302 protein-coding genes, 2 tRNA genes, 1 CRISPR repeat array and 1 riboswitch (2 of these 306 running past the window's edge) are annotated in these 461,373 nt (G+C 36.5%); of the genes, 103 read left to right on the forward strand and 201 right to left on the reverse strand.

Annotated features, from left to right (window positions below; genetic code table 11):
• The 7 genes from ACY0M5_RS16430 to ACY0M5_RS16460 form a co-directional block, all read left to right on the forward strand.
• On the forward strand, nt 1–330 hold the 3' portion of the coding sequence (locus tag ACY0M5_RS16430; protein ID WP_461629881.1) for a helix-turn-helix domain-containing protein. It extends 246 nt beyond the left edge of the window; only the last 330 of its 576 coding nucleotides appear in the window; its start codon lies beyond the left edge, outside the window; its stop codon occupies nt 328–330.
• 86 nt (nt 331–416) lie between these two features.
• Nucleotides 417–1,904, forward strand: coding sequence for a serine hydrolase (locus ACY0M5_RS16435; RefSeq protein WP_461629882.1), 1,488 nt, complete (start codon nt 417–419; stop codon nt 1,902–1,904).
• A 23-nt stretch (nt 1,905–1,927) separates the two neighbouring features.
• Nucleotides 1,928–2,428: a nuclear transport factor 2 family protein gene (locus ACY0M5_RS16440; RefSeq protein WP_461629883.1), complete on the forward strand. Its 501-nt coding sequence runs from the start codon at nt 1,928–1,930 to the stop codon at nt 2,426–2,428.
• A 450-nt stretch (nt 2,429–2,878) separates the two neighbouring features.
• Nucleotides 2,879–3,694 carry a helix-turn-helix transcriptional regulator gene (locus ACY0M5_RS16445; RefSeq protein ID WP_461629884.1) on the forward strand — a complete coding sequence of 272 codons (816 nt, stop codon included), beginning with the start codon at nt 2,879–2,881 and terminating at the stop codon, nt 3,692–3,694.
• Between the two features lie 90 nt (nt 3,695–3,784).
• On the forward strand, nt 3,785–4,681 hold the full coding sequence (locus tag ACY0M5_RS16450) for an alpha/beta hydrolase (protein ID WP_461629885.1): 897 nt from the start codon (nt 3,785–3,787) through the stop codon (nt 4,679–4,681).
• Nucleotides 4,682–5,093: 412 nt separating this feature from the next.
• Nucleotides 5,094–6,110: an AbiH family protein gene (locus ACY0M5_RS16455; RefSeq protein ID WP_461629886.1), complete on the forward strand. Its 1,017-nt coding sequence runs from the start codon at nt 5,094–5,096 to the stop codon at nt 6,108–6,110.
• 342 nt (nt 6,111–6,452) lie between these two features.
• Nucleotides 6,453–7,448, forward strand: a complete 996-nt coding sequence (locus ACY0M5_RS16460) for a PQLLE family protein (RefSeq protein ID WP_461629887.1) — start codon at nt 6,453–6,455, stop codon at nt 7,446–7,448.
• 465 nt (nt 7,449–7,913) lie between these two features.
• Here ACY0M5_RS16460 and ACY0M5_RS16465 read toward each other — a convergent pair whose 3' ends face one another.
• The gene (locus tag ACY0M5_RS16465; RefSeq protein WP_461629888.1) at nt 7,914–8,396 is read right to left on the reverse strand and encodes an RNase H family protein; all 483 of its coding nucleotides are present in this window, start codon (nt 8,394–8,396) and stop codon (nt 7,914–7,916) included.
• A complete protein-coding gene (truA, locus tag ACY0M5_RS16470; protein ID WP_461629889.1) occupies nt 8,389–9,177 on the reverse strand; it encodes a tRNA pseudouridine(38-40) synthase TruA in 789 nt (262 codons plus the stop codon). Before truA ends, ACY0M5_RS16465 begins: the two co-directional genes overlap by 8 nt.
• Nucleotides 9,178–9,577: 400 nt before the next feature.
• Here truA and ACY0M5_RS16475 point away from each other — a divergent pair, with 400 nt between their 5' ends.
• The 11 genes from ACY0M5_RS16475 (at nt 9,578) to ACY0M5_RS16525 (ending at nt 22,121) form a co-directional block, all read left to right on the forward strand.
• Nucleotides 9,578–10,573 (forward strand): AAA family ATPase, encoded by a 996-nt coding sequence (locus ACY0M5_RS16475; RefSeq protein WP_101308440.1) that lies wholly within the window; start codon nt 9,578–9,580, stop codon nt 10,571–10,573.
• A gap of 98 nt (nt 10,574–10,671) precedes the next feature.
• Nucleotides 10,672–11,541, forward strand: coding sequence for a DUF58 domain-containing protein (locus ACY0M5_RS16480; protein WP_124992904.1), 870 nt, complete (start codon nt 10,672–10,674; stop codon nt 11,539–11,541).
• An 18-nt stretch (nt 11,542–11,559) separates the two neighbouring features.
• Nucleotides 11,560–12,591, forward strand: a complete 1,032-nt coding sequence (locus tag ACY0M5_RS16485) for a hypothetical protein (RefSeq protein ID WP_461629890.1) — start codon at nt 11,560–11,562, stop codon at nt 12,589–12,591.
• Nucleotides 12,592–12,609: 18 nt separating this feature from the next.
• The gene (locus tag ACY0M5_RS16490) at nt 12,610–13,602 is read left to right on the forward strand and encodes a vWA domain-containing protein (RefSeq protein ID WP_461629891.1); all 993 of its coding nucleotides are present in this window, start codon (nt 12,610–12,612) and stop codon (nt 13,600–13,602) included.
• Between the two features lie 34 nt (nt 13,603–13,636).
• On the forward strand, nt 13,637–14,674 hold the full coding sequence (locus ACY0M5_RS16495) for a vWA domain-containing protein (protein WP_124992906.1): 1,038 nt from the start codon (nt 13,637–13,639) through the stop codon (nt 14,672–14,674).
• Nucleotides 14,675–14,692: 18 nt separating this feature from the next.
• Nucleotides 14,693–15,514 carry a tetratricopeptide repeat protein gene (locus ACY0M5_RS16500; RefSeq protein ID WP_461629892.1) on the forward strand — a complete coding sequence of 274 codons (822 nt, stop codon included), beginning with the start codon at nt 14,693–14,695 and terminating at the stop codon, nt 15,512–15,514.
• A 94-nt stretch (nt 15,515–15,608) separates the two neighbouring features.
• A complete protein-coding gene (locus tag ACY0M5_RS16505) occupies nt 15,609–17,420 on the forward strand; it encodes a BatD family protein (RefSeq protein WP_461629893.1) in 1,812 nt (603 codons plus the stop codon).
• Between the two features lie 129 nt (nt 17,421–17,549).
• On the forward strand, nt 17,550–18,299 hold the full coding sequence (locus ACY0M5_RS16510) for a tetratricopeptide repeat protein (protein ID WP_461629894.1): 750 nt from the start codon (nt 17,550–17,552) through the stop codon (nt 18,297–18,299).
• 74 nt (nt 18,300–18,373) lie between these two features.
• Nucleotides 18,374–19,252, forward strand: coding sequence for an aldose 1-epimerase family protein (locus ACY0M5_RS16515; protein WP_461629895.1), 879 nt, complete (start codon nt 18,374–18,376; stop codon nt 19,250–19,252).
• 201 nt (nt 19,253–19,453) lie between these two features.
• Nucleotides 19,454–20,599: a trans-sulfuration enzyme family protein gene (locus tag ACY0M5_RS16520; protein ID WP_156196490.1), complete on the forward strand. Its 1,146-nt coding sequence runs from the start codon at nt 19,454–19,456 to the stop codon at nt 20,597–20,599.
• 16 nt (nt 20,600–20,615) lie between these two features.
• Complete coding sequence (locus ACY0M5_RS16525; RefSeq protein WP_461629896.1) at nt 20,616–22,121, forward strand: PLP-dependent transferase; 1,506 nt, start codon at nt 20,616–20,618, stop codon at nt 22,119–22,121.
• Nucleotides 22,122–22,160: 39 nt separating this feature from the next.
• Here ACY0M5_RS16525 and ACY0M5_RS16530 read toward each other — a convergent pair whose 3' ends face one another.
• On the reverse strand, nt 22,161–23,243 hold the full coding sequence (locus tag ACY0M5_RS16530; protein WP_461629897.1) for an alkene reductase: 1,083 nt from the start codon (nt 23,241–23,243) through the stop codon (nt 22,161–22,163).
• Between the two features lie 282 nt (nt 23,244–23,525).
• Between ACY0M5_RS16530 and ACY0M5_RS16535 the strand changes: the two genes are divergently transcribed.
• The 6 genes from ACY0M5_RS16535 (at nt 23,526) to ACY0M5_RS16560 (ending at nt 30,507) form a co-directional block, all read left to right on the forward strand.
• The gene (locus tag ACY0M5_RS16535) at nt 23,526–25,346 is read left to right on the forward strand and encodes a peptidase U32 family protein (protein ID WP_461629898.1); all 1,821 of its coding nucleotides are present in this window, start codon (nt 23,526–23,528) and stop codon (nt 25,344–25,346) included.
• 39 nt (nt 25,347–25,385) lie between these two features.
• Nucleotides 25,386–26,033, forward strand: coding sequence for an AlbA family DNA-binding domain-containing protein (locus ACY0M5_RS16540; protein ID WP_461629899.1), 648 nt, complete (start codon nt 25,386–25,388; stop codon nt 26,031–26,033).
• 491 nt (nt 26,034–26,524) lie between these two features.
• Nucleotides 26,525–27,181 carry a TatD family hydrolase gene (locus ACY0M5_RS16545; RefSeq protein WP_321317323.1) on the forward strand — a complete coding sequence of 219 codons (657 nt, stop codon included), beginning with the start codon at nt 26,525–26,527 and terminating at the stop codon, nt 27,179–27,181.
• Nucleotides 27,178–27,900 carry a tRNA threonylcarbamoyladenosine dehydratase gene (locus ACY0M5_RS16550; RefSeq protein WP_197092871.1) on the forward strand — a complete coding sequence of 241 codons (723 nt, stop codon included), beginning with the start codon at nt 27,178–27,180 and terminating at the stop codon, nt 27,898–27,900. The genes ACY0M5_RS16545 and ACY0M5_RS16550 overlap by 4 nt, the downstream gene beginning before the upstream one ends.
• Before the next feature lie 100 nt (nt 27,901–28,000).
• Nucleotides 28,001–28,507, forward strand: a complete 507-nt coding sequence (locus ACY0M5_RS16555) for a methylated-DNA--[protein]-cysteine S-methyltransferase (RefSeq protein WP_461629900.1) — start codon at nt 28,001–28,003, stop codon at nt 28,505–28,507.
• 203 nt (nt 28,508–28,710) lie between these two features.
• Nucleotides 28,711–30,507 (forward strand): hypothetical protein, encoded by a 1,797-nt coding sequence (locus ACY0M5_RS16560; RefSeq protein ID WP_461629901.1) that lies wholly within the window; start codon nt 28,711–28,713, stop codon nt 30,505–30,507.
• Between the two features lie 498 nt (nt 30,508–31,005).
• Here the strand turns inward: ACY0M5_RS16560 and ACY0M5_RS16565 are convergent, their stop codons facing one another.
• From ACY0M5_RS16565 to ACY0M5_RS16575, 3 genes are all read right to left on the reverse strand, one after another.
• Nucleotides 31,006–32,334, reverse strand: a complete 1,329-nt coding sequence (locus tag ACY0M5_RS16565; protein ID WP_156197316.1) for a citrate (Si)-synthase — start codon at nt 32,332–32,334, stop codon at nt 31,006–31,008.
• 67 nt (nt 32,335–32,401) lie between these two features.
• Nucleotides 32,402–34,669, reverse strand: a complete 2,268-nt coding sequence (locus ACY0M5_RS16570; protein WP_461629902.1) for an aconitate hydratase — start codon at nt 34,667–34,669, stop codon at nt 32,402–32,404.
• Between the two features lie 376 nt (nt 34,670–35,045).
• A complete protein-coding gene (locus tag ACY0M5_RS16575) occupies nt 35,046–35,546 on the reverse strand; it encodes a metallophosphoesterase family protein (RefSeq protein ID WP_461629903.1) in 501 nt (166 codons plus the stop codon).
• A 216-nt stretch (nt 35,547–35,762) separates the two neighbouring features.
• Between ACY0M5_RS16575 and ACY0M5_RS16580 the strand changes: the two genes are divergently transcribed.
• The gene (locus tag ACY0M5_RS16580; RefSeq protein WP_461629904.1) at nt 35,763–37,367 is read left to right on the forward strand and encodes a peptide chain release factor 3; all 1,605 of its coding nucleotides are present in this window, start codon (nt 35,763–35,765) and stop codon (nt 37,365–37,367) included.
• A gap of 31 nt (nt 37,368–37,398) precedes the next feature.
• Nucleotides 37,399–37,773: a thioesterase family protein gene (locus ACY0M5_RS16585; RefSeq protein WP_461629905.1), complete on the forward strand. Its 375-nt coding sequence runs from the start codon at nt 37,399–37,401 to the stop codon at nt 37,771–37,773.
• Nucleotides 37,774–37,849: 76 nt separating this feature from the next.
• Here the strand turns inward: ACY0M5_RS16585 and ACY0M5_RS16590 are convergent, their stop codons facing one another.
• The 8 genes from ACY0M5_RS16590 to ACY0M5_RS16625 form a co-directional block, all read right to left on the reverse strand.
• Nucleotides 37,850–39,091, reverse strand: coding sequence for a DUF438 domain-containing protein (locus ACY0M5_RS16590; protein ID WP_461629906.1), 1,242 nt, complete (start codon nt 39,089–39,091; stop codon nt 37,850–37,852).
• Nucleotides 39,092–39,214: 123 nt separating this feature from the next.
• Nucleotides 39,215–40,213, reverse strand: coding sequence for a glycosyltransferase family protein (locus tag ACY0M5_RS16595; protein ID WP_461629907.1), 999 nt, complete (start codon nt 40,211–40,213; stop codon nt 39,215–39,217).
• A 57-nt stretch (nt 40,214–40,270) separates the two neighbouring features.
• Nucleotides 40,271–41,134 (reverse strand): UDP-2,3-diacylglucosamine diphosphatase, encoded by an 864-nt coding sequence (locus ACY0M5_RS16600; protein ID WP_461629908.1) that lies wholly within the window; start codon nt 41,132–41,134, stop codon nt 40,271–40,273.
• A 338-nt stretch (nt 41,135–41,472) separates the two neighbouring features.
• Nucleotides 41,473–42,177, reverse strand: a complete 705-nt coding sequence (locus ACY0M5_RS16605) for an RluA family pseudouridine synthase (protein WP_461629909.1) — start codon at nt 42,175–42,177, stop codon at nt 41,473–41,475.
• A gap of 77 nt (nt 42,178–42,254) precedes the next feature.
• Nucleotides 42,255–44,501 carry a U32 family peptidase gene (locus ACY0M5_RS16610; RefSeq protein WP_461629910.1) on the reverse strand — a complete coding sequence of 749 codons (2,247 nt, stop codon included), beginning with the start codon at nt 44,499–44,501 and terminating at the stop codon, nt 42,255–42,257.
• Between the two features lie 70 nt (nt 44,502–44,571).
• Nucleotides 44,572–45,123 carry a MepB family protein gene (locus tag ACY0M5_RS16615; RefSeq protein ID WP_461629911.1) on the reverse strand — a complete coding sequence of 184 codons (552 nt, stop codon included), beginning with the start codon at nt 45,121–45,123 and terminating at the stop codon, nt 44,572–44,574.
• A gap of 64 nt (nt 45,124–45,187) precedes the next feature.
• A complete protein-coding gene (locus ACY0M5_RS16620) occupies nt 45,188–46,504 on the reverse strand; it encodes a type II toxin-antitoxin system HipA family toxin (protein ID WP_461629912.1) in 1,317 nt (438 codons plus the stop codon).
• Entirely contained in the window at nt 46,498–46,842 is a 345-nt protein-coding gene (locus tag ACY0M5_RS16625; RefSeq protein WP_124992930.1) for a helix-turn-helix domain-containing protein, read from the reverse strand. Before ACY0M5_RS16625 ends, ACY0M5_RS16620 begins: the two co-directional genes overlap by 7 nt.
• A 384-nt stretch (nt 46,843–47,226) precedes the next feature.
• Between ACY0M5_RS16625 and ACY0M5_RS16630 the strand changes: the two genes are divergently transcribed.
• The 5 genes from ACY0M5_RS16630 (at nt 47,227) to ACY0M5_RS16650 (ending at nt 53,135) form a co-directional block, all read left to right on the forward strand.
• The gene (locus tag ACY0M5_RS16630; protein WP_461629913.1) at nt 47,227–47,823 is read left to right on the forward strand and encodes an RNA polymerase sigma-70 factor; all 597 of its coding nucleotides are present in this window, start codon (nt 47,227–47,229) and stop codon (nt 47,821–47,823) included.
• Nucleotides 47,824–47,836: 13 nt separating this feature from the next.
• Nucleotides 47,837–48,832, forward strand: a complete 996-nt coding sequence (locus tag ACY0M5_RS16635; RefSeq protein ID WP_461629914.1) for a FecR family protein — start codon at nt 47,837–47,839, stop codon at nt 48,830–48,832.
• Between the two features lie 185 nt (nt 48,833–49,017).
• Nucleotides 49,018–50,262, forward strand: coding sequence for an outer membrane beta-barrel protein (locus tag ACY0M5_RS16640; protein WP_461629915.1), 1,245 nt, complete (start codon nt 49,018–49,020; stop codon nt 50,260–50,262).
• 63 nt (nt 50,263–50,325) lie between these two features.
• Complete coding sequence (locus tag ACY0M5_RS16645; protein WP_461629916.1) at nt 50,326–51,678, forward strand: DNRLRE domain-containing protein; 1,353 nt, start codon at nt 50,326–50,328, stop codon at nt 51,676–51,678.
• Nucleotides 51,679–51,986: 308 nt separating this feature from the next.
• Entirely contained in the window at nt 51,987–53,135 is a 1,149-nt protein-coding gene (locus ACY0M5_RS16650; protein WP_461629917.1) for a hypothetical protein, read from the forward strand.
• A gap of 146 nt (nt 53,136–53,281) precedes the next feature.
• Here the strand turns inward: ACY0M5_RS16650 and ACY0M5_RS16655 are convergent, their stop codons facing one another.
• Nucleotides 53,282–53,998, reverse strand: coding sequence for an RDD family protein (locus tag ACY0M5_RS16655; RefSeq protein ID WP_461629918.1), 717 nt, complete (start codon nt 53,996–53,998; stop codon nt 53,282–53,284).
• 200 nt (nt 53,999–54,198) lie between these two features.
• Between ACY0M5_RS16655 and ACY0M5_RS16660 the strand changes: the two genes are divergently transcribed.
• The 7 genes from ACY0M5_RS16660 to ACY0M5_RS16690 all read left to right on the forward strand — a co-directional run bounded on the left by ACY0M5_RS16660 (nt 54,199) and on the right by ACY0M5_RS16690 (nt 60,974).
• The gene (locus ACY0M5_RS16660; protein WP_461629919.1) at nt 54,199–55,161 is read left to right on the forward strand and encodes a stage II sporulation protein M; all 963 of its coding nucleotides are present in this window, start codon (nt 54,199–54,201) and stop codon (nt 55,159–55,161) included.
• An 18-nt stretch (nt 55,162–55,179) separates the two neighbouring features.
• Nucleotides 55,180–56,037: a glycerophosphoryl diester phosphodiesterase membrane domain-containing protein gene (locus ACY0M5_RS16665; protein WP_461629920.1), complete on the forward strand. Its 858-nt coding sequence runs from the start codon at nt 55,180–55,182 to the stop codon at nt 56,035–56,037.
• Entirely contained in the window at nt 56,030–56,776 is a 747-nt protein-coding gene (locus ACY0M5_RS16670; RefSeq protein ID WP_461629921.1) for a DUF4129 domain-containing protein, read from the forward strand. Before ACY0M5_RS16665 ends, ACY0M5_RS16670 begins: the two co-directional genes overlap by 8 nt.
• Nucleotides 56,773–57,963: a DUF4350 domain-containing protein gene (locus ACY0M5_RS16675; RefSeq protein WP_461629922.1), complete on the forward strand. Its 1,191-nt coding sequence runs from the start codon at nt 56,773–56,775 to the stop codon at nt 57,961–57,963. Before ACY0M5_RS16670 ends, ACY0M5_RS16675 begins: the two co-directional genes overlap by 4 nt.
• 13 nt (nt 57,964–57,976) lie before the next feature.
• Nucleotides 57,977–58,957, forward strand: a complete 981-nt coding sequence (locus tag ACY0M5_RS16680; RefSeq protein WP_461629923.1) for an AAA family ATPase — start codon at nt 57,977–57,979, stop codon at nt 58,955–58,957.
• Between the two features lie 62 nt (nt 58,958–59,019).
• Nucleotides 59,020–60,351 (forward strand): DUF58 domain-containing protein, encoded by a 1,332-nt coding sequence (locus ACY0M5_RS16685; protein ID WP_461629924.1) that lies wholly within the window; start codon nt 59,020–59,022, stop codon nt 60,349–60,351.
• Between the two features lie 44 nt (nt 60,352–60,395).
• Complete coding sequence (locus tag ACY0M5_RS16690) at nt 60,396–60,974, forward strand: peptidylprolyl isomerase (protein ID WP_156196532.1); 579 nt, start codon at nt 60,396–60,398, stop codon at nt 60,972–60,974.
• A gap of 2 nt (nt 60,975–60,976) precedes the next feature.
• Here the strand turns inward: ACY0M5_RS16690 and ACY0M5_RS16695 are convergent, their stop codons facing one another.
• Nucleotides 60,977–61,666 carry an HAD family hydrolase gene (locus tag ACY0M5_RS16695; RefSeq protein WP_461629925.1) on the reverse strand — a complete coding sequence of 230 codons (690 nt, stop codon included), beginning with the start codon at nt 61,664–61,666 and terminating at the stop codon, nt 60,977–60,979.
• Between the two features lie 177 nt (nt 61,667–61,843).
• On the opposite strand from ACY0M5_RS16695, the gene ACY0M5_RS16700 reads away from it, so the two are divergent.
• Nucleotides 61,844–62,221, forward strand: coding sequence for a DUF7670 domain-containing protein (locus tag ACY0M5_RS16700; protein WP_461629926.1), 378 nt, complete (start codon nt 61,844–61,846; stop codon nt 62,219–62,221).
• A 15-nt stretch (nt 62,222–62,236) separates the two neighbouring features.
• Here the strand turns inward: ACY0M5_RS16700 and ACY0M5_RS16705 are convergent, their stop codons facing one another.
• Together ACY0M5_RS16705 and ACY0M5_RS16710 are read right to left on the reverse strand one after the other, a co-directional pair.
• Nucleotides 62,237–63,175, reverse strand: a complete 939-nt coding sequence (locus ACY0M5_RS16705) for a metallophosphoesterase (RefSeq protein ID WP_156196535.1) — start codon at nt 63,173–63,175, stop codon at nt 62,237–62,239.
• Between the two features lie 97 nt (nt 63,176–63,272).
• The gene (locus tag ACY0M5_RS16710; RefSeq protein WP_461629927.1) at nt 63,273–64,745 is read right to left on the reverse strand and encodes an aminotransferase class V-fold PLP-dependent enzyme; all 1,473 of its coding nucleotides are present in this window, start codon (nt 64,743–64,745) and stop codon (nt 63,273–63,275) included.
• Between the two features lie 322 nt (nt 64,746–65,067).
• Here ACY0M5_RS16710 and ACY0M5_RS16715 point away from each other — a divergent pair, with 322 nt between their 5' ends.
• The 5 genes from ACY0M5_RS16715 to ACY0M5_RS16735 all read left to right on the forward strand — a co-directional run bounded on the left by ACY0M5_RS16715 (nt 65,068) and on the right by ACY0M5_RS16735 (nt 71,425).
• Nucleotides 65,068–66,969, forward strand: a complete 1,902-nt coding sequence (locus tag ACY0M5_RS16715; RefSeq protein WP_461629928.1) for an AMP-dependent synthetase/ligase — start codon at nt 65,068–65,070, stop codon at nt 66,967–66,969.
• A 96-nt stretch (nt 66,970–67,065) separates the two neighbouring features.
• Nucleotides 67,066–68,595 carry an alkaline phosphatase gene (locus ACY0M5_RS16720; RefSeq protein ID WP_461629929.1) on the forward strand — a complete coding sequence of 510 codons (1,530 nt, stop codon included), beginning with the start codon at nt 67,066–67,068 and terminating at the stop codon, nt 68,593–68,595.
• 134 nt (nt 68,596–68,729) lie between these two features.
• Nucleotides 68,730–69,875, forward strand: coding sequence for a YibE/F family protein (locus ACY0M5_RS16725; RefSeq protein WP_461629930.1), 1,146 nt, complete (start codon nt 68,730–68,732; stop codon nt 69,873–69,875).
• 164 nt (nt 69,876–70,039) lie between these two features.
• Complete coding sequence (locus ACY0M5_RS16730; protein WP_461629931.1) at nt 70,040–71,176, forward strand: hypothetical protein; 1,137 nt, start codon at nt 70,040–70,042, stop codon at nt 71,174–71,176.
• 3 nt (nt 71,177–71,179) lie between these two features.
• On the forward strand, nt 71,180–71,425 hold the full coding sequence (locus tag ACY0M5_RS16735; protein WP_461629932.1) for a hypothetical protein: 246 nt from the start codon (nt 71,180–71,182) through the stop codon (nt 71,423–71,425).
• 34 nt (nt 71,426–71,459) lie between these two features.
• Here the strand turns inward: ACY0M5_RS16735 and ACY0M5_RS16740 are convergent, their stop codons facing one another.
• The 6 genes from ACY0M5_RS16740 to ACY0M5_RS16765 form a co-directional block, all read right to left on the reverse strand.
• Nucleotides 71,460–71,819, reverse strand: coding sequence for a DUF1801 domain-containing protein (locus ACY0M5_RS16740; RefSeq protein WP_461629933.1), 360 nt, complete (start codon nt 71,817–71,819; stop codon nt 71,460–71,462).
• A gap of 27 nt (nt 71,820–71,846) precedes the next feature.
• Nucleotides 71,847–72,056 (reverse strand): hypothetical protein, encoded by a 210-nt coding sequence (locus tag ACY0M5_RS16745; protein WP_461629934.1) that lies wholly within the window; start codon nt 72,054–72,056, stop codon nt 71,847–71,849.
• Nucleotides 72,057–72,139: 83 nt separating this feature from the next.
• A complete protein-coding gene (locus ACY0M5_RS16750) occupies nt 72,140–73,093 on the reverse strand; it encodes a CorA family divalent cation transporter (protein WP_461629935.1) in 954 nt (317 codons plus the stop codon).
• A gap of 980 nt (nt 73,094–74,073) precedes the next feature.
• On the reverse strand, nt 74,074–74,724 hold the full coding sequence (locus ACY0M5_RS16755) for an HD domain-containing protein (RefSeq protein WP_124992958.1): 651 nt from the start codon (nt 74,722–74,724) through the stop codon (nt 74,074–74,076).
• Between the two features lie 25 nt (nt 74,725–74,749).
• Nucleotides 74,750–75,322, reverse strand: a complete 573-nt coding sequence (locus ACY0M5_RS16760) for a cytochrome b/b6 domain-containing protein (protein WP_461629936.1) — start codon at nt 75,320–75,322, stop codon at nt 74,750–74,752.
• A 42-nt stretch (nt 75,323–75,364) separates the two neighbouring features.
• On the reverse strand, nt 75,365–75,916 hold the full coding sequence (locus ACY0M5_RS16765) for an alpha/beta hydrolase (protein WP_124992960.1): 552 nt from the start codon (nt 75,914–75,916) through the stop codon (nt 75,365–75,367).
• A 272-nt stretch (nt 75,917–76,188) separates the two neighbouring features.
• Between ACY0M5_RS16765 and ACY0M5_RS16770 the strand changes: the two genes are divergently transcribed.
• Nucleotides 76,189–76,917 (forward strand): hypothetical protein, encoded by a 729-nt coding sequence (locus ACY0M5_RS16770; protein WP_461629937.1) that lies wholly within the window; start codon nt 76,189–76,191, stop codon nt 76,915–76,917.
• 97 nt (nt 76,918–77,014) lie between these two features.
• Here the strand turns inward: ACY0M5_RS16770 and ACY0M5_RS16775 are convergent, their stop codons facing one another.
• From ACY0M5_RS16775 to ACY0M5_RS16790, 4 genes are all read right to left on the reverse strand, one after another.
• Nucleotides 77,015–77,257, reverse strand: coding sequence for a hypothetical protein (locus ACY0M5_RS16775; RefSeq protein ID WP_461629938.1), 243 nt, complete (start codon nt 77,255–77,257; stop codon nt 77,015–77,017).
• 160 nt (nt 77,258–77,417) lie between these two features.
• A complete protein-coding gene (locus ACY0M5_RS16780) occupies nt 77,418–78,446 on the reverse strand; it encodes an ATP-binding cassette domain-containing protein (protein ID WP_461629939.1) in 1,029 nt (342 codons plus the stop codon).
• Between the two features lie 167 nt (nt 78,447–78,613).
• Complete coding sequence (locus ACY0M5_RS16785) at nt 78,614–79,321, reverse strand: GTP-binding protein (RefSeq protein WP_124992964.1); 708 nt, start codon at nt 79,319–79,321, stop codon at nt 78,614–78,616.
• Nucleotides 79,322–79,356: 35 nt separating this feature from the next.
• A complete protein-coding gene (locus tag ACY0M5_RS16790) occupies nt 79,357–80,643 on the reverse strand; it encodes an ABC transporter substrate-binding protein (RefSeq protein WP_461629940.1) in 1,287 nt (428 codons plus the stop codon).
• 270 nt (nt 80,644–80,913) lie between these two features.
• Here ACY0M5_RS16790 and ACY0M5_RS16795 point away from each other — a divergent pair, with 270 nt between their 5' ends.
• The 5 genes from ACY0M5_RS16795 (at nt 80,914) to ACY0M5_RS16815 (ending at nt 87,698) form a co-directional block, all read left to right on the forward strand.
• Nucleotides 80,914–83,202, forward strand: coding sequence for a gliding motility-associated C-terminal domain-containing protein (locus ACY0M5_RS16795; protein ID WP_461629941.1), 2,289 nt, complete (start codon nt 80,914–80,916; stop codon nt 83,200–83,202).
• 79 nt (nt 83,203–83,281) lie between these two features.
• Nucleotides 83,282–84,208, forward strand: coding sequence for an ABC transporter ATP-binding protein (locus tag ACY0M5_RS16800; RefSeq protein ID WP_461629942.1), 927 nt, complete (start codon nt 83,282–83,284; stop codon nt 84,206–84,208).
• A 58-nt stretch (nt 84,209–84,266) separates the two neighbouring features.
• Nucleotides 84,267–85,502: an ABC transporter permease gene (locus tag ACY0M5_RS16805; RefSeq protein WP_156196552.1), complete on the forward strand. Its 1,236-nt coding sequence runs from the start codon at nt 84,267–84,269 to the stop codon at nt 85,500–85,502.
• A gap of 126 nt (nt 85,503–85,628) precedes the next feature.
• Nucleotides 85,629–86,300 (forward strand): Crp/Fnr family transcriptional regulator, encoded by a 672-nt coding sequence (locus ACY0M5_RS16810; RefSeq protein ID WP_124992969.1) that lies wholly within the window; start codon nt 85,629–85,631, stop codon nt 86,298–86,300.
• Between the two features lie 198 nt (nt 86,301–86,498).
• Nucleotides 86,499–87,698: an FprA family A-type flavoprotein gene (locus ACY0M5_RS16815; RefSeq protein WP_461629943.1), complete on the forward strand. Its 1,200-nt coding sequence runs from the start codon at nt 86,499–86,501 to the stop codon at nt 87,696–87,698.
• Between the two features lie 415 nt (nt 87,699–88,113).
• Here the strand turns inward: ACY0M5_RS16815 and ACY0M5_RS16820 are convergent, their stop codons facing one another.
• Nucleotides 88,114–88,728 carry a hypothetical protein gene (locus ACY0M5_RS16820; RefSeq protein ID WP_461629944.1) on the reverse strand — a complete coding sequence of 205 codons (615 nt, stop codon included), beginning with the start codon at nt 88,726–88,728 and terminating at the stop codon, nt 88,114–88,116.
• A 141-nt stretch (nt 88,729–88,869) separates the two neighbouring features.
• Nucleotides 88,870–90,063, reverse strand: a complete 1,194-nt coding sequence (locus ACY0M5_RS16825) for a pyridoxal phosphate-dependent aminotransferase (protein WP_461629945.1) — start codon at nt 90,061–90,063, stop codon at nt 88,870–88,872.
• A 190-nt stretch (nt 90,064–90,253) separates the two neighbouring features.
• Here ACY0M5_RS16825 and ACY0M5_RS16830 point away from each other — a divergent pair, with 190 nt between their 5' ends.
• Nucleotides 90,254–90,778: a DUF7935 family protein gene (locus ACY0M5_RS16830; protein WP_461629946.1), complete on the forward strand. Its 525-nt coding sequence runs from the start codon at nt 90,254–90,256 to the stop codon at nt 90,776–90,778.
• A gap of 104 nt (nt 90,779–90,882) precedes the next feature.
• Nucleotides 90,883–92,211 (forward strand): DEAD/DEAH box helicase, encoded by a 1,329-nt coding sequence (locus tag ACY0M5_RS16835; protein ID WP_461629947.1) that lies wholly within the window; start codon nt 90,883–90,885, stop codon nt 92,209–92,211.
• A 190-nt stretch (nt 92,212–92,401) separates the two neighbouring features.
• Here ACY0M5_RS16835 and htpG read toward each other — a convergent pair whose 3' ends face one another.
• On the reverse strand, nt 92,402–94,453 hold the full coding sequence (htpG, locus tag ACY0M5_RS16840) for a molecular chaperone HtpG (protein ID WP_461629948.1): 2,052 nt from the start codon (nt 94,451–94,453) through the stop codon (nt 92,402–92,404).
• 405 nt (nt 94,454–94,858) lie between these two features.
• On the opposite strand from htpG, the gene ACY0M5_RS16845 reads away from it, so the two are divergent.
• Complete coding sequence (locus tag ACY0M5_RS16845) at nt 94,859–97,492, forward strand: DUF5686 and carboxypeptidase regulatory-like domain-containing protein (RefSeq protein WP_461629949.1); 2,634 nt, start codon at nt 94,859–94,861, stop codon at nt 97,490–97,492.
• 48 nt (nt 97,493–97,540) lie between these two features.
• Here ACY0M5_RS16845 and ACY0M5_RS16850 read toward each other — a convergent pair whose 3' ends face one another.
• From ACY0M5_RS16850 to thrA, 9 genes are all read right to left on the reverse strand, one after another.
• Complete coding sequence (locus tag ACY0M5_RS16850) at nt 97,541–99,505, reverse strand: dipeptidyl-peptidase 3 family protein (protein ID WP_461629950.1); 1,965 nt, start codon at nt 99,503–99,505, stop codon at nt 97,541–97,543.
• Entirely contained in the window at nt 99,502–100,320 is an 819-nt protein-coding gene (locus ACY0M5_RS16855) for a hypothetical protein (RefSeq protein ID WP_461629951.1), read from the reverse strand. Before ACY0M5_RS16855 ends, ACY0M5_RS16850 begins: the two co-directional genes overlap by 4 nt.
• Before the next feature lie 50 nt (nt 100,321–100,370).
• The gene (locus ACY0M5_RS16860; RefSeq protein WP_461629952.1) at nt 100,371–101,564 is read right to left on the reverse strand and encodes an aspartate aminotransferase family protein; all 1,194 of its coding nucleotides are present in this window, start codon (nt 101,562–101,564) and stop codon (nt 100,371–100,373) included.
• A gap of 54 nt (nt 101,565–101,618) precedes the next feature.
• A complete protein-coding gene (locus tag ACY0M5_RS16865; RefSeq protein WP_124992978.1) occupies nt 101,619–102,326 on the reverse strand; it encodes a LytR/AlgR family response regulator transcription factor in 708 nt (235 codons plus the stop codon).
• Nucleotides 102,327–102,499: 173 nt separating this feature from the next.
• The gene (locus ACY0M5_RS16870) at nt 102,500–103,180 is read right to left on the reverse strand and encodes a TrmH family RNA methyltransferase (protein WP_461629953.1); all 681 of its coding nucleotides are present in this window, start codon (nt 103,178–103,180) and stop codon (nt 102,500–102,502) included.
• A gap of 74 nt (nt 103,181–103,254) precedes the next feature.
• Complete coding sequence (locus ACY0M5_RS16875; RefSeq protein WP_124992980.1) at nt 103,255–103,527, reverse strand: HU family DNA-binding protein; 273 nt, start codon at nt 103,525–103,527, stop codon at nt 103,255–103,257.
• A gap of 471 nt (nt 103,528–103,998) precedes the next feature.
• Complete coding sequence (thrC, locus tag ACY0M5_RS16880; protein WP_461629954.1) at nt 103,999–105,294, reverse strand: threonine synthase; 1,296 nt, start codon at nt 105,292–105,294, stop codon at nt 103,999–104,001.
• Nucleotides 105,295–105,348: 54 nt separating this feature from the next.
• Nucleotides 105,349–106,275 carry a homoserine kinase gene (locus ACY0M5_RS16885; RefSeq protein ID WP_156194626.1) on the reverse strand — a complete coding sequence of 309 codons (927 nt, stop codon included), beginning with the start codon at nt 106,273–106,275 and terminating at the stop codon, nt 105,349–105,351.
• 25 nt (nt 106,276–106,300) lie between these two features.
• Nucleotides 106,301–108,736, reverse strand: a complete 2,436-nt coding sequence (gene thrA, locus ACY0M5_RS16890; RefSeq protein WP_461629955.1) for a bifunctional aspartate kinase/homoserine dehydrogenase I — start codon at nt 108,734–108,736, stop codon at nt 106,301–106,303.
• A gap of 653 nt (nt 108,737–109,389) precedes the next feature.
• Between thrA and ACY0M5_RS16895 the strand changes: the two genes are divergently transcribed.
• On the forward strand, nt 109,390–110,121 hold the full coding sequence (locus ACY0M5_RS16895) for a hypothetical protein (RefSeq protein ID WP_156194624.1): 732 nt from the start codon (nt 109,390–109,392) through the stop codon (nt 110,119–110,121).
• A gap of 138 nt (nt 110,122–110,259) precedes the next feature.
• Nucleotides 110,260–110,910 (forward strand): HAD family hydrolase, encoded by a 651-nt coding sequence (locus ACY0M5_RS16900; RefSeq protein ID WP_461629956.1) that lies wholly within the window; start codon nt 110,260–110,262, stop codon nt 110,908–110,910.
• A gap of 30 nt (nt 110,911–110,940) precedes the next feature.
• Here the strand turns inward: ACY0M5_RS16900 and ACY0M5_RS16905 are convergent, their stop codons facing one another.
• Complete coding sequence (locus ACY0M5_RS16905; protein WP_461629957.1) at nt 110,941–111,876, reverse strand: cation diffusion facilitator family transporter; 936 nt, start codon at nt 111,874–111,876, stop codon at nt 110,941–110,943.
• Between the two features lie 248 nt (nt 111,877–112,124).
• Nucleotides 112,125–112,266: riboswitch (molybdenum cofactor riboswitch) on the forward strand.
• Between the two features lie 114 nt (nt 112,267–112,380).
• Between ACY0M5_RS16905 and ACY0M5_RS16910 the strand changes: the two genes are divergently transcribed.
• The 7 genes from ACY0M5_RS16910 to ACY0M5_RS16940 all read left to right on the forward strand — a co-directional run bounded on the left by ACY0M5_RS16910 (nt 112,381) and on the right by ACY0M5_RS16940 (nt 117,128).
• Nucleotides 112,381–112,926 carry a hypothetical protein gene (locus tag ACY0M5_RS16910; protein ID WP_461629958.1) on the forward strand — a complete coding sequence of 182 codons (546 nt, stop codon included), beginning with the start codon at nt 112,381–112,383 and terminating at the stop codon, nt 112,924–112,926.
• Between the two features lie 4 nt (nt 112,927–112,930).
• Nucleotides 112,931–114,106 (forward strand): molybdopterin molybdotransferase MoeA, encoded by a 1,176-nt coding sequence (locus ACY0M5_RS16915; protein ID WP_461629959.1) that lies wholly within the window; start codon nt 112,931–112,933, stop codon nt 114,104–114,106.
• Nucleotides 114,090–114,890: a radical SAM protein gene (locus ACY0M5_RS16920; protein ID WP_156194649.1), complete on the forward strand. Its 801-nt coding sequence runs from the start codon at nt 114,090–114,092 to the stop codon at nt 114,888–114,890. The genes ACY0M5_RS16915 and ACY0M5_RS16920 overlap by 17 nt, the downstream gene beginning before the upstream one ends.
• A gap of 65 nt (nt 114,891–114,955) precedes the next feature.
• Nucleotides 114,956–115,414: a cyclic pyranopterin monophosphate synthase MoaC gene (gene moaC / locus ACY0M5_RS16925; protein WP_461629960.1), complete on the forward strand. Its 459-nt coding sequence runs from the start codon at nt 114,956–114,958 to the stop codon at nt 115,412–115,414.
• A gap of 12 nt (nt 115,415–115,426) precedes the next feature.
• Nucleotides 115,427–116,368: a molybdenum cofactor synthesis domain-containing protein gene (locus ACY0M5_RS16930; RefSeq protein ID WP_461629961.1), complete on the forward strand. Its 942-nt coding sequence runs from the start codon at nt 115,427–115,429 to the stop codon at nt 116,366–116,368.
• Nucleotides 116,369–116,514: 146 nt separating this feature from the next.
• Nucleotides 116,515–116,602, forward strand: a tRNA-Ser gene (locus ACY0M5_RS16935).
• A gap of 253 nt (nt 116,603–116,855) precedes the next feature.
• Nucleotides 116,856–117,128: an Arm DNA-binding domain-containing protein gene (locus ACY0M5_RS16940; protein ID WP_461629962.1), complete on the forward strand. Its 273-nt coding sequence runs from the start codon at nt 116,856–116,858 to the stop codon at nt 117,126–117,128.
• Between the two features lie 428 nt (nt 117,129–117,556).
• On the opposite strand, the gene ACY0M5_RS16945 is transcribed toward ACY0M5_RS16940, so the two are convergent.
• The 35 genes from ACY0M5_RS16945 to ACY0M5_RS17115 all read right to left on the reverse strand — a co-directional run bounded on the left by ACY0M5_RS16945 (nt 117,557) and on the right by ACY0M5_RS17115 (nt 190,645).
• On the reverse strand, nt 117,557–118,588 hold the full coding sequence (locus ACY0M5_RS16945) for a DUF5627 domain-containing protein (RefSeq protein WP_461629963.1): 1,032 nt from the start codon (nt 118,586–118,588) through the stop codon (nt 117,557–117,559).
• A 23-nt stretch (nt 118,589–118,611) separates the two neighbouring features.
• Nucleotides 118,612–120,360, reverse strand: coding sequence for a RagB/SusD family nutrient uptake outer membrane protein (locus ACY0M5_RS16950; RefSeq protein WP_461629964.1), 1,749 nt, complete (start codon nt 120,358–120,360; stop codon nt 118,612–118,614).
• Nucleotides 120,361–120,386: 26 nt separating this feature from the next.
• Nucleotides 120,387–123,194, reverse strand: coding sequence for a SusC/RagA family TonB-linked outer membrane protein (locus tag ACY0M5_RS16955; protein WP_461629965.1), 2,808 nt, complete (start codon nt 123,192–123,194; stop codon nt 120,387–120,389).
• 22 nt (nt 123,195–123,216) lie between these two features.
• Nucleotides 123,217–125,049: a RagB/SusD family nutrient uptake outer membrane protein gene (locus tag ACY0M5_RS16960; protein WP_461629966.1), complete on the reverse strand. Its 1,833-nt coding sequence runs from the start codon at nt 125,047–125,049 to the stop codon at nt 123,217–123,219.
• Nucleotides 125,050–125,059: 10 nt separating this feature from the next.
• The gene (locus tag ACY0M5_RS16965; RefSeq protein ID WP_461629967.1) at nt 125,060–128,206 is read right to left on the reverse strand and encodes a SusC/RagA family TonB-linked outer membrane protein; all 3,147 of its coding nucleotides are present in this window, start codon (nt 128,204–128,206) and stop codon (nt 125,060–125,062) included.
• Nucleotides 128,207–129,938: 1,732 nt separating this feature from the next.
• Nucleotides 129,939–133,853, reverse strand: a complete 3,915-nt coding sequence (locus tag ACY0M5_RS16970; protein ID WP_461629968.1) for a hybrid sensor histidine kinase/response regulator transcription factor — start codon at nt 133,851–133,853, stop codon at nt 129,939–129,941.
• Between the two features lie 884 nt (nt 133,854–134,737).
• Entirely contained in the window at nt 134,738–137,092 is a 2,355-nt protein-coding gene (locus ACY0M5_RS16975) for a beta-xylosidase family glycoside hydrolase (RefSeq protein ID WP_461629969.1), read from the reverse strand.
• 563 nt (nt 137,093–137,655) lie between these two features.
• A complete protein-coding gene (locus ACY0M5_RS16980; protein ID WP_461629970.1) occupies nt 137,656–139,407 on the reverse strand; it encodes a glycoside hydrolase family 43 protein in 1,752 nt (583 codons plus the stop codon).
• A gap of 897 nt (nt 139,408–140,304) precedes the next feature.
• Nucleotides 140,305–142,770, reverse strand: a complete 2,466-nt coding sequence (locus ACY0M5_RS16985; protein ID WP_461629971.1) for a glycoside hydrolase family 95 protein — start codon at nt 142,768–142,770, stop codon at nt 140,305–140,307.
• A gap of 18 nt (nt 142,771–142,788) precedes the next feature.
• Complete coding sequence (locus ACY0M5_RS16990; RefSeq protein ID WP_461629972.1) at nt 142,789–143,085, reverse strand: hypothetical protein; 297 nt, start codon at nt 143,083–143,085, stop codon at nt 142,789–142,791.
• Between the two features lie 177 nt (nt 143,086–143,262).
• On the reverse strand, nt 143,263–145,659 hold the full coding sequence (locus ACY0M5_RS16995) for a glycoside hydrolase family 127 protein (RefSeq protein ID WP_461629973.1): 2,397 nt from the start codon (nt 145,657–145,659) through the stop codon (nt 143,263–143,265).
• A 187-nt stretch (nt 145,660–145,846) separates the two neighbouring features.
• Nucleotides 145,847–146,404 carry a DUF3237 domain-containing protein gene (locus ACY0M5_RS17000; protein WP_461629974.1) on the reverse strand — a complete coding sequence of 186 codons (558 nt, stop codon included), beginning with the start codon at nt 146,402–146,404 and terminating at the stop codon, nt 145,847–145,849.
• Nucleotides 146,405–146,509: 105 nt separating this feature from the next.
• Nucleotides 146,510–147,880, reverse strand: coding sequence for a glycoside hydrolase family 43 protein (locus ACY0M5_RS17005; RefSeq protein ID WP_461629975.1), 1,371 nt, complete (start codon nt 147,878–147,880; stop codon nt 146,510–146,512).
• A gap of 25 nt (nt 147,881–147,905) precedes the next feature.
• Nucleotides 147,906–149,300, reverse strand: coding sequence for a family 43 glycosylhydrolase (locus tag ACY0M5_RS17010; protein WP_461629976.1), 1,395 nt, complete (start codon nt 149,298–149,300; stop codon nt 147,906–147,908).
• A 19-nt stretch (nt 149,301–149,319) separates the two neighbouring features.
• Nucleotides 149,320–151,362, reverse strand: a complete 2,043-nt coding sequence (locus ACY0M5_RS17015; RefSeq protein WP_461629977.1) for an NPCBM/NEW2 domain-containing protein — start codon at nt 151,360–151,362, stop codon at nt 149,320–149,322.
• Between the two features lie 24 nt (nt 151,363–151,386).
• The gene (locus ACY0M5_RS17020) at nt 151,387–153,867 is read right to left on the reverse strand and encodes a glycoside hydrolase family 31 protein (protein ID WP_461629978.1); all 2,481 of its coding nucleotides are present in this window, start codon (nt 153,865–153,867) and stop codon (nt 151,387–151,389) included.
• Nucleotides 153,868–153,927: 60 nt separating this feature from the next.
• Nucleotides 153,928–156,327, reverse strand: a complete 2,400-nt coding sequence (locus ACY0M5_RS17025) for a glycoside hydrolase family 5 protein (protein WP_461629979.1) — start codon at nt 156,325–156,327, stop codon at nt 153,928–153,930.
• A gap of 464 nt (nt 156,328–156,791) precedes the next feature.
• Complete coding sequence (locus ACY0M5_RS17030) at nt 156,792–158,351, reverse strand: carboxylesterase/lipase family protein (RefSeq protein WP_461629980.1); 1,560 nt, start codon at nt 158,349–158,351, stop codon at nt 156,792–156,794.
• A 15-nt stretch (nt 158,352–158,366) separates the two neighbouring features.
• Nucleotides 158,367–159,491 (reverse strand): alpha/beta hydrolase-fold protein, encoded by a 1,125-nt coding sequence (locus tag ACY0M5_RS17035; RefSeq protein ID WP_461629981.1) that lies wholly within the window; start codon nt 159,489–159,491, stop codon nt 158,367–158,369.
• 135 nt (nt 159,492–159,626) lie between these two features.
• Nucleotides 159,627–162,248, reverse strand: coding sequence for a xylan 1,4-beta-xylosidase (gene xyl3A, locus ACY0M5_RS17040; protein ID WP_461629982.1), 2,622 nt, complete (start codon nt 162,246–162,248; stop codon nt 159,627–159,629).
• 200 nt (nt 162,249–162,448) lie between these two features.
• A complete protein-coding gene (locus ACY0M5_RS17045; protein ID WP_461629983.1) occupies nt 162,449–164,371 on the reverse strand; it encodes a glycoside hydrolase family 97 protein in 1,923 nt (640 codons plus the stop codon).
• 52 nt (nt 164,372–164,423) lie between these two features.
• The gene (locus ACY0M5_RS17050; protein WP_461629984.1) at nt 164,424–166,346 is read right to left on the reverse strand and encodes an alpha/beta hydrolase-fold protein; all 1,923 of its coding nucleotides are present in this window, start codon (nt 166,344–166,346) and stop codon (nt 164,424–164,426) included.
• Between the two features lie 684 nt (nt 166,347–167,030).
• Complete coding sequence (gene uxuA, locus ACY0M5_RS17055) at nt 167,031–168,236, reverse strand: mannonate dehydratase (protein ID WP_124993009.1); 1,206 nt, start codon at nt 168,234–168,236, stop codon at nt 167,031–167,033.
• A 10-nt stretch (nt 168,237–168,246) separates the two neighbouring features.
• A complete protein-coding gene (locus ACY0M5_RS17060) occupies nt 168,247–169,053 on the reverse strand; it encodes an SDR family oxidoreductase (protein WP_461629985.1) in 807 nt (268 codons plus the stop codon).
• A 54-nt stretch (nt 169,054–169,107) separates the two neighbouring features.
• On the reverse strand, nt 169,108–169,746 hold the full coding sequence (locus ACY0M5_RS17065) for an NUDIX hydrolase (protein WP_461629986.1): 639 nt from the start codon (nt 169,744–169,746) through the stop codon (nt 169,108–169,110).
• A 141-nt stretch (nt 169,747–169,887) separates the two neighbouring features.
• Complete coding sequence (locus ACY0M5_RS17070; protein ID WP_461629987.1) at nt 169,888–171,513, reverse strand: glycoside hydrolase family 43 protein; 1,626 nt, start codon at nt 171,511–171,513, stop codon at nt 169,888–169,890.
• Between the two features lie 40 nt (nt 171,514–171,553).
• Entirely contained in the window at nt 171,554–173,494 is a 1,941-nt protein-coding gene (locus ACY0M5_RS17075; RefSeq protein ID WP_461629988.1) for a sialate O-acetylesterase, read from the reverse strand.
• 67 nt (nt 173,495–173,561) lie between these two features.
• Nucleotides 173,562–174,533, reverse strand: a complete 972-nt coding sequence (locus tag ACY0M5_RS17080) for a glycoside hydrolase family 43 protein (RefSeq protein WP_461629989.1) — start codon at nt 174,531–174,533, stop codon at nt 173,562–173,564.
• A 113-nt stretch (nt 174,534–174,646) separates the two neighbouring features.
• The gene (locus ACY0M5_RS17085; protein WP_461629990.1) at nt 174,647–175,780 is read right to left on the reverse strand and encodes an endo-1,4-beta-xylanase; all 1,134 of its coding nucleotides are present in this window, start codon (nt 175,778–175,780) and stop codon (nt 174,647–174,649) included.
• Nucleotides 175,781–175,891: 111 nt separating this feature from the next.
• Nucleotides 175,892–177,379: an MFS transporter gene (locus tag ACY0M5_RS17090; protein ID WP_156194595.1), complete on the reverse strand. Its 1,488-nt coding sequence runs from the start codon at nt 177,377–177,379 to the stop codon at nt 175,892–175,894.
• Between the two features lie 787 nt (nt 177,380–178,166).
• Complete coding sequence (locus ACY0M5_RS17095) at nt 178,167–180,029, reverse strand: right-handed parallel beta-helix repeat-containing protein (RefSeq protein WP_461629991.1); 1,863 nt, start codon at nt 180,027–180,029, stop codon at nt 178,167–178,169.
• Between the two features lie 21 nt (nt 180,030–180,050).
• The gene (locus tag ACY0M5_RS17100; protein ID WP_461629992.1) at nt 180,051–182,942 is read right to left on the reverse strand and encodes a glycosyl hydrolase 115 family protein; all 2,892 of its coding nucleotides are present in this window, start codon (nt 182,940–182,942) and stop codon (nt 180,051–180,053) included.
• 514 nt (nt 182,943–183,456) lie between these two features.
• Complete coding sequence (locus ACY0M5_RS17105; RefSeq protein ID WP_461629993.1) at nt 183,457–185,382, reverse strand: RagB/SusD family nutrient uptake outer membrane protein; 1,926 nt, start codon at nt 185,380–185,382, stop codon at nt 183,457–183,459.
• 13 nt (nt 185,383–185,395) lie between these two features.
• Entirely contained in the window at nt 185,396–188,455 is a 3,060-nt protein-coding gene (locus ACY0M5_RS17110) for a SusC/RagA family TonB-linked outer membrane protein (RefSeq protein WP_461629994.1), read from the reverse strand.
• A 45-nt stretch (nt 188,456–188,500) separates the two neighbouring features.
• Nucleotides 188,501–190,645, reverse strand: a complete 2,145-nt coding sequence (locus ACY0M5_RS17115; RefSeq protein ID WP_461629995.1) for an alpha-glucuronidase family glycosyl hydrolase — start codon at nt 190,643–190,645, stop codon at nt 188,501–188,503.
• Between the two features lie 341 nt (nt 190,646–190,986).
• Here ACY0M5_RS17115 and ACY0M5_RS17120 point away from each other — a divergent pair, with 341 nt between their 5' ends.
• A complete protein-coding gene (locus tag ACY0M5_RS17120; protein WP_461629996.1) occupies nt 190,987–195,063 on the forward strand; it encodes a two-component regulator propeller domain-containing protein in 4,077 nt (1,358 codons plus the stop codon).
• A gap of 79 nt (nt 195,064–195,142) precedes the next feature.
• On the opposite strand, the gene ACY0M5_RS17125 is transcribed toward ACY0M5_RS17120, so the two are convergent.
• The 5 genes from ACY0M5_RS17125 to rhaT form a co-directional block, all read right to left on the reverse strand.
• Nucleotides 195,143–196,441: a class II aldolase/adducin family protein gene (locus ACY0M5_RS17125; protein ID WP_461629997.1), complete on the reverse strand. Its 1,299-nt coding sequence runs from the start codon at nt 196,439–196,441 to the stop codon at nt 195,143–195,145.
• Nucleotides 196,442–196,501: 60 nt separating this feature from the next.
• Complete coding sequence (locus ACY0M5_RS17130; RefSeq protein ID WP_461629998.1) at nt 196,502–197,656, reverse strand: iron-containing alcohol dehydrogenase; 1,155 nt, start codon at nt 197,654–197,656, stop codon at nt 196,502–196,504.
• A gap of 6 nt (nt 197,657–197,662) precedes the next feature.
• Nucleotides 197,663–199,045, reverse strand: coding sequence for an FGGY-family carbohydrate kinase (locus ACY0M5_RS17135; protein ID WP_461629999.1), 1,383 nt, complete (start codon nt 199,043–199,045; stop codon nt 197,663–197,665).
• 76 nt (nt 199,046–199,121) lie between these two features.
• Nucleotides 199,122–200,387, reverse strand: a complete 1,266-nt coding sequence (locus ACY0M5_RS17140) for an L-rhamnose isomerase (protein ID WP_461630000.1) — start codon at nt 200,385–200,387, stop codon at nt 199,122–199,124.
• 97 nt (nt 200,388–200,484) lie between these two features.
• Entirely contained in the window at nt 200,485–201,555 is a 1,071-nt protein-coding gene (gene rhaT, locus ACY0M5_RS17145) for an L-rhamnose/proton symporter RhaT (protein ID WP_124993026.1), read from the reverse strand.
• A gap of 136 nt (nt 201,556–201,691) precedes the next feature.
• Between rhaT and ACY0M5_RS17150 the strand changes: the two genes are divergently transcribed.
• Nucleotides 201,692–202,567: an AraC family transcriptional regulator gene (locus tag ACY0M5_RS17150; protein ID WP_461630001.1), complete on the forward strand. Its 876-nt coding sequence runs from the start codon at nt 201,692–201,694 to the stop codon at nt 202,565–202,567.
• 89 nt (nt 202,568–202,656) lie between these two features.
• Here the strand turns inward: ACY0M5_RS17150 and ACY0M5_RS17155 are convergent, their stop codons facing one another.
• From ACY0M5_RS17155 to ACY0M5_RS17190, 8 genes are all read right to left on the reverse strand, one after another.
• Nucleotides 202,657–204,096, reverse strand: coding sequence for a glycoside hydrolase family 28 protein (locus tag ACY0M5_RS17155; protein WP_461630002.1), 1,440 nt, complete (start codon nt 204,094–204,096; stop codon nt 202,657–202,659).
• Between the two features lie 49 nt (nt 204,097–204,145).
• Nucleotides 204,146–205,801 carry a glycoside hydrolase family 28 protein gene (locus ACY0M5_RS17160; protein WP_461630003.1) on the reverse strand — a complete coding sequence of 552 codons (1,656 nt, stop codon included), beginning with the start codon at nt 205,799–205,801 and terminating at the stop codon, nt 204,146–204,148.
• 20 nt (nt 205,802–205,821) lie between these two features.
• A complete protein-coding gene (locus ACY0M5_RS17165) occupies nt 205,822–206,973 on the reverse strand; it encodes a glycoside hydrolase family 88/105 protein (protein WP_461630004.1) in 1,152 nt (383 codons plus the stop codon).
• 18 nt (nt 206,974–206,991) lie between these two features.
• Nucleotides 206,992–208,512, reverse strand: a complete 1,521-nt coding sequence (locus ACY0M5_RS17170) for a sialate O-acetylesterase (RefSeq protein WP_461630005.1) — start codon at nt 208,510–208,512, stop codon at nt 206,992–206,994.
• A gap of 171 nt (nt 208,513–208,683) precedes the next feature.
• Nucleotides 208,684–212,289: a DUF4450 domain-containing protein gene (locus ACY0M5_RS17175; RefSeq protein WP_461630006.1), complete on the reverse strand. Its 3,606-nt coding sequence runs from the start codon at nt 212,287–212,289 to the stop codon at nt 208,684–208,686.
• 29 nt (nt 212,290–212,318) lie between these two features.
• Nucleotides 212,319–214,445 (reverse strand): hypothetical protein, encoded by a 2,127-nt coding sequence (locus ACY0M5_RS17180; protein WP_461630007.1) that lies wholly within the window; start codon nt 214,443–214,445, stop codon nt 212,319–212,321.
• 407 nt (nt 214,446–214,852) lie between these two features.
• Nucleotides 214,853–216,799: a RagB/SusD family nutrient uptake outer membrane protein gene (locus ACY0M5_RS17185; protein WP_461630008.1), complete on the reverse strand. Its 1,947-nt coding sequence runs from the start codon at nt 216,797–216,799 to the stop codon at nt 214,853–214,855.
• A 4-nt stretch (nt 216,800–216,803) separates the two neighbouring features.
• Nucleotides 216,804–220,043: a SusC/RagA family TonB-linked outer membrane protein gene (locus ACY0M5_RS17190; RefSeq protein WP_461630009.1), complete on the reverse strand. Its 3,240-nt coding sequence runs from the start codon at nt 220,041–220,043 to the stop codon at nt 216,804–216,806.
• A 572-nt stretch (nt 220,044–220,615) separates the two neighbouring features.
• On the opposite strand from ACY0M5_RS17190, the gene ACY0M5_RS17195 reads away from it, so the two are divergent.
• Complete coding sequence (locus tag ACY0M5_RS17195; protein WP_461630010.1) at nt 220,616–224,884, forward strand: hybrid sensor histidine kinase/response regulator; 4,269 nt, start codon at nt 220,616–220,618, stop codon at nt 224,882–224,884.
• 187 nt (nt 224,885–225,071) lie between these two features.
• Here ACY0M5_RS17195 and ACY0M5_RS17200 read toward each other — a convergent pair whose 3' ends face one another.
• Nucleotides 225,072–226,232 (reverse strand): IS4 family transposase, encoded by a 1,161-nt coding sequence (locus ACY0M5_RS17200; RefSeq protein ID WP_461629731.1) that lies wholly within the window; start codon nt 226,230–226,232, stop codon nt 225,072–225,074.
• A gap of 303 nt (nt 226,233–226,535) precedes the next feature.
• Between ACY0M5_RS17200 and ACY0M5_RS17205 the strand changes: the two genes are divergently transcribed.
• Nucleotides 226,536–227,405: a DUF4861 family protein gene (locus ACY0M5_RS17205; protein WP_461630011.1), complete on the forward strand. Its 870-nt coding sequence runs from the start codon at nt 226,536–226,538 to the stop codon at nt 227,403–227,405.
• A gap of 57 nt (nt 227,406–227,462) precedes the next feature.
• On the opposite strand, the gene ACY0M5_RS17210 is transcribed toward ACY0M5_RS17205, so the two are convergent.
• The 6 genes from ACY0M5_RS17210 to ACY0M5_RS17235 form a co-directional block, all read right to left on the reverse strand.
• Complete coding sequence (locus ACY0M5_RS17210; protein ID WP_461630012.1) at nt 227,463–229,706, reverse strand: GDSL-type esterase/lipase family protein; 2,244 nt, start codon at nt 229,704–229,706, stop codon at nt 227,463–227,465.
• Nucleotides 229,707–229,894: 188 nt separating this feature from the next.
• Complete coding sequence (locus ACY0M5_RS17215; RefSeq protein WP_461630013.1) at nt 229,895–232,159, reverse strand: rhamnogalacturonan lyase; 2,265 nt, start codon at nt 232,157–232,159, stop codon at nt 229,895–229,897.
• Between the two features lie 72 nt (nt 232,160–232,231).
• Complete coding sequence (locus ACY0M5_RS17220; RefSeq protein ID WP_461630014.1) at nt 232,232–233,665, reverse strand: rhamnogalacturonidase; 1,434 nt, start codon at nt 233,663–233,665, stop codon at nt 232,232–232,234.
• A gap of 13 nt (nt 233,666–233,678) precedes the next feature.
• Nucleotides 233,679–234,419 (reverse strand): DUF4450 domain-containing protein, encoded by a 741-nt coding sequence (locus ACY0M5_RS17225; RefSeq protein WP_461630015.1) that lies wholly within the window; start codon nt 234,417–234,419, stop codon nt 233,679–233,681.
• A gap of 10 nt (nt 234,420–234,429) precedes the next feature.
• A complete protein-coding gene (locus ACY0M5_RS17230) occupies nt 234,430–235,641 on the reverse strand; it encodes a rhamnogalacturonan acetylesterase (protein ID WP_461630016.1) in 1,212 nt (403 codons plus the stop codon).
• 12 nt (nt 235,642–235,653) lie between these two features.
• The gene (locus tag ACY0M5_RS17235; protein ID WP_461630017.1) at nt 235,654–236,808 is read right to left on the reverse strand and encodes a glycoside hydrolase family 88/105 protein; all 1,155 of its coding nucleotides are present in this window, start codon (nt 236,806–236,808) and stop codon (nt 235,654–235,656) included.
• Between the two features lie 336 nt (nt 236,809–237,144).
• Here ACY0M5_RS17235 and ACY0M5_RS17240 point away from each other — a divergent pair, with 336 nt between their 5' ends.
• The 7 genes from ACY0M5_RS17240 (at nt 237,145) to ACY0M5_RS17270 (ending at nt 253,687) form a co-directional block, all read left to right on the forward strand.
• Nucleotides 237,145–240,210, forward strand: coding sequence for a SusC/RagA family TonB-linked outer membrane protein (locus ACY0M5_RS17240; RefSeq protein ID WP_461630018.1), 3,066 nt, complete (start codon nt 237,145–237,147; stop codon nt 240,208–240,210).
• 17 nt (nt 240,211–240,227) lie between these two features.
• Nucleotides 240,228–242,294, forward strand: a complete 2,067-nt coding sequence (locus ACY0M5_RS17245; RefSeq protein ID WP_124993040.1) for a RagB/SusD family nutrient uptake outer membrane protein — start codon at nt 240,228–240,230, stop codon at nt 242,292–242,294.
• A 264-nt stretch (nt 242,295–242,558) separates the two neighbouring features.
• A complete protein-coding gene (locus ACY0M5_RS17250) occupies nt 242,559–245,723 on the forward strand; it encodes a glycoside hydrolase family 88 protein (protein WP_461630019.1) in 3,165 nt (1,054 codons plus the stop codon).
• A gap of 66 nt (nt 245,724–245,789) precedes the next feature.
• Nucleotides 245,790–246,539 carry a rhamnogalacturonan acetylesterase gene (locus tag ACY0M5_RS17255; RefSeq protein ID WP_461630020.1) on the forward strand — a complete coding sequence of 250 codons (750 nt, stop codon included), beginning with the start codon at nt 245,790–245,792 and terminating at the stop codon, nt 246,537–246,539.
• On the forward strand, nt 246,523–249,303 hold the full coding sequence (locus ACY0M5_RS17260; protein ID WP_461630021.1) for an alpha-L-rhamnosidase: 2,781 nt from the start codon (nt 246,523–246,525) through the stop codon (nt 249,301–249,303). The genes ACY0M5_RS17255 and ACY0M5_RS17260 overlap by 17 nt, the downstream gene beginning before the upstream one ends.
• 15 nt (nt 249,304–249,318) lie before the next feature.
• Nucleotides 249,319–250,740, forward strand: coding sequence for a glycoside hydrolase family 28 protein (locus tag ACY0M5_RS17265; protein WP_461630022.1), 1,422 nt, complete (start codon nt 249,319–249,321; stop codon nt 250,738–250,740).
• A gap of 118 nt (nt 250,741–250,858) precedes the next feature.
• Complete coding sequence (locus ACY0M5_RS17270; RefSeq protein WP_461630023.1) at nt 250,859–253,687, forward strand: glycoside hydrolase family 2 protein; 2,829 nt, start codon at nt 250,859–250,861, stop codon at nt 253,685–253,687.
• Between the two features lie 429 nt (nt 253,688–254,116).
• Here ACY0M5_RS17270 and ACY0M5_RS17275 read toward each other — a convergent pair whose 3' ends face one another.
• Nucleotides 254,117–258,400, reverse strand: coding sequence for a hybrid sensor histidine kinase/response regulator (locus ACY0M5_RS17275; RefSeq protein WP_461630024.1), 4,284 nt, complete (start codon nt 258,398–258,400; stop codon nt 254,117–254,119).
• 188 nt (nt 258,401–258,588) lie between these two features.
• Here ACY0M5_RS17275 and ACY0M5_RS17280 point away from each other — a divergent pair, with 188 nt between their 5' ends.
• The 4 genes from ACY0M5_RS17280 to ACY0M5_RS17295 all read left to right on the forward strand — a co-directional run bounded on the left by ACY0M5_RS17280 (nt 258,589) and on the right by ACY0M5_RS17295 (nt 262,025).
• Nucleotides 258,589–259,545 (forward strand): glycoside hydrolase family 43 protein, encoded by a 957-nt coding sequence (locus ACY0M5_RS17280; RefSeq protein ID WP_461630025.1) that lies wholly within the window; start codon nt 258,589–258,591, stop codon nt 259,543–259,545.
• A 56-nt stretch (nt 259,546–259,601) separates the two neighbouring features.
• Complete coding sequence (gene rhaM / locus ACY0M5_RS17285) at nt 259,602–259,916, forward strand: L-rhamnose mutarotase (RefSeq protein ID WP_461630026.1); 315 nt, start codon at nt 259,602–259,604, stop codon at nt 259,914–259,916.
• A gap of 305 nt (nt 259,917–260,221) precedes the next feature.
• Nucleotides 260,222–261,757 (forward strand): ATP-binding cassette domain-containing protein, encoded by a 1,536-nt coding sequence (locus ACY0M5_RS17290; protein WP_461630027.1) that lies wholly within the window; start codon nt 260,222–260,224, stop codon nt 261,755–261,757.
• Nucleotides 261,758–261,937: 180 nt separating this feature from the next.
• Nucleotides 261,938–262,025, forward strand: a tRNA-Ser gene (locus ACY0M5_RS17295).
• An 881-nt stretch (nt 262,026–262,906) separates the two neighbouring features.
• Here the strand turns inward: ACY0M5_RS17295 and ACY0M5_RS17300 are convergent.
• The 7 genes from ACY0M5_RS17300 to ACY0M5_RS17330 form a co-directional block, all read right to left on the reverse strand.
• Nucleotides 262,907–263,458, reverse strand: a complete 552-nt coding sequence (locus ACY0M5_RS17300; protein ID WP_461630028.1) for a hypothetical protein — start codon at nt 263,456–263,458, stop codon at nt 262,907–262,909.
• A gap of 186 nt (nt 263,459–263,644) precedes the next feature.
• Nucleotides 263,645–264,232 carry a hypothetical protein gene (locus ACY0M5_RS17305; RefSeq protein WP_156194560.1) on the reverse strand — a complete coding sequence of 196 codons (588 nt, stop codon included), beginning with the start codon at nt 264,230–264,232 and terminating at the stop codon, nt 263,645–263,647.
• 6 nt (nt 264,233–264,238) lie between these two features.
• Entirely contained in the window at nt 264,239–271,336 is a 7,098-nt protein-coding gene (locus ACY0M5_RS17310; protein ID WP_461630029.1) for a DUF6443 domain-containing protein, read from the reverse strand.
• A 106-nt stretch (nt 271,337–271,442) separates the two neighbouring features.
• A complete protein-coding gene (locus ACY0M5_RS17315; protein ID WP_461630030.1) occupies nt 271,443–275,630 on the reverse strand; it encodes a tail fiber protein in 4,188 nt (1,395 codons plus the stop codon).
• Nucleotides 275,631–275,721: 91 nt separating this feature from the next.
• Complete coding sequence (locus ACY0M5_RS17320) at nt 275,722–276,462, reverse strand: T9SS type A sorting domain-containing protein (protein ID WP_461630031.1); 741 nt, start codon at nt 276,460–276,462, stop codon at nt 275,722–275,724.
• Between the two features lie 847 nt (nt 276,463–277,309).
• Nucleotides 277,310–277,882 carry a hypothetical protein gene (locus tag ACY0M5_RS17325; RefSeq protein WP_461630032.1) on the reverse strand — a complete coding sequence of 191 codons (573 nt, stop codon included), beginning with the start codon at nt 277,880–277,882 and terminating at the stop codon, nt 277,310–277,312.
• A complete protein-coding gene (locus tag ACY0M5_RS17330; protein ID WP_461630033.1) occupies nt 277,875–279,167 on the reverse strand; it encodes a hypothetical protein in 1,293 nt (430 codons plus the stop codon). The genes ACY0M5_RS17325 and ACY0M5_RS17330 overlap by 8 nt, the downstream gene beginning before the upstream one ends.
• A 392-nt stretch (nt 279,168–279,559) precedes the next feature.
• On the opposite strand from ACY0M5_RS17330, the gene cas6 reads away from it, so the two are divergent.
• From cas6 to ACY0M5_RS17380, 10 genes are all read left to right on the forward strand, one after another.
• Nucleotides 279,560–280,216, forward strand: a complete 657-nt coding sequence (gene cas6, locus ACY0M5_RS17335) for a CRISPR-associated endoribonuclease Cas6 (RefSeq protein ID WP_461630034.1) — start codon at nt 279,560–279,562, stop codon at nt 280,214–280,216.
• Nucleotides 280,217–280,221: 5 nt separating this feature from the next.
• Nucleotides 280,222–280,818 carry a hypothetical protein gene (locus tag ACY0M5_RS17340; protein WP_461630035.1) on the forward strand — a complete coding sequence of 199 codons (597 nt, stop codon included), beginning with the start codon at nt 280,222–280,224 and terminating at the stop codon, nt 280,816–280,818.
• A 2-nt stretch (nt 280,819–280,820) separates the two neighbouring features.
• Complete coding sequence (gene cas3 / locus ACY0M5_RS17345) at nt 280,821–282,986, forward strand: CRISPR-associated helicase Cas3' (RefSeq protein WP_461630036.1); 2,166 nt, start codon at nt 280,821–280,823, stop codon at nt 282,984–282,986.
• Nucleotides 282,987–282,988: 2 nt separating this feature from the next.
• Nucleotides 282,989–284,317 (forward strand): hypothetical protein, encoded by a 1,329-nt coding sequence (locus tag ACY0M5_RS17350; protein ID WP_461630037.1) that lies wholly within the window; start codon nt 282,989–282,991, stop codon nt 284,315–284,317.
• A 12-nt stretch (nt 284,318–284,329) separates the two neighbouring features.
• Complete coding sequence (locus ACY0M5_RS17355) at nt 284,330–285,403, forward strand: hypothetical protein (RefSeq protein ID WP_461630038.1); 1,074 nt, start codon at nt 284,330–284,332, stop codon at nt 285,401–285,403.
• Between the two features lie 60 nt (nt 285,404–285,463).
• Nucleotides 285,464–286,081 (forward strand): transposase, encoded by a 618-nt coding sequence (locus ACY0M5_RS17360; RefSeq protein ID WP_461630039.1) that lies wholly within the window; start codon nt 285,464–285,466, stop codon nt 286,079–286,081.
• A gap of 5 nt (nt 286,082–286,086) precedes the next feature.
• A complete protein-coding gene (gene cas4, locus ACY0M5_RS17365; protein ID WP_461630040.1) occupies nt 286,087–286,599 on the forward strand; it encodes a CRISPR-associated protein Cas4 in 513 nt (170 codons plus the stop codon).
• 31 nt (nt 286,600–286,630) lie between these two features.
• Nucleotides 286,631–287,635 carry a type I-B CRISPR-associated endonuclease Cas1b gene (gene cas1b, locus ACY0M5_RS17370; protein ID WP_461630041.1) on the forward strand — a complete coding sequence of 335 codons (1,005 nt, stop codon included), beginning with the start codon at nt 286,631–286,633 and terminating at the stop codon, nt 287,633–287,635.
• The gene (gene cas2, locus ACY0M5_RS17375; protein WP_101311515.1) at nt 287,635–287,901 is read left to right on the forward strand and encodes a CRISPR-associated endonuclease Cas2; all 267 of its coding nucleotides are present in this window, start codon (nt 287,635–287,637) and stop codon (nt 287,899–287,901) included. Before cas1b ends, cas2 begins: the two co-directional genes overlap by 1 nt.
• 221 nt (nt 287,902–288,122) lie before the next feature.
• A CRISPR array of direct repeats spans nt 288,123–291,657; the repeat unit is 30 nt; unit sequence CTCTCAATCGCACCATATTGGAATTGAAAT.
• A gap of 246 nt (nt 291,658–291,903) precedes the next feature.
• Nucleotides 291,904–292,986 (forward strand): class I SAM-dependent methyltransferase, encoded by a 1,083-nt coding sequence (locus tag ACY0M5_RS17380; RefSeq protein ID WP_461630042.1) that lies wholly within the window; start codon nt 291,904–291,906, stop codon nt 292,984–292,986.
• A gap of 213 nt (nt 292,987–293,199) precedes the next feature.
• Here ACY0M5_RS17380 and ACY0M5_RS17385 read toward each other — a convergent pair whose 3' ends face one another.
• The 8 genes from ACY0M5_RS17385 to corA form a co-directional block, all read right to left on the reverse strand.
• A complete protein-coding gene (locus ACY0M5_RS17385; protein ID WP_124993064.1) occupies nt 293,200–293,574 on the reverse strand; it encodes a heavy-metal-associated domain-containing protein in 375 nt (124 codons plus the stop codon).
• A 51-nt stretch (nt 293,575–293,625) separates the two neighbouring features.
• The gene (locus ACY0M5_RS17390) at nt 293,626–295,431 is read right to left on the reverse strand and encodes an efflux RND transporter periplasmic adaptor subunit (RefSeq protein ID WP_461630043.1); all 1,806 of its coding nucleotides are present in this window, start codon (nt 295,429–295,431) and stop codon (nt 293,626–293,628) included.
• A 138-nt stretch (nt 295,432–295,569) separates the two neighbouring features.
• Nucleotides 295,570–296,802, reverse strand: a complete 1,233-nt coding sequence (locus ACY0M5_RS17395; RefSeq protein ID WP_461630044.1) for a TolC family protein — start codon at nt 296,800–296,802, stop codon at nt 295,570–295,572.
• Nucleotides 296,799–300,614: an efflux RND transporter permease subunit gene (locus ACY0M5_RS17400; protein WP_461630045.1), complete on the reverse strand. Its 3,816-nt coding sequence runs from the start codon at nt 300,612–300,614 to the stop codon at nt 296,799–296,801. Before ACY0M5_RS17400 ends, ACY0M5_RS17395 begins: the two co-directional genes overlap by 4 nt.
• A gap of 102 nt (nt 300,615–300,716) precedes the next feature.
• The gene (locus ACY0M5_RS17405) at nt 300,717–301,085 is read right to left on the reverse strand and encodes an HYC_CC_PP family protein (RefSeq protein WP_124993068.1); all 369 of its coding nucleotides are present in this window, start codon (nt 301,083–301,085) and stop codon (nt 300,717–300,719) included.
• A gap of 94 nt (nt 301,086–301,179) precedes the next feature.
• On the reverse strand, nt 301,180–301,752 hold the full coding sequence (locus tag ACY0M5_RS17410) for an AraC family transcriptional regulator (RefSeq protein ID WP_461630046.1): 573 nt from the start codon (nt 301,750–301,752) through the stop codon (nt 301,180–301,182).
• A gap of 187 nt (nt 301,753–301,939) precedes the next feature.
• Entirely contained in the window at nt 301,940–302,839 is a 900-nt protein-coding gene (locus tag ACY0M5_RS17415; RefSeq protein ID WP_461630047.1) for a restriction endonuclease, read from the reverse strand.
• A 129-nt stretch (nt 302,840–302,968) separates the two neighbouring features.
• Nucleotides 302,969–304,039, reverse strand: a complete 1,071-nt coding sequence (corA, locus tag ACY0M5_RS17420) for a magnesium/cobalt transporter CorA (RefSeq protein WP_461630048.1) — start codon at nt 304,037–304,039, stop codon at nt 302,969–302,971.
• A gap of 72 nt (nt 304,040–304,111) precedes the next feature.
• Here corA and ACY0M5_RS17425 point away from each other — a divergent pair, with 72 nt between their 5' ends.
• Nucleotides 304,112–304,999: a mechanosensitive ion channel family protein gene (locus tag ACY0M5_RS17425; RefSeq protein ID WP_124993071.1), complete on the forward strand. Its 888-nt coding sequence runs from the start codon at nt 304,112–304,114 to the stop codon at nt 304,997–304,999.
• A 555-nt stretch (nt 305,000–305,554) separates the two neighbouring features.
• Here the strand turns inward: ACY0M5_RS17425 and ACY0M5_RS17430 are convergent.
• From ACY0M5_RS17430 to ACY0M5_RS17510, 17 genes are all read right to left on the reverse strand, one after another.
• A complete protein-coding gene (locus tag ACY0M5_RS17430) occupies nt 305,555–307,168 on the reverse strand; it encodes a DUF4236 domain-containing protein (protein WP_461630049.1) in 1,614 nt (537 codons plus the stop codon).
• Nucleotides 307,169–307,482: 314 nt separating this feature from the next.
• The gene (locus ACY0M5_RS17435; RefSeq protein ID WP_461630050.1) at nt 307,483–307,902 is read right to left on the reverse strand and encodes a hypothetical protein; all 420 of its coding nucleotides are present in this window, start codon (nt 307,900–307,902) and stop codon (nt 307,483–307,485) included.
• A 165-nt stretch (nt 307,903–308,067) separates the two neighbouring features.
• Nucleotides 308,068–308,949, reverse strand: a complete 882-nt coding sequence (locus tag ACY0M5_RS17440; RefSeq protein ID WP_124993073.1) for a methyltransferase domain-containing protein — start codon at nt 308,947–308,949, stop codon at nt 308,068–308,070.
• A gap of 25 nt (nt 308,950–308,974) precedes the next feature.
• Nucleotides 308,975–309,322 carry an inorganic diphosphatase gene (locus ACY0M5_RS17445; protein ID WP_156196799.1) on the reverse strand — a complete coding sequence of 116 codons (348 nt, stop codon included), beginning with the start codon at nt 309,320–309,322 and terminating at the stop codon, nt 308,975–308,977.
• Nucleotides 309,323–309,341: 19 nt separating this feature from the next.
• The gene (locus tag ACY0M5_RS17450; RefSeq protein ID WP_156196798.1) at nt 309,342–309,941 is read right to left on the reverse strand and encodes an HAD family hydrolase; all 600 of its coding nucleotides are present in this window, start codon (nt 309,939–309,941) and stop codon (nt 309,342–309,344) included.
• A gap of 274 nt (nt 309,942–310,215) precedes the next feature.
• Nucleotides 310,216–311,025, reverse strand: a complete 810-nt coding sequence (locus ACY0M5_RS17455) for a helix-turn-helix domain-containing protein (RefSeq protein ID WP_461630051.1) — start codon at nt 311,023–311,025, stop codon at nt 310,216–310,218.
• A 123-nt stretch (nt 311,026–311,148) separates the two neighbouring features.
• Entirely contained in the window at nt 311,149–311,694 is a 546-nt protein-coding gene (locus ACY0M5_RS17460) for a cysteine hydrolase family protein (protein ID WP_461630052.1), read from the reverse strand.
• 67 nt (nt 311,695–311,761) lie between these two features.
• Entirely contained in the window at nt 311,762–312,568 is an 807-nt protein-coding gene (locus ACY0M5_RS17465; RefSeq protein ID WP_124993077.1) for a hypothetical protein, read from the reverse strand.
• 168 nt (nt 312,569–312,736) lie between these two features.
• The gene (locus tag ACY0M5_RS17470; protein ID WP_124993078.1) at nt 312,737–313,081 is read right to left on the reverse strand and encodes a GIY-YIG nuclease family protein; all 345 of its coding nucleotides are present in this window, start codon (nt 313,079–313,081) and stop codon (nt 312,737–312,739) included.
• Nucleotides 313,082–313,369: 288 nt separating this feature from the next.
• Nucleotides 313,370–313,942 carry a hypothetical protein gene (locus tag ACY0M5_RS17475; protein WP_124993079.1) on the reverse strand — a complete coding sequence of 191 codons (573 nt, stop codon included), beginning with the start codon at nt 313,940–313,942 and terminating at the stop codon, nt 313,370–313,372.
• A gap of 295 nt (nt 313,943–314,237) precedes the next feature.
• Nucleotides 314,238–314,552: an NIPSNAP family protein gene (locus ACY0M5_RS17480; protein ID WP_124993080.1), complete on the reverse strand. Its 315-nt coding sequence runs from the start codon at nt 314,550–314,552 to the stop codon at nt 314,238–314,240.
• Nucleotides 314,553–314,743: 191 nt separating this feature from the next.
• Nucleotides 314,744–315,148, reverse strand: coding sequence for a cupin domain-containing protein (locus tag ACY0M5_RS17485; protein ID WP_461630053.1), 405 nt, complete (start codon nt 315,146–315,148; stop codon nt 314,744–314,746).
• On the reverse strand, nt 315,145–315,543 hold the full coding sequence (locus tag ACY0M5_RS17490) for a tautomerase family protein (RefSeq protein ID WP_461630054.1): 399 nt from the start codon (nt 315,541–315,543) through the stop codon (nt 315,145–315,147). The genes ACY0M5_RS17485 and ACY0M5_RS17490 overlap by 4 nt, the downstream gene beginning before the upstream one ends.
• A 177-nt stretch (nt 315,544–315,720) precedes the next feature.
• Complete coding sequence (blaOXA, locus tag ACY0M5_RS17495; protein ID WP_461630055.1) at nt 315,721–316,512, reverse strand: class D beta-lactamase; 792 nt, start codon at nt 316,510–316,512, stop codon at nt 315,721–315,723.
• An 82-nt stretch (nt 316,513–316,594) separates the two neighbouring features.
• Complete coding sequence (locus ACY0M5_RS17500; protein ID WP_461630056.1) at nt 316,595–317,137, reverse strand: HXXEE domain-containing protein; 543 nt, start codon at nt 317,135–317,137, stop codon at nt 316,595–316,597.
• Nucleotides 317,138–317,197: 60 nt separating this feature from the next.
• On the reverse strand, nt 317,198–317,941 hold the full coding sequence (locus ACY0M5_RS17505; RefSeq protein ID WP_461630057.1) for an AraC family transcriptional regulator: 744 nt from the start codon (nt 317,939–317,941) through the stop codon (nt 317,198–317,200).
• Between the two features lie 775 nt (nt 317,942–318,716).
• Nucleotides 318,717–326,828 (reverse strand): DUF6359 domain-containing protein, encoded by an 8,112-nt coding sequence (locus ACY0M5_RS17510; protein WP_461630058.1) that lies wholly within the window; start codon nt 326,826–326,828, stop codon nt 318,717–318,719.
• 584 nt (nt 326,829–327,412) lie between these two features.
• On the opposite strand from ACY0M5_RS17510, the gene yccS reads away from it, so the two are divergent.
• Complete coding sequence (yccS, locus tag ACY0M5_RS17515; RefSeq protein WP_461630059.1) at nt 327,413–329,557, forward strand: YccS family putative transporter; 2,145 nt, start codon at nt 327,413–327,415, stop codon at nt 329,555–329,557.
• A 48-nt stretch (nt 329,558–329,605) separates the two neighbouring features.
• Here the strand turns inward: yccS and ACY0M5_RS17520 are convergent, their stop codons facing one another.
• The 4 genes from ACY0M5_RS17520 to ACY0M5_RS17535 form a co-directional block, all read right to left on the reverse strand.
• On the reverse strand, nt 329,606–330,676 hold the full coding sequence (locus ACY0M5_RS17520) for an FAD-binding oxidoreductase (protein WP_461630060.1): 1,071 nt from the start codon (nt 330,674–330,676) through the stop codon (nt 329,606–329,608).
• A gap of 144 nt (nt 330,677–330,820) precedes the next feature.
• Entirely contained in the window at nt 330,821–331,156 is a 336-nt protein-coding gene (locus ACY0M5_RS17525; protein WP_461630061.1) for a hypothetical protein, read from the reverse strand.
• Nucleotides 331,157–331,414: 258 nt separating this feature from the next.
• Nucleotides 331,415–332,446 carry an L-threonine 3-dehydrogenase gene (gene tdh, locus ACY0M5_RS17530; RefSeq protein ID WP_461630062.1) on the reverse strand — a complete coding sequence of 344 codons (1,032 nt, stop codon included), beginning with the start codon at nt 332,444–332,446 and terminating at the stop codon, nt 331,415–331,417.
• A 243-nt stretch (nt 332,447–332,689) separates the two neighbouring features.
• On the reverse strand, nt 332,690–334,126 hold the full coding sequence (locus ACY0M5_RS17535; protein WP_461630063.1) for a site-specific DNA-methyltransferase: 1,437 nt from the start codon (nt 334,124–334,126) through the stop codon (nt 332,690–332,692).
• A gap of 194 nt (nt 334,127–334,320) precedes the next feature.
• On the opposite strand from ACY0M5_RS17535, the gene ACY0M5_RS17540 reads away from it, so the two are divergent.
• Nucleotides 334,321–335,628 (forward strand): DEAD/DEAH box helicase, encoded by a 1,308-nt coding sequence (locus ACY0M5_RS17540; RefSeq protein WP_124990981.1) that lies wholly within the window; start codon nt 334,321–334,323, stop codon nt 335,626–335,628.
• 135 nt (nt 335,629–335,763) lie between these two features.
• On the opposite strand, the gene ACY0M5_RS17545 is transcribed toward ACY0M5_RS17540, so the two are convergent.
• From ACY0M5_RS17545 to ACY0M5_RS17680, 28 genes are all read right to left on the reverse strand, one after another.
• Nucleotides 335,764–336,174: a BT0820 family HAD-type phosphatase gene (locus ACY0M5_RS17545; RefSeq protein ID WP_124990982.1), complete on the reverse strand. Its 411-nt coding sequence runs from the start codon at nt 336,172–336,174 to the stop codon at nt 335,764–335,766.
• A 116-nt stretch (nt 336,175–336,290) separates the two neighbouring features.
• Nucleotides 336,291–338,678: a GumC family protein gene (locus ACY0M5_RS17550; protein WP_461630064.1), complete on the reverse strand. Its 2,388-nt coding sequence runs from the start codon at nt 338,676–338,678 to the stop codon at nt 336,291–336,293.
• Between the two features lie 42 nt (nt 338,679–338,720).
• Nucleotides 338,721–339,515 carry a polysaccharide biosynthesis/export family protein gene (locus tag ACY0M5_RS17555; protein ID WP_124990984.1) on the reverse strand — a complete coding sequence of 265 codons (795 nt, stop codon included), beginning with the start codon at nt 339,513–339,515 and terminating at the stop codon, nt 338,721–338,723.
• Nucleotides 339,516–339,560: 45 nt separating this feature from the next.
• The gene (locus ACY0M5_RS17560) at nt 339,561–340,964 is read right to left on the reverse strand and encodes a sugar transferase (protein ID WP_124990985.1); all 1,404 of its coding nucleotides are present in this window, start codon (nt 340,962–340,964) and stop codon (nt 339,561–339,563) included.
• Between the two features lie 143 nt (nt 340,965–341,107).
• Nucleotides 341,108–341,854, reverse strand: coding sequence for a WecB/TagA/CpsF family glycosyltransferase (locus tag ACY0M5_RS17565; RefSeq protein ID WP_461630065.1), 747 nt, complete (start codon nt 341,852–341,854; stop codon nt 341,108–341,110).
• Between the two features lie 49 nt (nt 341,855–341,903).
• The gene (locus ACY0M5_RS17570; protein WP_461630066.1) at nt 341,904–343,106 is read right to left on the reverse strand and encodes a hypothetical protein; all 1,203 of its coding nucleotides are present in this window, start codon (nt 343,104–343,106) and stop codon (nt 341,904–341,906) included.
• A 79-nt stretch (nt 343,107–343,185) separates the two neighbouring features.
• Nucleotides 343,186–344,265, reverse strand: coding sequence for a polysaccharide deacetylase family protein (locus tag ACY0M5_RS17575; protein WP_461630067.1), 1,080 nt, complete (start codon nt 344,263–344,265; stop codon nt 343,186–343,188).
• A gap of 30 nt (nt 344,266–344,295) precedes the next feature.
• Complete coding sequence (locus tag ACY0M5_RS17580; protein WP_461630068.1) at nt 344,296–344,508, reverse strand: hypothetical protein; 213 nt, start codon at nt 344,506–344,508, stop codon at nt 344,296–344,298.
• 66 nt (nt 344,509–344,574) lie between these two features.
• Nucleotides 344,575–345,675 carry a hypothetical protein gene (locus ACY0M5_RS17585; protein ID WP_461630069.1) on the reverse strand — a complete coding sequence of 367 codons (1,101 nt, stop codon included), beginning with the start codon at nt 345,673–345,675 and terminating at the stop codon, nt 344,575–344,577.
• Nucleotides 345,672–346,943, reverse strand: a complete 1,272-nt coding sequence (locus ACY0M5_RS17590; protein ID WP_461630070.1) for a phenylacetate--CoA ligase family protein — start codon at nt 346,941–346,943, stop codon at nt 345,672–345,674. The genes ACY0M5_RS17585 and ACY0M5_RS17590 overlap by 4 nt, the downstream gene beginning before the upstream one ends.
• A gap of 16 nt (nt 346,944–346,959) precedes the next feature.
• Nucleotides 346,960–348,279 (reverse strand): phenylacetate--CoA ligase family protein, encoded by a 1,320-nt coding sequence (locus ACY0M5_RS17595; RefSeq protein WP_461630071.1) that lies wholly within the window; start codon nt 348,277–348,279, stop codon nt 346,960–346,962.
• The gene (locus tag ACY0M5_RS17600; RefSeq protein WP_461630072.1) at nt 348,236–349,318 is read right to left on the reverse strand and encodes a glycosyltransferase family 4 protein; all 1,083 of its coding nucleotides are present in this window, start codon (nt 349,316–349,318) and stop codon (nt 348,236–348,238) included. The genes ACY0M5_RS17595 and ACY0M5_RS17600 overlap by 44 nt, the downstream gene beginning before the upstream one ends.
• A 45-nt stretch (nt 349,319–349,363) precedes the next feature.
• Nucleotides 349,364–350,299 carry a polysaccharide deacetylase family protein gene (locus ACY0M5_RS17605; protein WP_461630073.1) on the reverse strand — a complete coding sequence of 312 codons (936 nt, stop codon included), beginning with the start codon at nt 350,297–350,299 and terminating at the stop codon, nt 349,364–349,366.
• Entirely contained in the window at nt 350,286–351,368 is a 1,083-nt protein-coding gene (locus ACY0M5_RS17610; RefSeq protein ID WP_461630074.1) for a GNAT family N-acetyltransferase, read from the reverse strand. Before ACY0M5_RS17610 ends, ACY0M5_RS17605 begins: the two co-directional genes overlap by 14 nt.
• A gap of 148 nt (nt 351,369–351,516) precedes the next feature.
• On the reverse strand, nt 351,517–352,587 hold the full coding sequence (locus tag ACY0M5_RS17615; protein WP_461630075.1) for a GNAT family N-acetyltransferase: 1,071 nt from the start codon (nt 352,585–352,587) through the stop codon (nt 351,517–351,519).
• Nucleotides 352,588–352,680: 93 nt separating this feature from the next.
• Nucleotides 352,681–353,739 (reverse strand): GNAT family N-acetyltransferase, encoded by a 1,059-nt coding sequence (locus ACY0M5_RS17620; RefSeq protein ID WP_461630076.1) that lies wholly within the window; start codon nt 353,737–353,739, stop codon nt 352,681–352,683.
• 3 nt (nt 353,740–353,742) lie between these two features.
• A complete protein-coding gene (locus ACY0M5_RS17625; RefSeq protein WP_156196086.1) occupies nt 353,743–355,002 on the reverse strand; it encodes an O-antigen ligase family protein in 1,260 nt (419 codons plus the stop codon).
• Between the two features lie 28 nt (nt 355,003–355,030).
• On the reverse strand, nt 355,031–356,236 hold the full coding sequence (locus ACY0M5_RS17630; RefSeq protein WP_461630077.1) for an ATP-grasp domain-containing protein: 1,206 nt from the start codon (nt 356,234–356,236) through the stop codon (nt 355,031–355,033).
• Nucleotides 356,237–356,299: 63 nt separating this feature from the next.
• A complete protein-coding gene (locus ACY0M5_RS17635) occupies nt 356,300–357,262 on the reverse strand; it encodes a glycosyltransferase (RefSeq protein WP_156196084.1) in 963 nt (320 codons plus the stop codon).
• A 26-nt stretch (nt 357,263–357,288) separates the two neighbouring features.
• The gene (locus tag ACY0M5_RS17640) at nt 357,289–358,239 is read right to left on the reverse strand and encodes an aspartate aminotransferase family protein (RefSeq protein ID WP_124990999.1); all 951 of its coding nucleotides are present in this window, start codon (nt 358,237–358,239) and stop codon (nt 357,289–357,291) included.
• 1 nt (nt 358,240) lies between these two features.
• A complete protein-coding gene (locus ACY0M5_RS17645) occupies nt 358,241–359,488 on the reverse strand; it encodes an ATP-grasp domain-containing protein (RefSeq protein ID WP_124991000.1) in 1,248 nt (415 codons plus the stop codon).
• Between the two features lie 4 nt (nt 359,489–359,492).
• Nucleotides 359,493–360,662 (reverse strand): DegT/DnrJ/EryC1/StrS family aminotransferase, encoded by a 1,170-nt coding sequence (locus tag ACY0M5_RS17650; RefSeq protein ID WP_461630078.1) that lies wholly within the window; start codon nt 360,660–360,662, stop codon nt 359,493–359,495.
• Nucleotides 360,641–362,101, reverse strand: a complete 1,461-nt coding sequence (locus tag ACY0M5_RS17655; protein WP_124991002.1) for an MOP flippase family protein — start codon at nt 362,099–362,101, stop codon at nt 360,641–360,643. The genes ACY0M5_RS17650 and ACY0M5_RS17655 overlap by 22 nt, the downstream gene beginning before the upstream one ends.
• Before the next feature lie 11 nt (nt 362,102–362,112).
• On the reverse strand, nt 362,113–363,348 hold the full coding sequence (wecB, locus tag ACY0M5_RS17660) for a non-hydrolyzing UDP-N-acetylglucosamine 2-epimerase (RefSeq protein ID WP_461630079.1): 1,236 nt from the start codon (nt 363,346–363,348) through the stop codon (nt 362,113–362,115).
• A 108-nt stretch (nt 363,349–363,456) separates the two neighbouring features.
• Nucleotides 363,457–364,731 carry a UDP-N-acetyl-D-mannosamine dehydrogenase gene (gene wecC, locus ACY0M5_RS17665; protein ID WP_461630080.1) on the reverse strand — a complete coding sequence of 425 codons (1,275 nt, stop codon included), beginning with the start codon at nt 364,729–364,731 and terminating at the stop codon, nt 363,457–363,459.
• Nucleotides 364,732–364,747: 16 nt separating this feature from the next.
• Nucleotides 364,748–365,275: a UpxY family transcription antiterminator gene (locus ACY0M5_RS17670; RefSeq protein WP_124991004.1), complete on the reverse strand. Its 528-nt coding sequence runs from the start codon at nt 365,273–365,275 to the stop codon at nt 364,748–364,750.
• 737 nt (nt 365,276–366,012) lie between these two features.
• On the reverse strand, nt 366,013–368,277 hold the full coding sequence (locus ACY0M5_RS17675) for an NADP-dependent malic enzyme (protein ID WP_461630081.1): 2,265 nt from the start codon (nt 368,275–368,277) through the stop codon (nt 366,013–366,015).
• 1,147 nt (nt 368,278–369,424) lie between these two features.
• Entirely contained in the window at nt 369,425–371,323 is a 1,899-nt protein-coding gene (locus ACY0M5_RS17680) for an ATP-binding protein (RefSeq protein WP_461630082.1), read from the reverse strand.
• A gap of 625 nt (nt 371,324–371,948) precedes the next feature.
• Between ACY0M5_RS17680 and ACY0M5_RS17685 the strand changes: the two genes are divergently transcribed.
• On the forward strand, nt 371,949–372,719 hold the full coding sequence (locus tag ACY0M5_RS17685; RefSeq protein WP_461630083.1) for a hypothetical protein: 771 nt from the start codon (nt 371,949–371,951) through the stop codon (nt 372,717–372,719).
• 590 nt (nt 372,720–373,309) lie between these two features.
• Here the strand turns inward: ACY0M5_RS17685 and ACY0M5_RS17690 are convergent.
• From ACY0M5_RS17690 to ACY0M5_RS17700, 3 genes are all read right to left on the reverse strand, one after another.
• A complete protein-coding gene (locus ACY0M5_RS17690) occupies nt 373,310–373,594 on the reverse strand; it encodes a hypothetical protein (protein ID WP_461630084.1) in 285 nt (94 codons plus the stop codon).
• Complete coding sequence (locus ACY0M5_RS17695) at nt 373,581–374,306, reverse strand: hypothetical protein (RefSeq protein ID WP_461630085.1); 726 nt, start codon at nt 374,304–374,306, stop codon at nt 373,581–373,583. Before ACY0M5_RS17695 ends, ACY0M5_RS17690 begins: the two co-directional genes overlap by 14 nt.
• Nucleotides 374,307–374,420: 114 nt before the next feature.
• Complete coding sequence (locus ACY0M5_RS17700; RefSeq protein ID WP_461630086.1) at nt 374,421–376,070, reverse strand: patatin-like phospholipase family protein; 1,650 nt, start codon at nt 376,068–376,070, stop codon at nt 374,421–374,423.
• A gap of 1,143 nt (nt 376,071–377,213) precedes the next feature.
• On the opposite strand from ACY0M5_RS17700, the gene ACY0M5_RS17705 reads away from it, so the two are divergent.
• Nucleotides 377,214–377,600: an endonuclease domain-containing protein gene (locus ACY0M5_RS17705; RefSeq protein WP_156196073.1), complete on the forward strand. Its 387-nt coding sequence runs from the start codon at nt 377,214–377,216 to the stop codon at nt 377,598–377,600.
• A gap of 572 nt (nt 377,601–378,172) precedes the next feature.
• Here ACY0M5_RS17705 and yidC read toward each other — a convergent pair.
• From yidC to ACY0M5_RS17725, 4 genes are all read right to left on the reverse strand, one after another.
• Nucleotides 378,173–380,026, reverse strand: coding sequence for a membrane protein insertase YidC (gene yidC, locus ACY0M5_RS17710; protein ID WP_461630087.1), 1,854 nt, complete (start codon nt 380,024–380,026; stop codon nt 378,173–378,175).
• A gap of 102 nt (nt 380,027–380,128) precedes the next feature.
• Nucleotides 380,129–381,733, reverse strand: a complete 1,605-nt coding sequence (locus ACY0M5_RS17715; RefSeq protein ID WP_124991010.1) for a CTP synthase — start codon at nt 381,731–381,733, stop codon at nt 380,129–380,131.
• A 272-nt stretch (nt 381,734–382,005) separates the two neighbouring features.
• Nucleotides 382,006–384,042, reverse strand: coding sequence for a DUF349 domain-containing protein (locus ACY0M5_RS17720; protein WP_461630088.1), 2,037 nt, complete (start codon nt 384,040–384,042; stop codon nt 382,006–382,008).
• A 318-nt stretch (nt 384,043–384,360) separates the two neighbouring features.
• Nucleotides 384,361–384,795: an Hsp20/alpha crystallin family protein gene (locus ACY0M5_RS17725; RefSeq protein WP_124991012.1), complete on the reverse strand. Its 435-nt coding sequence runs from the start codon at nt 384,793–384,795 to the stop codon at nt 384,361–384,363.
• A gap of 269 nt (nt 384,796–385,064) precedes the next feature.
• Here ACY0M5_RS17725 and trmD point away from each other — a divergent pair, with 269 nt between their 5' ends.
• The gene (gene trmD, locus ACY0M5_RS17730) at nt 385,065–385,742 is read left to right on the forward strand and encodes a tRNA (guanosine(37)-N1)-methyltransferase TrmD (RefSeq protein ID WP_101308950.1); all 678 of its coding nucleotides are present in this window, start codon (nt 385,065–385,067) and stop codon (nt 385,740–385,742) included.
• 42 nt (nt 385,743–385,784) lie between these two features.
• On the opposite strand, the gene rbr is transcribed toward trmD, so the two are convergent.
• Nucleotides 385,785–386,363 (reverse strand): rubrerythrin, encoded by a 579-nt coding sequence (rbr, locus tag ACY0M5_RS17735; RefSeq protein WP_124991013.1) that lies wholly within the window; start codon nt 386,361–386,363, stop codon nt 385,785–385,787.
• Nucleotides 386,364–386,899: 536 nt separating this feature from the next.
• On the opposite strand from rbr, the gene ACY0M5_RS17740 reads away from it, so the two are divergent.
• A complete protein-coding gene (locus tag ACY0M5_RS17740) occupies nt 386,900–387,652 on the forward strand; it encodes a TorF family putative porin (RefSeq protein WP_124991014.1) in 753 nt (250 codons plus the stop codon).
• A 215-nt stretch (nt 387,653–387,867) separates the two neighbouring features.
• Here the strand turns inward: ACY0M5_RS17740 and ACY0M5_RS17745 are convergent, their stop codons facing one another.
• Entirely contained in the window at nt 387,868–388,503 is a 636-nt protein-coding gene (locus ACY0M5_RS17745) for a 7-carboxy-7-deazaguanine synthase QueE (protein ID WP_461630089.1), read from the reverse strand.
• A 240-nt stretch (nt 388,504–388,743) separates the two neighbouring features.
• On the opposite strand from ACY0M5_RS17745, the gene ACY0M5_RS17750 reads away from it, so the two are divergent.
• The gene (locus ACY0M5_RS17750) at nt 388,744–390,189 is read left to right on the forward strand and encodes a bifunctional metallophosphatase/5'-nucleotidase (RefSeq protein WP_461630090.1); all 1,446 of its coding nucleotides are present in this window, start codon (nt 388,744–388,746) and stop codon (nt 390,187–390,189) included.
• Between the two features lie 53 nt (nt 390,190–390,242).
• Here the strand turns inward: ACY0M5_RS17750 and ACY0M5_RS17755 are convergent, their stop codons facing one another.
• Nucleotides 390,243–391,154: a hypothetical protein gene (locus ACY0M5_RS17755; protein ID WP_461630091.1), complete on the reverse strand. Its 912-nt coding sequence runs from the start codon at nt 391,152–391,154 to the stop codon at nt 390,243–390,245.
• 274 nt (nt 391,155–391,428) lie between these two features.
• Here ACY0M5_RS17755 and ACY0M5_RS17760 point away from each other — a divergent pair, with 274 nt between their 5' ends.
• Both ACY0M5_RS17760 and ACY0M5_RS17765 read left to right on the forward strand, forming a co-directional pair.
• The gene (locus ACY0M5_RS17760) at nt 391,429–394,215 is read left to right on the forward strand and encodes a TonB-dependent receptor (RefSeq protein WP_461630092.1); all 2,787 of its coding nucleotides are present in this window, start codon (nt 391,429–391,431) and stop codon (nt 394,213–394,215) included.
• An 18-nt stretch (nt 394,216–394,233) separates the two neighbouring features.
• A complete protein-coding gene (locus ACY0M5_RS17765) occupies nt 394,234–395,364 on the forward strand; it encodes a phytase (protein ID WP_461630093.1) in 1,131 nt (376 codons plus the stop codon).
• Nucleotides 395,365–395,408: 44 nt separating this feature from the next.
• Here the strand turns inward: ACY0M5_RS17765 and ACY0M5_RS17770 are convergent, their stop codons facing one another.
• From ACY0M5_RS17770 to ACY0M5_RS17790, 5 genes are all read right to left on the reverse strand, one after another.
• On the reverse strand, nt 395,409–398,789 hold the full coding sequence (locus ACY0M5_RS17770; RefSeq protein ID WP_461630094.1) for a PAS domain S-box protein: 3,381 nt from the start codon (nt 398,787–398,789) through the stop codon (nt 395,409–395,411).
• A gap of 108 nt (nt 398,790–398,897) precedes the next feature.
• Nucleotides 398,898–399,359, reverse strand: a complete 462-nt coding sequence (locus tag ACY0M5_RS17775; protein ID WP_124991020.1) for an Lrp/AsnC family transcriptional regulator — start codon at nt 399,357–399,359, stop codon at nt 398,898–398,900.
• Nucleotides 399,360–399,734: 375 nt separating this feature from the next.
• Nucleotides 399,735–402,554, reverse strand: coding sequence for an alpha/beta hydrolase family protein (locus ACY0M5_RS17780; protein WP_461630095.1), 2,820 nt, complete (start codon nt 402,552–402,554; stop codon nt 399,735–399,737).
• 34 nt (nt 402,555–402,588) lie between these two features.
• Nucleotides 402,589–403,404 (reverse strand): 3'(2'),5'-bisphosphate nucleotidase CysQ, encoded by an 816-nt coding sequence (gene cysQ / locus ACY0M5_RS17785; RefSeq protein WP_461630096.1) that lies wholly within the window; start codon nt 403,402–403,404, stop codon nt 402,589–402,591.
• 44 nt (nt 403,405–403,448) lie between these two features.
• Nucleotides 403,449–405,230 (reverse strand): SLC13 family permease, encoded by a 1,782-nt coding sequence (locus tag ACY0M5_RS17790; protein WP_156194702.1) that lies wholly within the window; start codon nt 405,228–405,230, stop codon nt 403,449–403,451.
• A gap of 186 nt (nt 405,231–405,416) precedes the next feature.
• Between ACY0M5_RS17790 and ACY0M5_RS17795 the strand changes: the two genes are divergently transcribed.
• Entirely contained in the window at nt 405,417–405,986 is a 570-nt protein-coding gene (locus tag ACY0M5_RS17795; protein WP_461630097.1) for a DUF2284 domain-containing protein, read from the forward strand.
• A 218-nt stretch (nt 405,987–406,204) separates the two neighbouring features.
• Here ACY0M5_RS17795 and ACY0M5_RS17800 read toward each other — a convergent pair whose 3' ends face one another.
• From ACY0M5_RS17800 to ACY0M5_RS17815, 4 genes are all read right to left on the reverse strand, one after another.
• The gene (locus tag ACY0M5_RS17800; protein WP_461630098.1) at nt 406,205–406,762 is read right to left on the reverse strand and encodes an HDIG domain-containing metalloprotein; all 558 of its coding nucleotides are present in this window, start codon (nt 406,760–406,762) and stop codon (nt 406,205–406,207) included.
• Nucleotides 406,740–407,981 carry an isocitrate/isopropylmalate dehydrogenase family protein gene (locus tag ACY0M5_RS17805; protein ID WP_461630099.1) on the reverse strand — a complete coding sequence of 414 codons (1,242 nt, stop codon included), beginning with the start codon at nt 407,979–407,981 and terminating at the stop codon, nt 406,740–406,742. Before ACY0M5_RS17805 ends, ACY0M5_RS17800 begins: the two co-directional genes overlap by 23 nt.
• 305 nt (nt 407,982–408,286) lie before the next feature.
• The gene (locus ACY0M5_RS17810) at nt 408,287–409,069 is read right to left on the reverse strand and encodes a toxin-antitoxin system YwqK family antitoxin (protein WP_461630100.1); all 783 of its coding nucleotides are present in this window, start codon (nt 409,067–409,069) and stop codon (nt 408,287–408,289) included.
• A 57-nt stretch (nt 409,070–409,126) separates the two neighbouring features.
• On the reverse strand, nt 409,127–412,390 hold the full coding sequence (locus ACY0M5_RS17815; RefSeq protein WP_461630101.1) for a UvrD-helicase domain-containing protein: 3,264 nt from the start codon (nt 412,388–412,390) through the stop codon (nt 409,127–409,129).
• A gap of 379 nt (nt 412,391–412,769) precedes the next feature.
• Here ACY0M5_RS17815 and ACY0M5_RS17820 point away from each other — a divergent pair, with 379 nt between their 5' ends.
• Complete coding sequence (locus ACY0M5_RS17820) at nt 412,770–416,393, forward strand: fibronectin type III domain-containing protein (protein ID WP_461630102.1); 3,624 nt, start codon at nt 412,770–412,772, stop codon at nt 416,391–416,393.
• Nucleotides 416,394–416,567: 174 nt separating this feature from the next.
• On the forward strand, nt 416,568–416,966 hold the full coding sequence (locus ACY0M5_RS17825; RefSeq protein WP_124991030.1) for a DUF6146 family protein: 399 nt from the start codon (nt 416,568–416,570) through the stop codon (nt 416,964–416,966).
• A 78-nt stretch (nt 416,967–417,044) separates the two neighbouring features.
• Here ACY0M5_RS17825 and ACY0M5_RS17830 read toward each other — a convergent pair whose 3' ends face one another.
• Nucleotides 417,045–417,929, reverse strand: coding sequence for a DUF3078 domain-containing protein (locus ACY0M5_RS17830; protein WP_461630103.1), 885 nt, complete (start codon nt 417,927–417,929; stop codon nt 417,045–417,047).
• A 207-nt stretch (nt 417,930–418,136) separates the two neighbouring features.
• On the opposite strand from ACY0M5_RS17830, the gene mnmA reads away from it, so the two are divergent.
• Nucleotides 418,137–419,309, forward strand: coding sequence for a tRNA 2-thiouridine(34) synthase MnmA (gene mnmA, locus ACY0M5_RS17835; protein WP_461630104.1), 1,173 nt, complete (start codon nt 418,137–418,139; stop codon nt 419,307–419,309).
• A 75-nt stretch (nt 419,310–419,384) separates the two neighbouring features.
• Here mnmA and ACY0M5_RS17840 read toward each other — a convergent pair whose 3' ends face one another.
• The 8 genes from ACY0M5_RS17840 to ACY0M5_RS17875 form a co-directional block, all read right to left on the reverse strand.
• Complete coding sequence (locus tag ACY0M5_RS17840; RefSeq protein ID WP_461630105.1) at nt 419,385–421,199, reverse strand: hypothetical protein; 1,815 nt, start codon at nt 421,197–421,199, stop codon at nt 419,385–419,387.
• A gap of 450 nt (nt 421,200–421,649) precedes the next feature.
• A complete protein-coding gene (locus ACY0M5_RS17845; RefSeq protein ID WP_461630106.1) occupies nt 421,650–422,321 on the reverse strand; it encodes a hypothetical protein in 672 nt (223 codons plus the stop codon).
• Nucleotides 422,322–422,881: 560 nt separating this feature from the next.
• A complete protein-coding gene (locus tag ACY0M5_RS17850; RefSeq protein ID WP_461630107.1) occupies nt 422,882–424,714 on the reverse strand; it encodes an LTA synthase family protein in 1,833 nt (610 codons plus the stop codon).
• 40 nt (nt 424,715–424,754) lie between these two features.
• Complete coding sequence (locus tag ACY0M5_RS17855) at nt 424,755–425,429, reverse strand: phosphatase PAP2 family protein (protein WP_461630108.1); 675 nt, start codon at nt 425,427–425,429, stop codon at nt 424,755–424,757.
• 19 nt (nt 425,430–425,448) lie between these two features.
• The gene (locus tag ACY0M5_RS17860; protein ID WP_461630109.1) at nt 425,449–426,321 is read right to left on the reverse strand and encodes a diacylglycerol/lipid kinase family protein; all 873 of its coding nucleotides are present in this window, start codon (nt 426,319–426,321) and stop codon (nt 425,449–425,451) included.
• Between the two features lie 91 nt (nt 426,322–426,412).
• The gene (locus ACY0M5_RS17865) at nt 426,413–427,180 is read right to left on the reverse strand and encodes a nucleotidyltransferase family protein (protein WP_197092631.1); all 768 of its coding nucleotides are present in this window, start codon (nt 427,178–427,180) and stop codon (nt 426,413–426,415) included.
• Between the two features lie 119 nt (nt 427,181–427,299).
• Complete coding sequence (locus tag ACY0M5_RS17870; protein ID WP_461630110.1) at nt 427,300–428,739, reverse strand: RapZ C-terminal domain-containing protein; 1,440 nt, start codon at nt 428,737–428,739, stop codon at nt 427,300–427,302.
• 128 nt (nt 428,740–428,867) lie between these two features.
• Complete coding sequence (locus ACY0M5_RS17875) at nt 428,868–429,548, reverse strand: DUF554 domain-containing protein (protein WP_461630111.1); 681 nt, start codon at nt 429,546–429,548, stop codon at nt 428,868–428,870.
• A gap of 303 nt (nt 429,549–429,851) precedes the next feature.
• Between ACY0M5_RS17875 and ACY0M5_RS17880 the strand changes: the two genes are divergently transcribed.
• Nucleotides 429,852–431,261: a M64 family metallopeptidase gene (locus ACY0M5_RS17880; RefSeq protein ID WP_461630112.1), complete on the forward strand. Its 1,410-nt coding sequence runs from the start codon at nt 429,852–429,854 to the stop codon at nt 431,259–431,261.
• Between the two features lie 201 nt (nt 431,262–431,462).
• Here ACY0M5_RS17880 and ACY0M5_RS17885 read toward each other — a convergent pair whose 3' ends face one another.
• The 9 genes from ACY0M5_RS17885 to ACY0M5_RS17925 form a co-directional block, all read right to left on the reverse strand.
• The gene (locus tag ACY0M5_RS17885; RefSeq protein WP_461630113.1) at nt 431,463–432,812 is read right to left on the reverse strand and encodes a BNR repeat-containing protein; all 1,350 of its coding nucleotides are present in this window, start codon (nt 432,810–432,812) and stop codon (nt 431,463–431,465) included.
• Nucleotides 432,813–432,916: 104 nt separating this feature from the next.
• Nucleotides 432,917–434,083, reverse strand: coding sequence for a glycoside hydrolase family 88/105 protein (locus tag ACY0M5_RS17890; protein ID WP_461630114.1), 1,167 nt, complete (start codon nt 434,081–434,083; stop codon nt 432,917–432,919).
• Nucleotides 434,084–434,192: 109 nt separating this feature from the next.
• Entirely contained in the window at nt 434,193–437,318 is a 3,126-nt protein-coding gene (gene lacZ / locus ACY0M5_RS17895; protein ID WP_461630115.1) for a beta-galactosidase, LacZ type, read from the reverse strand.
• A 269-nt stretch (nt 437,319–437,587) separates the two neighbouring features.
• Nucleotides 437,588–438,463 carry a discoidin domain-containing protein gene (locus ACY0M5_RS17900; protein WP_461630116.1) on the reverse strand — a complete coding sequence of 292 codons (876 nt, stop codon included), beginning with the start codon at nt 438,461–438,463 and terminating at the stop codon, nt 437,588–437,590.
• Between the two features lie 128 nt (nt 438,464–438,591).
• Complete coding sequence (locus ACY0M5_RS17905; protein ID WP_124991045.1) at nt 438,592–440,274, reverse strand: RagB/SusD family nutrient uptake outer membrane protein; 1,683 nt, start codon at nt 440,272–440,274, stop codon at nt 438,592–438,594.
• Nucleotides 440,275–440,302: 28 nt separating this feature from the next.
• Nucleotides 440,303–443,302: a SusC/RagA family TonB-linked outer membrane protein gene (locus tag ACY0M5_RS17910; RefSeq protein ID WP_461630117.1), complete on the reverse strand. Its 3,000-nt coding sequence runs from the start codon at nt 443,300–443,302 to the stop codon at nt 440,303–440,305.
• 32 nt (nt 443,303–443,334) lie between these two features.
• A complete protein-coding gene (locus tag ACY0M5_RS17915) occupies nt 443,335–445,218 on the reverse strand; it encodes a RagB/SusD family nutrient uptake outer membrane protein (RefSeq protein WP_461630118.1) in 1,884 nt (627 codons plus the stop codon).
• Nucleotides 445,219–445,237: 19 nt separating this feature from the next.
• Nucleotides 445,238–448,447: a SusC/RagA family TonB-linked outer membrane protein gene (locus ACY0M5_RS17920; protein ID WP_461630119.1), complete on the reverse strand. Its 3,210-nt coding sequence runs from the start codon at nt 448,445–448,447 to the stop codon at nt 445,238–445,240.
• 83 nt (nt 448,448–448,530) lie between these two features.
• Nucleotides 448,531–451,059, reverse strand: coding sequence for a family 43 glycosylhydrolase (locus ACY0M5_RS17925; protein ID WP_461630120.1), 2,529 nt, complete (start codon nt 451,057–451,059; stop codon nt 448,531–448,533).
• 351 nt (nt 451,060–451,410) lie between these two features.
• Here ACY0M5_RS17925 and ACY0M5_RS17930 point away from each other — a divergent pair, with 351 nt between their 5' ends.
• Nucleotides 451,411–455,466 carry a hybrid sensor histidine kinase/response regulator transcription factor gene (locus ACY0M5_RS17930; RefSeq protein ID WP_461630121.1) on the forward strand — a complete coding sequence of 1,352 codons (4,056 nt, stop codon included), beginning with the start codon at nt 451,411–451,413 and terminating at the stop codon, nt 455,464–455,466.
• Nucleotides 455,467–456,178: 712 nt separating this feature from the next.
• Here the strand turns inward: ACY0M5_RS17930 and ACY0M5_RS17935 are convergent.
• The 3 genes in view from ACY0M5_RS17935 to ACY0M5_RS17945 are tightly spaced (at most 41 nt apart) and all read right to left on the reverse strand, a layout consistent with a single transcriptional unit that may run on beyond the window.
• On the reverse strand, nt 456,179–458,518 hold the full coding sequence (locus ACY0M5_RS17935; RefSeq protein ID WP_461630122.1) for a beta-galactosidase: 2,340 nt from the start codon (nt 458,516–458,518) through the stop codon (nt 456,179–456,181).
• A gap of 41 nt (nt 458,519–458,559) precedes the next feature.
• Nucleotides 458,560–460,728, reverse strand: a complete 2,169-nt coding sequence (locus ACY0M5_RS17940; protein ID WP_461630123.1) for a family 43 glycosylhydrolase — start codon at nt 460,726–460,728, stop codon at nt 458,560–458,562.
• A gap of 17 nt (nt 460,729–460,745) precedes the next feature.
• A protein-coding gene (locus ACY0M5_RS17945) for an alpha-L-arabinofuranosidase C-terminal domain-containing protein (RefSeq protein WP_461630124.1) crosses the window boundary here: on the reverse strand, nt 460,746–461,373 show its end. Its footprint extends 1,334 nt past the window's final position; the window shows 628 of its 1,962 coding nt (coding positions 1,335–1,962); its start codon lies beyond the right edge, outside the window; it ends in the stop codon at nt 460,746–460,748.

Genomic DNA, 461,373 nt, shown 5'->3' on the forward strand with positions numbered 1-461,373 from the left:
TTAAATTACTCATCCATAAAGTTTATCAACCTTTCTTCCTTGCCATTCATAATTCTTCCTCCTTTAAATATTCTTATTCCGCTTATATTAATGTTTGCAATGAAATTGAAGAACCCCATAACAAAACAAATTATTTCATTACAAATAATGTGGACAATCATAGCCCCCATTGTATTTATGTTAGGTATTTTCACAAAGTCCGGACATAACTTTACTTTAATACTTATGATACTTTTGATTCTTTCAAATGTTTATTTCGTTCTTAGAAATGCAATTGAAATAGACAAAAGAAAAAAGCTGTATTACAGCCTGCATTTCAATATGATATAAAATTGTCGGGTTTTTGACAGGTTATTGTCGGGGAGATTTTAACGACAGAATAAATTTGCTTTTGATCTTTGTGATAAAAAACAGACATGGCAAAATATATTTTATTAAGCTTCATTTTTACGATCACTTTCATTGTAAAGCCCCAGGCACAGGTTGCTAAAAATTCAGACCTATACAAAATCATCCTCTCAAAGGATAGTTTACTTTTTAATGCAGGCTTCAATACTTGCGACATTTCACAGTTTGAAAACCTGCTAAGTAAAAAGTTTGAATTCTTCCACGACAAAGACGGGATTTCAGATAAAAAGAAATTTCTCAATGATTTACAAAATGGATTGTGTGGAAATCCATCCAACTATCAGGCAAGAAGAGAACTCTTGCCCAAAAGCACTGAAATTTATGCTCTTTACAACAAAGGAAATCTTTATGGCGCAATTCAAGAAGGAGTGCATCAGTTCTTTGAAAAGCAACTAAATAAACCTGAGCAATTTGGGAGTTCGGCCAAGTTTACTCACGTTTGGCTTATAGAAAATGGCGAATGGAAACTCACAAAATCGTTGAGTTACGAACATCAAGTTAAACATCTTTCTTCTTCAAAATCAATTTTTGATAATGACGAAGAAATAGAAAAATGCTTAGCAGAAAACAAAGTTCCTACCCTGGGGATTGGCGTAATTAAAAACGGAAAACTTCAACAGGTAAGAGTGTTTGGAGAACTCAAAAAAGGAACAGCTGCACCGTACAATACTATATTTAATGTGGCATCACTGACCAAACCTATAACTGCAATGGTTACTTTAAAATTAGTGAGTTTAGGCAAGTGGAATTTAGATGAACCGATTCATATATACTGGACAGACCCAGATGTTTCAAAAGACCCAAATAGCAAATTACTTACTACCAGACATATTTTAAGCCACCAAACAGGTTTTACCAATTGGCGTGGAAATAACAAGGACGGGAAATTACATTTTGAATTTACACCTGGAGCGAAATACCAATATTCAGGAGAAGGTTTTGAATATTTGAGAAAAGCCTTAGAAGCAAAATTCCATAAATCACTTAACCAATTAGCAAGCGAATTAATTTTTACCCCTTTACAAATGACCGACACCAAATATTTTTGGGACAATAAAACAGACAGTTTAAGATTTGCAACAGGTTATAACAATAAAGGAATTGCTTATGAAACAGAAATAAATAAAACTGCAAATGGTGCAGACAATTTATTGACAACCATTGAAGATTATGGAAAGTTTTTGACCAGTGTAATGAATCGCGAAGGATTGACCCAAAAAGTTTTTGACGATATGACTGCAAATCAAGTCGAAACCAAAAACGGTAAGCATTTTGGTTTGGGTTTTGAAATTTATGATTTAGGAAATGGAGAATATGCTTTGTCTCACGGAGGTGCTGATAAAGGTGTTCAAACTATTGTGTTTATCTTCCCTAAAACAAAACAAGGTCTTTTAATTTTTACGAATGTGGATGATGGCTATAAAATTTATGAAAAACTCTTAACTCATTATTTAGGTAAAAACGGACAAAAAATAATTGATATCGAAACAAAATAAAACTATAACAAACATAAAAAATAATGAAATACTTTAAGACTATAGTTATACCGCTGTTAACACTTATCACTCTATTGGCAAGTTGTAGTACAACAAAAAACACAATGTATCGTTTGACAAAAAATTATAAGCCAGACAACCAACAGCTATACGACACTATAGTTAAATTAGACAGTATATTTTTTGAGGCTTATAATACCTGCAATTTGAAACTTGACAAGTATGGTACTTTCTTTTCAGAAAATATTGAATTTTATCACGACCAAGGAGGAGTAATGACATCAAAACAAGACATAATTTCTGCAACTCAAAAAAATATTTGTGGAAAAGTAACAAGAGAACTAGTTAAAGGAAGCATAGAAGTTTATCCTATTAAAGACTTTGGAGCAATTGAAATAGGTTTGCAAAAATTTCATAATAATCAAGAACCAATTGGGACACCTTCAAAAGTTGGACGATTTTTAATTGTGTGGGAAAACAAAAATAATGAATGGAAAATAAAGCGGGTTGTAAGCTTGCATTAGGTTTGAAAATGGAGAATATGCTTTATCTCACGGAGGTGCTGACAAAGGTTGTCAAACAAAACAGCACAGCACCCCGACATTCAAAAATTTGCTGGCTCCTATAAATGAAGAGGACGATAAGGACAAAATTATTAATTTTCACGCAACGCAACTCTCGAAGCTCTATCCACCGATGTAAATAATTGATTAACCTGATCTTTCTGACCCGAAACTTTGTATCCTTTCACCCTTACAAATTTGCTGAGCATGCTGTTACCCCTTCTCTCCTTTCGGGATTGCAACAAAAAAATAAGCTCCTTCCTCAGCACAACGGCTTACTCATTCTTTTCTGAGAGTAAACATTACGCGGGTATTTTTTGCTAATCTATTTGCTTTTCATAACTTCGGAATCGCTTTTAATTTGCCCTTGCAGTGAATCAATATCTTCCCTAAAAAATTACTTTTAGCAAAATGAAAACCTTTCCAAAAGAAAAAATTTTAAAGAACGAAAATCTATTGTTCGCTAAATGGAAAACGAATACTATTTCAACAAAACAATCAATTTTAATGCAGGAAAATGCATTCGTTTTTATTCTGAAAGGCAAAAAGCTTATCATCCAAAACAACAATACGATCGAAGTCGATCAGCATCAATTATTGTTATTGAAAAAAGGCATTCATGAAATGACCGAATACATTCCTAAAAACGGAGAATTCGAAGCATTGGTCATTTATTTTAAGAACACTTTTATTAAATATCCCAAGGATAGTTTGCTGGGGAAACATCCACAAATGCCCTTTGTGATCCTCAACAGGGATAAAATGATTGATGACTACATATTGCATTATCTTTCCTACATCAATGAAAATGAAAACAACCCTGCTTTAATGGAGCTAAAAATAAACGAATTGGTTATTTTACTTACCGAAAGATCAGTACAGGCAAAAGTTTTTTTCAACACGCTATCGGACAATTACAATGATCTGAAACTATTGATGGAAAAAACCTTCAAAGAAAACCATACGGTAGAGCAATTAGCAAGATTATCAAATAGAAGTGTTTCCAAATTCAAACGGGATTTCATGCTCTTATTTAAAAACACGCCAGCCAAATGGATACTTCAAAAAAAACTGGATTGTGCCCGATTTCAACTTCTCAATTCAGACAAATACATATCAGATATTGCTTTTAACTGTGGCTTCGAAAGTGTTTCTCACTTCAACAAAGCTTTTAAGAAAAACTATAACATCACCCCTGCAGCCTTCAGAAAATTCAATATGGACTAAATGGACAATCAATAGAACTTATTGAACAATCCGGCTTTACACCTGAATACTACATTTGTCCTTTTAATTTAAAACGATGAAAGGAGAAATATGAAAAATTACAGTCTAACGAAAGTAAATTATTTAAGTGATGGTTTAAAAATCTGTGCATTGCAATACATTCCTCACAAAAACAGCAAATGTCCGGCTATTGTTATGGCGCATGGATTTGGCCTTCCCAAAGAAGCTTATATAAACAAGTTTGCCGAATTATTTGCAGAAAACGGCTTTGCTGTGATTCTGTTCGATTACAGAAATCTTGGCGAAAGCGAAGGTACACCAAGAGGAGAAATCAATCCCTTTATGCAAATAGATGATTACAAAAACAGCATTAGCTATGCTGCTTCATTAGAAAAAGTGGATGCCAATAGAATCGGAATATGGGGAACAAGTTATTCTGGTGGCCATGTTATTGTTACAGCAGCAACCGACAGGAGAGTTAAATGTGTCGTATCTCAAGTTCCTACCATTAGCGGATCTCAAAGCAGCTCGAGAAGAATGCCTGCCCAAAAAGATGACGGGTATTGGAAACTAGTAAGTAAAGACCGAATAAACCGCATCAAAGGAAAAGACCCAATGATGAAAAAATTGGTTGGCGAAGCTAATCTTAACCCACTATATCCTATGGAAGAAGCCAGGGAATACTATACAAAAGCACAAACATTATCAACATCAGCCAGTAATGAGGTTACCTTCCGAAGCACCGAATACGCCAGGATGTATGAACCAGGCGTTTATGCAAGTCTGGTAAGCCCTACTCCTATTTTATTTGTAGTCGCTTTAAAAGACATTGTTACCCCCACAGACCTTTGCCTAAAAAGCTATCAGGAAAGTCTGCAGCCCAAAGAGCTAATCACCCTACCAGGCGGACATTTCACACCTTATATTGAACAGTTCGATATCGCGGCAAAAGCAGCATTAAATTGGTTTTTGAATCATTTGTATTAAAACAAAACAAAAATGTCAGCAAATTCGAAAGAATAGCTGGCATTTTTTATACGAGCTTAATTATTGCTGTCTGTTCCAATGCAGCATGAAAAATACAATTGCAGCAGCTATTTTACAGGTGATATACACAATTTCTGGCTGCCATCAAAAAAACTGGGCATTCGTCCGCCAATAAGTACAGCTATCTCATTTTTTTCTGAAAGCAAACTTTACTGCGGGTATCGTTTGTTAATCTGTTTGCTTTTCATAACTTCGGAAACACTTTTGCTTTACCTGAGTAGGAAATAAACTCTCCTGCAAAACAAGGCTTGCATTGTTATTGAGAAACAGAGAGTTTACACATCAAAAATAAAAGCCTACAACAAATAAGCGATAAGGCGAGGATAAAACTTGTATCATAAATGTTGAAAATATGAAGAACATCGTAATAATAGGAAATGGCTTCGATTTAGCTCATGGATTAAAAACAAAATATTCAGACTTTATTCATGATATGATTACAAATCCTCAAAAGTATAATTTCGATCGTATAAGTGATATTAACAACAAAATATTAGAGGTCTTACTCAATTGTCAAAAAGATCTATGGAGTGACATTGAGTGTATCTACTTTGATATTCTTACAAATCTTCACAATAGCTCATATATGCGTAAAACATATAATATTGCAAGTGATTATACTAATGTTGTAGAGTTAAATCAGGATTTTAATGAAATAAAGAAATGGCTTTGTCAATATTTAAAAGAGGAGGAAGCGAAATTTATATTTACTGAAAATTATGATCTTTTTTTTGACAATTTAAATAAGAAAGATTCTGTCATTTTAAATTTTAATTATACAAAAACAGTTCGTGAATATATAAAAAATAGAAACCTGGATATTGATCTAATTCATATTCACGGTGAATTAAGCAACTCAAAAAATCCTATAATATTTGGTTTTGCAGCGGGGAATGATGAGTCAAAAGAATTATTAAATAAAAATGACAACAATTACGTGCGCAATATTAAAAAATTCAATTATCTATACACAAATAATGAAGAGAAATTAAAAGCACATCTGGAAGAATCCCAAGAGTTTAATGTTTATGTTTTAGGTCATTCTTGTGGAATTTCCGATAAGCTTATTCTTAGTCAGGTTTTTAATTCAAAAGGAATTTATAAAATATACCCTTTTTATTTTAAAGATATAGACGGATACTTTGAAACAATGGTAAATATTGACAGAATAATTGATGATTATTCAAAAAGCGATAAGGGAAAGGTTTCATTTAATAAATTGGTATCCCTCCCAAATAGTTATGAAATGCCACAAATAGAGACTGATGATAAACTCATAACTTATTTGAAGAAAATACTAGAGGAGAAACGTCCTCATGAATTAGCAGAAGAAAGTATAGTGAACGGATTATCGAAAAATTATTATTAGAAAAGAAAGTATCCGATAATTAACCGATGAAATATCCCTCACATTTAGCAAGCTCAGCACAAACCAAGCGCGTTTCGAATACCCAGCTTCGTCAAACAGGAGAAATAAATACCTCACACCAAAGACCACCCCAAGTGGTCTTTTTTTACACCACTCTACCCTCTTAAACACCACATTTAACAATACTTCCCACGAATAAAAACAGTCCCTCTTCAAATCGCACAACGCACATACTAAACATTTTATTTTTATTGTTTACTTTCAATACCGCCTTACAAATCAACATAAACTTATTGAGCAACAATACGAATTCAATAAACCTAAGGAAAGAAAAACAATAAAATGACCGAAAATACAAATAATTTAAACCCAATACATATCGACAATTTCGATAAACCAGACGTAACACCTCCCCAAAGCAACATCAACACAAATCCGCTTGATTTTTCATCAAATACAGCTGTAGCGGACCTTCAGCAACTCGAAGAAATACAAAAGCAACCCGAAGAAGAACACAATCAACCGGAAGATGTGCAGGAGAAACGCGAAGCAATGCTTGAGCAACGGGAAGAAGAGCTTGGGAAAGCAGAAGAAATGCATGAGAAGGTTGAAGATGTGCTAAATCAATCAGAAGAACCCCCACAACTAATATCAACAAATAAAACAAAATCCAAAAAAATGACATCAAGAAGAAAAAGATCAGAAACCGACACCCTCGAACAATACAGAGTGTCACTAACAAATGTTGAACAACAACAGGAAATTGCTGCAGCAATGACCGGATTCGGTTACGATACGGCAGCCATAGCCGAAGGCAAGCTATTGTATGAAAATATGCGAAAAGCTTACGATCTCAACAAACAGGAAGACAACGAAACACTTAAAAGTAAAATCAATCTCGATGCAATCACCGAAACTGTTGCTGAAGATTATTCGCTGGATCGTAAAAAAGCAAAAGTAATTTTCAGAAACGATCCTCTTGTTTTGCATAAATTAGCCCTATCAGGTGCTGCACCCAAAGCCTATATCAAATGGGTCGAATGCATGAAAACATTCTACAATGGGCTTGCTGCAGAACCAGAATTAATCACTAAACTTTCAAAATTAAAATTTAGTGCCGAAGATGCAGAATCCCGACTTGCAAACATACAAAAATTGGAATCTGCACGTTCGCAGTATTTAAAAGAAGCAGGTGAATCGCAGGAAGCAACAAAAGCAAAAGATACAGCCTTTGCCGAAGTAGACAAATGGATGAGTGATTTTTATGCCGTGGCAAAAATCGCCATGGAAGACAAACCTCAGTTATTGGAATCACTTGGCCTTTTGGTACGTAACTAATACCCTTTTTAACTACATACAACTAAACTGAATTCAAAACCCATATTCATCTGAGTATGGGTTTTGTTATGCAATTGTAATATCTCTGCTGCCGCATTAGGAAAAAAACAATCTGAATTGCAGTAATGCCTTAGTAAGACCGGGAAGCTGAGAACTTGTCGTTAGTTTGTATACTATCAGTTTAATAAAACCAAAATAAATAAGAAGTAAAAGAGTAATTTAATTCCCGCAGTTTAAACACCAACCAAATTTTAAAAGAGCGCACCACCCCGACATTCAAAAATTTGTTGGTCCCCATAGATGAAGAGGACGATAAGAACAAAATTCCATGAGAGAGGAACGAACGAATATTATTTTGTTCCGTCATCAAATCGTAATGGGTAACAAAATTTTTGCCGTCTAGTCTTTTTGATTCTTTTGTGATAATGACAAAAGAATAGCCCGTCCGGCTTGAGGACACAAAAATTAAATTCCTCTTGCCCTCAAAGCATTCCTAGATGCTCGATCCACCAATGCAAACAATTGATCAACCTGATCTTTCTGACCCGAAACTTTGTGTCCTTTCACCTTTACAAATTTACATTGTAAACTATCGGTCAGTCCGTAAAATTCCTGATACAATTGATGGTTGGCGATCAATTTTCCATTTTTGGAACAATAGCCGTTTTTTTCAAAACGCTCTCTCCTCGCAGGCAAACCAATAATATTCTGAGAATCGGTGTATACAATTACATGGCAATTGTCCGAATCAATTTCATTCAGAGCCAACAGTAAAACCTGCAGCTCCAGTTTTGTAGAAGAAGTATTTTCGAAACGATTCAGTTTTACCAGAGTTTTAGCTTCATCCAGTGAGACATTCAAATCCTGTAAAAGAAGAACAGCTCCAAAACCAATTTTAGATTGCGGATTTACACTTCCATCGGTAAATAAAAACAGCTGATTACTCATCTTCTATTCTTAAACCATCCGGATACTCAATTTTGGCGAGAAACAAGCCATGACCAGGCACCGAAGAACCTGCATTCGATCGATTCTTGCTTTCAATCACCTCACGAAAACCAGCCAAATCCATTTTTCCCCGTCCAACTTCAATCAAAGTCCCAACAATGGCACGAACCATATTACGAAGAAAGCGGTCGGCCTTAATCGTGAATACCAATTCATCATCAGTTTCAGTCCATTCTGCTTTCGATATCCTGCAGTTATTGGTTTTCACATCGGTATGCAATTTACTAAAGCTTGTAAAATCGATGTATTCGAACAAAATTTTAGCCGCCTCGTTCATTTTCGAAACATTCAGCTCATGCTGATTTTTCCAGTGCGACTCCATTCGAAATGGATTTTTATGCTTGGTAATTTTATAATGATAAGTTCTGGAAATGGCATCGAAACGGGTATGTGCATCAGCTTTCACCCGAAACACTTCACGAATGGCAATATCATGAGGCAAAAAGCGATTCAGCTTAAAAGTCAGTTTTCCGCAATCGAACCGACAGTTTTCATCCACCTCGAAATGAGCCATAAAATCGCTGGCATGCACACCTGTATCCGTTCTTCCACAGCCAACCACATTTATTGGCTGATTTAAAATAGTAGACAAGGCCTTATTTAACTCCTCCTGAACAGAACTTGCATTTGGCTGAATCTGCCAACCATGATAGTTTGTTCCTTTATAACTTAGGCGAATAAAATATCGTTTCTTCAATTCAAATAGTATTTTCTGATTCACCCCAAAAGTAAGCATTTTTACCAAGTCCGAAAATGAAAGAACAAAGGAACGGAATAATGAACAATTGGATTCCTTGTCCCTTGGAGCTTGCTACTTGTTACTTGTTACTTGATCCACAGTAGTGTCTCCATTTTTGTGTATTTGTAAATTGTTTTTAGTCGTAACCTGACATTTACAGCTTGCTTATAGTCAGGATACGATGGAGTACAAACCAACTCCTTAAAATTTGTTACTTGTCACTTGATACTTGTTCCTTGAAACTTGTTCCTTGCTAAAACCATTAACAATTTTTAACGGGCATGCATTTTCATAAAACGCTCAAAGGTTTATCTTTGTAAAGGTTTTCTGAAAAATCAGATTCTTTTTATGTAAATTTTTCAAGTAATTAAATATATTTCTAATGATCCAAACAGTTGATATCAAAGAACTAAATGAACGTATCCAAAGAGAAAGTTCCTTTGTGGATATGATTTCTATGGAAATGAACAAAGTTATTGTTGGTCAAAAGCACCTTGTTGAAAGCTTATTGATAGGATTACTTTCGAATGGTCATATATTACTGGAAGGGGTTCCCGGACTGGCAAAAACACTTGCAATCAGCACACTTGCAACTACCATAGAAGCTGAATTTAGTCGTATTCAGTTTACTCCTGACCTGTTACCTGCCGATTTGTTGGGTACCATGATTTACAGTCAGAAAAAAGAAGAATTTGTAGTAAAAAAAGGACCTCTTTTCGCCAACTTTATTCTTGCTGATGAGATTAACCGTGCTCCGGCAAAAGTACAGGCTGCTTTATTGGAAGCCATGCAGGAGCGGCAAATCACCATTGGTGACACCACCTATAAATTAAAAGAACCGTTTTTGGTTATGGCCACTCAAAATCCGATTGAGCAGGAAGGAACTTATCCTCTGCCGGAAGCACAGGTTGACCGTTTTATGCTGAAAGTGGTGATCAATTACCCTAAAAAAGATGAAGAGCAGCTAATTATGCGTCAGAATCTTTTGAAGGTATTTCCAAAAGCCGCCCAAATCTTAAAACCGGAAGACATCAACAAGGCGCGTGACGTAGTGAAAGATGTTTATATGGATGAAAAGATTGAAAAATACATTGTAGACATCATTTTTGCAACCCGTTTCCCTGCCGATTACGGATTGGAGCAATTCAAGGATATGATCGCATTTGGAGGATCGCCCCGTGCCAGTATCAGTTTGGCATCAGCAGCCAAAGCTTATGCTTTTATTAAACGAAGAGGTTACGTAATTCCTGAAGATATCCGTGCAGTTTGTCATGATGTACTGCGTCACAGAATTGGATTGACTTACGAGGCTGAAGCAAACAATATTACTAGTGAGAACATTATTAGTGAAATACTGAATACCGTTGAAGTACCGTAACAATTATGAATTATGAATTACAAATTAGGTTCTCAATTTGTAATTCATAATTACCACGATTTAATTATTAATTCGTAATTATCAATTCGTAATTAGCTATGGAAACTAGTGAATTATTAAAACGCGTTAGGCAAATAGAGATCAAAACCAGAGGTCTTTCCCGAAATATTTTTGCCGGCGAGTATCATTCTGCGTTCAAAGGACGAGGTATGACCTTCAGTGAAGTTCGGGAATACCAATATGGTGATGACATCAGAAATATTGACTGGAATGTAACCGCACGCTACAATCAACCTTACGTAAAACTTTTCGAAGAAGAGCGTGAACTAACCGTAATGCTGATGATTGATGTGAGTGGTTCCCGTGAATTTGGAACCATCTCCAAACTAAAGAAAAATCAGATTACAGAAATTGCCGCTGTGCTTGCCTTTTCGGCCATTCAAAACAACGATAAAATTGGGATGATCTTCTTTTCAGATAAAATTGAAAAGTTTATTCCACCTAAAAAAGGTAAATCTCATATACTAAGAATCATTCGTGAACTAATCGATTTTAAACCGGAACATCGGAATACTGATATTGGCAATGCTTTACGTTACCTTACACAGGTTATTAAAAAACGCTGTACCACTTTCGTGATATCAGATTTTATTGATGAAGATTTTGAAAATGCATTAACGATTGCCAATAAAAAACATGATCTTGTAGCTCTTAAAATATTCGATAAACGCGAACAGGAAATCCCCTCAATTGGTTTGATTAAAATTAAGGATGCGGAAACAGGCGAATACAGTTGGATAGACACTTCGAATAAAAAGGTAAGAGAAAACTACGCAAAATGGTGGCATGAGAAAGACAATCTGCTTACCGAAACATTTAAAAAATCTGGTGTTGATGTGGCAAATATTCGAACCGATCAGGATTATGTGAGATCGTTAATTGCCTTATTTAAACGAAGAGGACAATAATTTTAGAAGCAGACGACTATGACAAATAGAATGAACATCCCAAATAAACTGTTCGCAAAAGCAATTGTCGCATTTGCAATTGTATTGGGAGCTACTTTTTCCTCCTTCTCGTCTTTTGCTCAGGAAGAAGAAAAAGGGATTAACTACAGCGCACAACTCGATACCAATGTTATTGTTATTGGTGATCAAATAAACCTTTTACTTTCCATAGAACAGCCAAAAAGTCTTCGGGTAGAGTTTCCGGTATTTATGGACAGCATTGGTTCGGGAGTCGAGATCATAAAACAATCTCCTCAGGATACTATCCCGTTAGAAAATGGAAACATTAAAGTGAATAAAAACTTTTTGATTACCTCTTTTGATGATGGTGTTCACAAAATGAATCCTTTTGAATTCAAGATTCACGACGAAAATCTGATGAATATCATTCGAACGGATACAATGTTATTGGGCGTAAAAACCTTCGACATTGATACCAGCAAGGCTAATTTTGACATTGTTATGCCAATACATACACCAATCGCTTTTGCCGAAATTGCTCCCTGGGTATTTGGTGGATTGATTGTTGCAGCATTAATTGTTTTATTGATTTTATATTTGCGCAAGCGGAAGAAAAACCAACCTTTATTCGTTAAAGCAAAACCAGCCGAACCGGCTCATATTATTGCCTTACGTAAGTTGGATGAGATCAAAAAACAAAAGCTTTGGGAAACCGGAAAGGTGAAACAGTTTCATTCTGACCTTACAGATACAATCCGGTATTATTTGGATGAACGTTTCCAACTATCAACTCAGGAATCAACTACTGATGAGATATTAAAAGCAGTAAATACTGTGGAGGTAAATTCAGACTGGCATGCCAAACTGAAGGATATTCTTGAACGTGCCGATTTAGCCAAATTTGCTAAATTCACCCCTCTTCAGGATGAAAATGAACTAAGTTTGAAATTTGCCTACAAAATTATTGAGACCACCATTGTAGAAGAAGCTCCTGCTAAAGAGGAAAAAGAATCTATTGCAGTGGAAGAGACAAAAAAGGAAGAAAAGTAAACTTTGAAAATACAAAGTATGAGTTCTATAGAATTTGCAAATCCTGAATATTTTTACTTGCTGATCCTTTTGATACCATTAATTGCATGGTACATCTTAAAGGACAAGAATGCTCATGCAAGTATTCAGGTGTCAACATTAAAAAGCTTTCATTCAAGTGCCAAAACCTACAAATACTACTTGCGGCATGCTTTATTTGTATTTCGGGTTTTAGCAATAGTATTTTTAGTGCTTGCTGTTGCCCGCCCGCAATCGAGCAATAGCCGAAGAGATGTAACTACGGAAGGAATTGACATCGTTATGTCACTTGATATTTCGAGTAGTATGCTTGCCCGCGATTTTGAACCGGACAGATTGGAAGCTGCAAAGGAAGTGGCAGTGAACTTTATTTCCGGCCGCGAAGATGATAAAATTGGATTGGTAATTTTTAGCGGCGAGAGTTTCACTCAATGTCCTTTAACAACCGATCATGCTGTTTTAATCAACCTTTTCAACGACATCCAAAGTGGCATGATTGAAGATGGTACAGCAATCGGGCTTGGATTAGCCAATGCGGTGAATCGTTTAAAGGACAGCAAATCAAAATCGAAAGTTGTTATTCTCTTAACCGACGGAGTAAACAATCAGGGAGAGATTGCTCCTATTACGGCAGCAGAATTGGCAAAAACCTTTGGAATAAGAGTTTACACAATTGGTATCGGCACCATGGGAATGGCTCCCTACCCTATTCAAACGGCTTTTGGTATTAGTATGAGAAACATGCCTGTAAAAATTGACGAAGAAGTATTGCAGCAAATTGCTGATATGACAGGTGGTCAATACTTTCGGGCAACTGACAACAATAAATTAAAAGCAATTTACGAACAAATTGATAAGTTGGAGAAAAGTAAAATTGAGGTGAAACAATACATTACAAAAAGCGAGGAATACTTAATTTTTGCATTGCTTGCCGCTTTATTTTTACTTCTTGAAATTGCTTTACGTAATTCAATGTTGCGGAACATTCCGTAATTGATATTAATTGAACACAGAAAATCATTGAACAATGAATCAATTTCGACTTGATCATCCGGATCTTCTATACTTATTTCTGATACTTCCAATTCTTGTAATTATATATTGGATCAGTTATTCAAGGAAAAAGAAAGCTCTTGAAGAGTTTGGTGAGATGAATATTATCTCGCAGCTAATGCCATACGCTTCCTTTACCCGACCGTTTTACAAGTTCGGTATTCTATTGCTGGCTTTAAGTTTTATCATTTTTGGTCTTGCGGGACCTCAATTTGGTTCAAAACTCCAAACCATTAAAAGAAAAGGAGTAGAAATTATCATTGCGCTGGATGTATCCAATTCGATGATGGCACAAGACATTCAACCCAATAGATTGGAACGGGCAAAACGAGCTGTTTCTAAAATGGTTGACAAACTGAATAATGATAAAATTGGCTTGGTCGTTTTTGCCGGCGAGGCATATACTCAATTGCCGATAACAACAGATTATGCATCTGCAAAATTGTTCTTGTCCTCCATTAGTACTGATATTGTTCCCATACAAGGAACTGCAATTGGTGCGGCAATAAACTTAGCGGCAAAAAGTTTTACTCCCGATAGTGAGGCCAGCAAAGCTATTATTGTAATTACCGATGGTGAAAACCATGAGGATGATGCAATTTCGGCAGCAAAAGCAGCTTTTGATAAAGGAATTATAGTACATACTATTGCCATGGGATTACCGGAAGGTGCTCCAATTCCTGTAAGTCCCGGATCCCGGGATTTCAGACGGGATGAAAAGGGTAATATTGTAATATCAAAATTGGATCAGCAAATGGTTGAACAAATTGCTACTGCCGGAGGGGGAAAACCGGTGATAGCCAACAATACTACAACTGGTTTAAATGCCCTTTTTAATGAAATAAATAAAATGAACAAAACGGAACTGGAGCAGAGAGTATATGCTGCTTACGACGAAAAATTCCAATTGTTTATTGCCATAGGATTGTTGTTGCTCTTTCTGGAATTTTTAGTTCTGGAACGTAAAAACCGCCATTTAAAAGATATCAATTTGTTTAAACCATCGAAATAGAACTCAATTCTGATTATTATGAACAAATATATAGCATTATTCATCGGTCTGCTTTGCCTCTTTAGTTTAGATGCATTGGCACAAAAGGAGCGGAAATTTATTCGCAAGGGCAATGGATTGTTTGAGGGGAATGAATATGAAAACTCGGAAGTAGAATATCGAAAAGCACTTGATAAAAAAATCAATTCGTATGAAGCCGGCTTTAATTTGGGAGATGCCTTGTACAAGCAAAAGAAGTATGATGAAGCATTAAAGCAGTACCAAGCTCTAACGGCCACTGAAAAGGATCCTAAAAAACTCGGGGAAATCTACCACAACATTGGAAACACTCTTCTGATGAACCGGAAAATTGATGAAAGTATTGAGGCTTACAAAGAATCCCTTCGTAACTTTCCAAATTCGAAAGAAACCAAATACAATTTGGAATATGCAAAAAAAATGAAACAGAAAGAGGAAGAAAAGAAGAAGAAACAGGATCAAAATAAAGACCAGAACAAGAATCAGGATAAAAAAGACCAGAATAAGGATCAAAACAAAAAAGATCAAAACAAGGATCAGGACAAGAAAGATCAAAATAAAAAGGATCAGGATAAAAAAGATCAGGACAAGAAAGATCAGGACAAGAAAGATCAGGACAAGAAAGATCAGAAAGATAAACCTGAAAATCAGGATAAAAAGAAAGGTGATCCTGAGGAACAGCAAAATAAGATATCTGAACAGGATGCCAAGCGCTTGCTAGAAGCTCTTGAAAATGATGAAAAGAAGGTTCAGGAAAAGGTACAAAAAGCCAAAGCGGTTGCTCAAAAAGCAAAAAGATCCAAAATCAAAAAGGATTGGTAATTGATCTTTCCTAATTGATTAATCAGTAAATTTGCGAAAGAATTACCGGACAAATTAATTGCATTTATAACATCTGAAACACAAATATATACAGATGAAGAAAATACTTCTCTCATTAGTAACAGTCATTTTAATTGCTACATCAGTATTTGCTGATGAAATTAAATTTACTGCTTCGGCTCCAAATGTTGTGGAACTTGGCGAACAATTTCGTTTAACCTATTCCCTTAACAACAAAGGAAAAAATATTAAAATTCCAGCTCTTGATGGATTTAGGGTTCTTATGGGGCCTTCCACATCAAGCAGTATGAGTACGCAAATTATTAATGGAAAAGTTACTTCCAGCTCATCCTACTCGTACACCTATGTTCTTTTGGCCGAAAAGGAAGGAAAATTTGACATTAAGCCTGCAACAATTACTGTTGATGGTGAAACTAAAACATCAAATTCACTTACGATTGAAGTTGTTAAGGTGAATAAAACCCAGCAGGATACAGGTTCGAAACAATCACAAAACTCTGCATCAAGCCAAAAAATCACGGAAGACAATTTATTTGTTAAGGTAAAATTAGATCGGAATAATGTTTATATGGGTGAGCACGTTGTTGCAACCATTAAAGTATATACACGACTTACCATTGCTGGATTTGGCGATTCAAAATTCCCTTCGTTTGACGGTTTTTTAAGTCAGGAAGTACCAACCCCCGGACAAATTTCTTTAGAAAGAGAAAATATAAACGGAACCATTTACAATACCGGAATTATTCGGAAATTAATTCTTTTTCCACAACACACGGGGGAAATTACAATTGATCCTTTTGAATTAGAGGTGATCATTCGTCAGCGTCAGGCAAACAAACGAAGTGGTTTCTTCGATGATTTCTTTGATAATTATCAGGACATTAGAGTCCCCCGTAAAAGCAAACCTATAAAAATTAGGGTGAAAGACTTTCCATCAAATAAACCAGCAAGTTTTGATGGTGCCGTTGGAAAGTTCACTTTGTCTACAACTATCGATAAAGATTCAGTGAAAGCAAATGATGCGATTACCATGCGGGTAAAAGTAGAAGGTAACGGAAATCTGAAGTTGATTAAACCTTTGGAATTTAACTTTCCTGCCGATTTCGAAGTTTACGACCCAAAAACATCGCAGAATTTAAAAAGCTCAGAAGCAGGAATGAGTGGCTCAACCACATTTGAATATTTAATTATTCCCCGGCATGCTGGTGAATATGAGATTCCGTCGGTTGACTTCAGCTTCTTCGATCCGAAAGCTAAAATATTCAGAACCCGTTCTACCAAAAAATTTACCGTTAAAGTAGCAAAGGGAGATGGAGATAATTCAGGAACTATCATTAGCTCCTTTACTAAAGAGAAGGTGAAATTTCTAGGAAAAGATATCCGCTATATTAAAACCAACGATTTCACACCTCAATTAAAAGGCGAGGTTTTCTTTGGAACCACAAATTTCTATTTGGCGTATATTATTCCCTTCTTCCTGTTTGTTTTAGCATTTGTATTCAACAGAAAACGAATAAAAGAAAATGCCGACACCGCTAAATTAAAAAACAAACGTGCCAACCGCGTTGCGATGAAAAGATTAAAAATGGCTTCGGCAAGTCTAAAAGCAAAACAGAAGGATCAGTTTTACGATGAGATTCTTAAAGCAATTTGGGGATATACATCGGATAAGTTGAATTTACCTTTGGAGAATCTGAATAAAGAAAATATTAGTGAGATTTTGCTTAGCAAAGGAGTTGAATTGGAACTTAAGGATGAATTTCTAAGCATATTGGACACCTGCGAGTTTGCCAGATACTCTCCATCGGCCGGATCGTCGGAAATGGATGAGTTGTATCAGACAAGCATGGATACAATCACCAAGTTGGAGAAAAATATAAAATAGATTAATTGATTGTGTAATATCGAATTAAACATGAAACGTACATGATTAAATAATTATTAACTCATACATGAGCATGATTATTTAATCAAGGTAAGTTCCATCTGACAATTGCATAAAAATTATAAACAGATGAAAAAAGCATTACAATTTATACTCGCCATATTTATCAGCACTCAAACATGGGCTCAAGTTAACCCAATTGCTGAGGCCAATGAGATGTATAAAAACGGAGAATACGAGAAAGCAATTCAAGCTTACGAATTTGTTTTAGATACTCATTTAGAAGCACCGGAAATTTATTTTAATCTGGGAAATGCTTACTACAAAACAGGAGAAATCTCTTCTTCCATTTTAAACTATGAACGGGCTTTACTATTCTCTCCTAACGACAAAGATATTCAGTACAATTTAGACTTAGCCCGTAAACATGTTTTGGATAAGTTTGATGTTTTGCCCGAAATATTTATAAAAAGATGGTTTTCTGGAATTCGAAATAGTTTTTCGGCTGATATCTGGTCTTACTTTTCAATTCTATTTTTCTTATTAACGCTTACTTTTGCCTGTTTTTATCTGTACAGCAACAAATCGGGACTAAAAAAGTTGGGTTTTTTCTTCGCTTTTTTTGCCTTTGGTATTTCAATCATGACTTATTCTTTTGCATCAAAAAAAACAGATGAAATCAATATTCGCGAGCATGCAATTATTGTTAGCCCTAGTGTTACTATTAAAGGTTCTCCGGATAAAAGCGGTACTGAATTGTTCTTACTGCACGAAGGCACAAAAGTTAAAGTGATTGGTGAACTGCAGGATTGGCGAAACATTCTTCTTAGCGATGGCAATGAAGGTTGGCTGAAAAAAGAAGACATTGAAATGATATAATTAACTCAATAACGTAAAAGGATTTCGGCTTCGAAATCCTTTTTATTCATACAACAAGCTTATTAAACAGCAATATGAAATACAGCATACAAAACGAATTCTTCCAAATTGAGGTTCTTGAAAAAGGCGCTGAACTTTGCAGTATTAAATCGAGACTTACCAATCAGGAATTTATGTGGCAAGCCGATCCTGAAATTTGGGGAAGCCATGCTCCCAACCTATTCCCGGTAATTGGCTGTTTAAAAGATGATGGATTTATTCATGAAGGCAAAGAATATGCAATGCCCAAACATGGATTTATTCGCAACAATAAAGATATTCAATTGCACAGCAAATCAGAGAATGAGCTTTGTTTTGTATTAAAATCAAATGAAAACACGCGCAAACTTTATCCTTTCAAGTTTGAATTCTACATTCATTATATATTGGATGGTAAGAAATTACATGTAAAACATGATGTTGTAAACACAGGCTCGAAGGATATGCTTTTCTGTCTGGGAGGACATCCCGCTTTTGCATGTCCGTTAAAGGAAGGTGAAAAGTACTCCGATTATTATCTGGAATTTGAGCAAAAAGAAACTGCACACACCTGGATGATTGTCGACAATGGACTTATTGGCCAGAAAGGAAAATTGATTTTAGATGAAAATGATCGAATTGAACTTGCACCAGATCTTTTCGCAAAGGATGCTCTGATTTTTAAAAATCTAAAATCCTCCTTTGTGAAATTAAGGAGTAAGAATTCAAATTTCTCCTTAAAAGTCAGCCTTGATGATTTCCCATATCTTGGACTTTGGGCCAAACCAAATGCACCCTATGTTTGCATTGAACCTTGGATTGGAATCGCTGACAGCTATGATTTGAGCCGGAAATTTTCTGAAAAAGAAATCATTCAATCTCTTGATTCGGGTCAAACATTTAGTGCTGCATATTCGATAGAAATCACAGAATAAAACAGAAGAGCCCAAAGGCTCTTTTTTTTATCTCCAATCAAAATTAAAGACAAACACATCTTTTTTTGCTTTTCAGAAGCAATTCTTCATCCGAAAAGTTAAATTTGTAATAAGCTTTTAAATTTTCTGCTGCAACCACAGTAAAAACGAGCAAGTTAATTTGAATAAAAAGCTGATAATTATTTAATCAATTTTTCGAGAATGCATATTGAAACTTTACTTGCTCATTTGGCTGAGGAAGGTGGCGTATACGATCCATATGGAGCGTCGCACCTGCCCATTTATCAAACAGCTACCTTTGATCTGAAAAAACAATCGGGATCTAAAATATACGATTATACCCGCTCCGATAATCCAACCAGAGATGCTTTGGAAACGGTTTTTGCCAAGGCTGAAAATGGTGCATCTTGTTCGTGTACTCATACCGGGATTGGAGCAATTGCCTTGCTTTTCGAAACTGTATTAAAAGCAAACAGTAAAATTTTGGTTGAAAAAGATTGTTATGGCGGCACTTACCGACTTTTACAAGTGTATAAAGACAAATACAATGTAGAAGTTTTCTTTGCTGATTTTACTGATCTTTTGGAAATTCAAAACTTATTGGAAACCGACAACTTTGATTTAGTTCTTTGTGAATCTCCCACCAATCCGGGAATGAAAATTATTGATTTAAGAGAATTGGCAATGCTTGCCAAAAACAATGGAAGCAAATTTGCCGTTGATAACAGTCTCGCTACATTTGCATCTCAGAAACCGCTTGATTTGGGAGCTGATTTTTCTGTTTTCAGCGCTACAAAGTACATTTCAGGACATGGAAGTACTGTGGCTGGTGCATTGGTCTCTAAATGGGAGGAAGATGGCGAAAAGGTTGCCTATTTTGCCAATGCCGAAGGTCGTTCCCAAAATCCCTTTGATGTATTTTTAATTTCACTGGGAATACCTACTCTCCCCTTACGACTCAAGCATCATGAACAAAGTGCAATTCAGGTTGCTGAATATTTGGAGAAACACCCAAAAGTGAATAAGCTGGTGTATCCAGGTTCCAAAAATCATCCGCAACATGAGTTGGCAAAATCTCAAATGAAAATTTTCCCCGGCGTACTCACTGTTCACATGCAGAATGTTGAAACGGCTGAAAAATTGGTAGCAGCCACTCGCTGGTTTGGAGAAAAAGCCTCATTCGGAACTGCTGATTCACGAATTGAAATTCCCGCTAAAATTAGTCACGCGTCCTTTTCTAAAGAGGATCTGCAAGCGATTGGAATCTTCCCATCCACAGTTCGATTGTCCATCGGACTGGAACACATCGATGATCTGCTTGAAGATTTAGAAAACGCACTTAAATAATTTAATGGAAAAATGCATGGTTAAAACCCCATACCGAAACATAACTTGCGGAAAATCGATTCCACTGCACAATGTTCACGCTATTTCTGTTAGTCTTCCAACTATTCAGGATGTATATTCCTATGAAGAAAATAAGAATAACTGGCGGAATTGCATGGAAACAGGCTATCCCCGCTTTTTCTGTCATCCTTACGAAACAAAGGTTATTGAATATTTTAAGGCTCATTTTTCAATTAGCGAAGAGAAACATCTCTTCCTGTTTCCATCAAAATCCTCCTGTCAACTTGTAAGTAGTTTTTTTGAACTTAATTTCAGAGAATATGAATTAAACGGAATCTTCACCATTTCTGTTGATTCGCAAAATCCTGCTCTCAAAAAAGCATGCGACTTTATTCAGCATACCGGACACAAAGTTTTTTCGAGACAATTAGAGGATTTCTTACTCAAGCTAAAACTCATAAACAATCCCCATCAAGAGGAAATGCTTTCTACTAATCCGGAACAGCACGTTAAACAAGAACTCCAAAAACAGTTCCTGCTAGATAAGAATCAAAATATTGAACTATTTTCGAGTGGAATGAATGCGATATATTCTCTTTTTGAGGGCATTAATCAAATTCCAAAGCTAAAAAAAGCCACTGTTTTTATTCAATATGGTTGGTTATACACCGATACCATAGATATTTTGAGAAAGTACAGTGAATCTTATTTTGAGGTAATCTCTGTTTATGACGAGAAAGAATTACTATTGGTAATTGAAGCTAACAAAGAGAAAATTGCCGCAGTATTTACCGAAATTCCAACCAATCCTTTTCTTCATACTCCTAATTTGCCTTTTCTATATTCGCATTTAAGCAAGCTCGATATCCCATTAATTGTGGATGGAACCATTGGAACATGCGTGAATATGAATTATCTGCCTTATTGTGATTTTGCGGTGGAAAGCCTCACAAAATTTGCATCTGGAATGGCTGATGTTATGGCTGGTTGTATTGTTCCAAATCCTAATTCGAACTGGACAAAGAACAATTTGGTTGATTTAAAACCCTACCAACAAGAATTATACAGAAGAGATTTGGAAAGAATTGCATTTCAAATTTCAGGTATGGAATCGAGAGTTAAATCCATTCGAAAAAATGCATTCGAATTGGCTCTTTTTTTCGAATCCCATCCTGCAGTAAAAACCGTTAATTGGTCGCACAATAAAAAAAACACAGCAAACTATTCGAAAATTGAGAAAGAGGAAAACAACTATGCCGGATTAATTTCTATTGAATTTAATGGCTCCATTGAAAAATTTTATAATGCTCTTGAACTTCCCAAAGGTCCAAGTCTTGGCACAGAATTCACATTGGTAATGCCTTATTTTTATTTGGCTCATTACGATTTGATTAAGACCAAAGAAGGACGAAAACTACTTGCCGAAAAGGGAATCAACTGGGAATTGGTTCGGATATCAGTCGGCACTGAGTCAATCGAAGAATTAATCAGCATTTTCGAAAAAGCCTTGAATCAAATCTAAAGAACTCCGAATCTCATTCGGAGTTCTTAATTTTAAAATCTATGAAAGAGCCGGATAGTCGGTATATCCAACTTCGTTACCCCCGTAAAAAGTTTCTTTATTAGCTGCATTCAATTCAGCTCCTTGTTCAAATCGTTTTTCCAAATCGGGATTAGCCAAATAGGGTACTCCGAAAGAAACCAATTCTGCTTTTTTCGAAGCAATAGCTTCATGACCTGTATCTTTTGTAAATCCTCCATTCACCATTCGAACGCCCCTGTACTGTTTCCCGTAATAACCGGCTACATCTTTAATCAATTGCGGATGATCATCAAGAGGCATCAATGATTCAATCAAATGCAAATAAGAAAGATCATATGCATTCAATTTATCAATCACATAATTAAAAATTGATGTTGGATCCGAATCTCCCATATCATTAAACAAACCACTGGGCGAAAGACGAATACCTACCGATGAAGAATCCCAAACCTGCAGTGTTGCGTCTAAAACTTCAAACAAAAAACGAGCTCGATTCTCTACTGTTCCACCATATTTATCGGTTCGGTGATTTGTTTTATCTTCTAAAAACTGATCGATTAAGTAACCATTTGCTGCATGAATTTCAACGCCGTCAAAACCTGCATCCTTCGCATTTTTCGCTGCTTTTTTATAATCTTCCACAATGCTTGCAATCTCCTCTGTTTCCAAAGCTCTCGGAGTCACAAAATCTTTTAATCCTTCATAAGTAAATGCTTGTCCTGCAGGACGAATAGCAGAAGGTGATACCGGCAATTCTCCATTGTGAAAATCGGGATGTGAAATCCGCCCAACATGCCATAGTTGAATAAATATCTTCCCGCATTTATCGTGAACAGCTTTTATAATTTGTTTCCAACCATCAACCTGTTCTTTACTATAAATTCCAGGCGTTGCCGGATAACCCATTCCCTGAGGTGATATTTGACTCGCCTCTGATATGATTAAACCTGCTCCTGCTCTTTGTTTGTAATACTCTGCCATCAATTTTGTCGGAACATTTCCTTCTCCGGCTCTGTTTCTGGTCATTGGAGCCATTACCATTCTATTTTCCAATTCGATTTTACCAATCGCAAAAGGAGTCAATAATGTATTTTTATTCATCTTCTTTTTCGTTATTTTTATTTAATCAAGATATAAATAAGATTCTGATTTCTAAAAAAAGAAATATTAGAGATAAGTATAAATGAATTTATAGTTGCTATTTATTATTGTGCAAGAAAACAATCAAGTTGAATTTCTATTGATCTCAAGATTGGTTTGTATCTTCGCTAAAAATTTGAAAAGAATGAAACGTCTGTGATTTAATAATTATTAACTCATACATGAGCATGATTGTTTAATCAAGATAAATTCCTTCTGACATCTTTAAACAATTTCAGACACATGAAACAAATAGAACTATTAGCTCCAGCCAAAAATCTGGAAACAGGAATGGCTGCCATTAATTACGGAGCTGATGCTATATATATTGGTGCACCTAAATTTGGTGCCCGATCAGCCGCAGGAAATACTCTCGAAGATATTGGGAAGTTGATTAAATATGCTCATAAATACTGGGCGAAAGTATTCATCACGATGAATACGATTCTATATGACCATGAATTAAAAGAAGCTGAAGAGCTGATTCATCAACTTTATAAACTTGGGGCTGATGCTCTGATTGTTCAGGATATGGGAGTTCTGGAAATGAATCTTCCTCCTATCGAACTTCATGCCAGTACACAAACTCATAATTACGATATCGATCGGATTAAATTTTTAGAACAAGTAGGATTTAAAAGAATTATTCTTGCCCGGGAGCTTTCTCTGGATCAGATTAAAGAAATAAGAAAAAATACCACGGCAGAGCTTGAATATTTTATTCACGGCGCCTTATGTGTTTCACTTAGTGGGCAGTGCTATTTCTCTCATGCTGTTGGTGGCCGATCGGCAAATCGCGGAGAATGCAGTCAGGCTTGCCGGATGAAATACGATTTGGTTGACGGAGAAGGAAAAGTAATTGCGAAAGACAAACACCTGCTCTCTCTAAAAGATCTGAATCTCTCCGGCCATATGAAAGAATTGGTTGAAAGCGGCATTTGCTCTCTGAAAATTGAGGGGCGTTTAAAAGACAGCTCCTATCTAAAGAATGTTACAAACTATTACAGAAAAGAATTAGATGATGTTTTTGCAAAGAAAAACGAATTCAAAAAAGCATCGTCAGGGACAGTCAAACCAAACTTTGAACCGGATTTAGAGAGAACCTTTAACCGGGGATTTACAAACTACTTTTTTACAGGTAGAATTCCCGAAATCGCAAATTTCCACACGCCAAAATCATTAGGAAAAGAAATTGGTAAGATTGTTGACATCCGAAAAGATCATTTTATAATTGATACCAAATTTGAAATTCACAATGGTGATGGTCTTTGCTTTTTTAATCACAATAAGCTGTTAAAAGGAATTCTGGTGAATGGAGTAAAAGGAAAACAGGTTTTCCCAAATGAAATGAACATGCTGGTTAAAGGTGCTGTTTTGTATCGTAATAACGATCACGAATTTGCCAAAACGCTTAAAAGAGACAACTCTATCAGAAGAATTTCAGCGGATCTTTTTCTGGAATTTAAAGAAAATATTCTGACCTTATTTGCTGCAGATGAAGACGGCATTAGTGCTTCTGTTCAAATTAAGGAAGAGTTTGAATTGGCCCATAATGCTGAAATGGCAATTACAAATCTTAAAAATCAATTATCAAAATCGGGAGATTCAATCTACTCGATCAATTCCATTGAAACCAACTTTACTGAAGCACCCTTTGTTCAGGCCAAAGTGCTGAATGAGCTGCGCCGACAGGTTCTTGATTCTTTAACTGAAAATCGGCTTAATGCATTTCAACAGCCCAAAACGAAAGCGCTAATCTCGCATCCCCAATATCATACAAAAAACCTGAATTATATGGGTAATGTAGTCAATTGTAAGGCCGAAGAGTTTTATCACAAGTGTGGGGTCGAAAAAATCGAAAAAGGTTTTGAACTACAATCCAATTTCAAAGGGAAAACAATCATGACCACAAAGCATTGTTTGCGTCATGAATTTGGTATGTGCAATAAGGAGGTTAGTACCGGACAAAAAACAAATCAACCATTGTATCTTGTTGATAATAAAAATCGTTACAAACTTGAATTTCAGTGCCAGCAATGCGAAATGAAAATCATTTTTGAATAGAATTAACCCAGATTTGAACCCTATTTAAGAATTTAAGCTATGGTTCACTATATAGAAAAATTAATTCGTGAGGGAGAACATCAGCAACAGGATTTTAAATTCTGTATTACTGATTCCCGAAAAATTGCCAGATCATTATCTGCTTTTGCCAATACCGATGGTGGGAAATTACTTATTGGTGTAAAAGACAATGGGAAAATTGCCGGAGCAAAAGTAGAAGAAGAATTCCACATGATAAAAGCTGCGGCTGATATGTACAGTCGTCCTAAAATTGCTTTCGAGAGCAAAGTCTGGCAAATAAGCGGAAAAAATGTTTTGGAAATCACTGTACCACCTTCCAAAAAAATGCCTCATTATGCCGAAAATGAAAAAGGAAAATGGTTGGCGTACCTACGAAAAGACGATGAAAATATTCTGGCAAACAAAGTTCTTCTTGAAGTTTGGAAACGAAAGTCAAAACCAATCGGCACCTATTTAAAATACACCGAAACAGAAGCCGTTTTAATGGAATACCTTAATCGTAATCAAGAGATTAGTCTCAATCAATATTGCAGAATTGCAAAAATTAGTCGCTACAAGGCAGAACGGATATTAGTGAAACTAATTTGCTGGAATGTTATTGAATTAAACTTTTATGCAGGAGGTACCAAATACCTCATAAAACGAGAAAAAATTTCAAGAATATAAAACACGTCCGTCAAAGACTATTGAGTTGTATCAACTTGATTATGTATGGATTTGCACAATTAGAACATAAAAAAAAAGCATAAAAAAACCGCACTAATTAATAGGATTTTAAACTCCTAAATGACAGGATTTGAGTGCCAGCCTGATCAAGTTTCCCCTGTGCCGAAACAACCCGAAGGTTGGGGCCTGCTTTAGCAAGCTTGTAGCTTTCTCGGTATCTTATAAATGTTGAGTTTAACAATCGCTAATTAATGCGGTATGCTATTATCTTATATACAAAGAACGTTCTCTTATTACTTGCAAGCTAAGGAAGAATCTCTGCTTTTGCAAGGCTTACGCTAATTTTTTTATTCTAAATTAAACAAATTCATGCTTCCATTTTCTCAAAGCTCAAGTTATTAAAACGTTATACAATCAAGACTCACTGCATAAAGCAGGAAATTTGGATCAATCAGCAATATTTGTATTTTTGCCAAAAAATAGCTTCATCCGTGGTATCCTATATCAATATACATACGCATAACTGTAGTTATCAGTCCAATGTTCGTTCTATCCTACCAATTCAGTCGGAAGAACAACTGTTAGACAGCCAAACGGTATCTTATTCTGTAGGAATTCATCCATGGGCAATTAAGTCCATAAACATTCCTTCGACATTGAATAACATAGAAAATCTGGCTTCATACCCGTCAGTTTTAGCCATTGGAGAAATAGGGCTTGATCGAATCATCGAAACTCCTCTTTCCATTCAGAAAGAAATATTTTTGAAACAATTGCAGATAGCCGATCAGTTTAATAAGCCTGTAATTATCCATTGCGTAAAATGTTATTCAGAAATAATCAGCATTCGTAAAAAAACAAATACTAAGCTGCCATGGATTATTCATGGATTTGTTAAGAACTTGCAAATTGCCGAAGATTTAATAGAATTGGGATGTTACATTTCATTTGGAAAGGCTTTACTGATTAATAAGAATTTACAACACATTTTCAAAACACTTCCTGTAAAAAAAATATTTCTCGAAACGGATGACAGTGATACAGATATTGAAGAAATATACAAAAAGGCAGCTACTATAAAAGATCTTAAAATAGAGGATCTACAAAAAGAATTACTATCAAATTTTACGACCTGTTTTAATAAATGATGAATACAGAATGGCTAAGCAGAACAGAACTGCTTCTGGGGAATGATAAATTGGACAAGTTAAAAAATGCACATGTTCTTGTTGTTGGACTGGGTGGTGTTGGAGCTTACGCGGCTGAACAAATATGTCGTGCCGGAGTTGGAGAAATGACCATTGTTGACGGAGATGATATTGAAATTACAAATATTAATCGTCAACTTCCGGCAAGTATCAGCAATCTGGGAAAAGATAAGGCAAAAGTAATGGGCGAACGTCTTTTGGACATCAATCCTAATTTAAAGCTCAACATCCTTAACGAATACCTTCGCGACGAGAGAATAATTGAAGTTTTACGAGAAAAAAAGTACGACTATGTTTTAGATGCAATAGATACCTTAGCTCCAAAAATCTTTCTCATCTACCATAGCTTACAAAACAATCTGAAAATTGTGAGTGCAATGGGTGCAGGAGGTAAAATGGATCCAACGAAAATTCAGATTACTGATATCTCAAAATCATATAACTGCAAATTGGCTAGAATGCTTCGTAAAAAACTTCACCAATTAGGAGTGCACGAAGGCGTACAGGTCGTTTTTTCTCCGGAAGATGTATCTAAAAATGCAGTTATACTCGCTGAAAGCAAAAATAAAAAATCAAATGTTGGTACTATTTCATATATGCCTCCTCTATTCGGGTGCTTCTGTTCTTCGGTGGTAATAAATGGATTGCTATCAGATTAATTATTTTTTACGGCACAGAAAGCAACATTCCGTGTTATTCTTTATAATATTTAGTACATTGACAAGAACTCACACATCATTATTTTCTAAATTAACTGATATGGTCTACTACGATATTCTTCCTTCTCCCGTGGGTAATTTGTTGCTTGTAGCAGATGACAGTGGTTTAAAACAGATTCAGTTTGATGAAGGGAATCAATCAAATGGAATAAAACCAAATTGGATTAAAGATTCCAATAAATTAAAAACGGTTGCCGATCAATTAATTTCCTACTTTGCCAATGAGCGAACCACATTTGATGTGAAACTCTCACCTGACGGAACCGCTTTTCAAAAACAAATATGGAATCAACTTCTGAAAATTCCATATGGGAAAACATGTTCTTATCTGGATATTGCCTTAGCTATAAATAAATCTTCTGCGTGCAGAGCAATCGGAATGGCTAATTCTAAAAACCCAATTCCTATAATAATTCCTTGTCATCGGGTTATCGGAAAAAACGGAAAACTTACCGGTTATGCCGGTGGACTATCCAATAAGGCTAAACTGCTGGAAATAGAAAACATTGATCTTACACCCTCGAAAGATCAATATCTGCTGTTTTAAATGCTGTTTACCCTTTATCTATCAAGCTTTTCTATCTTATTCATGTTTTATGCGTTTTTCCTGAATAAGAAATATAAATACCCAAAATAGCTTTGATATCATTGACAAATAGGCTAACTTGCGCAAGGCAATTTTATAGCTGAATGCTATTGATTTAGCTTGTGAAATTTGCCAAAAAAATCATAAAATCAATATCCAATTACATGAGTAAAATTTTAGGACATAGTTTCCATATCCCAGTTATGGGAACCGGATATACGGTGGACACTCCTGTAAAAGTGGCTCATTTAGGAATTTCATCTGTTGTTTCAATTGTTGATGATATTCTACTTGAGAAAATGAGAGAATTGTATTGCAATAAACTCAGCTTGCCATTTTTACCAATTTCGGAGAAAACTAAAGATTTTCGTGCAGAAAGAATCACCTCTTACCTCAATTTAATAGATAAGATCGTAAAAGATAAATTTGAGAATCTAAAAGCATCCGTACAAGAAAAGAAAGAAAATCTAGAGGAATATCTTGATTTACTTCCTGATTTTTCAGAAGTAAAAAAAGAATTTAAAGAAAAATTTGAAGGCAATTCTTACGTAAAGGAAGCGAAAGAATGGTTGGTGAAAAACCTTCCGCTTGGTTCTATTGATGTAAACATCATGACCAAGCTAGACAAAGACAACTTTTATGAAGGTGAGCAATTACCTGCAGAATATAACGATGCACATGCAGCTCTTCGTGGATTTGCCATGAGTAACCTGGAGAGCTCCATGGTTTTATCTGCCGGAATGAACCCACGCTTATATGGTTATTTAGAGCAATTTGAAGACTTTTATCCGGATGAAAACGGCTATATAAAGAAGAAAATTGTTCTGAAAGTCAGTGACTACCGCTCTGCCTTAATACAAGGTAAATTCCTTGCAAAAAAAGGAATCTGGATTTCGGAGTTCCGAATTGAATCCGGTTTGAATTGTGGCGGTCATGCTTTTGCAACCGAAGGCTTTTTAATGGGTCCGATTCTTGAAGAATTCAAGAATAACAGAGAGGAACTAAGAGTAACTCTTAGCGAGATTTTATTTCAAGCTCTAAAGGGAAAAGAAAGAGTCTGCCCAAAATCAAATTTAGACATAAGAATCACCGCTCAAGGTGGAGTTGGTACAGCTGAAGAACAAGAGTTTCTGATGAACCATTACAATCTTGATTCTATTGGCTGGGGAACTCCTTTTCTTTTGGTTCCTGAAGCCTGCGACGTTGATGAAAATACCTTGCACCTACTTGAGGAAGCTCAGGAAAAGGATTTAAAGCTTAGTCATGCTTCTCCTTTAGGTGTTCGTTACAACAACCTTGTTGCAAACACCAGAGACAGAGATGTTCTTAAGAAATTTGCAGAAAACAAGCCAGGAAGCGCATGTACAAAAAAATACATGTTAGCCAATACTGAGTTTACTGAAAAACCAATTTGTACCGCGTCAGTTCAATACCAAAAGTTAAAACTGGCTGATTTAAAAGAGAAAAATCTTTCGGAAAAAGAATATGAAAAAGAAGTTAGTTTACTTCTAGAAAAAACATGTTTGTGTAAAGGTTTGTCGGCATCTTCTTTTTTGGTAAATCATATCGATACAAAAGCAGATGGTGATGGAGTATCGATTTGCCCTGGGCCAAATCTGGCATATTTTTCGAAAAAGGCTAAATTAAAGGAAATGGTTGATCACATTTACAATCGAACAAATTTGATTGTTAGAACAGACCGGCCTCACATGTTCATAAAAGAAATGAGTCTGTATATTGACTATTTAAAAGAACAAATTGATGAGCTTCATAATCCTGTAACGAAACAACTTAGATCTCTTGAAAAGTACAAAAACAACCTTTTAAACGGGGTTGACTACTATAAAAATTTATCGAATAATATAACCGGTAAATTTAAAAATATGAAAAACCAGGTTGGTAAAGATCTGGAGAAATTAGAACTCGAAATTCGGGGATTACTTATTTCCTCTGAAAAATAATCAACATGTAAAGCCAATCGAATATCGATTGGCTTTTCTCTTCCTATTCTACCCGCCATCAATCCATTACGTAATACAGGTAATTAAAATGGCGTAAATCACCCATTTTTTTTGAGTATTTCCATCCTTCACATTGGGTAAAACCAATGATTTTTCTCTCTTAAAAAACATCCATATTTGTAAGGTGAAAGGGATATCACAATAAGGTTACTGACCAAATTGTGAAATGAGACGGATTAGCAGCATGTGCTTCTGCTGCGAGGATACTTTAAATCCTGCATGGTTTAGGTTAGGGTTAGAATTGTGTAGCAGGATTTAAAGTGATTCTCTTTTCTTTCAAAATTAAGTTAGAATTCATTGGAACGTTTTCCATATTGTTAGTTTTTGCGCAAAACTGTATAAAAGTCTTCACCAACTTTTATGCAGTTTTTTTTTGCTGTAAAAAAAGCTGATTTCCTTTCAGAAATCAGCTCAGTCTTATTATATCACAAATTGTTTTTACTCTTCAGCTTCCACCATTTTCTTAATACCCGCAATTTTCTCCAGCATATCAGTTGTGATTGATTTTGGTCTTTCCAAAGGATAGCCTAATGCCCTATCCCAAATCACATTAGCACAAATACCAATTGAACGGCCAATCCCGAACAGAACGGTATAAAAATCATATTCCGTAACTCCGTAATGCCACTGAATTACACCAGATTGTGCATCAACGTTTGGCCATGGATTCTTCGCCTTTCCATGCTCTTTAAGAATCTCAGGCACTACTTGATACAGCATATCCGCATATTTAAAAATAGGATCCTCAGGCAGATGCTTCAAACTAAATTCGCGCTGAAGCATATATCTTGGATCAGTCTTACGCAATACAGCATGACCAAAACCTGGAATCACCTGACCCGAGTTTAATGTATCCCATACGAACTGGGTCATCTCTTCTTTAGTAGGAATCCGATTGTCCATTTTATCCATTACCTCTTGCAGCCATCTTAAAACTTCCTGATTGGCAAGACCATGCAATGGGCCGGCCAAACCATTAATCATTGCAGACGTAGAAAGATAAATATCTGATAATGAACTGGCTACCAAGTGACCTGTATGCGCACTCACATTACCACTTTCATGATCACTATGAATGATGAAATGCAAACGGGACACATCGTCATAAGGCTTTGCAACGCCCATCATGTGAGCAAAATTAGCACCCATATCCAAATTAGGATTGGATTGAATTCTTGGTCCCTGACGATACAATTTATTATAAATGTAAGAAGCTATCTCGGGAAGTTTAGCAAGCAAATTTAATGCATCTTCATAAGTTGCATCCCAATACTCCTTCTTATTTAATCCGGCATGGTATTGTCTGTTAAAAACAGATTCCCTGTTTAATGTAAGAATAGCCGTTGAAAAAATGGCCATTGGATGACTGCAGCATGGAAATGAATCAATTACCTCGTAAACATAGCGAGGTACAATTCTACGCTTGCTAAATTCATCAACAACCTGAATTACCTCTTCCTGATTTGGGAAATCTCCGGTAAGGAGTAAATAAAACAATCCCTCAACGTAGGGCATGTCGCCCCCTTTAGGTTTCGGTAAGCCTTTAATTACTTCATTCAATGTAAATCCTCTGTAACGTATCCCTTCATCCGGATCAAGATAAGAGATATCTGTAACCAAAGATTTCAGTCCCCTCATTCCTCCAATTATCTGGGATATTGTAACCTGATCAACAACTACATCCCCGTATTCTTCCAATAATCTTTTTGTTCTAGGTCTATGTTCCTTAATTTTTTTGAACAAAGTTTGTTTTAGTGTTTTTTTCATATGGTCTAAACTTTATGTTTGGAAACCAACCGGGGAGACTGATTTCACGTTAGGAAATGTTTATTGTTTATTTTGCGTTTTGTATTCTGATTAAATTTAAAGCACTTCCTGCTTTAAACCACTCAATTTGAACATCGTTATAGGTATGGTTCGCTACAATTGTGTCTTTTGACCCATCTTCATGCGTAACAATTAATTTCAATGGTTTTCCAGGAGCGAAATTTGTTAATCCGGTAACATCAAATTTATCCTTCTCCTGAATTTTATCGTAATCAGCTTTGTTTGCAAATGTCAACCCCAAAACACCTTGTTTTTTTAGGTTTGTTTCATGAATTCTGGCGAAAGAACGAACGATTACCACTTTAACACCTAAATGTCGTGGTTCCATTGCCGCATGTTCTCTTGATGAGCCTTCTCCGTAATTTTCATCTCCTACCACAACAGAGCCCAATCCGCTGGCTTTTAAATCTCTTGCTGTAACAGGCACTTCTTCATATTTGCCGTTTACCGGATTAAATATAGAATTGGTTTCCCCATTGAAATAATTAACGGCACCAATCAACATGTTATTAGAGATATTATCCAAATGTCCTCTGTATCTTAACCATGGTCCTGCCATAGAAATATGATCGGTTGTACATTTTCCTTTTGCCTTAATCAATAAATTCAACCCAGTCCAGTCTTTACCATCCCAGGCTTGAAATGGGGCAAGCAACTGCAGGCGCTCCGAACTCTCATTCACATTAATGGCAATCGCACTTCCATCAGTGCCGGGAGCCAAATAACCGGAATCCTTCATATCGAATCCGTTCGGTGGAAACTCCAAACCTTTTGGTTCATCCAATCTCACTTCAACACCATCTTCATTAATCAAAGTATCGGTCATCGGATTAAAACAAAGATCTCCCGCGATAGCCAAGGCAGTAACCAATTCCGGTGACGCTACAAAACCATGAGTATTTGGATTGCCGTCATTTCGTTTGGCAAAATTTCTATTGAATGAAGTTATAATAGAATTTTTACGGGTTGGATCCTCTGTATGACGTTTCCACTGTCCGATACAAGGTCCGCAGGCATTGGCCATAATTACTCCGCCGATCTCTTCAAACTCCTTTAAAATACCATCCCGTTCCGTTGTATATCTTACCAATTCAGAACCCGGAGTCACCACAAATTCTGCTTTTACTTTCAGGTTTTTATCCTTAGCCTGTTTTGCCAAAGATGCTGCTCTTGAAAGATCTTCGTAAGAAGAATTGGTACACGATCCAATTAGGCCAACCTCCAATTTTTGAGGGTAATTATTTTCTTTAACAGCCTTTCCAAATTCACTTAAACTATGAGCCAAATCAGGAGTAAAAGGACCGTTAATATATGGCTGCATTTCCGATAAGTTGATTTCGATTACCTGATCGTAATACTTTTCAGGATTCTCATACACTTCCTCATCCGAACGAAGATGATCCATTACCACATCTGCTAAATCAGCAACATCTTCACGTCCTGTGTGACGAAGATAATTGCTCATGTTTTGATCGTAACCAAAAATAGAGGTAGTTGCTCCAATTTCAGCACCCATATTACAGATGGTTCCTTTGCCGGTACAAGACATCGCATCAGCACCTTCGCCAAAATATTCAACAATAGCGCCTGTTCCTCCTTTAACGGTAAGAATTCCGGCAACTTTTAATATTACATCTTTAGGAGAAACCCAACCACTTAATTTTCCGGTCAACTTCACTCCTATTAATTTAGGCATTTTCAATTCCCAGGGCATTCCCGCCATCACATCAACAGCATCGGCACCACCAACACCAATTGCAATCATTCCCAGTCCTCCTGCATTTACAGTGTGAGAATCGGTTCCAATCATCATTCCTCCAGGGAATGCATAATTTTCAAGAACCACCTGATGAATGATACCTGCACCTGGTTTCCAAAAACCAATGCCATATTTCTGAGAAACAGACTCTAAGAAATCATACACTTCGTTGTTTTGTTGTTTTGCATCAGCCAAATCTTTCTCTGCACCAATTGATGCTTGAATTAAATGGTCGCAATGAACCGTTGATGGCACAGCAACTTTAGTCTTCCCGGCATTCATAAATTGCAAAAGTGCCATTTGCGCTGTCGCATCCTGCATGGCAACTCTATCCGGAGCAAAATTCACGTAATCTTCTCCTCTTGTAAACTTATTCCCTTTTTCCTCAACAGATAAATGGGAGTATAAAATTTTCTCGCTTAAGGTAAGCGGTTTGCCTAAGTTTTTACGGGCATTTTTCACCCTTTCAGGCATTTGTTCGTAAACAGATTTTATCAATTTAAAATCAAATAGCATAGTTTGATGAAGTTTTGATTTATATATATTTTCACTTGGTATTTATTTCGAATTCGAAAAAGTCTACAAAATAAATAAATTATTATCGGATTTCCCGATCTTTTTATGCATTTTATTGTGCATCTTAGTCAAATACCTGCATTCTGACTTACAGCTGTTTATAAGGCTTTCAGTAAAAAACTGATCTGCTAAGTATAATTAAATTTAAATATCTAAATATAACAAAAACTTGGTACATTAAAAAGCATGTACTAAAAATCTTCATGAGCTTTCAGACAGCTTAAAAAGGAGCATAATTATCCCTTCCTTCCAATAAATTCCCCCTTGATAAAACAGACTTTTCAGGTATTTCTGAATTTCGGTAAATTAAGTGCTTTTACTTGCCCTTACTCCCAAATTCCACAACTTGAAGATCTTTAATTTCCTTTGCTTCAATTGTGAATTTCACTATAGTTTGCACTTTGTGGAAACCATGAACTCCAGATGCTCCCGGATTTATATGCAAAAGATTCAATTCTTTATCGAAAATAACCTTAAGAATATGCGAATGACCTGAAATAAATAATTGCGGAGCATTTTCAAAAATTTCGGGTTTTACATTCCGATCGTAATTTTTGGGATAACCCCCAATGTGTGTGATCCAGACATCAACCTCCTCGCAAACGAAGCGTTGGTGTTTTGGGTAAACCAAGCGAACATTATGGTCATCTATATTTCCATGAACTGCTCTAAGTGGTGCAATTTCAGCTAATTTATCAGCAATTTCAATTCCTCCGATATCTCCGGCATGCCATATTTCATCGCATTCTTTAAGATGCTTTACCACAACCGGGTCAAGCCATCCATGAGTATCAGAAAGTAATCCTATTCGCTTCATAAATTTTTTATTATCCGCAATTTTGACGCGTAAATCTACAAAAAGAAAATGAAAGAAAATGCAGAAATAATCAAATTGAATTAAGCAATCGTTAGCGCTTGAAAGTAGCATATACCAAGGCTGTCACCCTTGCATGGGGTTCATCAGGCTGCTAAAGGACAAGCTATTTAATCGGCAGATAAACACCTATAATCAGTAAAAAATGATTACTTTTGCATGCTTTTATTTTTAAAGAAAATACTATCAATGGGGTTTAAAGACGAGATAAAAAGACGAAGAACATTTGGGATTATTTCTCATCCGGATGCGGGAAAAACAACACTAACTGAAAAATTACTTTTATTTGGTGGTGCTATTCATGTTGCTGGTGCTGTAAAATCCAACAAAATAAAAAAAACGGCTACTTCTGATTTCATGGAAATTGAACGACAAAGAGGAATCTCTGTTGCAACTTCCGTTATGGGATTTGAATACAAGGGCCACAAAATAAATATTCTTGACACACCAGGTCACCAGGATTTTGCTGAAGATACTTTCCGTACACTTACAGCATGCGATAGTGTAATTATCGTTATTGATGTTGCAAAAGGGGTTGAGGCACAAACCAGAAAATTAATGCAGGTTTGCCGGATGCGAAAAACGCCGGTTATTGTTTTCATTAACAAAATGGACCGAAGCGGAAAAGACGCATTTGATTTGCTTGATGAAATTGAAACCGAATTACAAATTAGTGTGAATCCTTTGAGCTGGCCAATTAACATGGGGCCTGAATTTAAAGGAGTTTACAATATCTATCAAAAGAATTTGAGTTTGTTTACACCGGCAACTCAAACAATTCAGGAGACCATTGAATTTGACGATCTCTCCAACCCTAAATTGGAAGAATACATAGGGGATGATGCTGAAATTCTCAGAGAAGAGCTTGATCTAGTTTCAGGTGTTTATCCTGAATTGAATATTCAGGAATATCTGGATGCAAAAATTGCTCCTGTTTTCTTCGGTTCAGCTTTAAATAATTTTGGTGTTCGGGAACTTTTGGATGCTTTTATTCAGATTGCACCTTCTCCCCTTCCTTGCCAAACTGTTGAGCGTGTAATTGAACCTACAGAAGAAAAATTCTCAGGCTTTGTTTTTAAGATTCATGCGAATATGGATCCAAATCACCGCGACCGTATTGCCTTTGTGAAAATTGTATCGGGTGTATTTAGAAGAAATACGGCCTATTTACATGTTCGGAATGGCAAAAAAGTAAAATTCTCGAGTCCTACAGCATTTATGGCCGAGAAAAAATCTATTATTGAAGAGGCGTACCCCGGCGACATTGTTGGTTTGCACGATACAGGAAACTTTAAAATTGGTGATACTTTAACTGAAGGTGAAAAAATCCACTTCAAAGGAATTCCGAGTTTCTCTCCTGAGCTGTTTAAATACATCGAGAATGCTGATCCGATGAAATCGAAACAACTGGCAAAAGGTGTTGACCAATTAATGGATGAAGGAGTTGCCCAGCTTTTCACTTCTGAATTTAATGGCCGCAAGGTTATTGGTACAGTGGGTGCACTTCAGTTCGAAGTAATTGAATATCGTTTACTACACGAATATACAGCCTCATGCCGCTGGGAACATATCAACCTGCATAAAGCTTGCTGGATTAAGTCCAACGATGATGAACAGCTGAAAGAGTTTAAAAAAGCCAAATATCAATACATCGCAAAAGATAAACACGGAAGAGATGTTTTCCTTGCTGATTCTGGCTATATGCTGCAAATGGCACAAAGCAATTACCCTAAATTGGAATTCCATTTCACATCGGAATTTTAATCATCTAACTACGATACAAACAATTATTTATATGGCATTAAAAGAAGGATTATCTGTAACACAAACAATGACTATTAGTAAAACAGACACTGCAATACATCATGGTTCTGGGAAACTGGAAGTGTTTGCCACACCGGCCATGGTGGCTTTCATGGAAAATACGGCCGTTGCCTGTATCGATCCGGAAATGGAAACAGGAACAGATAGTGTTGGTATTCAGATTGACACCAAACACAACAAAGCCAGTAAAGTTGGAGCTGTTATTACCTGCACTGCTAAATTGGTAAAAGTAGATGGCAAGAAACTAAGTTTCGAAATTGAAGCTTCAGACGAGGGCGGAAAAATCGGAAACGCGTTTCATATTCGATACATCATCGATCCTGTAAAATTTATGAGCAGACTCTAAACCCTGCTTTCAAAATATGAGAAAAGCCTGCAAACCAAATCGATTTGCAGGCTTTTCCCTTTTTCTCCTTTATATCTTAATCCATCAAGCGTTTTTCGCCATTCAGTTTTCGGATATCAGTTACATCCTGACTGACTTCAATACAGCCTTTGTAAGCATTATCCTCATCGCGTAAAGCGAAATACTGAATCAAAACAAATCTCCCCTTCATCTGAATCCAAAACGATTCGCTGTCCTTTTCACCACTTTTAAACGCTTTCACCAAATCGTCAACTACATGAACACTCTCGGGTGGATGACAATTCTGTACTGTTCTTCCAATGATCGCTTTCGAGCGGGGGAAAAAACGCTCCTTCGGATTGGAAAAGAAACACACCCGGTCATTTTCATCAATCATGGTAATATCAACCGGCAAATGATTCAGCAACATCATCGCTTGTTTCAAAGTCATTAGTCCCGTTTCAAAGTTAAGTACTGCATCTCCCAATTGATCCATATCTAATTTATCTCCTGCCATTTCGCGCTTGTTTGTTTCTTGTTTTTTTTCCTTTTTCACCAGTTTGGGGGCTTCGATAAAACTGAAGCCAATTTCATGACTTTGTGCGTTCATTTCCTCCCACAATTCTTCCGAAACAGCATTCAAAGCCACTGGAAACAGCAGGTATTCTTCTCTGGAAATAATTGCATACATGAAAAAGAACAAGTCTCCCAACAAACGGTTAATCAATCTTAAATCGATAAAACCGGATGTAAGTTCTGCTGTCAATTGCTTTTGAACTCTTCGGATATCATCGTGAATGGACCACATTACACCCAAACATTTGTAATCGGAAAACTGATTTTCGAAATAAGGAAAGAAAATATTTTCTTTGCGCTGGTAATGCTTATCCATCTCAGACAAGGCTTCAACCTTAACTTTCAAAGAAGACAATTCTTCAGCCAATTCCGCCTCATCTTTAATTGTGTTGATTCTTTTTGCCAAAGGTTTAATCTCCTTCAGTCGAGTATCCAGCTCAGCATTTTCCAGCATCATGATGCCCAAAAAATGAGTTGAATCCACATCAGGCTTTGGATGATTATGTATCTGCCTGTGAAATACGTTGAGTGCTTTATTGATCCCTATCTTAAGATCTTCCATTGGGAGTTTTGCCTCAACCAAACGATGCACTACCAAAACAATATCGTTTGGTGTTAATTGGTCGATAGCCGCCTGATGCTTTTTGATTAATTCGGTACCCTTCGCTCCATTTATCAGATGAAAACAAAAGTCATACAACGAATTAACTCTTGCCTGATTGTTATTTATAAATTCGGACATATGGTAATTTTTATCGTTCCTATATTCAGAGAAAATACAATAAAAAGCCCATGAAACCAACATATTCGAAAGTTCTGTTCTATCAGTTAAACAGAATTAAAATGCATAATATGCACAGAAAACCTAAATCTTTACTGTGAAATTATTTATAAGATCCTTGATCACATTTCGTGCGTTATCGGGGTAATTTATGTGAATTGACTTTTCCTTTTGTTTTAACCAATGCCCGATTAGCTCAATGCTGTATTCTTCCAAATCATAAAAAACGGGAACACCTAATTCTTCCAATGCATGAGCATTACAAACCTGCTCGAATTGATTCCTCATCGGAATTACCGCCAACTTCTTACCCAAATGCATGGTTTCGGCTGGTGTTTCGAAACCGGCACCACAAAGAACACCTTCACAATCTTTTAGCCCTTCGATAAATTCTTCGGAATTTACAGGCCGAATGCTGACATTATTTTTCTGATATGCCTGCTTGCTGTGTTTTGAGAAAACCAACCACTTTGTAGATGAAAACTGCGACAGCACTGAGGTTATTTTTTCATCGGAATAAGCCGGCAGATACACCACATAAAAGCCCTTGTTCTGCACCTCCAATTTGCGGATTTCCCTTCGTATTATCGGTGTAAACATGTTGTGCCCGTATTCCTTAAAATGAAAACTCAAATTTTGTGAGCATGGAGCATAGTATTTTAATATTTTAAATCCGAATGCATCTATGTTTCCGGGCAAAGGGGTTCTGCTGTTCAGCATTGCTGACTGATGGCTCAGTCCTAAACAGAACACCTTTTTCAGTTTGCAGGCCCATGCTGTAACCGGTTCAAAATCGCTGATTACCAAATCGTACTCTTCAACCGGAAGTGATTTTATGTCCCGGATAAAACGGTAAACATTAAATTTTCGAATGGTTTTCCAAATATCAACACCTCCGCTTTTACCAAAAAAGAAGCCCAGGCCCTGCTTTTTATATTTAATTGGATGTTTAAATTCCAAATCGTGATGCAGACCGGAAATTAAAATATCGACTTCGGCCTCTTCCTTTAAATGTGGTATTAATTCAATTGCCCGGCTTAAATGTCCATTGCCGGTACCTTGAATTCCGTATAGTATTTTCATTGATTCAGTATTATATGGAAAGGAGAAAGCTTGTAACAACTCGATTTTAGCTTTGCACTAGGATGCAATAAGCTTATTATTGGATGTAAATTCAGTAAGCATCTCCTTGAATATTTTATCGTAATCATCCAGCTTGTAACTCTCCAAATCGGGAACTACATCTCTGGCATTTTCATCTTCATTGTACTCATAAATACTCCATTTTCCCTGGTGATATTCCAAAGCACTCAAACTCTCAATCCAATCTCCTGAATTAAGATACATTGTTGCCCCCTCTTTATTACTTATTTCCTTCATTTCAGGGTGATGAATGTGCCCGCAAACTACATAATCGTAGCCTTTTGTTATGGCAATATCTCCGGCAATTTCCTCGAAATTATTAATGTATTTCACAGCCGACTTCACACTGTTCTTGATCTTCTTAGATAGAGACACCTTCTCCTTGCCCAACATTTTAGCAAAAAAATTAACAGCCGAATTAATCAGAATCAGCAGATCATAACCAATAGATCCTAACTTGGTCAGCCATTTGGCATACTGCATGGTAACATCGAAAACATCGCCATGAAATATCCACGCCTTTTTTCCATCGAGATTCAAAACGATTTTATTCACGATGCTTAAACCTCCCAAGGTAAAGCCTTCAAATTTCCGAAGCAATTCATCATGATTTCCGGTAACGTAATAAACAGGAATCCCTTTCGATAAAAAAGAGGTGAAATGCTTGATGATGCGCATGTGTGATTTTGGCCAGAATCGTTTGCTAAACTGCCAGATATCAACAATGTCTCCATTCAAAATTACTTTCTTAGGCTGAATAGAACTTAGGTACTTCAACAGTTCTTCGGCTCTACATCCCATGGTTCCCAAATGAATATCAGAAAGAACCAGAACATCTACTTCGCGTTTGCTTTTAGGCATAAATAACAGATTAATTTATACAATAAATATATACTGCGCCTGTTAACTTATGGCCTAACCTATTTTATGAAATAATAAAAAAATACAGCTTTATTGTTAAGAAATTGTTACAAGCCCAAAACAGAAATGAATGATCGGGAAAAGGAGAATGGTGAAAAAATAAGTGTGGCGAAAGATTTCCGAATCGGGCGAAGACTGCCCTACTTCGGGCGGGCACTCCACAAATCGGGCGAAGACTGCCCCACTTCGGGCGGGCACTCCGCAAATCGGGCGGACAGTCCCGAAAAAATTGTAAAGGCATTCCGGTCTGTTTTATCCTTCACCCGTTTTATTTCCTGTTATTTCATAAGTTGCTTAAAAAAACCAGGAGTATTTGTTTCAAATGTCATCTCTTTTTTAGTAAAAGGATGTTGTATGGTAAGCGATACTGAATGAAGAGCCAAGCGCTTCACTCCCTTTCCTTTTATTCCATACACTTTGTCGCCGGCCACCGGATTTCCATGTTCGGAGAAATGAACACGAATCTGATTTTTACGACCGGTAAACAGATTTATTTCGAGCATACTAAAGTATTTCGATTCCCTGATGACCTTGTAGCCGGTTTTTGCATACTTCCCTTTGTTCGGATTTCGCACAGAAAAAACCCTGTGAATGCTGTTCTCGGTCAGGTACGATTCTATAATGCCCTCCTTTTCGGCCAGCTTTCCTTCTACAACGGCAATGTATGTTTTACTGAAACTTTGCCACTCGGTTTGCAGGAAGATTTTCGCGGCTTCTGTTTTGGCAAATACCAATACGCCTGAAGTATCCTTATCCAGACGATGCACAATAAAAATTCTGTTTTTCGATCGCGGATTTCCTTTTTTCACATAATGCGTTACGTGCTGATAAGCTGTTTTTGTGCGCTCACGATCGCTTCCCATGGTTAGCAAACCACTCACTTTTTCAACAACAATTATATCCTGATCTTCGTAAAGAATAGCACACCCTCTGGGTTGAAATCTTGGTTTTACTTTATGCTGTGGTTTCTGATTTTCTTCCATTATTTCTATCTGCGCTATCGGATTAAGGCTATATTTTTTGATTGTGCAAAGATTGCTCTTTCCTTTTAAGGATACAACTAAATTCCCTTTTTGTATTGTCGGCTGGTAGTATATTGAATGACTTCTTTCACTTTCGTTTCAGAATCTGCTTTTCCATTAAGCAGATTTTCAAAAAGCTGAATGACTTCTGATTTCGATACCAATAGCTTGCTTTCGGTTTTCACATCCCGTAAATCAATCATGAAAGAGGAAAAAACAGCTGGTAAATCATTTAAAATATCTGTGTTCAGTAAATTATTATCATTGTAGATGGTGTGATAGTTCCCTTTTGATTTTTCAATTAAAAACGAATTGTTTTTTAGATTGGTGATGGATGATGATTTTTCACATTGCTGAATGCATGTATCATCCACCCGGTTTTTCTCACAAGCAGTTACCTGATGAAACAAACATTGTCTACTGGTCATCAGCACAATGGGATGATAAATGCTGTAGTGAAGTTCACAATCACCTGGTGCTTTAACAGCCTGAATCTGATTCTTCGTCAGCTCGTTAGAGATGAATGCCCCCGAGCAATTAAAATTCTCTTTTAAAGACAACAGACTGTACGAATTCACAATATTAATTTGCGGACCTGCAATCCAATTTATTCCCAACCGATAAGCTTCGTAAGCTATGCCGGTGTTATTGGTGACAATCAATTTTGGTTTTAACTGTTTCAGAAATTCGACCGCAGCAGTATAATCTTCCCCAATAATCACCGAAGGAAAGTAAGGGATCAAACTTTTGTTCTCTGCAAAGAAATCTACAAAGTGAGAACATTTGTTCTTAAACCTATTGGGCAGCTGAAAATAGATATCAGCCTTAGTTTTATCAGCAAGAAGCACCTCTTTTTCCGAAGAAATCAATACAGAAAGCCTCGGTTTATGCATCTCCTTTTCACGATTCTTTATCGCAGGAAGCGTAACCGGGGCTATAGTTTCTTTCGATCCATTTAAAATGAACAGGATTTTTTTCTTAAGTGAGGTAAGCTCTTTAAAAGAAATATAAACCACAGTCTTTATGCCTTCCAAATTCAACTCCTCTATAAAATATTCGGTGTCGTTAAAAGCTTTGAATCGCTTTAAAACCATAGCCTCAGTCAACACCTCTGTACCCTTGTCGAACAGATTGCTTTCCGAAAATATATCAAAGCCTGCATCCGGTGTTTTTACAGAAACTTTTAACGGAGAACCACATTCTCCGGAAAGATGAATTTGCAAAGGCGCTTTTTTCGCACTTACCTGATTGATCTTAACCTCAACCAAAGCTTTAATATCTTCCTTTTCCTGATATAATTTTAACTGCCCAGCCTCTACCTCATCAGCGGAAGCATACGAATTAATTTCTGAAAGATGTTTGATGGAATGATCGCGGGGATTATCGATAAACATGCTTTTACTAATCTCTCCTTTCAGTAAAGTATTGGAGAAACCGCGGTTAAATACCTTGTACAAAAGGCTATCATCCGTACCAATTTTGCCCTGTAAATAAAAAGTATCGAGTTGTTTTCTCCAGACATCCACCACCGTGTACACATAATCGTACTTCTTAATTCTTCCTTCAATTTTTAGGGAATCAACACCGGCATCGTACAATTCCTTCAGATCGAAAAAGGCCGAGTTGTCTTTTAAATTCAGCGGGTATTCTTTGCCTGCAGCAGTAGTTTTGTACTGATCGCGGCAAGGTTGACTGCAGCGACCGCGGTTGCCGGAATTTCCGCTTAAAACAGAGCTGAAATAGCAGAGTCCCGAAAAGGAAATGCAATTGGAACCATGCACAAACACCTCCGTTAAAACATTATTCTCGTGTGCTGCGGATGTCAGATGCTTTATTTCGTGGATATTTAACTCTCTGGATAGATTTACCCGATTCGCAGAAAGTTTGCTCAGGAATTTTATCTGCCCTTCGTTATGAGTGGTCAACTGAGTAGAAGCATGAATATTCAGACTTTTAAAATACTTTCGAAGCAAATAAAATATTCCCAGGTCTTGTACAATTACACCATCGATACTGGTATTTACCAACTTGTTCAGCAAACTAATCAGAGCCGGAATTTCACGTTCTATGATAATGATATTGAGCGTAAGAAAAACTTCGCAATTGCAGCTGTGAGCCAAATGCAAAATGCCCTGCAGTTCCTCAAAACTAATATTGACAGCCCTATTCCGGGCATTGAACTGATCCAGTCCGCAATACACTGCATTTGCACCGGCCAATATCGCTGCTTTTATGGAATCAACGTCTCCGCCCGGCGCTAATAATTCAATCTTTCTTTTCGTCACAATCTCTTACTCTTTATGGGATGCCAAAAGTAAAGCTTTTTTAGTTGAATTCTCTAAATGGGTTTTCGATTCAAACATTAGCGGTTTGATTTGTCTCCCTCAATTCTGACTCCCCCGTTTTAGAATAAAGAAATTTTGCCCGATCTAAATCAACAGGCTGATCAATATCAACGGACAAAAAGTATTTCAACTGCCATTTTTGTGTTTTTTCTGCCTGCTTGCTATTTGCCTTATCCCAAGGCGGATAAACGCGGAATCCTCTTTTTCCATCCTTTCGGTCAGTTGCAATAATGCCTTGTTTTACCAATTCTGATTTAGGGAAAACAAATTGTCCAAAATAGCTGCCTGAGCGAGTGTTTATGATGAAAAAATCTATTCCATCGGAGATACTAAAAGCTTGTGTCAGCCCATTTGTATCCCTTTTCCATACGGTAACAAATTGTCCTGTTTTTGCAGGAGTGATTTTTGCTTTTCGTGCTATTGCGAAAAAATTATTGATTTTGAACGAGCAGGCATTATATTCCTTACTCTCCTTTTCCAAAACAAAGTTCGTGATTTTGAAAGCACATTTGTCGTAAACATGCTCCTTTACTATTGAAAAATCGAAGTTTGATATCATCATTTAGCATCTTCTTTTTTCATTTTTTCTTATTTGGCTTAATACCGATAAGCATTTTAAGTGTTTTCTAATTCTCAAAATTCAATAATGTTCCCATAATCGCATCCCGCAATTTTGGATCTACACTTACTTCAGTGGCATAATTATTCCAATTTTGCACTTTACTGTTTATTTCAGAGATAATTTTTTCTGTTTTTTTAATGTTCATTGCTTTTGCAAAGCTGACTAAATCTTCTCTTGTAATATCTTTCCTTTTTCCATTAATACTTAAAGCATGCTGACTCACCCAAATGCTATCAGGTCGATATGCATGACAAACATCGTATGCCGGTGCCAACTCCCAACTTTCTCCTTTTTTCAATCTGAAAGCAAAATTCTTGGTATGATCATCACAATTTCGTGCAATCACATTAAATACCATTCTTCGGTACATCTGTTCTGCTTGAGGATATGGCAAGCGCAGTATTCTCATGGTCTGAAACAACTGCTCGTAACTAAAACTTCCTACCTCATTAAAATCGTAATGCTGCATTGCACAGAAAGTTTGAATGTGGTGTTTTTGAGAACCATTTTCCCGATCGAATCGTTTGGTCATGAAGTGTGCCCTTCTATTTTCTTCCAATAATTCAGATTCCATCATCTCTATTCCACAGTCTTTTGCCATATTGTAATAGGCCATTTCAACTCTTCCATAACCAATGGTTTTTCCAAACTGCGTATCACTTACACCATCCAGCTTTATTAGCCAATGCTCAAAACCTTTTGGAGCATTCGTTTGTCCGGAGCGAACCTGTCCTGTTTTTTTGTTGTAGGCAATAATTGCTTTTGGTCTTGCTCCACCAGCTGATGTTCCAATTTTTAGGATTTCCATCATTGCCCGCTGTTCATCTTTGCTCAAATTGGCTTCAAAATCTTCCCGCTTTCCCAGCATTTTTTGTGCAATATCAACCAAGCTAGTTATTTCAACCTGAAAAGAGTTTTTATTAGAGTTGAGTTGTGTGGGTTCAAATTCCAGCGCTCCCATTCCTCTGGTTCCAATAAAACAGAGTTGTTCTATTGGGTTCATACTGTTAGCCGGGCGGCCATTTTGTGCCAACCAAACATTAATCAGCTGATTTCCATATTTATCGGGTAACACATCTGCCAATAAACCAGGCAAACCTTTAAATGTATCGTATTCGCTGTTTTTTGAAGGCCTGAGTTCAGGAAATGAAAATATGCGCTGACTGGATTGAACCGGCATTTTGACTGGCGCTAAATCAATTCCTTTCGATTTAAATTTAGGTTCATATTCGAAACTGGCCAGGCCCTGATTCTCATCCCAGGCTACAGCTCCAACAGTCTGTCCCCAAATTTTTACATATGCCGTTTTTATTTCTACCATTCGCTTTCATTTTGCTTGTTATCATCCTTGCCTCTGGCTCTTTGCCGTTTTTGCTTATCCAACTTAGCCAGTTCCAAGGGACTTAACTTAGTTTCAAGCTTAAAATTGTCGAGTACATGCAGTAAGTCAAGAGCCCGCAGAATTTGGAGTAATGAAATTAATGAAACAGCTTCCCCTTTCTCTAATTGACTCACGGTCCAGCGATTAACTCCAGCAGTTTCAGCGATTTTTGCCTGTGTTTTATTTTGAAGTAAACGTTGCTGTTTTACATACCTGCCAATTGTAGAAATAATTGCCTTATCACTCATCGAAACCCAATTATAGTTGGTATTTTCCATCACTAATATTTTTATATGTATTTAATGTTGGTATTCACAGGCATAAATATATAAAAAAATAATTCAGACACAAACATTTTATGTAGGTAAACACAATCACTATCGCATAAAACATACATTTACATTGGCTTTTCCTATCAACAAAATTTGTATTTACTAATTTTAATATATCCTCATTTTTTAAACCAACTCTTTTGTCGGATACAGAAATGATCAATTGCTTCTGATTATTCTCCACACCAGATAGCTTATTTGCAATTTACACGGAAAAATTTTCATGAAAACACACAGCCAATATGACCTCATATGAAACTGAAATTATAATTTTTTTGATTTTTCAATTTCCCATATTTAACTTATATTGCGAAACTTTTATGATAATATATGAATACGAACCTCTCCTCTGTCTACAAAATTAAGCAAGGCGATATTACCACCTTCAAGAGCTTATATCTGGAGTATTATAAAAAACTATGTTTTCACTCTTTTAAAATTACTAACCGTAATGATATTGCAGAAGAAATAGTACAGGACGTGTTTGTTAAAATTTGGGAAAAACGCGAAAAGCTTAACCTTTCTGATAATATTGGCAGTTACTTGTACCGTGCTGTACTAAACGAATCACTCAATTTTCTGAAAAAACAAAAGTATGATACTTACGACGAAAATAGTATACAAAACCTGAAAAACCTTAGCAACTGCCATGAGATGGAGGTCAACCAAAATGAGATAAGAAAAGAAATAAGAAAGGCCTTAAAAAAACTACCCGACAAAACGCGACGTGTTTTCATTATGAGCCGTAAACTAGAACTCTCTTACCAAGATATAGCAGACAGGCTCAACATAAGCATTAAAGGTGTTGAATATCATATATGCAAAGCCTTAAAATTATTACGGGAAGATTTGAATTCAACTCTTTTTTTACTTTTTTTTATGCTTTTCACTATGGTATCAGCAGCTTGCATTGTTATAACTATATAAATCTCTTCTTAAAATGTCAGGTAATACAAAACATACAGAAAACGAACTTCTTATTTCCCGCTTTTTAAGCAACCATGCTTCAGAAGCCGAGAAACAGAAGGTAATTAATCTGCTGCAAACCGACGATCAATTTAAAGAAGTATTTCTCGATATGCAGCAAACAGTAAAAACCGTTGATGCTCTTCTTTTTTACGAAAGCATTGATGAAGAAAAAGCGCTTAAACAAATTTATTCGAAAGCAAATATTAAAGAAGAAAATACAGTTAAACCAAAGCCTGCAATACAATTAAGAAGAGTTCTAAAAATTGCAGGGATAATTATACTTGGAGCTATTCTTACCTTTTTGATTCAGGATAAACCAAAACAGATATTACTTTCTTCAACAAACAGTATCCTTTCTGAAAAACTAATGCCCGACAGCTCAATTGTAACTTTAAATAAAAATAGTTCTTTGCAGTACTCCAATAAATACGGCATCAAAAATCGCACTGTAAAACTTAATGGTGAAGCATTCTTTTCTGTTAGAAAAAATACCCAACTTCCGTTTATTGTAGATTGCAGCGGACTTTTCGTAGAAGTAACCGGAACTTCATTTAGCATCAGTAATTGCATGAACAGCAAACAAATTAACGTTTATGTTACATCCGGACAAGTGAAAGTTTATGATAAGAAAGGAAAATTGGAAATACTAAATCCCGGCGACATAATTGTCTACAACAAAACGAATAAAACACTAAATAAACCTCATGCCGAAAAGAATTCCAATATCAATTCCTGGTTAACCCAAACATTGGCTTTTGACGATTGTCCATTACAACAGGTTATTAATGACATTAATAATCATTACAAGGTACATATCCAGCTTGATGTTAAAAACATCGAAAACTGCAGACTTAGTGCAAATTTCGAAAAATCAAGTCTGGAATCAGTTCTTAAAATAATTTGTTTATCATTTAATTTAGAGCTAATAAATGACGGTACCCTCACTTTAAAAGGAGACGGATGTTAATACACCCCTGCAGAAATAATACCTCTACCAAATTATATTTAACCTGAAATCTCACATTAAAAATTTACAATTTGCTAATTCCCCGAAATTCATGCCTGGTGTTTTTCCTTTTTTTTCATTCCTTCTCTTTCGCCCAAACAAATTTAGAAAATAAAAACATCAGCCTGCAACTTAACGAAACCTCATTGATAGAAGTAATAAAAGCTATTGAAACACAAAGTGGTGTTTCTTTTGTCTACAACACTTCCATAATGAAAAACGCTCAAAAAGTGAGTATTGATGTTAAAGATGCTGACATCAATACTCTTTTACAAAAAATTTGTAAGGAGTCGGGCAACAACTATAAAGTAATTGATAATCAAGTGGTTTTTTTTAAAGTTACTGCCCCAGTTGCAAAATCCATTAAAGTTTTAATAAAACCCGAAACAAGTCAGCTATCCACCAATATGCATGCAGCAATTTCGAAAAATATCATTCAATCAGAGAAAAATATTTGTGATCGTAATCCTCTTTTGGATACTGCGAACAAACCTACTCTTGATATCAACAAAAATATAATAACAGATTCTTTAAAAACAGCACCTCTTACAACCGACTCTATAGTAAACGAGGTGTACATTTTTCCAATTTCCGCAAAATTAGCAATCAACCAAGATTGCTCTTCCGATAGCCTCAGGCTTTCATGTCTTAATATTGCAGAACAAAACACTTCGACAGATAAATTCTCAGCAAACAAATACTTTTATTCCATTCAGATAAAAAAAGAATTAGGCATTTCACCTGGTTTTAGCAAAGGTGATACACTCAGTACCGAAGAGGTTCAAATATTAAACAATAGTGTGGCCAGTTATGGGATTGGCGGCGGAATAAAACTTGGATATACCATCAAACGTTTTTCATTCAAAACCGGTCTGTTGTATACCCAATTCATTGAGAGATTTTCAATAAAGAAAACTCGTAAAATATTTTCCAGACAAACACATTTGGAAGGTATTACATGGCAGGAACAAAGTTCTGAAGGGATTATAATACACACCGACACTATTCCTATTACACAAACCATTGTAAGCGATTCTGCAACTGTATTTAGGCAAAAATATAAATCCTCGTATCTTGAGATACCATTCGATATTGATTACTCAATTCCTATTAACGCAAAATGGAGTGTATTTGGCTCTTTGGGCATAACTTATGCTATCACTTTGAAAAAAAATTACACCTCACCGTTTTCCGCATACAATCCAAAAGCAGTCAATAAACTAGATCTATCAGTAGGAATAAGTACGGGGCTAAAGTTTTTTTCTAACCGTTTACACTACTATTTTATGGCGGGCGGGCGAACTCGTACTTCATTGAATGTCAACAACAAACTCATCAACAGGAATCCCATTTACCTAAACATGACTGTTGGAGTTATAAATTATTTCTAATATTTCACTAGGGAACAACAGGTATTGATTGTTATATGAGTGTAAATATTAAAAATTTAAATTATGAATACGAAAAATTTTCTTACAGGTATCTTTTTAATACTAGTTGCATTTACAGCTTGCAATAAAGATAGTATTGAAGACAACAAAACTCTATGCCCGGTTGAATTTAAAATGACAGTTAGCGAAAACAGCACAAAGTCTGCAGTTGGGAACAAGCTAAAAACTACCGAAGTTACCAATGTAAAGTCTGCTTTAGTTTCTATTGCTGATGACAATGGCAACTTAGTTTACGAACTGGAACAAATTGAGCTAATTAGTTTTAACGGCGGTTTTATTACAAATAAATTATTGCTGGAAGTTGGAAACTACACAGTAACAGAGTTTTTACTACTCGATATCAATGGCAATGTAGCCTATGCAACACCCAAAGACGGCTCTGATTTAGCCAATTTGGTTAATGACCCTCTTGCCATTAACTTTTCGGTTAACTTAAACGAAACAACTACGGTTACTCCCGAAGTATTACGTATTGATAATTTTGAACCTGCTGACTTTGGTTATGTTGAGTTTGGATTCAGATACATTAAAACATTCGGTTTTGTAATGGGTATTTACACCCTCGATAACAACCAAACTGCAATTGCCAGTAATGCCAATATTACATTAACAGCGAATAACAAAGAATATCTCAATAAAGAAATAAACGGAGCATTAAATGTGTTAACAATAAATGATGGCCTGCAAAATTACAGCATAAAAGTAGAGAAATCAGGCTATAAAACATTTAGTGAAACCTATACGGCGGAACAATTAAAACAATATGAAACAACGCCTCTGAATATCTATCTGGAAGAGATAAAGGAATTTACTCTTGATTACAACAAAATAACTGATGCCACTCTTACAAGTTACTATCCCGACAATAACGAAAATGGAACTTTTATTCAGGCTTTTACATGGACTTTTACTGGAGATCCGGTAAGCTGCAGGTTTCTTATGGGATTTGATTTGAGCGAGATTCCTGAAGGACAACAGATAAAAAGTGCTAAACTCTCATTATTCTATGCCGATAATCATCCCGATCCTCTTCATGAAGGCTTTTTTGGTGGTCAAAATAATTTAAAAATTGAATTAGCAGACCAAGCCTGGGACGAAACTACAGTTACCTGGAACAACCAACCATCTACAATTTCGAACGGAGCAATAATTATACCTTCAGATGAAAACGGAAAAATTGACAAACCCGATATTGACATTACTCCATTAATTCAAGCTATGATAAATAACTCCGATGGTCGTTTTGGAATTAAAATATCGCAGGTTGACGAAACAATATACAGATCAAGCTTTTTTGCTTCAACAGAAAATGAGTTGGTTAATAAAAGACCAATACTTAAAATCGTCCTTAATTAATAATTATCTCATCCTTACAATAAGCGTTACAGATTATTGTACCAAATTAATAACATTCTCAGTAGTCCACAAAGGTACCCTTGTGGGCTACTGCTTTTTTGTAAGTTGTTATTCTATTTTGCAGATGCATCCGATCCGAAGTTAACCTGCAGCAGAAATAATGGTATGCTATTTGTTTAGCAAAACCTATTCGCGCAAACCAGTTGCTGTATGGGCTAAATAAAACCGAAAAAAAGGAACCTTATCAACTCACCGGCGTATTCTCAATTTTAAAATTAAATTTGCATCAAAACTAACATCCTACATCTATGAATAAAATGATACGCTTCTCACTTATTGCTCTTCTATTTATTTCTGCTGCCTGCAGTACCGGAAATAAAGCTCTTCAAAATGGAGATTACTATTCTGCTGTTATTAAATCGGTAGACCGGTTACGATCAAATCCTGATAAAGCAAAGGCTCAACTAACTTTAAGAGAAAGTTATCCTTTGGCAGTGAACTGGTATCAGCAGGAAATCAGTACGCTTTTATCTTCTAATGATCCGTTTAAGTATTCAAAAACCGTTGGACATTACCAGACTTTGAATAGAATGACTGATGAAATTAGAAGGTGCCCGGGTGCATTGCGCATTATTCCTTCTCCAAAGCAATACAAGACAGAAGAATACATGGCCAGGCAAAATGCAGCGCCTGAATGTTATAAAGCAGGGGCAATGGAACTTGCTAAAGGAACCCGTCAAGATGCAGTGACAGCCTTTATGAATTTCGAAAAAGCCAATAGTTTTGTTCCAAACTACAAAGATGTTGCCGATAAAATGGCTGAAGCAGAGGAAATGGCAACCTTAAAAGTGATTATCGATCATGTGCCTGTGAACTCCACAAAATATCAGTTGAGTGCTGAGTTTTTTCAAGATCAGGTAACACAATATATCTTTCACAATATCAAACGAAGATTTGTACGATTCTACACACCCAAACAAGCTGAACTGGAGAAACTGGAATATCCTGATCAGATTATTGGAATGCGTTTCGAAGATTTTGTAGTTGGCGAAACTCACGATACCGATATCGAAAAGCAAGTCGTAAGTGCTGATAGTGTTGAAGTTGGGTCGACCAAACTAAAAAATGGCGAAACAATTAAAGTATACAATATTGTGAAAGCCAAATTGCATATTCACAAACGTGAGGTGATTTCGAAAGGAATGCTTTCTCTTCATATTATTGAATTCGAAAACCAAAAGGAAGTAAATAACAAACAATTTGGTGGTCAATTTAACTGGTTTTACCAATGGGGAAATTACAATGGTGACGAAAGAGCTTTAACAAAAGAAGAATTGAATATTTGCCATAGCGAGCCAATTCTCCCTCCTGCTCATCAGGATTTATTTGTAGAGTTTACAAAACCTATTTTCACTGATCTTACTGCAGAGTTAAGACGATTCTATAATCGATACTAATTAATGAACTTTTTTTTGACAAAAGAATATCTAACGTCAACGTTAGTTTATCCACAATAGTAAACAAGAGTATACTGAAAAAACTAAGAAATATACAAAGAGGCAGAAATTTAATTTTTCTGCCTCTTTGTGTATTTTAAAACTCCTTATCGATTGCGGTGGATTAAATTGTAGTCAACAATTAGTGTTTTAAAAAACTCGAGAGGCTGCATTTCTGTTTTGATTCCCAGTTTTTCCATCACATTTTTTCGTGCCCGCAACCCAAATTGCAGCTTTTCAACCGGGTCTTCCATGCTTTCAATCTGAACAATCACCTTTTTAAACAGGGGCAGGTCTTTTTCATTAATTTTTCGGGACTCAGGGAAAACAAGCTCATAATTTTGGGGGATATCAACCAGGATCGTATTTTCAATCGACACTTTTCGCTTTGTTCTTATTACCGTTGTTTTAGCTAGAATATCGCCCAGTCGTTGTCCTTTTTCTCCTATTACAATGCACAAAATACCACAAATACCATAGGTCAACGAAATATCAACCAATCGAAACATCCATCGAATCAAATAATTTAGAAAAGTGGGTGCTGATCCGTCGACAGTGCTTACCTTAATTTTCATGATTTTTTTCCCCGGAGTTTGACCATTCATAAAAACCTCAAATATCAAGGAGTAAAACATTAACGGCACTAGTAAAAACAATATCCAAACTGCATCTTTTCCTATTAAGCCAATTACAAGTAAAAGAATCATATAAATAACAAAGAAGAACAGAAGATCAAGCAAGGTCGCTGATATTCTTTCTCCAATACTTGCCAACTGAAAATTAATGCGAACATTTTGAGTTGTTTCTATTCCTATATCTGCCATTTACTATTAAATTTTGTGAACCCGAAGATACCTATCATAAGAAAACAAAAGAAATAATCGAATAATTATTTTTATCATTTAAAATCATTCTACTGACATATTGCTAGTTAGTAAACTCATCAACCATTTAACCTTAATCAAACATTTGTAATTTTCCTTAATTACAATAACTTTAGCATTGTTTTACAGAAATCCCTTAAATGAAAGAAGTAGTTTTTCTGGATCGCAACAGCAAAAAATGGATAGAATTTGAAAATCTTCTTGCTGATGAATCCCATAACGATCCTGATTCCATTGCCGATTTATACATCCAATTAACGGATGATCTTTCCTATGCACAAACCTTTTACCCAAATTCATCTACTACTGAATATCTCAATCAATTAAGTGTGAGTGTTCATCAACAAATTTATAAAAACCAAAAAGCACAAAAGGGAAAATTCAAGCAGTTTTGGACTACAGATTTGCCTTTAATTCTTTTCCAAACACGAAAACAATTACTTTATTCTTTACTAATATTTCTTACCGCTGCTCTTTTGGGTGTAGTATCGACAATTAATGATCAGTCTTTTGTACGTGCTATTCTTGGAGATAACTACGTAAATATGACCATTGACAACATAAAAAAAGGAGATCCAATGGCCGTTTACAAGCAGGAAGGGCAAACAGAAATGTTTCTAGGAATTACCATCAATAACATTAAAGTCTCCTTTATGGCTTTTGTTTTTGGGATACTTACTGCTTTCGGAAGCGGATACATCCTTTTTAATAATGGAATTATGCTGGGAAGCTTCACTTATTTCTTTGTTGAAAATGGTTTGTTCTGGGAAAGCACCCGGGTAATATGGATACATGGAACGCTTGAAATTTCTGCCATTATTATCTCAGGAGCTGCAGGAATTGTAATGGGAAACAGTATTGTTTTCCCTGGCACCCTGCCTCGCAAAACATCCATGCAAATTGGAGTTCGCAAAGGCATTAAAATTGTAATTGGAATTATACCTATGTTTATTGTTGCCGGCTTTTTAGAAGGCTATGTAACCCGACATACCGAAATGTCAATATGGCTAAGCTGGATCATTATTATCTGTTCCCTGCTGTTCGTTATTTGGTATTTTATTATTAACCCAAAACGAGTCTATCAAAAACTAAACAATTTATAAAATTCTAATCTTAAAAAAATGACTGATAATTTTAAATTCGAAAAAAAACGTGATTTCGGGGAACTATTCAACGACACATTTCTTTTTATTAAGTACAATTTTAAAAATTTACTAATGGGAATGATCTATTTCGTTATCCCTTTTGCATTATTACAAGGAATAGCACTAGGTGTGTATCAATATGAAGCACTTTCAACTCTTTCATCAAGGCCTTCATCAAATCCGTTTGCTGCAATGCAAGGAGCAATGAGTTCAATGCTAATCACCTATCTGTTTACCATGATTACTTATACGTTTTCTATGGCATTTGTATTTCAATACATCAAATTATACAAAGCATCGGAAAATAATGAAGTGAAATTAAAACAAGTTTGGAAATCAATGCTTGGTGTTGCTCCTAAAATTTTCCTTTCTATGTTTGTTATTGGATTTCTTTCAGGTCTTGGTTTTATATTCTTACTAATTCCGGGTATTTATTTAATGATTTGTTTTAGTCTGGTTATTCCAATTATTATTTTTCAAGGTGATTCACTTAGCGAAGCTCTAAGTTCTTGTTTTTCATTAATTAAAAATAACTGGTGGCAAACATTTGGGTTTTTACTAATCCTAGGTTTGATAGCTGGAGCATTACAATTTATATTTCAAATACCTACCACTATTTATCAAGGAATGGCAGGCTTTCATATGGTGCAAAATGGAGCTTCATCAGCAAGTCAAAGTTTAAGCATTCTATTTTCTATTATCCAAGCAATGGGAGCATGCTTTATGCAAGTAATTCCATTTACAGGAATTGGAATTCTTTATTTTAGTCTGGTTGAGCAAAAACAAAATCCCGCATTGCTAAAAGAGTTGGAAAGCGTTGGAGCTAATGAATAAAAAAATACTTACAATACTATTTATTGGCTGGTTTCAACTATTTATTGGAACCAGCCAAATTTTAGCACAGGAAACTTTCCGCCCGGATACCATCGTTGCTGATACCGGACAAGTTCAATTGTGGGAAAAATCCATTCCGAAAGAACGCATTGAAAATTATCGCAAACAGAGCGATTTCAATTACGATTTTACCGATGTAAAACAAGAAAGTTTGTGGGATCGTTTCACTCAGTGGATCAGAAATTGGTTAAATTTCATGATCAAAGGACTGGGAGTCATTTGGTTCCTGAGATATATCATTCTTGCTGTGCTTATTATCATTCTTATTGCGCTGATTTACAAAAGCAAATTTACCGGCTTGTTCCGTTCCCAACAGGAAATTACATCTCTGGAGTTTAGTGAAACTGCGAACCCAACAAAAATTAATTGGGAGCAAAAAATTAATGAAGCATTTCTTCAAAAAGAGTATCGTTTGGCTTTGCGTTATCACTTTTTATCCCTGTTAAAAAGTTTAAGTCAGCACAATTTAATAAGCTGGAAATCGGAAAAAACCAATTACGATTACATCCGGGAAATAAAACAGGATAAAATAAAGGCTGATTTTATTGAATTAAGCGAATTGTATGAAGCCGTTTGGTATGGCGACTTCCCAATAAACAAACAAGATTACGACCAAATTAATAAAGAATTCGGCCGATTGAATCTCCTTCTCCCGCAAGTAAAAGAATTCGCATCATGAGACTAAATATCCCTAAAAATGCACTTCCCGTAATTGGAATTCTAATCATTCTTATATTGATGGAACTTTTTGCGCCTCAGCCAATCGACTGGACAAAAAGTTTTAATGAGGATGACAAACGACCGTTTGGTTGTTTTCTGATAAAGGAATTAATACAGAACGATTTATTTCCTGATCAGGAATTTAAAATCAGCAGTAATGCCATTTTCAACTATCCGGAGACTGATAGTCTCTCAACAAAAAAAAATTACATTTTTGTTACCAATGATTTTTCTCCTCAGGAATGGGAAATCAATACAGTAATGGATTTGGCTAAAAATGGAAATCAAATATTCATTGCAAGTTCAAGTTTAGGAAAAGCCTTTTCAGATTCTTTGCATGTACACATCGAAAGCGATATTCTGTTTTCAGAATTAGCAGCAACAAAAGGAAAATCTCAAAATTTAGAAAACCCAAGTTTACAAGGAAAATCGAAGTTTGAATACCCAAAAGCATTCGACAATTCAACAATAGCCAAATTTAACAAGGACAGTGCAATTGTTCTGGGACGAGATCATCAAAGGAAAATTCAGTTGGTGAAAATTCCCTGTGGAAAAGGCAACTTCTTTATTAGCTGTCAGCCGTTAGCCTTTACCAATTACAATGTTGTACAAAATGAGAATGCAAATTATATTGCAGGATCATTCAGCTATTTACCTCCCAATCCGATAGTTTGGGATGAATATTACAAACCTCTTAGAGCTTTACGCTCCACAAGCCCAATCATTTTTCTGCTTTCGAGTCCTCCATTAAAAATGGCGTACTATCTTTTGATTACCTGCCTTCTGCTTGTTCTTATTTTTCAAGGCAAACGTCAGCAAAAAATGATTCCTGTTCTAAAACCATTGCCCAATACCTCTCTTGAGTTTATTAGAACAATGGGACGGCTGTATTACAACCGCAAAAATCACAAAGACATTGCTTTAAAGAAAATTAAATACCTGAAAGAATTTTGTAAGAGCCGCTATCATATCGATTTAACCATTGATACTTTAAATGAAGTAAGTAAACGCTCGGGAATCTCCTTAAAAACTCTTGAAATTCTTTTTAATCAAGTAGATAAAATTTCTAATTCTCAAAATATATCACAGGAGACACTGGAAGACTTACACTCAAAAGTGGAATACATTTATAAATCCGGCAAATAAAATAAACCCTACAATGGAAAATAAACTGCAATTTAAAAACCGTATAGATTTGCAAGAGCTCAATCATTTGATTGGCCAAATTAAATATGAAATTAAAAAAGTAATCATCGGTCAGGAAAAGAATATCGACCTGCTATTGGTAGGATTATTTGCTAAAGGCCACGTTTTAATTGAAGGTGTTCCCGGAATTGCAAAAACTCTTTCAGCCAAACTGCTTGCCAAATCAATTTCCTCCGGTTTTTCGCGCATTCAATTTACCCCCGATTTAATGCCCTCCGATGTTTTGGGAACTACCATATTCAATTTAAGTACGTCAAAATTTGAGTTTAACAAAGGTCCGATATTCTCAAACATTATCTTGATTGATGAGATTAACCGTGCTCCTGCAAAAACCCAATCGGCACTTTTCGAGGTGATGGAAGAAGCTCAGATTAGTATCGATGGAACCACACATAAAATGGAACAGCCATTTTGGGTAATTGCAACACAAAACCCTATTGAGCAAGAAGGAACTTACCGTTTGCCGGAAGCGCAGCTGGATCGTTTTCTCATGAAAATAGAATTCACTTATCCTGACGAACAGGAGGAACTTGAAATTTTGGCGACAAAAAATGAAAGAAAAGGTAAAAATGAAACATTTGAAATAACTGAAGTCTTGAATTCGGAGCAAATTTACATGTTGCGTCAGCAGGTTCAGGAGATACACATTGATGAGAACCTTCAGAAGTACATTGTTCAAATTGTTCAAAACACAAGAAATCACCCTGGAATTATTCTGGGCGCTTCGCCAAGAGCATCAGTTGCAGTAATGATGGCTGCAAAAGCTCTTTCAGCTATCAGAGGCAGAGATTTTGTTACTCCTGATGATATTAAAGAGGTGGCAATTCCCGCTTTGCACCACAGACTAATACTAACTCCTGAAAAGGAAATGGAAGGCGTGCTTCCGAAGCAAATCATTGCGCAAATTATGGAAGGAATTGAAATTCCACGATAGCAAATCCGAACGAATCGGTTCAGAAAAAAAACAATGTTCCCAATACTAATGAACTACAATTAATGAAATTCATTAAATCAATATATCTAAAACCAAATTTTTACTGGATACTGGTAATTGTGGCTGTAATTTCGATTCTCGGGCATTTTATTCCATTCCTATTTCCGGTGGCCCGACTACTTTTGCTTTTGTTTTTGGTATGCCTGGCTTTGGAAATTTTCATTCTCTACCGAAATAAAAAAGGAATTACTGCATCACGAAAATGTCCGGAGAAACTATCAAACGGAGATAAGAATAGTATTTCAATACTCGTAGAAAATAATTATTCGGTATCTACACAGATAGATATTATTGATGAATTGCCGGTTCAGTTTCAAAAAAGGGATTTTCTTTATTCTTTTCAACTAAAATCGGGTGAAGAAAAGCAAATAAATTACGAAGTAAGACCCACTGCAAGAGGTGAATATCATTTTGGTTTTTTGAATGTTTTTGTTGCCTCATTTTTTGGGCTCATCAAAAGAAGGTACAAAATAGAGGCCGAGCAGATGCTTCCCTGCTATCCGTCGTTCATGCAAATGCGTCAATACGAATTATTAGCCATTTCGAACCGTTTGAACGATTATGGTGTGAAGCGAATACGACGAATCGGGCACCAAATGGAATTCGATCAGATTCGGGAGTATGTAAAAGGTGATGATTACAGAACCATTAACTGGAAAGCTACTGCCCGTAAATCGCAAATAATGGTGAATCAGTATCAGGATGAAAAATCACAACCTGTTTACTGTCTTATTGATACCGGCCGATCGATGAAAATGCCTTTTAATGGTTTAACTCTTCTTGATTATGCAATTAATACAAGTTTGGTAATTTCAAATACCGCGGTAATTAAGCATGACAAAGCCGGAGTAATTTGTTTTGGGAAAAATATCAACGCTCACGTTCCTGCTGATGGAAGAAGAACTCAGATAAGGAAAATAATGGAGGTTCTCTACAACCAGAAAACCAATTATCCCGAACCAAATTATGAATTATTACACAATTCTGCCCGTCGGTTACTTAGAAACAGAAGCTTACTAATTCTCTTCACCAACTTTGAAAGTCTTGATTCAATGAAACGTCAACTACCCTATTTACAGGGATTGGCAAAAGATCATTTGTTAATGCTTGTGTTTTTTACAAATACAGAAATCAAGGAAATCACTAAAAAAACCGCCAAAAGCATAGAAGATATTTACATTAAAACCATAGGCGAAAAATTTATTTACGACAAAAAATTAATCGTAAAAGAATTGGAAAAATATGGAATTCATGCGATATTGAGCAATCCTAAAGACCTAACAATTAATACACTCAACAAATATCTTGAATTTAAGTCCAGAGGACTGATCTAAACAGATTATTCAATTGAGATATTGAAATGAGAAAAACGCGAATCATGAAACACATTTATCTTCTTCTTGTATCTGTCATAATACTTGCAGACTTTGCGAGCGCTCAAAATCCTAAAGTTGAAATTACGACGACACTAGGAACAATCAAATTGGAAATTTTCAAAGATAAAGCACCCATTACAGCCAATTACTTTTTGGAAAATGTGAACAACAATGTTTTTAAGGATGCTTGCTTTTACCGAGTGGTAAGAATGGATAACCAACCAAATAATGACATTAAAATTGAAGTCATTCAAGGCGGATTATTCTTCGATTCCATTGTAGATCAGAAGCCGACAATTGCACATGAAACAACAAAAGAAACCGGCATTTTACATACCGATGGTGTTATTTCCATGGCAAGAAATCAGCCGGGATCGGCCTCAACAGAATTTTTTATTTGTATCGGCGATCAACCCAATTTAGATTTTGAAGGAATGCGTAATCCAGACGGACAAGGTTTTGCCGCATTTGGCAAAGTGATCAAAGGAATGGACGTTGTCAAATTAATTCAACAACAAAAAGATGATGAACAAATGCTGGTTGAACGAATCGATATTTTATCAATAACCGGAGTACAGTAGACTTATACTAGCTGAAGTAATTCCCTGATGTTTTGAATTCCGGTTATTCCAACTGTTTTTATTTCTTCGTCGCTCACCAATTCGTGCTCCCAGGTTGTGTGAAATGGAACATGAACTGCTTTTCCACCCAAATTAAGTACCGGAAGAACATCAGATTTTAAGGAATTCCCAACCATTAAAAACTCACTTTCAGGAATATCAAGATGTTGAATCAACTTTTTATAGTCATCTTCCCTTTTATCACTCATCACCTCGATATGATGGAAATATTTTAGCAATCCTGATTTTTTCAATTTCCTTTCCTGATCGAGTAAATCGCCTTTGGTAGCAACAATCAACTTGTATTTTCCCTGCAGACTTTCCAGCACGTCAACAACACCATCAATTAATTCAATCGACTTGTTCATCTGCCGTTTTCCCAATTCAATAATTGACTGAATTTTTTCGGAACTAATATTTCCTTTGGTGATTTTCAAACTTGTTTCTATCATGGATAGAATAAAAGCCTTTGTTCCATATCCATACAGAGGAATATTGCCAATCTCCGTTGCAAATAATTCTTCGGTAACCTCCTCAAGGCTCATTCCATTTTTCATCAGATTACAAAACTCCATTTCAGATTCTCTGAAATAGGGTTCATTCACCCAAAGGGTATCGTCTGCATCAAATGCAATCACTTTTATTCCATTCATATTTATTTCTTTTGATAGAGCAAAGCTGCAAAAAGACTTTAAGAATACAAAAAATCTAAACTGCAAAAAACAGCCGCACATCACAATACATGCAAGCCACTCATTAGCAATTAAATTTGATTCTATTTTAGTATTTCCGTAATTTAAAAATACATATTATCAAAAAGCGCATAACCTATGGAAAAACGTACGTTATTTCAAGACCATCCATCGCAGTTCTATCTTATTGTAGCCAGAATTATCGGATTCCTGATTACAGGTATCTTCATGCTATTTATGGTGCCTGAATTTATTGCCTTATTAAGTAACGAAACAGCTGGCAATGAAGGATGGATATTACTCTTTTATCTACTTTCGATTGCCTACGGCTGTGGCTTTCTAATCTCTTTCTGGAAAGTTGGACTGGGTGGTTTACTGCTCGTAATCAGCAGCATTTTAATCACTCTTTACGCATTTATTAATTCCAATAGTTGGACGGTTTTACTCCTGTTTATTCCCCTTTCCTTCTCCGGAATTTTATTTCTGATTTACTGGAAGAAAAAACAAAACAAATAGAGAGCAATATCCTGTCTACTTCACCAAAGATTTCTTAACTTTTTTTACCGAAACAATATTCTTCTGACTCAATGGAAGTGTATTGTCCCAACGATAGGCAACAAAAACGCCGTCATTAGCAATGCAGCCATCCACGCAGCATAAATTACTACGAACAACACCTGCTTTATCTCCCAAACAATAATGTCCAAAAAATACCGGATATTCATCTTCGGAGTAAAGTGGAATATCAAAATAGAGTTGAGATGGAATGGTGTATTGGGGCAAGCGAAATCTGTTTCCAAATGAAATCTCATCAAAACTTTTCCCATTCATTGGCTCCCACCATTTAATCCGATAAGCTGAACGTTTAAAACCATAATCATCCTTCAGCACCAAATTATCAGGAAAAGCAAACTCTCTCCCTTTTAACAGAAGCATGGCAGCATCAAATACTTTGCCTCTTTCAAAATTTATTTTTCGTAAAAACTCCTTACTCAAACAATTTTCCGGGTTTTCCTTTTTCAGAAGCTCTATCGCTTCCTGATCCCAGCAAGCATGAACAACACGAAATCCGTCCAATTCTAAGTACAAAGGCAAAGACCGCAACCATTTCAGATAAGATTTTCGTTTCACCTTATCCAATTTAAACTCTTCGTAGGTCTTTTTAATTTGAGTTTTGTTTTTCAGATTATGCCCTCTTAAAAAAAGACCATCACTGTCTTTGGTATAAAAAGTAAGTACATTCAGTTCGTGATTTCCCACTATAGCATAGGCATTACCTGCAGTAACCATTTCACGGATAATTCTGAGTGTCTCAAAAATATGGGGCCCCCGATCCACATAATCTCCAACAAAAACAGCTTTTCTTTCAGGATGAAAATATCCTTCCTCCCCTTCAATATAACCCAGACTAAGCAACATATGCTGCAATGTTGCAGCCTCACCATGAACATCTCCTATAATATCGTACACGCTTATCTTTATTTTTTATTCAAATCAAAAATATAAAAAAATCCTGAAAAGAAATTCTCAGGATTAAAATCATATCTATAAAGAAGAGACAAATTTATTAGAATTTGAACAAATCATTAACAACAATATTTTTCTTGACTTCTTGATTTCCACTATAGAAAAACTCATTTGTTTTTCGATTGTAGGAATAATCCTTTTTCCAGTCTTCGAAATTCTCCACAATTTTCTCCAAACTATCAATAAAAAACAAAACCTCTTTATTTGTTGTTGTAGGATGCAGAGACCAACGTACCCATCCTGGTTTGTGAGTTAAATCGCCTGATGTAATTTCACTTGTGATCGCATCAGACTGCTCCTGACTTACCTCCAACAGATAATGACCATAGGTTCCTGCACAAGCGCAACCGCCGCGCACTTGAATTCCAAAACGGTCATTCAACAGTTTTACCAAAAGGTTGTAATGAATGTACTCTACATAAAAAGACAATATTCCCAAACGTGACTTGACATTTTCGGCAAGTACATGTACGTCTTTTACTGCTTTTAAACGGTCGAATGCCAAATTGAGAAGCTCTTCTTCTCTTGCAGCAATATTTTTAGTACCCATCTGATTTTTCACTTCAATTGCCAAAGCAATTCGAATTGACTGCAGAAATCCAGGCGTTCCGCCATCTTCACGGGCTTCAATACTATCAACATATTTGTATTTCCCCCATGGATTGGTCCAATCTACTGTTCCTCCGCCCGGATTATCGGGGACTTCGTTCTTGTATAGTTTTGAATCAAAAATCATTACTCCGGAAGAACCCGGACCGCCTAAAAATTTATGGGGTGAAAAGAAAATTCCATCCAATTTCTCCAATTCATCTTCAGGATGCATGTTAATATCGACGTAGGGTGCTGAAGCTGCAAAATCAATAAAACAAATCCCACCAAATTCGTGCATTATTTTAGCCATTTGATGAAAAGGAGTCGCAATACCGGTTACATTGGAGCAAGCAGTAAAGGATCCGATTTTCATTTTACGTTCCTTGTATTTCTCCAACTGATTTCTCAACTCGTTCAGATCAATAGTCAAATCATTTCCGGGAGGAATCACAACTACATCAACATTGGTTTCGTACCATGAAGTTTGATTGGAGTGATGCTCCATATGAGTAATAAACACAACTGGTTTTTCTCTTTCTTTCTGACAAGCGTGTCGTCCTAAAATTCCACAACCTTTCAAACCTAAAATCCTCTGCAGCTTATTAATAACCGCAGTCATTCCGAAACCGGCATGAATAATTACATCATCAGAATCTGCATTTACATGCTTTTTAATCAACTCTTGAGCCCGACGATACGATTGAGTCATTAAAGTGCCTGTTTCGTTCGTTTCAGTATGCGTGTTTGCTACATACGGACCAAATTCTTCCGCTATTTTCTTTTCTATAGGTGCATATAAGCGACCACTTGCAATCCAATCGCCGTAAATAATTCTTTGCTTTCCGAATGGGGAATAAAAACCGGCATCGTGACCAATCGTATTTTTACGAAACTTTTTAAAATATTTTTCCAGATTACTCATTTAGTTTAGGCTTATGTATGTTGTTGTTTGTGTCGTAATTTATTAATTATCCTTTCTTTAAAGACAACTAAAACCCACTTTTGGGTGAAAAAGATTCAGAAAAAACATTTATTAATTTCATTCAATAAAACGAGTGGGAAATTAGATATTCTTCACACGAAAATCAAGGAGTTTTTGCAGGTTTTTAGCTATTTACATATTAAAGTAGCTGCACTAAAATACATTCACAATTTTTTAATACATACAGCTTGTTTAAAACGGGCTAATCAGCTATTTTTGAAACTCGTTAAAAATCAAGAGCATTCTTACAATATAGAAGTAAATGAAAACTATCATACAACTCTTTGAGAACAGTGTTGATCTGTTTGGTGAAAATCCTTTTTTGTGGGAGAAAACCAATTCAGACTATCAATCTGTTAGTTACCAATCACTATACGACGAGGTGCAGCTGTTTGCCGCCGGCTTGTTTTCTTTAGGGATTCAAAAAGCAGATCGAATCGGGCTTCTTTCCGAAGGGAGAAATGCATGGGTGCTTTCCGAACTTGGAATTTTATTTGCCGGTGCGGTAAATGTTCCTTTATCTGTAAAGTTAGATGCTCAAAACGAACTTAAATTTCGCCTAAATCATTCGGAATCCCGTATTGTGGTTGTTTCAAACAATCATCTCGAAAAAATCAGATCAATTAAAGACCAATTGGAAAATATTGAAACCATAATTGTTCTTGATAAGAATATTGAGCTTCAGGAGAAGGAAATTTCACTTTCTCAACTACTGAAAATGGGTGAAGAGTTATCTGAAAATGATAAATCCAAACTTAAAGAGATTCAAAAAAACATTGCGGATGATGATGATGCAAACATCTCCTACACTTCCGGAACCACTGCCGATCCGAAAGGAATAATTCTTACACACAACAACTACGCGAGTAATGTGTACCAGGCATCGAATTTGATGGAAATTCCTGCCAGCTTTAAAACCTTGTTAATACTCCCTTGGGATCATTCATTTGCACACACGGCGGGAATTTACAGCTTCATGCTAAAAGGTGCTTCGATTGCTGCTGTTCAGCAAGGTAAATCGCCTATGGAGGCCTTAAAGAATATCCCCAATAATATCAAAGAAATTAAGCCCGACATTATTTTAAGTGTTCCTGCTCTGGCTAAAAATTTTAAAAAGAATATCGAAAAAGGAATTAAAGCCAAAGGCCCTAAGGCCGAGAAACTTTTTAATAAGGCTCTTGAAGTAGCCTACAAATACAATGATGCCGGCTGGAATAAAGGAAAAGGAACACGTATGTTTCTAAAACCATTATACATGTTCTATGACAAAATACTTTTTTCGAAAGTGAGAGAAAATTTTGGCGGCAACTTAAAATTCTTTGTTGGCGGAGGTGCTCTGTTAGACATTGAACTGCAACGCTTCTTTTACGCAATTGGAATTCCAATGTATCAAGGTTATGGATTATCTGAAGCTTCGCCGATTATTTCTTCCAATGCCCACCACAATCATAAATTAGGATCATCGGGATTCATTGTTCCCAATATGGATTTAAAAATCTGCGACGACAATGGGAATACTGTTCCTATTGGCGAAAAAGGCGAAATTGTGATCAAAGGCGGTAATGTAATGAAAGGCTACTGGAAAAACGATAAAGCCTCTGCTGAAACTCTTCGTGACGGCTGGTTGCATACCGGCGATATGGGCTATGTAGATCAGGATGGTTTTCTTTATGTACTGGGTCGCTTCAAATCTCTTTTGATTGCCAATGATGGTGAAAAATTTAGCCCCGAAGGAATTGAAGAAGCATTTGTGGATCAATCACCATTACTTGATCAGTGTTTGCTTTATAACAACCAAAATCCTTATACCATTGCACTGGTGGTTCCCAATAAAGGAGCTGTTCTGGCTCGATTAAAACCACTCCATCTTACTTTAGAATCGGAGGAAGGACAAACAGCAGCTTTGGAATTAATACAAAATGAACTAAATGAGTATCGTCCGGGAGGAAAGCACGAAGACATGTTTCCTCACAGATGGCTGCCAACAGCAATTGGAATTTTACCCGAAGCTTTTACCGAAGAAAATAAGTTGCTAAACTCTACCATGAAAGTGGTTCGCAGCAAAGTCATTGACTTTTTTAAAGAACAAATTGATTTTCTTTATACGCCGGAAGGAAAAGACTTATTTAATTCCAGAAACAAAGAAAATCTCAGGGATTTTTAAAAACAACACGACTATAAATTAATATCAAATTAACTATTTAAACTCATTACGAATAATATTTAATTAGTAGATTTGGTAAAATTTAAACAAAATAAAATGTTACAAACCAAGATCAACTTGAAACAAATTTTTGCCATTGCATTGCTGCTGATTTCCTTTAACAGCATTGCTCAACCCAGCAAAAGAGATTCTTACAAAAGTAAAGCGCCCAAGTATATTTTCTATTTTATAGGCGATGGTATGGGCTTATCGCAAACCAATGCGGCAGAAGCCTATTTGGGATCTTTGGAAAACGGCAACGGCATTAAAAAATTACAGTTGAGTACTCTTCCTAATCAAGGATTTTATACCACCTACGCACTCAACCGATTCATTACAGGTTCTGCAGCAGCAGGTACTGCACTGGCTACCGGACATAAAACTACAATTAACACCATTTCGATGGATGCACAAAGATTGCAGCCTTTAAAAACCATTGCTGAAATGGCAAAAGAAAAAGGCTATAAAGTAGGTATTGTATCATCGGTTTCCATCGATCATGCTACGCCTGCCACCTTCTATGCTCATCAGCCTACCCGAAACATGTATTATAAAATCAGCCTTGATTTAAGTAAAAGTGATTTCAACTATTTTGCCGGCGGTGGATTTAAACACCCCGAAGGTGACGGTAAAACAGACGAGAAAAATTCCCTGTCGAATTTTGGGATGGGAGCAACTGAAGATATTGAAAATAAAGAACCTAACTCTATAAAAGTTGCTGAATCGAGAGGATATACTTTTGTAAATACGGTTCATGATTTTAAAAAGCTAAAAAAAGGAGATGATAAAATTATTGCTGTCGCCCCCAAATTAGCCGCAGGCTCTGCTCTTCCCTATTCAATAGATCAGAAAAACGGAGCAGATATTTCGTTGGCCGATTTTACCGAAAAAGGCATTCAGCTTTTAGATAACAGCAATGGCTTTTTCATGATGGTTGAAGGAGGAAAAATTGACTGGGCAAGTCATGCCAACGATGCTGCTTCGGTAATAAAAGAAGTATTACAATTTGATAAAGCTGTGGCAACAGCTATGGAATTCTACAATAAACATCCTGAAGAAACATTAATTCTTGTTTGCGGCGATCACGAAACAGGAGGTTTGGCATTGGGATTTGCCGGCAGTCATTACGACTCGTCTTTTAATTTACTTCAATACCAAAACTTATCTTACGAGGCTTTTTCAGATAAATTAGCTTTGTACAAACAAGAACATGCAGATAACTACAGCGTTGCTGATGGTCTGGACATGGTAAAAGAACATTTTGGTCTGGGTGATGCATCAAAAGGCCTTCAATTATCACCATTTGAAATGCAGCAATTGAAAGATGCCTTTGATAAAAGTATGACTTATGCTGATGAAATGACAAAGAATGATCAGTTCTATCTGCTATACGGAAGTTACGATCCATTTACCGTGACTGCTTGCCATATTCTATCGCACAAAGCAGGTATCGGCTGGACATCTTATTCGCACACGGCTTCACCAATACCTATTCGCTCAATTGGTACCGGAGCAAGTTTATTTACTGGTTTTTTTGACAATACCGACATTCCTAAAAACCTGATGAAACTGATTGAAAACAAATAAAATCTGAAATATATATGAAACGCCCTGCAGCTTAGCAGGGCGTTTTTTTATCAAGCCTAAAAGTCCTTGGTTATTTCACCTTTCAACCTTTCAAGACTCCTCAAGACTTTCAACTTTTCAATACCTTTACAACTATGTTCAAATTCCAGCTTCCTCAAAAATCAGATCTTATATTGGTTGGTTTACTTCTCATTTTAAGTACCGTTATACTATATCTTCCCACTGGATTTTCTGAAAATAATTATGAAAATTCAGAACGTGTAAAAGCCTTGGTTTTAGCAACAGATAATTCTCTTGTTGTGGAAACCGGAATTCTAAAAACAGGATCGCAAACAGTTCAGATAAAAATATTAAACGGGAAATTCAAAGGAAAAGAACTGACTGCCTTCAATCAGTTGATTGGAAGAATGGAATTCGATAAATATTTTTTCCCCGGTGATAAAACACTCACGGTTCTTAATTTTAATCAGGATAAATCTGAAATAATCAGCGCCAATGTAATCGATCACTACAGAATTAATCTGGAAGCTTTCTTACTTGGATTATTTGTTCTTTTTCTGGTTTCCTTTGCAGGATGGACCGGTGTAAAGGCAATGCTTTCGTTTCTTTTTGCCGGAATCACTATTTGGAAATTACTATTGCCCGGATTACTTAAAGGTTATGCCCCAATCCCTCTCTCGCTGGGTATCGTTGCTTTGCTTACCTCTGTAATCATCTTTTTGGTAGCCGGAACCAATAGAAAAGGGCTTGTGGCCTTTTTCGGTGCCATGAGTGGTATCGCTGTCACCTGCATCATGGCCATACTTTTTGGAAAACTATTCAATATTCATGGTGCCATTAAACCATTTTCCGAAACCTTGCTCTATTCGGGCTATTCATACCTAAACTTAACAGAAATTTTTCTGGCCGGGATTTTCATCTCTTCATCAGGAGCCGTAATGGATATTTCTATGGACATTGCTGCTTCGCAGGCTGAGGTGTACCAACAAAACAACAGTATTACAGCCAAACAGTTGCGAAAATCAGGTTTCTCGGTAGGAAAAGCCGTTGTAGGAACAATGACAACAACTCTGCTTCTTGCCTATTCAGGCGGATTTTCAGCTTTATTAATGGTATTTATTGCACAAGGAACCCCAATGATCAATATCCTGAACCTAAATTACGTTTCAGGTGAAATACTGCACACATTGGTCGGTAGTTTTGGATTGGTGCTTGTTGCTCCTTTTACCGCAATTATTGGTGCTTGGGTATTTACACGAAAACAAAGAACGACCCCTTAGCTTTTAAAAACCCGGCCTGATCTTAAGCATAAACATTCTAAATTTAATTTCCCTTTAATTTCACGAGCAGGTATTAGTCATTAATCCTTACTTTTAGCCTTCCACAAATTTATTCGGGAAAGGAGTATCATTAATGATGCTGAATTCGCCTAAACATATTTTTTATGAGTATCCAAATCCTAGAAGTTCAAAATCAAAATCAACGCAAAGCATTCGTTAACTTTCCGTTTAAATTGTATAAGAATAATGAATTTTGGGTACCTCCTTTTAAAGCAGGCGAACTGGAACTATTACTGCCCGAAAAGAATCCAGCTTTTGATTTTTGCAAGGCTAAATTTTGGCTGGCTTATGAAAATGGAAAAATCGCAGGCCGAATTGGTGCCATTGTAAACCACTTGTGTATCGAAAAACAAGGTGAGAAAATTGGACGAATTACCCGAATGGAATTTGTTGACAGCCATGAAGTCTCAGAAAAACTTTTTGCAGTGGCTGAAGAATGGCTAAAAAGTGAAGGCATGATTGGCGTGAGCGGACCGCTGGGGTTTTCAAACTTAGATCATGCCGGTTTGTTGATTGAAGGCCATGAATGGCTTCCTTCCATGGCTTCCGATTATCATTTTGCCTACTATCAAAACCATTTTGAAAGATTGGCCTATGAGAAGGAAATTGACTGGTTGGAATTCAGAATCAATCTGCCCGAAGAAACACCGGAAAAAGCAAGCCGGGTTGCCGAACTAATCAAAAAAAGATATGGTTTGCAAACCATAAACTTCACAACAAAAAAAGAGCTGGAACCCTACAAAGAAAAAATATTTAAGGTTTTTAACGATGCCTTCTCCGATTTGTTTGGCTCTATTAAACTCCCCGAAAAGTTAATCCGTTTCTACATTTCAAAATACTTTCCCATTCTGAATCCGCGATACGTTAAAATCATTTTAAACAAAGAAGATAAATTGGTTGGATTCATTATCGCTTTGCCTTCCTTATCGAAAGCCCTGCAAAAAGCCAAGGGCAAATTATTACCATTCGGATGGTGGCATCTGAAAAAGGCACTCGAACACCCTACCGAAATGGATTTGATGCTGACTGGTGTAGATCACGACTGCCAAAAACTGGGATTCGTATCCATATTGATGAATGAATTGCTAAAAACATCAAATAGTGACGGACTAAAATTTGCAGAAACAACCGGAATGCTTGAAAACAATCATGTGGCTATTCAACTTTGGAAATCATTCGATCACATTCAGCACAAACGCAAACGCTGCTACCGCAAAATGTTTTCTTATAAAAAACAATAAATTATGAATAATTTATCCGTACTAAACAAGCAATCTACCAGCCAAGAAGTTTTGGATGAGCTTGTAAAATTATTTACTCCTTATGCCCGAAATCTTTTGGGCTCAGGAGCCGATTTTAGTTATATGAACATGTATGCCGATAATTTCCGCGATCAGTTACTAAATCAGACCAGCCTTTCAGAATATGACATCTATACGATTTTAAACGAAGCTTGTGATATTAGCTGGAGAAATCAAGTGAATCAGTAAAAAAACAAAACTGTGAGCTTCGCTTGCCAATTTACTAATCGTTTATTTTTGATTGTTTAACAAAAAAATCAAGCTTCTTTGTTTTCACCTCATCAAGGTATTTGATTTTTACATGGCGGCGATATTTACCATTTCCTTCCAGCAGCTTTTCAGGATCCTGAAATAAGAATCCATTACCAAACTCAAAAGAAACATGATTCTTATATACGAACACACCTCCAAAATCGTCGTCAAGAGAAAACAGGATGCCACCATACATCATTCGTTCCTTAACATCCGGAAAATTCTCAAAAACAATCTTACGCAACTCAAGTAAAATCTGATGTTTTATAGGATCACTTGCTCCTGTTTTGTCTATAAATTCCTGAACTCCTTTATCTACTGACTTTTCCATTTGTGCATTGTTATTTTCATTTACTTCTTACTGCTCAGAACCTGATGCAAGCTGTTTTTTATCCTTCCTAAAAATACTGACAAGCAGGATACTTATTCCTATACCACTTAAAAAACCCGAAAGAAAATCAGTAATTTCTTCGTCGATAATAACAATCTTGCCTTGGAAATAAAAATGATAAGTTACTCCTGCCACAAGGCAGAGAAATGCGATTGTAATTTTGATTTTATTTGTCATGATTAAGTTTGTTGGAATAAGGTTAATTTGTCTTATAAGCTATAATCTACTTGCTTATATTCTTACGTATAATTGGTTGGATCTTAAAACCATTTCTTTTTTTTAAAATAGACTAATGGAATAATAAAACTCAGAATTAAACCCAGAACAGTAAATGGATATCCGAAATCCCATTCCAACTCCGGCATGTATTTAAAATTCATTCCATATACACCTGCAATTAAAGTAGGCAGTGATATGCATACAGTAATGATGGTAAGAATTTTAAAAATCTTATTTTGTTCCAATTCTATCTTCGAATTTATATTCCCATGCAAATCATCCAATCTATTAAAATTGTATTGCAAATAATCTGCTATTACTCTAAGATCACTTAATTCTTCACTAATTTTAATGGATGTGTGGTTCTTATTTTTATAGCTCTTTTTTAAAAGAAGAAGAATCCTTTGGAACTCGGAAAGGGATTCCCGAATAAGAAGATTATTGAACCTTAATTCGGCAATGTAATCCAAGTCATTTTCCTTGAATTGTTTCGATTTGAGCGTATTTTGGAAAAGGTCTCTGATTTTTTTTGAAATCAGCTCGACAATATCAGCATAGTAATCGGAGATTACCCCTATTTGAAAAATAAAAAGTTGATGATAGGTGTCAACTTTTGTGTTCTCAAAATTATAAATAGATTGTGTTAATTGATTCAAGCTATCTTCTATATCGGGTGAAAGAAATGTAAATACAATTTCGTTTTTAATCAGAATGGAAATGTCTTTTTCCTCAAAAAAATCACTGGAAGAATAGCTTGGAATCGTAAAGTTTAAAGACAACTGGTCAGGAGAATCGATATAATGGGAACTTATTTCGATATCCTCTTTTTTACTGAAAGAAGTTAAATCGAGATCAAACTTTTCAGAAATCAGTTCCAAATCTGAATTCCTAAAATCAATAAACCGGATACTGAATATATTGTCTGGTAAATAATCAATTTCATCAATCGATTTATATTTCTGTATCTCATTATTCTTATAATAGATCTCAATCATATTCTCATATTTATAGTACAACTAACAGTAATTTGTCTAAAACTCTAAATCTATTGCAATCAAGTTATACTTTTTTTTTGAGTCTGATTGTCTTGCTGAAATTTATTGGGCTCCCGATGCCTAAGGCAGAATATAGAGCAACAACAACACCCATTCCCGTTTCACAAACCCAAATCTAGCAAATTATAATCAATAGTTCGACGCTGTTCATAAAGTTTAGAACAGCAACAAGGTATTGAATGGAAAATTGAAGGGATCACTCTTCTTGATTCAAGCGTAAATAGATTCATGCAAGTAATTCTTCTTCGGAACTGCGCTTATTAGGACGAACGCGAGTAACTCTTCTTCGGAATTGTGCATTTCAACCAATGCAAGTGATTCCTCTTCGGAATTGAGCAACTAAAGGACAATTTGGCAGATTTCTGATTGGATTTGAACGCGTTGCTGCAAAATTGAACGATTTCTGATATGAAAAGATCTATTTCACGGCAAATGTGGGTGTTTCTGATGTGAAATGGGCAATTTGAAGGCAAATGTGGTCTATTTCTCATCGGCGACATTCAATTCGGCACCAAATCGGCTGTTAACTGATAAGAGAAGGCCTAATTGAATGCAATTTTGACCGCTTTTTGGCCGGAATTGCAAATATGAGTTCATTTTTGGCCTTTTCTGTCCAGTAAAGGCATTGAGAAGTGAGAAAATCAATCGTTCCCATTGAGATGGCGTGTAATACAGCACAAAAACCGACTTTGCATGTGAGTCAGGACTGAAATAAGAGGCACTGTCTATTATTTTGATGAGTTACGCCATACAATGCAACAGCGACTGTTTGACTTTTCAACTTTCTAAACACCCCTCTCCCTGTCGGGATCTCCCCTCAAGATGGGAGAACCAGTAAATTGGCTTATTCTTGACTGTTGGACTTTCCAGACAACGTAAGGGATAAAAACCACTGACGGGCTTGCCTTTCTCCTTGGAACTTACTTCCCTTCCCACTCCTGATAAAACTGATTAAGATACTCCTGCATAAAAGCATGGCGTTTTTCGGCCATCGCTTTACCTGCATTTGTGTTCATTCTATCTTTTAACAAAAGTAATTTTTCGTAAAAGTGATTGATGGTTGGAGCATCACTATTCTTATATTCCTCTTTGCTCATATTTAGGTTGGGAGAAATGCCTGGGTTGTATATTTCGCGGTTTTTGTGTCCGCCATAGTTAAAGGTTCGGGCAATGCCTATGGCGCCAATGGCATCCATTCGGTCGGCATCCTGCACCACATCCAACTCCAGAGATTTGAATTTTTGTGCTTCCTTGCCCCCTTTAAACGAGATGTTGTTAATGATGTTCTCTACATGAAGAATGGTTTGCTCATCCACCGAAAGGGAAGAAAGAAATTCTCTGGCTAAACGCGGGCCAATTTCCTCATCTCCCCCATTAAATTTCGAATCAGCAATGTCGTGAAGCAAAGCACCCAGCTCTACCACAAACAAATCTACCTTTTCTGTCTTAGCCAACTCTTTTGCCGATTTCCAAACCCGATAGATGTGCCACCAATCGTGCCCGCCTTCAGCATCGGCAAGTGTTTGTTTTACAAATTCAACGGTTCTGCCTATAATGTGTTCCTTATTCATCTTTGTCAATTTTACCAATACGGTTCTAACCTTTCAATCCTCCTATTATTCTCGAAACGGTTCCTTTTTTACTCGTAACTTCCTCAATTAAAACCCCAGCCAAATGAATTGCGATAAAAGGAATCAAGTAATAATTAGAAAGTACATGTATTCCTTCCATTGATTTTTTCAAACTTTTCGGTCCCCATTCTATAAAAACCCCGGTAACTAATGAAATCAAGACACATACATAAAAAATGATGTACGTCCATTTTTGAATTTTCTCTTTTACTGATAAATTTTTATCCTGTGGATTTTGAATTTTCATTTGTCCAAAAAATGGAATCGTGAAACGAACCGCAAATAACCCAACCAATACATAACCAATGTACAAATGCCAATTCCACATTGGCTGTCGTATTTGTTTTGCTAAACGAATGAGCTGGTCATGCGATAAAGACAGATCAATACTCACCAAATAATTTTGTATAATATCTGCCACATTATTTTTATTCAACCAAGTTGATCTCAAAAATATAGTGGCTAACAACAGCAAAAAAGAAACTGCTATTGCCCAATGAATAATTCGGTAAATTTTAGAATATTCTTTATTTTCCATGGTATTTTTTTATGATATTCGTATTACAGCCCTACTGTTTAATCAATTTATTAACTGGTTTTGGGCTTCAACTTGTTCTTCAATTATCTTTCGACAAAGATTTTTCGCAAATTCCTCATCCTGATACAATTCATGTTCCTGATCCGGAATCAAATTAAGATCCAACTCCAAATCCCGAAACCACTCCACGTCAGGCTTGTATCGATCGTTGGCTCCGAAATAAAGGACACACTTACAGTCCGGCTTTTCCTTTTCATATCTCAACCGAGTTGATGAGATGGCATAAAGGGTGGAGATATTAAGACTTTTCAACCCGGCTTTCCAGGCAATTACCCCTCCTACACTAAAGGCAAGAACAATAATGGTCTCTTTCTCCTGCAGACCAAGTTTGTACACTCCACGATCAATTCCTCCGTTTACAAACCGGGCATGAATCAGTCCTTCCGAATTATCCGACAAATCAAGATCAACCAACATACGGGAATCGAAGTATTCTATTTCGAAGTGTGGATTCAATATCTTTTGATAAGAATGCATCCATACCGCCTCTTCAAATCCCCACAAATCCGATAATATGATAAGCCGTTTCTTCATGTTGAAGTTAATTTTACAAAGGCTGAAAGATAGGGAAAAATGTATTGTGGAAGAATAAGAAAAAGTTAAAAATAATGCTCGTTTTGATGATGTATTTGCAGAACAAAACACCTCAGCCCTCAACCCTTTTTCTAAAAGTGAAGGAGAGTTTTTAATTTGCGATGATTTGGAGATGCTTTCTCTTCTCATTCATAAGAAAGACAGGTTGAGGTATCCCGAAGATGTGATTTTCAATAAAAATTCCTCAACTTTGCTTTTCTTAAACCAGCCTTATGCTCGATAAAAAACTGCAAATTTCAAACAAGCCAGCACTTGATCAATTGTTTCTAAAAGAACAAATTGAGGCTTTACGGAAAGAATTGGAATTCATCGAGCAAAAAACAATTGCTTTTGAAACCCTGCTGCGCACCAGTTTGGCTGATGAATTAATTGAGGAGCAAGAATTGAGGATTATTTACAAAAAATTAAAACAAGCCAAAAAGGAAAAAAGGCTGGAACAAAAAAAGCGCGGTAAGAATTACAAAGAACCGATCGGAATTAAACCTATCAGCACGGCTGCAGTAAACAAGACTTCAAACAAGGAGGAACAAAAGGAAATTAAGCGCCTGTATCGGGAAGCTATGCTTCATGTTCATCCCGATAAATTTTCGATGAACGAAGAGAAAATTGATCTCGCAACGGAAATAACCAGCCAGCTAATCGATATTTACAAAGCTGGCAACCTGCATGAACTTCAACAATACCATGCGCATATTTTTAGTGGCAATGCTCTCAATCAGGAAATTAAAGTTCTTCCTAAGGGAACAAAAATAATCGCTCAGAATTCTTATCTGAAAAAAGAAAAAGAGCACTTGGAAGACTTGTTGTTTGCCGCCAAAAACAGACACACCTACAAAGTACTGACTGAATATCCTGATCCGCTCCTTTTTGTTGAAGAATTAAGGGTTTATTATGCCGATAAAATTATCAAATTGCGAAAACGCACCAGAAAGGCTGTCTGAAAATGAAAAATCCCAACAGAACAATTGCCCTATTGGGATTTTCCTTCCAATCTTATTCCATATAGACACGCCATGGCATGTCCCTGCAGTTAAAAAACTAATAGCCGATACCTGCCGCCATAATGTTGTTTGGATCGAAAGCATGGCAAGGTGTTACACCGTGTACCATATCACATTTCGGACAATGTCCTTCGAATTCTTCCATTGTGAAGGTTTCTTTACAGCCATGACATTCAATATCCAAAGGCATTGGCATTAATTGCTGAGCAAAACCCATCATTCTTACTTTATCAACTACTTGTTGACCGTTCTCGAAACTTCCTGCGCATCCGTCATGCATAATTTTATCCTCCTGTTTTTACAGATATGAGATTGGAGAAACGAATTCCCCAGTTTCAATATCCTATTTTATATTTTGATTCTTATTTCAAGAATTATCAGTAAACGAAATGAATATTGTAAATCATCTCAAATCTCATCTCTAACTTCTCAAATCTCTTTTAAAATCCTATGTCTTCCTTTTTAATGATTTCGCCGTTACGAAGTCGGGTTCTCATGTTTTGAACAACCGAATCCATACGCTCTAAATCAACTAATAAATTTCTTTCATCATCGCTGGTCTCAACCACTTTGTGAATTCCACCATTCTTTATCACGATTCGCTTGTCGCCCATTAAAGCCAACATCGGATCGTGAGTTGCCATCAGTACAATCTTTTCTTCGCCAATCAGCAAATCGAGGGCTTTTTTGCGGTCGATACCGGCATTCTCAATTTCATCAATCAAAATAATCGGCGACTTACTCAAAATAGCAGTATCAGCAATCATTAATGCTCTGGATTGTCCGCCACTCAAACTTGTAATAGGAGTGGTTAACTCAAACTTTTCTCCGGCAAGCTTATTTGCTTCTTCAATTATCTTGGCAATAACACCTTCAACATCCTCAACCAATCTACTTTGTGCATGTAATTCTAAAAACTCATAAACAGATAAATCCATTACAAAGTTCATATTCTGCGAAAGCTGTGCAACCAATTTATGTCCTGAACTTACCCGCCATTTTTTGTCTCCCATTTCTTCATTCACCAAAATGGTTCGTGAAGTCGGAGTATCATTTTGAGCCACCCATTCAATATCAGCAAGCAATCTACTTTTACCCGATCCAGTTGGTCCAACAATACAAACAATCTCGCTTTTGCTGATCTTTAATTCTCCAAACTGCTCTGCTTCACCAGATTTATTGGTTCCGGGAAGAATGGTAATGCTATGAACTCCGTCATCTACATCTTCACCCAAAAACTCCAACATTTGAGAAATATAAATAGTCATCGAATTCAAAAGCTGATCTCTATCAATGGCTCTGTTTTCCGCCTCTTCCTCATCATCTAAAAACTTCAGATAATCGATTAACTTTTCGTTGATCTGTCCATTAACCTGCAATGTATTTTCTTCGAAAAACCCCGGGAGAAATGGATATTGCTCGAATAAATCGGCAATTGTTTTTTGTTGTATATCTTGAACTGTGATCATGTTTCTGCTTTTGTAATTGTTATATCGCTTTCAACAAGCCTTTTCCCTTAAAAAAGGAGCAAGTCCTTATTTTGCTTTCGCATCTTCGAATCGATATCTTCCCTTTCAGAGGAAGTGCCGACAGGCGAAGGGGTGGACTCAACTTGGCGCTTTCAGCTATTACTACTTTACTTTTCGCCCTTCTTGTCGCTCATATCTATCTTTCTCACATTACCCATTTGGTAACTTTCTCCAATTCTGGTTTCGCCCAAACAGTATGAACAAAGTGCTGATGGCATTGAGAATCGTAATTTTTCACCCACCAAAGTCTTTATTTCAACTTTCTCATCGTAAAGCAAAGTGCTTAATTCATAAGCTCCCTGACCCGTTAATCCATTTATGTGCATAATGCTTGCTCCAGGATTCACCTGATTTACTCTCGATGCAAACACTTCTCTTTCAGCCTGTGATACAATATCACCTTTTGTAATAATCACAATATCGGAACTCTTTAACATCGGACCAATTTTCTTTGGGGTGTTAATTCCACTTAAGTTATCGATAACACAAACAGCCGTAATACTTTTTACATAGGGCGAACAACGGTTACACAATCCGGCACTTTCCGTGATCAGTAAATCGAGTCCTTCCTTAATTCCCCATTGGGTTACCTCTTCAATATTACTTACAAAATAATGATCCGGACAAAGTGAACCTGACAATCCCTTTTTCACCTTCACGCCAGCCTTTTCGTACAAAATATCATCATCTGTATATAGACAGTCAAATTTTACCACACCAACTTCTAATCCTCTCTTCTTTAACGAATCAATGGTCTTTAAAATCACCGCTGTTTTTCCTGATGAAGGAGGTCCTGAAACTGTAACTAAGTTCATATCTGATTATTTTAAAATCTGCAATTTTAGTAATACTACTTCTGAGGCATATAATTCAACGGTCCCAAATTAGCAAACGATTCATCCTGAATGGACTTATTAAAAATGCGCTCACATTTCTTTATTAAAGTCCCAATATCGTTACTGTTAATGTAATCCCAACCCAACCACATAAATTTATTCTCTGCAGGTAATCGGTTATCCACTTCAGGATTAATACTTGGAAACAAACCTTGATGTGAAAGAATCTCTCCTACCGCTTTCGAGGCAAAGAAATCAATAACAGGTTGCGTTTTCTCCAATTTATCTTTCTTGGTCAACATGAAAATAGGACTGATAATTGCACCATCTTCCGGCCAAACAGCTACCATTGGACCACCCACTTTCACCATTTTGGTAAAGAAGTAAGGCATGATTGTAATAGCTGGTCGTACGTTCTTTTTGGTATGAGACTTCACCATTTGTGCAGGATGCATACTCTCCAATAAACAAGCTCCCAAGCCTCTTACTCCTTCTTCGCCGTATGCCTTGTAAATGTGCAGCAACATCGAATTGAATAAATCAAAATCGCTGATTGGCAAACTTACACTGCGCTTAAATTCCGGCTTAAAAATATCAGCCCATGTTCGTGGAATCGGACGATCTCCTAATTCGGCGGTGTTTACCAAAAAAACTGCAGGTACAACACCAATCATTGAATAATGTCCTTCCGGATCTTGCAAACAAATCTCATCATTGTCAAAATCCTTGTTCAAACGCTTAAAACCAGTACTGTCTTTAAAAACACCCTGCTTCTTAAATTTCCCCATCAATTTATCATCGAAGAATAAATCAAAACCTGCTGAAATAAAAATATCTGCTAAATTATCTGTGTTCTCCTGATTGATTACATCATCGATTAACCAATCCAATCCCATCGAAGCAGCTTTCAAGTCATAAATAATCTCATTTTCATGATTCTTTTCATATTCATCAATAAAAGCATCAATACCTTCAACCAAAGGAATACGAACCGGACAAGGCAACAACCCTTGCACATGAATAGAATCTGATTTTTGTACTTTGCTATTTTGATTCAAATCACCATCCACCGAATTTCTATTTCCATCAATTCCTTCTATTAATAAGGTAGAAAAAGTATCCACATTTAATTTTTTCATCTTCAAAGCCAATTCCAAAGAAAGAGATTTACCAAAGACCGCTCTCTTCGCCTCATCCTCCAATTGCTTGAATCCATTTGAAACAAAAATTTTAATTGTTTCAGGGTACTTAGTACAAATATCAAGCAAACTATCCGTGGTCTTAAAATATTGATTCTTCATTTCGAAACAGAATTTAAATGATTTCTTGATACAAATGTATAACCGATCCATTCAGAAAACTGTAACCGATGTTACACATCTAAAAAATAGATGCCGAAAAACTGAACAAAAAATGACATCTAAACGTAAAATACGTGACGAAACGATTTGTAAAAATGACTAACGACTTATTTTTACTGACTAAAATTAGCCTCTTGACTATTTTAGACTATATTTACATCAGTCAAAATTGATTCTTTTAAGTTCTAATTCCATAAAAAAAAGAAGATGATGAGCAGATACAAAGCCAAACTAACGCATCTATCCATAAAAACCAGTTTCGTTTTACTATTATTGTGCTCAGCTGTTTCCGGGTTTTCTCAAAACGATACAGTTCGTATCAATTCCGATTATCAGATCATGTATTGCTCTGCAACCAATGGTACTGTGCTGCCGATGCAGGAAATACAACTTCTTTTAAAAGGACCAAAAAATAAAAAATGGTTTGTAAGCTTTTCTGTTAACAACAGTCCTGCCATGATTCTTAATGGTAATGAAGGCATCGATTTTTCAGAGTACAACATGTCTCTCTTTTTTAAGAACACTTCGGGGCACATAAAAAACTATACCATCGAATTAAAGGAAGCTTGGCTTGAAGATTTGTCTCCAGTTTTTATTCCTGAAGAATCTAAATCAGCAACCATTCAAGTTATGCCATTGGCAACTCCTGAAATTGAGGATTATCACCCAAAAGTAAAAATCAATACTTCGCAAAAATATGCCGCTAAAATTGGGAAAAACTCAAGCTATTCTGTTTGGGTACCCGAGGGCGCTGCAATACTAAAAAATGAAAGTAAAATTGAGGATCATAAACAAGAAATTGAATTAAATATTAAGTGGCCGGATCACGAAGCATCAAATTATTTTAAATTGATAGAAACAGATGCATTTGGCTGTAACAGCGATACAATTTTTGCAGGCCTTGAAGTAGTAAAAAGCTTTCAGGTTACTTTCGGTGATAACAACAATCTATGCGAAGGTCAAAGCCTCGTACTCACACCAATTATTGATTTACCTTCTGATTATTCCTATCTGTGGAGCACCGGTGAAAACACAAAAGAAATTAGCGTTGATAAAAAAGGAACCTATAACCTTACTGTTACTGATTTAAATGACAATCAAGTTGTAAAATCCAAAATAGAAGTTTCAACGCAAAAATCACCTGTTGTAAACATTGAAGATCATGTGGTAATAGATGATGAAAATCCTATTCTTGATATTTTCGAAAAAGGATCCACTTATTTATGGTCAGATGGCTCGACAGATTCAGAACTTAACATTTCGGAATCAGGCAAATATTCTGTTACAGTTACATCCGGAAATGGTTGTTCTTCTACAAAATCATTTTCGGCTAAAATGAAATCAGAACTTTTTGAAATAAATCTGCCGGAAGAGATTCAGTTATGCGGCAATCAAAAAATGAATTTGGAACCAAGTTTATCAATTGATCAGAAGTATAGATATCTTTGGAAAAATGGCTCATCAAATCCTTCAATTGATATCGATAAAGCCGGAGACTATTGGGTGAAAATTACCGATCCGGATGGTTTTCAGCAAACAGCAAACACAAAAGTGATCTATCATCCAAACCCAATAATAGATTTGGGTACAGATATTACTTTGTGGGATGGAGAAAGTGCTGTTTTAGATGCCGGCAATGAGGGCTCTGAATTTATTTGGAATACAGGCGAAAACACTCAATGCATAAATGTAAATAGTGGTGGTGTTTTTGTTGTTGAAGTAAAAGATCATAACGGTTGTTTAAATAAGGACACTTTATACATACACCACAGAAAAGGTGAGAAATTCGGTGTGTTTTTGGGTGAAGATCATTCAATTTGTTCGGGCGATTCAATATTAATCAATCCTGTAATTGAAGGAAGTCCGGTTTATCCATTGCAATACAATTGGCTCGGACTCGCAAACAAAACCCCTGAAATCTATTTAAAAGAAAATGGTCATTATTGTCTGGAAGTAACAGACGCTAACGGCAATACGGAATCGGATTGTTTGGAAATAAATTTATTGCCTACTCCGAAAATTGATTTAGGACAGGATCTGAAGAGTTATGCAGATAAAAAAATTGTTTTGGATGCAGGTACTCCAAACTGCTTTTACAAATGGGTAACCGGAGATATTACCCGAAAAATTACCGTTCAAACCGAAGGAAAATACTGGGTGGAAGTTACCACCGACTCAAATTGTACTGCCAGCGATACAATAGATGTAGGCTTTCTCGAGAACTATCCATATGTTGGTTTACCAAAAGCATTCTCACCGAATGGAGACGGTCACAACGATAAACTATTTGTCAGAGGTGAGGATGTGAAAGAAGTAACTCTGATAATTTACAACCGATTGGGACAAAAACTTTTCGAAACCACAAATATCAATAGCGGATGGGATGGATTTTTCAAAGGACAGATGCAGGATATTGATGTTTATGTTTATGTTCTGGAAGTGACTTTTTTGGATGGCAAAACAGTCATGAAAAAAGGAAATGTAGCCTTACTCCGCTAACCAACAGCAAAATCGCCTTCTGTTTGTCATATAAGTTGTGTAAATTTAGAGTTGTCACAAACTAAAAACAACTCTACCCATGCTTATTGCTAAAAACCTAAGTAAATCCTTCAAAGAAGTTAATGCATTAAACAATATTTCTCTTGCTGTTCAGGAAGGTGAATTATACGGTCTGCTCGGGCCAAACGGAGCCGGAAAAACAACAACAATCAGCATTTTAAGTTCTCTGCTAAAGCCTGATAGCGGAGAAATCCTTTATCAGGGAAAATCACTTTACCAGAACCTGACTAAATCTAAAAAAATGATTGGTGTTGTTCCTCAGGAAATAGCTCTTTACGAAGATTTAACAGCCTTAGAGAATTTGAAATTCTGGGGAACTTTATATGGCATAAAAGGCAAAGAACTGCAATCAAAAACTGAGGAATTATTAGATTTTATGGGCTTATCAGATCGGAAAAACCACAAAATAAAAACCTATTCGGGTGGAATGAAAAGAAGAATTAATATTGCAGCAGCTCTTCTTCACGATCCAAAGATCGTTTTTATGGATGAACCAACGGTCGGGATTGATCCGCAAAGCAGAAATCTTATTTTTGAAGTCATTCAAGAACTCCATTCCCGTGGTCTCACAATGATTTACACTACACATTATATGGAAGAAGCCGAACGTCTATGCGACAGAATCGGCATTATTGATGAAGGGAAAATTATTGCTGAAGGTAGTCTCGAAGAGCTTAAAAAATCATCTAAAATCAATGAGGAAATTCATGTAAGGTTTATAAATGTTCAAAAAACTGACCTCTCAAATATCAATAATCATTTTAATGGCCAACTTCTAATTCATGAGAATCAGATGGTACTGTCAACTTCACAGGCCAATACCGATTTGCCCATTCTAATTCAAATGTGTACAAATGCAAATCTGCACTTGGAAAATCTTCAGGTAAAAAGTTTAAGTCTGGAGAGTATCTTCCTTGAATTAACAGGAAAATCCTTACGCGATTAAATAGTGCATATTCATTACCAATTTAATGATCTTCCATTCGATTTAAACTGAAAAAATCATGTTCACAATAGCATTTAAAGGCATTCGACAATATTTTAAAGACCGTACAGCAGTTTTGCTATCACTATTACTGCCAATCGTATTAATTACACTTTTTGCATTGATGTATGGAGGAATAGGGAAAAAAGAAAAATCACGTCCAATTTCTCTTCTTTTTACTGATCAGGACAATACTGAACTTTCAAAAGAAGTATTTAATACTTTGAACGATAAGGATGGAATGCAGCTATTTCCCAAAAGCTACGAGGAAGCTTCCGATCTAATCAAAAAAGGTAAAAACACTGCAGTATTGGTTCTGTATAAAGGATTTCAGGATTCTGTGGAAGCAGGAAACAAAGCCCAAATGGAATTATTTTACGATGAAGCCAAGGAAATTGAAATGGGTTTACTTCAACAGGCATTGTGGTCTAATTTATTTGGTATCACAATGAAAAAAGGAATCAAAGGAAAAGTCAACACCTGGATCAAAGAAAAAAATCCAGATCTGGCAGATGCAGAACTTCTGGATATTCAGGCACAGGTTGAAGAGCAGTTTACTGATTTCGATAATTCGGATGATTCAAAAGAAATGGAAGAAAAGTCGAACCTGCCAATGACTGCAATTGTTAGTGAAGATAAAAATGGTAATCTGGGATTGGTGCAGGCCATTGCAGGCACAGCAATTATGATGTTGCTTTTTAGCGTATCGGGAAGTGGTGCTTCCTTACTAAAAGAAAAAGAAGACGGAACCTTTCGCCGGTTATTGGTATCTCCTATTTCTCCATCCAGTATCCTTTACGGCAAAATGCTGTCGACACTTTTTATGGCCGTATTACAACTAACAGTTATGTTCTTGTATTCATGGCTTGCCTTAGGATTGGACATATTTATTAATCTGCCAGCCTTACTCCTTATGATTTTATCGGCAGCAATTGCCTGTACCAGTTTTGGAATTTTCATGGCTACTATCTGCAAAAGCAGAAAGCAGGTGGAAAGCTTATCGACCTTAATAATACTGGTTATATCAGCACTGGGAGGAAGTATGATGCCACTTGTTTTCATGCCAGAAATCATGCACAAACTAGCTGTTGTTTCTGTAAACTATTGGGCAATAGAAGGCTTTTTCGATGTTTTCTGGAGACAACTTCCTTTATCAGAAATCTATCCAAAAATGTTAGTCTTGCTGGGTATTGGTATCGTTCTCACCTCTATTTCAGTTATTAGTTTTAAACGAAATCTTCTGAAATTAGTATAGAAACTCTGCTAAAATCAGTATTTAATGAATACAGTGCATGGAATTTAAGACCAATTCATCCCTTATTCTTTGCAAACTGCAAAGAAAGACCTAATATTGAGAGTAATTTAAAACCTCATAAAAAAAATGCTATTTCAACAACTATCACAATCTCCCGTTTTCAGAGGAATTTCTCCTGACGAGATGGAAAATTTGCTGATCGACTCACAGTATCAGATTAAGAAATTTTCGAAAGGTGACATGCTTGCCTTTCGGGAAGATAAATGCGAAAATCTGATGATTGTTTTAAAAGGCAGTGTGAAAGGCGAAATGCTCGATCCATCAGGAAAAAGCATTAAGATTGAGGATATTATGGCTCCCTATCCTATTGCATCCGCATTTTTATTCGGACAGAGAAATCAGTTCCCGGTAAACGTAACAGCAAATGAAGAAGTGGAAGTTTTCTACCTGTCCAAAAACTCAGTAATTGAAATGTTTCAAAAAAATAAGGTATTTCTGACCAATTACTTAAATTCTATATCGAATAGAAGTCAGTTTTTAGCCAACAAACTGATGTTTTTAAATTTTAAAACGATAAAAGGAAAGTTAGCAAACTACCTTTTAAAACTGGCTGCCCCCGATAAAACTGAAATTACTTTACCAAAATCTCAAGCAGAAATGGCTCAGTTTTTTGGCGTTACACGTCCTTCTTTTGCCAGAAGTTTAAAAGAAATGGAACAGGAAGGCTTAATTGAAACCAACAGAAGAGAAATAAAAATCCTAAATAAGCAACAACTCATCAGACTTTTACAGCAATAGGTAAGAAAATTAAAAGAAGATGTTGTAGAAGCATTTCGAAAATAAAAATATTCTTAATTTTGTGGGCTGTAAACAAAGTGTTCCGATTTCTTGTTATAAATCAGAACACATAAGATCTCAAACTCCTTTTGTCGCGACAGTAGTTGCTTCAATGAGATAGAAAGGTCTGAATATGCAAAATCGACAAAATCATAAAGAATGCACAATAGAAACAACATTACTGACAAAATTTTCTGGGTAGGAACAAACGACCGAAGAACTCACCTATTTGAGAACTACTGGCCGTTGCCAAAAGGGGTAGCTTACAACTCGTATGTTATTGTTGATGAAAAAACAGCCATTGTAGATACTGTTGAAAAAGGTACTATGGATGAATATTTGGACAACATTACTGAGGTATTGGATGGTCGAAAAGCAGATTATTTAATCATTAACCATATGGAACCTGATCATTCAGGCTCTATCCGTTCTTTGGTTGAACGTTATCCTGAAATGAAAATAGTAGGAAACAAAAAGACATTTCCGATGTTGGAGCGTTTCTATGGAATCAAAGAAAATATTTTTGAAGTTCAGGAAGGTGATCAAATTGACTTGGGAGAACACAAATTAAACTTCTATATGGTTCCGATGCTGCATTGGCCGGAGACCATGGTTACTTTTGAAACCACACAAGGAATTTTATTTTCAGGAGATGCTTTTGGTGCTTTCGGAACTTTGGATGGTGGTATTTTCGATGATGAATTGGATTTGGATTATTTGGATGAAGAAATCAGCCGTTACTATTCCAATATTGTTGGAAAGTATGGTCGTCCAACTCAAAATGCATTGAAGAAATTAGATGGATTGAAAATCAAAATGATTTGTGCAACCCACGGACCAATTTGGAGAAGTCATGTAGCTGATATTATTGCCAAATACGACAAGTGGAGTCAGTATAAAACCGATGAAGGTTGCGTTATTGTATATTCTTCGATGTACGGAAATACAGAGAAAATGGCTGATAATATTGCCCGCCAATTGGTTAAAAAAGGAATTAAGAAAGTTCGTATTCACGATTCTTCAAAAACACATCCATCTTATATCATCAACGATATTTTTAAATACCGTGGTGTAATTTTAGGTTCTTGTGCTTATAATGGTGATGTTTTCCCAACCATGGAAACCCTGATTAATGAATTGGAGCACATGGCTATTAAAGATCACGTTTTAGGCGTATTCGGTTCCAAATCCTGGGGCGGTGGCGGCTTAAAACGCCTGAACAAATTTGCCGAAGAAATTAAGTGGGAAACTATTGAAGCAACACCTGAAGCTCTTTGCGCTCCTAACAGCGAAGATTTCGATTTGTGCGAAGCTTTGGCTGAAGGAATGGCAAGCCGTTTAAAAGAACTTTACAAATAGAAAATTAGTACTCGATATAATGAATTCCTCCGCATTCGGGGGAGTTTTTTTGTGTCATTTAATTAAAATATATATTCCATAAAGTATCGTCTGATTATATGTGGAGTTCGAAATTGAGTCCGGAGACCGGGACTCGTATAGTGAAGAATGCGTTAATAACAAAAAGTTGTCTGAGCACAGCGAGTTCTTTTTATTCATATATAAATTTCATAAATAGGAGTTCATGATCTCACAAGTTCGGTAGTTTAGTATTCGAAATAGTAACGGGTGGTTGAGGACGTTTTCGTTGATTTTTTGTCTACTTTTTCATCCAAGGAAAAAGTAGAAGCCCATCTGGCTTTAAGACAATATTTCAAACAAAAAACTCCCTTAATAATTAAGGCGTTTCTCAATATCATAGAGAATTACGATTTAATTAGAATACAATCCCCAGCTGAAGACGAATAAAATCATAATTGCGGGATAAGTTTGCGCTAAAACCAATATTGCCACTGACATTTGGCCCCATTTCCCATCTAATCCCAAATGAAGGAACAAGCCACGCATTATGATTCCGATCATCCTCTTCGTAACAATTGGAATAATAGCAATCATCCTCATCTTCCGGATCAACAATTTCCAATGCTATTGTAATTAAATCGGTTCCCAATCCAATATAAGGTTTCACTTTCCCTTCACCCAGAAATAATTTTGCATTCACCAACCATAAAAAATTGGTCTCTTTAAAATTTATTTCATCAGCATAACCTGTATCATAGTAATCTCGCCAAGATGTAAGAGTAAATTCAGTTCCAAAATAAAAATTTCCTGAATTCACACCTAAATCCAAACTAAAAGCACTTCCTGATTTTGCAAACTCTTTTGCATCTCCTGATGTCCATGCCGGACCATAATGAAAACCAACTTCAAATTTTGAAATGTGATCGATATCAGGAGAATATTTCTTTACTGGTTTTTCGTAGGTATACTGAGCAAAAGAATGATTTGACAGCAAGATTATGGCAGATAATAACAAGAGTTTAGTTTTCATGATGTCCTTTTTAATATTGATCCTTTTCATTAATAAGACAAACAACTACACCTCCTCACTTACTCTAAATATAAAATTATCCAGCAAAAAATGGCCATCTCATTTGCATGAGACAGCCATTCAATTATATAATTCGATTGATTATTTCAGTTTCTCAACCGATGCTTTTATTCGACAGATAGCTTCTGCCATTTGCTCTTCGCTGGTGGCATAAGACAATCGCAAACATTCAGGAGATCCGAATGCCTCACCGGTTACAGTTGCAACATTGGCATCTTCCAACAAAAATAAACTTAAATCTGTAGAATTGTTAATGGTGTAACTTCCATTTGCCTTCCCAAATAATTGAGAAACTTTAGGAAACAGATAAAATGCACCATTTGGCTCACGGGTTTCGAAACCAGGTACTTCTCGAATTTGTTCCAAAGCTAAATCTCTTCTTTTGTGAAATGCTTTTCTCATGGCAACAGTTGTTGACTGATCACCATCTAAAGCCGCAACAGAAGCAATTTGAGCAATCGAAGATGCACCTGATGTCATCTGTCCCTGTAACTTGTTACAAGCTTTTGCAATCCACAACGGAGCCGCAATGTAGCCAATCCTCCATCCTGTCATGGCATAACCTTTAGAAACACCATTAATTACTACTACCCGATCAAAGATATTTTCAAATTGAGCAATGCTTTCGTGAGCACCAACGTAATTGATGTGCTCATAAATTTCATCAGAAAGAATCGTAATATCCGGATATTTCACAAAAACATCTGCAAGTGCTCTTAATTCCTCTTTTGAATATAAACTTCCTGTAGGATTGCTTGGTGAACTGAATAAAAAGGCTTTCGTTTTTGGAGTAATCGCCGCTTCCAATTGCTCAGGAGTAATTTTAAAATCCTGCTCGATTGGTGCATATACAAAAACATTAACTCCTTCAGCTAGCTTTACAATTTCGCTGTAACTTACCCAATAAGGCGAAGGAATAATTACTTCATCTCCTTTATTGATGATACTCAAAATAACGTTGGTAATTGATTGTTTCGCTCCATTTGAAACAACAATTTGATCAACGGTGTATTCCAAATCATTTTCCCGTTTCAGCTTACCTACCACTGCCTTACGTAATTCAACATAACCAGGAACCGGCGAATAATGAGAATAATTATCATCAATAGCCTTTTGTGCTGCCTTTTTAATGTGGTCAGGAGTATCAAAATCTGGTTCACCTACGCTCAGATTGATAACATCAATTCCGAGAGCTTTCATTTCTCTGCTTTTTTGAGACATCGCAAGAGTTGGAGACACTTCCATTCCTGCAATTCGATCCGAAACTTTCAACATTCTAAATTAATTTAGGGATTTAGTAAATTGCTTAATACTTTTGTGTTTGTTGTTGTTGTTTTCCCCCTTGATAATTAAAATAAACGGTGCGATTAGTTTATCTTCGAATTATCATTTCAGTGGATAAAGATACAGTTTTTAAATACATAGGGAATCCATAACTATCGAAAAATATAAAGAAACTATTAAAATGAAAGACATTCTTGAAATTAGTAAGTATATCCTGCCATCATTGGTTGTTTTTGCTACTGCTTATCTGCTGATAAAGCAGTTTTTAAAGCATGAAGAGCGCAAAATTAAGCATCAGCTTTTACTGAAGAATCAAAAACAAACCACTCCAATAAGACTTCAGGCCTGCGAACGGTTAATTATTTTTCTGGAACGTATTCATCCCGAATCGTTAATTGTTAGAGAAAATACAAGCGGGTTAACAAATTTACAATTGCAGCAAAAATTGATTCTTGCCATTCGTACTGAATACGAACACAATCTTTCACAGCAACTTTATGTTACCGATGAATCGTGGATGCTGTTAAAAAATGCAAAAGACAGTACAATTCGATTAATTAATACTGAAGCCACGCAAACGGCACCTGAAGATTCTTCAATTGTTTTGTGCAAAGCGATTATTGAAACACATATGCAGCAACAAAAACCGGCTATTGTAACTGCAATTTCGGCATTGAAAAATGAGATTCAACAAATATGGAGCTGATTTAAAGCATTGAACAGCTATACAAATAAGGACGATAAACAATGAAAGATCGCTAATGTCGGTTTATTTGCCTATTTTTGCACAAATTTTCAAATACCATGGTAATGATTTCATTTGACGACATCAAAATAAGCAAACAGATTAGAATGGCGCTTAACGAGGCGGGATTCGAGAAACCAACAGAAATACAAGAGAAGGTATTTTCCCCTATTCGTGCAGGCAAAGATGTAATTGGGATTGCCCAAACAGGAACAGGTAAAACCCTGGCCTATTTGATGCCGATTTTAATGAAATTAAACTACGCACAGGGATTTGATCCAAGAGCATTAATCGTTGTTCCAACCCGTGAATTGGTTTTGCAGGTTGTTGAAACAATTGAATTACTGTCTCCCTATATCAACCTGCGCGCCGTTGGGGTGTATGGCGGGGTGAACATCAATACTCAAAAGGAAAAATTGTATGCAGGCATTGATATCATTGTGGCGACTCCTGGTCGTTTAATGGATATCTACATGACCCGAATTCTGAAATTCACCCTGATTAAAACTCTTGTGGTTGATGAGGCTGATAAATTAATGGATCTGGGGTTTATGCCTCAGTTAAAGGCGATTTTCGAAATCATTCCTGAAGTTCATCAGAACCTACTGTTCTCGGCAACTTTCTCGGATACGGTTGCTCAATTAGCTGATGATTTTCTTATAAATCCTGAGCGAATAGAAATTGCGCCACAGGCTTCTACCGTTGAAAACATTCATCAAATTCAATATCAGGCTCCTAATATTCTTAGTAAAATAGCTCTGCTTAAACACCTTTTAAAAGACAAAGAGGTATTTAACAAGGTGATGATATTTACCGAGACCAAGAAGAATGCGGATCGGATTGTGGATCGTTTGGAAGAATTTTTGGGCGAAGACCTAAGTGTAATTCACTCGAACAAAGCACAAAACACAAGGATTAAGGCACTTAACGACTTTAAAGAAGGCAGATCAAGAGTATTAATTGCTTCTGATGTTGCTGCCCGAGGTATCGATATTGATAACATCAGCCACGTAATCAACTTCGACATTCCGAGCAACTACGTTGAGTATGTTCACCGTGTAGGTCGTACCGGACGTGCCGAAAAAGATGGTACTGCCATTAGCTTTGTAAATAAAGGCGAAGAGGAGTTGATGGAACAGGTAGAAGCTTTAATTAAAAAGCCTATTGAAATAGGAGCGGTTCCTGTCGAAGTTGTATTTACAAGCCAATTGCTTGAAGATGAAAAAATACAAACCCGAAATATTAAAATTAAAAACACCATCCGTTTGGATTTATCCAGTGGTGCCTTTCATAAGAAATCAGCTAAAAATTCAAAGACTCCATCGGGTTCAAAAGGCCGCCAAAAGGCAATTGAAAATAAGAAACGAAACCGAAAGAAGAAATCTAAAAAATAAACAAAACAATGAAAAGCCCGAAAGGGCTTTTTTTTGTGCATCAAAAAGCCTTAACAAATAAGGGGTGCCTGCATTTAAAAGCTTATAAATTCAGGAAGGCTTTGGTTTTTATATTTTCCGGGAAAAACATATCAACAAAAAAACGGCCGGACTGTAATAGTCCGGCCGCCATATATCTGTGAATTATCAATTACTTGATCATATCAACACTTCGTTTTACAAATTTTGCTAACTCTGCTCCTTTCAACATATTGTTGGCAAGCAATGCAAGGTCTATTAATTGTTTTACCAACTGATTGTCCTTACCATATCCTTTCAGCAATTCTTCTTTTTCAGCATTCACAGCAGAAATTTGCTTCTGAACCTCAGCCATTTTATCTTTTTCCTCTTGAGGAACTTCGTCTTCTTTCTTGTCCTTTTTCAAAGCATCCAATTGCTCTCTTTCCTCGAATAATGGAGTCAGTTTAGCTGAAACCTCAGCAAGCTTTTCGCCCATCTTAGCATCCTTATCGTTCAGAATGTTTTCAATTAAAGCATGATCCGAATTAACAACCAAATTAAAAGAATCAGGCATTTCACCATAGAACCCCATTCCCGCATTCATGGCTGCCATATCTTTCATACGACGCATAAATTCCGATTGAGTAATCAGCAATGGCTGCGCTTCCTCTCCTAACGATTCGAAAGCTACAATATAGTTTACTTTCCCCGATGGTAAATGAGAATTGAAAACAGGAATCAAGTCATTTCTTTGTTCTTCAGTAAGCTTAGATACTTTCACTTCATCTTTCTGAATCAATTTTTCAATGATATCAGAATCAACACGAACATATTTTGTAGTTGGCGTTTTTTGCTCCAAATGATTAATAAGGTGATTGTCCAACTGACTATCCATTACCAAAACATCATATCCTTTTGCTTTTGCAGCCTCAATGTAAGTATACTGAGCATCTACATCAGTAGCATATAAAGTAATGATGTTGCTGTCTTTATCTGTCTGATTTTCCTTGATAATTGCCTCATATTCTTCCATTGTAAAATACTTTCCTTCAGTATTTTTGAACAACATAAATTTTTTGGAACGATCGAAGAATTTATCTTCAGTCAACATTCCATACTGAATGAATATGCGTAAATCATCCCATTTTTTCTCAAAATCTGCACGGTCATTCTTGAAAATATCATTCAAGCTGTCGGCAACTTTCTTAGAGATATGACTGGCAATTTTCTTCACATTTCCATCACTTTGCAGGTAAGAACGGGATACGTTCAATGGAATATCCGGAGAATCAATCACACCATGAAGCATGGTTAAAAATTCAGGAACAATTCCTTCAACCGAATCGGTAACAAATACCTGATTGCAGTACAATTGAATTTTGTTCTTTTGAATTTCAACACTGTTCTTAATTTTTGGGAAATACAGTATACCGGTCAGGTTAAAAGGATAGTCAACATTCAAGTGAATGTGAAACAAAGGATCCTCTCCCATTGGATACAACTGACGGTAAAAATCGCTGTAATCTTCCTCCTTCAAATCAGCAGGCTTCTTTGTCCATGCAGGATTTGTATCGTTAATAATATTGTCTTCGTCGGTATCAACATTCTTACCGTCTTTCCATTCCTTTTTCTTTCCAAAAGCAATTTCTACAGGTAAAAATTTACAATATTTGTTCAACAATTCCTGAATACGGCTCTCTTCCAAAAAGGCTTCTTCCTCTTCCGAAATGTGCATTACAATATCGGTTCCCCGATCAGCTTTCTCTACTTTCTCTAAAGTATATTCAGGATTTCCTTCACAACTCCATTTTACTGCTTCAGCACCTTCTTTGTGCGAAAGAGTCACAATATCCACCTTATCGGATACCATAAACGAAGAGTAAAATCCCAATCCAAAATGACCAATAATGGCATTCGCCTGATCTTTGTATTTATCCATGAACTCTTCAGCTCCCGAAAATGCAATCTGATTGATGTATTTTTCAATCTCTTCCTGAGTCATACCAATACCGTTATCGGAAATAGTAATCGTCTTTGCTTCTTTATCAATACTAACAGAAACTCTTAATTCTCCTACTTCCCCCTTAAATTCTCCTGAAGAAGCTAAAGTTTTCAATTTTTGAGTTGCATCAACTGCATTAGAAACAATTTCACGCAAAAAGATATCGTGATCTGAGTACAAAAACTTCTTAATAATTGGAAACAGATCGTTACTGGTAACACCAATTTTTCCTGTTGACATAGTTATATCGTTTTAAAATTTTGAATTACAATTTTTCGAATGTGGAATAGTCAAAGCCTATGCCAAGAGAAATTTTCTGTCAATAAGACAGAAAACAAGAAAAAATTTCAGAATGCTGTCAGTACTTCTCAAATTAAACGACAAACAAAGCACATAATTGTTAGCTGGTACGCAGACCTCAATCATCATATTACTGATAATTGTTTACTGACACTTTACAAAACATGTTAAATACTATTCTATTTTATTAAAAAATCATAAAAAGCAACTACTGTTTAACTTTATATTGTATTTTCCTGATAAATTTACAATTCTTAAAAGGAAGAAATATCAGCCAATTAAAATTCCATTGTATCCTTTTCAAACGTTCAATCGTCTTAGTCTTACTAATAACAAAAACAAAGTATGATCAAATTCACAATTAGCTCCCTACTACTCTTATACTCCTTACTGAGCAATGCACAACAAATTACAGGTACAATATCCGATACAGATGGCAACGCCATTCCATTTGCTAATATCTACATAAAAACGCTGGCTACCGGAACAACTTCAAATATCGACGGACAGTATCAATTAAACCTCCCCAACGGCGAATGGGAGCTCGAATACCGGTATTTGGGTTTTAAAACCAAAAATGTAAAGGTGAACATCAACAACAAAGATGTGGAAATGAATGTTGCTTTGGCTCCTCAAACCTATCAGTTAAAGGAAGTAAAAGTATTGGCCAGCGGTGAGGATCCGGCCTACTATGTAATGAGAAAGGCAATTGCAATGGGTGATTATTATACCAAGCAAGTCAGCGAATACAACAATACGGTATATTTAAAAGGATCGGGGAAAATCACCAGTGTACCAGGGCTTTTTAAAAAGAAACTGGCTGAAGAAGGCATTACCGAAAACAAGACTTTTGTAACCGAAAACATATCAAAAATTCACTTCGAACTTCCAGATAAAATTGAAGAGGAAGTGATATCTGTTCGTTCATCGGGTTTAGGCGAGCAGACCAACCCAATGCAGTTTATTACGGCCAACTTGTACGATACCAAAGACGATGGATTCATATCACCCTTAGATAAAACAGCATTTTCTGTCTACAAATTTCAGTTGGAATCGGTTTTTGAAGATCAGGAAAGAATGATCAACAGAATTAAAGTAACGCCCAAACGAAAAGGAAAAGATCTCTTTCGTGGATTTCTGAATATTGCCGAAAATTTCTGGAACATTCATTCCGCCGATTTACAACTCAATCTTCCAATGACAGATGTACACATGCATCAATTGTATGCTCCTGTTAACGAAAGCGTATGGATGCCGGTAAGTTTCGATTTTGATGTGAATTTTAAAGGAATGGGATTTGGCATGAATATGATTTATGTTGCTTCCATTAAAGACTATCAGATAACACTAAATCCTGATTTGGATCATGATTACCTAAAACAACAGGAACTGGCTTTAAAGCAGGAAGCTGAAAGCATCAGGGAAGTAACCAACCAGCAAGATTCGAAAGTTCTGTCTGTCAAAGAAAAAAAGCGGAAAGATGAAATCCAAAATCTTTTGGAAAAGGACGATATGAATAATTCGGAAATGCGAAAGTTGTACCGATTGATGGAAAAAGAAAATCAGGAAAAGCGTGCAGAGAAGGTAAAAGAACCTCTGGAAATTAAAATTGAAAAGCTGAAAATTGCTAAAGATGCCAAAGATAAAGATTCCTTGTACTGGACTCAGATGAGACCCATTCCTCTATCGGAAGATGAAAAGATTAGTTTCACAAAAAAAGATTCGATCGAAATTGTTCGTAACACCCCGGAATACAAAGATTCTGTTCGCCAGGAAAATCGGAAATTTAAATTCAAACATGTTTTGTTTGGTAAAACATATCAATACAAAGAAGAAAATTCTTCACTCACAGTTCCAGGCCTTTTTGCTTTCGATAAAATTTCCTACAACACGGTTCAGGGTTTTACATTTAATGCGCCTTTCAGATATACTAAAAAGGATACCATTGGTCATTATTTCGATTTATCACCTGATTTCACCTATGCCTTCTCCCGAAAGCATCTCGATTATTCATTAAGCAGCAGATATCGTTACAACGGTATGAAACGGGCTTGGATCGGGTTTAAAGGAGGAAGCAAAGCGGTTGATTTTAATGAAGAATCCGGTATAAATCCGATGCTGAATATGATGACTTCTCTTTACTATAAAGACAATCATTTAAAACTGTATGATAAAAACTATGTGAATATCTGGCATGAAACCGATCTGGCAAATGGCTTAAATCTTCATACGGAATTAGAGTATGCCAACAGGAAACAACTTTACAACACCAATAAATTCTATTTCACTGGTCCGAAAGACAACGCCTACACTCCCAACATCCCAACAGGCGTAAATCCCGAATTGATTCGAGACAACAAAGCATTAACTTTTATTGCCCAATTAGAATACACTCCTCGTAATCGATACACCATTAAAAAAGGTGTTAAAAGCATGGTCAACTATCATTCGCAACCAACATTTTCAATGCTTTATAAACAGGGAATTAGCGATGTAATCGATTCGGAAACCGACTATTCCTTGTTGGAAGTCTCGGTAAAACAAGCATTTGACATTGGCTTTAACGATCGTTTAAACTATAGTGTCCGAGCCGGAAGTTTCCTTACCAACAAACAGACTTTCTTTGCTGATTACCGCCATTTCAACACCAGCAAACCAGTACTTATGTTTGCAAACAAATGGGATACTTTCCGATTACTTCATTACTATCAACACTCAACAACAGAAGATTATCTGGAAGCACACCTGCAATACACATCCGATCGGTTTCTGCTAAAGCGGTTGCCAATACTGAATAATTCAATGGTAATTCAGGAAAGATTATTTGCCAATTACCTGACTCATGCTGATAAAAAGAATTACTGGGAGGTTGGATACGGTTTATCGCAAATATTCCTTCTCTTAGATGTAGAGGTTGTCTGGAGTTTTGATGGCAAACATCACCAGGACACAGGAATTAAATTGAAACTTAATTTCTAAATTGAACTTATAAAAAGAGGCTGTCTCAATAGAAACAGCCTCTTCATTTTAATTTATATTCGGTAGAAAGGAATACCTCTCTCCATACTCAAGCATCTGCTCCATAAAATCCATTGGATAAGAAATTCGAACATCAACAATTTTGCCTTCTTCGTAAACCGGGTGGTAATCCGGATTAATAAAGCCAGCATAAGCTGCCAGATTCAGCTTTTCGAATCTTTCCTTCACCTCCTTATGTAACTCAACATCAACCTTCACGGCATAATCTTCAACCAGACGTTTACCTGCCTCAAAATCGCCTTCCGATTTTATTCGTTGTACTTCTTTCAATAAATCTCCAAATAGTATTCTCAGTTTTAGATAATCATTCACAACATAGTAAGTCTTCCCTTCTTCCTGCACCTTCACAATCACCTTATCCGATTCTCCTTTTTCAAAAACCCACTTGGCTATTAACTGACGATTTCTCATGTGAGATTCTTCAATCTCTTTTCCCAAGTCAATTCTGGTCAGCTGAGTAATTAATCCATTGCGAATGTACCCGTCGTATTCAGCTTTGGCAACCTCCAAACCTGGCATCAATCCCAAGTCTACCATTTTAGGATCCATCATGTAATACAAGGCAAATAAATCAGCCCGGGCCTCTTCCAGTGTTGAATGGTAATTTTTTAATGCATCCATCCCCACACCAGGCAACAACTGTCCCGAACCATGACCAAGACATTCGTGCAAGTCGGTATGCAGGTTTCCTCCCAAATATCCATGCTCTTTTGCCCGCGCAACTTCCTCTTTACTATAGGCGAATTCATCAATCATTCCACTTTTTAAAGACGACTGATGATAGGCATGCGTAATGTTATCTATCGTAACTGATTTACTTCCATGTTCTTTACGAATCCATTCTGCATTTGGTAAATTAACCCCAATAGGCGTTGCCGGATGGCAATCGCCTCCCAGCATCGCGACGGTAATTACCTTTGCACTCACTCCTTTCACCTCTTTTTTCTTGAATCGTTCATCAACAGGAGAGTGATCTTCGAACCACTGTGCACTATCGGAAATAATCACAGCTCTTTTGGTGGCTTCAATATCTTTAAAATTAACGATAGATTCCCAACTGCCTTTAATTGCCAAAGCATCACCATACACTTCAATAAAACCGTTCACTACATCCACATGAGCATCTAAATCTTTCACCCATAAAATTGAATATTCATCGAAGGCTTTTAAATCGCCGGTTTTATAAAACTCAACCAATTTCACCAAGGATTCTCTTTGAAGTTCACTATCCGCAACAGGTATCGCCTTTTCCAGCCAAAACACAATTTTTTCGATGGCCTCGGAATACATTCCTCCCACTTTCCATGTTTTTTCAATCAGCTCACCATTCTCCTTCATCAACTTGGAATTCAAACCTGCAGAAATTGGCCGTTCCGGATCTCCCTTTTCCATTTTGGCATAAAAATCTTCCGCCTCCTTCTCACAAACTCCCTCATAGTAGTTATTTGCAGAATCCTTAATTAAATCAAGTTCAGGATTCAAAACCACACGTTTTGCATCCACATCTTCATCGAACAAAACAGGAACCAATCTGGTCAGCAAACCAACAACATCTTCTCCCTCCAACAAAGGCAACAACTCGTAATTTGTATTGCTCAATAGTTCGCCAAAGTACTCTTCAGAGAATTCAGGCATGAACTTATCCATCGAATAATGATGATGAATTCCGTTTGAGAACCAAACTCTCTTGGCATAAACCAAAAAGCTTTTGAATTCATCCGATTCCCGATCGCCATCGTAGGATTTAGCAATAGCCTCCAAAGTGCGGCGAATGCTAAGATTATTTTTATTGTTTTGATCGAACAGAATATCGCGGCCACAACGCGCTGCTTCCGCCAGATAATAAATCAATTCTTTCTGACTCAAACTTAGTTCCTCAAATCCGGGAACCTGGTATCTTAGTATCTTTATATCAGCAAACTGCTCTGTTTGATATTGGAATATTTTACTCATTTCTCTTTCTTATTTCTTACATCAACATTTTCAACTAATACCCATTTCCCTTTTTGATACTCAAGCGCATCGTAAGAAAAATCAGGTCCGTAATATTCAAATTGATTCTGATAAACTGGCAATGACGGCGCCAAATGATCAAATACAATTCTTTTATCTTTTTCGTTGTATTGAATAGTCATTCTTGCCTGTTTAGCGTATTCGAAAACTATTCTGTCTAAAGTTTTTCCTTTCCAGATAATCACCGGCATACCAAAAGTAACTTGTCCTTTCTCATCAAAACTAATCACTTCAACAAGCTTCTTGTTGGTTCGGAAATCATTTCCATCCCATCCCAACAGGAAATAAGAATTACCAGATTTTGCCTTAAACGGAATAATTTGATAGTACAACGCACCCGGCCAATTTACTGCCGGGTATTGATGAAACATATCAGCTACAAGCTTCGCATCATGCAAAACCTCAACCCGAGTTGATTTCTTCAGTTTAATTTGCAGCAGCCCAAAATATCGGTAAGTTCCATCATCCAAAACACAATTCCAATTAAAAATCCGAAATTTCTGATCGGGAGAAATCAACTTACCCATTTTTGATAATTCAGAAAACGGATAATCAAAACTCTGTTCTTCAACCAACAAATCCGAAAATATGTTTTCAATTTCATTACAGATACTCAATTTTAAAGAATCAGTATCAGCCAGAACCAAACAATCAAACTCAGATTTGATTTGCTGTTCCTTCTCCAATAAATTAATCTGCGAAAAAAGACTCGAAGACCCGAGTAAGACAAAAAACACAAGTAATAATTTTCTCATCAATCTATTTTTGAATATTCTTACAGGAACAGCATCAATTCTGTGAAACATTATTTTTTCACCTTATTCATTGCCTCAATTAGTAAATCTGAGGCATGATGAATTTCCTCATCAGTAATATTTAAGGGAGGTGCAATTCGAAAAGCTCCGGCACAAAATAAGAAAGGATCCATAATAACACCCAACTCATATGCTTCTTTCATGATAGCAAGCATGATTTCCTGAGATTCTACAATTACAGCAATAAACAGTCCCAACTGTCGAAATCCTTTCACCATTGGATGATCTTTTAGCAAAGTCACAAAAAGCTCTCCTTTGCGCTGAACGTCATCTACAATATTTTCCTCCAAAAGCACTTCCAGAGCAGCCTTAGCCGCAGCACAACAAACAGGATGTCCTCCAAAAGTGGTAATGTGTCCCAACATTGGATTGCTCTTGAACGTGTCAAGTATCTTTTTATCCGATATAAAAGCTCCAATTGGCATTCCGCCTCCCATTGCCTTCGCCAGACAAAGAATATCGGGAACAACATCGAAATGCTCAAACGCAAAAAGTTTTCCTGTTCGTCCAAATCCCATTTGAACCTCATCGAAAATCAGTAAAGCACCTTTTTCGGTACACCTTGCCCTCAAAGTCTGAATAAATTCTTTGGTTGGAATAATCATTCCTCCTTCGGACTGGATGGGTTCCAAAATAACACAGGCTGTTTTATTGGTTATTTCCTCTAAATCCATAATATTTCCGAATTCAATAATTCGAATGTCCGGCAATAATGGACGAAAGGCATTTTTCAATTCCTCGTCACCCAATACACTTAAAGCTCCGTGAGTACTTCCGTGATATGCATTTTTAAAAGTAATTATTTCAGATCTACCGGTAAATCTCTTAGCCAATTTTAAAGCTCCCTCATTGGCTTCACTCCCCGAATTCACAAAGTAAACCGAATTTAAACTCTCGGGCAGATTATCGGATAAGAGCTTGGCCAATTGAACCTGAGGAGATTCAATGAACTCACCATACACCATTAAGTGCATATATTTATCAACCTGATCTTTAATGGCCTGACGAACACGAGGATGCCCATGCCCAAGGTTACTAACAGAAACGCCCGATACGAGATCCAAATATGGCTTTCCGTCCGGGCTGTACATATATATACCTTCTGCCCTCTCTATTTCCAATGCAATAGGAAAATCAGAGGTTGTAGCTACATGCTGCAGAAATAATTGTCGATTTGTAATCATAAACAGAATTTTTATTTAAATACAAAATTCAATAAAAATCCTGCCATAAAAAAACTATCGTGTCATTAAATTAATATCTCCTAATAATTTATCACGATATGATTTTCCGATAGGAATTGCTTTTGACCCACTTTCAGTTTCAATCACAACTGAATTATCTTCAATCACTCCAATTTTACTCAAATTAACGATATATGAACGGTGGATTCTTGAAAAACGAGTAGAGGGCATCTTTTCTTCGATGGCCTTCATGGTAAAATGTATTGTGTATTTTTCATGATAAGAATTCACAACAACATAATTTTCAAGAGCTTCAATCCATAAAATGTCATCGTAATTCAAACGAACCAATGCCGAATTACTTTTTATAAAAATCTCATTCTTATCCTGCATAAAACCTTCGCTGTTTTTATAGCGACGGTTAGCCTTACTAACCGCTTTAAAAAACCGACTGTAACTAATAGGTTTTAATAAATAATCAGTAACATCGTACTCAAAAGCTTCCAGAGCATACTGTTCTTTTGAAGAGATAATAATAATTTGCGGTGTAGTACTTAAGCTATTTAAAAATTCCATGCCACTCATTTCCGGCATTTCAATATCTAAAAATATCAAATCAACAGGTTCGTTTTTTTTGATATTATTTATCGCTTCAATTGCACTTGGGTAGGAGGCTCCAAATGTTAGGAAGTCTGTTCTTTCAATATAACTTTCAACAACTTTTCTCGAAAGCTTATCATCGTCAATTACAACACAATTCATATAGTGGTAGTTAATTTTTATTCAAAAATAGGTAAATAAATCATACTTATCTATTACAAAGTAGTTTTCATCAAAAATAATAATCTTTTTACCATTTCCGAAATATTTAACCAAAATATTCCCTTTTACAAAACTTAACTTAATATAACTTTTTTTTCAAATTGGTTCTATTATTACTTCTTTTTTAGAAATTTGCCGAGAAGCTCATCCCCCGATCTTACCGATCGCACCAACCAATCTAATTTTAACTCCAGCTTTTCATACTCAGACAATTGCCAATAAATATCCGATCGTCGAAGCTCCGTAGTAAGATGATTTAGTACTATAGCAGCAGAAACCGATATATTAAAACTTTCCGTAAAGCCGTACATTGGAATTTTCACAAATTCATCGGCATTATTCATTACTTCATCCGACAAGCCCGTCAGTTCCGTTCCAAAGAAAAATGCAGCTTTCCCCTTAGTCAGATCAAAATCGGGTAAAAGAATATCATTTGAATGAGGACTTGTTGCAATAATTCTATATCCCTGATTTTTTAATTTCGTAATTGTACTTAAGGTATTTCTTTCTTCTTTATTGTATCTGTGCAAATTCATCCACTTTGACGCTCCCATTACAACATCAGGATTTAAATGATATTCATTGTGATTTTCAATAACATGCAAATCCTGAACACCAAAACAATCACATGAACGAATTACTGCACTGGCATTTTGAGCTTGAAAAATATCCTCCAAAACCAAGGTTATATATCTTGTTCTGTTTTCAATATTTTTATCCAGTAATCCGATGCGCTTTTCACTAGTAAAACCTTCCAAAAAATGAATCGATTCCTGCAATAACTTCTTCTCCATCCACAAAAAATTAGGAATAAAAAAAAGGAGGTATTATTGATACACCCCCTCTAACATCTTTTGACAACAATTATCTATTGTACAGAGTCTGCTAATTCAGAACCAGCCTTAAATTTGATAACTTTTTTTGCTGGAATATTGATTGGTTTACCAGTTTGAGGATTTCTACCGGTTCTAGCATCACGCTTAGAAACAGAAAATGAACCAAATCCTACCAGTGCTACTCTATCATCACTTTTTAATGCCTCAGTAGTCGTTTCAATGAAAGCATCTAATGCTTTTTTAGAATCAGCTTTAGTCAAACCAGCTTTGTTTGCAATTGCATCAATTAATTGAGCTTTGTTCATAACTTTATAAAATTTTAGGGTTAAAAATTGCTTTTAAATTTGAATCATATACAAATATAAAGGATTTCTGATGGTTTGCAAATTTCCGATAAGAAAAAATAAGAAATTTAACCTTTCAAAGATCGAAACATAATAAAACTATAAATTTTCAAGCTATTCCCCGTAAACAATAAAGAGCAGAATGTGAATTAAATCATAACTCTATTTAAAGGTCTTTCTTATTTAACTGATTTACTAAAATACTTTATTCACTAACATTTAATATGACATGCCAACAATAAACATAACCCCCAACACTACACACACAAACAACTAACATTCAACACTATAGTTAGATTTAAGGGATGTGTAAAACCATCATCAAAATCTCTTGTATATTTCGTTAAAATGTATTACACAATGATATACATCAGTATAAGATGATTGAAAACAAAAGGCTGTTCATAAATAATGACAGCCTTTCGGGAGATCCTATTTAAGTAAGAGGAAGCTTTTAAACTCTGAAAAATCTTTACTTATTAAAATACTCTTTTTTTCTTTTCCCAAACACTCCTGGAGATAGTCCGGAACTCTTATTTCAATATTAAGTACCTTTTCAACTGTATCCTTAAATTTTGCCGGGTGCGCTGTTTCCAAAAAAACACCTACCTCATCTTCTGTATTTAAGTATCTTTTCAAACCCAGATATCCAACGGCACCATGCGGATCAAGAATGTACTTATTCCTACTATATACATCTGCTATTGCCTCTTGAGTTTCCTTATCTGAAAACCACGCTCCCTTTACATCTTTGATTATGTCAAAATGTTTCTCCTGATACAATTCCATCATACGAGCAAAATTACTTGGAGCTCCAACATCCATAGCATTTGATATAGTTTGAACAGAAGCTTTTGGCTCATATTTCCCGGAACTTAAATAATCCGGCACAACCTTGTTTGTATTTGCTGATGCAATAAATGAATCGATTGGCAATCCCATTTGTTTTGCCAGCAATCCTCCTGTAAGATTTCCATAATTCCCGCTGGGAACTGAAAATACAACTTTTTTATCAGTTGGCTGCAATTGTGCCCAAGCGTAGAAATAGTAAAAACTTTGTGGTAACAAGCGAGCTATATTTATAGAATTTGCCGAAGTCAAACTCAATTCTGCATTCAAATCAGTATCTCCAAAGGCAGTTTTAACCAATGCCTGACAATCATCAAAAGTGCCATCAACCTCAAGAGCTGTGATGTTTTGTCCCATGGTGGTTAATTGCTGTTCTTGAATCTTACTCACCTTTCCGGCAGGATATAATATAATCACCTTTACACCCTCAACACCTAAAAAGCCATTGGCAACTGCACTGCCCGTATCTCCTGATGTTGCAACCAAAATGGTTACCTCTTCCTGATCCTGCTTTGCGAAAGCACTCAGACATCGAGACATGAATCTGGCACCTACATCTTTAAATGCGCAAGTTGGTCCGTGAAACAGCTCTAAAGTATTAACACCATCTTCTATCGGCACAACTGGGATCGGGAAATTAAGTACCTCTTTGGTAATTTTCTTCAAATCAGAATCGGAAATGTCGTCACCAACAAAGAGTTTAGCCACTTCATATCCTATTTCAGGCAAACTTAATTCTGTCAATCGTTGAAAGAATTCATCATCCAACTTTGGTATTGAAACCGGAAAAAACAATCCGTTATCCGGCGCAAGCCCTTTTATTACAGCTTCCTTAAAGCTATAACGTATATCTTTATTATTTGTACTAAAATATTTCACAAGTCTATCTTTTCTTGAATCAAAATCTATGCGATTTATTAACTAATTACACTTTTACAGAATTTTCACTCCACCTTCACTTACTTTGGAAACATAAATTTTGTAATCCAAATCGGTACGCTTATAAACTGTATCCATGGCGGCAGCAATAACATCTGCAGACTCCTTTCCTTTTGCCAATGCAAATACCGATGGTCCTGATCCGGAAATACTGCAACCCAATGCTCCGGCTTCCATAACAGACAGTTTCAATTCATCAAATTCAGGTATCAGAACCTTCCTTTGTGGTTCTACTATATGATCTTCAAGAGAACGTCCGATCAAATCATAATCTGCAGTATAAAGTCCGGCCATTAAGCCTGCCACATTTCCCCACTGACGAATTGCCTTTTTTAGAGGAATTTGGGGAGACAATATTTCCCGTGCTTCTTTGGTCTTGATTTCAATTTGTGGATGAATAACGACACACCATAAATCTGCCGGTGGCTGAATATGAATTACATCCAGAGGATTGTATCCCCTAATCAGACAAAAACCACCAAGTGTTGCAGGAGCAACATTGTCAGCATGAACATCACCCGAAGCAACCTCCTCACCTTTCATAGCAAAATCAACCAATTGCATTCTTGTATATGGCTTACCCAACAATTCATTTACTGCAACAACCGCACCTGCCGCACTTGCTGCACTAGATCCAATTCCACTACCAGGCTTGATATTCTTAATGATCTCAACATCAAAGCCCTGATCGCTTTCCAAATCATCCAATAAAGCCTGAATGGCTACACCTGCAACATTTTTCTTTGGATCAGTAGGAAGATCCTCATAATCCTTTACCGTTTGTATAATTATTTTATTCTGATCATTTTTAGTAATAATCATTTCATCGCCCACCCCATCGATGGCAAATCCTAATATATCGAACCCACAACCAACGTTGGAAACGCTGCCCGGAGCAAAAACTTTCACACTATCTGACATGTTATTCAATTTTCTTTGTTGGTAATTAATTGCTGGTTATTCTAATGATATCGCCAAAAATTCCCGAAGCTGTAACTTCTGCTCCGGCTCCGGCACCCTTAATAATCAATGGCTGATCGTTGTACCACTTCGTTTTTAACGAAATCACATTATCCTTACCATGTATATCGTAAAACGGATGATCGGGCGTAACCTCTTTAAGGCTTACATTAGCTTTGCCATCTGCGAAAGAAGCGATGTAACGGTACCTGATATTTTTTTCAGCCATCACAGTTCTCCATGCCTCAAAATGATCATTATGAGCTTCGAGATCGCGGATCAAATCAGCTGCCGTCTCTCCATTCAGACAAGATAATGGAATCATAGGCTCATGCTCTACATCCTTCACCTCTAACTTGTAACCAGCTTCACGAGATAATATCAAAAGCTTTCTTAATACATCCATTCCGCTCAGGTCGATTTTCGGATCTGGTTCAGTAAATCCTTGCTCCATTGCCATCTTAACTGCCTCAACAAATGATTTACCATTATTAAACTCATTCATTATAAAGTTCAAACTACCCGAAACAACAGCATCAATTCCAACAATTTTGTCGCCGGTATGAATCAGACTGTTAATTGTACTAATCACCGGTAATCCTGCTCCAACATTGCTTTCGAACATGAATTCTACATTGTGCTTTTTTGCAGCAGCTTTAATTCTTAGGTAGTTATCAAATTCTGAAGAAGCCGCAATTTTATTGCATGCCACAATAGAAACAGTGGAGTTCAAAACCTGCTGATACACCTTACTAACAGATTCACTTGCAGTGATGTCTACAAACACAGAATTTCTAAGGTTTGCCTGATCCATTCTCTTTACGAATTCCTGCAAATTGGCCACCTCTGATTCTTCCTCCAATTTCTGCTTCCAATCCTGAAGCATATTTTCATCCTTTGCAAAATACATTTTCCGACTGTTAGTCACTGCACGAACAATCAATTGCAAACCTTTCTCTTCAAGAAGATAATCGTATTGATTTTTCATGAATTCCAATAATTTTCCCCCAACATTACCTACTCCTGCAATGTACAGGTTCACTTTTTTATGAGTTGAGATGAAAAAATCCTCATGAATAACATTTAATACTTTTTTTACATCAAAGGTTGGAACCATGAAAGTAATGTTTAATTCATTACCGCCCTGAGCCATAGCCCGAATATTCACTCCGTTTCTTCCAAGTACACTAAATACTTTTCCCGAAATCCCAGGGGTATATCCCATATCCTCACCAACAACGGCTACAATAGACAAATCCTGCTCAACAGCCGGTTCATTTACCAAGTTCATTCTAATCTCCATTTCGAACTCGGAACGAACCGCCTCAATAGCCAACGCCCTATCACCCTCATTAATCCCAACACTCATACTCTGCTCCGATGAAGCCTGAGTAATTAGAACCACATTAATTTTATTCTGAGCCAAACAAGTGAAAAAGCGAGATGCAAATCCGCTTATACCAACCATTCCACTTCCCGAAAGAGTAAATAAATTAATGTTGTTGATTGAAGAAAGTCCTCGAACTATTGAGCGTTCACTTTTAGGTGCAGAAGTGATCAGAGTTCCCTTTTCGTCGGGAGCAAACGTATTTTTAATGCGAACATTTATTTTGTTCTGCAGTACCGGAATTAAGGTTGGAGGATAAATAACTTTAGCACCAAAATGAGAAAGTTCCATTGCTTCCTGAAAAGACATCTGCTCAATTGGCTGAGCCTGCGATACCAATCTTGGATCGGCAGTAAACATACCACTGACATCAGTCCAAATTTCCAACTCGCTGCATTTTAAACCTGCCGCCAAAATAGAAGCTGTGTAATCCGATCCACCACGCCCAAGCAGTGTCATTTCACCTTTTTGACCGGAAGCTATAAAACCGGGAAACAAAGCAACTTGAAATTCTACATTTTTAACTGCTTCCAAATTCTTATTGGTCTGCTCGCTATTTAGAAATACTCCTTTGCCATTCTGTGTTTTGATAAAATCTCTGGAATCGAAAAGCACAGTATTCATCCCACATTGATTTAAATAGGCTGAAAAAATTAAAGAAGATAATATCTCACCTGATCCCATTACAGAATTTTTCACCTTTTGCGAGATTTCTTCCAATAGATAAACCCCTTGAAGTAGTTCTGCTATCTCATCAAATTTCTTTGATGTACCCAATTCTATTTCTGCTGGTAAATTAAGTTCATTAATTACTTGAAAATGCCTTTCCTTTACTTTAAAAAGGGAATTTTCATATTCTTTATTTCTATCACTGGCCAGATTAATGCATCTTTCCAACTCATCGGTAACTCCGCCAAAAGCTGAAACAACTACAACTTGCTTACAGTTGGCATAATTCCTTTTAATAATCTCCTGAACGCGCTTACAATTTTCTGAATTAGAAACTGAGCTCCCTCCAAATTTTAAAACCTTCATTGATTAATTTCTTAAGATAGATTCCCTTCCGTACAAATGTCCGGTTGTCCATCGGTTGATATAAATTTTGGTTAAATAGTTATTCTGCTTTATTATTAAGAATGCTCCAACAACACCAATTATAAAATAATCAGTTATTGTACAAGGTACAAAATACCCTATGTTTTTTGAGCAATCAACTACTCACCTGTGGCGATATGTAAAAATTCAACCCCCTAAAGGGTTGTGGTTGTAGTTGTGATTATTGTAGGAATAGTACAAATAGAAGTTTCAGACATAGACATTTCCATGCTGGTTCCCAACATGTTCATTTCAATCGCTATGTTATTTATCTGTTTCAAAAAAGCTATTCCTCATCTTTAAGAGTTTCAAATATATGCTTTTTTTTTTCTTATCTGTATCATTTCAAAAGGATTCTTTCAAATTTTATTGGCCAATAATAATACTGCAACCCAATGCAAACGATATTATTCTTCCTTTTTTTGCTTTTGCAGAAATACAATTCCAACAATTTTCATTGTGATTCCTCCTCAATTAGAACTAAAAATAAAATACTCATTACACCCTCAATATTAGCTGTTTAATAAATATTAATTAGAATTATTCTAAATAAAATTGTAAATTAAGTCTTTATTCACCAAAACAATATTATCATGAGAAAGAGAATAATTGGTTTAGCAATTGCTTTATGTTTCAGTTTTGCTGTTACAGCACAAACCAATGAGAAAGCTGAGAAAACAGTTGTTGAAAGTGTTTACATTCTGCCAAAAAAAGGAATGGCTGATGAGTTCGAAAAAGCAATTAAAGCTCACAATGAAAAATTTCATCCAAAAGGTGATTATGTGGCAGGTTTACGAAAAGTGGAATACGGTGATAAAGCCGGCTGGTATGTTTGGATTATGGGTCCAACAACATATGCTGCTCTGGATACCCGCCCGGCAAAAGAAAACGGTCATGAAGACGATTGGGATAAAACAGTAGAACCTCTGATTCAAAAATATGGTCCAATCAATCTTTGGAATTACAACCCCAAATTATCTTTTGGAAAAGAAATTTTAATGAATGCCAGGTATTATGAAGCCTGGGCAATCGATCTGAAAAGAGGACAATATTACCGTTTTGAAGCACTTGCTGAAAAATTAATGAAAACATCGGAGAAATTAGGATTTGCATTTCTAATTTTCAACAACCCATTACATACAAGCGAAAGTGCGGATGTTGGAATGATATGGGATTTTAAAAGCTATGCCGATTGGTCTTCGGATAGTGGATTTAAAAAAGAGTTTGAAAAACTATACGGAGAAGGATCATGGCAAAACATGTTCAATGAATGGATGGATATTACCAATGATTACAATGCTGAATTAAGAACCATCATTAGATAAATAAAACTTTAAAACTTAAGCGGTTAATTGGAATTCTAATTAACTGCTTTTTTTATGCCCAATTTTTTATTTAATTCCCTTTGCATACTTAGCCTGAGTTTACAATATTTGTACTTCTTAAACTTAATACAGATTGTAATGATAAAAGGAGTAGTTTTTGACCTTGATGGCACACTGGCCAATTCAATTGAAGACATTGCCGATTCAATGAATATTGTTTTAGCAGAAAAAGGATTTCCAACACATGACTATGATACGTACAAAACATTTGTTGGCCGCGGACTGAAAGCTCTGGTTGAAAATGCCCTGCCCGATTCTGTAAATGATGAATCTATATTAGAAGCATGCTTTAACAGGATGATGATTGTTTATGATGAAAACTGCATTACTAAAACTTGTTTGTATCCAGGTATTACAGAACTTCTTACAGAACTGCAGAAAAGAGATATTAAAATTGGCATATTCTCGAACAAAGCCAATGAGTTAACACAGAAAGTAGTAAATGCTTTACTCGCTGACTGGACACTCGAAATGGTAATTGGTGCAGGTGGTGATATTCCAAGAAAACCAAATCCTAAAGGAGCAATACTTATTAGTACAAAAATGCGCATTGCTCCTGAAGAAATGATGTATGTTGGTGATTCAGGCGTTGATATGCAGACGGCAGAAAACTCGGGAATGTACGCAGCAGGCGTTTTGTGGGGTTTCCGCGACATGGAAGAATTACTTGAAAACGGAGCAAGAATCCTTGTCGAAAACCCAATAGACTTGCTTGATTCATTCAGTTAAAATATTAGACAAAACGGGAAAGAAAATAGACTAATGGATATGTTTTCTTTCCTGGCTTACAACACTTTCATCTTCGCAAAAACCATTTATTTCCGGCTGAAGTGTAACATGATTAATTTCAAATTCGTCATGAAACATGTGCTCCAATTTATGCAGTACCTTACTTACTTCACTCAAATTGATATCTTTTCTAAAACTAATGTGAGCTTCCAGATTAATTTGATTATCATCCAGTTGCCACAGGTGCACATGATGCATATTTTCAATTTCCTCCAGCTCTTTAACTTTCAGAAGAATTTCGTCCAGATTGAGATGAACAGGAGCAAACTGCATAAGAATACGGATACTTTCCTTTACCAAGCCCCAACTTGAATAAACCAGATAGAGCGCGATGAGTATTGAAAGCACACTATCAACCCACGAAATTTCCCAAAGGTACATTGCCAATCCTCCCAATACCACTGCAACCGATGATATCATATCCGATAACAAATGCAAATAAGCCGATCGCATATTAATATTGTCCTTAGCATCCTTCTTTACCAATAACATGCTAAGTAAATTCAATAGAATTGACAAACCTCCCAGAATCATCACCAATCCTGATTCAATTTCCTGAGGTTCTGAAATCCGCTGGACAGCTTCCTTTAAAAGGAAAAATGCGATTACAGCTAAAGATATTGAATTAAACAAAGCGGCTAATATCTCAGCCCTTTTATATCCGAATGTTTGTTTTGCAGTTTGTTTACGACTCGATAATTTACTTGCAAACCAACTTATGATTAAAGCAAGCACATCACTAAAATTATGCATGGCATCAGACAAAAGAGCCAAGCTGCCCGACATAAATCCGCCTATAACCTGAGCAACAGTAATTCCAATATTCAGTAGAATTGCAATTCCCAAATTTCGCCCTTTTAAATCACCATGATCGTGATGCGCATGTCCATGATTCCCTTTTCCCATATTAGCCTCATTTAATAAGCCTATAAATATAGCAATGAATTCTTTTTTTTAATCAAACTAATTATAAATTGCAAAATAAATTCTGTTCCCTTTTCATTTAGAACACAATCGTTTCCATTTTAAATACTACAGACTGCAGGCTTTCTTCAGAAATCCCATTCTTATAGAATAACCAAGCTTTGCGTCAATTTTTTTATCATTACACATACACATTTGTAGATTCATTAATATTTATATCTTTGCCGTTGAAATAAAGTGATCTCCGAGTTTATAATTTCTAAACCTCAACAAAACGGAACGAATTATAAACCGATGGGTAAATTGGGAAACGAATTTGCCTCCCGCTGGGCTTAAACCCTAAAATTGGAAAGGAGTGTTTTTGTGATTTAGTATGATACCGATAGATAAGTAAATGTACTTTGCCTTAGCAATTTACATGCTATTGAAACTAAGAACATAAACCTCCGATTCTGAATTGAATTGGAGGTTTCTTATATTTAAGAAATGGTAAGTAGTAAAAGGAATATATTATTAATTACAGGAACGGGCAGAAACGTTGGTAAAACCCTATTTGCATGTCGATTAATTGAAAAATTGAAATGTGAAAATGAGTTGGTTTGTATTAAAATATCTCCTCACTTTCATGAATTAAGCAAAGAATTAGAAATCATCAGCGAAACTGATAATTTTGTAATTGCAAAAGAAACTAGTAAAACAGGCAGTAAGGATAGCAATCGCTTGTTTCGGGCAGGAAGCAAAAAGGTTTATTACGTGCAGGCTAAAGATGATCATCTGACTGAGATACTCTCCTATTTCGAGAAAATACTTTCGGCAGAAACTCCTGTAATTTGTGAATCGGGAGGCTTAAGAGATTTGATTGAACCGGGTCTGTTTTTAATGATCAACAAAAAAGACAATAAAAATATAAAAACCAGAGCTATTGGTTATGGAAAATTAGCAGATAAATGGATTGAATTTAATGGTGAAAATTTCAATTTTACTGCAGAGAACATTTCTTTTACCAATAATGAATGGAAAATAAAAGACTAACAATATGATTACGTTTCACGAGGCTTTAAAAACTGTAAAAAATGCCACTAAAAAGTTAGATACTGAGACTATCAATCTTGCTGATTGTTTGAATCGGGTTCTTGCAGAAGATGTACTTTCAGACATGTCTATTCCGCCATTTAATAAGTCGGCTATGGATGGATATGCTTGTAAACAATCTGATTTGGCAAACAATCTCGAAGTTTTGGAGATTATTGCAGCCGGGTCTGCTCCAAGCAAAGCTGTCGGAAACAATCAGTGTTCCAAAATTATGACCGGAGCGATGGTGCCGGAAGGTGCCGACACGGTAATCATGATTGAACACACGGAAGAAATTGATGACAATCACATTCGTTTTACGAAAGACAAAACAAAATCGAATATTTGCCTTAAAGGAGAAGATATTTTAGAAAATGATGTCGTACTAAAGAGAGGAACCCGATTAAAGGCTCAGCACATTTCTGTTTTGGCAAGTGTCGGATGCGCAAATCCCCTTGTTTTCAGACAGCCAAAAGTTGCGACAATTGCAACCGGAAGCGAATTGGTTGAACCAGATCAAAAACCAGAGATATCTCAAATTCGCAATGTAAACTCATGGCAATTGCAGGCACAACTGCAAAAAATGGGCATTCGTGGCAATAGTCTCGGAATTGTTGCTGATTCGAAAGAGGCTACTAAAGAAGCAATGGTAAAATGTTTGGAAGAAAATGATGTATTGATTATATCGGGTGGTGTTTCCGTAGGTGACTTCGATTACATTCCTCAAATTCTAAAAGAACTGGGTTTCAACATTTGGTTTCATACGCTTATGGTTAAACCCGGCAAACACACAGTATTTGCAACCTGCAAGGAGAAATATGTCTTAGGTTTACCTGGAAATCCGGTTTCCTCATTTGTACAATTTGAATTGCTCGGGAAACCATTACTTTACCGACTTATGGGACATGATTATAATGCACCTATGGTACGAATGCCAATAGCTTCAGATTACAAGCGAAAGAGAACCGACAGACTTGAATTTTTGCCAGTTCGCTTTAATGCTGACAATCAGGTTGTACCCATTAGCTATCATGGTTCAGCACACATTAATGCTTTTACTTTAGCCAATGGAATTATGGCAGTTCCAAGGGAGGTTGATGAATTTACGGAAGGAGAATTTGTTCATGTTAGACAATTATAACAGAAATATAAATTACCTGCGAATTTCGGTAACAGACCGATGCAATCTTCGATGTACTTACTGTATGCCCGAAGAGGGCATTGATTTAATGGCTCATGATGAAATATTGAGTTTTGAGCAGATTACCGATTTTGTAAAGGAAGCAGTTGCAACCGGGATCAATAAAATCAGACTAACCGGTGGCGAACCTTTGGTTAGAAAAGGAATTGTTGATTTGGTGAAATTACTTTCAGATATTCATGGAATTGAGGAGATTGCCATGACTACCAATGGCATCTTACTTGATCAATTTGCTGATCAATTAGCCAAAGCTGGCTTAAGAAGAGTAAACATTAGTTTGGATACGCTTAATCCTGAAAAATATAAGAAAATAACCCGACTGGGTGATATCAAGGATGTTTTTAGAGGAATAAAAGCAGCTCAAAAAGCTGGATTGCATCCCGTAAAAATAAACTGCGTTCGCATGCTCGATGCAGATTTGGATGATCTGGAAAATTTACGCCAATTTTGCAAGAGTAATAATCTGGAATTAAGATTCATAAAACAGATGGATTTGTCCACTGGAGAATTCTCTGTTGTTGAAGGTGGTGAAGGTGGTAACTGTGTGGAATGCAATCGGATTAGACTTACTGCCAACGGAAAAGTAAAACCCTGTTTGTTTAATGCCAGCGAATTCGACAGTAAAGAATTAGGCAATAAAGAGGCAATCGATAAATCGATCAACCAAAAACCAAAAGCCGGCACAAAAAATAAAAACGGCAGTTTTTATGGTATTGGAGGATAGATCAGTAAACAGAGAACAGTGAGCAGAGAATTAGTTAGCAGTGATCAAAAAACAATATTTCAGTAATGGGAGATTTTAGTCATATCGATAAGGATGGGAAAGCCAATATGGTTGATGTGGGTGATAAAACACCTCAAATAAGAGAAGCCAAAGCTGTTGGTATTATCCATTTAGAGGCTCGCACCATCGAATTAATTCAAGAAAATGCAATGAAAAAAGGCGATGTTTTGACTATCGCTGAAATTGCAGGTATTCAGGCTGCTAAACGCACAAGTGATTTAATTCCTCTCTGTCATACGCTTCAAATTACAAAGGCTGAAGTAAAGTGCAGCATTATTGAAAAGGGCGTTCAGGTAAATACCCGGGTAAAATGCATAGGACAAACAGGAGTGGAAATGGAAGCATTAACCGCTGCCAGCATCGCTCTGCTAACCATTTACGATATGTGTAAAGCTGTTGATAAATCAATGGTGTTAGGCGAAATTGCGCTTGTAGAAAAAACAAAAACCGATTTGAAGCAATAAAACACGATGAGCATGAGCACAAAAGAAGTATCAGTACTCTCTGTAAATATATCTGAGAAAAAAGGAGTGATCAAAAAGCCTGTTGATTCCATAGAATTGCATTCTCTTGGTGTTGTAAATGATGCACATTCGGGAAACTGGCACCGTCAGGTTAGCTTGCTGGCCAAAGAAAGTATCGATAAATTTTCGGTACAAGCCAAACGCAATATCAATTTTGGAGAATTTGCCGAGAATATTACCACTGAAGGACTTTTACTTCATTTGACTGCTCCACTTGATCGTTTCCACATAGGTGACATGATTTTGGAAGTGACTCAGATTGGTAAAAAATGCCATGGAGACAACTGCAGTATTTTTCGCGAAATAGGAAACTGTGTAATGCCAAAAGAAGGTATTTTTTGCAGAGTTTTAAACGGTGGTAATTTAAAAGCAGGTGATGTTCTTTGCTATCATCCAAGAGTAATAAAAACCATGGTAATCACTCTTAGCGACAGAGCCAGCCGAGGTGAATATGCTGATAAAAGCGGTCCGTTACTGGAGAAATTAGCTGAAGAATTCTTCAAATCGAAAAACCGGCTTTATCAAATAGAAAAATTCATTATTCCTGATCAAGAATCTGATCTTACCAATTTACTTGAAAAAGCAAAAGAGGAAGATTTTGATCTTGTATTCACTACAGGTGGAACAGGTATTGGACCAAAAGACATTACTCCTGATGTAGTAAAAAAACACGTCACAAAAGAGATAACCGGAATTATGGAATTGATTCGGGTAAAATATGGAATGGAAAAGCCAAATGCATTGGTTAGTCGTGGCATTGCAGGTGTTATGAATAAAACTCTAATTTATACCATGCCTGGTAGTCCAAAAGCCGTAAATGAATACTGCTCGGAGATTTTTAAGACGATTGAACACTCACTTTACATGATGAATGAGTTGGATATTCATGGCTAATTAAAATTAATTGAATTGAAGATCAAGCTATTTCAAATAAATTACTCTCTGAAGTAAAATAATGTTTGGCTGCAAGTATTTTTTATTCTACATTTGCACCCGTTATCACAAGAGATAGCAGAGCAATTAAAGCTCAAAACTATATTGGAGAGATGGCAGAGTGGTCGAATGCGGTAGTCTTGAAAACTATTGTGCGGCAACGTACCGGGGGTTCGAATCCCTCTCTCTCCGCCATGCAGAAATGCAACAGAAAGAAAAGCCTTGTAAACTTAACGTTTACAAGGCTTTCTTCATTTAGTGCCAACGCAATTAAACACCTCAAACAGCAATAAAAAGGTGTAGAATTCGGTGTAGATTTTAAAGCTTGATTTTGCAACACCGAAAAACAGGTACTAACACTCTGATATTCACTATTTTACCCCACTCAAAAAATCACTCGTTTGCTAGTTTTGACAAATCGTTTTAAAACATTCAAAAACCAGTAAAAATGAGACAAACTACTTCTATTTTATTCTTTGCAAGAAAAACCACCAAACTAAAAAACGGAGAATCTCCCATCTTTGTAAGAATCACTATCGACGGTCAAAGATTAGATATATCTCTTAAGAGAAGTATTGATTCTAAGTTCTGGGATTCTAATAAAAGGAAATGGAAAGGCAACTCTCTTATGACAAAAGAAAACAATCAGATGAATACCTACTTAAAGGAAATAGCCGACCTGTGTGGTATCAATAAGAACTTAAGTACACATTCAGCCTGACATACATTTGCAACAACGGTTACTTTGGGCAATAATCTTAACATTAAGGCTATTTTGAAAATAATGGGACATACCAATACCAGAATGACTAAAAATTATGACAGAGCTAGCGAGAAGCTCATCTCAAACGAGATGAGTAAGATTGAAGGGATGTATCAATATGTATAAAACTCAGTACAAAAATCTTCGAATAATTAAAATCGCTCGAGGATATCAGGAGGCAAAATATGTATGTTCTCTTCCATAGTAATAAACTCAAACGAGTTTATTACTTTTATTTATGATCTTCAAATTTTCTGCTTGATCCAAAAACAACTATCAATTCCATTAAAAATATGCAATAACAAAAGAGACTGTCTTATAATGACAGCCTCTTAAAATTATATTTCAGGTAAGTTAAATACTACTGTTTAACCATTCAGGTCCTTTTACGGAATCAAAGCAGGAGTAAAAGTTTCAAGAACTACATCTCGGTCTCTTACAACAAGAGTATCATTAAATGAATGCGTAGTTGTTCCAAAATCTATACTATAATCTAAATAAACCACATTTCTAGCCTTGTCACCCCATTCATCACCATCATTAACATATTTTCCAGTTCCACTTACGCTGTAACCTGCCGTTGAAGGTTCTGAAACAGTACATTCTCCATCTTTAGTAAAATTCAATCGAATCTCAAATGGAATATTAATATCAGATCCTCCGTTTCTGGTAGAAAGAGACAAAGAAACCTCACCTAAAGTGATCGTATTCATCTTAACAACCTGATCATCTGCAACATAATCTTCATGATAAACATTCGTTGTATTTAATGAATTATCTCCATTATTTGCTACAACGACATCCTTACCTCTCCTTAAATAAGTTGCATCCCAAGAATTAATATACTTAATACAATAAAACATATAATCTTTTGGTACTGTACCCCAATCTGAAGCTATAGCTCTATTGGGGTTTTCAACAGCAGGTTCTCCACGCAGAATTGAGTCTGCATTTTGTACATTCTCTATAAGTAATGGAATAACATATGTATTGGTAATAGCATCAGGATCTGCAAAAAATGCATCTGTTAATTGTACTTCTATGCCTCCTGTTCTAGAGCCTTTAGGTATTACAATTTGCATATCTTCTGCAAGCGAATAATAATCACTTGGCATAGGTAATACTGATTTTCCTGATTCAAACTGAAGATTCTGACATAGTGAATTATCAACAGTTACGTCAAGAATCCTATTAACCGAATTTTCATAAACACCTCCTAATGTGGCTATAATTTTACACTTATGCTCATTATCAAGAGTATTATCATAAATATCCTCACCTAACACAATAGTCCTAACAGGCGTTTGATAAGCAAAATACACTGTCGTATAATCGTAGTCCTCAAATTCCCAATCCTGATTATGACATGAAGTTATCAGTGAAAGAATTATCAGTGAAATAAAAATTAACTTTTTCATTTTCCTTATATTTTTAACATTATTTACCAACCCACATTCTGAGTCATATTCCACTTAATCACTTCTTGATATGGCAGCGGACCATAATTCATATAATCCTGATATTGTCTTTTTTCAATGTTTACCACTTGATATGCTCCATTAGAAGAAATTCTCATACCTCTCGCAGTTTCTGAAAGTGATTCATTCCATCTGCGTAAATCCCAAAAACGATTACCTTCAAAACATAGCTCTAATCTTCTTTCATTACGGATTAACTTCCTCATATCAGCAAGAGAACTAATGGATGCTAAATAATTATCCGGCTGAGAAATACCTGCCCTCTGACGAATAGCAGCAATAACATCTCTGGCTGAATAGCCATGACTTCCTGATCCATCAGGTCCCCATGCCTCATTGGCAGCTTCAGCATAGGCTAAAAACAACTCTGTATAACGAATACGAGAAACATAATGTTTCTTATTTGCTTTATTGGCAGCATCAAGGTTTACATCTTCACGAAGTAATTTACGCAAATAATATCCTGTACGAGTTGATTTAGCGATTGCTCCGATACCATCTTCACCACTATCTTCACTCGTTAAAATAGAACTTGAACCTGGGCCAAATACACTTCCATTATATAAGATATAGTCATTCAAGCGAGGGTCTCTACCTACATACGGGTTGTTCTCATCATATCCACTAGCCCCATCAGCAATTGGTAAACCATTAGCCATAGGAAACGCATCAACAAGATTTTGAGTAGGGTTTATACGTCCACTACCATACAATGAGGGTGGATAATTATCTGGTTCCAAATCACTTTCTTCTGAAACATTTGTTCTCCAAAGAATTTCCTGAGGATTGGTACCAACCACTAAATTATCTGTTGTACTTCCATTCTCTTTTGAATACCAGGTACCTCCTTGTGGATCTATCCCAGCTACACCACCGATAAGATCAAGAACTTGCCCTGCTGCATCAGCGGCATTTTCCCAGGAAGTGGTTTCGTTAAAAGCAGGACTCGCCGCTAATAAGGCAACTTTGGCTCTGATTCCTTTAACAATTCGGGTACTCAAGCGTTGTCTGTTATAGGCGCCAAATACTCTGTTATAGTCAGACACTGATGTTTTACCTTGATATTTTGAAGGCAATTCGCCTTCTTGGATATCTTCAAAATCCAGAGGTAAATAACTTTCGGCTTTTGTTAAATCTTCATAAACCTGAGTTATACACTGCTCAAATGTGCTTCTGGGAATATCATAACTCGATTGTCCATCTAAAGGCTCTGTTAAAATAGGGACACCAAGAAGATTACCTCCAGCATCTTTACCGGCATGTGCCTCTAATAAGTAATACATAAAAAGAGCACGTAAACCGTAGGCCTCGCCTTTAAATCTATCATTAAACATTTCTTTAACATATTCACCTGTAGTTGCCCATTCAACCTGATCAGTTTCAGCTAAAAAAATATTTAAATAGTTAATAGCAGCATAAGAGTTCACCCATCTTGAAGTTGGGTTTTCCATTGCCGACCATCCACCAGTAGCCATGGCAAGATAATTATTATTCGGATCGTTTGACACTGCATCATCAGTTGCAACATCGTTAAACGAATAGCTTCCTGAAGGTAAAAAAACATATGCATTTAATAACAATCCCTCAGCATAAGCTGCGTCTTCATATATGTTTTCGAGCGTTGGATTATTCTCGTCGGCCGGAGACAATAAGTCTTCACAACCTGTGAAAATAAAAAACAAAGCCAATAATATAAATAAATTTGTCTTCATATCTGTTTTCATTTTAATGATATCATTTAAAATACAGCTTTGACACCAAGGTTATAGAAACGAGTTTGCGGAGCTTTTCCGAAATTCAATTCCAAAATATCCTTATTTTTGCTTAACGTTAATAAATTGGAGCCACTCACGTAAATATTTACATCTTTAACAAATGAGCTGCCTAAAACGGATTTTGGCAAAGCATAAGTTAACTGCACTTTAGCTAAATCAAAACGATCTGTACTATACGTCCAAAAGTCAGACGTTCTAAAATTATTAGCTCCACTTAAGGTAGATAAACGTGGATAAGTTGCCGTGTTTTTAGTTTCTTCAGTCCAGCCATCAACCACAACGTTTGAATATTTCTTATCGCCGTAAACCCAGAAATAATCATTATCCTTAACCGCTATACCTCCCAAAGAACCAGTCCCCAACACAAATAATGTAAAGTTTTTAAACTCGGCAGTTACATTTAAACCAAAATTAAATGGACTTCCCCAAGTTCCTAGTTTAATTTGATCCCGATTATCGATAACATTGTCTCCATTCTGATCAACATATTTGATATCACCGCCTCTTAGCTCACCACCAAAAGTTTGCTTTATTGCAGTATTTGCAGCTTCTTCATCGCTCATAAAAAAACCATCACTTTGTAAACCAAAAATAGCATCTGTAGGTTTTCCTATTTTGCTGCGATAATCTTCTATACCAAATTCTTCTTCAGTTTTCAACACTTTAGTTTTAACATAAGTACCCGCAGCACCAATAGTCAAAGCAACTTCACCAAACTGTTTTCTGTAGTTAATTTCAAAATCAAACCCTTTATAATTATTTACACCATAATTAATAAATGGCACAAAAGAACCTGAAGGATAATAAGTTCGAAAATAACTTGGATATTGGCTATATGCTTGTTGAGGTAAACCATCTTTTTTGATAAAAAAAGCATTGGCCTTGAATGCCAACATTTTATTTAACATTAAGGCTTCCACCCCGAAACTTAATTCTTTTCTTTTAACATATCCAAGATCAAGATTTTCACCATGCGTAGGCGTAAAACCCTGATTTTTATATTTATCATCTCTCCAGGAAAAATAAGATGATCTTGAATAGATACCTTGATACATATAATACTCTTCGAAATTTAAATCCGTATTAACCTCTCCTGCAGTTGCACTTAATTTTAAACGATCGAAAATTCCACCTTTTAAAAAATCCTCATCACTAATAACCCATCCTAAACCAATAGTAGGTGAGAAAGCAGTACGCTTATCTTTTGGCAATTTTGTGGAGTTTACTAATGATCCGCTAAAATCAACGTAATACTTATGGTCTAAATTATAGGATAATTGCAATCCTACATTAGCATTAGTATACGATTGGAATTCACCAAACTCACGTTTACGAGCTCCGGCAGCTAATAACACAACATCCAAATTATGCTTATCATTAAAAGTCTTTGTGTAATCAAAATGAATAAAGGATTCCATAACGTTATGATTCCATTGCTCGGACAAGTTTTGATTACCACTTCTAGTATCTTTACCATGCTTCGTTAAGCCAACTATAGAATCACCTTCTGTAAAATGTTGCCATTCAGCTTCGTAAACAGCATATCCATTATCAACAGATTGTTTATACTTATTTATATAGTCAATACTTACCTGTCCATGGAATGAAAGACCATCAATCACATTACGCAAGTCAATATCAACACCGCTGGTATATTGAAATCTACGATCAATATAATTTTTATAACCAGTCAGGTACTCATCACCGAATGCTGTTGTCCCAAATTCGGAATTCCCTCCAGCCAGATAATTTCCATCAATCAAATACGAACTATTTTCCTCTAAAAGACTTAAAGCATCTTTAGCTGAAGACATGATCGAATTTATCGGAATAAGCGGCGAAAATTTATTCGGTTTTGCCGAAGCTGCCTTTTCCCAATAGTTACCGTTGCCAGACTTATCTGAATTATAAACAGTTGAAATATTCACGTATGTCTTGATATAATCGTTCAATTTCAAATCAATATTACCACGCACACTTAAACGAGAGTTCAGCGCATTTTGACTTTCTCCAAAATTCAACAAAGAATTATTGCTTTCATAAGCTCCAAAAAGATAAAATTGTGCAATATCATTTCCTCCTGAAAAATCTCCATTTACACTATATGTGTTATACATCTTTTTTAAATAATCAGATGAATAATAGTCCACATCAGGATAACGATCCGTATTAGTATGACCAGTGTAGTTCGCAATTTCTTCATCGCTATACAAAGCCGCTAATTTATCATTTTCACGCGCTTGGTTATAAAAAGTCATGTATTCGCCTGAATTTAAATATTCAGGATATGCTTTGGGCATATTAAGCCCTGCATTAACACGAACATTCATCTGCTTATCACCAGCTTTCCCGCGTTTGGTTGTTATCAGCACAACACCATTGGCCGCACGTGAACCATACAATACGATGGCATTAGCACCTTTTAAAAAAGAAATTTGCTCAATTTCTGTTGCAGTTATATCACGTATTTCACGTTGAACTCCATCAATTAACACTAAATAGGCACCTAAATTCCAAAGATTAGCACCTCCAACAAAAGCTGCAGTTCCATCCAAAGGATAAGTACCATAATGTTTATCTAAGTATTCTGAAGGATTTAATACCGAGACACCATTAGGCATATCCTTTTCCTTAACAGAATTAAAAGTCCCATGTACTAAAGAATCATCATCGGATGCCACTACTTTTGCGGTATCTATTTGGGCATTTACGCCAAACAGAAAGCCGAAGAACAATCCGAATAAAATCATTCCTATTCTTATATGTTTCATCATTTTTTCCATTTATTTATTATTACCATCCTGGATTTTGCCCGAAAGACGGGTAAAGAGTTACATCAGAAACTTTCAATGGCAACCAATAATGTTTTTGTTCAAACACTCTGGTTAATACTACGCGTTCACGATAGTTAACAGGTTTACCGTCTGCTCCACGGTCAAATTCAACTGCTGTTTTTTCTTTATATTGCTGTTTCTCAGCCAACAACCAACGTCTCAAGTCTTGAAAGCGGAAATCTCCTTCAAATCCAAGTTCCATAGCTCGTTCACGAATAATTTCGTCCATAAACTTGCCCTTATTACCTGAATACCGAGCATCAATAATACCAGCACCAGCCCGTTCGCGTATTTTATTAAATGCACCTTCAGCAGTTAAGGTATAATTATTTGCACTGCTGCTAGCAGAACCGTATCCTTGCAATACAGCTTCAGCATACATCAAATAAACATCTGCTAAACGCATATATGAAAGATGCATGTAGTTTCCATTAAAACCATCAATTTCATTAATTCTCATTGGAGTTACTTTACTAAGCAAGTATCCAGATCTACCTGACTTGTTAATTTGACGACTCGCCCCACCAGTAAAAAGCTGTGCATATCTAAATTGTTCTTTGTCTGCAGGAGCTGAACCACTAATTACTTGATCTCCATCAATGATAATATCATGATAGAAACGAGGGTCTCGATTTGCCCACGGATCATTTGCATCGTATCCCGAATTAGGATCATCAATAGGTAAACCATTTGCCATACCATAATTTTCTACAAATCTGGCATTTGGACAAACTGCACCACCACCTATATTTGCTTCTGTCCATAACGCACTTGGTCCCCAAGCGCAACCTTTAAACCACTCGCCATTTACTAAGCATTGAAAAATAGCCTCCCTGGTATCACCAATACCTCCTGGAATAGTAGAACGTCCGTCAGTATAAAACAAAGCACTATAATCACTAAAATTCAGCAGAGCTATATTCGTTTGACCCGCATCAACAATTTTAAGTAACTCACCAAACACATCAGCTGCTTTTTTACAGTATTCTACGTTAAAGGTTTTCGATCCTGTTGACTCATAATTCATTAATGGACTCCCGGCATATAAATAGTTTTTCCCTGCATATGCAAGTGCCATAATTTTAGTAATTCGTTGTTGGTTATTACCTTCTGTATCTTTACCTACAACAGTACCATCCCAATCAGTCGGTAATAATTCTGCGGCTCTCTCAAAATCTACGGCAGCCTTATCAGCACATTCCTGATAGCTTAGGCGAGGCAACTCTAATTTTTCAACTGACCCTAATGCTCTATCAAGATATGGCAATCCTCCCCAAAAACTCATGAGTTTAAAATGAAACCAAGCACGGAAAAACAATAATTGACCTTCAATTAAATCTCTTTCCTCTTGAGTAGCATCTACCATATTGTCCAGATTTTCAAGACCCAGATTTGCTTTTCGAATGGCATACCATGCATTTGGCCATAACCCTTGTTCTCTTTGGCCTTTTCCAGTTACTACTTTACCTTTATCCAAGTAGGAAATCCAATTAGTATTGGTCCAAGCCCAATAATCTCCTTTATCAAAAGCAGTATTTAACCAAACTGCACTTTCTCTCTCAATTACCTCATCACCTAAGTTCCAGTCACATGACCAGTTTGCAGTAGTAATATCAGGAACAGCACAATATAATTCTTCAACAAAACCTTGAAAATTATAGAAATTAACAAAAGCATCTGTTTTAGATATTTCAGACTCAGGTGCTTTATCTAAATAATCCTCGCAAGAGGCCAGCCCAATAATCATTAAAAAGACCCAACCCTTCAATAATAAATTTATATATCTTTTCATCATATCCGTTTTATAATGTTATGTTAAGGCCTAAGTTGATGCGTTTCATTGTTGGATATGCACTATTACTATTGTTTCGCCCCTCTCGATCATCAGGCATATTAGTCCACATCCACAAGTTATTACCATTTATAAATACCCTTAACGAACCAATTCCTAATTTTGAGGTTACCGTTTTATTAAATTCATAAGCTACCTCAGCATTCTTTAGTCTTATATATGACCCATCATAAATATCAGTAGTTCCTCTGGAATAAACATGCGAACTCCATCTAGGCATAGCAAAATCAGCATTGGTATTTTCAGAAGTCCACCAACTACCTAATTCATAGGCCTTGTTGGTACGACCCCCGAAATTATTGAAATACACTGATCGATTTGTGTTATTTACACCATAAAATTGAGCCATGATACTAAAACCTTTCCACTCTAATCCTACAGTACCACTGTAAGTATTTTGTGGTCGATCAGGATATCCGTATGGTACACGATCAAAATCATCGATTATACCATCGCTGTTATAATCTACTAATTGATAATTACCCGGTAATTTTTCAGCATCGTAAGCATTCTCTACCGTGCTACCATACACTTCATCCCATGTATTGTAATAACCATCATTTATTATCGAACGCGTTTGTCCAATTTGTTTTCCCGCAGTCATCTGATAATCATCAAGTAACAACTCATCATCAGCAAAAATAACTTTATCTTTAGCATGAGACATGCTAAAATTACCCCAAACACGCATACCATTTTTCAGTACTTTGTTTAAGCGCACTTCAATCTCATACCCTTTAACATCAACTTCACCCAGATTACCATACGATGGTGTTCCTCCAAAATACGATGGTACAGCTCTATTTCCACCATCTAATAAAACATCAGTACGATGATCTTTAAACACATCCACACTACCTGCTACTAAACCATTAAAAAAAGCAAAATCAGCACCGACATTAGTTTTAGCTACTTTTTCCCAATGCATATCAGGATTACCAATCCTATCCTCTTTCCACCAAGTATATTGACTCGTGGAACCAGGACTGTTACCTAGGTTAGCATCGCCTCCATAGGCCCATTGTGTATCGTATAAGAAGCGCACCCACGTATTGTCACTACCAACTTCACCATATGAAGCACGAAGTTTCAACATATCTAAAAAGCCTACACCTTTCATAAAATTCTCTTCACTAAGCATCCAGCCTACTGCTCCCGAAGGGAAAAAAGCAAAACGATAGTCGGGTCCAAATTTTTCGGAACCATTATAGGCACCATTCAATTCAACAAAATATTTTGATGCATAATTATAAGTTGCTCTAAATACCCAGTCTTCACGGAAATGTTCAAATTCACTTCCTGTTGCATATTTATCACGACTAAACAGCCCCATCATTGTAACATCGTGTTTACCGAATTTTTTAGCATAATCCATTTGTAATTGATAAAACAACTTTCGATAATCTTCACTACCGCCCCACGAATTGGTATAAACCTCATCGCCACGTGTACTCCATATTGAAGGCATCCAATTAAATTGATTGGTTCCAAAATAGTTTGAATAATAAACCTCACCAGTGCTGGCATCCACCCATTTAGATTGAACTCCTCCACCATCATTCACACCTCCAACAGTTTTAAATTTATTATCAAAAGACAAAGTACCTTTAGCACTCAATCCCTTTAACAACATACTTAGATCTTGCTTCAAGGTAAAATCCGTTGTTATGGTTGCCGTTGTTTTTTTACGTATCCCGTTATTGGCTAGTATTGCAGCCGAATTAAATGCTTCTAAAGGTTCTGGTTGATAATAGCCCCATGAACCATCAGGATAATGAGGTAAATAACTATCAGGAGCTGAAGTATAAATAGCCTCCCAAACACGAAACTCCCAATCGTCTTGTCCATAAACATCTTGCTTAACGGCATAAGAACCGGCTAAATTAGCAGAGAAAACAGTGGTATTTGTTAAGTCAAAATCCAAATTACTGCGAACATTAATACGATCAAAACCATAGCCTGGTGAATAACTCTTATCATTATCAAAATGCTTCAATATATCTCCTTCCGACAAATAGTCTACTGAAGTAAAATACTTTACAGTCTTGGTACCACCGGAAGCGCTTACATTTGCTTTGTATGACATTGCAAAGTCTTTCACCAATTCATCTTCCCAGTCTACATTAACATATCTTTCACGTTCTGTCTGATCACTTTGATTACGATACTTGTTGAGTATGCTTTGGGGAGTATAATCAGCCCATGAATCTGGATATAATGCTACCTCCCGTTCAATAATCTCGTTTCGAAGCTTTAAGGCATCATACGAATCGTATTTCTCAGGCAATTTAGAAGGTATTTTTACAGTGGCACTAAGATTAACACGAATTTCTGCTTTTCCTTCCTTTCCGCGTTTAGTAGTAATTAAAATAACACCATTAGCACCCTTTACACCAAATACTGCAGTGGCAGAAGCATCTTTCAGTACCGAAATACTTTCCACAGAAGATATATCTACACTACTCATTTGCCGCTCGATACCATCTACTAAAATTAGTGGACTACTTTCATTCCAGGTACTTTGACCCCGAATATATATAGTAGGATCTTCTTCTCCGGGAGTTCCACTGGAGGAAACCGTAATTACACCAGGTAAATTACCGGTTAATGCAGCCCCAACACTAGTTACTCCACCTGTTCTTTCCAGTGTTTCACCTTTTGTCTGAGATATAGATCCTACAACACTTTCTTTCTTTTGTTTACCGTAGCCAACAACCATTATTTCCGATAATACACTCACTTCAGGTACCAAAATCAAATTAAATTCTGCCTTTCCGGCAACATTGACTTCCTGTCTTTCCATTCCAATAAACGAAACAACGATAACTGGTGTTTCCTGCGGTATTTTTAATACAAAACAACCATTAAAATCGGAAATAGTTGCATAGTTTAAATTTCCTTTTACCATGATTGTTGCCCCAGCAATTGGTTCTTGCTCACATACTATTGTCCCCCTAATTTCTCTTAAATTTTGTGAGAACACATGAGTAGAACTAAAAACAAATACAACTAGAAGCAAAAAATACTTTTGTAGTTTAATCCTTAACATATTAAATAAGGATAAGTTTTGAATAAATAAATACATTGTACGTTCCATTACATAATCAGCTTAAATTCACTTAAGTATTCCAAATTCATTGAGGCAAATAAACCTTTGTTTATTCCTATATCATTATCAAACCTTAAACGCCTCCCTCGATTTAGGTATTCACTTAAAAAGCTGCAATACACATTTGGTTTTTCATAAACTTCTGTAATCATAATTTAATAAATTTAATAATTATTACAAATTGATATATTGGGGGTTTTATCGCTTACAATTCCTCATATCTTTCTTAATACATACAAATTAACACTTACACTCTGTCCTTATTTACAATAAGGACAGAGTGTGCGTTTTTTGTCTGCAAGCAAATTTCACAAACACTAATCCTTTCTCGAATAAAAACCTAAAACTATTTCTTCTTGAAGTAACTTTAAGATCTTTTGTGTTATAGCCGTTCGCCTCAATCGTTTCCGTGCTACTACCTATATATATAATTTAGTTTTTACACTCTTATCTATTCCAGTTTTACCAATAATCAGTAAATAATTCTCAGGCAAGCGCTCGAAGCAATTTTATAATTAAAGACATTCCTTTCTTCAAATTTTCGGATCTCTAGATTTGACAATGAAATTATTACAACGCATATTTGTGATAAGCTTATAATATGTTCGATTGTTTGGATCATAGTCAATTGCTGATGAAAAAAAAACTCACTCACACTTTGGTCTTTAAATTGTAATTGTTTTATGTTGCCCAACATAAAATGAAATTGTTTCCAATTAACCATATCAGAACAATGAAACAGGGATATGAAAACCTTCCTGACAAAATTGGATGATAAAAACAATCATTTCTTGACATAGGATCATTCTTATAAAAGACATTATTCCTCTTATATAAGAAATAGTGGAAGTGAGCAACCAAACTATCTAATCTAAACACAGAGCAATTTCTATCTGATTTAGAAATACCAGTTGAAAAAGTTATAGATAAACCAGATAAGAGAACAACGTTGCAAATAAACATACAGAATCCCTTTTTCATCACTTTACATTTCTCCAAGTTCATTGAAATTAATTGTCTTTTGCACTAGACTAATAACTGTTAATAAATCAAAAATAAATACAATTAATATTAATGATTACTAATTCTGGATATGCAATTTTCAATTTCAGATATTCTTACAAAAAACAAACATATCATCGCTTAGGAATGCCGTCCTGAATCATCGGAATTGACAAATTAATAGCTATTCTGGGTTGTGCAGGCAGGAAATATTTGACTTTGTCGAAATACCAATCGGCAGGTAATTGTGTTTCATCGATGCGGTCACACACATCATTATTGCTTAAAAAAGGAATTATGAAGTCAAACAAAGCAGGAATCGTACTTCCTTAGGCTGTAACACAATTACTCTGAGTTTAAAATGATCCTTTCTAGCTTAGTATAATACCTAATTAACATCAAAACCAGCTTTATAAAATCTTTCTTTCCAGCTATATCTTCATTAAAAAATATGCAGTTCAGGGTAACCCGACTCTCTTTTACTTTTTAGCCTTGATACAGCTGAAAATTATTTATTTTAAGATACTTTTGAAATCAAATTGGCACAAAAATTACTTTAACATAGACGTTTCAGATAACCATTTGCAGAACTTAAAGAAACTTTGTGGAAAATCACGATATAAGAAAATATTAACAAGCATATCCATATAAGTTTGTATACAAGCTAAACCGAAGACGTTTGGGTGAATATATTTTTAAATCACCAATAAAATACGAATCAGAAAATCTGAGAAGGTGATTTTCCGTAATATTTCCTAAAAACAGTACTATAATATCCCACAGTAGCAAACCCGGATAACTCACTAATTTCCGTTATGGAATATTTTTTTGATTGCAATAATGTCAATGAATAATCAAGTCGAATGGATTTAATAAAATCTGTTGGTGATTGATTTGTAAGAGATTTTACTTTTTTATACAATAATGAAGGACTAACATTCATTTTAGATGCAAAATCATTCTTTGAGAAATTAGAATTACTTATATTTTCCCGAACAACTTCCACCATCTGCTTAACAAACTGCTCATTAAGCTGATTATCATATATTTGAACACACTCATCATTAAGATTAATAGTTTTCAAGGCCTTATCCCGCGCAACTTCACGATTTTGAATAATAGTTCTAATTTTCTGTTGAAGAAGAGTAACATCAAAAGGTTTTGTGATATAATCATCTGCCCCAAGTCCCAATCCCTTTAGCTGTTGAGCCTTATCAGATAAAGCTGTTAATAAAATAATTGGAATATGCGAAGTTTCATAGGTTGATTTAATTTTGCGGCATAACTCATAGCCATTCATGTTTGGCATCAGAATATCTGAGACAACTAAATCCGGAAACTCTTTCACAATAACTTTCCATGCCTGCTCTCCGTCAGCAGCTAAAAATATTTGAAAACTGGAAGCTAATGCTAATTTCAAAAATTCCTGCAAATAATCATTATCCTCAACAATCAATACTTTCATTTTTGAATCAACAGATGGCTCGATAACATCAAGTAATTCTTTATTCAAATCTTTGCCTATATATTCTGGATTGATTAGTGTTTTATTGGATATTGATTTATTTTCATTAAACTTATCTGTTTCTACAATTGGCAGTACAACCTGAAAAGTGGATCCAATATTTTCCTGACTTGAACAAATAACTTTCCCTCCGTGCAGATCGACATAATTTTTCACTAATAATAAGCCAATACCGGAACCTATAACTTTAGAGTTTATGGCATTTTCGCCCCGATAAAACTCCTTAAATAATTGTTTTTGGGCAATTTTACTAATTCCTAATCCCCTATCTTTTACCTCTAATATCCATTTACTCTTTGTGCAATTCAGCTTAACCAATATAGGCGCGTTCTCAAAGGAGTATTTCACTGAATTGGAAATTAAATTATCAACAACTTTTTCAATCATAACCTCGTCAAAAGCAGTAGTAAAAGTTGAAACATTTGATTCAAATTTTATTGCAATATTTTTTGATTTGGCATAAGATTCAAACATCATCACCCTATTCTCAACTACTTTTACAATATCAGACATTAATAAAAATGGCTTTTCTTTCTTCACATCAACTTTCTGAAAATCCATTAATTGAGTAACTACTTTTAATAAGCGATGCGTTTGGTCTGTTGCCAGAAAAAGATAATGTAATGCTTTAGCTGATAAGTCAGGTTCTTTGTTCAATTCTTCAATAGGTCCATTAATCAAGGTTAATGAGGTTCTTATATCATGAGCGGTATTGGCAAAAAAATTAATTTTCTCTTCTGAATGATTCTTTTTCAAACGATAAATGTAATATTTAAACATAAAAACTGCAAAACCCCCAATAACAATCAAAACCAGCAATTTAAACCACCATGTATTCCAGTACGGCGGAATAATTTTTAAGCTAATAAACCGCTCATCAATAATATCAGTCATAGAACTGTCGTACATCCTAACCCGAAGGGTATACTCCCCACTCTGAAGATTGGAGTAGGATAAAATACGATTATTGCCAGGCTTGCTCCAGTATTTATCTAAACCTTCAATCTTCCACGAAAATTTTGCACCGGATGATGTAACACCGATTGGAATCAATTCCAAACTAATTGTATTCTGATAATGTTTAAGAAACAGTTCCTTCAGGCTATCTAAAGGAGATTCCAATTTAATGTCAGATGATTCCCGAACTGAACGGCCAGCAACGGTAAGCTCCTGATAAAATATCTTCCCATTATATTTTTGCAATGCTATTTGATCCGGATCAAAAATTAAGGCTCCTTTATTAGTTCCCCATATTAGCTTTCCAGAACTAAGTCTGAAATGTGAATTTTTATTATAAGACACATTATTTAAATTGTGCAGAGAACTAAAAGTTACAACCGTATTATCTTTTTCATTCAATCTGCAAATTCCTTTTTCTGTTCCTATCCAAAAAAATCCATTTAAATATTCAATACTATTTACAAAATTTGTTGTCAAACCAGAATCGACAGAAATTTGCTCCCTCTCTTTTGTTAAAAGATTGTATTTAATGATCCCATCGCCACTGGTGCAAAGCCAAGCAACGTTATCCCTTAAAAAAATATCATAAACCAGATACCCCTCCACAAGACTCTCTGTACTTCCACTATTCTTATCAAACAAAATCAAACTATTGGTTGTACCTATCAATAATTTATCGGAATTAAATTCCCGCATTACATTAACTGTAATATTCTTAAATGAAACAAATCGGTCTTCAGCCGATTTATAACATATTAAGGCACCTCGTACTCCTCCTATCCAAATATCCCCTGCACTATCTTTTAAAATATTAAATACAAAATTATTTGCAAATTCCACATTTGTTTCTTCTTGCGAATAATGTGCTAATTCCATTCCTGTTTTTGGATCAATTATATATACGCCTGAAGAATATGATCCAGCCCATATCCGCCCTTTCTCATCTTGACATAAGGAAAGAAATACCTGAGCATGTTCCTTATTATTATAATAGTACGTTTTCCATTGATTACTATTTACATTCAAATAACTGATTCCATTATTAGTGGCAAACCAAATATTTCCATCACGATCTTCAAAAACACTATTAACACAATCGTTAGCAAGAGAATTCGAATTATTGGCTACATGAATTATTTTTGTAACGTTTGAATTTTCCTGGTCATAATAAGACACTCCACCACTATAAGTACATACCCAAACCCGTTTGTTTTTATCACAAAAAATATCATAAACTCCATTACCTTGTAATGAATTAGAATTGTCAACATCTTCCTTAAAAATGTTTATTACCTTACCGTTATCTCCGCTAATTTCCCATACACCTTGTCCGTCTATTCCAATTAACAAAGTTGATTCAGAATTACGTTCAATATCAAGTATTGGCTGATTTGGGATGCTATCTGTACCCAACAAATTGAAATGTCCATTTTCTTCTTTTAGATAAAACAATCCATCTGCCATAGTGCCGATCCACAGCCTATTTAAACCATGATCGTAATACAAAGAAGTAACAGCATAATTTGTCGGTTTCGCGAAAGAATAATATTCTTCAGAGCTGAAATCAATTGTATTAAAAAACTTTATTGTCCCATTTACCGAATATAAAAATTGTTTTGAATCATACCATACTAAGGATTGTACAGCTTCTACCGCACCAACTATTTTCAAACCAGATTCCTTATTGTAAAAATACAAACCGAAAGTAGATGCTAACCATAAATTACCAAAACTGTCAACCAGCATTTCATCAATTGAGATATAATTATTTCTTAATTGTTTTGATATGTTAATTACTAATTCAAATTCATCCTTGACTTTATCATATTTAAAAATTTGTCCATTATTTGTATATGAGTACAGTCCTGCCTTTTCATAAACAAGGCTAACGGTTAGAATGTCAACAGTTTCAAAAGGCAATTGATAGGTTCTGATATCATCATGAGAATACCTTACAATTCCCATTTTTGAAGAAATCCAAATAAAGCCATCATCGTCACTACAAGCCTTATTGGTTTCACGAAAAGATAAACCATATGTTTCATTCAAATTAAAAAACTGAACTTCATTTATACCAACGGCATTAAACACACCAAAGCTCAATTCATAAATAAAAAAAAATACAAATATCAATTTTCGTAATCTCATAATCTTTTCTTCCTCTTGTTATTGTTATCGCACATTATGAAAAACATTTATCGAACTCAATTACAACTGTTTATTGGTAATCATCAACATTTATCCAGCGCATAAAGGGCTAAATTATAAAATTTCAACTGCCATACAAAAAACTTGGAAATACTAATTCAAACATCACTTTTCATTCAAAAAAATATTTGACAACTAAATACACAGCTGATCCTCCCGGTAACAATTACCATCGAACAAACAAAAAGACTCACCACAAGCATTATCATTTCCTAAATTTCGCAATCAGATACCTGTAGAAAGATCAGCACATATATTATATTTCAACTACCAAAACCATATTGACCTGTTCAGAGAATTTTGGCAACTTTATAAAGTTTACTCCTTTCCTGATGGTTCAAATAAATAATCTGACATTAGAAATGCCCTAACAAGACATTAAGTTGTTTTTATATGAAGAAATTAACAACCACCACTAACTATATTCTTAGTGCGTATATTTATCACTTGTGCTATTCCAGCATGGTTTGCCGGTTTTATTAACCAATTGCAAAACAATAATACACTATTAGCATAATTACGATTTTTAATTTTAGATAATATTCTTCTAAAATTAAATATAACAGTTCGCTTGTGTCCGATTAATACCTGTTAATAAATTTACCTGTAAATTGGTATAAAAAAGGAGAGGGTACTTCCTCTAACTATTTATCTCTCAAAGTTGTAATTTGATTTTGAGAAACACATTATAATATGGATCAAATCAATGAATTAAAATTTGCCGGACAGCCGATAATCAAACAGATTATCGATTTGCAAAAAGCTGACAACATACCATCACTAATAAAAAGACTAGGCAGTGACCTAATTATATCCATCCTATTTTAATTCTTTCCTGTTTTTGTATTTTTCAATAATAACAACATCCTTTCGGCATAACGTTCACCTAACATTCGATATCCCTCAGCCGAAAAATGCAAATGATCCTTAACACCCGGACAACCTTCTGAAGAAATAATATATGAATTCGGAATCACCTCAGGAAGTGTGGCTATTATTGAATTCATACTTGCACACTTCCCTTCTTCGCCGGCACTAACCATTTCACCAGCAATCAGTGGAACTTTTTTAGGATTTAAATTCAGATCAGCTATCAAATTATCGTACACCAACTTTACTTTCTTTGTCCAAAGTGTATCGCCTGTATTTGATTCCCCCTGATGCAATAAAATGCCTTTTATTACACCTGTTTTTTGAGCTATTTTTGCCATTTCAACAAGACGCAAATACGGATTCCCGTCATAATCCTTAACCATATTTTTCAACCAATCAGGCGACGATTCGACATAGGTTTTATAATTATCTTTATCAAACAGTTCTATTTTACATCCCCCAACAGCCACATTGATTACACCAACCTTAATGTTCTCCGGAAGGTTTTCTAATAGAGTGCGCCCAAAATAATCTACAGGAGTTAAGCCTGTATGACAGCGGCATAGAGGTGGAATTGCTGTATACCAGTTACCTTTTCTTCTGTTTAATTCAGGACAGTCAACAGTTGCCAGTACTTGAAAACGCTCGTTGACATTAACTGTATCCTGAGGTTCGAATCGTGCGTTTCCCTCCATATTAGATTGTCCCAAACTAAGGAATACGTACATCTCTTCTTTTGGAGAAATTGTATTACTAATATGGAAGTAGTCAAAATCAACATAACCGTCAACCATTTTTGTGGCATAATTAAAAAGACCAAACCGATACCCCATAAAATGAGGCAGAGTGTAAGCCATTTTCAAGGAAACTCCTATTTTTTTCCAGTTTTCACCATCAAAACTGTAATAGAACTCAGCTAAATCCTTACGTTCTTTAAAATCGCACTCTGCTTTTAAATAAACTATTTCCTGCTCAAAGGGTAAACTTTCAATTTCAACTGGTTTATTTGTTTGAGCACTAACCATTACTAATTTCTTTGCTCCATTTTCATTTTTTACTCCGACCAAGCCATATTTTTTTTGCAACAAGGCAAGACCTGCAAAATCACCATCTTTCATATTTGAAACATCCAACTTAGTTGATCCTGAACATTCAGGACCAAAGGTTCGTTGAGTCAAAGTATTTCTGGCCGTTAAAAATGAAGTGTCGATTCTACTGGTTATTAAACGCAAATAACCATCCCTATCCTTTACTGACCAAAAATTATCCACTTCATTATGATTCCATTGCCAAACTAATGGCAAATTCTCCTCATTTTTGGTTCTATTGAATTCATCTGATGCAACAATACCAGGAATTAAACCTCTTGATAGAGGTAACTGAAGTGTTTCAGGAACTTTGCCATCTACTCCGAGCACCAGCCATCCATTTTTCCACGTAACGGGTACCATATATGGTATACGACCTACAGCACCATTATCGCGGAACAAGTAGGCAAACCATTTTCCATCCGGAGTGTCAATTAGTCCACCTTGAGCCACACCTTTATCTTGCAATGCCACACGACCTTCGTAAGGTCCTGTAATCTTATCTGCCCGATGAACAATAACTGTTCTCATTCCTCCTTTGGGCCATGTAATATGAAACAAGTAATACTTGCCATCAATTTTGAATAATTGAGATCCTTCGGCTGGTAATCCTACATTGGTTCCTGCAGGTGCACTTGCATTTTCTATAATCACCTTTTCTGATCCCGGGATAATACCAGTTAATTTTTTATTCAATTCAACCATTTTAATATTGCCACTACCATAAATCATATATATGCGGTCATCATCGTCAAAAAACAGGGAATGGTCATGTAACGAAGGTTTGAAAGACATCTTCTTCCATGGCCCTTTTTCAATATTTTTTGTCGTATAAATATGTGTTTTACCCGTAGTACTAGAAAAAGTACTTACGTAATATTTTCCTTTATGATAACGAAGACAACTTGCCCATGAACCTTTTCCATAAGCATTTTTTCCATTATTTAATGATAGTGCATCGTTACTTTCCAACACATTATATGCATAGTTAACCAATTCCCAGTTTACAAGATCCGTAGATTTCATAATAGGAACTCCCGGGTTCATGTGCATGGTAGTACTGCTCATATAATAGGTATCACCCACTCGTACTATAGACATATCAGGCACGTCAGCATATATCACTGGATTATGTGCCAAATTTTCCTGAGCATAAAGGTGACTACACATTAAGATATATACAAAAAGGATACTACTGTATAAACGGATAAACTTCATTTTAAATTTTTTAATTAAAAAATATTCCACTCCTTATTGAAAATAAATAATTCACTTATCGATCTTTAAAACATTTATTAATAAGACTTCGAAAAGCTTATTAATACTTATAACAATCGAATCTAATCTGTACTAAATTAAGCTTTAATCAAATCAGCCTATTTTATTTTAAGATATTTCACTTTCAATATCAGACATAAACAATCCTGTTGTAATACATTAACTTCAATTACTAAGATAGTATTTAAAGAAATTAACGCATTTCAAATAAATCCTACAAACAAAAATGATAGTTATTGATATTATATATCTTAATTATCCACTCCCTCAAGACACTAAACAAGAGTAAATAATTTATGTCAAAATTACACTATAAAAAAAAGGCCAACTGTGTTCCTTTCAAAATTTACTATTCTGAATATCAAACACAATTGACTCCTTTTTCCCTTTTTAGAAAGGATTTGTTTTTAAACTAAATACAAGAACTTCCACAGCTCCTGTATATAGTTTTGTTTTTGTTGTTCATTTTTAACCAGGTACTCTATGAGCTAACTGCTCGTTAATTAATTTGGTTGAGCATCATTTGCAGCGGTAGCATACAAACCTAATAAACAACCCGTAAATCCTTTAGCCCTATTGGTTGAAAGTATATCTCCGGAAACAACTCCGCCAACGTTTATAAAATCAGATCCATCAATGGAATAAGAAAACTCATATTTATCCCCATCTGCAGCAACTTTTAATCCAAGAGGTTTTTTAATGTCTATTTTTTCGCTTGCAATAACCACTGATTGTCCTTTTTCCGTCCTTTGAAGTACGAGGTAATAATCTTTTTCTTTCTTCGTAATTCCAAAAACATAATTAAAACCTTCGTTTTGCAAACATGTTATTCCAGCTAAATCTTTTTCTGAAGATGGTTTATAGTCAATATCTGCTGAAAAGGAAAAATTATTGTGCTGCTGACGGTAAAATAGTGTTGATGTAGGTTTAAGTTCTTTTATATTTACATCAAACGGATTAATTCCTAACCCTTTTTTTGTCAAAGAGATAAATTCTTCCCGAGGCCCTCTAAGTCCTATCCATCTATCATCCAAGTTTTCTGAATTGAAATCTTCCTTATACACAAAGTTTCCATTGGGAAAAAATCCATCCTTACCTGTTCTATTCCCGGTTACACCTTCAGGCATTTTTAATTTTGGTTCCATAGGTATAAGTCCATTTTCAAAAACGGGGAACAAACCAGACCAATCAACAGGTAAAATAAATGTTTCACGTCCAATATTTACCCTGTCCTTTTCATTAGGGCGAATGGCAAGAAATACTCCATAATATTTATCACCCGGTCCCTTTACAATATCTGCGTGACCAGCCCAATCAACTTTATAATTTCTATTATTGCCAAAATATCTTTGTGTTAATATAGGATTACTTGGCGCTGGATTAAAAGGTCCTTTAGGACTTGAACCAATAAATACTACTTCACTATGCCAGCCTCCGGTACCTCCTTCAGCACACATTAAATAATAATTGCCATCTTTTTTATATAAGTGAGGGGCCTCAATCCAAATTGGTCTTTTAGAAATATCAGTTCCACCATTCACAATTACTATGTCTGACTCAGGGATGATTTTGTCATTTTCCACATCATATTCCCAAACTTTGATAACCCGATGCCCATTATATAATTCTTTACCTTTTGCGGGAGCATCATTATGCACGACATATCCTTTCCCATCATCATCAAAAAATATAGAAGGATCAATACCTGCAAAATCAAGTTTGATAGGATCACTCCACCCTTTCATTGGGTCTTTGGTCTTAACTATAATATTCCCAAGTCCTCCGGCAAACGCAGTAGTAATCATATAAAAAGTATCATTATGAGGATTATATGTTATTCCAGGTGCATACACTCCTGAACTGATGCCGGTATCATGAACATCTAATTGTGATGTGCGATCCAAAACGTGACCAATTTGTTTCCAGTTTACCAGATCTTTTGAATGAAAAATTGGTACTCCCGGAAACATGGCAAACGACGAACATACCATATAATAATCATCTCCTTTTCTTGTAATAGCCGGGTCTGGATAGCATCCTTGCAATATCGGGTTATAGAATTCCCCCTCCTTTAACGGAAAATCGTTATAAACCTTGTCGTTTCCCTGATAAACAAAATTATTAAACACCGGTCCATTTTTTTGTGCTTTTGTTTGAGCACATGCGCTAACAGCAAATAACATTACAATACAACCTGACAAAAAATACACCGGCCATTTTGTTGACTTAAATTTTATTTTTAGAACTCTACTCATCATTTTTTATTTAATCTAATTTATTTAAAAACTCTCTTGAATAACTGCAATAACATTCTTCCAATTAATTAATAGTCTTTATTCCTCATTTGTTTTTGACATGTTTTAAATTCTCCCAACACCTAATAATCAGAATTATTCATCCTGATCATTGGCTCTACCATACCAATTTAATATGAAACTCAATCCTGTTTATGTTGAGATATATGTACTCCCCGTTGCAATAGTCCTATCACCTACTTGTTCAATTTTGCTGCGAGTTCTGCGTAGATTCATGGTGTTATATTTCTTCTACAATACCATAATTTAGTCGCTAACCAGACCTATTCGAATGCCTTTTTATTGAATCAGGCAAAACAAATACTGGGCTATATTAATATTTGATGAAATTATATTATAGGAGGAAAATCGATTTTAAATCTTAGATAAACATTTTCAATTTTGGGACATATCAATGATTAGTCATGTATTTAGATACACAAAAGCAATAAAAGATGATTTGAAAAACTGGAAATAGATTAATATTCCAAATATCCAGATCAAAAAAAATAAATCTTCAAACCTGATTTTTACAATTGTTTTATGTCATTTAGAAATCAACACATGCCGTTATAATGCTTTCCCAATGGATTGGTGTTGCGCAGATAGAGATTATTTGACTTGATCAATTTTCAATTAAATACTAATTGGCATTATCAATAAAAAAAGCCACTATGAAATACATAATGGCTAACTCAATAAGTAATATTACAATGAACTTGCAACAAAAAAGTGGACAAAGAGTTACGTCATGCAACTATTTTATATTTGTTTAATAGTTTTCCATATTCTATTGGTGAATAGTACAAGTACGTCAATATAAAACACACCTTAACTTCATTAATTCAAAAGGTTCTATTATCTAATTCCATAAAAAGAGATAACCTGATTGGGTTTAGTATCTACATCATATTCATAGATTTTTTGTAACTGGACATTCTGTATCTTCTCCTTAGTATTATTAATTGGTTGAGGTGTCGCTTTTAAAAAGTAAAAACCATTTGTATTTTCACCTTCAGCTTGCCTAATGCCATCTCCACGCAAAGGAATGTAGGAACGCACACGGCACAAACCGCCATTTAATGAGTGAATTTCGGCTTTGACCAGTTTCCCTTCTGCCCACTGCATACTAACTTCAAACCCGCCTCTTGCTTTAAGTCCACTAACAGTTCCATTACGCCACACAGCAGGCAAAGCCGGCAACAAATGAATTGCTTCATCGTGGCTTTGAAGCAGCATTTCTGCAATACCTGCTGCACATCCAAAATTACCATCAATCTGAAAAGGAGGATGTGCATCAAAAAGATTTGGATAGGTGCCACCACCTCCACTCATGCCTCCATTTCCGACAACAGGTTTTAATTGATCTGTAATTAACTTAAAGGCATGATCACCATCAAGCAAACGTGCCCAAAGATTAACTTTCCATCCCATAGACCATCCTGTAGATTCATCGCCACGTGCCAGAAGTGATGTTTTTGCAGCATCAAATAATTCCGGGGTGCGGTAGGGTGAAATCTGGTTTGATGGATAAAGACCATAAAGATGAGATACATGACGATGATGGTCATTGGCATTATCTAAATCTTCCATCCACTCTTGTAACTGTCCCCATTTGCCAATTTGCATTGGAGGCAAGCGTTTTAAGGTTTGATTTAAGGTGTCAACTAATTCGGGATCTTTATTCAAAATTTGAGCAGCGTTTATGGCGATTTTAAACAGATCAAAAACCAATTGATTATCCATTGTTGTTCCTGCTGTAATTGAGGTGGAACGCCCCATTGGTGTATTTTCAGGTGAAACAGAAGGACTTACAACCAACCAGTTATTTACAGGCTCTTCAACCAGAAAATCCACAAAGAACAGAGCTGCGTCTTTGATGACAGGATAAACAGATTTTAAATAGTCTATATCTCCGGAAAAGGCATATTTTTCAAACAGGTGTTGCGACAACCAGGCACCTCCCATTGGCCACATACCCCAATTGGCTCCATCTATAGATCCGTTAATTCGCCAGATATCCGTATTATGGTGTAACACCCAGCCTCTGGCACCATACATATCCTTTGCAGTTTGTTTTCCTGTTTCAGCTAGTTCGCGAACCATTTTAACCAAAGGTTCGTTCATTTCGGATAAATTGGTAATCTCAGATGGCCAATAATTCATTTCAGTATTAATATTCACTGTATACTTACTATCCCAGGCAGGGAAAAGGTTTCCTGCCCAGATACCTTGTAAGTTGGCGGGTTGCGTACCAGGACGCGAAGAAGAGATTAACAGGTATCTGCCAAACTGAAAATAAAGAGCCACCAATTGCGGATCGTTTCCTTTGGCAAACTCTTTTATGCGCACATCGGTTGTATTCTTTACCGAATCGGATCCTCCCAAATCTAACTTAACGCGGGTGAAAAATGAGCGATAATCGGCAATATGCTCCATCAAAGCTTGTTCATAGTCTTTTTGGATTGCTTTATCTAAGTATCTGTTTACCCTTTCTTCAGCATCGCCACTTACATCTTTATAACTATTAAAATTGGTTGCAACGGAAATATAAAGAGTTGCTTCGTTGGCATCTTTTACAGTTAATAATCCGTTTTCAGCAGAAACAGAACCGCCTTTCGTAGTAATCTTAACTTTAGCATTGAAAGCTACCTCCCCTATTATGCCCTCCTGATCGCTGCTGATGCCAGACATTATTAGTTCATCATTGCCGTCTGTGGAAACAGTTACTTCGGAAGGTCTGTCCATACTTGCAGAAAAATTAATGACACCTGATTTATCTGCTTCTATTTTTGCAATAATAACTTCATCGGGATGGGAAGAAAACACAGTGGTTTTATAGTTAACACCATCCACTTTATAGGAAGATGCTACAATGGCATTATTGATATCCAACTCTCTATAATAATCGGTATAGTTCTCATGCCCCGGAAACGACAGCTTTAAATTACCTGCCGTTTGATAAGACATGCCATGAGACTTTTTACTAATCATTTTCTTATCGACCAGATCACGCGCTTCAGCAAATTTGCCTTCAAAAATAAGCTTGCGTACTTCGGCCAATGCATCTTTTGCCTGCACATTATCGTTACGGTTAGGCCCTCCTGCCCATAACGTATTCTCATTCAACTGAAAGACTTCATTAACAGGGTCGCCAAAAACCATTGCGCCTAAACGACCATTCCCTACCGGCAAAGCTTCTACCCATTGTTTTGCAGGTTTATCGTACCACAGCTTCAATTCCTGCTCTTGTGCCTGATCCTCTGCACACGAAGAGATAAAAAGAAAAAGAGCCTGTATAAATATAAATTGGACTCGTTTCATTATTTCACATTTAAAAAATTAATATTCAATCACTTGCTCAGTCCAGGTTGGTTTTAAAATATAAAATCTGCCATTTTTATAATAAACAGGTTCAATACCTATCTGAGGGGTCTTTTCCCAATCCTGAAGTTCCGGACAATAGGGATACAGACTTTTTCCGTACCCCTTGTAATGACAAGAACTCCAGATATTTCCATCAGGTCCTATAAACAAAGCATTGTGCCCGGTTTCGCAATAAGGATCTTCTGTGTCTTGAAGTTTTATCCATCTAATTATTGCTTTACAATACTTATTTTCACTACTATTAATATTCAATATAGAGATCTTAATATTTCTCTATTTAATCGCTTTAAGTTCATTGGGTGATTTTTCCATAGAAATCTTTATCAAAAAGCAAACTTGATGATAAAGATTTCTTTTGATTCTGTATGATTATTAATGGGTAACCATTATTAATTATGGTTATTATTTATCCTCTAAACGGACGAACTTTTACTTTTTTTCTACAGCCCCTCTTATTAACCTAATATAATAAACAGCTCCTGCAGTGCTTCCAGGAAGAGCTTTAAATTTCACCCATACATGGTCTTTTCCAGATACCATCGAGTTGGGAATGGAATAAACAACATCTTTAAACATAGATTGATTCCATCGGCCTGTATTATCTTCGGTCAGAAGTTTTTCATCGTCGATATAAATATCAAATTTCCTGCTCCCCCATTCTGCACCCCAATAACGAACTCTTAAACTCAAATCAGTTTCCGAATTTGTTGCCAAATTGTAGCTAAAAAAGCCGTCATTCTTAGCTTCGCGGAAAAACTCATTTAAATTGTTGCCTTTATTGGAATTTTCTGATAGCATGCCATGATCGGTTTCGGGCTGTTGCTCACCAGGCGCAACCTGATCGATTGTGCGTTTTTCCAGAGCAAGTTTTTCTTTTTCAATATTTGCCAATGAATCTGTGTATGCTTTGTAACCTGAATTTGACAAAGCCAACCAATACATCATATACCTGGCATCGTGTATTTTACTAAACGGTTCCAGTGTAAGTTCGACAGGATTGACCATTTTTACATTTAGTGTAAAATTTAACGGCTTACCTTCAACCGGAACTAACTTATTTCCTATATTTTGAATGTCATCATTAATCAGTATTGGAGCTTTGTCGATAGGTAAAAATTTACCACTTGATGATTGTCCCCAACGACCATCATCCGCAATTAAGCCTTTTAAATCTTCGGTTCCGGTTTTCGCACCCAATAATATAGGTCCATGCATGAAAGCGATGTATTCAGGCACATTAGGTAAATGTTCGATAGTATTTCGCATGGGCAATGTTACTTGAACCACATCCCCTTTTTTCCATTTTCGGTCGATGCAAACATAAGACGAAGGAAGCAATGTACCATCCACAATCTTTCCATTCACTGAAATTTTCAATGCACCCTTATTTACCCACGCCGGATAGCGAACTAATAATTTAAATTTCGAAGCTCCCTCTGAAATAGTAAGTTTTGTTTGTTCTTCATAAGGAAAATTTGTTTCCTGTTTGATTTTCAAGCCTTTTTCTTTCCAGTCTAATTCCGACGCGATAAAAAGATTCAGAAATAATGAATCTTCTGAATGGGTGTATATAAATTGGTTGTATTTGCCATGGTTTTCCATGCCTGAACCAACACAACACCACATCGCTTCGTTTGGAGCTGAGTAAACCCGGTAATGGCGTGGTCGCGCCGGGGTGAAATAAACATATCCGCCATGTTCGGGATGCTGAGAAGAGAGGATGTGATTGAAGATGGTACGTTCGTAATAATCGGCATATTTTCCAGCTGGATTCACCCGAAACAGGTCTTCGGTTAATTTGAGCATGTTATACGAGTTGCAGGATTCGGGTCCATCATTTACATTTACAAAATCGATACATGATTCTTTGGCCGGAAAATGTTCCCTTCTGCTGTTGCCACCAAAAGCCAAGGAACGGTTAGTTGTTACAGTCTCCCAGAAAAAACTACCCGCTTTACCATACTTTTGATCAAGATCAAGTTCTGCTATTCGCTCAAAACCAATAAATTTGGGAATCTGAGTATTCGCATGTTTGTTATCAAGCATATCTATTCCCTGTGACAATGGATCTAGAAACATTTTGTGCGAATAACGTTTTGCAGCCGTGAGGTATTTTTTATTGCCTGATATTTGGAATGCATCGGCAAGTACTTCGTTCATACCACCGTATTCGTTAGCGAGCATATCTTCCATCTGCTTGTCCGACAAATCCTCTGTAATGGTAATTGCCCAATCGCAAAATTGAAGAAAAAGGTTCTTTGCTTCGATATCTCCTTTGTATAACCAAGCATCTCTCAAGCCTGCATACATTTTGTGAATATTGTAATAAGGTGCCCATGCCTCCCATATTGCCCCAACTTCTCCAGCTTTTATCTTTGACCATAACGCTGCACTGTGTGGAACGCCACCAACATACCCAACACCCCAATCAGGATACTTCTGGCTATTGGCTTCTTGACAGGCCTTTAGCTCAGAGATCATATAATCCATGCGCTTTTTGCATTCTGCATTACCGGTTGCTGCATAATTTATTGCCATTGCCGTCAGGTAATGCCCTCCTACATGCCCGTCTAAGCCTTCCCAGTTGGGATAACTCTTTGCCTTTTCTGATAATCCAGCTTCTTTGCGATAAGGAGCCAATAAACGGTCGACATCGTATTTCAACAGAACCTCAATATTCAGGTCGCGAGCATGTTTGAACGGCCCATCGAGTAGCTGTACATCTCCCAAAGGAAATTCGTTGGAATATAGCTTTTCTTGTGCGCTTGATGCAATAGGAAATATAAACCCTAATAACATCACGAATTTGAATATTTTTTTAAACATAATACTAAAGCTTAATTTGTTTTTATAAGATTACTCATAGCTATTCTCACTAGCATTCATTAAAGTCAATTATTCTATCCAAACAACAATTTCAAAAGAGTACAATATATAAACCAGATGGTTATAGCAAACCCATCGTTTTCTTCAAAAATGCATATTATTAAAAAACTCTAGTTAAGAAGGTTAATTACAACAACTTGTACACTCCAATTATGACATAGGGCTCTTCACCCGTATTTAACTTGGGCATGGTAAGCGTTCCTATAAATATGGCATGATTAAGATAATCATATCTGCTATCGGTTGGAGCCTCCAAATCAGCAATTGATTTTACATAAAAACTACCATCTTCGTCTTTTGCTGGCACATGCATCAGTGCTTTGTTTATGACCTGAATTATAATGCCATCGTTCGTTTTAAGCAAGTAACGTGCATTGAGTTCCGTATCGCCATCAGAGCGCACCAATTGCCAATCTTCACCAGCGGGCAACACTTCGCCTTGAATGTTTGGCCCTTTAAAAGAGCCACCTGTTATGGGTATCATCCGACGGGTTCCCCGTTTGCTTTCGCCTACTACAACCACATTGCCAATTTTCACTTTGGCATCCCACATAAACTCAGCCTTAAAATCGTTATAAACAGGTTCCATTTTTATGGTGGCAGGTTGCTGAGCAGCTAAATCTGAGACCACAAAAAAGGCATACAACACTGCTACTAACACTAAATTAGATTTCACATTTATCATCTTCGACAAATTTTAGTTCTATTTCCAACCACAACAGGCCATTTATGTAAGACACCATTTTTATATAGCTGATCTACAACCCTATCAGCATTAAAAAAAATGCGATTACTTACTAAACTTCCAATAATCAAAATTGAACAGTTCGCCATTATTACCCACAAACACGAAATACAAATCGTGAATGCCCTTAACCTTATTTACTTTGGTAGTGAAGGTTTTCCACACATCTGCCCCACCTGTATTGGTAATTTCACAAACACCAACCAATGCGCCATCTTTAGCATCTACACGAATCTCAATTTTTCCATCGGTTACAGAAGTAGCTGTTGCTTCGAACTTCTTTGCGCCTTTGACAAAATCAACACTTCGTATTTTTAGATAATCGCCATTATTAATTTTAGTAACATACACGCCATTACTTCCCGATTCTGTTTTCACCCCTTCGGACCATGCGATTGTTTCGGCTTCGGTTCTTTTATATGGATTCAAATTTTCCAGGCTTGTTTTTATGCCTTCTTCTGTAGGAATAATGGACGGAATAGTTCCATCGGCATTATACTCAAACTGTTCCAGACAGGTAGAACGCCTAAATCCGCCTCCATTAGGCAAAGCTTCGTTATGGTAGAAAAAATAAGAATTTCCTTTATAATCAATAATACCGGTATGGTTGGTAAAAGATAGTTTTGGATAACGTTCCATAATTAATCCTTGATATTTCCATGGTCCTGTTGGCGATGTTGATGTTGAATATCCAATAGATTCAGGCACTCCATTAGCAGCATAAATTAAGTAATAGAGGTTGTTGCGTTTGTAAAACCATGGGCCTTCAACATACTTTGTACACGGGGTACCATCTTTTCTTACACTTTTACCAAACGACTCGGGCACCATATCAACAGCAACAATACCGTTTTTACCAATACTCTTGTCATACGAAATCATATCTTCGTTTAGCTTAACATACCAAACACTAGGATTACCCCAATACATCCAGGCCTGGCCATCGTCATCAATAAATACAGTAGGATCGATATCTTTCCATAAATCCTCACTATCAACAAATTGTTTACCCAATGGTTCTTTAAATGGCCCGTATGGAGAGTCGGCAACTAATACACTGATTCCGGCACCATGAATAGGTACATAAAGGTAGTATTTTCCGTTTCGCTCAATACACTGAACAGCCCATGCTCCATTTTTCTTGTTTACCCAGGCAACATCCTTTTCTAACGAAGCCACAGCACCATGATCGGTCCAGTTTACCATATCTGTTGTTGAATAGCAACGCCAGTCGTACATGGTAAAGAAATTGTCCACCGTATTATCTTCATCATGTGATGTATAAAGATAAACGGTATCATTACAAACCATTGGTGCCGGGTCGGCAGTAAAATAGGTTTGAACAATAGGGTTTTGTGCTGTTACTGTACTGAATATTAATACAAATGAAAATATTAATAAGATTTGCACTCTCATAATTATTGTTTTAAATGTGAACTTATTATTTATCATCAAACTTCCACCAATCAAAGTTAAACAGATCCTTTTCCCCTTTAAAAACGAAATACAAATCGTGAACTCCTTTGATATTTTTCACAGGGGCTGTGGCTGTTTTATAGATATCTCCTTCAGCCGAAGCTGTAATATCTACCAGACCCAAAACAGATCCATCAATTTTATCGGAATGAATTTCGATTTTACCGCCATACAATGCAGCCAAACACACTTGAACAGATGAAATTCCTTTGGAAAAATCAACTCCTTGCACCTTTATATAGTCACCATTATGGATTGAAGTAACTATCATGCGTTCGGCTATCTTCTTACCCCTGTTCCAGGAAACATTTCGTTCCCACTCAATAACCTTTTTCGTATTAAGCCCCTCACTAAAAGCCATGGTTTCGGCCTCATTTTTAATGTATGGATTTAACGCACCGATTTGAGTATTTTTGGTTTCATCCCACCAAGGTAGTTTTATTATTGCACCATCCTTATCGTAGACAATTTTGGTAACACAAATCGAACGGCGTTCGTAATGCTTCGACATTGTTTGTGTCAATATGTCATAATTGAAGCCAAAAACATAAGATTTTCCTTTATAATCGATTATTCCGGGATGGTTGCCACTTGAGCGCTGATCGCCTTCCATAATCATACCTTTAAATGCCCAAGGGCCAGTGGGGCTATTGCTCATAGCATAACCAATACCTTCGGGGCAACAGGTTGATGCATAAGCCATATAATATTTTCCGTTACGTTTCCAAGCCCATGGCCCCTCCTGATAATGGAAAGCGTCTTTTTCGCCTTTCACTTTTACAAAATCGGCCATTCTTGTAGGTTCGCCTTCAACAGAAATCATATCTTCGTTCAACTTAACATACCACAACTCCGGATTTCCCCAGTATAGGTAAGCCTGATCATCATCATCAATAAAAACAGAAGGATCAATATCCTGAGGCCCGTTTTTAATCAAGGCTTTTTCAATAGGATCGGTAAATGGCCCATATGGACTATTGGCAACCAACACGCCAATTCCAATACCGCTTGGCATGGGGCAATATAAATAAAACTGACCGTTTCGTTCAATACATTGCGGTGCCCATGCTCCATTGTCATATGGCACCCATTTAAAATCCTTTAACGAAGCAACAACACCATGGTCTGTCCAGTTAACCATATCTGTTGAAGTATACAGCAACCAATCCTGCATTTTAAAACCGAAAGCATCATCTTCATCGTGCGATGTATAAAGAAAAACGGTATCGTTGTAAACCAATGGTGCAGGATCTGCCGTGTATTTAGTCTGAATAATCGGATTTTGTGCATTTCCTGCACCAACTAATGCAACCAGAACTGCAACCAGACAGCCTTTTAGGTTTAGAAATTTACCTGACATATTTTATTGTCGTATTTAATTATTTACTAGAACTAAATTTATATAGTAATACGCCATGTGCAGGGACTTTAATAGCCAGCTTTTCGGAATTAGCATCTACCTCTGCAATATCTTTCTGGCGCCAAAGATCGCGCACGTTAACTTTTCCTGTAATGCCTAATTGTTCAAAATCGTTGTACTGAGCATCTACTATCTCTGTTCCGAAGTTGCAGAAACCAACTGCACGGCTGCCATCTTCGAGTTCTTTTACATAAATTCTTAAATCGCCGATGGTTTGTACACAAGTAGCTTGCTTGCCAAGCGGGTCCTGGTTTACATCAATTACCTCATCATTGGTCAACAGGTTAAGGGTAAAATCATCTAGTTTCTCCATGTCGCATCCAATTAAAAGAGGTGCAGCAAAAAGACTCCACAAACTAATATGCAAATATTGTTCGTCGGGTTTAAGCTTGCTAGGGTGTGTATTGCCCCACCCTACCTGTCCAACAACCAGCATATCGGGGTCGTTCCAATTGCCAGGTTTAGCATAAGGAGCCGACTTTTCGTGGTCGAGAGCAATACTTTTCACACTCACCCAGGTATCGGTAATATCGTTGGTGGTACGCCAGCAATTGCCGCCAACCGAACCGCCCCATTTCCATACATCGGACATACCGTATTGGCACACACTGAAAACAATATCACGCGGTTGCTTGCGAAGGTAATCCCCCATCAATTTAAAAGGCTTCATGGCTGTTTCCAACTCACTACCACCATTGTACGAAAGCGATGACACTTTATAAGGGTCATTATCGGGCAGGCCATCAATAACGTTTCCATAGCTGCACCAATCGTATTTTAAGTAATCAAAACCCCACTGAGTATAAGTTTCAGCATCCAACTCCTCGTAGCCAAAACTACCGGCACAGCCACCACACGACCATGGACCGGGGCTGGAATACAACCCAATTTTCAAACCAAGGCCATGTACATAATCAGCAAGGCCTTTCATATCTTCAAATCGTTTATTGGTTACAATATTTCCAGCTTCGTCACGCATTTCTCCTTGCAGCGCAGGATCTTTAGAGTCACGGTTGTTTTCCCAGAAATCGTCGATATTGATATATGTCCATCCATGATTAATCAGCCCACTTTTTACCATAGCATCGGCGGCACGTTTCACTTTATCGGACGACACCTCTTGAGCAAAACAGTTCCAGCTGTTCCATCCCATTGGAGGTGTTAAGGCAATTTGGTCGCCACAAACAATACGTAGCTTTCGCTCTGCTTTACCTTTAGCATTTTTTGCCGACAATGTAACTTCATAAGTCCCTTTTATAAAGAGCTTTCCTGTAATGATGCCCGTTTGATGATTCAGTTTCAAACCCTTTGGTAATTTTTGGGCTGAAAATGTCATTGGCCTATCACCGGTTGCAGTTACTAAGAATTGAAATGGCGAATCAGGGCGTACGCCATAAACCTTTGCACCTGTTATTTTTGGTGATGCTAATGGTTTTGGTGTTAAAATATAAGGTTCGCTTGCTATTGGATTATAGGTTTTAAATGTATGAACTCCGGTGGTTTCGAATTTAGCATCGGCCCAATTAGCATGGTCGTAGTAATTGCCATTACCGCCATCGGCCACTACCAGTTCAACTTTCTTTACGCCGGTTAATGCAACTGAACACACTTTAGCAGAATCACCTATATGCATCACACCACTTGCCCAAAGTTTATTTCCATCGCCATAAACTTCAAATTCAACAGCAGGTTCATGACCTTTCATCTCATCATCAAGCCCTACTTTTGCGGTAAACTCACTTGCATTTCCTTCCGTTAAAACAAATAAAGAACTAACGGCATGGGTAGCAAATCCCCGTTTAAAGGTTTGCCCTGCAATACTCATCGTATTGCCATCTAAAGATTTATTTTTCATCGGTACGCCATATCCTTGGGTTGCCGTACTCAGGTCTAGTTCATCAAGCCATACTGTTTGGGCTGATAGATTTTGCATTCCACACAGACCGGCTAATAATACCAATCCAATAATACCTGCCAATGTGATATTCTTAATCGCATTCATAAGTCACTATATTTTATATACCTATTAAAATTTAACCAACACTTTCTTTCCGTTGTACTTCACCACTTTATCAAACAACATAACAACCTCATCGCCTGCCACTTTACCTTTGTCCACTTTAACAATGCCAAAAGTGCGCTCTTTAAGCATTCCCGGGAAATTTCCTTCGCGGTCATTGATAGTCAAAACTTTTTCAGCATCGTTCCAATTAAAAGTGATGGTTGAATACATGCCTTTCTCATAGTTGTAATTGTCGTTTTCATCTTCGTACAGGGTGAATTCGCCATTGGCACCTTCATAAATACGAATTTCAAGCTTATCCCATTTCTTTTCTGTTGCATACTTCACTTTTGGCCCGAATGGAAGAATGCTGCCAGCTTTTATATATAATGGAATTTTATCTATGGTAGTTGTAACGGTAATATTCTGTCCTCCTAAGTATTTTTCGTTTGTCCAGAAGTCGTACCACTCTTCCCCAGCGGGCAAATAAACATTTTTAGATTTAGGTTTACGGAAATTAGTTTCTGTATTGCTTTTAGTATCTTCCTTCTCTGCTTTATCCCAACCAGTATCCGCATCAATTTTCAATACTTTTTCCGGGGTATATTGCGCACTATCAATAGGAGCCACTAATATCGACTTGCCAAACATATACTCATTTCTCAAATCTTTTACATTCTCATCATTAAAATCCATTACTAAAGCCCGCATAAAACTTGACTGGTTTTTAGTAACGTCCCATGCAGTACCATAAATGTATGGAAGGAGAGAGTAACGCAATTTAATAGCTTTTTCAATGGCATCGTAAATTGGTTCTCCCTCTTTACCAAACTGATAGATTTCTCTGGGAACATCTGTTCCATGAGAACGCATCATAGGTGTAAATGCTCCAAACTGCAACCAACGAACATATAGTTCCTGATATAAAGGATTTTTTGAACCGGAGCCATCATTCCAATTTTTATTATAGGCTCCTGCAAAGAAACCTCCAATATCGCTGTTCCAGTATGGAATACCACAAAGAGAAAAGTTCAAACCTGCCGGAATTTGATTTCTCAAAGATTCCCAAGACGAACTAACATCACCCGACCATGTATTAGCTCCATAGCGCTGTTGTCCGGCAAAAGCCGAACGGGTTAAAATAAACACGCGCTTATCAGAAGAAACTTCGCGCTGATGTTCATAAACCCCGCCAACAGTCATTAACGGATATGCATTACGAACTTTTCTAAATGAGCCCAAATAAGTTTTATTATCCATATCCTGTGCTCTGAAATCAAGATGATCAGGTTCTGTGGAGTCCATCCACCAACCGTCCATCCCCAACTTAAAGATACCTTGGTTTAAATATTTCCAGTATATATCGCGGGCTTCAGGATTATATGGATCATAAGGTTTAACTCCGGATGGATAATCTTTGTTGGGAGGCCAACTGGTCAGCCCGGATTGAGGCCAGGTTCCAATATTGAGCAACATTCCCTTTGGATTCATTTCACGATAAGGTTTAGTCATAGGGCCAAAGGAAGACCAAATGGAAATAATTATGTGTGCATTCAAGTCATGAATATCATTCACCATTTTTTGCGGCTTTGCAAAATCAGGATTAAGGAACTCCATGGCATTCCACAGGTAATTATTTCCCCAATATTGCCAATCCTGTATAATACCATCGAGTGGCACGCCCAATTCCCGGTATTTTTTAACGACTCCAACTATCTCGTTCTGACTCTTATAACGTTCTTTGCTCTGCCAATAACCAAAAGTCCATAAAGGAAACATTGGCACTTGCCCGGTTAGGTTACGCATACAAGCAATTACACCATCGGAGTTGCCACCATACATAAAGTAGTAGTCGATACCATCGCCAACTTCTGAACTAAAACTGGTTGACTCACTATTATCCTTAAAGGTGGTAGGAGAGTAATTATCCCAATATACCCCATATCCTTTCTCAGACAAGAAGAAAGGCACGTAATCTTCGGTGTTGTTTTGCACCATTCTTACTTCTTGATTACGTTGCGACATTTTTCCCCGCTGAAGAATTCCCAAGCCATAAATTGCCTCGTTTTCATCCAGAACATATGACTGTGAGACACTATAAGTTGTATCTCCGGCATCAATAAAATCAGTAAATTTACCTCCATATGCTTTTTCGTTCAGCAAAGGTTCTCCTGATATTGTTTTAAATGCCACTTGCCCATTCTTTAAATTTAATGCAACACTAATTTTCTTACTCTTCAAGGTAATTTCCTTGCCCATTTCTTGGATATCAAAAATCTCTTCCTGAGGCTGCATAATCACAGAGAGGCTCTTTTTTTCAAACTCGTCACCCTCCGGAAATTTTAATATCCGAACTGTTGATGGTCCATAAAATTGAATTTCTATTTCAGTAGAATTTATTACTGTTTTAATACCCAGATCTGTATGTTTATATGATTGACCTTTACTGGTATTGTATAACGAAAAGACCAGTAAGAGCAATATATACATATGCTTTAATTTCATAATAAAAATATTTTTAATAATCATGCAATTCTTCAAGTTTACCTTTATTTAAAGGTATTTTCAATATTCCATTTTTAAAACTTTAGTTGCAACCACAGTTCCATCTGAATAAAATTCTTTAACTATAAAAATTCCTCTCCGATTATCTAAATCAGTTATTTTTTGTCCTAATAAAGTAAAATATGCAGTTGACGTAACCACAGCGCTAGAACTTGGAATATTATAAATCCCATTCGTTTTTTCTACTTGTCCGAGTAGAGCAATAGTTTTACCAAATGCTCCTGCCGAAGAAAGCTCAATATCCCCACTATACATATTGTCTGTTAAACCGGAAACTAACCTTACATATATAGTAACCAATGAGACTTCACCCTTATTCGGACCAAGCGATATCATTTGAGAATATCCTTGTGTCTCTTCAAGTGATATTTCATAATTGGCAGAAGATGTAATGACAATATCATTCGTCAATTTATTACCGGAAACTATAATTTGCTGTATAGTAGATGGTCCTGTATCAATTCCATAATAAAAATCATTAAGCTCTGTAATATTATTTGAGTTAATATCCTGAATATTAATAGATGGTGGATCATATTCGCTGGAATTAGATAGGAATACAGTATCAATTACAAAAGGATTACTGCCATTAGACCAAAAGCCTGCAATATAAATATGTTTCGAATTAAGAGGTGTACTATCATTCTTCTTTGCATGTTCCAGCATTACAACCACTTCTTTTTCATTACCGAACTGATACGAAGCAGGTGATCCCCAATAACTACTACCATCATAAATATTGAATGATATATCGGCAGTATTATTTCCACTTAATCGAGCGATGATATATTTATAACCAGTTAAATCAATTCCTTCATATTGCCAACCTCCAAAACCATATAATCCGGTTTTCAGCGTATTGGTAACTCCATCAAAAGAGCCATTTTCCCAGATATCAGGATTAAATAAATTATTTGTTAACGGAAAAGTGGTTGAAGTAATACTTAATGTCACTTGTTTTTGTGCACCTAAAGGTCCTGTGTAAGCAATATCAATAGTTGCTTCTCCATCCTTAAGTGAGTAAATTCTTCCATTAGAAATTTCAACGACCGATGGATTGTCAATAGTGTACTCAGCAAGAGATCCTACATTTTCGATGTGTCCATCAGCAAAAACAGCCTTTATTTTTAAACCTACAGAGCTACCTGTTAAAAGTGTTAATTTCTCCCCACTTTCAACAACCAGATCCGATAACGTTAAATAGTCATCTGCAGCACCTTCAAAACTATATTCCTTTGCATATTCTTGATACCAATGATAAACCGGCCATGGACAAGCCTCCGGGTCATTTAGAAAGACATAATTCTCACCTTCAGCAGGAGCAATTCCTGTAAAATCATCCAACAGGTCAGGACTTGTAAAAAGGAGCCAACTTACATTGCCGCAACTGTCAACAATCTTCTTCAAATTTGCACCGAAACCATCTCCACCAGCAATACCGGTAATATCTTTACCCCAGGATGCATTGTATTTTTCCGGCGCCCAATCCATCTCTGTTACCATAATAGGTGCCATATCAGCTATTGGCTGAACCTGATTATTCCATCCATTTTGGAAAGGTTCATAGCCTTGACCACTGTTAAACCACCCTGGATAAACATGCACTGCATAACCAATATTATCGCCTTCAATGGGATTAGCTGCATACCCGGCATACAATGACTGATATCCTAATCCCGGTATCCAAAGTATGTTATTTGCACTCTCCCTTACAGCATCAACAATTGCCTGAAAATAGATTTTAAGCTTATCGAAATGACCTTGCGTACCTGCGCCATATGTTCCATCGGATCCAAGTATATCAACTGGTTCATTAGCTAATTCAAACATAATATTAGGATTGTTTTTTAATTTGGGATGTTGAGCAACATATCCCCAAACCTGAATAAGATATTGCTGATATGCATCGCCGATAGCTATCTCTTCGGGACAAACTCCCGGAGGACGCATTACAACGTACAATCCCTTTGAGATTGCATATTCGGCCATGGGGATAAAAACCTGATCGAGATATGTTTTAAACCGATTAAAGTCAAAGGCAGATATATCGTTTTCACCATTAACCTGCACACCCGGAGTATTGGACCAATAAGGATCCATATGCAATCGGATAAAATTCATTTCCCAACCGGCCTGCAATATACCGTCAATTAAGCCTTGGTTATAAGTCAAACATGCAGCCACATCAAAGTTGGTCCATTTTGAATTCTGTTCGTTAAACCAAGGAGAGTATGTTTGAGCAAAACCGTGCAAATTTACAATATGACCAGAAACATCTTTTAAATATCTCCCCTCCACATGCAACTGAGGCATTGGCATTTCTTCCCATGCAAATGTGATATTTACATGGAAAATAACTGCTAATACCAAACACAATTTTAAAATTACTGTCTTCATCATGACTATTTTTTTTGTGTGACTTTTAATAATATTGCTTATTAATTACAATTGTACAAACGTTATCAGGCAATCTATCTTCCACCTTTTCCCTTTGGATTTGCGATCTTATTTTCAGTCCACAAAAAGAGAATAGTGTTGCGAACCAAATTTTTGATCGCAACACAGCCTCATTTAGTTAAAAAAATTTATTGCAGGCAACAAACCTTTTTTCCTGTTAAATATTTAATTGTTAAAACTTCATTATACCGATCAGTGTTACTCATACAAATTGTAGAAAAATGTCTATTAACAGATAAACTACAGAACTAATCGACCAAACCTTATGAGTAGATTCTACAAATTTCCGATCTCAACCTACTCATCATTGAAATAATATTTTATTTAAATTATTCCCTGCGTCATAAAAAATAACCTTGGTAAATAAAAATTTTAAACACTTAAAAAATCCAATAATACTATTATCCTTATTTTGCCCAATCCTTCCCATTAGGTGTCCTGCGCCACTCAAAATATGCATCAAGTACTTTCAATGCTGATTCACTTGGCACAGCACCTACATGAGGTTTCTGTTGTAAATACATTACCTCTGGAGTTTCATCGCTAAATGCATTCCATTCAGGAACTCCTTCGCCATTAGGATGACCATATTTTGCAAAATTTGTCCAATAAATACCCATTGCTTCTGATATTTCCAGATCTGATTTTGAAGCATTTTTGGGATCTAAATGCTGAAATACATAAGCTACATCTTGCCCGTGAGGAGAACCATGACCATACATAGGCGAATCTTCTGGAAAGTCTGGATGCTGATCGAAATAGTAATAGTAAACTTTTGATTTGCCTGTTTGAGATTGAAGCCTTGCCCAGCTCCAGGTTTGCCAACCAAAAGCAGCATCACGCATTAAATCGCGAGCTGTTTTGGGAACATTGTTTTCACCAACTGGATAAGCATTAATTAAAGCATCTGCAAATTCGCCATAGCGTCCTTTTACTCCACTAATATATTGCTCAGGTGTTTTTTCCCAGGAAAAACTAGCTCCTTCATCTGAGTTATAACCGATTAATACAGGTACATCATTGTATTTCCCTTCCTCATAAAGTTTATGTTGGTCGTCAGGAATCACAAATCCATCAACAATTGGCCAGCCACCGGGCATAGTCCACCCCTGTGGGATAAACTTTTCAGCAGGCATTTCACGTAACTCAGCAATAGATGAAGCTCCATGATTTTTTACATATTCAATACCATCAGCTTCAGCCTGTTTAAGGGTTTTCATATTTTCACCAGGATAAGTAGTTGGGCGTGTTGGCCCAAATGATCCACCACTCTGCGAGATAGCCCCAGAAAAAAGTCCTTTTGCCAATGGTGAAGCACACAGCATACTAACCGAGATAGCTCCTGCCGACTCGCCAAAAATGGTCACCTTATCAGGATCTCCTCCAAATTTGGCAATGTTTTTTTGTATCCATTGTAATCCTGCTATCTGATCTAACAACCCATAATTACCTGACACTTTGTCCAGACTTTCGGCACTAAGTTCAGGGTGAGCTAAAAAGCCTAACTGCCCAACACGGTAAGCCACACTAACCAAAACAACCCCCTTTTTGGCTAACATTTCGCCATCGGAAACAGGATCTGACGTAGATCCAAAACTAAAGCCTCCACCATAGATCCAAACCAGTACCGGAACTTTTTCATCCGGTGTTTTTGCCGGAGTCCAAACATTAAGGTATAAGCAATCTTCACTTTTTCCAGCAACCGGGTTTCCTCCTTGCATAGGGGCAGGTGCAAATTCGATGGCTTGCTTAATACCATCCCACTTTTCTGCTTGTTGAGGAGCCTTCCAACGCAATTCTCCAACCGGAGGCTTTGCAAAAGGAATTCCTTTAAAAATGGTTAAACCTTCGGAAACCGTTCCTTGTAAAATTCCCTCGTCAACCTTAACCTGCCCGGGTTCTAAGGATGTACAAGAAGCAACTGCTGCTAGAATAAATAAACTAGCTAATATTCTAATATTTCTCATCTGGTTATATTTTTCTTATTTAAATAATTTTGGTGCAAGCTCTTTCAAACTACGGCGCCAAGTCAAAAATTCGTGACCTGTGTTCTCCGAAACATATGAAACGGCATTAAAACCGGCCTCCTTTAAACTCTTAACAGAACTATTTACACGTTCAGGATTTTCACGGCTACCACAACTTTCGAAAATCAATTTCACTGTTGATTTGTCTTTTATATCTTCAGGAGCATAAACCCCACCACTTAATAGTGCATAATATGAAAAAACTGCTGGTTTATTTAATGTAATCAACTTGGTTTCAAAACCTCCCATTGACAAACCGGCCATTGCTCTATTTTCTGCGCCATTTAACGTTCGAAAATTAACATCGATGTACGGAATTAATTCATCTACCAAAACGGTTTGAAACGGGGTAATGTCAAAACTTTTTAACCCTCCTATTTTAGTTTCATTGGTCATGCCGTAAGTCATTACAATAATGAAAGGTTTTGACTTTCCTTCGGCTATAAGATTGTCCATAATCAGATTAGCATGCCCTTGATTTGTCCAGGCTGTTTCATCCTCACCCCAACCATGTTGAAGGTATAAAACAGGATATTTTTCTGTAAGGTTTTTACCATACCCCGGAGGTGTATATACAAAAGCCCTTCGAACTGTATTTGTACTTTTAGATGAAAACAATATTTGCTGAACATTGCCGTGTGGCACATCTTTTAATGCAAAGAAATCGCGGTCGTGTGCAGGTATTTCAATACCACTCTCCCAACGGAGCGAACCAAAGTAATTCATCGCCCCCGGGTCGTTAAAAATACCGCCATCGATGGTTAAATGATAGTAATGAAATCCTTCGTCCATTGGACCTTCTGTAGTGCCCATCCAAGAACCATCTTCCATTTTTTCCAATTTTGTGCCCCCCCGGCCACCAAGTCCAAGGCTAACGCGCACGCTACCTGCTTCAGGAACATCAACACGAAAACGAGCGTATCCTTGTGAATTAACTTGAGGATATTCTTTGCCCGGCTGATTTAATTCAGAGGGTTTAAAATCTTCAATTATCTTTGATGGCGGTGTTTGTGCCACACACATTCCTCCTGCAAAAGTAAATAAGAGGGCTAGTTTCAAGAAATGCTTCTTTTTCATCATGATTTGTTTTTTGGGTTGAAAGAAAAGTTAAAAAAACAGTCTCCTGCTGATATATTTCTGATTTTATAAACAAACTCTACGAAGATTAAAGAATCCTCGTAGAGAAGATGCCACACATATCACACTAATAATAAATTAGTTAATGGTAATTTTTACCATTTTTAAATTTTTTGCATCAGAGCTATTGCCATAGAAAACTTCGTACTCGCCAGGTGTAACAGCCATTTTACGTTGCTCCCAATCATAAAACTCAAATGAATCAGAAGCTAAATCTATCACTGCCTTTGCAGAACTTCCTGCTTTCACCTCTACTCTTTTGAAACCTTTTAATGTTTTTAAAGGACCATCAATATCATTCACTTTCCGCACATATACCTGAACAATTTCAGTTCCATCCATACTACCTGAATTCTTAACAGTCAAGGTTATCTGAGTGCTTTCACAAGTATTAATACTTGATTTACTTAAACTTGCTGCACCAATTTCAAAATTTGTATAACTTAAGCCAAATCCAAACGGAAAAAGAACATCTGTTGTATATCGATAGGTACGACCTTTCATGGAATAATCTTCAAAATCGCCTAATTTTTCAGAGTTTTTGTAAAATGAAATCGGCAATTTACCGGAAGGATTATAATCGCCAAACAGAACATCAGCAATAGCTTGTCCTCCCGATTCGCCGGCATACCAAGCCTGAAGAATAGCATCACACGTCTCGGTTTCGGGAGTTAAAGCAATAGCCGAACCGGAACAGTTAACGAAAATCACTTTTTTACCGGCCTCTTTCAATGCCTTTAAACAGTTACGCTGAACAGATGGTAATTCAATATTGGTACGGTCGCCGCCTTTAAAACCCGGATAAGAAACCGGCATTTCTTCGCCTTCCAGTTCGCCGGAAAGTCCTCCTGCAAATACTACCACATCTATGCCTTTTAGCTTTTTAATTAAGGAGGTATAATCTACATCAACTTCTTTTCCGAAATTCAGTTCAATATTGGCCTGCCAATCGTTCATTTGAGCATATCGTATTTCAATTTTATACTTTTTACCTGCTTCTACTTTAATAGACATCTTTGAGGAGAGCAAGCGCCAGTTATTGTATTTTCGAATAGTATCGCCATTTACCAACAATTCAAAAGCTCCTGAGGCACCTCCTTTAAAAACAAGATCTTCGGTTTTTTTTGCCACAAATTCGGTTTCATATAAAGCTGAAAAACCCTCAAGTTTTACACCTGATGCAAATTCGTGCTGGCCGGCAGTTGTTAATTTAATTGGATTGGTAATTTGCGTAGTTGCAACAACAGCACCTTCTCTTTCACTATTATTCCAATAGGTAGCTTTAAACCCGGGCTTGCCTTCAAAAGCACATTGCCCTATATAACTTTGGGTAACTTTATCCTCAACTAAATCACAACCTTTATCGTAAAAAAAGGTATTATCGGCCAATTTGGTTTTTATACCATTAAGAATAGAAATAGTTCGTACCGGTGTACCATTATAATTTCCCCATAACATGGGTTCATTGCTGGCGTTGGGTCCTATAACGGCAATCTTATTCTCTTTTTTGGATAATGGAAGAATATGGTTGTTATTTTGAAGCAAAGTCAGTGACTGGCGAGCCATATCAAGTGCCAACTGTCTGTGTTTTTCATTATTCAAAATTGAAGGAGGAATTTGTGCCCAAGGTACTATTGAATCATCATCAAAATCACCAAGATCAAAACGCCCAATTAAAACACGCATTAAGCTTTTATCTATATCTTCTTCTTTTATCAACCCCTTTTCAACAGCTTTTGGTAATGTCTTATAAGGATAATTATTCCAAACACATTCTACATCGGTTCCAGAAAGAACAGCTTTTGAGGCGGCATGAACAGCATCGGAGGATACTTTATGTGAGGTGAAAAAATCAGTAACTGCCCCACAATCAGAAACGACTAAATACTTATACCCCCACTCTTCGCGAAGAATACGTTGCAAAAGCCTTGTGCTGCCACAACAAGGCTCATCGTCTAAACGCTGATAAGCGCACATCACCTGGCGTACATCACCTTCTTGTACCAAAGCCTTAAATGCCGGAAGGTAGGTTTCATATAATTCCCGGGGATCCACGTCGTTAAGATTCAATTCATGACGACTCCATTCCGGGCCGGAATGTACTGCATAATGCTTTGCACAAGCCAACAACTTACGATATTTAGCATCGGCAGGCCCTTGCAAACCCTTTACTACCGCAACGCCCATTCGTGAAGTTAAATACGGATCCTCTCCATAGGTCTCCTGTCCGCGCCCCCAGCGAGGGTCTCTAAAAATATTTACATTCGGTGTCCAAACTGAAAGACTTAGGAAACGTTTGTTTTCATTACCCATATTAATCCACTCATGGTATTTGGCACGTGCTTCATCTGACACAGCATTATAAATATTATATAACAATTCATCATTAAATGAAGCTGCCATACCAATAGGTTCGGGAAATACGGTTACATTACCATTATTGGCATATCCATGTAAAGCTTCGCTCCACCAGTTAAATTTCTTAATATCCAGCCGTGGTACAGCGTCTGACTGATCGCACATTAATGTTGCCTTTTCTTCAAGGGTAAGCCTTAAAATTAAATCTTTAGCGCGCTCCCGGGAACTTAATTCCGGGTTTTGAAAAGGATATTTCTGCCCCCAAACAGCAAGAGTCAAAAGAATATTTAAGACAATTAAAAATCCCCTTTTAAACACGGTAGAATCGATTTGTATTTTCATTTGTTTAAAAATTATCAAAACCACGATAACCTTTGCAATTTATAATCATGCACCTTTGTGCCCAATTATTTGCTCCGGCCATGTTGGTTACATCTGTTTATATTTTATTCTTTAAAGTCAGATGAAACTCGCAAAAGATCATCATCCCCTTGTTTTGGGAAGTTTTATTAATGGCTCGTTTCATTTTATAGATTTATTCGTTAATTCATTGGTTTTAGACTAGCAACAAAACCGCCCCTTGGTAAAGATTTTACAAGAATAATACTTGATTTATCAACCACCATATATTTGGTTTTCAACTCTGTATCAAAACTTCCATCGGCAATTAAAATCAGCTTATATTTCATTCCATCAGGCAAAAAACCAAATTCAACGTTTTGTGTATTTTTTTTATCTTCGGAATAAAGCCCGCCTATGTACCATTGATTCCCTTTTCTTCGAGCCATAACAATGCTTTTTCCAGGATAGCCATTGAGTAGCCTGGTATCATCCCAACTATTTGGCACCTCTTTTAAAAAGTTCTTAACTGCATCCGGCTGATTATAGTATCCCTCGGGACGATCGGCCAGATGTTGAATTCCCGACTCAAACACAACACTCAATGCCAGTTCATGCCCATAAGAGGTAGTATGTGGATACTGAGAATTAGTAAAAGTAACCGGTGTATAGTCCATACTTCCAACAACATTTCGGGTAAAAGGCAATATGGAATTATGTTTTGGTGCAGTAGTCGTAAATTCCGGCCCATTATTATACCATTCAGCCCCACGCACACCTTCGTATGTCATCAAATTAGGATAAGTACGTGCCCAACCTCGCGGTACTAAACAGCCATGAAAATAGACCATTATCTCAAATTGAGCTGCATCCTCCAAAATATCCAGATAATAGTTTATCATATTTTGTTTTTCGCTCTCGAAAAAATCAACTTTCACCCCAACTACGCCCAACTTCTTTAACTTGGCAAACTCTTCCATGCGGTTTTCATGAGTCAACATCCTGTCTTTTGGTGTAGCGCCAACCCATGTATGTTCGCCACCCGAGTTGTACCACATCAATGGCTTAACACCTATAGAATGAATGTATTTTAAAGCATCTTCCAATTGCCCGCCGTTACCCATGGCATCCCATTCCCAATCGAGTAAAGTGTATGGCCAATTAAAAGCAGCAGCCAAATCGGCAAATTTGCAAACTGTTTTAAAGTCTTTTGTGCCATGATTATCGGACCAATAATTCCACGAAGCAACACCCGGCTTAATCCACTCCGTATCTTTAATGACAGATGGTGTTGACACATCGTTTACCAAAGTAGATTCAACTATATCGGAAAGGCTACCCATAATAATGACCCTCCAAGGAGATTGCCAAGGCAGTGTTACTGTTGGCTGTGTTTCACCGGTACCTCTACCATTCCACTGATCGGGAAAGGTTATTTTATAACTATTTTTATCACCATAGTTCGTGAGTTTTGAGCCACAGTAATTTCGGTTAACATCGGCTTCATGAATTAAAAACCAACACTTTTTATCGGCTGTATTAAAAAGTGCCGGATAACACCAATCCTTTTGAATATTACCATCTACCATTTCAGAGTAGAGCCCCTCATTTGCAGGATTATATTTTTCGAGCCATCTTTTTGTACTATCAGGAATAAAATAAGCTGTTAACTCATCTTTTACCAAGTATGTCCCATTTTTTTCAGGAAATTCGTACCGAAAAGCAATCCCATCATTATAAGCCCTAATAATTAGATTTAATTTTGCCTTCCCGGGATTTTGAAATGAAACAGTTATTTCGTTAGCAGAATTTGTGCATTTAGAACGCTTGCCAAGTAGAGTTGAATAGTTATCGGTTATTAATCGGGCTTTTCCTGTTTTAAGAAATTGTAAATCCCTACTAAAATTCTGGTCACTACGCACCAATCCAAGATTTATTTTGGGAATAATCTGTGTTGATCCATTACTATCATAATTTACCTGTAAAAACCATGTATCTGACACAAACTCATTTGGAGCATTCACCACAACATTTATTTGTTTGTTTGGTGAGGTTACGGATGCAACTTGAGATAATATTGCAGTACTCCACACACATAATAATATTGAAATAAAAAAGAATTTCATTTTTATGCCTATTAATTTTACCTGACTCATTCAACTAAGAAACGCACTATTATCACTTAAATAACACTTGTGAAAAATTATACAGGTTGTTTCGCCATACCGGCCAGGTATGTCCGCCAGGATATTCGCTATATGTATATTTAATTTTTATGTCATCGAATTTGCCCAACATTCTCTGACAGTTTTCCCAAGCAATATCTTCCTTTCCTCCCATTGAAATCCAAAAACACTTCAAATTTTTATTAATCTGCGTTGCATTTTCTTTCATAAAATCATACTCTTTATTTGCAATATCGTCTTGCATCGGATGAATCCATCCAGAACTAAATACGCCCAGATACCCAAACAGATCAGTATTGCGCACTCCCGCATAAAGAGTTTGCATTCCACCCATGGATAAACCTGCCAATGCACGTGACTGAGAATCGGTTTTAACACGATAATTCTTTTCAACGAAAGGAATGACCGTTTGCTTTAATTCTGATTCAAAAAGTTTCAGAAAACCCTCACTAAACCCTGACAATGCCAAATTGCCATCTAACATTACAATAACCATAGGTTTCGCTTTTCCTTCGGCAATCAGGTTATCTAAAATCAAATCGGTTTTACCCTGATTTGCCCATCCACGCTGATCCTCTCCTCCTCCGTGCAACAAATACAACACAGGATATTTTTCTTTAGTATTCTGAGAATAACCGGGAGGTGTATACATATAAAAATTACGCCACGAGTGGGTTAAATTTGAATAGTAACGCTTGAATCGAATATCGCCGTGAGACACCTCTTTTATTTGGTAGTAACCATCTCCGGCAAAAGGCACCTCAATACCACTTGCCATGCGTCCCATACCGTAAAATGTTTCACTTGAAGGATCAGCCACGATAACTCCGTCAATAATTAAAGAATAATAATGAATGCCTTCGCTTAAAGAATCGGTGGTAACTTCCCAAAATCCATCAGCCTGCCTTATCATATCATATTTGCGGCCTAAATCAACCTGTATCTTACTTGCTTCCGGTGCCTTAATGCGAAAAACAGCTCTTCCATCAGTCAATATCTTTGGGTATTGAGCTGAACGTACATTTGATTCAGCTCTTTGCCCCTCACTGTTGACACCCGAAAACAGGGCATAATCAACCGACTTAAACAACAACTGTGAAAAATGATATAGATTATCTTTCCACACATTAAAATCGTGGTATCCACCGGCAATCACCTGGTAAATATGAGGTACATTATTCTTTTCCAGATAATCGTGAGTACGCTTACTAAAATTGATCAGGTTATCTTTATCGCCGCATGAGATCCAAAGCAGACTCAATTTTTTAGCGGCATCATTGGGATTTGGCAACAGCTTTTCGGGCTCTTTTGTGTTGGGTGCAGAAGAGAAGCCTCCAATCCAGGCAAACCGATCCATATTACCCAAGCCAAAATTCAAAGTTTGGCCTCCTCCCATGGAAAGTCCGGCGATGGCACGATGTTCCCGATCGGCAAACACGGGATAACTCTTTTCTATGTATGGAATCAAATCACTAATCAAGTCCTTTTCAAATGTTGCAAAAGCTGCCACTTTCAAACTATCATAAATATTCCCTACGGCCCGATCATCTTTCATTGCTCTTCCGTTAGGTAAAACCACAATCATGGGTTCAACCTTTTTTTGTGCGTAAAGATTATCCAGAATTACCTGAGGCTTTCCTTGCACATACCACTCTTTTTCATCACCTCCAATTCCGTGCAGGAGATAAAGGACAGGGTACTTTTTATTCTTTGAAAAACCAGGGGGTGTATAAATAAGAGCGCGTCGATTGCAACCAACAGTTTTCGAAGAATAGGTTATTGTATCAATTTTTCCGTGCAAAATATCAGCATTAACCATATCGTAACCTTGCGGTGCCGATTTTATAATCACCTGACTGTTTACGGCTAAGGTAAACAGCATACTAATTGACAAGAATAAAAAGAGTTTTTTCATTTTTTTTCATTTAAAGCTTTAAATGTCTTCGTTTGTTGTTTTTTAAGTATAACTATTTGATATTTTCCATTTAAATACAGCAAACTAAACAGATACAATAATCCATCATAATAAGGATCGAAATAACCATCGCTATATGGCTCAAATTTGGCATTTCGCAACTCAATTTACGGTAGCCTCCGGCTTCAATAATAAACTCAGGTTCAGTAGCATCAAGATTAAATTGGTCTTCAAATTCAGATATTCCCTAAGATCGCACTAACTCCTGAAACTCATCAGCATAAACCATCTTGAGATTCCAATCACTAAAAGAAAGTCTCGAAGCAGCAAATTAATATTTAGCAACCTGCTCGATATTTATTTTTAGATATTTGATTTGTAAATACAGATAATAACACTTTTATACTTCTTCCCAGTTAATATCCTAAGGCAAACTCAAACATTATTTCTAAGATCGTTTTGATCATATGGAACTTTAAATCTCTCCCCGTTAATATCATAGTTTCATTTTATTTTGAGATAAGCTCAAGGGGGACTCTCAAGTGAATACAAATAACCAAACCCTATAAAAAACAATAAATCAACCTTTTATATACTAATAAGAAACTCCCTCTCTCTCCGCATTTTAGGAAGCATCCTAAACCCAAAGACTGTAAATCAATTGATTTACAGTCTTTTTTTTATCTACTCTATAAACGATTCAATTCCTGTCATTAAACCATCAAGCTCAGCCAAGCCCTTTAATCTGCCGATTAACGGATAACCGGGATTGTACTGATGTTCGTAATCTGACAGTATTTTAATTCCGTGATCGGGACGAACCGGCATGCGCACATCTTCCCGTCCTTCGGCTATCCGGCGTTTCTGCTCTTTTAATAAAGCACTGATTATTTTTACCATATTCTGGCTTCCCGAGATATGGCCTGACTCATAAAAACTGCCATCTTCAAGCATTTGAGTATTACGCAAATGAACAAAATGAATGCGTTTCGAAAACCGCTCAATAATATGTGGCAAATCATTTTCCCTGCGTGCAGACAAAGATCCTGCACAAAAAGTGATTCCATTATTTACTGATTTATTTGCTTCAAAAAGCCACTCATAATCCTCTTCTTGCCCAATAATTCGAGGAAGACCCAAAACAGGAAATGGAGGATCATCAGGATGAATAGCAAATCGGACTCCTGCTTCCTCAGCCACAGGGATAACGTCATCCAGAAACATCTTCAAATTATTGCGCATCGAATTTTTATCAAGCCCTTTATACTTTTCGATAAACTGCAGAAAAAGTGCTTTTGGATCCGTAACTGAACCATCAATCAAACCATCAATAAATCCTTGAGTAACCACAATAATGTTGTAAGCGAGCTCTTCAGCCTCCTCTTCCGACATTGATTCATATGCCTTGGTTGCTGCTGTCACAATCTCTTGTGGATAATCCTTATCGGCACCGGGTCTTTTTAGGATGTAGATATCGAAAGCCACAAAAGTGGGAAAATCAAAATACATGGATTCACCACCATTGGCCAGCTTGTAATGAAGATTGGTGCGGGCCCAATCGAGAACCGGCATGAAATTATAACAGATCGTATCGATTCCACACTCGCCCAAATTCCGAACAGATTTCTTATAATTTTCAATTAAACGGGGATAATCCTCCGAATGCAGTTTTATTCCTTCGGATACAGGTAAACTCTCTACCACACTCCATCGCATTCCTTTGGATTCTATCAATTCCTTCACTTTAAGAATCTCAGCTTTTTCCCAAATTTCCCCGTTGGGGATGTGGTGTAAAGCGGTAATTACACCTTCAACTCCCATCTGAACCAACATATCCAGCGTAATTGGATCTTTAACACCAAACCAGCGCCAAGTTTTTTCTAATGCCATAATCTATGATTTATACACCACTGAATGAGCTAAAACCTCCATCAACAGGCAATATCACACCTGTGATAAAGGATGCTGCATCAGAGCATAAAAATTGAACTGCTCCATTTAATTCTTTAATATCCCCAAATCGTCCCATTGGCGTACGTGCCAATACTTTTTCACTTCTTTCGGTATATGAACCATCCGGGTTAATTAATACATTCCGGTTCTGATCTCCAATAAAGAAACCCGGAGCAATTGCATTTACACGAATCTTTTCGCTAAACTTCGTTGCCATTTCCATGGCCATCCATTGAGTGAAAATATTGATTCCCGTCTTAGCTACGGAATATCCTAAAACACGGGTAATTGCAGAATAAGTTGCCATTGATGAAATGGTTATTATACTACCTTCCCCTTGTTCAGACATTGCTTCGCCAAAAACAAGACTTGGATACACAGTTCCATTCATATTGAGGTTATTTACTTTCTCAAAGTCCTCAATTTTCATATCGAAAACAGTTTGTTGTTCGGTAAGTGTTGCTCCGGGCAAATTACCTCCGGCTGCATTTACTAAAATGTCAACCTTTCCCCATTTATTGATGATTGTTTCCCGAGCTTGTTTGAGCTCATCCATGCTTAAAACACTGGATACAAAACCAATGGCCTCTCCACCCAATTCTTCCAACTCCTTTACCCGGTTGTTTACATTTTCTTCCCGGATATCAAGTATGGCAACTTTTACCCCTGCATTAATTAAACTACGGGCAATACTTCCTCCTAATACGCCCCCTCCACCGGTTACTACGGCAACTTTTCCTTTAATTTCAAACATCCTTTAATTTATTTTTAACGTATATTATACGTTATCTAATTTGTATAAATTTTTTTAGCTATTTTCTTTTAATCGATATAAAAAAGCAGGACGCTGTTTTCCGCCGATTGTTTTTTCATTCAGTTTTTCAACCAGTCCCTGAGCCATTACTTTTTTTCTGAAATTTCTATTGTCAATTGTCTGCAGCAGAAACGTTTCATACAAGCACTGCATTTGATTGAGCGGAAATTTTTCAGGCAACAAATTCACTAAAATTGGTTTTCTCCAAATCTCTTCCTTTAACCACTTTAAAGAATAAGAAATCATAGCATTGTGGTCGAAAGGCAATTTTTTAATATGATTCGTTTTACTCCACTTGATTCTTTTTGCATGCGCTCCTGCTATCAATTCAAACTGTTCCGGTTTCACCAAAGCACAATATAATATTGAAACAACTCTGCGATCAGGATAACGATTGGTTTCGCCAAACAAGCCTACTTGTGATAAAAAGAGATTTGACATTCCCGTTAACTCCTTAAGCAACCTATGAGCCGCATCATCGATATTTTCATCGATATAAATATTTCCACCCGGAAGTGACCATTCATTAAATTCAGGCTCCTTATCTCTTTTTATTAATAAGACCTTCAATTCTCCATTCACGTAACCAAATATGGCACAGTCAATTGAAACATTTAATAATATCTCTCCCATTGAATAATTAGTTTACGTACAATATACGTATATTATTTAAATAATAACAACTACTTAATATAGAAAATGGTTGCCCGCGGAATAACGGACAACCATACTTTTATAAGCTTGAAATATTTAATAAAATTAACAGACTGTTACCTATTTAGCATCATACTCAAACCAGTCAAAATCAGCCTTATTTGTAGACTCATGACCATTGCTGCTGGTATAAAAACCAATCATAGGTCCGGTAAAATCGGTACCGCTCTGACTAGCATTTACAGTAGCATCCTGAATATCGCCAATAGGCTGAAGCGAAGTTTTATCCTTGCCAAAATAAAATTGATATTTTAATTTATTTGCTTTTAAGCCCAAAATTAAATTGCCTGACTTAACACGCTCCATAGCAACCAACTTTTCATCACCTTCTTTTACGCGATAAAGTTTTACAACATTTTCACCATTCTCTGATGATTTCACTAATCTGAAATTACGTGCATTATTATAAACAGCAACAAAACCAGCTTCTTCGTTATCATTGGCAGGATTAAAATTCACTTTTGTAAAAGATTCAAAAGAAAATTCGCTGATTCGCTGTACCAACAATGATGGTTGTTCAAGTTTCGTCATCATTTGAGGACGAGTATCCAAAGTAATTTTGCCTTTTGAAATATCATACCATTTCTCATACGGTGTGCGCAGAAAAACCCATTTCAAAGCCAAATTATCATCATCAAAATCATCGCGAACAGGATACGACTCAACAGGTGTCCAAGGCAAGTTGGGCCTTTTTTCCTCGAAACGCACTTTACCAACTCCACGATTAAACAATGGCCAACCATCTTCAAACTCCATTGGCACAAGATAAGTTTCGCGACCTAATAAATTTTTTCCCTCACACAAACGAACAGCTAACATTACAGCCCACCACTCATTATTTTGTGTTTGAATAATATCGCAATGCCCAACAGCAGAAATAGGATAATCGCGTCCTAAATTACGATGAGTTAATACCGGATTAATGTTTGAAGGTGTATACTTACCATTCACTTTGTCACTTTCAAAAACCGTTATGGCATGATTGAAACTTGTGCCCCCTTCGGCAATCATTAACAGGTACCGGCCATTTACTTTATAAAGGTGTGGCCCTTCGCCCCAAACTGCATTTGTGGCATGACCAAAAGTGGCCTGAACCGGCTCACCCAAAAGTTGTTTTGTCTCCAAATCAAGTTGTTGAATAAAAACTCCATTCTGACCTTCCCATTCACGTTTCCCTGAAATATTATGAGCTCCAACATACCAACAAGTTCCATCATCATCCCAAAAAAGAGTAGGATCTATTCCTGGTGTATTTAACCAAACAGGATCACTCCACGGCCCTGCAGGATCTTTTGCCGTAACGTAAAAATTACCTTTGCAACCTACACAAGTCGTTATCATATAAAATAAACCATCGTGATAACGCAACGTAGGAGCAAAAATACCTCTCGATGCTCTCAATCCTTCATTCAGCTGCAACTGTTCAGGTCTGTCCAACACATGACCTATTTGTTTCCAATTTACCAAATCTTTACTATGGAAAATAGGTACTCCGGGAAACCATTCAAAGGAAGAATTGACCAAATAGTAATCATCACCTACCCGACAAATTGATGGATCGGGGTAAAATCCTCTTAAAATTGGGTTCTCGTAAGTTTTATTCGTTTCTGTGGTATTTTCTTGTGCTCTAAGTGCTGTAATTGCGAGCAAAAATAATATCATCAGTGAAAATACATTCTTCTTCATCAGTTATGCTTTGGTGATTAAAATTCTCAACACGTATCAACTACCAAGTATCTGTTCTAAAAGGAGAAGCAGGCAAGCCTTCCTGATTAAACAGATTTGCTTTATTTGGATTGTCGGCCCAGGCATATCTGATTGCCTTAGGATTTTTCACCTGATCACTCCACACAATTATCTTGTTGCCAACAATTTTTGCTTTTGCCCAGACAAATTTCTTATCCTTCCCTGCTATTGCAAATTCTTTTAACTCTCCATCTCCTTTCGCCAGAAGCCCGCTTCCCACATTTTCAAAAGAAAGAATTACCTTGTTTTTTTCAACCTTCATAGATTGATACACTGGACCTGAATAAACAACATGATCGTCGCCATAAGCAATCTTTTTTGCCACAAGAAGCAATCTTTCACCTACATCCTTCTTATTAAGTGGATGAATATCGTTCCACTCTCCAATATCAATGGTTACAGCCATTCCTGTATTTGGAATTGACAATATTTTGAGCTGAGCTTCCCTTAACATCGCCCAATTACTTTCTGACGGCTGATCTTTAGGCGACATAAAATTAGGTAACTGAACACATAAAAAAGGAAAATCACCTTGCCCCCATTGCTTTCTCCAATTTTTAATAAGAGATGATAACAGATGTTCATACTCATTGGGGCGACCAGTATTAGACTCTCCCTGATACCATACCGCTCCTTTAATTTTGTAGTTCAATAATGGAGCAATCATTGCATTGTATAAGCCTCCTGATTTCCATCTGATAAAAGTTGGTCCTTGTAAAGGCTCCATTGCCACTCCCAGTTTGTACTTCCACTCTCCTTTAAGATCTATTTGAAAATCATCGAATACGATTTGATATGGCTTACCGGCTACAAAACCACCTCTTCCACCATTACTGATCACACGAATCGAAATCGTATTTTTTCCTTCAACCAATATTCCTGCAGGAATAGTATATCGACGCGGTGGGTATTGGTAGCTGGTTGTTCCTATAAATTTTCCGTTTACAAAGACTGAATCAGCATCAATAATTCGCCCCATATTTAGTAAGCCCTCTTTGTTACAATATTCAGCAGGAATTTCAATTTCCTTTCGAAACCAAACAACACCATTCACATTTCCCAACTTCCCATCAGCCCAATAACCAGGAATGGTCATGCTACTCCAATCGGAAGTATTACTATCTTTAGCCCGCCAGTTTCCTTTCTGACCTTCGTCATTTACTGTTGATTTTTGATACCAATTATTACTTCTACGATTATCACTTTGCACAATTGAATCAATTACAGCTTGACTTTTAAATTTTTGCAATTCAGCACTATACAACGGAAACTCTTTAAGTGCTTCTTCATTCAACCATGCTTGTGCCGGAGAGCCACCTAAACTGCTGTTAATTATCCCAATAGGAACATTATATTCTAAATTTAATTTATTGGCGAAAAAATAAGATACTGCTGAAATATTATTAATCGTGTTCTTATTAATATCTACCCAATTTCCATCCGGCAAATCATTTTTAACAGTGTTGAAATTGTATTTCTTTGGCACTTCAAAATATCTGATGTTTCTGTTATCAGCTTTTGCAATCTCATCCTTGTAAAGAGGACTCACTCTTCGCATGGGCAATTCCATATTGGACTGACCTGAACAAACCCAAACATCACCAACTAAAATATTTTTAAGATGAATCGTATCGCTTGCGCAGATATTCATTGCATAAGGGCCACCGGCTTTCTGTGCAGGAAGCATAACAAACCATTCTCCCTTATCATCGGCAATGGTTTTATACAGAGAATCTCTGTAGTTAACTGATACCTTTTCATTCTTCGCACTCCAGCCCCAAATTTTGACATCCACATCACGCTGAAGCACCAATCCATTTGAGATCAGTTTAGGCAAACGCAACTGAGCTGATACCATAAAAGGCATCAAAAAAAGACTACTCAAAAGAATAAAAGAAAGAGCTTTTCGATTAAAATACATTCCGTAATTTTTTTTAACTATAATTTAAAAATTGAATTCTCTTGTCTTAAACAATCAAAACACATGCCTAATCGGCCATTCCATCAATTGTTTTAATAGAACCATCTTCATTGTATTCCAACTCTGTAACTTTCATGCTACGAAGCCATGTTTTTCCTCCTGATGGCTTGGAATCGTGATGAAACAGGTACCATTTCCCCTTAAATTCGCAAATAGAATGGTGCGTAGTCCAGCCTACTACAGGTGTAAGAATTACTCCTTTGTAAGTAAAAGGACCATAAGGTGATTCTCCAACAGCATAACAAAGCAAATGAGTATTTCCGGTTGAGTAAGAAAAATAATATTTGCCATTGTACTTATGCATCCACGATGCTTCGAAGAAGCGACGATCATGATCTCCAGCTTTTAAAGGCTCTCCATTTTCATCTAAAATAACAAGGCTTTTAGGTTCTTCGGAAAATTCCAACAGATCATCTGACATTTTTACAACCCGAGCCGGTAATGAAGACTCATCATCGGCAGGTTCGGAACCACACTCCTGTGCTTTATTGTTTCGGTAACGTTGCAACTGACCTCCCCAAAGACCACCAAAATACATATAATGCTGACCATCCTCTTCTTCAAAAACGGCAGGATCGATGCTATAACTTCCAATAATAGGGTGCTTTTCAGGAACAAAAGGCCCTTCAGGCTTATCACTTACTGCAACACCGATGCGGAAAATATCTGTTTTATCTTTTACCGGAAAATATAAATAATACTTACCGTTCTTATGAGCAACATCAGTATCCCACATTTGACGACCGGCCCAAGGCACATCCTGCACATCCAAAACAACTCCATGATCTGTTACTTCACCATCTATATCATCCATTGAAAATACATGGTAATCTCGCATATCAAAATGATCGCCATTATCATTTTCAGGAATACCTGATTCAATATCGTGAGATGGATAAATATATAGCTTGCCGTTAAATACGTGTGCTGATGGATCTGCGGTATATAAACCATCAACTAAATACCTTGGGTTCTTCATTATTTTATTTTTTTCAAGCTCTTTTATCAAGCTTTATTCATATTATTAAATCGATAGAATAAGTGTATCAAATTCTTATTTAAATAACACTTTGTAATAAACTCTTTAAACGATTACAGATCTTCGTTAATTATTTTTTCAACAATTGGTTTTGCTTTATACTCTCTGTCAAACAAAAGAGGATAATCTGTACGTCCGTTAACAGGCCAATAATTGCGCCATGACTGAGCATCACTAACTCCCCAAAGGGTAACACGGCTAATTTTATTGCTATGTTTATAAAACAATCTGAAAAAATCCTGATAACGCTCTGTCATTTTTGTACTAATCGAATCAGGAAGTCCATTGGCGTATGGGTTTAACTCTTTCTTAAATTCAAAATTTAAAGCTATATCGGCTCCAGCATTCATATTTGGCATAGGAAGAACAGTCAAATCCAGCTCCGTAACCATCACTTGAACACCCAATTCGGAAAAAGCCACTATGCTTTTCTCAAAATCCTCAATCGTAGGATCATCCATTGAGATGTGCCCCTGCATGCCAATACCATCAATTCTTACTCCTTGTTCCTGCAATGATTTCACCATAGCCACAACTCCTTCTCTTTTCCCCTTTTTCGCCATCGAGTAATCATTGTAGTAAAGCTCAGCTTCCGGGTCGGCTTCATGCGCAAATTCAAATGCCAGCTTAACAAAGTCTGCACCAATTATTTCATAAAATTTGCTTTTGCGCCAGGTTCCATCATCCAAAATAGCTTCATTTACAACATCCCAGCCTTTTATAATTCCTTTATAACGACCTACCACTGTGTGTATATGACTTCTCATTCTTTCAATAAGAACATCTCTCGAAACATCATTTCCTTGCTTATCTACGAAAAGCCAATTTGGTGCCTGAGAATGCCAAATTAGAGTATGCCCCGTTATAAATAGCTTGTTATCAAGCCCAAACCGGACAAATTTATCCGCCATATCAAAATCAAACTCATCTTCAACAGGTTGAACAACTTCACTTTTCATCACATTTTCAGCAACAACAGCATTAAAATGTTGCTTAATGATTTTTATGGCAGAGGTGTCAGCACCATCTATTTGGGCACTATTTAATGCTGTACCTATATAAAACCTATCGCCAACAGCCAATTTCAATGATACTGGCTTTACTTCTGTTTTTGAACAACTGCACAATACTCCAAGCAGTAAAAACGCCAAAAAACCGGGGGTGTATATTTTTTTAAATCGATTCATTAATTATAAGTTTTCTAATTTGTATTTTATGCCAAACTAAGCAATAAATGTTTTTTTTCTTAGGATCATCAAGTTCGATGCCTGAAAAACGATTCTCCTACAAATCACTATCTAGGAACGCTTAAAATCAGTCATTAATCCTCGTCTTTTGCTCAATTCATCTTCAATCTCTACTTCCTTCTTTTTATCAATCTTGTAGAAGAATAAACATCCTATTGCAATAAAAAATGTAATAGTTGGAAATACGCTTAAAGAAAGTTTTATACCATTAATTGTTTCAGGACTTTGAACATCCAGCAGATGATTATACCCATAACTTGCTAAAATTCCTGCAACTAAAGCTCCACCAACGCTCAAACCTGCTTTTAAACCAAATATCATTGCTGAAAAAATAATTGCAGTTGCCCTACGGTTATTTTTACATTCGGAATAATCTGCAACATCGGCAATCATTGCCCACAACAGCGGTGTGGTAATACCATAAAAGAAACCATGCAACAACTGACTTATAAATACCAAAGCTATAGATTCCGGAGAATAAAAATAAAATAAAAGCAAACATAAAGTGGAAAGAAAAAGACTCACTCCAAATACATCCCTTTTGCCATATTTATCGGCCAAACCCTTTGAAAACATAATACCAATAATCATGAAAATGATTCCTCCGGCATTAAAAAGACTAAAACCTGATGTTGCAACATCTTCGGGCCACAAGAAACCCACAAAGCCCATATTTGACAGAAGATTATTTAAACCATTAATAAAAGCATTAAAGCCAATATCATTTAAAAAAACCGCTAAATGTTGTTCACTTAAATAATTTTCGAAATAGAATACATACATCCCCCCCTTCAGCGACAGCGTAATAAATACGAATACAGTAACAACAAGCATTACAATCCACGGCCTGTTTTTCATCAAATCTTTAACATCTTGTTTTACCGATGTTGTTTCTGTTTGAGTCGAAACCACACGTTCCTTTGTTGTTAAGAAAGTGATGATAAAAAAGACAATACCAACAAGTGCAAAAACTCCCATTACATTTTCAAAGCCTTTTGCCTTATCACCGTCACCAAATATCAACACCATAGGCAATAATAAACCTTGCACTATGAATTGAGCAACCATTACTGCAGTAAAACGATATGATGAAATACTGTTACGTTCGCCCATATTTCCTGTTAAAACGCCACTCAAAGCCGAGTAAGGTAAATTATTGGCACTATAAAGTAGTACTAATAAGATATAAGTAATAAATGCGTAAGCAATTTTACCTCCCGGACTAAACTGCGGCGTACTAAAAGCCAATAAGGCCATAAGCCCAAAAGGGACTGATGTCCAAAGAATCCATGGACGAAATTTCCCCCACCTTGTTTTGGTACGATCAGCAATAACACCCATTATCGGGTTAAAACATGCTCCAATCATACCTCCTGAAAAAATAATTACGGAGGCTGTTCCTGCCGGAATCTTATACACATCCGTATAAAAGAAGGCTAAAAACGTCATCAACGTTTGAAAAATGAGGTTAGCCGCAAGGTCGCCTAAACTGTAGCCAATCTTTTCAACTACCGATACTTTATCTGATTTTAATGTCATTTTGTAATATTTAATACTGACTTTATTATTCGATGTTATTTATTAAAAAAGTGGCTCCTTATAAACTTTAATTACTGTGCGAGCCACCCAAACTGTCAACCAAAAATACTTGTATCGAAATAAACTCTCGTGATGCTGTGTTACACAAATTTGTTAGTTTGTTACATGTTTTTCATTCCCGTTACATTTAATTTCATTTTGGTTACATCTTTGTTTTAGCCATATGTTTTAAATACAATAAATCAATGGTAAAAAAACCGCACACTAATTGTTACAAATAAAAAACACACCTTACTGTAGTAGTGTACTATCTTCCTTAAAAGTAATTTTGGGGTATTGAGCAGTAAGAAAAATCCACATTTTATCTTATCCCAAATTAACACCAAAACAGGCCTTATAAAAAATTTCTTTTCAGCTATATCTTCGTTAAAAAGATGCATCGTAAATTGGCTATGCTTTACTTTTTTGCCTCGATACAGCTAAAACTTAATTCATTTTAATTAAGTCTGTTTTGAAATTAAATTGGTAGTAATGCACTGCACCTGATTCCTGTCTAAACAAACAGAAAACACAGCGAACAGATATCTCCATCCTGACTTAAGAAACCTCTCCAATATTCAAACCTCTCCCATCAAACATAGAAAATGGGACAATATAAATTCCCCCATTCTTCTATTATTTTACCTCAAATCATTTTACTGATTTATATATTCACCTGTTCTATTTTATATCGTTTTTTCCACAATATCAGGATCTCGTTTTTACCTACAAAACTTTATATCCGATACTATTCTGGGAAAGGATATGCTCCAACAAATGGCAATTTAGGATTTACGGGACTTTGCAATAACTGATATACTTCTTCAGGTAATGATGTTGCTGCACCTTTCCCTTTAAAATCCGATAACAACTCATAATTGCCTAACAAAAGACTTTTAAATAATGGTCCGTTATAACGAGCTAAACCGATACTGTTTTTTGCATATTCCGGATGTTGCTTGTAAAAAGCTTCAGGATTACTATAATTTGCCTGACATTCAGCATTTTTAGTATCGCTCAGCCAAATATCAAGCTTAACATCATTTTTACTCACATAAGCATTGTGATCTAAATATTTAAGGGCTGGCTCTTTTAGTTCTCCGCATAAAACATCGGGTTGCCAGATCAACAAGAGTGGACCGTTGTATTTTTCATCTTTCACCATCAGATTATTCACAAACTCATGTCCGGTGCGTTCATCAACATCAGGTCCGGTGCTCGGATGCCAACCGAAATGATCTCCCTGAGCACTTCGCTCATTTCTTCCAAAACAAGCCAGACTATTAACAAACGTATTCTGATACACTTTTACATTATTGCTGTTCAGAATCAGAATACCATGATCGCAATTCGTAAACACATTACCTGCACAAACGGCGCCCTTGGATATTTCAAAAAAGAATCCATTACGCGAAGGCCAAACACTATGTGGCTGAAAGTTATTGTTAGGGAATCCAACCCCCTCAACCCAATTGTTAATAAATCGACCATCAACATTACCAACATCATACCACACACCATTTGAATTTGGCAGATCAATTACAAGGTTATCATTAAACACAACCCGATTACTTTGATTAAATATTTTTACTGCTGCAGGAAAATAGCCAACCAGATTCTCAATATTATTACGTGTGAAAATATTCTTTTCGATTAAAGCATCATCGGAGCTAACCAAATATAAACCTTCAGTACTTGTATCGCTAATTTTACAATGCTTAAAGCTTATTTTATCGCCTATCAGATTCACACCAATTCGACCACAATAGCTCATGGTGCAATTTTCTATAGTTGTACCAACAACATCATTGCCATGCTCATAATCAGCTGACAAACCTTCCGGATAATACCCCTCAACCTCGATAATCCGAAAAGGATATTGAGTAATTGTAATTCCTTTAATTACCGGTCCGATCCCATCAGATACTTTGCCATGCACATCCTTTATTGTTCGAACCAATCCGGTTGCAAAAGCAGTAATTTCCACCTCTTTATTTGTTGGATCGGTACCAATATAAACTTGTTGGGTTTCGTAATTAATAAAATATGTGTCTTCATTAACTTCTCCTTCCCAACCTACTGACTGCAGAAAACGTCCATCAACAAAAACCAAATCATCATTAAACCGATGTAAGGGAGTTATTTTTCCGTACACATCCTTTACCCACCAATCCTGAGGTTTGGATGGAAATAAATGTGACCATGAAGTACGCCACAACCCATTTTTTAATTTTTCCCATTCAGTTGCAACTAATGTCCCTTTTATTACAGCTTGTTCATCTTTATAGGGCTGCATTGTTATTCCCTGATTCAAGGTCAAATTGCCTGTACGGTAAATTCCGCCTCTCAAAACAATGACATCACCCGTTTTCACCCTTTCAACAGCCGATTCAATATTGGTTGGCTCCGATAGCTTAAGACCTTTTGCATCCTTACTCCCATCCGGAGATACATAATAGATGGTACCATCAACATTTGGTAAATCATAGCTTTTATGTATTGGACCATATGGTCCTCCCGAAGGCTGAGCCAATACTCTTTCTTGTTTTAAGAAAAAAAATAAAGATATAAATGATAAAAGAAGAATAAATTTATTTCCTGTAGTTTCCATAATCACTTTTATTTCTGAATTTTACTTGTACATTTTACACTCCGGAGGTCCCAAATAAGATGGTTTGAGTCCACCATTATCAATCATCAATTTTTGAAGCACAATTCCCGGATCAATCAACCAATATCTTACAGTATGGGTTTCTGTATTATTCAGTTTGTGCTTTGACTTTCTTACTAATTTATTATCGGATACCGCTGTACACCACCATTCTGCGTAATTCCAATCCTTACCTATACAACCTTCATGCAGGTTAATAATCTGAGGTTCTTCATCATCTACAGATACCGCATATTTTAATCCGTCTTTATTCTTAAAATCCTGCGTTGGTGCCAAACACATAAAAAGAGTAATGGAATCATTTTTAGGTTTATTAAGCAATGTGAATGTATATTCCAAATGTGAATTGTCCTTACTAAACTCCTGATAACCTTTATTTACCGGCAATGATGTTACACCTCCTTTTGTGTTCCCCAAACCATTTATCACTTCCCAATCAAATCCCTGACTGGTACTGCTTGAATTAAAGTCTACAGCTTCAATGCTTACCACTCCGTTGTTCTCAATAAATCCTTGTAACTTCTTTTTATTCAGATCAATTTTATCTGCAATAACACCTAGTTCAATCACCTGACCATTACCAGACACAAAAATTGTTCCTGCTGAATTGCCGACAGGAAGTTGATCCCAGTTAACAGAAACAAAATGCCGATCTTCCTCTTTTAGATTATTTTCAACTCCACTGATTTTTAACCACTCAGGGGCTTCAACTTTATAATCTATTGCTCTTTTTCCGGTGTTGAAAATCTCAAAATAAAATTCCTGCTGATTGATATTATCGAAATTTGAAAGATTCGCGGTAGAATCATGCCTTGTCCAAATTTTATCTTTCCCTTCAATCTTTATACAAAGCTGTCCTACTTCCGGCACTTTCAAATAGGTTACCTGAGGCATCGTATTACTGTCCGGCTGATTCCAATAAGTATAACCAATATGCTGCTGTGCCATCATATGATTCCACTTACCATCAGCTAATTCAGTATGAAACTCAAGAGTAAGCAATGAATCACGTTTAAAAAGTTCAACTACTTTATCAGCCATCAAGTTAGTCGCAGCTCTATTTTCTTTAGCATACTGCTTATTTTTAGCCACATACAAATACATTTCATTCAGATTAGCACAAATAGTTACTGGAAAATAAACCAATTGATAAAAGGCATCTTTTTGATCCTCATCTATGATATCATAAAGACTCTTAGCTCTTTGTGCTAAACGATTGTAATCCTCAACTACTTTTTCAAATTCCCGGTAATGAATCAAACTATAGGTATGATTGTCCAATAATTCAGGTGTGCGACGCCTGTTATATTTTGTATATAAATCCAGCAGTTCAGCGATTTCTTTTGCATATTTTCCAGATAATTGTTCTGATGCCCAATTCGTTGTATATTCTGATAATTCATTTACTGTAACCGACTCAGGATTCCATGCATAGTCGAAGAAAAATGAAATAGGTAACTCCATTGGTTTCAAGTCGCCGACATTCACAATCCAAATACGATCAACCCCGTGTTCATACGTTAATCTTAATTGTTCCCAAACCCGCGGTAATGGATTTGTATTGAGCCACTTGTAATTACGCGGACCTCCCACATAATCAAAATGATAATACATACCGTAACCTCCCGAACGTTCAGCCGCTTCTGGTTCCGGCAATACCCTAACATTTCCCCAGTTGTCATCACAAAACAATAGTGTAACATCATCAGGTACTTTCATACCTTTGTCGTAATATTCCTGAACTTCTTTGTATAAAGCCCAAACCTGCGGTGTTTCATTAGCTGGCTTCTGAGTCACCTCTTCTATAATTTTTCGTTGATTGGCAACAATATCTTCCAGTAGTTCGATGTTGGTTCCTTCTTCCATGGCTTCATCGCCATCTCCTCTCATAGCAAGAGTAATAACACTTTCCTTATTACCCATTCGTTCAATCCCCTCTTTCCAGAAAGCATCCAATTGGCTTTTGTTGCTCTTATAATTCCATGCTTTTCCACCGTATGGTTTCCATTCTGCATGAGCTCTCATCAATGGTTCATGATGTGATGTGCTCATTACAATTCCAAATTCATCTGCCAGCTGAGCATTTAGCGGATCATCGCTATTAAAACTTGCCCACCACATAGCAGGCCACAAGAAGTTGCCTTTTAAGCGTAAAATCAATTCGAAAACATGCTCATACATTTGATGATTGAATCCGCCGTAATTCTCAACCGCCCATCGTCCTAAAGCTGGTTCCTCATCGTTTAAAAAAATACCGCGATATTTAACTTTTGGCTCACCCAAATTATATCTGCCTGCTTTAATAAATACCTCGGAGTGCTTTTTTACAGGAACATCAGCCCAAAAATACCAAGGAGAAACTCCCATTTTACGGCTAATATCGAACATGCCGTAAATTGTGCCTCTTTTATCGCTCCCGGCAATCACTAAAGCTCTATCAACGTTTGGTAAAGGATTCTCAATTACTTCAATTAAACTATTATCCCATTTCCCCTTTACATCATCTACAATTAACTTACCAGACTTAATTAATCCGTCTATCAATTGACTTTTTCCAATTGTTCCTATAATGATAACAGTACCCTGAGGATTTTTTCCAATATGCAAAGGACTAGTTACTCCTGTTACTTTTTCGATGTCTTTTTGAAATAATTCAGCGACTTTAATTACACCTGAATAGTCTTTATCATCAATATATATGGAAGTGCCTTGTTGAGATTTTACTATCGGGAAATTGTTCTCATTTACTGAAAAAGACACAAATTTATTCTCACTTAATTCCTTACCTGTACCATTTTTACAAGAGATTATACTGAACAAGACAATCAACTCTAACACAATAAATCTTATCATATTGATTTTATTTGTTTTTATCATTAAACTGAAACACATTACCCCAGGCATCAGGGAATTAAATCCCTGTTAACAAGCAGATGAAACGTCCATGTATAAAGCTTTCTACAAACAGGAAGATGATTATATGGTAAGTTCCATGGCCGTAAAATAAAAATTATAAACAGATGAAACTTTCGATAACCAACCTAATTGTTATAAAAAAAGTCAGCATCTGTAATTTTAAAAAAATTTCACCTATAAATCAGCCTTCTTAATTTTGAAAAACTTAAATGTTTAGAAATACGCAATCAATTGTCTCAATTCAAAAATATCGGATACTTCTGTAATATTACATTTCAATTCCGTAAAACTCTTTTAATTTTAAAACTGTCCGCAAGTTGGACCTACGGACAGTTTATTCTTACTATTGCTTACTAAATAAACATATCAAACCTACTTTCTTTTCAAAAGGAATTGATGTTAGCAACTCCAATTTACGAAAATGCGGTTTATCAATTATTAATATCCATTTTTACTCATAATATCCTGGATTCTGATAAGCTGCTTTTTCAGCCTCGCTCATTTCCATACCATCAAGCTGGCCTTGTGGAATAGGTCGAAGATAAAAATCAGGTGTTATAGTCCGTGTTATGGTTTTAGGTGTGTGATCTGTAACTCCGGATCCGCAAATTTCATAACTGCCGGCGATTTCCGCCCATTTCTGTGTACGTACCAAATCGAACCAACGATACCCTTCACCAAAATATTCCCGTGAACGTTCAGCTAAAATATAGTTAATGTCTAAAGTAGTTGGAGTGGCAGCAATCATAGTAGCGCTGTTATCAACATCTTTAGCCACATTCCCATTATTATCAAAGCTCCACTTTCCTGCACGAGCACGGATAACATTAATCAATTCTCTGGCACTTTTACTTCCTGTTGCACCCTTTACAGCTGCTTCGGCTGCGATAAAATACAACTCCGAGAATTTATATATATTGAATGGACGAGTTGATGCTGCATTAGGTTGCCCCAAAGAAGTCCCATTGTCAGTACGATAAACACCAAGCTTCCAAAATCCCGGATACTTATATCTACTTATACCACTTGGATTCATAACAAAATCTGACCTTCCAGGTAATGTGCCGGCGCCAACATTACCACCTGTAGCTGCGTCAGTTCCCCAAACCAGAGCTGGATCGTCCTCGTTCAAAATTGTTAATACTGCATCACCAGGTACAATCGACATACCATTCGCATTAATTAAAGATGTTGCAGCGACTCCACCCTTTGGCCAGTTACCACGCCATACAGTAGTAAATGTTGCATCGTAACGCGAATCATTCGTTTTATCGGCAAAGGTATTTTTAACAGCACCGATAGTGGGAGCCATACGTGTCCATGGTCTACCCAAGTGTTGTTCTGCTTCTCGCTGAACAGAACTTACACCATCACTTCGAAGCACTGTATAATTCCAGGTCAACATCCAAACAGCAAAATTATCTGCATCACCGCCACCAGCATAAGTAAGGCTGGATCCATTATAAAATTCGCTGTCCTCGGTATGATCAGCATATAACACACATTCTTTATTACGGTCATTTTTACCCACATTCAGATCATAAAATGTTGGCATTAAACCAAAAGGTCCTGGATCAGCAATCCCGTCTGTTGCCACATTATAAGCTTGTTGAAAATACCATGAAGCATCATGCCCACTAGGGTCAATTCTGTCACTTGCAGGATAAGTCGGAATATTGTTTGGGTTTTGTAACCACCATCCATAAGTTAAATAGGCTTTAGACAAACATATGCGAGCAGCAGTTTTAGTCGCAGCTCCAGTTACCCGACCTGTTGCCGGCAAATCTTCTATGGCAGTTAACAAGTCAGGAAAAATAGCTTTGGTATAAACTTCAGGAACTGTGTTTCGCACAGAAGTTCTTGAGGCACTAGTGTTAAACTTTAGCTCTCCAGCACCTAAATCCAAAGGAACTCCACCAAAAGTTTGTACCAGTAAAAAATAATCAAATGCACGGAAGAACCTAGCCTCAGCAATAATTTCATCTGAAATGCCAATAATCTCAGCATTCTCTATAATACCACTTGCTGTGTTTATATTAGAAAACGCATTTCCCCATAAAACATTAGTATTAGCACCTGTTGCAGTAATCGACCCTACACCTGACATATCCATATCCTTAAAGTTTCCATCCGCACTTTGCGCATATGTAACTTCATCGGTTCCTGTCAGGCAAGAATTGAAATAGTATGCGTTACCATAAATATACCGCAGGTGTGCATACTGAGAGGTTATTCCTCCCAAAACACCTTTCTCGGTTTTAAAGTATTCAGGAGTATACTTACTACGTGGTTGTTCCTCTAATACATCGTTACATGCTATAAAGAACATGGCCATCAACATTGTTCCTATAAGAGGTTTTATATAATTAAATTTCATAATTTTTTAATTTTTAAAATGTTAATTCGATGCCGATCACGTATTTACGAACTGAAGGAGTGTTATATCCCTGAGTAAGTATACGTTTCATGTTATCAGAATAGGCAACTGCTGCATTTTCATTTCCGTAAGAGTTGGTTTCCGGATCTAAACCGGTTTCTCTAGTATAAGGCGAGAATAACACAAATGGATTCTGTACAGTAGCATAAAGTCTTAATTTATCAAAACCAGCAGCCTCAATAATTTTTTGGCTGAAATTGTAACCAAGAGATAGAGAACGTATTTTTACATAAGATGCATCAAAATAACCTAATGTACTGCCGTATTTAGGATTATCACCCGACTGACTACCTCCTGGAAGAGGATATTTGGCGCCAGTATTATCAGGCGTCCAATAATCAACATCTACATTACCCCTACGTCCGGTTAACATATTAAGGTAACCTCCTGACGAGTATAATGTACTGATGAGAGTCCCGCCATGTTGAAAAGCTCCAACCAAACTAAAATCAAACCCTTTATATGCAACGCGAGTATTAAAACCACCCTGAAAATCAGGTTCAAGGTCCATTACCTGTAAATCTTCTGGTCCAATTTTTCTTGTAGGTATACCATTTTCATCGTAATCACCATAATACTGAACCTTTATCATACCTACATTTCCACCTTCTTCGTAGTCTTGAAGGTTTGCATCACCTTCCTGCCAAATTCCTATTCTTTTATAATCATAAACAACATTTATTGGATGTCCAACAAACCACCAGTTTCCTTCATCTCTAGTCTGTCCCGAAGCCAGAGAGGTTAATTTATTTTTATTGGAATAAAAATTAACACCAACATCCCATGTCCAACCGTTTACATCATCCAGAATCACACCGTTAAGAGAAAACTCCAATCCTTTATTTTCTGTTGTCCCAATATTTTGAGTTACACTTGAAACTCCTGATGTAGGAGGTAAGCCAACACCTAACAGAACATCTTCCGTTTTCGTAATATAGTACTCAACAGCACCAGTCAATCGGTGATTCAAAAGCGCAAAATCCAAGCCATAATTCCAGGTTTTAGAAAATTCCCATCCTAAATCATTGTTAGGTAATTCTGTTACATAAGTTCCAGTAGAATAGGTAGTCCCATAATTATAGGGTCTGGTTTTTAAAACACCTAGTGTAGCATATGGTTTTACAGATTGATTTGAAGTTTGTCCAAAACCAACCCGAAGTTTTAATGCATTTACAGCGGTGATATCAGACATAAAGGATTCATTTGCAATATTCCAACCTACTGACAAAGCAGGGTATGTATGCCACTTATGTCCTTCTGCCAACCTTGAAGAAGCATCGGAACGTATTGTAGCACTAATCATATATCGATTATCATAGGCGTACATTGCACGTCCCATATAAGACATCAATCCACTTTTTTCATAATTCTGATACTCCGGATTAACAGTAATTTCTCCTGCAGCACGGCCCAGATTATAAAATTGAAAAGCATCTGCTGGAATATCCTTAGCAGAAACATTAGAGCTATTATACAACGTTTCCTCCACAGAATACAAACCTACAACATTAATAGAATGTTTACCGAACCTACGGTCGTAGGTTAAAAGATTTTGAACTACCCAATTAGTATTTCGTGAGTTACTAATGCCGGCTGTAGAAACAGTGGTTGCATTAGAACTACCTACACCTTCTCCGGTATAATTTCCATCGTTGGTCGTGCGTAAATTACCAGCAAGACTAATTCTATACTTTAAGCCTTCTATACCAGGTATTTTCACTTCACCAAACAAGGTGTTATAAGAAGCAAATGCCTTCTTTTTATCAATGTATCTATCGCCTAAAGCATTTACAATATCTTTTGTCTGATTCCAGTTTTCATCTAATGGCATCTTTATGGTTCTTTTCCAATTACCATCAGCATCATAAGGGTCCGCGATGGGAGACATGCTTAAAACACCATACATACCCATTCCATTGTTACTATTGGTATAATTATTATTTGTGCTAAAACCTATACGGAAATAATTACCTATTTCCTGATCAATAGAACCATGCAAAGTTAATCGGCTAAAATCCGTTCCTGGAGTTACAGCTTCTTCTTTGTAGAATCCAGTACTAAAGCTATAGCTTCCTTTTTCAGTACCACCTGTAACTGCAATATTATGATTGGTTACATTAGCGGTTCGATACCACAAATCCTGCCAATTTGTATTTACATCATCGGCTTCATCCACTCCATTTGTATACTTATTGGCTAATTTACGTAATTCAACAAATTTGGATCCCTCCATCATTGGGTAGTCAGAAAAAACAGTATTTATACCTTGATAACCATTATAGGTGACCAGAGCGCTTTTTCCTTTTTTCCCTGTTTTAGTGGTTACCATTATAACACCATTTGCACCACGCGAACCATAAATAGCTGTTGCAGAAGCATCCTTTAGAATATCAATAGTCTTAATATCAGTAGGGTTGATATCGCTTATAGATCCCGAAAATGGCATTCCATCAAGTACCACCAAGGGGTCATTATTGGCTGATAGCGATCGTGACCCGCGAATACGAATTTGCATTAGTGCACCGGGTTTACTTGAGGTTTGCTGCATATTCACACCCGCTATACGTCCCTGTAAAGCTTGCGAAATATTTGCAGATGGCACCTCCCGCATCACTTCACCTTTAATATTAGCAACGGAACCCGTTACAGCTTCTTTACGTTGGGTACCATAACCAACAACTACTACTTCACTAAGGCCCACAACATCCTCTTTTAAAGTAACATCAATTGTCGTTTGATTATTAATACTCACAATCTCAGCTAAAAATCCAATGAACTGAAATTTCAACTGTGAATCTCCAGACACTTCCAAAGAATATTTTCCATCTATATCTGTGATGGTTCCTTGAGTAGTTCCAACTATGGAAATACTAACACCTGGTAAAGGGATTCCCTTTACATCTTTAACTGTTCCCTGAAGCGAAAAGCTTTGCGCTATTGCTCCAAAATGTACTGTTAGAAAGAGAAACAGCATAATAGCAATCACTCTTCTTTTTTGATAACATTTTTTCATAAATTTAGAAATTGATTAATAAAACAATTTAGTAGTTAGTAATCATTAATTATGGTGAGTCTTTAAAAATTTAAGTTTCTTAAGATCTTCCAATTTATATTTTGGTTGATCCAGTTGAGAAGGAATTGGTCTGTGGGAAAAAGTTTGAAAATAAAGCAAACACGCATCCCTCCACCATATAGCTTCCTTTAATTGTATTGCCAATTTATTTTGCACATCATTAAATCTATTTTTATCCACTTTTGATTGAAGAGAATTCCAGGTGCATTGAAAATATTTTACCTGTTCAACACCCATGCTGTATCTGTAACACAATTCTGTCCATAAATCCCTGCCATTAATCAATTCATAATTCCATGGCAAATGATGAAACCACAGCAAAAGTTCTTCCGGGCAAAGTCCAGGATCGTTATAAACTGAAAACAAAGGTTCTGCATACTGACTGACTGCATTACTTCCGCTTGATGATCGGTTAAATCCAATACCAATGCTATCTGCCTTATGGTAATAAGTTGGCAACCAGTCTGGTCTTGCTCCGGAAATCTCGCACCAGGGTTCTGGACCATAATGATGGCCCCACCCCATTAAATGATGTAATCCCAGTGGTGTCATATAATTTACAACGGCTTCTCTGGATTCCATCATTACACCTGACATTTGATTCAGAAAATCCGGATCGTGTGAAAAGGTTTGCATTAACCACTCCGTTGCAATTTTCCTGGCAGATAATTGATGATTCCAGGCCAAACGACCAAAAGCATACCAATTGGCCTGAGCAAAATGATGTCCGCACCAATTACTGTCTAAACCTATATTAGCAACCCCGGCAATAGCTGTTATCGAGTCATCGTAAACAGATCCGTCGGTAATCCTGGATACTGTAGAGTTTCTTCCATTTGTGTAGGTGTCTGAGTTTAAAAACTCCTTAAACAGTGTTCCTAAATAAACCAAGTGGTCCGAAAAACCCAAATATTCTTGTGTTATCTGTAATTCTGGCATCAGGGAAGTTTGGTGCAATGCACCAAACAAAGGACTGAATGGCTCTCTGGGCTGAAAGTCAACAGGGCCGTTTTTCACTTGAAGTATTACATTTTTGCGAAATTTCCCATCCAGAGGTTTAAATTCATCATAAGCTTGTTTAGCGCGATCGTTTCCGTTGGAATTGTAAACAAAGGCTCTCCACATCACAATGCCTCCATGTGGTTTTAAAGCGTCGGCAAGCATATTGGCACCGTCAGCATGTGTTCTTCCAAAATCCTGAGGTCCGGGCAGTCCTTCAGAATTAGCTTTCACTAAAAAACCGCCAAAATCAGGAATTAATGAATAGATCTCATTGGCCTTCTCCTTCCACCAATTCTGTACTTCTTCTTTTAAAGGATCAGAATTCTCTAATCCACCTAATGCACTTGGTGAGGAAAAATTAATCGACAAATAAACTTTGATTCCGTATGGGCGAAAAGTATTTGCTAACACTTTTACTTTTTCCAGATATTCCAGTTTTAGAATATCGGGTTTGGCATTAACGTTATTTAATACAGTTCCATTAATACCTATTGATGCATTTGCCTTAGCATATTCCACATATCTTGGACTGATCTTTTCTGGAAGATCTTCCCATTGCCAAATTGAATGACCAGCGTATCCTCTTTCAACCGTGCCGTCTAAATTATCCCAATGATTCAGAATTCTTCTTTGGTATGACGGTATTTCAACAATGTCGAAATTTGCTTTATGTGCATTATCAGTTTGTAAGTATCTTAAATAATGATAGGTACCATATAATGCTCCTAAATCTGTATTGGCAATAATAATGGTAACATTATTGCCTACTGTTCTTATGATATAACCGTCATTCCCTAATACACTCAACTCTTCGTTCTTAAAGTAAGATGATAAATCTTTTTGGCAAGATGTACCAACACATAAACCATTTGAATTCAATTGGCTTACTTCCTTCACCTCCTTATTATACAATTTATGAAGACCGTTTTTGAGTTCTTTATGAATGATAGTAAAGGTTGGAGATAATTGTGGTATATAAATAATAGAAGGGCAAGCATACCGTCCACTTTCATTCGTTTCCATATTTGTAAACCACAACCCAGAACCATCCAATTTATTTTGACCTGAAGCCCAATTACCCAAAGTCATTAAATACAAAAATATGATCAAGAAATATTTATTGTGCATTTTTACTAATTTTTGAATTATAAAATATATTCATCGCAATGGCTAAAAACATATTAGGGTTAACAAATCAGATTCTTCATTTTTATCAAACTCACTTTTTTACCTCAGCCATAGTAATATGGTATTCAGTATTACAAGTGTTAATTTCTTTGGACTACAAGATACGTATAGTCTCTTCTTGAACTAAAACACTCTTGTTACCAACTATTTTCTGTTAGTTACTGCGAATTACATATTTGTTACATTATCTTTCCTATTGGTTACATTGTGCTGTTAAGCTTAAATTAAGGCTTGTAATTTTCACACTCTTGAGTATTTTTTAATATTTTTAGACACCATTAATGAAAACTGACAAAACTATGCGCTCAAAACAATATATCACACTTCTTCTTCTCTTATTCTCAATATCCGCTTTTTCTCAAAAAAAAAAATTATTCGACTATAACGAAGGATTATCCAATAGTTTAATTAATCAGGTTTACCAAGATCATTTAAATTTTTTATGGGTCGCTACCGAAGATGGATTAAATCGATTTGATGGAATCAAATTTAAGTCCTACGCAAACAATATAAATCTTAGCAATACATTAAAAAACAATTTTGTAACCGCATTAACTGAAGATAAAAAGGGAAATTTATGGGTTGCTCAAATAAATGGATTGCAAATATACAATCATGAAACAGAATCTTTCCATGAAATAGAATTAGCTCTGTCTCATCAAAAAGATCATCTGTTTATATCCTGTATGATAACATCATCAAATGGTGACATTTGGTTGGCAACAACAGGGCATGGATTGATTCGAATCGATAAAAACACCCTAAAACCAGATTATTGTGAAAAGCTAAATGAACAATTGGGCAAACATAGTCTGATAGATATTTTTGAAGACAAAGAAGGAACATTATGGATCGCTTCCAACCAGAGTTTAAATTCTTTTGATCCGGACACGAAGGAAATTAAGAATTTCACCTTATCCAAAAACAATCAAACATTCTTCTTGAATAAAGAAATTTCATGTATCTGTGAAGGAGATCAGGACATTATATATATAGGGTTTTTAAACGGTGGATTAGCTCAGTTAGATAAACAAACCGGAGTTGTAAAACCAATCAACTGTGCAAACCAAAATGAAGATAATCTTCCGGTAAAAGATATTCTTTTTGATTCAAAAAATCGGCTGTGGGTAGGAACAGATGGTTTTGGCTTAAAGCTATTGAACAAAGAATCAAACCTATTGGAAAACTATACCACTGTGAATGCCTCTTTCGATTTTTTAAAGAGTAAAATTCATTCTATTATTGAAGATAAAACGGGTAATATTTGGTTGGGTATTTTTCAAAAAGGCATTTACTTACTACCCGAATCGCAGGAAACATTTAAGACTTATGGATACAAAGCCTTTGATCAAAATAGTATCGGATCAAGCTGTATAACGGCAATTGACGGAAATGAAAAAGAACTTTGGATTGCAACAGATGGAGACGGCCTGTATTATTTGAACCGATCAACTAAAAAAGTTAAACACATCCCTTTAAAAAATGAAAGTGGAATTTTTGTTGGAGAGAATATTCTTACTCTGTATAATGATACAAACGACTATCTATGGTTAGGCAGATATATTAATGGTCTTATCAGATATGATAAGAAAAACGGAAACTTTAAGACCTTTACTACTAAAAAGAACAACACTTCAGGTAAAACTTATAATAAAATCACATCAATCACAAAAAACAACCAGAACCAACTGATTATAGGAACCTTAGATGATGGAATATGTAGATTTGACACTCAAAAAGAATTGTACTACGACGGACTAGACATTCCCAAATCGCTGAATGAAAAAATTCCTAAATGGATTCTTTGCGTTTACATTGATAAAGCTCAAAATTTATGGATCGGCACCTACGTTGGACTCTTTCATGTTAACCTAAAAACAAAATCACTAACTCAGTATTCGAAAGAAAACGGACTGCTAAAAAATAACACCGTCGACTGTATTATTTCCGATAGTGAAAATAACATATGGGTTGGTACCTACGAAGGATTGGTGAAAATAAACGGTGATAGCTCCAGCTTCTATGATACCAACGATGGTTTATGCAACAATGTGGTCTGTTCAATAGTTGAAGATGAATACAACCAACTATGGATTGGAACACATAACGGATTGTCCAGATTCAATCCAAAAGATGAGTCTTTTACCAACTATTATTCCTACGATGGTATTCAGGCAAATGAATTCTCAAGAAATGCAGCCTTTAAATCAGATAAACAAGAACTTTTTTTTGGTGGTATAAATGGAATTACACAAATCTGCAAAGATTATGCAACTATCGTCAGAGAAGTGAGAGATGTTATTCTTACAGAATTTTTAAGTTTCGACAAACCAGTGAAAATTGGTGATAAATCGGGTAAGCATGTAATTTTGGATAAATCAATAGTTCTTGCAGATACAATCAGGCTTCGCGAACAGGATAATGTATTTTCAATTGAATTTACTTCAGCCGATTTTGCGAATCAAACAGCCGTTTCTTACGAATATATAATGGAAGGTTTTGATTTAAGCTGGAACGTAACAAACTCGACCAATAAAAGGGCTACCTACACCAATTTAAATCATGGAATCTATACCTTTTGGGTGCGTGCCGTTGATAAAGAGAACCTCTCAACACCAAGAAAACTTACCATTATTATCTACCCCCCCTGGTATAAAATGCTTTGGGCAAAAATTTTATGGATACTATTAACCGGCACTTTTATTTATGGAATATTTCTGTTATACATGGAGAAGGTGAAACGCGTGCACGCCGAAAAGGTGAATGAAATGAAAATGCAGTTTTTCATCAATATATCACACGAAATTAAAACCCCTTTATCGTTAATATTAGATCCCTTAGAAAAATTAATCAAACAAGATTTTGGTGAGAAAAACTCGAGGCTGTTCTTTATTATGCAGCAAAATGCCAATAGAATATACCGTTTGGTTAGCCAAATGATGGATGTGAGACGAATTGACAAAGGACAGATCCTTATAAAATTTCAACAAACAAACATCTACAGCTTTATTAAGGAGATAGCTCAATCTTTCGAACTGTTAGCCAACGATAAAAACATATCTTTCAGTATAACTACCAGCGATCCGGATATTGAGGTATGGATAGATCCTCTGAATTTTGAAAAGGTTATTTTCAACCTATTATCAAATGCTTTTAAATTTACACTTTCAGGAGGTGAAATAGAATTAAGTATCACAAAAGAAACCATTGGAAAAGGAAATCATCAACATGAACAGGTAAAAATAACTGTCAGCGATACAGGTGTTGGAATTAAGGAAAGTGAAATTGAGCGAATTTTTGATCGCTTTTACCAAGTTTATTCGCCGGATACGAAACAATCAACAGGTACAGGCATTGGTTTGCATCTTTCCCGTTCATTGGTTAGCTTACACAAAGGCAAACTTTTGGCCGAAAACCGTAATGACCAAACCGGAAGCCGATTCATCATTACACTTCCTCTTGGAAATGAGCATCTTTCCCCAAAAGATCTTATCACAGAAAAAACAGCTTTTCAGGCTCCGTCACATAAATATATTTCGCAGGTATCAAAAGAGAACATCCAAACTCCTGTTGATAAAAGCGTAAAACGCAAAACCAATTACAAGATTATGATTGTTGATGATGAAGTTGACATCAGAAACTATCTGTACAATGAATTATCTGCCTATTATAAAGTAGTGGCGTGTGAAAATGGTAAAAAAGCTCATGAAATTTTATTGGACGAAAAACCAGATCTGATTATTAGTGATATTATGATGCCGGAAATGGATGGTATCACTTTGTGCAAAAAAATAAAAACAAATATTCTAACCAACCATATTCCTGTTATTTTACTTACGGCACTTTCTAAGGAAGAAAATGAAACAGAGGGCATTGAAACGGGTGCCGACATGTATTTGGTAAAACCTTTCAAAAGTGAATTTATCCTTAAAATGATTTCTAATATTTTAGAAAACAGGAAAAAGATATACAGCAAATTACAGACTAAGAAAGAACATGAAATAGAAAATATAGAAATAAAATCGCACGACGAAATATTGATGCAAAAAGTAATGGCAATTATTAAAGATAACATCTCTAACAGTGAGCTAAATGTTGAAATGCTGGCCGATGGTGTTGGAATCAGCAGAGTACATATGCATCGAAAATTAAAAGAGCTGACCAATCAGTCGGCCCGTGATTTCATCAAAAACATTCGGATGAAACAGGCAGCCTATCTGCTTACAACAAGTAAAATTAACATCGGAGAAATAGGTTATGCGATCGGGTATTCCAATTTATCACATTTTTCAAAATCCTTTAAAGCTTATTATGGTGTATCACCTAAAGAATATTCATCAAAGCAACACGAGAGTTGAAAAATCTTAATTCATTTTAATAAAATAAAAAAGATGAACCGTTGAGTTCATCTTTTTTGCTTTATAATACTGATTCAAATTAACTTAAAAATTTCTTTCTCAAATCTTCAACCTGCTCATCATTAATAGGAACCATTTTTCCTAACGGAGCACCAATCACCAAAGATTTAGCACTAAACTCAGCTACTTCCAGACGGTCAAATGCCTGCATCATAGAGCCACCAGTTACCAAAAATGAGTTGTTTGCAACCAAAACAGCAGGAACTGTATCGCAAATCATTTCGGGAATTGTAGTATTCCCTTGAAATTGAGTTTCAATTGGCAGGCAAGGTACATCCTGTAAGAAAATCCAGCTTTCCGGTATCGTTCTTACATCAAATTTAACGCCTGTTGTACCGTAAGCCATTAAATAGGGAGACTGAGTAATAATGATTGTATTCACATTTGGATTTTGCTCATAAATCATCTGATGCAACTTGGTTGAACGGCTTGGTGTTTTGCCTTCCTCCGGTTTACCATCTTTAATTTGAACAATGTCCTCAGTTTTAAGATCCCATCGGGCTGTTCCTGTTGGAGTAATCAAAAAATCGTTTCCTTCGGCACGCATCGAGATTGTTCCAAAAGAGCTGATCATTAAATTTTGACGACAAGCACGGTGAACAAATTCAACAATCTCCGATCGAAGCGCTTTTTCGATGGTTGTATTTACCACATTGGTATTGCAGTCTTTAACTTCGGGCATTTGAGCTTCGTAGGCTTTAATTTGCTCATCGGTTAAGTAAGTTGGATTACCAATTCCTTTGGCGTTAATGATGGTTTGACAGCAGAACTCCAATGTTTCAAAACGAGTATAAGCATCCAGCATATCTGTACCACCCAAAACAGTACCGTGATTTTCCATGATTACGGCCATGTAATCGCTGCCAATAAATTGTTTTGCAATTACTGCTCCCAAAGCCTCACTACCTGGCAATTCATATTCTGCATAACCTATTTTTCCACATACTTTTTTAGCCTGAGGAATAATATTGGTATTTGGTACTTCGCGAACAATACTGAAAGAAACCAATGCCGGCGGATGCGCGTGAATTACTGCTTTTATTTCAGGACGAGCATCATATATTGCTTTGTGAAAAGGATATTCCGACGAAGGTTTGTGCTTGCCAACAATCGATCCATCCTTTTTTACACAAATAATATCATCTTCGGTCAATTTGCCTTTATCAATAGCCGATGGGGTTACCCACATGTCGCCATTTTCATCCATGATAGAGATATTCCCTCCTGATGTGGTGGTCATTCCATCTCTGTAAATTTTACCAATAACTTGTGTTAACTGAGTTTTTGGATGTAATAAATTCGGATTAAAATTTTTCATCATTTTTTATGTTAGTATCAAGACACAAGTATCGAGACACAAGATTTAAATAATTTCTTTTTAGTATGCTGCTTCGTAAATCTTAATGGTCTCTTCCAAGGAAACTTCTCTTGGGTTACCTCCAGTACAAACATCAGCCATCGCATTTTTCGCCATCGCTTCAAAGTCCTTCGGATCAACATTCAATTCTTTTAATCCTGCAGGAATACCAACATCTTTTGACAATTTTTTAATAGCAGCAATAGCCGCTTTTTTCTTTTCATCTACCGACATGCCTGTTGCATCAGCACCCAAGGCTTCTGCTACCTTACCCAATTTTTCGCCACACACCTCAGCATTAAATTCTTCTACATAAGGCAAAAGAATTGCATTACAAACACCATGAGGCAAATCGTACATTCCACCCAACTGGTGAGCCATTGAGTGTACATAGCCTAATCCACAATTTGAAAATGCTTGTCCAGCAATGAATTGTCCCCAAGCCATTTTAGTTCTTGCTTCGATGTTCTGTCCATCTTTTACTGCATCTCTTAAACTACTGCCGATTAGCTCTATCGACTTTAGTGCAAGCGTATCCGACCATTCAAAAGCACCCGCAGTTACGTAAGCTTCAATGGCGTGAGTTAAGGCATCCATTCCTGTTGCAGCTGTTAAAGAGGCAGGTTTATTCAACATTAACATACTATCGTTAACTGCAATATCCACCAAACAGTTTTTATCAACCATCACCATTTTTACTTTACGCTTTTCGTCAGTGATCACATAGTTGATCGTAATTTCACTTGCAGTACCGGCAGTTGTATTGATTGCGATTATTGGTAAAGATTTCTTTTTTGAAACATGAATTCCTTCATAATCTTCAATAGAACCTCCATTGGTTGCTAAAACACCAACAGCTTTACCACAATCCTGAGGAGAACCACCGCCCAAGGTTATGATACAATCACATTTATTTTCTGTTAAAATAGCTAAACCTTCCTTTACGTTTTCGGTATTTGGATTTTGCTTTACACTACTATAAGTCACATAATCCAGGCCAGCTCCTTTTAGTACATCTTCCACTTTTTCTGCCACACCAATCTTCACCAAAACCTCATCTGTTACAAATAAAGCTTTTGTAAAACCTCTGGCGGCCAGTTCATCTTTTAATTCCAGTAAAGCATTTGGACCTACCAAACTTAAAGGTGGCAGGTAAATTCGTCTGCAAGTATTCATTTTTGTTTATTTTGAGATTGTTATGTTTTGTTTTGACTCTAATTCAATTTTATTGGTTGTAAAACCCTCTAAATTTCCGGCAATTACCAGGGCCGCTCCAAGCGCACTTGCATTATCAATTTCAGAAGTACGAACTTTTTTGTCCGTAAAGTAATTGGTAAGAAGACTTACAAAGATTTTATTTCGCGAAAAACCTCCTGATACGTAAATCGTTTTTGTTGTATCCCTTTTCGGAATAACAAGTTCTATAGAACGAACACACAAACGGGTTAATTCCATTACCAAGCGAGAGTATGCCTCATCATAATCTGCGAAAACAGATAAATCCACTTTTTCGAGTCCTTCACTGAATTTTTCAATTCCTTCGGGGAAAAACAATAAAGCTTTGCCGAATTTTAGATTGATGGAATTTACTGCATCTTCGCAATAATCGATATTTTGAAAATACTTATCACTTGCATTAAAATGATGATTGAGCCTGGCAATGCATGCTTCATGAAAATGCCCTATAAATAACCGGGATGACTTCACCTGTTGCTTTTCAGGAGTCAGAAAACACAAACAATCGTTCTTCAATTGTTCGCTTGTTAAAGGCTCATCGTTAAATGGATTCATGCTAATGCACCACGTTCCGGTGGAAACAAGAATAAAATCTTCTTTTGAGTTGTGAAGATAAGGAACCAAGGATGCGGAGCTATCGTGAATACCAACGCCTGTTTTAATTTCTTTTCCTTTAATCAGAGCAGGATAAACCTGATCGTTATTAACAGGTTTTGGCAATTTTAAGCCTTCCTTTTTTAGCCATGGATGATATTGCATTTTATCGAAATCCCATAGAAAAGTGTGACAGCCAATAGAGGTTGGTTCAGATGTTATCTGCCCGGTTAAAACCAAAGAAAGATATTGCGGAAAATGAAGTATATTCTCCACCTTTTCCCAAACATCTTGTTTTTCTTTTTTTAACCAAAGTGCCTGAATTCCAGAATTTAAAAGCAATCCTAAAGCCGGGCTGGCCGTTTGACGGCAAAACTCATCCATTCCGCGGTATTCTTGAAATAAGGATTCCTGAATTTCAGGATTTACTTGCTTTAGGTAGTTGTAAATTGGCGTTACTAATTTACCTTCTTTGTTTAAAAAGGCAAGAGATGCACCATAGGTTGAGAAATTAATGGCCTGAATATCGAACTTTCCTTCCTCAACAAGAACACTTAAAGTATTCACCATCCAATTTTGAATCAATTGAATATCATCGCATTCAAAACCATCATCGTCAACTGTCGTCGAAAATTTCTCTTCGTATTGATAAACCAAATTAAACACCCGATCGAATAGAAGTATTTTTTTATTGGTTTTACCAATATCAAAAACTGCGATTACTTTAGTATCCATCTATTGTAATTTTGATTCAATAAAAAAGCGAACCAGATGATGAAACAAATGTGTTTCATCATCCAGCTCCTTCTACTTATCTTTTAGATAAAACTTCTTTTTCGTAAGCTTGTATTTCTGCGATATAATCCTCGCTAACAGGTACACCTTCTTGTAAACAGTAGTAATCCCAAACAGCACCAAATGGCTTTGTTTTCAACTCCTCAAGAAGTGCTAAACGTTCAAAATCCTGCCCGTTTTCTTCATATTTCACTAATGTAGAAGTAGGTTCCAACATAGCAATCATAAACGCTTTTTGTGCTGCACGTGTACCTATTACATAAGCACCAATACGATTAATAGAAGCGTCAAAAAAGTCAAGACCTACATTTACACGACCGATAAAGTCGTTACGTACTATTTCAGAAGCGATCAACTGTACTTCTTCGTTAAGTGTTACCACGTGATCAGAATCCCAGCGAACAGGACGTGTCACGTGAAGTAATACTTCGTCTACAAACTGAAGGCACGAAGAAATCTTATCTCCTACAACCTCTGTTGGATGGAAGTGACCATTATCCAAACAAATCATTTTGTTGTTCTTGATAGCATATCCCAGGTAATAATCGTGTGAACCTACAGTCATAGACTCAGCACCTATACCAAATACTTTACTCTCAACAGCATCCTTCATGTATTCTTTTGGAAATTCTGTGGCGAAACCTTCATCAAGAGATTTAGTCAACTGTGAACGCATTCCGTTACGGTCGACCGGGGTATCTTTAGATCCATCAGGAATCCAGGTATTCAATACACAAGGGCTTTCCAGCTGTTTACCAATTTCAGCAGCAATTTCGCGTGTACGCTTAAGGTGTTCTACCCAAAATTTACGTACCTCTTCATCTTTAGAAGATAAAGTAAATCCACTATCAGCCTTAGGGTGAGAGAAGAATGAACCATTAAAGTCCATACCAATACCTTGCTTTTTACACCAGTCTATCCATCCTTGGAAATGCTTTACTTCAATAGCATCACGATCAGCAGCTCCATCAGAGAAGTCACCGTATAAAGCATGTACGTTTACGCGTTGCTTACCTGGCAGCAATGACATTACCTTTTCCAGATCAGCCATAATTTCAGTTACATTACGTGCTTTTCCAGGATAATTACCTGTAGCCTGAATACCTCCGGAAAGTTGACCGTCAGGATTCTCAGTACCCGACACATCATCAGTTTGCCAGCAGTGAAGACTGATTTTAATTTCATTGATTTTATTCAATACAGCTTCAGTATCAACACCTAAAGCAGCATACTGCTCCTTGGCCAACTCATAGGCCTTTTTAATCATTTCTTTATTTGCCATAACACGTATATATTCTAAATAAAATACTTCTTCTAATTCAACAGAAACAGGTGAATCATCTGAATTAATATTCTCTAAAACTTAAAAAAAATGCCATTTACATTGCATTCCCCAAACCAACAATCACCACGGAAACAATAATAACGGCTATACCAATAGTTATCGTCCATTTTGTTTTAGGAGCTACTCCTTTCCATTCATTTCGGTAGATTCCCCACATATTAGCGGTTAGAATGATGGTGGACATATGAAGAATCCAGGAACTTGCACCATTCCCAAGTTTACTCTCGCCCATTCCGTAAAAGAAAAACTGGAGAAACCATGTGGTTCCGGCCAGTGCAGAAAACAAGATGTTATTCCGGATAGGTGTCGATTTATTTCCAAAATCTTTATAGGACTTATTTTTAAAACTTAAAATAGTAGTCCATATTAAATTGGTTGTTAGTCCCCCCCAAAGAATTACCACAAATGATACATTGTTTTGAAACAAGTGACTTGAACCTTCAAATAAATAATCGGGTAATAAGGCTGCCGATTCGGCCATGGTTTTACCTGCTTCAATACCAAAATTAAAGAATGAACTAAGGATACCAGATAAAATAGCGATCACTAAACCTTTCACCAAACTAAACTCTGCAACGCTCTTTTTTTGATCCTCCTCGCTTAACTCACCTTCTTTCAACATTCCTGCATAACCACACAAGGCAATACCAACAAGACAAACTACTACTCCAACTAACACTAATTGTCCCCCTGAAGAGGCCAACATATCGGTAAAAGAAACCTTCCCCGCTGTTGGATTAATATTGTAATATATAGAAGGAACGATTGCGCCAAAAGCTGAACAAAATCCAAGAACCACCGAATTCCCTAATGACATGCCTAAATAACGAACACCTAAACCATAAGTAAGGCCGCCAATGCCCCAACAAAGGCCTAATGTAAATGTAAGAGCAAAAATCTGGGATGAACTGGCTAAAATAATATCAAAAAAGCCTGGAATCGTTAAATATGCTGCTATTGGTGGTACTATTAACCATGAGAATAAACCGCCAACAATCCAAAAGCTCTCCCATGCCCAGCCTTTTACTTTGTTAAAAGGCATGTAAAAACTACCTGATGCGACTCCACCTAATGAATGATAAATAATTCCTAATAACGCGTGCATATTTTCGGATTTAGTTTGATTTAATTGGTATTTTTGTTTTTGTTATATTCTGATAATATGAGACACAAATGTATATTGACACCTACATAATTTCAATACACAAACTGGCGTTTCATTTGCACTTTTTGGACCAACAATGGAAGATTTTTTCAAATACATATCTGCAAGTGAAGAAGACAAGGATTGGGGGCTCTATTTAAATGTGGCCGGAAAATCAAAAGTCCCCTCAGGAATCAGCTATCCCTCTGCAGAACATCCCAGTGGATATCACTTTTCATGGGCAAAAGGACGCACTCTAAATGAATATCAGATTAACTACATTACAAAAGGAACAGGGATACTCGAAAACGCCCGGGGAAAATTTGCGGTTAAGCCCGGTTCATTACTAATTATCCGAAAAGGGGAATGGCATCGCTACAGACCTACCAAAAATGAAGGTTGGCTTGAACATTACATTGGTTTTGACGGCATGTTTGCGAATCACTTTTTACAGGAAAATCAAATTCTGCAAGGACAATCGGTTATCCATTGCGGTGTGCGCGAAGATTTTATTGATACTTATTACAAAATTTTCGAGATGGTTCGAAACGAAGATCCAGGAAACCAGCACATTGCTGCCGGACTGGTAATTAAATTACTGGGATGTATAGTTGCCTGGGAAAAGCAAAAAAACTTCTCTGGAAAACCTATTGAAAAGCTAATTCAGGAAGCTCGTTTTTACATGCGGGAACATATTGAACAAGAGGTAGATCTTCAAAAACTTGCAGAAGATAATTGCATTGGCTACTCCTATTTCCGAAAGATGTTTAAAAAATATACAGGGATCTCTCCCCACCAATATCATTTGGATTTAAAAATTATGAGATCAAAAGAACTGATTCTAACAACTAATAAATCGATGAAAGAAATCAGTTACGAACTTGGCTTTCAGTCTATTCATTATTTTAGCCGGATATTTAAGAAAAAAGTAGGACAAAATCCGTCTGAACTGCGGGGAACCGTTACTAAATAGTTGAAAACGAAAAAGAGACCATCAATTTAAGACAGTCTCTTTTCCTTTACATAGATATACTAAAAGCTAAATCCATTGAGCATAGCAGCTTAGTCTTTAATCCTAACATCTTTGTTATTGCTAAGCTTTAACTTATTTTCTTTTGCTCCACGCACTTTAAAATCAGCAAACTTCCAGTTTTTTGCATAAGATATATTCCCAGCATTATCTCCTTCGAAGCTTACATTCTTAAACTGAAAATTATCAATGGTACTTTCCTCTATACCGGTTACCTTGATGCACGTTTGAGCATTAATGGCATGAACATTTTCAAAAAACATATTTTTGAATTTAGGCATGCCCTTTTCAGGTGGTACTACCCCCAATAATTTTTTCCAATGAATCGGTAACTCTCCATAATTATAACCTTCAGGCAATTTTGAATTGCTATAGGATGGATTCCAATTTAAGTTCACAACAAACGGATCCCTTACCCCATCCATTTGGATGTTATACATGTAAATATTTTCGATTGTACCCCCTCTTTGCGAAGTACTTTTAAATCGCAAACCATATTTAGTCCCTAATCCTTTCATGTTGTATATCAGCACATTTCTGACACTTCCTGAAGTTTCACTACCACAAGTAAACAAACCATCGCCACGGCCGGCAATACAATCACGAATCACAATATATTCACACGGACGATTCACTTTTAAACCATCAGAATCCCGGCCAGCTTTTAAGCAAAAATTATCATCATTACAATTTACGTAACAATTTTGCACCAGAATTCTGCTTGATGAATCAATATCGACGCCATCGGTACTAGGTCCTTTTCCTTCAATGTTATTATTGATCGTCATGCCTTGAACGGTTACGTATTCCGAATACAAAATATGAACAGACCAGAAACCAGCCTGATACAACACAAAATCTTTCAACATTACATCTTTTGAATTCTCGATAATGATACCTCTTGGTCTTTTGCAATCGTAATCAACAACCCAACGCAAACCTTTCGGGTCATACTCTTTGCGCATGCTGTGATATTTGTCCCAAAATACTTTTCCTTTGCCATGAACAACACCATCACCAGTAATGGCCACATTATGCTGATCAATAATATTAATTAATCCTGCAGGCCAATCCATTTCAATACCAGCTACTCTTGTTGGAATTTCTTTATAATCATTAATATCCTGACTTCCTTCTATTTGTACCCCTTTCGGGATGTCGAGAATTACGTTAGATTTTAAAAACACCGATCCTGTAAGGTAAATACCTGTTTGAAAGCGAACTACACCTCCACCAAGTTCGGCACATTTATCTATAGATTCCTGTATCGATTTGGTACACAAGGTAACACCATCTCCAACGGCACCAAAATCGGAAGGATTGTAGATTACTCCTCTTGAAACAGGTTGCGTTCTAGCTCCTACATCAGCAATCCAATTGCAGGAAGAGAGATCAGGCTCAAAATCCTGCCCCGTACTTGAAATAGATATCATCAGGAATATTCCTATTAAACTTATTTGTTTCCAACTCATCTGTCTATCTGTTTTTCTAATTATTAATTGATTTTCTATTCTATTAATATCAGTTCTTCAATTCAATTTTATCTTCGGAAAAACTGCTTGTTTTATCCTTAATCTGATGAATGTCTGTGTTCCAGATTTCCAATCCTGTTTTCAAACTATCAGGATATGAAACATTATCAAACTCTATGTTTGAAACATTTTCAACGATTACAGCCGGTCCCGTAAGTGGCGAAATAGAAACATTTTTCAGGCTAATATTTTCCGATTCACAAAATTTACCACCCAATTGAGCCGACATATAAACATTCTCAATTTGAATACCGCTGATTTTCATTTCCGGCAGACCATTAAAAAACATAGCCCGTCGTGAATTTACAGAAACAATATCATTAAAATAAAGATTACGGAAACTTGGCGTTTCTTCATTTACACTAGGGATATTTGTTGCTTCCACATCAGACTTTTTGTCTCCTATGAGTTCTGCGGAGGGTGAATTTCCGCCATAATATAAATTGAAAGAAAGCGCGTCAGTAACAATATTTTGCATGCTAATGTTTGAAACATATATGTTCTCAACAACACCGCCTCTTCCTCTTCTGCTTTTAAAACGCAATCCAACATCAGTACCTAAAAACGAGCAGTTACTTACTTTAATGTTTTTAACCCCACCGGACATTTCACTACCAACAACAAAACCTCCGTGGCCTTTATACACAAAGCAATTATCAACAATCACATTTTCGGTCGGAATTCCACGTTTGCGTCCATCTTCATCTTTTCCCGATTTAATGCAGATACCATCATCCCCTACATCAAATTTACTGTTTACAATAATGGCATTTTCGCAGGACTCCAAATCAAGACCATCACCATTTTGAGCATAAGATGGGTTTCTCACTGTTACATTATCAACAATTATATTTCGACACATTAATGGATGAATATTCCAACTTGGAGAGTTTGAAAAGCTGACTCCTTGCAAAAGCACATTCTCACATTCAATCAAACTAATCATAACCGGACGCAGAAAATCTTTAATGGATTGCCATTCTTCCTCTGTCTTTAAATTCCTAGGAACATTCATACTGCTTACAGCATCACCTTTAAGCGATTTTTCATTGGGAAACCAATAATCACATCTTTTATAAGAACCACCTTTTGCTGTTATTTTTTTCCACTGACTCTCTGTAACCTTTTGCTTTTTTACTGGTCGCCAAGCATCTCCGGATCCGTCAATGCATCCTTGTCCTGTTATCGCAATATTTTTAAGATTCTTTCCTGATACAGGCGATTGACAACGTCGTGTATCGAGTCCCTCAAAACTGGTTTCCACCAATGGATAATCGTTAAAGTCCCGGCTAAACTGAATCAAAGCTCCTTTTTCAAGATGAAGATTAATATTGCTCTTCAGTTCAATTGGTCCTGTCAGCCATATTCCTTGAGGTACCAGCAAAGTTCCTCCACCTTTCTCAGCCAAATCATCAATGGCCGCTTTAAATGCCTCTGTATTTTTGAATTGCCCGTTACCAATACCTCCAAAGGAGGTAATGTTTATTTCCCGATCGGGAAACTGCGGTGCATAAACGAAAGGCATGTTAAAAGGTAAATTTTCATATAAATATGAAAATCTATAAGACTCATTTTCTGGCTTTTGTCCCCCCATGGAACAACCCGCTAAAAGTATAAACCAGATATATTTCGTGAATAATTTCATTTTATTTTTTTTATGATTCTTTATTTTCCCAACTCCAAACATCCCATTATAAATGGTCCGGTAGCTTTACTGTCGTTATCTCTAATTCTTTCGTTGACATAGTAATTGAAGCTGCCATCTCGATATGGTTTTCCGCCCAAACCAGCAACGGCACAACATTTGGTTAAGCTTAATGTGCCATCCTCATTTTTTACGATCAGGTTTTTCATCAAGCCATTGTAAGCTTTAAGTGCTGTTTTTCGGTATTTTTTATCGATGTATCCTTTGTTTACAGCTTTTGCATAACAGTACATATACATCGAAGAAGCTGATGCTTCCAGATAATTTCCTTCTCTATATCCCTGATCTAAAACCTGATACCACAATCCTGTTTCATCCTGATAATGCGACAGTGCTTCTGCCACACCATCAACAATATTCAGTAAGTTTTTTCTATGCGGATAATTTTCAGGGACGTAATCCAATATATCAACCAGAGCCATAAACCACCAGCCCATACTTCTTCCCCAAAAATTTGGTGACTGACCGGTTATCTTATCAGCCCACTTCTGATTATGGCTTTCATCCCATGCATGATAATACAAACCTGTTTTCGCATCTCGGGTGTGTTTAGCGCATATTACAAACTGATTGATAGCATCATCCAACAAATCCGATTGATCAAAAGTAACAGCATATTGAGCTAAAAAAGGAGCTCCCATATATAAACCGTCCAACCAAACCTGATGCTGATAAATAAGCTTGTGCCAAAAAGCTCCTTCGTGTGTTCGGGGATGCATCTTTAGTTGCTGAATTAATCGATCCATGGCTAATTTATATTTCTCATTTCCCGTCTCTTTATATACATCAAAAAGAATTTTCCCGGAATTAATGTAGTCGATGTTATACGATTCAACTTTGTATAAATGAATCTCTCCATTTTCATTTATAAGCGAATCGGACCATTTGATAACATAGTCGAGGTATTTGCTGTTGCCGGTTTCCTTCCATACTTTCAGCATTGCCAAACATCCCAAGCCTTGCGAATAACCAAAATACAATCTCTTACCATGATCCAACTGCCAGGCTTCAGGAAATCGTTTCATCTCCGAATCTGCAAACTGAACAGCTGTTGATTGTGCTTGTGTTAGCTGACTTATTAGGAGTAGTGAATAAAGAATTATTGTTCTCATATTGTAATAATTATCGTTTTATTTTGTAGTATCAGTTCTAAAAGGAGATGCAGGCAGTCCTTCTATATTGTATAAATTAGCCCTAAAGAAATTGCCCCATCCATACCTTACATTTTCAATTTGATTTACCTGTTCTGATGATACAATTATCTTTCCGCCATTTATTGTCGCCTTGGCAGGATAAAAAACACCATTGGAAGATGCTGCCGTAAAACCTTTTATGGAATCATTCGGGCACATAAGTCCGTTATTGCAAAAATCAAAAGAAAGTACAGCCTGATGGTCTTTTATTTTCATGGATACAAATCTTGGTCCTGAAAAGGGTATTTTCTTTTTATATGTTTTTGCCAGAGCCCAGTTTGCCAAACGCTCTCCTGGAATTTGTTTGTTATGCGGATGAATATTAATTGAATCTCCGGCATCGGTTATCACTGCCATTCCTGTATTGTTTCCTGATTGCCATGTTTTTAACTGAGCTTCACGAATTTGCGGAGGTTGTTTGTAATGGGGTGCAATTTGTACAAAGTAAAATGGCATTTCCAGCTGTTGCCATTCTGTTCGCCAACTTTCAATCATTTTGGTAAACACATACTGATAATCATTGTATCTGATGGAATTGGATTCGCCCTGATACCAAACTACACCTTTTATGGAATAGTTAATAATGGGATGGATCATTCCGTTCCATAATGTTGAAAGAGCCTTGTTGTGATAAATACCTTTGGGCTTGGATGGTTTCTTTATTTTTTCATCGGTATTAGCAGAAGCTAATTTGGCGACTTCCAGCTCATAGTTTTTTAAGTTTGTTTCGTATTGTTTTAGGTCTTGCGGATAATGATCTCTGGAAGAATAAAACTCGTTAATTAATGCAGTATAAACAGAATCATGTTCCATTACCTCCATTTTTGTCCATGCTTCAGCAGGAGTTCCCCCCCATGTAGATTGAATTAAACCTATTGGAACGTTCAGGTTTTGGTAAAGTTTACGTCCGAAAAAGTAGCCAACAGCAGAAAACGTTTTTACAGATTCACTATTGCAAATTTCCCAATGTCCATTACAGCTATCCAATTCACGCTCGGGCGATAATTTTTGATCGATATGAAATAATCTGATTTCGGGATAATTGGCTTCTTGAATAACTTCCTCATAGTTAATAACCCCTGTTTGCCATCTTAGTATTTTAGCTACCGGAAAATCCATGTTTGATTGTCCGGAGCATAACCATACTTCGCCAATTAATACATTTTTAATAACAATGGTATTTTCACCTTTTATAGTAATGGTTTGGTTTGCTGATGCTTTTGGTGTTTTTATAATAAGACTCCATCTTTCATCTTTGCCACTTGTGGTAAAGTAGTTTTTTCCCCAACTGGTGTTTATATTTATTTTTTCTCCAAATAAGGCTTTGCCCCACAATGTAACTTCTGATTGTTGCTGCAATACCATATTATCTGAAATAATTGCCGGCAAAAACACTTTTGCTGAAGTTCTAAAGAATACAAAAAGCAAAAAAAAAGCATATAATAATCTGTATTTCATCTGTTTATAATTTTAAGTTTTTATCAGATGGTCCCGAAAGCTTTAGGGATTACCATGCTGGAATAATCATTTCCCTGTGTGTAGAAAGCTTTATACATGGACATTCCATCTATTTAAATTTATTTTTCAATGATCAAATAATAGATCGTTGGATATTTGTCTCTGTGGTATTTATTTTAATAAAGTGATTCCCATTAATCCGATCACAACATCGTTTGCCAGGCTTTCCAAGCTTATGCTTTGCAATTCTTTGGATGAATTTAAAGGCAAATCAATGAAAATACCCGCCCCTCCTTCTATTTCTCTTCCATCTACTTCGTCTTTGTTTATCCCTAATTCATCGCCCAAATTCCTGCTAACAATTCCCGTTTTAAAAGCTATTCGGTATGGAGCTGGTCGTTCCAAAGCAAAAGCGTGATCATCTACATACAAATCCTGCTCTATTGGCAACCAATTATCCGGATTGACTAAATTTAATTCTTCGTGAGTGCCATCGGTATAATGAACTTTTATGAGTCCATTTGGTATATGACATTGCATGTGGTTTGTACTTCCAGCCATCATAAAATAGGCATGTCGTGCCTTTCCAGATACCGGAATATTCACTTTCGTTGGATAATTATCCCACAAACTGATAAAAACTGTATTTTTCCTTTCTAAATCACAAATCGTGCGAAACGGAACATGAAATGGTGTATTCAGAAGGTTATTTTTAGCAGAAGCTCTTAACCCACTGTCATCAATTTCTGCTGTATGGGTCGGATGACACCATTCGCCAATTCCCTGTGTTGGAATTTGCAAAGTGGTATAAGGCGACCTTGGCGACAAATACTCTTGCTTAAATATATCCGATACAGATGCATTAAAAAATTGATCCATATTCACCATTTTATAATTACCGGAATTTACTTTCACATTCCAATTGGTGATTGTTTTTTGAAATAAACACTTATCATCATTCAAAATTTGAAGCCGATTACTGCCAAATACAGCACAAGTATCAGGAATTTTAATTAAAGCTGATGTTTGTCCTGCTTCTACTGACAACGGAATTGAAAACTGATTTACCATCACATTGCCCGAAAATAACTTGTTGCCATTGTTGGTGATTGAAAAGGCCAGTTCTTCATCTTCGGCATTATAAGAAATATCAAATGCATCTTTAATTTCAATATTTACCGGTTCCCACCATTTCATTTGGCCTTGTTCTAATTGTGCAAATAAAGTCCGGTTTCCTACTTCACCCACTAATTGTCCCGTAATGGATTTGGATTTCACAGATGCCTGATTCAATACATTTTGAGGATCGTAAATAGCTGCAATTTTATTTGTTGTGCTAAATTTCCATTGATCATCAGCCACTCCTATTTTTTGGTAATCTGATTTTTTAAGATTTTTACCCTTCCAAACAATTTGAATCTGTGCACTATCTTTTAGTTCAGCATTAATTTGAATCAAAGGACTTCCAATATTTTCAACAAGCAACCATGATTTTGATTCTCCATTAACCAAAACCTCTGAAATTTGGTCTCTTACTGCCAACACCTTTAATTCCAGATTTAACTTTTCAGCCAGTTTATTTCTGATCAAGTAAATATCCGTTTCTTCTTCCCTATCGAATTTCAAAGTAATATCAGCAGTAGCTATACTTGCATGCTCCCATCCGGAAGGAAATCCGGGACGAAGCTCCAGCTGGTTGTTTAATAAATCCGGATGAATTCCAAATAACCCTTCTACCAATACTCTGGAATACATTCCAACAGGATCACCAAAATCGCGGTAACATTCTCCTCGGGCTTTATCGTAATAACTAATTTGTCCGATATTACCGGGACTGCTTCCCAGATACATTCCGTCTAAAACAGAGCTTTTGAACAGTTTAAAACCTTCATCGTATCTACCTGCCTGCCAATAGGCAAGTGCGGTATGAGCCACCTCGGCAAAAGCCACATTATTAATAGACCAAGAGTATGGAAACCGATGAGTTGTAGAAATTGTTTCGTAATTGATCCCATCGTTCAATCCCTTAGCTTGAACGGGAATGTGAGGAATTTCAGTGTCCATATACCTTGTGGCCTGATAAGCCTGAAATATATCTGATACATCAGAATCCAAGGCATGATAAATTGTCCAAACACCTGCATCGGGATGAACATTTTTATTTCCCATAAAATCAACGTATTCTGCCCACCACCCTTTCTCAGCCAACCAAAGTTTTGAGTTAAGTGCTTTCATTATTTTTTCAGATTCAGCAAGATAAACTTGCGGATCTGCTCCAATTTTTGAAGCTATTAATGCAGCCATTTTATTCGCCCTGTAATTGTATGCCGAAGAATGTGTAACTGCACCACTGTTGTAATAAAGAGCATCACTTGCCCAAATGCTTGCATAAGCATCATATAGGCCATCATTATCGGGATCAAAATTTAATTTTTCCCATTTCAGATGGCGCTTGATAACCGGCCAAACTTTTTTGGCATATTCCCAATCTCCAGTCCAGTTCAAATGCCAAAGCAACTCATCAATATAACACAGGTTCATATCATAATGATGCATTTTTGTTGTCTGATTTGGATTGCGGCAAATGTAACCATTGCTATACATTGGAGTACCCCATTTTTTTAAAGCTCTTGCCAAATTCAGAGAGGAATCCTGAGCTGGATGAGGAATTGATGGTTCTATATCGGTTATTTGCGATGCTGCATAATTATCGAAATGCTGCCTGGCTTTTTTATGCCAACCAACACAATCTCCAACATAAGCAGCCCGCCAACCATTAAGCGGCATCCTCCAACCAATGGCTCCATGCATCCAGCAATTGTCCCAAATGGCATCGGCAGCAGTACTCAATACACCGCCTAATGGATTAATAAAAGAATCCGGCGTTTCTATTTGAACTGCATTTGCAATTTCTTTTCTTCTTGCTTCTGCTCGATGGTATGATTTCGATAAATCACTATATTTCAAACACTTATCTCTCTTCAACTGAATACACACAAACTTTTTCACCGAATTTTCCAACGGTACTTTTGCCAACAAAACAGATTTATTATCAGACACTTTAGAGTTCCAAACCTGCATGGGAGAATCTAAAGAGAACGGAGATCCTGTTTTTAGCTTTGAATCTACAGGAAAACAAGCTTCAATAGATCTGGGGTTTTTAGTGTTCTGTCCATAATCCAACAAAAAACAGTTCTTGTAAATACTATAATCATTACCTAAACAATCATTGGCATGCAAATCAAAACAGTCCGGTTTATCCACACCAAGATCCCCATTTCGCGAAAACCGTTTATTACTTGCCCCGCCATACATCAATAAAAGTTCAGTACCTTCAGGGATGTTCTCAGTTTCAATTTTCATGATCATCCCGTCTGAATCTGCCAAAGCCAATACCGCAAGTTTTATAATACCATTACTGATAAAAGAATCCTGTATTTCGTAAATTCGACATCCCGGATAATAAGTACTTTTAATTTGAGAAGCACTATTTAACCAGACGCTGTTTTGCCCGTTCACAAGACCCAATTGAAGATTTCCACCCATATTTGGCATAAAAAAACCAAACTCAGGCACATCTCCGGTCTCTACACGAAATGCACTATGTCCTCCATACAGTGCCCGATTAAATTTTTTATTCCCATTAAGGATAACAAAACCATCATTATCTGGTTGGTATCGAAGTTCCCGTTCCAATTTATTTTTCGCATCAGATTTATACTGAGCTCCTGCACAGATAAATGAAAGAGATAATATTGCTGTTAAAAATAATTTCATTCAATTTTTATTGTGTTTTTCATTCCTGATTAAGGCATTACAGCCAAATCTTCCCATACCACATTCCAGCTTCCATCCTTAGGAAATCCGGGAGTGCCAATCGTATTGTTATCCCATCCGGCACACATCATGGAAACAGCAGTTAACAAACCACCATTACCAGGCAGATAAACCCTTAAACGATCATCCTGATAATTATGACCATTAACTAAATAGGTGTTGGTTCGTTTGTCCATTAACAAAGCTTCCACTGCTTTTTCAGGTTCACCCAATCTGGCCGCGCACATTGCTACCATAGGATAATCCCATCCCCATGTTTCATCCCAATTCCATTTATCTAAAATCCAGTTAAGGGTGTTTTTCATATCGTCCGGTCTTGCCAATTTGCATTGAGGTAAAATCCCCAAAGCACCCAATACGGCCGGATGATCGGAAGTGAAACGGATATCTTCGTAAGTATCCAGAGCATCTTCTGCTGCCAGATACAAACCATCCTTTTCGGCTAATGGCGATAATTTTTCTATTATATCATCCCATTTTTCATTTCTTTTTTCGCCTAAGCGTTCGCGCCAATTTTGGGCAACTGATAAGGCATAATGCCAATAAGACAACTCGAATGGCGGATTAATAGTTTCTGCTGCCCGTAATGATTCCTGTGCAGGAATAATTCCTTTCAGAACATATCTGTCTCCCTTCTCATCATAAGTGACAAATGAGGCCATAAATTCAGCTGTTGCATTCACCAGCTCCTTATACTTGGTAAGCACTTCTTTCGAAGGATGACTGCGGTATACCAGCTCGCTCATGTAAATAAAATGTGGTTGTTGCCAAATTAAAAACGAACCTACCGAAGAAGGTGCTTCGGTGGCCGAAGTATCGGTCATTTTCATCCAGCGAACACCATCAAAGCCTTGCCGTTCGGCTATTTTTTTTGCTGCTGAATAAGCTGTAGAATACCAATCCAGACTTCTCTCCAATAAATCAGTCCGGTTCCATAATGCAAATTGAACAGCATGCCACCAGTGCATTTCCAAATGAAATTTACCGAACCAACTGTTGTAGGTTAAACCTGTTTCCTGCGGAGGAATGGATCCGGCACATTGTATCGCCATTAAGTATTGAGATAAAATTACGCGTCGTTCCAATTCGTTCGCTCGTTTATCAGTACATTTCGAAAAATCAATGGCACCACCATTTTTCCAAAATGATTGCCAATATTCCGATGATTTCACAAGAACATTGTCTAAAGAATCTGTATTATCAGGTTTCTCTTTCGAATAGGCACAGGTAAAAGAAAATTGATTACTGCTTGGCGATAAAACAAAATAATGAGGAGCTTTTTCATCCATCTGCGCCTTTCCTTCCCATTTAATTTTCACAAAATAACAGTCATTATCCAATGTCCGTTTCAACAAACAAAAGCCATCACCTTGAGAAACGACCTCCGTTTTGTGTTTTTCGGGGACATCCCAATTGCTGGCATCATCTGAATGATTTCCTGTTGGATAAGGAAATTTAAAATTGATTTTTAACTGAGACTTACCAATAAGTGCTGATGATATTTGTGCCTGCACTTCATCTATAGATGGATGACATGCTGTCTTCACCAAAACAGAATCAGAATCCAATTTAAATTGACTAAGCAGTAAACCATCCCACAATTTCAATTCCTGATGAATATCAGTGATATCTTCCGGATTAACTGCACTTCCATCTTGATGACTTAATTCCAATCCTATATAACCTAAATGTAAACGATGCGGATTTTTCCTAAACCAGTTGGCTGCATCATGCGCTCTTCCCTGAGTTCTACTTTGCACAGCATACAACTCATCTTTTCCTCTAAAATTGTAGGTTTTTAAAGCTTCTTCCGTCTTATAATTATTGGGATTAAGAAAACTATGCCATCCCCATTGTGATTGAGTTCCCAGAGGAACCCCATTTTTATAGTTGTTTGGAAAAGTTTGCAATCCTGTGGCATCTGCCGTAAAAGCAAAATTTCCATTCCCAACCGATAAAGAACTTAATTCGTCAATTTTGGTTATGACCGGATTATTTCGCGTTACTAATTCGTATCGGTTTATTTTTTCAGGCACTTTATTTTGACAGGCGAATAAGGCCAAACAGGCTATTCCAATTAGTAAGAATTGTTTCATAATAGGATAAATTCTATATTATTTATGGATTTAATTTTCGTCATTTACTAAAAAAATACACTTTAATTTTGGTATAGATATGGAAACTCAAATCTAAGACATGAAGATAATGCATCGTATGAAGGATTGTACAAATCTATGGAATATTGTACGGGCTCATACTACAGATCTAAATGGTTGATTCTAATGCATTTCGTAAACAATCAGACTTATACGGGAAAATGATTTTTACAACAGAAGAAGAAATAACACTCTTATAATAATAGTATTTTAAGACAATTACCACTGCCAGGCGCTGATTGCCCAGCAATGGTAATTTTGTTATTTCCCTAAACTAATTCTAAATTAATAATCTTATTAACAATAAATTAAATGTCACACAATTTAAATACGAGAACCAATTATCATTAATAAAGAGGATGTTGCTGCCCCTCTAATCCAGAATTCACATCAATCATATTTTGATTTAATGGTAATAGTTCTACTTTATTTTTTTCTAATCCTCTAAATAGAGATTCAATCCATATTTCATCTGCATTTAAAGTTTTTGAATTGGATAAATCATCATTTCCAAACATATCAAGTACGGTATATCCCTGGGTTTTCAAATCTGCTATTTCAGTATCAGATAATTCATTTTTATAACTCAAATAATTTACGGCAACAAGGGGATCTTCAAATTCTGTTGCTTTAATAGAATTGTATGCTCTATACATGTCAGCATCATGATAAGATCCTGTATGGTTAGCTAATTTTATTAAATTTTGCTTCGTTTCTGTTAATGTTTCAAAAAGAATACCCCAGCGAATCAGATCCGTTCTTCTTAAACTTTCAAATCCTAATTCCAGTTTTCGCTCATTTATAATCGCTTTTTTAAATTCATTGTAAGTAGAGGGAATATCACCAATTTTAGACTCATCATTGTTAAATGCTCTCATACGTACAGCCTTTAAGGCTTTTTCAGCTTCAGTTCCAGGTGAACTATGCAGTTCATTTTCTGCCTCAGCATACATTAGCAAAACATCTGCATAGCGTAACATAGGCCAATTAATATTACGCTTATTCACCGCAACACCAATCTCAGCTTTCCAGTCTACCCTAAATTTGCCTATGGTACATCCCGCATATGTACTTAGTTTACGCTCATCATCTGAATTAATATCATAATTGCAAATCGTTACATCTCTTCTGGTATCTCCATCGTTAAAATCGAACCAGTAGGTGGGAATAGCGTGCATAGCTGGTTTTACCTTTGAATACATGCTATTAGGGTGAGAATAAATACCATTCGTATAACCTATAGAATATCCATTCACGTTAGATCCATATTGACCAGTTTCAAGCAAAGATTCAGAGTTATACCGACCATTAACTAAATCCCGAAAAACATCTGCATAGTTATTCTCCAATTCATTTTCTCCTTTTTGAATAACTTCATAACACGCTTCGGAAGCTATTTTATAAAGCTCATTAATTTTTTCTTTATCAGCTCTTTGAGCCAATGTAACCGATCCTAAAGAATACGATTCCAGATCCCATCTTAATGAATATCCTGCTCCATATAAAGCTGCTCTGGCCAGTATGCCATAAGCCGCATTTTTTGAAAATCGTTCAGGGGTTGGATATACACCTTGGCTTTTCCAGGGAAGTAATTCTGTTGCTTTTTGAAGATCCGAAATAACTCCGTCCATAATCGTATCGCGGCTTACTCTTGATGAGGTAAACGTATCCATATCTTCAACAGGTTTTGTTGGATATGGCACATCACCAAAAAATCTAACAATATTCATAAGATTCATACCTCGTATGGCATATACTTCACCCAACAAATAATCAATACTTTTTTGATCGGAAACAGAGCTCCCCTCTCGCATCGCTGTAAGCTTTTTTATACAAACATTGGCATATTCAATACCTGCATATAAGGCTGTATATGTTGATGAAGGAATGTTTGAGGTGGTGTAAACGTAGTTTCCAATTTGATTTTTTGAATTGGTATCACCTTCACTTGATATGCACTCGTCGGTACCCATACCCAATTGGTAATACAATTCCCGGTTAAAAGTATTTGGATAACAGGCTAAAACCGCCATTTCTGCTCTGCTGACAGATTCAAAAACTGAACTACTATCGAATTTCGATTCCGAATGCATATCTAACCAGTCTTCGCAGGAACTAAGTGTAAAACTCAGCAACAAAAGAATCATTATATAACTTAAATTTATTTTTTTCATCTGTTTATAATTTGTTTTGATTTGCCATATAGCCTGTCCCGAACTTGTTTCGGGAGAACTAACCATGCTGGAATAATCATTCCCCTGTGTGTTAAAATCACTTTGATATGGTCGTTTCATATGATTAAAAAGTAAGATTTAAACCCAAAACACAACTTTTTGCTCTTGGGTAAGCAGAATTATCAATACCTCTTGTTAACAAATTCGAAGTAGCAGATACTTCAGGATCGTATCCTGAGTATTTCGTGAACGTATGAATATTATTTAAAGTGCAATAAAACCTAAGACTATTCACTTTCATTCGTTTTAGGATCTTGGCAGGTAAGGTATATCCCAAAGTAATGTTGTTTATCCGCAAAAAGGATCCATCTTCAATATAATAATCCAATGCATCGGTGATGGCTATTTTATTACTTGAGTTTAAACTCCACATAGCATCGCTATTGTGCTGCTGAGGATTAAGTCCTGCCAATTGCTGTAAATTTGTTGTTTCTTCTCCTGTTGTAGGATCCACCAATACAAAGCGGTCTGCCATAACAGATAATGAATTTTGATTTGGCAGATAAGGACCTATGAATCGCTGCGAATTCATATTAAACACATCATTTCCGTAGGAGAAACTCATAAATGCTGAAAAATCAAACCCTTTGTATTTAAAGGTATTTACTATACCTCCAGTAAAAATAGGCTCAGCATTACCAATTACTTTTCTATCATCAGTAGACCAAACAGGGTTTCCATCATCATCCGTATTGCCTTCTGTAGTTTTATATTTTACATCTCCAGGTTTTATTGAACTTCTTATTTTTCCTTTCAAACTAGGTACACCATCATTTAAAGAATAAGATCCGTCTGAATTTTGAGAAAAGTCATCTGTAGTATATATACCATCATACTGATAACCATAGAACTGACCTAAGGGTTTACCAACTTCTATTAGAAAATCAATACGAGAGTCATAATTTTGCTTAAAATAATCATCCTTATCATCACCGTATATTGCCAATACTTTTGATTTATTAAATGAAATATTGAAATCTGTAGTCCATTTAAAATTATCATTCTTAATATTAGTAGTATTTAGCACAAACTCATATCCTCTGTTTCGAATTGATCCAATATTTTGATATTGATAACTATAACCTGTTGAAGTTGGTATTTTATTTTTTATCAGAAGATCATTTGACTTGTTATTATAGAACTCTGCAGTTAAATTTACTCTACTATTAAAAAATGAAACATCCAGACCAATATTTGTAGATCTTGTTGTTTCCCATTTTAAATTTGGATTTCCTACAGTATTTCCTGGCTTTAAACTTACAACCTGCTTGTTGTCAACGGCATAAAAACCAGACTGATAATCGGTAGCATACATATTATTGCTAATATTGCAATTACCTGTAGTTCCATAACCAATACGTAATTTCAAATTGTTAAGCACATCCATATTACTCATAAAAGACTCCTCTGAAACCCGCCATGCAGCTGATACAGATGGGAAATATCCCCATTGTTTGCCTTTTGAAAATTTAGAAGAACCATCACCTCGAATTGTTGCGGTTACTAAATACCTTTCATCAAAATTGTAGTTTAACCGACTAAAAGCTGAAACAATTCCATTAGTACTTTTCCCCGATGAATATGAATATACCTGATCAGCCATGCTGACATCATTTAATCCAAAGTTATTTTCAGGAAATTCATAATAAGTATTTTTTAGGTTCATCGACTCTGAATAATATGTTTCCTGTCCTAATAGCACATTAAATTTGTGAGCACCTGTTTCTCCTTTCCATGTTAGAGTGTTGGTAACCTGCCAACTATATTTTTCGCTGTTGTCCCTATTCCCATAAGGTCCTTTATTGTTTTGGGCTGTTTTTGTACGTCCGTCATCCCAAGATTCGGATCTTACCTGCTGCCACAAATAACTACCTGCTGTTCTGAATTTAATATTCTTATTAATATCAATATCCAATGAGGCATTGGTGGTATACAAGCGTGTATACTTTGTCTTGGTAACTGCATCATTTGTAATTAAAGGATTGTAAATGTCGTATTGAGAATCAATATCCTGCATTTCATCACTAATATCCGTATTAATTAATTGATCATCGGTATACAATACACCTCCAGTGACAGGCTGCAAAATTGACATTTTCAATAAACCTCCTAAAGAACCTCCTCCTTCTAATTTTGTTCCTAAAAAGCTTGAACTAAATGTAAGGTTAATTCCTTTTCGTAATTCATGGTTGATTTTAGCCCTGATTCCATTTCGGGTATAACCTGATTTATCAACCAAACCATCCTGACCCGTATAATTGTAACTCAACATATATTGGGTTTTTTCACCACTACCGGTAATGTTCAGATTGTGATTTGTCATTTTCGCTGTGCCACCAAAAACAACATCCTGCCAATTGATACCAGAGACAGAACCATATTGACTTTGAATGCGATCGTAAGCACCTGTATAAAAATTACTATTGGTAATATCGCCTCCATAAACATTAGCCCAGTTACTAATTTGTCCGTTTAATGTTTGAAATTCATATTGATACTCAACATATTCTTGTGTATTCAACAGATTTAACTCGGAACCCAGCTTTTCAAAACTAACGTAAGCATTGTAATTAACTTCTGTTTTTCCTTTTTTACCAGATTTGGTGGTAATAATAACTACTCCATTCGAACCTCTTGCTCCATATATCGCTGTTGCAGAAGCATCTTTCATTACATCAATCGATTCAATATCATTAATATCGATATTTTTTAAACCATCATCCATTTGAAAGCCATCCACAATATATAATGGAGAAGAGCCTTGAGTAATAGACGTACCACCTCGTACAACAATATTAATATCTGCTCCGGGAGCACCACTTTGAGTAATCACACTCACCCCAGCTATTTTTCCTGTAATGGCTTGCGCTGCAGTAGTTACCGGAACCTGAACAAGCTCCTTCCCTCCCACAGAACTTACAGCTCCGGTTAAATCTTTTTTTCTAGCCGTTCCATAACCAATAACAACGACTTCATCTAATTCAGAAATTTCTTCTTTTAATTGAATATTAATGGTGGTGGCATCATTAACTACAATCGTTTGTGTAATTAAGCCAACAAATGAAAAAGTAATTTTTGAATCTTTACCAGCAACCGTTATAGAATAATTACCATCAATATCTGAAAGAGTTCCGTTTGACGTCCCCTCCTCAATAATAGTCACGCCCGGTATGGTAGTAACTCCGTCTGTAACGTTTCCGGAAACAGTAATTTGAGAGATGGCATTAAAACTAAATCCATACAAGATGATAATTAAAACCAACCACCGTTTCACGATACGTGTTTTGTTTGTGTGCTTTTTCATAGAAATACTATTTTATAAACTTATTTTAAGTGGATAAAAAATTATCTGTTATTTATATCCGCTAAAACTACGGTCAGGAATATTCGTATCAAATACAATATTGTCCAAATCAATACAATATTGTACCTATCAACCCGTACATAAAAATACAATAACCTGTACACGTGTAATTTACGAGATAACACATTCACTATTGTACATGAATGCTTAAGAACAAAAAAAGCATAAAAAGCAAGGTGGATAGGATGAATCTACGGAAGTGTCTCCATCAAAATAATGATAAGTAGGTGTATTTTTATCATCAACAGATTAGCTTAAACCCAAAACATGACTATTTTTACAAGCCTATATAAATATCAATCAGCGAATACTCATTCAATCCAATTATTTTTTCTATAATCGTTTTATAGAACCTATTTGTAAAAGCAATATTTACATTCCGTTTGTTACGATACAAACCTTTCGCTTGAACTTTATAAACTGGAATCCAACTCGTATCAATAAAAACGAATAGGAGATCATACATTTACCGGAAGCGTATAAATTGAAGATTTAGCCAAAAATGAAAACAAATGAACATTAAGTATTTTTTTCTTAGTTGCTTTTTATTTATCTATCTAAATGTAAATGCTGAAAAATCTTTCAGAATACAAAATTTAACCACTAAAGATGGTTTATCACAAAACACCATTAGTTGCATTCTGCAGGATAAACAAGGATTTTTATGGTTTGGATCATTAAATGGTTTAAATAAGTACGATGGAAATGAGTTTACTGCTCTTCAACCGAGCTATGGACAAACCACCACATTATCCGACAGCAGAATAAAAAACATCCGCGAAGACAAATTTGGGTATTTATGGGTACAAACCAATATAGATCATATAAATTGCTATAACCCTCAATCAGAAAGCTTTATTAGCCTTAATTCTGCAAATAATCAATATGCAAATATTTACTTTGCTCAATCAGGAGATGTTTGGCTTTGGGGAAATAAAAACGATTGTCTCAAGCTTACTCACACCCCAAAAGGACTAGAATCCAAGTCTTTTGGAAATAATTCACTAGGCTCTGGTACGGTTAATTTTATTTCAGAAGTGAAATCCGGAGAAATATGGATTGGGACACATAACAAACTATTCTGCTTTAAAGACAAGCAATTGAAGCTACTCATTAAAAATTCCAATTTTCATTCCATCGTTGAAAATGGTGCTTTTGTTTATGTTTTTACCGATAACAACAAAATGTACAAAATAGATAAAGAATCGCATAAAATTACCAATGAGGTTAAGCTTCACTTTCCTATTCACAGTTCGCTGCACAACACAGCACTTCTTTCCTTAAACAACATACTTATCACCACTCATGAAGAAAGCTATGTTTTGAACACGCAAACGTTACAAATCCACCTGGCAAATTCACTTTTTAAAGGTCAATCACTTAAAAATGCCTTTACTCAAATGGATAACAAAAATCATATCTGGGTTTATAACAAAAGCGGTGTTATTTGGCAATACAATTCTGAGCAGCATAGCTTTAAGCCTTTTGAATTAATACCGCCATCAATTATTTCCAATATTGACATGGAGCGTTATTCAATTTATCACGATTCAAAAGATATGATTTGGATATCAACCTATGGAAACGGTTTGTTTGTTATTCAACAAAAAAACAATGAAATATTTCATTTAAAACATCATAAAAATGAGTTTGATGGACTTCGGACAAATTTTTTACTATCCATTACTGAAGACCGCAGTGGAAATATCTGGTTAGGAACAGAATATGCCGGGATATCAAAAATAAATTTAATTGAAAACAAGTACCAATCATTTTATCCCGGGCACAGATCATCAAGTGATGAGGATAATATAGTGAGGCTGATTTATGAAGATAAAAACGAGAATGTTTGGCTGGGCACCAAAAGCGGACAATTATATATTTACGACAAATTTTTTTCGTTGATAGCCAAACATCAGATTAAAGGCGGAATGCCATATATCCTTGCCGTAGATACTAAAGGAAATAAATGGATCGGAACAAAAGGAAATGGATTATTAATATTTGATAATAACTGCTTTACAAGCTATAAGACTTACAAGAAAGAGCTTATTAATTTAGATCTGCAAGCAGATAAAATATATGCTGTCTGCAAAGACTCTAAAGGAAGAATGTGGCTGGGAACATTTGGATTTGGCCTTCTTTTAGCCAAAGAGCACGATGGCACATTGGAACTAATCAATTTTCCGGAGTTAAGAAAGAAACAAACCAGAATCCGAACCATTATTCAGGATAAAAACGGTCAAATGTGGTTGGGTGGAAATAACGGCTTACTTACCTTTGATCCTGATTCCATACTACAAGATAAATCAAAATTTAGTCATTATCAGTTTAACAACAGAGATGATGCTTCACTGAGTAATAATGAAGTAAAAACAATATTTGAAGACAGCAAAGGCACCTTATGGATCGGTACCTCAGGAGGTGGCTTAAATAAAATAATCAAAAGAGAAAATAAGCATTTGAATTTTGAGCATTTTACAACAAAGCAAGGACTCGTAAATGATATTATACAAGGGATTCAGGAAGATGAAAACCAAAACCTGTGGATTAGTACCGAAAGTGGTATTTCATTATTCTTTCCTCAAGAAAATCATTTCGAAAATTATTCCTTGTCATCCAAATGGGAAGGAGATCTATTTTGTGAATCGGCCATTTGTAAAAGCAAAAACGGAGCAATCTATTTAGGTAGTTATGATGGTTTTTATACCATTCAGCCCGACAGTATTAAAAATCATTCGAACTCAGAACCAATTATTCTAACTGAACTTTTTATTAACGGAGCTAAAATCTTGCCTGAAGGTAAAACATCTCCCTTATCCCAATCCATATCTTCAACTAAAGAAATCAATCTTAAGCACAATCAACATTCCTTCACCATTCAATTTGCGATATTAAATTATCAGAATACGAACAGATACACCTATATATTAGATGGTTTTGAAACGCAATGGAATCCATCAACACAACACAACCAGGCGACCTACCGAAACATACCACCTGGTACATATACATTTAGGGTAAAAGGAAGTAACCACATGGGGACATGGGGTGAAAATGAAACAAAACTTTTGATTACCATAGAACAACCCATCTGGCGTTCAACTAAAGCCATCATACTCTATTTTATTTTGGTGATTGTTATTGGCGCAATTGCTCTTAAAATAAACAGAAAAATATATCATTTAAATGCCGCCATTCAATTCGAACATCAATTAAGCGAATACAAAATTCGGTTTATTACAAATATTTCGCACGAATTTCGTACGCCTTTAACCATTATTCGAAGCACAATAGAAAATTTAATGGCACAAAAGGATATGACAGAAAGTATCAAAAAACACTTGCAATACCTCGATAAAAGCTCAAGAAGATTATTACGACTGACCAACCAATTTCTTGAATATAGAAAGATCCAGAATGAGCAGGCTAAAGTTGAATGCGAACCAACCGAAGTTGTCGGCTTTTTTGAAGATCTTTTTTCCACCTTCGAAGAATTAGCAGAAAGAAAAATGTTGTCTTTTGATTTTGTATCCAATCTCTCTTCATTTGTTATGCAATTGGATAAAGAGAAAATGGAAAAAGTAGCCTACAACTTATTATCCAATGCTTTTAAATTTGTTAACAGAAAAGGAAAAATAAGCTTCATTCTCAATATTAATCAAGAATTAAAAACTCTTAGCATTAGTGTTTCGGATAACGGCAAAGGAGTGCCAAAAAAAGAACAAGGATTATTGTTTACACGATTTAAACAGATTTCACCATCCAAACCCGGCATTGGTATCGGTTTAAATTTATCCTACGAAATAATAAAACTACATGATGGCAACATCCAATACACCGAAACTCCTGGTGGAGGAGCAACTTTTATTGCCTCTATACCTATTCTTACTAATACCGAAACAAAAGTAATCCGTCATCAGCAACAGGTTTTGCAGCCAACCAATCCTGAAATAATAGGATTGGAAAGCAATCCCTTAACTACTTTGTCAGAAAAAGAATTAGAGCAGTATAAGAATTTTAAAGTATTAGTGATTGAAGATGATCCTGATGTTTCCGATTATTTAAATGACTTTTTGCAACAATATTTTAAAGTGATTGTTGCTGTAAACGGTCTTGATGGAATAAACAAATGTAGTCTGGTGAATCCTCAATTAATTATTTGTGATGCGATGATGCCTAAAATGAATGGTTTTCAGGTTATTAAACGAATAAAATCCGATTTTCAAACCTGTCATATTCCCATTGTAATGTTAACAGCTTATGTTAGTTCTCCTTACCAACTTAAGGGAATTACGGCTGGAGCTGATGCCTATATCACGAAACCTTTTAGTTCTCAGTATCTGATCATACGTATGGTGAAATTATTAGAGCAAAGACACACCTTGCAACAAAAATACGCCATGGAACCTGGCGTAAGCTCCTTACCCAATTTTGCTGTTAATAAGGACAATGAATTTATAAAAGAACTGAATTTAATCATAAAACAAAACATTTCTAATACTGATTTTTCTATTAATGAATTTCACGAGAAAATGTCAATGGGGAGAACCATATTTTACAAAAAGGTAAAAGGTCTAACCGGTTTTACACCCAATGATTACATCAGAGTTATTCGAATGAAAGAAGCTGCAAAATTATTAATTACCACTAAGCTTAATGTGTCGGAAGTAGCGTATAAAGTCGGAAGTAGTAATCCTTTTTATTTTAGTAAATGTTTTAAACAACAATTTGGGGTATCTCCTTCTGTTTATATTAAAAATGGAAGTGCTAAAAGTTAGTTTTAGAATAATAACAGAGCATAAACACAGTTAGTATTGAGCCAGCAAAATATGCTTGACAATGTTATTTTGATGCTCTGTTTATATTAGACGTTCCAAGGCAGTACCGAAAAAAAATAGTAATTTTAGCAACTCATAATTTAAGATCTTTTATCACTAGTGTCCCATTAAAATCGGGACGTTATTATTAATTAAACAAATTTGGCTCATTAAACCTAAAACGTTCTTTGTCATTTTGAAATTTAGTTCTCTCAAATAAGTCACGAAGGTGAGTTTTATCTGTTAAAGAAATACTCAGAATCTGCAAAACCTCATATGTACTTCTGTCAAGTTGCATGTCTTTTTGGACGATCGCCACCAAACAGTAAGTGCACATGGCAACGTAGATCTGAATCCGAACAGCATTTTCAGTAGTTCCCCAGAATTTCTTGATTTTCAGATGTTGCTTTAGCCATTTGAAGAAAAGCTCGACTTGCCAGCGGTTCTTGTAAAGTTCAGCAACTTGAAGTGCAGAAATGTGCATTGTATTGGTTAAGAATACAAGCTCACGCTTTTGTTCTTCATCCCAATATCTGACCAATCTAAGATGTTCTGGATAGTATTGCTTGGGATAAAATCCAGTCAATTCAATCGTTACATCTGAAAGCACATTCTTTGGCAATCTTCGTTTCCATTTGATTATCTTATATTGAAGGTTCTTCTTTGCTCTGACAACGAAGAAAGCTCCTATCTGATGAATCTTATACAACATTTTGAAGTGATTATATGCACGGTCAAATATGTAATATGAGCCTGATTCATAAGGAATTTTTTTCATTGCAGTAGAATCGTGCACAGAAGCTTCTGTAATGTGAAAGAAAGCGGGAATCTGTGTCTCTACATCATATAATGTATGCACTTTGATTCCACCTTTTTTCTTGCGAAACTTCGCCCACCAGAATACGGAAAGGCACAAGTCAATTGTCGTTGAATCAAATGCGTAGATATTGCCTTCAAGTTTGAAGATGTCAGAAACTCGTTTTAGTCTGGCTTCATTTACCAGATTGTAAGCATACTCTTCAAAAATGTGATAATCTCTGTCTTGATTGGCTCTGGCCAGAGATGATTTTGAGATATTCTTGCCCATACCCAAATGATAAGATTTGGAATGGTGAGCATCAAGAGCGACAATCAAATCTCTCAGACTTTCACGATTTGATAATTGCCCGAACATCAGAGCAAGCAATTGGTTCCAACAAGTGAAATGTTTCACGTATTTGTCACCTTCATACTTGCGAACGATGTAGTTGAACTTATTCCTATCAAGGAATGATGCTAACTGAGCGAAAACGTATTTATCCTTATGCATTTGCTAATCTCTTTAAGAATAGCAAAAGTGTAAATTGAAATCCGTTTAATCGAAAAAAGCCTGTAACAAACTAAATTTCAAATATTTCAAAGAACATTGTAAGACTTTAATGGGACAGTATTGATCTTTTATAGTAAAAAAATACGATCCAATTTAATTAAATCGTAATTTTAATCACAGCATAATTTCAGATAAAACATCCATACCGAAGCGATTTTGACACACCGGGAGATGATTATCTCAGCATGGTAATCCCGAAAGCTTTCAGAGCCATATGGCAAATCAAAAACAAATTATAAACATATGAAATCAACAATCTTATCCATTGTATTATTTACAATGATCAGCTGTTCTGCAATAGGACAAAACCTTACCAATGCCAGCTTATTTCTTAGGAGCGACTCTGTTTACACCAATATGATTCAGGAAGAATCCGGTGACTTATACAAAACAATAGGACATCACGGACCTGCTGTTGAAAATGAATGGTTGGCACTTCGCTTGTATTTTAATAATAAAGCTACTTCGATTGATGTTTACAACAAACAAAAAAAAGGTCTCGAATTAAAAAATGCCAAATGGTATCCTTCCGAAAAAGAACAGAAAAAAGGCCTGGGTGCTGATTATTATAAAGTAGGATCGACAGTAGGCCTTGGAGGTGTTCGCCTTTGGGATGGAGAAAATGTAGTGCTTTTAGCTCCAGTTTCGAATCGTATTGCCACGGTTAAAAAGGAAGCTACTTATTCTCAAATGGAAATGTTATCAAAAGATGTTCCATATAAAGGAAAAAAGATAGATGTATTGGTTCGTGTAACCGCTTACACTGGAATTCGGGAAATGAGAGTGGAAGCTTTTGCTTTAACAGATGTGGATGTTCAGTTTGTTACCGGAATTAACTACCACAAAGGGCAAAAAGTTGAAAAAGCCGATAATTATATGATTGCATGGGGTTATCATCCTGAAGATGTGGCCGCAGAAAAGATTCAAGTTGGAGCTGCAATAATGATTAATCCAGATGATTATCAGGACAGAAAAGATGATGGCAAACAACAACTTTACATTTCAAAACCAACAAAATATTTAAGCACTTGGGTAACCTCCACGATTGAAAAGGATAAAAAAATGGGAACCTTTGAAAAATTTAAAGCATACGTTGTTAAAACTGCAAAATAAATTCTGTAAGTAAGGGGCCATAAAGCCCCTTCTTTTTTTCCTTTTACAAAAAGATTGTTATTCCTTTTCAAGTATCGATTTTATCATATCTGCCCAAATTTGATATCCTTTCTCTGTCGGATGACAATAATCTCCAGCTATTTCTTTTGTCAGAATTCCCTCCTGCGTTACTAATCTCGGACCAATATCCACTAGTTTAATATTGTTTTTCTGCGCAAACTGCTCCAATTTGATATTGATTTTATTAATTAACTGTCGTCTCGGATGATCAGGTTTTTCTTCCCTTGGAAAAACAGACATTAAGATGATTTTAGCTCCGGGAACTTTGGATCGAACACGTGAGTATACGGCCACAATCCCCTCCACAATTTCGTCAGCAGTATTTACCCGCGCATTAGATGTCTGACTGGTATTATTCGTACCTATATGAATGATTACAGTCCTGGGATGCAGACCATCCAATTCTCCATGATCCAAACGCCACAAAACATTCTGTGTGCGATCCCAGCCAAATCCCAAATTTAAAACCCGGTATTTTCTAAACAGATTGTTCCATGAAATAGGACCATTGGATTTTCGGGCTCTGCCATCAGCGTATTTTAAATCAGGTTTGCCTCCCCAAAAATGAGTGATCGAATTACCGATTAAAACAATTTCGGGATTGATTGAGTCTTTAATTGCCAGCACATCATTGTGTCTGTCCCACCAATTGTAACTGTCTTGTTCCAATTTTGAAACCGGTACGATAGCCGTATTGCTGTTAATTTCAGTATCCAATACCTTGTCGTTCATCAATTGCGACAATAATGGCTCCATTGATTGAGCCCACAATTTTGCTCCCAGAGGCGTAGGATGCAACCAGTCAGACATCAACTCTTGCTTGATTGAACCATCCAAATTGAGAAACAGATGGTTTACATCACAATAGAATACATGCTTCCGGTCACTTAACTTAGAAATTAGATCAGCCGATCTGTCAAGAATGGCACGATGAGAAGTTGGATTGGGACCATCGTAACTACCTGGAAATGGTCTCAAAAGCACAATCTTAGTTTCGGGCAAACGAGATCTAATCTCTTTTACAATTGCTTCAATACCTCCTGCCACTTGCGATGCGGTATGCCGGGTAGGATAATGCTTTTCATCCACGTTGTTTGTACCTACTTCGAGTATAATCGCCTTGGGAGATTGTCCGTTAAGTATTCCTTTTTGAATATTCCATAAAATATTTTCGGTTCGGTACCCGCTAAAACCCAGATTTATGGCATTTCTTGGAGCAAAAAACTGATTCCACACTTCTTGGTATTGTGTCTTTTCAAAATTGTTAATGATCGAATTGCCCATCAATATCAAATCATATTTATTGTGTGCTATCAATTTCAGCTTTTCAGCCAAACGCCCCTTATTATAGCCCTCGGTTGGTATTGTTGCCGGATTAACATCAGTTTTCAATATTTTACCGGTTTCAAGAGAGTTTAGAATAAAATGCTTCAATTGAAATTCTTCGGCTGTTGGATTGATGTTTTTTCCCTCTAGGTAAATACTGTCTTTTACGACTTTCAACACGGCATGCCCGTCATAACCAATCCATGTTTTGTAATAATCGATACACCTTGTCTTATTTTCAACTTGATCGTTTTCATTTACCAGCAAAAACAATTCAGATTCTGGATTTGTGGGAGGCATAATTGTTGGATACACAGTACCAGTCATGCATTCATCCATATTTATAGGAGAAATGAGAATTATCTTTTCCGGTTGTTCACCCTTATTCAATCTCCCGACTGCCTTTGCCGCAAGATTAGCTCCGGCAGAAAAACCAATAAGAACATTAGGAGAGTTGCTAAAACCATGCTTCTTAAAATTGTTTTTTAAATAGTGATACGCATTTAACACATCATTCTCAGCAAGGTTTTGAATGTTGGATTCTGTCCCGATGTAATAATCAAGTACTACAACATCATACGCCTTTTTAGTAAGGAAACGAGCCACTTCGATACCTTCTTGTTTGGTATGTATGGAACTAAAATCGCCTCCAGGTACGACTAAAACTGTTCCGTTAGATATTTTTGAACGTGTCCGAAAAAGTCGGAGCATCGGCTTGTTTAAATGATGAATAATTCCATCCTTCTCAATTTTATTTACTTGTAAAACTTTCTTGCCTGATATCAATAGAAATTTAGAATTCCCTGTATTCTGCCCTACTTCCTGAGCCATAATCCTCTCTCCTAAAAACAGAAGAACAGTCATTAAAACAAGAATACAAAAGTTTGGAAAAGAGCTATTTATATATTTTTTCATCAGTCAATTATTTAATTGTATTTGAAAGTTTTACTAAAAGTACTCTGATTGCAGCTCATGCAATAGAAATGGATACATGCCTGTTTATTCTATTTAAAACGAACAAACCACCTCTTCAAGCATTCTTTGTTAAAGTATATTTGTCGAAATTCATTGGGTCTTTTGTAGTAGGCATCCTACAGGAATTATTAAAGCGTATTATTTTCTCCAGTGAATCTCACATGAATACTATCCGCAAATACACATCCTTTATAAAGAACCTGCAGCTTAACTTTAATCGCTTGATCTGCTGAATAATCTTTCGCCTTTAGACTAAGCGACCTGTCTGAATTTATTTCATCCCCATTAACTATCCACGTGTACTGATCGTAATCGAAACCAGCATCCAATGTGTAAGTTTCCTGAGAACAAGTAATTGTGTCAAGAATAATTCGTTGCGCTCCATGATAACGCGTATTCATACCATTGGCTTTTCCATTTTTGGCTTTACCTGATTTAGAATGTGCTCCTCTTTGAAGCTGGTATTCATTGTTCCAAAATTTTCCTAAATCAGATCCCAAATAAAAACCTGGTTGTGTAGGTTGGTTGTAGCTTATGTTTTGATCAGCCACACTAAGCCGGTAGATATGATCACTCAGCAAAGTATGAAAACGATAAGGAGTGCTGTAATTGGTCATGTACAAGCGAAGTTCTTTGTTATCTTTTGTTCGAACCAAAATTTCTTCACGCCAATCTCCCACCAAGTCAGCTTGCAGGCAAGGGTTCCCTTTTGTCCAGTTATTGGCGGTTAAATCTTCACTAAACGGGATTGGTAAATTCATTACACCATCACCAGTCCATTTTGTGATACCAACAAATTCACGGCCAGTAACACTCGATCCATCCAACAATTCGCGGTTTAAATCACCATCCCACCAAATGCCCATATTTATTGACGGAGTGTTTGCGGTAATAAATTTTCCATTGGCTGTATAAACACCTCCTGTATGAGTTGTCCATAATTCACAGCCTTTAAATCGTGGATCGATATCAGCCGCCATAGCTCTTCCAACATCTTCGAAAGAAGGGATCCCCCAAATATACTCTCCCGTACAGGCATCACGTAATTCCGATCCGGCCTTAGTCGGAACATGTTCATGACAATCCCAAATTTCAAGTCCTGGTCGTTCAATATCAATATCCGTTAAATGCAAGGCGTCGCCATGCCCCAGCTGTGTATTGTAACCACCTGTTCCATCTGCATTAATCAAACAAGCACCATAGGTAATCTCATCTTTACCGTCTCCATTTACATCGCCAATACTTAATTGATGATTTCCTTGTCCTTCGAAACTTTTGTATTCGCCCTGATTATCGGTTGTGCTAAAATGCCAGCGTTGCGTTAATTTCCCATCTCTGTAATCCCAGGCTTCCAATACTGTTTTTTCGTAATAGCCTCTGCATATTAGAATACTCGGACGCATTCCGTCAAAATACCCCACTCCTCCTAAAAAACGATCTACCCGATTACCCGTAATATCACCAAACTCATCAGGAGCTCCTCTCGAAATGTAATTTGCTCTTGCCAATTCTTTGCCAGTTGCCCCTTCTATTACAGAAAAAAATTCGGGTCCGGTAATTATTTTACCATAAGTTCGAGACGAAGGATCTCTATCTACATAATCACTTACTCCATCATTATTTACGTCACCAATTACCTGACCATCTCCAAATTGAGTTCCTTCAGCTGTTTTAACGGCAATCTCAGCTTTTCCATCCCCATCAAAATCGTATGCCATCATTTGAGTATAATGAGCACCTTGCCGGATATTAATTCCCAAATTAACGCGCCACAAAAATGTTCCGTCAAGTTTGTAAACTTCGAGCAACGGACCACCGTTACACACACCGTTGTGTGAATTATCATGACCGCTATCTTCACGTTTTAGTACAATGTCCAATTCTCCGTCTCCATCCAAATCGGCCACAGTTGCATCATTGGGACTGTATTGCCATAAACTGTCGCCGGGAAATGCTTGTATTGGAATTGATAAGTATGGATGATCGGCCATTTGCGGCGTGAGTACATAAGAAGCCAGCACATGATGTGTTTTAGCATCTTTTAAAACATAGGTTGTTGATGCTTTTGTATTTGCTAAGCTATCTTTAATAAAGGTACTTGCAGCTATTGGAGTTTTATTAAGCTTACGCTCTTTTTGATTCTTATTGATGCGATAAAGGTCAAACTGTGTTTTGGCTTTATCTTTTGGAAGAAATCTCCAGCTTACCGCTACAACTCCATTTCCCTGATGAATGGCAACTAACCCTCTCCCCAAATTTTCCTTTTGAATAGATGAAGCATAATTTGGTCCTTTTACTATTTGGGAAGGTGTTTTTGTGCAACAGGATTGCAGCACACCACAAAGAATTAGAATAAGAATTTTATCTGCAAACGAACCTAATGAATTAAACATGTTGTATAAAATTATATTGCAACTGCTTACTATAGGGCTGCAATGGTGTTTACGATTGTTGAAATATCCTTTTTAGTGCGTTTCGAATGGTTTTTCTACCAATTTTCCATCTACTCTTACTCGATTAGCATCGCAATTTTCTACGTCATCCAACACAAATAAGGGACGTGCATCCTTTTGCTCAAAATAAAATCTGATATTCTCGAAAAATATATTTTCAGCATGCCTCACATAAAAACCTGAGGCTGGAATTGTTCCAAACATCCAAGGTTCAGGATATGTTTTCTCACTTTCGGGAGGTACAATTTTCCCATCTTCTGCAGTATATCCTCCTTTAAAATGAATGTTGATATTTGAAAAAGAAACCTCCTCAACCTTGTGACCAGGCACACCACTTATGATATTTGAAAATTGCGAATCGGCATTGTAAACATTCACATTACTGATTTGAACTCTTCGCAGCTTTCCAACGGGAGTGCCTTTCGGACTGCGCTGACGTGCTCCCAAGCGAATGAAAAATGGAGAATTGCCCACATTTCTCATCGTAATATTCGAAACCACTACATCTTCGAGCCAACCTCCGTCAACAGCTTCAATGGCCAAACCTCTGCTTCGTTCGAAAATACAATTGGTAATAGCAATATTTTTAAAGCCTCCACTTGACTCAGTTCCTAATTTAATACGTCCGGTATTTGAACCGTGATCAGGAGCTACAGCCTCGTCGGTTTCCCACTTCGCCGTCAATACAGATCCTTTATCGTAACCAGAAACAAAACAACCATTGACAGTAACGTTCTCGGTATCTTTAAAATATCCCAAAGCATAACTCGATTTTAGAACAATGGCATCGTCCCATGGGCAATTTACACTGCAATCGGAAATACGTACGTTTTTACAGCAATCAATATCAAACCCATCGCGGTTCGTATCTACTTTAAGATTGAGTACGTGCAAATTATCTACTCCTGTTGCTAAAATGGCAAAATGACCGCAGTTTAGCATCGCTACATCCTTAACGGTAATGTTATGACACTCCTTAAACGACAATGCTTTATTTCCAACTCCGTGGAGCCGGCTTTCTTCTCTGGTTAATCCCTCACCATATATTAATCCATTACCACAAATGGTTATGTCGTGCTCATTAACAGCCCAAAATAAGGAATTTTTCCAGTGGCTATGTCCAAAGTCCTGATATGGATTATCAGGATTAGGCTCAGCAATATCATAACCTTCCTTTTCGGAAGGGAAAGCCGCTAAAACAGTAGCACCGGATTCAATTTGAATAGTAATATTACTTTTTAAACGAATGGAATAACAAGCATATGTTCCGGCAGGAATATAAATTGTTCCTCCTCCATTTTGAGTCGCCTCTTCAATAGCACTGTTAATCGCAGGAGAATCAACGGTTACACCATCTCCCTTAGCTCCAAAATCTTTAATATTATAAGTTTCGGCCTTTAAAGAGATACCGTATAGTAATGCTATAAGCAGGAATAATTGTCGCATATATTTTTTGTTTTTAATCTGGTGTCGATTTCATCCATTCTGTTTCTTTATTTACCCTGTAACTTCCTTCTTCAAAAAGCTTTGGAAGCATAAAATAATTGTAGTCGGCCGTAGGATTCAGAAAATAGAAACAAAAATAGTAATTCTGTTTATCCACCATTTTAAGATCAGAAGTCAACACTTGCGCAACAGTTTTCTTTCCGGATTTAAGCAATTGAATTGGATTTGTTTGTTGATTCGCATCTGCCAATCTCAATTTCCCTCCAGCAGGAGTTAATCCTTCCAGAATTTTAAGCTTACGACTGTTTCCATAATAAAGAGTAAATGAATTTCCTTCAATGCTAAAAACATTCTGATAACAATCCTTTGGTAAAATCACAGGCTTCCACATTTCAATATCCACCTTATTGTTTGAAGCTCCTCCATATGTCCATATCAGCTGCAAATCTTTAGGAAGATTTTCACCTGTTAACTTCATTACAGCACCTTTGCTATCCTCCAAAGTCCGAATCAAAAATTCAATAGCACCCTTCGCTAATATCTCGTCCTTCAAAATGTATTTTTTTTCCTTTTCGGATGATTTCAGCTTTATGCTTTTAAACTCCGAAAACCACTTGCTTGTACCTTGAGTGGCAACTCCAATTCGTAACGTTCCTGCTAATTCTGGTGTAATTAGAGACCAATCCGGATTTTGAGCTTTAACAAAACCCAAATATAAAAAAGCCAGTAAAAAGGCGAATGTTTTTTTCGACATCATAAATTGTTTAGTTTCCGTCTGGTTTTTGAATTTCAGCAAAAGGTGTTGGATACCATTTAAAATTCTTGAAATCGTCAGGCACCGCGGGATTAAAATCCTTTACATCATCTCTTAAATACTGTACCAAAGGCAAATGAATTTGTTTCATACCATAAACAACACATTTTGCAATTTGATTGGCACCAAAAGGATTAAAGTGAGTATTGTCTTTTAAAGGCGTCTCCTGATTTGGAAACGTATTGGCCGGATAATGAACAAATGCATTCACTGAATTTTCTACACCCATGGCTTCATAAAGAGTACGAGTATAAGAGTGCAAATCAATCAAAGAAATATTTTCTTCGGTGGCCAGTTTTCTCATCGCATCCGGATAATCCCCATGAGTGTCAACAATTTTCCCTTCCCCGTTAAAACTTCTGCGTTGAGTTGGGGTAACAAAAACAGGATTTGCTCCTTTTTCCCGAGCTGCAACAATAAAATCTTTTAATCGATCCGTAAAATTCAAATATGCTCCTTTCCCCTCTCCTCTTTCCTTCTGATCATTATGTCCAAACTCTGCAAATATGTAATCACCCGGTTTAATCAGTGTTAACAATTTCTCTAACCTTCGTCTGCCAATAAAACCGCTTGCAGTTTCTCCGGATTCGGCATAGTTAGCAAAACAAACATCATCACTAAAAAAAGAAGGGATGATCTGCCCCCAGGAACACCACGGCTCGTTTTCCTGATCAACAACAGTTGAATCTCCACATAAAAAAACAGAAATAGCAGAATCTGAAGGTGTTATTTCGATAGAAACCACCTGTGGAGACTCGCCGTTAAATTCAAAAGTCAGATTGCTATCCCAATTTAATTTGGTCTTTTCTCTTTTTTTGATTTTAACATTTCTTCCCGCTGTTATAATCGTATCTCTTTTATTGATATAGAAATAAACATCTTTGATTTCTCCTTTTTCTGTGGATATTCCGTCAAAAAACAGTCTTCTGGATTCACCTCTGATCACGGTATGTCCTGCACTATTGTCAGATCCGACTCTCACATGTACTTTGTAATTTCCATCCGGCACATCTTTGAAAGTAACAAAACCGTTATCAGCTTTACTTAAAGGATCCATAATCTTAAACTGGGTGTCTTTTTCAGTGCACGAAAAAAATACAATGATTAAAGCAACAGCAATCAAGCAAGCAGAAATCTTTCTGTTTATATTTCTTAAACTCATCTTAAAAAAGTATTATTTTGATTCTTGTAATTTATATACTTCTACCCCAGCTAACAGCAAACAACCAATACCATAATCCTCAAAATCAGGCATGCTATCATATTTTACCGGCTGTCCGTCTTTAGGTTCTTTTCCAGTGCCCTGTACATAGCCTAAAAATCCATTTTCGTGAATGGCATCCTTCACAATCGCATTCCAGGCTTTTGCAACAACAGGCATGTATTTTTCCTTTGATAAGAATCCGTTATTGATTCCCCATGCCATACCATATATAAATAAAGAAGTACCTGTCACCTCTTTTCCGCCATAATTTTCAGCATCATGTAAACTCGCATTCCAAAATCCATCTTTTCTCTGACATTTTACCAATGCCTTTGTCATGGACATAAAATCATTCACATAATCCTTATAATGCTTTTCGTCTTCCGGTATTTCGCTTAATACTCTTACCAAAGCAGCATAGACCCATCCGTTGCCTCTTGACCAATAACAATCTTCACCGTTTGGTTCTTTATAAGGAGGAACAAAATCGGCATCGCGCCACCATAAACCATCTTCTTTGTTATAAAGACCTCCTCCAATATCATTTCTGCTGCAGGCATACATATCCCACATTTTATCAAAATACTTTGCATCATTCATTGTCGCACCATATTTCGCAAAAACCGGCATCCCCATTTGAATGGCATCTATCCATGTCCAATCATCCTTTTGCGGCGTATTCACCAACATATCTAAATTGGCTTTTACCTTTCTTATGTATTTTGGATCTTTAGATAGTCTATATAAATCAATATAGGTTTGACCAGCACAATAATTATCCGCATTTCTGGTAGTTGTACCACTTCTAAACCCCCATTTATGAAAATCAGACCATTGATAAGCATAATCGTATAACTTTTCTTCGGGTAATATTGAATACAAGGCCATTAATCCTTCATAATACACACCTCTTGTCCAAATATTGCTTGGCCTTTCACGCCCCACATTTGATGGTGCTTTATAATCACTGTATTTTTCCATGAAATAATTATTCACTTTAATTATTTCTTTCAAAGTTTGTTCATGATCAATCAATTCTTGTCCCCAAGCCGGAGAAAAATTCATCGATGACGTAACAATTAGTAGTATAAACTGCAATAAATACATTCTGCTCAATAATCCCATTTCATATAGTGTTTTAGAAATTTTTACCACCAAATGTATCACATACCACATCCGTAAAAAAGGAAAATTATACACAAACCTAGAATATCATCCACAACAACAAAGCATCAAAATAAATACATGTTTTAGTACTATTTTCCATTTTCTATCGTGTGCGCACACCTTATTTTTACAACCATTGAAAAAGCTGGTTGGTAACTCTAGTTTCAATCTATGTTTAATCTATTAAAAAGTTTTTATGAACCTAATTAAATCTAGTGTAGTATGAATTTATTTAAATCAAAAAGAAAACAATTTAAAGTGTTTTTCATAACACTGCTTACAAGTTGTTTTTTTATGGCTGGAAACGTCAACGTTTGCGCACAAGGACAAACGATTTCCGTTACAGGTAGTGTTAAAGATCAAACAGGTCTTTCCATAATCGGAGCCACTATCGTAGAAAAGGGATCTGTTACAAATGGTACTATAACCGATATTGATGGAAATTACCATATTAAAGTACCTGAAAATGCAACAATAACCGTAAGTTTTATTGGTTTTTCAACTCAGGAAGTACCCGTTACCGGAAAATCAGTAATTAATTTCACCTTAGCTGAAGAAACTACAAATCTTGATGAATTAATTGTAGTTGGTTATGGCGTTCAAAAGAAGAGCGATGTGACTGGTGCTGTAACGAGGGTTAGCGCTGAAGACATTGTAGCAATGCCTGTTAAAGATGCTGTGCAAGCCATGCAGGGAAAAACTGCCGGGGTTGACATTACCTCAAATCAAAGACCAGGAGAGACTGGAAGTATTACAATTAGAGGTATCCGTTCTTTAAATGCCAGCCAGAGTCCATTATATGTAGTAGATGGAATGGTTGTTCAAAGTGGAGGAATAGACAATATTAATCCTAACGACATTGAAAGTATTGACATTCTAAAGGATGCTTCTGCTACAGCGGTTTATGGATCAAGAGGTGCAAACGGTGTAGTATTGGTAACTACTAAAAAAGGAAAAACAGGTGAAGTAAGTTTTAATTACTCCGGTTCAGTTACCATCGAAAAAATGTACGACGTAACTGAGATGATGGATGCTGCTGAATGGTTGGATTACGCCAGACTGGCAAAATACAATATGGGTAGTTATGCATCTGCTACACCTTCTTATACTGCTGATTTAGCTACCTGGGGGTCTGTTGGAGCTTCATTCGCAAATATTGAAAAAGGATGGGTAAATGGAGCTTGGGATGCCAGTAAAGTAGGTAATTACAATTGGGGTGATCATGGTAAACGAACTGCTGTTTCAACGGAACACACCATTAGTGCATCAGGTGGCACAGAGAAGTTCAAGGGATATGGCTCATTCGGATATTTACGTCAGGAAGGAACGCAACCCGATCAACTGTATCAACGATATACTGCTAAAACAAATTTTGAAGTATCGCCTACAAACTGGTTCAAGTTCGGAACAACTATGAACCTTAGCTATGGAGAACAGGACTATGGTTACAGCTTTACAAAATCAAGTACCGGTCCCGGGGATTACTATTCTGCCCTAAAATCCATGTTGCCATGGACGGTTCCTTATGATGAAAATGGAGACTATATCAGAAACCCTGCAGCAGGAGATGTTAATATTATTAATCCGATTAAAGAGTTGGATTATAACACAAATAATCGTCAATCATTGCGTGCAACCGGAAGTTTTTATTCTCAATTGGATTTTGGGAATATGTGGAAACCTTTAGATGGTTTAAGTTACCGCATTCAATTTGGCCCGGAATTTAAGTACTATCGTTTGGGTGTATTTAATGCCGCTGAAGGTATTAATGGAGATGGTAACAATGCGGCCAAATACAATACCAATAATACACGTGCCTATACATTAGACAATTTATTGTATTACAATAAAACATTTTCAAACCTTCATAAAGTTGGTTTAACCGCAATGCAGTCTTTCTCAAAGTATCATTATGAAAATGGAGATATGAAAGCAACAGATGTTGCTTCAACTTCCGAATTATGGTACAACCTTGCATCTGGCGGTGATGCATATAGTCTTGGCACCGGTTTATCAGAGAAACAAATGGAGTCATATATGCTTAGGGGAAATTACACTTACAACGATAAATACATGTTGACTGCATCTATGCGTTGGGATGGTGCTTCTCAATTAGCTGCTGGAAACAAATGGGCAAGTTTCCCTTCTTTGGCGTTAGGTTGGCGTATTGATCAGGAAGATTTCATGAACAATGCTTCATGGATTGATGGATTGAAAGCCCGTTTCGGTTATGGTATAACAGGTAACGCTGCAATTAAGGCATATGATACAAAAGGTGGAGTAGCTTCTTTATACTATAATTGGGGTACTACATCATCTGAGTTAGGATATGTAGCATCTGATCCTTCAGTTAAATACCCACCTAAAATGGCAAACACCGATCTTAGTTGGGAAAAAACAGGCCAATATAATGTTGGTATAGACTATGTGCTTTTTAACGGACGCTTAAGTGGTAGTGTTGATACATATAAAACAAAAACCACCGACTTATTAATGATTATGTCGATTCCAAGTTTAACAGGTTATACTTCAACCTGGGCAAACATCGGTGAAACAAAAGGTTCGGGTATTGATTTGCAAATCAATACAGTTAATATAAAATTAAATGATTTTAGCTGGGAAACCAATATCTCTTGGTCAAAAGATCAAAGCGAAATTTCAAAATTGAATAATGGAAAGACTGAAGATCTTAATAATGCTTGGTTTATAGGTGAAGACATCGGTGTTTATTACGACTATGTATATGATGGCATCTGGAAAACTTCCGAAGCTGCTGAAGCTGCAGTATATGGACGTAAACCAGGTCAGATAAAAGTTAAAGACCTTAACAATGACGGTGCTATTGATGCTAATGAGGATAGACAAATTGTTGGAAATAAACGTCCGGACTGGTCTGGAGGTATGACAAATACATTTAGATACAAGAATTTTGATTTATCATTCTTCATATACTCTCGTTGGGGGAATACTTTCAGAAGCGGAAAAGAAACACTGGATGGTCGCTTTACGATGCGTAAAATTGATTATTGGGTTGCTGGAGTTAATGAAGATGCAGAATACTATTCTCCTGGTTCAAATGGAGAAGCTGCTGATACTTATGCCAGTTCTATGAATTATCAAGACGGATCTTTTGTAAAAATGCGTAACATCAGTTTAGGTTATAACTTTACTCCTAAACAGTTAAAAAAACTTGGAATCAGCAAACTTAAAGTGTATGCTCAATGTATGAATCCATTTACAATCTATTCTAAATGTGATTATTTAGATACTGACCTTTCGGGTTATAATAACAACACAACATCTACTGGTTCATCAACCACTCTTAAAAGTTTCGTATTTGGTTTGAATCTTGGATTCTAATTTTAAAAAAGTTAATTATGAAAAAAAATAAAATATTATTACTGTTTGGGTTGATAAGTATCTTAACTTTTTCTGTATCATCCTGCAAAGATGATTTCTTGGACGAAGAACTTACAACAACCCAAAGCACTCAGACGTTTGAAACACAAGAAGGGCTGGACCAACTGGTTATAGGAACATACCAAAAACTGAAATTTAAATTCAACTATACCTGGGGAATTAAGATGTTTAACGTAGGTGTAGATGAATTTACGGATGCAAATAATGCTATCCCCGACTACAACGGTTATAGTGCTGATTTAAACTCAGCAGAAGGCGGAAACAACAAGCCTGTGTGGCAAAACATGTATGCCGGTATTGAATCAGCAAACACTATTATTCAAAATATGCCTCTTTACTACGATAAAGAAAATTCAAATTATAACACTCGATTAGGCGAAGGTTATTTTCTACGTGGCTATTTTTATTTAACTCTTACCACTCAATATGGAGGTGTGCCATTGAAATTAGAACCATCAACAGCAGTTGAAACTTATTTTACACGAGCCACAGAAGAAGAATGTTTTGCACAAATCATTGCAGATTTTAAGTCGGCATATGATTTATTACCTGCAAGTCCAGAAGCAACTGGCCGCATATCAAAATATGCCGCAGCTCATTTTCTTGCAAAATCAAAATTAACACGAGCAAGCGAATTATATAGTTCATGGAACTCAAGCTATATAAGTGATGATTTAAATGATGTCATAAAATACGGAACAGAAGTTTATAATGCTCATCCTTTATGTACAAACTATGTGCAATTATGGGATTATCAAGCGGCTAACGGTGCCAACGAGAGTGTTTCTGAAGTAGTTTTGGCTGCTCAATTCTCTGACGATCAATCTACCTGGGGTAGATTTGGAAATCAGATGCATCTTTATTATCCATCTGTTTATCAAGACATTTCCGGAACAAAAAGAGATATCTCAGGGGGTCGTGAATTCTGTTATGCCCGAACTACTAATTATACCATGGATGTGTTTGATCGTGTGAACGACTCACGCTTCTGGAAATCATTTATTACTACTTACGGATGTAACTCTACAGCAAATGCTCCGGAATGGACTGCCGATAATGCTATTTTAGGACCTGTAGGAACTGTAGCTGGAACAAAACGATTTGAAGGCGGAGATCTGGCTGTTAAATACATTGTTAACAATGCTGGCGATACCAGATATAATCCTGTTACAAATGATGTAACCGGTGTTTTAAAAGATGGTGTTATGCAAAACACCCACACATTTGTTCGTTATTTTAATGGTGATGCACAAGATTGGATTGGGCAACATGGTAATGAAGGATATTATGGTGTTCAGAAACGTTTTGTTGCACTATCGAAATTTCGAGATGGATACAGAGTCGCAATTGCATCTCAATTTGGAACCCGCGATGTCATTCTTGCCCGTTCTGCAGATGATGTTTTAATGGTTGCCGAAGCCTATATACGAAAAGGCGAATCGGAATATGCTAATGCCATTACCTGGATTAATAAATTAAGAGACCGGGCTGCATTTTTAGCTGGAGAAGACCGTTCTGTTCACGTTGATGGAGGACAAGCCTATAAGAACAATAGCTATTGTAATGGTAAAGGTGGAGGATATTCTTCTGATGGTGCTATTTATTACGATAAAAACACTTATTATGAATCAAATGGAGATTTGACAGAAACAACTGCTGCTACAATCAATGAAATGCATATCAACTCAGTAAGTGATATCTACAATTCTTCAGTAGATGCACCAATTTATACAAAGCTTGAATGTTCAAGCAATGCGGAGAAAATGATGTGTTTTTTATTGAATGAAAGAACTCGTGAACTTTGCGGAGAAACAGTACGTTGGGAAGATTTAGCCCGTACCAAAAGGCTTGAAGCCCGCTTTAAGGCATTTAATGATGGTTGGGTTAGAGGTAACTCTACGTTTAGTGCAAACAAACATTATTACCGACCAATTCCTCAATCTTTTCTTGATGCCATTACCAATGAAAATGGCCAGGCATTAAGTTCGGAAGAGAAACAAGCTATGCAAAACCCAGGATACTAATAAATCCTAAACTATAAAATCACTAAACCGGTTCAAATCTGTTCCGGTTTAGTGATTTTTTTTTTACTCTGATTATCCCAACAAAAATAAACTGCCAGGCTCTTCCGAATAGCAATATCCACTATATTAAATACATTCTTGATGAATACATCTCCAAATATGGATGATTTGACATGAATACGGAAAAATATACATCTGTTACAATTTATTCATTTCTACTTTTGGTGTAAGTAATAACAGATAACAGCTTATAAAATATTCGCAATGAAACTCTCATTTAGTAGTACACAACATCAGACTTTTTTAGCACGATTTTTAATCGTCATTTTTATAATTTCGTTAAATTCTCTTTCCTATGCTCAGGAAAAGAAATCTAACTCTGGAAAAAATAGAAAATCCAACGTTACAAATAAAACGGAATTTAATGATGCAAACACACCTCTTCATCTTTTACAAGCTGATTACCCAATAAACTATCAGGCTCCTGACAAAGATCAAATTGAAAATCAACTTAAAACAATTGTAAATTATCTGGAGCAGGTTACACCAGCTGGTATAATTGATTCAAAAAGTCAAAAAGTTATTACTAAGTATGAAAACATCGACAGATACAGTCAATTAAAAAAAGGAGATTTCAGATTAACCTCATACGAATGGGGAGTTACCTATGCAGCTATGTTGCGCATGACCCAGGTAACTGATAATGAAACGTATTTAAATTATGCACGGAACCGCTTTGCATTTTTAGCAGAAACAGCTCCTTATTTCAAAAAACAATTGGATAAAGTTGGAACGATTGATCCTTTGATGACAAAAGTTTTACAACCTAAAGCCTTAGATGATGCCGGCGCCATCTGTGCAGCAATGATCAAAACATCAACATTCGACAACCCCTCTTCAAAATTAGATACTTTAATCGATAACTACATTGATTATATCATGTACCACCAATATCGCTTAAAAGATGGAACATTTGCACGCAAACGTCCGCTGTATAATACTATTTGGTTAGATGATATGTTCATGAGTATTCCCGCTTTACTTCAAATGGGAAAATACAGGCATAATGACAAATACACTCAGGAAGCCGTTAAGCAAATCAAACTGTTTAAAGACAAACTATTTGTTGAGAACAAAGGCCTTTTTCGTCACGGATGGGCTGAAGGTTTAGAACCTGAACCAACATTTTTCTGGGCACGCGCCAATGGCTGGGCTTTGCTAACCCTTTGTGAAGCTTTAGATGTTTTACCTAAAGATAATGAAGATCGAAAATGGATCATGGATCTTTATCAACAGCAAATTGGTTCATTGGTTCAGTATCAATCCGGACAAGGTTTATGGCACCAACTAATAGATAAAAACGATTCTTACCTGGAAACTTCAGCTAGTGCAATTTACGTATTTGCAATTGCTCACGGAATCAATCAGGGATGGTTAAATGCACGAGTATACGGTCCTGTAGTTACTTTGGGATGGAATGCTCTTTCTCAAAAAATAAATCCGAAAGGACAAGTTGAAGGTACTTGTGTAGGAACAGGAATGGGATTTGATCCGGCATTCTATTATCATCGTCCAACCAGTGCTTTTGCCGCTCATGGATATGGACCAATGTTGCTCGCCGGTGCTGAAATGATCGAATTATGCAATCACTGGTTTCCTAAAATGAACGATAGTGCAATTCATTTTTACGGACAAACACTACCCTATTCGGAACCCATTTTTGAAGTTGGTGATCCAAGACATCCGCCATATAAAAAAGCAGGCAGCAGTCGTAAAGGAAAAAACCCGGTTGTGTTTGTAATTGGTGATTCTACAGTAAAAAATGGCCGAGACAAAGGTGATTTAGGACAATGGGGCTGGGCCAGCTTTTTCGATCGCTTTTTTGATGCAACAAAAATTACAGTGGAAAACCATGCATTAGGGGGCAGAAGCAGCAGAACATTCCTCACCGAAGGATTGTGGCAAAATGTGCTGGAAGGCTTACAGGAAGGAGATTACCTGTTTATTCAGTTCGGTCACAATGATGGTGGCCCCTTTGATACCGGACGCGCCCGTGCTTCTATCAAAGGAGCTGGCGAAGAATCAAAAACTTATACCATGGAAGCTACCGGCGGACCGGAAACTGTATATACTTTTGGTCATTACATGCGTCATTATATTGAACAAGCTAAAGCTCATGGTGTAAAAGTGATTGCCTTAGCTCACACGCCACGCAACAACTGGGAAAATGGTAAAATGGTTCGTGTAACGGATACCTACGCCAAATGGACCAGGCAGGCAGCAGAAGACGAAGGCGTTTGCTATATCGATGCCAACGATCTTTGTGCAAAAGAATACGAAAAAATAGGTCAGGAGGCCACTAAACCCTACTATAAAGATAATGTACACACTTCTTATATTGGAGCGATAACAAACGGAAACACAATTGCCAAGGCCGCATATAATCTGAAAAATTGCGACCTGAAAAAATATATGAAAAAAGAAGCCATAGACAATCCAACTAAAGTGGCACCAAAACCTTTGTACCGTGATCCTAAATTTGACGGAGCCGCAGATCCGGTTGTCATATGGAACAAAAAAGAACAAAAATGGTTCATGCTCTATACCAACCGTAGAGCCAATCTGGAAAACACAAATGGAGTTGATTGGGTGCACGGAACACCTATTGGTATAGCCGAATCAGAAGATGGAGGACTAAGCTGGAAATACCGGGCTGATGCAAACATAAATTATGGCGGCGACAGCACTACTTACTGGGCTCCGGAAGTAATAGAACAAGATGGAACTTATCACATGTACTTGACTATTGTACCAGGAATTTTCAGCGATTGGAATCATCCACGTCACATCATTCATTTGACCAGTAGTAACCTGATTGACTGGAAATTGGAGTCTCAGATAAATTTAGCTTCCGATAAAGTAATTGATGCTGAAGTTGTAAAAGCTCCAAACGGAAAATGGAGAATGTTCTACAACAATGAGAAAAATAATAAATCCATTTACTATGCTGAAAGCAACGACCTGTACAATTGGGAAGATAAAGGACTTGCTGTTGGAAATAAACGTGGTGAAGGCCCTGTTGTCTTCTTCTGGAAAAACCAATATTTCATGATTATTGATTCATGGGATGGATTATCTGTTTTCAGTTCCAAAAACATGCAAAACTGGCATCTTCAAAAGGAAAACATATTGGATAAACCCGGATGTTATGAAGATGATCAGGTAAAAGGCGGACATGCTGATGTCGTAATCAATAATGGCAGAGCTTACATTTTCTATTTTACTCATCCGGGAAGACTAGAAGGCGTAAATGATGACAATTATGAAACCAGAAGATCATCCATACAGGTGGGAGAATTAAAATTTGTAAATAACCAAATATCCTGTAATCGTAATTTACCGGTAGATATTAAATTAGTGAATCCTTAAGGTCAATAAGATAACTCAAGAAGTTTTTAAAGCACATTCAAATCAAGATAAAAAATCAGTAAAAACATGAAATTTAAAGCAATATCAATACTCGCTATAAGCACTGTCCTTTTCATTTGTTGTGCACAACAACCAAAAGACGTTCGTATATTTATATCAGGCGATTCTACAGCTCAAAGCTACGACACAACAAAAACCGTAATGAGAGGCTGGGCTCAGATGCTGCCCGATTTTTTCGATGAACACGTTACTGTTGTTAATAAGGCGAAAGCAGGCAGAAGCACCAAAAGCTATTTGGCAGAAGGACGATGGAAAGAAGTAGTTGATTCTCTTCAACCAAATGATTATGTGATCATACAATTTGGTCATAACGATGCTTCTTCAAAACCGGAAAGACATGCCTCCTACCCTGATTACAAAAGAAATCTGATTACTATGGTGAAGGAAGCACAGGCAAAAAAAGCCCGGCCAATTTTGGCCACATCAATTGTGATGAGAACCTTTAAAGACAATGGTTTACTTGATGATCGGTTAAAAGGATATCCAGCCATTACCCGTCAATTGGCCGATTCTTTAAATATTCCACTAATAGATACCTGGCTGAAATCAAGGGATTTGATTATCATGATGGGCGACGAACCCTCAAAAAAATTGTACATGTGGATAGAAGCAGGTATAGATTCAATCCGACCAGATGGTTCTCAGGATGATACACACCTGCAGGCTCCCGGAGCTGCAGCAATTGCAGAAATAGTAGCAGCAGAAATCAAAAAACAAAACCTTAAAGACATAGCAAACCATGTTCTTATCCCGTAAAAACACAGCTAAATTAGCAACACTGCTTTTAATTCCTTTTCTACTTGTACGCTGCCAGCCGGATGTTCAATGGCCCGAAGAATCTGTGAACACGAAACCCGGAACCCGATGGTGGTGGATGGGCAGTGCTGTAGATGAAGCAAACCTGTCGCGAAATCTGGAATTGTATTCTGATGCCGGACTAGGTTCTCTGGAGATCACACCAATTTATGGTGTTCAGGGAAATGATTCCAATGAAGTTGACTTCTTATCCAACAGATGGATGGAATTATATTCTCACACCCAAAAAGAGGCTGAAAAACTGGGGATAAATATCGACATGAATACCGGAACTGGTTGGCCATTTGGCGGACCTGATGTTGGGCTAAAAGATGCTGCCGGTCGATTGTTAATCAAGGAATTTAAATTGTCAAAAGGTCAACAATTCAATCAATTGATTCTACCTGATGAGAAAAAGCAGGCAGAAACGGCAAAACTGGCAAGTTTAATGGCTTTTTCCGAAAAAGGAGAAATAGTAGACCTAACGGAAAAGGTTAGTAATAAAAAACTTGATTGGAAAGCACCTGTTGGTAAATGGACATTAATTGCTCTTTTCGAGGGAAATACTTTTCAGCAGGTTAAAAGAGCTGCTCCTGGTGGCAAAGGTTTGGTTTTGAATCATTTTTCGAAAGAAAGTGTAGAGAAATACCTGAGTAAATTTACGAAAGCCTTTAACGAAAGCGGTGCGCCTGTTCCCAATTACTTTTTTAATGATAGTTACGAAGTATACAATGCAGACTGGACTCCAGGGTTTCTTGCTGAATTTGAACAAATGCAAGGCTATAAATTACAGGATTATCTTCCTCAATTTTTAGATACTACAAGAAACGAAACTACAGCAAGAATCGTTTCGGATTACAGAGAGACACTTTCGAAATTATTATTGGAAAACTTTACCAAGCCCTGGACTGAGTGGGCACACAAGCTGAATAGTAAAACCCGGAATCAGGCACACGGTTCGCCGGCTAACTTAATTGATATTTATGCCGCAGTAGATGTGCCCGAATGCGAAGGATTTGGATTGTCCGACTTTCACATTAAAGGTCTTCGTAAAGATTCTTTAACACGTCATAACGACTCCGATTTTTCCATGTTAAAATACGCTTCATCAGCGGCTCATATTTCAGGAAAGAAATACACTTCTTCAGAAACATTTACATGGCTTACCGAGCATTTTCGCACCTCCTTCTCTCAGTGTAAACCCGATTTGGATTTGATGTTTGTTTCAGGCGTTAATCACGTTTACTTTCACGGCACTACCTATAGTCCGGCTGAGGCTGCATGGCCGGGATGGAAATTTTATGCTTCGGTGGACATGAGTCCAACCAACCCATTGTGGCGCGATGCAAAACCCTTTTTTAAATATATCTCACGCGTACAATCGTTTTTACAAATGGGTAAACCCGATAATGATTTTTTGGTTTATTTACCTGTTTACGATATGTGGCACAAAGTGGACGGTAAATTATTACAATTCGATATCCATAAAATGAAACAGCGTGCTCCGGAATTTATTCATGTAGTCAACCAAATTAGTGACGCCGGCTATGATATGGACTATATTTCGGATTCATTTATCACAAGCACTGAATTTAAAGACGGACATCTCATTACATCGGGAGGAACTTCGTATAAAGCTTTAATTATACCTTCTGTAGATAAAATGCCGGCGGAGGTTATTAAAAAACTGATTGATCTGGCCAAACAAGGTGCACAAATTGTGTTCATGGGAAATTATCCTAAAGATGTTCCCGGATATGGAAATCTGGAAAACAGAAGAAAACAATTTATTACTTTAAGTGATCAGCTGCCTGATGTTGACTTTAACGAAACCACAGTAAGCTCATTTTCGAAAGGAAAAATCATTACCGGAACGGATTATAAAAATACACTTGCGGCTACAGGAATTGTTGCTGAAGAATTTAAAACAAAAGCGGATCTTAAATACATTCGCAGGAAAAACAGCCAGGGGTATCATTATTTTGTTTCTGCACTTAAAGCTGAGGATACAGATACCTGGATTACTTTACCAAAGCAAGCTGAATCAGTCGTATTTTTCAATCCTGTCAATGGACAAAAAGGAAAAGCACAAATAAAACAAGCCGATGATAAAACAAAAGTAAGGCTGCAGTTAAAATCCGGAGAATCACTGATACTCCAAACATTTTCGACAAACGTTACGGTTGAAAACTGGCCTTATCTTAAAGAAACAGGAAATCCATTTGTACTGAACAACAACTGGAAAATATTATTTAAAGAGAGCATCCCTGCTATCACCGACACCTTTGCTATTCCAAAATTAGTTCCCTGGACCGATCTAAAGATTCCTGAGGCCAAAGAAAATATGGGGACAGCGGTCTATTCAACAACATTTACGGTGAATAAAAAAACGGCTGATGACTGGATTCTTGATTTGGGTGATGTGAGAGAAACAGCCAGAGTAAGACTGAATAATGTTGATATTCAAACACTGTGGTCGGTACCCTACGAACTTTCTGTTGGCAAATACCTTAAAAACGGTCTTAATGCAATAGAAATAGAGGTAACAGGTTTACCAGCCAATCACATCGCAAGTTTAGATCAAAAAGGAGTTCAATGGCGTATTTTCAAGGAAATTAATCTGGTTGACCTTAACTATAAAAAAACAGGTTATGCGAATTGGAAAACAATGCCTGCCGGCTTAAACAGTGAAGTAAAATTAATACCCGTTAACTTTTCGAATTAAAAGTTCAGATACCCTATGAAGTCATTACAATTTATCATACTCCTATTTTGCGGATTTAGCGCATTGGGGCAGAATAATTCTTCAATCCCTAAATTTACCTGGATGGAAAATGCGGGCAGCCATACTTTTCCAGATCATAATGCAGTGTTTCATGTAGAAGATTACGGAGCCGTTGGAGATGCTCTTGTTTTAAATACCAAAGCCATTCAAAAAGCACTTGATGAGGCTGAAGTGGCCGGAGGAGGAACAGTAACGTTTAAACCTGGTGTTTATTTAACAGGATCGCTTTTTATCGGCAACAACGTTAATTTCAACATCCCCAAAGGAACCATGCTGACCGGGAGTCAGAATCTGGAAGATTACAAACAAATTGATACCCGTGTTGCAGGCATTGAAATGAAATGGCCGGCTGCACTCATTAATATTATTGACAAAAAGAATGCTGCCATTACAGGAAATGGAACAATTCACGGCAAAGGAAAAGTGTTTTGGGACAAATACTGGAACATGCGCAAGGAATATGAACCCAAAGGACTTCGATGGATTGTAGATTACGATTGTGAAAGACCCAGAGGAATATTAATATCTGATTCTGAAAACATCACTATTGATGGAATAGTACTGTATCAGCCGGGCTTTTGGAGTCTTCATATTCTGTACTCGAAATACGTAACCGTTAATGATGTTACTATTAGTAACAATATTGAAGGACACGGACCTAGTACCGATGGTGTGGATATCGATTCCTCTTCGTTTATTTTGGTTCAAAACAGCAATATCAATTGCAATGATGATAATTTTTGCTTGAAAGCAGGACGCGACAGCGATGGTCTGCGGGTAAACCGACCTTGTGAATACATTGTAATCAGAAATTGTTATGCAGGAATGGGAGCCGGACTTTTTACAATCGGGAGCGAAACATCCGGCAGCATCAGACATGTTGTTGCGTATAATTTAACAGCAGAAGGCACATCCTTTGGTTTACGTTTTAAGAGTACGATTCAACGGGGAGGCAAAATCGAGGATATTCATCTGGCAAATATCACCATGAATAAGGTTAAATATCCTCTGTCTGTTGATTTGGACTGGAATCCAGCTTACAGCACATCATTGCTTCCTGAAGAATACAAGAATAAAACACTGCCTGAGTATTGGAAAAAAATGCTGGCCTATGTTGATCCTAAGGATGGAACTCCAAAGTTCCAAAACATATCCTTCTCCAATATTAAAGCCACCGGAGCTAAACGCTGTATCAATGTCGTTGGAATTAAAAGCAGTACCATTGAAGGTTTTAAATTCTGTGATGTAAGCATAGAAGGTAAAAATGCCGGAGTAATCAAATATGCCAAAAACTGGAAATGTGAGCATCTTCATTTAAAATCAAACGATGATTTGCTCCTGGAAAACAACAAAAATATAGATTTGGAAAACAATTAGATTAGCTAAAAAGTTATATGTTGCAGGTTCTTGGGCACAACTCACAACTCACAACTCACAACTCATAACTCATAACATTTCCAAGACAAGCTTAATATCAAACAATAATACATACCACATGAAACATCAACTCATTACCTACCTGCTTTTGTTAACCTGTTTCTGCGCAACGGGACAGCAAACTGAACGGCAATATTTATCCGGAACTGGATTGGGAAATACAGTTACCTGGGATTTTTACTGCTCTGCTGGTCAAAACAGCCAAAAATGGAGTCAGATAGAAGTTCCTTCGCAATGGGAACTGCAGGGCTTTGGAGAATATACTTATGGCAGATGGTACAAGAAAAAGGGAGTTGAGCCTTCGAAAGAAACCGGCACCTACAAATACTCATTTAAGGTGCCAAAAAAATGGAGCGGACAGCAAATCTCGATTGTTTTTGAAGGCGCCATGACAGATACTGAAGTATTCATTAACGGAGAAAAAGCCGGAGAGATGCACCAAGGCGGGTTTTATCGTTTTTCATACGATATTACCCATAAAATCACTACCGGAAAAAAGAATGATCTTAAGGTGATTGTTCACAAACACTCGGCAAACAACAGCATCAACAACGCCGAAAGAAAAGCCGATTGGTGGACTTTCGGCGGCATTTACCGTCCGGTTTATTTAGAAGCAAAACCTAAAACAGCAATGAACCATGTGGCATTGGATGCAAAAGCCGACGGGAGTTTGAATGCTGACATTGATTTGTCTGAAGAAATAAAATCAGGTAAAATTATTGCCACGATTGAACCCTTAACAGGAAAAGGTAAATTTGCATCCAAAACCATTCCATTGACTCTGAATGGCAAAAAACAACACATCAGCACAAAATGGGATGATGTTATCAGCTGGAATCCTGAAAATCCTCAACTATACAAACTGCACCTTAAATTAACCGACCAAAACAATAAAACTTTGCACGAGTGGTGGTCAAGAATTGGTTTTAGAACGGTTGAATTCAGGGCAAAAGATGGTATTTATGTAAATGATACCAAAATTGTAATGAAAGGGATCAACCGCCACTCATTTTATCCGGAAGGAGGACGAACCACCAATCGTGAAATCAGCAAAAGCGATGCTCTTTTATTAAAAGAAATGAACATCAACGCTGTTCGTTTTCACTACCCTCCCGATCAGCACTTTCTGGACATGTGCGATTCAATCGGTTTGTTTGTGGTAGATGAATTGGCCGGGTGGCAAAACTGCTACGACACCGAAGTGGGATCAAAACTGCAAAAAGAAATGCTGACCCGCGATGTAAATCACCCATGTATTGTATTGTGGAGCAATGGCAATGAAGGAGGCTGGAACTACGATCTCGATCAGCATTTTGCCGATTACGATCCTCAGAACCGGCATGTGATTCACCCTTGGGCCGACTTTAATGGAATTGATGCCCACCACTACCCTGCCTACTTAACTGGTGTTGCCCGATTAACCAACGGCTATAAAGTATTTATGCCAACCGAGTTCATGCATGGAATGTATGATCAGGGACTTGGTGCAGGTTTAGAGGATTTTTGGGACAACTGGACCTCTCACCCATTATTTGCAGGTGCTTTTATGTGGTCGTTTGCTGATAATGCAGTGAAACGTACTGATAAAAACGGCATTCTTGACTCTGACGACTTTAGAGCTCCTGATGGTATTGTTGGACCTTACCGTGAAAAAGAAGGCAGTGTATTTACCGTTCGTGAGGTTTGGGCTCCTATTCAGTTCAAAAAGCTATACATCACCCCTTCGTTTAAAGGTAAATTTACCCTATCAAACAGATTCCTTTACACCAATTTAAAGGACTGTAAAATGACGTATCAACTGTATAAAATTAATTCTCCTTTAAAAGGATCTAAAAAAGAGATTTTAGGCAAGGGTAATGTTTCTCTTCCACAAATAGATCCTGGCGAAACAGGTTTTGCCAAAATGGAATTACCTGCTAATTTCTTTGATGCCACTGTTTTAGAAATTGAAGCATTCGATCCTGCAGGACATAAAATCTGCAACTGGAGCTGGCCTGTAAAATACGCCGGTGAATACTTCCAATTACAACATGCCGGTACAACCAAAGATGGAGATGTAAAGCTTACGGAAACGGACAGTATTACTACTTTGGAAGCAAATGGAGTATCTGTATCATTTAATCAGCAAAATGGTCAGATTTTACAGGTAAAAAACAAAAAAGGAATTGTTCCTTTTACCAATGGACCTGTTGCTGTAGGCATGAAAATTCAGTACAAAGAATGCTATGCAAAACAAAATCAGCACAGCGCTCAGTTTGTTGCAAAATATCTGGGTGGTATCGATTCTATTGTTTGGACAATGAATGCACAAGGACTTTTAAATATGAATGCTGTGATGCTGAACAGAGCTGGCGGAGGCAAAGGTTTTGACGATGCATTTACCGACAACGAAATAAATAATTTTGGTTTAACCTTCTCGTACCCCGAAAAAATAGTTAAAGGAATGGAATGGTTTGGCCGCGGTCCTTATCGGGTATGGAAAAACAGAGTAAAAGGAACCAACTATAATCTTTGGCAAAAAGATTACAACAACACCATAACCGGAGAAAGTGAATACGGATTAACTTATCCTGAATTCAAAGGCTTTCATGCCAATTTATATTGGGCTGCCATACAGTCTGATGAGGCTCCATTTACGGTATATTCTGAAAGCGACGGCGTGTTCTTGCGAATGCTGACCCCCGAAGAACCCAAAGGAAGAATGGAAGGAAGACACACAATGCCGGCCTTCCCGTCTGGAGATATATCCTTTTTATACGATATTCCGGCGATTCAATCTTTCAAACCAATATCCATGCAGGGACCACATAGTCAGCCGGGAAATATCCGCATAAAAGTAGGTGACGAAGGAATTAGAATGATATTGGATTTTGATTTTAAAGAATAGCAGTCAATCCATTTTGTAATGTTATGAGGCTGTCTTATTAAAAGGCAGTCTCTTTTTTTTATAGTTTCTTTCGACGGTTGTTGGTATGGTACCACGACTGTTGTTGGTACAGTGCCACGACGGTTACCGGTATAGTACCACGACTGTTGTTGGTGCAGTACTACGACGGTTACCGGTATAGTACCACGACTGCTGCGGTCGTGGCAAATTCTACTCTTTATACACAAATAGTTGCAGGGCTCGTTTTTATGCACCATGCATTTTCGGAATTTTTTTAATAGCTTTTGTTTTAACCCGACGCTTTAGTAAGAGCGCGAAGTTGAGCCCCAATAACTATTGGATTTCCTACAAAAAACAAGACAAAAAGTTAAGCCACGTTTTTATAATAAGTGAAATTGTACTCTAAGCATGTAATTTCAGCTGTAATCTTTACTTTCCATATTTTGAAGGGGCACAGCCAAACTGTGCCTTAAAACACTTACTAAAATAGAATGGATCTTCAATTCCTACCTGCCAGGAAACCTCAGATACATTGTATTTATCTTCAAGAATCAGCTCGGCAGCTCTCTTCATTCTTTTTATTTTAATCAATTCATTTGGCGAATACCCAGTGAGACCTTTCACCTTTTTATAAAATATAGTTCGTGTTTGTCCTGCCAGTTCTGTAAACTCAGTTACAGTAAAGCTTGGCTCTGCAAGATGCTTATCGATAATTTCATTAATTAAATCGTAAAATGCCTGATCTTTATTCCCCTGACTTAACAATCCTTTTTTAACCTCAACATCAACAGAAAAACGTTTTTTAAGCCTCTCACGCTGATCAATTAAAGAATACACCCGGGATAGTAAATATTTAAAACTAAAAGGTTTCATAATATACTCATCGGCACCACATTCACTCCCTTGCAGCTTAATGGTATCTGAGGACATGGCAGTCAGTAAAATAATTGGAATGTGACTTGTTTCAAAATTATCTTTTAGCCTTCGGGTTACTTCCAAACCATCCATTTGCGGCATTTTTACATCACAAATTATCAATGTTGGGTTCAATTCAATGGCTTTATCCAATCCTTCTTTACCATCTGCAGCCAACTCAATATCAAAATGATGCTGCAATTCGTCTTTCAAATACTCCCTAATATCATAATTGTCATCGATAACCAATATTTTCCAATGATGCGGATTAAGGGGTCTTTGAATAAGGTGATCCTCATTGTGCTCCGCCTGAACCTCTTCATTATCACCGGCATCTACAACATCTAAAAATTTAACATCGCTGTACACTTCTTTTTTAGAAGGTAATTCAACCGTAAAAATAGAACCTCCCTCTGGATTTGGGTTGTATTTCACTTTGCCCTTGTGAGTTTCAGTGAATTCTTTAACCAATTCCAAACCAATTCCGGTTCCTTCTGTCGAAGTATTCAACTTCATAAAACGGCCAAAAAGGAACTCCCTTTTTTCCTTGGGAATACCAACTCCTGTATCAATCACACTTATTATGCAATTCCCGTTATGAGCATCCCTAACTACTCTGCAGGTAATTTTTCCTTTTGCAGGAGTAAACTTAAAGGCGTTGGAAAGCAGATTAAACAATATTTTCTCAACTTTATTTCTATCGATATAAAAATCCCATTTCCCATTGATCCCTTCGAACTGGTATTCTATATTTTTTTGAAACGCTATTTCTTTAAAAGCATAGTAAGCATTACGGGTAAAATCTGAGATATCCGTCATCTCCAGATTTAGAGTCAATACATTGTTCTGCAGTTTGCGGAACTCCAATAGCTGATCAATCAATCGCGACATTTGAGTTGTATTGCGATTAAGCAAGCTGACATTTTTAGAGACTTCAGCAGGAAGCTCTTTCATATCATTCATTCTCTCAACAGCTCCTTTAATTAAAGTAAGCGGAGTTCTGAATTCATGTGATATATTCGTAAAAAAGCGTAGTTTATAATCCGTTAACTGTTTTTCCATTTTAACAGCATTATTAAGCGAACTGATTCGTAATAAAAAACGAATAATTACAAATGCTATTCCCAGAATAATTAGAATATACAAAGCTATTGCATAATTCGTTCTCCAAACAGGAGGTAAAACAGTAATTTGAAACGTTCTTATCTCATTATTCCATTCGCCGTCAGCATTAGCTCCTTTTACCTGAAACTTATAATTGCCGCCGGGCATATTTTTATAGGTAGCCCAATTGTTACTGTTTGGAGAACTCCAATATTGATCGTAAGGCTCCAGATTGTATGTATATTTATTTCTTGAAGGGTCTGTTATATCTAAACAGGCAAAATTAAGTGTAAAAGTATTTTGATCATGTTCCAGCACGATCTTATCTGTAATACTTATTGACTCTTTTAACGGTGAATCAGCCTGCCCCGCTTCAATTCGCTGATCATTCACAAAAAAATCGGTTAACTGAACCAAAGGAACTGTTTGATTGACAACAATGCTGGCAGGATTCAGTACTAACATGCCATCTAAAGTTCCCCACAGCATTTCGCCATCTTCTTTTAATAAACAGGCATTCTCATTATAAAAATCGCCGTACGTACTGTTCGAAAACTGATAAGTTAAAAAGGTATTCTTCCCTTTTTCTATATGCGTTAAACCACTCTCTGTACTTACCCAAAGTACACTATCCTTACTTTCCAGAATGGAGGTAATAATATCCGACGGAAGTCCTTCCTTTTTTGTGTATTTTACGAAAGAACCCTGTTTATCAGGACTGTCAGCATCAAATAAATTCAATCCTCCGCCAGCTGTCCCAATCCACAATTCACCTCTGCTATCTTCAAAAATCGCTTTTACGTCATTACAGTTTAAACCTTCCGGATGTCCTGGATTGTATGTATAAATGGTATATACATTCTGATTCTTAATGAATTCGTCCGGCTGGAAACAGATCAATCCTTCGTAAGTACCTACCCAAATAAGTCCCTTTTTATCCTCCAGTAAACATCTTACAAAACTGATATTCCCTTTGTTATTTAAATAATGATTAAACCGAAAACGGTTCCCCGATTCCTCTACCAAATCAATTCCTCCGCCAAAGGATGCGATCCAAATTCTTTTCTCAGAGTCTTGTATGATATCAAATATGGAATTACTGCACAAACTATTGACTTTTTCTTCCTCATTAACAAAATGTTGGTATTGCTGATACGATTTTTTATCGTATATATACACCCCGTTTCCTTTGGTACCTACCCAAATCCGTCCTTTGTCATCTTCAGCTATGGTATAGGGATTAATGTTTTTCTCAATTCGCTTCTGATTTTTTAGCTGATCATCATATATATACAGACTGCCATTTTTTGTACCCAACCATATCTTACCGTCTGAGTCTTTAAAAATAACCTTCACATTGTTACTTGCAACAATAGATTCATCCTTTTCCGGCATAATATATTTTACATCGAATTTTTCTCTGGTTACCTTAATAACACCTGCATATTCACTACCAATCCACAAATTTCCAAAATGATCTTCATCAATAGATAATAAATAATCCGAAACCGGACTGTTTTCTACTTTATCATACAAATAATTGGTTAGTACATCATTCTCCGCATTATACTGATACAACCCATTTCCGTAGGTGGTTATCCAGTAAATTCCTTCCGAGTCGATTAAAACATTATATCTTCCATCATCAATAACACTGGCTACCTCCGGTGATATCAACTGCATCTCTTTGGTTTTGCCTGTAATAGGATTGGTATAAATCATCCGACCTGAATCATCATACACCCAAATGCCTTTTTTGGCATCAACAATTATACGCGGGGCTGCAATAATAGGGTTTGAACTGCCTAAAGGATTTTTAGAAAATACACCCGTATTTACATCAACTTTATACAGTCCTTTTTCCAATGATGAAACAATCAAATTATCTTTGTTCAGCTGTGCTATATCCCGAAGAGAACATCGCTCCGAAGATTTAAATGCCTCTAAAAACAGATGTTTCTTCAGATCATAACGGCAAATCACATCATCGGACATAAAATAAACAATTGAATTTAACTGCATCGCCTTTCGGAAAACACCAAGATTCTCCTGATTGTAAAACTCATCTGTATGGCCGGATGAATCAATTCTATTTAATCCCGAATCGCGGCCAATCCATACATTGTTTAAAGAATCTGCAAACACAAAATTCACTTTATCTTCTGATAATTTGCTTGAATTTGATGCAGAATGAAAAGCTATAACAGGTACCCCCTCCGTATTTTTTTCGATTTTAACACATCCACTATCGCCCCACAACCAAACCTCTCCTTTTTGGGTTTCCAAATAATTAGTAAACAAAAGCGGTACTGTATTTCCCTCGTAACTAAATTCGATAAAACGTTCCAATTTGGGATTGTAGCAATTAAATGAATTATCATAAGTTTTAATCCACAAAAAACCATCCTTGTCTTCATGAATACTTCTGATTCTTTGATCGGTAATATTTTTGGGTCTTCCGGGTTCTGGTTTGTAGGTTATAAACCGGGTTCCGTCATACCGCACCAAACCATCCAGAGTACCAACCCACAAAAAACCCATATTATCAACAACAATGCTTCGGGCAGTATTTTGAGGCAATCCGTCTTTGGTACTAATCTGACTAAACAGTATGGATTCCTGGGCACATAACATGGAAGAAAAGAAAAGAGAAATTGTAAATATTCCAATGAAAATATTTTGCCTTTTATTCATTTTATAATCCCTTAAGAACATACCCTTTTCTTTGATTTAGCAGTAACTGTATTACAAAAATTAAAAATAGACAATTAAATAAAAATACCATCTAAAACGGCATTTTTTACAGGAGTTTGTATGATAATCCATGATTATAATTATCCTTACATTTATCTTGTAATAAATTTTTTATAACTCTATTTTTCATGATCAACTTTAATTTCTTCAAACTAATCATCTGTCTTTTAATCCTTTTGCCTGGATGTTCTGAAAATCACAAAGACGTTTACTTATTTTCCTATTTCACAAACAATGGTCAGGATGGGCTTCATCTGGCCTATAGTTACGATGGACATCAATGGGAAGCAGTAAAGGATGGTAAATCATTATTAAAACCGGTTATTGGTAAAGATCGGTTAATGCGCGACCCAAGCATCACCCAAGGGAAGGATGGAATATTTCGTCTTGTTTGGACAACAGGATGGTGGGATCAAGGAATTGGATACGCTTCCTCAAAAGATTTAATTCACTGGTCGGAACAAAAAAACATCCCTGTAATGGAGCATTTTAAAGAAACCCGAAACACCTGGGCTCCCGAAGTATTTTTTGATGATGCATCCCATTTATTTTATATTGTTTGGGCATCGACAATTCCCGGACAATTCCCGGAAATTGAAACCACAAGCAATGAAAAAGGGCTAAATCACCGACTATATTTCACAACTACAACTGATTTTAAAACTTTCTCTCCCACATCTCTCTTTTATGATCCGGGGTTTAGTGTCATCGATGGAGCCATTCTTAAAACCGATTCAACCTACATGATGGTTATTAAAAATGAAATGTCGGTTCCTAAAGAGAAAAATTTGCGCATTGTTTTCACAAAAAATATGGCCGATGGATTCCCAACAAAGGTTTCTGATAATATTTCGGGGAACTCCTGGGTAGAAGGACCAACTCCATTAAAAATTGGGAAATACATCTACATTTACTTCGATAAATACAGAGACAAAAAATATGGTGCCATTCGTTCACTTGATGGAAAAAATTGGGAAGATATTTCAGAATCAATTAATTTACCCAGAGGCATTCGACACGGCACTGCATTTAAAGTATCTGAAAAAATACTGAATAATCTTCTGGACAACACTTCCGGTAAATAATTTAGTTCCACATCCTTTTGAACAAATTAATTTCCAAATACAAAACTCCATAAAAAATGAAACGGTTAGCCTTTAAAATGCACCTCAATGAAGGTCAGAGAGAAGAATATAAAAAACGCCATAATGAATTGTGGCCAGAGCTTAAACAATTACTAAAAGAGGCTGGAGTAAATGAATACTCCATTTTTATAGATGAAGAAACAAATACTTTATTTGCATTTCAAAAGCTAAGCCGCAACGGAGGTTCGCAAGATTTAGGACAAACCGAAGTGGTGAAAAAATGGTGGGAATTTATGGCAGATATAATGAAAACCAACGCAGACAACTCCCCCGTTTCTGTTCCTTTAGAGGAAGTATTTTACCTGGAGTAAAACACCCGAGTCTTGAAAAAGGAAGAAAATTGGCAGCTAATAATTTATTGCGTGAACTCGCCGGAGCCCCAAGATCATCCACTCACTAAAAAAACACTTTTCACAGTAAAAAGTGTTTCATTCATTTGAAACTTTCGTTTTATGTGCTAAATATTAAAACAGTAAAAGGAACGGATAAATTTACTACCTGTTGAATTTCATCTTCCCATATTAAAATCCTAAAAAGATAAATTATCTTTACTTCGATAAAAATTGAATGACTCCAAAGTTACCACTTGCAGAAAATTTGCCCAGACAAACTTCTTATGACCAATCAAACCATTATTTCTTTTGAAAATGTAAGAGTACAGTATCTTAATCAGATTCTTCTTGAAAATATTAATCTTTCGGTGAAAACAGGGCAGCACTGGGCGATAATCGGAGCAAGTGGTTCGGGGAAAAGTGCTCTTCTAAAAACAATTGCAGGTAAATTTCATATCTCGCAAGGAGAATTCAAACATCCATTGCTGGATGCAAAAGCAAAAAAACGAAATGGAAATCAAATTCTTTTTACCTGGAAGAGTTTGATCAGTCAGGTGTCAACAAAGCATAATTTTACAAATTTATCCAACACCACCAGTTTTTACTATCAGCAACGCTTTAACTCTGCTGATTCGGAGGACACTCAAACCGTTGAGCAGTATCTTTCAAAAATTGAACCATCTTCATCGCCCGAAACGTGGACACTCAATAAGGTACTGGATCGCTTACATCTTCGAAATTTAAAAAATAAACACCTTATCAAGCTATCAAATGGGGAAACAAAAAGACTACTTATTGCTAAGGCGCTGCTGAAAAATCCCACGCTGCTCCTATTGGACAATCCGCTTACTGGACTCGATATTGCAATGAGAACAGACATTAATAATCTGATAACTGAAATATCTGATTCAGGTATTGGTATTGTTATGACTACCTCGCCCAACGAAATTCCGGAAGCAATTACTCATGTTGCTGTTCTTAACGAAGGAAGAATTACAAGCAGTCTCACCCGATCTGAATTTAAGCCTGAAAAAGTTAGTTTTTCAGCCATTTCTGAAATTGATAATCTGGAACTTAAAAAGCTGCTGGCAACAAGCAAACAGGAGAATTTCGAAAACATTGTTGAAATGAAAGATGTAGTGATTAAATATGGTGAACACACTATTCTTGATCATGTAAACTGGACTATAAAACAAAGTGAACGTTGGGCATTGCTTGGTCACAATGGTGCCGGGAAATCAACTTTATTAAGCTTAATTAACGCAGATAATCCTCAGGCATATGCTAACAACATATCTCTTTTTGGTGTGAAGAGAGGAAGCGGAGAAAGCATTTGGGATATTAAAAAGAAAATTGGTTTCGTCTCTCCTGAATTCTTTCAATATTTCCCAAATGGAAATTCATGCCTTCAGGTAATTGAATCGGGATTTCACAACACTTTAGGTCTCTTCCGAAAATCAAATCCTGCTAAAGCTGAAATTGCTAAACGTTGGATGCAGCTTCTTGAAATTGAGAGTTCTGCCACTCAAGGATTCAAAAATGTATCAGCAAGCACTCAACGCTTGTGCCTCCTTGCCAGAGCACTGGTAAAAAATCCTCCATTACTGATATTTGATGAACCCACTCAAGGATTAGACCTTCACCAACAGAATAATTTCAAACGCATTATTGAAAAAATATGCAGACACAGCAATGTAAGTCTTATATATGTAAGTCATTACAGGCATGAAATACCTGAAAGTGTTCAATATACATTGAAATTAGAAAAGGGGAAACAAATTGAAAATACAGAAAAAGCCGACTCTCAACTGCAAAATTAAAAGAAGCAGAATCATTGTACTCTTCCCAATAAAAACCACATATACAGCTATTTCCAAAAAACAATTGATGACCTGTACAATTCGATTGACTGCTCTAAATCATTTTTCGCATAATATCTTTTGTAATCCGCTATTTTGTTTTACTTTTGTCCCGCACAATTATCCTAACAGATATTGCTTGGAGGGATGACAGAGTGGCCGATTGTGCGTGCTTGGAAAGCACGTGTACCGCAAGGTACCGGGGGTTCGAATCCCTCTCTCTCCGCCATGCAGAAATGCAATAGAAGGAAAAGCCTTGTAAACTTAACGTTTACAAGGCTTTCTTCATTTAGTACCAAGGCAATCTAAACCCTAAAACAACATTAAAAGGGTGTAGAATTCGGTGTAGATTTAAAAGCTTAATTTTGCTACACCTCAGACAGGTGCTAATACACAATTATGTTGCTCGGTTACAAATATAAAGTAGTGAAGTTGCTACGTTGCTTAGGTTATTTCCTATTGCCATATACGGCGAAGCACTTTGCAGTGCCGGGAATTGCCCACCATCTACCTACTTCGGGGTCAAAATAACGGGCGTGGTGGTCGTACTCCCGATCTTCGGGACTCCGTTACACTACGCAAGCAGACCAAAATTATCAAGGAACTCTTGCCGGATTAAAAATCCTTTTACTCCATAAGCTCTGGTTATAAGTCAGGAGTAGCTTACATATTTTGTGTGGTTCTGTATAAAAAACAATTTGAATCTATGATTATTTTAATATTCCACCAATATATGGAACGGTAAATTTAAAAAACACCAATATACTGAGGACGATATATAGAATAACACTTAAGGTTCCATATATAGATAATTTCTTGCTTTCTTTTTCATATTCCTCCACAATTTGAGCATATCTTTCTTTATGATGAAAATATAAAAAATGCATAATTATAATTAAAATTGTGTATGGAATAGTACTGTAATCATTAAAAAGTGAAGAAACCAGTTTGTTCCTTATTATCAAATCGACTATAGTGAAAGTGTTAAACAAAAATAACCAGCACATTACAATAATAGTTCCAAAAGTAGGCGATTCGTCAAAAACGCTAAGAATTTGATAAATTTTAAAAAAGATATAATTGTATATTCTCATTTTCGTATTTTTTTTTCTAATAGCCAAACCCGGAATAAGAAGAGCCACTCATAAAATAATCTATTTCAGAATTCATCCTATTAAAAAACATTATTACCTCTGGCTGAGCAAGAAATTTATTTATCATACTGCCAGAATAAGAAATAATCTCACGTGTTAAAAATAAAGCCCCCATTTGAGGCATAATTGATCCTACTGTATTTTCCAGTGTTTGTATTTCAAAGTCATCGCCACTTATTTGTCCACTTCTATAATCATTAATTATTGAACCTTCATTAATAAGAAAAAGTAAGGCACTACCACGTCCTCCTATCTTTGTATTAGTTGTATACTGATTAACATTTGGTCTGTTATATATTTTAAATCTATTACTTTTAGGAAGGTAATGAAGATATTTACCATCATTAAAAGTTCCTAAAGCCACCCCACTTAAACCAGTAGTTAGAGATAAACCGTTTCCATCTCCTCCTGACTGATTGGATAAACTAACTCCACTAAACATTTCCTCAGCTACTTGCTTTCCTGCTTTTTTTGAGGCTTGTTTCTCATTAATATCATCTTCCATCATATGTCCGTAATGGTTCAACAAAGCCACCGTAGCCCCGGTACCTGCAATACATTCTCATCCTGATCTACCACCACGCGGGTGTGACCCAAATGGTCGGCCAGCGTGTAGTAATACGAGCCGAACCCTGTCGTATGGTTTTAGTTAGAAACCATACCAGCAGGGTTAGTTCGGTAGCGGAGGAGTAAATCATAAATCATCTTCATAATAAGTTTTAATTCTAGTAACAACAACTTCGTGCGTTCTTCTATTAATGCTAAGTTTGTATTGTCCAATTTTTTTAGGATACTCCCTTTCGTCTTTTAGTAAAAAAAATATGATTTCTTTTTTATTTAAATAGTAAAGACCAATTTCTTCTCCTTCATCGTTAATTGAATAATATTCAGGAGCAATAATGTACTTAACTAATAATCCTTCTTCTAAATTATCAATTTTGCCAATAAAATCTAATACTTCGCATGTTTCATCAATGATATATAAATTACCATTTCTAATAGCTACGATGTAATCAAAGCATATCGTAGGGTGACATCCTTCTCTAAAGCTTGAATTTAATTCTATTTTAGGAATGGTAATAGATTTAACACCTTTCTTAAATTTAATTTCTGTTATTGAATCTATATAATCATAATTTCGATATTCCCAATAGTTAATATTATCATTAGGGATGATCTTAGGCAAAAGTTCTTCATACCAAAATTCAGGTAGAGGTTTGATTTCCGTTTCACAGCTATTCGTAGCTATAATTGACAAAAGACCTAATATTAATTGCTTCATTTTTTATTATGGTAAGAATTTATGATGTTTAATTAAATCTGCAGTCCAATCAAAAAGAAAATGGGAAGAATATTTGTTCATATTGTCAAAGTAAAGCGTCTTAGGATTGTATTGAATGAGTTTTTGACTAGCCTCCCATGTCCATTTATATGCTGCATGTTCGCTAAAACTTGCAAATTGAGAACGAAACATATCTTGGAGACCAGGATATGAATAATGTGTAACATGTACATATTCATGTCCTAGTGTTAAGTATAATTTGAATTTGCTCTGAAATGCACTTTTACTTAAATAGACATTTGAAGAGTATCCGTCACCTAATTTTCTTGAAATATTTGTAACTCCTCCAGCATACACTTTTGTTCTATTATTGAATATATTACCATCTTTTAAAAGATATTTTTTAGCATTTGGATTCTTATTTATATATAGGTTATCTAACCCTTCAACATCCCCAAATACAGCTTTAGAAAACCTTTTTGCATTTTCTTGAGAATACACCACTTTTTTACCATCTAGTTCTATACCACTATCTTCTAATTCAAGGCTTTTGTTGAATTCACTTCGCATTCTAAGTTGTTGAATACCTACATTAACACCTCCAATTATTCCACCAGTTACAGCTCCAGAAATACCTGCCCCTAATCCAGCTCCTAAACCTTCACCAAAATTTGCACCTCCAAGCCAAGAATTTCCAGCACCACTTATTAAGCCTCCACCGAACCCTCCAGCAGCACCAACAACAATTCCTTCACCAATACCAGTGACAGCAGGAGCCATTCCCATAGCAAAACCATTTAATCCTAACCCCTGCATAGCACTCCATGCTGCACCAGACATACCTGCTGTTAATGCTCCTGCAGCGGCTCCAACACTAAAATAACCAAGTCCGTCCCAAAAACTGTCAATTTTTTTGGAATTTAAAAGAGTATTAATTAAACCTCCAATTAGCATGGCTTCAATGAAGAATTCCCCGTCTTCATCTATATTCATCATGGGGTTATTTCCCATGGCCATATAGGGTGATGTTCCCTGTAGTGCCGGGTCAATTGCCCACCAGCGACCTACTTCTGGGTCGAAATAGCGTGCGTGGTGGTCGTACCAGTTCAGACCAAAATTATCAAGGAACTCTTTTCCTGTGTAAAGGTAGTTATATTTTGTTTCGCTCGAAAGTGCAGCTATGGGTGTTCCGTAAGGATAATAGGCAGTTTCCTGTATTACATTCTCATCCTGATCTACCACAACCCGGGTATGCCCCAAATGATCGGCCAATGTGTAATAGTATTTTCCTTTTCCATCCTTTGTGGAAATCTCTCCCTCTTCATCGGGTAATTGTGAGTAATACCCCTCTTCAGTAAAGATTTTGTCCAACTGGTTGTTGACGAACAGGAATTCCCCCTGATAATCGATGCGCTGCACTTCATTATCATCGGCATCGAAAATGCTGCGCCGCAACAGGGTGCCGTCGGCCAAATATTGGTTCACAATTTTTCCCTGTCCTGCAGCAGTAATGGTATCCGGCAAATTAAATAGATTATAACTAATGCTTATTTTTTTGTACTCGTCGTACACCATATTGCCGTTTTTATCGTATTCGTAACGGAAACCGTTGGTTTTTAAAGCTTCGGCCAATTGATGTTCTTTTAGCAGGTTTTCATGTATGGCAATGGTGTCTGTTTCGTTAATCAGTCCATCGCCGTTGGTATCCGAGAACACCATTTGGTCATCTTTTCGGCGGATAACCTGCCAGGCTTTCCACTCGGTGCTTCGGGTATCACGAGGCTTAATTTTGAATTTGTAATTGTAACCTATAGGGTGCTGATCGTCCACATCTACTTTGCCATCGTTGTTGGCATCGCCCGGCCATACTTCTACCTGTTCTGTGTTGGTTCTGTCGAGTTTTCGAAGCTGATTGGTGTTTTCGTACTCGTATTTAAATTGTTGATACAGCCCCAAACTGTCGTTTCGGCTTAAAAAGCTCATGTTTCCATTTGCATCGTATGTGTATTGGGCGGTATACGGATGATCGTCTGACTTGGCTTGGGTCAGATTTTTCCAGCCATCGTAGCCAAAACTATAGGTGTGGCGTTTCTGGCTTTTAGTTTCCCAGGCCATGGCACTCAGGCTGCCATCGTAGGTTTCGGTGTTGTTCGTGCCTTTTAATTTCGTATCGTAAGCCAATTCCAATGTCAGGTATTTTTCACTTTGGCTTTTAATCATGCGATCCAACTCGTCGTAGGTATATTGGGTTTCAATTTTGCCATTGTGCACTTTTTTACCTGCCAAAGAGCCATCGCTGTTGTATTCAAAACTGGAAAGAACAACGGAACTTTGGCCGTTTACACTGTGGTGCACATTCAGCAGTTCACCTGTTGTGCCGTAATCGTATTGGCGTTGGGTGCTGAATTCTTCTCCATTAAAGATTTTGTTTACTTTGGTCTCGGTTACTTTACCCTGAAAATCAAAAGCTGTTCTTACCTTGTCGATTCCCCCCGTATTGTTTTGCGAAATGGCTTCAATTACACGACCTTCTTTGTCGTAATAGCTGACTGCTTTTATCCATGTATCACTTCCCAATATGCGGGTTTCGCTTCCGGTAATTCTGCCTAAATTGTTTGCGGCATGTTCATCACTGCAAGGATTGCCTTTGGCAAAAGCAAAATTGTAATTGTCGTAATAGGTTCTACTCAAAACTATCTCTTTACCGCTTGTTGCAGATCCTCCCCCTTCAGGGAGTTCTTGGGGAGAAAGATAGCCTGTTTCAATGGGGCGACTTAATTCATCGTATTTAATGTAGGTGCTTGTGCCTTTTGCATCGGTTTCACAAATTAAGCGGTCCAATTCATCATATTCCATGGTGATACATCCTGCTCCTGGTATTTCCTTTTTAATGAGTCGGTTTCGCTTGTCGTATAAGAATTTGTACACATAATTGCCTGCGCTGATGTCGCCCTTTGCCTGAGGGGGTAAAATAGCCCGCAGGTTGCCGTAATCGTCGTACACATAGTCGGTAATCAGAGCCGATCCGTAATCGGGATCACCTGTCTGTATTCCTCTCACTGAGGCTTTCCGAACCACCTGACCATCCATGTTTTTATAGCTCACATTGGTAATTCCCTCGAAAGAAACTGCAGTTTTGTATAGTGTGCCTTTCGGATATTCTTTTTTCTGATAGGTATCAGCAGCAAGGTCTGCTTTGTAGGAGGAAATACTTACCTGATTCATGCCGTACTGATTGGTACTGGCATGTTTGTTCAGAGTATAATTTTCTCCGAAACTACCCTGTTTATGAATACGGTTGTATGCATCGAAACTACTTTCTGCTTTGTAGGAGGTCTCGTACTTGTTTTTTAAAAACTGTTTCCAATCCTTTTTGTATTTTGAATCGCTTAAGATAGGGAGACTGCGGTATTGAATTGCCTGACGTCCCAAACTGTCGTATTCGAATGACTGTATTAAGTTGTACTCTTGCGGCAAAGAGTTGATTGCAACTTGCTGTATGGCCCGCCCCAGCCCATCCTGATATTCAATGGCAATGGCAGCTCTGTTGGGCGCATTCCGATCTTCGAATTCGGAATTGACGGCTTTAAAAGTATAACTGGCAATAAAGTTTTTTCCTGCAGAGGGCAAGCCCTGCGTTTTGGTTTCGGAGTAGCCACCTACCACAAAGTTTTCACCTACCACCATTTGTCCAATGCCCAATTTTTCACCAATACTTTTTTCCTGCCCCACTTTTCCATATTGGTAATCGTAGGCTTTTATCAAATTTTTATCGTGATCACGAAGAAGTTTCAAACGTCCAAAATCGTCGTATTCGTAATACACAGAATAAGCGTTGGCATCGGTTTGATTCAAAAGGAATCCTTCCGGAGAATAGTTTGCCGAGGCGATAATGGCTTTGGGGAGATTTTTACGAAGATCTCCTGCTTTTCCATTGCTGATTTCCTGATAAGTGGCGTTTTGTGCCGTCATTTCCAAGAAATTCCCCTTGTACCGGTAAGAGGTAGCGATCCCATCCCGTCCGTGAGCTTGCAGCAATCGGGTTTTGTAATCGAATTTATCGTAGGTAATGGATGTCTCATATTTGCCGTCAATCCATGTTTTCACTTGTTCCGGCAAACGGGTCGATTGGTTGTAAACAACCTCACTACCCGATAGTTGTCGATTATTTTTATAAGCTACTTGTTTTTTTATTGTGTATTTTGGGTAGGGATTGTATTTGGGTGAATTATTTGTATTAGTGCCCCCGTTTCCATCATCTTCATCTGTAGATGGGTGGTGGGGAAGCGAAGTGTCATCATCCGCCGATTCATTTTCTTCTTCCTTAAATTTTAGGTAAGTTGTTTCTGTTCTCCAAATATCATTGGTAGTCAGTTTTTTTTGCACACTAACTTCAGGCAAAAGAGGATGAATTTGAGAGTACTTTTCAATGGAAGATTCGGAACTCACCGATTCTTTTTCACTCACATAGCTTGTTGATTTCACACCATTCAATCGTAAGGTTTCATAATCGATACTGTAAGGAACGATGTATTTATCCTCACTGGCTTCGGTATAAGATTCCGATACAATAAAGGGTTGTAGCTTGGCTTCGTATTTATTGAGAAAGATGGTAGAATAGTCGTATTCCTCAACACCCGATAATTTGCCTTTTAAATTGTAAGTTTCTGTTCGTAATATTCTTCCACGAAGCTGATCGCGTTCAGTGGGGCGGCCCACCTGATTTACTTTTTCGGTAACTAAATGATCTTCGTATATTACTTCACATTTGATTCGATTTTTCTGATTAAATATATGGGCTACATATTTTAGGTATTCAAGAGTACATGGATTAGGTACTGTTCCCTCAATATCCTTCCAAACGCGATCAATATCATTCATACTGCTTGGATATGCATCATTTATAGCATCAATAAATGCCTGCATGTTTGTGTAGTTTTTTTGAAAGGGACTTCTATGATTACGGGGATATTCAAGTTCAATATGTTTGAATGCTTTTTTTAAGTATATGGAGTTAGGTAAAGTATTGTCGTATTCATAAGCAGAGGTGAAAAACAGTTTGCTTTTTTGGGAATTATTACTCACTAATGCTTCCTGATATCCAAAGCTTGATCCTTGTGTTAAAATTGTTTCTGTATGCCCCCATGGACTTACGCCAAAGCGATATTCTCCAACGGGATAAATATTTGACGTGTTTCCGTAAGGTGTTGTTGGCTTTTGATACAAATAGTCAATGGTATTTACTTTTTTAGTCCCATCTGTTGTTATTGCATGTTTTAGTATAACACCCTCAAAAGTTGCATCATAAACAAATTCAGTTCTTGCCCCCGTTGCATTTTGCATGGCAATTAATATTCCGTTTGATACGGTTGTATCCAGTATCGCAGTTTCAGAATCGCTATTTGATGAAGCCCCTGATCGTCGGTCACCAGCTCTAGTTTTATATGCCAGTAAATCATAGTAATTAGCTTCACCAACTTTAAAATGGGAGATGAAACTTGGATACCCGATATAGAATCCATTATGATTTTGTAATTGTGAGCAGATTTTAGGCAATAAATCCGGTTTGTGATATTCAAAAGTGAAAAGATTTAAAGAGTCAGTATTAGTACTATTAATTTCTTTTATCTCTTTTATAAAATATCTTTTTATTTCACTATTCTCTTTCGAAAAATCTTTTGAAGGTAATGTTAATCTTCTGTAAATAGTTTTAAGAAGACCTTGTGGATAAGAGGGTTCGGAAATTTTTGATTCAGAATATTGATAATTAACAAGATAGTTCTTTGTCAGAGTTTTCTTATCAGCTCCATAGAAAAAAAGTTTATTAATGCGTTTATCATCGCCTGAATCATCCTTATAGGTAAGATCTACTTTTCCACAACTAGTTGAAATTTCAACCAATCTTTTCGGTGCGATAAATTTAATTCTTGTTTGTTTAGCTACGTAATTTTGTGAGAGATATTTGTCATTTAATGGAATTCTGTTAATTTTTATTTTTTTATTTTCGTCTGTAAATTCAAAATGATCGTAGGCATTATCCAATATAAGATCAATTGACCTTGCTTGTATAAATAGCCGATCATTATCTACTGCATATTTGTAATTTACATTGTCTGCATGGTAAGGTGTGATTATTCTTTTTAAGTACCAAGTTGCACTATAGGCATCTTTCTCATTCATCCATGTATCGCTGTGAATAACTTTTTGAATTTCAGTTTTGGTTTTATAAATAAGGTCTTCTGATTTATAATTACGCTCTTCAGAAGTTGTACTTTCCGTACTAAAGACTTGTTTTTCCAGATAATTTTTATTCATGCCAAATTCATAACACAAACCAGATGCTGTTGTAATCACAAAACCCATTAGTTCGTTATTTTCGAAATGAACTTGTATATCAATGTCTGCATCGCAATGGATAATTGGTGCAGCATTTTTCTGAGGAATATAAAAACTTCCCGCTAATCCAGGTGCGCTAAATAAGTATTTGTCAGGTTCAGTATCCCATATTTTTTTATCTTTTCCCTCTGCATTGTTTAGAATTTCGTTAAAACTTTCTTTATTCGTATCGTAATCAGTCTGGATTTTATTATACCAATAACCAATAACATCAACTTCTTCTTTTAATTTTTCTGAATAATTAATCCATGTCTCTTTTTCCATTTTCCCTTGAAACTCATCCGGATATCCCCTAACAACTCTCGCCACAGCTCCGCCGCCTTGTAAAGCCCAGGTCATGCCCAGGGGGCCGTTTTTTTCGTTTACTTTTACGCCATTACTTTGGTACACCAAGCCAATGGGAATGCTCATTCCTTGTGCAGGAAGGGTGTACAAAGGTATACTTACATTTACTGCACCAGTATACAAATTAGGACTTGCTGTTGCATTTCGCACCAAGGAGGAGGCAGTTGGAGAAGGCATAATGGGCATGGAAACCGGGGCAATGCCGGCAGAACTTCCACCACCACTACTTCCACCGCCTGATTTGGTGCTGACAGCCGATTTTAACAAAGGTTTTTTTAGGGTATCGCGTTCGGCCTGCAGATTTTGCGCCTGCAGGCAAATGAATTGCAATAATATAATAAGTGTGAGTAAAAGTTTTTTCATGTAATTATCGTATCAGATTCACGTTGGCATATAGAAGATTTATGTTTCTCTGTTCTTCTATTTTTTCTTTGTAATTTATTATTTGCCACAGAGGTATACGGAGAATTTACTCCACTCTCATGATAAAAGCCAAAGCATAATAATAGGGTGTTATATCTACGGCTGTTGGATTGGAAGAGCCGGCAGAAGCTGTTGAACCTTGAATTGCTATTGTTTTTGAAACAACACCTTTGCTAACATTTTTATTATCTGTTAATGTATTATTGTTAGTAGTAAGAAAATCAGAAAGAGTGTTGTCACTTAATTTTAAAGTTCCAGCTCCATGGCTATGTGAAGGAAGGTTTGCCAGTTCAAGTTTTACACTTTTGTTCCCTCCCCGGTCATTTGTATTATAAGTAGCACCCGAACCAACAACAAAGCGATCGCTTAGGTTTGGTGTGGTAATCCCGTTTATCACTTGTCCGTTGCACAATGCCCATCCGCTTGGTATCGTAGTGCCGCTCCACATGATAATTCCTCCGAGGGGAATTGTCCCACCTACCTGATCCGAAGTGTGTGTATGGTTTTTTTCGGCTTTACCGTTCCAGCTTGCTTTTTCAGCATCGTTTACAAATTGCTTGTTGGTGGTAGGTACAATCATATCAGCAGAGTGAGTGGCAGGATGTGTATACTTGTTTGCTCCAACCCCAATTCCTGCCAACTTACTTTTTTCAGCATCGGTGTAATCATTTGTTGAAAGATCTGCTTTGTTTGCTTTATTGTTCCAAATTGTTTTTTCAGTATCGCTTACAAAACGATGGCTTGCGTCTTGAGTGATCATGTTGGCTGGGTGCGAACCGGGATGAATGTATTTGTTTGCACCTGTTTCTATGCCTTTTAATTTTGATTTCTCAACACTTGTATAGTCGTTGCTCGAAAGTCCTTTACCTGCTGCTTGGGTCACTTTGTTGTTCCAAGTATTTTTCTCTGTGTCAGTAGTAAAACGATGATTAGCGTCTTGAGTGATAATGTTTGCATCGTGCGAAGCGGGATGAGTATAATTGTTTGCACTTGTTTCTATGCCATTTAATTTTGTTTTTTCAGTACTTGTATAATCGTTGCTCGAAAGTCCTTTACCTGCAACTTGAGTCACTTTGTTGTTCCAACTGTTTTTCTCTGTATCTGTAGTAAAACGATGATTAGCATCTTGAGTAATCATATTTGCTGCATGCGAAGCGGGATGAGTATAATTGTTTGCACTTGTTTCTATGCCGTCTAATTTTGTTTTCTCTGCACTTGTATAGTCGTTGCTCGAAAGTCCTTTACCTGCAACTTGAGTCACTTTGTTGTTCCAGTTTACTTTATCTGCATCGCTTACAAAACGATTGGTACTATTGGTATTTATTTCAGCAGGATTGTGATTATGACCGCTTAGGGAATACCTTTCAATAGGAATTCCTCCTGATAATTTCACAATACTAAGTCCTGCAATTTCCAGAGCTTCGCTTCCTTTAATGCTTTTTACATCTAAAGTATTTCCACTTACAGCGCCATTGGAAATTATATTACCATTTGTATTTACACCACCTAAACCAACAAAGGTTCCAGTATTGTTAATTACATCGGTATTTCCAATCAGGATTGCATCCGATCCGGATATGTATTTTCCAAATACTGTTCCATTTGGAGCGGAAATAGCAACATTCGCATTTCCTTTTGCATTCGCATAAGTGCTTTGAATTTGGGCACTTGTATTCATTCCTCCTTTTCCAACAAATTGAGATGAATTATTGATGACTTCTTTGTTTGCAATGGAGTAGTTGTTAGAATTGGTGTTGGCAACAGTTAAAGTGCTGGTTGAAAGCTTATCAATACTAACCGTATTTGTGATGAAATCTCCTGAAATTAGAATGTTCCCTTTGTTTCCTATTGCCAATTGATCATCACCAGCTAAATCAATATCATTACCTAGGAATAAATTTCCATTACCAGTATTTGATTTTCCAGTTCCATGACCAATGAAGATATTTTTTTCACCGGACTCGTTCACCAGCGCACTCGAATCTCCAATAAATATATTGCGACTGGCATAGGTGTTTTTATATCCGGCACGATAGCCAATTGCTATTGTACTTGTATTGTTCGAACCGGGAACCGATAAACCTGCTTCGCAGCCTATTGCAATATTATTGGTTCCCGAATTATTATTTGCTGCTTGATAACCGATTGCAACCGATGAATTTTGTTCTCCAAGCTCCATCGCAGAATATCCTATGGCAACTGATTTGCCTGAAGCATTTCTTCCTTGCATGGCTTTGGTTCCCAAAGCAACATTTCTCTCACTTGAAAAATCTCCGGTAATTGAAGCAGATTGTGAAGGATCACCAATCGATTCACCTGCTTGATTTCCAATAAAAACATTGTCAGATACATTTTCTGATCCTCTTCCTGCATTTTTTCCGATAATGACATTTCGTTCACCTCCTTTGTAAAGTGTATATCCAGCTTCATGACCTATTAGAGTATTGTTTTTGCCTGTGAAAAACTTATCTTTTTCATGTATTCCCAAAATCACATTTAGCGAGTCGGTTGCATTGAACTCATAGAATGAGTTTTCCAAATCATCATAAATAAATTTGTAGGCCTGATTCCATTCGCCGTAATCATATAGCTTATTTCCATCTCCATCAACCGATCCATTTTCCATTTTATAACGAATACGGGTCCATTCATCATCCGTCTTCATTTCTGAAGTCCAGTTTTTGGTAATGGTATCTTTTGCATATTCGCGGTCAATTTTACTTGCATCTAAAGCATTATATGCTTTCCCATTGTACAGCACAAAGTCCTGACTTAATTGAATCCCTCCCAGTTTGTTATGTGTGCCCAAAGGCAACTGGTAGTTATTGGCATTGTTTTCAATCCCATCCAGTTTGGTTTTTAATGCATCCGTAAAATTATTATCAGCTCTTGTTGCTCCATCTTCTATATTATCAAGTTTTAACCGTAATGTTTGTGTGAAATTTTCTTCGGTAAAGTTTAAAGTGTCCAACTTAATCTTCATTTTAACAACTGTATCGCGCAATACAGAATGATCCGATTCAATTTGAGTCATTCTGTTCTCCTGAATTACTCTATCGATATTGTGTACTTCTGCCAGAGAGTCAATTTTGTTAATCAGGCTAATTTGGGTCTGACTAATTAAATCTGATAGATTGTTATCACCAAGCTCTATTTTTTGATTTAGAGCATCATAAAACGTATTAAGGCTGGTTCTTATTACCTGTGCTGTATCTTGTAAAGCTTCTTCCAGATGATTTAATTTAATTTGGAAATCTGATCGAAGATGCTGGGCTGTATCCTGAACAGCCGATTCAGTACCACTGATTCTGTCATTTAGCAAAATAACCTCGTTATTTAGTTTTGAATTAGTTTCAGAATTTAGCACATACATTTTTGATCTGATATTTTGAGCTGTATCTGCCAGTTGACTTGTTTTATCTTGGGCGAGAGTGCTAATATCTTTTCTAAGTAAAGAGTCTGAACGATTTATTTGAATATTTAGTTTTTGTTCAAGTTCCACTACTGCTTTGGTGCTGTTTACTTTATTGTCAGATACCTCTGCGGACAATTTATTGATTGCATTTTCGGTTTCTGTTCGAAGAATTTGTTTTGTATCTTGTAGTTCAACATTAAAAAAATCTAATTTATTCTGGAAATTTTTCCTGTCCTGTCGTAAAGTATCAAGAACCTCCAAGTCCTCACTACTAATTTTATCTTTTAGAAGAATAATCTCGTTATCTAGTTTTGTATTGGTTTCAGAATTTAAAGTGTTTATTTCTTTTCTAATATTTAGGGCTGTTTCTTCCAGTTGGCTTGTTTTGTCTTGGTCAAGCTGATTAATGCTTAATTTAATAGAAGATTCCGTATCACTTAATTGAAGATTTAGTCTATGTTCTAAATCTAATATTGCCTCTGATGAATTACTTTGGGTGTTTATGAGTTGCTGGCTTAATTCTTTTAATTTGGCATCTCTTTGGCTTCGAAGAATTTGTGCTGTATCTCTAAGGTTTTGTTCCAAAATACTTAAAGGAACTTCTGCTTTGAGTAGATTGTTTGCTGTGTCATAAATTAATCCTTCTCCTACCGAATAGTTATAGCAGGCATCTATTAAATAGCCAAAATGTGCAGCTCCCGGAGCATAACCATTTTGAAAATGATTTTTAATATCCTGTTTGCTTTGCTGAGCCTGAGCAGTTTGTGTTCCTAAAAGAAGAATAAAGGATAGAAATAAGCTAGAGTAAAATTTTATCATATTGTGTATTTAAAAAACTTGTACTGTTTAGGAATTAATATTTGTCCAAATTACAATTGAATCTGTATGGGTATATTTGATATGTGTATTGTCAGACTTTGACTACTTTAACGACATCCTTTTCCCCATTGGAATAAATGATATTAAGGTAGTAATGTCCTGGTCTAAGGCTGGATAGATTTATTTCTAATTCATCACTGGACAGATTATTGTCCAAAGCCATTTGCTGACCTTTAGCATCAAACAACAAAATCTTGCTAATCATTTCTACTTTGTCAGCAGGAATATAAATCCAGCATCTTTCTTTTGTTGGATTTGGAGCGGCAACCAGTGGTATTTTTTCACCATTTTCTTCGCAAGAGATATTTATTGGCAACTTGAAAGGTTCAAGTTGTACTTCCGTTTTTTTTAGGTCGTAGGCTGTTACACTTTCTGCCTGAAATTCAATTGTGTATTCACAATGATTGGCAATTAACTGATAATAAGTTTCAGGTTTTATTGTGAAGTCAATAAGTATTGGCAACTCATCAAGATTCAACGTTTTTTTGCGCCCCTTAACGGAGAGCGAGTAAAGAACATAAGTGCTGTCAATTCGCTGCATTTCAAAGTATTCTTCTTTTTCAAGTCCTAATCCTTTGGAGTTAGCTGATATATAAAGAGAGTCTTTATAAATTACGGCTGGGTCAAAACTTATTTTATAGGTGATGCCATGCATTCCTTTTATATTACTGATTGATGTTCCCAATGTTGCATTGTAGGATCCAATTTTAACAGCATTGACTTGCTCTATTTTGGATGTTGGGAATTCGGCATTTATTGATTGAGCTTGCAATTGATTAATATGTATAAAACTACATACAGAAGCAAAAAATATTATGACCAGTGTTTTTTTTAGGTGTAAAAATATTATCATATGCAATTATTGTCGAGATAAACTAAATGAGATACTATTGCATTCTATTTTAAGTGATCTAAAATTAGATCCTTGTATAAATTTCGAGGAGCCAAATTATTAAAAAGTGTATTAAACACAAAACTAAATATATGTTGACAATATTATTTATTAAAAATAAAGTGTCCTAAATCATTATGAATGCTAATAATTGCGTAAAAATAGAAATATTAATTTCTTTGTTAATTAGAATAGATTTAAATATTAAAGGTATTCTACCTCCCAAAATTTTGCCTTAATATCAGTTAAACCGGATTTGGTAAAAAAAAGAAAATGTCTGTGTGCGAATACAAAATTGGAGTTACTCATTTTTGGTGTATTTCTATTAAGCAAATACCACATTACCTGCCAATCGGGTAATTTTCCTTTGTTTATAAAGTAAATTTCACTAGTAAAACAGCCAATGCAGAGAATGAAAAACTAATAATAGAACGATAATAAAGGGGATTTAAGCAGGGCTTATCCCGGTCTTAGTCCGGTTATTTATCTAGATAACCAGATCATCCAGATAGCAAAACAAATTATCTTAATGGAAACTCCCATTTTACCAGCAAAATCAGCTAACACAGAGAACCAAAAACTAATAATAGAGCAATAATAAATTCGGGAATTGTTTTGTTGGTGGCTTTAAGATATAGCCCCCATAAACCCACAATTGTAAAACGTCTTTCTTTATGATTTTCGGGATTCTTTGCAATTTCCAAAGAGAGTTTTGGCTGTACTCCAGTTACTGCAATTTGACTTTTAATGACCCGATCAGCCAATTCCAGCATTTGCTCTTCAGTATATTCCAATTGAGGCACGAGCCTGGTGTTGAATATTTTTTTACAACAGGCAGGGTGCAAATCAATTTGTCCTTCCTGTAAGGGTTTGTAGCAATATAGACAGGTGGCGCTCTGTACCTCAATACATGCAAAGCCTTTTTGATTTCAGTACTTCTTGTTTCTGGAACATAGGAATGCCATGCTATGAACCGCTCAACGGCCACCATAGCAATCACCGAAACCGGCTTTTGTCCTTCTACCAAAACGGATTTTTCCTGCTGGCAAAACAGCTGACAGAAATGCTTGTAGATTCTCATTTTCTCTCTACTGATCTTATGCCCTGCCATCAATTTCGGCTCCATAAAATGCATGCGAAGCCTGTAAATTTCTTTCATCTCCTGTTGGCTTATTATGCCTAGGGCATCAGCACAGCCAAGTAACTGGCACACTTGTTTTATCCGATTAAAATTGACATTTACGGCTGCACTTTCGTTATACTTTACAACGGGTGTTTTCCTTTTTCCTTTCTTACTCATCAAGCCCCTCCTCAACCAATTCTTCGAGTATTTCATCTTCTGCTCCCTCATCAAATAGTTCTGTTTTCCCCAGATTGATGTATTCGTTTAAAGCTTTCCAATTGTAATTTCTCTGCTCCTTCTCACAGCCTAATGATTGTACAGTAAATAAATGACTTATTCCTGCATCCTCAAATGCTTTCCTCATTTCATGATTAGTCTCCAAATTTGAACCGAAGAAATTTTCAAGGCTACCAATTTTCCAGTACGATATTTCTTCTTTACTTAAACCCAATACTTTTTCCAGCTTATCACCTTCGGGCGTATAATGATGTGTCAAAAATAAAAATGTCTTAATGATCAATCTATCTTTATTAATTACTCCTAAAAAATAACCACATTTTAGATTTATATGAAAATACGGAATCAAGATATTTCCCTTGTAGATTTCAATCTTCAAAGAGGTTTGTAAAGTATAACTAAGTTGATGGATAATATCTATACCAGATAGTGGTTTTAATCGCTCAAACAATCGGTTATAGGCGTGATTTTGAATACACAGCGGCAATTCCTTTTTATCACCACGGTATACTCCCTGAAGGCTCTTTACAGGTACAAACACCCAATTCATAGTAAAGCCATAATCCAAATACCCTAATTGAAATACTTTCCTGAGTTTACCATTTTCGATATAATTACCCGAACGGCACGGAACAGCCTCTAAAGTTGAAAAATAATGCATCCCGAGTGTTGGATATTCCTTCACATTAAAATCAAACTTCAGATTATATAAGGTTTCGCTAAAAATGTTGGTACTATTGGAAGTAATCGCATAATGATAAATAATTGTCTTAATCGTTTCCTGCAAAGTCCCCAATTTTAACCGCATAGGAGTAAAGGCAATCTGCAATTGATTTTTTCTTTCACCTGTCACGTTGTCAAGTGAGGTTAAAAATTGCAATCCTACAAGAATTTCAAAATTGGTGAGTTCTACTTCCCTATCCGGCTGCAGTTTGTAAATACTGTGAGCATAAAAATCCTGCACATATTTCGTAAAGAATTCTAATGCATCTTTTGAAACAGCCTCTTTGTTCTCAAACTTAATAGTTCCTACATAAACTCTATGTCCGAAGGCATTACTTTTTTCATCTTTTGAAAGAAGTTTAAAAGCCGTTTCACAATCGGTCTGATAACATACGCGTTCTAAAATTTTTAAATATTTTTTTTTAAGTACAGGATTGTTATGAGGACTGTTATCCCGTTTTCTTACTTGCGAAGTATTTGTTTTCTTTCTCTTTTTGGACATCGAACATCTGATTTAAAATGCAGGTGTTAAATTAACAATATACCCGCAAATAAAAATAAAAACCCCTTATTTTATATAACAATTTTATTATTATTTGTCAGGTGTTATATAACCCCTGTCCGATCTTAGCCTCTGACAGGCTGGGTTTATAAACTCTTTACCCGAAAATTACAAATCTGCAAAAACCGGGAGGAACCCTGACGGTTTTTTTGCCGATGCCCCGGGGAGAGAACGCCATATTTCCTCTTTTCATAAACTTGGCACATTTGACAGGTTAAAATTTTATTAATTTTACTTAACTTGCTTGTCGCACCACACTTACATCCATAACAACACTGTATTATAAACAATTAAACCCGTTAAAAAATAAAACAATATAAAAAACTTATCCTATGAGAATTAATTTACGAATTAGTGCAAACAAAGAATTAGTTCCTTTTACTTATCAGCATTTGCTAACCGGAGCAATTCATAAATGGCTTGGAGATAATCAAGACCACGGAGCTGTATCCTTGTATTCTTTTTCGAATTTGACAGGATCAAAACTTAAAAATAAGCAACTTGATTTCCCTGATGGTGCAGAATTTAGTATCAGTGCCTGGGATGACACTTTCATCCGAAAAATTATTGCTGGTGTAATGAAAGACAAAGATCTGATTTGTGGCATGCACGTTAAAGAAATAGTATTGATTGAGACTCCCAATTTTTCGAATCAAGAATTATTTTATGCTTCGAGCCCAGTTTTTATTAAAAGAAAAGAAGAAGACAGAGTAAGGCATATTATTTACTCAGACGCTGACGCAGATAATTGTCTTAAAGAAACACTTGAGACAAAATTGAAGATTGCAGAAATTGAGTATGATTCTTTTGAAATTGCTTTTGATCAAAGCTACTCGAAGGCTAAAACAAAACTGATAAAATACAAGGATATTGATAATAAAACATCAGTTTGTCCGGTAGTAATAAAAGGTGATACAATAGTAAAGGAATTTGCATGGACTGTTGGCCTGGGAAATTCGACAGGAATTGGATTTGGTGCTTTAAAATAAATCATATGGAAAAGATATACGTAGTAAAATACACAGGTCCATTTGGGTTTATTAAGCCTTGGACAGCGGTGAGAGATGAAGAAACCTATAGTCAACAATTTCTCACACCATCAATAGTTGCAGGTATAGAGCGAAAACTATTTCCTGAATTATTGAAAGATGATGATGGTGAGATTAAGAAAATTGTTAGACATCGATTGAGTTATTGTGGATTAACTTCACAACAAGAGAAGACATGGTCGAAAGGAGGATTTAAAAAAGAGAAAAAGAAAGATACTTTAGACCGTGAATATTTTAAAGCAAAAAATATCGGAATAATCAATCGTGCAGTCATGCTTAATCCTGAATTACATCTTGCATTTGAAACAAAGTTTGATGCAGAAAATGCATTTATTCAGAATATCTGCCTTTGCAGAAATGAAGATATTCTTTTACCCACAAGTTTAACCGAAATGGACGAAGATGAATTCGAGCAAATTGATGGCTTTGAATTAGCATTTACTGATGAAACTAACGGATTTAAGGTCGGACATAATCGTTTTAAAGATGCCACAGAAATGTTTGGGGAACTTAAAGTAATTGGTAATCCAATAAGAAGTTAACCATGACTGAATCGACAAAAATACTAGCGAAGAGTATAAACTATGGTGAAACAACATTATTAGATCATACCATACAAGTTGTTGAAGCGATTGAAAGGTTTAGCATCGGTTTTTTCTCAAAACAAGATATTAAGATTGCTAGAAATGGAGCTATTCTTCATGATCTTGGTAAAGCTCATCCATATTTTCAAAAAAGAATTCAGAACATTAATTCTGGCAGTATTAGCGAGGAAAGAAAGGATGCAATTATTCATAGGCACGAATTGTCGTCGTTAGGCTTCCTGCCCGCTTTTCCCAGAAGTGAATGGCCTTTTTTAATCGAAATGGTAGTTGCTCATCATAAATCTATCATTAAAGATTCTAAAGAAAGAGGAATACTTGATTTAGATGACAAATACAGACATTGGATAAAAAATCATCTTGAACAATGGGAGGATTGGAGTATCTATGGAATAGAAGTATTAAATCATTTTGGCATTCCTGTTAAGCGAATAACCATAGAAGAGGCAACAGATGCATTAAATTACACAGTTAGTTATTGTGAAAAAAAGGGAAAAGGATGGTCTAGATTAAGAGGTTTGTTAATGGCTGCTGATCACTTTGCATCAGCATTTGGGAATAAAACAAGTAACAATCTTGAGAAACTATTTGAAGTGCCTAACCTAAATTTTTATTTTGATGAGAAAAGAAGGAGTAACCTGTTCCCTCTTTCACAAATTGAAACAAATATTTCAAAACAACACACTTTAGTTGTTGCTCCAACAGGGGCAGGAAAAACCGATTTTCTTTTAAGAAGGTGTAAGGGGAGAATTTTCTACACACTTCCTTTTCAAGCTTCAATTAATGCAATGTGGGAACGCTTTAAAAATACAATCTCCAACAAAGACATCAGATTATTGCATGCAACTTCTAAAATTGTAGTAGGAAAAAGAATTGAAGAACGAATGATTCAACCACTTGTAGGTTCATCAGTAAAAGTGCTCACCCCTCACCAATTAGCTGGAATTATTTTTGGAATATCAGGTTACGAAAGTGTAATGCTTGATTTGGAAGGTTGTGATATTATTTTGGATGAAATACATACCTATTCAGACTATTCTAAAGCAATGGTTTTAGAAATTGTAAAAACATTGATTAGACTAAACTGCAGAATACATATTGGAACGGCTACAATGCCCACTCTTCTATACTCTGAATTAGTTAAGATATTAGGCGGTAAAGAGAAGGTATATGAAGTTAGCCTGCAAGATGGATTGCTTAAAGATTTTAACAGACATGAGATATTTAAAGAGGAAAGCCCTGATTGCTTAATCCCAATTTTAAATATAGCGGTGCTCAACAATGAAAAGGTATTGGTTATTTTCAATACCATTAATCAAGCACAAGATGCATTTAAAGAAATAGAAAAAGAATTCCCTGAAATCCCCAAAATACTAATTCATAGTCGTTTTAAACGGGGAGATCGTGTTGCATTAGAAACTAAGCTAAAAACGGAATTTAATGGTGATCAAAGTCATCAGTTTGGGGATGGATTAAACCCATGTATTGTTGTTTCAACTCAGGTTGTTGAAGTTAGTCTTGATATTAGTTTTGATAGAATGATTACACAATGTGCTCCTCTTGATAGTTTGATTCAACGATTTGGTCGTGTTAATAGGAAAAGGACAGACGAAACGATAGGGAAATATAAACCCATTCATATTGTTGCACCCCAAAAAATGGCTCTTCCCTATAAAATGGATATTCTCAAAAAAAGCTTCGATCAATTACCTGAGAATGGATCAGTTTTGCAAGAAAATGAACTTCAAGAAAAGATTGATGCTGTTTACTCAGAATTTGATTTAAAAGAGATTGATCTTCATTTAATTTATAAGAATGAAGCCTATACGTTAAAAGAGCTTACAAGTAATAAAAAAGCTGTTTTGGTTGAAGCACTTGAAATTGAAAGTGCCTCATGTATTCTAGAAGAAGATAGAGATAAATATTTGGCTGCAACGTGGGAAGATCGAGTTTATATGGAAATACCCATCAATTGGAAAACAATCGCTCGACATCGAAATAAATACGAGCAATTGCAAGTTGGATCAAATCCGTTTGTAGTGCCTCAAAAATCAGATGATTACGAATTATATGGATTGCAGTTAGTTGAACACGATAATTTTTTATAGATATGTATACAAGCTATATAGGAAGTAAATTCCTCAAATTATTCAATAAAAAGGAAGAAACAGAATTTTCGCCGGAATCATTTTTTGACGAAATTGTTTTTCCACAATTCTTTAATAATGATAGACATTTTCTCAATGTTGCAAATTCTTCCTTTTTTCAGTCAGTATCAAAAAAGTTGTTAGAAGATGGAAAATCTATTCATCAAATTAAACAAGAACGATTTCATAAAAATGTTAAGGAAGATGGAGCATCATTAACAACAATGGTGGGATATGCTGCTCAAGATATTATGGCAGGAACTTCTGGCCAACTTTCAAATTTACCACTGACTGTTACTGAAAATGAAATGTATTCATCATGGATTGGTAGTGGATTTTGCATCGCAATGGGTGCAGGTTATTCCATTTTAATAGATAATGATAAACTTCTTTTATCAATCTTCCTTGGCTGGAAATACTACCGAAAAGTACTAGATCAAACTCCAAATTTAAAAGGGAATCAAATTGATGTGTGGAATTCTCATTGGATAAGTCATGTGTTTTCAAATCAGTTTGATCCTAAAAATCCACTTGATGGTTTCCAAACACCAGAGATCTCTTTTAATAAAGAATCTGGTAAAATGGCAATGACATCATTAAGTTGGTCAAGTGTAATATTTACTCTCACAAAACAATTTTCGTCAAAAACACTAACCGTTAATGTATTTAAATTTGGCAAGATGAATACTACTCTTGGGTTTATTAACCTCGTTTTACCTCAGATCAAGAAATTTTACGAATTAAGGGATAAAATATTTATGTCTGAAGATTCAACCATCCTTAAAGAGAAAGAGATTGAAGAATTGTCAACCTTTTACAATTTTAAAGAGGCTTGTAAGTCCGGCACTATTGGATTAAAAGCTATTGAGCCAGCAAAACTTCGACAGTTTATGCCCAAAGGATCAGTTCAATATGCCCAAGGAAAAGAATTTAAGTTTAATAATGAAGAATCATACAAACAATATCAACTGTATAAAATTTGGATTATCGCTATGCTAAACAAAACGGAATTATTAGAAACGGCTACTGACATTGCCGAAATTCTTGTTGAAATTGAAAGTAAACAAGAAGGTTTGAGTAGAGGAACAAAAAAAACTTCACAAGAGAGTAAGGAATTTTTAGAAATCAAGACACTAAAAGCATTTATTGATGGTTTAACGATGCTAATTAATAAATCAGAAAAGAAAACAGAAATCAAAAATTGTTTAGATGAAATATTGAAAATGCCTGTGGATTCTTTCCCATTATTTATGGCATTAATAAGATTTGAATATAGTTACAAAACAAAATAATAAACAAATATCATGAAAAATTCACCATTCATTTATTTACGAGGTCTTCGACATGCAGAACATACTGTATTTGGTGTGTCAAATGGTCAAAAATTTTACAGAGATGTACAATTTAACAGAGATATGGCATACTCTAGTGGACAACAAGTAAAAAGGTCTGTAATAGAGGCTCTCGAATTACCTTTTGCAGCAATTACGTTTAATTGGGAAATAGATGCAAATGGCAAAGCAGGAATGAAAGAACCACATTCTCCATGTGACCCTTCATTCCCAGATCAGCTTCTTGGAGGTTTTATGAAAGCCAAATCTAATTCTTATACTGTAAAAAGAAGAAGCCCGTTATCAATTTCAGCAATGCGCCCCTTACATCCTTTATTGGGTGGTTTGGAACGAGAAACAGAACCTGTTGTATTTGATCGATCAAGTAAGCCAGAAGCTCACAAGGTTGTGGTATCGAGATTAGATGACAAAGGGAAAAGGCAAGAAATTCCACAAGAAGAACTTGAAGAATGGCTAGTAAGTAATCAACGAAATTTAGGACCTAAATATTTTAACCCCTCAGGACAAACGCGCGCCTCTGGTTTATTTGTTTATGATATTGCAATTGATTTAAGAACTCTTTTTACTGTATCTACGAATAAACTTGAACCAGAACTTTTTCCTGAAATTGAGAAAAAGCTAAAAGAAGATGGATGGATAGAAGGAGAAAATATTTTTGGCAAATGCCTTATTTGTCCTAAAGAAAAAAGAGAAGTGATTATACCAACCCTTGCACATGCTTTGATTAATTGGAGAATTACTTCAAATCAATCAAGAACTTTTAGTTTAATGGAAACTGTTGCTGTAGCTATCAGCGATAACGCAAATCAAATTGCCTATGCTATTCGAGGTGAATTACGTGATGATACCGAACGCCCACAGGCAAGTCCAAGAATAGATGAAACTGCCAAAGCTGATTTCTTTATTACTCCAATTGCATCAAGTTTTATTGCGGGTTCTATTGGTTCTGCCGATGCCCTAGATAAAGCAGAGCAAGCTCTTATCGAAAAAATGATGGCTTTCGATTACGAAAATCAACTGAACTAACAGGTTAACCCCTCAAGGTTTTAAAAACCTTGAGGGGTTAGAATTAAAAATAACAACATTATGGCTCATTCTCCCATGCCTTTGCTAACACAGCAATACTATCACATCTATAATCGTGGTATTAATGCATGCCCTATATTCACGGAGCATTCAAATTATGAGCATTTTTTAAGACTTTACGATAAGTACATTTCACCAATCGCAGAAACCTATGCATGGGTATTGCTTGGCAATCATTTTCATTTGTTAGTTCGGATAAAAAGGCAGGATGAAATTATATCAAACCTCGAAGGTTTTGAAAACCTTCGAGGTTTAAATATCGAAAAACGTATTAATCAACAATTCTCTAACTTATTTAATGCTTATTCCAAAGCTTTTAACAAGAGGAATCAACGTACAGGCAGCTTATTTGAGCATCCCTTTAAAAGGAAGTTGATTGACTCAAAAGAATATCTCAGAAGGGTAATCATCTACATTCACAATAACCCGGTACATCATGGATTTTGCGAAAGTCCCACCGAATATGTCTGGTCATCCTATCTCACCTGTTTATCTGATAGAGACACATCCTTAATGAGAGAGCAAGTAAAAAGTTGGTTTGATGACTTGCATCACTTTAAACAGTATCATTTAGAAAACAAGCAAGTAATTAATCTAACAAATTGGTTCGAAAACTAAGCCTTATGCACATCACCGGAACCCACTTCAATTACTACATGGTTTGCCATCGCAAACTGTGGTTGTTTGCGAACAATATTCAAATGGAACATTCTTCAGATTTGGTTTACGAAGGCAAACTGATACACGAAAACAGTTATCAGCAACGAAGTTCGAAATATGAAGAGATTGCTATTGATGGAATCAAAATTGATTATTACGATGCTAAGAGTAAGGTGGTTCACGAAATTAAAAAGTCGAGCAAATTATTGGAATCTCATGCTTGGCAGGTAAAGTACTACATCTATGTATTGGAATTAAATGGTATAGAAGGTGTAACCGGCATACTCGAATATCCGAAGGAACGCAAAACGGAAGAGGTATTTTTGAGTATCCCCGATAAAGAGAGAATTGTTGAATTACTTGAGGAAATTGATAAGATTATACACTCCGATAAATGCCCTGAAACCATAAATCAGCCAAAGTGTAAAAAATGCTCTTACTACGATTTTTGTTATAGTTCTGAGAAAGAAAACTAATATCTGATTTACTCAATTTTAATTGTTGAAAATGAAGAAAACTTACTATCTATTCAATCCAGGGCGTTTATCTCGAAAGGATAACACGCTAAAATTTACACCTGTTGATGAGGAAGGAAATGATTTGAAACCCCGCTATTTGCCAGTTGAACAAGTTGACCAATTGTATGTATTGGGATCGTTGGATGCCAATTCGGCTCTTTATAACTTTTTAGGTAAAAATGATATTGCCGTGCATTTTTACGATTACTATGAAAACTACACCGGATCGTTTGCTCCGAAATGTAAATTGCTTTCGGGAAAAATGCTGATAGCCCAAACCCAGGCCTATTTAAAAAAATCAAAACGAATTGTTGTTGCCCAGTCTTTTATCGAAGGAGCTTCGTTTAACATGCTAAAAAACCTGAGGTATTACGATAACAGAGGTAAAGATTTGATGCCTGTAATTGATAGTATTGAGCTCCTTCGGGGAAAAATTGGTGAGACAAAGGAAATTGATGAATTAATGGGCATTGAAGGAAATATCCGGAAAAATTATTACGATGCGTTCAATTTAATTATTAATGATCACGAGATGGGAATACGCACCAAGCGCCCTCCTTTAAATATTGTAAACTCTCTCATCTCATTTGGCAATATGATGTGCTATTCGGAGTGTTTGCGTGCGATTCAGAAAACTCAGCTGGAGCCTACCATTAGTTTCCTGCATGAACCCGGAGAACGGCGATTTAGTCTGGCTTTGGATTTGGCTGAAGTTTTCAAACCTTTTTTAGTAGATCGGGTCATTTTTAAGGTTTTAAACAAAAAAGAAATTCAGGAAAATGATTTCGAAGAAAAATTGAACCGAATTGTTTTAAAAGAGAAAGGAAAGAAAAAGTTTATACAGGCTTTTGAAAAACGATTGGAAGAAACCATAAAACACCGAAGTTTAAATAGAAGTGTGAGTTACAAGCATCTGATAAAATTAGAATGTTATAAATTGCAAAAACATTTGTTGGACATAGAAGAATATAAACCGTTTAAAATTTACTGGTAATGTATGTAATTTTGGTTTACGACATGGGCGAAAAGCGTGTAGGAAAAATGTTGAAATTGTGCAGACAATATTTAAATTGGATTCAGAATTCGGTTTTCGAAGGCGAAATAACAGAGGTTAAATTAAAAGAACTAATTTTGAAAGCTGAATTTATTATGAATGAGGAAGAACGCGATAGTTTGATCTTATTTAAAAGCAGAGAACAAAAATGGTTGGAAAAAGAAGTAATTGGACATGAAAAAAATGATTTGGATCAATTCTTATAGTTGTCGATAAGTCATTACAGGTCATCCCTCTCCCCTTTTTTTTAATGTGACTTCGACCTTAACGTTCTTTGACATATTGAAAAACCAGTGTTTCGGCCATGTTGTCGAAACCCTATCTTTTTTATACTTTTACACATCGACAACTAAAGCTTGTTGTTTTAACCACATCTTAGAATCTTAATTTATTGATTTTCAGATGTTTTTTTTGAGTCGTCGGTCGACTCTCAATCGCACCATATTGGAATTGAAATCGGTAAATATTTGTATTGTACCGGATTTTTTTATTGCCTCTCAATCGCACCATATTGGAATTGAAATAAGTTTACTGGAGAGGAAATTGAGGAGGCTGAGCAATCTCTCAATCGCACCATATTGGAATTGAAATCAGTTAAAAACCCAACAGTAAAACCATTTTTAGATGCTCTCAATCGCACCATATTGGAATTGAAATTTGTCTCAACCAACCGCGGATCGATAAACTGCCAAGCTCTCAATCGCACCATATTGGAATTGAAATCTTTACATTACACGTTGGAAAAGCACAGCAAAGTTCTCTCAATCGCACCATATTGGAATTGAAATGATCAAGAGATTCTCTAATTGGATCAACCAATAGGTCTCTCAATCGCACCATATTGGAATTGAAATTTTTGTTCGGCAAGTTTTAAAACTTGTAAATATTCGCTCTCAATCGCACCATATTGGAATTGAAATATCGACAGGTAAGAACTGCTTAGCTATTTTAAATTCCTCTCAATCGCACCATATTGGAATTGAAATAATATCAGTACGTGAATGGAAACTAACTTTTTGGAAGCTCTCAATCGCACCATATTGGAATTGAAATATAAGAAATAGATCTTGGCCCGATCACCGGAACCGGCTCTCAATCGCACCATATTGGAATTGAAATGAATGCGCCGGGCTAATTAACTATACAGTTCAACTACTCTCAATCGCACCATATTGGAATTGAAATATCGGCAGGCAGAAACTCTTTTGCGATTCTAAATTCCTCTCAATCGCACCATATTGGAATTGAAATAAGAGTGGTTAAGAGCTTATTGGTGGTTTCGGTGATTCTCTCAATCGCACCATATTGGAATTGAAATGGATAGCCAGAAGAGCAAAACGTAAATTGAAATAAGCTCTCAATCGCACCATATTGGAATTGAAATAGCACCAATTGCCTCGCAGTATTGCCGAAGCTATTCCCTCTCAATCGCACCATATTGGAATTGAAATTAGACAAATAAGAGCCGTTTAAACGGTAAGTAACCGCTCTCAATCGCACCATATTGGAATTGAAATTTGCTCTAAATACATTTTGAGCTTCTTCGCAAGCTTCTCTCAATCGCACCATATTGGAATTGAAATCTCTTAGGTTGAGAGATCTAAAGCCGGCTTACATCAACTCTCAATCGCACCATATTGGAATTGAAATATTATCCGCAAAGCCATAAACCGAAATCGTAAAAAGCTCTCAATCGCACCATATTGGAATTGAAATATGTGGCAAACGCGGACAATGCCCTCACGAAGGCATCTCTCAATCGCACCATATTGGAATTGAAATTTTGGCTTGTTTAAATCACACGGCTTACTGTTTCCGTCTCTCAATCGCACCATATTGGAATTGAAATGTGTCTAATCGAGCCTGAAACTCGTCAACATCATTCTCTCAATCGCACCATATTGGAATTGAAATAATACAAATGACATTAATGCAATTATAGCCCCAAATCTCTCAATCGCACCATATTGGAATTGAAATCTAACTGTTGCAAGGGCTTTAGGGGCTGTATTATCTCTCAATCGCACCATATTGGAATTGAAATTTTAAAGGAATCGCCGAAGTTCCACTTTACGCTAATCTCTCAATCGCACCATATTGGAATTGAAATTGTTAATAGCGTTGTCAAGACATTCAAAAGCAATACTCTCAATCGCACCATATTGGAATTGAAATGACAAAAAGGTTTTTCCGAATTTATCGCTTGTAACCTCTCTCAATCGCACCATATTGGAATTGAAATAACGAAGGAATATGGACGGTCAGTAAGGCTGTTATCTCTCAATCGCACCATATTGGAATTGAAATAAAATTCCTCGATGGTGTCTTGATTAGCTGTTTGGTCTCTCAATCGCACCATATTGGAATTGAAATCAACAACGAATTGACGCTTTAAATGCCTATTCTATACTCTCAATCGCACCATATTGGAATTGAAATATGGAACCTGCGGGTTGACAACTCCTTAACTTCAACCTCTCAATCGCACCATATTGGAATTGAAATTAAATATGATTCATCGTCTTTTTGATTTTCGACTTCCTCTCAATCGCACCATATTGGAATTGAAATTGATAAAAAAGAAGGGTAGTAAGATTCATAACGAATCTCTCAATCGCACCATATTGGAATTGAAATAAATTTCCGCCGGTCCTGGCTTCATTTCTTGCTATAACTCTCAATCGCACCATATTGGAATTGAAATGATCCAGTTAAATCTGTATCTTCCCATAAATAATTTCTCTCAATCGCACCATATTGGAATTGAAATAGAATTTTGCTGAAGATTTCTTTAAATGTCATAAGCTCTCAATCGCACCATATTGGAATTGAAATTGGTTTAGAGGGATCTTTGTACTGGTTGCACATGTAGCTCTCAATCGCACCATATTGGAATTGAAATAACAGGAATTTGTCTTCGGTAAGGTTTTTATCTTTGCTCTCAATCGCACCATATTGGAATTGAAATTTGATGTAGCCGATAGTGTTACAGGTGAATTATTTGCTCTCAATCGCACCATATTGGAATTGAAATTTAAATTAACACACCACACTTCGTCGCCCAGTTTAGCTCTCAATCGCACCATATTGGAATTGAAATAAAATCAATAAAATTTAAAGCGTTACTGCTTGCATACTCTCAATCGCACCATATTGGAATTGAAATACGCTTAATCGGGTAACCTCAGTGCATCGTAATCCGCTCTCAATCGCACCATATTGGAATTGAAATATTTTATCATTTACTGATGCAAAATCATTCCATAACCTCTCAATCGCACCATATTGGAATTGAAATGTTCGTCTTTTAAATTCATACAGCCACTTTATTTCCTCTCAATCGCACCATACTGGAATTGAAATATGAGTATTATGTGTCCTGTTTTCATGCCTCAAACACTCTCAATCGCACCATACTGGAATTGAAATCTAAGTATATTTTGACTGGTGTTGTAAGTTTTTTCACTCTCAATCGCACCATACTGGAATTGAAATTGTTAAGCAATGGCAGGTACAATTTGCCTGAATTAGGACTCTCAATCGCACCATACTGGAATTGAAATCGGTTAATGCGGTTTTTTACCCGCTTTAAATATGCTTCTCTCAATCGCACCATACTGGAATTGAAATACGGCAAGAACCCGGCCGGACGGGTTGCAGGATCGATACTCTCAATCGCACCATACTGGAATTGAAATGTATAATTACCCGAAGCATCTATACGATTAACTCCGTCTCTCAATCGCACCATACTGGAATTGAAATACATTCTTAACGGCGAATTTTGCCGATTTCGTAACTCTCTCAATCGCACCATACTGGAATTGAAATCCTAAAGCGTCTTTTGTAGATTTTGTCATCTCGCGCTCTCAATCGCACCATACTGGAATTGAAATTAAATAGAACCAACAGTACCAACGCCAGCAGTTATTCTCTCAATCGCGCCATACTGAATTAGAAAGTGCAGAACCCTATCAATTTGTCGCATCTAATCTCTATCTTCGCAGGCTTGTTTTTGTTTGCAAATAGCTGGAATTCGGGATAGCGTTCTGCTAAAGTATTCTAATTTTAAATATTGGCATAACCTGATGGGCATATATCCGGACCAGCACTTGTTTTTATTCTAAACAGAAACATCAATTCAATAAACGGCAAAATACAAGAAGCTTATCATCAACTATTGATCATTAAATTAAGGCAATCACCATATGAATTTTGAGGAAAAAAAATATCAAATTAAAAGATATGATCTATCAGAAGATAAATCATTAAAGGCCTGGAGTGCTGCGGACGAATATCTTTTACAGGCATTTACTGATTTGGAAAAAAAACCAAATCATTTGGGCATTTATGGTGACCGGTTTGGTTTTTTGGGCTGTTATTTACATTCATTTAACCCGACAGTAGTATTCACTCAAAAAAGTCAGCAAAAAGCCATTGATGCCAATTTAAAAGCGCACAATATTCCAATGCTTAATTTTTCGGATCCGCTTTCACCTCTTGAAAATGAAATGGATTTCGCCTTGGTAAATGTGCCTAAATCTTTAGAGCTTTTTCAGCTTTTTCTTGAACAGATTGCAGGCAATTCGAGTGAAGATATTACCGTAATCTGTGCATTCATGACCCGCCATTTTAGTCCTAAATTATTACAAATAGCACAGGAATATTTTGATGTAACGGAACAAAGCAGAGCGGTAAAAAAAGCGCGTCTATTGGTGCTTACAAAAAAGAAAAACATTGTTAAAAAGGAACTCATTACCTCGCTAAACTACAACAATCAAGACTACAAGCAGTATTGGGGTGTGTTTTCGGCACAACATATTGATTATGCCACACAGTTTTTTTTGGAACATCTTGAAATAGATGATACCGATCGGTGTATTTTGGATTTAGCCTCTGGAAATGGAATTATTGGCAACGAAATATTCAAAGAATTGCCTGATGCTGAAATCCATTTAATGGATGATTCTTACCTGGCTGTTTCTTCAGCAAAATTAAATGTTCAAGGAGAAAACATTCATCATCATTTTAATAATGAGCTAACCATTTTTGATGATAACACTTTTGATTTGATTGTGACAAATCCGCCCTTTCATTTCGAATTTGAGATAAACATCCAAATTCCCCTTCATCTCTTTAAAGGATGTCTCCGCTGTCTGAAAAAAGGCGGAAATCTTCAGCTTGTCGCGAATAAACATTTAAATTACAAAATACATTTGGAGCCTCTGTTCTCGTCGGTTGAGATTATCGCTGAAGACAAAAAATTTATTGTGTACAAATGCATTAAGTAATTATATCAAAATTGATCTTATGAAATAGTGCCTATAGAATCGAGTCATACCCTGACAAGGAAGACTTGTATACAGACAGAGCACGACAAGCTGATATTTTAAGCTGGATTTTGATATTAAATTGGTATTACCCCTGAGAAACATATAAAAGCCCGACCAATACTGTCGGGCTTCAATTTTTAATCCTGAAGGTAAATATCTAAACCATTTGTTCTATTCATGCTGATGATGTCCTTCGTCACTTTTCATCTCAGCATTCGTCCGATCGTATTTACAACAAGCCGGCAGCTTATTGTAATTCTCATCTTTCGCTTTATGCATTTCCGTATCATGACCTGCATTGGCAATGGCCATATGTATTTTGTGAATGTCTGTTTTGGTTGTATCAAAAGCAACCTCAATTATTTTCGTTTCCTTGTTCCAATCTGCCAGTGTTACACCATCCACCGCTAAAGCCGCTTTTTCGATTCGGTTTTCGCACATTCCACAATTACCAAATACCTTAAATTTTTTACTTGTTTGCTGAGCAGATAAACTTAGTCCGCTCACTAAAAACAATCCGATTAATCCTATTAGTTTTAACTTCATAACATTTACTTTTATCCTTATAAACTATTTTACTTTACAACACGTTACTAATTACTTAATTGTTTCCTTCACTTCTCCGCACCCAAGCATTTCTTCTCCAAAATAAGGGTTTTGAATTTCCTCAGAATTACTGAACCAGTAAGCACCTTTATCATCAGCAGCCATAGGGCAGAATTGATAGTAAGTTGTTACTTTATACAGCCCAAAAGATTTTATACTTTTATACAAAGCCTGGTTAAATGGGGCAAAAGCAGTTCTTTGCGCATCAATATCTTTACTGGCAGCAATCGCTTTCAACTTGGTCTCAAGTACATTTAAATTGGTCATCCACTCCATATGGGCACCCCCTTTTAACAGCTCCATGTCAATAGCACTCAGTTTTGACAGTAAGGATTCCGCGGCAGGCTTAACCAAAGATGGGTTGGAGGTAACAAAAGCTTTTGTGAGCAACAGGTATTCGTTATAAAAACCTGTTAATTGCTTTTTAAATTTTTCATCCACCACAGTGCCTTCCATTTTTTGCATCGAATTACCGCCCACCATATCTCCATGATTATGACCCATTAAGACTTTTCCTCCTTCAGGATTCATCATACTTGGAAGCCCAATTAGCTGAGTGGCAGCATCAATTTTAAAGACTCCGTTTATTGCAATTTCTTCATTCTCTTTCAAGCCCTCACTCACAACAAAAAATGCGCCTGCTTCGGGTCCTAAAACTATTTCCCGATACAAAAATGACGGGGTTTCCCGATTCGGAACTTTTACATACACAACAGATCTTTTTCCTGTCCAAAGCACTGCTGATTTCGGAATCAGTATTTTATTCAATCCTTTCTCAGCTTTAGATTTCACAATCCCGTTCACAAACATTTCCGGTTTAAGCTGCTGATTTTTATTTAAAACCTCTGCTCTCACTTTTGCTACTCTGGTATTGCCGTCAATAAACGGATCGATAAAAGTCACCTTAGCTTCATAATTCTTACCTGGCATCGCCTGCACTGTAAACTCAAGCTTATCATTCACTTTTATCCAGGGCAAATCACTTTCATACGCATCCAGCATCACCCAAAGTTTCGATAAATCAACTACTTCGAACAATTTGGTTCCTTCCTTTATATAGTCGCCAATGGCAACATTCCGCACAGTAACGGTTCCCGAAATTGGAGACAACACGTCAAAATACAGCATTGGTTCTCCTTTTGTTTCAATCTCCTCAATTTGCTTATCGGTAAGATCCCATAATTTCAATTTCCCTTTAGATGCCTGATATAAGGATGGACGCGACGATTTAAAACCAATCGCCTCCAACAATTCACGTTGCGCAGTTACCAAATCGGGAGAATAAATAGTAGCCAGCCTGTCGCCTTTGCGAACTGTTTGTCCTGTGAAGTTGACAAATAACTTCTCTATTCTGCCTCCAAACCGGGCCGTCAATTCCGATATATTTCTTTCATCTGCATGAATTTTCCCCTGCAAACGAATCGATTTTTCAGGAACTCCCAATTGAACTTTCATGGTTTGAATGGCCGCCAATTTAGCCACAGACTCTGTCATCACAATTTCGTTCGAACTGATATCATCTCCTTTAGATTGCCTGTTTATGAGCGGAATTAAATCCATTGCGCATATCGGACATTTTCCCGGCTTATCCTGTTTTATTTGCGGATGCATGGAACAAGTCCAGGTAGTTGGATCTTCAGATTCATGATTGTGCCCTTCGTGCCCTTCAACAGCATTGGTACCTGCAACTGTTTTATCAGACGATCCGGAAAATATCAGGCCGAGAAAAACTCCAATTACCAAAACTGCAATTACCAATTTGTAATTCTCTTTTATATTATTGATTGTTTTTTTCATCTGTTTGTATTTTTTACTTTATGGTCCGATGGAACTTACCATGAGTAAATAATCATTTTCGTGTGTGAGTTAATAATTACTTAATCATGGACGTTTCATATGCTTATAATTTGTTTTTTAGCTGCCACATGGAATGGTTTATTTCCCCATTAAGTAGTAGATAAATGCAATTGCTGCTTGTTTATCTGCTCTGGCTTTTTCCAATTCCAGCTTGTATTTCAGAACCTTTCTTTCCATTCTTAAAATCTCCTCAAAATTCTTATTCCCTGTTGCATAATCTGTTTCCAACAGATTTAACGATTTATTAGCCAATTCTAATTGGGAGATATACAAAGCAATTCTTCTGTGTCCGTCTTTGTAATCTTTCCATGAATTTTCGAATATGGACTCCAACATATTTTGTGTATTGGCTTTGTCCATCTCTTTGGCGGTTTCAAGCAAAACAACTTCATTAATCATTGCTTTGTATTTGTTCCGGTAAAGAGGAATTGTGATCCCCGCTTTAGGGAAAACAAAGGCATCTTTTCCTGCCAGATTATTGTCTCCCTTCCCAACAATTGTATACTCAAATCCTAAATTAAAATTGGGCTTGCCTTGTTTGTTTGCCAGTATCTTTCGGTATTTCAACGACTCCTGCTGAAGCGCTATTCCCAGCAGCTTGTGATTGTTGCTTCTCACAGAATCCAACAAAGCCTCTTTTGCAAAACGAATATCGTCTTCCCACAGAACATCCGGAGTATCTACCTCATTGGATGGATCAGTATTCAGCAGTTTGTTGAAAGAAAACTCCAATGCCTCCTGCTTATCGGTTAAAAGAGCCAATTGATTTTGCAAATCACCAATTTCCATTTCTATTCGATACCCATCAACAGCTGAAACCAAACCAGCCTCTACCTTTACAGCTGCCAGCTTTTTAAATACACTCAGAATTTCAAAGTTCTGATTGGTTATTGCAATGGCCTTCTTATTAAAATAGATGTTGTAATAGCTTGCACTGATATCACTGAATAATTTTGATTTGGCATCCAGAAAAACCTCATACCTGGCCTTGGCATTCTGAACCGCTATATTTTCTTTTGCTTTAAGAGTCCCGAACCAGGGAAACATCTGCGAAAGCGAAAATTTAAATTCCTGAGGCCCCATTCTTGTTTCAACCGGTTCTATAAAATATGCGAATGCCAACTGGGGATCCGGCAGTGCTTTCACCTGAGGAGCAAGCTCAAGTGCTGCCATATACTCCTTAAAGCGGGCCTTCAGTCCCGGATTATTTTCTGCTCCCATTTTCAGATAAGCTGACAGTTCCTGCTGACCAAAGGCAACAGAAGATGTCAAAAGAAACAGGACTGTGATAATTCTATTTATTTTTCTCATGATTCTATTCCTTTCGTTTTTTTTAACTCCTTTGTAACTTTAGCTTCCTGCCACATGCTGTACAGAACCGGAACAACAAACATCGTCAGCACCTCAATGGTCATTCCTCCGAACAGTGGAATTGCCATCGGCACCATAATATCGGAACCTTTTCCTGTTGATGTTAAAATTGGAATCAGGGCAATAATGGTTGTTGCTGTTGTCATAACTGCAGGACGAACCCGTTTTGAACCCGCTTCCAAAACCAAAGCACGAACCTCTTTTGCTGTTTTAGGACTCTTTTTTTCCTGCAGCTGTTTGATGTAGGTACTAATCAAAACGCCATCATCAGTGGCGACACCAAACAGAGCAATAAAACCTACCCAGACTGCCACACTCAGATTTATGGTGTGAACCTGAAACAAATCCCTTAAGTGAATGCCGCCTAACTCTCCGTTCAGAAACCAGGGCTGACCATACAACCAAAGCATAATAAATCCGCCTGACAAGGCTACAATTATCCCAGTAAATATGAAAGTTGTTGATACAACAGATTTGAACTGGAAATAAAGAATCAGAAAAATGATCAGTAATGAAATTGGCACAACAATCATCAATCGTTTCGTTGCACGAATCTGATTCTCATAGTTTCCGGTAAAAACATAGCTGACACCTGCAGGCAGATTAAATTCTCCTTCGGATATCTTTTCTTTTAGGTAATCCTGTGCATTCTCAACCACATCCACCTCTGCGAATCCCTCTTTTTTATCAAAAATTACATATCCTACCAGAAAGGTATTTTCACTTTTAATCAACTGAGGCCCCCGGATGTAATGAATGTTTACCAAATCGCCTAACGGAATTTGAGCGCCATTCGATGCCGGAATCAATATCTTCTTTATATCTTCAGGATTGTCGCGAAATTCCCGCGCATACCGCAAGCGAACAGGGAATCGTTCTCTTCCTTCCACTGTTGTTGTCAATTGCATTCCTCCAATAGCACTGCTGATTACCGATTGCAGATTTTTAACCGAAATGCCGTATCGTGAAATCGCATCCCGGTCAATTTCGAGCTCCAGATAAGGTTTCCCCACCACCCGATCGGCAAAAACAGACATGGCCTGCACTCCTTTCACTTGTTTCAGATGTTTTTCAATCTCGTATCCAACCTTTTCTATTGACTCCAGATCGGGACCGAAAACCTTGATTCCCATGGGTGCCCTCATTCCGGTTTGCAGCATCACCAAACGTGTTTGAATTGGCTGCAGTTTTGGGGCAGAAGTTAAGCCTGGAATTGATGATTGACTGATGATTTGATCCCAAATATCATCCGGCGATTTTATTTCTTTGCGCCATTGACGGAAATACTCTCCATTGTTGTCTTCTATCAGATTTTCTTTCCCGATTAAACGAAACCCCTCTTCCCTGGGATTGTATGTAGAGCCATCCTTCAACACAAACGCGTCTTTCCTGTTTACTTTAAACCGCATTCTGTGTCCGGATTCATCCAGCATATACTCCGACTTATAATTGATCAAATTTTCGAACATTGAAGTAGGTGCCGGATCGAGAGCAGAATTTACACGTCCCCATTTTCCAACTACACTTTCCACCTCAGGAATCGAATTGATCTTCTTATCCAGAACGGCAATCACATCAAGATTTTCCTGTATTCCGGAATGTGGCATTGTTGTTGGCATAAACAAGAATGATCCTTCATCAAGCGAAGGCATAAATTCCTTACCAATTCCCGGAATGGCAGCATCCAGTTTTTTATAAACACCGGTATTTTGAACAAAATCAGGCATAAAACCAAACAGTTTGTCAAATCCCTGCCATATTGAAATTCCAAATACCACAAACAGGATGGGAACCGATAAAAATTTCCATTTGTTGTTTAAACACCATTTCAGAATTTTCGCATAAAAAAACACGACTGATGATAAGGCACCTAAAACGACACTTACAATTGCAATTACGAACAAGAAGTTAGCAAACAGGCTGTTCTCTGCTCCCAAAGGCAACCATGCCTTGGTCAGAAAGAATACAACTACCACAATTGTGATGGCAATATTTATTAAATTCACCCACGACTTTTTGGCCTCTTTCCATTTATCGGCAAACAAACCATTTAAGCCATATGCAACCAAAGCCATTGCGATATATTTCCCTGAAACAACCGACAAAACAATGCCTGCCAAAATTATCAGGCTGTTCCAGATTTTAGAGTATTTGTTTTTGTCGAAACGAATTGAAAATACCAGATGGGCCAATGTTGGAATGATGATTAAACCAATCAGCAAAGCAGCCAACATGGTAAATGTTTTGGTATAGGCCAGTGGTTTAAACAGTTTTCCTTCGGCGGCCTCCATGGCAAACACGGGCAAAAAACTTATGATGGTAGTTGCCAAAGCTGTTACAACCGCCCCGGCAACCTCGGTTGTGGCAGTATAAACAATTTCCAAAAGTTTTTTCCCTTTGGCTCCCGCATTTTCAACCGCCCCGGCATGCCTGATGATGTTTTCGGTGAATACAATCCCCACATCAACCATAACTCCAATGGCAATCGCAATACCCGACAGAGCAACAATATTCGCATCGACTCCAAACTGACGCATGGCAATAAAGGTGATCAGTACTCCGAGCGGCAGTAAACTTGATATTAAGAAAGAAGCCCTGAGATTCAGCACCAACACAATAATCACTAAAATACTGATCAAAAGTTCCAGTGAAATCGCTTCCTCTAATGTTCCAAGGGTTTCTTTGATCAATCCTGTACGATCGTAAAAAGGGACGATTGTTACTTTAGACAGCGTGCCGTCGGCCAATGTTTTAGAAGGCAAACCAGGTTCTATTTCCGCAATTTTATCTTTTAAGTTTTCGATGGTCTGCAAAGGGTTAGCACCGTAACGTGCTACCACAACACCGCCAACAGCTTCTGATCCTCCTTTATCCAATCCACCACGACGGGTGGCCGGACCAAAATTCACCTTTGCAACATCCCTTATCCGGATGGGAATATTGTTTCGAACAGCAACAACGCTTTTTTCAATGTCTTCCAGACTTTTGATATACCCTAAAGCTCTTATTAAATATTCTACTTTATTGAACTCAATGGTTCGGGCTCCAATATCCAGATTGCTGTTTTTAACGGCAGCCATTATCTGACTAATATTTACTCCATTCGCCTTCATTGCATCCGGATCAATATCAATCTGATACTCTTTCACAAAACCTCCAATGGATGCGACCTCGGCTACTCCTTTGGCCGAAGTTAATGAATAGCGGACGTAAAAATCCTGAATGGTTCTTAATTCGTGAGGATCCCAACCTCCCGCCGGATTTCCATCTTTATCTCTTCCCTCTAAGGTGTACCAGTAAATCTGGCCAAGAGCTGTTGCATCAGGCCCCAAAGCGGGAGAAACATCCTCGGGAAGAGTTCCGGAAGGAAGAGAGTTTAATTTTTCAAGAATCCGCGTACGGCTCCAATAAAACTCTATATCCTCATCGAAAATAATATAGATACTGGAAACGCCAAAAATGGAATTACTGCGAATGGTTTTTACACCTGGTATCCCCAAAAGGGATGTTGTTAACGGATACGAAATCTGATCTTCAATATCCTGAGGAGACCGACCCGGCCATTCCGTATATACAATTTGTTGGTTTTCTCCGATATCCGGAATTGCATCAACGGGCACAGGATCGTTTGGCAAAATGCCGGTATCCCAGCCAAAAGGAGAATTAATAATTCCCCAGCTAATCATGACAATCAGCACCAAAAAAGTAACCAGTTTATTCTCAAGGAAAAAACGAATAATTTTATTAAGCATAGTTAATAAATTATGATTTGTCTTAAACTTTTAAAATTACTGATACGCAGGAAACTGCAAGGCACAGCAATTCCAACGCATCTTATAAAGATAAGTTACAAATCATAATCTATAATTCTGGAAACAGGAAAGTACCGTTTGGATTTTGGGGGGAGGAACAATATACTCTACGAAATTCTTCCTGACATTAAGAGGTGTTTCAACCTTAATTAATTCAATTAAAGCCGGCAATACCACTTCCAATTGCTCGAAATCAAAAGTATAAGAAGAAATTGAAAAATCATTTTCAATTTTTACGGTAAAAACTTCATTATGGCAACAGCCTTGTGGAATTTCGCAGCAAGCTTTTGGTGCAGATAAAAAAGACACATCTTTTACATTGCCCCCACAATAATGTACGGAGACAGTTATACCTGTTGTAACAACAAATACAACCAAGGCTAATAGTAAATGACTGAATTTCTTAAGCATTACAAATTATTTATACGACAAATATAACGCCTGTTTACAAAAAAGACGTGTATAATTTGTAAAAAGACGTGCACAATTTAGAAATAAAAGAGATTTATATCTCATTTATAGAATGTCTTCCTGCTTTTTTATTTTTTCCAAATTCGGTAGGTGTTAAGCCGGTAATCGACTTGAATTGTCTGGAAAAATGTTGACTGGAACTGTAATTTAACTGATAAGCGATTTCGCTGATACTCAATTCTTCGTAAAAAAGTAATTCTTTTGCTTTCTCAATTTTTTGAAGAATCAGGTACTTTTCGATTGTTTTACCTTCGAATTCGGAAAAAAGCTTGCTAAGTGAAGCATAACTATGCCCGATAGTCTTCTGCAAATGATCGGTTAAATTTCCTGTCTGAATGGCTTGTTCCTGATAATGAGCGATTTTGATAATTTCACTTTTAACCTGCTCAATCAATTGCGCTTTCTTGTCGTTTAAAAGTTCAAAACCTATTTCTTCCAAGTCAACTTTCAGTTTTTGCGTTTCACCTTCCGTTAACGACCGCTCCAACACCACTGTCCCCAAGTCTATTTCAATAAAATTAAGGTTCAACTTCTTAAGAACCATCTCCACTGCAGCTATGCATCTCGGACAGACCATGTTCTTTATATGAATGCGGTTTTGTTCCATTTTACTATTTTAATCCGACAAGCGAAACAAATAAACTACAAGTTATTCCTTTTTGCAAAGTCTTATTTCACAGCTTGTTTCTGAAAAGCAAAATAAGAAAAACATTTAAGAAGGCATCTAAAACAAGAAAGGAAAATTAAACGTTTCGGATACCCTCTTTTATTTCCGAAGAAATCAATCTGAACCCCTATCCACAAACATGAGTAAGTTCATTTTTCAATGATTTTTGCCTTTTTTCACTTAAGGCAAACGAATCCAATAAATGAAAGTTTTCTTTTAGCTGCAAACAGGTAAGGATGTTTCGATCCATCAAATCCTGCTTTTCCTTTTTTGTAAGATTACTTAGTATCGTTACAGGATAAAGACGAAGTTCTTCAATGATTTCTTTCAGACCTCTGTTCCGGGGATAATCCCATCCTAACAGATGCAAACCACTACAAGTGCCGTACTGTACTGAATCGGGTGAGAAACGGGTATTTGTAACAACCCATCCCGTAAAGGAAAGGTTTTTGTATTCGGGCATATCCTTTCTTTTTTCGATGATGTCGTTCACACGCGAACGCACATACAAAGGCACCTGCACACTAACATGTTTGCCCTGATCTTTATGATATTTGCATTCAACCAAGTGCTGCTCCTTATTTCGGGTGGCAATTACATCCATTTCGTGGGTCACACAAACACCTTCAACCACCACTCCTACTTCAATCTCAAATTCTTGTTTTTTGAACAATTGCCCGATAAATTGCTCAAAAGGGTATCCTGTCGGGCCAAGCTCCATTATTGCTTTCTTTAAGCGGTAACGCATGGCCGAAGTGTTTTTTTCGCGGCGCAGAATTGAAAAGGCCCGCGAATAGATTTGTTTGGTAGTAACTCCATTAAAAATCCAATCTTCAATATTCACAAGAATTTTTTCTATTGCTGCTGTACTTGCCCCTGCATTTTGCAGCGAACGCTCTAACTTATCAATTGCAAAAAGCTCCTCATCACCCGAAGCTTTTTTCACAAAAATCGATTTACTATGAAAGGAATTTGTTTCCTTGCTGTCTTTATTTTCGATACTCTCGATCTGTTTTGAATTGGTCATTCTGGTCTTTCAATTTATTTGTTTCACAATGGGAATGGTAAAGCTAAAAATTAATGAATCACATTGTGGTTTTGTGAGGTTTATCTGTTTATAGTATTTGAAGTTTGCGCATTAAATTCCTGTTGCTTATTACAACCATTTCTTTTTTCGGAAGTACCATATCATTCCGGCGGCAACCAAAATCATGATAATAAGAATGCCGAAGTAGCCATATTTCCACTCCAGTTCGGGCATGTTCTTAAAATTCATACCATAAATACCGGCCAAAAAAGTAAGCGGAATAAAAACAGTTGCTATTAAAGTCAGAAACTTCATGGTGTTATTTAGCTGAGTATTCTGTTCGGACTCATACGTATCGCGAATATTTGAGAGATAATCGCGCAGGTAATCCAACTGATCGATGATAAACAAAATATGATCCTGCGTATCCCGGAAAAACTTCACATTCTCATCTGCGAATAAAACGGATTCGCTTTGAATTAAAAGATCATAAGACTCCTTCAAAGGTAAAATGCTTCCCCGGGCCTTCATGATCTGCTTCTTAAAATCCTGAATTTTCCGCGGAACAAAATCCGAATCTTCCTTTCCGATGCAATCCTCCAATTCAGTCAGCTGATCGTTCCAATTTTCAATGATGTGAAAATAGCTGTCCACAATTGTATCTGCTACAGCAAAAAACAAATAATCCACACCTTTCGACCGTATTCTTCGTGTACTGTTTCCCAAACGGGTAAATAAAGAATCCAATACTGCATAGTTCGAATCCATAAAGGAGATCACATAATTTTCCCCTAAAATAAGATGAACTGGTACAGACTGAAACTTATATTCTCCCACCTTTGGGATCATCAATTTTAAGGAAAGAAAATTGTAGTGATCCAGATCCTCAAATTTAGGTCTCAAATGGGAATTAAGTACATCTTCCAAAGTCAGGTTGTGAATGTCAAGCTGCCTGCCTAAATTCTCATAAGCCGGAATATCAATCCCTGAAAAATGAATCCAGGAAACCAAATCACCCTCTTTAAAGTCATATGTAATCTGGTTCAAATCAGTCGTATACTCGGATAGTTTAATTTCTTCAGAATTGTACTGCCTCACCTGAACCGAAGCATGCTCAAGTTCCCGGGTTCCAATATGCACCAGAGTTCCCGGAGCCATTCCTGTTTTTACCGAAATACGACTTGTTTTTTTCTTTGTCATGACAAAATAGTGTGATTAATTGTATCTTTAAATTAAACAAATCATTTACTGGTTAACAAATATATTACAACAATGATAGAAACATTTGAAGCTTTCTTAAAAAACCTTGGTGTTGGGTATAAATTACTTTTTATTCTTGGTACAATCATCTCTGGTTTTTTAATTTCCAAACTCATTCAATTTTTTATGAGCCGCATGCTGAAAAAAGCCTCGGATCTATTAAAAGTTGATCCAACCAATTACAGTTTTCTGAAAAATGCGGTTAGTTTCCTCATTTTTACAATTGTTGTTATCGTCGTTTTTTATTCGATACCTGAATTGAAAAATGTCGGTATAAGTTTAATGGCCAGTGCCGGTATTTTGGCTGCGATTCTTGGTTTTGCATCTCAACAGGCTTTTTCAAATATCATCAGCGGCATCTTCATAGTTATTTTTAAACCTTTTCATGTTGGCGATTTCATTAAAATAGGCGAATTACACTTGGGTACAGTTGAAGATATTACTTTGCGCCATACCGTGATTAAAAATCCTGAAAACAGGAGAATAATTATTCCCAACTCGGTTATTAGTTCCGAAACCATTTTAAATTCGTCGATTACCGATGCAAAAGTCTGCTCATTCATCGAAATAGGAATCAGTTACTCTTCCAATATCGACAAAGCAATTGAAATCATTCAGAATCAGGCTTTGAACCACCCCAATTTTTATGACAACAGAACAGAGGAAGAAAAAGAGGAAAATATCGATCAGGTAGTAGTTCGGGTGATTAATCTGGGCGATTCGAGTGTTACGCTGAGAGCATATGTTTGGGCCGAAGATTCGGGCAAAGCTTTTGTGACGAAATGCGATTTACTGAAATCTATTAAAGAACAATTTGACAGAGACGGAATTGAGATTCCATTCCCGCATCAAACCGTCTACCTTCGACAGGAGAAACCGTTAACAATCACTCAAATTTAAAATCTGATTTTTTGTGAGGAAAACAACAACTTTTTGCTTGGACGGCTTATTTCCCTGAGAAATACATCAACTTTTTGTCTGGACAACTTATATCCCTGAGAAATACGTCAACTTTTTGTCTGGATGACCTTTTTGCCGCGCATATAAGCCATTTTTTTGTCTGGACGGCTCATCTGAAACTCATACGAGTCAACTTTTTTTCTGGACGGCTCATCTGAAACTCATACAAGACTTTTTTTTGTCTGGACAACCCATCTGAAACTCATACGAGTCAACTTTTTTTCTGGACGACTCATCTGAAACTCATACAAGACTTTTTTTTGCTTGGACGACCCATCTGAAACTCATACGAGTCAACTTTTTGATTGGACGACTCATCTGAAACTCATACAAGACTTTTTTTTGTCTGGACAAAAAAAAAGGCCGGGCTGGGAGCCTGACCTATGGGATTTTAACGTTTGGAGGTATGGTTAGGGATGGCGGGCTTTACAAGACTTGTTGAGGCGGGTTTCTTTGCTTCACAAACCACGAAACTCTTATTAACTATACCGCGTGTTAGCCAAAGTACATTTTCAACTCTCCTCTAATATTCATCAATTTTTCATGATTTATTTTATAATAATCATCATTTCCTTCTTCAGCAACTCCAGACTTTAATAATAAATCAACCAATTTGTTAGTCTTAGAAAATCCATAATATAATTTCAACTGTAAATCAGTTTTTTTGAACTGGTTGTGTTGTGTAAAGAAATTAATGAAATTATTAAACTCATCATCTGGGTTATATGAATCAATATCAGCCTGAGTTATTTGTCCGTTTTGTAAATTTGATATTGAATTGATGATATCTTCGAATTTTTTTAATCCATCAAGTTTTGATGTTTGTAAAACTTCATTAAGTCCTTGTTCTGATTCAATAAAATAGTTGCTATATAGACAGATAGGAATTTGTCTATTATTAGAAAATCTTTTATCAGGACCTCCTTTTTTATTTACATATTTCCATGTATAATCAATGATTTTGGAATCAGATGGGACCACTCCGTCCTCAATAAATTGTGAGTCACTTGAAGAAAATCTTATGTTTTTATACATTATTGAAGCATATTTGCTTTCCTTCTTAATCAGCAAGCGTTCGGGTAAAAAGTAAAGTTTAATGTTTTTTAAACCAATATATGGAATCCTTGCATTGGTTATAAAATACTTCATTGGAAGTTTATGTTGAGCACGTTCAGAAATTAAATCTCTACCAACCAAGGTTGAAGCACCACCATGATATTTTTTATCATGTCCAGAAGACGAAGTTCGAATTTGCCAAACTTGTCTTACATTCAAGAACGACTTAAATGAAGTTATAAATTTCTCATATAAATCATTCATTTCATCATCTAGGTCATAATAGAGTTCTATGTTCTTACGCTTTTTATCTAGCTGGCTCAATTTTATTAAACCAAAAATCCATAATCCCAATAATAAAATGGATGAAACGTAGATCAATATTTTATTTGTACTGAATCTGGTAATAGGAATATTTGAGAGAATTTTAGTTTTAAGGTCAACAAGTGGAATATAAATAAATCCTTTCTCATTACCTGTTGCAACTAGAATCCATTCATTTTGAATAGAATCATTTAATACCCTAAGTTCATCTCCTTTATGCACTTGAACAACCTTATTGCTTTTAACATTACTCTCTGACCTAATATTTACAACATCATTTTTTACAACAACCACTTTAGTTTCTACAATGTTGTAATCGTAAGGAATAAAGAAATAAATTGAAAAAACAATCAATATTATCAATCCAAAAAAAAAGAATAAGTTGAAGAAACTCATTTTTTTATCCTTTTTCTCCAATTCTTCAATAAACTCTTGGGAATCAATATCTGTTAAATTATCGAAATTGACTGTTTCAATAATTTCTTGATTTTTATCTATCTGCTGGGGTATTGGAACTTCAATATATTCTTGTTCCTGATTGTCTTGTTTACCTTTGAAAGAAATGTGTTTTCTATAATACAAACCATTTCTCCCAAGATGTACATAGGTTCCTTTAGGACTAAAAACGAATCTTGCTCCTTTTACACCAGTAGAAACTCCAATTCCAGACTTCGAAAAATTAAGTCTTATAGGCCCTAATCCTGCTGATTTTCTAAAATAAAATCCCATAATTTATATGTTTCGTGATACTGTCATCGTATTTTGGCGAATTTCTAAATAAAGCCATGGGCTTTATTTCGTTTATATTTATTTAAATAAGTGTGTTTATCACCCCATATTGAGCAGTAATAAACACGTATTATATGTTATATGCAGTATGAATCTACGAAACTAACACCGTTTAACAAAAAAAGATTAAAGAATAAAATACAAAGAAGACAAAAAAAGGCCGGGCTGGGAGCCTGACCGTTCTCTTTTATTCTGATACTTTTTTGAAACCACTTTTTCGGTTTTGTTCCCCTTTTGCAATTACAAAAATCCATTTAAATTTTTGCAAAATTAAATTTATAGATTGCCTGTTCCTTGTACCCACTTCTGCTAACTGTTAAAACAATGCGTGTTACTCCATCAGTGGAGGTATTTGAATCAACATTAACAGATACGCCTGAACAAGAACTTTTTGCTGAAACAAAAGGCGTTTCATTTGTTGTTGACAGGATTGAATATTCTATTGCACAGTGTTTAGTCGATTCTGTGATTTGGCTTCCTGTAACAGCAATATTCTTGGAATCTTCTAATTTTAACAGCAGATTGTCATCAATGCTGTATTCAATGTCATTTACACTTATGCTTGTGATTCCAAGAACACTGAAATCAGCTTTCGAAATTTCATTGTCATCTTTGTCACACGAGCAAACGGCAATTGCAATAAAAAACAATACCAAATATTTTAAAGTCTTCATTATTGAATGTTTTATGTAAAAAAAATAAAGTCTGCAAATATAAAAAAAAGCAGCAATACATAATTAAGTTTGATGGCTATTTTAGTTTTTCGCGATGAACAGTAAATTGTTATTCTATTCCCGGGTTTTCAATTCCGTGTGCGGTTGATGGTATGGTGCCGCTCTCTATTTTAACCGTGTTATTTTTGTTGTTTTAAAATCATATTCACCAATTTCTCTTTTATCAATCCTGAATTGTCTGGAATCAAGATATTGCTCAATAAACGGCAAGTCGGGCGCATAATAAAAGGCACCTCCAATTTTAAGTGATTTTAATATTTCCATATACTTTTTTGCATACTCAATATAGTTTCCATCTTCTCTTAAATTATGGTGTTTAAAATGATTGGAAAATCCAAGATTACTGATTATTGCTCCCCACTTTTCTATTCCATAATTATATTCCAGCCAATCAAAATTGAAAAGATTATTACTTGTGAAAGAAAACCGGTCGATACCATACGTGTCAATGCCCTTCTCACATAAGTAATTGACTAAATTTCCTTGTTTTCCACAACCTATATCTAAAACCGGCTCTTTTAATTGTGTCGTTTCAATTTGCAGAATCTCAATTTGCAAACCGGGACTGTATTCTGAGCAGACAACAGGTTCAACTTTTGAACCGGCATTCAAATAAATTTTTTCGGCAAATGAATTGCTGTTCTTAATCCAGTCTTTTAGCCTTTTGTAATGATTTTTTGAAATGCTTTCTGCAGAAATTATTCCAGTACGCATATCTGCAAATAAACAGGTATAAATATTTCTCAGCTCATTTTTTGATTTTGTATCAAATGAATAGTATTGGTTTACCCTGCAAAATTCTTCAATGGCTTTATCAGCAGCATAATCGACTAAGAACTTTTCGGAATCACTGTTTAATTCATTGATGTTCGAAATTGCATTAATTGTTTCGTTAATAAAGCGAAACATTTCAGGCTTATCAAGGAAGATATTTTTCCCTTGATTAAATTCTATCTGCTTATCGATACTTTGTATAAATTTATCCATTTAGTGCGTGCCTGTTTTTATTCCGTCAAGAATTGTTATCATGATTTATAAAAATCGCTTTCATGTAGTCTGAATTATTTAGAAAGTAAAGCACAACTTCGATTTCTTTTTCACTACATCCGTAAATAATTTTTATCTCAGAGTCATTTTTAATTCTATCAGCAATGCAAATTATTCCATTTATCTTTTTCTCCTTTTCTTCACCAATAAATATATCAATACCTCCTCCATCCATTGATTTAGTATTTGCAATAAATCCATAATCAACCGGATAAATCATGTTCTCATATTTAGGATGAGTTGTTCCCTTTTTTCTATCTATTACCAGCTTGTTTGATTTAATAAATTCATCAAGAATATCCCAATAGGTCATATTTATTTCAATTATCTATTTACAATCCCAAACGTTCAAGTTCATCTTTCAAATTTACTCCCTTTAACAGAGGTATTGTATTAAAACCAAGTCTGTTTGCTGCATTAATATTCTCCTGATTGTCATCAATAAATAATGATTCATTCGCTGTTAATCCATATCGGGTAAGTAACAATTGATATATCCGTGCATCAGGTTTTATTATTTTCTCTGTTCCTGAAACTACTATACCTTCTAATTCCTTAAAAAAAGGATATTGATCAAATACTATTGGAAATGTTTCAGCCGACCAATTCGTGAGTCCAAACAAGCGATATTTATCTTTCAAATCCTTTATCAGCGCGGCATTTTCTTCGATTGCTCCTCCAATCATTTTTACCCAATCAGAATAATAATTCCTAATCTCTTTTTCGTATTGAGGGATTTCTTTTACTAATTCTTCAGTTGCTTCATTTAATGAGCGACCTGCATCTTGTTTGATATTCCATTCAGTACTGCAAACGTCCTTTAAAAAGTATTCCATCTCTGCTTCATCCTGAAATACATTCCGATAAAGGTATCTCGGATTCCAATCAATCAGTACACCTCCAAAATCGAATATTATATTTTTTATTTTCATCTGTTTATAATTTTAAGTTTTTGTCAGATGGTCCCGAAAGCTTTCGGGATTACCATGCTGGAATAATCATCTCCCTGTGTGTAGAAAGCTTTATACATGGACGTTTCATGTGTTTATAATTTGTTTTTAAGCTTTTGCCAGATGGAACTCCCAAATTACACTCATTCTCCCGCGTGTAACACTTTTTGCATGGTCGTTTCATACTGTTGTAAATTGTAATTACAGCGCAAAGGTAAGGGGTAGTAAATTTAAGAAATTGTATATTTTAAACAGGTTAAAATAATTTAAAGTTATAATTGATGATTTTGCTTTCCTTATCAGCCAATTTTATGAATGCTTGATAAGCTGACGGTGTTTGGTTTACAAACATTTTAAATTCACGAATGAAGTGTGCCTGGTCGAAATATCCTGAATTTGATCCTATTGAGGTTAGATTATCCTGACTGTCGATCAAACTGCAAAGCGATTTGCGAAATTTAATCAGTCTCTCAAATTTCTTAGGAGTGATTCCAACAATTTGGGTGAAACTTCTGTTAAGCGCTGTATAATTTGTCCCTGTTCTTTTGCAATAATCTTCAATAGAACATGTCTCATCATTCCACCTGAATTGTTTGTAAAAATCCATTATTTGAGAGACTGCATCATGTAATTTTTCGCAATGTAAATCACTTAACAGTCCGCAAAGCTTGTCAATTAATACAGTGTCCGAATCGCTGACAGAACAATTAAGATTGTCCTTTATTCCTTTTGTTTCAAGCGGGTAATCAATTGAATTATTAATTAGCTTTTTTCCTTGAATCTGAATAAAAGGATATAAACCAAAGGCAAAAAATCTTACTCCAATTATTTTAGTGCCGGCGGGATAGATTAATACTGTGTTTTTAGTAGAAATGCCTTCTATTTGCGGGACTTCAATTAATATTTCATCTCGTTTGTATGCAGAATGATTCAGTGGGAAAATTAAGTTAACGTACTGATTTGGTGGGATCATTAATTCTACTTCTGCTTCTTTATTCTCTGCCACCCAAATTCTTTCAATCAAATCTGGAAATAGTTCAGCTTTGTATGTTTTTATAGTAAGCAATTCGTTTTTTTTAATTACAAACAAGCTGTTGCGTGGTCGTGCTTTGCTAAAAGAAATTTCAATTCATCACCCGCCATAGATGGAGTAAACTCAGTTGTATGTCTACGATAAACAGTCACCCAATTATTGATTTAGATACTCCTCTGTGGTTTGCACTGTTGAATAAAAATAATTTAATGCTGATAAAAAACTATTTTGAACTTCATTGGCTTCAACAACTTTTCCATTGTATTCTAAATCTTTTGTTGCACAAGCATCACCAATAACAGAAATAGTAAATCCAAAATCTTTTGCAGCTCTTGTTGTTGCATCAACGCACATATGCGTCATCATTCCGCATATGACCAAATCAGTTATTTGTGTTTCTTCAAGATATTGCATCAGGTCTGTTTCTCTGAAACTATTTGGATAATGTTTAACGACTATCTTCTCACTTTTTAAAGGACTGATGGTGTTATGAATTTCTGCTCCTTTTGTATTTGGTAAAAAGAATGATGCATCAGGTCGTGTTGCAATGTGCTGAATAAAAATTACGGGCAATGCCTCTGCTCTAAACTTGTCTAAAAGAAGTTTTGCTTTCCGGCAGGCTTTATCCGAATGAACAAGAGTCATTGTTCCATTTTCAAAATAATCATTCTGAATATCTATTATAATCAGTGCTTTTTTCATTTTTATCCATTTTTAATTTAGATAGTAATCGCTTGTGCAACGGTTAGCGTTTTCAGCCATTGTTGTTTTATTCAAAATCAATGTTCCAATTATTTCTCAACGACTGCAATTTAGGAACAATACAAGACTTCTTATCATTTTCAACGGACACAAAAACCGGAACAAAATCGTCGTTCTTTTTATCACTCATAATCGAATAGTCAGTTGTAAATGATTCTCCAATTATTTTATTTCCGCTTCTTGTTTCATATTCATAATGCACAATAATTCCTTGTCCAAAATTAAAAACAGGAAGTCCGGATTTTAGCATCATCGAAACTATCTTTCCTTTTGATACTTTTCCGAATTTGTAGAGTTTAAGTTCCTTTTTCAGGTATAAGATTGAATAGATTAAAAAAGGCAATCCAATAATCAGAAACGGGATTGGTATGATTAAAAAGAACCAAATTGAAAATCCATATGGTTTTAGGTCTTTTAGTATTGAATTTCCATTGAGTTCTTTGATTTCAATATCATCTCCGATTTCTAAATTTTCTATTTTTCTTTCTTCCAGAACTTTATATTTAGATTCTATTTCATTTCCATTCTCTGAATATTTGTATGAAATTATTGTCGGGTGAACTCCGTTAATCGTCACATTGTATTGAGTTTCAATGTCCGTTATTTCAGCAGTAGTTTCTTTTCCCTGTAAATTTATCGATTCATAATCAATTTCGGGCGTGTCGTTTCCAAATGACGAAAACACTATCGATAAAACAATAACAAGAAATAATGGAATTAGAGTAAAAAGAAAACCAAAAAGCAATGGAATCGGTTTCTTTTTCAAAATATTAAGTATGGTTGAGAATTTAATTTTTCTAGGCATATTGTTCATTCGTTCGTTTTTTTAATAATGGTTAACGGTTACATGTATGAAACGTTTGGCATTTCGAAGCGATTCCCTATCTAACTGTTGCTAGTTTTATTAAATGTACCACCCTTAAAATTAGCACTTTCTGCCAAATATTTTATATGCCGTGTTAGCGGTTCGTTGTTTATTGAATCAGTAAAGTTTAATTCCTTTTTTTAATAAGTCAATCTGGTGTAATTTAAGAAGTTCTTTCAAATCTGTTTGTTTTTCTAATTCAGTTGCTGTTTCTTCTATTTTTAATTCTTCATAAATACTAAATTCAAAATTGTCTGAACCAAGTGTATTCCAATCATTTTGTAATTCTATGTTTTTATGACTCCCCAATTTTAATTGAAATTGATCGGAATTAAATGCCCTATCTAAATCTGTACTTGTTTTTAAAAATAGTTTATTCTTCTTTAAGTTTTTAATCTGAAAGATTCCTGCCCTGAACTTCATCTGCTTGTAGGCATTTTTATTTTCTTTTTTTTTGTTCATACCTTTTCTTTTTTATGTCATTTATATCGATTTATCTACGGTATTCACAATGACCGCTAACGTAGCGGTGCTATGAATAGTTGCGGATTGCAAACCTGTCCAGCTACACCAAACTTAATGTGGACTACAACCCTTTAATAACAGACGAAACGGCTGTTATTTATGAGCACGTGTTAGCACCTGTTTTTAATTAATCGTGAATATATGTCTTTGTATTTATAAACTGTCCAAAAGCAAAAAACGCTTCATCTAAATCAGAGTTCTCTATTTTTAATATAGGCAGATTCATTATTCTTCTTTCTTAGTCAAGAATAGATTTTTTAAGAAATCAACTTTTTTATTTTCAGTCCATTTATCTGTGTCTGAAATCGAAAAGTTACTTGTATTTCCATTTTTCTCGCCGACAAGAAAATATGTATCAAAATCCCCTTTTTCAATTTGTCCGTAAATCCGGTAAATCATAAAGTTGTTTGTACTATCTTTTTCCAGAGGTTGTCTTATCAATCCATGTGAATCAACGAAGTATTTTGAATCCCATTCGTAATAGGCTTTCACGAAATCATATCCTGACTCTGAGCCGTCCCTATTAAATTCATACTTATCGAATCGCCCAAATGCAATTGCAATAATTACAGAATCTTGATTTCTAAAGAACTGTTGCCTGCTAATTGTATTGTAATTTGTCTTTTCCCATTTTCCTGGAAGTGTTACTGAACCATACGGCACAACAAAATAATCAGTCTCATTTTTTGTTTCGTTATATTCTCCGCCAACAAGTGTACTGGTTTTTTGTGTAGCACAATTAGTTAGAAGAATTGTCATTGCCAATAAAAGAAATGTCTTAATAAGGTTTGTTTTCATTGTTATCAATCCGTTTGTATTTTTTCTAGTTTGAGCGGGCTGCAAATCTGAATATTTGGACTTCCCCTGCCATTACTTATACTAAATGTTGTGCTTAAGTGCTTTTACTTAATTTATTTTTTCAGATCCCATTTTTCCTTTTCTCTTATTCCTCTGTGTTGAAATGTTATATATAAAACCACATAATCACTTAAATCTGATATTTTTATCATATCAGCTTTCCATTCAATATGTATCTCCATATGGAAACTCCTTAACTTTCTGCAAATGTCCTTTCCAATATTTTATTGATAAATCACTTGATTGGTGAAAAACTTGTTGCATTCATAATTCTTGACTCTTGCTTTTCCAGCATTTGTAAAGCTGTTGGAATAAAATTTTCTAACCATTCATAATCATCATACAGAGCTTTTCGTTTTTCTATTCTTTCATTAAAATTTTCATATTCCCATATGTGGATAACTTGATTCAACACACCTGTTTCTGTATACCAGTAACCAATCAATTTTGAATATTTAGAGATAATGGGAAGCCCTATCTTCTCAAAATGTTTTATGTATTGGTTCATTTTCCCAACTTTAACAGTGTAAATTCTCATTTCGTATATCATATTCTGTTGCTTTTATATCATTCAAAACAAATTAATATATTATGCTGTTGCTTCTTTTTAGCATGAAGCACAACGATTCGTATAAGAATAGTAGCCGACAGCGTGGCACTTTCCTGTCAAGTTACAAGTAAGATGAAGCGGACTACAACCCTTTAATTTAGTACTATTTCGCCTATTTTGTATATACATTGTCAGCGGTTCGGGCTTTTCTGTGTTTCGATAAAATATCTGTCGTCTTGGCTGTGGATCAAAGGGGCAGTAGCAATTATTCTTAGTGTTCCTTCTGAAATATTCTTAAATCCGTGAATTTCTCCAGGATAAATTGTGAAACAGTCTCCGGTATTTACCTCTTTTTCTGGGTTCCAAAGTATATTATCATTTTCTATTGTTCCTGTATATACAATACCATATCCGTTAAGTATGAAATATGTTTCTATGTCTTTTTTGTGGTAATGTGCTGGAATAAATTGTCCCTTTGTTAATTCAATAGCAAATACAGACATCTTTTCATCTCCGGTTAGGAAAGCAACTTTTACACCTACTTTTTCGTCTGTATTAATGCTATTTAAACAGTTGTTTATGTTTGAGACTTTCATTTATCTAAATGTTTTGGTTCTTGTATTTCACCGTTTCCAAACGACCAATTTTGTCTGCCGTCATTTTCAAGTAAAACGATGAAGATATTGTTTTTGGTAACAGTCGTAGGGTTCGCTATTCGATTGGCTATTTCTTTATATAATCCTTTCTTTTGCTCCAATGTACGACCTTGTCCTGCAATAATTTGAATATACACAATGTCGGAAGTATGGGGAATATTCAAATAAGTTTCTGGAAATTTAATTTGTTGTGGTTCTAATTCTTCGATAATATGAAAATAGTCGTCTTGTGGGATGTTAAATTCCTGAACAAGAGAGTTGTGTACAGAGTTTGAAATTCCATCTTTCGTCTCTTGTGAAAATACTTTTGGTAAACTTATTCTTACAAATGGCATAATATATTTTTTTTGTTGTGAATTGTGTCTTTGCCTGACCACTAACGTTGAGTGTATGGTGTCGTGCGGGATTGCGGGTTTCAAACTTATCAAGTTACCACCCAAAATTGATGCGGGAAATACCTCTCAAAAACCTCTGAAACCCTTATGAATTATACACATTATTGTAGCCAATGATTAATTAATTATCCCTTCTTCTTTAAGAATTTCATAAGTTATTTGTTTTCTCCATTTGGAATCTTCTTTGGTTTTTATATCCAAATTCAAAGCAAATATCCATGTATTATCTTTTGTTTCTACATATCCGACAAACCAACCAATTTGATTCTCTATTCTCAATGCCCATCCTGTTTTTGAATGCAATACATAGTTTTCTGTTGAATCCGTAACCATAATTTCTTTAACAAGTTCCTGATTTTTCAAACTAAAAGGCAATTCATTTTTTATTAATCGTTCAATAAATTCGACTTGTTCTTTTGCAGAAATCCGCAAATCTCCTTCAAGCCAAAAGTTATCAATTTGACCGCCCATTTTTGTGTTCCCATATCCAACAGAATCAATCCATTTTTGCATGTCGATAATTCCAACTCTACGTGCAAGTTCTTGATAAAACCAAACACAAGATAGAGGCATTGCTGTTCTCATTGTTTGGTTTTTATTCCATTTATCCCAACCGTAATCAACTCCGTTCCATTTAATCGTATCGTCTACGCTATTAATAGCATTTGTTTCTAACGAAATTAATGAATTCAATATTTTAAATGTTGATGCTGGCATATATGCACTGTCACATCTAGCTGTATTATAAACCTTGCTTTTACCAGATGAAATATCAAAAAGTATAAAAGTTCCATTAATATTTTTTGTATTAAATACCGAACTCCATTTCTCCGTTGAGTAGTTATTCTGAGCATTAATTGTCGATATGTATATTAAAATGACTAACGTTAATAATAATGTTTTTTTCATATGATTCCTCTTATTTTGTGTGGTTCGTTTCATTGGCTGCAACGGTAAATTGTATGAGTAGTGATTATTCTAAAATAAACTTTCAAAAAGACATAAATCGTTCTAATTTATCCGATACTTTTAATATCCCTTTTAGCATCATTGGTAGTTTGTTATTTCTTGCACTAATGGCACTTTCAATTAGAACAGGAAAAATAAGTAATAATAAAGGAATCATTGCCCAGATTGGAATAATTTGATGATGTAATATGACAACAATAACAAATATTGCTGCAAACAAGCCAAAGAAACCACCAAACACAAGCCCAGGGTTATATTTTTTTGTTTTCATTGTCAAAATAATGTGCTGTAATGAATTTAGAATTGTAAAATCTATTAATAGCATCATTATTACTACACTCAATACCTGATTGGGAATGAAATAACAAACTGCAGTCCACGCAAACCCAATAAAACTCAGAAAGAATAACCAAAGTCTGGTACCTAATACACTTTCTTTAATTACACCTGTTTGATAATTTTTTTGATGATAATGATAAATATTCCACTCTTCCATCTCGTGGATAAATAACACAACGGGTATTACAAAAAATAAATCCTTCAAATTCTCGATATTAAAAAACATTACAAACATCTTTTTAGTTAAACTTGACTTTTCTGTTTGCAAAGGTAATGTCGTTTTGAATTATGAATCTTGAATGAAATAACTGTTTTTTAATAACACCTTCATTGTCATTCCCGAAATTTGCCTGACAACCCGACTTAAATGGGAATAGTCAGCAAACCCAGCTAAATATGCAGCTTCACTCAAACTCTTATGTTGCATAATTTGATAAATAGCTTTTTTTATTCTTAACCACAATATATACCGTTGTAAAGAAAGTCCTGTTTGCTGTTTAAACAAAAAACGAATCCGACTTTTTGATAGAGGTACTGTTTCTACTAAAGAATCAAAATCGGTATCATATGTATTTAAAAGGTTCATTTTTTTAACCAATTGAAAAATACGATTGTCCATTGTTCTTTGAACTGGAGTAATCTTTAATAGTTTAAATATTTTCAACTCCAAATCATTAATCTCCTGATTACTATTTAATTCATCTTGCAAACAGCTTAGTTCTTCTTTTGAAACTGAAAGTGGTTGAAATGGAGCAGGATAATAATTAACCAACGTATTACCCAAATTGGTTGTTGGGTCAACTAAGATACATAACAAAACACTATCATTTGAAATGTGTTTATGTGGTACATTTGAATGAATTATAAAACTACTATGCCTATATTCTTTGTCATTTATATATAGCTGAAAACTACCACTTATAACAATTCCTATTTGTATAGCATAGTGTTTATGCTGTTTCGTTTCGGAGACTTTCCCTGCATAAATAATCATTCCGCTTTCTATAAATATCTTTGAGTTATGTTTCATTGGTAATCAGTCTTTACATTACGCACAACGTTGAGTGCATGATTTCGTAAGGAATTGCGGGTTACAACGGATTCATTTACTACTGTCATGTCTATTTTGTATATACACAGTTGGGTCACGTTTTACTCAGTCTTTATGTCATAGATTAAGTCAAATCTTTGAACATACAAATTCCGAATTTTTATAATGTTATTGTCTAAATAAAAGTTTGGAAAATTCTTTAGTAAATCTTCCAAATCAGGAATTCCATATCCCATAGTTGTATTATTATTTTCTTTTTCAAAATTTATGTTTTCTTTCTCACAAGATGTATTGAAAATTATAATTGATAATATTATCAAACACTTACTTAACCAAAAGCACCTTAAGTTCATAAACTTGTCTTTTATTTTCATAAATTTTCGTTTATAAATAATTTTGTAAAATCAAGTATTTATATTTTTTAGTTTTTTCATCTAAATGTGCCCCAATTTCCAAATAAACACAATAGTGTTTATATTTTAATAAAAAATGTGTTTCTCGATCCATATAGAGCAGCAATGAACACTTATTATATTCAATATGCGAATCTACGAAACTAACATCGCTTAACAAAAAAACAATAAAGAAATAGAAGACCAATAGGAATAAAAAAAAACAGACCAAGCCGTCAGCTTGGTCTGCAGGAAATAAAAAAGGTGCCCTAAATGTAAAATCTGTTATTTAAAGATCGAGATTCTTCGACAAGCTCATAATGACAATAAAGTTGAACTTTTAGGACACCCTACTTAGATTATTAACGAACGACCATGAGTCGTTTTGTTACAATAAATTCATCCGTTTGAATGGATATAAAATAATTTCCGGAAACCAGATCCTGAATATTAATTCTGTGTTTCTCGTGAGGCTGTATGGTTTTCACTACCTGCCCACGACTATTCAAGATTAAGATTTTAATCACATCAGCATCGGGTAAATCGATACTCACAAAATCGCGTGATGGATTTGGATAAATCTTAACGATTTTCTCAAAAATCTCTTTCAATCCTGTTGGCTGACTTACAGTAAAAAACTGAAATTCTTCGGCGGACTCAATATTAGCGTTTCCATCCTGATGAGCCCGAACTTTAAATTCGCCTGGCAATGTTGGTGTTAGTATGGATCCATTAAGTTCACCATTACCTTGCAACAGCTCGAAAGCAACCGTTAATCCTTCCGAAGAAACGGCACTCAGTTGAATTGGCTCTCCAACAACTACAAGGCCTTCAATAGGCTCGAAGGTTATTGTCTGACTTGCTTTTTCAACAGTAAACGTTCTGCTTACCGATTCTGCTGCTTCGTAGTTCTCATTACCTGCCTGCACTGCTTTTACAACAACTGTTCCGGCTCCGGTAAGTATCAGTTCTTTTCCGGATAGAGTTGCCGGGCCTAAAACCAGTTCAAAACTGACTTCCAATCCCGATGATGCACTTGCTACTAATTCGAAAGCAGGATCGCCAAAGGTTTTATCTGCAAGAGCAACGAAAGTAATGGTTTGATTTTCTTTACTTCCAGCAACTGTAAACGTTCTGCTTACCGGTTCTGCCGCTTCGTAGTTCTCATTACCTGCCTGCACTGCTTTTACAACAACTGTTCCGGCTCCGGTAAGTGTCAGTTCTTTTCCGGATAAGGTTGCCGGGCCTGAAATCAGTTCAAAACTGACTTCCAATCCCGATGATGCACTTGCTACCAATTCGAAAGCTGGATCACCGTAGGTTTTGTCTGTCAATTCCGCGAAAGCGATATCCTGAGAAGCCTTATTAACGGTAAACGTTCTGCTTACTGCTTCTGCCGTTTCGTAGTTCTCATTACCTGCCTGCACTGCTTTTACAACAACTGTTCCGGCTCCGGTAAGTGTCAGTTCTTTTCCGGATAGAGTTGCCGGGCCTGAAACCAGTTCGAAACTGACTTCCAATCCCGATGAAGCACTTGCTACCAATTCGAAAGCTGGATCACCGTAGGTTTTGTCCACCAAATCCGCGAAAGTGATATCCTGAGAAGCCTTATTTACGGTAAACGTTCTGCTTACCGGTTCTGCTGCTTCGTAGTTCTCATTACCTGCCTGCACCGCTTGTACAACAACTGTTCCGGCTCCGGTAAGTGTCAGTTCTTTTCCGGATAAAGTTGCAGGGCCTGAAACCAGTTCAAAACTGACTTCCAATCCCGATGATGCACTTGCTACCAATTCGAAAGCAGGATCGCCAAAGGTTTTATCTGTCAATTCCGAGAAAGCGATATCCTGAGAAGCCTTATTTACGGTAAACGTTCTGCTTACTGCTTCTGCCGTTTCGTAGTTCTCATTACCTTCCTGAACCGCTTTTACTACAACTGTTCCAGCTCCGGTAAGTGTCAGTTCTTTTCCGGATAGGGTTGCCGGGCCTGAAATCAGTTCAAAACTGACTTCCAATCCCGATGATGCACTTGCTACCAATTCAAAAGCTGCATCACCGTAGGTTTTGTCTGTCAATTCCGCGAAAGCGATATCCTGAGAAGCCTTATTTACAGTAAACGTTCTGCTTACCGATTCTGCCGCTTCGTAGTTCTCATTACCTGCCTGAACCGCTTTTACAACAACTGTTCCGGCTCCGGTAAGTGTCAGTTCTTTTCCGGATAGGGTTGCCGGGCCTGAAACCAGTTCAAAACTGACTTCCAATCCCGATGATGCACTTGCTACCAATTCGAAAGCTGCATCACCGTAGGTTTTGTCTGTCAATTCCGCGAAAGCGATATCCTGAGAAGCCTTATATACAGTAAACGTTCTGCTTACCGATTCTGCCGCCTCGTAGTTCTCATTACCTGCCTGAACCGCTTTTACAACAACTGTTCCGGCTCCGGTAAGTGTCAGTTCTTTTCCGGATAGGGTTGCCGGGCCTGAAACCAGTTCAAAACTGACTTCCAATCCCGATGATGCACTTGCTACCAATTCGAAAGCAGGATCGCCAAAGGTTTTATCTGCAAGAGCCTCGAAAGTGATTGTTTGCGATTTTTTACTGATTTTGTCCGAACGTAATTTTAAACGCAGCAATATAGGATGATGATCGGATATGCTGACATTCTCCTCGCTTGTATTGTTGGTCAGAACCTGATATTCATCGTACAATTCATTGGAAATGGTAATGTGATCGATATTGGTACTTGAAGTAATTACATGATCGAAATAATCTTTGGTTTCGAACCATGATGCATAAGGAGAGGAAGCCCCGCTGGTCATACTTCCTTCTAAATAATCGTTGTAATCACCCAGAATCACCAAATTGTCGTTGGAATAGTTGGTATTCAACTCATTCATCAGGAATTTAGCATCAGCCAATTTTCGGGAGTGACTATCCTGACAACACTTGGCGTGAATGTTCACCAACTTGATGTTCTCTTTCATACCATCAATGAATACCTCTGCTTCGAATAGATATGGCAAACGTCCCGAAGCCCAGAAACTGGAAGCATCGCCTGTGTACCCATCAATGGATGCGGTAGATGTATCGGGGTATAAATCAGAAAACATCGAGAAATCGCCTAAGTTACTCACTGTTGTTTGGTTGTAGATGTAACAAATGCGCTGAGCCGGATAGTCTGTACTTGGTGCTGAATCGTCGTGAGAATATCTTGCACCCATACTGGCCGCATACAAATCTTCTCCCGCCAAAACATTTAGCTTCTCAACCAAAGGCTGCAGAAAATCACCATTTACATTATCGGAAACCAATTCCTGAATGGCATAAATATCGGCATCCAATTCAATAATTTTCTCGGAAACAGCAGTCAACTGCTCATCGAAAGAAGATGCATGTTTCGACATTGTTGGAGATCCAAACCACTCCACATTCCACGATACAATATCAAGGGTTTTATCTCTACCCAAAGTTAAAGCGTCAGCAATTTCGGTTGATGCCAAAGAGCTTACAGCGACAACAAGCGATTCGGCCGCTTTTGCTTTGTGAGTAATCGTTCCTGCAGATCCGTTAATAACAGCTGTTTTTGGAGCAAAGCGAACTGTAATCAACACAGGTGAAACTTCTGATTGGTCAATACTTAGCTGTGATTCATAAGTACTTCCATCTAAAGAAATTTCATAATTATCGCTGGCCTGAATGCTAATATCTCCCTCTATTTTATCGAAATTTAATTCATATAACATCGGCTCACTAACCGCGCCAACTTCTGTAAACGGAAATTCCAAATCAGCAATAAGATTGCTTCCCAAACTTCCTGTTAATGGAATTTTATTTCCTTCAACCACCACATCATCTACCTGATAGGTTGTAGTAACAGAACTGCCGTCGCCGGTATATTTAAAAGCGATGTATGCTGTTCCTTCGTATGCAGACAAATCAATATCGCCGGATTCTACAAAGTCGGCTCCATAAGCAGTATTGTTTCTTTCATCAATTGCGGCATCCAATTTTTGCCAGGTGGCTGCACTTACATCGCCGCCATCGTAATCTGTAGAAATTAACACTTCTAACGCAAGACCTTTAAAATATCCATTCTTGGTTTTAAAAGTCAGTTTCTCATTATTATAGGCATCCAGATCCAATTCAGGAGAAATTAACCACGAAACCACTTTACCAGTGGCTTTGTAGGCCGACATTTGCATGTACTTATTACTTGAAAATTCTGTTATTGCCCAATTTCTGTCGCCAATTTCCGATTTCAAGATCCAATTGCTGTGCGTATCCGTTTCGAAATCCTCGTGTAAAAATGCAAGAGGAACCAATGCCGGATCTCCCTCGGTACCCGATACAGCCATCGACTTGGAATTTTCGCCGCTTGTAATTTTCAAATTTCCTGTCACCTTTGCTGAAACAGCTGATTCGGGAACAAATTTCACAGATATTGTGGTCTCTGCAATAGTTCCATCAGCAACGGTTAAAGCCAAAGAGGAAGAATAGTTGGTGCCGTCTTTGGATATCTGAAAATGCTGCGGAGATGTTATGCTCACATTTTCGGTTAAGGAATTTGCCGATACCGTAAAAGTCTGAACGGATGACTCTTCACCAAATTTCACCATACCGAAATCGGCCAATGTTCCTGCAATTTTAATCTTAGCAGGCTCTGTACCAATTCCGCCATTCCATTCCTGCGCCTTGGCTTCTCCAAAAATGTACTGCACCAATTCAGGATGATCAACAAACGGATTTCTATTGTGCTGATACCCGTAAATCACATTGTTTCTTCTTACTTCATACGGATCAACAGGATCTTCCTCGTGCCATTTCAATAAATCGGACAGCTTTCCGTGACGGGCTGCCGATTCAGTTTCCTTGCACTGATCATCAACGGTCATATCCCAACGGGTTGCCATGTAGAAAATCATACGGGCAACATCACCTCTTGCCGATTTAGGTGGAGTATATCCCGGAGCCTCATCGGCAAAATCACGACTGCCACGCACACTGTTCTCCTGAGCATCGGTAGCTCTTAAATGATGACCATCGGTACCTGGCCCATCTGAAGTTCCAAAACCGCCATGCGACTTAGCCCAGGTGTGTTCTCTGTTCCATCCTGTACTACCCGATACGTGAGCTGTTTTTGCAATACCTTCTTCAATATACATTTGCCAGACTTGTGAAGCATCTTTCGGATTCTGATCGCCATCTTCACACATGTTCCAAACGGTGCTGTACGATTGAGCTTCTGCTCCGGTCTCAATTATGGTATGAATATGCTCACGCAATGCAGTTCCGTTAAATCCAACAGCACTGCTGTAATAATCGGCCGGAATTTTCACACTTCCCATATGATGACTTGGACTTACTGTCTGTACATATTCTTTTGGTGTTAGGTTCACTAAAATACTTCCATCTCCATTGGTTTCCGGAGCCAAATAAACGTAGTTAGCCAAAATGCTTCCGGTGCTTCCATCATTATCAGCAATACTAATTGAAGCACTAACATTTGTTCCCAATTGAATTCCTGCAGAAGGATTCGAAATGGAAACCGTCATGCTTTCAGTGCCCTCAACATCAGCATCATCAACAATGGTAAGACTTGCACTTGCCGTGCTTTCGCCTGCCGCAAATGTAAATTGTGCTGCTGACAACGTGTAATCTCCTGCTGTAATTCCTGAACCGGAAATATTCACATCAAGAGTCTGGCTTTCGCTTACCGCTTCACTTGCAGTTGCTGTTAAAGTAATTACTGTTTGATCGGCTTCGCTGGCTGTTGCGGCAGATAAAGCCAAATTTACAGAAGTCAATGTTGGTTCCCCTGATAGATTAACAATTACCGAATTTCCTTCGAAGGAAGCATGACCACTGTACGTATCTCTAAATCCGTTGAATTTAATTTGTTTGCCCAAATTTTCAGGATGATCCTGTAAATTCCAGGTATCACGATTTGCTCCTGCTTCCAATTTAAGATTCAGGCAATGGTCAAAATTGGTCTCATCCTGAGAATCAGCAATAGAAATATAGTAAGCGTTTGTAAATGGTGCTTCAAAATCAGTACCTACCGAAACAATATAACCATAGGCATAATACTCGGCAGAAGTTTCGGACAAAGCCAAAGCCTCGTTTATTGTGAAAGGACTCGTTTCCGTTCCGTCATTACCTGCACTATCATTATCTGCTATGCTAAGAACTGCACTTACTGTTGTTCCCAACTGAATTCCTGAAGAAGGATTCGTAATGGAAACCGTCATGCTTTCAGTGCCCTCAACATCAGAATCATCAACAATGGTAAGACTTGCACTTGCCGTGCTTTCGCCTGCCGCAAATGAAAATTGTGCTGCTGAAAGTGTGTAATCTCCTGCTGTAATTCCCGTACCGGAAATATTCACATCAAGAGTCTGGCTTTCGCTTACCGCTTCACTTGCAGTTGCTGTTAAAGCAATTACTGTTTGATCGGCTTCGCTGGCTGTTGCGGCAGATAAAGCCAAATTTACAGAAGTCAATGTTGGTTCCCCTGATAGATTAACAATTACCGAATTTCCTTCGAAGGAAGCATGACCACTGTACGTATCTCTAAATCCGTCAAATTTAATTTGTTTGCCCAAATTTTCAGGATGATCCTGTAAATTCCAGGTATCACGATTTGCTCCTGCTTCCAATTTAAGATTCAGGCAATGGTCAAAATTGGTCTCATCCTGAGAATCAGCAATAGAAATATAGTAAGCGTTTGTAAATGGTGCTTCAAAATCAGTACCTACCGAAACAATATAACCATAGGCATAATACTCGGCAGAAGTTTCGGACAAAGCCAAAGCCTCGTTTATGGTGAAAGGACTCGTTTCCGTTCCGTCATTACCTGCACTATCATTATCTGCTATGCTAAGAACTGCACTTACTGTTGTTCCCAACTGAATTCCTGAAGAAGGATTCGTAATGGAAACCGTCATGCTTTCAGTGCCCTCAACATCAGCATCATCAACAATGGTAAGACTTGCACTTGCCGTGCTTTCGCCTGCCGCAAATGTAAATTGTGCTGCTGAAAGTGTGTAATCTCCTGCTGTAATTCCCGTACCGGAAATATTCACATCAAGAGTCTGGCTTTCGCTTACCGCTTCACTTGCAGTTGCTGTTAAAGTAATTACTGTTTGATCGGCTTCGCTGGCTGTTGTGGCAGATAAAGCCAAATCAACAGTTATTGCAGTCCCAGTGCTGGCATTTGATTTTCCGGGAGTTGGAATTCCTGCAATAAAAGCTGTGGTGTTTCTAGCTCCGCCTTCTCCGTCAGTTGCCCTGTATATGGAATGATTTACCATATCGCCCGAAGCATTCTCGTTAATTTGTCCGCCTTCGATTATTCCTGCCAACAATCCAGGATCATCTGCATCATCGGTATCATAAGCTACAAAATCGACTAAATTCTCTGTTGTTACAGCTGTATTATTTGGAAAATCTGCTGCCGGCGCTTTATACAAGGCAACAGCATCGGCTCCATTCTGAAGCGAAAAACCTGATGGAGACAAATTTACGTTTGCAACCTCGGTACTTCCGATTACAAAAAAACCTTGCGCATTGGTCGTCTGCCCGGCAAGATCATAAGTTGCATAAGACAAATCATTACTCCCGTTGTAAAAAACCAAAGTGTATCCATCCAAAGAAGTATTCCCGGCTCCTCCATCGTACAATTCAACAAATTCTTTTGTATCTGTGCTGGCCTGATCGCAATCCAATTCATTGATCAGGATATTTGAGACTACAGGAACTTCCAGATTTACTGTCACTACGTATTCCTGACTCGATCCATCTTCTGCAGTTACAGTATAAGTCACCGGATTTGTAAAATCCTGAGATGCACCACTTGCCGGTAAAACAGTTGCCTTATCGGATATTTCAATTACAGGACTAAGGGTTGTTACATTAGTCGATTGCGGTAAAGTTACACCAATTGTATGTTCGCCTTCGTTAAGGGTTCCGGCTTTGCTATCAATCACAAATGATGTTATGGTCTTTGCCGAACTTTGAACCGGAGCAGATCCATAGGCAGTCCATTCTATATCATCTATTAAAGTTCGTTCGGTTGTTTGAAACTTAAAAGTAAAGTCTCCATCTACATTTATTTCTTTGGAATAGTTAGCAACATCAGTACTTTCAGCACTAATGCTCTCTATTAAAATGTCATTAATGTAAATTGAAATTTGAGAATTACTTGAAAAAGCTTTTTTGTACTTGAAACTTAAATTTCCTACTCCTTTAGTAATGGATGACGAAGTTAAAATTCCACCTTTCGGAAATCCGTTTTTTCCATTTGATCCAATTAATGGCGTGATGCCGGTAATACTTGCACCTTTTGCACCAACATCCAAACTCCATGTAATCTCATTAACTCCAATCCAATCTGGGATGGTATTAGAATAAGACGTTGATGAATATGGATAAGTATCAAAATTTTCCAATCCCTGACCAAAACTGACTTGGGCGGACATCATAAATAAAGTAAGTAATGTCACCAGACACCACCTCTTACATGTGTAAAATGAAAACATAGGCTTAGTAGTAATTAAAAAATAGTTTGAAAATGAACTTTTTCAAGAAGCGTGTACAAAATGGTTGTTTTGAGCATCAAAAATATACAAAATATCAAATAACCGAACATATCAATGTTAAGTTTATGTATCCTTTTGATTAACATTCACTTTTTGATTACGAGCTATCTATCAGCACGTAAAGCACATTCAAACATCATATAAAAAGAGTCTTATATCCCTTACGTTAAAGGAACAATATAATAACTGGATATTTGTGGCTTTAGCCAGCTGAAACGACTTTTTCGCTGCACATAGAAGACATATTTTTGGGGGAGGTGTGTACAAAATATCTAAAACCAGTAGCAGACTTTTTTTATTGGCCGGCATATTGCCCGAAGCTTTTCAATAAAAGGATTTATTAAAACTCTTGCAGGTCATAGATACTGTTTGGATTTAGCAAATTGCAAAGCTAAATTAATACGATCGGGCAGTATACTTATTTGCTTCTGTTATCTTTGCATTTGAAAAACAAAAACCGATACATGAAGAACAAATTGACACTTGACAGATTTCAGGGAAAAGGATGGTATGAATTCATGATTAAGAATTTATGGAGGTATCCAAACAGATTGCTGGCGCTAAAAGCAGCAATTGCCATGAGTATGCTGCTGATTCCATTTGTTGTTACTGGTTCTGCAAATATGGGTTTCACTCTGGCTTTGGGTGCTCTGGCTGGTGCTCTTTCCGAAACCGATGATCATCCCAAAGGACGTGTGAAAACGCTGATTCTTACCATTATTAGTTTCATTATTTCGAGTTTATCGGTCGAATTACTGCTTCCTTATCCAATTCTGTTTGGCATTGGATTAATTGGTTCCACCATTACATTTATTGTTTTGGGAGGACTGGGTGAGCGATACAGAGGCGTTACGTTTGGTGCTTTACTCGTTGCTATTTATACCATGTTGGGTGCTGAGATTTCGCCAAACTGGTACTGGCAACCCTTGCTTTTACCTGCGGGTGCCTTGTGTTATGGAATACTGTCTCTTATTTTACTTATTCTTCGTCCAAACAGACTATTGGAAGAGCAATTGGCTCAGGGATTCGAAGACCTGAGCCTGTACATGAAGGAAAAAGCCCGGCTTTTCCCAAGTGATTCCAAGTCGCAGGAAAAAATCAGAGGTCGTTTGGCTACCTTAAATATTCAATTCATCAACTCGTTGGAAAGGTGCAAAAATGTACTCAACTCCTACTCCGATGCTTTGGATAATCCGAACGAACTGCGCCCTTACCTGCATAAATTTGTACTCTTGCAAAGTTTGCACGAAAGAGCTTCTTCGAGTCACGAACGATACGACCTGATAAGTGATGAAGCAGACAACACGGAAGTTCTGGAAGGTTTGGGGCAATTATTACTGCAATTATCACTTGCCTGCCACGAGGTTTCGAAAAGCTTGTTAATGGGAACAACTTATCAGCATCCGATTTCATTCAAATGGACAATTGCAGCCTTGAAGGATAAAATTAAAAAACAAAATCCTACTACAAAAAGTACTAATCTTAGCTTACTGCTCCAAAATCTTACACAATCTCATCTTTCATTGCAAAACATGAGTTACTATTTAGATTCGGGATTACTTCCTAAGGTTGACAGAGATACCAAAAGCTTATGGCAAAAACTAAGAGAGCAATTGAACTGGTCACATCCGCGATTTAGATATGCCATCCGGTTAAGTACCTGTTTTTTGATTGGCTATTTTCTGATTTTGGGTTTTCATTTGGAAAAAGGATATTGGATTTTACTAACCAGTTTATTTGTATGCCAGCCAAGTTACAGTGAAACCCGGAAAAGACTGTTTCAAAGAATTATTGGAACTCTGAGTGGTGTTGTGACTGGTGTATTGTTTGTACAAATACTTCCTACTCTTGCCGGACAGGTAATTTTGCTGCTGGTAGCTGCTTATGCCTTTTTTGTGTGGCTGCGAAAAAACTATGCTCTAGCGGTTGTGTTTGTTACCATTTTTGTCATCGCGGCTTTTAATCTGATTGCAGGAAAAGGGATTGTTGTTATGGAAGCGCGGGTAATGGATACTATTATTGGTGCCGTTTTGGCTATAATAGTGGTTCGTTTTATGTGGCCCGATTGGCAATACAAGCGTTTGCCCAACTTACTTTCAACTGCCCTGGAAAAGAACCGAAACTATTTCACCTCCATTTTGCAGGAATACAAAGAATTAAATGAGGATGATTTGAATTACCGCATTGCCAGGTATCGTGCAAATCAGGCTGATAATGCTCTTGCTTTATCGTGGCGGGGAATGAAACTGGAACCAAAAAAGCATCAGAAATTTCAAAAACATGCCTTTGCTTTAACTTATCTAAATCATGCATTACTATCCTATTTATCTGCCTTAGGAGCACACCGCGACATCAAAAACTACATCAGCGATGATCAATGGGAAATGTTTGGAAGTATAGAATTAGAATTAAGCAAAGCTGTCAGCGGTTTACAAAAGTCGGAAGCTTGTGACCCGACTCAAAGTCTTAAAACATTCATTGATAATTTAGGACAAAAAATTACTGAAATTGAGCGGGGAACTGAACGCCAAAAATTGGTTTTGCTTTACAATATCGCTGAAGTTACCGAGCAGTTACTGGAGGAAGCATCGAAACTGTTTCAAGAATAAATTAACGGTGAGTGTTGTGCTGTTTTTGCGCAGACTCACCGCTTCATATTATTTGAACTCTATTTTCACTTTGGCAGTTTGCGCCAGCGACTGACAGGTTAAGATTACATTGTTCTTTACATCTTCGGCACTCAGAGCCATTGTTGCTTTCATTTTCACCTCCCCTTCAATCAGATGAGCTTTGCAGGTACCACAAATACCACCCTGACAAAAATAGGGAGCAGGGGCGCCAATTCTTTTCAATCCTTCTAAAATGGTTTCGCCCTGCGCTAAGTACAGCTGAAATTTTTCATTCCTGATTGCTGCATCCACCAGAGCATTCTCCACTGCAGTTAGTCCCTCTTCGTACTCAATAGCCTGAGTGGAAAAATACTCAAAATGAATGAATTTTGACGAGACTCCCATATCAATCAACGTATCACTAACCATTTGATTCATTCCATCCGGTCCGCAGATATAATATTCTGAATTTTCAGGAGTGGTTGCATTTTCAAGAAGAAAAGATTCTACCAACTCCTCATTTATCCGGCCACGTTTACCATCCCATGGAGTCAGTGAGAAATCCAGAAATCGTTTCGAAAGGGTTTGAGTAATTTTCAAACGATCAGGATATTTTGCCTGCCACTCCAATAATTCATTGTAAAATAAAATTTCGGGAATACTCCTATTTCCATAAAGCAAAAATACCTTACTATTTGGTTCTGCCAGCAATATGGAACTTAACATTGAGTAAATTGGCGTAATTCCACTTCCGGCAGCAAACAAATAATAGGACTTACCGGCCTTTTCATCCGGATTTACCGTAAAATCTCCTTGAGGAGTGGATATTTCTACAATATCTCCTGCTTTTAAATTGTCCGCTATGTAATTGGAAATTAATCCGTCTTTCTGAATCTTTACTGTTACCTGATACAAACCTTTTACATACGGCGAATTGTGCAAGGAATACATTCTAAGTTCTTCCTTGTTGTTTACATCAAACCGAAAACAAAGGTGTTGTCCCGGATGAAACTTAAAAACCGATAACAGTTCATCTGGTATTTGAAAGCTTAGTGTTACAGCTTCTTTTATTGGCTTGTGAATTGCAGCTATGGGTATGCGGTAAAATTCCTGTTCCATAATATCCGGGATTTATATAGTTTCTGCATTAAAATACGGATATTTTAGCTCATTTGAGCATGCATTCTTTTTCTATAGATAAACGGGAAATAATATTTAAACAAATAGCTGTTTCTTAATTTTGATAAATGATCTAATACAAAATCACCTGCTTTGCAACCAATCCATAGCTATTTGCCATGTTGAAAACACCTTAGCATTGTACCGAGGATCATTATTGGCCATTTCACTTATCATTCCATATGCTGTTGAAATAGGTTCTGTGCGCAACAGAGCGTGTATAATAATCCTGTTGCCGGCAATCTGACTCACCATAATTTGATTAATTAGATCCACTTTATCGATGTCAAAATCAAATACTGCAAGAGTAGCATCTTCTAAAATCCGCAATGAACCGGGCAAGTTATTGTCCTTACTGATTTTTTCACAATAAGCACTCATCTCCTTAAAATCAATTCTCCCAATCAATTCTACATTCAATATGTTTTTTTCAGAGCAATATCGCATATTCACCATAACCAATTTCCCTCTATATTTTACATCAAACTAATCAAGGTCTTACAAAGACTCTAACTAATAGACACTTAAAAAAGATAAATGGATGAATCAAAATCGAAATAAAATTTCCAAAAACGATCATAAATCGATGAAACAAGCTTACTGTGCAAGACAAATATTTTCAGATTACAAAAAAAGCCCAGGCAATACCTGAGCTTTAAACTATATTTTTAAGAAAATTTATTCCCAATCGAGAATCACTTTCCCACAATTTCCTTCTTCCATAATATCAAATCCTTTTTGGAATTCATCAGCTTTAAAGCGATGTGAAATCATTGGAGACAAATCCAATCCACTCATCAACATCTGCTCCATTTGGTACCATGTTTCGTACATTTCACGTCCGTAGATTCCTTTTAACTGAAGTCCTTTGAAAATGATATCGTTCCAATTTACTTTTGTTTGCGGAGGCAAAATACCTAAAAGAGAGATCTTACCTGAGTTGTACATATGAGAAACCATATCGCCAAAAGCTGCTGGTGCACCCGAACACTCCAACCCTATATCAAAACCAATCATACCCAAATCCTTAATTGCGTCATCAAGACTCTCTGTTAAAGGATTAATTACACGATCGGCACCCATTTTCTTAGCCAACTCAATTCTGTAAGGATTGGTTTCGGTTGCCACAACGTAGCGGGCTCCAGCAAATTTTGCAATTGCCACACACATACTTCCAATTAAACCTGCACCTGTAACCAATACATCTTCTCCGATAATAGGCCACGAAAGAGTAGTATGTGTTGCATTTCCAAATGGATCCATGATCGCCAAAAGCTCATCACTAATGTCATTGCTCATTTTCATCAAATTCGACGATGGTATGGCTGCATACTCGGCAAAAATACCGTCGACATTTACACCAATTCCAACGGTATGTTCACACACGTGTTTACGTCCGCGTCGGCAGTTTCGGCAATGTCCGCAAGCTATATGACCTTCGCCTGTTACACGGTCGCCAATTTTAAAACCAGTAACACCGGCTCCAATTTCAGCTACCTCTCCAACATACTCGTGCCCGATAATCATTCCCGGTTTAATGGTATTCTGTGCCCATTCATCCCATTTATAAATGTGAAGATCGGTACCGCAAATGGCTGTTTTTCTAATTTTTACAAGAACATCGTTTACTCCTACTTTAGGAACATCAACTTCTTCCATCCACAAGCCTTTTTCTGCTTTGGACTTTACAAGAGCCTTCATTTTAGTCATTGTCGTTTTGTTATATTGTTGTTGTGTAAGTATTTAAATCTCTGCAAATATGCTTGTTGTATATTTGATTAATCTATCTCGAAAGTATAAAAACTAAATTAGATTTTCAATATCCATTTTGTAAAAATATCCCGATCCGTATCACTTCAATAAAAGCTTTCTGTATAACGATATCAGAGCAAGCCCAATGAAGAATGAAAGAGGTTTGAATTTCAAAAATATACCGGCATTACTCTCTTTGTTTTATTTCTCAATTCTATAAAATCGGAACCCTGTATCAAGTGTAGGATACAACTTCCCGGCTCTTACTATTCGATCTCCCGCCAGATCTGAAATGGTAGAAAAACCCATTCGGCAGGCATCCGAATCCTCTTTTACCAATTCTGTATTCTGAACGCAAATAAAACGGCGCTTAGAAGCTTGCTTTTCGTTTAGTTTGAAAACAGCATGAGACATTGATGCCGAGCCGGCAAAAAGATCTAAAATCAAATCCTCATCTTCGCTTAATTGCTTTAATATCGTAAGCAGTAAATCAGTTGGTTTTGGATATTTAAAGGGCAAGCCTTCCGGATATAATTCTTTCAGCTCCCGGGTTCCTTTGCTTGTTGGAATATCAGTAATAACTGATGAAATGGGATTAAAAATACTCTTGAGCTCCGACTTGTACTTTTTCAGCAAAAAGCGCTTTCCTTCCTCTTTGGGAAAGATCAACTTTCCTGAATCGAACCACTCGGTAACACGCAGTTTCGAAAAAGCCCAATATCGTCCCGATGGAGGTAAATATTCCTCTTTTGTAAAGGGATTGGCAATCACAAAACGGGAATTGGAATTGCCGCTTGCTGCTGACGGATTATCAGGAATCCAATCTCCATTTGGGTCGTTATCAGGATTTGAATAATTGGATAAATCCTTGAGCTCTCCTTTCAATTTTACTTCCTTCGTATTTTTGGCATAGAGCAAAATATATTCATGATTTGCGGCAAATAAATTACCCGAAACATTAGAGTTTGTTCGATTGATCCATATAAAACACCCAATGAAATTATCCTCTCCAAAAACCTCATTGCAAATCAGCTGCACATTAGCCTTCTCACTTTCGTCAATAGAAACGGCTATTGCACCATCATTGGTTAACAGCTGTCGGGATAAAATCAATCGCGGATAAATCATGTTCAACCAATTGGTGTGAACTTCGCCACTTTCAATTTGATTTTTCAGTCCAAAATCAACCCGTTCAATGCCGGTACCATCCAAAAATTCAAGGTACTGATTCGAGCGGATTTTAAACCGGTCATTATAACCAAAATCATTACCTGTGTTATAGGGCGGATCGATATAAATCAATTTGATTTTACCCGAATAATCTTTCTGCAGTAAACGTAAAGCATCTAAATTATCACCTTCTACAAACAGATTTTGAGTCGTTTTTGGCTGAACAGATTTTGCTTTATCAAAAACCAGTTTATCCGTACTTTCTTCTCGGGCTTGCATTGCTGCATTCTCTTTTCCGAACCATGTTAAGCCATAGTTCGATTCATCAACGAACTGATTAGTTTCCAAATAAATTTTAAGCTTCTGAATATCCAATTGATCTCCTGCAAAGACTTCCGGGAGAAGACTTTTCAGCTCTTTTATTTTCTTTTGTTTCTGATAAAAAGAGAGTAGGTTTTTTCCTTGCATAATAACAAGTCTGAAGTAATGTGATTTGTTTCACAAACCTACAACTTTTCAGTCTTGAATAAAAATTCCAAATCTTGATTTCCAGCAAAAAAAGCACTAAATAATACATGTTCAAAAGTTATTTCCAACTATTCGGGATCCCAAACTTTCGGGCATCGAGTTTTTGTTATCTTTGCGCCATGCAAGCAAAAAACATGGATACTAAAAAGATTTTAGAAAAGCTATCTATTCAGGAATTGAATGAGATGCAAAAGGAATGCGCGAAAGCCTATACCAAAAACAGCGATCTGCTTTTGGTATCCCCAACAGGATCGGGAAAAACTTTGGCCTTTTTGCTGCCAATGCTTGCTGAACTGGATTCTGAAACAGATGCTGTTCAGACCCTGATTTTAACTCCTGCACGAGAACTCTCTTTGCAAATAGAGAGTGTTTTTAAAAGTATGGGGACTGATTTTAAGGTAAATTGCTGCTACGGCGGGCATCCAATGTCGACCGAAAAAAACAACTTAAAAACTCCTCCTGCCGTGCTTATTGGTACTCCGGGAAGGATAGCCGATCATATTCGAAGAGGAAATTTTGATTGCAGAAATATTAAAACTCTGATACTGGATGAGTTTGATAAATCTCTTGAATTAGGCTTTCAGAAAGAGATGAAGGAAGTTACACTAGCTCTGCCGTCTAAAATTAAAAAAATACTAACCTCTGCTACCAATAATATCGATATTCCGGATTTTACCAGACTAAATTCGCTCATCGAACTGGACTTTATTCCCAATGCAAAACCGATTGCTTTGGATCAAAAGAAAGTAATATCTGTGGAAAAAGACAAATTGGCGACTCTTTTTCAATTGGTTTGTCATTTGGGAAATCAGCCAAGTTTAGTTTTCTGCAATCACCGTGATGCTGTGGAACGAATTGGAAAACATTTTTTAAATGAAGGCATTCAATGTGATGTTTTTCATGGCGGATTGGAACAGGATGATCGGGAAAGAGCCCTTCTAAAATTCCGAAATGGAAGTCATTACCTGCTGATTGTTACCGATCTTGCTTCGAGAGGATTGGATATTCCTGAAATTAAAAATGTGATTCACTACCAACTGCCAAGAGTAGAAGAAGCATTTACACATAGAAACGGACGAACAGCCAGAATGAATGCCGAAGGAACTTCCTATCTGGTACTTGCTCAGGACGAAACACCTCCGGAATTTATTCCTGAAAACATTGAAGTGCTTGAACTGGCAGAAGATCAGCCATTACCGGCAGAACCTGAATGGGAGACTCTTTACATTTGTTTGGGAAAAAAAGAGAAAATAAATAAAATTGACTTGGTTGGATTCTTCTGTAAGGTTGGAAATCTGAAAAAAGAGGAATTGGGAAAAATTGATGTTCTCGATCACTCGTCATTCGTTGCTGTAAAAAGAGGAATGGGAGAAAAATTGGCCCGGAAACTTAAAAACGAACTTATTAAAAAGAAGAAAGTTAAAATTCAGGTTTCTTATTGATCTGAATTTGATTATTGACACTTTAAATAAAGAGAAACTTTAACGCGTTCTTCAATAGGAAAAAAAATCAGCAACCAAACATTCATCGTTCGCTAATATGACTTTTAGAAAGTTAAATTAGCTAACATAGAATAATCAATCACCAAAAATTTTATCGAGCAACCGACTAAACATCTTTTTAGTTTTTGATTCTTTATGCGAAATATAATTTTGTGTGGAAATGCTTCTGAATATGTGCTCCCATTCCGGCAATCCACCAAAATTGCGGTCATCAATGTATAAATCAGCATAAATTTTACGACTAATGGTGTCATCAAATTCCTCTTCAGGATAATTGCTGTTCACAGCATAGAATTCCAATCCTCTCTTTTCACAGTAATCAACCGCTTCATAAAGATTTTCTTCTGTTCTGTATGTCCATAAAATAATTTGATGACCTTCCTTTTGTAATGCGATCAGACTTTCGACAGCAAATGGAATTTCACTTCCAATTTCAGGATATTTATGATGTACAATGGTTCCATCAAAATCTACAGCTATAATCATAAAGAGAATATTTTAAGTATCAATCACTTATAAAAATATAGAATTCTTTTATTCTTTCTCAATGATTAACGAACAAAAATGGCCTGAATTGTTGTTCAGGCCATTTATTTACTCTTTTAATTACTGGAGACTTTCTCCCACAACCTTCGGACTATTCCCGGCGAACTGTCTTCATAATAATAACCGTTTCCACTTGTATTTCTTGAGGATTTGCCTTGATAACCATTCATGGTAACATCATTTAATACCAATGAAACGTTCGACAAAGTACCTTTTACAGCCAACTGATTCACAAAACTAATCTGTTCCCGATGACTGAATCCTTTACGAAGAACAAACAAATTAGCATCTGTAAATTTGCCTGTAATGATTCCATCCGTAACCATGGAAAGAGGCGCATTGTCGATAAATATATAATCGTATTTCCCTTCCACTTCGCATAACAATTGCTCAAACCTGCCATTTTCCAATAGCTCAGCCGGATTTGGCGGCACAGGACCTGAGGTTACACAGTGAAGGTTTTTGATGTGTGTTTTCTGAATGATTTCACTGCTTTTGCTATGACTGATTAAATAGGTGCTTAAACCAAGCGCATTATCCAAATCAAAAGCGATTTCAATTTTTGGCTTTCGTAAATCAGCTCCAATCAATAACACTTTCTTATTATTCATGGCAACAATGGCAGCCAGATTAACTGTCGCAAATGACTTTCCTTCTTCGGGTATTGTTGAATGAATCCCAATAATTTTAGTCGGATTATTGGGCAGTACATAAGTTAGATTTGTTCGCAAGGTTCTAAAAGACTCAGATATAGCCGATCGGGGATGATAAAACACAGGAACTGCTTCGTTGTATTTATTATGAGCAATAGTCCCCAAAATAGGAAGTTGTGTCTTCTTCATGATTTCTTCCTTATTCTGGATATTATCATTAAAAAATTCTTTTAGAATAATGATTAAAAAAGGAAGTCCAATCCCCAAAAACATGCCTATTAGTAAATTAATTGCTGTTTTGGGTTTTATTTTAACAATAGTCGCCAATCTTGCCGGATCGATTATTTGCGAATCGGACACATTAGATGCTTTGGCAATGGCTGCTTCCGCACGTTTTTTCAGTAGAAAAGTATAAAGTTCGTTGTTTAAGTCGAAGTTCCTTTTCATACTAACCAGTTTTTGCTCATGCTTTGGCATTCGGGCCAATTGCTCTCTAACGGTTTCCATTCTTGCGCTTAAACTCTGTACTTCGATTCGAGAGTTAGCCACCAGGCTTTGAAGATTTTCCTCTAAACTTTGCTGAATTAACTGAATTTCCTTATTCAGGATAACCAGACTCGGATTTTTCTCCTGAACACTATAAGAAAGCACTTCCCTTTTTCCGTACAAATCAGTCAATTTAGCCACTAATGCATCTAACGAAGGATCTGTAACACCTGTTATGGAAGGTGCTATAACTTGTTTCATTTGATTTACATCGCCTAAATTACGCAACAGATTTTTATAGTAATCCAAAGTAATTTGAGCCTTGGACAACTGACTTTCAAGATCCTCCACTTTTGCTACAATCACACCAGCCTCCTGCCCCAAATCAACAATTCTGTTTTTTGATCTGAAATTGCTAAAACTCTGGCCTGCCATTTGAAGAGAATCCACGATTCCCTCTAACTGAGAATCGATAAAGCGCACTGTACTTTCAGATTTCTTATTTTTTTCGATCAAACCAAATTGAATGTAAACCCAATTCAATTCATTCAAATAATCAACTCCTCTTTCCGGTTCCGAATTATCTATTCGAAGATGAATCAATTCAGCCTTTTTCTCAGCTACGCTGATAGTCATACTCTCCATATACGCGAGAGTAAGCGCATCTAAGTTATTGAAAACGAAAAAATAATTTTCATTCTTATCAATTCCCTCTTCTTTCTTCTTAAGTATAAAATGAAAGTAGTTGTTCTTAAACAGCTGATCGAAAAAAGCTATCTTTTCAAATTTAACATGCACTTCATCACCCTTATAATCCGCTTTCCCATCTACTTTAATTTTATAAGATTTATCATCAATCTGAACAATAGAAATTGGCAGGTTGGTTATATTAACCCCGTCCATTTGCTGAACTTCGAATGGTTCATGTCTATATAAACCTCTGTTGGAAAACAATTGCTTTTTATACCATGATTGATTCCAAGCCAAGTTTCTCATTGCCTTTCGGTTAATGGTATATGATTTAAGAATTTCTAAATGGTTTTGTATGTTTGCTTTGTCCTGAATTTTATAACCATCAAACATACTTTGTGCGCTGGTTTCCCCTGCATCAACATGAATTAAGAGAGTACTCCGCATCATGTAAACCGGATTCGAATACTTGCTGATAAAATAAGCCAGTAATATCCCCAAGGCTCCACACACTGCAAATACCTTCCATTTCGACAACAATCGATAAAGAAATTCCTTCACATCCGGACCATCTTTTTGATCAAAATAATCCATTACTTCATCTACATATTTCATTGAAATAAATTTTGTGTTAGAATAATCACCAAGCGAAACAGCTTATTTGTTGGTTATTATTAAACTGGTTATCAATACTGCCGTTGATACTGTTGACAGCAAAATGCTGTAAACGGCCGAATTCATATTCGTATTTTTAATCCTGTGAGGTTCTACATATACAACATCATTAGGCTGCAGAAAGAATGCTTTCGATTTTAGAAAATCCTTCTTTGTTAAATCCAAACGAAATGTTTCACTTTGTTTCTCGGAGGTTCGCATCACCAAAACACGGTCAATTTTTGCATATTCAGTGATTCCATTCGCCATACTTATGGCTTCCAGCACAGTTAAGCTGCTATTGTAATTGTAGTAAACGCCTGGAGTAGCAACTTCTCCCATAACACTTACTTTGTAATTTAAGAGTTTTACTTTAACACTTGCATCCTTTAAGTATTCGTCGGCCCTCTCCTGAACCTTAGCCTGAGCCTCGGCCTGACTAAGTCCTGCAATCCCTACTGCACCCAGAATTGGTAAAGAAATATTTCCATTTGAATCTACCTGATAACCATTTAAATACTGATCGGATTGCTGGCTGTATAATTGCTGTGAGCCTCCTATTCCGCCAACGCTTTGTGCAGGATTATACAATTGATTCACCTCTGGATTTAAGGATTTAATACTCACAAATAGATTGTCGTTTGTCTTGATCCGATACTCGGGAACTTTTGTTGTAAACTCGCTTGCCAATATCTCAGCACCGGTGTCCTGCAGGTAAACCAAATCTTTTTTTGATCGACAGGAAATGATACTCATTACTAAAATGAGGCTCATCAGAAATAAATATTTTTTATTCATGGTCTTGGTTTTTTGTTGATTCTAGTTTAAATATATTGAGATTAACTATTGCCCTTCACCAGTGAACACAACTTTAATGGTGCTGAGAAATAGTATTAAATCCAGTTTTAACGACCAGGTGTCGATGTAAAGCATGTCCAGTTTCATCCATTCCTCGAAAGGAATATTATTGCGGCCAGACACTTGCCAGATACATGTTATTCCTGGTTTCATACTTAATCGCCGGCGCTGCCAACGTTGATACTGCTGAACTTCGGAAGGTATTGGCGGCCGTGGACCAACAATCGACATTTCGCCTCTGATAACATTAAAGAACTGAGGCAGCTCATCCAAAGATGTTTTTCGAAGGAATCTGCCTACACGGGTTACCCTCGGATCATTCTTAATTTTGAAAACCGGCCCCGATTGTTCATTCTGATTTTCAAGTTTCACCCGTAAGGCTTCCGCATTTTCAACCATTGTTCTGAACTTCAGACAATGAAAAATACGTCCATTCAGGCCTACCCGCCTTTGACGGAAAAAAACGGAACCTCCGTCTTCAATTTTTATTGCCACAGATATGGCTAACAAGACAGGAGAAATCAATACCACAATAACAAATGAAAACAGGAAATCGAGCATTTCCTTCACCTTAAGGGCAAAGTAATTTTTCGTATTATTGGCGAACGTCAAAAAAGGAAGTTCTTTAAAATAAGTAAGATGAGATCGCTGACTAACAACACTTAACAATTCGGAATAAACACGAAACGTAACACCAACCTCGGAACAGGCATAAATCAAAGCCCGGACTTCTTCATTATCAAACTTTCCCTTGCAGTAAATTACCTCATCAACCACATTGGCATCGATAATTTCGCTTAGCTGAAAATGCTCGTGCAAAACCCGAACGTGCGACTCGTATTTATTTTTGATGTGTTTTCCATCCGACATAATCGCCCAAACATTGTATCCCCAATCGCGAATAAAAAGCATTCGGTCGATAAAGTGCAGATACGATTCATCATCTGCAACAATTAAAACATTTCTGGTATTAAAGCCTTTCCCTCTCAGCAATTTAAATATCCGGTAACTTAACATCCGAAAGCCAAAAAGCACTACAAGATTTAAACAGGCAAACAAAGCCAGAATTAATGTTGGTACGGAATCAGTGAGGAATAAACTTCCTAAATGCAGCAATCCTGAACTTATTACAACCATGGCAAAATATTCGGCAAACAATTCGGAGTAGGTTTTTACCCGAAGCATTTTACCCAGATTCAGCTCCTTTATCAGCGTGTACCAAATGGCGATAATCAGCAGGTAAATTGTATTGTTATCGTGAATATCAATATTTACCGGTCTTAAATAGGTAGTAACTGCCCATGCCACCACCCAATAACAAGCAACTGATAAACCTACTTGCATGAGAGTACTCAAACGTGCAAGGGTTTGTTCTCTTCCTTTAATCATGGTTTTAAGGTTTTAAAGTGAAATTTTAAAAGACCACAGCCAGCTTTTCAAGTTGATGGTTGGTCAACGGCTGTCTGTATTCTGAGTTGAGTATTTTTTACAATAGAGATGCACACTTGCTTCTGTAAAAATGAAGTGTGGGTTTATCTGAAAAATTTTTGAATTCGTTCTTTAAATATGTAGTAGAGAAACAGAGAATTGGTTGTTAAGTATCTTTTCCACATTCGGTGGGGCTCCTGCAAAAAGCGGTAAAACCATTCCAAACCTGAGTTTTGCATCCAAAGAGGTGCTCTTTTTACTTTCCCTGCTACTACATCAAACGAACCGCCAACGCCCATAATAAAGGACACTTTTAGCTGATCTTTGTAGGTATTCAGAAAAATCTCCTTGGTTGGAGAACTTATGGCTACAAATAAAATATCTGCATTCGATGCTGCAATTTGTGCTGCAATATCTGCTTCCTGATCTTTGTTAAAATACCCATTTCGGAAACCGGCAATTATTTCTTCTCCAAAAACAGACGTGTATTTTCGAACCACTTCGGATACCACTTCTTCTTTGCCTCCGAAGAAAAAGATTCTGTATTTTTTTTTAGCAGCCAAAATAACCAGTTCCTGCATCAAATCAACACCCGAAACTCTTTCCGGCAAAGGTTCTCCTAATAATCCCGCGGCCCAAACAACAGCCATTCCGTCCGCATTAATAATATCGCTGGCTACTACCGATTTGTATAACTCGGTATCGGTTTGCATGTGCACCAGTTTGGCCGCATTTACCACAATGTGTTGAATTGGCTTTTTATCCCGAATAGAATCGTCGATCAGATGAAGAGTTTCCTTCATCGTCAACACGTCAACCGGCGAGTTCATTATCGTAATTCTCTTTTTCATATGAGTATAATTTTAAGTTTTTGCCATATGGAACTCGCCAAACAGTCATTCATGTGTTTGTGAGCTTTTTCTCATGACTCGTTTCATATTCCGGTATTTTTATAGTTTCAACTAAATAATTCGATAAGGACAAAAACATCCAGGCTTGTGCCCATCGGATGTAAGGAATCTTATTTTTTCCGCGTTTCCCTAACTGAAAATAGAAATAACCGGATTGATCCTGAAGATTGTTGATTGTCCATTTTAACACCCGACCGACCAATTCCCGGTTCTCTTCGAACACGCTTAAACTGCTTAGTGTAATTGGCAATTGAGCCGGACAATGTATGTCAACCGGATAAACCGAATTGTTGTAATATTTTGGCGTTCCATCATCGGCGAAAAAATTCGCCAGATAATAATCTAATCCCAATTGAATTTGCCGGTCGAAGGAAGCATCCTTAGCATATTTTCGATAATCGGATAAGGCCTCGAGATTAAATCCGGTATGAAAATTATCAATCCAGCGATGATAAGGCAAAGTACCATACGACCAGGATCCATCAGAGTTTTGGTGCTTGATGCAATACCTTACCGATTGCTTTGCACAATTCAAAACTTCCTCCTCTTGTGTATAATGATAGATTCTCGACAGCATCCGGCTTCCTAAGAGAGAAGCATTAAAAACCTGAGTTTGATCCAATGGAGAATACGAAAAACAGAAATCCCCGTTTCCGTCGTAGGTTCGGTTCAAATCCTTCAAAATAAAATCTTTGATTCGTATGGCGGTCTCCAACAACTTTTCATCTCCCAATATTTCGTAGGCGTCCAGCAATGCACAGCCTACATAAGTTGTAACAACTACCGATGGTGTGCCTTTGGGTTGAAAAAAGGCTCTTGCCTGCCAATCAAAATTGTATCCCCAACAGGGGCCCCACCAGCCTTTCGATTGCATTTCCAATAATTTTTCGCTCAGAAAATGAATCCGGGATCTTACCTCCTGTGTTCGATCAAATTGATAGAGCTTACAATATCCACTAAGAAATAAACCAAGACCTTTTGGATTGTAATCCTTCTCAACTCTGGTAAGACCCCGGAAATTTATTGGACTTTTTTTAAATGCCTGAATCCAAATCAATCGCATTAACCTGCTGTTTTTCACAAAAGGAATGGACTGAAAAAGTTTGGAATTCAGGCCATCGTATGGATCCCAGCCTTTGTATTCCTGACTTTCGATATAGTTTCGAAGATTTTCGAAGCTTGCTTTGTACATATATTCTGAATTATAGATGTGCTGAGAAAACTTGTTCCGTGAGAAAAGTCCTCTTAAGGGAATTTTAAGATGTTTTTACTTACTGTTGCTTTATTTTTTTCTGCAATTCGCTTAAAGTGTGGAATGCTATTTCCCTTTTTCCTGCTTGTTTGGCCAAATAAAGCAAGGCATCCGGATAGTAGAAATCCTTTGGATGTCCGACCAAAATAAAGGGATGAAACAGCATTGCTGAATGTTCCTGAAGCCTGATTGCCGCTTTTAAAAAGTTTCTCATTTTCCCTTTCGAGAACAAACAAAAATCCCAGGTTAAGGCCTCTTCCTGAAGCAAAAACTGAACCGTCTCCCATTTTGATTTCTTTGCGCTGTTGTTTTTAAATTTCTCCAAGGAATTGGCTTTATTCTGCATTGCAGATTTTATGCGTACTGCATCGTATTTTAGGATTCGTCTTCGCTTTTGAGCAAAAATTGGCAGTTCCAAAAATCCACTGCTAATGCCGTTTGAACTCGTCAAAGAATTATTGGATGCATACCAGTAAGCTTTGGTTTCTGAAATATTTGAATAATCGTATTTCGATAGATTGCCTTCTGCTTTTCCACCAAAATAAACCGAGCTATCCGCAATAAAGGAATGCTGCTTAAGAACTTTCAGTAATCGGTCAGATGGATCGATATTGTATCCTCCTGCCCTAAGTATGTTGCACTTGTACTCAGGATTTACAACTTGCAGAATGGACTCCAAAGTCTCTTTTCCTTTGCGGATTAGTTCCGGCAATCCCATGCTAATGGTTTCGTTCGGCTGATCGGGCACCTCAGGCAACCTCCAGTAATCCAAATTCAGCAGCCATTCCCCTTTTTCATATTTTGCATCAATCCATTGCGGATGCAGGTGCAATTGTACATCGTGCCCCAATTGATAAGCTCTCTGTATTTGCTCTTTCATGGCAGTTGCAGGATTCGATGAATAGCCCATACTCGTGCCACTCTCGTAAGCTTCCTTCAGCTTCCAGTATTCTACCACCTCAAAAAATATAGTCAGTTTAATCTTGCGCTGTTCGCAAATACCCAACATTCTATTGGTTGGCTCAATGATGTGCTTGAAAACATCGCCCCGACCAGAACCAAAAAGTTCGTAGTCAAGTGTTAGGCAAAGAGAGATCATGAGATTTTGATGGTTTAACTGGTTTGGTATTTATTTCAGATGCAGACTTTGTACATTGATACATTGCTCTTGCATTGCTTCGGGTTGCTCTTGCATTGCTTCCATGTTCCCATGTGTTTCTTCCATGTTCCCATGCGTTTCTTCCATGTTTCCATGTATTTCTTCGCGTTGATCAGGCATTTCTTCGACGTTCCCATACATTTCTTCAGGTTGCTCATGCATTTCTTCAGGTTGCTCATGCATTTCTTCGCATTGCTTTTGTGATTTCCCTTGTATATCTGATTGAATATTTTCTTTGTTGGTCTTCTTTCAGCGTTTAACCTGTCGGAAAAACGGTTTTAAATCACCAATATCCCACACATCAAAAGTTCTGCTGCTGAAGTTGAACAGGACTGAGAACATGTGCATTATCTTTCTCGGGTTTTTAGCAATTAAAACCATGTCGCGCAGAACATTCATCCATTGAACCTGTTTGGAATTCTTTTGATTACTAACGCACTCGCCTAAAATATAGGGGATCAAATCAGGATATTTCAGTTTCATGATCCGGATAAAACCAAACGGCCGGGGGTTCACCTCCAAAAGATAAGGCTCGCCATTAAAAATTTTAAATTCAACATCTAAAAAACCGGTAAATAATGTTTTGCCAATTAATTGAATGGATTTTTCTTCTATAATTTCGGCAAATCCGCCGCGATATTCTTCCACAACCGAAGAGACTCCCGAACGATAATGCCGGACTTCATTCACACAAATGCCTGCCACTAAATTTCCTTGATCGAAATAAGCTCCATAGGAGTAATTATTTTGTAAATCTGCTCCCAAAAACTGCTGCATAACCAGCGATTGTTTTTCGCGTTCGCCAAGAGTTTGATAAAGATTCTTTACCTCTTTTATATTGTGCACCAAACAGGTTTTGAAGGCTGGTTTTTCATACAAATAAATATCCTGATTCCACTTTACTATTTGCGGAAATTTAAAACGCCTGTAATCGGTATCATGATTCAATTGACTCAGAAGAATTGATTTTGGGTATTTACAATGAATCTCCTCAGCCAATTGGTAGGTATGCAGTTTGTTCAAAAAAATAGATAAAGCCTCTTTATCCTTAGGTACAACATTAAAAAGAGTGAAAAACCCGGGAAAATTCTTCATCAGAAAAGACAGGTAAAAACCACTCGCTACGATACAATCCTGCATCTGATTTTTCGAGGCTAAATCTGTCAATTTGCCAATCAAATCCTCTTTTGTATCAACAATTAATTTTATGCCGTAACGGGAATACATAGCAATTTCGTTTTTGCGCCCCAGTACAGTAACCAAATATCCTATCCGACTATATTCCCGCAATAAAAATAAAGCTTGTGGTCCCGCACCAACAATCACAATCTGCTTCTGAATCAGGCTCATTTTTTTTCAATTTGAGATACAACTAAATTAAACTTCCCTCTGTGGCTTCTGATCAATCCCTGCGTTTCAATTTTTTCAAACCTGATCCTGCAATCAGTACCCAATAAAGCTCTTAAATTTTGTTCCAATTGGGTGCATTCTAAGTTTGTAAACCCTTTATCTGGAACCAGATTTACAGTTATTTCTCCCACGGTATTTTGAATAATTTGAGCCGCCAGAAGCTGATTTATTTTCTTGAATGCCAAATCCAATCGTCCAATTCGCTGACCATCTTTTAAAATCACATAATCATCATCACGACCTTCTATTTTTTGAACCACACAGGCTCCGTTACTTGTGGGTGCCAGTTGAATTATATCATCTACCTTATAACGAATTAAAGGAAATGCTCTGTTGATAAATCCGGTTGTTATTAAATGATTGTCGGCAAATTCGGTATGAGAATACAATGGAAATTCATGATAATAAGAATCATTAAACTGCCCAAAAGCAACTGTTTGTTCTGCATTTCCATACCAATCGAATATTTTGGTATGGAAAACTTTCTCTACTATTTCTCTTTGGAAATCGTGCAGTACCTCCGAAGAGGTAAATGCAAGCGGAATGTTTAATTCCAAATTGGCTTTGTACAACTCTGTGGCCAATATGTGCATAGAACTTGGATATGCCTTTATTACTTTAGGCTGAAAATCCGTAATCATTTTATGAATTCTGCCAATTTCATCCGCCCCCAAATGAAAGCTGGAGATGTACAAAACATTATTGCTTTTATCGAAATAAGAAACTGTATTCCGATCCAGTACACCTCGAAGAGAAACAACAGGATCACCCAAATGATAACCATGCATTTGCTGAAAAAAATGTCCGTATGCATACTCTTTTATTGTTGATGAAAAATCCCTGTAGACCTGGAGAGGTGTTCCTGTTGTACCGCTCGAATAGGCTTTAAAAACCATTAACCTTGATTTGGTTAAAATATCGGCACTGTTTTTTTTAACAATCGATTTATTGATGATTGGTAATTTATTTATATCCGATAAATTTTTAACCGAATCAATAGTTAATCCATGAGACTGATACAGATTTTTATAGAATTTTGAATTTTCAAAAGCATTTCGAAATTGTTTTACAATTTCCTTCTCTTTTAAATCCAATAATTTCTGTTCCGAACAAGTGTTCAAATCAATAATTTTTCTGAGCTCTTTTTCGAAACCACTTCCAAACTTAATTTTATAAGCAATCAAATCTTTGATTAATCGATAAGTCATATTCGAAGTTTATGGTTTAAGTTTCCTGCATAATTTCTCTGATCACCTGATTTCCCTTCTGAGAATTGAGGTTCGAAACCATCAAATTATACTTCCCTGATACTGTTCGAATGATTTGGTCTTCGCCGATTTCTTTGTAATGAATCTTGCAATCAGCACCCAAAAGCTGAGTTAAATTCTTAATGAGGTTTGCTTTATTCGTCTCCGTAAAATTATAATCCGGAATGATATTCAAATCTATTTCGCCTGCTACATTCTGAACTATTTGTGCTCCCAGAATGTTCTTTACGTTGCTAAAATTAAAGGCATGATCCAAAAGGCCGATTTGCTGCCCGTTTTTCAACAACACATACTGATTATCCCGTCCTAAAATTCGGCTGGTACAACAACGAATGCAGCTGCTGTCGCACTTCAGTTTTATCACATCATCAATTTTGTAACGAATCAACGGAAAAGATTTATTAATAAAACCCGTAGTAATAATGCATTTTTCCTGCACCTCAATATGAGCATACAAAGGAATATCCTGATACAAATCCTTCTTTACCTGACCTAAAGAGATGGTCTGTTCGGAATTCCCATACCAGTCGAAAATTTTTGTGTGCAGAACCTTCTCAATAATGCTTCGTTGAAAATCGTGCAGCACTTCGGAAGAAGTAAAAGCCAGCGGAATCTGTAACTCGAGTCCTGCTTTGTACAATTCTACCGAAAGAATCTGCAGAGAGGATGGATATGCCTTTACTACCTTGGGACTGAAATCTTTAATTAACCGGTAATACTTCTTAATATTTTTTTCATTCAGATTATAGCTCGACAAATGAAGGGTATTTAATGAACGATCGTATCTGGAAATTTCACTTTGATCTAAATCTCCTTTGATGGAAATCACTTTATCGCCCAACTGATACCCGTGCATACTTTGAAAATAGTATCCGTAAGAATATTCTTTACAAACCGATTGATAATCGCGGTACAGCTTTAACGGCGATCCGGTTGTTCCGCTGGTGTAAGCGGTATAAACAAACAATTTATTACAGGTTAGCAATTCATCAACTCTATGGCGTATGTCTTCTTTTGTGATGATAGGAATTAATTTTGCATCATCAGTTGACTGGATTGAATTTAAGTTCAATCCGTGCTCCTGATAAAGCTTATTATAAAATTTAGAATTGGTAAATGCATTTTGATATTGCTTTACAAATTCCTGATTTTTAAGTTCTAATAATTGAGATTCGCTAATTGAGTACAAGTCGGCTATCCGCTGTAATTCTTTTGAAAACCGGTAACCAAACTTAATTTTGCTCAATAAGTAATCCCTTACTGCTCTGTAGTTCATGGTAAATTGAAAATAGAGTTTTTAAAACGCTTTGAGGATAGAAGTCAACACTCCCTTTTGCCGACCTTTCAGAGTAAATCTGTATCAAATTATGGTTGTTTAGTAGTTTTAAAATGGCTTTTTTTATCGCTTCCTCATTTCCGGCATCAACTAAAATGCCATTCTTGTATTTGTAAATTAAATCAGGGATTCCTCCCGCATTACTTGATATTATTGGCAGTGAATAACTCATTGCTTCCAAAATAGATAAGGGCAATCCTTCCTTGTAGGAAGGCAAAATAAAAATGTGCGATGAGCGCATCAACTGATCTTTTTTCTCTGCATCTACCCACCCCTCAAATTGTACCAGATTCTCTAATTTCCATCTCGAAATATATTTTTTTAGCCGGGCCACTTCTCCATTACCGGCAATCTTTAAGCTTAGTCTCCCCTCAAAATTGGTTCTGTTTTTCGAAATGGTTTTTAATAAATCAAATATTCCCTTATTGTCACCAATTAAGCCCAAAAAGAGAAACTGAAGTTTGCCATTCAACACTATTTTATTGGGTTCAGCCGGAGGAATAATCATGTTGTTTAAAATCACCACACGCTTCGGATGAAAAGCGCTGGAAAAGAAATGCTTCCACTTTTCAGTCAGGCAAAAAACAACATCGGCAGACTGAATCACATAACGAATTCTCTTTTGTATAAATACCGGTGATTCCAAATAAAAATCGCGAAACCCACCTCCGTGGATATGATAGATCAGTTTCTTGTTAAACAGCCTGTGAACTATCGAGAACAGAATGTATTTGCGGTAAAAACTACCTTTCGATGCTCCGTGAATATGAATAATTTTAATATCTGAATCTTTTAAAAGGCGAAATATCAATTCAATTACACAAACAGGAAACCAAATACTATTCAACACTTTTGAGTTGAATCGATGAGTAACAATCAGCTTAAATGGTTTGATGTGTTTCGAATAATTATTTACACACAAGCCGATTCCACCTTTACTTTTTGTATTCCCAGGAGCAATAAATAATACTTCTTTCATTAGAAATGTAATATGAAGTTTATAAGGTGAAAAACAGTTTAATTTTCAAGAATACTGATCGATGATTTGAACGCTGACTTTCCTGTTTTCTGATTTTAATTTCAATTGCAAAGGTTGAATGTACTGATGCCACAAACCTAACATGCGTGCAATGTTCTCGTATTTCCCTCCTTTTGTATTGATGGAAACTCTGGGAATTTCGTACATGTCATTATTTTCCCTACTTAGATCCGGACTCGTAGTAAAAGCCATTTTATAGCCATTCTTTTTTAAGAATTCAAAATCCCTTTCATCGTAATCGCCGTTTGGATATGCGAATGAATTAATTTCCGTTTTCAACCAGCTCTCTAAAATCTTTTTCGATTCGGAATACTCAAATGCCAATTCCTCATTGCTGCATTGAATACCAATTGGATGATGATAGGTATGCGATCCGATGGTAACAAGCGGATGCTTGTGCAAATATTCCAGTTCTTTCAGATTTACAGCCGACCTCTTTAAAATTCGTTCGGCAGCAGCATTTCGAACATATTCCATTCGCTCACTGTTTTTCATCCTTTTTAAATCCTCAGCACCACTTATTTCGGGATACTTACTTTTTAAATAAGGAACGTATTCCCACCAATAATTCCCCGACACAACAGGTTTAACGGGTGTGAAAATTGAAATTGGAATTTGATATTTTTCAATAACAGGAATCAATTTTAAGTTCCCTTTCCATGCATCATCAAACGAAACAAAGGCTTTCCTTTCCTTCAACTCCTCTCTGCCAAGTGCAAGATCATACAATTCCTTCTCACTGATAAAATGAAAATTATGAGCTCTTAAAAACAGAATTATTCCTTGAAATAAAAAAGGAGACGGGTTGTGAAAATAGATAGACAAAACATGTTTATCGAACTTTTTTAATGCAACTCCTTTGTAGAAAAAAATCACCACAAAACCCAAAAAATCGCCTATCACTTTTTTAAATCTCTGCATTGCAATGAACTTTTTTTAGTTGGTTAACCACTTCATGATCAGTCTTTCTTACCCGATACATTAAATATGGCAAGGCCAAAAGAGATTTCAACCGATATTTAAAATCAAAACACATATATGATGGCTCTGCCTGCTTTGTAAATTGAAACTTATAAGCATCCAAACCAATTCCAAATGAGAATTTTTCCTGCTCTTTCTTAAAACTGTTTTGGATGTTACAATTCATACAATGGATGCCGGCCCCATAGGTTTTATAATCCCTATCGAAAGCACAATCAACTGCCAATCGTTTTCCCTCACTGTCGATATTAATAACATATGCAACGGCGCGCTTATTAAATTTCACAAACAAAACCTCAGACGAATAATTTTTATACATTTTAAGAAAGAATTTTTCTTTGTTGGAATCACCATACACAAAGCCTTTCCCATCCACGATTTTCGATTTTGCCAGTCTTCTGATTTCCGCGAAATTTGAATCATTGATCTTCTCTGCAGACAATTCAAATTTGAATCCATCCCTATCTATTTTCCGAAGAGTTCTATCCAATTGCTTCCTAAACCGCTTCGCATACGACTCCATCAAAAAATTCTGATATCCTGAATATTCCACCATCGGAATAACAGGTTCACCTGCATAATGGTATAACTTATATTTCCCGTTTAAAACGGATGATTTTGGCAGGTATTTAAGAAAAATAAAATGATAGTTAATGTTCTTTTTTATCCAATGTTTTAGTTCATTGGCAAAATCAAGTCCCAAAGGTTTTAAAGAGATCACGTCATTTCCCATGCTGCACCACTGCTGATCCAAAAACTCAACAAATGTAAGCTTTAGACATTTGCAATAAATCCGCTGCAACTTTACAAGAGGAACAATTGCTGCCAGTTTCCCATTGCAATAAGCGGAAATAATGTAAGGTCGTTTCCTGTAACCCAATACATTGTTTTCAACGTCTTTAAAAATTGAGAACCAATTGGAAATCCAGTTGGAATCACAACTCAAGAAATCGCCGCGATAATCAATTTCCTCCAGTTCTTTCAGTGAAATAAATTGAAAGTTGTACATGCTTTAAAGAATTAAAACTGACCGGTTTTTTACGATATGTTTTTGGAAAAAAAATACAGATTCAAATACTTTTCTTTCTGTAATCTCCTTGGTTCTTTGTAACAAGATCATCTTAAATTTACATTCATCACTAGCTTTGGCTAACTGATTATTTACCTTCAGCCAACAAAAGTTTCTCCGCCACCATTTGATCTTCTTTTTTTAAGCGATACAAAAAGTAAGGCAATGCAAGTAAGGATTTTAAGTGAAGTTTATAATCGTAGCACATAAAATAGCGGTCAATCTGATCTGTAAATTGAAATTTGTAGCTGTCCAGTCCCATACCAAACGAAATTTTCTGCTTTTTTTCACTAAAACTATGCTGTATCAGCGCATCTATACAATGAATTCCTGCGCCATATTTTCTATAATCCCGATCAAAGGCAGCATCAATTCCTATTCTTTCGCCATTCCAATCGATATAAGTACCATAAGCTACTGCCTGCTTGTTCAATTTTAGGAATACAACTTGAGAAGGGAATAATTGATACATCTGCAATTGAAATGCTTCTTTTTTCATATCAGCATATAAAAAACTTTTCCCGTCAATTTTTTTCGTTTTCGCAATTCTTCTAATTTCGGATAAACTCTCTTCGTTTATTGTATTGAAACTGATTTCGGACTCAAAACCATCCTTTTTAATTTTTCGGCTTTTTTTCCGCAAATCCGACTGAAATCTACCGGTATAAACCTGTGAAGAAAACTCTTCATAATTGTGATAGTCTGACACCCGAATAAAAGGAGCTCCGGCATAATGAAACATTCGGAATTTTTTATTTAAAACAGATGTTTTAGGCAGGTATCTCAAAAACAAAAAATGGAAATGGATGTTCTTTTTAATCCAGAAAATTAACTCCTCGGAAAAATTATCATCCAAAGATCCAAGATCAATAATATCATTCCCCATACTGCACCATTGCTGACCTAAAAATTCCAGAAAATCAAATCGAATCTTGCAAAAGAACCGGGACAATTTCATCATCGGAATAATGGCAATGAGAGTCTCCTCTAAATAAGCCCCAATGATGTAAGGCTTTTTCCTGTATCCAAATACATTGTTTTCAACATTTTTGAAAACCGAAAACCATGTAACGATCCATTTGAACTGACAACTTGGAAACTTACTGCAACACTTAATTTTTTCTAATTCAGAAAGGGATATCAGTTTAAATTCATACATAATTTAGAGAATTAATGCTTTTTAAATTACAGATGGGCAACTAGTTCACACCCCCCTTAATATTATAAACTTCCCTTATTAATTGATCTGTACTTATTTTAATTTGCTTTGAACATTCTGCTCCTCTTTTTTTAACCGATACAAAAAGTAAGGCAATGCAAGTAAGGATTTTAGTCGAAGTTTATAATCGTAACACATAAAATAGCGGTCAATCTGATCTGTAAATTGAAATTTGTAGGTATCCAATCCCATACCAAACGAAATTTTCTGCTTTTTTTCACTAAAACTATGCTGTATCAGCGCATCTATACAATGAATTCCTGCGCCATATTTTCTATAATCCCGATCAAATGCAGCATCAATTCCTATTCTTTCGCCATTCCAATCGATACTTGTTCCGTAAGCTACCGCTTGCTGATTAAATTTCACGAATACTACCTGCGAAGGAAATATTTCATACATTTTTAAATGAAACTGTTCTTTTTCAGCATCTTTGTACAAAAATTTTTTCCCATCAACTTCTTTCGATTTCGCAATTCTTCTGATTTCAGCCAAACTCTCATCATTAATTTTCTCAAAACTCAGCTTATACTCAAAACCATCTTTTTTAATTTTCCGTAAGGTTCTGCTCAAATCTTCGCGAAACTTTCTTGTATATACTTTGGCCGAAAACACCTCATAACTATCGTATTTACCTACTTGCACAAAAGGCGCACCAGCGTAATGATACAACCGGTATTTATTGGCCAAAACTGATGATTCGGGCAAGTATTTGAAAAATAAAAAGTGAAATTTAATATGGGCTTTTATCCACGAAATTAATTCGTTCGAAAAACATTCTTCCAAATCATCAAACTTCAAAATATCATTCCCGAGACTGGACCATTGTTGTCCCATAAACTCTAAAAATTCAATTTTAACCACTTTAAAATAGATTCTGTACAATTTCACAAGAGGAACTACAGCAGCAAGCTGATCATCTTTATAAGCTGCAACGATATATGCTTTTTTGTTATATCCAAGCACATTGTTTTCAACCTTTTCGAAAACAGAAAACCAATTGTAAATCCAGTTGAACTGATTACTGGGAAAATTCCCGAAGTAATCAATCTCCTTCAGATCATTTAAAGTGATAAAGCGAAAATGATACATGTTTTAAATTGTTGCTGAGTGAGTCTTCAAATCGACTGATGAAAGCCGCTGTTTTATTTCAATGTAACGGTTAATCCTATCTTCGATCAATGAAATTCCGATGAACAGAGAAAGAATCAGATCCAATAAAAAGTAGTTAGCCTGCTGTGTTACCAAACAGGAAATAAACATAAAAAAAATTGCCGCAGTCAATTGGTTGTGACTACTGTTCGATTTGGAAATTTCCCTGAAAATAGAATAAAGGAACACCAGATAAAGTAGAAAACCGAGTATTCCATTGTCAACAATAGTCTGAACAAAACCATTGTGGGCAAAAAGAGGCATTCCATCCTTTTTCTCATATCTGTTTTGTGATTCCTGCATGCCCATCCCAACCAAATAGGTCACAAAATTACTTTCGTACAAATTTTCCAAATATACCTGAGCAATTTGCAAACGCCCGGAACCTACAGTTTCATAAGCCGATTTATCTTCCTGCCCTGCCCTGTCGTCCATCACTCTGCGGCGAAAGCCTTCGTTGGTTTGATACAACACAATAAGACCCGCAAATAAAAGAACAATAAGACCCAATATTTTACCCGCTTCCTTAAAGGTAATTTTTCGTACAAACAGGATGCTGACTCCAACCACAAACATGAGCCAGCCGGTTCGTGTGTAGGTTTTGAAAAGAAAGAATAATCCTAAAATTAAAAGAGGTCCCAATACTAAATTCAACAGCATACCGCCTCTTTTTTTAACGATAAACTCAAGAATTACAATGCAGGCGATGGATAATAAAGCCGAGGTATAATGCGGCGCTCCCAATATTCCAACCAAACCATCCAAAGAGGTATCCTCCATCCAAAGCATGGTTTTACTTACCGGAGCCGAAAAAACACCCAAATAGTAAGGAATATTTGAAATAATTAGAAAACTGGCCAGATAAACCGGCAGCATCCGTAATTTCTTCAGGCTTTCAACACTGTTGATATTCAAATAAATCCAATGAACTACCAATGGTATGGTTAAGTATTTAGAGAAATTGATAATGGAATCAACCGGATAATCGAAAAAAGAAGTATTCACCAGATTCTTAATCGCGAAAAGATAGCCGAGAATCAAAAAATTGAAATGGACTTTTTGCCCCAGAACACCAACAAATAGAAAAATAAGTAAAGGCAACTTCCAAATGTAAGCCATTTCCTGACCACCAATTGTATAACTCTTTAAAAAAAGAGCAATAAAAAAAGCCAGCATCCAAAATCCTGTTTCAATGTACTTCATATTTACATCAGCGAATTAACAAATTCCATTATTCCAATTCAACTGCAATTAGTTCTCCTATTTTATTCATGATCCGATCCCGTGTATCCAAATTAGGAAACTCCAGTAAACCTATCCCAACCGTACAATTCGAACCGCAAAACCGAAAAACATCTGCCCCCTCTTCAACCATCAATTTAATTTCAAGCACATAATCCCTTATCGAATCATCCAATTTAACCGATCTGAATTTCCCATCTTTATTGGAATGAATCACATAAGTTGTGAAATACTTATTGATCCCTTTTGGGTTGTGAATCTCTGGTTCCACTCCCATGCAGGCATCCACACTCATTTTTATCATGTCTACGTTGATTGCACATTTTATAATTTCCGGAATGAAATTCTCTCCGTTACGAGTACCAATCTCCATCAAATAAATCTGATCGTTCTCATCAATAATCACCTCGATATTAACCCCACCAAATTTGATTTTTAACAAATCGATTACTCTTTGTAATTCTTCTTTTATTTTTTCGTGTAACTCATTGGGCAAAAGAGAAGGATAATTGATACTGGATGGTACAAATTGATTGACCTCAAGGTCATTTTTCTGATCTCCCAGATAGTATGTTGTAATTTTACCATTGTAAATAAAAATTTCTCCATCGAGCTGAGGATATTTCTTTTCGATATATTCCTCAACAATAAAGCGTTTGCTTCGCGAAAATTTCATTGCATAATCAATTGCCTTGCCTATTTCCCATAAATCTTTCACCAAAGTAATTCCCTTACTTCCCGAAGAATCTACTGGTTTTACCAGAACAGGATAGGTGAATTCATCTGATTTTTCTGAAAAATCATTTAAAGTACTGTATCCGCCATACTTAGGTGTATTAAATTTATTCGTGAGTAAAAAACTACGATACAAATCTTTCTCCGAAAGAATTTTCACCGATTTGTATGGATTCCCCGGAAGTCCCATTTTTTCGGACACATAAGCTGCTGTAGTTGTTGCTGAATTGGAGGCACAAGCCAAAACCCCATCAATCTCCAATTTTCTTGATAAATTCAATACTCCCTTTAAATCGCCAGTGTTCAAATTAATATATTCATCGGCATACTGATGTCCCGGATTCTCAGGTGTATCGTCACATGTAATTACATAATAACCAGCTAATTTTGCATACAGAATGCTTGAGATCTGAAAAGAAGCACCACCAAGTATTAACAATCTCTTTCCTTGTAAACACATATCACCCTTATTTTTAACTATCCCGCATCACAATATTTACCAATTACAGAGGAGTAAATTAGCCTAAGCAATAATCTTCAGTTTCTTTCTGGATGTATACAAAAAACAAAAAATAGAATCGAACATTTTGTATCTGGAAAGTATTCGGTACAAATATTCATTCCCTTTGGCTTTTTCTTTAAAATAGGTACTGCACTCCTCCCTTAAATCCTCTTTTTTTAAGAAAATAGCATATTTCAAAAGTTCCCTATGATAAATATTTAATATATAAGGCAGTAAATGCTCACGATTAAATTTCCCGATGTAATATTTTTTAATAAGATATCTGTCTTTAAAAAAACGATAATCTCCGTTCCAATCTAATTTATGGGTCACCGAATCGTCGTGAATCCGATAAGTAATGGTATCGTCTTTCATGTAATGAACTTTTGTTGCGGCGGCTGTTTCAATCCATAACGGATAATCCCCCATTTTCCATTTTTCATCAACAATTTTCTTCCCAATATTAATTTTCTGAAGCAAATCATTTTTCATGCACACCGTTGCAGTTGCAATATGATTTCCCTTTAATACATCATCTAAAACATCACCCGTAGGTAACATTTCCTCACCCCGAAGACTCTTTATTATTTTTCCATCTTTAACACACGAAAAATTGGTATGTACCATTCCGTAATCGGGATTGGCCTCTAAAAAATCAACCTGCTTTTGCAGTTTATACGGATCGGTCCAAAAATCATCTCCTTCACAAAAAGCAACATATTTGCCTTTGCAGGCAAGGTCTGTTCTATGATCATTTGCAGCTGCTCCCACATTTTTTTCATCGGTGATGATCCGGATTACATCAGGATATTTGTCCGCATATTCCTGAACAATTTTCATCGTACCATCCGTACTGCAATCCTCGCCAATAATGTATTCAAACGGGAAATTGGTTTTCTGCATCATGATTCCTTCAATGCACTGCGCAATGAATTTTTCATGATTGTAGGTAATCGTTTTTATACTAACAAAAGGGGTCGTCATATTTTATGAATTTATTGAATGTTTTTTTACAACACAGCCAGTAATACATTACAAATCCGCTCCATATCTTCTCTGTTGTATCTCTGATCGACAGGAAGAGGAAGGATGTATTTTGCCAGCTTGTAATCCAAACTGTCTGCCGGACATTCCTCCAACACATTTGGCCAATAGCATGCTGTAAATATTTTATTTTGAAGTAATTCCTTTCTCACATTTTCATTTTCCACATACAAAGGATAAACCATTGGGCCATTTACGAGCAAATCGGAAAAATTGAATCGATTGACTCCGGACAATTGCTGATGCAGATACCGAAAGTTTTCTTCTCTGATTTGTTTTACTTTGGAATAATCAATGTGACTTAAAAGAGACTTGCTTAGCTCCGACATCTGCAGAATCGGCTGCCCCGACAGCTTTAAACTATTCTTCTGAAAATCGGAATACCCACTTTCTGCACCCAATTCCAAACGCTTTAGCAAATGTGACATTCTATCCCACGAATAATCCATTTTTAATTCTTCCTCTAAAACCAAATTGCTTGACAAATAAGCGCCGTCAGGAACACCAAAAAACTTACGGGCCGAATAAAATGTCCCAAAAGCCGATGTTTTATCTGAAAAGAATGCCTGCGAATTGTCAACAATCAGATTCTCGGTCTGATAACTCAAAGCTTCAAGAACAGCATCTTTAATTCCGAAGTAGTTGATGTAAAGCACCGCCTCATCCTTCTTTGGTGAAAAATCTAAAACAGGATTCAGATTCTGATCGATTGAATAAAACTCAGCTTCTACATTCAACTTTTTTATGGGTTCAAAAAGCACTTTACAGGAGAACTTTGGCAGGTATATTTTTTTGAAATTACCGACCCGAAGCAAATATTCGAGACAATTTCTGCCGGTATTCAAGTGCAGCAGATCCGGGTAATATCCCGGTCCGCCAACCACTTCCAACTCAAAATAGCCGCCAATTGCTTTCATCTTAAATAGCTAAGCGATTTGTGTTCGCATTATTCACAAAAATTATTCCTTCCGATTCGAGTTCAATCTGAATGTATTTTTCGCTGTTGTCTATCTTTTCATACATCTCATCCTCCGACGAAAATTGAAGTAAAAGAACGCCAATGGTTGCATTCGATCCTTGAAAGGATATCACCGAATCACCAATGTTTTTAAAAATGTGCTTCTCCAGAATATTTTCAGTTAAATCCGGAGATATAGTTATTTCTTTTAACAGACCATCCCGATCGCTGTGCAAAACATAGTAAGCAAAAAAGCCTTCTTTGTGAATGTGATCAACAATAATTTTCTTTCCCATGGCTGCTTCAACGGTCGCATTCACCATATTAAATCCGCTTGCATACTGCTCCAGCTGAGGAACCAAATTCCCTCCGTTGCGAGGACCGACTTCCATTAAAAAAATTCGGTCATCCTCATCAATTCTAACTTCAATATTAAAGGCTCCCTGCTTTATAGCAAGAAGATCGAATAAGCGCTGAAGTTCCAGTTCAATACGGCTCAAAACAGCCGTGGAATGGATCGATGGCAATGTAGTAGAGTAAGGAACAAATGGATTTACTTTTTCATCGAAATGATGATCACCCAAATAACAAAAACATATTTTCCCTCCGCACACAAATACATCACCATGAATCTGCGGTCCTTTCTTAACAAGAAACTCTTCCATCACAATCCTTTTGGTTCTGGAAAAACTCATCGCATATTCAAAAGCACTTACCAGCTCCCCCGCCGAATGAATCTTTCGAACCCCTTTACTTCCCGATGAATCAACAGGTTTTACCATCAACGGAAATGTAAAATCATCTATTTCGAGCAGGGCATCTGCCAGGCTTTCAAAGCCTTTCGATTTTGGCAGGTTAAATCCATTCTTTTGAAGAAAATTCCTAAATAAATCTTTCTCTGCCAAAATTTTCACCGATTGGTATGAATTCCCCGGCAGCTCCATTTTTTCGGATACATATGCAGCAGTTGGTGCTGCAGGATCCGAGGCATAGGCTACGATACCATCTATCTCCAGCTTTTTAGCCAATTCGAGCACCAATTCTTTATCCGTAGTGCTGATGTTGTAATACTCATCGGCATATTGATGCCCGGGATTTTCAGGCGCAAAATCACAGGTAATTACGTGATAGTCCAACTTCTTTGCAGAAAGAACAGAAGGCACCTGAAAATAAGAACCTCCAAGTAGTAATATCTTCTTCTTGTTCATAGCTTTACTCCATTTTTCTTTTAATCTGACTCAATATCTTCACAGCAATTTTTCTGCTCTCAACCCGCGCCATCCCTTTAAGAACAGACACAACAGTATCAACCACTTCATCGGGTAAATCAGGATACAAGGGAAGACAAATTACCTGTCGTGATATCTCGTAAGCAATATCCAAACCTTTTGCTGACGGCAATCCCCGGTATGTTGAGAATTCACTGATTAAAGGGTAAAAATACCGCCGGCCGTAAATGTTGTGCTTTTTCAGTTCTTCATATACATCATCTCTCGATCTGCCGAACTCCGATTCGTCAATGAAAACGGGAAAATAGGAATAGTTGTAATCAACATCCAACGGATTTTCGAGGTAACGAACCCCTTCAATATCTTTCAACCCATCGCGGTATTTTTCAGTAATGTGCTGTCTGCCGTCAATTGCCGAATCGAAATATTTCAATTGCAGAATTCCGTAAGCGGCCTGCAATTCGTTCATTTTAGCATTAATGCCAGGTGCAACAACGGTTGTTTCATCAGCAATGCCAAAATTTTTCAAATAATCAATTCGCTTTTTTGTTTTCAAATCATGACAGATGATCGCGCCGCCTTCGATGGTATTGAAAACTTTGGTTGCATGAAAACTAAGAATGGATAAATCGCCGTAGTTCAGAACACTCGACCCTTTGTATTTCACGCCAAAAGCATGAGCGGCATCATAAATTACCCGCAAGCCATATCGGTCGGCCAAATTTTGAATCTCATCAACATCACACGGATTTCCATATACGTGAACAGGCAATATTGCGGTTGTTTCAGGCGTAATTGCAGCCTCAATCAATTTAGCATCCAAATTGCAGTAATCAGCTTCAATATCAACAAAAACAGGTTTTATTCCGTTCCACCATAAAGAGTGGGTTGTGGCTACAAAACTGAATGGCGTAGTAATTACTTCTCCTTTTATTTTCAGACACTGCAAGGCTGCCATTAAGGCCAGCGTTCCGTTCGAAAATAAGGATACGTAAGGTACTCCAAGAAAAACGGCCAGTTGTTTTTCAAATTCCTGATGGTATTTGCCATTATTTGTCAGCCACCTGCTGTCCCAGATATCCTCTAACAAAGGGATAAATTCATTTAATGGCGGCAATTGCGGCCGGGTAACTAATATTTTATGTTTTTCCATCTTCTTAGGGGTATTACTTCTTTTAAAATCAGTAATCCATCGGTCAATGCTTCTTGTTTTGTTGCTATTGCCAACAGTAAATAAGATCCGATACCTATAAGTATCTGGTATGAGAGAGAAAGAATTTCATTATCGATCAACCAACCTGTCATCATAAAAGCAACCATTAAAAGACTGATTAAAAAGGTTTGACTAACGTCTTTAAGTTGATTGGGTATGGTATAGGCAATCAATTTCCCTGTAAAAAAAGCATTGATAAAAAAGCTAATGAAAGAGGTACAGATCTGGCCGATCACCAAACCCATTATTCCCCAATTCAATCCGATAATAATTGCAAGTATCACAATCGATTTTTTAACGATTTCGAGGTACAAGAATAAATCAGAACGGCCTTTTACCTTTAAAATATTCAAATTAGAAGCGTGCAAAGTGTAGATCATTCCGGCGATACACAACAACTGAAAGTAAGGTACTGCCGGCAGCCATTTTGCACCTAAAACCAATACCAATAATGGTTTGGCTACCACAGCCAATCCCAGCATCAGAGGGAAATTAATAAAGACCAAAAGTTTAATCAGTTTTCTAAATCCTTGTTTCAACTTTTCGTTATCGTCCTGAATTTTCGAAAAAGCCGGAAAGGTTACATTTCCCACCACCTGTGCCAATGTAGTAACCGGAACCTGCTGCAGTTTTTTTGCCTGCGTGTAAAAACCCAAAGCTGATGCTGAAAACATTCGTCCGATTACCATTAAGTAAATGTTCTCGAAAGTTTGACTGATAATGCCGGACAGCAGCAGTTTAGAACCAAAACGAAACAGCTGCTTAAAAGATTGAATGGAAAAAATAAATGAAGGCCGCCACGAACTTTTTATCCAAAACAAAACAGTTCTAAAAAAATAGATGCCAATAATTTGACCAGCAAGCGCCCAAACACCAAGATTGAGTAAAGCCATTCCTATTCCTACAAAAGCTGATAAAAAGTTGGCAATTACCACCACCTGAGCAATGGACTTAAAATTCATTTCAATTTTAAACTTCACCAAATGAATTAAGCCAAAAGAGTTTACTGCCAAAACAAGACAAACAACCCTCGTTAAATCTATCAGCAAAGGCTGATGAAAAAAGTCGGCAATATAAGGAGCGGCAGCAAATAACAGGAAGTAGAGTACAAAACCTATTGCGATGTTAAAATAAAAAACCGTTGAATAATCGGTCTGATTCACATCCTTTTTCTGAATGAGTGCATTATCGAATCCGCTATCGATAAATGCCTGGGAAACTCCAATAAAGATGGCCAGCATCCCTATCAAACCAAAATCTTCCGGCTCCAGCAGTCTGGCAAGTATAACCTGAGAAATCAGGAGAATGAACTGGCTTCCAAATTTTTCAAGGAAACTCCAGAATACACCTTTAATGGTTTGACTCTTTAATTCGGACATTTATAATGTAGTTAAGCAACAATTTTTTCCCGAACTGCAATCGCTTTTTTCAATTCCTGTACTATTCTAATACATGCATTTCCATCGCCGTAAGGATTACTGGCGGTTGACATTTTTCGGTAAATGGCATCCTCCTCGAAAAGCATTTCCACAGCTTCAATAATCCGATAAGAATCAGTTCCAACCAATTTTACTGTTCCTGCCGACAAGGCCTCAGGACGCTCGGTTGTATCTCTCATCACCAAAACCGGTTTCCCCAAAAACGGAGCTTCTTCCTGTATTCCTCCCGAATCGGTTAAAATCAGGTATGAAAGATCCATCATGTAAACAAATGGCAAATAGTCAATCGGATCAATCAGGAAAATGTTTTTTGCACCGACATCTCCGTTCACCGGATTCTTACCCAAAATATCGTAAACCGGTTTCTGCACATTCGGATTCAAATGAACCGGATACACAAAGTCGACATCAGGATATTTCGCTGCTAAAAATTTAATCGATTCGCAGATATTTAAAAATCCCTTCCCGAAATTCTCGCGGCGATGTCCGGTTATCAAAACCATTTTTCGTGCACGGTATACCCAGTCGGCCACTAAACTGGTAGGAATTCCTTTGGCCTGCAGCTCGTTAATTATATTCATTACCACCCGCGACGAACGGTGAATTTTGGTAAGGGTCAACTGCAAAGCATCGATAACGGTATTGCCGGTAACAACAATTCTGCTTTTGCTGATTCCTTCATCCATCAGGTTTCTCTGAGCCATAATGGTAGGTGCAAAATGCCATTGTGCCAATCTTCCGGTAATTTGACGATTGCCCTCTTCGGGCCATGGCGAATACAAATTATTGGTTCGTAAACCTGCTTCGATATGTGCAACCGCTATTTGCTGATAGTAAGCCGCCAAAGCCGTTGTCGAAGATGTGGATGTATCGCCGTGCACCAATACTAAATCGGGACTGGCTTCTTTCAGCACATCGCGCATTCCAATAAGCACCCGGCTGGTAATGTCATATAAATCCTGACCGGACTTCATGATTTCAAGATCGTAATCGGGTTGAATATCAAACAAATCAAGTACCTGATCGAGCATTTCGCGATGTTGGCCGGTTACACAAACAATCGTCTCAAAATCATCAGGATACTTCTGAAATTCTTTTACCAGTGGAGCCATTTTTATGGCTTCGGGGCGGGTTCCAAAAACCAACAACACCCTGTATTTTCCATTCCCGTTCATAATTCGGTTCATTTAAAAGTGAATATTTTTTACTGCTCCGCTCCTAAAAAATGTGGTTGTTCCTGAGCGGTACATTGGCAGGCAGTAACTGATAGATAGTAACTGATTACTGCTAACTGTTTACTTATGCTTCGAAGCTTTTACAACAATTTCTACAGGTACAGCTTCAATCTCTTCTGTTTGCTTGTTGGTAACACCGCAGAAATCTAAAATTAGTTTGTCCTTTGTTTTGGGCAGCGAATAAAATTCACTGTGTGCTACCAAATAAACAATCATATCTGCAGCATCAAAAGCATTTTTATAATCAGAGAGTTCAAATTCAGGATGTAAATCAATATTGGGTTCAACAAGCAGGATTCCGTTCTGTTCGGATCCGATTACTTTTTGCGCAATATATTTGGCAGGCGATTCGCGCAAATCATCAATATTTGGCTTAAATGCCATTCCCATTAAAGCAATTTTTGGTTCGTATCCATGTTTCAGCTGAAATTGCAGACTGGCATTCTTAATTTTCTCAACACACCAAAAAGCCTTGTAATTGTTTATTTCTCTGGCTTTTCCAATAATCTGACTTTCCAGAGGATACTCCGAAACAATAAAGTAAGGATCAACCGCAATGCAGTGCCCACCTACTCCACAGCCGGGAGTTAAAATGTTAACCCGCGGATGCCTGTTCGCCAATTCAATCAACTCCCAAACATCAATACCTGCCTTATCGCAAATAATTGAAAGTTCGTTGGCAAAAGCAATTTGTACATCGCGGGATGAATTCTCAACCAATTTGCACATTTCAGCAGTTTTTGAATTGGTCCGGTGCAATTCTCCGGTCACAAATTTTTGAAAGAATTCGCAGGCCCGTTCCGTCGATTCTTCATTAATACCACCAATTACCCGGTCGTTGTGTTCCAATTCGTAAATAATATTGCCGGGCAATACCCGTTCCGGACAATAGGCAATAAAAATTGTTCCTTCCAGATCCGGACGTTTTGAATAAATCAAATCTCTTACCTTCCCGGTTGTCCCTACCGGAGATGTTGATTCAATTATGAACAAGTCCCCCGCCTTCAGTAAAGGAATAACAGCATTGCCTGCCGCAAGCACATAGGAAATATCCGGCTCATGATTGCCTTTAAAAGGGGTTGGTACAGCAACAGTATATACATCGGCTTCCACGGGCTGCAGATGAGCACTTAAGTAACCATCCTCCACCACTCTTTTTACCAAACCATCCAAATCGGGCTCAACAATAATAATCCGGCCTTCATTCACGGCCTCAACTACCTTTGGGTTTACATCCACTCCATGAACCCTCATACCGCTGTTTGCAATAAGAGCAGCCGTAGGCAGGCCAATATACCCCATACCTATTGTGGTAACTATTTCTATTTTATTCATAAGATTTGCTGGAATTTTAGTGCGTGACTGGTTGAACTTGTTTAATGGTATCCAGACTAATATCTGTATAAACACAAGTTCCTAAAGAATCGAAGCGGATAACAATCCGATTCTTTCCTTTTATTTGTGTGATTTCGCCTTGAATGCCTTTTAGAGGACCTGCAACAACTTCAACCAACTCTCCTTTTTCCAGGTGATCTGAACAAAGATCAACCTTGCGGTTTTTATCTTCTAAAAAAAGTTGGAGTGCTTCAATTTGTTGTTCGGGTATAGACACAGCTTTGCCGCCGAAAGTTACATACCTGACTGCAAAAACAGAGTTAACTGCATTGTAGTATTCTCTTTCGCTGACTTTCACAAATAAATAGGACCGAAGAAGGGGTTCTTCCACCCATTTTGTACGATCACTCCATTGTCGGAGCTCTTTTTGTAAAGGAAGGTAGCACTCGATATTTTTCGAGCACAATTCTTTATAAAGTCTCTTTTCAGCCCGCGACCGGGTATAGATCGCATGCCAAAAGTAAGGTCTTTTGAAGGCTTGCATGTTAGTTGAATTAAGGTTGACAAGTAAATAAGGTCTGCAGGAAAATAGACTATAGTTGGTTGAAGACTATTGCATCTACTCTCGTGGAGGAGTGGTTGATTTATGGGCACAGCTTCGCTTCCTCAGTCACAGAAAGATGCTGTACCCTTATCTTTTTACATCTAATAATTCATCGAAAAGTAAAACTTTCGAAAAACAATGATTTTGTTCATCAAAGAAAATCAGACTGCTTTTTTTCTTCAATGCCATTCACATATTCTTTGAACGGTAAATAAAATTTCGGGAGATTTTTGCTAAAGAACAAATTTGAAGGTTCTTTACTTAGACAGAATCTAAACAATTTTGGTAAGGGGAGACTATTATCTGACTAATGCATCTTTTTTACTGATATTCAATGGATAAGGAAAATTAAACAAGCCTGCTTTGTTTATCTAATTTTAATATCTAATTTTTGCATTCCGATAGAATCCTGTATTGGTAACCTTAAACAAATCTATTTCCGTCGGTTCCAGACATGGATTGAATGCAGAAAAAAAAAGTTATTTATCGACCATTCATCCAACAAATGAATCGGTTAATGGAAAAAGCTTCAGCGAAAATCCTAAAATATTCAACTGAAGCTTTACAACTGTTTTGCATCTTGTTACTTGCAGTACTTGCAACTTGTTACTTGTTACTTTTACTTGAAGTACTTATTACTTGTCACTTGTTACTTACAACTTGTTACTTGTCACCTGTTACTGTCCCTGCGCATCCACCACAGCAATGGTAACCAGATTCACCAATTCGCGAACCGAACTTTCGAGGGGAACAATGTGAATTGATTTATTCATTCCCAGTAGAATTGGCCCGATTGCTTCTGCTCCACCCAACTCCTGCATAATTTTGTAAGCAATATTACCACTGCTTAGGTTCGGAAAAATAATCGTATTTACTTTCCGGTTCTCCAATTTCGTGAACGGAAACATTTTGGTTCTGAGTTCGTTATTCAAGGCAAAATTCATCTGAATATCACCATCCACAATTAAATCGGGGTGGTCGCGGTGCAAAATTTTCACCGCCTCCTGCACCCGCACCGGACTTCCCTCACGTATCGATCCAAAATTAGAGTAGGAAACCATTGCAATTACAGGTTCGATATTGAATTTGCGAACTGCTTCGGCAGTCAGTAAGGTAGTATCTACCAAAGTTTGTGCATCAGGCCGGGGATTCACCGTTGTGTCAGAGAAAAAAATGGGTCCCTTATTGGTCATCATTAAATACATGCCGGCAATGTGATTGATTTCGGGTTTAATACCAACGGTTTGAATTCCCGGTCGAATGGCTTCAGAATATTTCGAAGTCGATCCGCTGATAAAAGCATCGGCCTCTCCCATTTCAACCATCATGGCACCAAAATAATTACGATCCGTCATTTTATCGAGGGCCTCGGAATAGGTTAAGCCTTTTCGGCTGCGTTTCTGAAACAATACCTTTGCGTACTCCTCTCTTCGGGTTCTTTCCTCTGCTCCCCGCCAATTAATAACAGGTGCATTTCCCAAATCCAGATCGTTTTCCTGAATTAATTTTTCGATGTATTCCGTATTTCCCAGTAAAATAGGCTGAGCAATTCCTTCGTGCAATACGGTTTGTGCGGCTTTCAGAACCTTAAAATTAGTTCCCTCGGCAAATACCACCCGTTTCGGACTCCTTCTGGCTTTATCGGTTAAAGCCCTCATTAGTTTGTTGTCGCGGCCCAAACGCTCTTCCAATTGCAGTTTATAAGCCTCCCAATCGGTAATGGGAGCATGCGCAATGCCCGAATCCATTGCCGCTTTGGCAACTGCCGGAGCAACTATGGTCAGTAATCTTGGATCGAGTGGCTTGGGAATGATGTAATCGCGGCCAAAATTCATATTCATTTCGCCATAAGCAATGTTCACCATATCGGGCACATCCTCTTTTGCCAAAGCTGCCAAAGCCCGCACAGCAGCAATCTTCATGGCCTCGTTAATTGCCGTTGCTTTTACATCCAATGCGCCACGGAAAATAAACGGGAAACCCAGCACGTTGTTTACCTGATTGGGATGATCGGACCGGCCGGTAGCCATAATCAAATCCTTACGGGTTTCCATGGCCAAATCGTAATTAATTTCGGGATTTGGATTGGCCATGGCGAAAACAATGGGTCTGGCTGCCATAGACATAATCATTCCGGGTGCGAGCACATCGGCTACCGATAAACCCAAAAACATATCTGCCCCTACTAAGGCTTCCTTTAGTGTATGAACATTTTTACGGGTAGCAAATTCCTTTTTAACGGCACTTAAATCGCTGCGCGATTCGTGAATTACCCCCTTGCTGTCGACCATTACAATGTTCTCTTTTTTAACGCCCAGCGAAATATACAAACGCGTGCAGGCCACTGCCGATGCCCCGGCTCCGTTTACCACCAGTTGAATATCACTCAGTTTTTTGTTCTGAATTTCGGCCGCATTCAGCAATGCGGCTGCCGAAATAATGGCTGTTCCGTGCTGATCGTCGTGCATTACCGGAATTTTCAGCTCTTTTTTTAGCCTGTCCTCAATCTCGAAACACTCCGGTGCTTTTATGTCCTCTAAATTAATGCCGCCAAAGGTGGGTGCAATTCCCTTCACAATCTTCACAAACTCATCCACATCTTTGGTATCTACCTCAATATCGAACACATCGATATCGGCAAAAATCTTGAACAGCAATCCTTTTCCTTCCATTACCGGTTTGCCTGCCTCGGGACCAATATCGCCCAAACCCAAAACAGCCGTTCCGTTCGAGATCACCGCCACCAAATTTCCTTTCGCGGTATACTTGTACACATCTTTTGGGTTTTTCTCAATGGCCAAACAGGGTTCGGCAACCCCCGGCGAATAGGCCAGCGATAAATCCAATTGGGTGGAATGGGGTTTGGTTGGGATTACTTCAATTTTTCCGGGACGTGTGCCTTCGTGATAGCTAAGCGCATCTTCTTTGGTAAATTTAGCCATGGCTAATTTGATTTAGGAAATGAGATTGTTTGTTTACTGCGTATGAAAAGAGGACTAAAAGACGGAAGCCTTTGCAGAGATAATTTGAAAACTTCCCAACTTCACTGGCTTGCTCACTAGAGTTTTACACCCCATAATTTCCGCCAAAATTTATTTAGAAGAAAGCTAAATAGGGAAAAACAAAAAACCTCTCCCTACTCTTTACTAAATATAAAACCTCTGTTTGGCATTTTCGAAATACCTCTCCCTATCCGGTTTAAAAACCACACACCAAACCGTCCAGATCAAAGTACCTCTCCCTAACCCTCTCCTGAAGGAGAGAGAACTGCAAATGCGCAATCAGGGGAATGCCCCCCTTCTACTTTAGGAGAAGGGGCTGGGGGATGAGGTGTTAAACCAGAAAACATTCATGCACAAAATCAAAAAATCTCTGTTTGGCATTTTCGAAATACCTCTCCCTAACCCTATCCTGAAGGAGAGAGAACTGAAAATGCGCAATCGGGGGAATGCTCCCCTTCTCCTAAAGTAGAAGGGGCTGGGGGATGAGGTGTTAAACCAGAAAACATTCATGCACAAAATCAAAAAACCTCTGTTTGGCATTTTCGAAATACCTCTCCCCAACCTATCCAGTTTAAAAACCAAACACCAAACCGTCCAGATCAAAATACCTCTCCCTAACCCTCTCCTGAAGGAGAGAGAACTGCAAATGCGCAATTAGGGGAATGCCCCCCTTCTACTTTAGGAGAAGGGGCTGGGGGATGAGGTGTTAAACCAGAAAATATTCATTCGAAAAATCAAAAAACCTCTGTTTGGCATTTTCGAAAAACCTCTCCCCAACCTACCCGGTTTAAAAACCACACACCAAACCGTCCAGATCAAAATACCTCTCCCTAACCCTCTCCTGGAGGAGAGGGAACTGAAAATGCGCAATTAGGAGAAGGGGGATGCTGCAAATTAGCTTCGAACTTTCATTTCTTCCCATTTTACCGATTTAACCTGTAAGTGGCTTTTCACCCTGACAATGCTTACATGATGGGAGGAGATTATCAGATAGAGGCATAAAAAAATCTCCTCGGGTGGGAGGAGATTATATAATAACGGAAATATTAATTGATTACTGGCTTCATTCTTATTAGGTTATTAGCCGTTAATTCTCAATGGATTCTTTTATCTTTTCGAACCAACTCTTTATTTCTTCAAATCCTAGAAGTTCAGCCAAATACTCTTTTGTCATATCTTTTGAAAGCAATTCACATAATTCTTTTTTAGCGGTTCTTTCACTAACCAACTGAATTTTTACTCCATTTTCTTTAAGTCTTTTGGTTTCTTTAGCTATTAATTCCGCAGGATTTTCTACATTCCATTTTTCTAACCAACCTTTCTCGCCATGATATGTTTCTATTCCATATTTATTTTCAACTAAAACAGGATGAATATAATTTTCAATTTCAGCCTTATTTGTTAAAAATCCAGCATTGTAACCACCTCTCTTGTTTATTTTGTCTGTATACTTTTTGTACTTATATCTATTCTGTGCATCAGTAGCATTACTGTCACAGTCATAAATATGAATTTCATTTAAATTCAATTTTTTTAGATAGTTCTTATTTACCCAAAATTGCAATGTACTACCGCCCAAAAATACAAGAATACATCTTTCTTCATTTTTTAAATCAACAATAGCCTTTAGTTCGTCTATTTGACTTATATGTTTCAAGAATTCAATGTCAGAATAACCCTCAACGCAAATAGCAGTTTTTACTTTAGTGCTATTTTCTATTGCTATTGACGGTAACACACCAAGATTATCGGCGATTAGTTCAATAATATCATCACCATCAGATTGACTTTTAATTTCAATATCTTTTTTGTTTTTTTGGATTAGCCTAAGACTTTCCACAGGCAATAATTTCCCAATTCCTGGGCTATGTGTAGTTAATATTATTTGGGTATCTTCCTTTTCTGACAATTCAATAAAAGCGTCAATAAGCATTTTTTGGTGACTTGGATGTTGAGATGTTTCAGGTTCCTCAAAAGCATAAATGATTGTTGGAGACTTCTTTTCTTTTCGCCTTTTTTCTGCTTCTGCTCTAAAGAAGTTTAATAAAATAAGTCTACGCACACCACTCCCTCTTTTATCTAAAGGAATATTGTCGTCACTAGTTATTGAGAAGTTAAATGCACTTTCCCATTTTGGTTCACCAAAATTTGACGTTAGGTCATTTGCAATCTCTTCATTCATTTCTTTTAATTTGCTGATTGTTAAATCTGCTATTTCTTGTGAGGCTTTTCTAACAGTTTCTTTTATTTCTTCGAGTTTTTCTTGTAACCCTTCATGCTTTACAATCTGTTTAATAGCTTCCTTCATAGGGTTCTGAACCTCGCTGTCTTTTTCCTCATTTTTTCTATCTGACTGAAATAAAGAATATGTAGGTAAGTAACTTTGAAGTTTTTCCCAAATTGCTTTTGCTCCATTATCTTCAATCTTTGATTTGAAGATAACAATTTCTTGTTGCTTCAATTTGTCATCAAAAATACTATTTCTGATAGCTTGCCTTATTGATGATGAAACAGTCGCATTATACTCTTCAGTAACATTAAGATTTTCAGCTTTCTCTTTCAAATCTGATATTTTTAGATTTAAAAGATTCTTTAAGTCTTTATGTGTTGGATGATTTGCATTTAAACACACTTTAGAAAGACTTGAACCTGTATAATATTTATGAATCTCAAGTAACCCATCTTCATTTAACAAAAACTCATTTTCAAAAGTCGTTTCAAAATCTGAATCAATAGTTACTTTTTGAGGGACATCATCAAAAACGACTCCAATTAATATATTCTTGTCTGTTGAATTAATATTAAAATCATCTTTAGAAACATAGGTGCTGGATTTTTTATCATTAAAGAATATGTCTAGAGCTTCCAACACTGTGGATTTCCCTATATCATTACGACCAACAAATGTGGTTAGATTGTCGAAATCAATAACGGTTTTTTTATTATATCCTCTAAAATTCTGTAAAATAATTTTCCTTAATTTCATCGTTGCTTATTTTATTATGGCTGGTAACTTAATTATATAATCAAAACGTCTTTATTTCACCTTTATCTTCAATTGGAGTTGACTTTGCCAAATCATACAGGTTTAGTGCAATTCTCTAAAGCGTGAACAAGCCCTTCCATTTTCGCACCCCCTAAAGTAATCATATTTAAAATACATCAGTAGCTAACCCCCTTATTCATTTTCATTTAAAAGAAGGTAAGTTGTTCTCAACTGCAGAGCATCCGCTTTTACCGGAAGAGCAAAGCAAACACGCAATCAATTATTACATTCGTTGATAAAATAAATCCATTTATCAGGAATAAAAATACATTTGCATGCAATAAGCCAATTAACACTCATGAATCACCTGAATTTTGATTTTACATATTTTTAACATTTTATATTCAATATGCCTGCATCACTACAGTTTACTGAGGGTGCCGCGAGTTGACATCTTTTAAAATCATAATAATTTTGTTGTTTTCTGCACAAAGCATTTTTGCGTTTAACTTAAATTTTCTACTTTCAAAATTGTTTTATTAAAAACCCGTCGGTTTTAGCACCGAACGAAACAAAACATCAGTACAAAAATTGTTATTTTATTTATCCTAAAACCGAAAAAAACATGTCGGAACAAGAAAATTACGACAGCAGCCTGGAGGAAATACAAGCTTCTGTAAAAAATGAAGGGATTAAACATTGCAGCATGCCTGTTGGGATGTATATCGCAGAAATTAAATCGATTATTCATGTGGCAAAGCAAGACTTGCCACAACTGATTTCTGTTGGCTATCAGTCCGAAAAACTGGAAAAACTGGAAATTTTAACGGGCGCTTTAACTGTTGCTTTATCGATATGGGCAACAGAAGCTACAAGCAAAGCCGAAGCTCTAAAAAAATGGCAGGAAAATGCACCGGCCATGCATAATCTGATTCGTGATTTATATGATAACATGAGGTTTGCCTTCCGAAACCATAAAGATTTAATCCAGATTTTGGATGAAATTAATGAAGGCGATTCGAATTCCGATTCGGTGATGGATCTGGCGAAACTGGGCAGACTGGGTAATAATCATGCCGAACTTTTAACGGCAATTGGTTATGAAATGACGCAGTGCAGCAAAGCCTTGAGCGAATCGGAACGAATGAGCGCTATACTGGCCGAAGTGAATGGCTCTTTTTATGTTGATGATGAGAAGAAAGTGATACGCGACAAGTCGTACACTTTGGTAAAACGATATGCTGATGAATTGAAAGATTACGGGAAATTTGTTTTCCGAAAAGATGAAGATCATGCTCAGCTTTACACCAGCAAATATCTTCGCAACAAAAAATCGGAGTACCGAAAAAACAAAGAAAATGCAGCCGCTGACATCCCCGAAGAGACTATCAGTTGAATTGGATGATGAGAATTGCAGAAGGGAATCGGGAGGTTCCCTTTTTTATGCATGCCCACAGGGAAACTGCATCCTGCAAACCAAAAGCAATATCTGATTTTCTGTCTTGGAGGTTCTGATGTATGTCTTGGAAGCCCTTCCCCGTGTCTTGGAGCTTCTGCATCTTGTCTTGGAGTAAAGCTCACTGTGTCTTGGAGCATCTTCTGCTTGTCTTGGCGAAGGAACCTTCTGTCTTGGAGCTGCTTCTGATTGTCTTGGAAAAGAACGGGAGCTGTTATAACTGCCACGCAAAAGCGAGTGAGTGCCTAAATGCTCTGACGGTGGCAAATTACAAAAACAATTTAGGAGCAGGTAAAACCATTGTGAAGATGTGAAATCACTGACAAGGTCTTATTCAAACGGGGATTCACTCAATTTGAAAGGAATTGCCACTGCCTTATGCTTCGGCTTCGCAATAACGGCCTGGTTCTGTTCTCCCTTTTTTAAGGGAATCCCGAAACTATTCGGGACGAAGGACAGGGTGAAAAAAATCCATTCAAACAGAACCGCCGTCAGGGTGCAAAACACCTACTCATCAGCATATTAATAAGCTACAGCAAAGCGGCGAACTGTGGTATTTTCTTTGCAATTTTAACCGCTACATCTCCCAATTCTTTAATGTTATGGATTAATTGGGCCTGCGACAGATTGTCCTTTGATGCTTGATCAACCACATTTATAAGATCCAAATATATTTTTGGATCGGTGGTTTTAGGGATAAGAGCATCAACTTCTTCTTTCGATAATCCTTTTAATTTATTTAATTCCTGTTGGTATTTGCCGGTAAAAGCTGCATCAGCTTCAGCAAATAAATCATCATATTTATTTTTCGCCATTGCTTTGTTTTTTATTGGTTATCTCTTTTATCTGATTCGTTATTTTCTGGATTTGTTTGTAGGCATCATCGCTTTGTGCATCGATTTTTTTCCCCGTTTCAACAGCCTTCTCAACCTGTTCCGAAACTTTCACTAATGAATTCGTAAGCAGGGTATCTGCTCCCTCTAAACCGATCATTGAAAGTGCTTCCTGCTGTGTTCCTTTTAATTTTCGCAACGACTGCAGGTAAGCTGTAATGGTACGATTGGCAGTAAGCGCATTTTCGTACGACTGATTGATTGATTTGGTAATTTCGGAATGCTGCTGTTTTATCGGCAACAGCAACTCCTTTCTTTTGCCGGATATCTGATTTTGAGCGGCTTCAAGAAATTCCTGCATATCATTAATTGCAGCTTTCGCTTCTTCTTCTCCTTCTTGTTTTCCTGCCAGCTCAATTACGCTGTACAAACATGGTTTTCCGTCCTTGTAATCCTGTAACTGATTTTTTAATGCATAATGAATTACAAAAGGAACATAAACATCATCAACAAAAGAATTAATATCATTTTCAATTTTTTTGAAATAGAGATCGGTAATATCGTTGTGCGATTGATGCAATGTCTGCAGATCGCTGCCGAGGGTTTGAGATAATAGTACTGTCTCTTTTGGGATTGAGGCACAGGCGGTAAACAGAAACAATGCGGCCAGTACTCCTATATTTTTCACTCTCATGATTTGGGTTTGTTTGTTTTGAAACTATTTAATTTGATAATTGCGGGCGGATGCTTTTCATGATTTTTTGACTTTCATGAAATCGCATCAACCATTTAAACGGGTGATAATTTGCTACACCATAAACAATGGATTCTTATTGAATTTTCTCCAATCTTTTTCGAGCAGCTTGTACATGTCATCTATTTCTTTCGAAGAGATATCATTCTCCTTCAGCTCTAAAATATAATTCATCAGGTTGTAGCAAGTGGTAAACTGACCGCATGCTATGAGTGAATCCATTCTGTCGGTAGAGACATCCTCTTTATCCCACCATAGTGATGTTGGAGCTTCAGAGGCTATTAATGCAACCTGCTTCAGCTGTTTTCCCGCCGGGTTGATTTGTATGTTGTGCTTGAAATTGTTTTTGTACAAGGTTTCTTTGCCGTTCAGTTTATATACAGTGGATGTAATGATTCTATTTTTTAATTCCTCTTTGGAGTAAATCAAATTGTAATTTAACCGCCTGATTTGTTTCAGGAAAACATCACTTACCATTTTAGCCCCCGATGTGGCTCTTTCAATCAGCATTCTTTTCACCAAATCAATATCCAATCTTTGAAAAGACATCACTTCGTCCAACAACTCCTCCGGAACATTCTTCTCGAATAGCGACTTCACTTTTCTCAGCACATCACTCTTTAGATGCCCTGCTGCAAAACCGATTAAGGATAAACTAAAACCGATACCTGTTACTACTCCCCCCAACACATAGATGGACGGCCAGGCTCTGCCCTTAATCAATTCCAAAGAATTAATCAGCATCAACACAATGCCTGCCAACAGAATTGCCCAATATGCCCAGTGAAACCGGAAGTAGTTTAGCCATTTCAGCGCCATTTTCTGAACTGTTACCTGGGATGAATCGGTAGAAGAATCGCTCAGCCAGGGAACCATTTTATAACTCCCCACATCGTTCACAATAATTAAATCCAATGATTTACCGCGTTTCCCTTCCATGGATTTGTTGATGTTCATCATGCTGCCAATGCCTTGATTATCGACGATTCCTCCATCCATTATACCAACACCTTTGGCAAAGTTGTCCAGCCTTTTTAAAGCTTTATAGTCTAAATCATTCCTGTCTTTAAAGTAATCATCAGGAAATAGCAATGGTTCAAAACCTATCGGAAAACATGATGATGACGCTACAATGTCTGCAAGGTCAATTTTTCCGTTCATCTTATTTAGCTCAGCACAATTCAATGGATTGTTTCCAAACTTGCCGGTACTTTGAAACCGAAAGGCCAATCCGAAAGAAAAATCTGTCGCATTAAAACAAACATGCTTTAAATTTAAAGAGGTCATATTTTTAAACATCTCAAATTTCCCCTTAAATATATCTAGATCGGAATAGGCCAGAGCGAAAGCATTGATTAGTGATCTTTTCTTGTACGAACTGTTCTTCCAGACTGAATTATCCTCCAATTTTGAAATTGCATTTTCGAGCAGCCGGTCTGACCCGGGAGTAAATGTTGAATAAAAACGATCGTAAAAAGAATCGAATTTGAAATTGGGATCCTGTACTGCTTTTGCATAAGCCACTGCCAGCAACGTGCCTCCACTAACCGAACTAATGGCCTCAACATTGCTAAGGAGCGGCTTTTTCTTAAATTCTATCTTATTTAAATAAGATATTACTCCTAATGAAAAAAACGTGGCCCGATATCCTCCACCACTAAAGCAAAGTCCAATACTTTCAAAAGCTTCAAATTTAGTTTCCATGCTTGTTTATTTTTGATTTTGACAGATATAGTTTGTTTCGTGTTTTACAAATAATCAGGGGACAACATTTGGCTGTATTCAATTTTCCCGTTTGTAAAATGTTACGTGAACGAATCAAGTAATCCTTACAACACCATTTATCCCGGTTTTCATTCAAATTATTTTCGCTTTAAAGATATTGCTCAAACAGGTATGAGATCATTCATTTTTAGCAATACTTAAGTTAATCATATTTAATGCAACCAAAAAAAATAATTCCCTATTCTTTCTCATTTAAAAGAAGATGACCGACTCTTAATAACCACACCTTCTATCTAACGATACAAACAAATAACAATCAACAGCAACTATTCTGCTCATTTACGGAACTAATCATTTCATCACAAATAATGAGATGCTTACCTGCAAACAGTGAATTCACCATCGGATATCGGCTAATCATATTTTATACTTTTTTTTCAATGATTTATATTCAACAAATCTACATCTTCACTGTTTACTTGGAGTGCCACAGCCTGACACATTTTAAAATCATAACAAACAAATAATCTTCTGTTAAAGTGTTTTTTATATTCAACTTAAACTTCCTGTGTTCAATCGTTTATTATTGAATAATACCTCTCCCTACTTTTTACTAATTGTAAAACCTCTCTCAATATAAAAACCTCAGACTGATCTTTTCGAAACACCTCACCCTAGCCCTTTGGCAAAACACCTCACCCTAGCCCTCTCCTGAAGGAGAGGGGACTGCAAATGCACAATCAGGGGAATGCTCCCCTTCTACTTTAGGAGAAGGGGTTGGGGGATGAGGTTTTGCACCAGAAAAATACTTCGCACCAAACCTTACGAATCAGACACCTCTCCCTAACCCTCTCCTGAAGGAGAGGGGACTGCAAATGCGCAATCAGAAGAATGCTCCCCTTCTACTTTAGGAGAAGGGATTGGGGAATGAGGTTTTGCACCAGAAAAATACTTCGCACCATGCCTTACGAATCAAAAACCTCTCCCTAACCCTCTCCTGAAGGAGAAGGAACTGCAATGTACAATCAGGGGAATGCTCCCCTTCTACTTTAGGAGAAGGGGTTGAGGGATGAGGTATTATGAACAATAATCTTTAAATTACACAATCCTAAATTTTATAGAATGGTAGATTACAAAGAATGCTTATTTTATGACGCTTCCCCTGAAATTCATTCTCGGGCAAAAGAATTGAGAAGAAACATGACTAAATCTGAGAAACTACTCTGGACGGAAATCAGAAATAGGAAACTAAATGGTTTAAAATTCAGAAGGCAACATCCTATCAACATCTTCATTGCTGATTTTTATTGTCATGAAATAAAACTGGTAATAGAGCTCGATGGTAATATTCACGACTCTGAAGAGAACAAAGAATATGATGAAGGCAGAACTGCAGAATTGGAATATTTAGGAGTAAAAGTTATTCGCTTTACAAATGAAGAGGTGATTAATTCAATGACTAATGTCTTGGCAAAAATAAAGGTGTTCTGTAAGCAGGTTTCTTTTTAATTTCTCAGATAGCTCCTCACAAGAATCCTCTCCCCAGCCTCCCAAAATAAAGTACCTCCCCCTAACCCTCTCCTGAAGGAGAGGGAACTGCAAATGCGCAATCAGGGGAATGCTCCCCTTCTCCTAAAGTAGAAGGGGTTGGGGGATGAGGTTTTACCAGAAAAACACTTCGCACCATGCCTTACGAATCAAATACCTCTCCCTGGCCCTTTCCTGAAGGAGAGGGAACTGTAATGTACAATCAGGGGAATACTCCCCTTCTACTTTAGGAGAAGGGGTTGGGGGATGAGGTTTTGCACCAGAAAAATACTTCGCACCATGCCTTACAAATCAAATACCTCTCCCTGGCCCTCTCCTTCAGGAGAGGGGACTGCAAATGCGCAATCAGGGGAATACTCCCCTTCTACTTTAGGAGAAGGGATTGGGGAATAAGGTTTTACCAGAAAAATACTTCGCGCCATGCCTTACGAATCAAATACCTCTCCCTAACCCTCTCCTGAAGGAGAGGGAATTGTAAAACAAAAAAGAGCTCCGGTATTGGAGCTCTTTCTATATATCAATGTAATAAGATCTTATTTTTTGCCTCTTTGCTTAGCGGCTTCTTCCAAACGTTGTTGGAATTTCGATTTCTTAACCGGCTTTTTCTTATTTGCTTCCAACATGGCCAATACCTTGTCGTCATCAACCATAAATTTACGAATAGCTATGGTTTGAAGAACAGTAAATAAGGTTGCAATAAAGTAGTAGTAAGAAAGACCTGATGCATAATTATTGAACCATCCTAAGAACATTACCGGCATTAAATACATCATGTATTTCATACCTGGCATCTGATTCGATGATTGCATCTGTCCGTTCATACTGGTGTACACTAAGTTGGTACCTGCCATCAACAAACAGAACAAACTTACGTGATCGCCATACCATGGAATATCCCAAGGTAGTTTCATGATTGAATCGTATGACGATAAATCACTTGCCCAAAGAAAACTTTGCTGACGCAATTCGAATGATGCCGGGAAGAATCGGAACAAGGCAATCAGGAATGGGAACTGTACCAACATTGGCAAACATCCACCCATTGGGTTTACTCCTGCTTTTTTATACAGAGCCATAGTTGCCTGCTGGCGTTCCATTGCTTTGTCTTTCGGGATTTTCTCATTAATCGCATCAATCTGAGGTTTCAACACCTTCATTTTTGCTGTCGACATATACGACTTGTATGTCAATGGAGCCAAAAGCAACTTAATGATGATGGTTAAAATCAGGATAATGATTCCGTAATTAGAAATAAATCCTTCCAGGAAGTTAAAGATTGGAATCACAAAATACCTGTTTATCCATCCAAATATTGACCAACCTAAATTAATCAGCTTATGCAATTGGATATCACGACCATCTAAATTCTTACCGTACTCACGTAAAGTATTAAATTTATTGGGGCCAAAATAGAATTTCATTGGATGTGTTTCCAATTGAGTTCCTGCATATGGCAATGAAATTTCAGCAGAGAAATTTTTCAAAATTGTAGAGTTTTCATCCATATCAACAGACTTCAACTTCACTCCTTTAAAAGCATCACCAGCAATTAAAACGGAAGAGAAAAACTGTTGCTTAAATCCAATCCACTTTACTTTTGTAGCCAAATCTTCCTCTTTTTCTCCTGCAGCAGACAAATTATCAACTTCATCTTCGAAAAATTTGTAATACAAAGCTGTGTATTGGTTTTCGAACTTACGTCCTTTTTCCTGTCTTGGGATATCTTCCTGCCAATTGAAAGTAACGAAATTTGAATTGCGCGAAATCACATCCTGCATTCCTACCAGATTCACGGTAAAATCAACCATGTAAGAATCGGGAGCCAAAGTATATTTATACTCAATGTACTTATCATCTCCAACCATCAATCTCATACTAACCCCTTTTTCCGAGGTAGTTGCATTTACAGAAGTGGCACCATTTGCTTCAACAAAAAACAAGTCCTGAGTACTCATCGGCTTGTTTTCGGCATAAAAGGTTAATCCAAACTTAGAGTTTTTCTCAGCCCATAATAACAATGGCAATGAATCGTGTGTTTGGAATTCCTTCAACTGAACATTCTGAATTCGTCCTCCTCTGGTATTCAGAGTTAGCTTTACAAATTTGTTCTCAAGAGTAATGAATTCTTCCTTCTGATTTACCGCACCTGAAAAAGCACCATAGGTTTCTTTCATTGCAACAGTATCCTCTTTTACTTTAGCATATTGTGCCTTTAAGCCTTCCAGTCTGGCAGCTTCGACCTCTTCTTTGTGCAAACGATCAACCCGCGCAATTGAGTCTCTGGTGTTTATGGCCTTGATTTCCTCTTCAGATGGCTTTGTCAGGTACGTATACCCAATCAAAATCGCTCCGATGATCAACAAGCCAAAAATCGAATTTCTATCCATTTTGTATTTTTTTTAATCTTATGTTCTTAAAAGTAACGAGTACATATGCTTCTCAAAACACCTCCCCGGAGATCCCTAAATGCATAAAGACTCGTGACACTCTTATTTTTCCTCCATTGCCACTTTCACAAACTCTACAAATAAAGGATGTGGCTTGATAACAGTACTCTTGTATTCGGGGTGAAATTGTACCCCAACGAACCATTTGTGTCCTTCCAACTCAACAACTTCAACTAAACCTGTATCAGGATTCATTCCTGTGGCTTTCATTCCAGCTGCTTCGTATTGCTCTAAATATTCATTGTTAAATTCATAACGGTGACGATGACGTTCTGATATTTCCTTTTGTCCGTATGCTTTTAATGCTTTCGAACCATCTTTCAAAACACAATCGTAAGCTCCCAAACGCATAGTTCCGCCTTTTTCAGTTACGTTTTTCTGTTCTTCCATAAGGTCGATTACCGGATAAGGAGATTTAGGATTCATCTCTAAGGAATCGGCATCTTCCAATTTTAATACGTTACGCGCAAATTCGATTACCGAAACCTGCATACCTAAACAAATTCCAAGGAAAGGAATGTTGTTTTCCCTGGCATATTTAGTGGCAAGAATCTTTCCTTCTATACCTCTGTGACCAAAACCCGGGGCAACCAAAATTCCTTTTAGGTCTTTTAATTCTTCCTGATAATTTTTATCGGTCAATTTTTCGGAGTGAATCCACTGAATATTTACCTTGCATTCGTTTACCGAACCCGCATGTAAAAACGACTCGGCAATTGACTTGTAAGCATCGTGTAATTCAACGTATTTTCCTACCAAACCAATTTTAACTTCTGATTTAGGATTTTGTAAACGATTCAAAAATTTAGTCCATTCAATTAATTTAGGCTCTTTTCTTAAATCCAAACCAAGCTTTTCGCAAACAATTACATCGAGTTTTTCCTCTCTCATTTTTAAAGGAACCTCGTAAATTGTTTTCACATCAATCGACTGAATAACTGCATTTGGTTCAACATTACAAAACAATGCTACCTTTCTGCGAACATCATTAGGCAATTCGTGCTCGGTACGTAACACCAAAACTTCCGGCTGCACTCCTGTTTCCAACAATGATTTTACAGAATGCTGAGTAGGTTTGGTCTTTAGTTCGCCCGAAGCAGCAAGATATGGCACCAACGTAAGGTGAATTACAATGGCATCGCGTCCCAATTCCCACTTTAACTGACGAACAGCTTCGATGTATGGTAAAGATTCAATATCTCCAACAGTACCACCAATTTCAGTAATTACTACATCAAATTTATGCTTGGAACCAAGCATTTTGATGTTTCGCTTAATTTCATCGGTAATATGAGGAATGATTTGAACTGTTTTTCCCAAAAAATCTCCTTTTCTTTCCTTATTAATAACATTACGGTAAATTCTACCTGTTGTAACATTATTAGCCTGAGAAGTAGGAATGTTGGTGAAACGTTCGTAATGTCCCAAATCCAAATCGGTTTCAGCCCCATCATCGGTTACAAAACACTCTCCATGCTCGTAAGGATTTAATGTACCTGGATCTACATTTAAGTAAGGATCCAGTTTCTGATTGGTAACAGAATAACCTCTGGCTTGTAATAATTTAGCCAATGATGATGCTATTATTCCTTTTCCTAATGAGGAGGTTACCCCACCTGTAACGAAGATGTATTTGGTTGTTGACACTTGCTGAACGTTTTATGAATTATTAAAGGTGCAAAAGTAGTTAATTTATGCATTCTTAGGAAACTATTTCCATGTTTCACAAGATCAAATTTAGAGAATCCTGCTTTTCAGATATTTTCCATATAGAAAATAAGAAAATACATACGTTTTACTCTTCCCTAAATTAACCTGAAATACATCTGATAGTTAGAGCCTTCAAAGCTTTTGTATTTAATCAAAAAAATCCTCCACTGTAAAAAATGGAGGATGATATTTATTCCGATCAATTTATTCTATGAAACCAACCCATCAATAACTTTCAATTTTTCCTGAAGAAGTTTCAAACTCTGTTTTCCTTTTTCGATTTTCTCTTCAATTTCCTGAACTATAGAATCAGATGTTTTTGAGGCAGAGAAGAATCCAATGTTATTTTCCCATAAGCCTATATCAGTTTCCAGCTGCTTAATTTTACCGACAATTTTATTTCTCTCGCCAATAATTTTGTCTTCAGAATGATTCATGCTTAGGAAATTATCAATTTTTGATTGAAATTTCTGAACTTCCTTATCCTCTGTTTCCAGATCCATCTTGTCATAAACAGCGTTTAATGCTCTTCTAAAATCCTCCTGTATTTTATCTTTCTTCTTAAAAGGAACATGTCCTATTTGTGTCCATTCTTTCTGAAGCTCACGAAGAACGGCTAAATTTTCCTCATCATCACCGCCAAATTGAAAATTTCGAATCTTATCAATCACTTCCTCTTTAAGTTTCAAATTTTCAGCATGATCAGTATCTACATGATCAAAATGTTTCGATTTATTGCTGAAAAACTTATCACATGCAGCTCTGAATCGAACCCACAATTCTTCTGAAACCTTACGAGGTACAGGCCCTATCTTTTTCCATTCTTTTTGAATAGCGATTAACTTGTCTGTTGTTTCCTTCCAATCTGTACTGTCCTGCAAACTCTCTGCCAGCTCGCACAATTCAGTTTTCTTCTCCAAATTATCACCAAGCTGATCCTTCAGATTCAAATAGAACTTACGCTTTTTATCGAAGTACAGATCGCAGGCAGTTCTGAATCGCTGATAAATTCTATTGTTGTCTTTTTTTGGTGCAAAACCAATAGTTCGCCACTCTTTTTGCAAATCCAAAATCTCCTTAGAACTTGAGTTCCAATCTTTATGAGATTCAATATTAGAATTAGCTATTAATTCCACTTTATCACACAGAACCTCTTTTTTCTCAAGATTCGTTTTTTGTTCTGACTTTAAGCCTTCGTAAAATTCCTGGTGATTTCGGTTAATTATTGTTGTGGCCTCCTTAAATCGTTCCCAAATCTCTTCTTTTTGTTCACGGGGAACCGGTCCAATTTCTCTCCACTGTTCGTGATATTTTTGCAAAGTATTAAAAGCCTTCACTGCCGACGGATCTTCCAATAATTTTTCAGTCTCCTCGCACAAACGAACCTTAGCTGCCAAATTCTTTTTTAAATCGAGATCACGCAGCTCTTTATTAATTTTTATATAATCGTAAAAATTCTCAACATGATGATGATATGTATCCCACAAACCTTTAAGAGCTGCCTGAGGAACCATACCGGTATCGTGCCATTTTTTCTGCAAATCTCTAAATTCCTGAAAAGTTTTATCAAAAGCTTCTTTTCTATTTACCAGATCCTTTATGTCCTCAATAATCTGATACTTAATCTGTAAGTTATTTTCCTTTTCCTCTTCCAAATTTCGGGTCTGAACGATCCGGCTCCCTCTATAATCATGAAGCAGTTCCTTCATTTTCAGCTCTAATTCATCTTTTCCGAAATCAAAATCCTCCTCTTTTCCCCCTTCCTCCAAAAATTTCTTTTTGGCTTCGGCAACCTCTTCATTGTGCTTTTTATAAAAATTGTGTTTTATTGCATCCAGTTTGCCCTTTAAACCTTTCGCAGGCTTATGCTCCAGCAAAAGAGTTAAGCGGTCAACCAACTCACTTTTTTCCATTATTGTATAATCGGGCTCTGCCTGCACTTCTACTATCTCTTTCTGATCTTCTGAATTACCAACAGATTTTTCCTCTGCAACTTCAGTCACAGAAACATCTTCGTCGTCTTTAACTTCGATTTCGGGAACCTCCCCTTCTGATTCCATATCCTCATTTATTATTTCGGAAGATTCCTTTTTATCTTCAGGAGTCTCCATTATTACAGACTGATCCTCTGTCGCTTTTTCTTCAACAGATTCATTCTCATGAGAATCACCACCTGCTTCAGGTGTATCTAAATTTTCATTCGCTTCATTCTCATGTGAGAGGTTCGATAAATCTTTTGCTTTCATGTAGTTTGCATTAGAGTAGCAACTCAATAATTTAAGTGCCTTGTTAACAATACAATTTTCAAAGGAATTTTAGGTCCATTCCTTACGAATTTAACTAATTAAGTGTTAATCCTCAAAGATTTTCAACATTTTTCTTTTCCTCATAAAAACTAAGAGGCTCATGCACTACACGAACCTCTTAACTAAAACTAACAAATTGATAAATCTAACATTTTTGTTTTATTTGTAAAATAAACAATTCATGCAACAGATTACGGCTTCCTACTTAGCATTTTCACACCTGACAAAAGCCGAAACAACTATCTGATTTCTTTAAAATTACTGAATTGTAATCTCTTTAACTTTAAGCTCTTCCTCCTTAAATTTTGGAAGACTAACAAACAGAATTCCATCCCGAACTTCTGCAGAAATACTTTCCTGATCTATTCCTTTCGAAAGCTTGAAGGCTCGCTCCAACTTAGTTGCACCAAATTCCTTTCTTAAGTATGTTCTATCTGCAACGTCCTCTTTCTCTCCGGTAATTTTTAAAAAACCATCTTCAACTTTTATAGCCACATCTTTTTTTGAAAAGCCCGGGATAAGCATTTCAATCACAAATTTTTCCTTTTCATCTACAACATTTGTACGTGGATTCAAAGAAGCAACTCTTTGTGCTGAATTTTGCAAACTACCATTTGTTTCTCTAAACAATTGATCCATTATTTGATTTGTAAAAAAATCGTTTGTTCCTTTTGAGTATCTTAAAATTGTCATAACGTTTACCTTTTATAAGTTAATACTATCTTCTTGGGGCTCCGGAATCCAAAAATAATTTTCATTTTCATCCTGTTATTTCCAAAGTTTATACCAACCGGTATTTTTACTGATTAATGACAGAAAAACCCCTGAAACTTACGACAACCTGTCTGCTTATTCGTAAAGCACAATGACATATTGTCCTGTTTTTAGAATTACATGGATCGTCTTTCAATTTCTCTTGCAAGCCAAGCTTGGGTTGCATACTTTTACACAAAATTTAAAAAATGAGAATCGATATACTTACCGTTGTTCCAGAGCTGCTGGAAAGCCCCCTTAATCACTCCATAATTCAGAGAGCAAAGGATAATGGCATTGCCGAAATCCATATCCACAACATTCGCGACTACTCTGAAGACAAGCACAAAAAGGTTGATGATTACGCATTTAGCGGTGGAGCGGGAATGGTTATGAGACTAGAGCCAATCGTTAAAGCAATTGAGTTTTTAACTGCTCAGAGAACCTATGACGAAATCATTTTTACCACACCCGATGGTGATCTTTACGATCAAAAAACGGCAAATACCTTATCGATAAAAGAAAACATCATGATCCTTTGCGGGCATTATAAAGGAATTGACCAGCGAATTCGTGATCATTTTATCACTAAAGAAATTTCGATTGGTGATTTTGTTTTAACCGGAGGAGAATTAGCCGCCGCCATTATTGCAGACAGCGTAATCCGGCTTATACCTGGTGCTATGGGCGATGAAACTTCTGCTCTCACAGATTCATTCCAGGACAATCTGCTTTCTCCACCTCTCTACACTCGGCCTGCAGAATTCAGAGGATGGAAGGTACCGGATATATTGATATCGGGAGACCATAAAAAAATTGAAAAATGGCAAGAAGAACAAGCCTACGAAAGGACGAGGCGATTGCGCCCAGACCTGTTAAAAGAATAAAAAAAAAGAGACTCAATTGAGTCTCTTTTCATATATAATATACTAGTAATTTTCTCCTTTAATCTCAAAGTACGCCTGAGGATGCTCGCATGCCGGACAATTCTTTGGTGCTTTTTTACCTTCATGAACATATCCACACTTTCGACAATACCACTTTTCATTTTCTTCTTTTTCGAAAACAGAATTCTCTTCCAAATTAGCCAATAGTTTCAAATATCTCTCTTCATGCACCTGCTCAACCTTGGCAATCAATTTAAAAGCAGAAGCTACTTTCTTGAAACCTTCCTCTTCTGCAATACGAGCAAATTCTGGATACAACTCTGTATATTCTTCATTTTCCCCATTTGCAGCAGCCTTTAGATTTTCAGCTGTAGTTCCCACTTTTCCTGCAGGATAAGAAGCTGTAATCTCTACATCTCCTCCTTCTAAAAAGCTAAAGAATCGTTTTGCATGCTGCATTTCCTGCTCTGCTGTTTCCAAAAACAAAGCAGCAATCTGCTCATACCCTTCCTTCTTAGCTTGCTTTGCAAAATAAGTATATCTGCTTCTTGCCTGAGATTCTCCAGCAAAAGCTTTCAATAAGTTCTTTTCAGTTTGAGTTCCTTTAATCGATTTTTCCATTGTTTCTATTTATTGAATATAGTTTCACTATACGAATATCTTGATTTTTAACAAGACACAATAAAGATTCCTGCTAAAACATCATAATTTATAATCAATAAAAAATAAGGCTCTCCTAAACTTCAATTTTAGTCCTGCACCAAAACAAACCCAAAATAAAAGTTCCACAAGCACAAACTTAATTAACCCATTCCCCTGAACATCATCAACAGCTAATCAATTTTAATCCTAAAAACACCCCACAATTGATTAAAATACTTTTTTTCAACAGCACCCCCTCATTTAAAACCTTTGCATTGAAAAAATTGCATTTTTTTCAACAAACACCCCCTTTTAAAATAGTAATTGTAATTTTTTTTCATACTTTTGAAATCGAAACCCCATCATAATAGGGTTAGGATAGAAATTAGTTGATTCAAGCCAACACCACCCCCTTCAAAAGAGGGGGTGGGTTAGCAAAATTCATAAAACAATTAGAAACCACATTTTATTCATATTAACTATTTACCACATTTATTAATCTAAAATCTACTACTATGTTGAAAGCAAGAAAATTTTTCGCATTACTTATAGGTACTCTTGTAGTAACAGGAAGCCTGTTTGCACAGGAAGGATCAGGAAACGGAGAAATTTCGTTTGGAGCGGATTTAATGAACAGATATGTTTGGAGAGGAACTCAATTTTCAACAGGCCCCGTAATCCAGCCTTCTGTTGAATACAGCAACGGCGGGTTTGCTCTTGGTGCCTGGGGATCTTACGCACAGAATGGTGCTGACGGAGCCGAAGCCGATCTTTATGCATCCTACACTTTTGCAGACGATCTATTCACTGCTACTGTTACTGACTATTTTTTCCCAACCGATGGAATTGCTGTTAACAACAGTTATTTTGATTACAAAAAAGCATCTACCGGACATATCATGGAAGCTACTTTAGCTTTTAACGGGAGTGACGGATTTCCAATTAGCATATTAGCTGCCATGAATTTCTGGGGTGCTGACCAAGATACAAATGGTGATCAGCAAAACTCACTTTATATTGAATTGGGCTATGGCTTTAAATATAAAGAAGTAGCTATTGATTTATTTGCAGGTTTTACTCCAATAGATGCCGACGAATCGAAAGGTGAGTCAGGTTTTTACGGAGATACTGCAGGTTTTGTAAACATGGGATTCACTGCATCAAAAGAAATTGCAATTACCGATAAATTCTCTTTACCAGTATCAGCTTCTGTTATCGCTAACCCAATGGCAGAAAATCTATTCCTTGTATTTGGAGTTTCGTTCTAACCACATAACCACACTAACCCAAAGTGAAGCTTCTTTGGAAGCTGGTAAAAAGGCAGTCAGATTTTCTGACTGCCTTTTTCTATTTTATTGTCCTATGCTAATAGTAGTCAAGAAAAGATAATTCAATTAACTTTTCGAATTGTATTTCTTTATCAAAACTAAAAAAGCTGAATCAATTGTTGATTCAGCTTTTTCAATATCCTCTATATTGCCCGTTACGGTATTCTCATAAACTTATGCGACTGCAAGGAAATGTTCCATTTTGGATTGTTCTTTACATATTCTACAATTGGTTTTACATTGTGAACATACTGACTCCACTCCGACTGCAAATACAACAAACAATCATCTCCTACATTTTTTGATAACTCCTCAGCCCATTCAAAATCTTTTTCCAAATCGAAAATGATAACTTTCAGCTCATTTGCTTTTTCATAAGAAGATGGTACAGGCAATTTATTTCGCTTTGGCGACAAACAAATCCAATCCCACTCTCCACTTATCTCATATGCTCCGGAAGTTTCCAGGAAATTTTCAATATTGTGCTTTTTTAATTCAGTACACAGCGGCTCCAAGTTGTACAGCGAAGGCTCTCCTCCTGTAACAACAACTGCTTTAGCAGGCGATTCAACAGCTTTTCGAACGACTTCTTCAACAGAAATAAGGCGATGTTCTGCCGGATTCCATGAAATCTTACTGTCGCACCACCGGCAACCGATATCACATCCTCCAATGCGAATAAAATAAGCTGGCTTTCCGGTGTGATATCCTTCACCTTGTATGGTATAGAAATCCTCAACCAGAGGTAAATCTGTTCCTTTATCGAATATTTCTTTGTACTTGTCTTTCAAATCGTTCTTCTTAACCAATGATAAAATCCTAATTTTTGGTTGTTCAGTAAACTGGGCTACAAAATTACACGCTTTTTAAGGATTTCAAAATCAAATAGGAATATTATTTAAACTGATTCTCGTTTAGAAAAAATGCTTTTAAATATATTCTTTAAAGACTAAATCATTATGATTAGTTTAAATTTTTCTTTAATCTTACAAAAAATAACACACAATTATACTTACAGATCAAATCACACAATGAAAAACATTAAATTCTTATTTCTCTACCTGCTTATTCTCGCTTTTGCATCTTGTTCCAAAGACAGTAATTCGCCAGATAATCCTACTGACTTTACGCCAAAGGAATTGACCGTTTTTTGTATAAATGATGCGCACGGTCAATTGGATAATTTCTCAAAAATTAAACAAATCGTTGACAAAGAGAGAGAATCAACCAATGTGATCGTAGTTTCCGGTGGTGATCTGTTTTCAGGAAATCCCACTGTTGACAATCATCCTGAAAAAGGATATCCAATGATTGATGTGATGAATAAAATTGGGTTTGATGTTGCCGTTTTGGGGAATCACGAGTTTGATTACGGGCCCGAAATTCTAAAAGACAGAATGGAACAGTCCAATTTTTACTGGGTTTGTGCAAATGTAGACAAGGGAACTACAGATATTCCTGAGCCATTTGAATACAAAACCATTACCAAGGAAAATATCAAAATAACTTTTCTGGGTTTAATTGAAACCAATGGAAAAAAAGATGCAACAATCCCATCAACTCATCCATGGAGAGTTAAACAATTTCATTTCGACCGGCCTGAAGACATTGTTTCTCTTTATTCAAACGTTAAAAATGAGGAGGAGTCAGATATATATATTGCTCTTAGTCACTTAGGATACAATGGCAATGACCAAATATTAGGAGATGTTCAGCTAGCCAACAACTTTCCCTATTTTGATTTAATTATTGGAGGACATAGTCACGATAAAATTAACACTAAAGTAAATGGGATACCTATTTATCAGGCTGGCAGCAATCTAAATTATCTTGAAAAGATATCAGTTACCATTGTCAACAAAAAAATAGAATCAATTACCGATGAACTTATTAATTTAAACACATATCAGGAATATGATTCTGAATTAAAAACAACAATTGATGGATACAACAATCAAGACTATTTAACAGAAGTAATCGGGGTTTCAAAAAGAGATCATAATACTAGTATGGTTGGCTGTTTTTATACAGATGCATTACGAATTCAAATGGGTGTTGATGTTTGTTTTCAGAATACTGGCGGAATTCGGTCAAACTTAAACGAAGGCGATATCACCAAAAGAGAAATTTACGAAATTACTCCTTTTAGCAACGGAACAGTTATTTATGAAATGACAGTTCTTGACATTAAAAAATTCCTGGCAGGAAGCGGATCAGGATTTTACTATTCAGGAATTCAGATTCAACAGGCTGATCAAGAAATTGAAATAAGAAATATGCAAGGGCAAAGATTATCTGATGACACAATACTAAAACTTGGACTAAACGATTACGTTCCGGCAGTATATGACAAATACTTCCCTGAATCTGGTCAAGTTCAAAACATGACAGATGCAGAAACTGTGATTTCTTATCTGCAAAATATTAACAATCAGGTGGACTATCCTGTTTGCGACCGTTACTTTAGAATGGAATAATTGTTTTACAAACAATAAAATATAAAATGATCAAGGTAATAACTTTGGTCATTTTAGTTTTTCATCCACTGCTCGTACTCCACTTTATAAATTGATTGGGGTAATTTAGTTTGCTCTGTAGAGATATACAAAGAGTCGTTTTCACCAAAAACAATACCTTCGGTTTGTGCTCCACCAAGAGGACTTAGATCTATGCGTAAACTTTTCCCTCCAAAAAAGTTAGTGCCTTCAAATTCATAAAATAAGATTATATAACTTAAATAATCTTTATAGCCTACCAACGCCAACAACTTTCCATCTGAACTGACATCAGCACCAGTAACCAACATATTTACATTAAATTCAGCCTTTACCTTTAATTTCTGAGCTTCAATATTTTTAGATGCCGAATACAATCTGGTTTTGTAATTGGCCCAGTTTTTTGTGAAAAAGAAAAGAGAATCACCATATGATAAAAAAGCTTCGCAGTCGAAATCATGTTTTTGTAAGTGTCTGGTAAAATCCTCTTGATCAGCCCATTCAATTCCAATCACATCAGCTTCGGCTTTTGACAATTCAGAAGTTCCCAGATCTTCTTTTTTTAGTCTTAATACACGCAAATCTTTACGATTACCAAAGTTATTACCAAAATCCCCAATATAAATGTAGTTCTGATCTGCAGCTAAGTCTTCCCAATCAATGTTTTTAGCATTAGTGATTTCAAACTCTTTTTTAATTACTCCATCCCTATTGTAGGCATATAACACTGGTTCACAATCACTATCATTGTTTATCCAAAACAAATTATTGTACCACATCAAGCCCGACTGCTCATTTACCTTAACCGACAGAGAATCAGAAACCAAAACGGGCTGATAAACAATTGAAGCATTAGAAACTTTCAATTGTTCATTAATTGATTTGTTGGAACGACACGCCCCTAAAAATAGAAATGAAAATAAACTGGAATAAAATAAATATTTCACGATATAATTAATATTAGAACATAACAAATCTGTTCAAAATAAATGAATTCTCAAAATTAGAATTAACACCAACAATTCTCCCGCTCCTATCGAGCAGTTAAAAACCTCCAAATTGATAACATTCTCTTAATGAATGTATTTTTCATTTTACAATAAGTTTACAAAATAATTATACTAAGCTAATCCTTACCCGTAAATCAAAACCTAGTTTTGAGTGTTTAAAAATCTATGGAAAAATATCTAATAAGCTCATCAATAAATTAAAATCTTTAAAATGAAAACATTATTTATTACTTTAAATCTCTTTGTTGTATTCTTATTTTCGGTCACAAGCACTATTGCCGAAAACAATGCAATTAACGTAAAAAGAACAGCAACAATAACCGGTCGTGTTATCGATTCTGAAGACTACCCATTACCAGGGGCAACATTAGTATTAAAAGAGACAAACCAAGGTGTTGCATCAGACAATAACGGAGTTTATCGCATCAACAATATCATCCCGGGAGAATACACTCTTAAGATTTCGTACATTGGTTATGAAAGTGTTGAGAAAAAAATAGTATTTGAAGAATCAACTACCCTAACCGAAAACTTTAGTCTTTCGGAAGGTGTAGCATTGCAGGAAGTTGTGATTCAAGGACTCCTAAAAGAACAATCACGTGCTTTGAATCAGCAAAAAAGCAACGTAAACATTACCAATATAGTTTCTTCGGATCAGGTTGGGCAGTTTCCTGATAATAATATAGGGGATGCCCTAAAAAGAATACCAGGTATTAACGTGGAGTACGATCAAGGAGAAGCCCGGTTTGGTCACATTCGCGGTACTGCTTCAGAATACAATTCAGTTACCATTAATGGCGAACGTATCCCTTCTGCCGAAGCTGGAATTCGATCGGTACAGCTTGACCTTGTTCCTTCGGATATGATTCAAACTGTTGAGGTAAACAAAGTGATAACTCCGGATATGGAAGCTGATGCAATCGGTGGTTCTGTAAACCTTATCACCCGCTCGAATCCTTTTAAACAACAAATTTCTGCACGTGTTGGAACCGGATACAATTTTTTAAGTGATGATCCTCAATTAATTCTTTCAGCTCTATATGGCAACCGTTTTAAAACAGGAACACAATCAAATCTTGGTATGGTATTCTCTGCCTCATACCAGGACAATCAATTGGGATCGGACAATATTGAAACTGAGTGGGAAAAGGATGACAAGGGAGCCATTTACGCATCCGATTTTCAGATTAGAACCTATTACGTTCAGCGGATTCGCCAAAGTTATTCTTCTTCTTTTGATTACAATTTTAACCCAAATCATAAAATCGAATTCAAAGCCATTTATAATCACAGAAAAGACTGGGAGAACCGTTTTCGTTTACAGTACAAAGACATTGAGCAAAAAGAAGATGGAAGTTGGATTAGCGAAGTTCGTCGCCAAACCAAAGGGGGAACCAACAAGAACCGCAGACTGGAAGATCAGCAGACAATGAACTTTGCTTTAAATGGAGAACACCACTTTGGAGCTATCGAAATTGATTGGAAAGGTAGTTATTCCAAGGCTTCTGAAGATCGCCCCAATGAACGTTACGTTACTTTACGAGCTAAAAAAGTTGCGATTACACCTAATTTATCTCTTACAAAAAAACCAGCATTTTCAGTAAACGATCCTCAATCAGCAGATTTAAGCAGCGAATTTGGTTTAAAAGAACTTACAGAACAATTTCAATACACAGAGGATATTGATAAAAATTTAAAAGTTGATATCAAATTTCCAATCCTCAGCGGAAAAAACAAGAACTCTCTTCAAACTGGTTTCAGATTAAAAAGCAAAGAGAAAAACAGAGACAACAGCTTTAATGATATTGAGCCAAATGATGAAAACGGCTTTATAAGTAATGCCTTAAATAATCAATATGATGCCAGTAAAAGTGATTTTATGGCCGGAGATTATGCTGCCGGACACTTTGTATCCAAACAATTTCTTGGAGGATTAAATTTCGATAATCAGTATAACAAAACCCGAAATGTTGAAGAAGAAGCCGGTAACTTTGAAGCAAAAGAAGATGTTTACGCCGGATATGTTCGTTTGGATCAGGATTTTGGAAAAAAACTTAAAATGATTTTTGGTCTTCGTGCAGAACAAACAAAATTAAAATATTCCGGTAGAATTTTGGATATCCCTGCTGACGGCGATCCAACGATTAGCACTACTGCAAAAGAAAAGAACGACTATACCAACATTCTTCCCAGTGTAATTGCAAAATTGTCGCTATCCGAGAATACTAAACTAAAACTAGCCTGGACAAACTCTATTTCACGCCCGAAATACTACGATTTGGTTCCGCACAGCAAAATTAAACAGGAAGATAATGAAATTGAAATAGGGAATCCTAAACTGGATCCAACCAACTCAATGAACTTTGATGTAATGGCTGAGCATTACTACTCAAATGTTGGATTACTTTCCGGCGGTTTCTTTTACAAATCGTTAAGTGATATTTCGAACACCATTGAACACAGAGATTTCAGCTACAGTGGGAAGACCTGGGACAAATTTTACCAACCTATTAATGTTGGTGATGCTGACCTTTATGGTTTTGAGTTTGCTTTTCAAAGACAATTGGATTTTCTACCTGGTTTCTTAAGTGATATGGGATTTTATGCCAACTATACCTACACTCATTCAAAAATGAAAAACGTGAACATTTCGGGTAGAGAAAATGAAGATTTATCGATAGTAGGAACACCAGAAAACAACGTTAATTTATCTTTATTTTACGAAGGTAAAAAACTAAATGTACGTGTATCATTGCAATATGCTGATGATTTTATTGATGAGTGGGGAGAATCTGCATTTTACGACAGCTACTATGATAAAGTAACACATATGGATGTAAGCGCTGGCTACAACATCAATTCCAATTTCAGCATTTTCGCATCGGTAAACAACATCTTAAACGAACCTTTACGCTACTACCAAGGAGACAAGAGTCACACCAAGCAAGCTGAATACTACGGCGCTAAAGCGAATATTGGTTTAAAAATGAATTTCTAAGCAAAAACAAATTTTATTATGCATAAAAGACCAAATACAATAATTCTACTAGGAATAACTGCATCGCTCCTAATTGCCTGTTCATGCGATCGCTCAAGCGAAGGTTCGAGAAAAGCTTCTTTACTGATTGAAAAAGTTACTGAAGCAGACGGCGAAACGGATGCACTGAAAAATAGATTGGCAACTGAAGATGCTGCTGATGATCCTGCAATATGGGTAAACCCTGACTCTCCGGAACAAAGCAGAATTATAGGTACAGATAAAAAAGGCGGTTTAGCTGTATATGATTTAGATGGCAATGAACTATTTTACTATGCAGATGGTAATATGAATAATGTTGACATCCGTCAAAATATTAAAACTGGGCAGGGTTTAATTGACATTGCAGCCTGTTCAAACCGAAGCTCAAACACTCTGGATTTCTACAGCATCGAAAAAGACGGCAGTTTACATCAATTTGAAAATGCCATTCCTGTTGAAATGAAAGATGAAGTTTATGGTTTTTGCCTGTCTAAAAATCAGGATCAACTTTACGCCTTTGTGAACAGCACTTTTGGAAATATTGAACAATGGGAAATCGTGCCGGAAGGCAAAAAGATTTCCGCGAAATTGGTTCGACGACTAAAACTTGCCAGTAAAACAGAAGGAATGGTTTCCGACGACGAGGCTGGTATACTTTTTATAGGAGAGGAAGCCAAAGGAATTTGGAAAATATCAATAGATCCAAACAGTACAAAAGGATTTGAGCTTCTTTCCCAGAGTACGGTAGATAAAAATGAAAACATTTATGAAGATATCGAAGGTTTGTGCATTTACAAACAATCGAATGGATCCGGATACTTAATTGCCTCCAGTCAGGGAAACTATTCTTATGCTGTATTTGAAAGAAAAGCACCTCACAACTATTTAGGAAGTTTTAGAATTGGTGACGGGGTGATTGATGGTGCAGAAGAAACAGACGGTGTTGAGGCCATTAATCTAAATCTCGGAGAAAAATTCCCGGCAGGGATGTTTGTTGTTCAGGATGGGTTTAATAAAAAGGATGAAAAATCAATTGCCCAGAACTTTAAAATGGTACGATGGGAAAAAATAGCAAATCTTTTCGAGCCAAAACTAAATATTGACACTCAATGCATTGCAGCTAAATAGCGGACTGTATAATCTAAAAAGAGCAGGCTTTAAAAGTCTGCTCTTTATTTTTTCTTCTCCGACATCATCCCAGGCTGAAGAAACTCATACAAAAGCTTATATAGGACATCTTTATCGATTGGTTTTGATATGTATCCTTTAAAACCTTTCTTGATCATCTTCTCTCTATCTTCTTTCAAAGCATATGCAGTTTGAGCAATTATCGGAATATTTGGGTTCATCTTTAATATCCGCTTTGATGCCCTATACCCATCCATGACAGGCATTTTAACGTCCATCAATATTAAATCAACATCTGTTTTATCTTCTATAATTTTTACAGCCTCCATTCCATTTTTTGCCCAGATCACTTTGGCAGAAGTGGGTGTTAAAATTTCCTCTAACAGATGATAATTAATTTCAATATCTTCAACAATAAGAATCGTTTCATTTTTCAATAAAGGTGGTACAAGTCCGGTTTCGAAGCTTGTAATTTTTCCAATTTGTGAATGAACCGCATTTCTTAATCTAAAATAAAAAGTTGTTCCCTTATCCTTTTCTGAGGTAAGCCATAATTCTCCATCCAACAAGTTCGAAATTTCCTTGCAAATTGCCAATCCTAAACCTACACCTGACTGCATGCCCACAGCAGTTTCGTCAATCTGTCTGAATATATCAAAAATAATTTTTGTGTGCTCCGGTAAAATACCAATTCCAGTATCTGACACATAAAAGGTAATATCCGATCCTTCAATCTGATATCCATATGTAATTATTCCTGATTGTGTATACTTTATTGCGTTATTCAAAAGATTAGTTATCAATTGTATCAATTTCGTTTTATCCGAATACAAATACAGACTATCATCATCGGGAATACATTTTAACCGCGCTGTTAAATTAAACTTATTGCTCTTATTTATCTCTGATTTTACATATTGCTGTAATGTTAAGAACAACTCAGACAGAGAAAAATCCTCTTTTTTAACTTTAGCTTCTTTCGCCTGAAGAAGCGATACATCAAATATCGATTCGATTATTTTCAACAAATGTTGTCCACTTGATTTTATGATTTCATTGCGTTTTACTATTTTATCAATAGAAGACTTAGAGTTTACCAATCCACTAAATCCTATGATAGCATTTAAAGGGGTTCTTAATTCATGAGACATAGATGCCAAAAATGTAGATTTTAATTGGTCACTTTCCTCAGCCTTTTCTTTTGCAAATATGAGTTTCTGCTCAAATTTTTTCCGGCTGATTACACCAGCCAGCACATCAGCGAAGGTATAGAGTAAATTGATGTCTTCCGAATCCCATTCTTTATCATGAAAAACGGAATCGAAGCCCACAAAACCTAATAAGGACTCATGGGATAATATTGGAAGAACTAACAGTGATTTAAGATCGGAATGAAAATTCCCAATCTTTTTCTGAATCGATTTTAATGAAAGTTTAGATAGAGGAAGATAAAGGTGTTCCCGTTGATTAAACTTCTCAATCCACCAATCGAAATTTTCAACAGCCAAATTCTGAGAAATATCTTTCTTGGAAACAACACCATCCCGACACCACTCATTAGTATTACTCAATGTAATTCTATTTTCCTCAAACAAAAACACATAACTTCTATCTGTATTCGTAAATTCACCTATGTTCTTTAATGCACGGTCAATTAACTGATCTACATCACTTAAAGATGAACCAATAAAATCGGCAGAAATATCAATCAGCAATTTTTCTATTTCCGTTTTATGTTTTAACCGGGCCTCTGATATCTTCCGATAACCAACATCCCGAACAATAGATTGAACGAATCTGATCCCATCTAAATCAATTAAATTAGAATTAATCACAACTGGAATAATTTCACCCGATTTGGTTAGATGATTCGTTTCAAAAGAGACTTTTCCTTTTTTTCCCAAAGTCTCTCTTATGGTATTCATCCCCTTGTCCAACTTTTCGCCTTTTACGCTTAAATTTTCAGGAGTAAGCTGATAAAACTCCTCCCGGGAATAACCATAACGCTTAATAGCGGCGTCATTAACCTCAACAAATTTTTGAAATTTAGATTCATGCCATGGATGAACAAAAACAGCATCGTTTAAAGAATTAAAGAGTATTCTAAACTTGTTTTCACTTTGTATTAAATTCTGCTCAGCAATCTTTCTATCGGTAATATCAGCAATATAGCCTTCAATAAATAAAGGTTTATTATTTTTATCCTTTATAGCAATTCCCTGCTCAAACACCCATTTAAGTATCCCGCCTTTACTAATGATTCTATACTCAATTGTAAATCTTTTATTTTTTGAGCTTGCTTCATTTACAACTTGTGCAACAAAATCCCGATCTTCAGGATGTATTATATCATTGTAGGCAACATGTGAATTATAATTAAGTTCTTCGGGCGCATAACCAGTTAAGTTTAAGCCTCCCTGACTAACGTATAACATGGTCCAGAACTCATCTGCCAAACATCTATAAACCATACCCGTAAGATTACCCATTAAAGTAGATAACCTTCTGGTGGCCTCGATGGATTTACGCTGCATTTTTTTTTGCTCTGTAATATTCCTTACAATTGCGGTAATTTCTCTATCTCCACTGCTGCTGATTCTGAACTCAAAATAACAAACGCCTCTTTCTTCAATTCTAAGCCGATAATCAAAAACCTGTACCTTTCCGGTATCTAAAGCAGCCTCCAAAGAATGCATAAACTCATTAGTCAAATTCTCCTCAAATACTTTTCGGATATCCAAACCAACAATTGATTCTTCATTTCGGAATAAACCTTTCTCCTCACCATGGAGATCTATCACCTTTCCATCCCTTGATATTCTTAAAATTAAATCAGGAATTGTTTCCAGCAAGGCTTTTGCTTTTGCCTCGCTTTCTTTCAAACGTTTCTCTGCAGCTAACCTTTCGGTGATGTCTTCAAATATGGTAAAGACTTCTTCACTGAATCCAGTCTCCTTATTCATTAAAGGTGTTGCAGTAATACTAATCCAGATGTACGCCTGCTTTTGAGGATTATATACACCAAGTATTGAATTAGTCACCTCTTTACCCGTCATCAAGGCAATTTTTGCAGGATGTGTTTCCGCGGTCATTAAAGAACCATCTGCAAGGATGTTCTTAATTCTTGGTTCAAAACTTTCAATATTGAGTAAAAATTCCTTTTCAACACCTAAAATTCTTGATGCAGAAGGGTTGGTATAAATTATTTTCCCTTCCTTATCTCGAATTATTATTCCTTGATTTGTAGTATTATAAAGAAGGTCAGCCCTATTAACAGCATCTGTTTTTTTAAGGCTTTTAGAGTAATGATCTCTTTCCTTTTTCAATTTACCAACCTGCTTTTCCAACTCAGCAATTCTTTCCTTATATTCGGAAAGTATTCTTTCGAATGCATCATGGGACATATGTTGATTGTTATCAGTCATAAATTAAGATATTACCTAATAAAACCGAATTAGCTTATCACAAGTTACTAAAACAACGTCAGGAATTTATTAGAAATAAGTATAAATTCTTTAGCCCAACAGTACCTATTATATATAATACTCAGATGTTTGTTTGATTTCCTTAATCAAAAATATACTATTCAGTACTCCTATGTTTTTAATTTTAGAAAGTTTATAACGTAAAAATTCATGATATTCCTCCAGACTTCCGACATGAATTTTAAGAATAAAATCGACCTGACCAACCGCATGATAACATTCCTGAACTTCTTGTAAATCCTGAATTTGTTCTTCGAATTCATCAATAAAAGCCTCATTATGATATCGCATGGAAACCTGACACATTACTGTAACTGCCTTTCCTATTCTCATTTTATCAAGAATAGCCACATATTTTTTAATGAAGCCTTGATTCTCCAACCTCCTAATTCTCTCGTAAACAGGTGATACCGTAATATTTAGCATCGCCGCAATTTCCTTGGCTGTCTTCTTTGAATCATTCTGAAGTATTCTCAGAATTGTTTTATCCGTTTGATCTAAATTCTCCATATCAGAAAAAATTACTTCTTTTACAACGTTTGCACAATCACCTTTAGTAAAAAAAAGGTCTAAAAATCATATTCTCAATAATTATTACTTAATTATTTAAGAAATATATGAAATAATATGGAAACATCTTTACTTTGCTAGCAAATAGTACGAATGCAAACATCAGATTTTTTTTGTAAATAGTTGATCTTAAAAATATAGGTTAACAGCCGAAGTAAAACAACAACAAACACACAACAACACACCTACAAACACTAATTCGAACGCCTCTTTTCCATCCGGAATCGAGGCGTTTTTCCATGTTTCAATTGATAGAAATATCAGAATACAAAAAATGCGTCCTTTTCAGAACGCATTATAACTATTTTAATAAATCTATTTCTTTAAATCGTAACCATCTATAATTCCTTTTTCAATAGCCGGAATCCCATCAACCATCCATTCAGGAGCTGGTTTTCCTTTTAAGTAGAAATCAAAAAACTGCATGGTTCTGATGGATAAATCCACTCTGTTTGGTCGCTTTTTTAGATTATGATCTTCATCGTTATAGGATAACAACCAACAAGGTTTTTGCAAACGGCGCATTGCTACAAACAATTCTATTCCCTGATACCAAGGCACTGCACCATCATGATCATTGTGCATCATTAGTAAGGGAGTTTCAATTTTTGGTGCATAAAATATCGGCGAGTTCTCAATGTATTGCAATGTGCTGTTCCAAAGAGTTCCTCCAATACGACTTTGTGTGTGCTCGTACTGAAACATTCTGCTCATACCTGTTCCCCAACGAATTCCACCATAAGCCGATGTCATATTTGATACGGGAGCCCCGGCCATTGCACATTTGAATAAATTTGTTCTTGTTACCAAATAAGCAATTTGATATCCGCCCCAGCTTTGCCCTTGTAAGCCAATGTTTTCCTTGTCGATAAAAGAATAACGATCCATCATGCTCAGAGTTCCCGTTACAACAGCACTATATGCACATTCGCCAGGATAGCCGACTTTATGATAGGTAATATCAGGCATGAAAATCAGGTAATCATTACTTACACAATAGCTAGGGTTGATAATTGACCAATTGGGTTTCGGTACATGATGACGATGCAATGCATCGGAACTTCTCTCGTAAAAATAAACCAACATTGGATATTTTTTATTTGGATCGAAATTTTCAGGCTTGTACAATAAACCTTGCAATTCTTCGCCATCACCCGAAGTCCATTTCACCAATTCAACATCTCCCCACAGGTAATTTTTCTGCTGTGGATTCGCATCCGATACTTGTTTTGGATTTGTAAACCTCATGTTACCAGTCCACAAATTTGGATAATCTTTAAAAGTAGATCGTTTCCATATCAATTGGTTTGCTTTTTTCGCTTTCAGAGGACTATTGAAACCTGCATCCTCAAAAACCAATTCTTCGGGTTCTTCATCTTGCTGTAAGCGGTAAAAACCCGATTTTTTTGTGAACTCATGAAATGCACTCAAAAGAACCGGCTTTTTCAAATCAATAAATAGTTCCTCTTCATTCAATTTCACGTAATCAAAGCGAATCTTATTTCTACGACCAAAGCTATTGGTAATATTTTCAGAACTTTTCACTCCTGTCGGATCCAACTTCCAAAAATCATATCGATCACTAATAATTACCTCCTCATCTCCTTTTGTCCATCCCACTACTCCATACGGACTGGGATCACTCGGAGTATCATGAGTTTCATCGTAAAAATTAGCTTTTATCTTCTTTGTTAATGCCACCGTTTTGCGATTCTCAATTTGATACGAATACCAAATACTATCCTGAGTCTCGAACCAGATCAAGAACTTCTGAGCAGGGGAAATATTCACGCGTGAATTTTTCTTTTCCAGCACCATGTCTTTCTTTCCCGTTTTTGTGTCTATTACATAGTAATCGGAATACCAATCATCCCACGAAGTTAATTGCTGATACGGCAATGATGAAGATCCAAGTGCCAATTTTGAATTTCCATCATCATACAATTTCACATCAGGTAAATTTTCATTTCCCAATTGCAAAACTTTATTTTCCAATGGATTATATACAGCTAACCAAGTTCTTTTCTTCTCTTTTTCGGCTTGTACTTTCTGTTGAGGCTGCAGCAAAGGATCTTTCCAGTTCCATACATCAACATGATATTTTTCCTCGTCAAGCAGAGTGTCTTTTGGTTCATTAATCGGTCTGGGAGCTACTCCAAAAAACAATTTCTCTCCATTTTTCGAGAAATATATTTCTCCATTCTCACTTACCGTCCAATCTTTCTGAATATCCTTACTTAAGGTATCCATCAAAACCTTTAGCTCATTAAGTTTTATATTTTGATAGTATAAAGCAAAAGTTTTATTCTTGAGAGTATCAGCAGAAAAAATAAAAGAAAGCTGATCACCATTAGGTGCTAAAGATGTTTTCTTTGCAATTCCTTCTTGTTCAAATACAGTTTTAACCTGCTCCTTATTAGCGGTAAACCAATTCACCTTCGAGGTTTGAATACTATCCCCTTCAACCTGAACAAAAGTAACAGCATTTCCATTTTCAGATAAGGCATAATCGGAAACATCTTTGTATCGATACTCTTTTCCAGACAGGAAATTTAAGATTACGAGCTCTCCTTTTTCAATTTTCTCTTTGTTCTTCGCGTCCTTTTCACCTTTAGTTTTGGTTTCAGGTTTTTCAATTGAATCGTTAGCCAAAGAATCCTTTTTTTCCTTAGGCATTTTCAATAAAAAGGCCATCCATTCACCCTTCTCTTCAGGTATTTTGAATGATTCCAATTCCGCAAAATGCAAAATGCTATTCTCCTTCAAATTCCATATCCCCAACGAATCTTTTGGCAAATCCTTCTTTTCAATCTTCTTCACCTTCGCTTGTCGAATGGTATCAAACTGAGCTTTAATATTGAAACTTAAAATTTCACTTTCCGGCGAAAATATCGCCTGATATCCTCTGGCTACAGAATCCAACTTCCCCGTACTTACCTGATACAGGTAAAGATATCCATCTCCTTTCTGAGGATTTACTTCATAAGTAATCCATTCTCCGTTAGCAGATATCTGTTGATTTTTAAGGTTTTTCCAATGATCATAGTCGGCATGACTTAATGGAATTTTATTTGTTTGTGCCATTAAGCTGCCAATAAACAGACAAAACAATATGGCAAGTATTGATTTTTTCATTCCTAAATTTGTTGTGTTTGTATGTATTGTTTGTTTAGTATTCTCTTTTACAGATGAACCAAGAATTTAAAAGGTCTTCCTTGTTGTATGAGATCTCATCATCGGAGTTTAAATGCAAAACCTTTCCTCCCGAAGCCGATACAATTGCATGTCCCGCAGCAATATCCCATTCCATTGTAGGAGCATACCGAGGGTAAACATCAGCCTCTCTTTCTGCAATCATACACAGTTTTAAAGAGCTTCCCTTTGATATTAACTCAACATTATCATGTTCCTCTTGCAGCTTCGAAATAAAATCTTTCGTTTCCTGATTCATGTGAGAACGAGATCCCACCACCCGAATAGACTTTCGATCCTGAGAAAGAGGCAGCGCTATGGAGTGCACGACTAATGAATCTAAATCACCAGACCAATCCACAATATCATCCATTCTAAATGCTCCCAATTCCTTATCGGAAAAATACAATTGCTTATAAACAGGTACATAAATAACACCCGCAATTGATGTTCCATTTTCAATTAAAGCAATGTTCACAGTAAATTCATCGTTCCTTTTTATGAATTCTTTCGTGCCATCGAGCGGATCAACGATCCAACAATATTCCCAGTTTTTTCTAATTTCGAAACCCAAATGCTCTCCCTCCTCACTTAAAACAGGTAAACCCAGTTCATCCAATATCGACACAATAGCTTGATGCGCCCTTTGATCAGCAATTGTTAACGGACTATTGTCCGATTTAATTTGAATCTCAAAATCTTTGGAATTATAAACTTCCAATATCTCTTTTCCAGCTTTTAACGATGCAGTTATCGCCGCAAAAAGAAGTTCTTTTCTTTTACTAAAATTCATAGGTTTTTATGCTTAACAATCCCTAAGGATTGTGGAATTATCAATTAATAAAAATAGATGTATGACAGTATCAATACAGTAACCAGCATATAAATAATGGTCAGAGGAAATCCTATTTTGAAGAAATCTTTAAAGGTATATCCTCCTGGTCCGTATACCATTAAGTTGGTTTGATAACCAATTGGAGTCATGAAATTTGCGGCTGCAGCAAATGCTACAACCAATACAAAAGGTTCCGGATTTAAATGAAGACTTAAAGCTATTGTAAGCGATATAGGAAATACAATAGCAACAGCAGCCTTATTGGTTATATAGGCAGCAAGTACCGATGTAATTAAATAAATTCCAAATAAAACTCCGACTCTTCCTAACGGAATAAAGACTGAAATTAACAGGTCCGCAATGATCTCCGCCAATCCGGATTTTATCATGGCTGTGCCAAATGCCAAGGCAAGAGAAATAATTAAAGCCAGATTAAAATCAACTCTCGATGCAATATCTTTAGGATTAGAAATTTTTAAAGCCAGAATAACAATAATCATCACAATTAAAGTCATGAACAAAGGCACAATTTTTAGTGCTGACAAGACAACAGCCAACACAGTTCCTCCAAGCAGCAACCATATTTTATAAGCTTCCTGCTTTCTGAATTCTTTTACTTTCGATATAAAATAGAAATCCTGAACTAAATGAGAACGATCAACAAAATCGTCTCCTCCTAAAAGCAATAATACATCACCGGCACGAAGTTTTACTTCTCCGATTTTACCACTTACCCGACCTCCATTTCGATGAATACCAATAACTGCAGCATCAAAATGACCTCTAAAATTAGCCTCTTTAACTGTTTTGGATATCAAAGTTGAGTTATGAGAAATTACAATTTCAACCACCTCTATATGCTTTTTATGAGTCAGCATCCCAACCGTAGGAAGCGTTAATCCTGAATTGGGAAGCACCAAGTCAGCAATTGTTTCTGTATCTCCTGCAAATAATAAACGATCGCCTTCTTCCAGTCTGTATTCATGCGAAACTGCCGCAATTCTTACATCACCCCGGTTGATCTGAAAAAGGTAAAGACCTTTCAAATTTCTTAAATCAGCCTCTTCAATTGATTTTCCAATTAAACCGGAATTGGATTTGACATGCGCTTCAACAATATACTTTCGTGAATTTTCAGAAAATTCGCCCAACACATCCTCTTTCTCCGGCAACCATTTCTTACTTACCAATAAAAGGTAAATCGACCCAATAAGCATCATTGGAATTCCGACATATGCAAAACTAAACATATCAAGAGAACCCAATGCAGGTATAATTTTCTGATCGATAACCATACCATTGACAATCAAGTTTGTGGATGTACCAATTAGAGTTATACATCCTCCTAATATAGCTGCGTATGATAATGGAATTAATAATTTCGATGGAGAAATATTATTGCGCTTGCTCCAATTATGCACATATGGCATCATAACGGCAACAAGAGGTGTATTATTTAAAAAAGCTGAAAAAGCTCCCACCAGAAATATCATGCGTGCCATGAATTGCCGATAAGTAGTGGCTTTTTGAAATACCTTATCAAATAGGGTTTCAACAATACCCAAATCCCTGATAATGTCTCCAATCAACAAGAGCATTAAAATGACAAAAACCTGATCATTAGCAAATCCACCAAGTATCTCTGAAGGAGTAAGAATCCCAAAAATCCCAAGAACAACAACTCCAATCAGGAAAGTAAAAGCAGGCCCAACCCATTCTTTATAGAATGATATTAGAATAAAAACCAACACGATTAATACAACGATCGCATCAAATGAGAGCATAAATAAGGTTTTTGGATTGAGTTTAAGGTACGAAGATACAAAAATACTGTAAGCTGAAAGCTCATTTTTCAATCCTTTGCACACCTGAATTATTAAACTGTTCAATTTTTTGTTCATAAACCTTCAAGCCACCCAACTAAAAGTTATCAAAACCATTAAATTTGTAAGGCTTAAAACAAATCAAACATGAATAATTACCAAACAGGCACCTTTGAGAAACGATTTCACAACAACACAATCACAATTCATTACAAGCAACTTGACCTCAAAACAAGCGAAATTCTTTCCTATCTAAATCCGAAAGAATTTAATATTTATTGCAAAAACGGCTGTCCAAATCATTCTCAAAAATGGACTTGCCCACCAAACTGTCCAACTTTTGAAAATTATTCCAAAGATTATTCTATTGTATCTCTTTACTTATTTTACACCTCGCCTCATCAATTTGAAAAAAATGATGACAAAGCCCTGTACTCTTACAATTTCATTAAAGAAGAACTGCAAACCTATCTTCGCAAAATTGAGCCGGCGAATGGAAAAATGATTGCTGCAAATAGTTGTGAGCTTTGCTCTACCTGCGGGCTTGCTTTGGGAAAAGAATGTCATATCCCGGAAAAAATACGTTACAATTTGGTTGCCTTTGGTTTTAACGTAAGCAAAATAATGACCGATCTGTTTCAACACGAACTGCAATGGGCTTCGAAAGATCAAATACCTGATTTTGTAAGCAGTGTTGGAGCTATATTAAAAAAATAACTCCGGCAAATTAGTTGGCCGGAGTTTATTTGTATGATTTTATTTCTTAGACAATTATACCAAATTAACATCAAAACATGCCTTATAAAATGTTTCTTTTCAGCTATATTTTCGTTAAAAAAGATGCATCGTAACTTGGCTGTGCTTTACTTTTTTGCCTCGATACAGCTAAAAATTAATTCATTTTAATTAAAGTCTATTTTGAAATTAAATTGGCATTACACTTTTAATCTTTCTTTAAAAGGCAAAAAAGTCATGAAGTCGGCATGGTGAACAATGTAAGCTTCGGTGCTTCTTTTCACCATATTTCCTTCTCCTGCATGGGTTGCAATAATGTGGCAAACCTCGGGTGGAATACCACACTCCTCAGCCAATGAAACCCCTGAAAACGGATGACGGATGTATTTTCCATATGTGCCCTGAACTGCATTACCTTCCTCATCCAAAACATATTCCAACAACTTACCTACGTCGCAAAGTATGGCTCCGGAAAGTAAAACATCCATATCCACAGGCAACTCGTCTTTAAAAAAGGAATTCATTTTTTCGCCGCTTTCTTTTGCTATATGAACTACGCATTGCTTGTGATCCATAAAACTCACTTTAAGATCAGGTCCACATAAAAGCGTAAAAGGAATTCGTTGCAGATCTTCAGCGGACAGTACACTTCTTTCCAAAGCAATCTCCCATACTTTAGTCGTTTTTTCTCTTAGCACCTCATCTTCAATCCAATTGAGTTCGGGCCACAATTCCTTAACTATTTTTCTCATATTCATAATCAGGATTGTTGGAATATTTCGTTTTTAACTTTTCGATAATTACATCTGCCATTTGCTGAGTGGATGCAGCACCATTAGCAAGCACATCTGCACTGCCTGTCATCTTCATCATATCATAGGTTTGTACCTTTCCTTCTTCAATTACTTCAGCAACCGCTTTTCTAATTCTTGCAGCTGTTTCCTTTTCTTCCAAGTACTCCAACATCATACAAGCTGATTCTACCATAGCAATAGGATTTACTATGGAAACCGAGTAACCGGCATATTTGGGAGCAGAACCATGAGTTGGCTCGAATACAGCAATTCCTTCATCAGACATTTGTGCACTGCAGGCAAATCCCAAACCTCCAATAAGCCCGGCAAATCCATCAGACACAATATCTCCAAACATATTCCCCGCGACAATCACTCCGTAATTTTCAGGATTTTTGGTCAACCACATCATTTGAGCATCAATGTTTGTATTCCAAAGTTCAATTTCAGGGAATTTTTTCTTCTGAATTTCCTGTGCCAGCTTAAACATCATTCCTGAAGTCTCGCGAATAACATTTGGTTTTTCGCAAAGCGTAACCGATTTATATCCATTCTTTTTGGCATACTCGAAAGCTGCCATTAAAATTCTGGTGGTACCGGTTCTCGTGAAAATTCTTGTGGAAATGGATAAATCTTCCCTTGGCACACTGCCAAAATTCTTCACAAATTTAGGATGTGAAGTTAGTGCTGCATAAACAATATTATCGGGATTTGACCATTCTACCCCGCCGTACAAACCTTCTGTGTTCTGTCTGAAAATTACGACATCAACTATTGGTTCTTCAATGGCCCCTCCTTTGCCTCTGCGGATAAAATTTAACGGATTTCCTTTATAGGTTTTGCAGGGACGAATGCAGATATCGAGGTTGAAGTACTGACGCAAACCTACAATTGGACTTGAGTACACCAATCCTTTATTTTGCAAAGCCGGAGCCAATTCATTCGCTGCATCATCCTTTGGTTTGGACGTTATGGCACCAAACAATCCTATTTTATGCTTTTTGAGCAGTTCAACCGTCCGCTTAGGAAGAGGATTCCCTTCCTTACACCAAAATTCCCAGCCGATATCACCTTCTACGTAGTCTGCTTCAAATCCCGCAGAATTTAAGATCCTAATGGTTTCGTTAAGTACAACTTTGCCTATTCCATCACCGGGCATAGCAACAATAGTTCTCCTGGTCATAAGTTTCTGTTTTGTAAGTTTATACCAAATTAACATCAAAACATGCCTTATAAAATGTTTCTTTTCAGCTATATCTTCGTTAAAAAAGACGCATCGTAACATGGCTGTGCTTTACTTTTTTGCCTCGATACAGCTAAAAATTAATTCATTTTAATTAAAGTCTATTTTGAAATTAAATTGGTATTAGTGTGATATATCACCTTAAATATACCAAATTACAAACATTATCTTATGAGGAAAATCAGTGTTTATTTCAACAAAAAAAAGCCCCTAAAAGAGCTTTATATCAATAACAAAATTAATCTTTAGTTAGGATTTCGAATGGAAACAGGAACTGTAATACTTAAAAGCCGATCATTTTGATACGTGGTTTTTTCCACTGCCACAATAGAAATGTTCTTTTCAATATTAAAACCTTTAGAAATAGGAATTCTTAATTCGCCTACTCCTGCAGTGGTTTTCAATTCAACAAGACCTCGGGTACCAATTGGCAAAAATTTCCCATCGATTAATTTACCCTGATAAAATTGTACTTTATTCCGCCCATTGCTCAACCGGAATTTAAGAACATATTCCTCCTTTGTTTTTAAAAGATTAATTTTCTCCACTTTAATGTAAGGTTTCGACTTCTCCTTCCCTGTCTTGGCATACTCTTTTAAGCCCACACTAAGCATATCATTTTTGTATAAAAGTTCAGATTTCAATTTCCCGTTTTCCCAGAATTTCTTCTGAAATCCATTCTTTTTTCCTTTCTCGTAATTGGTTTCCCGATAAACTTTTCCATCCTTATAATACCATAAAACAGCGCCGTGTTTCATCCCATCTACATAGGGAATATCATACTGTTTTTCACCCGTTTTATAAAAGGTTTTACTGACACCAACTTTTTTATTGTCTTTGTACTCAACGAAGGATTTCAATTCCCCAGTCCCAAAATAATACTTTTTGATTCCATTTTTCACGTTTGACTTAACAGTGTCCTTTGTTTCAATCATCTTACTATCTGCTTGTTCTTTCGATTTCCCCGTCAGTAAATCACAGGAATTAAGTAGGAGTAAAATGCTTATCAGTAATACAATATTTTTCATCGATATTTTTTTTTGACTGTGCAAGGTAACAGGATTTCAATTTGGAAGCAATAATAATTATACTTCCTCTATTTCAGACAGTTTTCCATAGAGAACAAATGCTTTCACCTTTTCAAATCCAAGTTGTTGAATCAATTTCTTGTAAGCTAAAACCTGCTTTTTGTGAATATTCTCCTTATTCTTACCAAACTTAAAATCGATAACAACTGCCTCTTTTCCTCTGTAAATAACTCTGTCTGGTCGCTGCACTTCCCCTTTGCCCAAAAGAATATCTCTCTCGTTAACCACCGTCCAATCTTTCGAAAACCATTCAGACACAATTGGGCCATTTAATAATTCTTTAGCAAAAAGTGAAACTTCCTGAGCTTGAATCTGATCCAGTTTCCCTTCAAATTGCAATTGACTCACCGCTTTGTTAACATCCTCTTTGTATTCTATCAGTTGAAACAGCTGATGCAGAATATTTCCTCTGCTTACCGGTGAAAAGGTCTCAACCGATTCTGCTTCCGAGAAATCAAAATAATCTGCCGAATGCGCCCGTAACTTTAACCGGTCATCGAGTAAAGAAGCAGGATACTCGCTCCTCTTCTCTTTTGTTTTTTGAGGTCCTTCGGAAACTCTGACTTTCAATTCACCCAATTCGAAATATTTACCTTCCTTGTTCCAATTCTGAGCTAAAGACACAATTTTATTTCCATTAAAATCAGAAGAATAGTTGTCTGAGTTTTCGAAGATGAACAAAAGTAAGTCCGAAATATTTTTCAAATCTCTCTTGGCCGAAAGTGGTGAATAACTGATAAAAACCTCTTCGGCTCTGGTTTGGGCAACATACAAAAGATTCAGATTATCAATGTATGACTGCAATTTTTCAGTGAAATATTCCTGATAATAGATGGTTTCCTTCAAACTGCTGCTATATCGAACAGGAAGTACATCCAAAACATTAAAACCTTCTACTTTAGGCTGACACCAAAGTATGTTTGTGTGCCGTGCATTGTCCAGATCCCAATTGCAAAATGGTAAAATCACCACCTTAAACTCCAAACCTTTCGACTTGTGAATCGTCATGATTCGAATTGCATCCTGTTGATCTGAAACCGAAATCACTTCCTTGTCTTTTCGTTCAGCCCAATAATCCACAAAAGAATTCAAATCCGGAGCATCTGTCTTTGTAAATCCCAAAACCAAATCCTGAAAAGCCTCTAAAAAAGGGAAATCCTGAGCACGCTCATTCAATTTAAAAATATGAATTAATTTCTCAACCAAATCATACAAAGCCTGCCTTTTTAAAGCAGGAATATTGGCCGTAAATTCATCGGGGAAAACAGATTCAAATGTATTTTCATCTTTAGAAACTGTGTACAATTTATCCTTATCTTCCTGTTGCTGATTTTGAATGTAAACCTGATATTCCTGCTTTAAAAAGCCAAGATTTATTTTATTATCAGGATATACAAAGTAAGTCAGTAAATGAGTCAGAAAACTAATAACTGAAGAGTTCTTCAAATAGAGTGAATCGTTTGAGATCACATCGTAATTGACTCCTTCTTTTGCATTTTCGCTTGCGCGATACGCCATTAAAGTATCAGCAATCAGGCCTCCTTCTTTTCCATTTCGAACCAATATGGAAATATCTCTTGCCTGATAACCCATTTCCTGAAAATGCTCAATTCTTAACGGCAAATCTTCCAGTACCTTCTCAACCCAATCTGAATCAGTCTCTTTTTCAATAAAATGGGCTTTTACGTATCCAGGAAATTTGTCTTTATTTTCCGGAAAGTGCTGATAAACGTCCTGATAAGCTCCTGTAATTTTCTCCTGCTCCTCTGCTAATCCTTCCGAAATGTCAGCAGGAATAGAGGCATTGTATTCGTTCTGCAAAATCTGCGCTCCAAGTGCAAACACCGAATTATTATAATTGATCACATTTTTAGAGCTTCGCCAGTTGTAATTTAGCGTCATGCCATTCACACCAAAACCCTCAAAATCCTGATCCAATTGTTCCGATAAGATTTTCCAATCACCATTCCGCCATCTGTAAATGGATTGTTTTACATCTCCAACAACCAGAGAGTGATTCCCTTCGGCCAAAGAATTTGTCACCAATGGTCTGAAACTTTCCCACTGCATCGACGATGTATCCTGAAACTCATCAATCATGAAATGCTTGTAAACATTCCCAATTTTCTCATATATAAAAGGCGTGTCATTATCTCCAATGATGCTTCGGAGCAAACGACCCGCATCCGAAAGTAGAAAGATGTTTTCGCTTTCGGAAAACTCCTGTATTTTTTTTGACAAGTCTGTTAATATGCCCAAAGTATAAATATAACTCAAGGTTTTATCCGTTGATTTATACAACATCGACTGCTCATCGTAATGATTAACAGCCTTTTTCAACAAATCATTCAAACCAGCATTACAAGCCTCTCCAACAGCTTGTTTCGTTGAAGAACTTGCTTTCCCTGTTGTCCATTTTTCTGGAGTATCGACAGCCGACCTGGCTCTGATTCCCGGCTCCATTTTCCCTCCGGCTCCCAAACCCGACAAATAACCTGCAACACCAGATTTCCCGTAAGCAAACTCAGTAATATCCAAAGCATGTTGAGCCAAAACCTTCCTTGTTTCGTCTCCTATTTTGTTGAAAAACCCTTCAAAATCATCTTTTATCTCCTTTAAGATTTTACGATAGGAACTTAGGAAATTTTTATCCGAAAGTTTGTCAATTAATTTATCAGAGAAATTTTTAAAATCTTCTTTGAAAACTTCATTCCCAACGTCTAAAATTTCCTGTTTAAAATTCCAGTTTTTTCCTTCTCTGATTTTCGATTCTGCAAAATCGGTAAGCCATGATCTTAATTGTCCATCCTTATCTACATCAGTAAAAAGTAAATCAGCAGCCTCATTCAATACCCTTCGTTGGTCCAGTTCAATATTATAACCCATTTGCAATCCAATTTCGCGGGTAAAGGAACGAACCACTTTCTGGAAAAAACTATCAATAGTAGTGACAGAAAACCGGGAATAATCATGAAGAAGTCTGTTTAAAATTTCTTTTGCTCTGGAAACCAATTCAACAGAATTCAGATTGTGTTTTTCTTTTAATTCTATGGCATAAGGCGAATCATCAGATTGTGACAAAAGATAAATTTCTTTTACAATTCGAGACTTCATCTCATCTGTAGCCTTGTTGGTGAAAGTAACAGCAAGAATACTTTTATAATTTAAAGGATCTTCAAAAACTAGATTTAGATACTCTTTGGTAAGCGTATAGGTCTTTCCTGACCCTGCAGAAGCTCGATATATGGAAAGTTCGGACATATTTTAATCTTTATTTATTCCGAAAATAGCAATAATAATTATGAGGTGGGAAGCAATGCAAAAATAAAATAATCATTTAACTCCAAACCATCTTGCAATTCTAAATAATAAACAAATGCAATATTATTTACAGTTAACCTAATAACAAATACAGTTTAATTTAAAACAACATTAAAAACATCGGGTAAAAATTTAAACATGCTAATTTATATGCAAAACAAAAGTTTTATCTCTTACAGAGATAAAACTAACATAAAAATATAATTACATGCAAACACAACAATATGTTCGTTCATCATAACAAATAACTATTGACATCGTCTTTTATTTTTCCTAACTTCTGCTTTATTATCAAAATATTCACTATAATCCAATAGTTATGAAAAAAATCTTTACTCTTCTTCTTTGTTGTATTTTTATTCTTTCCTCTGGATATTCCCAAAAACGGGAAATAGACAATAATGGAAAATACAAAGGAATTATCCGGATAAAATTCTCTCCCAAATCCGATAAAAAGGTAAATGAGTTACACCAACTTCTTATAAACAGAAGTCAGTCAAAAACAAAAAGTACTGAAGAATTTGTTCGCACCAACATCGCGAATCTTGACAAAGTAAACCAACAGTTTAAGGCAAATAAAATGCGTCGTGTGTTTCGTGATGCAGGTAAATTTGAGGCTAAACATAAAGAATTTGGCCTGCACCTTTGGTACGAAGTGGAATTTAATACGTCAACTCCGGTATCCCAACTCATAAAATCTTATCAGAATGTTGCTGAGATTTCGATGGCGGAAGGAATTAATGCTACCAAACAAATTGAAGGGGTTAAACTTCCTGAACGTAATAATACTCCTGTCCCAACTGCTCTTCCGGCAGGAACCAATGATCCCCGTTTTGTTGATCAGTGGCATTACGAAAATACAGGCCAGAACAATGGAACTCCAGGTGCGGATATCAGTTTACTGGATGCCTGGCAGGTAGAGACAGGAAATCCGAACGTTATTGTAGCAATTGAAGATGGCGGTGTCGATTATGACCATGAAGATTTAGCCGCAAACATGTGGATAAACCCTGGTGAAATTGCCGGCAATGGTATCGATGATGATAACAATGGATATGTTGATGATATCTACGGATATAACTTTGCTGACAATACCGGTGACATTTACGTAGGTGATCACGGAACTCACGTTGCCGGAACAGTTGCAGCTGTATCCAACAACGGAATTGGAGTTAGTGGTATTGCAGGCGGAAGCGGAAACAATGACGGTGTAAAATTAATGTCTTGTAATGTTTTTAGTGCCTCAAGCGGTGGTTTTGCTGAAGCATACTCTTATGCGGCAGATAATGGAGCAGTTATTTCGCAGAACAGTTGGAGTTATACTTCCCCTTATCAATACGATCAGGCTGTTCTTGATGGTATTGACTATTTTATTGCCAATGCAGGTGGTGCAAATGCTCCGATGAACGGCGGTATTGTAATTTTTGCTGCCGGTAATGACAACTCTCAGAGCAGATACTATCCTGCCTACTACAGCAATGTACTTGCGGTTGCTTCTACCAATAAAAATGATGTAAAAGCGTACTATTCCAATTACGGAACATGGGTTGATATTGCAGCTCCCGGTGGAGAACTGGAAACAACTAATGAGGACCCCACGGCTGTTCTTAGTACTTTTCCCAATGACACTTACGGAGTATTCCAGGGAACTTCAATGGCTTGCCCGCATGTATCAGGTGTTGCTGCTCTTGTTGTTTCAAAATATGCAGGAAACATTACTCCTGCCGAATTACGTACTAAATTAGTGGACAATACTGATCCCATTGACGATTTAAATACTAGTTACGCCGGTAAACTTGGCAGTGGCAGACTAAATGCCTACAAGGCACTTACCGATGATAATTTACCATCTGTTCCTTCTGGTTTAGCAGCCTCGAACGTAACTCAAACCAGCTTTACTATTGGATGGAATGCCGTTAGTGGTGCTGTTAGTTATGATGTTCAAATAAGAGAACAAGGCGGTGCATGGCAAACTATCAATACATCACAAATTACCTATGATTATTCCGGAGCTGTTGCCGAAACTACTTACGAATTTCAAGTGAGAGCGAATAATGACGCAGGATCAAGCAGTTATTCTGCAATTGCATCTGTAGTAACCGAAGCTGCACCAACTGTGCCTGTGGCTCCTGCAAATCTTACCGCATCGAACATTACTTATAATTCATTTTCCATTAGCTGGGATGCTGTAACAGATGCTGATAATTACGATCTTGATGTAAGACCTGTCGGCGGAACGTGGACTACGGTAAATTTAAGCAACCCAAATTACGATTATAACGGACTTAATGCTGAAACAACTTATGAATTTCAGGTGAGAGCAAATAATTCCATTGGTTCAAGTGTTAATTCAAATTTGGTATCTGCAACTACTTTGGCTGCGCCAACTGCCCCCACAGCTCCGGCAAATGTGACTGCCTCAGACATTACATATAATTCATTCACCATTACATGGGATGTTACTGCTGGTGCTGTTGATTACGATTTAAATGTAAGACCTGCGGGAGGAACATGGAGTACAATAAACTTAAGTACAACAAGCTATAATTACAACGGTTTGAATGCTGAAACAAACTACGAGTTTCAAGTGAGAGCAAACAATTCTGTTGGTTCCAGTGATTATTCAAACATCGAAACCGCAACAACTCTTGCTGCTCCTTCGGCACCAGCAACACCAATTAATTTGGCGGCTTCAAACATTACCTACAACTCATTTACAATTAGTTGGGATGCTGTTGTCAATGCTGATGATTACGACCTTGATATTCGTGTAACAGGTGGTACATGGTCAAGCTTCAACACAAGCTTAACTACATATAATTACACCTCTGCCCTGGCTTCAACCAACTACGAATTTCGGGTTCGATCGAATAATGAAATCGGCTCTGGTGATTATTCCAGTATTGAATCATTAACAACGAATCAGATTCCGGTACCGGAAATACCAACAGGATTAGCTGCATCGAATATTACATCAAATTCCTTTAGTTTAAGCTGGAACAGCATCGAATTTGCAGACAATTACGATCTTCAAATAAGAGAACAAGGTGGTGACTGGGAACTTTTCACCACATCGGCAACAAGTTTCGACTATTCAACTGCTATGGCCGAAACAACCTACGAATATCAGGTTCTTGCCAGTAACAGTTCTGGATCAAGTGCTTATACTTCAATTCAATCATTCACTACACTTGCCGAATCAACCACGCCCGATTATTGTGAATCCTACGGACAAGCTACCCGCTATGAATACATCGATTTGGTAGAGCTGGCGAATATGAATAATCCGTCGGGTGATGACGGTGGTTACGGCGACTATACCAATATGACTGCAAGTGTAAAACCAGGAAACAGCTATACTCTGAATTTCTCTCTAGGATACAAATCGAGGTCTTATACTGCAAACTGGAGAATATATATTGATTTTAACCGTGATGGTGAGTTTACCAGTAATGAAATAATAGTTTCAGGCTATACTGCCAGTGCAGGAATTTCATCTTCCAACATAACAATTCCTGCGAATGCCGCAATTGGAAAAACCAGGATGAGAGTTATGCTAAGACACAGAAGAGCTGCGAAATCCGGATGTGAGATATTTAGTCAGGGAGAAGTTGAGGATTATACCATAGACATAAGCAACACGGCTCCTGCCCCAGCAACTAAATCTTCTGGCTTAGCCTTTGGCAACCCGCTAAGTGAAACTCCTCCTATCGAAGAATTAAAGCTGTATCCAAATCCCGCTAAGGATTTTGTAACCCTTTACATTCAAGGCAACATTCAATCAAAAGTAAGAATAAGCTCCTTAACAGGAAAAACAATTCAAATTCTAATTCTTGATCAGGAAAGTAATTCAATTGATATTTCAAATTTACCTTCAGGTATGTATTTTATCTCTATTGAAGATGGTGATGAAATTATCTCTAAAAAGTTAATTAAATTATAAATTCACTTCGAATTGGCATATTCAAGGACAGGTTTAAAAGCCTGTCCTTTTTTTTCACCCACAAAACAATGTAACAAATTAATTATCATACACGTAACAACAATTACATCCTCTAAATAACTGACTCTCTCATTACTGTGATTTGATCTGTTTGATCTCTTAATTAGTTTCGTCATGAAAAAGATTATCTATTTATTTTTCATTCTTAGCATTGTTTATGGGTGTTCAACATATTCCGCATTCAAAACTCCTGTTCCTGTTCAGGATAACGAAAATGAAATTGCCGTAACGGATAGTGTAGAGTACGAATTACTGATTTTAGATCCAGGATTTGAATCGTGGTTTACAACCAGAAACATGATGGCAACGGCACATACAAATAACTATTACAAAAACTGGAATCAGATTTACGTTTTGGAGTGGAATCAGCAATACATGCTAGGGAATCCTAATATGGACAATTATATAGAGTATGATCCTTTGGAAGATTATGGTTTCGAAATTAATTACAAGCTGTACAATTACTTTCAGTTTGTAGAAGAAAAAACCGGCATATCATTAGTTCGCCGATAAGAAAAGCGGAAGAATCCAAATAATGATTCTTCCGCTTTTTACTCATTTAAGAAGTGTACTCCCTATTAATAGTTCAGCTTAAAATTTGTAGGCCAATCCGATTCCAATAATTTCCTTGAACTGAATTTTTGGACCTTTGTTTACGCCATCCTTATTCACATATTCTACATCATCATCGTAAACCAAAGAAGTATTAACTGTTGCTGTTAAAAAATCATTCACCTTCATATTAATCATCACATCCCATAAAACATCAACATTTCCGAAGTCTTGAGAATAATTTGTAAATAAACCCAAGGTACTCTTCAAATTTACATTTTCAACCAAATCCTTATTCAAAGCCAACTTGGTAAACGCACCAAACTCTCCTCTGAATTTATCGCCCGGATCAACACCAAAAGCTCCTTCTGCAGATAATTCATCATCATTAACAATCGTCATTTTTCCAGTAACAGGAGATAAATAAGCCGAAAACACATCACTTGGCTTGTAATCCATACCCAAAGAAAGAGTAATGTATGCCGGAGCCAAAAAATTAGATACTTTCACATCTGGTTCTCCTTCAGTATTTGAATAATTGTAGCCCTTTGCAAATTGTGTTTTAAAATCCAACAAAGCACTGTAATACCATTCACCACCATTCTTGTGACCATACTTGGTTGTAAAATCAATTTTATCGATACTTTTCCGCATACCTTGGTCGCCTTGCTTAACCATACCGTATTCAAGGTTTAATGTGTTTTCCCAACTGTTTTTTCCTTTATTATAATTCGAAAACAAATTTAGCTGTGCATTCGTTGAGATCGCATTATCACCACCTCCCGACCAATTGGTAAGAGATGTTTGAGAAAATGTAATTGCAGCAAGACCGCCTTTTTTCCAATAAGAAGTATCTTGTTTTTCCTGTGCGGAAACAAATATAGCTGCACAAATCAGCAGTAAAGTAAAGCTTAGTTTTTTCATATTTTTTAACTTTTATTATTCTAAATAAATGCGGATTTATAAAATAGACCCCATACATAACACGATATCGAAATTAATTTATTTTTTTATCAGAAAAAAATACATAACTAAATTTAGGCGTTAAATTACAGGCAATTCATCAGGCACAATTGGCACTAAGCCAAAAATTGAATACTTTTGCTCTCTGAAAAGAAGGAGAAATTACGAATGAAGAAAAAAGTTGTAATCGGATTGTCGGGTGGAGTGGATTCCAGTGTTGCTGCGCATTTACTAATTGAGCAGGGATATGAGGTGGAAGCGCTTTTTATGCAGAACTGGAACGATACGGTTGGGTTAAAATCCGAAGAATGTCCATTTGAAGAAGATGTACTGTTTGCTCAAATGGTGGCTAAAAAATTGGGAATTCCATTTCATTTTGTGGATTTAAGTGTGGAATACCGTGCAAAAGTTATCGATTACATGTTCTCGGAATATGAAAAAGGGCGTACTCCCAATCCGGATGTACTTTGTAATCGCGAAATAAAATTTGATGTATTCCTGAAAAAAGCATTGGAACTGGGAGCTGATTATGTGGCTACCGGACACTACTGCCAAAAGGAAACCATTATAAAGGATGGAAAAGAGACTCATCGGTTAATCGCCGGAGCTGATAACAATAAAGATCAGTCTTATTTCCTTTGTCAGTTATCGCAGGAACAATTGTCAAAAGCGATGTTTCCTATCGGACACATTATAAAACCTGAGGTTCGGGAAATTGCCCGTCGTGAAAAAATGGCCTCTGCCGAGAAAAAAGATTCTCAGGGCATTTGCTTTGTTGGGAAAGTTGATCTGCCTGTTTTCCTGCAGCAAAAGCTGAAAGCCATGAAGGGACAGATCATTGAAATTATGCCAGATAAGGCTGATGAGATCATTCCAAAATCAGAAGCTTTGACAGCTATTTCTGCTCCTTATCAATTTAAACCGGAACATGGAACGGTTGTTGGTGAACACAACGGCGCCCATTTCTTTACTGTTGGTCAGAGAAAAGGACTTAATGTTGGCGGAAAAAAAGAGCCATTATTTGTGATTGGAACCGATGTGGTGAAAAACATTGTGTACGTTGGCATGGGACACGGACATCCGTTGCTAACCCGCAAGGCTTTATTTATTCCTAAAAATGAAGTGCATTGGATTCGTGAAGATTTAAGGCCAACTGAGGAATGCGAAAGAAGATACGATATCAGAATTAGATACCGGCAGCCTTTGCAAAAAGGAACCATCTACTTCAAACATGAAGGTTTGTACATACTTTTTGATGAGCCACAAAGAGCTGTTGTTTCAGGACAATTTGCTGCCTGGTACGATGAAGGGGAACTGATTGGCTCGGGAGTTATTGATTAAGAATTGAAAACAATTACATACAGAAGAGGCTGTCCAAAATAATGGACAGCCTCTTTTTATTTGCAAAAAATACTGTTATCGCTTAATTATCAATTGTTGTTTGTGAACTTCACCGTTTATAAATACAAGTAAAAAGTAAGTTCCCTCGGGAAGATTATTGGTTCGAATTTGTAATCTTTTATCACAAGATTTCATCTGTTTTACCAGACCTTTACTTTCATGCCAAATTTGAATTTCATACTCATCCATATTTTGTGATAACTCGTTGTATGGAATACTAATTGTAGATTTGGAGTTCTTCTGAACATCTGATAATTCGTTGCTCGAATATAAGTTGAGTTCTGTATATTCGTTAGCCGGATTTGGAAAAATAGCCATATACATTCCACCGCTACCTCCACAAGAATAGCGAGAGGGTCTATTGATAACTCCATATTCACAATCCCAACCTGAAACACTAACAGGCTTACACAAGATATCTTCTCCACAGCTATTAGAGGCTACAAATGTCACATATCCATCTCCGTTATTAATAGGACTAACAAATAACTGATAACCATTCGAATTGCTGATATCATTAAATTGAAGACCTACTACCCAACGTGTTGAAGATTCACCCTCAATCATTCCTAAGTAATCGTAGATATGCATACTGTTACAGCTGACAGAACTACTACCTGAGATATTACCATCAAGTTCAGGTTTCCCCACCCATACATCGTATTTCACTTCATGAACACCTCCACATTGGTTGCGCAATATAAATTTTATCTCTGCAGCCCCACTCACTGTAGATGATTTTGCTTTAAGGAAAGCACTGGTACCACTTCCCGATATAGAGCCATAAAATAGGGAAGCAGGACTTGCACTCCATGTAATTGTTGTTGTATTAGAGTATGCATTTTGCAATGAATACGTACCTCCACCAGTACATAGGACTTTTGCTCCGGTAATTTTTGGTATAGGTTCAATAGAATCCCAATCTTTTAGCGTGATTGTTTTACTTTCTTTCAAACTAATACAACCATTCACAATAACCGATATAGCTCCTCCTGAAAGACCATCAGGCATTACTTTAACAACATTTGAATTAGTCCCACTTGTCCAAGTCCAGCTTGCAGGTTTTGTCCATTGGTATATTGCATTTGGAACACTTCCGATATTCAAAGTAATTTCTTTTGGTTTGCCACATACGGTTGTGGAGATGGAACTTACAATATTGTTATCACTTCTTATAATTGTTTTTGATCTATATTCCGATTTAGACTGGCCAGTACATTCAGGAACACCACGAACCTTTATTTTACCTCCAGTACAATTATCTGGAATAACTGTAATACTAATATTATGAGTTTTTATTGGAGTAGTTCCATCGCTAATTGTACCGTTGTATTCCCAACCAGCCGGAATTATCCATTCATAATCATTTACTGGTTTCTCAATATTTTCATAACATTCAGGATAATACAAAAGTGGAATTGTGTATGTAACAGGAGTATTATCACCGGGATTAATGCTAAAGTCGCCTTTTGTGAACCCCGCAGGAAGCACATCTTTTAGCGACATAACTCTTACTATCTTTTTACTGTCACCTATTTCATGCAAAGTCTTATTGCCATCATTATCGTACGCAATCCTATATGTTCTTACTCTTACATAATGTTCTTCATTGGTATCATTCCATGAAACCCAAGCATCTGAATAAGTGCTACCATTATTAATAGTACCTCCCTTAACCGTCCATACCCATTCATATAAATCATCATTTTGATAATTGCATTTGTACCAATAACTATCATTGGGACAGAGACCTTCTGCTTGACCTGTAATAGAAGCATTAGCAATAAAACTAAACAGTACGAGACTTAGTATCAAGTATAATTTTTTCATCATTAAGTTGTTTTAATAATTAATCTTTTTTTTTTATCAAACACCACCGGCAAGCTTACAAAGCACATTTTTGTTTTGTGAAGCTATGCATGTAAGCTTACAAAGCCTGTTTTTGTTTTGAAAAGTATGCCATGTTATCTTAAATACACTATTTTTATTTTGAAAAGTATAACATGTAAGCCTACATCGTACATTCTGTATTTTTAAAATAGGCTTTGTAATGCTGCACGAGCCATTTTTAATTTTGAGAGTATGCTATGAAAGCTTGCAAGAGGTATTTTATTTTTGAAAAGTATGCCATGCAAGTTTACACGGCATACTTTTCTTTTTTTCTGAGAGCTTATACCAAATTAAGATCAAAACTCATCTTATAAAATAGTCCCTTTTAAAATCAAGTCATACACTGATAAGAACGGCTTGTATTTAGTCAGAGCATGACAAGCTGATATTTTAAGCAGGATTTTCAGCAACGGCCAATTCTTCCTTAATTTTTTTTCGGGAAACAGCTTTCGGAAACAGGCGGTTGGCAAAAGTTTTGCCAAACATCTTTATGGCATCGAGGTAATTGAATTCATATTGCCTGCGCAAGTTGGCCTGTGCCACTTCTTCGTTGGCAACAGCCGTCCGCACTTTGGTATTGGCCTGCTGTAATGCAGCGATGGAAGTTCGCACTTTGCTTATGGCTTCGCTTAAAAGAGGCAATTGATCAGCCAAAACATGTTCTTCTCCCAACGATTTGATGCGCTCTTGTATTTCTTCTGCTGCATCTACCTTTTTTGTGATCGGAAAGCGAAGAATAGTGGAATATCCTCCATTGGGAAATAATAGCTTATGAACCGGGCGACCAGGATTTTCTCTGTCGTATTGCTTGGCCGTATCCGATATGGTTCTGATCCGATCATCCAATCCACCCGAGTTAAACACCAAATCGTCGTAGGTGTTGTCGTGCAATAACTTTTCCTTTTTGGTTTCACTGCTTTTTGTTTCCAAATCGGTGATAAAAGGATCAATTGCACCAGCCAATTCAGTGGCTCCTTTTGTTTGTTTGCATCTTCGGGAATGACGAAGCGCACTGTTTATATGCACTTCGGAGGACATAGCATCATTTAATTTTCCTGCCATTGTTATTTGATTTAAATTATGAATAAAATCTCACCAAGGTGAGTGAATTGTAATCCCAATTACTTAATTTGATCCATCTCACGCCTCTTAACTCTTACAAATAATCTTTATCCTCCTTCTCCCCTACTTATCTACTAATTATTTTTATGATCACCCCTAAACTTAATACATCTTTATTTAACATGCAAATATGCAGGTCGAATATTAATTCCAAATTATCCGCTTAAGCGAAATAAAAGTCAATTAATCATCCATTAAAAGACATTCAACACATAGAAACATTAGGGGAACAAGCTATACGAAATACCAAATCCAGATCAAAACTCATCTTATAAAATAGTCCCTTTAAAATCAATTCATACTCTGACAAGAACGGCTTGTATATAGTCAGAGCATGACAAGCTGATATTTTAAGCAGGATTTTCAGCAACGGCCAATTCTTCCTTAATTTTTTTTGGGAAACAGCTTTCGGAAACAGGCGGTTGGCAAAAGTTAAGCTGGTATAAGACACAAAAAAAGCCGTTCAAATTGAACGGCTTTTTTGTTTGCTGTATGGCTTACTATCTAGCCAGAAAATCCTCATTCAAATACTGCAATAAGGCTTTCCAATTTTCTCTGTTATCTGCACTTTCACCTTCTTCATGAATGTATTTATTCGAAGTTAAATCGAATACACTTCTTTCATTTTCGTCGATGTAACCGAAACCGTTGTTGTAATCAAAATAGGCATATCCTTTCTGATTTGCGGCCAATAAATCTTTTCCAAAAATAAACTCATCGGCATTTATATTTAACTGAGACAAGAGAGTATTTGCCATATCCGGCTGACATCCAAATTTGTCAACAACAAGATTTTTTTGATTTAAAGCACCACCTAACCACAACATGGGTATCTGATACTTTATAAAATCACTTGGTACACTTTTATCAATGTATCTGGTACCATGATCGGCAACCAATATCAGTATTGTATTCTCCCAGGCTTCTGTTTTTTTGAAATCAGCAATGAATTTACCCAAACATTTATCGGTATAATTAACCGAATTTAAGAACCGCTCATCTTCGCTGTTTCCTTTAATCACCTTTTCCATAGGAACATCAAATGGCTCATGACTGCTTAAGGTGAAATATACTTTAAAGAATGGCTTCGTTTCCGATTTAATATCCTTTAGCAATCTTTCAAATACATATTCATCATGCACGCCCCATTTTGAATTGTATAAATCCTCCGAAAAATCAAACATGGTAACCAATCGATCAAAGCCGGTATTCATGAGATATGAATTTATATTCGCAAAACGAATATCGCCGCCATAATAGAATGCTGAAGAGTAATTTTGTTTCGTAAACTTCCGGCATAAACTTGGAATGCTTTGAGTTTTCTTGGTATAGGAAATAACACTGCGCTGCGGCAAGGATGGGTATCCGCTCAGCAATCCAACAATTCCGATTTTTGAACGATCGCCAATTGCATAAAAATTAGAAAACAAAACACCTTCTTTGGTCAATTCATCGAAATTAGGCGTTGCTCCCTGATATCCTCCCAATGAACCAATTGCCTTACTGGTAAAACTCTCGAGCATTACCACAACAACATTAGGTTTCTTGCCTTTAATCACCTGCAGCCGTTCAGAATTGGGATTGCATTTTAAGCCGGCAATCGTACTTTTCAACTGATCTTCATTCAGGAACTTAAACTGTTTCCCATCTTTTCCAATCTTCTTTAATGAGTAAGAAAAGTTCCATACCGGATTTACCGCTACATGGTTCGCAAAAGTACTTTGAGAGAAATATACAAATCCAACATTCATAGGAGCAATACCAAAACCTCCCCTTATCGGGATAATCATACCAGCGGTAATGAATAATAGAACGGGAATCCATTTGTAATTGATCGGTTTGATCTTTTCAAGGTTTACAATTACAAACTTTCGTAAACAAATGTATGAGGCTGTTGATGTAAGAATGAACAGAACAAACAGCAGTAGATGTGTTGAAAGTGTAGTTGAAGCCATCGCTTCTTTTGGAGTTTTCAGATAACTTAACACTGTTGCATCCAAATGAAAGCCCCAATTTCGATACAACTCCAAATTAGGAATCAAAATCATGATGAAAATAAGACCAACTACCGAATAGATAACGGTAAACAGACCTTTTAACTTTTTCGCCGGCAACCAGAATGTTACAGTCAAAATCAGTCCGCTCAAAAGAAGAATATATCCCATTAAGGATAAGTCGTGACGTGCACCGGAAACGAAAGCCTTTGCTATTTCGAAAAAAGACTGCCCCTCCAGCAAATCCCATTGATACAATACAAACAGCAATCGGAAAACAAAGAAAAACGCCATCCAAAACAACCCGGCTGACAGTAAATAAAACAATCTATTTTTCATGAAATCATTCAATTAATCAACTTAAAAATATGCTTATCGGTTATTTTAGGATATAAAAAACCGACAAAAGCATTACTATAATTTGCAGACTGCCCAACAGTGCAATTTGATGAATTCCCGCAATAGGATGAGTTCGCTGCTTCGGTTTGCAAATTAAACTTGGCTTAGAATATTTTTGCAGCAATGAATACACAAAATAGGCTGATAAAGTTCCTATTAATGCGCCAACAATTATATCTCCAGGATAATGAACCCCCAAATAAATTCGCGAATAGGATACCAAAACTGCCCAGAAAATTACAAATACACTTGTTATCCGATTCTTAAACAACAAGGAAACAAACACCGCCAAGCCAAATGAATTTGATGCATGCGATGATGCAAAACCATATTTTCCACCCGTATATCCTTTTACAATATGCACTAAATGACTAAATGATGGATCTCTGGAAGGTCTGAATCGTTTAAAAATAGGTTTAAACACTCCCGAAGCAATTTGATCACTTAAAACAATTACCAGAAGTATGCTTAGGATAATTAAAGTTCCTTTTCTCCAGCCAAATGTGTTGATTACAGCAGCAACTATCACAAAATAGAATACAAACCAAATTACTTTCCCCGATGTCAACATCATGAATGTATCCCAAAAAGGATTGTGCTGGCCATTGAAAAACAACAGCAATTCTTTGTCTAAACTAAGCAACCAATCTAACATGCTTCTCTATTTTATAATGTTACATTTTCATTTTCACCACTTCAATCTGTTTCAAAATTTCAATACTTAGAGTCTCCTTCAATTTTTTAGGCTCGCCATCTACATGATAAGTTTCAGAATTTGAATCAATTACCAAACTACTGGCTTTTACAAACTGCACATATTTTGAATTCTTCAACTTTCCTAAAAACAAACGAACTACGAAGTTTGGCACTACATAAAAAGGAATTTTTTTTATCAAAACCAAATCGAACAAGCCGTCGTTGCAGACAGCCTTTGGAGCAATCAAAGCATTGTTCCCAAATTGCCGGGTATTAGCAATGTTGATCATATGATATTTGCCTTCAATAACAGAACCATTAACATTGACTTTCGCCTGTATGGGTTTGTATTTTAAAAGCGCTTGAATGGTGCAATACACGTAGGTCTTTAGTCCTCGTGCAGGCATCTTTTCAAATTCAGTTGCCACATAACTATCAAAGCCTAAACCAGCCATATTGCCGCATAGTTCATTGTTTATCTTTATGACATCAACTTTTTCAGTTCCACCTTTTAAAATCTGATCCAGTAATTTTTTAATATCGCCATCAAAACCTAACTCACGGGCGAAACCATTGCCTGAACCATTAGGTAAAACAGCTAATTTTAGCTTGGAATATTTAATCAGATATTTAAGTGTCGTATTTATGGTACCATCGCCTCCGCAAATAATAAGTACTTTGTATTTTTCCGCTTTAGCGGTCAAAAAAACATCAAATTCCTCCAAAGAATTACTGACAAAATAATCAACTTTAGGAGCAAGCTCTTTAAATTTCTCAAGAATCTTACCCGAATTGGTACCGGAGTGAGGGTTGATAACAAAAATGATATCCTGTAAGTTTATTTTTTCCATATAAATTATTGGTGCACGGCTCTAGTATCTTCTGTTAAGAAGTGATATCGATATTCCAGTTTTTATTAAATTGAGCCCAAAAATAGACAAATTATTTCAGATGATCTTCTGCCCAAGCCAAATCTTCAGGTTTACCAAGGTCTGTCCAGATTTTTGAGCTGTCTTTAAAAGCCAGAATCTTTTCATTCTTTGCCAAGCGTAAATACAAATCGATAATGGAAAATTTACCTTCCTCTGTAATTAAGGGAAATAGTTTCGGACTAATCAAATGAATTCCGCTAAAAGCCATTGGTTCAGATTCATTCATCTCTTCCCTGGCAACTTTAACCTCACCGGTTTTACAATTCTTCCAACCTGTTAACTGATTATCTTTATTGAAATACAAGTATCTGCTGCTGGTTCTTTCGCGCATAACCATACTTACCAATGCCCCGGTCAGTTTATGAAAATTGATTAATTCAGATAAATTCAAGGAAGAAAAAACATCTACATTATAGATTAAAACGGGTGCGTCAGGAATAAATAAATCAGCGGCTTTCTTTAATCCACCTCCTGTATCCAGTAGTTCTTCTCGTTCGTCTGAAATACGAATATCAACACCAAAATTGTTATTCTTTTGGAGAAAACCCTCAATCATATCTGCATAATGATGCACGTTAATAACGATACGATCTACCTTAAGTTCAATTAATTTTAATATTGCTCTTTCCAAAAGGGGTGCTCCTGCCAACTCAACCAATGCTTTTGGTTTCGAATCGGTATAAGGTTTTAGGCGGGTTCCCAAACCTGCCGCAAAAATCATTGCATTCAACATCTTTTCAATTATCAGTGAAGAGTTATTACTTTTTCTTTTTCGCATCACACAAACTTTTGGCTTTTTTAGCCACCCGATTGCATTTTTTGCAAACAAAATTTTCCGAATTGCATACTTTTTCTGCGTATTCCTTCGGTGATAATTTACAACGTTTATTGCCCATATTAACTTCCTTCTATTTCTCGTTCAATGTGCCTTAAACTGATATTCACATCAAACTTTTCCCGTAAATGCTTTGCCAAACTCTCTGCCGAAAAAACGGAACGATGTCTTCCTCCGGTACAGCCAAAGTTCACCTGTAAATTGGCAAAATTTCGACTGATGTATTTATCAACACTCATGTCGACAATACTATATACTGAACCTAGGAACTCATCCATTTCGCTGCGCTCCTTGAAAAAGTCAATTACCGGCTGATCTTTCCCCGTCATCTCAACGTATTCCTGATATCTTCCCGGATTATGAATGGCTCTACAATCGAAAACAAAACCTCCGCCATTGGTTGTTTTGTCTAATGGAATTCCTCTTCGGTACGAAAAACTATTTATTTCAACATGAAGTTTTGGTTTTTCTTCCCTACCTACGCTTTTCAAAAAATCTGAAGAAATAACAGCTTTTAGTGCTTTCACCAATTCAGGCAATTCAACAGGAATACTCATTCGTCCCAATATGGTTTCCAAATTTTTTAATGCGAATGGAATCGATTTTAAGAAATGATCTTTTCTTTCGTAAAAACCTCTAAATCCATAAGCTCCCATTGCCTGCATGATGCGAACCAACACATATCCCTGAAAAAAGGAAGTGAAAGCTTTTGGATCTACTGTCTGTACTTTCTGAATCTCCTTTAGATAAAAGGCTAACAGTTCATCTCTAACATCCTGCGGAAGATCTGCCTTAGCATCATATAATAAGGAAGCCAAATCGTATTGCAAGGCTCCTCTTCTTCCTCCCTGATAATCGATAAACCAAGGCTCACCATTTACCAGCATGATATTTCTTGACTGAAAATCCCGATACAAAAAATAATCACGGGGAGCATCTAACAAGTAATCCGAGAATTTTTGAAAATCGTTCTCGAGCAGCTGCTCATCGAATGGAATTTTTGCCAATTTTAAAAAGTAATATTTAAAATAGTGCAAATCCCAAATCATAGATTGCTTATCGAAACTATCCCGAGGATAACAAACACTATAATCCAATCCATTTTCTCCTTCGAGTTGAAAACGTATCAATTGAGAAATGATCTTTTTATAAATCTGCACCAAATCGTTGGCAAAACCTTCTCCAACTCTTAAATGCAAAATATAATCGAACAGAGTTGTATTGCCTAAATCCTGCAAAAGATAGATATCCTGTTCGTTATTTTCGCAGTAAATTTCCGGAACTGAAAGACCTTTTTCTGCAAAAAACCTACTGAAACTAAGAAAAGCAGCATTCTCTTTTTTATCAGCATTAAAAGCTCCCAATACCGTTCTCTTTTCTCCTATTAACCGGATGTATTCGCGATAGGAACCTGATTGAGGTAAAATTTCCGTTTCGATTACTCTGTCATCAGCCCATTCTTCAAATAACTGAATTAGAGCAGTTTTTATTTCTTCTTTCAAATCGTATGTATTTTGATTGCCTAAAGCGTTTTCTTCTGATTACAAATCTACGAAAAGATCTTATACCGACTGGTATATGCTACTCTTCTAATCTTTCAAAACCAATCCGTACAAATATCAAACTTATTCTAAGTTAAAAAGATATAGCACAGCAGCACTTCCACTAATAAGGCAGGAAGCATATTTAAAACCTTTATTTTTTTTATTTCTAAAATACTAATGCCTAATCCGATGATTAAAACGCCGCCAACACCTGCCATTTCGGTGATTATGGCTTCCGGTATTACTCCCCCAAACAAGGCCGCCAACAAGGTTAATCCTCCCTGATAAATCAGCAAAGGAATTACCGAAAATAAAACTCCAACTCCCATAACTGCAGCTAAAGCCACAGCTGAAAATCCATCCATCATCGATTTAGTTAACAGCAGAGTCGGCTCCTTGCCCATTCCCTCTTCCATACTTCCCAATATTGTCATTGCTCCCAAACAGAACAGCATAAATGATGTAACAAATCCGGTTGAAAATTTATCATCCTTACTTCCTATTTTCCGTTTCAACAACTCGCTCAAATTTTCAACCCGATCCTCTAAACGTAAAAACTCGCCAATTAATGATCCAACCACCAAACTGAACACCATCAGCAACAGCTCGTTCGCTTTTAGAGCCATGTTCACGCCAAGGTAGAGTGTAAAAATACCAATAGCTTGAAAAACAATTTTAAACATTCGATCGGGAATCCTGGTCCGAAACAAAAGTCCCAAACTTCCCCCTATCAATATGGCAATTACATTAACCAGTGTTCCTATCATAAAATGATTTTATTTTTGAAAAACTAAATTTAATAGAAATTCAGTAAAGTCAATGATTTGAAACAAGAAAGCTTTTAATTCCTAATTTATTATCAAATTTAAGACCTCCGCTCAGATATGACGAATCGCATTTTTCGGAAAACAGATAATCATTAACTTGCAACATCTGCGAAACACAAAAAAACAAAATACTATGAAACGTACATGCCAAGGATAATTTATCCTACAAGAGGATGATTATTCCAGCATGGTAATCCCGAAAGCTTTCGGGACCATATGGCAAAAACTTAAAATTATAATCATATGAAAAAGATTTTTGTATTTACCCTTATGCTAATTGGCATCTCCTTCTCATCAATGGCTCAATATGCTGATTATTTTACGAGTGCTACTATGCGTCTGGACTATAATCATGTAGGGAATTCAGGTGAAGAACACTTCGCCTTCGATCAAATGGTAAATGATGGTGAATGGTCTGGCAGTAAAACCATACTAATCGACGAACTAAATCTGGGGAAATATTGTTTCGAAGTAAAAGATCCAATAACAGGTAAGTTGCTTTATTCCCGAGGATTTGCAAGCATCTACGGCGAATGGGAAACTACGCCCGAGGCAAAAACCGAATGGGGAAGTTTTCAGGAATCACTTCGTTTTCCATGGCCGAAAAATGAAGTAGACATCACTGTATTTAAACGCAATATTAATAATGGTTTTGATCCTGTATGGACCTATAAAGTAAATCCAAAGCATTACCGTTCTTTCTCCAGCCCCGTAAAAAATCACTATAATACGATTGATATTGTTGTGAATGGTAAGCCTGAAAATCAAGTTGACATTGTTGTTTTAGGAGAAGGATACGCCAAAGAAGATATGGGTAAATTTAAAAAGGACGCACAACGTTTTGCGGAAGTTCTTTTAAGTACAGAGCCATATGCTTCCTTTAAGGATAAATTTTCGATCAGAGCTGTGGAAACACCATCTCCCGATTCAGGAGTAAATCATCCTCATCAGGATATTCATAAACGTTCGGCACTTTCGGTTACTTACGGTGCTTTCGATTCGGAACGATACGCTTTAGGTTTCGACAACAAAACAATTCGCAATGCGGCGGCGGCAGTTCCTTACGAATTTACAGCTATTTTAATGAATGATTCTATTTATGGTGGTGGCGGTATCTATAACTTGTATATCACAGCAGCTGTTGACAATGCTTTTCAGGAATATTTATTCGTACATGAATTCGGACATCATTTTGCTGATTTGGCTGATGAATACTACACATCCGCAACGGCTTACGAAATGGATGCCAAGCATTTGGAACCTTGGGAACTAAACGTAACTGCCAATGCTGATCCTGAAACTATAAAATGGAAGGATATTGTAACACCAGACACTCCAATACCAACTCCCTGGGAAAAGGAGAAGTACGATGAACACAGCATTGCTGTTCAGAAAAAAAGAGTTGAGCTAAGAAAAGCAAAGGTTGATGAAAAAATAATGGAAAATTTCTTCATACAACAAAGATCGTGGGATGATGAGCTTTTGGCAAATATGAAATACAGCGGTAAAGTTGGTGCTTTTGAAGGAGCTCAATACAAGTCAACAGGCTTATACCGAAGTGCTCCCAACTGTATCATGTTCACCCGTCACGATAAATTTTGTCCGGCTTGTCAAAGGGCTATTAAGCTGATTATCGATCAGAATACGAAGTAAAACAAAAACACAGATAAATATTAAAAGCGATTCATACTTAAATATGAATCGCTTTTATTTTGAAATGTATAAGAAATCTTTAAAATCAACACTTGCAGCTATTTTTAAAACATTATAATGTTTCGGTTTAAGCAGGTTTGCTGATTTTTTTAAGACAAATTCATTAAAATGAATGAAACAATGCTTTTTTTTTTTACTTATTTACTTTCTAAGTTTTACCGGCACAGTATCACATTTTGAATATCTGTCAATTTTCTTTACTTCCAGAACATTCACCATCTGAGGTTCATAATCAGCCTTTCCTTCTCCATCAATCTGCTCCACCTTTTGTACAAAAAGATTAATTATTCCTTTATTTTTCCACAATTCCGTATCGAACGACGGCTCCCATGATCCAACCGAAAAGTCAGTCAAATCAACCACTTTCCAATTTCCTTGTTCTGATGTATTCCCAATCGCCATTGACACCTTTGCCTCTCTTTCTTCATCTCTAAAAATCAGATAAAAGGTGGATGTTTTATGCTTTGTTTTTGCTAAAATTTGAGGTCGGGAAATAGGAATACGTTTGGTTCCAGCTCCTTTTAATGAAAACGGCGTTTTCCTAAAGTTTAGGTTGATTGTATTCCATTTACCATTACTACAATTAACTATATGGTATTGTGGAATATCAGAATTCTGCTCACGCCAATAGCTTGCAATAACCGGCTGTCCTCTTTCATCAGTTGTCATTGATGTTTGGTTTATCAGCTCGCTGTTTTGAGGTATGTGTGAGGCATATTCTGCTGTAGCTGCTGTAATGGGAAGTGAGTATTTTTGGCCTTGAGAATTCTCCCAGCTTATTCCTCCATCTTTGGACCGCGCATAGCACAAATCATGATTGGAAGCCACATCAGGAGATTCGCGCCATACCCAGGAAACATGAATAACACCTTGCTGATCGACACAAGCCTGCCAGTAAGCATTTCGCTGGCCCTCGCCGTCAATAAGGTTACTTTGCATTTGAACCCATGTTTTAGTTTTACGATCATAGAAATTCATCGCTAAATTACCTTTTCCGGATTGCCCGTCACGAAACATGAATATGAGATTGCCATTTGGCATTCTAAAAAATTGTGGATAAGTTACATTCGTTTCATTACTACCAGTCATTTCTATTTTAGGGCCTAACTGCAACGAATAGGGCTGTATACTTTTGGCATATCGTAAAGGATTCCCATGATGATCCCAGGAAACATGAAGATAACCATCACCATCCAGCATAATACTAATGCAATTATGCGCATCGTTTACATTCCCTTTGTAAGAGGTAGTATAGGTTGTAAATTGATCCGTTTTACACTTCCTCTTCCCCAATTCTAAAAATCCTTCAGAATTATAGTAAGCTATAAACTGCATCCCGTTCTGAGTCACCAACGAATTCTGCCGAAATACAACTGCATTAACCGAATTTTTAGACCATCCCTTCGAAACCGGAATTAATTTCTGAGCACAAACATTACAACTCGCAAATAAAAGAAAAACACTTAATAAGGGTATATAATAACGGAACATTTAATAAGGTTTATTTGTCATTTTCAATAAAAGTGAAAAATGCAATTTACATTAAAAATCCCCGCCTATATAGATAAATCATAACAGGCAGGGCATTATTTGTATTAATTTTCGATATAAATTACCAATTCAGAAGCAGCTAAAAGAAATGCACCAACGCCAAAATTTGATGTTGAATTTTCATCAACCTGCTGACCTGGAATCGCTCTTTCACCAATAGGCTGAACATATCCTACCGTTCCATCATCCTGCAAAGCAACCGTGGTTAAATAAGTCCAGGATTTAGCAGCAACTGAGCTATATTCCTCTTTTGAAAGAATTCCATTGTTCATCCCCCATAAAAAGCCATAAGTAAAAAATGCTGTTCCACTGGTTTCAGGACCCGGCGCATGCTCTGCATCTAAAATACTGCGGGTCCAATAACCTTCTTGTTGTTGAGAATCTTTTAAAGTTGATGCCATCTTTTTATAAATATCAATAAATTCAGCTTTATGCACGTAGCTATCAGGCATATCTTGAATTATTTTTGCCAATCCGGCAAATACCCATCCATCGCCTCTTGCCCAAAAATCTTTTAATCCATTAACAGATTTGTGTTTTGGATATACATATTTTGCATCTCTAAAAAACAATCCGGTTTCTTCATCGTACATAATGCTTTGCGCATATTTAAAGTATTCGTATAACTTCTCCAGATAAAATTCATTATTGGTCACTTTATAAAGTTTAGTCATTACAGGCATTACCATATACAAACCATCGGCCCACCACCAATAATCGTTATTTTCTGTGCTCATTTCATATTCCATTACTTCGATGGCACGAGCTATTTTCAAAGAATCCTTTTCCTCAGAAAGATTATATAAGTCGATATAGGTTTGAAAACAAATTTGCCAATCGCCAAACAACACAAACTCATGTGATTCTCCATATGTATATTTCCAATTCGCCTTATTATCTGATTTTGCGCCTTTCCACTCATTCTTATTCGCCCAAGCCTCAGAATAAGCTTTATATTTCTCTATTCCTGTAAGCTTATAAGCCGCAATATTGCCAGTATGGTAAGCTGCATTGTCCCAAAAAGCACATCCAGATTCTTGATGGGTCAATTGCCAATGATCATTTACCTTTTTGATAATTGAAACGACATCATTTTTTTTAATTTTAGATAAAGTTGCTGCATTATCCTTACTCTTTGAACCTGTGGCAGAACAAGCAACAAACAATGCTGCAAGTCCTATCAGTAAAATGTTTTTATTTTTAAATTTCATAATACTTCTAAATGAATTATTCCAGATAATACAATTATCTTCTACAAAAATTTCTATTTAAAGTTGTCTCCCATATTTGCAAGCAGATATGGGAGATCAAACAATAGATTTAATTCGCCTTTTCTACGGCACTAATTGTATAGCTATAGCTATACGTATTATCCAATAATAAATATGGTTTATGCGGATAACGTCCCCAACTATCATCACCTCCTAATCCACGTTGTTTAAAATCAACATTCAGATAAACCTGATGTCGAGGAGTAACATCACTTGGATGTCTTTGTTTTTTAGTTAAACCTGAATCAAGATCTTCTACCGGGTTATGAGACACTTTCACGCTTAAAGGCTGTAATCCTTTAATTTCTAATCCTATTCCCTCGTTATTTGTCAATGTTAACCACCTCACATCCGTTTTGTTTCCATTCTCCTGAGGTCTGATATAATCAACTTGCTGATCAGCTACAGTACTTGAATAGATTCCAATAAAACTTGAAGTATTTCTATCCGAATAATTTTCCCATGGACCTCTGCCATAATAACTAAACTGATCAAACTGATTGTTTAATTTTAACTGCATACCAAAGCGGGGAATTTCCGGAAGTCCCTCTCTGCCTGCAATCCATTTAACATCTACTTTGATTTTGCCATCTGCATAAACGGTATAAGTTAATTGATATGGGCTTGCAACGTCGTTTAACCACAAGTCAGATTCAACCGTAACAAAATGATCCGTTTGAGTTACTTTTACATCTTTTACGGTTCTGTTTTGTCCTGCATTTCGCCATATATTTAATTTCGAAGGCATTCCATTTCCAAAATCATTATCGGTTGGAGCTCTCCAAAAATCAGGTTCAACACTTCCATTCAACAAATTTGTTTCTTTGTATTGATATCCTGACAATAAACCACTCCATTTATCAATAGTAATCTTACTATTTGAAGCTGATATAACAATCCGGTTGTTTTTGTCCTCGTAAGAGATATCTCCGGTTACTGCATGCTCTTTTTCAAAATAATCATTGCCTTTAAAAACAAATTGTTCCCTTGCAATCTCAAATCCAACAGGAATTAAAGCTTCTGCTTTTGCAGTAAAAGCATAAATATCCAATGTATATTCTACTCCTTTCGAAGAAGTTATTTTAGGAAGCTTTAATTTAACCTCCTTTGATTCCCCGGCATTTAATGAGACTTTAAACGGAGCTTCTGCACTCATCTCACCATTCTTTTTCAGTATCCATTTAAAAGCATATTCTTTTAAATTTCGAGTTAGAAATCGATTCTGAATGGTTACAATACCATTTTCAATATCCTGATTAAAAAATAATATGTCCTGATATACTTTTTTAACTTCCTCTAAACCTGGATGTGGTATTCTATCAGGAGAAACAAGACCGTTGGCACAGAAATTTTCATCATTTGTATATTTGTAACCTCCAATATCTCCACCATAAGCCCAGTAAGCTCTGCCAGAATCATCTGTTGCCTGCAATCCCTGATCTACCCAATCCCAGATGAAACCACCCTGCATTTGTTTGCTTGAAGTAATAATATCAAAATACTCCTGAAAGTTCCCGTTGCTATTCCCCATTGCATGTGAATATTCACACATAATATAGGGTCGGGTTACATCAATACGGTCAGCATATTTTTTCATACTTTCCATGCCTGGATACATTGGACAAACAATATCTGTATTCCGATTCTGCCCGGCCTGCTCAAACTGAACCAGACGGGTTGGATCTGCCTTTTTCAACCAATCGTAAATATCATAAAAGACAGGGCCGTTTCCGCATTCATTCCCCATACTCCAAATAATTACCGACGGATGGTTTTTATCACGTTGAAATAAACGTTCCACTCTGTCTTTATGTGCTGGCGCCCACTCTGGTGAGTATGCCGGATGCACATCTTTATTGAACCAACCTTGCCATTCTGCACCCATCGCATGAGTCTCGATATTCGCCTCATCAACTAAAAACAGTCCATACTCGTCGCATAATTTATACCATAAAGGACTTTGAGGATAATGACTCATACGCACCGCGTTAATGTTATGCTGTTTCATGAGTTTGATATCTTTCAACATCGTTTCTTTATCAACAACATGTCCATTGTATGCATTGTGCTCGTGCAAATTAACTCCACGCACCAAAACGGGCTTTCCGTTAATCATTAACTGAGCATCTTTTATCTCTACATTTCTGAAGCCAACTTTACACGATGCAGCTTCAATTAGCTTTCCATCACGATCCGATAATGTAATTAAAAGCGTGTATAAATTTGGCGTCTCATTGCTCCATTGCAACGGTTTATTTACTTTATCTTTAATATGAATTTGTTGTTCACTCTCACTTTTCAGTTCAACTGAAGAGCTGGTCGATAAAATTTGTTTGCCTGCGTTACTAATCAAATTAACATTTACACGAACTAACTTTGTTTCGGAAAGCTTATTGGCAAGGTCAATATCTACATCCAGTAATCCATTTTTATAATTTGCATCCAAAGCTGCTTTTGCAAAAAAGTCTGCAATACGAATTTGATCCGGACTATACATGTAAATACTTCGGTCGAAGCCGGATAGCCTCCAAAAATCCTGATCTTCCAAATAAGATCCATCACTCCATCGATAAGCCTCTATGGCAATGTTGTTTTCACCTTTTCGAACGTATTTTGTGATATCAAACTCGGTAGGACTTTTGGTATTTTGACTGTATCCAACCTTTTGTCCGTTTACCCACACATACATAGCCGCTGCTCCACTCTCAAAATGAATATACACTCTACGGTTTTTCCATCCTTCCGGTAATGTAAAATTTCGCTTATAGCTTCCAACCGGATTGTGACTGTGATCGATAAACGGAGGATTCTTAGGAAAAGGATAGTTAATATTGGTGTAAATTGGAGTACCATACCCTTTTAACTCCCAATTTCCCGGTACAGGCATCTCACCCCAATCTGAAGTATCATATTCTTCTGTATAAAAATCCTTTGGTTTGTCTTCTGGTTTATACACCCAGTTAAATTTCCAAATTCCATTTAAAGACAAATACCAATCTGATTTTTGACAATCATCAGCAATAGCTGCCTCTTTGCTTTGATAAGGCAAAAAAGTTGCTCTGGCGGCTTCCTTATTAATGCCAAAAACCCGTGGATTTTCCCAATCGTTAATTTGTCCTGTTGCCAATTGAACCTGTATCAATCCTAACAGGAATATTAAAACATATTTCTTCATTATTATTTTATTAAATCTTCAAAACACACCTAAACATCTTTCTGCACCTAACTCATTATCGTTTTTTAGGAAAGAGTAAAATCATCAATTATATATCTAACAAAATATAACTTGAGATTCTTTCTCTTCTCCAACAGAATCAATAATCAAATTAAAACAGTGAATTCAAAAAACAATCCAACGTTCCATATAAAAAGCGCCCACTCATAACCATAAAAAGCCCACTGCTATAAATTAATATAGCAGTAGGCTGATAATACAAATTTTAACTACAACTCAGGATCGTATGTATCAATATCGACATCATACAATACAAATTCCGCTAAGTTAAAATAATTTCTATTATTAAAAGTTTCTAAACAATTATATCTAAAATGAGAGAACGTACGACCAGGTCTAAAAATTTCAGAAGTATAATCAGCACCTCCTGCAGAAGGTAACCCTGAAGAAATAGTTTTAACAGTTTCCCAGTTAACTCCGTCATTACTAATTTGTATCTCTACTATTTTTGGCGCTTGCTGAGACCATTCTCTGTTCACCAAATAAAACTGAAAATCGTCAATAGGTTCATTCAAATCAATCTGAATGTACTGTGGCATTGGTATCTGCGGAGAACTCCATCGAGTATGAAAAAAAGAACTTGAATTGCCGTCAATTAAATTGGCAATAGGCCCTTCTTTTGGCTCTTGATTATTCGTACTCAACTGAGATGCTTCCAGCTCTATTTTAGTCGCTGTAATGGTTTCTGTTGCTGGAGCAATACCAGATTTAGCCACAACATTTATTTTACCGCTTCCTTGTCCGTTTTTATTAAACGCCTGAAATGCAAATTCATAATCTCCATATTTAGCTCTTGTATTATCAATTAATATCGAATCAGCATAAACAGATATCACTTCAAATACCTTTTTTTCAGCTAAGTGATCATAATAACTCATTTGAAGATAATAATAATTGGAATCCAAAGGGACATCCCATTTTAACAAAATTTGACCCGGCAATGCCTCCGAGGTAACAGACTCAACATTAGTTGGAAGATCATTTCCATCCACTGTATCTTCAAAAACCTCAAATTTTTTATCACAACTGCTAAAAAAAACAGCTGCAAGCAATATTGTTGCATATATAAACGATTGTTGTTTCATATAATTATAATTTGTTTTAGTTGCTATATGGAACTTACCATGCTGGAATAATCATCCCACTGTGTGTAAAAATCACCTTGGCACGGACGTTTCATATTGATACTAGTTTATAATTTTTATACTTAGCACTACCATCCTGTATTTTGAGTTAGATTTGGATTCTTCCTAATTTCAGAATCTGGAATAGGAAAAAGATACATCTTGTTATCCCAAGATCTTTCTTTCTCAAATCTGCTGTATTTAAAAGATTCATCCTCTTTTTGTTCTATCTTCATACAGGTAACACTTTTTAAAACTTCTCCTTCTTTCCATCGTCTTACATCCCAAAACCGATGTCCTTCAAAGGCTAATTCAACCATGCGCTCATTTTTATATTTAGCTTCAAACTCAACATTTGTTAAACCTGCAGACAAAGAAGGCATGTTCACATCTGATCGATGTCGGATTACATTTACTGCATCAACAGCAGAAATATCAAAATCAGCACTTGTTGCATCCGGAGATCCCAAATAATGATAAACAGCTTCGGCATAATTTAAGTAAAATTCACCCAAGCGATATGTAATCCATGAGTGGCGCTTGTCTGTCACATGATTTGAACGCAAATCTACAGAAGCATCCATATATTTTTTTAAATAATAGCCTGTAGTTGAAGCGCCTGAAATAGGTGATCCATTTGCTCCTCCTTCAAAAATCTGCAATTCAGAACTGTAGTAAGTAGGCCAGCCAGTATCTCCATTTTTAGCGACAGTCATATTAAAACGTGGATCTCTCCCTTCATAGGGCTTATTAGAATTGTATCCACTACCATCTTCATTCCACAATAATCCGGTAGATTTCATTTCATAAGCATCCACTAAAGTTTGAGTAGGACAATTACCTGAATTTCCCCCTTCAACTCCAATAGGAAAATTATAAGATTCCAAAGAATTTAATGAACCTACCCTGCGAACGAATATCATTTCTGAATTTTTATAATTATCTGTTCCCCATAAATCAGAGTATTTGCCCAGTACAATACCATATTGTGAACAAGAATCTATTACGGCCTTATTCGCCAAAGCGGCCTTATACCATAAAGACGACTCATTGCTCGTATTGAAAAGTGAACTTGCTTGATAAAGAAGCGTACGAGCTTTCAATGCCAATACTGCAGCTCTACTAACACGACCAGTCTCAGTGTAAGATAAGTCCTCATATGTAACAGGTAAATTATTCACAATCCTGTCGCACTCAGCAACAATAAAATCAAATATTTCTGACTTATCGGTGCGAAGAACTGAATTAGCTTCATCTTCCGTCAGCACTTTTGTTACCAAAGGAACATCACCATATTGTCTCACAAGATTAAAATAAAAATAAGCTCTCAAAAAACGCACTTCATATTGGTAACGCTCATAACGTTCCATTTGCTCATTATAATCTTCATTGTATTTAAAGTCAGAGAACGTTTGCCCCTCTGAAGCATCCAGATAAAAATTGACAGCACGAATAGCTTCGTAACTCTTATTCCATATATTTGATTTAGCATTGCCGGCACTCCACGCACCATTATAAAAATCATGAATATCAGAAGAAGTCCACACATAATCAGACTCATCGGAGGCCGAGGATAACATAGCGCCTCCATAATTTCCAAAATCATAATCGAGATAATTATAAATATTGGAAACAAAGCTCATCGTACGACTGAAGCTTGAAAACACTTGCTCTTCATCTAAACTAACAAATTCGTCATAGTTCATTTCATCATCACACGCATTAAACGTTATGAGAAAACCTAAAGCAATTAATATATATTTAATTTTCATAATTCGAAAAAATTTAAATAATGAATTATTAAAACCCAATGGCTAAACCTACATTTATTGAACGAGTCATCGGGTATGCCACTCCTACAGATTCAGGGTCTGACAAATTGATATTATCAATGCAGAGCAAATCAATACCACGCACATAAAATTTAGCTGATTTCAATCTCAGTTTTGAAAGATAAGTTTCAGCCAATTTATAGTAAATTTCACAGTTTCTTAGTTTTAGAAAAGATGCATCTGCGAGCCATACTGAGTTAGTTTGAAAGTTGTTGTCGTTGCTTTCTGTTGTCAGGCGAGGATACTTTGCGGATGGATTTTCCGGTGTCCAGCGATTATTATAATAATGCTCTGAAATAGTTGTATTATCAACCAATGGCCTATACACACTTTGTGTATTCAATATTGCAGTATATCGCTCTACCCCTTGAAAAGTAGCACTAAGACCTAAACCTTTCCATTCAAAACCCAAATCGAAAGAATAATAAATTTCAGGAACGCTTGTATTATAGCCCATCGCCACATTATCGTAGTCATTAATTACGCCATCATTATTTTGATCTTTAAACTTAATATCTCCGGGTTTTACTTCATTAAATTGTTGAGCCGGACTATTAGCAATATCTGCCTGATCGACAAAGAATCCTATAGCCTGAAGTCCAAAAATCTGATCGACAGATTTTCCTGTCTGTCTCAAATATTCATTGGCTTTTGGTTCCTCAAGCATTTCCTTTACTTTATTTTTAGCTAAAGTAAATTTACCACCCAAAGATATTTTAAAATCACCCAATTGTTTATTATAATTTACCCCGGTTTCAAGTCCCCAACTATCAACAATCCCTGCATTTGTATAAGGCGATGATATTCCCAGGACAGCAGAATTTGCTCCTCCGGCCGATACCCAAATATCCTTTCTTTTTTCAAAGTAAGTATCCGCTGTAATAACCACACCATTTAATATACCGGCATCTATACCTAAATTATATTTTATCGCTTTTTCACGACTGGTATTGGTTGAAGCTAAACGTCCTTCCCACATACCACCATAATCGGAATAACTTCCTCCTAAAGGATATGAGCCACCGCTGCCAAAAGTTTGTTCCCAGTAATCTTCAGTTGGAATATAATCGGTATTAATAATTCCCCAGGAAGCTCTTAATTTAAGAAAATCAACAGGCTTTACATTTTTCATAAAATTCTCATTTGAGATAATCCATGCTGCTGAAACTGTTGGTGAAAATCCCCATTTTTCGCCGGGAGCCAATTTATTAGAACCTGAAGTTGCCAAAGTAAGATCAGCCACATAACGATTGTTATAAACGTAATGTATATATCCCGCAACATTTTGGCGATAATAAGTATGATTTTGACTATTTTTCACATGATGCTCGTACGAATACATTAAAGACGAAAAAATCTTGTTTTTTCCTGATTCCTTTTGGTAATCTACATTTGTAAACAAGTTTGAATGACGATCCTGCCAATCTAATTTGCTTCCAAAGTCAATACCACTATCCGCTCCTGCAGAATAAGTAGAAACATCAGATGGTTTACCGTCTACCCAACTGCCAACATTCTCGCTGGCATAGGCATAATTTTTAGTATGTCCTTCCCAATAAGCCGCAACATTATCATATCCTGCACGCAACGAAGCACTTAAACCTTCAGTGATTGTTTTAAGATCCTGCGTTAATTTTACATCAGCATATAATGAACGAGTATGTCCTTTAGAGTATCCACGAGCCTGTGTTAATGCAACAGGGTTCATATTACTTCCCCAAGTTTCACTTCCACCCCATATTCCTTCACTTGTTTTAATTGGAAAAGCTGCAGATGGAGTTGAATATAACTTGGATATTAAATTATCAGATCCAAGCCCTGGACGTGAAAATTCATTTAACACTCCCATAAGATTAACCTGAACAGTAGTTGTTGAACTTACATCAATATCCAAATTGGTTCGAATATTACCTTTTGAATACTTCATTTGGGTAGAATATCCATCGTTCAGTTCAGAATTATCAATAAACCCCTGATTTCCCTGTAAGTTAAGCATAGTAAAATAGCGTACTTTTTTACCTCCTCCACGAAAATTCACATTATACATATTCGAACAACCGTTCTCGCGAAACACTTCGTCCATCCAATCAATATTCGGATACAAATTTGGATATTCTCCACTTTTAAAAGCACCAAGTTCATTTTCAGAATACCGAGCTGATTTACCATCGTTGCTCAATGCTTCATTTACAGCACTTGCATATGTATATGAGTCTGCAAACTTTGGCAGGCGTGACTGCCAGTTAAAGGCATGATCATAACTAACATTTATTTCGCTGGTCTGGTATTTACCTCGCAAAGTGGTGATTGAAAGGACTCCATTAATACCTTTATAGCCATACAATGCAACAGCTGCAGCATCACGCAATACCGATACCGATTCAACCTCCTCGGGTACAACGTATTGAATATCTCGCTCTATTCCATCAACCACAACTAAAATACCATTATTCGATAAGGTCTGTAAGCCCCTGATTGACAGAGTAGCTCCTGTATCCCAAACAGGTCCGCTATTTTGCATTGCTGTTAGTCCCAGTGCATTACCATATAATGCATTGGACACACTAAACGCAGAACGCTGATTTACTTGCTCATGAGTAGTTAAAGAAATAGCTCCTGTAGACTCCCCAATTGTTTGATGAATTCCATAACCTAATTCTACTGCCTCAGAGAAAAAATCCATCTGTATTGTTATAGATTCCCCGTTTTTAACGGAAACCTTTTTAAATCCATTATTTGAGGTTTGAACAACTAAGCCTGCTGAATCTTGAACAAAAATATTAAACTCACCATTAGTATTTGTATATACTTTATTTTCCGGATTACTTTCGATGGAAACAACAGCTCCTGAAACTGGATTTCCATTCCGATCAATAATTTTTCCTGTTGTGTCTCCTGTTTGCGACCATCCTTTCATGGTCAAAAGCACAAACAAGCTCAGTATGATATATCTATATTGTATTCGCATAATCATCTTTTTTAATGTGCAGTTTTGATTTATCACCATCCCGGATTTTGTGTTAACCCATAATCTTTGTTCACTTCTTCGGGAGGAAAAGCTGACAAGTACCATTTTGGAGAGAAACTTGTCCACCAAGATCGGGTTGCATTTGTTAGTTCAAAAACTTCATAAGTAAACTCGCTAGGACGATCGCCTCGTGTATCTGAACTTTTATCAGACCATGAATCTTCTATTCCGTCAGCTCTATAAATTCTTAAACCATGAAGTTGCTTAGAAAAAAGATCCGCCCTTTTATTACGGGTCATATCAAAAAGACGTACATCCTCTAAACCTAATTCACAAGCCCGTTCTCTAAGAATTTCTTCCATTAGTACACTTTCGCTAAACATATTCTTACCAGGATTTGATTCTACCAATCCTTTTAGTCCAACCCGGGCTCTAACTTCATCCACTTTAGCAATCGCTTCCCCAAAATTTCCGGTTTTCATTAACGCTTCGGCATATGTTAGATATAATTCCGATAAACGAAGGTATGGCCAAAGGGTTGGCTCGTTTAAGTTATCTGAAAAATCAAGTACGTATTTGAAATTTGCATAACCGGTAGCGTATTGTCCGGTTTCTTGCGCCGGATTTTGCTGAGCTTCTCGACCACCTACCCACAATTCTGCTTGACGTCCTTGATATTTAGCCCCATTGACCAAAACAGTTTCATACAAGCGAGGGTCTCTATTTGTAAACATATCTGATACATGATCAGTCCAATTGAAAGCAGTTCCATCTGCCATAGGAAACATTTCTATAAATTCCTGTGTTGGAGTAAAAGCCCCATTTTGGCAAGATTGCGGGAAGTAATAATCCCATTGGTTATTGTTACCATAGGTATAACGTATGCGTGTTGATATTAACATTTCAGGATTGTTACTGCCACTTCCACGTGTAAAATAAGCAGATCGGAAAGCATCTCGATAATCATCAACATCAGTTCCCGATGCCTGTGCTAAAGAATAAACTCCATTATTGCTTAATTCCTGAAAAAAGTTGTTACAAGCAGACAGACATTCATCCCATAACTCCGATTTATATCCTCCATACCAAACTTGAAGGTTAGTTACTGCATCTTGGGTTCCTTCAGTACAATAAGGCTCACTATCATTAAACAAAGGACTGGCAGCAAATAATAAAACTTTACATTTTAAACCCATTGCGGATGCTGATGTAAAACGACCATCCCAATTTGAGATATCTTCAGCATCTAACGACCATGGCAAAACTTTTGCTGCTTCATCCAATAATCCAGTCATAAACAGAACTGTGGAATCCACTGTAGCACGTTTGGTATAATAAGCCGCTTCGTCGCTGCTAACTTCAAATGCATGATCAACAATAGGTAAACCTCCATAGTGACGAAACAAGTCAAAATATCTTGATGCAATAATTACTTTTGCTTCAGCTTTCAACCTTTCTTTTTCATCCGTTCCCATATCAGGTACATTATCGACATTTTCAATAAATAACCAAGCCTGACGAACGGCTTCCCATACCTCCTCTTTTGTGAAACCAAAACGGGTAGCATCACTCGACTCTTCGGTACCAGCACTATAACTTCCCGAATAATAGCTCCTATTAACTCCATCCCAACTTAAATGGCTATGCCAACAGTCAGACAAAGTTTCGAACATTCCCATGTTCATTTTATTGTCAATACTATTCCAATAAACTGGCAGTCCATAATACAGTTTACTATACGTATTCCACAAAAAACGTCGTGAATATTCTGCATTACTAAATATCGTATCCTGAGTAACATCAACACCTGGTTGCTTTTCTAAAAAGTCATCTCCAACTGTTACATCATCAACACATGAAACAACTGTTAATGTGCCAATTACAAATGACACAAGTAATAATTTTATATTTTTCATAGTAGTATACATTAAAGAATTAAAAAGCCAATTTCAATCCTAGATTTATCACCCTTGTTAATGGATACGCTGGTCGGGAACTCGTTTTTGATTCCGGATCACCTAACTTAAATTTTGAAAATGTAAGTAAGTTATAACCACTAAGATATAAGCGACAATTGTCTATACCAGCTCTTTGAAACACCGGAAGATTTAACTTATAGCCTATTTCAATATTTTTCAACCGCAGGTAGCTGGCATCAACTAAAAACAAATCAGAACTTTGATAATTATTTGTTTTATGAGCAAGAGTAGCACGCGGTAATTTTGCTGTTGAAGCAGTTTCCGGAGTCCAACGCTGTTTGTATTGATACGATAACAAACCTTTTGTATTCGTATCTCCCATCGGATTACGAAATGTTTCCTGAAGTAAGCGGGAAGTATTCCAAGCACCAGTCCATTGCATACTAAAATCCAGATTCTTCCATGAAAAGCCAAGATTCATACCTGCCACATACTCCGGATTATTGGTATAACCAGCTTTTGTTACATCATCCGAATCAATTGTTCCGTCTCTATTTAAATCAACATAAACAACATCTCCCGGCTCTAAACCTCCTGCGTGTACAGCAATATCCTGCCCATATTGTGCTTTATACCGGTCATTAGCTGTTTCATCATAGAAACCCCAAAATTTACGAATGATATTAGATCCCACTGGTCTGCCGGTTTGCCACATATAATCCTCATTGGGCTTAACTTCTCCTTTTTCAATGATTTTATTTTTTGCAAATGAGAGGTTCGTGTTCACCCAATACTTAAAATTTTCGCCTATCTCATCACTCCATTTCAAGGCAATCTCATAACCATGGCTATCAACCACCCCCATATTTATAACTGGCAAAGAAACGCCTACAATATTAGGTGTCGTCTCAGACTTCACTAAAATATCTTCTCGGTGCTCACTAAATACATCTACAGACACTTTAAAACGCTCTTTTAAGAATGCCAAATCAATACCATAATTTTGCTTGTAAGCTTTTTCCCATGTTACATCTTTATTCGATTTTGAACTTTCATAGGCTCCTGGTTGATTTGAACCTACATTGGTTCCAAAATTATACCCACTTCCACCAAGTACATAGGAATCAGGAATGTACATAAATCGTTGCTGCGTATTTCCTACATAGTATTTATCATTTCCTACAACCCCATAAGAACCTCTCAATTTCATGTAATTAATGACATTTTTAAATTCCTTCATGAAGTTTTCTTCAGATACAACCCAAGCTAAAGATCCAGCAGGAAAGAATCCATATCGCTTAGCACGTGCAAAATTTTCGGACCCATTGTATCCAACATTAAATTCTGCCATATAGCGGGTACTCCAATCGTATGTTATACGACCAACCATTCCCACATAACCTGAGGGAATATCTGTATATTGTTTTGGATAATATTTTTTAGATTGAGTGTACAAAGCAAGAGCGCCAATAGTGTGCTTTCCATATTTACGATCGTAGTTAATACTTGCTTCAGCATACCAATTACGTCCTTTATCAAAACTTTCACCATAATTCAGTTCTGCGTCATCCCCGCTTTTCTTGTATTCAACTCCCCCATCACTTGTCTTAATCGGAGTATAAAAAGGAGTGGATGAACTTCTGGTTTTTGTATGGTAAAATGTGCTGTTATAGGATCCTTTAACTTTAAAAAATAAACCTTCTGTAACAAAATCAAGTTCCTGCTTTAAAGCCAAATCAACATTAAGAACATTGGTTGATTTAGCATTAAATCCTTTTCCATAGTAAGGAGAAAGTCCATCACTACCGGCATCCGGCAAATAATCAGTATTTGTCACAACCCTTTTGCCATCAACTATACCTGCACCTCCGAAAGGAGTTGCCCAATAAAGCTGGCGAAATAACTGATTCTGATCTTCGTTAGAAATCGGCGTGTTTTTATCTTCAATACGGCCACCTAAATTTAGAGTTAACAGAGTGCTTTCTGAAATATCATAATCAAGGTTAGCACGGTAATTATATCGTTTGAAATCAAAATTAAAATCGTATCCCGAATCAAAAGTTTTAAATAAACCTTCTTGTGTAAAAGCTCCTAAAGACACAAAATATCTTATTTTCTCAGCTCCTCCAGAGATATTTACATTATGCTGAGTTTGAATTGCTCCCTTCTTTAATAATTGATCGAGCCAATCTACATCCGGATATAGTATTGGATCAGAATGTGTTTTGAAAGCTTCTAGAACATCAGGCTGAAATTTATAACTACCAGCGCTCACACCATCGTTAGCCTGCGCTTCATTATAATAACTTGCATATTCATAACTGTCTGCAAATTCAAGTAATTTTGTGGGCATTTGATAACCAGTAGAAGATGAAAAAGATATTTTAGCCTTTCCTTCTTTTCCTCGTTTGGTAGTAATTAATATAACACCATTGGCTCCACGCACACCAAAAACAGCCGTTGCCGAAGCATCTTTTAAAATAGTAATGCTTTCTATTTCATTCGGATCTAACTGAGAAAACTCACGTTCAACACCATCTACCTGAATCAAAGGAGACGAATTATTCAATGTCGTAACACCTCTAATATAAATCTCAGCATCATCCGCTCCCGGCTCTCCGGAATATTGTACTGATGACAATCCTGTTACCGAACCAGATAATGCATTAGACAAAGATCCTGTTGGAGTTTTTAATAATTGCTCTCCTGAAACTGTAGACACAGCTCCAGTAATTGTAGTCTTTTTTTGCGAACCATAGGCAATGGCAACCACCTCATCCAGATCAATGCTTGATTCTTCCATTACAACATCAATCGTAAGTTTGTTTCCAATAGCCATCTCCTTTTCAAGCATCCCCACAAAAGAATAAACCAGAAGCTCAGATTCTGCTGGAACACTTATCGCATAATAACCGTTAATGTCAGTGGTTACACCAATGAATGTACCTTTAACAAATACATTAACACCAGGTATTCCCATTCCACTCTTGTCTTTAACAGATCCTTTAATCTCCTTTTTTTTCTGAACTTCCAGCGACGAATTTTCATACAGAGAGGGTTTGTTATTATCAGATAACAGCTGATACCCCTCACCTTGGGGATTATGATCATCCGCCCATCCAGTAAGCATTGTTGCAAAAACAAAAAGATTAGTCAACGTTAATCGCAACAAGGTTTTTGTACTGCTTCCCAAAGGAAACCAATACCTTGTAAATCGTTTTTCCATAAATTAAAATTTTTACTTAGTAAATTATTTATTCAACTATCTTAAAACCAGCAACAAAAACATACACAGTTCTCATTTCCAGTTTAGTCAAAAACATATTTATCCCATTCTTTTGCCCATTTAATGATTGGCTTACCGTTCTCAAACGAAATTGGCAACCAAACATAACGGCCATCCAAGTGATTCTTAGGATTCCATCTGTCAGCCATAAAAATGAATGATTTTTTTTCTCCATGTACAGGAAATATACAGGTACTTTGCGATGAAAAAGTCAACTCCGATCCTTCTCCACGACAGGGATTCCCAAGAGTTTCCCACGGTCCCCAAATGGATGAAGCTACAGCTGAACGTGCTGCATTAGGCGCCCATCCTGTACATCCGGATGTGATTAAATAATATTTACCCTCTTTTTTAAATAAAGCAGGTGCTTCATTATGCCCGCCAGGAAATAAACGAACATACTTACCTGTATAATTCAAATAATCATTAGTTAGCTCTGCAATATGAATGGTTAAATTATCTTCGGAAGAATAAATATGATATGCTTTTCCATCATCATCTACAAACAATGTCATATCCCTCGACATCTGTCCACCCTCAAAGTCCCGTCGCACAAATAGGCCATCTACAATGGCAGTACGCCATTCGGGAGTCCACCATTCTTTAAAATCATTAGCCGTCAACCTTGATGTCCGTTGATCTTGATTCATATTTACAGGCCATATACCAGCATTTGGTCTTAATGATTTTACAAATTTATATGGTCCCTTCATATCATTACTTACTGCTATTCCTACTTGCGCTGCATGATAACCTTGCCCTTTTAATTCCAGATGGAAATACATGACAAATTGCTTTGTGACTGCATTATAAATTACTTTAGGGCGTTCAATGGTACACCCTTTTGCAATTGGACTTAATTTGTTATTTTCCTCAACAGATAAAGCTACACCCTCATTTTTCCAGTGATACAGATCACTGGAAGAATAACACCTTACCCCAACCAATGCCTGACTGGTATTCGCACTCTTGTGTTCTCCAAACCAATAATATTTTCCTTGATAATACAGAATACCTCCTCCATGTGCGTTGATATGATTTCCTTGATCATCTAACCATAATTCGCCAGGATGAAAAGATTGATATTCTTGTTCCGGCTCATCAAATAATTTCTTTAATCTCGAAATTTTCGCTTCTATGGATTTGGATTGCAATATTTCACAGATATTTTTTTTTGAAATAGTTAGATCTGTTCCTTGAGGTTGGTTTTCAAAATCTCCCAAAAATGAGTTCCCGATGAAGGAAGTGTTAATATCTCCACCAAAGTCAAATTTGCTTTTTAAGCCACTGTCAGCGTAAAATATATTGTTTTTAAATTGAGTATTTTCCGGCCATTTATTCCCCCAATCTCCCATTTTTAATATCCGCGAATCAATGGAATCATTTTCTTTTGGATATTGTACAATCAAGTTGTTAGAGATCGTTGTATTTTTAACAGGCCCTGTGATATGTAAAACTGGCGTAAACCACCCACTTTGTTTGGTCGGGTAATTTCTTATTCCATCATTTACGCTAATATTATAACGAACAGTAGATTTTAGAGTGCCTTTATTCCAGCTCTTCCCAAGAGAATTTCCATCGTTACACACTAATAAAAATCCACCCGCATTATCATGACTATAATTATATTGAATAATAGTATTGTGACAATTATAATCTGAGTCAAATCCTTGTCCATCCCATTTGGCATTATGCCCACTTACTTCGTTATACTGGATAATCGTATTATCGCAACTCCATGGCCAAATACCTGCTGCAGCTTCATTTGGTGATAAAATGTCAGGACAATTTCGCATGACATTATATTCTATTACAGCACCATCACATCCGATAGGTACAATTCCATCACCGGGTACACTTTCAATCAGGTTGTGTGATATAAGAATTTTCAAATTGGGATGCCATTTATCCCGACTAGCATACCCCCCAGAATAAATGCCATTCCTTCCACAATTTATGATATGGCAATTTTGTATTGTTAGTCCTACAAATCTTGATTTTACTTTAGAACCTTTATTCTCCCAGAAAATACCCCCTCCAGCACCTTCTTCTTTCGCTAAACTTCCATTTACATCTCTAATTACCAAATCATCTAATGTTACATCAAAACGCTCACCAGAATCTTCAGCTTTTATATAAACACCCACTCTGCCAGCCGCTCTATTTTCTCCGTTATTTGTTATTTCAAGCTGAGATACTTTACAATAGGCTGGGTTATTTAATAACAGTGTATATTTTTTATCACCAGCTCCATTAATTTGGGGAAAAGGAAGCGATGTATCTCCATAAGCTCCAACCACAATTAATGCCCCTTTTTCCCCTTCCAAATTAAGAACTAACTGCCCATTAAAAACGGACCCTCTTTTAAAAAGAATAGAATCACCAGCATTAAATTTTAAAAGATTTACATTTTTTAAACTACGCCAGGGTTTCGAAATATTCACCCCTTTATTTAAATCGTTTCCGCTACGGGAGTCAATATAATAACTCGATGAAAATGCAATATTCTCAAACAAACAAAGAGATATAATAATAAGTGCAATTCGCCTCATATTTAAATTAGCTATATTTTTTAGGAAAAATTAACATTACAAATATGTCTATCTTTGTCAGGATAAAAGTTGAAAGATCATTCCGAATAGGGGAGAATTCATTCAACGCTTAATTTCAGAGGATTTCAGATGTAAAAAGACAGATATTTAATCCTTTTTGAATGATTATTCACCTTAGAAAACCAGATAAGAATTGTATTATCAACTTTCAATTAAAATATACTTCACCTCTAATTTCCCATATCGTAACAACATCGTAATATTTGATCAGGGGAATTTGACATTAATTAACAGAGGAGAAAAGTTCCATAAATTACATATCGCTTATTCAAGAGTAAAATAAACGCAGCCATGAAATTTAAAATACTAACATTATCATTCCTGATATTATTATATGCTTCAAACAATCATGTGAAATCGCAGAATATTTCAGTTTCTCAACTGCCAATAATGGATCAATTACCCTCCAATTCTGTTCATCGAATTTTTCAGGATAGCGAAGGGTATATTTGGTTTGGAACTCCCGAAGGACTGTGCAGATATGATGGCAATAGAATAAAAATTTTCAGATCAGATATTTATTCTCCAAACTTATTTGCCAGTAACGAAATTTCCTGTATCGCTGAAGACAACAATAATAACCTTTGGATAGGAACGAATGAAGGTTTAAGTATTCTAAACAGAAACACTTATCAAATTAAAACTCATCCTGATAGTATATTGCAATCGATGGTCATTCGTGATATATTAATTGGCAGTGATAGTACCATTTGGGTTGGAGCATCAAATGCTGTGTACAGATACAATCCTGATTTTTCAAGAAAAAAAAGATATACGCATAATCAGAATGACTCAAAATCAATTCCTAATGGCGGAATTAATAAACTTTTTGAAGATTCATATCATAATATCTGGTTAACGTTATGGGAAGAAGGATTACATAAATATGATACGGAAAGTGATCGATTTATCCAATACCCTAAAATTGGACGTACAAACAATCCATTTAAAATATTTCAGGATAATCAGAATAATTACTGGATAGGTACCTGGAATGATGGCTTGTATAAGTTTACCCCTAATGCAAAAAATGATGATTTGTATACACAAATAACAATTCCTAAGACGAATTATTCTGAGGAAGAAGAAACCTTCTTTAGCTTTACTCAGGACGATAATGTTGAATATATTTGGTCAATGTCTCTGTCTGGATTAAGTACATATATGTATGACAAATCAGGTGATCTTATTCCAGTCAACACACAAGAATTACTTAAAAACACCAACAATATTTTTAGTGAAATTATAAAAGACAGAGATGGTAGTTTATGGATTGGAGCCTTTAGCGAAGGGGTGTTTAAAATTGATTTTGACAAACCTGCAATTAGTAATTTCCCAATAGATGTTCTTAATACCAAAAACAACATAGCACCCTCTTTCACCTCAATATGTGTTGATAACGATAAGGATATTTGGGTAAACCAAAATAGGTTAGGTCTATTTATATATTCACCAAAAACAAAAACAATTAGATACTTCACAGAATTCGAAAAATTAAAAAACATACCGGAATTACTCAAAACGAATAACATCATCTATATTTCAAGCCTAAATGAAATATGGATAACAAATGATCAAAACACGAAAATTGTAAAAATTAAAAAAAAGGGATCTGACATTACTTCTCTAAAAGAAAGCTTTCTAAATAATACATACAAAGCCCCTGGTCAGATAAATCATATTTTTGAAGATAATAAGTCTAATATCTGGATCGGTACCAAGAACGCCTTATTTGTTCAACCAAGAGGATCTGAGAATATATTTCTGATAAATAAGAAAATCGGTTCAATAAACGAAATAACGCAGGATACAAATGATAACTTATGGATAATCTCTAATAATAAAGGAATATATAAAATAGCTATCCCGCAAATAGTAACAGAAGATGAAATTTCCAATTTAGAAATCGAAAACATTCAAAGTAAGTTATTGAGTGACCATATCCAATCCATTACTGCCGATTTGAGTGAAAACATTTGGATTGGCACAAAAGAAGGTAGTTTAATTGCATACAATGCTACTGATAAATCATTTACAAACAGAACTGTAGATTGCGGACTAAAAGGAGAGGCCATTTTAGATATTATTTCAGACAAATACAATAATATTTGGATTACTACCTATAAAGGAATAATAGAATTTAATCCAAAAAACAATGCCTATTTTGTCTATTCAGCCTCTGATGGAGTTCAAATCAATTCACATCTCAAAGGATCTTTCTGTAAAACAACTGATTCAAAATACATATATATTGGTGGAAACAGAGGATACTCACGTTTTATCCCTTCAGAAAAATTAAACTCTCCCTTAACTAAAGTACAAACAAAAATTACAGATATAAAAGTACAAAACAAATCGATCCTTAGCCAAAACAATGAGGTTGAATTCAATAGCAAAAACAACTCTCTTGTTTTAAGACCAGAGGATAAAAACATTGAAATTTATTTTTCTACTCTCGACTATATAAATGCAAAAAAAATAAAGTATGCATATAAATTGGAAGGAGTAGATAATGATTGGGTTTATCCTAAAAACGACAGACAATTTGCGGTTTACAATCAATTAAAAAAAGGACATTACACTTTCTGTATTAAAGCTACTGATGCACATAACCTATGGAGTACTAACATCACAAAACTTACGATTGACCGTAAACCGGCATACTATGAAACAAACATTGCATACCTCCTGTATTTTTCGTCTTTCACTCTAGGAATATTCCTGCTGTTCAAAATAATTCTGGGTAGAAGTAAATTGAAAAATGAAGTGAAAATCACTCAAATAGAGAAAAGTAAATCTGAGGAAATCACCCAAACAAAACTAAAATATTTTACAAATATTTCTCATGACCTGCTAACACCCTTAACAATAATAAATTGTTTGATAGATGATATTGAAACCACAGTTCAAAAAAACATGCCCGAATTTGGGATTATACGATCGAACATTGTCAGACTCAAAAGATTACTTCAGCAAATACTTGATTACAGAAAAGTGGAAGGTGGTAAAATGGAATTGCGTGTTGCAAAGGCGGACATTTCATCCTTTATAAATGATATCTGTTACAACCACTTTATACCAATGTTTGATAAAAAAAATATTCTATTTGAATTAAATTCAACACCTCAAGAAATAAGCGCCTATTTTGATGCTGATAAAATGGATAAAATCCTGTTTAATCTTCTATCAAATGCTTTTAAATATACCCCTCGAGATGGAAAAATTATTGTTGAGCTTACTCTTCTCATCAGAGAAAACACAGAATTTATTTCGATTAAAGTATCAGATACAGGCATAGGAATTCAACCCGAAGATATTGAACATATCTTTCAGCGATTTTATAATAACAAAACAACTGATGTAAGCGAAACAAATGGGATTGGCTTATCTCTGACAAAAGATTTAGTAGAACTTCATCACGGGAAAATATCCGTTAACAGCATACCAAAAACAGGTTCCACATTCTGCATAGAGATTCCTATTGATAAAAAAAGTTATACAATTGAAGAAATATATCCGGAAGCACAAAGTTTAGATTTAAATAATATAGATGATAAACTTCAGGAATATCCGGAAACATCTTCAAAAATCAGCAACATAAATATCCTGGTGGTTGAAGACAATGTTGAACTACTTAAAATAATTCAAAAACGCCTGCTCAAATCTTATAACGTATTAACGGCCCAAAATGGTTTAGAAGCTATTGAGCTCGTAAAATCAACGGATATAGATATAATTATTAGTGATGTAATGATGCCCGAAATGGATGGCCTCGAGCTGTGCCGAACACTAAAAAACAATATAGAAACAAATCATATTTCGATTATTCTTCTTACCGCCAAAAACAGCATAGATGATCGTATTGAGTGTTATAATGCCGGAGCAAATGCCTACATCTCCAAACCTTTTGAAATAAATGTGTTACAGGCACGAATCCAGAATTTCACTTTGCAAAAGAAACAGCAGCAACAGGAATTTAAATCTAATCAAGAAATAAATATCTCTTCATTAGATTATCCGTCAATGGATGAACAATTTTTAAAAAATGCCATTCTCATTATTGAAAAAAACTTAACGGAAACAGAGTTTGACATCAACTCTTTTGCCGGACAACTAAACCTATCCAAATCAACACTATATAGGAAAATTAAAACAATTACAGGATTATCGCCTATTGAATTTATTCGTAACATTAAACTAAAACATGCCTCCAAAATGCTAAAATCAAGTCACATTAGCATTTCCGAAGTAGCATATTCTGTAGGGTTCTCTGATCCTAAATATTTTGCATCCTGCTTTAAAGCGGAGTTCAACATTACGCCAAGCGAATTTCAAAAAAAACAGTAATACCGATTGTGACTTATCCTGAAATAGTTTGACACAGAATTATGAACATTCTCCTTTTTCCTCAAACAGATGCTCTGTTCAGTTCTGAAAATGGTGTTTTCTTCTCCGCGCACCCCTGTGTCCTTTGTGGTCAGCTCTATTTAATTTCTGCTGTTAATCCTTGATTTTCAGTGCTCGGAGAACACAGAGTAGCACAGAGAGTGAATCGATTGATCCCGGTTGTCCCTAATTTGCAGGAATGCTGGCTTCTTTTTTCCTTTTAATTTAGGAATTATAGAATTGTTGCTGATCTTATTAATGCATCAGCATATAAAATAACATCTATTGCGTAATAAATATCTAAGTCAGATGAATAGATTATATAATCTGCGAATTAAATTATAATATCAGCTGTAAGAATAATTATATCAGATGACATCTAATGTGTTATTTTATTCAGCAGAAGAAAGAATTTTATCATCTGATGATGTAATTTAATAAAATAATTATTGTGATGATTTAGCGGAGCACTTTAATTTATCTGCGGAAGAAAACAATTATTAAGTGAATATATAAAAACGAAACAAAATCAGACTTTCTTTGTGGTGATGGTATTCATTTAGTTCTGAGAACTCACTTTCGTTTATCCGTATACACGAGGAAAAAACAAAACCATTATTCCTTAGCTGGAATAATGGTTTTTACTGTTGTTCATCTTGTGTTTTTTCTGCTTTTATAATTTAAACCTCGTTTGCTTTAGATATACTTTATAATCTTTTATCATACCCGGTTTCCCCTCTTCGGCACGAGGCAAGTACCAAAAGCCTGTAACAAGCTTTTCTTCGCCCAAATCAATTACAATCTGATGTGGAAAACCTGCTTTGGTTGTTGAGTAATTCGTATGCCATATGGTTGACTCCTGTAAATCGAATACATTGCTTGCCGTATTATTGGCCGCATCTAATTCTTCACTATCGGCATATATTACCTTCCAATGCTGTCGCGATAAGGGTTTGCCATCTTTACCAAGAATTTCCAGTTCGGCAATGGAAGCAAAATTATCGTCTCCAAAGGAATTTAAGGCTTCCAGACAAAAGTAGCGGGTGTTCGCTTGTTTATTAAAATTAATATGCTGCCAACCATTTCCTTTTGTAAATGAAGCCTTATAAATCGGCGTCTCATTCGCTAAATCAAGAGTTTCTCCTGGTTTACGGCAGGCATAAGCTCCATTTCCTTTCAAAACATCTAATATTGGGTGGCGTAATCCTTCGATTTTAGCTTCTGTCGGCGATGCCAAATCGAAAACAATCACTTCATTCTCACCTTCTTTTAACCAACATCCCGGAACGTAAAGTGTTTGTTGCGGACCAATTTCCCAATAGCGGCCAATGGCATGTCCGTTCACCCAGGCCAAGCCCTTACTCCAGTTGCTCATATCCAGAAAAGTGTCTCCTTTTTTATCAACCACAAACCTTCCTTTATAAAAAGCAGGTTGTTTTTCAGAATTTGTCAGCTTGGTATAATGCTTGTTTTTAGCAAAACTGTAATCGGTAGGAATACTGTATACCTGCCAGTTTTTTAGTGCCTTTACTTCCTTATCCGATTTTATTTCAACCTTCTCTGTAATCCCTTTCCAGTCGTAAATCCCTTTGCCAAAATTCATCCGTCCCATGGCCTCAACTAAAATATCAAGAACGGCACCTTCTTTTACAGGAGGCAATAAAATTGTATTTTCTCCTCTTAGCCGGCTAAGAGTTGCTATTTTTTCACCATCGATAAAAACTTGTGTCCAATCATGAGCTTCAGTTATCACTAAAGATTGCTGTTTATCTGATTTTTCAAGCTTGGTCCGGTATAAAATACTTCCCCATCCCTGATCAAAAAATTCCATCGATTTAATGTCTTCACTCATTTTTGGTTCAGGAAGATTGTCGAACAAGAGAGCTGTTTCATCCAATTCAAAAGCTGGTATGCTAATGGTTGGTATTGAATCGGGAATTTCACTTAGCAACTCACCTTCAGGCAAATATTTTTCCAGCAATTTTCTAACTTCGAAATATTTGGGAGTTGTTCTTCCTGATTCGCTAATTGGCGCATCGTAATCGTACGATGTACAAGTTGGCGAGAAATTAGGAAAATTTGCACCACTCCAATGTCCGAAACTGGTTCCGCCGTGAGTCATATATAAACTAAACGAGATATTCTGATCCAACATATCCTGCATTCCGTTCACCAAATCGGCTGCACTTCGGGTTTCATGTTTTGCTCCCCAATGATCAAACCAGCCTGACCAAAATTCACTGCACATAAGAGGCGTATTAGGACGAAGCTCTTTCAGTTTTTTAAACTGCTCATTGATATTGGCTCCTGTCCCAAAATTAACGGTCCACAGCAAATCATCCAATGCATTGTTCTGGAAGTTGGAACTCCAATCGCACTGAAATAATGGGACATCATTAAATCCTGCACCTTTTACGATATCGCGGATATCTTGAATATAGGGCTTATTTGTACCAAAAGAACCGTATTCATTTTCAACCTGCACCATTAATATATTTCCACCTTTGGTAATCTGGAGGTCGGCCAGCTGTTTTCCTACTTCGTTTATAAATAGTTTTGCCCTTTCCATAAAATAGGGATCTTGCTCGCGCAGCTTAATATCTTTTTTCTTAAGCAACCACCAGGGCAAACCTCCCATTTCCCATTCGGCACACACATATGGTCCGGGACGAACAATCACATACATCCCGTTCTTTTGAGCCAAACGACAAAATTCTGCCACATCATTATTTCCGGTAAAATCGTATTTACCTTCTTCAGGTTCATGAATGTTCCAGAAAACATACAGGCAAATTGTATTCATGCCTAGAGCCTTACTCATCTTGATGCGCTGCTCCCAATATTCTTTCGGAATGCGGGGATAATGCATTTCGGCTGCCTTAACAACAAATGGTTTCCCGTTAAGCAGAAATGTTTTATCTCCAACTTCAAATGTTCCTTCACTTTTTTGGGGCGAACAAGCATTCAGTAAGAATGTGAACAAAAGGATCGTATATAAAAATAATTTTTTCATCGTGTACAGTATTTGATAATTAAACACTCAGCAATCCATCCTTAATTAACAGCATCGATACCTGAAAGAGTTGGCTTTACTTTTTTAATACTTCCATCGGCATCAAATTCCAATTTATCAATACACACTTCGCGATGAAATCCGCCGGCTCGTCCCATTGTAATTCCTTTCGGACGGGTAAAACGATGATATACCAAATACCATTCGTCTTTTCCTGGAATTTGAATAGCTGAATTGTGTCCTGTGGCATAAATCTCCTGATCTTTATCTTGTTGGATTACAATGTTATTTTCTGGAATCGTCAATTTTCCCATCGGCGAATCTGAAGTGGCATAGCGCACTTTGTAATTCGGACTTCGGGTATCATCTTCAGACCACATAAAATAGTAGGTTCCATTGCGATAAATTACATAGCTGCCTTCACGATAAGTGTTATCAACATTCATCAATTTTGTGGTTTTTTCGTTGATAGAAACCATATCATCATTCAATTCGGCTGCGGCCATATAACCATTCCCCCAATACAGGTAACTTTTGCCGGTTTTTGGATCGGTAAATACATCCGGGTCAATTTCCTGCCCATTTGTAATTCCTTTTGGCTTTTTATCAATCAATGCTTTTCCACTGTCAATAAACGGTCCTGTTGGATTATCAGCCACAGCAACACCTATTTTTTGTGCTGCAGTAAAATAATAGAAATACTTGTACTGTCCGTCAATTTTCTTTTCGACAATACAGGGCGCCCAGGCATTTCGATTGGCCCAGCTAACATCTTTTTTCAGATCGATAATAACACCTTCGTCAGTCCAGTCAACTAAATTATCGGATGAAAACACACTGAATTGATAACCCGACCAGTTATTGAAACCATCGCTGGTAGGGTAAATATAATATTTGCCTGTTTTCTCAGAATACAGAATGTCAGGATCGGCTTTATAACCTTCCAAAACAGGGTTGTGATCTTCCGAAACCGATACCTCGAAGTTTTGACTTTCTTTTCCATCAATTTTAAACGTGTATTTCACCGATCCTTTCGAGAAATCCTGTGGCCCTTTAGGACTATAAGAGATTCCTGAAAAGGCTTTGAATTCCGGATCGAAATGATTCATGTCTGCTCCGGTTTTTACAGGCAAATAGATTGTTTTATCTTCACTTTTAAAACAGACATTGTTCTTCTTCAGTAAAGGAGAATTGGCATCAACCAGTAAATCGTCGTAATTGCTGTAAGTTGATACCAGTAATTTTAATTCTTTATCAGTAATTGGCATCACCGTACCGTGTCTTGGGTGAAAGTTCATCGAAATATCCTGATCGATTACAGTAAAGGTTTCAAAATCTGAACTTTTTGTAAACTGGTAACGTCCAAGTCCATATACATCATACATCAATATCCACTCATTGGAATTATTTAATTTAAATACACCAGAACCTTCAACATTTTCCGTTTCTCTGTCCACTCTATCTGTATTTACGAACTCATAACCTTCAGTCAATTTGTTTGAAACAGCCAATTTAATTCCAGGATCGCCACTTTCCGATTTGTGGAACAAATAAAATTTATCGCCCTTTTTTATGATATCTGCATCAATACAGGCATTGTTTGTAGGATTAAAAAACAGCTGTTTGGGTGCTTCTTCCAAAGCCGTAAAATCGCTGTTGGCATAGGCATAATAAATTATATCAGGACCATCTTTCTGAATCATCGAAAAATAAACCATGTATTTGCCGGCTTCTTCGTCATAAATGGTTTGCGGAGCCCAAACTCGCCAGACATCGCCAAACTGATCAGGAAAAGCTTTGGGAATATTCACAACTGAAGAAGCCCAATTAATTAAATCGGTAGATTTCATCAGTACCATAGCATAATTTTTCCAACCCATTTCCGGCACATACAAATCGGTAGCTACCATATAAAAGGTTTTACCATCCTCACCTCGCAAAATATGCGGATCGCGCACACCACCCGAAGTACTGATTTGTTTTGAATCAATTACTGCCTTATTGTTATTGAGAGCCCGATAGTGATAACCATCTTCGCTTACTGCAAAATGAATGGCTTCTTCGCCGGGAGCATTGCCTGTAAAATAGGCAAATAAATAGGCACTGGTATCATTTCCTGTTTTATCAGAGCTGCAGCCAAACAAGACACTGAATACAAAAAAACAGAGTCCGGAAATTAATATCATGTGCTTTTTTGGTTTTGAAAACATATATTTCAAGTTTAGATTTATTGTTTAATTTTTAGACGGCACACATAAAAAGCATTGCCCGTTACCGAAAGTTTAAAGCTGTTTTTTTCAGAGCTAATGGAATAATTTCCCGGTACAATTGCCAATGGAGCAGCCAATGTGTTTTGTGAGTCAGGATTATTAGAATGCAGACAAGTTATTTTCACCTCTTTGTCTTCAAATGATTTTTTTAATCCATCCAGTTTGATATTTATTTCATGATTAACAGAAGATATATTTACCACTTTAACGATTATCTCTGAGTTTTCATGATCCAATACGGCACTTGCATACAAACTATCTTGTCCTGTAATGTTTTCATCCTTCGATTTTATTGAAAGCACGTTTGTTCCAGCATTTTTAGCATACATTTTTTGAACGTAATAGTTTGGAGTGCAAACAGCAGAAAGATTATCGAACCAGATCATATCCGGACGCCATTGCCATGCATCAACATGGGCGAATAACGGAGCGTAAGTTGCCATGTGAACGACATCAGCATTTCGCTCCAATCCTGTCATAAATGCCGCTTCAGCCAATGCTGCACGCAAATTATTTGCCTTATCCGTATCGTGTGCTGCATATTCACCGGCAAAAACTTTTGGCCCTTTTCGGTCATATGTATCA

This window comes from Labilibaculum euxinicum (genome assembly GCF_963678175.1).
Taxonomy (GTDB): domain Bacteria; phylum Bacteroidota; class Bacteroidia; order Bacteroidales; family Marinifilaceae; genus Labilibaculum; species Labilibaculum euxinus.

Excerpts from the sequence above, each read along its gene's own strand:
- ACY0M5_RS16435 (WP_461629882.1), top strand. The coding sequence starts at position 417 with ATGGCAAAATATATTTTATTAAGCTTCATTTTTACGATCACTTTCATT.
- ACY0M5_RS16440 (WP_461629883.1), top strand. The coding sequence starts at position 1,928 with ATGAAATACTTTAAGACTATAGTTATACCGCTGTTAACACTTATCACT.
- ACY0M5_RS16445 (WP_461629884.1), top strand. The coding sequence starts at position 2,879 with ATGAAAACCTTTCCAAAAGAAAAAATTTTAAAGAACGAAAATCTATTG.
- ACY0M5_RS16450 (WP_461629885.1), top strand. The coding sequence starts at position 3,785 with ATGAAAAATTACAGTCTAACGAAAGTAAATTATTTAAGTGATGGTTTA.
- ACY0M5_RS16455 (WP_461629886.1), top strand. The coding sequence starts at position 5,094 with ATGAAGAACATCGTAATAATAGGAAATGGCTTCGATTTAGCTCATGGA.
- ACY0M5_RS16460 (WP_461629887.1), top strand. The coding sequence starts at position 6,453 with ATGACCGAAAATACAAATAATTTAAACCCAATACATATCGACAATTTC.
- ACY0M5_RS16465 (WP_461629888.1), bottom strand. The coding sequence starts at position 8,396 with ATGAGTAATCAGCTGTTTTTATTTACCGATGGAAGTGTAAATCCGCAA.
- ACY0M5_RS16475 (WP_101308440.1), top strand. The coding sequence starts at position 9,578 with ATGATCCAAACAGTTGATATCAAAGAACTAAATGAACGTATCCAAAGA.
- ACY0M5_RS16480 (WP_124992904.1), top strand. The coding sequence starts at position 10,672 with ATGGAAACTAGTGAATTATTAAAACGCGTTAGGCAAATAGAGATCAAA.
- ACY0M5_RS16485 (WP_461629890.1), top strand. The coding sequence starts at position 11,560 with ATGACAAATAGAATGAACATCCCAAATAAACTGTTCGCAAAAGCAATT.
- ACY0M5_RS16490 (WP_461629891.1), top strand. The coding sequence starts at position 12,610 with ATGAGTTCTATAGAATTTGCAAATCCTGAATATTTTTACTTGCTGATC.
- ACY0M5_RS16495 (WP_124992906.1), top strand. The coding sequence starts at position 13,637 with ATGAATCAATTTCGACTTGATCATCCGGATCTTCTATACTTATTTCTG.
- ACY0M5_RS16500 (WP_461629892.1), top strand. The coding sequence starts at position 14,693 with ATGAACAAATATATAGCATTATTCATCGGTCTGCTTTGCCTCTTTAGT.
- ACY0M5_RS16505 (WP_461629893.1), top strand. The coding sequence starts at position 15,609 with ATGAAGAAAATACTTCTCTCATTAGTAACAGTCATTTTAATTGCTACA.
- ACY0M5_RS16510 (WP_461629894.1), top strand. The coding sequence starts at position 17,550 with ATGAAAAAAGCATTACAATTTATACTCGCCATATTTATCAGCACTCAA.
- ACY0M5_RS16515 (WP_461629895.1), top strand. The coding sequence starts at position 18,374 with ATGAAATACAGCATACAAAACGAATTCTTCCAAATTGAGGTTCTTGAA.
- ACY0M5_RS16520 (WP_156196490.1), top strand. The coding sequence starts at position 19,454 with ATGCATATTGAAACTTTACTTGCTCATTTGGCTGAGGAAGGTGGCGTA.
- ACY0M5_RS16525 (WP_461629896.1), top strand. The coding sequence starts at position 20,616 with ATGGTTAAAACCCCATACCGAAACATAACTTGCGGAAAATCGATTCCA.
- ACY0M5_RS16530 (WP_461629897.1), bottom strand. The coding sequence starts at position 23,243 with ATGAATAAAAATACATTATTGACTCCTTTTGCGATTGGTAAAATCGAA.
- ACY0M5_RS16535 (WP_461629898.1), top strand. The coding sequence starts at position 23,526 with ATGAAACAAATAGAACTATTAGCTCCAGCCAAAAATCTGGAAACAGGA.
- ACY0M5_RS16540 (WP_461629899.1), top strand. The coding sequence starts at position 25,386 with ATGGTTCACTATATAGAAAAATTAATTCGTGAGGGAGAACATCAGCAA.
- ACY0M5_RS16550 (WP_197092871.1), top strand. The coding sequence starts at position 27,178 with ATGATGAATACAGAATGGCTAAGCAGAACAGAACTGCTTCTGGGGAAT.
- ACY0M5_RS16555 (WP_461629900.1), top strand. The coding sequence starts at position 28,001 with ATGGTCTACTACGATATTCTTCCTTCTCCCGTGGGTAATTTGTTGCTT.
- ACY0M5_RS16560 (WP_461629901.1), top strand. The coding sequence starts at position 28,711 with ATGAGTAAAATTTTAGGACATAGTTTCCATATCCCAGTTATGGGAACC.
- ACY0M5_RS16565 (WP_156197316.1), bottom strand. The coding sequence starts at position 32,334 with ATGAAAAAAACACTAAAACAAACTTTGTTCAAAAAAATTAAGGAACAT.
- ACY0M5_RS16570 (WP_461629902.1), bottom strand. The coding sequence starts at position 34,669 with ATGCTATTTGATTTTAAATTGATAAAATCTGTTTACGAACAAATGCCT.
- ACY0M5_RS16575 (WP_461629903.1), bottom strand. The coding sequence starts at position 35,546 with ATGAAGCGAATAGGATTACTTTCTGATACTCATGGATGGCTTGACCCG.
- ACY0M5_RS16580 (WP_461629904.1), top strand. The coding sequence starts at position 35,763 with ATGCTTTTATTTTTAAAGAAAATACTATCAATGGGGTTTAAAGACGAG.
- ACY0M5_RS16585 (WP_461629905.1), top strand. The coding sequence starts at position 37,399 with ATGGCATTAAAAGAAGGATTATCTGTAACACAAACAATGACTATTAGT.
- ACY0M5_RS16590 (WP_461629906.1), bottom strand. The coding sequence starts at position 39,091 with ATGTCCGAATTTATAAATAACAATCAGGCAAGAGTTAATTCGTTGTAT.
- ACY0M5_RS16595 (WP_461629907.1), bottom strand. The coding sequence starts at position 40,213 with ATGAAAATACTATACGGAATTCAAGGTACCGGCAATGGACATTTAAGC.
- ACY0M5_RS16600 (WP_461629908.1), bottom strand. The coding sequence starts at position 41,134 with ATGCCTAAAAGCAAACGCGAAGTAGATGTTCTGGTTCTTTCTGATATT.
- ACY0M5_RS16605 (WP_461629909.1), bottom strand. The coding sequence starts at position 42,177 with ATGGAAGAAAATCAGAAACCACAGCATAAAGTAAAACCAAGATTTCAA.
- ACY0M5_RS16615 (WP_461629911.1), bottom strand. The coding sequence starts at position 45,123 with ATGATGATATCAAACTTCGATTTTTCAATAGTAAAGGAGCATGTTTAC.
- ACY0M5_RS16620 (WP_461629912.1), bottom strand. The coding sequence starts at position 46,504 with ATGGTAGAAATAAAAACGGCATATGTAAAAATTTGGGGACAGACTGTT.
- ACY0M5_RS16625 (WP_124992930.1), bottom strand. The coding sequence starts at position 46,842 with ATGGAAAATACCAACTATAATTGGGTTTCGATGAGTGATAAGGCAATT.
- ACY0M5_RS16630 (WP_461629913.1), top strand. The coding sequence starts at position 47,227 with ATGAATACGAACCTCTCCTCTGTCTACAAAATTAAGCAAGGCGATATT.
- ACY0M5_RS16635 (WP_461629914.1), top strand. The coding sequence starts at position 47,837 with ATGTCAGGTAATACAAAACATACAGAAAACGAACTTCTTATTTCCCGC.
- ACY0M5_RS16645 (WP_461629916.1), top strand. The coding sequence starts at position 50,326 with ATGAATACGAAAAATTTTCTTACAGGTATCTTTTTAATACTAGTTGCA.
- ACY0M5_RS16650 (WP_461629917.1), top strand. The coding sequence starts at position 51,987 with ATGAATAAAATGATACGCTTCTCACTTATTGCTCTTCTATTTATTTCT.
- ACY0M5_RS16655 (WP_461629918.1), bottom strand. The coding sequence starts at position 53,998 with ATGGCAGATATAGGAATAGAAACAACTCAAAATGTTCGCATTAATTTT.
- ACY0M5_RS16660 (WP_461629919.1), top strand. The coding sequence starts at position 54,199 with ATGAAAGAAGTAGTTTTTCTGGATCGCAACAGCAAAAAATGGATAGAA.
- ACY0M5_RS16665 (WP_461629920.1), top strand. The coding sequence starts at position 55,180 with ATGACTGATAATTTTAAATTCGAAAAAAAACGTGATTTCGGGGAACTA.
- ACY0M5_RS16670 (WP_461629921.1), top strand. The coding sequence starts at position 56,030 with ATGAATAAAAAAATACTTACAATACTATTTATTGGCTGGTTTCAACTA.
- ACY0M5_RS16675 (WP_461629922.1), top strand. The coding sequence starts at position 56,773 with ATGAGACTAAATATCCCTAAAAATGCACTTCCCGTAATTGGAATTCTA.
- ACY0M5_RS16680 (WP_461629923.1), top strand. The coding sequence starts at position 57,977 with ATGGAAAATAAACTGCAATTTAAAAACCGTATAGATTTGCAAGAGCTC.
- ACY0M5_RS16685 (WP_461629924.1), top strand. The coding sequence starts at position 59,020 with ATGAAATTCATTAAATCAATATATCTAAAACCAAATTTTTACTGGATA.
- ACY0M5_RS16690 (WP_156196532.1), top strand. The coding sequence starts at position 60,396 with ATGAAACACATTTATCTTCTTCTTGTATCTGTCATAATACTTGCAGAC.
- ACY0M5_RS16695 (WP_461629925.1), bottom strand. The coding sequence starts at position 61,666 with ATGAATGGAATAAAAGTGATTGCATTTGATGCAGACGATACCCTTTGG.
- ACY0M5_RS16700 (WP_461629926.1), top strand. The coding sequence starts at position 61,844 with ATGGAAAAACGTACGTTATTTCAAGACCATCCATCGCAGTTCTATCTT.
- ACY0M5_RS16710 (WP_461629927.1), bottom strand. The coding sequence starts at position 64,745 with ATGAGTAATCTGGAAAAATATTTTAAAAAGTTTCGTAAAAATACGATT.
- ACY0M5_RS16715 (WP_461629928.1), top strand. The coding sequence starts at position 65,068 with ATGAAAACTATCATACAACTCTTTGAGAACAGTGTTGATCTGTTTGGT.
- ACY0M5_RS16720 (WP_461629929.1), top strand. The coding sequence starts at position 67,066 with ATGTTACAAACCAAGATCAACTTGAAACAAATTTTTGCCATTGCATTG.
- ACY0M5_RS16725 (WP_461629930.1), top strand. The coding sequence starts at position 68,730 with ATGTTCAAATTCCAGCTTCCTCAAAAATCAGATCTTATATTGGTTGGT.
- ACY0M5_RS16730 (WP_461629931.1), top strand. The coding sequence starts at position 70,040 with ATGAGTATCCAAATCCTAGAAGTTCAAAATCAAAATCAACGCAAAGCA.
- ACY0M5_RS16735 (WP_461629932.1), top strand. The coding sequence starts at position 71,180 with ATGAATAATTTATCCGTACTAAACAAGCAATCTACCAGCCAAGAAGTT.
- ACY0M5_RS16740 (WP_461629933.1), bottom strand. The coding sequence starts at position 71,819 with ATGGAAAAGTCAGTAGATAAAGGAGTTCAGGAATTTATAGACAAAACA.
- ACY0M5_RS16745 (WP_461629934.1), bottom strand. The coding sequence starts at position 72,056 with ATGACAAATAAAATCAAAATTACAATCGCATTTCTCTGCCTTGTGGCA.
- ACY0M5_RS16750 (WP_461629935.1), bottom strand. The coding sequence starts at position 73,093 with ATGATTGAGATCTATTATAAGAATAATGAGATACAGAAATATAAATCG.
- ACY0M5_RS16755 (WP_124992958.1), bottom strand. The coding sequence starts at position 74,724 with ATGAATAAGGAACACATTATAGGCAGAACCGTTGAATTTGTAAAACAA.
- ACY0M5_RS16760 (WP_461629936.1), bottom strand. The coding sequence starts at position 75,322 with ATGGAAAATAAAGAATATTCTAAAATTTACCGAATTATTCATTGGGCA.
- ACY0M5_RS16765 (WP_124992960.1), bottom strand. The coding sequence starts at position 75,916 with ATGAAGAAACGGCTTATCATATTATCGGATTTGTGGGGATTTGAAGAG.
- ACY0M5_RS16770 (WP_461629937.1), top strand. The coding sequence starts at position 76,189 with ATGCTCGATAAAAAACTGCAAATTTCAAACAAGCCAGCACTTGATCAA.
- ACY0M5_RS16775 (WP_461629938.1), bottom strand. The coding sequence starts at position 77,257 with ATGCATGACGGATGCGCAGGAAGTTTCGAGAACGGTCAACAAGTAGTT.
- ACY0M5_RS16780 (WP_461629939.1), bottom strand. The coding sequence starts at position 78,446 with ATGATCACAGTTCAAGATATACAACAAAAAACAATTGCCGATTTATTC.
- ACY0M5_RS16785 (WP_124992964.1), bottom strand. The coding sequence starts at position 79,321 with ATGAACTTAGTTACAGTTTCAGGACCTCCTTCATCAGGAAAAACAGCG.
- ACY0M5_RS16790 (WP_461629940.1), bottom strand. The coding sequence starts at position 80,643 with ATGAAGAATCAATATTTTAAGACCACGGATAGTTTGCTTGATATTTGT.
- ACY0M5_RS16795 (WP_461629941.1), top strand. The coding sequence starts at position 80,914 with ATGAGCAGATACAAAGCCAAACTAACGCATCTATCCATAAAAACCAGT.
- ACY0M5_RS16800 (WP_461629942.1), top strand. The coding sequence starts at position 83,282 with ATGCTTATTGCTAAAAACCTAAGTAAATCCTTCAAAGAAGTTAATGCA.
- ACY0M5_RS16805 (WP_156196552.1), top strand. The coding sequence starts at position 84,267 with ATGTTCACAATAGCATTTAAAGGCATTCGACAATATTTTAAAGACCGT.
- ACY0M5_RS16810 (WP_124992969.1), top strand. The coding sequence starts at position 85,629 with ATGCTATTTCAACAACTATCACAATCTCCCGTTTTCAGAGGAATTTCT.
- ACY0M5_RS16815 (WP_461629943.1), top strand. The coding sequence starts at position 86,499 with ATGCACAATAGAAACAACATTACTGACAAAATTTTCTGGGTAGGAACA.
- ACY0M5_RS16820 (WP_461629944.1), bottom strand. The coding sequence starts at position 88,728 with ATGAAAACTAAACTCTTGTTATTATCTGCCATAATCTTGCTGTCAAAT.
- ACY0M5_RS16825 (WP_461629945.1), bottom strand. The coding sequence starts at position 90,063 with ATGTTGAAAGTTTCGGATCGAATTGCAGGAATGGAAGTGTCTCCAACT.
- ACY0M5_RS16830 (WP_461629946.1), top strand. The coding sequence starts at position 90,254 with ATGAAAGACATTCTTGAAATTAGTAAGTATATCCTGCCATCATTGGTT.
- ACY0M5_RS16835 (WP_461629947.1), top strand. The coding sequence starts at position 90,883 with ATGATTTCATTTGACGACATCAAAATAAGCAAACAGATTAGAATGGCG.
- htpG (WP_461629948.1), bottom strand. The coding sequence starts at position 94,453 with ATGTCAACAGGAAAAATTGGTGTTACCAGTAACGATCTGTTTCCAATT.
- ACY0M5_RS16845 (WP_461629949.1), top strand. The coding sequence starts at position 94,859 with ATGATCAAATTCACAATTAGCTCCCTACTACTCTTATACTCCTTACTG.
- ACY0M5_RS16850 (WP_461629950.1), bottom strand. The coding sequence starts at position 99,505 with ATGAGTAAAATATTCCAATATCAAACAGAGCAGTTTGCTGATATAAAG.
- ACY0M5_RS16855 (WP_461629951.1), bottom strand. The coding sequence starts at position 100,320 with ATGAGAAAATTATTACTTGTGTTTTTTGTCTTACTCGGGTCTTCGAGT.
- ACY0M5_RS16860 (WP_461629952.1), bottom strand. The coding sequence starts at position 101,564 with ATGATTACAAATCGACAATTATTTCTGCAGCATGTAGCTACAACCTCT.
- ACY0M5_RS16865 (WP_124992978.1), bottom strand. The coding sequence starts at position 102,326 with ATGAATTGTGTTGTAATTGACGATGATAAGCTTTCGAGAAAAGTTGTT.
- ACY0M5_RS16870 (WP_461629953.1), bottom strand. The coding sequence starts at position 103,180 with ATGGAGAAGAAGTTATTGCAGGAATCGATTCATTTTTTGGAAGGTTTT.
- ACY0M5_RS16875 (WP_124992980.1), bottom strand. The coding sequence starts at position 103,527 with ATGAACAAAGCTCAATTAATTGATGCAATTGCAAACAAAGCTGGTTTG.
- ACY0M5_RS16885 (WP_156194626.1), bottom strand. The coding sequence starts at position 106,275 with ATGTCAGATAGTGTGAAAGTTTTTGCTCCGGGCAGCGTTTCCAACGTT.
- thrA (WP_461629955.1), bottom strand. The coding sequence starts at position 108,736 with ATGAAGGTTTTAAAATTTGGAGGGAGCTCAGTTTCTAATTCAGAAAAT.
- ACY0M5_RS16895 (WP_156194624.1), top strand. The coding sequence starts at position 109,390 with ATGAGAAAGAGAATAATTGGTTTAGCAATTGCTTTATGTTTCAGTTTT.
- ACY0M5_RS16900 (WP_461629956.1), top strand. The coding sequence starts at position 110,260 with ATGATAAAAGGAGTAGTTTTTGACCTTGATGGCACACTGGCCAATTCA.
- ACY0M5_RS16905 (WP_461629957.1), bottom strand. The coding sequence starts at position 111,876 with ATGGGAAAAGGGAATCATGGACATGCGCATCACGATCATGGTGATTTA.
- ACY0M5_RS16910 (WP_461629958.1), top strand. The coding sequence starts at position 112,381 with ATGGTAAGTAGTAAAAGGAATATATTATTAATTACAGGAACGGGCAGA.
- ACY0M5_RS16915 (WP_461629959.1), top strand. The coding sequence starts at position 112,931 with ATGATTACGTTTCACGAGGCTTTAAAAACTGTAAAAAATGCCACTAAA.
- ACY0M5_RS16920 (WP_156194649.1), top strand. The coding sequence starts at position 114,090 with ATGTTAGACAATTATAACAGAAATATAAATTACCTGCGAATTTCGGTA.
- moaC (WP_461629960.1), top strand. The coding sequence starts at position 114,956 with ATGGGAGATTTTAGTCATATCGATAAGGATGGGAAAGCCAATATGGTT.
- ACY0M5_RS16930 (WP_461629961.1), top strand. The coding sequence starts at position 115,427 with ATGAGCACAAAAGAAGTATCAGTACTCTCTGTAAATATATCTGAGAAA.
- ACY0M5_RS16940 (WP_461629962.1), top strand. The coding sequence starts at position 116,856 with ATGAGACAAACTACTTCTATTTTATTCTTTGCAAGAAAAACCACCAAA.
- ACY0M5_RS16945 (WP_461629963.1), bottom strand. The coding sequence starts at position 118,588 with ATGAAAAAGTTAATTTTTATTTCACTGATAATTCTTTCACTGATAACT.
- ACY0M5_RS16950 (WP_461629964.1), bottom strand. The coding sequence starts at position 120,360 with ATGAAGACAAATTTATTTATATTATTGGCTTTGTTTTTTATTTTCACA.
- ACY0M5_RS16955 (WP_461629965.1), bottom strand. The coding sequence starts at position 123,194 with ATGAAACATATAAGAATAGGAATGATTTTATTCGGATTGTTCTTCGGC.
- ACY0M5_RS16960 (WP_461629966.1), bottom strand. The coding sequence starts at position 125,049 with ATGAAAAGATATATAAATTTATTATTGAAGGGTTGGGTCTTTTTAATG.
- ACY0M5_RS16965 (WP_461629967.1), bottom strand. The coding sequence starts at position 128,206 with ATGGAACGTACAATGTATTTATTTATTCAAAACTTATCCTTATTTAAT.
- ACY0M5_RS16970 (WP_461629968.1), bottom strand. The coding sequence starts at position 133,853 with ATGAGATTACGAAAATTGATATTTGTATTTTTTTTTATTTATGAATTG.
- ACY0M5_RS16975 (WP_461629969.1), bottom strand. The coding sequence starts at position 137,092 with ATGAAGTTTATCCGTTTATACAGTAGTATCCTTTTTGTATATATCTTA.
- ACY0M5_RS16980 (WP_461629970.1), bottom strand. The coding sequence starts at position 139,407 with ATGAGTAGAGTTCTAAAAATAAAATTTAAGTCAACAAAATGGCCGGTG.
- ACY0M5_RS16985 (WP_461629971.1), bottom strand. The coding sequence starts at position 142,770 with ATGAAACGAGTCCAATTTATATTTATACAGGCTCTTTTTCTTTTTATC.
- ACY0M5_RS16995 (WP_461629973.1), bottom strand. The coding sequence starts at position 145,659 with ATGTTTAAAAAAATATTCAAATTCGTGATGTTATTAGGGTTTATATTT.
- ACY0M5_RS17000 (WP_461629974.1), bottom strand. The coding sequence starts at position 146,404 with ATGATAAATGTGAAATCTAATTTAGTGTTAGTAGCAGTGTTGTATGCC.
- ACY0M5_RS17005 (WP_461629975.1), bottom strand. The coding sequence starts at position 147,880 with ATGAGAGTGCAAATCTTATTAATATTTTCATTTGTATTAATATTCAGT.
- ACY0M5_RS17010 (WP_461629976.1), bottom strand. The coding sequence starts at position 149,300 with ATGTCAGGTAAATTTCTAAACCTAAAAGGCTGTCTGGTTGCAGTTCTG.
- ACY0M5_RS17015 (WP_461629977.1), bottom strand. The coding sequence starts at position 151,362 with ATGAATGCGATTAAGAATATCACATTGGCAGGTATTATTGGATTGGTA.
- ACY0M5_RS17020 (WP_461629978.1), bottom strand. The coding sequence starts at position 153,867 with ATGAAATTAAAGCATATGTATATATTGCTCTTACTGGTCTTTTCGTTA.
- ACY0M5_RS17025 (WP_461629979.1), bottom strand. The coding sequence starts at position 156,327 with ATGATGAAGACAGTAATTTTAAAATTGTGTTTGGTATTAGCAGTTATT.
- ACY0M5_RS17030 (WP_461629980.1), bottom strand. The coding sequence starts at position 158,351 with ATGAGAAATATTAGAATATTAGCTAGTTTATTTATTCTAGCAGCAGTT.
- ACY0M5_RS17035 (WP_461629981.1), bottom strand. The coding sequence starts at position 159,491 with ATGATGAAAAAGAAGCATTTCTTGAAACTAGCCCTCTTATTTACTTTT.
- xyl3A (WP_461629982.1), bottom strand. The coding sequence starts at position 162,248 with ATGAAAATACAAATCGATTCTACCGTGTTTAAAAGGGGATTTTTAATT.
- ACY0M5_RS17045 (WP_461629983.1), bottom strand. The coding sequence starts at position 164,371 with ATGAAATTCTTTTTTATTTCAATATTATTATGTGTGTGGAGTACTGCA.
- ACY0M5_RS17050 (WP_461629984.1), bottom strand. The coding sequence starts at position 166,346 with ATGAAAAAACTCTTTTTATTCTTGTCAATTAGTATGCTGTTTACCTTA.
- uxuA (WP_124993009.1), bottom strand. The coding sequence starts at position 168,236 with ATGGCATTAGAAAAAACTTGGCGCTGGTTTGGTGTTAAAGATCCAATT.
- ACY0M5_RS17060 (WP_461629985.1), bottom strand. The coding sequence starts at position 169,053 with ATGTTTGAAATTAAAGGAAAAGTTGCCGTAGTAACCGGTGGAGGGGGC.
- ACY0M5_RS17065 (WP_461629986.1), bottom strand. The coding sequence starts at position 169,746 with ATGGGAGAGATATTATTAAATGTTTCAATTGACTGTGCCATATTTGGT.
- ACY0M5_RS17070 (WP_461629987.1), bottom strand. The coding sequence starts at position 171,513 with ATGAAGAAGAATGTATTTTCACTGATGATATTATTTTTGCTCGCAATT.
- ACY0M5_RS17075 (WP_461629988.1), bottom strand. The coding sequence starts at position 173,494 with ATGTATTTTAATCGAAAAGCTCTTTCTTTTATTCTTTTGAGTAGTCTT.
- ACY0M5_RS17080 (WP_461629989.1), bottom strand. The coding sequence starts at position 174,533 with ATGAAGAACCCAAGGTATTTAGTTGATGGTTTATATACCGCAGATCCA.
- ACY0M5_RS17085 (WP_461629990.1), bottom strand. The coding sequence starts at position 175,780 with ATGAATCGATTTAAAAAAATATACACCCCCGGTTTTTTGGCGTTTTTA.
- ACY0M5_RS17090 (WP_156194595.1), bottom strand. The coding sequence starts at position 177,379 with ATGACATTAAAATCAGATAAAGTATCGGTAGTTGAAAAGATTGGCTAC.
- ACY0M5_RS17095 (WP_461629991.1), bottom strand. The coding sequence starts at position 180,029 with ATGGAAACTACAGGAAATAAATTTATTCTTCTTTTATCATTTATATCT.
- ACY0M5_RS17100 (WP_461629992.1), bottom strand. The coding sequence starts at position 182,942 with ATGATAAGATTTATTGTGTTAGAGTTGATTGTCTTGTTCAGTATAATC.
- ACY0M5_RS17105 (WP_461629993.1), bottom strand. The coding sequence starts at position 185,382 with ATGAAATTTAATTATATAAAACCTCTTATAGGAACAATGTTGATGGCC.
- ACY0M5_RS17110 (WP_461629994.1), bottom strand. The coding sequence starts at position 188,455 with ATGAAAAAATGTTATCAAAAAAGAAGAGTGATTGCTATTATGCTGTTT.
- ACY0M5_RS17115 (WP_461629995.1), bottom strand. The coding sequence starts at position 190,645 with ATGCACAATAAATATTTCTTGATCATATTTTTGTATTTAATGACTTTG.
- ACY0M5_RS17120 (WP_461629996.1), top strand. The coding sequence starts at position 190,987 with ATGAAAACTGACAAAACTATGCGCTCAAAACAATATATCACACTTCTT.
- ACY0M5_RS17125 (WP_461629997.1), bottom strand. The coding sequence starts at position 196,441 with ATGAAAAATTTTAATCCGAATTTATTACATCCAAAAACTCAGTTAACA.
- ACY0M5_RS17130 (WP_461629998.1), bottom strand. The coding sequence starts at position 197,656 with ATGAATACTTGCAGACGAATTTACCTGCCACCTTTAAGTTTGGTAGGT.
- ACY0M5_RS17135 (WP_461629999.1), bottom strand. The coding sequence starts at position 199,045 with ATGGATACTAAAGTAATCGCAGTTTTTGATATTGGTAAAACCAATAAA.
- ACY0M5_RS17140 (WP_461630000.1), bottom strand. The coding sequence starts at position 200,387 with ATGGCAAATAAAGAAATGATTAAAAAGGCCTATGAGTTGGCCAAGGAG.
- rhaT (WP_124993026.1), bottom strand. The coding sequence starts at position 201,555 with ATGCACGCGTTATTAGGAATTATTTATCATTCATTAGGTGGAGTCGCA.
- ACY0M5_RS17150 (WP_461630001.1), top strand. The coding sequence starts at position 201,692 with ATGGAAGATTTTTTCAAATACATATCTGCAAGTGAAGAAGACAAGGAT.
- ACY0M5_RS17155 (WP_461630002.1), bottom strand. The coding sequence starts at position 204,096 with ATGAGTTGGAAACAAATAAGTTTAATAGGAATATTCCTGATGATATCT.
- ACY0M5_RS17160 (WP_461630003.1), bottom strand. The coding sequence starts at position 205,801 with ATGAAATTATTCACGAAATATATCTGGTTTATACTTTTAGCGGGTTGT.
- ACY0M5_RS17165 (WP_461630004.1), bottom strand. The coding sequence starts at position 206,973 with ATGAGAACAATAATTCTTTATTCACTACTCCTAATAAGTCAGCTAACA.
- ACY0M5_RS17170 (WP_461630005.1), bottom strand. The coding sequence starts at position 208,512 with ATGAAATACAGATTATTATATGCTTTTTTTTTGCTTTTTGTATTCTTT.
- ACY0M5_RS17175 (WP_461630006.1), bottom strand. The coding sequence starts at position 212,289 with ATGAAATTATTTTTAACAGCAATATTATCTCTTTCATTTATCTGTGCA.
- ACY0M5_RS17180 (WP_461630007.1), bottom strand. The coding sequence starts at position 214,445 with ATGAAACAATTCTTACTAATTGGAATAGCCTGTTTGGCCTTATTCGCC.
- ACY0M5_RS17185 (WP_461630008.1), bottom strand. The coding sequence starts at position 216,799 with ATGAAACGACCATATCAAAGTGATTTTAACACACAGGGGAATGATTAT.
- ACY0M5_RS17190 (WP_461630009.1), bottom strand. The coding sequence starts at position 220,043 with ATGAAAAAGCACACAAACAAAACACGTATCGTGAAACGGTGGTTGGTT.
- ACY0M5_RS17195 (WP_461630010.1), top strand. The coding sequence starts at position 220,616 with ATGAACATTAAGTATTTTTTTCTTAGTTGCTTTTTATTTATCTATCTA.
- ACY0M5_RS17200 (WP_461629731.1), bottom strand. The coding sequence starts at position 226,232 with ATGCATAAGGATAAATACGTTTTCGCTCAGTTAGCATCATTCCTTGAT.
- ACY0M5_RS17205 (WP_461630011.1), top strand. The coding sequence starts at position 226,536 with ATGAAATCAACAATCTTATCCATTGTATTATTTACAATGATCAGCTGT.
- ACY0M5_RS17210 (WP_461630012.1), bottom strand. The coding sequence starts at position 229,706 with ATGAAAAAATATATAAATAGCTCTTTTCCAAACTTTTGTATTCTTGTT.
- ACY0M5_RS17215 (WP_461630013.1), bottom strand. The coding sequence starts at position 232,159 with ATGTTTAATTCATTAGGTTCGTTTGCAGATAAAATTCTTATTCTAATT.
- ACY0M5_RS17220 (WP_461630014.1), bottom strand. The coding sequence starts at position 233,665 with ATGCGACAATTATTCCTGCTTATAGCATTACTATACGGTATCTCTTTA.
- ACY0M5_RS17225 (WP_461630015.1), bottom strand. The coding sequence starts at position 234,419 with ATGTCGAAAAAAACATTCGCCTTTTTACTGGCTTTTTTATATTTGGGT.
- ACY0M5_RS17230 (WP_461630016.1), bottom strand. The coding sequence starts at position 235,641 with ATGAGTTTAAGAAATATAAACAGAAAGATTTCTGCTTGCTTGATTGCT.
- ACY0M5_RS17235 (WP_461630017.1), bottom strand. The coding sequence starts at position 236,808 with ATGGGATTATTGAGCAGAATGTATTTATTGCAGTTTATACTACTAATT.
- ACY0M5_RS17240 (WP_461630018.1), top strand. The coding sequence starts at position 237,145 with ATGGCTGGAAACGTCAACGTTTGCGCACAAGGACAAACGATTTCCGTT.
- ACY0M5_RS17245 (WP_124993040.1), top strand. The coding sequence starts at position 240,228 with ATGAAAAAAAATAAAATATTATTACTGTTTGGGTTGATAAGTATCTTA.
- ACY0M5_RS17250 (WP_461630019.1), top strand. The coding sequence starts at position 242,559 with ATGAAACTCTCATTTAGTAGTACACAACATCAGACTTTTTTAGCACGA.
- ACY0M5_RS17255 (WP_461630020.1), top strand. The coding sequence starts at position 245,790 with ATGAAATTTAAAGCAATATCAATACTCGCTATAAGCACTGTCCTTTTC.
- ACY0M5_RS17260 (WP_461630021.1), top strand. The coding sequence starts at position 246,523 with ATGTTCTTATCCCGTAAAAACACAGCTAAATTAGCAACACTGCTTTTA.
- ACY0M5_RS17265 (WP_461630022.1), top strand. The coding sequence starts at position 249,319 with ATGAAGTCATTACAATTTATCATACTCCTATTTTGCGGATTTAGCGCA.
- ACY0M5_RS17270 (WP_461630023.1), top strand. The coding sequence starts at position 250,859 with ATGAAACATCAACTCATTACCTACCTGCTTTTGTTAACCTGTTTCTGC.
- ACY0M5_RS17275 (WP_461630024.1), bottom strand. The coding sequence starts at position 258,400 with ATGAATAAAAGGCAAAATATTTTCATTGGAATATTTACAATTTCTCTT.
- ACY0M5_RS17280 (WP_461630025.1), top strand. The coding sequence starts at position 258,589 with ATGATCAACTTTAATTTCTTCAAACTAATCATCTGTCTTTTAATCCTT.
- rhaM (WP_461630026.1), top strand. The coding sequence starts at position 259,602 with ATGAAACGGTTAGCCTTTAAAATGCACCTCAATGAAGGTCAGAGAGAA.
- ACY0M5_RS17290 (WP_461630027.1), top strand. The coding sequence starts at position 260,222 with ATGACCAATCAAACCATTATTTCTTTTGAAAATGTAAGAGTACAGTAT.
- ACY0M5_RS17300 (WP_461630028.1), bottom strand. The coding sequence starts at position 263,458 with ATGATGGAAGATGATATTAATGAGAAACAAGCCTCAAAAAAAGCAGGA.
- ACY0M5_RS17305 (WP_156194560.1), bottom strand. The coding sequence starts at position 264,232 with ATGAAGCAATTAATATTAGGTCTTTTGTCAATTATAGCTACGAATAGC.
- ACY0M5_RS17310 (WP_461630029.1), bottom strand. The coding sequence starts at position 271,336 with ATGAAAAAACTTTTACTCACACTTATTATATTATTGCAATTCATTTGC.
- ACY0M5_RS17315 (WP_461630030.1), bottom strand. The coding sequence starts at position 275,630 with ATGATAAAATTTTACTCTAGCTTATTTCTATCCTTTATTCTTCTTTTA.
- ACY0M5_RS17325 (WP_461630032.1), bottom strand. The coding sequence starts at position 277,882 with ATGAGTAAGAAAGGAAAAAGGAAAACACCCGTTGTAAAGTATAACGAA.
- ACY0M5_RS17330 (WP_461630033.1), bottom strand. The coding sequence starts at position 279,167 with ATGTCCAAAAAGAGAAAGAAAACAAATACTTCGCAAGTAAGAAAACGG.
- cas6 (WP_461630034.1), top strand. The coding sequence starts at position 279,560 with ATGAGAATTAATTTACGAATTAGTGCAAACAAAGAATTAGTTCCTTTT.
- ACY0M5_RS17340 (WP_461630035.1), top strand. The coding sequence starts at position 280,222 with ATGGAAAAGATATACGTAGTAAAATACACAGGTCCATTTGGGTTTATT.
- cas3 (WP_461630036.1), top strand. The coding sequence starts at position 280,821 with ATGACTGAATCGACAAAAATACTAGCGAAGAGTATAAACTATGGTGAA.
- ACY0M5_RS17350 (WP_461630037.1), top strand. The coding sequence starts at position 282,989 with ATGTATACAAGCTATATAGGAAGTAAATTCCTCAAATTATTCAATAAA.
- ACY0M5_RS17355 (WP_461630038.1), top strand. The coding sequence starts at position 284,330 with ATGAAAAATTCACCATTCATTTATTTACGAGGTCTTCGACATGCAGAA.
- ACY0M5_RS17360 (WP_461630039.1), top strand. The coding sequence starts at position 285,464 with ATGGCTCATTCTCCCATGCCTTTGCTAACACAGCAATACTATCACATC.
- cas4 (WP_461630040.1), top strand. The coding sequence starts at position 286,087 with ATGCACATCACCGGAACCCACTTCAATTACTACATGGTTTGCCATCGC.
- cas1b (WP_461630041.1), top strand. The coding sequence starts at position 286,631 with ATGAAGAAAACTTACTATCTATTCAATCCAGGGCGTTTATCTCGAAAG.
- cas2 (WP_101311515.1), top strand. The coding sequence starts at position 287,635 with ATGTATGTAATTTTGGTTTACGACATGGGCGAAAAGCGTGTAGGAAAA.
- ACY0M5_RS17380 (WP_461630042.1), top strand. The coding sequence starts at position 291,904 with ATGAATTTTGAGGAAAAAAAATATCAAATTAAAAGATATGATCTATCA.
- ACY0M5_RS17385 (WP_124993064.1), bottom strand. The coding sequence starts at position 293,574 with ATGAAGTTAAAACTAATAGGATTAATCGGATTGTTTTTAGTGAGCGGA.
- ACY0M5_RS17390 (WP_461630043.1), bottom strand. The coding sequence starts at position 295,431 with ATGAAAAAAACAATCAATAATATAAAAGAGAATTACAAATTGGTAATT.
- ACY0M5_RS17395 (WP_461630044.1), bottom strand. The coding sequence starts at position 296,802 with ATGAGAAAAATAAATAGAATTATCACAGTCCTGTTTCTTTTGACATCT.
- ACY0M5_RS17400 (WP_461630045.1), bottom strand. The coding sequence starts at position 300,614 with ATGCTTAATAAAATTATTCGTTTTTTCCTTGAGAATAAACTGGTTACT.
- ACY0M5_RS17405 (WP_124993068.1), bottom strand. The coding sequence starts at position 301,085 with ATGCTTAAGAAATTCAGTCATTTACTATTAGCCTTGGTTGTATTTGTT.
- ACY0M5_RS17410 (WP_461630046.1), bottom strand. The coding sequence starts at position 301,752 with ATGGAACAAAACCGCATTCATATAAAGAACATGGTCTGTCCGAGATGC.
- ACY0M5_RS17415 (WP_461630047.1), bottom strand. The coding sequence starts at position 302,839 with ATGACCAATTCAAAACAGATCGAGAGTATCGAAAATAAAGACAGCAAG.
- corA (WP_461630048.1), bottom strand. The coding sequence starts at position 304,039 with ATGACAAAGAAAAAAACAAGTCGTATTTCGGTAAAAACAGGAATGGCT.
- ACY0M5_RS17425 (WP_124993071.1), top strand. The coding sequence starts at position 304,112 with ATGATAGAAACATTTGAAGCTTTCTTAAAAAACCTTGGTGTTGGGTAT.
- ACY0M5_RS17430 (WP_461630049.1), bottom strand. The coding sequence starts at position 307,168 with ATGGGATTTTATTTTAGAAAATCAGCAGGATTAGGGCCTATAAGACTT.
- ACY0M5_RS17435 (WP_461630050.1), bottom strand. The coding sequence starts at position 307,902 with ATGAAGACTTTAAAATATTTGGTATTGTTTTTTATTGCAATTGCCGTT.
- ACY0M5_RS17440 (WP_124993073.1), bottom strand. The coding sequence starts at position 308,949 with ATGGATAAATTTATACAAAGTATCGATAAGCAGATAGAATTTAATCAA.
- ACY0M5_RS17445 (WP_156196799.1), bottom strand. The coding sequence starts at position 309,322 with ATGACCTATTGGGATATTCTTGATGAATTTATTAAATCAAACAAGCTG.
- ACY0M5_RS17450 (WP_156196798.1), bottom strand. The coding sequence starts at position 309,941 with ATGAAAATAAAAAATATAATATTCGATTTTGGAGGTGTACTGATTGAT.
- ACY0M5_RS17460 (WP_461630052.1), bottom strand. The coding sequence starts at position 311,694 with ATGAAAAAAGCACTGATTATAATAGATATTCAGAATGATTATTTTGAA.
- ACY0M5_RS17465 (WP_124993077.1), bottom strand. The coding sequence starts at position 312,568 with ATGAACAATATGCCTAGAAAAATTAAATTCTCAACCATACTTAATATT.
- ACY0M5_RS17470 (WP_124993078.1), bottom strand. The coding sequence starts at position 313,081 with ATGAACAAAAAAAAAGAAAATAAAAATGCCTACAAGCAGATGAAGTTC.
- ACY0M5_RS17475 (WP_124993079.1), bottom strand. The coding sequence starts at position 313,942 with ATGAAAACAAACCTTATTAAGACATTTCTTTTATTGGCAATGACAATT.
- ACY0M5_RS17480 (WP_124993080.1), bottom strand. The coding sequence starts at position 314,552 with ATGATATACGAAATGAGAATTTACACTGTTAAAGTTGGGAAAATGAAC.
- ACY0M5_RS17485 (WP_461630053.1), bottom strand. The coding sequence starts at position 315,148 with ATGAAAGTCTCAAACATAAACAACTGTTTAAATAGCATTAATACAGAC.
- ACY0M5_RS17490 (WP_461630054.1), bottom strand. The coding sequence starts at position 315,543 with ATGCCATTTGTAAGAATAAGTTTACCAAAAGTATTTTCACAAGAGACG.
- blaOXA (WP_461630055.1), bottom strand. The coding sequence starts at position 316,512 with ATGAAAAAAACATTATTATTAACGTTAGTCATTTTAATATACATATCG.
- ACY0M5_RS17500 (WP_461630056.1), bottom strand. The coding sequence starts at position 317,137 with ATGTTTTTTAATATCGAGAATTTGAAGGATTTATTTTTTGTAATACCC.
- ACY0M5_RS17505 (WP_461630057.1), bottom strand. The coding sequence starts at position 317,941 with ATGAAACATAACTCAAAGATATTTATAGAAAGCGGAATGATTATTTAT.
- ACY0M5_RS17510 (WP_461630058.1), bottom strand. The coding sequence starts at position 326,828 with ATGTCCGCCCAAGTCAGTTTTGGTCAGGGATTGGAAAATTTTGATACT.
- yccS (WP_461630059.1), top strand. The coding sequence starts at position 327,413 with ATGAAGAACAAATTGACACTTGACAGATTTCAGGGAAAAGGATGGTAT.
- ACY0M5_RS17520 (WP_461630060.1), bottom strand. The coding sequence starts at position 330,676 with ATGGAACAGGAATTTTACCGCATACCCATAGCTGCAATTCACAAGCCA.
- tdh (WP_461630062.1), bottom strand. The coding sequence starts at position 332,446 with ATGACTAAAATGAAGGCTCTTGTAAAGTCCAAAGCAGAAAAAGGCTTG.
- ACY0M5_RS17535 (WP_461630063.1), bottom strand. The coding sequence starts at position 334,126 with ATGCAAGGAAAAAACCTACTCTCTTTTTATCAGAAACAAAAGAAAATA.
- ACY0M5_RS17540 (WP_124990981.1), top strand. The coding sequence starts at position 334,321 with ATGGATACTAAAAAGATTTTAGAAAAGCTATCTATTCAGGAATTGAAT.
- ACY0M5_RS17545 (WP_124990982.1), bottom strand. The coding sequence starts at position 336,174 with ATGATTATAGCTGTAGATTTTGATGGAACCATTGTACATCATAAATAT.
- ACY0M5_RS17550 (WP_461630064.1), bottom strand. The coding sequence starts at position 338,678 with ATGAAATATGTAGATGAAGTAATGGATTATTTTGATCAAAAAGATGGT.
- ACY0M5_RS17555 (WP_124990984.1), bottom strand. The coding sequence starts at position 339,515 with ATGAATAAAAAATATTTATTTCTGATGAGCCTCATTTTAGTAATGAGT.
- ACY0M5_RS17560 (WP_124990985.1), bottom strand. The coding sequence starts at position 340,964 with ATGATTAAAGGAAGAGAACAAACCCTTGCACGTTTGAGTACTCTCATG.
- ACY0M5_RS17565 (WP_461630065.1), bottom strand. The coding sequence starts at position 341,854 with ATGAAAAAGAGAATTACGATAATGAACTCGCCGGTTGACGTGTTGACG.
- ACY0M5_RS17570 (WP_461630066.1), bottom strand. The coding sequence starts at position 343,106 with ATGTACAAAGCAAGCTTCGAAAATCTTCGAAACTATATCGAAAGTCAG.
- ACY0M5_RS17575 (WP_461630067.1), bottom strand. The coding sequence starts at position 344,265 with ATGATCTCTCTTTGCCTAACACTTGACTACGAACTTTTTGGTTCTGGT.
- ACY0M5_RS17580 (WP_461630068.1), bottom strand. The coding sequence starts at position 344,508 with ATGCATGAGCAACCTGAAGAAATGCATGAGCAACCTGAAGAAATGTAT.
- ACY0M5_RS17585 (WP_461630069.1), bottom strand. The coding sequence starts at position 345,675 with ATGAGCCTGATTCAGAAGCAGATTGTGATTGTTGGTGCGGGACCACAA.
- ACY0M5_RS17590 (WP_461630070.1), bottom strand. The coding sequence starts at position 346,943 with ATGACTTATCGATTAATCAAAGATTTGATTGCTTATAAAATTAAGTTT.
- ACY0M5_RS17595 (WP_461630071.1), bottom strand. The coding sequence starts at position 348,279 with ATGAACTACAGAGCAGTAAGGGATTACTTATTGAGCAAAATTAAGTTT.
- ACY0M5_RS17600 (WP_461630072.1), bottom strand. The coding sequence starts at position 349,318 with ATGAAAGAAGTATTATTTATTGCTCCTGGGAATACAAAAAGTAAAGGT.
- ACY0M5_RS17605 (WP_461630073.1), bottom strand. The coding sequence starts at position 350,299 with ATGCAGAGATTTAAAAAAGTGATAGGCGATTTTTTGGGTTTTGTGGTG.
- ACY0M5_RS17610 (WP_461630074.1), bottom strand. The coding sequence starts at position 351,368 with ATGTACAACTTTCAATTTATTTCACTGAAAGAACTGGAGGAAATTGAT.
- ACY0M5_RS17615 (WP_461630075.1), bottom strand. The coding sequence starts at position 352,587 with ATGTATGAATTTAAACTGATATCCCTTTCTGAATTAGAAAAAATTAAG.
- ACY0M5_RS17620 (WP_461630076.1), bottom strand. The coding sequence starts at position 353,739 with ATGTATCATTTTCGCTTTATCACTTTAAATGATCTGAAGGAGATTGAT.
- ACY0M5_RS17625 (WP_156196086.1), bottom strand. The coding sequence starts at position 355,002 with ATGAAGTACATTGAAACAGGATTTTGGATGCTGGCTTTTTTTATTGCT.
- ACY0M5_RS17630 (WP_461630077.1), bottom strand. The coding sequence starts at position 356,236 with ATGTGTTTACAAGGAAAGAGATTGTTAATACTTGGTGGTGCTTCTTTT.
- ACY0M5_RS17635 (WP_156196084.1), bottom strand. The coding sequence starts at position 357,262 with ATGACGACCCCTTTTGTTAGTATAAAAACGATTACCTACAATCATGAA.
- ACY0M5_RS17640 (WP_124990999.1), bottom strand. The coding sequence starts at position 358,239 with ATGAAAGCAATTGGCGGCTATTTTGAGTTGGAAGTGGTTGGCGGACCG.
- ACY0M5_RS17645 (WP_124991000.1), bottom strand. The coding sequence starts at position 359,488 with ATGAACAAGAAGAAGATATTACTACTTGGAGGTTCTTATTTTCAGGTG.
- ACY0M5_RS17650 (WP_461630078.1), bottom strand. The coding sequence starts at position 360,662 with ATGGAAAAACATAAAATATTAGTTACCCGGCCGCAATTGCCGCCATTA.
- ACY0M5_RS17655 (WP_124991002.1), bottom strand. The coding sequence starts at position 362,101 with ATGTCCGAATTAAAGAGTCAAACCATTAAAGGTGTATTCTGGAGTTTC.
- wecB (WP_461630079.1), bottom strand. The coding sequence starts at position 363,348 with ATGAACCGAATTATGAACGGGAATGGAAAATACAGGGTGTTGTTGGTT.
- wecC (WP_461630080.1), bottom strand. The coding sequence starts at position 364,731 with ATGAATAAAATAGAAATAGTTACCACAATAGGTATGGGGTATATTGGC.
- ACY0M5_RS17670 (WP_124991004.1), bottom strand. The coding sequence starts at position 365,275 with ATGCAAGCCTTCAAAAGACCTTACTTTTGGCATGCGATCTATACCCGG.
- ACY0M5_RS17675 (WP_461630081.1), bottom strand. The coding sequence starts at position 368,277 with ATGGCTAAATTTACCAAAGAAGATGCGCTTAGCTATCACGAAGGCACA.
- ACY0M5_RS17680 (WP_461630082.1), bottom strand. The coding sequence starts at position 371,323 with ATGAAATTAAGGAAAATTATTTTACAGAATTTTAGAGGATATAATAAA.
- ACY0M5_RS17685 (WP_461630083.1), top strand. The coding sequence starts at position 371,949 with ATGTCGGAACAAGAAAATTACGACAGCAGCCTGGAGGAAATACAAGCT.
- ACY0M5_RS17690 (WP_461630084.1), bottom strand. The coding sequence starts at position 373,594 with ATGGCGAAAAATAAATATGATGATTTATTTGCTGAAGCTGATGCAGCT.
- ACY0M5_RS17695 (WP_461630085.1), bottom strand. The coding sequence starts at position 374,306 with ATGAGAGTGAAAAATATAGGAGTACTGGCCGCATTGTTTCTGTTTACC.
- ACY0M5_RS17700 (WP_461630086.1), bottom strand. The coding sequence starts at position 376,070 with ATGGAAACTAAATTTGAAGCTTTTGAAAGTATTGGACTTTGCTTTAGT.
- ACY0M5_RS17705 (WP_156196073.1), top strand. The coding sequence starts at position 377,214 with ATGGTAGATTACAAAGAATGCTTATTTTATGACGCTTCCCCTGAAATT.
- yidC (WP_461630087.1), bottom strand. The coding sequence starts at position 380,026 with ATGGATAGAAATTCGATTTTTGGCTTGTTGATCATCGGAGCGATTTTG.
- ACY0M5_RS17720 (WP_461630088.1), bottom strand. The coding sequence starts at position 384,042 with ATGAAAGCAAAAGATTTATCGAACCTCTCACATGAGAATGAAGCGAAT.
- ACY0M5_RS17725 (WP_124991012.1), bottom strand. The coding sequence starts at position 384,795 with ATGACAATTTTAAGATACTCAAAAGGAACAAACGATTTTTTTACAAAT.
- trmD (WP_101308950.1), top strand. The coding sequence starts at position 385,065 with ATGAGAATCGATATACTTACCGTTGTTCCAGAGCTGCTGGAAAGCCCC.
- rbr (WP_124991013.1), bottom strand. The coding sequence starts at position 386,363 with ATGGAAAAATCGATTAAAGGAACTCAAACTGAAAAGAACTTATTGAAA.
- ACY0M5_RS17740 (WP_124991014.1), top strand. The coding sequence starts at position 386,900 with ATGTTGAAAGCAAGAAAATTTTTCGCATTACTTATAGGTACTCTTGTA.
- ACY0M5_RS17750 (WP_461630090.1), top strand. The coding sequence starts at position 388,744 with ATGAAAAACATTAAATTCTTATTTCTCTACCTGCTTATTCTCGCTTTT.
- ACY0M5_RS17760 (WP_461630092.1), top strand. The coding sequence starts at position 391,429 with ATGAAAACATTATTTATTACTTTAAATCTCTTTGTTGTATTCTTATTT.
- ACY0M5_RS17765 (WP_461630093.1), top strand. The coding sequence starts at position 394,234 with ATGCATAAAAGACCAAATACAATAATTCTACTAGGAATAACTGCATCG.
- ACY0M5_RS17770 (WP_461630094.1), bottom strand. The coding sequence starts at position 398,789 with ATGACTGATAACAATCAACATATGTCCCATGATGCATTCGAAAGAATA.
- ACY0M5_RS17775 (WP_124991020.1), bottom strand. The coding sequence starts at position 399,359 with ATGGAGAATTTAGATCAAACGGATAAAACAATTCTGAGAATACTTCAG.
- ACY0M5_RS17780 (WP_461630095.1), bottom strand. The coding sequence starts at position 402,554 with ATGAAAAAATCAATACTTGCCATATTGTTTTGTCTGTTTATTGGCAGC.
- cysQ (WP_461630096.1), bottom strand. The coding sequence starts at position 403,404 with ATGAATTTTAGTAAAAGAAAAGAACTTCTTTTTGCGGCGATAACTGCA.
- ACY0M5_RS17790 (WP_156194702.1), bottom strand. The coding sequence starts at position 405,230 with ATGCTCTCATTTGATGCGATCGTTGTATTAATCGTGTTGGTTTTTATT.
- ACY0M5_RS17795 (WP_461630097.1), top strand. The coding sequence starts at position 405,417 with ATGAATAATTACCAAACAGGCACCTTTGAGAAACGATTTCACAACAAC.
- ACY0M5_RS17800 (WP_461630098.1), bottom strand. The coding sequence starts at position 406,762 with ATGAATATGAGAAAAATAGTTAAGGAATTGTGGCCCGAACTCAATTGG.
- ACY0M5_RS17805 (WP_461630099.1), bottom strand. The coding sequence starts at position 407,981 with ATGACCAGGAGAACTATTGTTGCTATGCCCGGTGATGGAATAGGCAAA.
- ACY0M5_RS17810 (WP_461630100.1), bottom strand. The coding sequence starts at position 409,069 with ATGAAAAATATTGTATTACTGATAAGCATTTTACTCCTACTTAATTCC.
- ACY0M5_RS17815 (WP_461630101.1), bottom strand. The coding sequence starts at position 412,390 with ATGTCCGAACTTTCCATATATCGAGCTTCTGCAGGGTCAGGAAAGACC.
- ACY0M5_RS17820 (WP_461630102.1), top strand. The coding sequence starts at position 412,770 with ATGAAAAAAATCTTTACTCTTCTTCTTTGTTGTATTTTTATTCTTTCC.
- ACY0M5_RS17825 (WP_124991030.1), top strand. The coding sequence starts at position 416,568 with ATGAAAAAGATTATCTATTTATTTTTCATTCTTAGCATTGTTTATGGG.
- ACY0M5_RS17830 (WP_461630103.1), bottom strand. The coding sequence starts at position 417,929 with ATGAAAAAACTAAGCTTTACTTTACTGCTGATTTGTGCAGCTATATTT.
- mnmA (WP_461630104.1), top strand. The coding sequence starts at position 418,137 with ATGAAGAAAAAAGTTGTAATCGGATTGTCGGGTGGAGTGGATTCCAGT.
- ACY0M5_RS17840 (WP_461630105.1), bottom strand. The coding sequence starts at position 421,199 with ATGAAAAAATTATACTTGATACTAAGTCTCGTACTGTTTAGTTTTATT.
- ACY0M5_RS17845 (WP_461630106.1), bottom strand. The coding sequence starts at position 422,321 with ATGGCAGGAAAATTAAATGATGCTATGTCCTCCGAAGTGCATATAAAC.
- ACY0M5_RS17850 (WP_461630107.1), bottom strand. The coding sequence starts at position 424,714 with ATGAAAAATAGATTGTTTTATTTACTGTCAGCCGGGTTGTTTTGGATG.
- ACY0M5_RS17855 (WP_461630108.1), bottom strand. The coding sequence starts at position 425,429 with ATGTTAGATTGGTTGCTTAGTTTAGACAAAGAATTGCTGTTGTTTTTC.
- ACY0M5_RS17860 (WP_461630109.1), bottom strand. The coding sequence starts at position 426,321 with ATGGAAAAAATAAACTTACAGGATATCATTTTTGTTATCAACCCTCAC.
- ACY0M5_RS17865 (WP_197092631.1), bottom strand. The coding sequence starts at position 427,180 with ATGCGAAAAAGAAAAAGTAATAACTCTTCACTGATAATTGAAAAGATG.
- ACY0M5_RS17875 (WP_461630111.1), bottom strand. The coding sequence starts at position 429,548 with ATGATAGGAACACTGGTTAATGTAATTGCCATATTGATAGGGGGAAGT.
- ACY0M5_RS17880 (WP_461630112.1), top strand. The coding sequence starts at position 429,852 with ATGAAAAAGATTTTTGTATTTACCCTTATGCTAATTGGCATCTCCTTC.
- ACY0M5_RS17885 (WP_461630113.1), bottom strand. The coding sequence starts at position 432,812 with ATGTTCCGTTATTATATACCCTTATTAAGTGTTTTTCTTTTATTTGCG.
- ACY0M5_RS17890 (WP_461630114.1), bottom strand. The coding sequence starts at position 434,083 with ATGAAATTTAAAAATAAAAACATTTTACTGATAGGACTTGCAGCATTG.
- lacZ (WP_461630115.1), bottom strand. The coding sequence starts at position 437,318 with ATGAAGAAATATGTTTTAATATTCCTGTTAGGATTGATACAGGTTCAA.
- ACY0M5_RS17900 (WP_461630116.1), bottom strand. The coding sequence starts at position 438,463 with ATGAAACAACAATCGTTTATATATGCAACAATATTGCTTGCAGCTGTT.
- ACY0M5_RS17905 (WP_124991045.1), bottom strand. The coding sequence starts at position 440,274 with ATGAAAATTAAATATATATTAATTGCTTTAGGTTTTCTCATAACGTTT.
- ACY0M5_RS17910 (WP_461630117.1), bottom strand. The coding sequence starts at position 443,302 with ATGCGAATACAATATAGATATATCATACTGAGCTTGTTTGTGCTTTTG.
- ACY0M5_RS17915 (WP_461630118.1), bottom strand. The coding sequence starts at position 445,218 with ATGAAAAATATAAAATTATTACTTGTGTCATTTGTAATTGGCACATTA.
- ACY0M5_RS17920 (WP_461630119.1), bottom strand. The coding sequence starts at position 448,447 with ATGGAAAAACGATTTACAAGGTATTGGTTTCCTTTGGGAAGCAGTACA.
- ACY0M5_RS17925 (WP_461630120.1), bottom strand. The coding sequence starts at position 451,059 with ATGAGGCGAATTGCACTTATTATTATATCTCTTTGTTTGTTTGAGAAT.
- ACY0M5_RS17930 (WP_461630121.1), top strand. The coding sequence starts at position 451,411 with ATGAAATTTAAAATACTAACATTATCATTCCTGATATTATTATATGCT.
- ACY0M5_RS17935 (WP_461630122.1), bottom strand. The coding sequence starts at position 458,518 with ATGAAAAAATTATTTTTATATACGATCCTTTTGTTCACATTCTTACTG.
- ACY0M5_RS17940 (WP_461630123.1), bottom strand. The coding sequence starts at position 460,728 with ATGTTTTCAAAACCAAAAAAGCACATGATATTAATTTCCGGACTCTGT.